The sequence below is a fragment of the Pseudomonas sp. 11/12A genome (assembly GCF_000800055.1).
Classification (GTDB): Bacteria; Pseudomonadota; Gammaproteobacteria; order Pseudomonadales; family Pseudomonadaceae; genus Aquipseudomonas; species Aquipseudomonas mohnii.
Genome location: NZ_JUGV01000001.1, coordinates 3,418,546 through 3,879,918, shown reverse-complemented (window position 1 = coordinate 3,879,918; position 461,373 = coordinate 3,418,546). Strand labels below are relative to the sequence as shown.

Genomic DNA, 461,373 nt, shown 5'->3' with positions numbered 1-461,373 from the left:
TTTCACCCGTCGCTGTCGCGAGCAAGCTGGCGCCTGCAACGCATGATTCGCTTATAAACGAATTTATCGATAGTTTATAGCAGTTATTTGCGCTTTTTCATCGATATGGCAATGTTTAACCTTCACTCCATCGACTTACAGCATTCTTAGATGGAGGTTACATCCCATGTCCCGCGTTCTGATCATCGAAAGCAGCGCACGTCAGCAAGACTCGGTTTCCCGTCAACTGACCCAGACCTTCATCAAACAGTGGCAAGCCGCTCACCCGAAGGACGAAATCACCGTTCGTGACCTGGCCGTCAACCCGGTGCCGCATCTGGACATCAACCTGCTGGGTGGCTGGATGAAGCCTGCCGATCAGCGCAGCGACATCGAACAGGTTTCCCTGGAACGTTCCAACCAATTGACCGACGAACTGCTGGCCGCCGATGTGCTGGTGATGGCCGCACCGATGTACAACTTCGCCATCCCGAGTACCCTCAAGGCCTGGCTTGACCATGTGCTGCGTGCCGGCGTGACGTTCAAGTACACCGAAACCGGTCCCCAAGGTTTGCTCACCGGAAAGCGCGCTTACGTATTGACCGCTCGTGGCGGGATCTACGCTGGCAGCGCCGCGGATCACCAGGAACCCTACCTGCGTCAGGTCATGGGCTTCATCGGCATCCACGACGTCACGTTCATTCACGCCGAAGGTATGAACCTGGGCGGTGACTTCCAGGAAAAAGGCTTGAACCAGGCGAACGCCAGGCTTGCTCAAGTGGCCTGACCCTTTAATCGCCAGATAATCGCTGGATGGTCTAGTGACCTGGCGCTACCCCTTCAAGCCTGTACGCGCATCGAACCTCCCTTTGCACTTGCTGCTCCTGAGTGCTGCCGCCCGATTGAACGCTTTAGCGAGATCGGGCTTTTTTTTGCCCGGAATTTTGTATCGTTTGAGTGTTCGCGATCACCGGCAAAAACCGCTATCTTCGCCGCCATTCGAAACGAGGCGAGCATGGGCTATCTACTTTTTGTCACGCTGATCCAGGCGTTTTCCTTCAGTTTGATCGGCGAATACCTGGCCGGTCATGTCGACAGTTACTTCGCGGTACTGGTGCGTGTGCTCCTGGCGGGGCTGGTGTTTATTCCGCTCACGCGATGGCGCTCGGTAGAGCCTGCGTTCATGCGCGGCATGTTACTGATTGGTGCGCTGCAGTTTGGCGTGACCTACGTTTGCCTGTATCTGAGCTTCCGTGTGCTGACGGTGCCTGAAGTGCTGCTGTTCACGGTCCTCACGCCACTGCACGTGACCCTGATCGAAGATGCGCTGAACCGACGGTTCAATCCATGGGCATTGGTGTCGGCACTGGTGGCGGTGGCCGGGGCTGCGGTGATTCGCTATGACCGGATCAGCCCGGACTTCTTCATGGGGTTCCTGCTGCTGCAACTGGCCAACTTCACCTTCGCCGCCGGGCAGGTGCTCTACAAACACCTGGTGGCTCGTCACCCAAGCGATCTGCCGCATTACCGACGCTTCGGTTATTTCTACCTTGGCGCACTGGCGGTGGCGTTACCGGCGTTCTTGCTGTTCGGCAAACAGAACTTCTGGCCGCAAGCGCCGCTGCAATGGGGCGTGTTGGTGTTCCTCGGCCTGGTTTCGACCGCGCTGGGTCTGTACTGGTGGAACAAGGGCGCCTGTCTGGTGAATGGCGGGACGCTGGCGGTGATGAATAACCTGCATGTGCCCGTGGGACTGCTGCTCAATCTGCTGATCTGGAATCAGCATGAGGAACTGGGGCGGTTGCTGCTGGGTGGCAGCGTGATTCTGATGGCGGTGTGGATCAGTCGGTTGGAGATTCAAAAACCGGTGGCTGTGCGCTAAACCCAACCAGACTCCGCTCGGGGTCAAGACAGTCGACGAGATGTATATGATCGGCAATCGCCTGCAAAGCTTGCTGGGGCAAATCAAAATTTGATGCCGTCTTGCCCGGCGCTTATCAGGACGCTGGGGGCAGGGTGTTGGACAGGACGGGGGCGTGGCAGGCCTGCATTGATACGAAAGACGTGTCAATGCAGGCAAGGGCGGGCGATTTATTCAGCGAAAAAACCTGAACGCCAACGAAACCTCTCGTTGATCAAGCGTTGACTGTCACTGCTTTTTGCCGGCGATACAAGATCGTCGTCGCTGTGAATCCACAAAAAGCGGCAAACATCAGCCAGTAGGCAGGCGATGCCTTGTCACCGGTTGCCTGTACCAGGAGAGTGGATACGGCGGGTGTGAAGCCGCCAAAAACAGCGGTCGCCAAACTGAATGCCAGGGAAAATCCCACGACTCGTACGTTCTGAGGCATCACTTCAGTCAAGGCCGCAACCATCGCGCCGTTGTAAATGCCAAAGAAGAAAGAGAAGTACAACAGCACGGCGAGCAGGCGTTCAAAGCTTGCCGCTGCGGCCAGCCAATGCATGGCGGGATAAGCGGTGAACAGGCACAGCAAGGAAATCGCCAGCAACAAGGGGCGACGGCCGATGCGGTCGGAGAGTGTGCCGCCGATGGGCAGCCAAATGAAGTTGCTCAGGCCGACGAAGAGCGTGACCACCAGACTGTCGGTGGTGCTCAGGTTCAGTACAGTCCTTCCGAAGGTGGGGGTGTAGACGGTAATCAGATAGAACGTGGTGGTGGTCATTGAGGCCAGCAAGCCCCCCGCCAGCACTGTGCGCCAGTTGTCTCGCATCGAGCGAAACACTTCACTGGCACTTGGGTGATGCGTGCGTGCTTTGAACGCATCGGTTTCCTGGAGTGAACGGCGAATGATGAAGATGAACGGAATAATCACGCAACCTATAAAGAAGGGGATCCGCCAGCCCCAGGCGGCCACTTCGGCAGCTTCCATGGACGCATTGATCGTGTAGCCCAAAGCGGCTGCAAGAACGATCGCCACCTGCTGGCTGGCCGACTGCCAGCTGGTGTAGAAACCGCGGCGGCCCGGCGTGGCGATTTCAGCCAGATACACTGAAACGCCACCCATCTCCGCGCCAGCGGAGAAACCCTGCAACAGTCGTCCCATCAATACCAGTACAGGTGCCGCGACACCAATGCTGGCATAGCCTGGCACGAGTGCAATCAATACCGTTCCCGCGGCCATGATCGACAGCGTCACGATCAACCCCTTGCGGCGTCCCACCTTGTCGATGTAAGCGCCCAGCACGATAGCGCCCAGTGGGCGCATCAGGAATCCCGAGCCGAATACGGCGAAGGTCATCATCAGCGAGGCGAAATCGCTGGTGGCAGGAAAGAACGTCTGGGAGATGTAGGTCGCGTAAAAACCGAACAGAAAGAAGTCAAACTGTTCGAGAAAGTTGCCGCTGGTGACCCGTAGAATGGCGCCCAGCTTTGACCCCTTGGATCCGCTATCTTGAGTTGTTGTTTTCATTATGGTTACCCGGGTGATCAATATTGTTATTGGAATGAGTGGTTCTACGATCAGTCGCTTCCGGCGTTAATCGGGTTGGGTTGGCGTTTTTCGATGGAGTACTTGAGCAGCGCGGCGCTACGGAAGATGCCGTGGGCGAATTTGCTGTAGGGCATGGTCAGGAAAAACGCCATGACCAGGCCGAGATGGATCGCCAGCAACAGGCCCAGGGCTGCGGTTTCACGGAACGCCAGGAGTGCCAGGCCGCTGGCGCTGACCAGCAACAGCAGCGCGATAAAGCCGCGATCCATGGGTTTCTGGTTTTCGTCGCCGTGTTCGGGGTTGCGACGCAGGTTCAACCACAACAGGCCCGCGGGGCCGACCAGCAAGCCGAGCCCACCGCTGATGCCCAGCATCACCGGCAAACTCAAGACGGGGTAGGGCGCCGACCAGTCCAGCAGGAAATGGTAGAGCGTGGCGACCCCAGTGGCTGCGAAGCACAGCATGAAGCCGTAGAAGGTGAAGTGGTGGAAGCGCCGCCGCCACAAGGTGAATCGATCATCAGCGTTATTGCAGCCCTCGCCATGACCACCGTCCAGGAATTTGAGCCGGGCGACGTTGGCCGTGGCTTCCAGTGCAGCAGCGGTTTTTACCTGCGCGGGCGCGTCGGCCGGTGAAACATTGCGCCAGAAGCGCCGCACGCCAAGGGTCAACGCGAGTACCGCGAATCCGAAAACCGCACCAAACATTACGGCCAGGGTGTTGTGCGGGAAGATCCCGTAGAAATTTCCCCCGGGCATCGCGGTGAACAAGTTGCCCATCACCATCAACGTAAGACACAGGAACAGTGCCAGCCCGGTACCGGCTGACAGCGCCAGAGTCAGTCCGTTGCGCCGGTATAGCGTGCCCATCGCCTGTGGCCAGGCGTACTCGGCGTAAGTGTCGAGGCGGACTTTGGCCATGGCCTTGGGCACATTGATTTCGAATTCGTGAGGTGCGGCGTACTGGCAGGCATGCAGGCATGCGCCGCAGTTATGGCAAAGGTTCGCCAGGTAATGGATATCGGCCTGGGAAAACTCCAGGCGTCGTGTCATGGCCGGAAATACAGCGCAGAAGCCCTCGCAATAACGGCAGGCATTGCAAACGGTCATTTGTCGCTGAACTTCGCTTTCATCAAGGTTGAGCACCGGAATCAAATCGCTCGGTGCCTTGGGATCAAACAGCTGCATGTCTAAATTCCGTTTGTGAAAGAGAAACAAAGCCTGCCGAAGCGGCTGCCTGTACACCGGCAATCCGACCGAAGGCAGTACCAATGGCCATGCCAATGCCGGCGGTGTAGCCCTTGCCCAACACATTGCCCGCCATCATTTCTCCTGCGACAAACAGGTTGGGGCTAGGCTTGCCGTTGAAGTGAACGGCGGCGGTGTCGTCGGTAGCGAGGCCTAAATAGGTGAAGGTCACGCCGGGCTTAAGGGGGTAGGCGCAGAAGGGTGGCTTTACCAGTGGGCGGGCCCAATGGGTTTTGGCGGGCGTCAAACCCTCGGTGTGGCAATCGTCCAGCGCGGTGTGGTCGAACGTGCCGACGCGGCAGGCCGCGTTGTATTGCTCGATGGTGTTGACGAATTGCGTAACGGGAAGCTTCAACTGGCGGGCCAGATCTTCCAGCGAGTTGGCTTTAGTGCCCGGAAATACCGGCGGCATGAACCGGCCGAGGGCTTGTTGGTCGATGATCGAGTAGGCCTGTTGACCGGGTTGACCCGCGACCAGGCGACCCCAGATCGCATAGCGCTTGGGCCAGAAGTCTTCACCCTCGTCATAGAAGCGTTCGCCGTCGCGATTAACCACCACGCCCAGCGATACGCAATCGATACGGGTACAGATACCTCCGTCATACAGGGGGGCGCGGGCGTCGATGGCCACCATGTGTGCTTGCGTCGGGTCACCAATGAAATCGGCGCCCAGGTTCTGCATGCGCCGAAGCAGTACGCCGGTATTGAAACGCGTCCCGCGAATCAAAAAATTGTCTGAAGGCCATTCTCCACGCTCGTTTTGACCCCAGGCCTCACGGAGCCATTCGCGGTTGGATTCGAATCCGCCGGCAGCCAAGACGCAGGCCTTGGCCTGGATACGCTCGGCGGGAAAACGTTGTCCATCGACATCTCGCTCACTGATGTGGGCGGCGATGAATTTTCCATCCTTCAATTCGATATCTGTCACTTGAGCGTCATAGCGAATTTCGACGCCCAGCTTCTCGGCGCTGCGGAAGTAAGCGTTAACCAGTGCTTTGCCGCCACCCATGAAAAATGCATTGGTGCGCGCAACATGGAGGGCACCGGACAGCGACGGCTGGAAATGCACGCCATGGGAGCGCATCCAGTCACGGCAGTTCGATGAGGCGCGGATGACAAGACGTGCAAGCTTCTCGTCGGTTATCCCACCGGTGACCTTCAGCAGATCCTGCCAATACTCTTCTTCGGGATAGGCATCGACCAGTACATCTTGCGGTGCGTCGTGCATGCAGCGCAGATTTCGGGTGTGTTGCGAGTTGCCGCCGCGCCAGGCTTTTGGTGCACCCTCCAGCAACATGACGCTAGCGCCGGCCTCCCGAGCCATCAAGGCTGCACACAAGGCCGCATTGCCGCCGCCAATTACTAATACGTCGATCATCATCACTCCTCAATCGCAAGGAGGCATGAACGAAAAACTCCTCGCGAGTAGGGAGACCTTAGGGCAGACAGTTTTGTGTCGAAAGGCGCATTAGCGCTTGGGGTGTTTAGTTTTTATAAAGGCTTTGCCGATTGGCGCTCATCGTAACGCCGGGGTAGGGGGCATCGAGATCATGGCGCGCCGTCGTCGATCCACGAGGCGCCTGGCCACTGATGATCCATCACCAACTGTCGCGCGACATCGGTGATGACCAGTCGCGCCGCCAGGGCTGCGGGAGCCAGTTCATCGTCAGGCAGCGTCGCCAACAGGTTTCGTCTGCCTGCGTGAGTATCGGAAATTTCCACCACTGAAAGTCCCGACTCGCCTTTAAGCGCCGCCGCTGCACCGGGCTGGATGGTGGCGGCATGACCTGCGCGTACGGCATTCATCAATACGGCAAGACCATCCACTTCCATGATGATGTTGGGAGCCAGTCCCACGCGTTCAAACGCGGTCATCAGCGTTGAACGCAACCCGTGCTGCGCACTCGGCATCACCAGCGGAAGTTGACCCAGATCCGCCAGCTGCACGCAGGCTCCTCGTGGAGCGTGGGGCAGGTGAGGCGAACTGATGACAAATAGTTTCTCGTCGAGCAGCGGTGTAACGCTCCAGCGCTTTCCACCTTCAAGTTGAAACAAAATGGCCAAGTCTATCTGGCGTGCATTGAGTTGCGTGGCCAAGTGCCCGGACAGCATCTCAACCAGATGCAATTGAATATCCGGATAGCGCTCTCGCATCGCGTTGATCAATGGCAGGGCAAGCACAGTGGCAGTCGTAGGCGGCAAGCCGACGGTGACATACCCACTCATACGCCCACGGTGAGCCGCCATGATCGCATTTTCGGATTGCCGCAAGCACAGCTGGGCATGGTGCAGGAACGCCATCCCGGCGCTGGTCGGTGTGACGCCGGTAGTGGTGCGATTCAGAAGTCGGGTTGCCAGTTCGTTTTCAAGTTTCGCGATCTGTTGGCTGAGAGCCGACACGCCGACGTCCAGCTCAAGCGCTGCGCGTCCCAGGCTCCCTTGCTCGACAATTTTTACGAAATAGCGCAGTTGTCTTAATTCCAAACGTTACTGCTCCACTTCAATTGACACTGGAAGTCCTGATGGACGGGACGGAAAAATGTTGGCCGCCACGCGTTGCACGGGCGGCACAACAGTTATCCAGCCTGAGATGTTAAGCCTCGGCAGTCAACTTTCCACTCAGGGTGAGGGAACACTTGTATCGTTATACCCAACAAGAAAGGCGCTGGAAGGGCCGTCAAGCTCTAACCCCCATCTTCCGGATCGACTACAGGGTGTACGAAATACCGACTTGAACGGTTCTCGGTTCACCCGGGTAAGCGTAGACATTACCGAAGGCGCCTTCTTCATAGTCCCGGTCGAACACGTTCTTCACATCGAGATTAAGCCTGACCTTGTCGTTGATCTTATAAAAGCTGAGCAAATCGACGACGGTGTAACTGCCCATCGAAAACGCTGTGTTAGCAGTCTGGCCTGCACGTTCGTCGACGTACTTGCTACCCACACCCAAGCCCAGCCCTTTCAGGTTGCCATCCTGGAATTCATACACGTTGAGCAGGCTGAAGCTGTTCTTCGGGATGTTCAACAGCCGAGTGCCCGACTGGATCACATTGTCCTGGGTGACTTCGGCGTCGACATAGGCATAGCCGCCAATCACTCTCCATTCCGGGGTTACATTGCCTGCCACGTCCAAATCAAAGCCCCGGCTGCGGACTTCGCCAGCCGCCACGCTGAACGTCGAGTCCAGGGGGTCGGTGGTGAGGACGTTTCGTTTTTCAATCTGGTAGATCGCGGCGTCAACACTCAACTGGCGATCCAGCGCCTCCCATTTGATCCCCATCTCATAGGACTGACCCTTTTCCGGCTCAAAGCCACCCCCCTGTCGACTCGCGCCCGTATTGGGTTTGAACGAGCGCGCGGTATCGGCATACACCGCGACGGTATCGGTAAGGTCATAAAGCACTCCGAGACGCGGGGTCACCGCGTTGTCGCTCGCCTCCCAGCTCCTGGCCCCCGGCACAAAGGTTTCATAGTCATGCTCGAAACGCTCAAAACGGGCGCCAGCCAAAACTTTCAAGCGCTCGGTCAATGCCACCTGGTCCTGGACGAAGGCGGCGTATGTCTTGAGATTTTCCTTATCGTGGGTCGGCGTGCGGGTCAGGGTCGGACGAGGCTGGCCGTACACCGGGTTGAAGAGATCAATCGGGTAGGCACCCACTGCACCACTGGAACGCTGGATGATGGACTTGTAGTCGTAATCTTCGTATTCGACACCGGTCAACAAAGTGTGATCGAAACCGCCGGTGGAGAAATGCCCGGTAAGGTTCAGTTGAATGTCCTTGTCGGTCCACTCCAGCTTGCGATAGTTGAAGTTGCGCCCCAGCGTGCGCCCGTCGGCTGCGACGCCGTTGGCTTCAATGGCATTGCCCTGCAAGGTGCCATCGAGCCATTGGAAACCGCCACCCAATGTCCAGTTGTCACTCAGGAAGTGCTCGAAACGCAATTGGGCCATGTTGTTGTCGTTGTGCAACTTGCCGACGTCTTTTTCACCGAAGAACGTATCACGCGACGCGGTGCCAATCTGGTTGGGATAGCGGGTCACACCGCGATCCAGCGGGTGATTGTTGCGCATGAAGTCGCCCTCGAAAATCACCTTGGTGTCATCGGTGGCCTGCCAGGAAAGCACCGGCGTCACGCCGTAACGTTCGCTCTCGACATGATCGCGGAACGTATCGCCGCCCTCACCCACCACGTTCAAGCGATAGGCCAGGCGGCCTTCTTCATCCAGCGGACCGGAGGCGTCCAGTGTGCCGCGCTTCATCCCCTGGTCATCGAGTTGGCTGCCCAGCGTGACGGTGGGCACGGCCAGAGGCTGTTTGGATACCACGTTGAACGTGCCACCCGGGTCGCCTCGACCGTAGAGCATGGTCGCCGGCCCTCGTAGCACTTCGAGCCGCTCGATGGTATTGGCATCGGGCATGTTCGGATAACCGCGGTTGATCGGAAAGCCGTTTCGATAGAACTCGCCGGTGGTAAATCCACGCACCGTGAAAGTGGTCAGCCCTTGGCCGCCGAAGTTGTTGGCGCGTCCCACCCCGCCGGCATAGTCGAGTGCTTCTTGAAGGCGCGTAGCCCCAATGTCCTCCACCACCTCTTTGGTCACCACGCTGATGGATTGCGGAGTTTCATGAATCGACGTGTCAGTTCGCGTCGCGCTGGCAGATCGCGTTGCGCGGTAACCCTGCACTGGCCCTTGAGCCGTTTCGTACTCGGCTGACCCGACGATTTCGGTCGCTTGCAACTCTAGACTGGGGGTATCGGTTGTGGCTTGCGCCCAAGAGGGAGCGGAAAACACATTAAGGACACAGATAGAGACCAGCGTACGACGCATCGGGGAAGCCTTGATAAAATAGCCAAAGGGGACGGCATACGTGCCAATAGTTCGCGGCGCATGGTATATCAAATTATTTGCCGTTGATACGTATTCGCATTTGTATGTCGTGAACGCCACTTCCGCTTGTACTCATTTGCTGACCAAATGATCTCAGATCACACCGCTTGAGGTCGGGCGGCCAACGAATCCCGAACACCCATTTAGGTGAGAATGCCAGCCAGTTAGAGGCTTTGAATTAGACTCGGGGACAAATCAGGCAACAAAAAAGCCACTGTTTGCTGTCGTTTGCATAAAGAAACTCGGCCTGAGCGCTCGAAACCGTTACCCTATGCAGCTGTTTTTTTGCATTTCTTCGAGGTAGCACCCGTGTTTTCCCAATTCGCCCTGCACGAACGCCTGCTCAAAGCCGTGGCCGAGCTGAAATTTGTCGAGCCAACGCCTGTGCAAGCAGCGGCCATTCCGCTGGCGCTCCAAGGGCGTGACCTGCGGGTGACAGCGCAAACCGGTAGCGGCAAGACCGCTGCATTCGTTTTGCCGATCCTCAACCGCCTGATCGGTCCGGCCAAGATCCGCGTCAGCATCAAGGCGCTGATCCTGCTGCCGACCCGCGAGCTGGCCCAGCAGACCTTGAAAGAAGTCGAACGCTTCTCGCAGTTCACCTTCATCAAATCCGGCCTGATCACTGGCGGTGAAGACTTCAAGGTCCAGGCCGCCATGCTGCGCAAGGTACCGGACATCCTGATCGGCACGCCGGGCCGGATGATCGAGCAACTGAACGCTGGCAACCTCGACCTGAAAGAAGTCGAAGTGCTGGTGCTCGACGAAGCCGACCGCATGCTCGACATGGGCTTTGCCGACGACGTTCAGCGCCTGGTGGACGAGTGCACCAACCGTCAGCAAACCATGCTGTTCTCCGCCACTACCGGCGGTTCGGGCCTGCGCGAGATGGTCGCCAAGGTGCTGAACAACCCTGAGCACTTGCAGCTCAATGCGGTCAGCCAGCTGAACGAGACCACTCGTCAGCAAATCATCACTGCCGACCACAACCAGCACAAAGAACAGATCGTCAATTGGCTGCTGGCCAACGAGACCTATCAGAAGGCCATCGTGTTCACCAACACCCGGGCCATGGCTGACCGTATCTATGGCCGCCTGGTGGCTCAGGAGTACAAGGCGTTCGTGTTGCACGGCGAGAAAGACCAGAAGGATCGCAAACTGGCGATCGACCGGCTGAAGCAGGGCGGGGTGAAAATCCTCGTAGCCACCGATGTCGCCGCTCGCGGTCTGGACGTGGACGGCCTGGACCTGGTGATCAACTTCGACATGCCACGCAGCGGTGACGAATACGTGCACCGTATTGGTCGTACCGGTCGCGCGGGCAACGATGGCCTGGCCATCTCGCTGATCTGCCACGGCGACTGGAACCTGATGTCGAGCATCGAGCGCTACCTCAAGCAGAGCTTCGAGCGCCGCACCATCAAGGAAGTCAAAGGCACTTACGGCGGACCGAAGAAGGTCAAGGCTTCGGGCAAGGCTGTTGGCGTGAAGAAGAAAAAGACCGACGCCAAGGGCGACAAGAAAAAAGCCGCCGCCAAGACCCCGACCAAGCGCAAGAGCGCCAACCGGCCGAAGAGCGATTCCCTGGTCAGCAAGGATGGCATGGCCCCGCTCAAGCGTCGCAAGCCGGAAGCGCCGGCTGCTGAATAAAGCAACGTAGTGAGCCCATAAAAAACCGGACCCAGGTCCGGTTTTTTTATGTCCGTCAATATTCTCTTTTGCTCAGGGTTTTTCGGGTACTGGGTGGCCTGCAAAGCGCCCCGCTGACGCATCCCACCACGCAAATCGTCCAGAAACCTTCAGCGAGTGACGGTAATCGACCCCAACGCCAACGCGGCCAACAACATCACGCCAACCGTTCCTACTGTCCATTTCAGCGTCATGCGCTGGTTATCGCCGTAATCCAGATCCAGCAATCCACATAGCAAATACGTGGAGGCCACCAGCGGGCTCAGCAAGTGCACCGGTTGGCCGATCAGCCCGACGATGGCCATTTCCTTGCCACTGATACCGTAATGGCTGGCGGTTTCGGCGAGTATCGGCAGCACTCCGAAGTAAAACGCGTCGTTGGTCAGCACATAGGTGAAGGGCATGCTAATCAAGGCCGTGATGAGCGACATCGAACTTCCGGCCCATTGCGGTATGACGTTAATCAGGCTCTCGGAAATGGCTTTGGTCATGCCGGTACCGCTCATGATGCCGACAAAGATGCCTGCGGCGAAGATCAACAAGGTCACGGCCATCACGTTGTCGGCATGGCGGGCAATAACGGCTTTCTGTTCTTTCAGATTCGGGAAGTTCACGACCAAGCCAATGCCGAAGGCGAGCATGAACAACACCGCTGGCGGCATCACGGCGAGCATCATCAGTGCAATCAAGGCGATGGTCAGTGCTGCGTTGAACAGGAAGCGCCAGTCGTTCAGGCGAAACTCGCTGAAGTGTTCCAAGCCTTCATCGCCATTGAGTTGCACCACACCCAGCCGGCGGCGTTCCAGGCGACCGAGGTACAACGCGACAAAAATGACCCAGACCAGCCCGATCGCCATCAGCGGCAGCATGGCCACGAACAGCTCGGTGATATCGACGTGCATGGCGCTCGCTGCCCGGGAAAACGGGCCTGCCCACGGCAGTATGTTCATCACGCCGATGGCCAGCAGCAGCACGGTTGCCATGACTTGCAGGCGCACGCCGGTGCGGCGATACAGCGGCAGCAACGCTGCGCAGGTGATGATGTAAGTCGTGGCGCCGTCGCCGTCCAGGCCGACGCAGATCCCGAGAAAAGCTGTGCCCAGCACGATTTTCTGAGGATCGCCTTTCACGGCTTTGAGGATCAATTTGACCAGCGGATTGAACAGGCCGGCGTCGGTCATCATGCAGAAGTACAGGATCGCAAAGGTCAGCATCACTCCTGTTGGAGCCAGCATCTTCAGGCCGTCGAACATCATCGGCCCGAGGGTGGTGGTATAGCCGGCCAGGCAGGCAAACGCGACCGGAACCAGCAACAGCGCAACCAGGGGTGACAGGCGTTTGCTCATGACCAGATACATGAAGCAGGTGATCATCGAATAGCTGAGTAAGGTCAGCATGGATTCCCTCGTTTTTATAGGTTTTGTCCGGGTGTGACGCAGAGCGCCAGGAGCGTTTTATTGTTTCGAGTGTTCCGTCTGACAGAACACTATTCCCTTTGGTGGAACAACTTTCCGATCAAATTTTTGCCCTGTCAAGTTTTTGTACGTGCGTTGACAAGCAATCAAAACTCCGCCGATACTTAAAACAGAATGATATTCTGTTGGATAGAACATTGGTGGAAGTCCCGAAAACACGGGCTTTCGTGGCGTATCAGGAGGGCGGGTGATGGGCGATTTGAACGAAATCGATATTCTGGTCAGCGAAGTCGGGCCGCGTGACGGGTTGCAAAGCGTCGCCGCCACTATGCCGACCGAACTGAAACTGAAATGGATCACCGCGCTGGCGAACGCCGGGTTGCGGGAGATCGAAGTGGGCTCTTTCGTGTCGCCGAAACTGTTGCCGCAGATGGCTGATGCCGCTCAGGTTGTGGCCCACGCTCGGACGTTGCCCAATCTGTTCGTGACAGCGCTGGTGCCAAACCTCAAGGGGGCCGAGGCCGCCTTCAAGGCGGGTGTGCAAAAAATCACCATGCCGGTTTCGGTCAGCGAACCCCATTCCCTGGCCAACATCCGCAGAACTCACGTCGAGGTCTATCAAGAGGTGCGTGCCGTGGTTGCCTTGCGCAACGAACAGTATCCGCACATCGAGATCGAGGCCGGATTGTCGACGGTATTCGGTTGCACGCTGCAGGGCGAAGTACCGGATGACGACACCCTGCGCATGGCCACGATCATGGCTGAAATGGGCGTCAACGAAGTTGGTCTGGCCGATACCGTCGGCTATGCCAACCCGACCCAGGTCCGGCGGTTGTTCAAGCGTTTGCGTCAGGAACTGCCGGGTATTGCCGGCAGCGCGCATTTCCACAATACCCGCGGTCAGGGCCTGGCCAATGTGCTGGCGGCGCTGGACGTGGGCGTCACCACCATCGATGCATCCCAGGGCGGGATTGGCGGTTGCCCCTATGCCCCGGGCGCGTCGGGCAACATCGTGACCGAGGACCTGGTTTACCTGCTCGAGTCCATGGGCCTGCGCACCGGTATCGACATCGAACGACTGGTGGCGGCTCGCGAGTGGTTGCGCCAGGGCCTGCCCGGCGAGCCGCTCTATGGCTTCATCCCGGATGCCGGCGTCGGCAAGAATTTTCACTATGCAAAGAAGGCGGTATGAACATGAGTGTCAGCCAACAACCAAAGCCATTGCCGCTGGCCGGTGTTCGGGTTATCGAGTTCGTTCACATGGTCATGGGGCCGACCTGCGGCCTGGTGCTGGCGGATCTGGGGGCCGAGGTGATCAAGGTGGAACCGGCTCCGCAAGGGGATAACACTCGGCGCCTGATGGGTTCAGGCGCGGGCTACTGGACCACCTATAACCGTAACAAGAAAAGTTTTGCCGTCGACCTGAAAACCGCTGAAGGCATCGCGGCGGTAAAAAAACTGATCGCCACGGCCGACGTGGTTACGGAGAATTTTCGCCCGGGCACCATGGACAACCTCGGTCTGGGTTATGACGACGTGAAGGCGATCAAACCCGACATTATCTACAGCTCGATGAAAGGTTTCCTGCCAGGTCCTTATGAACATCGTACGGCGCTCGACGAGGTCGTGCAGATGATGACCGGGCTGGCTTACATGACCGGGCCGGTCGGACAGCCGCTACGCGCTGGCGCCTCGGTCAACGATGTCATGGGCGGGATGTTCAGCGCGATCTCGATTCTCGCAGCGCTGCTGCAGCGCAACCAGAGCGCTCAAGGCCAGTTCGTGCAGACCGGTCTGTTCGAGAACTCGGCGTTCCTGATGGCCCAGCACATGATGCAAAACGTGGTCACCGGTGCGCCAGCCGCGCCAATGCCCAGCCGGGTCTCGGCGTGGGCCATCTATGACGTATTCAGTTGTGCCGGTGAAGAGCAGGTTTTCCTGGGCGTGGTCAGCGACAGTCAATGGAAGAGTTTCTGCCAGGTGTTTGGCTTCGATGCGTTCGGCAGCGACCCGCATCTGGCCAGCAACAATCAACGGGTGGCCGCGCGCAATCTGATTCTGCCGCAGGTCCGTGAGTGCCTGGCGTGCTTGAGCATAGAGCAGGTGATGGGTCTGGCTGAAAAGGCCGGCCTGCCGTTTTCGCCGATACGGCGACCGCAGGACCTGTTTGACGATAAACACCTGAATGAGTCGGGTGGCATGGCTCAAGTGACATTGCCCGATGGCCAGTCGGTCGGCGTTCCGATGTTGCCGTTTGAAATGGATGGCCAGCGTTTCGGTACGCGCTTGAATGTGCCGGAATTGGGCAGTCATAGCGATGAGTTGCTGATCGAGTTGGGCTACACCCCTGCAAACATTCGCTCGCTGCACAGCGCCGGCGTCATCAAGTCCGCGATGTGACGGTTCTCTCGTACAGTCAGGGTGGCCGCCGCTTCGATCAACGGTTAAGGTAGCCGCTGCGCAGCCTGGTGCTGGCGCCATCCTGTAGTTTTGTCACGAGCGAACATGAGCAAACAATCTCCATCGGAAGACGAATCCTCAACGCCTGCGACCGAAGGCGGCGTAGCTGCCGTGGATCGCGCGTTTGCGATCCTCTCGGCGTTCGATGCCGGCAGCACCAGCTTGCCACTGGCGGAAATCGCCCGGCGTACGGGCTTGTATAAAAGCACCATCCTGCGCTTGATGAGTTCGCTTGAGCGTGCCGGCTTCATCCGGCGCCTCGGTGATGGCCAGTACGCTGTCGGGCCCGAGCCATTGCGCCTGGCGCAGGTCTATCAGACGTCTTTCCGCCTGCGGGATGTGATTTACCCGTTGTTGGAGTCTCTGTCTGAAGTGAGCGGTGAAACTTCATCTTTCTATGTGCGGGAAAACGATAGCCGGGTGGTGTTGTTTCGCGTTGAGCCAAAACGCGCGGTGCGGGTAGCCCTGCATGAGGGGGCACGTTTTTCGTTGACTGTCGGAGCATCGGGTAAAGTTCTGCGGGCGTTTTCCGCCGCCTCCGACCCGACGCTGGGCAATGTCCGCGAACAATTCTGGGCCACGTCGTTCGGTGAGCGCGATGCCGAGACCGCAGCGGTTTCGGTGCCGGTGTTCAACGCGGCGTATGAGTTGACCGGTGCGTTGACCCTGTCGGGCCCGGCTGAACGGTTCAACCACGAGAAGGTGGTGACGGCATGCGGTTTGTTACTCGAAGCTGCAGCAAAGGCAACTCTGGCATTAGGCGGGGACAACCGCGAGTTGCTCAACGCCGTTGAGCGTACGGCACAAAGGCCACCACAGTAAGCTACCGGCACTGGTTTGCGGTCCAGGTCGACCCCCGACACATCACATCGGGGGAGGTTGCGACCAAGCTGCCTGTTGTTTTCAACCCTCGGTTTTTTTCTCCGCCGAGCCCAGTTCTTTCAAGCGCTGGTCGATCAACTGGCACTTGTCAGGCAAATCCTTGGATGCCGTCCCAAGGTCCATCTTCTGCAACTCGGCATTGATCTCCTTGGCCTTGGTCGGGTTCTGCTCCGTAAGCCTGGCCACTTCCTGTCCCAGTTGTTCGCGTTTGGCGGTGGCTTCTTCGGGCGTGCAGGCCCAGGCCGGCAGGGCACAGGTCAGAGCGGCGGCGAGGGTGAGCGTGAGCAGTGATTTCATGGCGGCAGGTCTCGGTTCCGGTTAAGGCGGGTTACCCGGTTGAGCGCTGCCCCATGGCAAAAGTTCAGTGTCAGGCAATGGCCGCGATTCTGTGCCAGCAGGTCAACTTCCGTGGCAGCAGTTCGACTTCGCCCCCTCCTCGTACCGGTCGTGGTGCCGCACCCATTCCATGACTTCCTCTTCATTCCTGCCCTTGGGCGTCAGATCGAGGTAGTTGTAGGCGCCGACCAGCATGTCCAGGCCACGGGCATAGGTGGAGTAAGTGTGGAAAATTTCTCCGGCTTCATTGCGATAAAAAACACTGAGCCCGGGGAGTTCTTCCTCGCAACCGTCGGTTTTTTCGTAGTTGTACGTAGCCGTTCCGGCGGCGACCTCTTCGGCTCGGGCACTGACACCAAAGTCATAATTGAAATCGCTGCCGGCCGACGATACCCAGTCGAATTTCCAGCCCATGCGGCGTTTGAATGCCTGGAACTCGGCGAAGGGTGCATGGGAGACCGCCACCAGCGCGATGTCATGGTGGGCCAGGTGCTGGTTGGCGCCGTCGATGTGATCGCTGAGAAATGAGCAACCGGGGCAACCTTCATCCCAGCCTTCGGCGAACATGAAGTGGTAAATGATCAGCTGACTGTGCCCGCCGAACAGATCAGCCAGTTTCAGTTCGCCGTCTGATCCCTGGAAGCGGTAGACCTTGTCGATTTTCACCCAGGGCAGGGCGCGGCGTTCAGCGCTGAGTTTGTCCCTTTCCCTGGTGAAGGCTTTTTCGTGGGCCAGATGGTGTTGGCGGGCGACCAGCCATTCTTCCCGGGACACGACGGGATGATTCTGAATGTTCATGGGTTTTTCTCCTGCGTGATGCTTGGAGGTGACGGACACAGCTTAGTCGTTTGATCCCTGCTCAATTCGACATACCGACGGTCGCTGCTGTTCGAAACCCCGGCTGAACGGCTGCCGTCCACGCCGGTCACAACCTATGAAGGCCCACTCACTCACGGGCACCGGAGGTTGAATCAGGATGACGACTTATAACTGGGATTTAATTGAGCGTTTGCTGCACGAGGTGCAAAACGGAGCGAGCAGTTTCACGCCTCGACCCTATGCCGAGCAGTACGCGGCGCAGAAGGCTGCGGAAGGTGAGCAGACCGAAAACCTGGATCACCTGAAAGCGGTGGCCGGCGAATACGAAAAGTTGCTGCTGGCGCGGGGTTACATCGAGCCTCGGCCCGATGAGCAAGGCGGTAGCGGTTCCAATTACATTTTGACGCCTCGTGGCTCAAGCCTGTTGAGCCTGATCGACAGCAGCATTCCGGGCAACGAGCATCCACGTCAGGTCTTGGATGAACAGGAGGATGCGCTGGCTGAGGAGACGTTTGATGCGCTGGCGGCGAAGGCGCAGATTGCCTGAAACAAAAGATCGCAGCCGTTTGTCGGCTCTGCCCAAGGCTGCGATCCATCTACCCCTGCTTCGCCGCTTTCAAGCATTTCAAATCGCTGAAATCCTTGCGCACACCCTCAATTTTCTTCAGCAAACGCTGACGTTGTTCCCGTGTGCTCTCTGCCATCAAATCCACAAATAGCGAGCGCGCCTGGGCTTCGGTGTTGGCGAAGGCCTGGCGGTATTGCGGTGTCCACAAACGTTCTCGATCGACCAGTAGCGTCTCGATTTGTTGTGGGAATTGTGGGCTCTGACGTTGCGCCACGGCCTCACTGAACTGTTTCTGCCAGTGCGCGCGGTTGGCGATCCATTGGGTGTTTTGGTCGCCCAGCGCGGTCGACCAGGCCATCACCCGCTGTTCCTGGCTGACGCTCAACGGGCCGAGCCAATCGGTCAGGCGCTTGTCCATGCGCGCACCGCGTTCGGCAATTTGCTGAGCCAGCGGCGGTTTAACGTATTCCTTTTCACGTTTGCGCAGATCTTTGGCAAAAGCGTCGTTCATCTCGGCGACTTGCTTGTCATCCAGTCCCTGCAGCAACTCGATGGCCGAAGGCGTGATCTGGCGCGCGGTTTCAGCGATAGCCATTTTGGCTTCCGTGGTTCGCGCTTGCAGCGCCGCGTCGGTCACCTGATTGGTTTCGACCATGCTCTGCAAGCGATCCAGCCATTCGAGGTAACCCGGCAATTGTGTGGTGCAGTGCCAGTTCAGGTGTTTCTTGAGGCGCTCGTTGAACCAGTCCTTTTGCTCGCCGTTCATGTCCAGGTAGTCGCTGAGCGTCCACGGAATGATCACGTCGAGGTTGCGATAGGCCAGGCCGACGCGGCTGCAGGCGCCGAGAGCGAGGGTGAAGATCAGCAGGGTGGCGATGTGCTTGAACCAGCGAGACATGGGCGAATCCTTGCGAGGCCGGGCGCGTCTTATTCTCATGTGAACGCAGGATGAGCCGGGCAGTTCAGCCAATCAATAGAATGCGCGCTCGGCCTTGAGCGTCACCAGGCCATCACACTGGCTGTTGTGCCCGGAATACGCCGAGCACTCGCTGCCGCTGAGGTTGGAGTTGCTGTAGATCAGGTCAAGGTCGATGCCCATGAACGGGCGTGAAAACTTCACCGACCAATCGGTGAAACTGCTGACGTAACCACCGCCCACCGAAACCGGCGAGTTCAGCTGATGGGTGGTGTATTTCATGCTGATCCCGATGCCGAACGGCTGATTGCCGCCAAGGTCGGCGAATAGCGTGTTGTTCTGTTTGTCCGGATCGTTGCTGAAAGCCACGCCGAAGCGGCTGCTGAGCAGGGTCAGGCCGCCGAACAGTTCCTGGCTGTCGAGGGTGTCCACCTTGGGATAGCTGTAGTGGATCATCCCGACTTCGTAGCCGAGCGTTTGGTCGAAGGGTTGTTTAAAACCGATGTAGGAATCGATTTCGAGGTTCTTGCCCGACGAGATGCCCATGCTCGGTGCGTACTGGCCGAAATACAGGCCACTGTCGTGGCTGAGGTCGAGGCCACCGTGAAAGGAGCCGACCGCCGAAGGCTTGACCAGCCCCTGGGCCATGCTGCGGCTGGGGGTGGTACCGAGTTTGAGGTCGAAGTCGCCGAGCTCGCGCTGGAAAATTTGCGCGTGCGCCGATGAGCCGGCCAGCAGGCCAGCAAGCAATAAACAGGTGGACTTGAGCATGCGTCACTCCATGAACAGCGAGCGCAGGGCGTCGGGCCCGCTGAAACGCTTGATCTAGACGCGTGCAAGGATACCGGCGATTCATCGTGGTCGATGGCCGTTCGTCGATTTTTGCGGATTAATTAAACAGAAGAGGTGTGGCGAGGGTGCCAGTCCAGGCGCTTCGAAGCTCAAAGCGCCTCAGGACGGGTGTATTACCGGTATTACTTCTTGCCCAAGGTGATCTGCTTGGACGGGCCGAACGTCTGGCCGCTGACGCCTTTGGCAATTTGCTGGATTTCACCACCGGATTTGAGGAACGCAGCAATCTGGTTGTTGATCGATTCGCTGGTTTCGACGGCTGGAGCTGGCTTTGCTTTGCTGTTGGATGCTTTTACGCGCATGGCGGCCATTAACCTGTAGAAAATTAACTTGGCCATGTATGGTACAGGAAAGGCCGGCTATTTGCTTGGTAAATATCCCTTTAAGCACAGCGGGCATGCGCGAGGTCAAGCGCAAGTTATTCTCTTGATGAATCCCCTAAGCTGCTGTTTTAAATAAGAACAAGGGTGTGGGAATGGCCGTTTTGCCGCTGAGTAACCAGGGTTGAAATTCCCAGAATGGACTGACGAGCGGCCACGCCACGCGCCAGAACCCATGAAATTCAAGGCTTTGAGCGAGATTTTCCTGCGTCATCGGGCCGGACACCGAACGCGCCCGGTAAAACCGGGTAGAATGCGCCCACGCAATGAGGGTATTGAACATGGCTTTAGTCGGGCGTTACAACAGTTTGCAAGTGGTTAAACACACTAACTTCGGTTTATATCTGGACGGTGGTGCGGATGGCGAAATCCTTCTGCCGAATCGTTATATTCCAAAAGATATTCCCAGCGAAGATGAAGACTGGCTCAATGTTTTTGTTTATCTGGACAGCGATGACAAACTCATTGCAACTACGGAGAAACCGAAAGTTCAGGTCGGTGAATTCGCCAGTTTGAAAGTTGTTGAAGTTAACAGTATCGGTGTGTTCCTGGATTGGGGGCTGCCGAAGGATCTGTTGCTGCCGTATTCCGAAGAAAAGCGGCAGATGACGGCGGGCGAATACGTCGTGGTGCATGTTTATCTGGATAAGCACACCCGCCGCATCACCGCGACGGCGCGCCTGGACCGTTACCTGGACAAGACGCCGGCCAACTACACCGCAGGCCAGGAAGTGGATTTGCTGGTTGCCGAAGCCACCGACATGGGGTTCAAGGCGATCATCAACAACAAACACTGGGGCCTGATCCACAAAAACGAAATCTTCAAGTTCATGCGCGCCGGTAAAGAAGAGAAGGGGTTCATCAAGGAAGTTCGCGCCGACGGCAAGATCAGCCTGAGCCTGCAACCGGTTGGCCAGGAAGCAGCCAGCAGTCTGAACTCGAAGATCCTCGCCAAGTTGCGCGAGAATAATGGCACCCTGGCGGTCAACGACAAGAGCGACCCCACGCTGATCAGCAGTATGTTTGGTGTCAGCAAAGGCAACTTCAAGAAAGCCATCGGTGCGTTGTACAAGAATGGCCAGATTGTCATTCATGCCGATCGTATTGAACTAAGCTGAGCGCTTTGCGGCCCTATGCAGAAGACGCCCGAACCTGCGGCGGCTCCTGCAAGGGCCGGATGATGAAAAAAACTCTCATAGCCTATGTCGCCACCCTGGCGGCATTTCTCGTACTCGATGGCCTCTGGCTGGGCGTCCTTATGGCGTCGACCTATCGGGAACTGCTCGGTTCGTTGATGCTCGAGCAACCGCGGTGGGTCCCAGCCGCTGTGTTTTACCTCCTTTATGTCATCGGTTGTGTGGTGTTTGTGGTGTTGCCGGCGCGGAGCTGGACACACGCCGCACGTCTGGGGGCATTGTTGGGCGCGGTGGCGTACGGCACCTATGACTTGTCCAACTGGGCAACCCTGCAAGGGTGGTCGGCGCGGTTGGCATTGATGGACATGGCGTGGGGCGCGGTGGCAAGTGCCGTTGCCTGCATTGTGGGTTTTCGTGTGGCGAATGCGCTGGCTGCAAGCAAATCATGAACGGTGTTGGCTGGACGAATGTTATCGAGAGCAAGTTCGCTCCCCCCTTTGAGCCTGCGCAACAGTCCAAGAGTGGGAATTGGCCCGTTCACGATTGACTGAGCAGCAGTCGGCTATTCCTCTCTGTATACATGACATGTGCACCGTTTGCAGGCGGCAGTGCCCTGTTCATGGGCATCTCTGAGCAAAAAATGCCGTTTATCCGCCTGCATAAAACACCGCTAGAACCGCGATTCGTCACACCTTTATCATTTATGGCACGCATTCTGCGTAGCAACTCGTATACAAACAATGACAGCTCCCGTACGCAGTGTGATGTTGGCATCACGTCGGGAGTGTTTACGAGGAGCTTCGCAATGACCGAGCAAATGCCCAACGGCTACAGCCCGCGCTTGTACAACCAGGACCTGGGACCGCTGCCGCAGAAATGGAATTGGTACAACATTTTCGCCTTCTGGATGAGTGATGTGCACAGCGTCGGCGGTTATGTATTCGCCGCCAGCCTGTTCGCGCTGGGGCTGGCCAGTTGGCAGGTGTTAATTGCCTTGCTGGGCGGAATTTGCATTGTGCAGTTGATCGCCAACCTGGTGGCCAGGCCGAGTCAGCAAGCGGCAGTGCCGTATCCGGTGATTTGCCGGTTGGCGTTCGGGGTGTTCGGGGCGAACATTCCGGCGGTCATTCGCGGGTTGATCGCGGTGGCCTGGTACGGGATTCAGACGTACCTCGCGTCCAGCGCGTTGATCATTGTGGTGTTGCGCTTCTTTCCTTCGATGGCGACCTACGCAGAACCACATTTTGCCGGTTTGTCCTACCTCGGCTGGTTCGGTTTCCTCAGCCTGTGGTTCGTTCAGGCGTTAGTGTTCTGGGCAGGCATGGAGTCGATCCGCCGTTTTATCGATTGGGCTGGCCCGGTGGTGTACGGCGTGATGTTCATGCTCGCCGGGTGGATTGTCTGGCAGGCCGGTTGGAGCAACATCAGTTTCACCCTCGCGGAAAAGTCCCTGTCGGGTTGGGAAGCGTTCGGACAAGTGATCGTGGCCATGGCCCTGGTGGTGTCGTACTTTTCCGGGCCGACCTTGAATTTCGGCGATTTCAGTCGCTACTGCCGGAGTATGCAGGACGTGCGTCGCGGAAATTTCTGGGGACTGCCAGTGAATTTTCTGGCGTTCTCCCTGGTGACCGTGGTGATTGTCTCCGGCACCTTGCCTGTCTTCGGTGAAATGCTTCACGACCCGATTGCCACCGTGGCGCGGATCGACAACAGCGTGGCCGTGCTGCTCGGCGCGTTTGCCTTCGTCACCGCCACCGTCGGCATCAACATCGTCGCCAACTTCGTGTCCCCGGCATTCGATTTCGCCAACATCGCCCCGAGTAAAATCAGTTGGCGTGCCGGCGGCATGATCGCGGCCGTGGCGTCGATCTTCATCACCCCGTGGAATTTGTTCAATAACCCCGAAGTGATTCACTACACCCTCGATGTGCTGGCGGCGTTCATTGGCCCGTTGTTCGGGATTCTGCTGGTGGATTTCTACCTGATCAAAAAACAGCAGATCGACGTTGATGCGCTGTTCAACGATGGCCCGACCGGGCGCTATTACTACAGCGGCGGGGTTAACTGGACGGCGGTCAAGGCACTGATTCCGGCGACGTTGATGGGCGTGGCGATCACTTTCACCCCGTTCCTGCAACCGATGGCCAACTTTGCCTGGTTCACCGGTTGTTTCCTCGGTGGCGCACTGTTCTTCGTGTTGGCCAAGCGTGAGCAGGTGCAGCGATCTCTCCCGCTGGTCACGGCGGCATGACGCAAGCGGGAATTTAAAGGTCTCTATCAGGCGGAAATTTCTGGCCGTCTGGTTAATAATCGACAGCATAATTTTTCGCCCCGACGCCGCTTGTTCGACAAGCCGCTCGGGGCTTTGCTTTTACTGTCGAGTCACTGCCATGTTGTGTGTTGTTCTTGAGGTCTTGCGGTGAGCGTCGCCCGGCGTAGCGCCGATGGATTTGCCCTGCAAGTGATGCTGGGGTTGTGCCTGATCTGGGGCGTTCAACAGGTGATGATCAAGTGGGCGGCACCTGACATCGCACCGGTCATGCAGGCAGCGGGGCGTTCGGGCATGTCCGCGTTGCTCGTCGGGTTGTTGATCTGCTGGAAGGGCGGCTGGGATCAAGTCGGCACCACCTGGCGCGGCGGCTTGTTGGCCGGGGCTCTGTTTGGCCTGGAGTTTTTCTTCATCTCCGAAGGCCTGCAACTGACCACGGCGGCCCATATGTCGGTGTTCCTCTATACCGCGCCGATTTTTACCGCGTTGGGTGTGCATTGGTTGTTGCCGAGCGAGCGCTTGAGGCCGGTGCAATGGTTGGGAATCTTCCTCGCCTTCGTCGGCATTGCCGTTGCGTTTGCCGGTGGCGTGTCTTGGGCCAACCTTGATCACCGCATGCTGATGGGCGATGCGCTGGGGGTATTGGCCGGTGCCGCCTGGGGGGCCACCACGGTGGTGGTGCGTGCTTCGCGATTGTCGGAAGCGCCGGTGACCCTGACCTTGTTTTATCAGTTGATCGTCGGCTTCGTCGGGCTGCTGTTGATCGCGCTCCTCAGCGGTCAGATCACCCACGTCAGCTTGACCACCGTGGCGGTGGCCAGCGTGTTGTTTCAAGGCCTGGTGGTGTCGTTCTTCAGCTATCTGACCTGGTTCTGGCTGTTGCGCCGGTATCTGGCGGCGAACCTGGCGGTCTTTTCGTTCATGACGCCGTTGTTCGGCGTCACGTTCGGCGTGGTGCTGCTGGGAGAAAAACTGAGCCTCAACTTCGTGATCGGCGCGGTTCTGGTGCTGCTGGGCATCACGTTTGTCAGCGCTGAGCAGTGGGTGCGTCGCCGTTTGCGCAAAGCGCTCGGGCAGCGTTGACCGGACTCAAGAGCAATCCGCCGGCCAGCAGCAAACCGCTGCCGGCGATCACCAGCGCGGGTTGCAAGCCACCGCTGAAATGGCTGCTCAATGCTGCCAGCAACGGCCCGCTGAGCTGGCCCACGGCAAAGCAGGCGGTCAGCAGCCCGGCGTTGCGTTGGCTGGCGTGGGGCGCCAGCTCCCGTGAACGTTGCATCACCAACTGCATGCAGGCCAGGAATGGTGTGCCACACAAGATCACTCCCAGCACGAGCCCCGGACCATTGCCCAGCAGGCAAGCGAAGACCCCAGCGGATTGCATCCATAAGGTCAGCGTCAGCCATTGACGCGTGGTATTGGCCGCTTGTCGACGCAGACTCACCAACACCACGCCAATCGTCGCTGCCAGGCCGAAGCACGGCCAGAACAGATCGGCCTGCCAATGCCCGTGGAACTGCGCGTTGGCCATTTGCGACAGAAAAGTGGCCGGGATGATGTAGCCCAAACCGTACAACCCATAGACCACGCCCAAACGGCCGATGCCTCGATGGGATGAGCTTGCGACGCTGGCAGCGGCAGGTGCGATCGCGGTGGGCCGGGGCAGAAATCGCAGAACCCCCAACAACATCAGCAGGGCGACGGCGGCATACACCAGCCACAACGTGGCGGACGTCTGGCCCAAGAGGTTCGCGACCAAGGCCAGCACCCCGGTCAGAAAAATTCCCAGGCCCGGTCCGGCAAATACCACGGCGCCGAGCCGCGGGCGCCCGACGGCAGCCGCCAGTGGCTGACTCAGCGCAGTAATCATCACCAATACCCAGGCGCTGGCCACGCCGGTGCCAAAGCGCAGCAACAGATGCGACCAGAACCCGTTGGCCCAGAACGACGCCAGGGTCAGCAGCACACACAGCCACAGACCGCCCAGCAGGCGGCGGCGCACTTGCTCGGGACGACGAGAGAACATCGCGTCCACGGCACCGACGAAATAGCCCAGATAATTGGCAGCGGCAATCAGTCCGGCGTCGGTCAGGTCGATCTGGCCTTCGCTGAGCAGATGCGGCAGTTGCGGCGTCAGGGCAAAACGGCCGATGCCCATGGCCATCATCAAGGCGACAAAACAGGCAAGCAAGCGGATCAAGGGAGACATGGTCGGAGTTCCACCAGAAGATCAATGACCGTCAGGCTAGGACTGATTGACTTTCTTTAAAAATGAATAATAGTGAGTAACTTGTTCTTTTTAGGAGAATGGCGTGGAATTCAGTCAATTGCGAATTTTCCAGGCTGTGGCGGAGGAAGAGTCCATCACCCGTGCTGCTGAACGCCTGCACCGGGTGCCGTCCAACCTGTCGACCCGGCTTAAACAGCTGGAAGAGCAACTGGGGGTCGAACTGTTCCTGCGCGAGCGTCAGCGTTTGCAGCTATCGCCCGCGGGAAAAGTCCTGCTGGACTACACCACCAAGTTGTTTGCCTTGCACGATGAGGCTCATGCCGCCGTACAGGGGGGGCAACCGGCCGGCGACTTCGTGCTCGGCACCATGTACAGCACTGCTGCGATTCACCTTCCGGCGCTCTTGGCGCGTTATCACCGAACCTACCCGGCGGTGAACCTTCAGGTGCAATCCGGGCCCAGTGGCGAATTGCTTGAGGGCTTGCTGACCGGCCGGCTCGATGCGGCGCTGGTGGACGGGCCGCCGGAGCTGGCGGGATTGGACGGTGTGCTGTTGTGCGAAGAGAAACTGGTACTGGTCAGCGAAGCCGACCACCCACCGGTGCTCAGCGCGCGGGATGTGGAAGGGCGTTCGGTGTTCACCTTTCGTCAGGGCTGCTCTTACCGGATGCGCCTGGAGTCGTGGTTTTCCCATGATCACGCAGCGATGGGGCGGGCCATGGAGATCGAGTCCTATCCGGGGATGCTTGCGTGCGTGATTGCCGGTTCCGGGGTGGCGCTGATGTCGGAGTCGATGCTCGCCAGTCTGCCGGGCCGTGAAAGCGTGGCGGTACACCCGCTGGCCGAGCCTTTTGCCACGGCGACCACGTGGCTGATGTGGCGCAAGGGCATGGTCGGGGCCAACCTGAATGCGTGGATCGAGCAGCAACAGGCGGTCTATCCGTCGGCGCAGATTCAGGCGCGTGCGATTGCCTGAGTTGACATTGGTCAATTGTGATCGATTCAGTAACAGATCATTGCCAATTTGATTGAGCATTGCACAGCACTTCAGACTATTATCAGTGCGAAGGGGCTACAGAATTCCGGCCGCTCGGCACTACCCTGAAGGGGGCATCATGAAAGAGAAAATTCAGAACTGGCTGCATGACCTGGGTGTCGCACTCGGTTTGATCGAACCGCCTCTGCAACCTGTGCCAATTCGCACGGACGACGAACAACGCCGACGCCAACCGCGTCGCCGGTAATCCTGTAGGCGCGAGCCCGCTCGCGATGGACGTTAACGATCACGCTGATTGTCTTGAAGTACGCGTCGCCTGGAAGTTCTCGCGAGCAACCTTGCTCCTGCAGGGGCGCGTATGGATTGTTTCAACCGGCAATCATGATTGTTAATGTCTGCCAATTTCCAGCAAAAACCGACTCAAGTCTCTGGCCGTCCTGGCCGTCTTGAGCAGTTGGTCCTCCTCGGCGGTAAACGCCGTCAAGCCGAACTCGTCTTCCAGATGGAAGATCAACTCTTCGATATCCGTTTTATCCAATCCCAACTGCGCCAGGCTGGCGTTGTCGTCGAAGTCATCCTGACTCTCCAGCAGTCGGCTGATGAAGTGATGCACCGCGGCACGAACGGCAGCTTTTTTCATGATGGTTCTTCGAGGGCGTAATCGTTGTTTTCCCTGCGTTGAATATCCTGAAAATGAGTACAGCAGGCTTCAGTCGTGGCAGCGTTGCCACTCGTCAATCATGTGACGCAAATGCTCTCCGGAGAAACTGTCGAAATGGCCGCCATGCACCGTGCGGATCGGCAGGGCGTGCAAGCGTTGCAGACTGCGCGCGTAGTCATCGAGGTTGGAATGGTAGGCGTCTTCGATCAACGGTCCGTCGTAGATGATATCGCCGCTGAACAGGGTCTCGGTTTCCGCTTCGTACAGGCAGATGCCGCCCGGTGAATGTCCTGGCGTGTGTACTACCTGCAACACCCGATTGCCCAGATCCAGCACATCTCCATCTTCGACAAAGCCCGTGGCTGGCGCGGCCTTGACGCTGTACTCGGCGTAGCAAAGCGGGCAGTCCGGATGCGCCTCGAACATATCGTCACCGACGAACGCCCTGCTCAAGTCGTTTTCGCCGTCCGGTGCGGCGAGGATGTCCGCTTCGGCGGGATGCACCAGGCGCTCGGAAAATTCGTGATGCCCGGCGATGTGATCGAAATGGCAATGACTGGCCACCGCCACCAATGGCCGCTCGGTGATCCACGGCAATTGCTCGCGCAGGCTTACCAGCCCTGAGCCGCTGTCCAGCAGCAGGTCCTTGTCACGGCCTTGAATGTGCCAGAGGTTGCAGCGGTAGAAGGGCCGGATGTACGGCTCGTGAATCAGGCGAATGCCGTCACTGAGCTGTTTGACTTCGAACCACTGATCGCGGCTGACGATTTTCATAAGCAGTTTCCTTCAGACGAAAAAAACGGGTGTGGCAACCGACGCCACACCCGCCGAAGAAAGCATCAAGTCGTTATATTCAGCTTAGGCGGCGCTTGCCAGTGTCACCGGGCGACGGGACATCAGGCTGACAACCACGAAGCTCACCAGGCCTACGCCCAGGCTGTAGTAGATCGGGGTGTTGGCGTCCAGACCATCCTTGACCATGAACAGCAGGGCAGTGGCGAAGCCCAGGCCCATGCTGGCGATGGCGCCGGCGGTGGTTGCGCGTTTCCAGAAAATCGCGCCGATCAACGGGATGAGCATGCCGCCTACCAGCAGGTTGTATGCCAGGGTCAGCGCACTGATCACGTCGTTGACCACCAGGGCGATACCCAGCACCACGATGCCGGTCAACATTGTGACCAAGCGGTTCAGGCCCAGGCTCGACTGCTTGCCGCCGCGCAGTTTTGGCAGCAGGTCTTCGGTCAGGGTGGTGGCAGCGGCGAGCAGGCCGGCGCTGGCGGTGGACATCATGGCGGCCAGGGCAGCAGCGATCACCAGGCCACGGATCCCGTCCGGCAGGGACAGTTTGACGATGGCGGCGAAGGCGTTGTTGACGTTGTCCAGATCCGGGATCAGTACGTGAGCCGCCATGCCGATCAGGGCACAGGCCAGGCCGTAGATGATGCAGTAGATGCCGGCAGCCGTACCGGCGACCTGAGCGACTTTCGCGGTCTTGACGGTGAACACCCGTTGCCAGATGTCCTGACCGATCAGGATGCCGAAGAAGTAGATCATGAAGTAGGTGATGATGGTGTCCCAGCCGATGGTGGTGAAGCTGAAGCTTGCCGCCGGCAGTTTCAACACCAACTCATCCCAGCCGCCCACGCGGTACAGGCAGATTGGCAGCAGGATGAACATCAGGCCGACGGTCTTGATCACGAACTGGACAATGTCGGTCAGGGTCAGGGACCACATGCCGCCAATGGCCGAGTAGATCACGACCACGCCACCGCCCAGCAGTACCGAGACCCAGAACGGCAGGCCGAACAGCACTTGCAGCACGGTGCCGATGGCCAGGATCGACGTCACGCCGATCATCAGCGCGTACGCCAGCATGATCGCCGCGCTCGCGGAGCGGGCCATCGGGTTGTAGCGCTTCTCAAGCACCTGGGTAACGGTGTAGATCTTCAGTTTCAGCAGCGGTTTGGCCAGGAACAGGTTCAGCGCGACGATCCCGCAACCCAGTGCGGCGCACAGCCAGAAGCCGGAAATGCCATGTACGTAACCCAGACGCACGGTGCCCACGGTGGACGCGCCGCCGAGAACGGTAGCCGCCATGGTGCCCATGTACAGGCTCGGGCCGAGGTTACGACCGGCGACCAAAAAGTCTTCGTTGGTCTTGGCCTTGCGCATGCCGTAGTAGCCAAGAAGCAGCATCGCGGCGGCGTAGATGAGTACGACGAATAAATCCAATGCCATGATGGCGTGTCTCCGATTGTCTTTTTTATGGTGAAGCGAAAATCAATTCCTGCGGGAACATCAATCCCTGTGGGAGCGTGGCTTGCCCGCGATGGGAGTACAGCGATCTGTCAGACAGACCGCGTCATCGTTCATCGCGGGCAAGCCCGCTCCCACAGGTCATGCGTTGGCCGAAGGTAATGCGTTTGATCAGGCGACTTGTCGAGCCGCCGATTTACCGAGTGAATTCGAACCCTTGCTGCGTGCATCCTGCGGGCCGAACACTTCCCGTGATTCCGGGAACAGGCTGAGCAACGTCAGGTACACCACCGACGCCAGGCCCAGGGTGACCGGCAGGCTGATGTCGATTCCGCCGGCCATTTCGCCCAGCGGCCCGACAAACTGCCCCGGCAGGTTCACGAAGCACAGGCCGACGGCCGCGCTCGGGATCCAGGCACCCAGGCCACGCCAGTTCCAGCCGTGGGTGAACCAATAGCGGCCACCTTTTTCGCCGCGGGTAAACACTTGCAGGTCATCCGGGCAGTAGAAACCGCGGCGTACCAGCAGGCCGATGATCATGATCACCATCCACGGGGTGGTGCAGGTGATGATCAGCACGGCGAAGGTCGACACGCTCTGTACCAGGTTCGCCGCGAAGCGCCCGATGAAGATGAAGGCAATCGACATCACACCGATCAGCAGCGTGGCCTTGACCCGTGACAGTACCCGCGGGAACACGCTGGACATGTCCAGCCCGGTGCCGTAGAGCGACGTGGTGCCGGTGGACATGCCGCCGATCACTGCAATCAGGCACACCGGCAGGAAGAACCAGCTCGGCGAGACCGCCAGCAGGCCGCCGACGTAGTTGTTGGCCGCGATGTAGTCCGGGGCCTTGATCGCTACGATGGTGGCGGTGGCCAGGCCGAACAGGAACGGGATGAAGGTTGCGATCTGCGAGATCACCACCGCGGCCATGATCCGGCGCTTGGACGTTTCACGCGGGATGTAGCGCGACCAGTCGCCGAGGAATGCGCCGAAGGAAATCGGGTTGCTCATGGCCACCAGTGCCGCACCGATGAACGCGGCCCAGAAACCTGGCTGGCCCATGTTGACGGTGCCGGCGTAGTTCACATCGAAAGGGCCGGCGAAGGCGAAGAGGCCCAGCAGGAACAGCAGGCTGGCGCTCCATACCGCGATCTTGTTGACCCACAGCAGGAAGCGGAAGCCATAGATGCATACCGTGAGCACCAGGATCGCGAACAGACCGTAGGCCAGGCCCAGGGTCAGGTCGGTTTCCGGAAGGCCGATCAGGCGTTTGGCGCCACCGATCAGTGCATCGCCCGAACTCCACACCGAAAGCGAGAAGAAGGCGATGGCGGTCAACAGCGACAGGAACGAACCGACGATCCGCCCGTGCACGCCGAAGTGCGCACCGGAAGACACGGCGTTGTTGGTGCCGTTGATCGGGCCGAACAGGCCCATTGGCGCGAGGATCAGCGAACCCAGCAACACGCCCAGCACAATCGCCCAGACGCCTGCCTGGAAAGACAGGCCGAACAGCACCGGGAAGCTGCCGAGTACGGCGGTAGCAAAGGTATTCGAACCACCGAAGATCATCCGGAACAGGTCCGTCGGGCCTGCGGTGCGTTCGTTATCCGGGATCTGTTCGACCCCGTGGGTTTCTATTTGCGTAAGGCTTTGGTCGTTGTTTTTGTTATTCATGATCTGCTCCGATCATAAAGGCGCGCTCATCGTGTGTGAGGCGTCGCCTGTTTGGCTAAGGGGGGGGCAGCCCTTCCGGCATGGCGGACAAATGTTCGTGGCAGGCCAGCCATAGGCCTTGTTGTTCTTGGCCAGACGCTTGTTTTTTGAAAACAATTGTCTCGCGCTCCTGGCTGAAATGTTGCTCCCCTTGCATGCGCAGCTCGGTGGCTACGTCATGGATGAAAATCGCCACATCACCTTGCAGGCTGACGAAGGCGTTGCTCGAGGTGCACGACAGCACCTCGAAACCATCCTCGGCACGCCAGCTGTCCCACAATGCCTGATAGGCATCGCGCGACAGCAGGGGCTGTTCGAGGGTGTAGAAGACGAAGCTGGCGTCAGAGCTGAAGGCACCGAAGTAGGCTTCGCGATCGTTACGAGCGAAGGCAGACACCAGATCGGCGGCGGCTTGCAATACCTGATCACGTTCGTTCATCACCAATCCTCAGCGATGGACCACACCAGGCAGTACGCAGAGCATCTCGTACAGCAGGTTGGCGGCCAGCAGCGAGGTGTTGCCGGTGGTGTCGTAAGCGGGCGAGACTTCTACCAGATCGCAACCGACCAGGTCGAGGCCTTGGCAGCCACGCACGATCTCGATGGCCTGAATGGTCGTCAGACCGCCGATTTCCGGGGTGCCGGTCCCTGGTGCCCAGGCCGGGTCGATGCCGTCGATGTCGAAACTCAGATACACCGGGCCGCCGCCGACTTTCTCGCGAACTTCGGCCATCAGCGGCGCCAGGGATTTGTGCCAGCACTCTTCGGCTTGAACCACGCGGAAGCCCTGGTTGCGGCTCCAGTTGAAGTCGTCAGCGGTGTAGCCCTGGGCGCGCAGACCGATCTGCACAACACGGTCCGGATCCAGCAGGCCTTCTTCAACGGCGCGACGGAAAGTGGTGCCGTGGGCGATTTTCTCGCCGAACATGTGATCGTTCACATCGGCGTGGGCGTCGATGTGCACCAGGCCGACCTTGCCGTGCTTTTTATGGATAGCGCGCAGGATCGGCAGGGTGATGGTGTGGTCACCGCCCAAGGTCAGCGGGATCACGTCGTGTTCAAGGATGTTGTCGTAGGATTCTTCGATGATCCGTACGGCATCCAGCAAGTTGAAGGTGTTGATCGCGATGTCGCCGATGTCGGCAACCGACAGCGAGTCGAACGGTGCTGCGCCAGTGGCCATGTTGTACGGGCGAATCATGACCGATTCAGCGCGGATTTCGCGAGGCCCGAAACGGGTGCCAGGGCGCAGGGAAGTGCCAATGTCCAATGGCACGCCTACGAAGGCAGCGTCCAGACCGGCAGCGGTATTCAAGTGGGGGAGTCGCATCATGGTGGCGATGCCGCCGAAGCGCGGCATTTCGTTGCCGCCCAGTGGTTGGTGAAGAATCTTGTCCACGGGTAGGGCCTCATCGTCGTTGTTTTATTTATGTCGATACACCGTTCACAGTAGGCACGGGCACCGCTGGGAGCCGATTCTGCGAAATGTCGTGACGGGGAAGAATCGCTCCGCGCAAATACTTAGTTCAGATTTTTCTAAACTAATGGCAAAGGCCGAGATAGACTTTATGCCGCGCGCAGAATTCTGTGGCGAGGGAGCTTGCTCCCGCTGGGTTGCGAAGCGGCCCCAAAACATTCACGCCCATGAGCTTGATTCACAGCACCCTCAGATTTCACGACTGCTGCGCCCGGAGGCGGATCGACCGAACGGGAGCAAGCTCCCTCGCCACAAAAGCAACACGCACTGCCTTGCAAACGGAGTCCTTCGTGGCCAATGCTTTACCCGACTTGAAACTATTGCGCATCTTCGTCAGCGTGGTGCGTCATCAGGGCTTCGCCAACGCCCAGCAAGAGCTCAATCTCTCGACGTCGGCCATCAGCACTTACATGAGCCAGCTCGAAGCCGCGCTGGGCCTGGTGCTGTGCCATCGCGGCCGTGGCGGTTTCAGCCTCACCAGCAAGGGGGAGCTGTTTCATCAGGAAACCTTGCGGTTACTGGGCGAGCTGGAGGGCTTCGAACAATACGCCGCCGCGCTCAAGGGCGAGTTGCGCGGCACGCTGAACCTGGGAGTGATCGACTCCACGGTCAGTGACAAGGCCTTGCCGTTCGCCGAAGCCATTGGCGCCTACAGTCAGGAACACCCGGCGGTGCATTTGCACTTGTCGGTCATGAGCCCCTACGAGTTGCAACTGGGCGTGCAGGACAATCGACTCGATCTGGCCATCGGTGCGTTCTCCACGCGCATGAGCGGCCTGGTCTACATGCCGCTCTACCGCGAACAACATTGGTTGTATTGCAGTGCCCGGCACCCGCTGTTCAATGAGCGGCGTATTCCCGAGCAGGTCATCACCCAGCAACGCATGGTCGGTCGCGGTTACTGGAGCCAGGCCGAACTGGCGCGGCACGGCTTCAAGCACAGCGCCGCCACCGTGGAGAGCATGGAGGCGCAGCTGATCCTGGTGCTGTCCGGCGCCTACATCGGTTACTTGCCCGAGCATTACGCCCAGGCCTGGGCGGACAAGGGCGACTTGCGGGTGTTGCTACCGGCGACCTTCGGTTATCAGGCACCGTTCTCGATGATCGTGCGCCGTGGACGCAGTCGCGAGCCGCTGATCCAGACCTTCCGCGATCTGCTCAAAGCGCAGCTCAACCAGGCCGCTTAAGGAAACGTTGCGATGTCCCGAATTCAATGTCCCTGCTGCCTGCGTCCGCAAAGCCATTGCTTGTGTCCGTTGGTCCCGAGCCTCGACAGCCGCACCCGTGTGTTGTTGCTGCAACATCCGAGTGAAGTGAATCATGCGCTGAACACCGCGCGCCTGGCTGCGTTGGGCTTGAACAATGCCGAACTGATGGTCGGCGAGGTGTTTGAGGATTTGCCGGTGCTGTTGAATCAACCGGGGTATCGGGCGCGGTTGCTGTTTCCCGGCGAAGAGGCGCAGCCGATTCAAACCTGTGCCGTCACCGATGAACCGTTATTGCTGGTGGTCCCGGATGGCACTTGGCGCAAGGCTCGCAAGCTATTGCACCTCAACCCGCTGCTGGCGGCGTTGCCGAGGGTGACCCTGGCCGAGGGTGGCGTGTCCCGCTACCGGCTGCGCAAGGCTCCCGGGCCAGGGGCGTTGTCGACGATCGAGGCGATTGTCCAGGCACTGGAAACCCTTGAGGCACCAACGTCGTTCGAGCCGTTGCTCAGGCCGTTCGAAGCGTTGATCGAGGGGCAGATTGCGGCGATGGGGGAGGAGACGTACCAGAACAATCACGGGCCGAAATAAGCGTCGTTTGTGCCGGCCTCTTCGCGGGCAAGCCCGCTCCCACAGGGAACCGTGTCGAACACAAAGCGTGTGAACGCTACACAACATTGTGGGATCGGGCTTGCCCGCGAAGACGGCGGATCAATCACCGCAGCTCTCAAGACATGATTACCTTTCGCGCATCGCCTCGGTCCGCGCTTTCAGCACCGGTTTGAGCAAGTAATCCAGCACACTTTTCTCACCCGTGATGATATCCACCGTCGCCACCATCCCCGGAATGATCAACAGCGGTTTCGCATCCCCGCCCAGGTGGTTTTTATCGGTACGCACCTGGATCAGATAGAAGCTGTTGCCCTTGTCGTCGGTGATGGTGTCGGCGCTGATCAATTCCAGCTTCGCGCTCAGGCCGCCATAGATGGTGTAGTCGTAGGCGCTGAACTTGACCATGGCTTTCTGGCCTGGATGCAGGAACGCCACGTCTTGCGGCCGGACCTTGGCCTCGATCAGCAGGTTGTCTTCCAGCGGCACGATTTCCACCATGTCGCTGCCCGGCTGGACCACGCCGCCGATGGTGTTGACCTTCAGCGTTTTGATAATTCCGTGAACCGGCGAGACTACCGTGGTGCGGGTCACGCGGTCGTCGATGGCGATGCTCGATGCGGTGATTTTCGACAGGTCGGTGCGTTTCTCATTCAACTCTTTGGCGGCCTCCGAACGGAAGGTTTGTTCGGACTCGTCAATCTTGCTCTTGATCTCGTTGATCGCCGATTCGGCGCGGGGAATGGCCAGGGTGGTGGCGTTCAGCGAGCCGCGAATTTCCACCGCGCTGCGTTTGAGGCGCAGGATCTCCACCGGTGACACCGCCCCCGTGCCCACCAGCGGCGTGGACATGTTCATCTCCTGCTGCAGCAGTGCCAGGCTTGAGCTGTATTGCCCCTGTTTTGAGCGAAATTCCGCCAGTTCCTGGGTTTTTTGCCGAAGTTGTTCGCTCAGGGTGCGTTGTTCGCTGGCCAGTCGCCGTTGCCGTTGTTCATACAACGAACGTTCGTCTTCGGCCACCTGTGGCGCTTTGGCGATCACTTCGTCCGACAGCTTGAACGGCCGACCTTCGGCCTCCGCCGACAGGCGTTCGACCTGTGCGGTCAGTGCATAGCGATCAGCCTCGCTTTCACCCTTGTTCGACAGATAGCGCGTGTCATCCAGGCGTAGCAAGGTATCGCCCTTGTTCACCATTTGCCCTTCACGCACGAAGATTTCGGTGACGATGCCGCCTTCAAGGTTCTGGATCACCTGAACCTTGCTCGACGGAATCGCCTTGCCTTCGCCCATGGTGACTTCTTGCAGCACCGCGAATTTGGCCCAGACCAGCGCGCTGATCAACAAGCCTGCCGCCAGCCATACGGTGATCCGCGACCAGCGCGGTGAGTCCTGCAGTGAAGCGCCGGCGGTTTCCGGCATGAATTCGCTTTCGGCGCTTTTGGCGAAGCTGCCGAAGTAACCCCGCTGCTTCGAATTGGCAGGCGACTTGTCGGATGATGAACGAGCCATGAGTCGCTCCTAGACGGCCGAAGAGCCGACACGGCCCTTGCGCAGTGCATCGATGACCGCTTCTTTGGGCCCGTCGGCGACGATCCGCCCGTTGTCCAGTACTACCAGCCGATCCACCAGGCTGAGCATCGAGGTTCGGTGGGTGACCAGCAGCACGGTTTTGCCCTGGACACAGCCATGGAGTTTTTGCCGCAAAACGTCTTCGCTGCTGTTGTCCATGGCGCTGGTGGGTTCGTCGAGCAGCAGGATCGGTGGGTCGAGCAACAACGCCCTCGCCAGCAACACGGCCTGACGCTGGCCACCGGACAGCAATTGACCACGCTCGCCCACGGGTCGGTCGAAGCCTTGCGGGTGTTGCCGGGCCAGTTCGGTGACACCGGTAAGTTCGGCCACTTCGAGCATGCGTGAGTCGCTGATGTAACGCGCGCCGAGGGTAAGGTTATCGCGCAGGCTGCCGGCCAATAACGGCAGGTCGTGGGCGACGTAACCGATTTGATGACGCAGGTCGGCGACGTCCAGTTGTCGCAAGTCCAGGCCATCGAGCAACAGCTGGCCTTCTTCCGGTTCGTAAAAACCCATCACCAGTCGCGCCAGGGTGCTTTTGCCCGAGCCGCTGCGGCCGATGACGCCGATCCGCTCACCGGGCTTCACGCTGAAGCTGACATTGGCCAGTGCCGCACTGTTCTGCCCGTTGTAGCGGAAGGTCACGCCGACGACATCCAGCGCGCCTTGCAGTTGCGTGCGCTCCAGTGGCCGTTGTTTGGCATCGCGTTCCTGTGGCAGCGACATCAGCGCGTCGGTGCTTTTCATGGTCAGTTGCGCTTGCTGGTAGCGGGTGATCAAGCCGGCGATCTGGCCCAGTGGCGCCAGCACGCGGCTGCCGAGCATGTAGCTGGCCACCAGTGCACCGACGCTGAGGTTGCCGGCAATGATGCTGTAGACACCGGCAACGATGGTCGCCATGCCGGAAAATTGCTGGATGAACAGCGTACCGTTGGTGGCCAGCGCCGAGAGGTTACGCGCATGGCTGTCGAGGCGGGTGAGGGCGCCATGGGTGCTTTCCCACTTGTGCTGGCGCTCGCTTTCGGCGCTGCAGGCCTTGAGGGTTTCCAGGCCGCCGAGGGTTTCGATCAGCAGGGCCTGGCGTTCGGCACCGAGGCTGAGGCTCTTCTGCACGGTGTCGCGCAGCCGCACCTGTATCACCATGGCGAAAATGATCGTGATCGGAAACGCCAGCATCGGAATCACCACCAGCCAGCCACCGAGCAGGCCGATCACCACCAGCATGAGCACTACGAAGGGCAGGTCGATGAGACTGGTGAGGGTGACAGCGGTGAGGAATTCCCGCAGGCCCTGGAAGTCATGAATGCTCTGGGCAAAACCACCGATGGTCGCCGGCCGCGCTTTCATCGACATGCCGGTGATGCGTTCGAACAGGGTCGCCGACAGGATCACATCGGTTTTCTTCCCGGCGGTGTCTAGCAGATGGGCGCGCACCACCCGCAACACCAGTTCGAAACCGGTGCCGATCAGCAAGCCGATGGACAGCACCCACAGCGTCGAGGTGGCTTGGTTGGGCACCACGCGGTCGTAGGTCTGCATCACGAACAACGGCACCATCAGGCCCAGCAGGTTGATCAGGAAGCTCGCCAGGATGGCATCGCTGTATAGCCATTTCGACAGCTTCAGGGTGTCGCGGAACCAGGCCTGCACACGAGGCACGAGGGGGGAGCGCAAGTCTTCCAGTTCATGCCGTGGTCGGGCGAACAAGGCCTGGCCGGAATAATGCGCTTCAAGTTCCTCTGGGCTGATCCATTGTTCACCGCCGTCGGCTTCGCTGGGCAGAATCAGCACCCGACCGTCATCGCCAATACGTCGCAAAACCGCGGTACGACCGTTATCGAGCAACAGCAGGACGGGCAAGTTGAGCGCGGAGATGTCTTTAAGCTCGCGACGCAGCAAGCGCGCCTGCAAACCGGCCCGGGCCGCTGCACGAGGCAGCAGGTCCGGGCTCAGGCGTTGGTGTGCCATTGGCAGCCCGGCACTCAGGCTGGCGCGACTGACCGTCGCGCCATGAAGTTTGCAGAGGATCAATAGACCGTCCAGAAGCGGGTCATCAAAGCTCAGACGCGGATCGACACCGATGTTGCCGGGTTCCATGCTGGTCAAATTGGTCGCTCCAGGTACTACTTCAGTTCAGGCAGACGAGCTTGGTTTTTCACCTCGTTCCGGGCGACTGCATCGGCGGGCAGCACTACCCGCTGTTTGCTCAGTAACTGGCCCATGTTCGCCAGTACACGGTACATCGAAAACTCCTCGGTGTAGCGTACTTCGGTGTAGCGGCGGTTGGCGTTGTAAAGCTCGTTTTCACTGTCGAGCAGGTCGAGCAAGGTGCGTTGGCCAAGGCCGAACTGATCCTGATAGGCCACGCGCACGCGTTTACTGGTCTCGGCATATTCACGGGCGGTCGGGGTCTGTTTCTTGGCGTTGACCATAGCGTTCCAGGCCAGGTGGATGTTTTCGTTGAGCTGGCGCAGGGCATTGTTCCGGATGTCCATCGCCTGATTGATCTTGTGCGCATCGGAGGCCATGCGAGCCTTGTCGCTGCCGCCGCGGAACAGGTTGTAGTTCATCACCACGCCCACGCGCCATTCGTTGTCATGGCCTTCTTCGCCGGCAATGTTGTTGTTCGCTCCGACGGCGGCTTCAGCATCGAAGCGCGGGTAGAACGGCGACTTGGCCACTTCGTATTGGCTTTCGGCGGATTGCACGTCAGCCTGGGCGGATTTCAGGTAAGGGTTGTTCTCCACCATGCTCTGCTGCGCTTCCTGCAGCGATGCAGGCACTTCGCCTCGGGTCGACGGCGGTGTTTCAAGCTCATCGGGCATGCGCCCCACGACGCTGTAGAAGTTCGACTCGGCGTCGGCCAGATCGACTTCGGCGGTGTCGAGGTTGTTCTCTGCCAATGCCCGGCGAGCATTGGACTGGTCGGCGTCGGCGTTGCTGCCGACACCGCGCTGGGTGCGCAGGCCGATCTGGTCGTTGACCCGCAAGTGCGCCTGCAGGTTGTTCTTGGCCAGTGTCACCAGTTCGCGGCGCTTGAGCACATCGAGGTAGACCTCGATGGTGCGCAGGGCCAGATCCTGGGCGGTGCCCTGAGCGTAATAGGCCCGGGAGTTGACCACGCCCTTGGTGCGTTCGACTTCGTTGGCGGTGTTGAACCCGTCGAAGAGCATCTGCCGCAGGCGCAGTTCCGATTGGGTGTAGTTCAGGATTGCCGTGTGGTGGTTGCCGAGGGCCCGGGTGTTGGTGTTATCGCTGTACCCGCGCCCGTACGCGGCATTCAGGTCGACCGATGGATAAAAGCCCCCCTTGGCGACGTTGACGTCTTCATCAGCCGACAGACGGCTGTCTACCCGCGACGCCAACTCAGGATGGGTCGCGATGGTGCTCTGGATCGCCTCGGTCATGGACATTGCATCAGCTTGAGAAGTGCAGGCCATGGCCAGCAGAACCGCGCTGCAGAGGGGGGTTAAGAGGCGCATGGGTACATCTCCCTGATTCCTGATGGTTCTTTATCGGTCGCCAATTATTTGACGACATTTATAGGTAAACCGTTTCATGCTTTTAACAACAGAGCTAAGAACATTCTAGGGAGGAGCTAAGAACTATTTCTCATAATGCCTATGCCAAAAAAAACTTATGCGCTCTGCAAAATCCAGCACATTGTTCAATGCGAAAGCCCTTGATTTATGAGCTTTAGGGCGCTCTTCGGGGTTTTAGGAAAGTTCCAATCCACTTATCGACAATGGACGGAGAAGTGCTGGAGGGGAGGGACGCGTAGCAGACTGGAGTGACGGTTTTTTGTCACTTGTGTGGTTCAGGATCGTTACGCTGCGCTCGCTGGACAGGTTGGGCTGGATTTGGATCCCGATGCCATTGATTGCAAACGGGTTTGTCCAGATACGCGAACGATGTCCGTGAGTTTCACGCTGGGCGAGAATGTCGCCAGAGGACGGTGGTCTACTCAGGTAAATCCGCTGACCCGCAGACAATCCGCCAGGCAACCCGCCTGAGCCATCGAGCATGTTCTCCGTGATAAATCAGGGTGCCGACAGCGGTTGGCAGCGGAGGAAATGCACATGGCTACGCTCATCGGTATCGTCAGTAAAGTCATCGGTCAGGTATTCGCGGTGGCGGGCGACGGCACGCGTCGTGTCCTGGTCGAGGGGGACCGGTTGTTCGCCGGCGATCAACTGAATACCGGGGCCGAAGGCGCAGTAGCGGTGCATTTGCAAAATGGCCATGAGCTGACCCTTGGGCGCGGCAGCAGCCTGCAAATGACCCCTCAATTGCTGGCTGATCAGTCGCCCCATGTGGTGGACACGACTGAGTCGGTGACGCCGAGCCAGGCGCAGCTGACCGACGTCGAGCAACTGCAAAAGGCCATCGCTGCCGGTGACGACCCGACGCAAACCGCTGAAGCGACCGCGGCCGGCCCGGGGTCGACCGGACCTTCCAGTGGCGAGCTGGGCGGCGGCCACAGTTTTGTCATGCTCGAAGAAGTGGCGGGACGGGTCGATCCAACCATTGGCTTCCCCACCGCCGGCTTCAATGGCATTCCCGAGTTTCCCGAGTTGCGGCACAACGCCGCTGCCAATAATGGTTTAGACGGCGCGGGTACTTCGGCGCCAGTCATCACGCCGCCTATCGTCACGTCACCGGACGTCACGCCACCGGACGTCACGCCGCCTGTTGTCACGCCACCGGACATCACACCCCCGGTCGTCACGCCTCCGATCAATAACCCGGTCACCCTCAACGGCCTGTCCGTCGAGGGCGGTGAACTGACCGTCAACGAAGCCAACCTCGTCGATGGCTCGGCCAGCAATTCCGGTGCGCTGACCCAGAGCGGCACGTTTACCGTCACGGCGCTCGACGGGCTCACCAGTCTGAGCGTCGGCGGAATCAATGTGGTCAGCGGCGGTGTGGCTGCAGGTTTTCCTCAGTCGATCACCACACCGCTGGGCAGCACCCTGACCATCACCGGATATAACCCGGCCACTGGTGTGGTGAGTTACAGCTACACCCTCAATGGCAGCGAAAACCACGCGTCCGGGGACGGCACCCAACTCAGTGAACACTTCACAGTGGTCGCCGGCGACAGCAACGGCGACAGCGCCACGGGTTCGCTGGACGTCAACATCAGCGATGACGTCCCTAAAGCCGTCGATGACAGTAACGCGGCCACGGCGTCAGAAACCCATCTGACCCTGAACGGCAGCGTACTGACCAACGATGTGCAAGGCGCCGACCGCATCCCCACCGGACCGGAAAGCGGCCCCGTGGTGGGTGGCACTTTCACCGGGACTTACGGCACGTTGGTGCTCAATGCCAACGGCACGTACACCTACACCCTTGATACCAGTGATGCGGATTTCAAGGCCCTGCATGGCGGTGGCAACGGGACCGAAACGTTCACCTACACGCTTAAGGATGCTGACGGCGATACCAGCACGGCGAATCTGGTTCTGCAGATCCACAACAACGACGACCCGGTGACGATTGGCGGATTGAACGTCGAAGGTGGCGAGCTGACGGTTTACGAAAAAAACCTCACTTACGGCAGCAACCCGGATGCGGCGGAGCTGACCCAAAGCGGCACCTTCACGGTCAATGCGCCGGACGGTTTGCAAAGCCTGACCGTGAGTGGCGTCTCGATAATCAGCGGCGGCGTTCCGGTGGGCTTCCCGCAATCGGGTAGCACTGACACGGGCGCGACCTTCACCATCACCGGTTATAACCCGACGACCGGGGTAGTGAGTTACAGCTACACCCTGAACTACACCGACACTCATCCGAATGCCAGTGGCGCCAACAGCATCACCGAGCATTTCGAAGTCGTCGCCACCGATACCGATGGCAGCACGGCGCACGCGCAAATCGACGTCAACATCGTCGATGATGTGCCCAAGGCCAATGCCGATACAGCCTCGGTCACCGAGGGCGGTGTGGTCACCGGCAACGTGCTGGCGAACGATGTCGGCGGTGCGGATGGCCCGGCGGCCGGTGGTGGCGTGGTCGGCGTGCGCGCCGGCTCGGACACCTCGACGCCGGTCGTGGGTGGCCTCAACAGCCAGATCAACGGCACCTACGGTTACCTGACCCTGGACGCCCACGGCAACGCCGAATACCACAGCTACCCCAACAGCGTGAACGGCCCCGGCGCGACCGACACCTTCACCTACACCCTGCGTGACGGCGACGGCGACCAGAGCACCACGACCCTCACCATCGACGTGAACAACAGCTGCATCAAGGCGGTCAGTGACAACGACGTGACCGTCTACGAAAAAGCCCTCGATGACACCAAGGACGGCCAGGACCTGGCGGCCGGCTACGCCACCGGCAGTGATCCCCATAACGCGGGCGAGACCGCCAGCGGCACGTTGGTCGGCTCGGTCACCGGCGCCACCGGCGCGATCAGCTACAGCCTGGTCGGCAGCGCCCAGGGCCATTTCGGGCTGATCCAACTCAACTCCGATGGCACCTACACCTACACCCTGACGACACCGGCGAACACCACGCCGCATGCGAACGACGGCGCCAACACCGTCACCGAAACCTTCACCTACCAGGCCACCGATTCTCAGGGGAGCGTGGTCACCAGCACCATCGTGGTCAACATCGTCGATGACGTGCCCAAGGCCAATGCCGATACAGCCTCGGTCACCGAGGGCGGCGTGGTCACCGGCAACGTGCTGGCGAACGATGTCGGCGGTGCGGATGGCCCGGATGCCGGTGGTGGCGTGGTCGGCGTTCGCGCCGGCTCGGACACCTCGACGCCGGTTGTGGGCGGGCTGAACAGCCAGATCAACGGCACCTACGGTTACCTGACCCTGGACGCCCACGGCAACGCCGAATACCACAGCTACCCCAACAGCGTGAACGGCCCGGGTGCGACCGACACCTTCACCTACACCCTGCGTGACGGCGACGGCGACCAGAGCACCACGACCCTCACCATCGACGTGAACAACAGCTGCATCAAGGCGGTCAGTGACAACGACGTGACCGTCTACGAAAAAGCCCTCGACGACACCAAGGACGGCCAGGACCTGGCGGCCGGCTACGCCACCGGCACCGATCCCCATAACGCGGGCGAGACCGCCAGCGGCACCCTGGTCGGCTCGGTCACCGGCGCCAGCGGTGCGATCAGCTACAGCCTGGTCGGCAGCGCCCAGGGCCATTTCGGGGTGATCCAGCTCAACTCCGATGGCACCTACACCTATACCCTGACGACACCGGCGAACACCACGCCGCATGCGAACGACGGTGCTAACACCGTCACCGAAACCTTCACCTACCAGGCCACCGATTCCCAGGGGAGCGTGGTCACCAGCACCATCGTGGTCAACATCGTCGATGACGTGCCCAAGGCCAATGCCGATACAGCCTCGGTCACCGAGGGCGGTGTGGTCACCGGCAACGTGTTGGCAAACGATGTCGGCGGTGCGGATGGCCCGGCCGCCGATGGTGGCGTGGTCGGCGTGCGCGCCGGCTCGGACACCTCGACGCCGGTCGTGGGTGGCCTCAACAGCCAGATCAACGGCACCTACGGTTACCTGACCCTGGACGCCCACGGCAACGCCGAATACCACAGCTACCCCAACAGCGTGAACGGCCCGGGTGCGACCGACACCTTCACCTACACCCTGCGTGACGGCGACGGCGACCAGAGCACCACGACCCTCACCATCGACGTGAACAACAGCTGCATCAAGGCGGTCAGTGACAACGACGTGACCGTCTACGAAAAAGCCCTCGACGACACCAAGGACGGCCAGGACCTGGCGGCCGGCTACGCCACCGGCAGCGATCCCCATAACGCGGGAGAGACGGCCAGCGGCACGTTGGTCGGCTCGGTCAGCGGCGCGATCAGCTACAGCCTGGTCGGCAGCGCCCAGGGCCATTTCGGGGTGATCCAGCTCAACTCCGATGGCACCTACACCTACACCCTGACGAATCCGGCGAACACCACGCCGCACGCGAACGACGGTGCCAACACCGTCACCGAAACCTTCACCTATCAGGCCACTGATTCCCAGGGGAGCGTGGTCACCAGCACCATCGTGGTCAACATCGTCGATGACGTGCCCAAGGCCAATGCCGATACCGCCTCGGTCACCGAGGGCGGCGTGGTCACCGGCAACGTGCTGGCAAACGATGTCGGTGGTGCCGATGGCCCGGCCGCCGATGGTGGCGTGGTCGGCGTGCGCGCCGGCTCGGACACCTCGACCCCGGTCGTGGGCGGGCTGAACAGCCAGATCCACGGCACCTACGGCTACCTGACCCTGGATGCCCACGGCAACGCCGAATACCACAGCTACCCCAACAGCGTGAACGGCCCGGGTGCGACCGATACCTTCACCTACACCCTGCGTGACGGCGACGGCGACCAGAGCACCACGACCCTCACCATCGACGTGAACAACAGCTGCATCAAAGCGGTCAGTGACAACGACGTGACCACCCACGAAAAAGCCCTCGACGACACCAAGGACGGCCAGGACCAGGTGGCTGGACACGTCCCCGACAGCGAACCGGGTCATGGCAGCGAAACTGCCAGTGGCGCCACCGACAAGACCCCGATCGGGGGGGGTGTTACAACGGCCAAGCCAAGCCTCTCCGGCCCGTTGGCGGGTGATAGCACCAGCAATGACGCTGCCGTGGCTGCGGCGAAAACGGTGTTCGACACCAGTGGCAAACAAACGGGGGCGCAAAACGTCGGGTATTCCCTCTCTGACGGTAAGCCCAACGAAGGTGATGTCGGGTCGCAGGGCGAGGCCACTACGAAGGGAGCCCTTGAGTCCAGAGACACCAAGAACGATGCGGTTGGCCTGGGTGACGGTGTGAGCAGTCCCGACCCGGATCCACTGGCGCATGACGACACCACCACATCTGGCAACAATACCAACCCGGTGTTGGTCACCGACCTCAATCAACAGAACTCGGTGCTGTCGGGCACGGTGGTCAGTACACCGCTAACGGGTTCGCCAGTGGGCGAGGGCGCAACGTTCGCTGCCGACGGTGGCCTCCTCAAAACCATAACCGTCGATGGCACCACCTACGACCCGAAAGGCAACGTTAACGACAGCAAAGGCACTCTGGTGGAGAACCTCGACACCGGAGATAACCATTACGTGTCGCAGAAGGCCGCGTCGGTGGTGAACACCGAAAACACCGGCTGGATCTCCAAGGCAGCGGACTTCACTGGCACAGGCGCGATCAACTTCAAAGGTACCAACCCCAACAACACCGAGAACCAGAACCTGGCCGACGTACGCAGTGCGTTCTCGGCCAATGCAGCGACCATGACGGCGGTGCTGGTGGTCAGCGGTTACCTGGGTGCGGTGACCAATGCCCACGCCAATGATGAGGATCGCATCACCGTCAATCTGAAGCAGGGCGAAACCCTCAACCTGGATCACAACCTGGCAGCGGGCCATGTGGCCATGGAATATTCGGTCGACGGCGGAGCCTGGATTGCCCTTGCGGACGGGCAAACGCTGACGGCAACGTCGGATGCGACCTACCAGATCCACATCACCAATATCACCAATACCAGTGGCAGCAACGCCAACGGGGCGGAAAACTACCAACTGACCATGACCGTCAACTACGCCGGTGTCCATGACATTGCCCCGGATGACCATGGCACCTCCATCGCCAGTGACAGCCATGGCGGCAGCGACAGCGCCCACCTGTCCATCAGCTACCAGGACAGTCACGTCCTCACCGGGACGGCGGGCAATGACACACTGGTGGCGGGCAATGGCGACAACATCCTCAATGGCGGTGACGGCAATGACATCCTCACCGCAGGCCCCGGCAATAACGAGCTGCACGGCGGCGCCGGCAACGACTTGCTCTACAGCGGTCCGGGCAATGATCTACTCGACGGAGGCATCGGCAACGACACCGCCAGCTACGCCCATGCCACGGCCGGGGTCACAGTCAACCTAGGCTTGCTCGGTGCGCAAGACACCCTCGGCGCAGGCATCGATACCCTGACCGGTATCGAAAACCTGACGGGCTCCAACTACAACGACACCCTCACCGGTGACAACAACAGCAACATCATCAATGGCGGACTGGGTAACGATGTGCTCAATGGCGGGGGCGGCGATGATTTCCTGATTGGCGGCCTGGGCAACAACACCCTCACCGGCGGCGCCGGGGCCGACACTTTCGAGTGGCTCAAGGGCAACAGCGGTCACGACGTAGTGACCGACTTCGCACCAGGCACCGACAAACTGGACTTGTCACAGTTGCTGCAAGGGGAAAGCAACACTGCGGCATCGCTGGATGACTATCTGCACTTCACCGTCAGTGGCAGCGGTGCGTCAGTGGTGACCAGCATCGACGTCAGTGCATTGGCCGGCGCGGCGCCGAACCAGACCATCGATCTGGCGGGTGTCAACCTGGCCAGCCATTACGGGGTGACGCCGGGGGCGGGCGGGGTGATTGCCGGGGCGGATACGGCGACCATCATCAACGGGATGCTCAATGATCATTCGTTGAAGGTGGATACCGTTTGATCTGAAAAAGGTCGCAGCCTCCGGTAGCTCCTGCCTGGGATCGTATGGATCCTGTAGGAGCCGCCGAAGGCTGCGATCTGTTGATCTGCTGGCTTCACATCGGTTCAGGCGCGCCGATCAATCTTCCCATGACCCCAAACACCCCCAGTTCCTTGATCGTTTCCAGCTCACCCTGAGTCTCGACCATTTCTGCAATCAACGGCAGGTCAATGCTGTTGGTGGCCCTGAAGATCGCCTCGATGAACAGCCGTTTATCTCGTTGTTCATCGATGTGCCTGATGTAGGCTCCATCGATTTTCAAGTAAGCCAGACCCAGTTGCGTCAGGTTGCCGATCTGGCTGAAGCTGCCGCCAAAATGCTGCAAGCCGATGCGAAAACCGGTGTTGAGCACACTGTGACTCAGCCGTTGCAACTCGTCCGCGGGCGGCAGTTGGCATTCGTCGATTTCCAGGGTCAGCAGCGGTGCCAGATCCGGCAGCGATTCGAGCATGTCGAGGATCAGTCGCAGCTGCGCCCGGTCGCGCAGGGTACTGCCGGACAAGCTCAGCGCCAGTGGCCAGCGGTTGGCGGCGAGGTATTCGAGGGTGGCGTCGAGCATCGCCAGATCGAAGCGTGCCGACCAGCCCAGACGCTCGATCCACGGCAGGAAATGTCCGGCGGCAATCGCTTCGCCCTGCGGATCGATCAGACGCGCGAGGACTTTGTGGTGCAGCACCTGACGGGTGTCAGCGCATTGCACCACCGGCTGAAAATACAGCTGCAATTTGCCTTGGGTCAGGGCGTCGTCGAGCCAGGCACGCCAGTCATGTTGAGGCTGATTCGGTATGGTCTCGTGGTGCCCCAGCAGCATCCAGGGGCGGTCGGAGCGTTGCCGGGCTTGAGTCAGTGCATGGTCCAGGCGCAGTAGCACGTCGCTGGCCGGCTCACCGGGGTGATAGGCGACAATGCCCAAATGGGCGACGGGCGTGCAATCGCTGGCGCCGGTCAGACGCAGGTTTTCCAAGGGGGCGCTGATCTCGGCGGCCAGTCGCTCGGCGCCCTCGGTGTTCAGTCCCGGCATCAGGAGACTGAATTCGCCGCCACGGTTGCGTGCCGCCAGCCAGGCCCGCCGTTCGGGCAATTGAGTCAAGCGCTTGAGCAATTCGCCCGTCGCGCTGATCAATGCATCGGTGCGTTGCCCGCCAAGACGTTGATTGAGTCCCACCAGATCGTTGATCTGCAGCATCAGCAAATGGCCGTCGCTGTTTTGTTCATCGACCAGTAAGTAATCGGCCAGCTGCTCATCCAGCAAGCGACGGTTGGCCAACCCGGTCAGGCTGTCCTGATAGGACTCGCTGCGTAGTTTTTCACTGCGTTCGGCTTCTTCGGCGAATAACGCTTTGAGTTTCTCGACCATCTGGTTCATTGCCAGCACGACCCGTTTCAATTCCGGTGTGCGTGGCAATTTCGGCAGGCTCAGGAACTCATGCTTGCTGATGGCTTCGGCCTGTTTGACCAAGGCGTCCAGCGGGCGAAATTGCCGACGCAGCAACCAGCCACCGAAGACGGCACTTAGCACTCCACATACCAGCAGCCAGATCAGGCTGCCAAGGGTGCTGTCCCAGAGTTTGGCCAGGGCGAATTGCGGGTTGCTCAACACTTCCACGCGCGCCGCTTGCTCCCAGCCGCGCATGATCAGCGCATCGCCCCCCTCGATACGCAGGTTCACCAGGCTGACGAACCACCCCGGTACGCCCTCGATACGCCCGGCAACGTTACGCTCGACCAGTACCTGCTGATTCTCGACATCGATAATGCGAATGCTGTTGAAGTAGCCACTGTCGAAAATTGAACTGACCATCAGCTCCATCATGGCCGGATCATCGATCTGTGCCGTCAGCGACAAGCCCAATGCAGTGGCGGCGTCCTGGGCATGGGAGCGCAGTTGACCGAGCATCTGTTCGCGGGAGCTTTCCAGGCTGACAAAGAAACTGCCACTGAACGCCACCAGCAGGAACAGGCAGATAGCGATAAACAATTGGTTGCGCAGTTTCATCGAACGCTCCTTGCTGTGGCCGTTAACCGTTGCCCACGGAGAACCCCTCGGCCTGCATCTTTTTCAGGACGTCTTGCCAGCGCGACAGTTTTTTCGAGTCGCTGCTGCGATTGCCGCCCTTGGCACCGGGTAGGTAGAGGCCTTCGGCATTGAAGGCATACACCGGCAACAAGTCTTTGCGTTGGGAGGCGGGGCGGATGTCGCTGACCAGGTTATCCAGCACCAGCGGGTCGGCGGCAGGGCTGCTGTAGAAGGTCAGCACCATATGCGCCTGGTTCTGGGTCAGCGCCTTGACGTAAGTGATGCGCAGTTTTTCGCTGGGAATGCCGAGTTGGCGCAGGCTGAAATATTTCGCCAGTGCGTAGTCTTCACAGTCCGCGGCGCCCTTGATCAGGGATTCGGCGGGCGTGGCCCAGTAGTCGGCCTGATGCCAGACGCGGCTATCGTCCTGAAAATTCAGTTGTTGATTGAAGAAACGATTGACCGCATTGAGTTGTTCGCGCTCAGGCGCGTTGCGTTCGCCCTGGAGCATTTGACTCCAGGCCACGATACGTCTCTCTTCAAGGCCGAGGGGGCCGTAACGCTGTCCGACGCTTTCAAGAATCTGTGCAAAATCCCAATAGGCCGAGGCGCTGGTCAGGCCGATCAGCAGAAAAGCGGCCAATAGCAGTCGCCCGCCGATCCGAAGTCGGAACGTTGGCCATCCTGGACTTCGCTGGCTGCGGGACATGTCCGGCTGCTCGTGTGTTGAGTGTTGAAGTCTAGGTGGTGTTTGCCGCGAAGAGGGGCAGATCGTCGGATGAAGGTGTCACGCAGGACGGCCTGCGTGGCGAAGGCGCCACAGAAGTTCAGGATTTGTGCAGGGTTTTCTGGCGAAGGATATAGATCGTCACCAGCACCGCGCTGGTCAGCATGAAGCCGCGAGCCCAAGGCAGGGGCACGAGATAGCAGGAGAACAGGATGCTCGCCCACATCAGGCCGATGGCGTAGACCTTGCCCTTGAGCGGAATGCCGTTGCCGTCGAGGTAGTCGCGAATCCAGGGCCCAAGGTGCCGATGCTCCACCAGCCATCGATAAAAGCGCGGCGAACTGCGGGCGAAACAGGCGGCCGCCAGCAGCAGGAAGGGCGTGGTGGGCAATACCGGCAGGAAAATCCCGATCACCCCCAGCGCTACGCTGAGCCAGCCGATGGTCAGCAACACGTAACGCAACATCAGGGGGCGGTTGCCTATGGGGGCGTCCATAGGCACGACCTTAGTGGTGACGTGGCTTGAGGATCGCCGGTTTTTCGTCTGGCGCGTTGCACAGCAGGTACAGCGCGGTCAGGGCTTCCGGGATCTGTACGATCATGTCGTCCATCAGGTTGGCGTCGGCGGCGATGTCGGAGAACTCCGGTTGCTCGTCGAACAGGCCCGAACCGACCATGATCGGCAGCAACATTTCGCTGACTTCATCTTCGGCGGTTTCGAACCAGGCTTCTTCGCGCAGGAACACGCCTTCCATGAAGCCGATGCACCAGCCACGCAGATCGGAATCGTCCGGGTCATCGCCCAGGTCCAGGTCGCAGGGCAACTCGAACTCTTCATCAGAGGCCAGTTGACGGGCGATGTGCGCCTTGAGGGCCAGCAACGTGGATTCGATCGCTTCGCGCTCGGTGTCGTCGGCGTAATGCGGCTCTTCGGCGAAGAGCGCGTCGATCCACTCACGATCCGGGACCTCTTCGGAACAGATCGACAGCGCGGTGAGGTAGCCGTGGGCGGCCACGTAGTCCAGCGCCTCGTCATGCAGTTCATCGGCGTCGAGGAAGACTTGCAGGCGGGTTAGTTGCTCAGCGAAGGACATTAAAGGACTACCTTGGGGAATTAACAGATGCGGGAATTCTAGGCCTTCTTGAGCGCTCAGGCCAGCCGCGCGGCATATTTGCACCGCATTCCTTGTGGGAGCGAGCCTGCTCGCGATGGGGTCGTCACATCCAACATCGTCGCTGCCTGATCCGCCGCCATCGCGAGCAAGCTCACTCCCACAGGATTTATACGGTGTTGTTGGTGTGTCTTATCAGCGGCGCCCTTTGCCGGACAGTGCTCGGGTATACTCGCGCGTTTTGTGATGCCCTGCTGGCGTCCCGACTGAAATGTGAAGCGACATGCAACGCGCACTTACGATTTGTCGGTGTGGAGCTGGCGGTTCTGAACCAGCCTTGCAGGGATGTTTCGGTGATTTTTGGAGTTTTTATGCTCGAACAGGCTCAACGCGTCCTCAAGGACATCTTCGGCTACGACAGTTTCCGTGGCCGTCAGGGTGCAATCATTGAGCGCGTGGCCAGCGGCGGCGATGCCCTGGTTCTGATGCCTACCGGTGGCGGCAAATCCTTGTGCTTCCAGGTGCCGGCGCTGTTGCGCGATGGCCTGGCCGTCGTGGTGTCGCCGCTGATTGCCTTGATGGACGATCAGGTCGCGACGCTCGAAGAGCTGGGCGTGGCCGCCGCCGCATTGAACTCTACCCTCAGTGCCGAGCAACAACGCGACCTGGCGGCCCGCATCAAGCGCGGCGAAGTGAAAATGCTCTATCTCGCGCCGGAACGGCTGGTCCAGCCACGCATGCTGGCGTTCCTGCAAGGGTTGAACATCGCTCTGTTCGCCATTGACGAAGCGCACTGCGTGTCGCAATGGGGTCATGATTTCCGTCCGGAGTACCTGCAACTGGGCCAGTTGGCGGAAATGTTCCCCGATGTGCCACGCATCGCCCTGACCGCCACCGCCGACAAACGCACCCGGGAAGAGATTGTCACTCGCCTGCACTTGCAGAACGCCGAGCGCTTCCTGTCGAGCTTCGATCGACCGAACATCTTTTATCGCATCGTGCCCAAGGAGCAGCCGCGCAAGCAGTTGCTGGCGTTTCTCGCCGAACGGCGCAGCGATGCCGGCATTGTGTATTGCCTGTCGCGCAAAAAGGTCGAGGAGGTGGCGGCATTCCTCAGTGAGCAAGGCTTCCCGGCGCTGCCCTACCACGCCGGGTTGCCCAACGATTTGCGCGCCTACCACCAGAAGCGCTTCCTCAACGAGGAAGGCCTGATCATGGTCGCCACCGTGGCGTTCGGCATGGGCATCGACAAACCCAACGTACGTTTTGTCGCACACCTCGATCTGCCGAAATCCCTTGAGGCCTACTATCAGGAAACCGGTCGCGGCGGGCGTGACGGCCTGCCGGCAGACGCCTGGATGGCCTACGGCCTGCAAGACGTGGTGATGCTCAAGCAGATGCTGCAGAACTCCGAAGGCGACGAACGCCACAAGCGCCTGGAGCAGCACAAGCTCGACGCCATGCTCTCGTTGTGCGAAGAAACCCGCTGCCGCCGCCAGACCCTGCTGGCCTATTTCGACGAGGACATGCCCGAGCCCTGTGGTCACTGCGACAACTGTGTCGACGGCGTGCAGACCTGGGACGCCACCGAGCCCGCCCGTCAGGCGCTTTCGGCGATCTACCGCACCGGCCAGCGCTACGGTGTCGGGCATTTGGTGGATGTATTGCTGGGCAAGGACAACGAAAAAGTCCGCAGTTTCGGTCATCAGCATCTGTCGGTTTACGGTGTCGGCAAAGCGATGGCCGAAGGCGAATGGCGCTCGTTGTTCCGACAACTGGTTGCCCGGGGGCTGGCGGATATCGACCTGGAAGGTTACGGCGGCTTGCGCCTGAGTGACAGCTGCCGGCCGCTGCTCAAGGGTGAAGTGACCCTGGAGCTGCGCCGCGACCTCAAGGCGCAAACCACGACCAAAAGCAGCAAGAGCCAGGCGAGCCAACTGGTGCGCGGCGAAGAACGCGAACAGTGGGAAGCCTTGCGTGCCCTGCGACGCAAACTCGCCGAAGAACACGGTGTGCCGCCTTACGTCATCTTCCCGGATTCCACCTTGCTGGAAATGCTCCGCAGCCAGCCCACTTCCCTGGCGGAAATGGCCACGGTCAGTGGCGTCGGCGCGCGCAAGCTGGAACGTTATGGCGAGGCCTTCCTCGAAGTTCTCGGCGGCCAGGTCGAGGCACCGAAGGTGGTGGCCGATGTGCGCCACGAATTGATCACCCTGGCGCGCGCCGGCATGACGCCGCTGCAGATTGCCGGTCAGCTGCAATGCTCGGAAAAGAACGTCTACACCATGCTGGCCGAGGCCATTGGCAAGCAGCAGCTGTCGCTGGAACAGGCACTGGATTTGCCCGAGGACTTGATGGGCGAAGTTCAGGATGCGTTCCTCGACGGCGAAGGCGAGTTACCGCCAGTGTCGGAGATTTCCGCGCTGTTTGCAGGCCGGGTGCCGGAAGGTGTTTTGTACTGTGTACGGGCTGCATTGCAGTCCGAATTCGAGATTTGAGTGATCTGTCGTGCTGATGTAACGATTCAGTACAGATCAAGCCTTGCCTCAGGGCAAGGCTCATGCTTAGCTGACTAATTATTAGGTTTTCTCTGTTTCAGTCTAATCATGAGTGTTTTATGCCGTTAACCGATCAACACCGCTTTGGCATGCAATTGGCCCAGATGTCACGCGGCTGGCGTGCCGAACTCGACCGCCGACTGGCCGGGCTCGGACTGTCCCAGGCGCGTTGGCTGGTGCTGCTGCACCTGGCGCGTTTCGACGAAGCCCCGACACAACGTGAACTGGCGCAAAGCGTCGGCGTGGAAGGCCCCACCCTGGCCCGCCTGCTCGATAGCCTGGAAAGCCAGGGCCTGGTGCAGCGTCAAGCGGTGCTGGAAGACCGTCGAGCAAAGAAGATCGTCCTCTGCGCCCCGGCGCTCCCCCTGATCGAACAAATTGAAACCATTGCCACGCAATTGCGCCACGAGCTGTTCGAAGGCGTGGATGAGGCGGATTTGGCGGTGTGCATGCGGGTTCATGGGCACATTCTTGGCAACCTGGAAAAATCTTGAGGCATAACCCCGCGCCAGACTGGTGAGCGGCCGCATTGAGCAGACTATAAGAACTACTGCGCGATATCGTGTTCGTACCGGATGTGCGAACACGTGCAGGTTGGTTCTGGTTACTAAGGGATGCTCATGCTTGAGAGTCGGCTTTTCGTTGTACGCTGTTGCACCCGATTGTTGCTGGTCGGTGCCGTTGTCACTTACTCGGCATTGGCGTCAGCGCTGGGGCTCGGTGAAATGACCGTTCACTCGGCATTGAATCAGCCGCTGCGAGCCGACATTGCGCTGATGGATGCCGCAGGCCTGGAGGAGGGCGAACTGTCGGTCAGCCTGGCGACAGCGGACGAATTCAGCCGGGCCGGTGTCGAGCGGGTGCTCTTCCTTGATAACCTGAAGTTCACTCCTGTCCTGCGGGGCAACCGTCGCCTGATCCAGGTGACATCTAACAAACCGGTCAATGAACCCTTCCTGAATTTCCTCGTACAGCTCAATCAGCCCAACGGCCGGTTGCTGCGTGAGTACACGGTGCTGATCGACCCTCCAGGATCACCCAATATTGTGCCGGCAACGGATGAACCGCTGATCGGCCGACCCTCTTCCGAATTTCCGAGTGTCCAGCCTGCCACCGCGCCACTTCCTGCGCGCAAGGAGCCGCCCAAGCCTGCCGCCGCTCCACTGATTCATCCGCTTGATGAACAATTGGCCGCCAGCGTGCTGCAAAACCAGCAGTTGCAGGCAAGCGTTGACGAGCTCAAGGCGAAGCTCCTGGCACAGGGCGAACAGATCGCCGCTGGGAAAAAGCAGGTAGCCGAGTTGCAAACCCGGTTGGCAGAAGTTCAGCTGTCGACAGCAGAGCCGGATGAGCCTGCGGTGGTGACGCCGACGCCTGTCGTTACGGCAGAGCCCGGGAGAGATTTGTCGCTGATATTCGGGCTGCCGGCGCTGGCGCTGGTGGTGTTGGGGCTGCTGGGATGGTTCGTTCGGCGTCGCCGCCAGCCATTACAGACCGCCCCCGAACCTGCGGCCAAGCAAGAGCCGGTACTGAACCGATCGGTGGAACCATGGCAGGACGCTCTGGGTAATCAAGGTGAAATCGCGGCCCATGAAGCGCAACAGGCCAGCCTGCGCAGTTCCGGGTTTGCCCCACAAGAATTCCTGGAAAACCGTGCACGTCATCCCGGGTTGAGCCCTGTCGCATCAGCCGCAGTGCCCGTGGCGGCAGCGTCTGGCAACGAGTTCCAGTTGAACCTGGATGACCTGTCGATGGGGGCGAGTTGGGGCTTGATCGACGCCACCGGATCGCCATCGAGTGCCTCTACATTGCCGGAGCCCGACATTGAATGGGAACTCGAACCCGTTTCCCGATCGATGGACGGCAGCTTTCTGGTCGAGTTCGCAGAGCCGGTTCCATCGCCGGACCTTGAACCGCCGAAACAGGCGGCCCGCAGTTAATTTGCCGTCACCCGATAACCTTGGGTGTAGGGAACTATTGTGGCGAGGGAGCAAGCTCCCTCGCCACAGATGTGATGTGTTGTAAGCTGGAGCGCATTCAAACGTCAGTCTTTATGCCTCAGGGAACCTGTCTTTCATGGCCGCGAGCAAACCGGAAATCGTCATCACTTATTGCACCCAATGCCAGTGGTTGTTGCGCGCTGCCTGGCTGGCCCAGGAGCTTCTCAGCACGTTCGGCGACGATCTGGGTAAAGTGTCCCTGGTACCCGGCACGGGCGGCGTCTTTCACATTTCCTGCGACGAGGTGCAAATCTGGGAGCGCAAGGTTGACGGTGGGTTTCCCGAGGCCAAGATTCTGAAACAGCGGGTCCGTGATCAAATCGATCCGGACCGGGATCTCGGACACAACGATCGCACTCAGTGAGAGGCGGCCTCTGCGGCGACGGCTTTCTTGCTCGAACCGTTCGCAAGCCTGCTGGACACCACAATCGCGACGATGATCAACGCACCGCCCAGCAACATGCGCAGGGTCGGGTTTTCATCGAATAACAGCCAGGCCACGGTGATGCCGTAAACCGGCTCCAGGGCGAAGACCACGGCGGCGGTCCGGGCCTTGATCACGGCGAGGCTGGCGACGAACAGGCTATGGGCAACGCCGGTGCAGAACACCCCGAGCAGGCTGATCCACAGCCAGTCGATAGCACGCACCTCGCTCAATTGCGGCGCCGCCATCGGCAACAGGCACAGGGCGACCACAACGTTCTGATATAGCGCTGCCTGCACCGGCGGAATGCGGCCGGAACTGACGCGGTTGGTCAGCGACAGCAGGGCGAACAACAAACCGGATGCCACGGCCCAGAGCAGGCCCGTGGTAGCGCCGCTGGCCAGATCGAACGCTGGCGTCACCAGCACCAATCCGACGCTGACCAGTACGACCAACAGGATCTCATTGGCGCGAATGCGTTCGCGGAAAATCAGGCCTTCGAGGATGACGGTAAAGGCCGGGAAACTGGCAAAGCCGAGCGTTGCGATCGCCACGCCAGCCACTTTCACCGCAATGAAGAAACTCACCCAGTGCCCGGCCAGCAACAGGCCGCTGAGCAACAGTCGACGCCAGTCCACGGCTTCAAGTGTTTGCCAGCGGCTCTGGCGGGCGAATCGTGCAAAAAATGCCAGCGCCAGCACTGCGAATGCCGCGCGGCCGAAAACGATGATGGCCGGTGAGGCTGCGGCGAGTTTTCCGAATACGCCGGTCAGGCCAAACATCAGTGCACCGATATGCAGGGCCCCAAGGGCGGTACGGGGAGTCATTGCAGTCCTTGATAAACATCGTGAGCCGGACCATTTAACCGCACCCGCTACCGTCGTGTCTGTCGTCAGACTCTCACTGTTTGTCGCCAGCCTCGCGTCGCAGTTTGCCCGGTGATGTGCCGAACTCGCGCAGCACCGCGGCGGCGAATGCACTCTGGGAGCTGTAACCGACGCGACAGGCAATCTCGCCTATGGGCAGCATCGATTCGCGCAACAAGGTAACGGCCTTATGCAGGCGGCGACTGCGGATGTAATCCATCGGCGTCTGCCCGCATTCGGCAACGAACCGGGCATGCAGACGAGCACTGGAGAGGCCGGCCAGGCGTGCCAGATCGGCGACTTGCAGCGGGTAGGCGGCGTATTGGTCAATGTGCGCATTCAATGCAGCGTAGGGCAGGCGCCGAGTACCGACGCTGTCAGGTCTTGCGTTGTTCAGACTGGCCAGCAACAGCACCGCACCCTGTTGCGCAATCAGCGGATCCTCGACCGGGCTGTTGGCCAGCCAGGCGACCAGTTGGCTTTGCCCGGCATCCAGCGACAGCCGTCCAGCGTTGTCGAGCAAGCGTCGGCTGGATTCGGCATGATCGCCCAGGGACTGAGAGACCCATTGATCACCAGGCACGTCCAGTACCAGGCAACGGCTGCCATTGGCGCTGCCGCACGCATGGTGCGCGCCGGATGGCACCACGGCGAAACTCTGCTGAACCACCTGGCTGCCACGGCCGTCGATCTCGAAATCCAGCGCGCCCGACAGCCCGAACACCAATTGTGCGTGCTCATGGCTGTGGATGATCAGGTCGTGGCTGTACTGACGAAGGGTGAGGATCGGTCTCATCGCGGGGCTCCGGGGACTGGGCGGCAGTTTACACCGAGGCGGCTCGTTCGCGTTGTCACAAGACTGACTTGCCGCTGTCATGGGCTATTAATCCACCCGGCGCAAGCTGGCGAAAACCAGTCCTGAGGGTTGTCCATGACCAGCGCCGAGCTCGCCAAACCCAGCCGTAAGCAACGTGTGCGGACCCTATGGATTTCCGACGTGCATTTGGGCACGCGCGATTGCCAGGCCGAGCATCTGTCGCAGTTTCTCAAGGGTTACCACGCAGACAAGATCTATCTGGTGGGCGATATCATCGACGGCTGGAAACTGCGCGGCGGCATGTACTGGCCGCAGGCGCACACCAACGTGATCCGGCGCTTGCTGACCATGGCCAAGCGCGGTACCGAGGTGATCTACGTCACCGGCAACCATGACGAATTCCTGCGCCGCTATTCGAAGCTGATTCTGGGCAATATCCAGTTGGTGGACGAAGCGGTGCACGTGACCGCTGACGGCAGGCATTTGTTGGTGATTCACGGGGACCAGTTTGACGTAATCACTCGCTATCACCGCTGGCTGGCCTTTCTCGGCGACTCGGCCTACGAATTCACCCTGACCCTCAATCGTTGGCTCAACCATTGGCGTGCCCGTTATGGCTATGGCTACTGGTCGCTGTCGGCGTACCTCAAGCACAAGGTGAAAACCGCCGTCAGCTTCATCAGCGATTTTGAAGAAGCCATCGCCCATGAGTGTGTCAAACGCGAGCTGCATGGCGTGGTGTGCGGGCACATTCACCATGCCGAGATTCGCAAGGTCGGCGAGGTGGATTACCTCAATTGCGGGGACTGGGTGGAGTCGTGCACGGCGCTGATCGAGCATTGGGATGGCACGATCGAGTTGTATCGCCTGGCTGATGCCCAGGCGCGGGAGGCGCAGTTGAAGGCTTTGAAAGTCGCCGAGCCGGCGTGAACATTGCGCTGATTGTAGTGGCCTCATCGCGAGCAGGCTCGCTCCCACCATTTGATCGTTTTTTCCTGAAAGGACGCGGTCACCTGTGAGAGTGAGCTTGCTCGCGATGGACCGCGCAGCGATCCCCTAAGGCCTGTCAGGCGGGTGAGTATTCTTCCATCGCCGCCTTGTAGATCGAGTGCTTTGGCTGCGCAAACAGTCGCGCCATCATCGGTTCAAAGAAGCTCAGCGGCAGGGTGTCATATGCCGGATCAAACGCCGCCGCGTCGTACTTGGCGCAGAATTCGATGGTTGCCAGGTACTGCGGGTGATCGCTGAATTGCTCGCGCAGGTGCCGGTCCATGCCCAGGTGATGGAAAAAGTAGTAGCCCTGGAAAATTCCGTGTTTTTCCACCATCCACAAATTCTCGGCGCTGACGAACGGCTTGAGGATGGCGGCCGCGATGTCCGGGTGGTTGTAGGAGCCAAGGGTGTCGCCGATGTCATGGAGCAGGGCGCAGACCACGTACTCTTCATCGCGGCCGTCGCGCCAGGCGCGGGTGGCGGTTTGCAGGGAGTGGGTCAGGCGGTCCACTGGAAAGCCACCAAAATCACCCTCCAACAACTTCAGGTGCGCTGCGATTCGTGCCGGCAGTTGACGGGCGTAGGCACTGAAGTCCGCAGCAATGATCGCCCAGTCTTCCTGGGTGCCGTCCTTCATGTGGGTGAAACGGGCGTTTGCATTCATCGGCAATCCTCCTGTGTTCTAGAACGGCACGCGTCCCAGAATCATGTCGCGATACATGACGAAATCGCCGAGCAGGCTATAGAAGGGATGTTGGAAAGTTGCAGGGCGATTCCTTTCGAAGAAGAAATGTCCGACCCAGGCGAAGCTGTAACCGGCCACCGGCAAAGCCCACAACAGCATCCAGGTGCCCCGACCAATGGTCAGCGCCAGAATGAAAATGACCAGCGTCGTGCCGATGAAGTGCATTCGTCGGCAAGTGCTGTCGCTGTGCTCGCTGAGGTAATACGGGTAAAACTCAGCGAAGCTGTTGAATCGTTTGACGTTTTCCACGAATGCGATCTCTGTGCTTATTGTTCTGACTGCAAGTTGTTCTGCGGGTAGCCTATTTGAGTCTAGAGTGATCAATGGCATCGGCCAGTGACAATAGGCGCCACTTTAGTATCCTTCGGAAATTGGCCGTGACAGTGCGGCTCATCATGTAAGAACCCGACATGAGCGAACGAACGACTTCTGCAAGCTGGGCGATGGGGATTGTCAAAGCACTGGAAATGGACGGCCTGGATTGCCGGGTTCTGTTCAAACAGCTGGGGCTTGACTACGCGGCATTGGATGATCCGGATGCGCGCTTCCCGCAGGACTCCATGACACGACTCTGGCAACGCGCGGTTGAGCTGTCCGGCAACCCGGCGATTGGCCTGAACATGGGCAAGGTGGTACGACCCGCGCAGTTCCATGTGACCGGCTACGCCTTGATGTCCAGCCAGACCCTGGCCGAAGGTTTCAAGCGACTGGTGCGTTACCAGCGGATTATTGCTGAAAGCGCGGACCTGAGTTTCCGCCTGCTGGATGAGGGGTATGCGCTGATTCTGACGGTTCACGGCGATCATTTGCCGCCCACCCGTCAAAGCGCCGAAGCCTCACTGGCCTGCGCCCTGGCGCTGTGCGGCTGGCTGACCGGTCGCACGCTGCACCCGCGCAAGGTGCTGGTCCAGGGCGATCAACCGGCCAATCTCGAACCTTATAAACAGGCTTTCCATGCGCCGCTGGTGTTCAACGCACCTTACGATGCGCTGATTTTCGAGCGTTCGGACATGGAAGCGCCATTGCCGACGGCCAACGAGGCCATGGCGTTGCTGCATGACCGCTTTGCCGGCGAATACCTGGCACGGTTTTCCGAGGGGCGCGTGACCCACAAGGCGCGGCAGGTGCTATGCCGTTTGCTGCCACAGGGCGAACCCAAGCGCGACACCGTGGCGCAAACGCTGCACCTGTCGCAACGTACGTTGCAGCGACGCTTGCAGGAAGAGGGCACGAGTTTTCAAGCGTTGCTCGACGACACCCGGCGCGAATTGGCCGAGCAGTATCTGGCGCAACCGACCATGACCCTGCTGGAAATTGCCTACCTGCTGGGGTTCGCCGATCCGAGCAACTTCTTCCGCGCCTTCCGGCGCTGGTTCGATGCCACGCCCGGCGAATACCGGGCGCGATTGATGGAAGCGCCACCGACGGTCAGTGACGCCAGAACGCCGGAATGCACAGAACAAACACCGTAATGATCTCCAGTCGGCCCAAGAGCATGCCGAACGAGAGAATCCACTTGGCGGCGTCGGGCAGCGAGGCGAAGTTGCCGGCCGGGCCGATGGTTTCACCCAGGCCGGGGCCCACACCGGACACGGTGCTGGCGGCGCCGGTGAGCGCGGTCATCCAGTCTACCCCGAGCAGCGACAGCAACAGCGCGATCACGCAGATGGTGATGGCGAAGAAAAACGAAAAGGTCAGAATCGAACGCACGATCTCTTCATCGAGCCGGTGACCGTTGTACTTCTGCTTGATCACCGCGCGCGGATGAATCAACTGATTAAGGTTGGCCTTGAGCAGAATGTAGGCCACCTGGAAGCGGAAAATCTTGATCCCGCCAGCCGTCGAGCCGGAACAGCCGCCGACAAAGCCCAGATAGAAGAACAGCATCAGCGAGAAATTGCCCCAGAGGCTGTAGTCCCCCAGTGCGAAACCGGTGGTCGTCACCACTGACGTCACGTTCAGCGCCACATGCCGCAGCGCTTCCAGCCAATGCAGTTTGGTGGTCCACCAGTACCAGGTGCCGAGCACCAGCCAGGTCACCACCAACATGCCGAGCAAGCCTTGAACCTGTTGATCCTTGATCAGCGCCCGGCGGTTGCCGCGCAGGGTCGCCACGTACAGGGTGAACGGCAGGCTGCCGAGAATCATGATGACGATCGCCACCCAGTGCACCGCCGGTTGTGTCCATTTGGCCAGGGACTGGTCGGAGGTGGAGAAACCACCGGTGGAAATTGCCGACATCGCATGGTTGATCGCATCGAACAGGCTCATCCCGGCCCACCAGAACGCCAGGCTGCCGACAATGGTAATGCCGACGTAGGCCGCTACGATCAACCGCGCCACCATGTGCGAGCGGGGCATGACTTTTTCGGAACGGTCCGACGACTCGGTCTGAAACAGCCGCATGCCACCGATGCGTAGCAGTGGCAGAATCGCCACCGCCATGCCGATAAAGCCGATGCCGCCGATCCAGTGCAACAGCGAGCGCCACATCAGAATGCCGGGGGACATGGTGTCCAGGCCACTGAGTACCGTCGAGCCGGTGGCGGTGATGCCGGACATGCTTTCAAAAAACGAATCGGTGTAGCTGATGCGCTGGGTCAACAGAAACGGCAATGCGGCGAAGATGCACACCACCAGCCAACTGCTGACGGTCAGCAGGTACATGTCCCGTGGGCGCAGGTGAATGTGCTCGGGTCGTCCCGGAATGACCAGCGCCAGGCCGGCGACGAAGGTGATCATGCTGGCCCAGAGGAACGACGGCAGGTCATGGGTACGGTCGAAGATCACCAGCGTGGCCATGGGCACGACCATGGCGATGGCCAGGGTTATCAGGAAGATGCCGATGATGAAACCAATGATCCGTAAGGTCGGCAACGCCATGAGGTCCGCTCGGCTGAATGTGGGAAGGGCGCAATTCTACCTGCGGTGCAGGGCATGTAAACCGGCACTCCGGCGGTAGATACCGCTAGAATAGCTGCACCAATTTTTCAGGAGGTGGCCGATGCAGGCTCTCGACGTATTGCTCAACCGTGTTTCCGTCCCACGCCTGGTCGAGCCGGCTCCCACGCCAGAGCAGCGCGAGGCGCTGTTTGCCGCCGCCATGCGTGCACCCGATCACGGTCACTTGCAGCCGTGGCGTTTCTTGACTGTCGAAGGTGCTGCGCGCGAGCAAATGGGCGAATTGCTGGCCGAAGCCGCGAAGCTGCAGGATGGCGAAGCCAGCGAGGCGGCCATCGACAAGGCGCGCAACGGTCCGCTGCGGGCGCCACTGGTGGTCGTGGTGATTGCGCGCTTGCAGGATCACGTCAAATATCCCAAGTCCGAGCAACGGCTGGCGGCTGGCTGCGCGGCCCACGGGATTTTGCTGTCGGCCTATGCGCAGGGCATTGGCGCGGTGTGGCGTACGGGTGATCTGGCCTATTCGCCGCATGTGGCCAAGGGGTTGGGATTGGCCGAAGGCGAGGAGGTGATTGCGTTTCTGTACCTTGGCACGCCGCAGAAAGAACCGCGCGTTGCGGAGAAAGTTGATGTGGCCGAGTTCGTCAGCGCCTGGCCCGGTAAAGCCTGACGACCTCGATCATAAGTGGGTTCAGGGTTGGACCACTGCGCCTGGGACGAGTGGCAGTTCCAGACTGGCAATAAACCCGCCTTCCGGGTGATTGGCCAGCACCAGGCTGCCGCCATGTCTCTCCGCTGCCCGCCGTGCAATGGCCAATCCCAAACCGTGGCCTGCCGCAGTCTGCCCCGGCGCGCGGTAGAAGGGTTCACCGAGTTGATTCAAATGTTCGGCGTCAACGCCTGGCCCATGATCGCGCACGCTCACCACGATCCGATCTCCCTGACGCAATGCCAGCATTTCGATCGGTTGCCCGCTCACCGGATTGAAGCGCTGGGCATTGCGCAGCAGGTTGTCCACGGCGCGTTCGATCATGGTCGGCCAGCCTTTCAGGTTCAGTTGCGCCTCAGCCTCCAGCGTTACGCTTTGTTCCGGTGAGGCCATTTGCGCATCCCGTTGCAGCGTTGCGAGCAAGGCGTTGAGATCCACCTCCTCAGCGCTGGCGTTATCGGCATCGACCCGCGCCAGCACCAGAATTTCGCTGATCAGCGCTTCGAGTCGGTCGCATTCGCGCGTCAGGCGCGGCCAGAGCTTTTGCCGTTCTTCCGGTGACGCCCGTTCGGCCAAGGCCAGGGCAATGCGCAGCCGGGCGAGGGGAGAGCGCAGTTCGTGGGACACATCGCGCAGCAACTGCCGCTGGCTGCCGATCAGGCTTTGCAGGCGTGCCCCCATGCGGTTGAAATCAGTGGCCAGTACGCCAAACTCATCGCGGCGGTTGGCCAGTTTGACCAGGCTGTTTTGTTGGTAAGTGGTTTGCCCCAGATCATGCACCGCGCCGCGCAAACGGCTGAGCGGACGGGTAATGGAAAGGGTCACGAACAAGCTGAACAGGGTCAGCACCACCAAGGCGATCCCCAGTGCACTCAGCGGCCAGAGCAGGCTTTCGCGGTGCCAGGCATCCAGTTCCGGGTGTGGAATGCGATAGATCAGCAGGTAGGTGTCGCCGGTTTTTTCGCTGGTGTATTCCGCCGTCAGACGACGCCATGGCAGGCGCCGGTCATCATTGTTCTGGCGTGCTTCGAAGGCCGCCGCGCGACGTGGGAAGGTGCCGCGCACCACCGGGTCGCCGCTTTCGTTGAGCACCTGAACATCGATGTGATATTGGCGTTTGCGTTGTTCGAGAATGTCCTGAGCGGCGTCCTCGCCCTGGGTCTCATAGGTTTGAGTCCACTCCTCAGCCAGGGTGTTGAGGCCGGGATGACGACTGAGAATCCACGCGTCCTGATTGAGCATGTGCCCCAGCAGAATGGAGAGCCCGGCAACCAAAGCGATCGCCAGCCAGAAGCTGGCCAGAATACGCCAGAACAATGAGCGCACAGAAAATCCTCAAACAATCACGGAATCACCTGTAGGAGCGAGCCTGCTCGCGAAGAACGAATAGACAACACGTGCAACCTGATGCCGCGCCTTATCGTTGCCGTCCATCGCGAGCAGGCTCGCTCCTACAGTAAAAGCAGCAGACCCAATGGGGTGAGCCATTGGGTCCGGGGTTAACGCATTATTGCGCTTTTTGCGGTTGTTGCGCTTTCCAGGCCTTGAATTCGGCCCATTCTGCGCGGCGCTCAGCCTGTTGCTTCTGGATCTCGTCGAATTTCTTCTGTTGATCCGGTTTCAGCAGCGCGCGGACGTCGGCTTCGGCTTTCTTGTGGTTGGCGGCCATTTCGTCCTTCATGGCTTTCTGGTCGGCTGGCGAGAGTTTTTCCAGGTACTTGTCTACCAGTTGCTTACGCTCGTGCATTTGCTCGCCCATGATCTTGCGGATCTGATCGCGCTGTTCGCGGCTCAGGTCCAGTTGGCTGTATGGGCCTTTGCCGTGCATGCCGTGCATCTGACCGCCGTGGCGCGAACCGTCCATTGGCCCACCCATCGGGCCTGTGCCTTCAGGCATGGCCATGGCAACGGTCGGCAGGGCGGCGGCGAACATCAGAGCGATAAGAGTCTTGCGCATGGTGAATCTCCTTGTCTCATTCCCGGTACGTTCCGGATGAGTACAGATTACGGAGATCAAGGTCAGCGGCGGTCAGTGGAGCGTAAAGCTTGGGTAAAGATGGTTTTGCGCCGACCTGACATAACGTCATTTGGGGCGCCGGGCTGCGAAGCGGCCCCAACAGCGGGACTGCTGCGCAGTCAACGGGCGCAAGCTACCTCGCCACAGGTTGCAGTTGGCCAGCTCTTTCTCGGTTTACAGGCTGTAGTAGTAACCACGGCTGCGCAGCGCGACGATGCGCGGACGGCCATCGGGGTGCGGGCCGATCTTCTTGCGAAGGTTGCTGACGTGCATGTCCAGGCTGCGGTCGTACAGCGTCAGTTTGCGACCGAGGGCGATTTGCGCCAGTTCCTGTTTGTCCAGTGGCTCGCCGGGTTGCTTGAGCAAGGCTTCCAGCAAGCGGCTTTCGGAGACGGTGAGGGTGAATTCCTGTTCGTCGATGCTGACTACGCCGCGCACCGGGCTGAAGCACAGATCGCCCAGTTCCAGCTGGCTGGAAACGGCCGCCGGGTGGCTGCGGCGTAGCACCGCTCGCAGGCGGGCGGTCAGTTCCCGCGGGTCGCAGGGTTTGGCCAGGTAATCGTCGGCACCCAGTTCCAGGCCGAGGATGCGGTCCAAAGGTTCACCGCGGGCCGATAGCATCAGCACCGGCAAGTCGGGGTGATCGCTGCGCAGTTGCTTGAGCAGTTCCAGGCCGCTGCCATCCGGCAACATCACATCCAGCACGACGGCTGCCGGAGACGTTTCGGCCAGTGCACGACGGGCGCTCTGGCCATCGTGACAGGCTCGGACTTGAAAGCCTTCCTGGCTCAGCCAACTGCTCAGGAGCTCGCACAACTCCTGGTCATCATCAATAAGTAACAGCTCGCTCATGACTCACTCAATTTAGCCATTGTCGACGTTTTCGACTTGCACCACTGGCGAAGATACCGCAGAGCAGGGCCAATAGCGCAACTCCGGCGCCGATGACGAACCATTGTTGCTGATCGGTCAGCAAGCGCGGCAGCGGGCTGCTGGCCTGGGCCTCCTTGAGCTGCAGCTTCAAGCGCTGGTTCTCCTGACGCAATCGGGCCAGCACGGGGCTTTCGCCATCGGCATTTTGCAGTTGTTTGCTCAGTTCTTCCCGTTGCCGCTCGCTTTCCTTAAGACGCTGTTGCAACTCGGTGATCTGGCTGCCAGCGCTCAGTGACAGCGGCGTCGAACTACCGCCACTGGCGCTTTCTTCACCGTGGGCGGGGGCCACGATCGACAACGTGACCAACATCAGACACAACGGACCCTTGCGCATCACGACTCCTGATTCCAATACGAGTATTGGGAAGTTGTCGGCAGGCAAACGAGAATAATGAGCGATTGAGAGCGCGATGAACCGAGAAGGTTCATCGCGAGGGGGACGAATTACGGCAGGACTTGCTTGAACGGCTTGACCGAAACGTTGGCGTAGACGCCTGCGGCGATATACGGATCGGCGTCGGCCCAGGCCTGGGCAGCGCTCAGGGAGTCGAATTCGGCGACGATCAGACTGCCGGTGAAACCCGCCGCGCCCGGATCATTGCTGTCGACCGCCGGATGCGGGCCGGCCAATACGATGCGACCTTCGCCCTTGAGCGCTTGCAGACGCTCAAGGTGCGCTGGCCGGGCGGCCAGGCGAGCTTCCAGGGAGTTGGCGACGTCTGTGGCAATGATTGCGTAAAGCATGTCAGTCCTCGGTTTTTGGCGTGGTGGTATCGGCATCGTGCAAGTGGCGGGACAGGTAGATACCTTGACCGACCAGGAACAGCAAGGTCATTCCCAGGCTGCCGAAGACCTTGAAGTCGACCCAGTAGCTCTGGAAGGTGAACGCGACAAAGAGATTGGCGGCACCGCAAAACAGGAAGAACACGATCCAGGCGATGTTCAGGCGGGTCCAGACGGCATCAGGCAGGGTCAGCGCGTGGCCCATGATGCGTTTGATCAGCAACTGCTCACCGACGAAATGGCTGCCAATGAACGCAAGGGCGAACAGCCAGTTGACCACCGGGGCCTTCCATTTCAGGAAGGTCTCGCTGTGGAAAGCCAGGGTCAGGCTGCCGAAGACCAGGCAGGCGATCAGGGTCAGCCACTGGCTCTTCTCCAGCTTGCGCTGTTTGATGAACAGCGTGCCGTAGACCACCAGGGAACTGATGATGAGCATCGCGGTGGCGCTGTAGATGCCGCCTACAGTGACCTCGTGGCCGGCAATGTCGACGACCCTTGGATCAATCTTGAAGACGATGAAAAACAGCAGGAGGGGGATGAAATCGATGAATTGTTTCACAGTGGCAGCCAGAAGCAGGATGTGGCGGCATAATAACAAACATATGGGCGCGCGATAGCGCCAGCTGATTTGAGGTTACAAAGCCCCGTGAATGTTGATTTGCACTGCCATAGCACGGCCTCCGATGGCGCCCTGGCGCCTGCGGTTCTGGTTGCGCGTGCGTTCGAGAAAGGCGTGCGAGTCCTGGCCTTGACCGATCACGATACCCTCGAGGGCCTCGACGAGGCCCGCAACGCAGCGAACGCGCTGGGGATGCAACTGATCAACGGTGTCGAATTGTCCTGTACCTGGGGCGGTGCGACCATTCATGTATTGGGCTACGGTTTCGACGTCAATGCGGCGCCGTTGGTCGAGGCAATCGCCAAATTGCATGACGGTCGCTGGTTGCGATCCGAAGAAATCAGCCGAAAACTGGCGCTCAAAGGCATGCCGGGCGCGCTGGAAGGCGCACGGGAGATCCAGCAGGAATTGGGTGACAGCGGCAACGCGCCGGCCCGCCCGCACTTTGCCGACTGGATGGTGCGCGAAGGTTTCGTCAAGGATCGCGCCGAAGCGTTCCGCAAATGGCTGGGTGCCGGCAAGCTGGGCGACGTCAAGCTACATTGGCCGACCCTGGAAGATACCGTTGAAACGCTGCGCGCAGCCAAAGCCTGGGTCAGTCTGGCGCACCCTTGGCATTACGATTTCACGCGCAGTAAACGTCGCCGCCTGATTGCCGACTATATTCAAGCAGGGGGCCACGCGATTGAAGTGGTCAATGGCCATCAGCCCGCCGAGCAAGTGGGCAGCCTGGCCATTCTCGCCCGGGAGTTTGGTCTGCTGGTCAGCGCCGGCAGTGATTTTCATGGCCCTGGAGGCTGGTCCGAGATCGGTGAGTACCGCCCGGTTCCGGAGGATCTGCCACCACTGTGGTGTCGATTCAAACATGACCCAATTATTGCCGCCGTCTGAACAGGTAGAGAATGTGAGTCAATTTTTCCAGATTCATCCGGAAAACCCGCAAGCGCGCCTGATCAAGCAGGCGGTCGAAATCATCCGCAACGGCGGGGTGGTGATTTATCCCACAGACTCGTCCTACGCCATTGGTTGCCAGATCGGCGACAAAAATGCCGTGGAGCGCGTGCGCCGGTTGCGCGGACTGGATGACAAGCACAATTTCGCGCTGATTTGCAGCGACCTTTCGCAATTGGGACTGTTCGCCAAGATCGACACGGGCCTTTTCCGCTTGCTCAAGGCCCATCTACCGGGCCCGTACACCTTCATTCTCAACGCCACCCGTGAAGTGCCGCGCCTGCTGTTGCATCCGAAAAAACGCACCATCGGCCTGCGGGTGCCGAGCCATCCGATTGCCTTGGCGCTGCTCGAAGAGCTCGGCGAGCCGCTGATGAGCGTGACTCTGATCCTGCCCGGCGAAACCGACCCGATGACCGATCCCTATGAAATGCGCCAGGTGCTTGAGCATCAGGTTGACCTGATCATCGACGGCGGTTTCGGCGGGGTTAAGGCGTCCACCGTGATCAACCTCGCCGACGGCGAGCCGGAAGTGATCCGCATCGGTTGCGGCGATCCCACGCCGTTCATGGCCGAGGCCTAGATGTCTGCAGTAGAACCCGTCGACAGTCAGGCCGGAGCCCAGCAAGAGCTGCCCTTCGCCATGGTCTATGGCCAGGCGGTCATGGAAATGCCGCTGGACCTGTACATCCCGCCGGATGCACTCGAAGTCTTTCTCGAAGCCTTCGAAGGCCCCCTCGATCTGCTGCTGTACCTGATCCGTAAACAGAACATCAATATCCTCGACATCCCGGTGGCGGAAATCACCCGTCAGTACATGGGGTATGTCGAGTTGATGCAGTCGGTGCGCCTGGAGCTGGCTGCCGAGTACCTGGTGATGGCCGCGATGCTGGCCGAGATCAAGTCGCGGATGCTGCTGCCACGGGCCGAAACCGTCGAAGACGAGGAAGAAGACCCGCGCGCGGAGCTGATCCGCCGCTTGCAAGAGTACGAGCGCTTCAAGGCCGCTGCCGAAGGCATCGATGGTCTGAGTCGCGTCGGTCGCGATGTGCTGGTGCCCAAGCTCGACGCCCCGGAAGCCCGGGCGCGCAAGCTGCTGCCGGACGTGCGGCTGTCGGAACTGCTGCTGTCCATGGCCGAAGTGCTGCGTCGCGGCGACATGTTCGAAAGCCACCAGGTCAGCCGCGAGGCGCTGTCCACCCGCGAACGCATGAGCGATGTGCTGGAACGGCTCAAGGGCGGCGGGTTTGTGCCGTTCGTCGAGCTGTTCACCGCCGAGGAAGGACGTTTGGGGGTGGTGGTGACTTTTATGGCGATCCTCGAGCTGGTCAAGGAATCCTTGGTCGAGCTGGTGCAGAATGAGCCGTTCGCAGCGATCCACGTGCGAGCCCGAGCCGAATAACGAGTTGAATCATGAACCTGAGTGAACCCCGCGAGCTGGCACCTTTGCTCGAAGCCTTTCTGTTGGCCTCGGGAAAACCGCAATCCCTCGAGCGCCTGTTCGAACTCTTCGAAGAGGGCGAGCGGCCGGAGCCACCGGTTTTCAAGAAAGCGTTGACGATACTCGCCAAGTCCTGCGATGGCCGCGCCTTTGAACTGAAGGAGGTCGCGTCCGGGTATCGCCTGCAAATCCGCGAAAAGTTTTCGCCGTGGGTCGGCCGCTTGTGGGAGGAGCGCCCGCAGCGCTATTCCCGCGCCATGCTCGAGACCATCGCCCTGATCGCCTACCGCCAGCCGATCACCCGCGGCGAGATCGAGGACGTGCGGGGTGTGGCGGTCAACAGTCAGATCGTCAAAACGCTGATGGAACGCGAGTGGATTCGCATCGTCGGATACCGCGACGTGCCGGGCAAGCCGGCGATGTTCGCCACCACCAAGGCGTTTCTCGATCACTTCAACCTGAAAAACCTCGACGACCTGCCGCCGCTGGCCGAATTGCGCGAACTGGAGCCCGATCCGGTGCTCGATTTCGACGATGCGCCCGTACCGCCGGGCCTCCAGGAACTGGCGGATGCCAGTGCCGAGCCGGAAGAGCCCAAGGAAGAAACCAGTTTCCATACGCTGTTGCTGGAATTGGACAGCATGGAGGAGGGGATCAAGACCGATTTCGATGATTTGTTGCGTGATGGCGAGGTTTCCGTGACTGATCCGGAGTCCGCTGACGTTCAGCCGGACACCGAAGCCGTGCAGATCGAGCCGGAGCCTGACCTGGAAGTCGAGCCCGAACCAGACATCGAGCCGGAACAGGACGACGACATTCTCGGTGTCGCCGAAGCCCGGGAAAAACTGCTGGCGGCGGTTGCTGCCCTGGAACAGCCGAAACCTGAGCTTAGCGATGAAGAGGCCGAAGCCTTGGCTTTAGCCGAAGCCATCGAAGCTGAACGCCGCGAATTCGAAGACTGATCTTGACCCTGTAACCAGCCAATACCCCTGTGGGAGCGGGCAAGCCCGCTCCCACAGGGGGTATTGGTCAATCATCACAAAATCACCGGTCGGCGGAAAAGCCAATGAGCTGTGGCGGATCAACTAGTCTCTGATGCGCAAACGCCCTGATGAGCGTATGATTCTCGACCCTTCGGCGATCCCTTCGCCCAAGTACACAGATTTGCAACGTTCCAGGCCACGCCTGGACAGATCACACCGGGAGGTGCCCAGATGAGTATCAACGACCAGCAAGATGACCAGCCAATCGGCCCAGCAGGCGAAAAACTGCAGAAAGTCCTCGCCCGTATCGGCGTCGGCTCGCGCCGTGACGTGGAAGCCTGGATCAGCCACGGCCGCATCAAGGTCAACGGCAAAGACGCCACCCTTGGCCAGCGCGTCGACATGCACGACGCCATCACCATCGATGGCAAGGTGATCAAGCGCGAAGAAGCCGCCGAGTCGGTACGCCGCGTGATCATGTACAACAAACCCGACGGCGAAATCTGCACCCGTGTCGATCCGGAAGGGCGTCCGACCGTGTTCGACAAGCTGCCGCGTCCGAAAGAAGGGCGCTGGATCAACATCGGTCGCCTGGACATCAACACCACGGGGTTGCTGATGTTCACCACCGACGGTGAGCTGGCCAACCGCCTGATGCACCCGTCCTACGAGATGGATCGCGAATACGCCGTGCGTGTACGCGGCGAAGTCGATGACGAGATGATCGAGCGCCTGAAAGCGGGTGTCGTGCTCGAAGACGGCCCGGCGCGTTTCACCGATATCCAGCAGGCTCCGGGTGGAGAAGGTTTCAACCACTGGTACCACTGCGTGGTGATGGAAGGTCGCAATCGCGAAGTCCGTCGTCTGTGGGAATCCCAAGGGTTGGTGGTCAGCCGTCTGAAGCGCGTGCGTTTTGGTCCGGTGTTCCTCAACTCCGACCTGCCGATGGGCCGCTGGCGCGAAATGAGCCAGTACGAAGTCGACATTCTTAGTGCCGAAGTCGGCTTGACCCCGGTGGCCATGCCGCAACTGAACGCCAAAAGCAAAGACAAGCTTGAGCGTATGCAGCGCAAGTCGTCGCGTCCGATGGCCAAGACCGAGCGCGTACGTACCCTGCGTCCAGCCGCTGGCGCGCCTGCCGCACCGCGTGAAAGCCGCGAGCCGCAGATCGAAGGTGAGCGTCCGGGGCGCAAGCCTGTTGCACGCCAGGATGGCGAGCGCGGTCCACGCACTCCGCGTCCGGCCAATGGCCGCACCGAGCGTGGTGAAGGTCGCGGTGCTCCAGCCGGTCGCGGTACGCCGGTCGCCGATCGCCCAGTCGACACCAAGCGTCCGGCCAAGCCGGCGCCAAAGCGTCCGGGGATCAAGCTGGTCGAGGGTGACAAGCCTTCCGGCAAGCGTCGTGGCGCACCGGCCGGTTCCGGTCAGCGTCCGGGCTTTGGTCGTCGCAAGCCGGAGTGACGTAGTCACTGGCTGCAAGCTGTGAGCGACAAGTCAAAAACGCCAACCCTCGGGTTGGCGTTTTTTTTGCGCCTGGCTTCAGCGATGCGTTGTTTTTGGAGGCCTCTTCGCTGGCAAGCCTGCTCCCCCAGGGTTAACAACAGATGTACATGAAATTGGGCGGCGCCAGCGATCAATGTGGGAGCGGGCTGACCCGCGATGTCGTTAGCCGGGCCTGCGCCAGCTCCGGAATGGAAACCCGACGTTACGCCCTGTAACGATTTTTTGACGAATTCCGCCGATTACCCCCGTGCAATCCTCACTTCCCTGATGCTGTAAGAAAATTCTTCCACTTCGCGACCCTTTCAGTCTCGGCCGATGGCTCTAACCCGCTTGTCTCAACGCCTCATGCAGGGTGTCATGCGCGCCATGCCTGTCGTGCAGGTGCATAACAAAAAGGAGGCGCAATGAACGCCGCAATCCGTTTTCACCTCTCTGCGTGGGGCACTTTTTCTGCCGCCCCCGTCAATGGCCCGCAAAGGTCTGAGCCCTTTTTTACAGCCGCCCGAGCCATTCGGAGTGGACACAGGCAATCCCGGCAACCGACACGCTGACTCAGCGGTGTCTGGCGGCAGGGGGTTAGCGGTGTACAATGCGCCGCGTTTTACCTGTGACCTCCTGCGCATCTGCGCAAACCTCGAGGCTATCCGCCTTGTTCACTCCGCCGCGTCACGAGCGTGTCGGGTTCGATTTCGTCACAGATAAAAACAAACAGGTGACGCATGACCGTTGTAAATACGCTGAACTCCTGGTGCCTGCGCTGGGGTTTGATCGGTGCCGCTTAACGCCTTTCTTGAGCAGCAACGTCTACTGAACATCATCAAACCTTGCGTGAGACCCTTTTCATGAGTGGACAAAACTCGCATTCAGGCGAGCTGAAACGCGGCCTGAAAAATCGCCACATTCAACTGATTGCCCTCGGTGGCGCGATTGGTACCGGTTTGTTCCTCGGCTCGGCCGGGGTACTGAAATCCGCCGGCCCGTCGATGATCCTCGGCTATGCCATTTGCGGCTTCATTGCCTTCATGATCATGCGCCAACTGGGCGAAATGATCGTTGAAGAGCCGGTGGCCGGTTCCTTCAGTCACTTCGCACACAAGTACTGGGGCGGTTTCGCCGGCTTCCTGTCGGGCTGGAACTGCTGGATCCTGTACATTCTGGTGGGCATGTCGGAGCTGACCGCCGTCGGCAAATACATTCACTACTGGGCGCCGCACATCCCGAGCTGGGTCACGGCTGCTGGCTTCTTCGTGCTGATCAACCTGATCAACCTGGCCAACGTCAAAGTCTTTGGCGAGGCCGAGTTCTGGTTCGCGATCATCAAGGTCGTGGCGATCGTCGGCATGATTGGCCTGGGCAGCTACCTGCTGGTCAGCGGTCACGGCGGCCCGCAAGCCTCGGTGAGCAACCTGTGGTCCCACGGCGGCTTCTTCCCGAACGGCGTCAGCGGTCTGGTGATGGCCATGGCGATCATCATGTTCTCCTTCGGTGGCCTGGAAATGCTCGGCTTCACCGCAGCCGAAGCCGACAAGCCGAAAACCGTGATCCCCAAAGCCATCAACCAGGTGATCTACCGCATTCTGATTTTCTACATCGGTGCGCTGGTTATTCTGCTGTCGCTGACCCCGTGGGACAGCCTGCTGCAGACCCTGAACGCATCCGGCGACTCCTACAGCGGCAGTCCGTTCGTCCAGGTGTTCTCGATGCTGGGTAGCAACACCGCCGCGCACATCCTCAACTTCGTGGTCCTGACGGCGGCGTTGTCGGTGTACAACAGCGGCACCTACTGCAACAGCCGCATGTTGCTGGGCATGGCCGAGCAGGGCGACGCGCCGAAAGCGCTGGCGAAGATCGACAAGCGCGGTGTGCCGGTGCGTTCGATCCTGGCCTCGGCTGCCGTGACGCTGATCGCGGTGCTGCTGAACTACCTGATCCCGCAAAACGCGCTGGAACTGCTGATGTCACTGGTGGTGGCTACCCTGGTGATCAACTGGGCGATGATCAGCTTCTCGCACTTCAAGTTCCGCCAGCACATGAACAAGACCCGCCAGACGCCGCTGTTCAAGGCCCTGTGGTACCCGTACGGGAACTACATCTGCCTGGCGTTCGTGGCGTTCATCCTCGGCGTGATGCTGTTGATTCCGGGGATCCAGATCTCGGTGTATGCGATTCCGGTCTGGATCGTGTTCATGTGGGTCTGCTACGGCATCAAGAACAAGCGCAGTGCGCGACAGGCGCTGCAGGCTGCCAGCGCGAAGTAAGCGTAGAGCACAGAAACAACAAACCCGGCCATGTGCCGGGTTTTTTGTTCTTGATGTTCTGATTTCACGATTGCGCTGAAGTCTGGTTCCTACAAAGTCGAGTATCGTTTACTACAGTCATTTCGGAACTTTTAATAAACCTGACCCGCACCTTCAAACTGATGCAGGAGCTTAACCGTGAAGTGTATGAATACCTGGAAAACATCAGTGGTGTGCTAGTAATCGGCTTCAAAGAGTTCGGTAATGGCATGGATCGGGTGTTGAGACAAACCCTGGGCAGTCTGGACGCCGAGCTCGATAAAGCAGTCAAGAGCCTCGCTGGCGGGCACCAACCTGCTCAGCGTGGCCAAGAACGGTGAATTCGAGTTCTGGTTCGCCATCCTCATGGTCACGGCAATTCTTGGCTTCATCGGCCTGGGCTTCGCCGCGCTGATGGGCTGGCTGCCAAACCGTGAAGTCATCGGCCCCAACACCCTGATGGCCTAATACGGTGGCTTCGCGTCGAAGGGCTGGTCGGCCGTGGTCGGTGCCTTCGTCATCATGATGTTCAGCTTCATCGGCACCGAGGCGGTGACCTGTGGCATCACCTTCACGCTCGGCGGCTTGAAGACTAACAGCCTGGCTCAGGTGCTGAACGAGGAGGTTCGGCCTATTGCCTGGTTGTACGCCGCGGGTGAATTGGCGGGCAACGTCTATTACGTCAAATACGCCGGTGGCGCCGGGCTTACATCGGGGTCGATCATGGGCCGCATTGTGGGGGCCGAGCCGCGGCCCTGGCCAGCCATACCCCTTCGTGAAGGTGCATCGCCGAATAGCCGAGGCGCTACGCCTCGGCTTCACCCTTCTCGCCTGGGGCTATTATCGGCGTACCGCATAAAGTTCCATTTGGGCTTTGTACCGGTTTGGAATTGCGAAATCGACAACGGTGAAACCGCTGTCTTTCAAGAGCGCAATGAGTCGGTCGCGACTGAAGTTATGGAAATGCTCGATTTCCAGCCAGTAAGGGTTTGCATTTTCCGCATCCATGATTTTCCAGCTCGAAGAGGTCAAGTCAGGCAGGCTGATAACGATTACTCCGCCAGGGCGAAGCACTTGCGCTGCTTTTCGCAAGGCCTCGAGGGGGTAAGGCATGTGCTCAAGAACATCCATCATGGACAGGACATCGAGCACGACCTCGACTTGCAGTGTCATGAAATCATGTTGCAGTGCCTTGAAGCCCAGGTTCTGGATCTGGTTGACAGTTTCGGCGCGAGCATCCAGGCCCAATGCCGAAAACCCATAGTCTCCGGCCGTCATTACCAGCGCACCGTCGCCGCAACCCACGTCCAGCCAGACTGGCCGGTTGGCCGGACTCACGACTGCCTGGAAACCACCCAGCAACCCTGCGACCTTATCCACGACAGGCGACCAGATGGCGCGCTTGGAGTCATGGTAACCAGAGGATTGAGCGAGCTGACTGGCGTTCGCGTTGCGGAACACTTCGGCCAGGCCTGCTTCCGTCCAATAGTGACGGTTATGCACATGTCCGCACGAAGGGCATTGCATCCACTCGATGGTCGGCGGCAAAGGCTCATGCCAAAGAGGATGAGCCGTGCAATTGGCGTACCCTAACGTCGTGCTCGCGCCTTCGCACAGAGGGCAGGCCGGGTAGGGTTCCTGTAGCGGGAGTGCGCAGGTGTCCAGCGCTGGCTCAACGACGGGTTTGGGCTCGACTGGCCCGCCGTCCGGCACGTCGATATGTTCACCCTTCACGCCGATGCGATGCTGTCGGGTCATCAATTCGATGGCTGTTTCGAAATTGCGGGTAAAGCGCAGCGTATCGAACAGCGGTGTGGTCAAGCGATTGGCAGCGACCTTGTCACGCAGGGCCATCCGATAGTCAGCATCGGTACCGATGCGTTTACCGATACGCACCATGTCGTCATGGTCGGCACCCACCAGCTCCGGCAGCTCGATCGCGTTGAGCAGGCTTTCGCTGACGCGCGAGCAGAAGTGCTTCCCTCGGCTAGTGATCACGGGAACGCTGGCCCAGAGCGCATCCGATGTGGTGGTGTGCCCATTGCATACCAGCGTATCGAGGACGGCGTCCGCCAGTTGCAAGCGGGCCAGGTGATCCTGGGGCATGGCAAAAGGTGCGAAGATCAACCGTTGCGGATCGATGCCTGCGAGCTGTGCGTGATGGGTGAGGTTGGCGATGGCCGCGTCGCATTGGCCCAGCAACCAGAGCACACTGTCCGGCACTTCTGCCAGCACACGCAGCCAGACAGAAAAGCTGGTGCGGTCGATCTTGTACGACTGGTTGAAAGCGCCGAATACCACCTTATCGTCCGGGAGCCCGTTTGCCGCGCGAGTGGTCGGTGCGGCCGCGGCACCACGTTTACGGTCGTTGCACTGGTAGGAGTGCGGTAGGCGACAGAACGCCTCGGAGTAGTGCGGCGTGCTGCTGTCCGGCGTCACGAACCGGTCCGAAACGATGTAGTCGATATCGGTGTTCGCGGCACTGCCGGGATAGCCCAGGTACGCGACTTGAAGCGATGCAGGTCGGTAAGCCAGGATCCCTGGGCGGCTACCACCGGTGTAAAGTTTCAGATCGAACAGGATGTCCAGCTGATCGGCTGCGATCCGCTCGGCGGCCTGTTGGTCGCTCATGGCGTCAATAGCGACGTGATGCTCAACAGCATTGATGAAGCGTTGCCGGTATTCGGAAACATCGAAAGCGCTGTAGTCGTATGCAAATACTTCGAAGCGTTCACGGTCATGGGATTCGAGTAGGCCGGCCATCAAGTGCATGGTTGCATGGTTGCGGAAATCACAGGAGACGTAGCCGACACGAATGCGTTTGCCTGGGCGTGACGTTGCAACAGGTGTCGCGATGGGGGCGACCGCCGGCACCATGCGTTTGACATAGGTTTGCGTGACCCCGAGATTGCGTGCCTCGTCCGGGCACCACGTTAGGTGGGTCAGAGGGTACTCCTGCGGTAAATCGAACGCCGCCTGGTCGTACCAGGTGCCGATTTTCTGCTGCAGTGCTTCGATCCAGTCCCAATCACAGGTAAAGCGAGCCGGTACCAGGGCTGCGCCGATCACCGCTGGGTCTTCAGGCGCCAGCTGGAGAATCTTCTTGAAGGCGTTCGACGACTCTTCATAGCAGTCGTTGCTTTGTAGAAGCAATGCCGCATGGGTCAGCAGTCTGGGGTTGAGGCTGACCGTCAGCTGGAGGCGCGCGAATTCGATGCCCTCATGCTGGCGATTGGCGTTGAAACAGGTGGTTATCAGCGCGTCGAGCACCTCATCGTTGTCAGGTGCCTCCGCATGGGCCTTGAGCAGGCACTGCAACGCGTCGTCGGTAGTGCGCATGGCTGCCAGCAGTATGCCGGCCGCGAGCCAGTTGCGCGCGCCGGCGCCTTTTTCGGCCGCCAGCTTGAAAGCCTCCACTGCTTCGGCGAAGCGTCCGGAAAGGCGCAAGGCCTCGGCCCTTAGCCCGAGCAGGGCGGGGTTTTCCGGTAGCTGCTCCAGCAGTTGGCCAAGTTCGGTCAGTGCCTCGGTAGCATGGCCGCTATTGATCTGAGCGAGTAGCGCCTCAAGGCGCCCTTCCTGAATTGTCATAGAGGTAATTTTTTCAAAAAAATGATCGCAAGATCGCGACGGAGACATCCAGCGATGTCCGGTATTGAAAAAAAATAGGCAGGCCAAAGGTGTGCCTCAGTGGGCCTGACAGCGGCCCATCCTAAATGGGCACATCGGGATCCGTCCATAACCATGGGATGAAAGCAGGAACAGGGCAGGTGAATGCCCCATCCCTGCGTTTGCACAGCGCTCGATGCACCGTCGGTTGACCCTGGCGCACATCATTGGGTAATGCGTACCAGGGCCAGCGATGGTTCATGAGTGATCAGGTCGCGTCATTACACGTTCAGATACGGAATCTGAGTTGTAGAGAGTTGACCCAGTTGGGCGGACGTCATCGAACCGACCTGGGTTTTGCTCAGTGCGTTGACCTGAGAGGTCGACAGCACAGCGATCTGCGACGTGGTCAGTGCACTCACCTGGGCGGTGGTCAGGGCGGCGATGTCCTTGGTGATGATCGCGGCAACCTGAGAGGTGCTCAGAGCGGCCAGTACGGTAGTCGCAATGCCCGAGATCTGAGTTGTTGTCAGCAAGCCGATCTGGCCGGTCGACAAGTTGGTACCCAGCGCGCTGACCTGCGCATACTTCAGGGCGCCTACCTGGCTGGTGGTCAGACTGGTGACCTGGGAGAGCGTCATCGCGGCCGCCTGGGTGGTCGTCAGTGCTGCAATATCAGCCGTTTCCATTGACTTGATCTGAGTGGTGCTCAGGGAAGTCAGGGCCGTGGTCGACATCCCCGCTACCTGTGCAGTCGTCAGTGCGGCGATGTCCTTGGTTGAGATCGCCTGGAGCTGAGTGGTGGTCAGGCCATTGATCAAGGTGGTGGTGAGGTTCGCTGTCTGAGTGGTGGTCAGCGCGCCGATCTGGTTAGACGTAAAGTTCGAAACCAGAGAGTTGATCTGGGAGTACTTCATGGCCGCCACCTGGCCGGTGGTCAGGCTGCCGACTTGACCTGTGGTCAATGCCGACAGCTGAGCGGTCACCAGCGAGCTGATGTCCTTGGTCTCGATCGCTTGCAGCTGTGCCGTGGACAGGCTTGCGGCGTTCAGACCGGTGACCTGGGTGGTGGACAGTGCCGCGATCTGGCCCGTGGTGAGGTTGGCTTGCAGCGTACCCACCTGGGTGGTCGACAGTACAGAAATCTGGGTAGTCGACAGCGCAGCGACGGAGGCTGTGCCCAGGCTGCCCAGTTGGGCCGTCGACAGGGCGGCGATGTCCTTGGTCGAAATCGCTGCCAGTTGAGCGGTGCTCAGGGCGGCCATCGTCGTGGTGGAGACACCCGCCACCTGCGTCGTGGTCAGTGCGCTGATCTGGCCGGTGCTGAGCTTGGCGCCGAGGCTACCAACCTGGGTGCTGCTCAATGCGGCGAGCTGGGCGGTTGCCAGGGTGCCGATCTGAGTGGTCGTCAGGGCGCCCAATTGAGTGGTCGACATTGCGGCAATGTCTTTGGTCTCGATGGCCTTCAGCTGGGCTGTTGTCAGGTTACCCAGAACAGTGGTCGACAGGCCCGCTGCCTGGGCAGTCGACAGGGCAGCGATGTCTTTGGTCGAGATTGCCTGGAGTTGAGCGGTGCCCAGCGAGCCTATGACAGTGGTTGACAGCCCGGCGGCCTGCGTTGTGGTCAGTGCGCCGATCTGGGTGGTCGACATGCTGGCTGCTAGCGCGCCGACTTGCGCGGTGGTCATCGCCGTGATCTGGGCGGTCGTCAGGGAGGCCAGGTTGGTTGTCGATACGGCGCCCAGTTGGGCCGTCGACAGGGCGGCGATGTCCTTGGTCGAAATCGCTGCCAGTTGAGCGGTGCTCAGGGCGGCCATCGTCGTGGTGGAGACACCCGCCACCTGCGTCGTGGTCAGTGCGCTGATCTGGCCGGTGCTGAGCTTGGCGCCGAGGCTACCAACCTGGGTGCTGCTCAATGCGGCGAGCTGGGCGGTTGCCAGGGTGCCGATCTGAGTGGTCGTCAGGGCGCCCAATTGAGTGGTCGACATTGCGGCAATGTCTTTGGTCTCGATGGCCTTCAGCTGGGCTGTTGTCAGGTTACCCAGAACAGTGGTCGACAGGCCCGCTGCCTGGGCAGTCGACAGGGCAGCGATGTCTTTGGTCGAGATTGCCTGGAGTTGAGCGGTGCCCAGCGAGCCTATGACAGTGGTCGACAGCCCGGCGGCCTGCGTTGTGGTCAGTGCGCCGATCTGGGTGGTCGACATGCTGGCTGCTAGCGCGCCGACTTGCGCGGTGGTCATCGCCGTGATCTGGGCGGTCGTCAGGGAGGCCAGGTTGGTTGTCGATACGGCGCCCAGTTGGGCCGTCGACAGGGTGGCGATGTCCTTGGTCGAAATCGCTGCCAGTTGAGCGGTGCTCAGGGCGGCCATCGTCGTGGTGGAGACGCCCGCCACCTGCGTCGTGGTCAGTGCGCTGATCTGGCCGGTGCTGAGCTTGGCGCCGAGGCTACCAACCTGGGTGCTGCTCAATGCGGCGAGCTGGGCGGTTGCCAGGGTGCCGACCTGAGTGGTCGTCAGGGCGCCCAATTGAGTGGTCGACATTGCGGCAATGTCTTTGGTCTCGATGGCCTTCAGCTGGGCTGTTGTCAGGTTACCCAGAACAGTGGTCGACAGGCCCGCTGCCTGGGCAGTCGACAGGGCAGCGATGTCTTTGGTCGAGATTGCCTGGAGTTGAGCGGTGCCCAGCGAGCCTATGACAGTGGTCGACAGCCCGGCGGTCTGCGCTGTGGTCAGTGCGCCGATCTGGGTGGTCGACATGCTGGCTGCTAGCGCGCCGACTTGCGCGGTGCTCATCGCCGTGATCTGGGCGGTCGTCAGGGAGGCCAGGTTGGTTGTCGATACGGCGCCCAGTTGGGCCGTCGACAGGGCGGCGATGTCCTTGGTCGAAATCGCTGCCAGTTGAGCGGAGCTCAGGGCGGCCATCGTCGTGGTGGAGACGCCCGCCACCTGCGTCGTCGACAGCACGTTAATCTGGGCGGTTGACATGTTGCCGGCCAGAGCACCCACCTGAGAGGTGGTCATGGCTGCGATCTGGGCGGTGGAGAACGCCGTTACTTGAGTGGAGCTGAGGGCTGCAACCTGAGAAGAGGCGAGCGACGCGACATCATCCGCGCCCAGTGCCTTCAGCTGGGAAGCATTGAAGGCGGCGATCGCGGCAGTGCTCAGCGAGACAACGTCCGAAGTCGACAGTGCTGCGATCTGGGCGGTAGACAGAACCCCGGCCTGGGTAGTGCTCAGGGCTGCTATATCAGAAGTTGCAAGCGCCGCTATTTGTTTCGTAGATAGAGCGGCTATCTGAGCCGTTGACATTGACGTGACGATTGAGGTCATGGATTAACGTTCCTGGGATGTAAGGGGATAGGGCAGCCTTTCTCTCTCGCGTCGCCACAATACGCGCCCACGAGCTCTATGCCTGATCATTGCATCGGCATGGCCATTTGATACTTGAGGGGCTGAAGTAATATTAATTATGGTTACAACCGGGGGACGGAACATGCGCCTGGGCTGCTTGGCAGCACTCCAAGATTCATTATCTAAAAGGTCAGCTTGGTATGAAGCCTTGGATTAGTGTGGTCACTGGAAACAATGCAACGTCCCTTTTGTAAATCCGACAACGCTGTAGGAAAAGTCTGGCAGGGCTTTTTCGATCTCGCCTGCACCTGTGATTGTCCCCTATTCAAAACGCTATCGCGGTATCCTGAACGCTCCCGACCCCGGACCCCTTTCCATGCTGGTGATTTCCAACAACGTGCATATACCGGATGCCGAGATCGAGTTGACCGCCATTCGCGCCCAGGGCGCCGGTGGGCAGAACGTCAACAAGGTCTCCAGCGCGGTGCACCTGCGCTTCGATATTGCGGCCTCGTCCTTGCCCGAGTTCTACAAGGAGCGGCTGCTGGCGTTGCGCGACAGTCGTATCACCAGCGAAGGTGTGTTGATCATCAAGGCCCAGCAATACCGCACCCAGGAACAGAACCGGGCCGATGCGCTGGCGCGTTTGACCGAGCTGATCCTCAGCGCCACCAAGGTCGAAAAGAAACGCCGCCCGACCAAGCCGACCCTCGGTTCGAAGACCCGTCGGCTCGAATCCAAGAGCAAGCGCGGCAACATCAAGGCCGGGCGCGGCAGGGTCGACTTTTAGCGGGATTCTCGCGTTTCGCGCTGTTTCGGCGCCTGCCGGTACAAGTAGATGCTGAGCATCAAACCGCTTAAAGCGGCGAGGGCGGCGAACAGGAAGATAGAGGCAAAACCGAAGCCCGCCGCAATCGCGCCGGCCAGTGGTCCGGTGATCCCCAGCGACAAGTCGATGAACAGCGAATAAGCCCCGACCGCCGCGCCACGGCTGGACGCGGGCACGAGGTTCACCGCTTCGACCCCCAGCGCCGGAAACACCAGTGAGAAGCCAAAGCCACTGAGCGCCGCGCCCGCGAGCGCCCAGTGCGCGTCAGGTGCCAGCCACAGCAGCAACAGCCCCAGGACCTCCACCGACAGGCAGGCAATCGCCACGCGGAATCCGCCGAGGCGGTTGATCAGGTTGCCGAACAACAGTCGTGCACCGATGAAGCTGGCACCAAACAGGCTCAGGCACAGCACGGCGTTGTCCCAGTGCCGGGTGGCGTAATACAGGGTGATAAACGTGGCGATGGTGCCGAAACCGATGGAGCCCAAGGCCAGTCCGCAGCCGTGGGGCAGCACCCGACCGAGTACATGCATGAACGGCAAGCGTTCACCGACCACGATCGGCGCAGCGGTTTTCGGCCATGCCAGCAACAGGCCCAGGGCGGCCAGCAACACGATGCTCACGCCCATGCTCCACAAGCCCATTTGATTGACCAGCAGCACCCCCAGCGGCGCGCCGACCGCCAGTGCGCCATAACTGGCGATGCCGTTCCAGGAGATGACCTTGGCGGTGTTCGCCGCGCCAACCCGGCCGATGCCCCAGCCAATCGAACCGGAGCCCACCAGGCTCTCCGCACTGCCGAGCACCAGGCGACCGACCAACAGGCTGATCAGGCTCAACATCGGCAGGCTTTGGGTCCAGGCTGAAAGCAGCATGAACACGCCACTCAGCCCGCAACCGGCCAAGCCGTACATCACGGCCAATTTGCTGCCCTTGTTATCGATGATTTTCCCGGCGTACGGACGGCTGAGCAGGGTGGCAAGGTATTGCACGCTGATCACCAAACCGGCGATCACCGCGCCGAAGCCGAGGTCGCTGTGGACGTAGCCGGGCAATACGGCCAGGGGAATACCAATGTTCAGGTAGCCGATAAAGGTAAACAGGACGATGGAGACAACTTGCAGCGTGACCGCCAGGGGGCGCTGGTTTTCAGACATGGGTCAAAGGTCCACGGGATAGCAGATAGATAGGCTGCTTATGATAACGGCGTAGGCGGTCGTGGGTTGAGAAAAAGTAAAACTAATTGCCGAACGGGATTAATCAGGGCTTGGCGGGCGCCAACAGTTGCGTGGTGACCAGGGCGGCCAGCGCATTTTCTTCGCTGCCGAAGCGGGCCAGCAATGCGGCTTGTTTTTCAGCAGACAGACGACTCCAGATCTCGATCATTTTCTCGGCGGTGCCGATCAGAACGCTGGCCTGCAGTGCTTCATCAAAAGGAGGGGTGACGTTGTCGGTCATGGTGCGGGACTCACGGTTCAGGCGGCGTGGAAAGCGCATGTTAGCGCTTTCCACACGGTCTGTACGGCGGGTGTTTCAGTCTTCGCTTTCAGCCTTGCGGCTGCCAGTGGCTTCTTTCGGCTCGGGCTGTTGGGCGCCGGCTTGTTGCGTGGTCGTCTGCTCAGGTTCGTGCAGGCTTGGGAAGGGGAGATTAGGAATCTCGTGCATAGTCGCGCTCCTCGCTAAGTCTGTTGATAGATCTGGTAGATCCGCGCTTTTAAAAAAAGCCTGGGCAGGATACAGCAGGGGAAATGACAAACAGACTTTTATATCCATTTGTTTCGACGAATGGGATTGTCTAGACAGGTCTGTTGTTTTGTCGCAGGCATGCTTGCAGGAGCGAGCCTGCTCGCGAGGGTGTGTCAGTCATTGAGGTGTCAACTGATACTCCATCGCGAGCAGGCTCGCTCCTACGGGGGGGTAGTGTTTGGGGCTTACTTGCAGACGTCAGCAATCGCCTGTGCCAGCAGATCCAGACGCGTCGCATCAATCCCCGCCACGTTGGCCCGGCCGGAACTGACCATGTACACGCTGTGATGGTCGCGCAGGTTTTTCACCTGTTCAGGGGTCAAGCCGGTGTAGGAAAACATTCCGCGCTGCACACCAATGTGCGCAAAACGCTCACGTAAACCGTGGGGTTCAAGGGCTTCCACCAGTCCGCTTCGCAGTTGGGCAATACGCAAGCGCATGGTTTCCACTTCGTCGGCCCACAAGCGTTTCAACTCTGGATCGCCGAGGATGGTTGCCACCACTGCAGCACCGTGATCCGGTGGCGTCGACCACAGGTTGCGGGCGATGTTGGCCAGTTGGCTGCGGATATCCACCAGCTTGTCGGCGGTTTTCGCGCAGACAATCAAAGCGCCGGTGCGGTCGCGATACAGGCCGAAGTTCTTCGAGCAGGAGCTGGTGATCAGCACTTCCGGCAACTCGGCGGCGAACAAACGGGTCGACCATGCGTCCTGTTCCAGGCCATCGCCGAAGCCCTGGTAGGCGAAATCGATCAGCGGCAGCAGTTCACGCCGACGCACCACTTCCAGCACGCGGTGCCAGTCGTCGTGGGACAGATCGAAACCGGTCGGGTTGTGGCAGCAGGCGTGCAGCAGCACCACGTCACCCTTGGGCACTTCATTGAGCACGGCGAGCATGGCATCGACGTCGAGACGATTGTCGCTGCCCACGTAGGGGTAATGACTGACCTTGACGTTGGCCGCCGCGAAAATGGTTTCGTGGATCGGCCAGGTCGGATTGCTCAACCAGATGCCACGGCCCGGCAGGCACTGGGCGATGAAGTCCGCGCTCAGGCGCAACGCTCCGGTACCGCCCGGTGTCTGGGTGGCGCCGGCGCGATGTTCGCTGATCAGTTTTGAATCGGCGCCGAGCACCAGCTCACTGATGAGCTTGCCGAAGGCCGGTTCGCCATGACCGCCGATGTAGGTCTTGGTGGTCTGGCGATCGACCAGGCGCGCCTCGGCGAGTTTCACGGCCTGGGGAATCGAGGTCAGGCCCTGGGCGTCTTTGTAGACACCCACGCCGAGGTCGAATTTGCGCGGGTTGGGGTCCTGCGCATAGGCCTCCATCAGGCCGAGGATCGGATCGCCGGGCACCCGGCCGATGGCGTCGAAATGCATTATTTTCGGCCCTCGGCGTCCTTGGCCACTTCGTCCGTGCGCGCGGCCATGATGAAGTCATTGCGGTGCAGGCCTTTGATCGAGTGGCTCCACCAGGTGACGGTGACTTTGCCCCACTCGGTCAGCAGGCCTGGGTGGTGACCTTCGGCCTCGGAGATTTCACCGACGGCGTTGGTGAACGCCAGGGCGTGCTTGAAGTTTTTGAACAGGAAGACTTTTTCCAGCTGCATGATGCTGTCGCGTACTTCGATGTTCCAGTCCGGGATCTGCTTGATCAGTACCGGCAGTTCTTCGTCGCTGACTTGCGGAGCATCGGCGCGGCAGGCTTCACAGTGGGCTTGGTTCAATGTGGACATGGTGTGTTCCTGAAATCGAATGTTTGGAATTCGGCCGTCATGTCACCACGCTAAAGCAAAGCGTCGGTTCCGGACAGGCTCACTTGATTCTAAAAGCTGCGGATCACGCGGCTTTTGGTTTTGGCGGAAATTTCGGTGCATGCAGGCCCATCTGCATCGCTTGCTTGACCATGCCCATGATGTCTTCGTGGGCGAGGTCGAACAGGCGCTTGAGATCTGGCAAGACGAAATACAGTGGCTGCAGGATGTCGATGCGGTAAGGCGTGCGCATGCACTCCAGCGGATCGAACGCCTGATGTTCAGGTTCGCCCGACAGGCAGTACACGGTCTCTTTCGGTGAAGACAGGATGCCGCCGCCGTAGATGCGCCGGCCTTGCGGGGTTTCCAGCAGGCCGAACTCGATGGTCATCCAGTACAGGCGCGCCAGGTGCACGCGTTCTTCCTTGGAGGCCTGCAGGCCGAGTTTGCCGTAGGTATGGGTAAATTCCGCGAACCAAGGGTTGGTCAGCAACGGACAGTGGCCGAAGATCTCGTGGAAAATGTCCGGCTCTTGCAGGTAATCCAGCTCTTCGCGGGTGCGAATAAAAGTGGCAACCGGAAACTGCTTGTTGGCGAGCAATTCAAAAAAGGTCTGGAAGGGGATCAGCGCCGGAACCCGGGCGACCTGCCAACCGGTGGTTTCACCGAGCACCTTGTTGATTTCGCCCAGTTGCGGAATGCGGTCGTGGGGCAGACCGAGCTTTTCGATACCGTCCAGGTATTCCTGGCACGCACGCCCTTCGATCACTTTCAACTGGCGAGTGATCAGCGTGTTCCACACCGCGTGTTCTTCAGCGGTGTAGTCGATAAAACCTTGCGCATCGGGCTCGCGAGCCACGTATTGCGTCTGCTTCATGCTGCTCTCCTGCGAGGGGGCTTCGTTCTTGTTATGTCCTGCTATGGACCTAGAAATAACCCATGAATTGCAGCGTTGCAGCAGGCGGTTGGGGTTGCATGTAGGAAAATCGCCCGTAAATCGTAAAGTTTTCGTTACGCTTTGGCGGGTGTTGCGCAGCTGCTGAGATTTTCCGGTTTGAAAAGGGCCTTAGGTGTCACATAATCTTGACGACTATCTGGGCGCCTAATCAGAAAAATCGGGCGCTATCCCTGTGGGAGCCATCTTGCTGGCGATAGCGGTGTGTCATTTGACATCAAAATCGCCTGTTGCGACGCCATCGCCAGCAGGCTGGCTCCCACAGGTCAATCATCGTTTATCAGGCCTTTTATATGCGTATCAAAGTCCACTGCCAGAACCGCATTGGCATCCTGCGCGACATTCTCAACTTGCTGGTGGGGTACGGGATTAACGTCGCTCGTGGGGAAGTGGGCGGTGAGCATGGCAACGCCATCTACCTGCATTGCCCGAACCTGATCAACATTCAGTTCCAGGCTTTGCGTCCGAAATTCGAGGCCATCGCCGGGGTTTTTGGCGTTAAGCGTGTAGGGCTGATGCCCAGCGAGCGTCGGCACATGGAGCTCAATGCCTTGCTCGGCGCCCTGGAGTTTCCGGTGCTCTCGATCGACATGGGCGGCTCCATCGTGGCGGCCAACCGCGCAGCTGCGCAATTGCTCGGGGTGCGCGTCGATGAGGTGCCGGGGATACCGCTGTCGCGTTACGCCGAAGATTTCGACTTGCCGGAGCTGGTGCGCGCCAACAAATCGCGGATCAATGGCCTGCGGGTCAAGGTCAAGGGCGACGTGTTTCTGGCTGACATCGCGCCGCTGCAATCGGAGCATGACGACAGCGAAGCCATGGCCGGTGCGGTATTGACGCTGCATCGCGCCGACCGGGTGGGTGAGCGTATTTATAACGTGCGCAAACAGGAGCTGCGCGGCTTCGACAGCATCTTTCAAAGCTCGAAAGTGATGGCAGCGGTGGTGCGTGAGGCGCGACGCATGGCGCCACTGGATGCACCGCTATTGATAGAGGGTGAAACCGGTACCGGTAAAGAATTGCTGGCACGCGCCTGCCATCTGGCCAGTCCTCGTGGTCAGTCACCGTTGATGGCGCTCAACTGCGCCGGTCTGCCCGAGTCCATGGCCGAGACTGAATTGTTCGGCTACGGCCCCGGCGCTTTCGAAGGTGCGCGGGCTGAAGGCAAGCTCGGTCTGCTGGAGCTGACGGCGGGCGGTACGCTGTTTCTCGATGGCGTTGGGGAAATGAGCCCGCGTTTGCAGGTGAAACTTCTGCGCTTCCTGCAGGACGGTTGCTTCCGTCGTGTAGGCAGTGATGAAGAGGTTTATCTCGATGTGCGAGTGATTTGTGCGACCCAGGTCGATTTGTCCGAGTTGTGCGCCCGCGGAGAGTTTCGTCAGGACCTGTATCACCGCTTGAACGTGTTGTCGCTGCACATCCCGCCGCTGCGCGAATGCCTCGACGGTTTGGCGCCGCTGGTGGAGCACTTCCTCGATCAAGCCAGTCGACAGATCGGTTGCCCGTTGCCAAAACTCGCGCCGGCGGCCATGGAACGACTCAGTCATTACCATTGGCCGGGCAACGTTCGGCAGTTGGAAAACGTGCTGTTTCAGGCGGTGTCCCTGTGTGAGGGCGGTACGGTCAAGGCCGAGCATATTCGCTTGCCTGATTACGGTGTGCGTCAGCCCCTTGGCGATTTTTCCCTCGAAGGTGGGCTGGATGAGATTGTCGGGCGCTTCGAAAAGGCAGTGCTGGAGCGGCTGTATTCCGAGCATCCGAGCAGTCGGCAACTGGGCAAGCGGTTGGGGGTTTCCCACACCACCATTGCCAATAAGTTGCGTGATTATCAGGTTGGCAAAGACAACGCCTGATCCTGTGGCGAGTTAGCAAGCTCCCTCGCCACAGGGGCTGTGCTGCTACAACAGGTCAAGCCTTGCCACCCACCGGCATAACACCGCCGGTTTTTCGTCTCTGATAAAAACCCTCCGCGCCTGCTCAATCCCCCAAGCCCTTTGTTTGCCGGGTCTTGCCGTGCCAGGAACAAGTTGGTCTGCAAATTGCTTGTGGCTCATCAGTACAGCAGTGGGCGGCAAACGTCCGGCAGGCAGAGGAAAGATTGTGGACAAGTACCTTTATGTGGCAATGACCGGCGCCAGCCAGAATGCCCTGGCGCAAAAGGCTCATGCCAACAACCTGGCGAACATCTCCACCAACGGCTTCCAGAAAGACCTGGAGCAGGCGCGTTCGATGCCGGTGTTCGGTGACAGCTTTCCGGCGCGTGCGTTTGCGATGTCCGAACGCCCGGCCACGGACTTTTCACCGGGTGCCCTGGTGGAAACCGGTCGCGACCTCGATGTCGCCGTGCAAGGCAACGGCTGGCTGGCCGTGCAGAACCCTGATGGCGGTGAAAGCTATGTGCGCACCGGCAGTCTGGTGGTTGACGCCCTGGGCGTATTGCGGGCCGGCAACGGCATGCCGGTCATCGGCAATGGCGGGCCGATTGCCGTGCCGCCAGAGCAGCAGATCGAAGTGGGCGAAGACGGCACCATCAGCATCCGTGCGATGGGTGAAGGCCCGCGCGTGATGGCCGAAGTCGACCGCATCAAGCTGGTCAATCCGGACATCAAGAACATGACCAAAGGCCTGGACGGTTCGATCCACACCAAGGACGGTCAGCCGGCGCAAGCCGATGCCAACGTCAAGCTGGTGTCCGGGTTCCTCGAGTCGAGCAACGTCAACGCCGTGGAAGAGATGACCTCGGTGCTGGCCTTGTCCAAGCAATTCGAGCTGCACATCAAGATGATGAACACCGCCAAAGACGACGACCAGGCCATGGCTCGGGTCTTGCAGATCAGCTAACTATCAGAACGTCGCGCCGTAAAACAGGCGCACGAGGAGAATCGAATGCTTCCGGCTCTATGGGTTGCCAAAACCGGTCTGTCCGCCCAGGACACCAACCTGACCACCATCTCCAACAACCTGGCCAACGTGTCGACCACGGGTTTCAAACGTGACCGCGCCGAGTTCCAGGATCTGCTCTATCAGATCAAGCGTCAGCCAGGCGCCCAGTCGACCCAGGACAGCGAACTGCCGTCGGGCCTGCAACTGGGTACCGGTGTGCGCATTGTCGGCACCCAGAAGAACTTCACCGCCGGCAGCCTGCAAACCACCGAGCAGCCGCTGGACATGGCCATCGATGGTCGCGGTTTCTTCCAGATTCTGCAGCCTGACGGCACAACGTCCTACACCCGTGACGGTACCTTCCACCTGGACTCCAATGGCCAGATCGTCAACGCCAGCGGGTTTGCCCTGGAGCCGGCCATTGTCATTCCGAACGATGCCCAGACCTTCACGGTCGGTCGCGATGGCACCGTGTCCATCACCGTTGCCGGCAACCCGGCTGCCCAGGTGATCGGCAACCTGCAAACCGCCGACTTCATCAACCCGGCCGGCCTGCAGGCCGTGGGTAACAACCTGTTCCTGGAAACCGCCGCCAGTGGTGCGCCGCAAGTCGGTACGCCAGGCCTGGCCGGTTTCGGCACCACGCTGCAGAACACTCTGGAAACGTCCAACGTCAGCACCGTTGAGGAGATGGTCAACATGATCACCACTCAACGCGCCTACGAGATGAACTCCAAGGTGATCTCCACCGCCGACCAGATGCTCTCGTTCGTAACGCAGAATCTGTAATCAAGTCTATGAGGCGGCCATGAGGCCGCCTGCAACACCGTGAGGTAGGGTCATGAATCGCTTCGTTTCCGTTCTGGCATTGACTGGAGTCACCGTGCTCGCGGGCTGTGTGCCGTCGACACCCAAGCCCAATGATCCCTACTATGCCCCGGTGTTGCCGCGCACGCCGCTGCCGGCTGCCGCGAACAATGGCTCGATCTACCAGGCCGGTTTCGAACAGAACCTCTACGGCGACCGCAAGGCGTTTCGGGTCGGTGACATCATCACCATCACCCTGAACGAGAAGACCCAGGCCAGTAAAAACGCCAACTCGCAGGTGGCCAAGAACAGCAAGACCGGCATCGGCCTGACGTCGCTGTTCGGTTCTACGCCCAATACCAACAACCCGTTTGGTAGTGGCGACCTGAGTCTGAGCGCCAGTTACGAAGGTGACCGTGCGACCAAAGGCGACAGCAAGGCAGCCCAGGGCAATACCCTGACCGGCTCGATCACCGTGACCGTCGCCGACGTGTTGCCCAACGGCATCATTGCCGTGCGAGGCGAGAAGTGGATGACCCTCAACACTGGGGATGAACTGGTGCGGATCGCAGGGCTCGTGCGTGCCGATGACATCGCTACCGACAACACTGTTTCGTCGACTCGCGTCGCCGATGCGCGCATCACCTATTCGGGCACCGGTTCGTTTGCCGATGCGAGTCAGCCAGGCTGGTTCGACCGTTTCTTCCTCAGCCCGCTGTTCCCTTTCTAGGTGGCTTTTTTGGTGAGCAAGTTGAACTTCAAGCACCTGATCGCAGCTGCGCTGTTGATGTCCTTGTCGCTGGGTGCTCAAGCCGAGCGGCTAAAGGATATCGCCAGTATTTCCGGCGTGCGTTCCAACCAATTGATCGGTTACGGGCTGGTGGTCGGGCTTAACGGCACCGGTGACCAGACGACGCAAACCCCGTTCACCCTGCAGACCTTCAACAACATGCTCTCGCAGTTCGGTATCAAGGTACCGCCGGGATCGGGCAATGTGCAGTTGAAGAACGTCGCCGCCGTGTCGATCAGTGCTGACTTGCCAGCGTTTGCCAAGCCGGGACAGCAGGTCGACATAACCGTTTCGTCCATCGGTAACTCCAAGAGCCTGCGTGGCGGTACCTTGCTGCTGACGCCGCTCAAGGGTATCGACGGTAACGTCTATGCCATCGCCCAGGGCAACCTGGTGGTGGGCGGTTTCGATGCTGAAGGCCGCGACGGTTCGAAAATCACCGTCAACGTTCCGTCGGCCGGTCGCATCCCGGGCGGAGCCTCGGTCGAGCGAGCGGTGCCGAGCGGTTTCAACCAGGGCAACAGCCTGACGCTGAACCTCAACCGTTCCGACTTCACCACCGCCAAGCGCATCGTCGACAAGATCAACGACATGCTCGGCCCTGGCGTGGCCCAGGCCATCGACGGCGGTTCGATTCGCGTCAGTGCGCCGCTGGATCCGAGTCAGCGGGTCGACTACCTGTCGATCATCGAAAACCTCGAAATCGATCCGGGCCAGGCGGTGGCGAAAGTCATCATCAACTCCCGTACCGGCACCATCGTGATTGGTCAGAACGTCAAGGTTTCACCGGCCGCCGTGACCCACGGCAGCCTGACCGTGACCATCACCGAAGACCCGATCGTCAGCCAGCCGGGCCCTCTGTCCAATGGTCAGACAGCGGTCGTTCCGCGTTCCAAAGTCAATGCCCAGCAGGAAGCCAAGCCGATGTTCAAATTCGGCCCCGGCACCACCCTCGACGAAATCGTGCGGGCGGTGAATCAGGTCGGCGCGGCCCCGGGTGACTTGATGGCGATCCTCGAAGCTCTGAAGCAGGCCGGCGCGTTGCAAGCCGATCTGATCGTGATCTGAGGACGGCATCGTGGATATGCGCAAGAGCGGTCTGGTCAGCAGCAGCGATTCGGGTTCTTACTCGGACCTCAATCGTCTGAACCAGCTCAAGGTCGGCGACAAGAACAGCGATGGCAATATGCGCAAGGTTGCGCAGGAATTCGAGTCGCTGTTCCTCGGTGAAATGCTCAAGTCCATGCGCTCGGCCACCGAGGCGCTCGGTCAGGACAATCCGCTCAACACGCCAGCGGCCAAGCAATACCAGGAAATGTACGACCAGCAGTTGGCCGTCTCCATGTCCCGCGAGGGCGGTGGTATCGGTCTGGCCGACGTGCTGATGCGGCAGATGTCGAAGAACAAGCCGATGGCTCCCGGTGAGGCGGCCGCCGCGTCGGCGGCCAAGCAGGAAGCGGCAAAGGCAGCCGCGCAGACACCGGTGGCCGCCGGTACAGTCGCAACCGGTGGGCCGCTTTCGCGAGTCAATGGACAGCGTCCGTTGTGGGCTTCGCGGTCGGTCCATGCGCCGACGGGCGAGGGCGAGCATCGCAACGACATGGCGATGATCAATCAGCGGCGCCTGGCCTTGCCGCCGAAACTGGCTGACCGCTTGCTGGCGGGTCTGGTGCCTTCGGCCTCGACCACCGCAGCGACCGCCGCCACGGTGCAGAACAAAATCCAGTTGCCGCAGAGCACTCGCAGCGGTGCCGGCCCTTTGTACAACGGCGACTGGCTCGCTTCGCAAACGGACACGGCTTCCGGCGGTGGTATGCAGATTTACGGTCGTGCCATGGCGCAGATTCCGCTCGCGCCGGCGAAAAAAGCCTTCAGCTCCGCCGACGAATTCGTCAACACCATGCTGCCGATGGCCAAGGAAGCCGCCGCGCGCATCGGCGTCGACCCGCGTTACCTGGTGGCCCAGGCCGCCCTGGAAACCGGTTGGGGCAAATCGGTCATGCGCGCCCAGGATGGCAGCAGTAGTCACAACCTGTTCGGCATCAAGGCCGGCAGCAGTTGGAAGGGGGATTCGGCGCGGGCGATCACCAGCGAATTCAGGAATGGCGAGATGGTCAGGGAGACGGCCCAGTTCCGTTCCTACGATTCCTACAAGGACAGCTTCCATGACCTTGTGACTTTGCTGCAGACCAACAATCGCTATCAAGATGTCGTGAAGTCGGCCGATAACCCAGAACAGTTTGTACGCGAGTTGCAAAAGGCCGGTTACGCAACCGACCCGGACTACGCAAGCAAGATTTCGCAGATAGCCAGGCAGATGTCGAGTTACCAGAACTACGCTGCGGCGGGCGTTTCAACGAATTTATAAGGTCTGAACCATGAGTTTGCTCAATATCGGGATGTCGGGTTTGTCCGCTAGCCAGTCTGCATTGATGACTACCGGCAATAACATTTCCAATGTCGACACCGCCGGTTATTCGCGCCAGCAAACCGTGCAGGGCTCCAAGGCGTCGATTCAGTACGGCAACGTCTACATCGGCACCGGCACGACACTGGCCGATGTGCGCCGGGTGTACAACAGCTACCTCGATGCACAGTTGCAGACCACGACGTCGCTCAACAGTGATTCGGCTGCGTACCTGGGCCAGGTCACGCCGCTCGACAAGTTGCTTTCCGACAGCGGCACTGGCCTTAACGGCGCACTGACCAAGTTCTTTGCTTCGGTGCAGAACGTCAATGCCAAGCCCGGCGACGACGCTTCCCGTCAGTTGCTGCTCAGCGATGCGCAGGCCCTGGGCAACCGCTTCAACTCGATCTCCAGCCAGTTGAACTCGCAAAACGCCGACATCAACGGCAACCTGACCAGCATGGCTGATCAGGTCAACAAGCTGGCCACTACCATGGCGCAGTTGAACAAGAAAATCAGCGAAGTCTCCGCTTCCGGCGGTGCGCCAAATGACCTGCTGGATGCTCGCAACGAAACCATGCGTCAGCTTTCAACCTTTACCGGTGCACAGTTTGTTGAGCGTGAAGGCAACGTAGACATCTATCTGGGCAGCGGTCAGCCGTTGGTGATTGGCAATACCGTCAACAAACTGGAGGCGGTGCCAAGTAAGGATGACCCGGGACGTATCTCGCTGCAGGTCAATCGTGGCTCGAGCACCATCGACATCACATCGATCATGACTGGTGGTGAAATCGGCGGCCTGCTGCGTTATCGCAGCGAAGTACTCGATCCGGCCATGAACGAGTTGGGTCGTGTGGCGCTCACCGTCGCCGATCAGATGAACACCATCCAGGCCCAAGGCATCGACAAGAACGGTAATTTCGGCGGCAATCTGTTCAACTCCATCAACACTGCCACGAACATGGCTCAGCGCAGCATTGCGACGATCGGCAACAGCGCCGGCTCGGGCAACTTCGATGTCAGCATTGAAGACAGCGGCAAACTGACCACCAACGATTACAAGGTGACGTTCACCAGCGCCACAGACTACACCGTGCAACGCTTGCCGGATGGCTCCGCCGTGGGCGCCTACAGCACCACCACCAACCCGCCACCGGTGATCGAGGGCTTTGCGCTGACGCTCAACGGCGGGGCAGCCGCGGGCGACAGCTTCAAGATCACCCCGACCCGTAATGCCGCGGCGAACATCCAGACCGAGATGACCGACTCCAAGCGTCTGGCCATCGCGGCACCGCTGGGCGCGGCCATCGCCCCGGGTGGTGGCGGAACGCTGACCATTCCTGCCAGCGGTCAGCCGACCCTGACCACCAAGTTCGACATCTATGACACCGCGACCACCACCGCGATGCAGAACGGCCTGAAGTATTCGACTCCGGTCAAAGTGGTGTTCGGTGATCCGTCGGCCGACGGCACCACCCAAAGCTATCAGCTTCTGGATGCCAAGGGTGGCGTGCTCAGTTCGGGTTCGATCCAGCCAGGTCAGAGCAACACGCTGAGTCTCAATATTCCGCTCAAGGATTCGACCGGTTCGCCGATTCCACCTGCGCCAGCTACGCAGTACACCGTGAGTTTCGACATGACGGTGGCCGGCTCTCCTGACAAGGGCACGGCGATCAACGTCAGCCTCAGCCAGCCAGGCAGCCTGGACAACCGCAATGGCACTGCACTGGCGGGTCTGCAGACCCAGCAAGTCGTGGACACCGGTTCGGCAAGCAAAGGCATTTCCCTGACTGATGCTTACGGAAAACTGGTCGAGGGTGTCGGCGCCAAGGCGGCTCAAGGCAAGCTCGACAGTGCCGCGACCTCGGCCATTCTGGCGAACGCCAAGAGCGCACGTGACTCGCTTTCCGGTGTCGACCTCGACGAGGAGACCGGCAATCTGGTCAAGTATCAGCAGTACTACACGGCCTCTTCGCAGATCATCAAGGCTGCGCAAGAAATCTTCAGCACACTGATCAACAGTCTTTAAGGAGTCGTAGCCCATGCGCATTTCCACCGGCCAGTTTTACGAGTCCTCAGCGGCAAACTACCAGCGTAACTTCGCCAACGTGGTCAAGAGCAGCGAAGAGGCCAGCAGCCTGGTTCGCGTCAACACGGCGGCAGATGATCCGGTCGGCGCCTCGCGGTTGCTGCAGTTGGGTCAACAGGCTTCGATGCTCGATCAGTATTCGTCGAACATGACCACTATCAAGGCGACCCTCGGTCAGACCGAAGCGGTCATGACCAGCATCGGCAACGTGTTGCAGCGTGCCAAAGAGCTGGCGCTGGGTGCTGGCAACGCCGGTTATACCGATGCAGACCGTCAGGCGAACTCCTCCGAGCTGGGGCAGATCGAAGAGCAACTGCTCAGTCTGATGAACACCAAGGACGAAAACGGCAAGTACATCTTCTCCGGCTCCAAGGGTGATGTGGCTCCGTTCTCCCGCAACACTGACGGCACCTACTCCTACAACGGTGATCAGGTCACCCTTGATCTGCCGATTGGTGACAACCAGTCGATGGCCACCAACAGCACCGGTTGGGACGTGTTCCAGCAGGCGATCAATACCAATCGGACCGAGACCAGCCTCACCGCTCCAGGCGTTGATGACGGTCGAGTGTCGCTGTCCAACGGTCAGGTCAGTTCCGATGTGACCTACAATGCCAAATTCCGCAGTGGTGAGCCCTACACTGTTTCGTTCTTGAGCAGCACTCAGCTGAAAATCACCGACGCGGCGGGTACCGACGTGACGGCCGAAACCAGCCAGAACGGTGTGTTCTCGTCCAGTAACGCCAACAGCCAGACCGTGAGCTTCCGTGGTGTTGATCTCAAGCTCAACATCAATTTGAAGAGCGGTGACAGCGCCAACCCGGACGCCGCCATCGCCGGCCACAGCTTCACTTTCGGCGCCAAGCCGGACACCTTCACCACTTCGCGTAGCCCGGGTAACCCGTCGGCCGCACTGGTGACCGGTGCCGCTGTGACCAACGCCACGGATTACAACGCCAGCTTCCCGAATGGCGGAGCGATCCTGAAGTTCACCAGTGCCACAGACTTTGATCTGTACGCAGCACCATTGACCGCTGACAGCAAGCCGGTGTCCACCGGAACCGTGGCCGGGACGACCGCTACAGCGTCCGGTGTTTCGTTCACGGTGGCCGGCACGCCGGGTGCAGGCGACCAGTTCTCCGTTTCGGTCAATACGCACAAGACCCAGAACATTCTTGACACCGTCAGCCAGTTGAAAACAGCGCTGGCGACCCCGACCAACAATAATCCGGTCGCTATTCAGAAAATGAACGCGGCAGTCACCGCTGGTATCGGTAACCTGACCAGCGGGATCGATCAGTTGGCCATCGGCGTCAGTTCGGTCGGGGGTCGCGGCGCTTCATTGGTGACTCAGACCGATATCAACCAGAGCATGGTGCTGGCCAATACCCAGACCCAGGGTGCCATTCGTGATTCTGATGCGGCTGACGTGATGACTCGCCTGACCCTGCAGCAAACCATGTTGCAGGCATCGCAACTGGCGTTCAGCAAGATCGCTCAGTTGGGCCTGTTCAACAAAGTCTGAGTCCGTGCTTTCGCGATGATCTCGCGAAGGTCGCCTCTGCCGAGAGCAAACCGTCTTTTTTCAGCGGTTCCGGGGGGTTACTTCATTGAAGTAAGCTCCCGCCGCTCACGAGTTTCCCCGCCGTGAATCCAGCACCTCTTGTTACCATCGCAATTCCCGCCTTCAATCCGCAGTTTTTTCAAGTGGCGCTGCAAAGCGCGCTGAGCCAGACCTATCCCCATCTTGAAGTGATCGTCTGTGACGACAGTGCTGGCGATGAGATTCGCGAAATTGTCGATGCCTGCGAGGTGCCTGCAACGATTTGCCTGCGCTATGTGCGCAACCCCCAGCGTCTGGGATTTCAAGGCAACCTCATGGCATGCGCGCAAGCGGCCAGCGGTGAATACCTGAAGTTGCTGTGCGACGACGACCAGTTGCTGACTGAGTGCATTGCCCAGCAGATCGCCGGTTTCATCGATCATGAAGACGTCAATCTGGTGATTGCCCAGCGGCAGTTCTATGACGCGGATCACATTGTGTTGGCCGATCGTGTTGCCAATTGCTGTTTCTCCAAAGGTGTCACCCTGTTCAAGGGTGAGGACCTGCTGGGCATCCTGGAAAGTTCTCAGGTCAACTTTCTCAGTGGCCTTAGCGGGGCGCTGATCCGTACCCGGCATGCGCTGGAATATTTGCCGGCCCTGACCCAGATCGGGGAAGGCTTTGTTGCTTGTCTGGATTTCGCCCTGTTCGCTTGCCTGTTGCGGCGCGGCAACCTCGTGGTGGTGGCTCAGATGTTAAGCCTGGAACGCTTGCATCCTGCGCAACTGAGTCAGCAGGCGCCCGTCAAGGCAGCGCTCAAAACGGAACTCGACTGGCTCAAGCAAATGCTTGCCTTGCGCAGTGGTGAGCCTGCCCCCGCGCCGGGCTGGGTGCGTTCTCTGGCATTGGCGGACGCGGTTGAGGGGCACGCTTATGCCTGGGAAGAAATCGCCCTCGGCCGACAATTGGGCTTCATCCAGACATTGGTCAACACTCGGGTTGGTTACACCAGCGAAAGCTTTTCGCAGATGTACCGCGAGTGGTTGTCATGCCGTGCCCTGAACCCCTCCCAGCAGCGTTTGCTCGGTGCCCGCTTGCAGAGTTGGAGCTGGCGTCCGCGCATCGTGCCGATTGTTCTCGACAGCGAAGGCGATACTTCGGCGCTGGAAGAAACGCTCAAAAGTATTCGTCTGCAGTCCTATGCCGCCGAGCAAGTGGTGGTGCTGTCTTCGTCGCAGCAAGTATCGTGTGATGGCGTACGTCACATGCGCCTGGAAGTTGACCCGGTCGCCCAGTTCAATGACTTGCTGGCCCAGTTGGAAAATGCCGACTGGATCTATCTGCTTCGCGCTGGTGATCGCCTCAATGAACTGGCCTTGCTGTTGCTCGCTGAACGCATGGTTGAAATGCCCGACTTACGCTGTCTGTACAGTGATGAAGGCGGGTTGCGCGATGAGGTGTCAATCGAGCCGGTTTTCAAACCGGATTTCAACCTCGACCTGATGCGCAGCTACCCCTATGTCGGACGGGTCCTTGCTCTGCAACGGCATCGGATGATCGAGTTGGGCGGCATCTCGCGAGGTTTTGGCGAACTGGGTGTGCATGATCTGCTCTGGCGTCTGGTGGAGAGCAGCGGGCCGCACGCCATCGGGCACATTGCCGAAGTGCTCGTCGAGTCCACATTGCGCCTGTCGCAGTGGGTGAATCAGCCTGAGGTGATCGAACAGAGCCCGCGGGTACTGGCCGCGCATCTGGATCGGCTCGGTGTACCGCACACGATCCGTGCCGGCAGTCAGGCGATGATCAACCGCGTCGATTATCTGCACGATCAGCCGGCCATGGTTTCGATCATCGTTGCGACTCGCGATGGACTGAGTGCGCTTCAGCGTTGCGTTGAAAGCTTGTTGGAGAAAACCGCTTTCGCGCACTATGAAATTCTGATTGTCGATAACGCCAGCAGTGCTGTGGACGCCCGCAACTGGCTGTCGGCCCTCGAGCAAATGGGCAGCGAGAAGTTGCGCGTATTGCGCTGTGATTACGGCGACAATCTGGCTGCGCTGCACAACTTTGCCGCGAGTCAGGCGCGGGGTGACTACCTGCTGTTTCTGAGTGCATACACCGCTGTTGTGAGCCCTGAGTGGCTCGACGAGTTGCTCAACCACGCACGGAGACCTGAAGTCGGCGTGGTCGGTGGTCGCCTGGTGAGCCCGCAAGGGCGTATCGAGGGCGCGGCCCAGGTGCTGGGGTTGCGCGGCACGACCGGCGTGCCCAATCGTGGCGAGCTGTTCAACACGCCGGGTTACATGCAGCGTCAGCAGACCGTACAGAATTTCAGTGCAGTGGGAATCGATTGCTTGCTGGTACGCAAGAACGTATTCGATGAACTGCACGGCCTGGACGATCGCGATCTGCCGCAAGCGCTCAACGGGGCTGATTTTTGCCTGCGCGTACGGCAAAGCGGCTACCTGGTGGTGTGGACGCCTTACGCCGAGCTGATGCGAATTGCTCCGTCATCTGCTGTGGACCTCGCGCCCAAGCTGATTCAAGCCGAACAGAAGAGTTTTTATCAGCGTTGGATGCCGGTAGTGGCGAGGGATCCGGCCTACAACCCCAACCTGAGTCTGGGCACCAGCAACTTCAGTCTGGAGCCGGGATTCAAAGCCGGTTGGGACCCGTTCCTGCGTCCGATGTTGCCCAAAGTACTGGGCATTCCCATCAATGCCAGTGCCGTGGGTCATTACCGGGTTACTCAACCCTTCTTCGAGCTTGAAGCCGCCGGGCGCGTGGTGGGGCATCTCGCTTATTACACGCCGACAGACATCGAGCTGGAACGTTGCTCTCCCGACGTGATTGTGTTGCAGGGACGCTATAACCAGAATGCGGTCGATGAAGTCGAGCGCGTCAAAAACGGCTCTCGCGCTTTCCGGATATTCGAGCTCGACGATTATGTAATCGATGTGCCGAAAAAGAACGCGCACTTGCGCAAGGCCGAGGTTGGGGTCGATAAAATCGTGCGCCGTGGCGTCGGCTTGTGTGATCGCGTCGTGGTCTCGACCCAGCCTCTGGCCGATGCCCTGCGTGATATGCACCATGATATTCGCGTCGTGCCAAACATGTTGGCGCCGCATCTGTGGTCCGGCCTCACCAGTCGTCGCCGCACCTCACGCAAGCCTCGCGTGGGCTGGGGCGGCGGGACGAGCCATGACGGTGACCTGGCGATCATTGCCGATGTGGTGAGTCAGTTGGCCAATGAAGTCGAATGGGTTTTTTTCGGCATGTGCCCGCCCGCGTTGCGGCCGTTTGTTCATGAGTTTCATCCAAGCGTTGGCCTGGAGGCTTACCCGGCCAAGCTGGCCAGCCTGAATCTCGATCTGGCACTGGCGCCGCTGGAGTTTCACATTTTCAACGACTGCAAGAGTAACTTGCGGCTGCTGGAGTACGGCGCTTGCGGGTACCCGGTGATCTGCACGGATACCGAGGCTTATCGGGGTTATCTGCCCTGCACCAAGGTCGTGAGCAACAGTACCGAGGAATGGCTTGAAGCGATTCGCATGCACCTGTCCGATCCCGATGCGAGCTACCGCATGGGCGATGCGCTTCGCGAGGAAGTGCTGCGCGATTACATGCTCAAGGGCAACAACCTGAACTATTGGATCGAGGGCTGGCTACCTGACTGATCAGGTGCGAGTGTTCACCGCAGGCGGCCATGGGGCCGCCTGTTTTATTTGTGTCGTGGCCAACAAGCGTTTCAGGTTTCACCCCTCAAGCTCTTTTAATGAGGTGAGCATGGCGGTGATCGATCCGAGCAGCACAGTGCTGGCGGCCAACATTTAACGTCTGACGTATACCGGCACTTGGCGTTTACCGGTTAGGCAGTGAACTGGACAACGTCATTAGCGAGGCACTTTCAATCCTGCAAGGGTGTTGAAGGTGCCAGATCAAAATGAGAGGGGCGAGCTCGGTCGCATGATCGGGCTGGCCCCTTTTTTGTGTCCGCCACTTGGGTCGCTAGCTGGCGCGTTTCCTGCAAGCCCCCGGTATATCGCCATAAAACGAGCACTTGCGGTCAATCCGCAGAGTGCCCGCACGGCAGAAAGTTTGATCCAGAAGGCCCGCAAAAGCTTGATCCAGCTTGCCCGAGCCCTGTGAAGAACAAGAGGGGAGACGATGAAGGCAGTTATTTTGGCGGGTGGCCTGGGCACGCGCATCAGTGAAGAGTCGCACCTCAAGCCCAAGCCGATGGTCGAGATCGGTGGCAAGCCAATACTCTGGCACATCATGAAGCAGTATTCCGCCCACGGGATTCACGACTTTGTGATCTGCCTGGGCTACAAGGGGTATGCGATCAAGGATTTCTTCGCCAACTACTTCCTGCACACCTCCGACGTGACCTTCAACATGCGGGAAAACCGCATGGACGTGCACCAGAACTACAGCGAGCCGTGGAGCGTCACCCTCGTCGAAACCGGTGAAGAAACCATGACGGGTGGCCGTCTCTTGCGTGCCGCCCCTTATCTGAAAGACGAAAAAGCTTTTTGTTTCACCTACGGCGATGGCGTCTCCGACGTCGATATCAGCAACCTGATCAGGTTTCACGAAGCTCACGGCAAAATGGCGACGGTCACCGCCGTGCAGCCGCCGGGACGCTATGGCGCACTGCAGCGGCTGGGTGACCAAGTGCTGGGGTTCACCGAAAAACCCCGTGGCGATGGCGGCTGGATCAATGGCGGCTTCTTTGTGCTTTCGCCAAAGGTATTGCCTTTCATTGCCGGTGACGCGACCAGTTGGGAGGCGGAGCCGCTGATGCGCCTGGCCGAGCTTGAGCAATTACATGCTTACGAGCATTCCGGTTTTTGGCAGCCAATGGACACCCTGCGCGACAAGAACCACCTCGAAGCGCTGTGGCAGAGCGGGGAGGCCCCATGGAAGCAGTGGGCCTGAGTGCGGATTTCTGGCGCGGCAAGCGGGTTCTGGTCACCGGGCATACCGGTTTCAAGGGCAGTTGGCTGACGCTGTGGTTGCAGAGCCTTGGCGCCGAGGTCAGCGGCTTTGCCCTTGATCCGGCCACCGAACCGAACCTGTATGACCTGGCGCGAGTGCATGAAGGCATCAACGATGTGCGCGGCGACTTGCGTGATCTGGGAGCCTTGCTTGAAATCATCGCCGAGACCGAGCCTGAGATCGTTCTGCACCTGGCCGCTCAGCCGCTGGTGCGAGAAGGCTATCGCGATCCGCTCGGCACCTATTCCAGCAACGTCATGGGCACCCTCAACCTGCTCGAAGCGATTCGTCAGGTCGGCTGCGTGCGCGCCTGCGTCCTGGTGACCACCGACAAGGTCTACGCCAACAAGGAATGGCTGTGGCCCTACCGCGAAGACGAAGCCCTCGGCGGCCACGATCCCTACAGCAGCAGCAAGGCATGTTGTGAGCTATTGGCGCAGTCTTACGCGGCTTCGTTCTTCCCGGCCGACAAGTACGACGAGCACGGCCTTGCCCTCGCCACCGCGCGCGCCGGCAACGTGTTGGGCGGCGGTGATTTCGCCCCCGAGCGACTGATTCCCGACGTGCTGAAAGCCTGGTCGGCGGATGAGCCTGTGACCCTGCGCTACCCGCAAGCCGTGCGCCCGTGGCAACACGCGCTGGAGCCGCTGGCCGGTTACCTCCAACTGGCCGCCGGTCTCTATGAACAAGGCCCGGAGTATGCCGGTGCCTGGAACTTCGGCCCGGGTGAGGCGGACATGCGCAGCGTCGGCGAAGTGGTCGAACTGCTCGCCCATCGCTGGCCACAGGCTCGCGGTCTGCGCGTCGAAAAAAGCGAACTGCACGAGGCCGGTCTGCTGCGCCTGGACAGCAGCCGCGCCCGCCAGGTGCTGGGCTGGCAGCCGCGCTGGTCGTTGCAGCAGTGCCTGACCCAGACTCTCGACTGGCATCTGGCGTGGCAGAACGGCGATGACATGCGCGCCGTCACCCTCGGCCAACTGAGCCTGTACCGAGGCGGGCTGTGAGGGAGTTTTCATTGAAGGCGTTGCCGCTGGCCGGACTGTTCAGCGTCCAGCACAAGCGTTTTGAAGATCAGCGCGGGCACTTCGCCCGGTTGTTTTGCGAAGGCAGTCTGACGGCGTTTGGCGCCGAGTTTCATATCCGCCAGATCAACCATTCCTGCACCCGCGAGAAGGGCAGTGTGCGAGGTCTGCATTACCAGAACGCCAACGCGCCGGAAGCCAAGCTGATTACTTGCCTGCGTGGTGAGGTGTGGGACGTGGCGGTGGATTTGCGCCCCGATTCGGAGACCTTTCTGCACTGGCACGCCGAGCACCTGAAGGCTGGCGACGGTCGCAGTTTGTTGATTCCAGCCGGTTTCGCCCACGGTTTTCAAACCCTGACCGACGACGCCGAATTGCTTTACCTGCACAGCGCCGATTATGCGCCGGAGCACGAGGGCGGTCTGTCGATAAGCGATCCACGGCTGGCGATTGCCTGGCCGTTGCCTGTCAATAATTTGTCAGCGCGTGATTCCAGCCATCCTGCGCTCGATCAACACTTTGCCGGAGTGCGTGTATGAACTGCCGTGGGTGCGCTGCACCTTTGAGCCTGCCGCTGATCGACCTCGGCACTTCGCCGCCGTCCAATGCCTATGTGCACGCCGATCGCCTGGAACAGGCCGAGCAATGGGTGCCGCTGAAGGTCGCCGTTTGCCAGCAATGCTGGCTGGTGCAGACCGAGGATTACACCAGCGCCGACAGCCTGTTCGACGCCGAGTACGCTTATTTCAGTTCGTTCTCCAGCACCTGGCTGGCCCATGCCGAACGTTACGTGGCGGAGATGGTCGAGCGCTTCGGCCTGACGGCTGACAGTCGTGTGGTGGAAGTGGCCGCCAACGATGGCTACCTGCTGCAATACGTCGCCGGTCGCGGTATTGCGTGCCTGGGTGTCGAACCCACTCGCAGCACCGCGCAGGCAGCCCGGGAAAAAGGCCTGGAGATTCGGGAACTGTTCTTCGGTCGTGATACCGCCGCGCAGTTGAAAAGCGAAGGCTGGGGCGCCGACCTGATGGCCGCCAACAACGTGCTCGCGCACGTGCCGGACATCAATGATTTCCTCGGTGGTTTCGCCACCTTGCTCAAGCCAACCGGCGTGGCCACGTTCGAGTTTCCGCAACTGTTGACGCTAATGGCGGGTGCGCAGTTCGACACGCTCTATCACGAGCACTATTCCTACCTGTCGCTGACCGCCGTACAGACCCGGTGCGAGCGCAACGGCCTTGAGGTGTTCGACGTCAGCCAGTTGAGCACGCATGGCGGATCGTTGCGGGTGTTCGTTCAACGCAAGGACGGCGAACGCCGTGCGGTGCAAGCGGCGGTGCAACAGCAGTTGCAGGCCGAACTCGATGCCGGGGTGAAAACTGCCGAGTACTACGCGACCCTCGCGCCTGCTGCCGAACGCATCAAACATGACCTGCTGCGTTTCCTGTTGCAGGCGAAGGCCGACGGCAAGCGTGTGGTCGGTTACGGCGCGGCGGCCAAGGGCAATACCTTGCTCAACTACGCCGGCGTGAAACCGGACTTGCTCGCGTGGGTGGCCGATGCCAATCCGCACAAGCAGGGCAAGTTTTTGCCGGGCAGCCGCATTCCGATTGTGGCGCCAGCACAGATCGATATCGAGAAACCGGATTACGTGCTGGTGTTGCCGTGGAACCTGCTGCACGAAGTCAGCCAGCAACTGGCACAAGTGCGTCAGTGGGACGGTCGCTTCGTGATCGCCGTGCCTGAGTTGAGCGTGCTGTGAAGGTTCTGGTGACCGGAGCCACGGGCTTCGTCGGTCGGCATCTGGTCGCGGAGCTGTTGACGCGCGGTTGCAAGGTGCGTGCGGTGGCGCGCAACGCAAACACTGCGCAGGGCATGCCGTGGATCAAGGACGTCGAGTTTATCGCGGCGGATATTCACGCCGCCGATGTCGATGTCGTCGCATTGACCGAGGGCGTCGATGTACTGGCGCATCTGGCATGGCCGGGGCTGCCGAACTATCGGGGGCTGTTCCATTTCGAGCACAACCTGATGGCCGACTACCGCTTTGTCAAAAGCGTGGTCGAGGCGGGTGTGAAACACGTATTGGTGACCGGCACCTGTTTCGAATATGGCCTGCAGAGCGGGCCGCTCAGCGAGCAGGTCGAGCCGCAACCATCCAATCCGTATGGGCTGGCCAAGCACACACTGCGCCTGTTTTTGCAGAGCCTTGCGCAGGAACATCCGTTCACTTTGCAGTGGGCGCGGTTGTTCTATCTGCATGGCGAAGGGCAGAACCCCAACAGCCTGCTCGCGGCGCTGGACCGGGCGATCGATGCCGGCGACGCGCAGTTCAATATGTCGATGGGTGACCAGCTACGCGACTATCTGGAGATCACCGAGGCCGCGGCGCAGTTGGCAACGCTCATTGCCCGACCCGATGTCGGTGGTGTGATCAACTGTTGCAGTGGCCGGCCTGTATCCGTGCGGGCGCTGGTCGAGGCGCGCGTGAGGCAGCGCCAATCCTCCATAACGCTGAACCTGGGGCATTACGGTTATTCCGCCCATGAGCCCATGGCTTTTTGGGGTATTGCCCAGCGAATTTCCCAATTAAGGGGTGAAGAACATGCAGCATGAACTCTATCGAGCGAACGGGCTCCCGGTGCTGCAAAACCGTACGTTCGCCACTGCCGAACAGGCGAAGGCGTCGGGCAGTGCGGACATCGTGCTGGTGCAGGACAGCCAGAGCGGGCTGATCTTCAATCAGGCTTTCGACGCCAGCCAACTCAGTTATGACGTCGACTACCAAAATGAACAGGCCCACTCGGTGCAGTTCCAGCATCACTTGAATGACGTAGAGGCGATTCTGGCCCGGCATTTCAAAGGCCGCGAGCTGATCGAGGTCGGCTGTGGCAAGGGCTATTTCCTCGAAATGCTGCGTGAGCGTGGCTATGCCATCACCGGTATCGACCCCTCCTATGAGGGCGACAACGTCGATGTGATCAAGGCGCCGTTCACCCGTGAGCTGGGGCTTGCCGCCGATGCGATCGTGCTGCGCCATGTGCTGGAGCACATTCAGGACCCGGTCAGCTTTCTGGCTGACATTGCCTCGGCCAACCGTGGCGGACAAATCTACATCGAGGTGCCGTGCTTCGACTGGATCGTCGAGCACAACGCCTGGTTCGACGTGTTCTACGAACATGTGAACTACTTCCGTCTTGCCGATTTGCGAGGCCTGTTCGATACGGTGCATGAAGCCGGGCACCTCTTTGGCGGGCAGTACCTGTACATCGTCGCCGACCTTTCTACATTGCGCCGCGCGCCATCTGCCGCACCGCAATTGCTGGCGCTATCGGACAATTTCACTGCCAGCCTTGAACGTACCGTGCAAATCATTCAAGCCGCGCCGCAACAAGGGTCGGCCATTTGGGGCGCATCGTCCAAGGGCGTGATCTATTCGTTGTTCCTGCAGCGCGCGGGTGTGGCGGTGGATCATGTGGTGGACATCAACCCCGCCAAACAGGGGCGTCATCTGCCTCTGAGCGGTGTTCAGGTGTCTTCGCCGCAAGAGGCTATGGATGCGTTGCCCGAAGGCGCCAACCTGTTTGTGATGAACTCCAATTACCTCGAAGAGATCAAGCGGATGACCGGTGGACGCTACGTCTATCACGCCGTCGACAGCGCTTCGTTCCAGTGAACCCAGAGAAATTTCAGATGACCGACAACAACATCCACACAGCTTTCGAAGCCGAGTGCCAGGCAGAGATCGCCCGTCAGGGTGACGACCAGAAAGTCGTGGGCCTGGCCCGTGACTTCTTCAACGAATCAGCCCGCCACAAGTACAGCTACCACTTTTCGTGGATGGGCCGTCCGATCATCCAGCTGCCACAAGACATGATGGCAATGCAGGAGATCATCTGGCAGGTCAAGCCGGACCTGGTCATCGAGTGCGGCATCGCCCACGGCGGTTCGATCATCTATTACGCCTCGCTGCTGGAGCTGCAAGGCCACGGCGAAGTGTTGGGCATTGACCTCGATATTCGCCCGCACAACCGTGAAGCCATCGAAAGCCATCCGATGGCCAAGCGCATCAAGATGATCGAAGGTTCGAGCATCGACCCGGCCATCGCCGCTCAGGTACAGGCCGCGGCCAAAGGCAAGAAAGTCATTCTGGTTCTCGACTCCAACCACACCCACGATCATGTGCTGGAAGAGCTGCGCCTCTATGCACCACTGGTGTCGGCAGGCAGCTACTGCGTGGTCATGGACACCGTGGTCGAAGACATGCCAGCCGACTTCTTCCCGGATCGTCCATGGGGACCGGGCGATAACCCGAAAACCGCTGTATGGAAATATCTGGAAGAGAACAAGGATTTCGAAATCGACCGGCAGTTGCAAAACAAGCTGTTGATCACCGTGGCGCCTGACGGTTATCTGCGTCGCGTTCGTTAATCAAAGAACAGTTTCAGGCATCAGGTAACTGGCCGGTTGTGGGGATAGGAAAATGCAGGTTCAAAGCAACAATCAGATCAACGGGAGACCGCTGAACGAAATGTTCACTGTAGTGGTCATCACCCACAACCGTACCGCATTTCTGCGTCGTACCTTGCAGTACTACAGCAATTACGACGCCAAGGTCCTGGTGCTGGATTCATCCGGTCAGGATCACGAAGGCGTCGTTTCCGACTTCCCGTCGATCGACTATCGGCACGTACCTCAGTACAGCTACAACGGGTTTCAGCAAAAGCTTGCCTACGGTGTCAGCCAGGTCACGACGCCCTACATGGTGCTTGCATCCGACGACGACTTCCTGCTGCACGATGCTCTGACCGACTCGGTGAATTTCCTCGAAGCCAACCCCGATTACGGCATGTGCCACGGTTACTGCCTGATGTACCTGACACATTCCAACAATGTGCAGTACTACCGTCGCGACAAGAAGGTGAAAGAGGATTACAACGCCGAGCGTGCTCAGGATCGCGTGCTCGATTACATGGGGCAGTACATCCCGCCGTTCTATGCGGTGCAACGCACCTCGCTGCTGCGCGACTGGTACGAGGCCTTGCCGCAAGGCACGATCTTCGAATGGCAGGAAATCGGCCATGTCTATTACATGCTCGCCCGGGCCAAGGCACGGATTCTGCCGATCCCTTACGTGGTGCGCGAGGTCAACTACGGGCGTTCGGAGCACAACACCGAAATCATTCACGTCCTGCGGTTCACGGATGCCCGTTCCGTCGCCGAGCGCGAGCGGTTTGCCGGATTCCTGGCAACGTTGCCCACCCAGATCAGTGACCTGAGTCCGGAGCAAACGGCGTCCTTCGCGCTGGACAGTTTCCAGGTGTTCGCTGACAGTCTTGTCACGCGCAATGCGTTGACGATCGAGCCGATCTTCGAGTCTTACTGGAATGACCCCACCACGGGTCCTAAACGCATTTTCGGCAAAGCGCAGTACGTCGAGATGCCGTTCTACAATCAAGCGTTTTTCGACCATCTGACTGAATTTGAATTCCTGTTGCACGCGATGCCGGCAGGCCGTTTGCAACTGGAGGAAATGGAAGGCGCATTGCTCAAGCAGCACATGTTGCAGCGCACCTTTTCCAATGACACGCCAGAGACCGTCCAGAACCGCTTGCTTGAAGCCATACGGTTAGGCGCGTTCAACCGGCATGTGGTGCAGAAAATGGCCAGGCAACTGCAGGACCTGGGGCACAGCGCCGATGCGCAGATTCTGACCGACTGGATTGCCCGTCTGGACAGCGTGCCGACCTTCGACAGCCGTCAATTGCTCGACAGCATGCCCACCGGCAGGTTGTTGAACTGGCTTGAGGCACGCCAGCCGAACGACACCGCGATTCGCAAAATCAATCAACACCTGGCGACTCACGAGGGTGGCCCGCAGTTTGGCATTCTGCTGCTGGATCTTGATGCCGACATGAACAAGTTGCAGGCGACCTTCGACAGCCTGATGGACAGTGCCTTCCGGGCGTTCAAGGTCGTGGTCTTCACTACCGGTGAATTACCCGAGATCACCACCGAACAAAACACCGTGCATTTCATTAAGGTCAGCACCGGTAATTACGTCGACAAGCTGAACCAGGTTGCGCAGCGTTCAAGTGTTGACTGGCTGCTCCTGGCCGAGGCGGGGGACGAGTTCACCAGCGCCGGGTTCCTGCGGGCCAGCCTTGAGTTGCTCAACGCCGAAGGTTGCCGTGCAGTGGCGATGGATGAGATCCATCGCCATGGTCACGGTTCGCTGAGCGACGTCTTCCGCCCGGCCTTCAACCTCGATCTGTTGCAAAGTTTGCCTGTGCTTGCCGCCCGCCATTGGCTGGTGCGCCGCGAAACATTGGTGGAGGTCGGTGGCTATGCACGTGAGTACAGTCATGCGCTGGAATTCGACCTGCTATTGCGCTTGATCGAAGCCGGAGGGTTGGCGGGGCTGGCGCATCTGGCCGAACCACTGCTTATCACTGCTGCGCCGACCATGGAACCAAACGAACACGCACGCCAGACATTGGTGCGCCATCTGGCAACCCGCGGTTATCAGGCGCAGGTGACTGCCGAAGCATTCGGCGGCTTGCGCATTGACTATCGTCACGCCACTCGGCCAAAGGTGTCGATCATCGTTGCCAGCGATGACAATCAGGAGCAAATGCAACGCTGCCTGGTGAGCGTATTGCAACGCACCCGCTATCAGAACAATGAAATCATCATTGCCGACAATCACAGTCAGTCCACTGAGCTGTTGGCCTGGCTTGAGAATCTTGAGCAGAACGCCCGCGGGCGAATTCGCCTGATCAAAAACCAGCAGCGCCTGAGTGCTTCGGCACTGCTCAACCTGGCTGCCGAGCAGGCGCAGGGTGAGTATCTGGTATTGCTGGCAGCGGACGCCGAGGTGGTCAACGCCAATTGGCTTGAAGCACTGCTGAATCAGGCCCAGCGTCCGGAAGTCGGTGTGGTGGGTGCCAAGCTGGTGGATCGCGAAGGTAGTGTCACCGGCGCGGGCCTGATCCTTGGCCTTGAGTCGGGCGTGACATCGGCCTTCGTGGGCGAGAAAAAAGATGCGACAGGCTATATGCATCGTCTGCTCGTCGAACAGAACTGTTCGGCGGTTTCCGGCGCGTGCCTGATGGTGCGCAAGGAAGTGTTCGATGCTGTCGGCGGGCTGGATCGGGAGCATTTCGCAGAAGTCTTTGCCGATGTCGATCTGTGCCTGAAAGTCGCCGAAGCGGGTCTGCTGATTGTGTGGACGCCGCAAGTGCAGATTGCTCACCCCGGCACGCTGGCTGATGATCCTCAGGTCAAAGCCGCCCTGCGTGACAAATGGCAGGCGCGCTTCGCCCATGACGTCGCCTACAACCAGAACCTTTCCCTGACCGGCAAGGGCTTTACCCTCGGCGAAGCCTCCAGTATCGACTGGGCACAGTTGCTCGCCTGAGCCGACGCACGGGAAACAGGACTCAAGACATGTTCAACGGTAAATCGATTTTCATCTCGGGCGGCACCGGCTCTTTCGGTCGCAACTTCATCCGTCGCTTGCTGGAGCAATATCAGCCCAAGCGCGTGGTGGTGTTCTCCCGGGATGAGCTTAAACAGTACGAAATGCAGCAAACGTTCAATGCGCCATGCATGCGTTACTTCCTCGGTGACGTGCGTGATGCCGAGCGTATGCGTCAGGCGATGCGCGGCATCGACTACGTGGTGCACGCGGCGGCGCTCAAGCAGGTGCCGGCGGCGGAGTACAACCCGACCGAATGCATTCGCACCAACGTCAATGGCGCGGAGAACATCATCGCCGCGGCCATCGACAACGGCGTGAAGAAAGTCGTGGCGCTGTCCACCGACAAGGCGGCGAGCCCTATCAACCTGTACGGCGCAACCAAGTTGCTGTCGGACAAACTGTTTGTCGCCGCCAACAACATCGCCGGTGAGCAACAGACGCGTTTTTCCGTGGTTCGCTACGGTAATGTGGCCGGCTCGCGTGGGTCGGTGGTGCCGTTCTTCAGCAAGCTGATCAACGAGGGCGCCAAAGAGCTGCCAATCACTGATGAGCGCATGACCCGGTTCTGGATCACGCTTGATCACGGCGTGCAGTTCGTCCTCGACAGCTTTGCGCGGATGCATGGCGGCGAAGTGTTCGTGCCGAAGATCCCGTCGATCCGCATCGTCGATCTGGCCTTGGGCATGGCCGAGCACCTGCCGCACAAAAACGTCGGGATTCGTCCGGGAGAAAAACTCCATGAGTTGATGGTGCCGCTGGACGATGCGCGGATGACGCTGGAGTTCAAGGACCACTACACCATCCAGCCTTCGATTCGCTTCACGAGTGTCGATGTCGATTTCGCCGTCGACAAACTCGGCGAGCGCGGCTACCCGGTGAGCGAAGACTTCGAATACCGTTCCGACACCAACCCGCATTACCTGTCGGTCGGGCAGATCGCCGACCTGCACGCGAAGCTGTCGGCATGATTCCGTATGGTCGGCAAAGCCTTGATCAGGCGGACATCGACGCAGTGGTCGAGGTGTTGCAGTCCGACTGGCTGACCCAGGGCCCGACCATCGAGCGCTTCGAACGGGAGATGGCCGAACGCTGCCAGGCCGATTACGCGGTGGCGGTGTGCAACGCCACGGCGGCGCTGCACATTGCCTGTCTGGCGGCCGGGCTCGGGCCGGGGGATCGTTTGTGGACGACGCCCAACACCTTTCTGGCCTCGGCCAACTGCGGCCGTTACTGCGGCGCCGACGTCGATTTCGTGGACATCGATCCGCTGACCTGGAACCTCGATGCCTTCGCCCTCGAAGCGAAACTCGATCAGGCCGAGCAGGACGGTACGCTGCCCAAAGTGCTGGTGGCCGTGGCGTTCTCCGGGCAGAGCTGCGACATGCGCCGCATCGCCGAACTGGCCGAGCGTTATGGCTTTACGGTCATCGAAGATGCGTCCCACGCGGTCGGAGCATCCTATGCCGGTCGTCCCGTAGGTTGCGGTGAGTTTGCGGCGATGACGGTGTTCAGTTTCCATCCGGTGAAGATCATCACCAGCGCCGAAGGCGGGATGGTCCTGACCAACCGCCCGGATCTCGCCGAGCGCCTGCAACGCTTGCGTAGCCACGGTATGACCCGGGATCCTGCGCAGATGACAGAGCCCAGCCACGGCCCCTGGTACTACCAACAGGTGGAGCTGGGATTCAACTATCGCATCACCGATCTGCAAGCTGCCCTGGGGTTGTCGCAGTTGGGCAAGCTTGATGCGTTCGTCGCGCGTCGGCGTGAGCTGGCTGCACGTTATGACCGGTTGCTGGCGGACCTGCCGCTGACATTGCCTGGTGCACAAGCAGACGCTGAATCGGCGTGGCATCTGTACGTGGTGCGTCTGCAGCTCGACCGAATCAAGCTCAGCCATCGGCAGGTGTTCGAAGGGTTGCGGGCCGCCGGGGTGGGGGTAAATCTGCATTACATCCCGGTGCATTTGCAGCCGTACTATCGAGACCTGGGTTTCCTTGAAGGTGACTTCCCGCAGGCCGAGCGTTACTACGCCGAGGCCATCAGCCTGCCGTTGTTTCCTTTGTTGAGCGATGAACAGCAGGGCTACGTGGTCGAGCAACTTCGACGGTTGGTTCTTAAGGCTTAGAAACACTTGAGCAATGTCGCAATCATTCCTGATCGCAGTGGCAGCAATCAAATCCGGAATACTTTTTTGATAATCAACACTTCTGGGGTGGCTTTGTGAAACGGCAGTACGCAGCACGGGGAGAGCTGACGCAAAGCGATCGGCAATCGTTTGTCAGCATCGCCGGGCGTCGCATCGGTCCAGGCGAACCGCCTTACATCGTTGCCGAGATGTCGGGTAATCACAACGGTGACATCAACCGTGCTTTGCGCATCATTGAGGCCGCCAAACAGGCGGGCGCCGATGCGGTAAAAATACAGACGTACCGCGCAGACACCATCACGATAGATCACTGCGGTGCGGAGTTCATGGTGAAGGGTGGCCTGTGGGATGGCCGCCGCCTCTATGAACTCTATGAGGAAGCGCACACGCCCTGGGAGTGGCATGAGGCAATCTTCGAGCACGGCCGCAAGATCGGGATCGCCGTATTTTCATCCCCCTTTGACGCCACGGCGGTGGATTTCCTCGAAAGCCTGGGAGCACCCGCTTACAAGATCGCATCACCTGAGTTGATCGACTTGCCCCTCATTCGCAAGGTGGCCAGGACGGGCAAGCCCATCATTATGTCCACCGGTATGGCGACACTTGAAGAAATTGGCGAGGCCGTTGAAGCGGCACGTGGGGCAGGGGCAACAGAAATTGTCGTGCTGCATTGCACGGCAGCCTATCCAGCGCCGCCAGAAGAGGCAAACCTTGCAACGATCGCCGAGATTGCCCAGCGTTTCGATGTTGTGAGCGGCCTTTCTGACCACACGTTGGGAACGGTCGTATCTGCACTTGCAGTAGGGTTGGGCGCTGCGGTCATTGAAAAACATTTCACGCTGGCTCGCGCCGAGGGTGGGGTCGACAGTGCCTTCTCGCTGGAGCCCGCAGAGCTTGCCGAACTCGTGACCACGGCACGTATCGCTCAAGTCGCTATCGGTTCCCCGGCATTCGAGCCCACGCGATCGGAAGAAATTGTCCTGAAGAATCGCCGTTCACTCTATGTCGTGGCACCTGTCGCCAAGGGCGAGTTACTGACGGAGGCGAACGTGCGCTCTATCCGTCCCGGTAATGGGCTCAAGCCCAAGTTTCTTGATACCGTGCTCGGGCGCAGGGCAACGCGTGAACTGGCGTTTGGCGAGCCTCTGGATGTCTCGATGGTAGAAGGAGGGATCGATTCATGACCGACACGCCGACTGCCGTCGCGATCATTCCTGCCCGGGGAGGCAGCAAGCGAATCCCTCGCAAGAACATTCGCGCCTTCCGTGGTCGCCCCATGATTGCCTGGTCGATCGAAGCGGCACTCGCCAGCGGTGCCTTTGACACAGTCATGGTCAGCACGGACGACCCGGAAATTGCAGACATTGCGCGTACCTGGGGTGCCGAGGTGCCATTCCTGCGATCGGCTGCCGCCGCAAATGACCACGCCACAACGTCGCAAGTTCTCCTCGAGGTGTTAGGTCAGTACGCGCAAACGGGCGTGCACTTCGATCTTGCCTGCTGCCTCTACCCGACCGCGCCTTTCGTGCGCCCCCGTGACCTCGCCGACGGACGCGAACAGCTACTTGGAAGCCGCTTTAACGTCATCATGCCCGTCACTGGTTTTTCTTATCCAATCTGGCGATCGCTTCAGCGTGAGGAGGATGGTCGCATCACCTTGAACTTCCCTGAAAACCTCAATGCGCGGTCACAGGATCTTCCGGTTGCCTATCACGATGCCGGGCAGTGGTACTGGTTTCGCACCGAAGCATTTCTGCGCGACCACGTGTTGATGGGCCCGGACACTGGCTCGATTGTGTTGCCGGCGATGCAGGTGCAGGACATCGATACCGAGGAAGACTGGGGGCTTGCCGAGCTGAAACATGAAAGGATGTTTGGATGAATGATCCCCGCTTACGCCGGCATCCGATCGGCTTTCTGGAAGTGGTTGATCGCCCCACGCCAGAGGCCTTGAGCGATTACTATGCGCAAACCTACTTCCAGAACGAGGCCAGTGGTTATCGAAAATCCTACGCTGAGGAAGAGCTAGAGGTCATAGCGCTTCGAATCGCGCAACGGTATGGCCAGGCTCGCGCGCTCTTGAGTCATGATCGGCCGGGTAGCCTGCTTGACGTGGGCTGCGGTGAAGGCTTCGTACTCAAGTTTTTCGAGCAGATCGGTTGGCAGGTTGAAGGTATCGATTACAGCCGTGCCGGCGTGCAGCAGATCAATCCTGACTACGCCCACCATGTCGAACAGGGTGATGTCTTCGAATTGCTCGAAGCCCGTATCTCGGCGAAAAAACAGCACGATCTGGTCTGGCTGGGTAACGTGCTGGAGCATGTTCTGGACCCTGTAAGCCTGCTGCAATCACTGCGCCGTTTAGTGGCCCCGGGTGGACTTCTGGTCGTCACCGTTCCAAACGATGGCTCGGCCTATCAAGAGGCGCTGTTCGCGACGGGCGCGATACCTGATCGGTTCTGGATCGCCACGCCCGATCATATGTCGTACTTCACGGCTGACACCCTGCGCCGAACGGCTGAGGAAACGGGGTGGGATTGTCTGGCGATACAGGGCGACTTTCCAATCGACCTTTTTCTTGCCCATGAAGGATCGAACTATGTCGCTGATCGTGCTCAGGGGCCAGTAGCCCACAGGGCCCGGTTAATGCTCGAAAGACTGATAGGACAGGCGGGTATCGAAGCATCCAACCGCTTTTATGCTGCACTCGCTGATGTGGGGTTCGGTCGCAACCTGACCGGGTTCTTTAGACCGAAACCCTGAGGAGTCAATACATGACAGACAAATCCATACGAACACTGGTCGGCTCGACGCAGTCCGAGACTGACCGCAAACAGATTCTCGTGGACCGGCTTCGCGCCTCCCGGATACCCGATGGCGAGTTGCTGGACAACATCGGTTTGTATCTCACGCGACAGACCTTGTCGCGGATCAACTTTATGCAGATGCTTTACCAGATGATCGTTCCTGTTCACGGCACCATCATGGAGTTTGGCGTGCGTTGGGGGCAGAACATGGCCTTGTTCTCTACGTTGAGAGGGATACACGAGCCATTCAATTACAACCGCAAGATCATCGGTTTCGATACCTTTGATGGTTTTCCTTCGGTCGCGCCGCAAGATGGGGGCGGTGTGCAGGCAGGAGACTATGGGGTCGTAGAAAACTGGAGTGAGGAGCTCGAAGGCATTCTGGATTTTCACACACAAAACGCGCCCATCCCCCACAAGAAAAAGCACGAACTGGTCAAGGGGGATGCCACGATGACGCTACCGGATTATCTGAAGGAACATCCCGAAACCATCGTGGCACTGGCCTATTTTGATTTCGATATCTACAAGCCGACCCACGACTGTCTCGAGGCGATCCTGCCGTATCTGACCAAGGGCAGCGTGCTGGCTTTTGACGAACTCAATACACCGCAGTTTCCGGGTGAAACCATCGCGGTGCGTGAAGTCCTGGGTTTGTCTCGTTACGCAATCAAACGCGACCCCTCTAATCCGCTCACGTCTTATTTGGTGATCGAATGAGTGCAGGCGTCGTTCGATACGTGGTGATGCCGACCCCGTCCCTGTCGGACGGAGTGCTGGATATACGCGCCGTGCAACCGTCCGACATCGACGCGATACGGCAATGGCGAAACGCACAGATGGATGTGCTGCGGCAAACCGCACCGATATCCGCCGAAGGACAGAAGCGTTATTTTGCAGAGCGTGTCTGGTCAGAGCTCGAGAGCTCAGAACCCTCGCAGATTTTGCTCGCTATCGAAAGCGACGGCGTTTTGATCGGGTACGGTGGTTTGGTGCACATTTCCTGGCCTAACCGCCGGGCCGAGGTTTCATTTTTGCTGACCCCGGAACTGGAAAAAAAGCCGGACGCTTTGACTGCCCTGTTTTCGCGTTTCCTGGCCTTGTTGAAGCAATTGGCGTTTGAGGATCTGGGGCTGAGACGTCTCTGCACCGAAACGTTCGCGCACCGCACCCGTCACATTGCGATACTCGAGGCTTCGGGTTTTTGCTACGAGGGGTGTTTGCGTGAGCATGTGCTGATCGATGGCAAACCCACGGATTCGTTGACCCACGGCTTGCTGGCCGGCGAATGGAAAAAAGGCAGTTGAACGGCAGTCAGCTACACATCAAGGGCAGTCAGCCGCGCGGGGCCCATAACGTGCTCGTCACCAGCGCTTCACGCAAGGCGCCCCTGTTGCGCGCGATGCAGGAAGCCGCCAGGCGGGTGCATCCCGATGCTTGCGTCATTGCTGGTGACCTCGATCCTGAGGCGCCGGCCCGCTATGTTGCTGACGGGTTCTGGAACATGCCCCGCCTCAGCGACGCTGAACTGCCCTCGCTGATCAACGGGTGCCATGAACGCGGGATCGCAGTGATCCTTCCCACTCGGGATGCAGAGCTGCTCTTTTGGGCGCGCCACAGAGCAACGCTGTCTGAAGCGGGAATCTCGGTCATCGTCTCTGACACTGTCGCTGTCGAACGTTGCCTCGACAAGCTCGCTTTCGCTCACTTCGGCGCTGAGGCCGGGCTCCCGGTGATCCCGGCGGAGACGGCGCCCGAGGCCGTCGGTCCCGGACCTTACGTGGTGAAGGAGCGTTTCGGTGCCGGTGCGCAAGCCATAGGGCTTGATTTGTCACTCGATGCCGCGCGCAGTCACGCGAAAATGCTGGATTCGCCGATTTACCAGCCATTCGTACCGGGGCCGGAGATCAGCATCGACGGCTGGGTGGATCGTAGTGGCGCGGTTGCGGGAGTGCTGCTGCGCAGGCGCGACCGTGTGATCGCTGGCGAGTCGCAGGTCACGACCACTTTTCGCAGTGAAACGCTTGAGCATGAAGCTGTTCGTTCGCTGGAAGCACTGGGCTTGCGTGGCCCGGTGATGTTGCAAGCGATCCTCCTTAATGACGACGACATGCGCATCATTGAGTGCAATTCCCGTTTTGGCGGTGCCTCCACCGCTGCCATTGCTGCTGGGCTGGATCTGCTCTATTGGAGTCTCGTTGAGGCCTTTGAGCAGGGGCCGATACCTGAATTCAAGCGTACTGCAGGTGAGGTGAGACTGGTTCGTCTGCCCGTTGATCTGGTGTTCCATGATCCTGATTTTTGACCTGGACGATACGCTCTATGATGAAACCAGCTTCGTCATAAGCGGGCTCGGGGCCGTTGCCCGTTATGGTGAGGATGTCTTCGGATGGGACGCAGAGTCTTCGCTGGCATTTATGCGTGAAGTGCTTGAGCGCGAAGGGCGAGGTCAGGTTTTTGACCGATGGCTTGAGTTACATGGTCACTGGTCGAAGGCTCGAGTGGCCGGTTGCGTGAAGATTTATCGGCATCATCGTCCTCGTCTCGAATTGTTCCCCGCTGCCAGGGTTGTGCTTGATCAATTTCGCGGGCGAGTGCCACTTTATCTCGTCACCGACGGGCACAAAATCGTGCAGAAGAACAAGGTCGACGCACTGGGCCTGTTTCCGGCGTTTCGACGAGTCTTTATCACGCATCGTTTTGGTATTCACCATGCGAAGCCTTCCACTCATTGTTTCGAACGTATTCGTCAGGCAGAAGGCTGTAGCTGGGGCGACATGGTTTACGTCGGCGACAACCCCTCCAAGGATTTTGTCAACCTCAATCCACTTGGCGCATTGACTGTCAGGGTGCAGACAGGCGGGCATCGTAATGTTGTGGCTTTGCCTGGCCACGACGCACAAGTATCCATCCCTGACCTCAATGCACTGCCCGAGGTGTTGGCTGCACATTTTCAGGTGCCACCGCGCTACGGGTCTGGACTTGCTGGCGATCACGGTCGCGACTCAGCAGGTCTTTCGTCCTGGCCTGGGACTGGCCCCCAAACACGCTGAAACCCTGCTGGGCTGCCCTGTCCGCGAGATCATCAAGTGCGCAAGGATGCTGGTTTTGGCGTTGGTCGAATAACCTGTCGTGATGCTGATTCGGCAAAATAGCGTGACCTGCGAGTCATAACGCGCATCTTCACTGTATTGTATTGACCGGGGATATGGCGCCTGGCCCGTTATCGGTTCCAGTGATAGCTCTTTGCGATCCCCGTGGCTGCCTGTCGGGGCGGCCATTTTCGGTATGTCGGCGCCCCTCGAATCCTTGCGAGCGGTGGTATTGGGCTGTTTTTTATTGGGAAGCCGTAATGATTGGCATAAAAAGCATTGCGAGCTACGTTCCTGTAGCCGGCGTGGACAATTACGCACAAGGTGCAAAATTCGGGAAGGATGAAGAATTCATCCTCGGAAAGATCGGGTCGGCGTTCCTGCCGCGCAAAGATGCTGATCAGGAAACCTCCGATCTGTGCGTGGAAGCGGCCAACGCGCTGTTTGCCAGCAACCCTGAACTGAAACGCGAGTCCATCGACGTGCTGATCGTCGTTACCCAGAACGGTGACGAAGAAGGCCTGCCGCATACAGCAGCGATCGTCCAGGACAAACTCGGCCTGTCGACCAATGTTGCGGCGTTCGACATCTCGCTGGGTTGTTCCGGTTACGTCTACGGCATTTACGCGATCAAGGGCTTCATGGAAGCTGCGGGCCTGAAGAATGGCCTGCTGATCACGGCTGACCCGTATTCTAAAATCGTCGACCCGGAAGATCGCAATACCACCATGCTCTTCGGCGATGCCGCGACGGCCACCTGGATGGGTGAAGACCCGGTCTGGGCACTGGGCAAGGCCAAGTTCGGCACCGACGGTTCCGGCGCGCCGCACTTGAAGGTCACCGATGGCGTGTTCTTCATGAACGGCCGTCAGGTGTTCAACTTTGCGCTGCTCAAAGTTCCGGCACATTTGCATGAGCTGCTCGACGACTCCGGTCTCAAGGCCGATGACATCGATGCGTTCTGCATTCACCAGGGCAGTGCGGCGATCGTCGATGCCGTGGCGCGGCGCTTCGAAGGCGAGCCAGAGAAGTTCATCAAGGACATGGTCGAGACCGGCAACACCGTTTCGTCGAGCATTCCCTTGCTGCTGGAGAAACACGCACTCAGCGCCGAATGGCAGCGCGTGGCGATCAGCGGTTTTGGTGTTGGCCTGTCGTGGGGGTCGGCGATTATCTATCGTCCTTGAGTCATAAAACCCGGACACAAAGATAGCGTTCAAGGTGTAACCTTGAGCGCTATTTTTTTGCCTGAATGAAGCGCGAGGCGCCATGAGCGAGTTTTTTCAATCCAATGCTGAAGTCATCTTGCGTCGCTGGCCGGCGGTGGCTGAGCGCTTGCTGGCGGAGGACTCGGGCGCTTTGCAGGCCGATCTTGTGGAAGGCCTCGGTTCGACCTTGAGCATCAACGGCATTCAGTTGACCAGCCGGCATGACCGGACCCGTGAAGCGCGGTTGCAGGCAGACAGTCTGCCCGCCGACAGCCCGGCGATGCACGTCTACGGCACCGGGCTGGGTGATTTGCAACTGGAGCTGCTGCAGCGTCCGGGGGTCGAGCGTCTGCACGTGCACATCCTTAATGGCGCGGTGTTTGCGCTGGTCTTGCAACTGCTCGATCAGCAAGCGTGGCTCGCCGATTCGCGGGTTGAACTGCATTACGCCGCAGACTTGAGGGAAATCTGCCTGCCGTTCTTTGCGCTGCCATCGGAGTTGGTGTTGGCCGATGATTACAATGCGAAGATTCGCGACCGCTTGATCAGTGAAACGCATCTGGCGTTCAACAATCGCGAGTTTGTCGCGGACAATCCTGAAATCGCCGAGCGGCTACAGGACAATATCCAGCAGGTTCGTGCCGACAGCGACGCAGCGCAGCTGTTCGCAACGCATACGGGTGAGCCCGTATTCGTGATTGCGACAGGCCCGAGTCTGGAGCAGCACTTCGAGGCGTTACGGAGCATCCGCAGTCAGCACGCTCGTCCATTGTTTATCTGTGTCGACACCGCTTACCGGCCGTTGATGGCGCAAGGCATCAAGCCTGATGTGGTGGTCTCGATCGACCAGCGGATCTCTTTGCGACACCTGCCAGCCGATGACAGCGCCGGTACAGCGCTGGTTTACATGCCTCTGGTCGATCCTGTCGTACTGTCGGGCTGGGAGGGCAAGCGTTACGTAGCGTACTCGGCCAGTCCGGTGTTCCGGGAGCTGCGTGAGCAGTTGCCTCGAGCTGAGTTGTACGTGGGGGGGAGTGTGATTCATCCGGCGGTGGATTTGGCGGTGAAGATGGGGGCCGCCAGGGTCACCCTGTTCGGGGCTGATTTTGCGTTCCCCAATAACAAGACTCATGCCGGCTGGAGCGATGGCGACCTCGGTCCTCAATTGGGTGCCTCTCGCCATTGGGTATTGGACGGGCATGGGCAGCGAGTCAAGACACAGCTGAATTTCCGCAGTTATCTGTGCGAGCTGGAGCGCTACATCGCGGCGCATCCGCAAGTTGAGTTCTATAACAGCAGTCGTGCCGGAGCCATGATTACCGGCACGATCTTTCATCCGGAGTTCAGTTGATGAATGAGATGTCACTCGTCGAACAGGCCCGGCAATGTGCTGGATTGTTTCGTCTTGGAAGGGATGTCGAGGCCGCGCTGTTCATGGTCGAGGTGGGTTCGCAGGTGCAGTCGAGAGTTGAAAGTGCCGGGAGTGAGGTTCTTTCCTGGTGGTCGGCGGTGCTGATGCGCATGCTTGATTGTCAGGAGCGGCAGGATTGGTTGGCGCTGGCGGACTACATGGAGTATGAGCTGGTGGATTTGCTGGAGGCTGTCAGTTCTGGTTGAGGCGGTTGTTGATCAGATACGGATCTGGATTATCGATTTTGCGGCAATTCTCTGACGTCATTTTTCAATGGTTGGGTAGTCTCTAAGCCTTTGTTTTGGAGGGGGTGGCAGGGTGATGGCAAAAAATTTTCAAAATCCCCTAAAGCAACCTGCATTCACGACGATAACTATTACGTAGGTTCTCTAGGCCATACCGGGCGGTTGCCAGGGCCGGAAGCCGCAGTACCCAACCAACGAGGAATTCGTCATGGCTTTAACAGTAAACACCAACACTACTTCCCTGGGCGTTCAGAAGAACCTGAACAAAGCGTCCGACGCACTGTCGACCTCGATGACCCGTCTGTCCTCCGGCCTGAAAATCAACAGCGCCAAAGATGACGCCGCTGGCCTGCAGATCGCTACCCGTATGACTTCGCAGATCCGTGGCCAGACCATGGCTATCAAAAACGCCAACGACGGTGTTTCGATCGCTCAGACCGCTGAAGGCGCACTGCAAGAATCGACCAACATTCTGCAACGTATGCGTGAAATTTCGGTTCAGTCGCGAAACGACTCGAACGGTACTGCTGACCGTGACGCTCTGGACAAAGAATTCCAACAGTCCGTTGCTGAACTGACCCGTATCGCTCAATCGACCAACCTGAACGGTAAGGCTCTGATCGACGGTACTGCTGGTGCGATGGAATTCCAGGTAGGTTCGAACACCTCTTCCGACAACCAGATCACTCTGACCCTGTCGACCAGCTTCGACGCCAGCGCATTGGGCATGACCGGTATTGCCATCTCCGGTACAGACAACGCTACTAACCACACCAACGTTGACGCTTCGATCTCGGCTATCGACGCTGCTCTGGCCAACATCAACGCCACTCGCGCTGACCTGGGTGCTGCTCAGAACCGTTTCGCGACTACCATTTCCAACCTGCAGAACATCAACGAAAACGCCAGTGCTGCACTGAGCCGCGTACAAGATACCGACTTCGCTGCTGAAACTGCCCAGCTGACCAAGCAACAAACTCTGCAACAAGCTTCCACCGCAGTTCTGGCTCAGGCCAACCAACTGCCATCCGCTGTACTGAAACTGCTTCAGTAATCGCCGATGAGTTTTGGCGGGGGGGTGCGCTGGTCGCGCTCTCTCGCTTTTTACTTTTTTAAGAGGTGACGGACATGGATATGAGCGCCAAGCTGAACTTGTCTTATCCTGCGGCCAGGCAGGCGACGACAGTTGCCGAAAAGCCTGCGGAAACGCCTCGCCCGGTGGTTGCTCAGGTAACTGCTGTCAAGGAAGAAAGTAAAAGCGTTCCGACCGATCAGGAAAAACTGAAGATGGCCGTACAGGAAATCGAAAAGTTTGTGCAGTCGGTCAAACGCAACCTGGAGTTCTCGATCGATGAGCCTTCAGGCAAGGTAGTTGTCAAAGTCATTGCCAGTGATTCGGGTGAGGTGATCCGTCAGATCCCCAACGAGGAAGTTTTGAAGCTGGCAAACAGTTTGAATGATGCAAGCAGCCTCTTGTTCAGCACGAAGGTCTGATAATTGGCACGAATTTTGTTGCTATATTCTTTTGGGCGTTGTAGTGGTCAAAAGGCCGGCGACACACTGAAGGGAGTTCCACATGGCAAGTCCAATTCAACCGGGAAGTGGTCTGGGTTCCGGTCTTAATATCAGTTCGATCGTCACGGCCTTGGTCAACGCTGACAAATCGGCCAAGCAGAACCAGATCGACCGGCAGACGGCCACCAACACCGCGCAGATCTCCGGTATCGGTTCCCTCAAGAGTGTTCTGGCGAACTTCCAGACGGCGATGAAGAACCTGAGCAGTACGACTAACCCGCAGTTTCTGGGGTTCACTGCCACTTCCGGCGATGCCAAAGTACTGACGGCTACGGCCAGCAATACGGCTGTCAATGGCACTTATGTCGTTAAGGTCAGCAATCTGGCAACTTCTTCGAAGGTGGCAACCGCGGCGTTCGCTGGCGGTGCCAGTACTTCGATTCCCGAAGGTACGCTTAACATCACCCAGAATGGCACTTCCGTTCCCGTGACCATTCCGGCGGGCGCGACGTTGCAATCGGTTCGTGATGCGATCAACACCCAGCAGGGTGCCAACGGTTTCAGTGCCAACATCGTTACTGACTCGTTTGGTTCGCGCCTGGTGATGGGGTCTTCGGCCACGGGTGCAGGTTCCGATATTACCCTTAGTGGGATCACGGGTCTGGAAATCACGGCCGGTCAGAAGATGGGTGCAACGCCGACCGATACTTCGGCAGGTGCCATTGGTGAGTTCGCGGTAGACGCCAATTTCACCGTGGACGGCCTCGCGCTGACCAGCAAGACCAACACTGTGGACAAGGCCGTTTCCGGTTTGACCCTGAATCTGGTCGCTGGTGGTGATGCAACGACCACTGTAACTGTTGGCCCTAACGGCGATGGCTTGAAAAAGGCCATCCAGAGTTTTGTTGACGCTTACAATCAGGTTGTGACCAGTGTCAACTCCTTGACCAAGCCTACCCTGGATAAAGACGGCAATCCGACGGTCGCCGCTGCGCTGACCGGCGACCCGTTGTCGCGTAGCGTTCTGGCCTCGATCCGTGAGCCATTGGTCACAACGGGTGCGGGCGACAAGCTTACCGTTCTGTCGCAGTTGGGCATCACCACTAACCAGAAGACCGGGGCGCTGGATTTCGACAGCACCAAGTTTTCCAAGGCAATGGATACCCAAAAGCTGGGCGGCGAAGTCCAGAAGCTGTTCCTGGGTGATCCAACAGCCACTGGCGCTGCTGCCAAAGGTCTGTTGACGCGCATGAATGAGGCCATCCAGCCTTACACGGTCACTGGCAAGGAGGGTATCCTCGATTCGCGCTCGACCAACCTGGCCAAGACCAAGTCGAACCTTGCTGAGCAGCAGGCCGCTCTGGATCGTCGCGTCGAGACGCTGACCGCCGTGCTGACCAAGAAGTACAACGACATGGATAGCCTTGTCGGCAAGTTGAAGGCAACAGCGAGCAACATCACATCCATGTTCGATGCGATAAACGCTCAGAAAAACGCCTGATACTCCGTACACGCCAAAAAAGCCCGGCAGCAGAATGCGCTCGTCGGGCTTTTTGGTTTTCGATCTAAAGGTTTTTGGTGCCGTGTCGATAGACTGGTTATACGAATCACAGATTTTTGGATGAGGTAGAGCATGAACCCGATGTTAGCCCTTCGGCAATATCAGAAGATTGGTGCACAAGCCCAGACTTCCGAAGCCAGTCCGCACCGTCTGGTGCAGATGCTGATGGAGGGCGGGCTGGATCGTATCGCCCAGGCCAAAGGCGCGATGGAGCGCAAGGACATCCCGAACAAGGGCATCCTGATCGGCAAGGCCATTGGCATTATTGGTGGTTTGCTCGAAGGACTTGATCTGGATAATCAGTCCGATACCGTGGGGGAACTGGCCAATCTGTACGAATACATGATGAAGCGCCTGACCGAAGCCAACGCCAAGACCGATCCGAAGATCCTCGACGAAGTCGCGGACCTGCTGCGCACGGTCAAAGAAGGTTGGGATGCCATCGGCACGCCGGCTCCACAGTTCTGAAGGAGATCGCCATGAGTCTTGTACTGCAGCGAATTGAAGAAACCCGCGACGCTCTGGTCGATGCTCTGGCCGAGCGCAACTGGGAGGCTATAGGCGAGTTGGATCTGGCTTGCCGTTCCTGCATGGAAGACGTCATGAGTGAGGCCGCGGTGGACGAGGTCGCGTTGCGCGACAACCTTGAGGAACTGCTCGGGGTTTACAAGCAACTGCTCGATGCGGCCACCGGGGAGCGTCAGGCAATAGTCGATGAGATGTCGCAGATCAACCAAGCGCAAAACGCGGCAAAGGTTTACCATCTGTTTGGATAATTAATCCCCGGTTAATCCAGACATGTGCGCCATAAATTTGACTGTGCACGGTTTTTTGACTTAACTAGTGGCTGTTTTCAGATTTCAGGCGTCTACAGGCACATGGTGTCCTGCAAGCGTCTCGCTTGCCCCTTATTTCGGGCATTGAGTTGACTAGGGAAGTTGCTATTGCATGTGGCGTGAAACCAAAATTCTGCTGATTGATGACGATAGCGTCCGCCGCCGCGACTTGGCGGTGATTCTAAATTTTCTCGGTGAAGAAAATTTACCCTGCGGTAGCCATGACTGGCAGCAGGCTGTCGGTTCGTTGGCATCCAGTCGTGAAGTAATCTGTGTCCTCATCGGGACGGTCAATGCTCCAGGCGCGCTTCTGAGTCTGTTAAAGACACTCTCCACCTGGGATGAGTTCCTTCCGGTTTTGTTGATGGGCGATAATTCTTCCGTTGACCTGCCGGAAGACCAGCGTCGCCGAGTGCTTTCGACCCTGGAAATGCCACCCAGCTACAGCAAGTTGCTCGACTCCCTGCATCGTGCCCAGGTCTATCGCGAGATGTACGACCAGGCCCGTGAGCGCGGTCGTCATCGCGAGCCCAATCTTTTCCGTAGCCTCGTCGGCACCAGCCGGGCGATTCAACACGTCCGTCAGATGATGCAGCAAGTCGCCGATACCGATGCCAGCGTGCTGATCCTCGGTGAGTCGGGGACTGGCAAGGAAGTGGTTGCGCGTAACCTGCATTACCACTCCAAGCGCCGTGATGCGCCGTTCGTACCGGTCAACTGCGGGGCAATCCCCGCGGAGCTGCTGGAAAGCGAATTGTTCGGCCATGAGAAGGGCGCCTTTACCGGTGCGATCACCAGCCGTGCCGGGCGTTTCGAACTGGCCAATGGCGGCACCCTGTTCCTCGACGAAATCGGCGACATGCCGTTGCCGATGCAGGTCAAATTGCTGCGTGTGTTGCAGGAGCGCACTTTCGAGCGCGTGGGCAGCAACAAGACCCAGAGCGTCGATGTGCGCATCATCGCGGCCACTCACAAGAATCTCGAAAGCATGATCGAGATCGGCACCTTCCGCGAAGACCTGTACTACCGCCTGAATGTGTTCCCGATCGAGATGGCGCCGTTGCGCGAGCGCGTCGAGGACATTCCGCTGCTGATGAACGAGTTGATCTCGCGCATGGAGCACGAAAAGCGGGGTTCGATCCGTTTCAACTCGGCGGCAATCATGTCGCTGTGCCGTCACGGCTGGCCGGGTAACGTCCGCGAGCTGGCAAACCTGGTGGAGCGCATGGCGATCATGCATCCGTACGGCGTGATCGGCGTGGTCGAATTGCCGAAAAAATTCCGCTATGTCGACGACGAAGACGAGCAGTTGGTCGACAGCCTGCGCACCGACCTGGAAGAGCGCGTGGCCATCAACGGTCATACGCCCGACTTCAGTGCCAATGCCATGCTGCCGCCGGAAGGCCTGGACCTGAAGGATTACCTCGGTGGTCTGGAGCAAGGCTTGATTCAGCAGGCCCTGGACGATGCCAACGGCATTGTCGCGCGAGCTGCCGAACGCCTGCGAATCCGTCGGACCACCCTGGTGGAGAAGATGCGCAAGTACGGTATGAGTCGTCGTGACGGTGATGAACAGGCGGATGATTGACGCGTGTTTTTCAACTCCTTCATTTATAGGCGGTTTTTTTTCGGCACGGGTATTGCTACATCCCTCGCAACGTTCCGTTTCACTGACGGTCAGCCAAGCGAGAGAGCACGATGCCCCAAGCCGCCCAGATGTCTCCTGTCTCAGATGCTTTTGGGAATACCCTGGGGCAACCGTCGTCGGTAGAGCAGGCAAGCCGGCAGGGTCTTGAGCAGGCTTTTGCCCTGTTCAACCAAATGTCGAGCCAGTTGACCGACTCCTACAGCATGCTCGAGGCCCGGGTCACCGAGCTCAAGGGCGAGCTGGCGGTAGTCAGCGCGCAGCGCATGCAGGAGCTGGCGGAAAAAGAACGCCTGGCCAACCGTCTGCAAAACCTCCTCGATCTGTTACCCGGCGGCGTCATCGTCATTGATGCCCTGGGCATCGTGCGCGAGGCCAATCCGGCGGCTTGCGAACTGCTTGGGCTGCCTCTTGAGGGTGAGCTGTGGCGGCATGTCATTGCCCGTTGCTTTGCGCCCCGTGAAGACGACGGCCATGAAGTGTCCCTCAAGGACGGTCGGCGTTTGTCGATTGCCACGCGCTCGCTGGATGCAGAACCCGGTCAGTTGGTGTTGCTCAACGACCTGACTGAAACCCGTCATTTGCAAGATCAACTGGCCCGCCACGAACGCCTGTCGTCCCTGGGGCGAATGGTCGCGTCGCTGGCTCATCAGATTCGTACGCCATTGTCTGCCGCGTTGCTGTATGCAAGCCATTTGACCGAGCAGGCGTTGCCGGTCGAGACTCAGCAGCGTTTCGCCGGGCGACTCAAGGAGCGCCTGCATGAGCTGGAGCACCAGGTGCGCGATATGCTGGTGTTTGCCCGCGGCGAGCTGCCCTTGACCGATCGTGTAACCCCCAGGCAACTGATGCAGTCGCTGCAAGCGGCCGCATTGACCCATGTGCAGGACCTGCCGATCCGCTGGCAGTGTGACAGCCATGTCGGCGAGTTGCTGTGCAGTCGCGACACCCTGGTCGGGGCCATTCTCAATCTCATCGAAAACGCCATTCAGGCCAGCGGCGGTCATGTCCGTCTGAAGGTTCATCTGTACACCCGCGAAAACACCCTGCGCCTGTGTGTCAGCGATAGCGGCAGCGGTATCGACGACGCCGTGCTGGCGCGTTTGGGTGAGCCGTTTTTCACCACGAAATCCACCGGGACCGGCCTGGGCCTGACGGTGGTCAAGGCGGTTGCGCGTGCCCATCAGGGCGAGTTGCAGTTGCGCTCGCGGTTGGGGCGCGGCACTTGTGCGCAGGTGAGCCTGCCGCTTTTTTTTGGTGAAAAAACCAGCGCTCAGAGAGCCGAGTGAAGGTCATGGGTATCAAGGTTCTACTGGTCGAGGATGACCGCGCACTACGCGAAGCACTGGCTGACACGCTGTTGCTCGCCGGACACGATTACAAAGCCGTCGGTTCGGCGGAAGAAGCATTGGCCACCGTGGGGGGCGAGGCGTTCAGTCTGGTGATCAGCGACGTCAATATGCCGGGCATGGATGGTCATCAATTGCTCGGCTTGCTGCGCGCGCGTCAGCCGCAACTGCCGGTGTTGCTGATGACCGCGCACGGTGCCGTGGAGCGGGCAGTCGATGCGATGCGCCAGGGCGCTGCGGATTATCTGGTCAAGCCGTTCGAGCCCAAGGCCTTGCTCGATCTGGTGGCCCGTCATGCCTTGGGCAGTCTGGGCGCGCCGGAGAGCGAAGGGCCTGTCGCGTTCGAACCGGCCAGTGCGCAGTTGCTCGAACTGGCTGCGCGGGTCGCGCGCAGCGACTCCACGGTGCTGATTTCCGGCGAATCGGGGACCGGTAAAGAAGTGCTGGCGCGCTACATTCATCAGCATTCTCATCGCGCCAGCCAGCCGTTCATTGCGATCAACTGTGCGGCGATCCCCGACAACATGCTGGAGGCCACGCTTTTCGGTCACGAAAAAGGTTCGTTCACCGGTGCCATCGCGGCGCAGGCCGGCAAGTTCGAGCAGGCCGATGGCGGGACTATCCTGCTCGACGAAATTTCCGAGATGCCCCTGGGGCTTCAGGCGAAATTGCTGCGTGTGCTGCAAGAGCGCGAGGTTGAGCGAGTCGGTGCGCGCAAGCCGATCACCCTGGACATTCGTGTCGTCGCCACCACTAACCGTGATCTGGCCGGGGAAGTGGCGGCGGGGCGTTTCCGTGAAGACCTTTATTATCGCCTGTCGGTGTTTCCGCTGGCCTGGCGTCCGTTGCGTGAGCGCCCCGCCGACATCCTGCCGCTGGCCGAGCGTCTTCTGGCCAAGCACGTCAATAAAATGAAGCATGCCGTGGCGCGACTGTCCCCCGAGGCGCAGGCTTGCCTGGTCGGTTATCCGTGGCCGGGTAATGTGCGTGAGCTGGATAACGCGATCCAGCGTGCGCTGATCCTGCAGCAAGGTGGCTTGATTCAGCCTCAGGATTTCTGTCTGAGCGGCCCGGTCGCCTGCGCGCCCCTGCCGGCCTTGGCGTCGGTGCCCGTGCGCGCAGTGGAGGTCGAAGCCGAAACGGGCGGAGCGCTGGGGGATGACCTGCGCCGCCGTGAGTTCCAGATGATTATCGACACGTTGCGTACCGAGCGTGGCAGGCGCAAGGAGGCTGCTGAGCGGCTGGGCATCAGCCCGCGCACCTTGCGTTACAAATTGGCGCAAATGCGCGATGCGGGAATGGACGTGGAAGCCTGTTTGTTCGCCACCTGACGCAGTTCCTGTAGGAGCGAGCCTGCTCGCGATGGTCGTTAACGATTACTCGGGGTTTCAGGATAAACGCGGTGCTCTTGAGATCATCGCGAGCAGGCTCGCTCCTACAGGACGAGGTTCGGATTAGGGCCGGGGTTGGCTTTTGTTGGGCGCAGCCGCGGAGCTGGCACCCTTGTTGCTAACACCTCACTACCCGCCGAGTGAGTGTCAAAAAAATTGCGGGACGCCAACGACGTAGTTCGTCAAAGAGAGAAGTCATGAGCCAAGGTATTGAATTCAACCGATTGATGCTGGATATGCGCGCCATGCAAATGGATGCCATGTCTGCGCCGAAGTCGTCTGCCGCAGTCCCTGAACTGAGTGGCACCAGCTTTTCCGACATGCTCGGTCAGGCTGTCAATAAAGTGAACGACACCCAGCAGGCTTCCTCTCAATTGGCCAACGCCTTCGAGATTGGCAAGAGCGGCGTCGACCTCACCGACGTGATGATTTCCTCGCAAAAGGCCAGCGTGTCTTTTCAAGCATTGACCCAAGTGCGTAACAAGCTGGTTCAGGCTTACCAAGACATCATGCAGATGCCGGTTTAAGGACGAGATTGAGTCATGGCAGAAGCAGTCGCCGATAATGTTCCGGCCAAGGCCACACCGATAGACGGCAAACCGCCGCTGTTCGGCCTGTCCTTCCTGGAAAACCTTTCCGAGATGACCATGTTGCGTCAGGTGGGCCTGCTGGTCGGCCTGGCGGCGAGCGTGGCGATTGGTTTTGCCGTGGTGTTGTGGTCCCAGCAACCGGACTATCGGCCGCTGTACGGCAGCCTTGCCGGTATGGACGCCAAGCAGGTCATGGATACCCTGGCCTCCGCCGATATTCCCTACACCGTTGAACCCAATTCCGGTGCCTTGCTGGTCAAGGCCGACGACCTGTCCCGCGCGCGGCTCAAACTCGCGGCTGCTGGTGTCACTCCCAGCGACGGTAACATCGGGTTTGAAATTCTCGACAAAGAGCAGGGTCTGGGCACCAGCCAGTTCATGGAGGCGACCCGCTACCGTCGCGGTCTTGAAGGTGAACTGGCGCGCACCATCTCCAGCCTGAACAACGTCAAGGGTGCCCGTGTGCACCTGGCGATTCCGAAGAGCTCCGTGTTCGTGCGCGACGAGCGCAAGCCAAGCGCTTCGGTCCTGGTCGAACTCTATTCCGGCCGCTCTTTGGAGCCTGGCCAGGTCGTGGCCATCATCAACCTGGTGGCGACCAGCGTTCCTGAGCTGAGCAAGTCGCAGATCACCGTCGTCGACCAGAAAGGCAACCTGCTGTCCGATCAGGCGGAAAACTCCGAACTGACCATGGCCGGCAAGCAGTTCGATTACAGCCGTCGCATGGAAAGCATGCTCACCCAGCGCGTGCATAACATCCTGCAGCCGGTGTTGGGCAATGACCGCTATAAAGCCGAAGTCTCGGCCGATGTGGATTTCAGTGCCGTCGAATCGACTTCCGAGCAGTTCAATCCCGACCAGCCGGCGTTGCGCAGTGAGCAGTCGGTCAACGAACAGCGTACCGCCAGCAATGGCCCGCAAGGCGTACCGGGTGCCCTGAGCAACCAGCCGCCGTCGCCGGCCTCGGCACCGCAAACCACCGGTGGCGCCACGGCGTCGGCCGGCATGGTGCAGCCAGGCCAGCCATTGCTCGATGCCAACGGCCAGCAAATCATGGACCCGGCCACCGGTCAGCCGATGCTGGCGCCGTACCCGGCGGACAAGCGTCAACAATCCACCAAGAACTTCGAACTCGACCGTTCCATCAGCCACACCAAGCAGCAGCAGGGTCGTTTGAATCGCCTGTCGGTGTCGGTGGTGGTGGATGATCAGGTCAAGATCAACCCGGCCAACGGTGAGACCACCCGTGCGCCATGGAGCGCCGATGAATTGGCGCGCTTCACTCGTCTGGTGCAGGACGCTGTCGGTTTCGATGCCAGCCGTGGCGACAGCGTCAGCGTGATCAACATGCCGTTCTCTGCCGAGCGCGGTGAAGTGATTGCCGATATTCCGTTCTACTCCCAGCCGTGGTTCTGGGACATCGTCAAGCAAGTGCTGGGTGTCTTGTTCATCCTGGTGCTGGTGTTCGGTGTACTGCGTCCGGTGCTCAACAACATCACCGGTGGCGGCAAAGGCAAACAGCTGGCCGGCATCGGCAGTGACGTCGAGTTGGGCGGCATGGGCGGCCTGGACGGCGAACTGGCCAACGACCGCGTCAGCCTCGGTGGCCCGACCAGCATCCTGCTGCCGAGCCCGAGCGAAGGCTATGACGCACAGTTGAACGCAATCAAGAGTCTGGTGGCAGAAGATCCGGGTCGTGTGGCCCAGGTCGTGAAAGAGTGGATTAACGCAGATGAGTGATAACCGAGCCGTTGCCGCCAAACTGTCCAAAGTCGACAAAGCCGCGATCCTGCTGCTGTCTCTGGGCTCGACCGATGCCGCTCAGGTACTGCGCCACATGGGGCCCAAGGAGGTCCAGCGTGTAGGTGTGGCCATGGCGCAGATGGGTAACGTGCACCGCGAGCAGGTCGAGCAGGTGATGAGCGAGTTCGTCGACATCGTCGGCGACCAGACCAGCCTGGGTGTTGGCTCCGACGATTACGTGCGCAAAATGCTCACCCAGGCCCTGGGCGAGGACAAAGCCAACGGCCTGATCGACCGGATTCTGCTGGGCGGCAACACCAGTGGCCTCGACAGCCTGAAGTGGATGGAGCCGCGCGCCGTCGCCGACGTGATCCGCTACGAGCACCCGCAGATCCAGGCGATCGTGGTGGCCTATCTTGATCCGGACCAGGCCGGTGAAGTGCTCGGTAACTTCGACCACAAGGTGCGACTGGACATCATTCTGCGGGTTTCCTCGCTGAACACCGTGCAGCCAGCAGCCCTGAAAGAACTCAACCAGATTCTCGAGAAGCAGTTCTCCGGCAACTCGAATGCTTCGCGTACCACCCTGGGCGGTATCAAGCGCGCCGCCGACATCATGAACTTCCTCGACAGTTCGATCGAAGGCCAGCTCATGGACTCGATCCGCGAAGTCGACGAAGACCTGTCCGGTCAGATCGAAGACCTCATGTTCGTGTTCAACAACCTGGCCGATGTCGACGACCGTGGTATCCAGGCGTTGCTGCGCGAAGTGTCCTCCGACGTGCTGGTGCTGGCCCTCAAGGGCTCGGACGAAGGGGTCAAGGAAAAGATCTTCAAGAACATGTCCAAGCGTGCGGCCGAACTGTTGCGCGACGACCTCGAGGCCAAGGGCCCGGTGCGCGTCAGCGACGTGGAAACCGCGCAGAAAGAAATCCTCACCATCGCCCGCCGTATGGCCGAAGCCGGGGAAATCGTTCTCGGCGGCAAGGGCGGCGAGGAAATGATCTAACACCATGGCCAAGCATGATGAGTCGCCCACTGACCTGATCCGGGCCAGGGATGTCGGTGGTTTTGATACCTGGGCGCTGCCCAGCTTCGATCCGCCTGCACCCGAGCCTGAGCCTGAGCCGGAACCCGAACCGCCGGAAATGGAAGAAGTGCCGCTGGAAGAAGTCCAGCCACTGACCCTCGAAGAGCTCGAAAGCATTCGCCAGGAAGCCTACAACGAAGGCTTCGCCACCGGTGAGCGAGAGGGATTCCACAGCACCACGCTCCGGGTTCGTCAGGAAGCCGAAGTGGCGCTGGCGGCGAAGATTACCGGTCTGGAACAACTGATGGCGCATCTGTTCGAGCCTATTGCCGAGCAGGACACACAGATCGAAAAGTCTTTGGTCGACCTCGTCCAGCACATCACCAAACAAGTGATTCAGCGCGAACTGGCCATCGATTCGACGCAGATTGAACACGTCATGCGCGAGGCCCTCAAACTCCTGCCGCTGGGCGTCGGCAATGTGCGGTTGTACATCAATCCGCAGGATTTCGAGCAGGTCAAAGCCCTGCGCGAGCGTCATGAGGAAACCTGGCGCATCGTTGAAGACGAAGCGTTGCTGCCGGGCGGTTGCCGGGTCGAGACGGAACACAGCCGTATCGATGCCACGATCGAAACCCGCGTTACGCGGGTGATGGACAAGCTGTTCGACCAACTGCACGAACAGGCCCTACACCCTGCCGCCCCCGACCTGAGCCTGGAACTGCCGGTTGAAGCCAAACCGGCCATTGCGCCAGCGCCGGACGTTCCCGATGCGCCTTGAACGCACCAGTTTCGCCAAGCGCCTGGGCAGTTATGCCGAGGCCACGGAACTGGCCGGCGCGCCGATCCTCGAAGGGCGCTTGCTGCGCATGGTCGGTTTGACCCTTGAGGCCGAAGGCTTGCGCGCGGCCATGGGCAGCCGTTGCATGGTCATCAACGACGACAGCTATCACCCGGTGCAGGTCGAAGCCGAAGTCATGGGCTTCTCCGGCAGCAAAGTCTTTCTGATGCCGGTCGGCAGCGTCGCCGGCATTGCGCCCGGCGCCCGAGTCGTTCCCCTGGCGGATGCCGGTCGCCTGCCGATGGGCATGAGCATGCTCGGGCGGGTACTCGATGGTGCCGGGCGTGCGCTGGACGGCAAGGGCGGGATGAAAGCCGAGGACTGGGTGCCGATGGACGGCCCGACCATTAACCCGCTCAAGCGCGAACCGATCAGCGAGCCGCTGGATGTCGGCATTCGATGCATCAACGGTATGTTGACGGTCGGTCGCGGTCAGCGGCTCGGGTTGTTCGCCGGTACCGGCGTCGGTAAATCCGTTTTGCTGGGCATGATGACCCGCTTCACCGAGGCCGACATTATCGTCGTCGGGCTGATCGGTGAGCGGGGTCGTGAAGTCAAGGAGTTCATCGAGCACATCCTCGGTGAGGAGGGGCTCAAGCGTTCGGTGGTGGTGGCGTCGCCAGCGGACGATGCGCCACTGATGCGTCTGCGCGCAGCCATGTATTGCACGCGAATCGCTGAATATTTCCGTGACAAGGGCAAGAACGTCCTGTTGCTGATGGATTCGCTGACCCGTTTCGCCCAGGCCCAGCGGGAAATTGCCCTCGCCATCGGCGAACCGCCGGCGACCAAGGGTTATCCGCCTTCGGTGTTCGCCAAGTTGCCGAAACTGGTGGAACGGGCCGGTAACGCCGAGAAGGGCGGCGGTTCGATCACCGCGTTCTACACCGTACTGTCCGAAGGCGACGATCAGCAGGACCCGATTGCCGACTCGGCGCGCGGCGTGCTCGATGGCCACATTGTGCTGTCCCGGCGCCTGGCCGAAGAGGGGCATTACCCGGCGATCGACATCGAGGCGTCCATCAGTCGGGTCATGCCGGCGGTGGTGTCGCCGGAGCACATGGTCCGTGCGCAGTATTTCAAACAGTTGTGGTCGCGCTATCAACAGAGTCGCGATTTGATCAGCGTCGGTGCCTATGTTGCCGGTGGTGATCGCGAGACCGATCTGGCGATTTCCCTGCAGCCGCAGTTGGTCACATACCTGCGCCAGGGCCTCAACGACAACGTCAGCCTGGGCGAAAGCGAGGCCTATCTAGCCTCGATCTTCGCGCCTGCGGCGGGCGGTTAACCGGTCATGGCCCAGACCCGGGCAGGGCGCCTGGCCCCCGTGGTGGGCATGGCCGAAAAGGCCGAGAAAACCGCAGCCCAGCGTCTGGGGCACTTTCAGGGGCAGGTGCGTCTGGCGGAAAGCAAACTCGCCGATCTCGAAGCCTTTCGTCTCGATTATCAAGAACAATGGATCGTGCGCGGCAGTGGCGGCGTGTCGGGCCAATGGCTGCTGGGCTATCAAGGCTTTCTGGCGCAACTGGGCACGGCCATCGATCAGCAACGACAAAGCCTGGCCTGGCACCAGAACAACCTGAACAAGGCACGGGAAACCTGGCAGCAGGCATTTGCCCGGGTCGAAGGTTTGCGCAAACTGGTGCAACGCTACGCAGATGAAGCGCGGGCGCTCGAAGACAAGCGCGAGCAAAAACTGCTGGATGAGTTGTCCCAGCGCTTGCCGCGACAGGATGCGTATTGAAAAGGTGAGCCGCGATGGCGATCTGATGGACGGCATCCTTTTCCGGTCTTGCCCCAACCTTTACCAAATGCTAAACCTTGTACAAGCAGGTTCCCCAATGACAAGGAAGCCATGACATGTCAGTTGTTACAGAAATCTCTGCGGATGGACAAAAGCTGACGATATCGGTCAAGGGACGATTCGATTTCGCCAAACACCTGGAATTTCGTAATTCCTATGAGCTTCCCGATCGCGCCATGCCGAGTTCCGTTGTAGTCGACCTGAAAGAGGCGACTTATCTCGATAGTTCGGCGTTGGGGATGTTGTTGCTGCTTAGGGATCATGCCGGTGGCGAAAACTCCGATATTCGCGTCGTCAACAGCAGTTCCGATGTGAAGAAAATCCTCGCGATTTCCAATTTCGACAAACTGTTCGACATCAGTTGATCGACGTGCAGCCTGCACTCGAATCGCTGACGATTCTGATTGCCGAAGACAGCGCGGCAGATCGCATGCTGTTGTCGAGCATCGTTCGTCGCCAGGGGCATCAGGTGCTGACCGCGGCCAACGGTGCCGAAGCGGTCGAAGTCTTTCGCCTGCAATGTCCGCAACTGGTGTTGATGGACGCGATGATGCCGGTGATGGATGGCTTCGAAGCCGCCCGGCAGATCAAGGCGTTGGCCGGGGAAACCCTGGTGCCGATCATCTTTCTCACGTCATTGTCCGAAAGCGAAGCCCTGGCCCGTTGCCTGGAGGTGGGCGGCGACGACTTTCTGGCAAAGCCTTACAACCAGGTGATTCTCTCGGCCAAGATCAAGGCGATGGATCGATTGCGACGATTGCAGGCCACCGTGCTGCAGCAGCGCGATCAGATCGCCCGTCACCACGAGTATTTGCTCAACGAGCAGCGGGTGGCGAAGGCCGTGTTCGACAAGGTGGCCCATTCGGGCTGCCTCAACGCCCCTAATATCCGTTACCTGCAATCGCCCTACGCGCTGTTCAACGGTGATCTGTTATTGGCCGCGTTTACCCCGGCGGGTGACATGCATGTGCTGCTCGGTGATTTCACCGGCCATGGTTTGCCGGCAGCCGTCGGTGCGATGCCCCTGGCTGAGGTCTTTTACGGCATGACCGCCAAGGGCTATGGCCTGGCGGAAACCTTGCGCGAGATGAATGCCAAGCTCAAACGTATCCTGCCGGTGGACATGTTCTGCTGCGCAACGCTGCTGTGCCTGAGTGTTCAGCGACGTTCGGTGGAGGTCTGGAATGGTGGCATGCCGGACGGCTACCTGCACAGCATGGCCACTGGCGAACGAACGCCCCTGACCGCACGCCATTTGCCCCTCGGCGTGCTGAATTCGCAAGCCTTTGATGATCGCACTGAAGTGTTTCCCATGGCGCTCGGGGATCGGGTATTCCTGCTCTCCGACGGTGTGATCGACACTTGCGATGCCAACGAACAGCTGTTTGGTGTGCAGCGACTGCAAGAGGTGTTTGCGCTCAATCGTCAGCCGGATGCACTGTTCGAAGAGATCGAGCGGGCGCTGCGGGACTTTGGCGGCGAAGCGCGCGACGACGTGAGCATGGTCGAAATCAGCCTGTTGGAGCCCGCGCGGCTGAATCCGCCCGCGGTGGTCTACTCCGACAGCGGTCAATCCTGCCCGCTGGACTGGTCGGTGAGTTTCGAGTTTCGTGCCGCTACCCTCAAACGCTTCAATCCGTTGCCCTATTTGCTGCAATTGCTGCAGGAGGTTCACGGTCTGCGGGCACAAAGCGGGGCGCTCTACAGTGTGCTGGCCGAGTTGTATTCCAATGCGCTGGAGCATGGTGTGCTTGGCCTGGATTCAGGCCTCAAGCGCGATGCTTCGGGTTTTACCCGCTACTACCAACAGCGCAATGTGCGCCTGGATGAGTTGCAGGACGGTTTTGTCCGGGTGCATTTGCAGGTCACGCCGGAGGGCGAGGGTGGTTGCCTGGCGATTTGCGTCGAAGACAGCGGCAAGGGATTCGATGTCGAGCGGGTGCTGGAACGTCCCCTGGATCCTGTCCGTCTGTCGGGACGCGGTGTCAGTCTGATCCGCCAGTTGGGGCGTAATGCCAGCTGGTCCGACGATGGTCGTAGTGCTCGCGTGGAGTTTTACTGGGAGGCTCTGGCATAATCCGCGCATTCTTGATCAAGGAGTGAGCAAGTGGCAGACACACATCTCGACCCGGACGTGCTGAGCGCGTTGCAAGAGGTCATGGAGGGCGAGTATCCGATCCTGGTGGATACCTTTCTCGCTGATTCCGAACAGCGCTTGCAGCTGCTGAAACAGGCCGCCGACGCTACGCAGATCCTTGAGATGGCCCACAGCTTCAAGGGCAGTAGCAGCAACATGGGCGCGATTCGCCTGGCTGACCTGTGTCATGAGCTGGAGCTGAAGGCTCAAGGGCAAAATCTTTCAGGCGCTGAGGCGCTTGTCGCGGAAATCGATCGCGAATTTGCGTTCGTTCGACCGCTCTATGAGGAGGAGCGACGGCGTTCGCTCTCCGCCAGTTTGATCATTCGGCGCTAGTCACGGCACCGTTTGAACAAAACTGGCGCGACCCTTGCAGTAATCTCCCCCAACTGTACCTACGAGCCCAGTGCAGCGGAGACCGTTTCATGCCCGTTACCCCCAATTCACTTCTTCAGGCCGCCGCGCAGGCCAAGACTCAAGCTGCCGCCAATTCCACGGCGCCAACCGCTGAGCCCGGGGACAAGGCCTCCAGCTTCGCGCAGGTCTACGCCAGGCAAGCCGAGAACAAACCCGTTGCAGCGGCAGACGGATCGGCCAAGCCGGCACGCGAAACAGCTCCCGACAACGCCGGAAAAAAAGACATCGCCGGCGATAAATCTGCCGCCCCGGAACCGACGGTTGCCGATAGCGGCAAAACCTTGCCCGCCGATAAACCGGCGCAGGGCGGTGACAAGGCCGCCAGCGATAATGCTTCGGATGCCGCGCAGACCTTGGCTACCGATACAGCGCCGGTTGACCCGGCGCTCGATCCGGCCATGATGGAGGCCGTGCAGCCGGTGGTGACCGCCCCTGTGCCGACAACGCCGCCAGTGGCTGAAACTGTACAGCCCTCGGCTGAAGCGCCAGTCGCCGCAGCGGTGACAGCGCCAGCGCCAGCGACAACGACAACGACGGCGGCCGCCGCGACCACGAATCCCGATTTCGATCCCGAAGCCGATCCCCTTGACGCGTTACCGGCTGTTCGCATGGCGATGGAGCAGAGCGGCCACGTTTCCGCATCCAGTCAGGCGCAGCCGAAAGCGGCACCGACCTCCGCACAGGCGCAGGCTGATGGAGAGCCGACCTCGGCACAGAGTTTTGCCGCCGGCATGGCGAGCATGCTCGAAGTGCAAGCCGACAAGGACAGCACCAGCCAAGGGGGGGACAAGGCGTTCAGTGGTCTGATCGATGACGGTTTGAAGGATCTCAAATCCGCCAGCAGCGACACTCGGGTCGATGATTTCGCCAACCGTCTGGCGGCATTGACTCAGGCAGCCACGCCGAAAACCGCCAACGCATTGCCCGTGAACCAGCCGATCGCCATGCATCAGAGTGGCTGGACCGACGAAGTGGTCAATCGTGTCATGTACCTGTCGAGTGCCAATCTGAAGGCGGCTGACATTCAGTTGCAGCCGGCGGAACTGGGGCGCCTCGACATTCGGGTCAACATGGTGCCGGATCAACAGACCCAGGTGACGTTCATGAGCGCTCATCCGGCTGTTCGCGAGGCACTCGACGGGCAGATGCATCGGTTACGTGACATGTTCGCGCAGCAGGGCATGGGGCAGGTCGATGTCAACGTGTCCGACCAGTCCCGTGGGTCGCAGCAAGGACAGGATCAGGCTCATCAAGGGCAGAGTGGGCGTACCAGTACCAGTGGTGGCCGCCTCGACGCCGTGGATGACGATATCGCCTCGAGCGTGGCTGAAGTGGCTGCGACAACGACCAGCGTGATCGGCTCCAGTGCTGTCGACTACTACGCCTGATTCCGCCAGATACATAACCCTGTGGGAGCGGGCTTGCCCGCGATGGGGTCATTACATTCAGCATGTTCGTTGATTGTTACACCGCCATCGCGGGCGAGCCCGCTCCCACAGGGTGTTGCGGCGTGCTTCATATCGTATGCATCCCCACCCATCTCCATTCCGATACTTCTGGCATAACACTTGCTCTTGCCTTGCCGTGCGACTGTGAAAACCCGAATAGTGACGGATTATTGGCATGGCGAAGAGCGACGCAGCAGTAAAAGACCCCGCAACCAAAGGCAAACTCAAGCTGGTTATCTTGATCGTGGTGGCCGTGCTACTGGCGATCGGCTTGTCCGTGGGGGCGACCTGGTACTTCATGCACAGTAACCAGAGCAAGCCTGTTGCCGTGGCTGAGACCGCTCCGGTCGGCAAGCAGCCCGCGATTTTCGAATCCATGGCGCCGGCGTTCGTGGCCAACTTCAACCAGAACGGCCGTCAACGCTACATGCAGGTGAGCATCACCATGCTGGCCCGCAACCAGGCTGATCTGGATGCACTGAAGGTTCACATGCCAGTGATCCGCAATAACCTGGTCATGCTGTTCTCCGGGCAAGACTTCGCCACGCTCGCGTCGCCGGTCGGCCAGGAAATGTTGCGCCAGAAGGCCACGGCCAGCGTCCAGGAAGTGGCGCAGAAAGAACTTGGCAAAGTGGTCATCGAACAGTTGCTTTTCACTAATTTCGTACTGCAGTAGGAACACGACATGGCCGTGCAAGACCTGCTGTCCCAGGATGAGATCGACGCGCTGTTGCATGGCGTCGACGATGGTCTGGTACAGACCGATACCGTTGCCGAACCCGGCAGCGTCAAAAGCTATGACCTGACCAGCCAGGATCGCATCGTCCGTGGACGCATGCCGACCCTGGAAATGATCAACGAGCGTTTCGCCCGCTACACACGCATCAGCATGTTCAACATGCTGCGCCGCTCGGCAGACGTGGCGGTCGGTGGCGTGCAGGTGATGAAATTCGGCGAATACGTGCACTCGCTGTACGTGCCGACCAGTCTCAACCTGGTCAAGATCAAGCCGCTGCGCGGTACCGCGCTGTTCATCCTCGACGCCAAACTGGTGTTCAAGCTGGTGGACAACTTCTTTGGTGGTGACGGCCGTCACGCGAAGATCGAAGGTCGTGAATTCACCCCGACCGAGCTGCGTGTCGTGCGCATGGTGCTGGAACAGGCCTTCGTCGATCTGAAGGAGGCCTGGCAGGCGATCATGGAAGTGAACTTCGAGTACATCAACTCGGAAGTGAACCCGGCCATGGCCAATATCGTCGGTCCGAGCGAAGCCATTGTGGTCTCGACATTCCACATCGAACTCGATGGCGGTGGCGGTGACCTGCACGTGACCATGCCGTACTCGATGATCGAGCCGGTGCGCGAAATGCTCGACGCCGGTTTCCAGTCGGACCTCGACGATCAGGACGAGCGTTGGGTCAATGCATTGCGCCAGGACGTCATGGATGTCGACGTGCCAATCGGCGCCACGGTTGCCCGTCGCCAGCTGCGCCTGCGCGACATCCTGCACATGCAGCCGGGGGATGTGATCCCGGTGGAAATGCCGGAAGAGATGATCATGCGCGCCAACGGTGTGCCGGCCTTCAAGGTCAAGATGGGCTCGCACAAAGGCAACCTCGCGTTGCAGGTGATCGAGCCGATCGAACGCCGCTGACAGGCGCCCTAAACATTCGCTTTTAACTGACGGCTTCCAATCGAATGGTTGCCTGCCGAGGAACACGAGATGGCAAACGACATGAATACCCAGGACGACCAGGCGCTGGCGGACGAATGGGCTGCGGCCCTGGAAGAAACCGGTGATGCCGGGCAGGACGACATCGATGCCTTGCTGGCCGCCGATGCGGCCAGTTCGTCATCCAATCGCTTGCCCATGGAAGAGTTCGGCAGCTCGCCGAAAAACAACGAGCCGGTCAGCCTCGAGGGTCCGAACCTGGACGTGATTCTCGACATTCCGGTGTCGATCTCCATGGAAGTCGGCAGCACCGACATCAACATCCGCAACCTGCTGCAGCTCAACCAGGGTTCGGTGATCGAGCTCGATCGCCTGGCCGGCGAGCCTCTGGATGTATTGGTCAACGGCACGCTGATTGCCCACGGCGAAGTGGTGGTGGTCAACGAGAAGTTCGGCATCCGCCTGACCGACGTGATCAGCCCAAGCGAACGCATCAAGAAGCTGCGCTGAGTGAAAAGGCTTCTGGGGTTTGTGCTGGCGTTGCCGCTCAGCGTGCTGGCGGCCGAACCGGTGGCGACGGTTGCGAACGCCGCTGCCGTACCCGCGGTCGGCAGCGGTGTGGGCGGGCAATTGACGCAACTGGTATTCGGCTTGCTGCTGGTGCTGGGGCTGATTTTTTTTCTCGCCTGGCTGTTGCGCCGGGTTCAGCAGGCCGGCCCGGCCGGCAAGGGGCAGGTGATCGAACTGATCGGTTCCCGTGCCCTGGGCCCGCGTGACCGTTTGATGCTGGTGCAAGTCGGCAACGAGCAGATTCTTCTGGGTCTGAGCCCTGGCACCATCACAGCGTTGCATGTGCTCAAGGAGCCGGTGCAGGTGCCCGATACCGAGTCGACGACCCCCGAGTTTGCCCAGCGCCTGATGGAGCTGTTGGGCAAGGATCAGAAGGATAAGAAGTAATGGGTGCGTTACGCATCGTCTTGACGCTGGCGCTGATGCTGGCCGCGCCGCTGGCGTTCGCCGCCGATCCGCTATCAATCCCGGCGATTACCCTGGGCACCAATGCCCTGGGCGCGCAGGAGTACTCGGTCAGCCTGCAGATCCTGCTGATCATGACCGCGCTGAGTTTCATCCCGGCGTTCGTCATGCTGATGACCAGTTTCACCCGGATCATCATCGTCTTTTCGATCCTGCGTCAGGCCCTGGGCCTGCAGCAGACGCCGTCGAACCAGATTCTCACGGGCATGGCGCTGTTCCTGACCCTGTTCATCATGGCGCCGGTGTTCGATCGCGTTAACCAGGATGCCTTGCAGCCGTACCTGGCAGAGAAACTCACCGCCCAGGATGCCGTGGCCAAGGCCCAGGTGCCGATCAAGGACTTCATGCTCGCCCAGACCCGCACCAGCGATCTGGAGCTGTTCATGCGCCTGTCCAAGCGCACCGACATTGCCACGCCTGATCAGGCGCCACTGACCATCCTGGTGCCGGCATTCGTGACGTCGGAGCTCAAAACCGCGTTTCAGATCGGCTTCATGATCTTCATTCCGTTCCTGATCATCGACCTGGTCGTGGCCAGTGTGCTGATGGCCATGGGTATGATGATGCTGTCGCCTCTGATCATCTCCCTGCCGTTCAAAATCATGCTGTTTGTACTGGTGGATGGCTGGGCGTTGATCATCGGCACCCTGGCCAGCAGTTTTGGCGGTGTGTCGCCATGACGCCTGAAGTCGCCGTCGATATCTTCCGCGAAGCGCTGTGGTTGACCACCATGATGGTGGCCGTGCTGGTCATCCCCAGTTTGCTGGTGGGTCTGTTGGTGGCGATGTTCCAGGCCGCCACCCAGATCAACGAACAGACCCTGAGCTTTTTGCCGCGTCTGTTGGTGATGCTGGTGACGCTGATCGTTGTTGGTCCGTGGTTGGTGCAAACCTTCATGGAGTACATCCAGCAGTTGTACGGCAGCATTCCGCAGGTCATTGGTTAAACCATGTCGCTGCTCGCATTGACCGACACCCAGATCAGTAGCTGGGTGGCAGCATTCATGTTGCCGCTGTTTCGCGTGGGGTCGCTGCTGATGGTCATGCCGGTTTTCGGCACGACCCTGGTGCCCCGGCGGGTACGCCTGTATTTCGCCGTGGCGATCACCGTGGTCATCGCGCCGGGCCTGCCCCCCATGCCGCCGGTGCATGCCCTGGACCTGAGTGGGTTGCTGCTGATCGCCGAGCAGATCCTCATCGGTGCGGTAATGGGCTTCTCGTTGCAGTTGTTCTTCCAGGCCTTCGTCGTGGCGGGGCAAATCGTCGCCATTCAGATGGGCATGGGCTTCGCGTCCATGGTCGACCCCACCAACGGTGTGTCGGTGGCGGTGATCGGGCAATTCTTCACCATGCTGGTGACGCTGTTGTTCCTCTCGATGAACGGCCATCTGGTGGTGTTCGAGGTGCTCACTGAAAGCTTCACTACGCTGCCGGTCGGTAGTGGCTTGACGGTCAATCATTACTGGGAGCTGGCCGGCAAGCTCGGCTGGGTGCTGGGTGCGGCGCTGCTGCTGGTGTTGCCGGCGATCACGGCGTTGCTGGTGATCAACATCGCCTTTGGCGTGATGACCCGGGCGGCGCCGCAATTGAACATTTTCTCCATAGGTTTTCCACTGACGCTGGTGCTCGGGCTGTTTACCGTCTGGGTCGGGCTGGCGGACATTCTCAATCAGTATCAACCGATGGCCTCCGAGGCCTTGCAGTTTTTACGCGAACTGGTACAGGCGCGCTGAGTCATGGCAGAGAGCGAAAGCGGTCAGGACAAAACAGAAGACCCCACGGAGAAAAAGAAAAAGGATGCCCGGGAGAAGGGCGAGATTGCCCGCTCCAAGGAGCTGAACACCCTGGCCATCATGCTCGTCGGTGCCAGTGCGCTGCTGATTTTCGGCGGGGTCATGGCGCAAGACATGATGGAGCTGATGCGCCTGAATTTTTCGCTGCCGCGGGAGGTGATTCTGGATCAGCGATCCATGGCCACCTACCTCATGCATTCAGGGAAAATCGCGCTCTGGTCGATTCAACCCTTCATGATTGCGATGGTGCTGGCGGCGATTATTGGACCGATTTCGCTCGGTGGCTGGTTGTTCGCCGCGGGTTCCATGGCGCCCAAATTCAGTCGCATGAACCCCGGTCCGGGCCTCAAGCGCATGTTTTCCGGCAAGGCGCTGGTGGAATTGCTCAAGGCCCTGGCCAAGTTCATCATCGTCCTGTTCGTGGCCCTGGCGGTGTTGACCTCCGACATCGACGACTTGTTGCGCATCGCCCATGAACCGCTGGAAATGGCGATCATCCACAGTCTGCAAGTGGTGGGCTGGAGCACCTTGTGGATGGCTTGCGGGCTGATCATCATCGCCGCCGTGGATGTCCCGGTACAGCTTTGGGAAAGCCACAAGAAACTGCTGATGACCAAGCAGGAAATCCGCGACGAACACAAGGATCAGGAAGGGCGCCCAGAGGTCAAACAGCGGATTCGCCAGCTGCAGCGCGATATGTCCCAGCGGCGGATGATGGCGGCAATTCCCCAGGCGGACGTGGTCATCACCAACCCGACCCACTACGCCGTGGCGCTCAAATACGATCCGGACAAGGGCGGGGCGCCGATGCTGATCGCCAAGGGCAGCGACTTCCTGGCCTTGAAGATTCGGGAAATCGCGGCGGCCAACGAGATTCTGTTGCTGGAGTCGCCGGCGTTGGCGCGGTCGATTTATTACTCCACCGAGCTTGAGCAGGAAATTCCGGGTGGGCTCTATCTGGCCGTCGCGCAGGTGCTGGCGTATGTCTATCAGATTCGCCAGTACCGCGCAGGCAAAGGCAAGCGGCCGGAGCCGCTCAAGGATGATCTGCCGATTCCGCCGGATTTGCGGCGCGACGCCTGATTTTCAACGTTGCGTTTTGGTTTTTGACAGCATTGCAGCGAGGATGTTGTCCTTGTCGATAAATTGGTGCTTCAACGCAATCAAGATATGCCCGCCGACCAGTGCGCCACAGAACCACGAGGTCCAGGTATGAGTGTATTTGGCCAGGTCGTAGAGATCGGGATCGGGATTCACCAGTGAAGGCAGAGTAAACAGGCCCGCCACCAGGATGGGTTTGTCTGCAACCGAGCTCCAGTACCAGCCTGAAAGGGGCAAGGAAATCAGGGCTATTGCGTAGAGCAACGCATGTCCGATCATTGCGCCGCGTTTCATCAGTGCAGACATGCTTTGCGGCAAGGCAGGCGGTTGGTGCATCAGTCGCCACGCAATGCGTATGACAATGGCAAAGAGCAATGTACTGGCCAGCGCCTTGTGCAAAAAGGTGAGCCCGTGTTGAGGATTCAACTCATCACGCCAGTGCGTGGCCAAAATGCCCATCGCCCAGCTGATCATCCAGACCATCGCCATGCCCCAGTGCAACCACTTGGCGGTGCTGGTGTATTCAGTTTTCTTAATGTCCTGCATTGCCGTTTCCTTCCTGTTTCAAGGTCTTATCGATATTCGTTGCCGGGCCGCAGTTTGCAGAGGCTGCATTAACCGGGGGTTAGTCGTCGCGCCGATGGTTCCGGAAGAAGTGTTGCAAAAGCGCAAGCCCGTGAGCACGTCCGTCCAGGCCATCCATATCCCCCAGAAAAAAACATCTGTTTCTCCCTTCGCAAAAGTTGGAAGGCTTCTTGCAGTAGCCGCTCTGCGCCCGCTTCAGGCGTCAAAAGTTTGCTTTAAAGGAACGGGGAAAACCGGTGGATCGCTCTCAGTTAATCAACAGTGCCCGCAGCAATATCGCTGACCTCAGTCGAGGCAATCTGGGTGTGCCGCTGTTGCTGCTGGTCATGCTGGCGATGATGATGTTGCCGGTGCCGCCGTTCCTGCTCGACGTGTTCTTCACTTTCAACATTGCCCTGTCGATCGTCGTGCTGCTGGTGTGCGTGTACGCCTTGCGGCCGCTGGATTTCGCGGTGTTCCCGACCATTCTGCTGGTGGCGACGTTGTTGCGGCTGGCGTTGAACGTGGCCTCCACGCGGGTGGTGATGCTCCATGGTCAGGACGGCCACGCCGCTGCCGGTAAGGTGATCCAGGCTTTCGGTGAGGTGGTGATCGGCGGTAACTACGTGGTCGGTATCGTGGTGTTTGCGATTCTGATGATCATCAACTTCGTCGTGGTGACCAAGGGTGCCGGACGCATCTCCGAGGTCAGCGCGCGTTTCACCCTGGACGCGATGCCCGGTAAACAGATGGCCATCGACGCCGACCTCAACGCCGGCCTGATCGATCAGAATCAAGCCAAGCTGCGCCGGATGGAAGTGGCTCAGGAAGCCGAGTTCTACGGTTCCATGGACGGTGCCAGCAAGTTTGTTCGCGGTGACGCCATTGCCGGCCTGCTGATTCTGTTCATCAACCTGATCGGCGGCATGGCGGTCGGGATCTTCCAGCACAACATGAACTTTGCCGATGCCGGCAAGGTGTACGCGCTGTTGACCATCGGTGACGGTTTGGTGGCGCAATTGCCATCACTGTTGTTGTCGACCGCTGCCGCGATCATGGTGACCCGTGCTTCCGGTTCGGAAGACATGGGCAAGCAGATCAATCGCCAGATGTTCGCCTCGCCCAAGGCGCTGGCGGTGGCCGCTGGCTTGATGGCGGTCATGGGCCTGGTGCCCGGCATGCCGCATTTCTCGTTCCTGAGCATGGCGGCCCTGGCGGCAGGCGGCGCCTACCTGTTCTGGAAGAAGCAGAACGTGTCCAAGGTCCAGGCGCTGCAAGAGGCCAAGCGTCAGCAAGAACTGTTGCCTTCGCCGGCTCGCGCCCAGGAAACCAAGGAACTGGGTTGGGACGATGTGACGCCTATCGACATGATCGGCCTGGAAGTGGGTTATCGCCTGATTCCGCTGGTGGACCGAAACCAGGGTGGCCAGTTGCTCGCGCGAATCAAGGGCGTGCGCAAGAAGCTCTCTCAGGACCTCGGGTTCCTGATGCCCACCGTGCATATACGTGACAACCTCGACCTGGCACCCAGTGCCTATCGCTTGACCCTCATGGGGGTGATCCTGGCCGAGGCGGAGATTTACCCGGAGCGCGAGTTGGCGATTAACCCGGGGCAGGTCTACGGGACGCTCAATGGCATCACCGCCAAAGATCCGGCTTTTGGCCTGGAGGCGGTCTGGATCGAAATCAGCCAGCGTGCACAGGCGCAATCGCTCGGCTATACCGTGGTCGATGCCAGTACAGTAGTGGCAACCCACTTGAACCAGATTTTGTACAAGCATTCGAGCGAGCTGATCGGCCACGAAGAAGTGCAGCAACTCATGCAGTTGCTGGCCAAAAGCTCGCCAAAACTGGCAGAAGAGCTGGTGCCGGGCGTGGTTTCGCTGTCGCAGTTGCTCAAGGTGCTGCAGGCGCTATTGGCCGAGCAGGTGCCGGTGCGGGACATTCGCAGCATCGCCGAAGCCATCGCGAACAATGCCGCCAAGAGTCAAGATACTGCCGCCTTGGTGGCCGCCGTGCGCGTCGGCGTATCCCGCGCAATCGTCCAAAGCATTGTAGGCACTGAGTCGCAGCTACCGGTTATCACTCTGGAGCCAAGGTTGGAACAAATATTGCTCAATAGTCTGCAGAAGGCAGGACAAGGCTCTGAAGAGGGCGTTCTGCTGGAGCCAAGCATGGCTGAGAAGCTGCAGCGCTCGTTGATCGATGCGGCACAGCGTCAAGAGATGCAAGGTCAACCGGTGATTCTGCTGGTCGCTGGTCCGGTTCGCGCGATGCTTTCGCGATTTGGCCGGCTGGCAGTCCCGGGTTTGCACGTGTTGGCTTACCAGGAAATTCCTGACAACAAGCAAGTGACCATCGTTGCGACAGTAGGGCCCAACGGCTGAGGTAGTGGTTTATGCAAGTTAAGCGTTTTTTCGCCGCCGATATGCGTCAGGCCATGAAGCTGGTTCGTGATGAGCTGGGCGCCGACGCCGCCATCATTGGCAACCGCCGTATCGCCGGTGGTGTCGAACTCACGGCTGCCCTGGATTACAAGCTGTCGGCGCTGGCCCCGCGTGTGCCGAACATGGAGCTTGAGGACGAGCTACGCAAGACGCAATCGCGGATCGTCACCGCCCAGGCTGAATTGAGCCTGCGAGGCGATGGCGAGAGCGACATTGGCACCAATCGTCAATTGTTCGCCGGCTTGCCGTTGACCGCTGCCGAGCCGTTGATCGAACCCACGTATGCCGAACCCCGCCGTCCTGCACCCGCTGCTGCGCCAGCGTCGAGTGGTGTGGACCCGCGGGCGTTGGACTCCATGCGTTTCGAACTCAACAGCTTGCGTGAGCTAATGGAAGTACAGCTCGGCTCCCTGGCCTGGAATCAACTGCAAGGCAGTCGTCCGGATCAGGCGAACCTGTGGCGCCGTTTGCAGCGCATCGGCCTGTCCGGCCCGTTGTCGCGGGATCTGCTGGCGCTGATCACCGATATCGACGAACCCCGTCAGGCCTGGCGCATGCTGCTGGCGCACCTGGCGCGGATGATCGCTACGCCGGAAATGGAGCCGCTGGAAGAGGGCGGCGTGATTGCCATGGTCGGCCCCGCCGGCATGGGCAAGACCACCACCCTGGCCAAGCTGGCCGCCCGTTACGTGCTCAAGTACGGCCCGCAGAACATCGCGCTGGTGAGCATGGACAGCTTCCGCATCGGTGCCCAGGAGCAGCTCAAGACCCTTGGTCGGATTCTCAATGTGTCGGTGACCCATGTCGATCCGGGGCAATCCCTTGTGCAGGCGCTGGATCCCTTGCTGCGCAAGCGCGTGGTGCTGATCGATACCGCCGGCCTGCAGGCCAGTGATCCGGCCCTGCGCATGCAGCTCGAAAGCCTGGCCGGTCGGGGCATCAAATCGAAAAATTATCTGGTTCTGGCAACCACCAGCCAGAAACAGGTTCTAACCGCCGCTTATCACAGTTACAAGCGCTGCGGGCTCGCCGGCTGCATCCTGACTAAACTGGATGAAACGGCCAGTCTGGGCGAGGTGTTGAGCCTGGCCATCAGTCATGAACTGCCGGTGGCCTACCTGACCGATGGCCCGCGGATTCCGGATGATTTGCATCTGCCGCGTCGTCATCAGTTGGTCAGTCGCGCCGTTAGCGTGCAAATGCAGGAAGAACCCAGCGAAGAAGCCATGGCTGACATGTTCGCTGACATCTACCACAGTCCGACAAAGCAGGTTGGCTGAGGTAAAAATGAATAGTTTTTGTACCTACATCGATGGTCTGCCATGCATTGTTCCGGTTGAGAACGCGCAGCCAGTAATGTGGCCTCCGTCTATGCAAGACAAGGTAAAGAAATAACATGGGCAGCATGCATCCCGTACAGGTGATCGCGGTGACCGGCGGCAAAGGTGGCGTCGGGAAGACTAACGTGTCAGTGAACTTGTCCCTGGCTTTAGCTGAGCTTGGCCGTCGCGTCATGCTGCTGGACGCCGACCTGGGGCTGGCGAACGTCGACGTTCTCCTGGGCCTGACACCCAAACGTACCCTGGCCGACGTAATCGAAGGCCGCTGCGAGCTGCGTGACGTCCTGTTGCAGGGGCCGGGCGGCATCCGCATCGTGCCGGCCGCGTCCGGCACCCAGAGCATGGTTCATCTGAGTCCGGCGCAACACGCCGGCCTGATCCAGGCCTTCAGCGACATCGGCGACAACCTCGACGTACTGGTGATCGACACCGCTGCGGGTATTGGTGACTCGGTAGTCAGTTTTGTCCGCGCGGCGCAGGAAGTCTTGCTGGTGGTCTGCGATGAGCCGACTTCGATCACCGACGCCTACGCCTTGATCAAATTGCTCAACCGCGATTACGGCATGAACCGTTTCCGGGTCCTGGCCAACATGGCGCAGAGCCCGCAGGAAGGCCGCAATTTGTTCGCCAAACTGACCAAGGTCACGGATCGCTTTCTCGACGTCGCCCTGCAATATGTCGGTGCCGTGCCTTACGACGAAAGCGTACGCAAGGCGGTACAGAAGCAACGTGCCGTCTACGAAGCGTTCCCGCGCTCCAAGTGCTCGCTGGCGTTCAAGGCTATAGCCCAGAAAGTCGACACCTGGCCGCTGCCTGCCAACCCGCGCGGACACCTGGAGTTTTTCGTTGAGCGCCTCGTGCAACAAACGGCAGGACCCGTGCTATGACCGCCAGCGGTTACAACCTTTACAAGAAGTCGGCACGTGACGCGCAGTACGAGTTGATCGAGCGTTACGCGCCACTGGTTAAACGCATTGCCTACCATTTGCTGGCGCGTCTGCCGGCCAGTGTCCAGGTCGAAGACCTGATCCAGGCCGGGATGATCGGCCTGCTGGAAGTGTCGGCCAAATACGACGCCAGCAAAGGCGCGAGTTTCGAAACGTACGCGGGCATACGAATCCGCGGCGCCATGCTCGATGAAGTGCGCAAGGGGGACTGGGCGCCTCGTTCGGTTCACCGCAACACGCGCATGGTCAGCGACGCAATTCGCTCGATTGAAGCTAAAACCGGCCGTGACGCTAAAGATCACGAAGTTGCGGCCGAACTCCAATTGAGTCTCGATGATTATTACGGGATTTTGAACGACACCCTGGGCAGCCGGTTGTTCAGCTTCGACGATCTGTTGCAGGACGGCGAACACGAAGGGCTGCACGAGGATGGCGCGAGTGCTCATCTCGAGCCGTCACGCGATCTGGAAGATGAACGCTTCCAGGCGGCGCTGGCGGATGCGATTGCCAATTTGCCGGAGCGCGAGCGACTGGTGTTGGCGCTGTACTACGACGAAGAGTTGAATCTCAAGGAAATCGGTGAGGTCCTGGGGGTTAGCGAATCTCGGGTCAGCCAGTTACACAGCCAGTGCGCGGCCCGCTTGCGGGGGCGTTTGGGAGAGTGGCGAGCGCGCTGAAGGCAGTGTGGGGACACTGCGACGTGACTGGTGGGGTATTAACCGCGCCGGTCTCGATCCGTTGTACTCCAGACTGTTATTAAGTGCTTTGCCAGATTGATTGAAATGGCGCGTCCAGGTGCTGGGCGCGTTTTAGTCTGCTTGGAGGTCGAATTGGACAAGAACATGAAAATCCTCATCGTTGATGACTTCTCAACGATGCGGCGGATCATAAAAAACCTGTTGCGTGACCTTGGGTTCACCAACACGGTCGAGGCCGACGATGGCACTACTGCCATTCCGGTTCTCAACAGCGGGAGCATCGACTTTCTGGTGACGGACTGGAACATGCCTGGCATGACCGGTATTGATCTGCTGCGCCACGTGCGTGCCGATGAAAAACTCAAGCATCTGCCAGTGTTGATGGTGACCGCGGAAGCCAAGCGCGAGCAGATCATCGAAGCGGCCCAGGCGGGCGTTAACGGCTATGTGGTCAAACCCTTCACGGCCCAGGCGTTGAAAGAAAAAATCGAGAAGATTTTCGAACGCATTGGTTGAACTGCGCCACGGGGGAGCTATGGGACATAACGAATCATCGCAGGGCGATTTCGAATCGACCCTGAAAAAACACGCCGTCGAACTGGTCGCGAGCCTTGAAAAAGGCAGGTTCGGCGATGCTGTGCAATTGATCCATGAGCTCAACCAGACCCGTGACCGCGGCCTGTACCAGGAAGTGGGCAAGCTCACCCGCGAGCTGCATAGTGCGATCGTCAATTTCCAGATTGACCCGCACATGCCGCAAGCCGAGGAGGTGTCACAGATCACCGACGCCACCGAGCGTCTGGGTTATGTGGTCAAGCTGACCGAGGCCGCAGCCAACCGCACCATGGACCTGGTGGAAACCGCCACGCCGCTGGTCAACAGCCTGGCTGATGAAGCCCAGGCCTTGAGCACGGACTGGGGGCGGTTCATGCGTCGCGAAGTCGGGGCTGAAGAGTTCCGCGAGCTGGCCCGGCGAGTCGACGGGTTCCTGTCGCGCAGCAGCGCAGACAACCGCGCGGTGTCGAGCAACCTGAACGACATCCTGCTTGCCCAGGATTACCAGGACCTCACCGGTCAGGTGATCAAGCGTGTGACCCTTCTGGTCACCGAAGTCGAAAGCAACCTGCTCAAGCTCGTGCTCATGGCCAGTCAGGTGGACCGCTTCGCGGGCATCGAACATGACCGTGAAGCGATGCTTGCAGAAAAAGATCCACAAAAACATCTCTCTCAGGGTGAAGGTCCGCAGATTCATGCCGATAAAAGAGAAGACGTTGTGTCCGGTCAGGACGATGTGGACGATTTGTTATCCAGCCTGGGATTTTAGCGTTTTAGAATTTTAGGTTTTTTGGGTTTTTAGACCTGTAGGAGCACCCCCTTAATGAGCTTCGGCGCCGATGAAGAGATCCTTCAGGATTTCCTGGTTGAGGCCGGCGAGATTCTAGAGCAACTGTCCGAGCAACTGGTCGAGCTGGAAAGCCGGCCGGATGATGCGGACTTGCTCAATGCAATTTTTCGCGGTTTTCACACTGTAAAAGGGGGCGCCGGCTTCCTTCAGCTCAATGAGCTGGTGGAGTGCTGTCACATCGCCGAGAACGTGTTCGACATCCTGCGCAAGGGCGAGCGTCGCGTTGACTCGGAATTGATGGACGTGGTTCTCGAAGCACTGGACGCGGTGAACGGCATGTTCGGCGAAGTCCGCGAGCGCAGTCCGATCACGGCGGCCACACCCGAATTGCTTGCGGCGCTGGCCCGTCTGGCCGAGCCGCAAACCGCTGACGAGGCGGCTCCTGCGCCCGCAGTTGAAGTGGTGCAAGAGCCTGTTGCCGAAAGCGACTCGGGCGACATCACCGACAACGAATTCGAACAACTGCTGGACTCGCTGAATGCCGTCAAGGCCCAGGCTGAAGCGCCAGTTGCTGCTCCAGTACCGGACGGCGCTGCCGCCGCCAGTGACGAAATCACCGATGCCGAGTTCGAGTCGTTGCTCGATCAACTGCACGGTAAAGGTCAGTTCGCCGTCGATGCGGTGGCGGCGCCTGCTGCGCCCACGGAACCGCAAGCCCCGAAAGAGGCGGGCGACAGCTCCGATATCACCGACGACGAATTCGAAGCCTTGCTCGATCAGTTGCACGGCAAGGGCAACTTTGCTGTCGATGCGCTGGAGTCGGCCATCGCTTCGGTACCAACGCCAGCAGCGCCAAACGCCGCGGCGGCGGGCAGCGATCTGATCAGCGATCACGAGTTCGAATCGCTGCTCGACGAATTGCACGGCAAAGGCAAGTTCACTGAAGTCGGTACTGCTACCGGCGCCAGTGCTTCGGTGGCGACGCCCGTGACCAAGGCCGCGGCCCCGAAACCGGTGGCGAAGGCTACCGAGCCTAAAGCCGAAGCACCGGCGCCAGCCGCGGCACCCGCGCCAGCCGCTGCACCGGCTCCGGCCCGCGCCCCGGCCTCGGCCCCGGCGCACGAAAAGCCGGCCAGTGAAGCAGAGACAACCGTGCGGGTCGACACCGCACGTCTCGACGAAATCATGAACATGGTCGGCGAATTGGTGTTGGTGCGTAACCGCCTGGTTCGCCTGGGTGCCAACAGCGCCGATGAGGCCATGTCCAAGGCTGTGTCGAACCTCGATGTGGTCACCGCCGATCTGCAGACCGCGGTCATGAAGACCCGGATGCAACCGATCAAGAAAGTCTTCGGGCGCTTCCCGCGTCTGGTTCGCGACCTGGCTCGCCAGCTCAAGAAAGAGATCAACCTGGAGCTGGTCGGCGAAGAAACCGACCTCGACAAGAACCTCGTCGAGGCCCTGGCCGACCCGTTGGTCCACTTGGTACGCAACGCAGTCGACCACGGTATCGAGTCGCCGGAAGAACGCGAAGCCTCGGGCAAGGCCCGCGGTGGCAAGGTAGTCCTGGCCGCGGAACAGGAAGGCGACCACATCCTGCTGTCGATCTCCGATGACGGCAAGGGCATGGACCCGAACGTCCTGCGTTCCATCGCGGTAAAACGCGGTGTGATGGACAAGGACGCGGCCGATCGCCTGAGCGACACCGAGTGCTACAACCTGATCTTCGCCCCGGGCTTCTCGACCAAGACCGAGATCTCCGACGTGTCGGGTCGTGGCGTGGGCATGGACGTGGTGAAAACCAAGATTTCCCAGCTCAACGGCTCGATCAACATCTACTCGGCCAAGGGCCAGGGTTCGAAGATCGTCATCAAGGTGCCATTGACCCTGGCGATCATGCCGACGCTGATGGTCATGCTCGGCAACCAGGCGTTCGCGTTCCCGCTGGTGAACGTCAACGAAATTTTCCACCTCGACCTGTCGACCACCAACGTCGTGGACGGCCAGGAAGTGGTGATCGTGCGGGACAAGGCGCTGCCGTTGTTCTACCTCAAACGCTGGCTGGTCAGCTCCGCCGCTCACGAAGAGCAGCGCGAGGGCCATGTGGTGATCCTTTCGGTGGGCACTCAGCGGATCGGCTTCGTCGTCGATCAACTGGTGGGCCAGGAAGAAGTGGTCATCAAGCCATTGGGCAAAATGCTCCAGGGAACCCCAGGCATGTCGGGCGCCACCATTACCGGTGACGGTCGCATCGCGCTGATTCTCGATGTTCCGAGCATGCTCAAGCGTTACGCCACGCGGCGTATTTGATTCTGATGGAGCGGGGCAACTGAGCCTCGCTCTGTCTAATGGAGTGTTTATGGCAGTCAAAGTCCTGGTGGTGGATGATTCGGGGTTTTTCCGCCGCCGCGTCTCGGAAATTCTTTCAGCGGATTCGAATATCCAGGTCGTCGGTACGGCGACCAACGGAAAAGAGGCGATCGATCAGGCGCTGGCCCTCAAGCCCGACGTGATCACCATGGACTACGAGATGCCGATGATGGATGGCATCACGGCAGTGCGGCACATCATGCAGCGCTGCCCGACTCCGGTCTTGATGTTTTCTTCGCTGACCCACGAAGGTGCCCGGGTCACCCTGGATGCGCTGGACGCCGGCGCGGTGGATTTCCTGCCGAAGAATTTCGAAGACATTTCGCGCAATCCCGAGAAGGTCAAGCAACTGCTGTGCGAGAAGATTCTCAGCATCTCGCGCAGTAACCGACGTATCAGCGCCTACACAGCACCGCCACCGGTCGCCGCCCCGACACCCGCGCCTTCGAGCGTTGGCAGTTATGGCGGCAACGTGCCTGTGCGTCCGGCACCGGCGCCGATTCCGGCTCGTGCTGCGCACGCGCCTTCGTCGCCAGCGCCAAAACGCAAGGCCTACAAACTGGTCGCCATCGGCACCTCCACCGGCGGTCCGGTTGCGCTGCAACGGGTATTGACCCAGTTGCCGGCCAATTTCCCTGCACCGATCGTGCTGATCCAGCACATGCCCGCAGCCTTCACCAAGGCATTCGCCGAGCGTCTGGACAAGCTCTGCCGCATCAGCGTCAAGGAAGCCGAAGACGGCGACATCTTGCGTCCGGGCCTGGCGCTGCTGGCGCCGGGTGGCAAGCAAATGATGATCGACGGCCGTGGCGCGGTGAAAATCCTGCCGGGCGACGAGCGTCTGAACTACAAACCGTGTGTCGACATCACCTTCGGTTCCGCCGCCAAGTCCTACGGTGACAAAGTTCTGGCGGTCGTGTTGACCGGGATGGGTGCCGACGGTCGTGAAGGTGCGCGCCTGCTCAAGCAGGGCGGCAGTTCGATCTGGGCCCAGGACGAAGCCAGTTGTGTGATCTACGGAATGCCGATGGCCATCGTCAAAGCCGAACTCGCCGACGCGGTGTATAGCCTCGACGACATTGGCCGGCACTTGGTCGAGGCGTGTGTCTGATGGATGTTCTCAGCCTGATCGGGATCATTCTGGCGTTCGTTGCCATCATTGGTGGCAACTTCCTCGAAGGCGGTCACCTCGGTGCATTGGCCAACGGCCCGGCGGCGTTGATCGTGCTCGGCGGGACCTTCGGCGCGGCGTTGCTGCAATCCCCGATTAGCGCCTTCAAGCGCGCCATACAGATTCTGGCGTGGATTCTGTTTCCGCCGCGCATCGATCTGGCCGGTGGCGTCGACCGTGTCGTCAACTGGAGCCTGACCGCGCGCAAGGAAGGCTTGCTCGGGCTGGAAGGCATGGCCGACACCGAACCCGACAACTACTCGCGCAAAGGCCTGCAACTGCTGGTCGACGGTGCCGAACCCGAGGCGATCCGCAGCATTCTGGAAGTCGATTTCTATACCCAGGAAAGCCGTGACATCGAAGCCGCCAAGGTCTTCGAAAGCATGGGCGGTTACGCACCCACCATCGGCATCATCGGTGCGGTGATGGGCCTGATTCACGTCATGGGCAATCTGGGGGATCCGTCGCAACTGGGCAGCGGAATCGCCGTGGCCTTCGTCGCCACCATCTATGGCGTGGCCAGTGCCAACTTGGTGCTGTTGCCGATTGCCGCGAAACTCAAATCCATCGCGCTGCGCCAATCGCGTTATCGCGAAATGCTGCTGGAAGGCATCCTGTCGATCGCCGAAGGTGAAAACCCTCGCTCCATTGAGTTGAAGCTTCAGGGCTTCATGGATTGATGGGGGTAATGAACTATGGCACGTCGTCGCCAGCATGAAGAGCATGTAAACCATGAACGTTGGCTGGTTTCCTACGCCGACTTCATCACCTTGCTCTTTGCCTTCTTCGTGGTGATGTACTCGATCTCTTCGATCAACGAAGGCAAGTACAAGGTTATTTCCCAAGCGCTGATCGGTGTCTTCACCGACGCCGATCGCTCCTTGAAACCCATTCCGATCGGCGAGGAACGGCCTAAGACCGTGACCCCGGCCAAGCCACTGGTCCAGGACAGTGATCAGGTCGATGCCGGTGTCGCGGGCACCAGCGATCCACTCAAAAGCATCGCCGACGACATCAGTGCGGCGTTCGGCGACTTGATCAGCTCCAATCAGATGACTGTGCGCGGCAACGAGTTGTGGGTCGAGATCGAACTCAATTCCAGCCTTTTGTTTGGCAGTGGCGACGCCATGCCGAGCGACATCGCGTTCAACATCATCGACAAGGTCGCCGCGATTCTGAAGCCGTTCGACAACCCGATTCATGTCGAGGGTTTCACCGACGATCAACCGATTCGCACGTCGCAGTACCCGACCAACTGGGAACTGTCTTCGGCCCGTTCGGCCAGCATCGTGCGCATGCTCGCGATGCAGGGGGTCAACCCGAGTCGTCTGGCGTCGGTGGGGTATGGCGAATTCCAGCCAGTGGCCAATAACGCCACGGTGGAAGGCCGGGCGCGCAATCGTCGGGTGGTGCTGGTGGTGTCGCGTAATCTCGATGTGCGACGCAGCCTCACGGGTACCGGAACCGCCAATGCGCAACCCGACGCCGCGTTGAAGCGTGCTGGCACACAAACTGCACCGACCCCGGTCAAGTCGCCGGGACGAGAGGGTGCCGTCAATTCTCCGTCACCCGCATTAACACGTTGAGCTATTTCTCGGTCGATCCAATCGGCCGGGAGGAACAATCCGAATGAGAGTCTGGGCAGTCGCCAATCAAAAGGGTGGTGTCGGTAAAACCACTTCCTCTATCGCTTTAGCCGGATTGCTGGCCGAGGCGGGCAAGCGCGTGGTCGTGGTCGATCTCGACCCCCACGGCTCCATGACCAGCTATTTCGGTTACGACCCCGACACCCTGGAACACAGCAACTACGACCTTTTCCTGCACAAGGGCAGCGTCCCTGAGGGCCTGCCCGGCCAGTTGTTGCTGTCCACCAGCGACGAACGCATTTCCCTGCTGCCATCGAGTACGGCGCTGGCGACCCTTGAGCGTCAGTCACCGGGCCAGAGTGGCCTGGGCCTGGTGATTGCCAAGAGCCTGGCGCAATTGTGGCAAGACTTCGACTACGCGGTAATCGACAGCCCGCCGCTGCTCGGCGTGCTGATGGTCAATGCCTTGGCGGCGAGCCAGCAGCTGGTGATCCCGGTGCAGACCGAACACCTCGCGGTGAAAGGCCTGGAGCGTATGGTCAACACCCTGGCGATGATCAACCGGTCACGCAAACAGGAATTGCCGTTCACCATCGTGCCGACCTTGTTCGATCGCCGAACGCAAGCGTCTCTGGGCACGCTGCGTGTCCTGCGCGACAAATTCCCTGATGACATCTGGCAAGGCTACATTCCGGTGGACACGCGATTGCGCGATGCCAGCCGGGCAGGGCTGACGCCTTCGCAATTCGACGGGAAAAGCCGGGGCGTTCTTGCCTACCGTGCGTTGCTCAAGCATTTGCTGGCGGCGCAACTTGTTCCGCAGGTGGCGTGAGATGAATCCAGTCCCTGTAGGAGCGAGCTTGCTCGCGATGGATGACAACGATAACGCGGGCTTCCTGGGGATGGGCGTCGCTCATACCTTTATCGTGAGCAAGCTCGCTCCGGCAAGGGGGCAGCCATGAACCGGCCGGTGAAGACCACCTCGCGTCCGCAACTGGCGCTCCAGTCTTATCTGGACAGCTTGCTGATGGAGGCGACCGAAGAACTGCCGGTTGAAGTTCAAGCGCTTGCTGAAATCGTCGAAGTTGTCGAAGCGATTGAAGTCGAAGCTGCGCTGGACGAGTTCCAGGCGGCCGTGCTCGAAGAGCAGGCCCGTGATGCACAGAAAGCCGCCGTCGCTGCTGCCCCGGAACTGACACCTTCAGTACCGAAGCCGGCAGTCGCCGTGCTCGAAGCACCGGCCCCCGTTCTGGCGCCGGTGTCGACCATCGCGCCGTTGCTGCAGGCACTGGTCCCGCGACCCGATGAAATGCATCAAGCCTTGGTGCCGCCGGTCGTCGAAGTGCATCTGCCGCCGGTCACACCGCCACCGGAGGAAACCGATGGCCGTCCGTCCTGGGCCGCCGAACCGTTCGAATGCCTGCTGTTCGATGTCGCTGGCTTGACCCTGGCGGTGCCGCTGGTGTGCCTGGGGTCGATCTACCCGCTGGCGGGGCACGAACTGACGCCGTTGTTCGGCCAGCCGGAATGGTTCCTTGGCATCCTGCCGAGCCAGGCGGGCAATCTGAAGGTGTTGGACACTGCGCGTTGGGTCATGCCCGACCGTTATCGCGATGACTTCCGCCAGGGCCTGCAATACGTCATTTCGGTCCAGGGCTACGAGTGGGGGTTGGCGGTGCATCAAGTCAGCCACTCGTTGCGACTGGACCCGAACGAAATCAAATGGCGCAGCCATCGTGGCCAACGGCCATGGCTGGCGGGCACCGTGATTGAACACATGTGTGCATTGCTCGACGTTTCCGCGCTGGCCGAGCTGATCGCCAGCGGTGGGGCCAAGCACATGGGCGGCAGCAAGCCGGCTCACAAACCTACATAACAGAACAATACCGCTAGGGCGGTTTCTTGAGGGGTCAGGGTATGAATGATAAGGCGACGGCGGCAAAGGGTTCCGAAGATCCGATCCTGCAATGGGTCACCTTCAAACTGGACAACGAAACCTACGGCATCAACGTGATGCGCGTTCAGGAAGTCCTGCGCTACACCGAAATCGCTCCGGTTCCGGGTGCACCGAGTTACGTGCTGGGCATCATCAACCTGCGCGGTAACGTGGTCACCGTGATCGACACCCGTCAGCGCTTCGGCCTGATGAACGCCGAAATCAGCGACAACACCCGTATCGTGATCATCGAAGCCGACAAGCAAGTGGTCGGGATCATGGTCGACAGCGTGGCCGAAGTGGTTTACCTGCGTCAGTCGGAAATCGAAACCGCGCCGAACGTGGGTAACGAAGAGTCCGCCAAGTTCATTCAAGGCGTGTGCAACAAGAACAACGAACTGCTGATCCTGGTCGAACTCGACAAGATGATGAGCGAAGAAGAATGGTCGGAACTGGAGAGTATCTGATTGATTCTTGAGGTGGCGGTCATTGTCCTGTTCCTGTTTTGGGCAGGCACGCTGGCAATGTTTCTGGCGTACATTCGCGGTCAGCGACTGATTGCTGCGCAACAGGCCCAGAGTGATGTGCTGCGTGATCAGCGCATCAAGGAGCTGGCCAAGCGCGTCGACAATTACCAGAACGGTAGCGTGCGCATGGGTGAAGACCTGCACGAACTGCGCGCGATCGTCGCGCCTTTGCCGGACAAGCTGGCCCAGCTGGAACAGCGCGACCCTTCCAGCCTGTCGTTCGCCCAGGCGGCACGACTGGTCGGAATGGGCGCAAGCGTCGACGAACTGACCCAGTCCTGCGGCTTGACCCAGGCTGAGGCGGAGTTGATGAGCAAGTTGCACAAGAGTAGTTAAAAGCGAGTAGGAGCGAGCCTGCTCGCGATGGGCGTTAACGATAACGCGTGCTCTCTGAATCAACGCGGCGAGCTTGAGTCCATCGCGAGCAGGCTCGCTCCTACATTTGATTTTCAGTGAACACCGATTTTGTGACCGGCCTGAAACCACTGTAGGAGCGAGCCTGCTCGCGATGGGCGTTAACGATAACGCGGGCTCTCTGAATCAACGCGGCGAGCTTGAGTCCATCGCGAGCCGGCTCGCTCCTACATTTGATTGTCAGTGAACACCGATTTTGTGACCGGCCTGAAACCACTGTAGGAGCGAGCCTGCTCGCGATGGTCGTTAACGATAACGCGGGCTCTCTGAATCAACGCGTTGCACTTGAATCCATCGTCGTTATTCAACGACGCTTGGTTGAGTGAGTCTCAATGCCAGGGAGGCATATGTACGACATTTTGCGTGGTACACCGCTGTGGGTTTATGCGGTCTTTTTTATCCTGACTTACTACGGTGTGCGCGGCTGTTTCAAGAGTCATGAATCGAAAAGGTCGCTGCAGTTCACGCCGGCGGTATTTGTCGCCATTTCCCTGGTTTCGTTGAATTTCTCCCAAGGCGCTGCAATCCCGCTCTCGGTATATGCGTTGGGAATGCTGGCAGGCTGGGTTCTGGCACTGCGCTTTTATTCGTATCAAGGCGTAGTACGCGATGGAGAACGTCTAGTGCTGAATGGCACTGCCAAGGTGCTACTTGTGTATTGGGCGTTCTTTGCTTGGCGTTACTACAGCGGATATCAAGAGGCCATGTACCCGGAACTCGTTGATGGCGTGTCGGCGGTCGCAACGTCCGCACTGGCGTCAGGCATCATCAACGGTCTGATCGTTGGTCGCAGCCTCAGGCTTTTGCGTTTTTTCAAGGCCGATACCGGTGCGAGGGTGCCCTTGTAGGAGCGAGCCTGCTCGCGATGGTCGTTAACGATAACGCGGGCTCTCTGAATCAACGCGGCGAGCTTGAGTCCATCGCGAGCAGGCTCGCTCCTACAGTGGTTTAGGTCGTGCCCGCTGCCTCTGTGGTCGTGACTTGCTCGCGATGGCGTCAGTAATCATCCCCGCGTTCAGTGACATCCTTTTCGAGCATGGGTGCGTCCGGAATGTGCCCGGCCGGGAACTTGCCCTTCAGATGCCACGCAAACGCAATGATCTCGGCAATCGTCAGATAGAGCTCCTGTGGAATGCTGTCCCCCAATTCCATGCGCGCCAACAATTTCACCAGCTCGGCGTTTTCGTAGATCGGCACTTCATGGTCGCGAGCGATCCGCAGGATTTCTTCCGCGAGTTCTTCATCGCCCTTGGCCGTGAGGGAAGGGGCATGGGTGCCGTCGTATTTGAGGGCGATGGCCTGGCGTGGGGCATTGGGGTTATTCATGCGTTTTCGTCGACCCAGCGTTGTTCGAGGCGGGTTTGGGGGCCTTGGGGCGGTGTGCCGAGGTGGCAATCGAGATCGCCGACGTTCAGGCCGGATGCCAGCAAACGTTCGCGCAATGCCGACAGGTTGCTTTCGATCAGGCTGGCGGTGTAGGGCCGCTCGGCCCACAGTTGGCTCGACAGGCTGCCTTTGATCAGCTGTGCCTGAACCAGCAGCGGCCCCAAGGGTTCCATGTCGAATGCCAGGTCGACGCGCCACAGTTGCTGTTTGGGCTCGCGTTCCTCGCGGCGTTCCTGTTGCGATTCTTTTTCGGGGGCTTCTTCTCGTTGGAACTTGACCTGCAACGGCACGATGTCCTGCAGGTTGCGCATCGGGATTTCCAGTTGCCAAGTGCTCACCAGGCGCCCGTCGGCGGTCACGCCGGTCTGTTCCAGACTCGACAACTGATGGCTCTGCAGGCGTGAAACCGCAGCGGCGGCCAGGCGCAGCAGATGTTCGAGGTCATCTTCACCCTCGGCGTTTTGCAGCAGGCGTTCGGGCAACGGGAAACTGGTCGGCGGCGGTTTGGCGCTGACCTGGCCGAGCATGCCCAGGGCGTTGCGCACGAAATTCGGCATGGCCTGGACCAGCGTATTTGCCGCGATGATCGCGCTGAGGTTGGTGTTGGGCTGAAGCGCTGGCGTCAATTGGGCGATCAGCTTCAGCAGGTCGGCCTTCAGGTCAGGCGCCAGTGTCGGGTTCTGCCCGGCCAGCAGCTTGGTCTCGAGGAACGTACCGCTGTTGAGTAATGCCTGGGCCAGGCCTTTGGCCGTACTCAGTTGCTGAACATCGGGCAGGCCGGCAAGCAGCCGGGAAGCGGCGGAGCGCAACTCGACGGAGGTCTGGTCGGAATCCGGCAGGTCTTGCAGAAGTTTGAGCAAACCGTCCAGCGAGCCTTGGCGACTTTGCTGGTCGACCAGTTGATGAGTCACCGCCAGTTGTTCCTGACGACTGCTCAAGGGCACGAATTTCAGTGTCTGAGTGTCTTGCACCTGTGCGCTCAGCAGGGTGCCGATGCGCAATGGCTGCGGGCTTTCGATGCTCAGGGTAGTGCCGCTCAGGACGGTATTGAGCAGGCTCACCATCGAGCGAAACACCGCTGGTTGGCCAGGCACCTGCGGCAACGCCTGGGAGGTCAGCACTTTGCCTTGCAGCAGCGTGCCGACCGGCAGTTGCGCCGTGTCGATACGGGTGAGGGTGGCGACGCTGGAGGCAATGGCTTGTTGCACGGTGACCGCCAGGTTGCTCGCCGACGGCTGAGTGACCACCATGCGGGTGCCTTGGGCCACCGGTTGGTTGCTGGTGGCCTGGACGGTGGTCTGACGGCCGCTGTCGAGGGTGACCTTGAGCAGCAATTGAAAAGTCTGATCCGCCTGCTTGAGCGACAGCACTTCGGCCGTGGCGGTCTGACCGGCGGTGATCAGGCCCTCCATCGGCGTCAGCAGCTTGATCAGCTCGCCGCTGACCGTCAGCGGACGTGCGGTCGCCGGAAGGGTCTGCGGTAGAGGTGGAGTGTTCATTTCGACTGTCATACGCGGTCACAACCTTGGGAAAATGCGCTCTTTAGAGTAGGAAATGGCATGTATAATGCGGCCCCGTTGTCTACAGGGCGGCCGAAACAATGAAATATTTGACCCAGCTCTCTGGTTCGGGCTGCCAATACCTTTATTCTGCCTCTCTTTAACGGCCGTGCCAGAGCCGACTTGAACCGTATAAGGCCCTTGAACCCTTGATCAGTCCTGTCCTGCAAACCGTTGCCCTTGCCTGTGAGCGAGACCTTCGGCTGCTCTTCGAAAATCTCGATTTGAGACTGGCCAGTGGCGAAATGGTACAGATCAGTGGCCCTAATGGCAGTGGTAAGACCAGCCTGCTACGCCTGCTTTCAGGCCTGATGCAGCCGACCGACGGTCAAGTTCTGCTCAATGGTCAGCCGCTCAACGAACAGCGCACGGAGCTGGCGCGTAACCTGCTGTGGATCGGCCATGCCGCGGGGATCAAGGACCTGCTGACCCCGGAAGAAAATTTGAGCTGGCTCTGCGCACTGCATCAGCCGGCCTCCCACGACGCCATCTGGCAGGCCCTGGCAACTGTCGGATTGCGCGGTTTCGAAGATGTTCCCTGTCACACCCTGTCCGCAGGCCAGCAACGCCGTGTGGCGCTGGCCCGGTTGTACCTGGACTGTCCACCGCTGTGGATCCTCGATGAGCCATTCACCGCCCTCGACAAGCAGGGCGTGGCGCAACTCGAAGAGCACCTGGCTGCGCATTGCGAGCGCGGCGGCGTCGTGGTGTTGACCACACACCACACCCTGAGCCGGATACCGGCCGGTTATCGCGACATTGATCTGGGGAAATGGGCCGTATGAGTGTTTTCGGCCTGTTGGTCGCCCGTGAGGCCCGTCTGCTGTTCCGCCGTCCGGCGGAGTTGGCCAATCCGCTGGTATTCTTCGCCATCGTCGTTTCGTTGTTCCCCTTGGCGGTGGGTCCCGAGTCTCAATTGTTGCAAACCTTGTCTCCGGGACTGGTCTGGGTCGCAGCCCTTTTATCGGTTTTGCTCTCGCTGGACGGGCTTTTCCGCAGTGATTTCGAAGATGGATCACTGGAACAGTGGGTCCTTTCGCCGCACCCCCTGGCTCTTCTGGTTTTGGCCAAGGTGCTGGCACACTGGGCGTTTTCCGGCCTGGCACTGGTTTTGCTCGCACCCTTGCTGGCGTTGATGCTCGGTTTGCCAGCCGCCTGTCTGCCGGTGTTGTTGCTTTCTTTATTGCTGGGTACACCAGTGCTGAGCCTGCTCGGTGCGGTGGGCGCGGCCCTGACGGTGGGTTTGAAGCGCGGCGGCCTGTTGCTGGCGTTGCTGATACTGCCGTTGTACATCCCGGTGTTGATTCTTGGCAGTGGCGCCTTGCAGGCGGCCTTGCAAGGCATGCCGGCGACCGGTTATCTCCTGTGGCTTGGCAGCCTGACCGCCCTGGCGATAACCCTGACACCTTTTGCAATAGCTGCTGGCCTGAAGATCAGCGTCGGCGAATAATGAGGTCTGGTTAAAAAACAACCAGTAAAGACCCTTTGGCTGACTCGTGATAACGAGCGGCAACCGTGATGGAAACAGTATGAACTGGACGTGGTTTCACAAGCTCGGCTCGCCCAAGTGGTTCTACGGCATCAGCGGCAAAATGCTGCCCTGGCTGAGTGTCGCGGCGTTGCTGCTGATCGGTGTTGGCGTGGTCTGGGGCCTGGCCTTCGCACCGCCTGACTACCAGCAGGGCAACAGTTTTCGCATCATCTATATCCACGTTCCAGCGGCCATGCTGGCGCAGTCCATCTATGTGATGCTGGCCGTGTGTGGCATCGTCGGACTGGTCTGGAAGATGAAACTGGCCGATGTCGCCCTGCAATGCGCGGCGCCCATCGGCGCCTGGATGACTGCCGTGGCACTGGTCACCGGCGCGATCTGGGGCAAACCGACCTGGGGCTCGTGGTGGGTCTGGGATGCCCGACTAACGTCCATGCTGATTCTGCTTTTCTTGTACTTCGGGCTCATTGCATTAGGCAACGCCATCAGCAATCGTGACAGCGCGGCCAAGGCGTGCGCGGTGCTGGCCATTGTCGGTGTGATCAACATCCCGATCATCAAGTACTCGGTGGAGTGGTGGAACACCCTGCACCAGGGCGCGACCTTCACCCTCACCGAAAAACCGGCCATGCCCGCCGAAATGTGGCTGCCATTGTTGCTGACGGCGCTTGGTTTCTATTGTTTCTTCGGTGCGGTGTTGCTGCTGCGCATGCGCCTCGAAGTGCTCAAGCGCGAGTCGCGGGCCACTTGGGTGAAGGCCGAAGTGGAAAACAGCCTGGAGGTCGTTCGATGAGTTTTGCTTCATTCGGCGACTTCATCGCCATGGGCCATCATGGCCTGTATGTCTGGTCAGCCTATGGCATTTGCCTGGCGGTTCTGGCCCTCAACGTGGCGGCGCCGATCCTGGCCCGCAAGCGCTATCTGCAACAAGAGGCGCGTCGTCTGCGCCGGGAGAACGGCAAGTGAATCCCCTGCGTAAAAAGCGTCTCATCATCATTCTCGGGATCCTGGTCGGTGTTGGCGCTGCCGTCGGCCTGGCCCTGAGCGCCCTGCAGCAGAACATCAATCTGTTTTACACCCCGACCCAGATCGCCAACGGCGAAGCCCCCCATGACACGCGCATCCGCGCTGGCGGCATGGTCGAGAAGGGGTCACTGCAACGTTCCAGCGACTCCCTGGACGTGAAGTTCATCGTCACCGACTTCAACAAGTCCGTCACCATCACCTATCGCGGCATCCTCCCGGACCTGTTCCGCGAAGGGCAGGGCATCGTCGCCCTGGGCAAACTCAACGCCGACGGCGTGGTGGTGGCCGATGAAGTGCTGGCCAAGCACGATGAGAAATACATGCCACCGGAAGTGACCAAGGCCCTCAAGGACAGTGGTCAAACTGCTCCAACACCTGCGAAGGAGGGTTGACCCATGACGTCCGCAATCTTCATCCCGGAACTGGGCCACCTGGCCATGATCCTGGCACTGTGCCTGGCGCTGGTTCAGGCCGTGGTGCCGCTGCTCGGTGCCTGGCGCGGCGACCGCTTGTGGATGAGCCTGGCCCAGCCTGCCGCCTGGGGCCAGTTCGCCTTTCTGGTATTTGCCTTCGGTTGCCTGACCTACGCCTTCATGACGGACGACTTCTCCGTCGCCTATGTGGCCAGCAACTCCAACAGCGCGTTGCCCTGGTACTACAAATTCAGCGCCGTGTGGGGCGCGCACGAAGGTTCGTTGCTGCTCTGGGCGCTGATCCTCGGCGGCTGGACCTTCGCGGTGTCGGTGTTCTCCCGGCAGTTGCCGCAAGTGATGCTGGCGCGGGTGCTGGCGGTCATGGGCATGATCAGCACTGGTTTCCTGCTGTTCCTGATCCTCACGTCCAACCCGTTCTCGCGGATCCTGCCGCAGATTCCGGCGGACGGCCGCGACCTCAATCCATTGTTGCAAGACATCGGCCTGATCGTGCACCCGCCGATGCTGTACATGGGCTATGTCGGCTTTTCCGTGGCCTTCGCCTTCGCCATTGCCGCATTGCTCGGCGGTCGTCTCGATGCTGCGTGGGCTCGTTGGTCGCGTCCCTGGACCATCGTGGCCTGGGCGTTCCTCGGTATCGGCATCACCCTGGGCTCGTGGTGGGCCTACTACGAACTCGGTTGGGGCGGCTGGTGGTTCTGGGACCCGGTGGAAAACGCGTCCTTCATGCCATGGCTGGTGGGCACTGCGCTGATCCACTCGTTGGCGGTCACGGAAAAGCGTGGCGTGTTCAAGAGCTGGACCGTGTTGCTGGCCATCGCCGCTTTCTCGCTGAGCCTGCTGGGGACCTTCCTGGTGCGTTCCGGGGTGCTGACCTCGGTGCACGCCTTTGCGTCCGATCCCGAGCGCGGCGTGTTCATCCTGATTTTCCTGTTGTTTGTGGTCGGTGGCTCGCTGACGCTGTTCGCCCTGCGCGCACCGGTGGTCAAGAGCCAGGTTGGCTTCAACCTCTGGTCGCGGGAAACCCTGCTGCTGGGCAACAACCTGGTGCTGGTGGTCGCGGCTTCGATGATCCTGTTGGGCACCTTGTATCCCTTGGTTCTGGATGCAATGACCGGCGCCAAGCTGTCGGTCGGCCCACCGTATTTCAACGCACTGTTCATTCCGTTGATGGCGTTGCTGATGCTGGTGATGGCGGTCGGCGTGATCGTGCGCTGGAAAGACACCCCGGTGAAATGGCTGGCAGGCATGCTGACCCCGGTGTTGCTCGGCAGCACCGCGCTGGCTGTGGTGGCGGGTGTCGCGTATGGCGATTTCAACTGGGCGGTGCTGGCGACCTTCCTGCTCGCCGCCTGGGTATTGCTGGCCGGTGTGCGTGACATCTTCGACAAGACTCGCCACAAAGGCCTGATCAAAGGCCTGCCGACCCTGACCCGCAGTTATTGGGGCATGCAGGTGGCGCACCTGGGCATCGCGGTCTGCGCCCTCGGCGTGGTGCTGTCGAGTCAGAACAGTGCCGAGCGCGACCTGCGCCTGGCGCCCGGCGAGTCGATGGACCTGGCCGGTTATCACTTCATCTTCGAAGGCGCCAAGCACTTCGAAGGCCCGAACTTCACGTCTGACAAGGGCACCATCCGGGTGATCCGCGACGGTCGGGAAGTCAGCGTGCTGCACCCGGAAAAACGCCTTTACACCGTGCAGAACTCGGTCATGACCGAAGCCGGGATCGACGCCGGCTTCACCCGCGACCTCTATGTCGCACTGGGTGAGCCGCTGGGCGATGGCGCCTGGGCCGTGCGCGTGCACGTCAAACCGTTCGTGCGCTGGATCTGGTTCGGCGGCTTGCTCACCGGCCTGGGCGGTGTGCTGGCGGCGCTGGATCGACGGTATCGGGTCAAGGTGAAAAGCCGAGTGCGTGAAGCACTGGGCATGTCGGGAGCCACTGCATGAGACGCTGGTTGATGCTGTTGCCACTGGTGATTTTTCTGGTGGTCGCTGTTTTCCTGTATCGCGGTCTGTACCTGGACCCGGCCGAGTTGCCCTCGGCCATGATCGACAAGCCCTTCCCGGAGTTTTCCCTGCCCGCGGTGCAGGGCGACAAGACCCTGACCCGCGCCGACATTCTGGGTAAACCGGCGCTGGTCAACGTGTGGGGCACCTGGTGCATTTCCTGCCGGGTCGAGCACCCGGTGCTGAACAAACTCGCCGAGAAGGGCGTGGTGATCTACGGCATCAACTACAAGGACGTCAATGCCGACGCCCTGAAGTGGCTGAGCGAGTACCACAACCCTTACCAGCTCGACATCCGCGATGACGAAGGCACCCTGGGCTTGAACCTCGGCGTCTACGGCGCGCCGGAAACCTTCTTCATCGACGCCAAGGGCATCATCCGCGACAAGTTTGTCGGCGTGATCGACGAGCAGGTCTGGCGCGAAAAACTGGCGGCCAAATATCAGGCGCTGGTCGACGAGGCCAAGCCATGAAGCGCTGGATCGCTGCCGTCATTTTGGGTTTGAGCCTGGTCGGTGTGGCGCAGGCGGCCATCGACACCTATGAGTTCGCCAAGGAAGGCGATCGCGAGCGTTTTCGCGAGCTGACCAAGGAGTTGCGTTGCCCCAAATGCCAGAATCAGGACATCGCCGACTCTAACGCCCCCATCGCTGCCGACCTGCGCAAAGAGATTTTCCGCATGCTCGGCGAGGGCAAGGACAACCAGCAGATCATCGATTTCATGGTTGATCGCTACGGTGACTTCGTCCGCTACAAACCGGCTCTCAACGCCAAGACTGCACTGCTCTGGTTCGGCCCGGCCGGTCTGCTGCTGGGCGGTTTTGTGATCATCGCGGTGATCGTCCGCCGTCGTCGCGTGCAACGCGCCGCCACCCCGGGCTCGCTTTCTGCCGAGGAGCGCGAGCGCCTCGACCACCTGTTGGATAAAAACCAAGAATGATTGATTTCTGGCTCGCTGCAGGTCTGCTGCTTCTGGTGGCCCTGAGTTTTCTGCTGATCCCCGTTCTGCGTAGTCGTCGCGCCCAGCTCGAAGAGGATCGTACCGCCCTGAACGTGGCGCTGTATCAAGAGCGCGTGGCTGAGTTGCAGACTCAGCAGGAAGAAGGCGTGCTCGATGCGGCGCAAATGGACGCCGGTCGCGCCGAAGCTGCCCGTGAATTGCTCGCCGACACCGAAGGCGTCGCCGCGCCACGGGTGTCGCGCCTGGGCAAGCCGGCACCGTTGCTGGCAGCCGTACTGGTGCCGGTGCTGGGCCTGGGTTTGTACCTGCATTTCGGTGCCAGCGACAAAGTCGAGCTGACCCGGGAATTCTCCCAGCCACCGCAGTCGATGGAAGAGATGACCCGGCGTCTGGAGCGTGCGGTCGCGGCGCAGCCCGATTCCGCTGAAGCCTTGTATTTCCTCGGTCGTACTTACATGACCCAGGATCGTCCTGCCGATGCCGCGAAGATTTTCGAGCGCACGGTGAACCTGGCCGGTCGTCAGCCGGAACTGCTCGGTCAATGGGCTCAGGCCCAGTATTTCGCCGATGGCAAGCAGTGGTCGGAGAAAATTCAGGCACTGACTGACGAAGCGCTCAAGGCTGATCCGAAAGAAGTCACCAGCCTCGGGCTGCTGGGTATCGCGGCTTTCGAAGGTCAGCGTTATCAGCAAGCCATCGATTACTGGAATCGCCTGTTGGAGCAATTGCCGCCGGACGACCAATCCCGCGTGGCGCTGCAGGGCGGCATTACCCGCGCCACCGAGAAACTGGTGGCCAGCGGCGGCAAGGTGGCCGAGGCGCCCGCAGCCAAACCGGCTGCGCGGCTCAAGGTTCATGTGGACCTGGCGGCCGAGCTGAAGGGCAAGGTCCAGCCTGGCGACAGCGTCTTCATCTTCGCGCGCGCCACTTCAGGCCCACCCGCGCCGTTGGCGGCCAAGCGCCTGACCGTGGCCGACTTGCCGGCGACCGTCGAACTGGGCGACGCCGACGCGATGATGCCGCAGTTGAAACTGTCGAACTTCCCTGAAGTCCAACTGGTTGCGCGCATCTCCCGTGCCGGTCAACCGACGGCAGGTGAGTGGGTCGGTCGCAGCCAGCCTCTGGCCAGCAGCACCACCGCGCCGCAGACACTGACCATCGACAGCCCGGACAAATAACAGGAAACGCCACCATGACCGCCATCGCTCGTATCACCTTGCTCAGCGTTGTTTTGGGGCTGAGCGCTTGTGCGGTCCAGCGGCCACCCGAACATCAGACCCCGCCACCGATCCCGTCGTCGCAGCCGGGCACCAAGCCGGCGCCTTCGACCGCGCCGGGTAAATCGACCACCCCGGCTAAACCCGCGAAACCGCTGCCACGTACCTCGGCCAGCTTCGCGCCACCGCCGGGTGGCAACAGTCATTGGGACCCGAAACTGGGTGTCTATGTGCTCGATGATCAACCGAACACGTTCTACCGCCAGCGCACCTACTACCGCTGGGATAACGGCTGGAGCCGCTCGATCAGCCCGAAAGGGCCGTGGGAAGAGACGGATATCCACGGTGTGCCGGGCGGTTTGGGGCGGCAATTCGGGCAGTGACGCAAAGGCGACCTTAGAGGTCGCCTTTTTTGTGCGCCCTGCTGACGACGACAGAGCGTCAGACGACTTCAACGCCGGATGGACGGAGCCCCGAACCCCGTGCGCGGCGGATTGCACTGGAGTAATGTGGCGGCCTTCGACGTGGCGGCCGGGGTTGAACAGTCGTGGCGAGCATGCACGGGTTTCGCGTGCAGCCCTTTGTCCGGACGGGCTGCCGTGGGTACAACGAGTCAGGCGACATGCAAGAAGGTATTTTGATGGCGGGCAGGTTGATCTATCTCATCGGACCTTCCGGCTCAGGCAAGGACAGCCTGCTGGAGGCCGCACGAGCACGGCTTACCGAACGTGGCTGCCGAATCGTGCGGCGGGTCATCACTCGCTCGGCGGAAGCGGTGGGGGAATCGGCGCTGGGTGTCAGCATGCAACAGTTCGCCGAAATGGAGGCCCGGGGCGCCTTTGCCCTGAGCTGGCACGCTAACGGCCTGGCCTATGGCATTCCGCGCGACATCGACGACTGGCTGGCGGCAGGGGAAGACGTGCTGGTCAATGGCTCTCGCGGGCACCTGCAGAACACTCGCGAGCGTTATCCCGACCTGGTCGTGCTCTTGCTGACCGTGGATCTGGCCGTGTTGCGCCAGCGCCTGCTGGCGCGCGGGCGTGAATCGGTGGTCGAGATCGATCGCCGACTGGCCCGCAATGCTCGTTTCAATGAGCGCTTGCTGGCCGATAGCGAGCCCGCCGTGCATCTGCTCGACAACTCCGGACCGCTGGATTACACGGTTGAACGCCTGCTGGTCTGCATCGACAAATCAAGCGCGTGAGCCCGATGATGTTGGCGCAGGTCGGGTCAATTCAGAGCGCTTTTGTCAGCAAGTCCTGACGGTGCCATTGGCCAACTCCGTGGCCATTCAGGCCATGGCCAGGGAAGTTGGTTTTGACACCGTCAAAAACCGCAGTAACGCCAACAACGGAAACGCACTGCCAACCACCACGATCCACAACCAGCCACCTTGTTCGTACACCAGGCTCGCCACCGACGAACCGAACGCACCGCCGATGAAGATGCTGGTCATGTACAGCGCATTGAGTCGGCTACGGCTTTTGGCGTCGAGAGCGTAGACCGCGCGTTGGCCGAGGACCATGTTCATCTGCACGCAAAAATCGAGTACCACGCCGGTCACCGCCAGACCGATAACGCTGTAGGCCGGGTGAATGAAGGCCGGCAGGAAGCTCAGGCTGGCAAACAACAGGGCCAGCAAGGATGCGACGCGGGTGTGGCCGGCATCGGCCAGACGACCGGCGATGGGCGCGGCGATGGCGCCGATGGCACCGACCAGCGCGAAGATCGCAATCTGGCTTTGCGACAGGCCATGGTTGCGCGCCAGCTCCAGTGGCACTGCGGTCCAGAACAGGCTGAACGTGGCGAACATGCACCCCTGGTAAAACGCGCGCTGACGCAACACCGGTTGTTTACGCAACAGCGTCCACAGCGAGCCCAACAGCTGCCCATAAGAAGCACTGTGATCGGGTTGGCGCTTGGGGATGGTCAGGGCCAGCACGATGCTGATGGCGACCATCAACAGCGCCGCGATGACAAACATCGCCCGCCAGCCGAAATGGTCCGCCACCACGCTGGAGACCGGCCGCGCCAGCAGAATCCCCAGCAGCAAACCGCCCATGATCCCGCCGACCACACGACCGCGAGACTCTTCCGGCGCCAAATGCGCGGCCAGTGGAATCAGGATCTGCACCGACACTGAACTGAAGCCCACCAGCAGCGAAATCAGCAAAAACACGTTCGGCTGAGCGGTAAACGCCGCGCCCAGCAGACTGGCAATCGCCACCACTGTGGTGATGATCATCAGCCGGCGATTCTCGAGCAAATCACCCAGTGGTACCAGGAAGAACAGGCCCAGCGCATAACCGATCTGGGTCAACGAAACGATCAGGCTGGCCATGGTGTTGGTCAGGCCGATATCCGGCGCGATCAGACCGATGATGGGTTGGGCGTAATAAATATTGGCCACGATGGCGCCACAACAGAAAGCGAACAGCAGCACCATGCCTCGGGTCATTGTCGCGGTGCCGTGGGGCGCCTGGGTCGCTGGGTTCATAACGTGTCTCGCTGAACAAAAGGGAATGCGCGCAGGCTAATGGCCTGACCGGTACGGCAGAAGAGTGATTGGAGTGATAGCACTCATTTCATTGCGGAATGAGTGACGGGATCCTGTGCCGTCGGCCCGTGAACCTGGCGTCGAAATCTTGTGGGCTGATGATACATTCACTTACATCCTGTTCGATAGCATGCTTATGTTCGCCGCTTCACTTCCTGACTTTAGCGAAAGTCAGGTCCATGATTTTCTGCGGCAATTTGAGCTGAAATGGCAAGCCCCACAGGAGCGAGTTTTTTTCGCGAAAATCCGGATGACCAGTGGCGCACTTGGGTTTTTCGTGAGCAGGCTCGCTCCTACAGGGGGGTGGCGGTGTACAACGAAAAAGGCGACCTGTTGAGGTCGCCTTTTTCATTACTGCCAGGGTTTACTGCGCATAAATCTGATCGAAAACCCCGCCATCATTGAAGTGGGTTTTCTGCACGGTGCGCCAGTCGCCGAAGGTCTTCTCAACCGAGAGGAAGTCGACTTTCGGGAAGCGGTCGGTGTACTTGGCCAGCACGGCCGGGTCACGCGGGAGCAGGTAGTTGGCGGCGGCGATTTCCTGTCCTTCCGGCGACCACAGGTACTTCAGGTACTCCTCGGCGGCGGCGCGGGTGCCTTTCTTGTCGACGGTTTTGTCGACCACCGACACCGGCGGCTCGGCTTCGGCGGAGACGCTCGGGTAGATGACTTCAAACTGGTCGCGGCCGAACTCGCGGGCGATCATTTCCGCTTCGTTTTCGAAGGTCACCAGCACATCGCCGATCTGGTTGGTCATGAACGTGGTGGTCGCGGCACGACCACCGGTATCGAGTACTGGCGCCTGTTTGAACAGTTTGCCGACGAAGGCTTTGGCCTTGTTCTCGTCGCCGCCGTTCTTAAGCACGTAGCCCCACGCCGACAGGTAGGTGTAGCGGCCGTTACCCGAGGTTTTCGGGTTAGGCACGATCACTTGCACGCCATCCTTGAGCAGGTCCGGCCAATCCTTCAGGGCTTTCGGGTTGCCCTTGCGGACGATGAACACGGTGGCCGAGGTAAACGGCGCGCTGTTATTCGGCAGGCGCGTCACCCAGTTGTCCGGGACCAGTTTGCCGTTGTCCGCCAGGGCATTGATGTCGGTGGCCATGTTCATGGTGATGACGTCAGCCGGTAGGCCGTCGATGACCGAACGCGCCTGTTTGCTGGAGCCGCCGAAGGACATCTGCAGGGTGATGTTTTCGTTGTGTTCGGCTTGCCAGTGTTTCTGGAACGCAGTGTTGTAGTCCTTGTAGAAATCGCGCATCACGTCGTAGGACACGTTGAGCAGGGTCGGTGCGGCCTGAACCACACTGGTCAGTGCCAGGCCAGCGGCCAGAAGTGAGGCGCCAAAGAGTTTTTTCACTGCGCAATCCTTGTTCTGAAAGTTTGTTTTTAAAGTTGAGGCAATTTGCCAGCGACTATAGCCGGGCGCGCATAGACCTTTAAAGATTAAAAAGTGCTTTTCTTATTCCAGTTTTTTGAACAATGCATTGCCGCAACGAGAGCAGAACGCGGCGTCGGGTTCGTGGCTGTTTTTCCGACACACCGGGCAAGGGTGCTGCAGGGTGTCGCCACGCATGGCATTGGCCAGTTCGGCAGTAAAAATACCGGTCGGCACGGCGATGATCGAGTAACCGGTGATCATCACCAGCGAGGAAACCACCTGTCCCAGCGGCGTCTTCGGCACGATATCGCCGAAGCCTACGGTGGTCAGGGTCACGATAGCCCAATAGATGCCTTTGGGAATGCTGGTGAAGCCATGTTCCGGGCCTTCGATCACGTACATCAGCGTACCGAACACCGTCACCAGCGTGCAGACGCTGACCAGGAATACCACGATTTTCTGCTTGCTGCCGCGCAGGGCGGACATCAGGTAGTTGGCTTGTTTCAGGTAAGGGCTGAGCTTGAGTACGCGGAAAATCCGCAGCATCCGGATGATCCGGATAATCAGCAGGTACTGCGCATCGCTGTAATACAGCGCGAGGACGCCGGGTACGATGGCCAGCAAATCCACCAGGCCATAAAAGCTGAAGGCGTAGCGCAGCGGCTTGGGCGAACAGTACAGGCGCAGGCCATATTCGATGGCGAAGATGACCGTGAAACCCCATTCGATATACGCCAGTAGATCGGCGTAGTTCTGGTGCACCGCATCGATGCTGTCGAGCATCACGACCACCAGGCTGGCGAGGATGATCAACAGCAAAATGCCGTCGAAACGCCGACCGGCCTTGGTGTCGGTCTGGAAAACCATGACGTAGAGTTGTTCACGCCAATTTTTAGTGCTGCTGTCCATGGATAACGCCTGACTCGAGAATCAGCGCAGCCTAGGTCGATTCTCCCCGGGAACGCAAGGCACCGAGGCATCCATGGTGTTGCCGAACACTTGAGCAACCGAACGGACCAGCCAGCCGGCGAGGATGAACGGCGCGGTCAGCGTGGGCAGACCGATCGCGGCGAACACCGGCGTCAGCAGCAGCGCCAATGCAATGCCGGCCAGTGGCAGCCACGGCTGCTGGCGTTGCGCACTGAAGGCGAGGGCGACGAGCACGGCGTTATAGCCACCGAGGCCGAGCAGCGCGGTATAGAAGTCATGGTGCAGCAGGCTCCAGCCCATGCCCGCGACAGATGCCAACAACGCCCAGCAGAATGCGCGACGGTCAGCCATCAGCAAGCCGGCGGCGATGATCGCACCGGCCAGCGGCTGACCGAGGAACATCACCTGAGCGAAGCCTTTGAGTGGTGCAGCGAGCATGTTCAGCGTGTTGATTTCGATCAAATGCGCCTGGGTCGAGGGCGTAGCAAAGCACAGCAACACCCAGCTCAAGACCACGAAGGGTGCGGTGTAGGCGGGCAGGCATTGGCTGAACCGGGCACGCTTGAGCCACTGTTGAGTGAGCATCGCGCTCAGCCCGCCGCAGGCGATGATCACCAGCGGCAGCATGGCCGACCAGGGGAAATAGAGGCTCAGCAACAACCCGAGCAAAACGCCGTTGTAACTGAACAGCCCGGCCTGGCGATCGGCCTTGGCGTAGCCACGACGTTGCGCGGTGAGTAACCCGGCGACGCCGCCGAGCAGCGCGCCGCCGAGCAGGGCGGGTGCGGTAAACAGAATGGCGAGCAGGCACAGCAGACCGAACAGCGGATGACGCTGGAGGAATATCTGACTGAAGCCGTTGAGCAAGGCCGTCGCCCAATCGGGGCAATGGGTGTTGAAGTGGTTGGCAGGCATGGCAGTTCTGAAAGTCAATGAAACCGAGTCCCCGGCATCGCCAGCCGGCTGGCTCCCACACTGAATCTCTGTTCAGTATTGATTTCGTGATCGACACAAAACCCGTGTGTGAGCCAGCCGGCTGGCGATGAGGCCGGTATGGGCGCTCTAGATCAACGTCTCGATGCGCAAAGAGTTAGTCGATCCTGGCTGCCCAAACGGCACACCCGCCGTGATCAACAACGTGTCGCCACGCTGGGCCATGCCCTGGGCCTGGGCGATCTCCAGCGCCGTCGAGCAGACTTCATCGACCTGGCGCAGGCGATCGTTGACCACCGAGTGCACGCCCCACGCCACGCTCAGGCGACGGGCGGTTTGCAGGTTCGGCGTCAGGTTGAGGATCGGCACCGTCGGCCGCTCCCGTGCCGCCCGCAGGGTCGACGCGCCGGACTCGCTGTAATTGACCAGCACCGCCACCGGCAGCACATTGCTGATGCGACGGATCGCGCAGCTGATCGCATCGGAAACGGTCGCTTCGGCTTTCGGTCGGCTAACGTCCAGCTGGGTCTGGTAGTCCGGCCCGTTTTCCACCTGACGGATGATTTTGCTCATCATCTGCACGGCTTCCAGCGGGTATTCACCGGAGGCGGTTTCCGCCGACAGCATCACCGCGTCCGCACCTTCGGCCACGGCGTTGGCCACGTCTGTGACTTCGGCGCGGGTTGGGGCCGGCGAGAAACGCATCGACTCGAGCATCTGCGTTGCCACCACCACCGGTTTACCGAGCTGGCGACACGTGCTGATGATGTTTTTCTGGATCTGCGGCACGCTTTCGGCCGGCACCTCCACGCCGAGGTCGCCGCGGGCAACCATGATCGCGTCGCTTAACTCGGCGATTTCCCGCAGTTGGGTCACCGCCGACGGTTTCTCGATCTTGGCCATCAAGAACGCTCTGTCGCCGATCAAGGCGCGGGCTTCGCGGATGTCGTCCGGACGTTGCACGAACGACAGTGCCACCCAGTCCACACCGAGTTCGAGACCGAAGCTCAAGTCGCGGCGATCCTTGGCGGTCAACGGGCTCAGGTCGAGCACCGCTTGCGGCACGTTCACCCCTTTGCGATCCGACAGTTCGCCGCCATTGAGCACGGTGGTGTCGATGGCGTCGGCGTATTGGGTGACCACCCGCAGGCGCAGCTTGCCGTCATCCAGCAGCAGGTCCATGCCTGGCTCCAGCGCGGCGATGATTTCCGGGTGCGGCAGGTTGACCCGCCGCTCATCGCCTGGCGTGGTGTCGAGGTCCAGGCGCAGGGCCTGACCGCGTATCAGTTGCACCTTGCCCTCGGCGAACTTGCCGACCCGCAGTTTCGGGCCTTGCAGGTCCATCAGGATGCCCAGCGGATAATTCAGCTGGCGCTCGACTTCACGGATCCACTGATAGCGCTGGGCGTGGTCGGCGTGATCGCCGTGGCTGAAGTTCAGGCGGAAGATATTGACCCCGGCCTGCACCAGCTCGCGGATGTCGTCGATTCCGTCGGTGGCAGGGCCAAGGGTGGCGAGGATTTTGACCTTTTTATCAGGCGTCATGGTTTTGGGCTCTCGAGAATCAGAATGGCGCGGAAGTCGTTGACGTTGGTGCGGGTCGGCTCGGTGACGATCAGTGCGTCCAGCGCCTCGAAGTAGCCGTAACCATTGTTGTTGTCCAACTCGTCGCTGGCGCTCAAGCCCAGGGCAGTGGCACGCTCGTAACTGTCCGGGGTCATGATCGCGCCGGCGTTGTCTTCGGAACCGTCGATGCCGTCGGTGTCACCGGCCAGCGCGTAGACACCGGGCAGGCCCTTGAGGCTGTCGGTCAGGCTGAGCAGGAATTCGGCGTTGCGTCCGCCCCGGCCATTGCCGCGCACGGTCACGGTGGTTTCGCCGCCCGAGAGAATCACGCACGGCGCCGGCAATGGCTGGCCGTGCAGGACCACTTGGCGGGCGATGCCAGCGTGGACTTTGGCCACCTCGCGGGATTCGCCTTCCAAGTCGCCCAGAATCAACGGGCTGAAGCCGGCCTGGCGGCATTTCACGGCCGCTGCCTCCAACGATTGTTGCGGGCGGGCGATCAACTGGAAATGACTGCGGGCCAGGCTTGGGTCGCCGGGCTTGACCGTCTCCGATTCCGGGCTTTGCAGCCAAGTGCGCACGGACGCCGGAACTTCAATGGCGTAGCGCTTGAGAATCGCCAGGGCCTCGGCCGAAGTGCTCGGATCGGCCACGGTGGGGCCGGAAGCGATAACCGTGGCGAGGTCGCCCGGTACATCGGAAATCGCGTAGGTATAGACAGTGGCGGGCCAGCAGGCCTTGCCCAGGCGACCGCCCTTGATCGCCGAGAGGTGCTTGCGCACGCAGTTCATCTCGCCGATGGTCGCGCCGGATTTGAGCAGGGCTTTGTTGATCGACTGCTTGTCGGCCAGGGTGATGCCGGCGGCGGGCAGGGCGAGCAAGGCCGACCCTCCGCCCGAGAGCAGGAAGATCACCCGGTCGGCTTCGGTCAGGTTGCTGACCAGTTCAAATACCCGTTTGGCCACGGCCTGGCCGGCTGCATCCGGTACCGGGTGCGCGGCTTCGACCACTTCGATTTTTTCGCAGGGCGCGCCGTGACCGTAACGCGTCACGACCAGGCCGGACACTTCGCCCTGCCAGCAGCGCTCGACCACCTGGGCCATGGCAGCCGCGGCTTTGCCGGCGCCGATGACGATCACCCGACCGCTGCGATCTTTGGGCAAATGGGCTTCGAGGACTTGCTGCGGATGGGCGGCGTCGATGGCTGTGGCGAACAGCTCGCGCAGGAATTGTTGCGGATCGACCGACATGGCGGGCTCCCGGATTTTCTTGTTATTGGAGGTGGAGCAACCCGGATCCTTGTGGGAGCCAGCCTGCTGGCGATTCAGGCGCCGAGGTCTATCAGACACACCGGGTCGACTTCATCGCCAGCAGGCTGGCTCCCACAGGTCAGGCAGGGCTTACTTCTTATCGCGAATCGAGAAGTTCGCCATGTGCTCCAGGCCTTTGATCAGTGCCGAGTGATCCCAGTTGCTGCCTCCGATGGCCGCGCAGGTGCTGAACACTTGCTGGGTGTTGGCGGTGTTCGGCAGGTTGATGTTCAGCTCCTTGGCGCCTTGCAGGGCCAGGTTCAGGTCCTTCTGGTGCAGGCTGATGCGGAAGCCCGGATCGAAGGTGCCCTTGATCATGCGCTCGCCGTGCACTTCGAGGATTTTCGACGAAGCGAAACCGCCCATCAGCGCTTCACGCACCTTGGCTGGATCGGCGCCGTTTTTCGAAGCGAACAGCAGGGCTTCCGCCACGGCCTGGATGTTCAGCGCCACGATGATCTGGTTCGCCACTTTCGCGGTTTGGCCATCACCATTGCCACCGACCAGGGTGATGTTCTTGCCCATGGCCTGGAACAGCGGCAAGGCGCGTTCGAAGGCGTCGGCGTCGCCACCGACCATGATGCTCAGGGTCGCCGCCTTGGCGCCGACTTCACCGCCGGACACAGGCGCGTCGAGGTACTGGGCGCCTTTCTCGTTGACCTTGGCAGCGAAAGCCTTGGTGGCGGTCGGCGAGATCGAGCTCATGTCGATCACGATTTTGCCTTTGCCAACGCCGGCGGCAACGCCATCGGCGCGGAACAGCACGTCATCGACCTGCGGGGTATCCGGCACCATGACGATGATGAATTCGGCTTCCTGGGCCACTTCTTTCGGGTTTGCCAGGGCAACGGCGCCAGCGGCGACCAGGTCGGCGGGCGCGGCGTCGTGGTGTGCCGACAGGAACAGGCTGTGACCGGCTTTCTGCAGGTTCGCCGCCATTGGGTGGCCCATGATGCCGGTGCCGATAAATCCGATTTTAGCCATGAGAAAATCCTCTTGTTTTTGTGCTTTTTGTAGGCGCGAGCTTGCTCGCGAAAAACTCAACGAAAAACGCGTGTTGCCTGAATAAAACGCGGCGTCTGATCGATCTTCGCGAGCAGGCTCGCTCCTACAGGTAATAGGTCAAATCGCGTTATGGGTTTTCAGCCAGCCCAAGCCCGCTTCAGTGGTGGTCAACGGCTTGTATTCGCAGCCGACCCAGCCCTGATAGCCGATACGGTCCAGGTGTTCGAACAGGAAGCGGTAGTTGATTTCACCGGTGCCTGGTTCGTGACGCCCCGGGTTGTCCGCGAGCTGCACGTGGTTGATCTCGGCCAGGTGCGATTGCAGGGTGCGGGCCAGATCGCCTTCCATGATTTGCATGTGATAGATGTCGTATTGCAGGAACAGGTTGGCGCTGCCGACCTGCTCGCGAATCGACAGGGCTTGCGCCGTGTTGTTCAGGTAGAAGCCCGGGATGTCGCGGGTGTTGATCGCTTCCATCACCAGTTTGATGCCCGCCGCCTGCAGCTTGTCGGCCGCGTACTTGAGGTTGGCGACGAAGGTTTTTTCCACGGTGGCATCGTCTATGCCTTGTGGGCGAATCCCGGCCAGGCAGTTGACCTGGGTGTTGCCCAGTACTTGTGCGTACGCGATCGCCAGGTCGACGCCGGCGCGGAACTCTTCGACCCGGTCCGGCAGGCAGGCAATGCCGCGTTCGCCCTGGGCCCAGTCACCGGCCGGCAGGTTGAACAGCACTTGGGTCAGACCGTTTGCGTCGAGCTTGGCCTTGATTTCGGCGGAGCTGAAGTCGTACGGAAACAGGTATTCCACGCCAGTGAAACCGGCCTTGGCGGCGGCTTCGAAGCGGGTGAGAAAGTCCTGTTCGGTGAACAGCATGGACAGGTTGGCTGCGAAACGCGGCATGGTGGTCTCCGTAAATCTGTGAGTGCCCCCTGTAGGAGCCGGCTTGTTGGCTCCTACAATGGAACGATCAATAGTCAATCAAGTAACGAAATCGCCGTCGGTGCGTCGTTGCCGACCAGCGCCAGGTCTTCGAATTCGTTGACGGCGTTGATCTCTGTACCCATGGAAATGTTGGTCACGCGCTCCAGGATAATCTCAACGATCACCGGCACCTTGAACTCTTCGATCAGCTCCTGGGCCTTGCGCAGGGCAGGCTGGATCTGAGCCGGTTCGAACACGCGCAGCGCCTTGCAGCCGAGGCCTTCGGCAACCGCGACGTGGTCGACACCGTAGCCGTTGAGTTCCGGCGCGTTCAGGTTATCGAAGGACAGCTGCACGCAGTAGTCCATGTCGAAGCCGCGCTGCGCCTGACGGATCAACCCCAGGTACGAGTTGTTCACCACGACGTGGATGTAGGGCAGCTTGAACTGCGCGCCCACGGCCAGTTCTTCGATCATGAACTGGAAGTCGTAGTCGCCCGACAGTGCGACAACCTTGCGGTCCGGGTCGGCCTTGACCACGCCCAGCGCCGCCGGAATGGTCCAGCCCAACGGGCCGGCCTGACCGCAGTTGATCCAGTGACGTGGCTTGTAGACGTGCAGGAACTGCGCGCCAGCAATCTGCGACAGACCGATGGTGCTGACATAGCAAGTGTCCTTGCCGAACACCTGGTTCATCTCTTCATACACGCGCTGCGGCTTGACCGGCACGTTGTCGAAGTGAGTCTTGCGTTGCAGGCTGGCCTTGCGTTGTTGGCAATCCTGTAACCAGGCGCTGCGGTTTTTCAGCTTGCCGGCAGCTTGCCATTCGCGAGCGACTTCGATGAACACGGTCAGCGCGGCAGCGGCGTCGGAAACGATGCCCAGGTCCGGGGTGAACACGCGGCCGATCTGCGTGCCTTCGATATCGACGTGAATGAACTTGCGGCCTTCGGTGTAGACATCCACCGAACCGGTGTGACGGTTGGCCCAGCGGTTACCGATACCCAGCACCACGTCGGATTTCAACATCGTGGCGTTGCCGTAGCGGTGCGAAGTCTGCAAGCCAACCATGCCGACCATCAGCGGGTGATCGTCCGGGATGGTGCCCCAGCCCATCAGGGTCGGGATGACCGGGATGCCGGTCAGTTCAGCGAACTCAACCAACAGATCGCTGGCATCGGCGTTGATGATGCCGCCACCGGCCACCAGCAATGGACGCTCGGCCTGATCGAGCAAGGCCAGCGCCTTCTCGACCTGAACACGGGTCGCCGTCGGCTTGGCCAGCGGCAGTGGCTGGTAGGCGTCGATATCGAATTCGATTTCGGCCATCTGTACGTCGAACGGCAGGTCGATCAGCACCGGGCCAGGACGGCCGGAACGCATTTCGTAGAACGCTTTCTGGAACGCGTAAGGCACTTGGCCCGGCTCCAGAACCGTGGTTGCCCACTTGGTGACTGGCTTGACGATGCTGGTGATGTCGACAGCCTGGAAGTCTTCCTTGTGCATACGGGCGCGGGGTGCTTGCCCTGTGATGCACAGGATTGGAATCGAGTCGGCCGAGGCGCTGTAGAGCCCGGTGACCATGTCGGTGCCGGCAGGGCCGGAAGTGCCGATGCACACGCCGATGTTGCCGGCCTTGGTGCGGGTGTAGCCCTCGGCCATGTGCGACGCGCCTTCAACGTGGCGGGCGAGGACGTGATCGATGCCGCCGACCTTTTGCAGGGCGGAGTACAGCGGGTTGATGGCGGCACCGGGGATGCCAAAAGCGGTATCAACCCCTTCGCGGCGCATCACCAGAACGGCGGCTTCGATTGCTCTCATTTTGCTCATGGTTTTGTGCCTCTTTACGTTTTGTAATTGTATACAAGTGGCTTTGCGCAGAGTGTATTCACGGCGGACGGCGCAGGTCAATCCATTTTCTCAAGCGGTTGTTTCATTCGTCGGAAGCCCTATTTAGTGTGGCTTTTCGTCGCATGTGGCGCTTTTCGATAATTATTGTATACAAAAATATAATTCATTGTGTTCTATTTGTTGCATCGGGCTGCAGTACATCGAAGCAGTCCAACGGCTTTCCGAAAAACAAAATGAGGACGGCACCATGAGCGCTTTAACCTTGAAAGTCGCAGTCAACCTGGTCAACGAGGCCATCACCGCGGGGCGTGCAATCAGCGCGGCACCGTTGACCATTGCGGTACTGGATGCCGGTGGGCATCTGATCACCCTGCAACGCGAAGACGGCGCCAGCCTGCTGCGCCCACACGTTGCGATTGGCAAAGCCTGGGGCGCCATTGCGCTGGGCAAAGGCTCGCGCCTGCTGGCGCTGGACGCGCAACAACGCCCGGCGTTTATCGCTGCGTTGAACAGCCTGGGGCAAGGCAGCGTCGTGCCGGCACCGGGGGGCGTGCTGGTTCGGGATCAGGAGGGGAACGTGCTGGGGGCGGTAGGGATCAGCGGCGATCTGTCGGATGTCGATGAGCAGTGTGCGATCACTGCGATTGAGGCGTCGGGGTTGAGAGCGGATGCGGGGGTGGTGGCTTGATCTTCGGCTCCTGAACTAATGCCATCGCTAGCAGGCTAGCTCCCACACGGGTTGTGTGGCCTTACAAATCCCCTGTGGGAGCTAGCCTGCTAGCGATGGCTATCGACCAGACACATCTGGCTAAAGTCTATACATCCCACCTGAGACCGCCGAGCTAGCCTTTTCATGATCAATTTATGAGAGAGGCAAAGGAATGCCGGATTTACCTGCTTCACATCGCTTGCGATGCGGTCGCTACGCCGAATCAAACCGAATTTATCTTCTGACCACCAACACGTTTCGACGAACACCTGTGTTCGAGAGTTTCACGCTGGGCCGTCTGGTGGTGAACCAGTTCCGAATTGCGCAACATCAAGGCATTGCGAATTCACTAGCCTGGGTCGTCATGCCCGATCATTTCCATTGGCTGGTCGAGTTGCAGCAGGGATCGTTGGGTGACCTGATGCAAAAAACCAAATCACTGAGCACCAAAGCGGTAAATCAATCCACTGGCCGCAAGATGACTCTTTGGCAGAAAGGCTTTCATGACAGGGCGCTGCGACGGGAGGAGGATTTGGTCAAGGTGGCACGCTACGTCGTTGCCAATCCGTTGCGGGCGGGGCTGGTGGAAAAACTTGGCGACTATCCGCTGTGGGATGCTAAGTGGGTTTGAGCCCATATCGAGTTGTCTTCATCGCTAGCAGGCTAGCTCCCACACAGGTTCTGTGGCGTTCACAAATCCCCTGTGGGAGCTAGCCTGCTAGCGATAAATGCACCGCGGTCTAGTCCGGCTCACACCCTTTGAGCACCAAGCGGCTGATCGTCTGCGCCGCCGCTTCATAATCTTCTTCATCCAGCTTGGCCTTGCCGGTGATGGCGGTGATTTGCCAGTCGAAGTCGGCGTAGGTCTGGGTCGCGGCCCAGATGCTGAACATCAGGTGGTTGGGGTCGATCGGGGCGATCTGGCCGCGGTCGATCCAGGTCTGGATGCAGTCGATGTTGTGTTTGGCCTGGCTGTTGAGCTGTTCGACCAAATCGGCGCTCAGGTGCGGGGCGCCGTGCATGATTTCGCTGGCGAACACTTTGGAAGCAAACGGCAGGTCGCGGGAGATGCGGATTTTCGAGCGGATGTAGTTGCTCAGCACTTCGCTGGGCACGCCTTCGGGGTTGAAGGGGGTCGAAGCCTGCAGGATTGGCTCGATGATGCTTTCCAGAACCTCGCGGTAGAGGTTTTCCTTGGATTTGAAATAGTAGTAGACGTTGGGTTTGGGCAATCCCGCCTTGGCTGCGATGTCGCTGGTTTTGGTCGCAGCGAAGCCTTTGTCGGCAAACTCTTCACTGGCGGCACGCAGGATCAGTTGTTTGTTGCGCTCGCGGATAGTGCTCATAAACCAGGTGGTTCCTTGCCTGTTCTGGCGGTTGCGCATGGTAGCACCGGCCTTTGGCGGCGCTCAAGAATGCGCCGTGTGGCACTCGGCCGCGCTATGCTGCACGCCATTCATTCAAGAAGGAAATCCAATTCATGGCAGGAAGCAGTTTGCTGGTGCTGATCGACGACATCGCCGCCGTACTCGATGACGTGGCGTTGATGACCAAGATGGCCGCCAAGAAGACCGCCGGCGTGCTCGGGGACGATCTGGCGCTCAATGCCCAGCAGGTCAGCGGTGTGCGTGCCGAGCGGGAAATTCCGGTGGTATGGGCGGTTGCCAAGGGCTCGTTCATCAACAAGCTGATCCTGGTGCCATCGGCGCTGGCCATCAGCGCGTTCATTCCCTGGCTGGTCACGCCATTGTTGATGGTGGGCGGTGCTTACCTGTGTTTCGAAGGTTTCGAGAAACTCGCCCATAAGTTCCTTCACAGCACGTCTGACGACCAGGCCGAGCACGCCGAACTGGTTGAGGCGGTAGCAGACCCTGCGGTCGACCTGGTGGCGTTCGAAAAGGACAAGATCAAGGGCGCCGTTCGTACCGACTTCATCCTGTCGGCGGAAATCATTGCCATCACCCTCGGCACCGTGGCCGGTGCGCCGCTGACCCAGCAAGTGATCGTGCTCTCGGGCATTGCCATCGTCATGACCATTGGCGTCTACGGGCTCGTGGCGGGCATCGTCAAGCTCGATGATCTGGGCCTGTGGCTGACGCAAAAGCCCGGGCAGATGGCCAGACGCATCGGTGGCGGTATTCTGCGCGCGGCGCCGTACATGATGAAAAGTCTGTCGGTAATCGGCACGGCGGCGATGTTTCTCGTCGGTGGCGGCATCCTGACCCATGGTGTGCCGGTGGTGCATCACTGGATCGAGGAGGTCGGCGCGGGGGCGGGCGGTGCCGGTTTTATCGTGCCGGCGTTGCTCAATGCGGCGGCAGGGATTGTGGCAGGGGCGGTGGTGTTGGCGGGGGTGATGGCTGTCAGCAAAGTCTGGAGATGGCTGAAGGGCTGAAGCCAGGATTCCTTTCACCAGAAACGTCTACGACTGTGGGAGCGAGCTCGCTCCCACAGTCGTTTGTAGCGCCTGGATTACTCGGCAATCTGCAACTTGCGCGACTCGGTGTACACGTAGCGTACCTTCTCGTATTCGAACGGCGAGTTCAGTTGGCCATAGCGGAAACTGGTCTGGTAGCGCTTGTCGATGGCGCGCAGCACCCAGATTTCCGGATGGTTGGAGCTGACTTCTGAGACGTTCAGGTAGTTGATCGCCGACTCCGCGCTGAAGTCCACCACCAGTCCGCCGGTATCACGCAGGTTCGACGGGCCAAGGATCGGCAATACGAAATACGCACCGCCTGGCACGCCATAGAAGCCCAGGGTCTGACCAAAGTCTTCGTTCTTGCGAGGCAGCCCCATGGCGGTGGCTGGATCCCACAGGCCGGCGACGCCGATGGTAGTGTTGAGCAGCAGTCGCCCGGTGATTTCCATCGAACGTTGGCCCTTGAACTGCAACAGGCTGTTCAGCAGGTTCGGAACATCACCGAGGTTGTTGAAGAAGTTGCTGACACCCGTGCGCAAGAAGCCTGGTGTGACGTAGCGATAGCCGTTGACCACTGGCAGGAACACCCACTGATCGAACCGATAGTTGAAGTGGTAGACGCGGCGGTTCCACTCTTCCAGCGGGTCATACACGTTCAATGCGCTGAGCGTGGATCGTTCGAACTCGCGCTGATCCAGGCCTGGGTTGATCTTGAGTTTGCTCAGGGGCTCTTTGAAGCCGTCACTGTCGACCACCACCGGGGCGTTGGCTTTGCTGTTGTCGGCGTTGGCCACGCCTGCACAGAGTAACGCAGCGATAAGCAGGAGGTATTTAGCCACGGAAGAACTCCAGCATGGCGTCGCTGTTGACGCGGTAGTTAAGGTTGCCGCAATGGCCGCCCAACGGATAAAGGGTCAGGCGATCGCCAAAGGTCTTGCGCAGGAAGCCGAGGTCGCCAGGGCCGAGGATCACGTCGTCGGCGTTATGCATGACGGCGATTTTCGGGCTGTCGTGCAGGTAGTCCTTCAGCGCGTACAGACTGACCTGATCGATCAGTTGCAGCAGGCTGCCGCCATCGGTGCGGGCGCGCCACATCGGAATCACCTGTTCGGTGATGTAGCAGTCGAAGTCGCACTGCAGTGCGCGCTTAAGGAAAGGCGTAAGGCTGGTGCCCTCGGTGATCGGGTACTTGGGTGGGGTAATCAGGCCCCGGCGGTTGATCAGGTCAGAGGTGAAGGCAATGTCGGCCGCCGAGAAGCGGAACGTAGTGCCGATCAACATGGCCATCTGTTCATTGCTCAGGTGCTGCTTGGACTGCTGGAAGTCGTAGAGCAGTGCATCGTTGAGATCGATGTAGCCTTTCTGCTGGAAGTAGCGGGTCAGTTTGTTCAGCACCAGCTCGTAGAACGTGGTGGTGTTGTTGATGCCCTTGACCTCAGTCTGCACCAGCTTGTCGAGGTTGGTGATCGAGGTGTAGAGATTCACCGGCGGATTGAGCAGAAGGACTTTCTTGAAGTTGAAGCTGCGGCGGGTCTCGTCCAGGTGCGCGACGAAGGCCGCATCCAGGGCGCCCAGGCTGTAGCCGCTCAGGTAGTAATCGGTGACGGGGACGCCGGGGTTTTGTGCACGAACGGCTTGCATCACCCGGTACATATCTTCGGCATCTTCCTTGGTGATGCCCGGCGTGGCGAAGCGTGAGGCGGCACTGATGAAGTCGAAGCTGGTGGGCGACGACAGTTGCACCACGTGATAGCCGGCCTTGTAGTAGAGCTTTTTCAGGTATTCGTTAATGCTGCTGTCATAGCGTGCGCCGGTGCCGGCGATCAGGAAGATCAGCGGTGCGGCTTTATCCTGGGTGGCAATGCGGTAAGTGAGTTTCTTTACCGCCCAGAAGTTGTCCGGCAAATTGAATGCCCGCTCCGGGCGCAAGGTCATGCTGCGATCCGACTGATGGATGTCGTCGTCCAGCGGCAGCTCTGGACGCAAGTCCGGAGGCGTCGTGGCGATGGTCGCCTCGAACGGGTTGGTCAAGGGGTAGCCATAACTGGCGGCGTCGATATCGACCGCCATTGCGGACGCACTTAATATCAGGCCGCCAAACAGGGCAGCGAAGCGCAAGGAACGGAGCATGACTGGATCCCTTAAAAAAGGTGTCGAATGAAGTTCGCAGGCTATGACCATTGAATTTGCGCCAAAGTGCCACGCATCGGCACCAAACAGGCCAGATTTCGAAGTAATAGTAGTTGGACGATACACTTTGCAGCGATTGAATGACCAGTTAACTGTTGTTAGCGCTTGCGTAAGGCTGTCGGGCGATTAAGCTGGCCGCCGTTTTTCGCTTATTGGAGTGCTTCATGTCCCGTCGTCTGCCCGTGATTTTGCTGCTTGTTTTGCTGCCTGTTTGGCTGGCCGCCAGTTATGGCGCGCGTTACGGCTTCATGGAGGATGCGCAATGGGTAGGCATCTGCGTGGATGAGGCGAGTCGTTGGGAATGCCAGGTCCGTTCGAATCTGGGTCTGATGATTCACTTCAATGTATTGGGCTGGAGTGCGTTGGCGGCTGCGGTGATCGGCTTCTTGCTGCCGGGGAGGGCAGGGTGGTGGTTGGCGGTGCTGGCGCTGGTGTTCGGGTTTCCTGCACTGGCGTTATACAACACGACCCTGGCTGTTTTTGCGGTGGTGATTGCCGGGTTGCGGTTGGTGCGTGCATCGCGCACTGCCTGATAAATCGTCAGCGCGGGCAAGCCCGCCTCCACAATGGGTTTGAGTGAATACGGAGTCTACGTAAGACAACGATTCCTGTGGGAGCGTGGCTTGCCCGCGATGAGGCCAATAAAGGCGCTAAAGATCAGCGTTTGCGTACCCGCAAGCAGCGCCACAACGCGGCTACCATCAACACGCTCACCAGCGCCCAGCCCCAGGCCTGCTGGTTCTGCAAACCCTCGCGATACAGTTGTGGCGCAATACCGGCACCGATGATGAAGGTCAGCAGGGCGATTTCGCGGCGCGGCACATTGACTGGACGGCACAGATAAACCAATGCTGGCACGATGAATGCGACGCTCGGGAAGCTGCGATAACGCGGATCGAACACCAGTTCCAGCATCATCACTGCAGCAGCAAACCCTGTGGTCGCCACCCACCAACCCGCTCGTCGTTCCAGCCCATTGAACGCCCGTCCACGCCAACCGGTGCGCGGGCTCAGGGTCAGCGCCGCATGGGCCAGCACCAACAGATTCAACGCTGTCAGCAAGGCAACCCAAAGCCATTCACTGCCAAAGCGCGTGGTGACCCGCGCCAGGTCACCCCAGGCACCTATCGCGCAGGCGGCCAAGGCCCCCAGCAGCGGCAATACCAGCGCAGCGCGAGTGCTGCGCACGCGACCGCCAAGGATCAGCGTACCGAGGAAGATCAAGCCACCGGCCATCAGCCACTGCGACCAGTACGGCACGTTCGTCACCGGCCCGGCCAGCACGCCCTTGTCCTGACGATCGGCATCGAACAGTCCCCAGTAGCCGCCGACCGCACCTTCGCTGGCGCGCTTCCACGGTTGGTCGAAGGCTTCGATCAGGTTGTAGTGCCAGCCCTGCTGCTGGGCCATGGCGACGAAGCCGCGAATGAACTTGGCTTCGTTGACCCGGCTCGGCAAAGCGGTTTCACGCTGGCGGCCTTCGCTTGGCCAGCCCGTCTCGCCAATCATCACGTCCTTGGGCGCGAATTTGTTGCCGAACACCTGGCGCACTTCGGCCACATGTTGCAGGGCAGCGTCGATGTTCGAAGGATCGTCCTCCCAATAGGGCAGCAAATGGATGGTGAGGAAGTCCACGGCTGGCGCGATTTCCGGGTGCTTGAGCCAGAACTCCCAGACATCGGCATAAGTGACAGGCTGTTTGACCTGGCTTTTGACTTTATTAATAAGCTTCGCCAGCTGCGCGCCGGTGACTTCCTTGCGCAGCAGGGTTTCGTTGCCGACGATGACCGCGCTCACCACATCCGGGTTGGCGTTGGCCGAGGCAATCAACAGGTCGACTTCTTTTTCGGTGTCCACCGGATTGCTGTTGACCCAGGCGCCGATCATCAGCTTCAACCCGTGCTTGCGCGCGAGGTCCGGCAGCGCCTCAAGACCGGTCATCGAGTAGGTGCGAATGCACTCGAAACGGGTCGCCAGCAGGGCGAGGTCGGCGTCCATGCGCTCGGGGCGCAGTTTGAACGGCTGATCGAACGGCGACTGGTCCTTGTCGAAGGGGGTGTAGGAGGCGCATTGCAGCTTGTGCGTCGCGCTGGCGACGTCCGGCAGAATCACCGGTTTGCCGAGGCCGTACCAGAAACCACTCAGGGCAAAGATGCCCAGCAGGCAGGCGAATAGATAAGCGAACAAAGGGAAGCGAGATGTCGCAGGCATGATCAGGCCGTCTGGGAGCAAAGCGGCGCATGTTACCTGCATTTGCCGTGTGCTTGGTGGCCCGCATAATTTTGACATGCAAAGTTCGGGCGGATGGAGCGGTGAGTTTGCGGTGCCACGGATTAATGGCTTTCTGATGTCGTTTCTCGATGTCTTGAGGTCGCTGGCAGAGCAGGTCGCCCTTGTCGTCAGGTTGATTATCGGAGGCGTCAGTACCCTCGTTGATAAACGCGCTGATGATCGAACGGGTTTGCGGTGGGCGTGATGGGGGCGCTGTGCACCATAACAATACGTTGACGCGACTCGGCACCCGTCGAGCGCAGCACTTTCGGGGAAGTAACGATGAAGATGCGACGACTTTTAGGTGCAAGTGCCGCTCTGGTACTTGCGATTGGCTCCACATTCGCCAATGCCGAGAGCAAGACCCTGAGCATCGGTTACGTTGACGGTTGGTCCGACAGCGTCGCGACCACTCACGTAGCGGCAGAAGTGATCAAGCAGAAACTCGGTTATGACGTGAAGCTGCAAGCCGTTGCGACCGGGATCATGTGGCAAGGCGTGGCAACCGGCAAACTCGACGCCATGCTGTCGGCCTGGCTACCGGTGACGCATGGCGATTACTGGGCCAAGAACAAAGATCAAGTGGTCGACTACGGTCCGAACTTCAAGGACGCGAAAATCGGTCTGATCGTGCCGGAGTACGTCAAGGCCAAGTCGCTGGCTGATTTGAAAACCGATGAAAGCTTCAAGAATCGCATCGTTGGCATCGATGCAGGATCGGGTGTCATGCTCAAGACCGAGCAGGCGATCAAGGACTACGACCTGACCGGCTATCAACTCAAGGCCAGTTCCGGGGCCGGCATGATTGCCGAACTGACCCGTGCCGAGAAGAAAAACGAATCCATCGCCGTCACCGGTTGGGTGCCGCACTGGATGTTCGCCAAATGGAAACTGCGCTTCCTGGAAGACCCGAAGGGTGTTTATGGCGCGGCTGAAACCGTGAACAGCATCGGCAGCAAGGAACTGGCAACTAAAGCACCTGAAGTGGCCAAGTTCCTGAAGAACTTCCAATGGGCCTCGAAAGACGAAATCGGTGAAGTCATGTTGGCGATCCAGGATGGTGCCAAGCCAGAAGCCGCCGCAAAAGAATGGGTGGCGAAACACCCGGAGCGTGTTGCCGACTGGACCAAGTAATAGCGAAGCAAGCGTCTAATCCGCGCAATGCAGGGTCGCCCGATATCCATGTCGGGCGGCCCTTTTTATTTCTGAAGGATTAACGTCGTGTGACGGCTGTTTTTTATCGGCCGGAAATTGGCGAAAACGTCATGTCGTTCTAAGACTAAGGTCGTCTGGAACCTGGCTCGCAGCCGCTTACAGTGGATATCGTTCCAACTAAATCTGTGCTGCGAGGATAAAAACAATGAACGACAGCATTTACCTCTCGATTCAAAACAGCCCGCGATTCAAGGAGCTGGTTAGCAAGAGAGAACGATTCGCCTGGATTCTTTCGGCGATCATGCTAGGGCTTTACTCCGGATTCATCCTTTTGATTGCCTATGGGCCGCATATTCTGGGTGCGAAAATCAGCCCAGAGTCTTCGATTACCTGGGGCATACCGATTGGCGTCGGGCTGATTATTTCGGCCTTCGTCCTGACCGGCATCTACGTACGACGCGCCAATGGCGAATTCGACGACCTGAACAATGCGATTCTCAAGGAGGCTCAGCAATGATCCGGCGTCTAATGGCTCTATTGAGCATCGCAGCTTTTGCACCTGGCGCCTGGGCAGCCGAAGCCCTGACCGGCGAAGTGCATAAACAACCGCTGAACGTTCCCGCGATTCTGATGTTCGTGGTGTTCGTCGGCGCGACCCTGTGCATCACCTACTGGGCTTCCAAGCGCAACAAGTCGGCGGCTGACTACTATGCGGCGGGTGGCAATATCACCGGTTTGCAGAATGGTCTGGCGATCGCCGGTGACTACATGTCCGCAGCGTCCTTCCTGGGGATTTCCGCCCTGGTGTTCACCTCCGGCTACGATGGCTTGATCTACTCGATCGGCTTTCTGGTGGGCTGGCCGATCATTCTGTTCCTGATCGCCGAGCGCCTGCGCAACCTGGGTAAGTACACCTTTGCCGACGTGGCGTCCTACCGCCTCGGGCAAACCCAGATCCGCACGTTGTCTGCTTGTGGTTCGCTGGTGGTGGTGGCGTTTTACCTGATCGCGCAAATGGTCGGTGCCGGCAAGCTGATCCAGTTGCTGTTCGGTCTCGACTACTACGTTGCAGTGATCCTGGTGGGTATCCTGATGTGCATGTACGTGCTGTTTGGCGGCATGCTGGCAACCACCTGGGTGCAAATCATCAAGGCGGTGTTGCTGCTGTCCGGTGCCTCGTTCATGGCGCTGATGGTGATGAAGCACGTCAACTTTGACTTCAACATGCTGTTTTCCGAGGCGATCAAGGTTCACCCTAAAGGTGAGGCGATCATGAGCCCGGGCGGTCTGGTGAAGGATCCGATCTCGGCGTTCTCCCTCGGCCTGGCACTGATGTTCGGTACCGCTGGCCTGCCGCACATCCTGATGCGCTTCTTCACCGTGAGTGACGCGAAAGAAGCTCGCAAGAGCGTGCTGTATGCAACGGGCTTCATTGGCTACTTCTACATCCTGACCTTCATCATTGGCTTCGGCGCGATCCTGTTGGTCAGCACCAATCCTGCGTTTAAAGATGCGGCGGGTGCGCTGTTGGGCGGCAACAACATGGCGGCGGTGCACCTGGCCAACGCGGTCGGTGGCAGTATTTTCCTGGGCTTCATCTCGGCGGTAGCCTTTGCGACCATTCTGGCAGTGGTTGCCGGTTTGACACTGGCCGGTGCTTCGGCGGTGTCTCATGACCTGTACGCCAGTGTGATCAAGAAGGGCAAGGCCAACGACAAGGACGAAATCCGGGTCTCGAAAATCACCACCGTCATTTTGGGCGTGCTGGCGATCGGTCTGGGTATTTTGTTCGAAAGCCAGAACATCGCATTCATGGTAGGCCTGGCGTTCTCCATTGCGGCGAGCTGTAACTTTCCTGTACTGCTGCTTTCGATGTACTGGAAGAAGTTGACCACTCGGGGTGCGATGGTCGGTGGCTGGTTGGGTCTGATCAGTGCAGTTGGTTTGATGGTGCTCGGTCCAACCATCTGGGTGCAGATCCTGCACCACGAGAAGGCCATCTTCCCTTACGAGTACCCGGCGTTGTTCTCGATGATCATTGCCTTCATCGGCATCTGGTTCTTCTCGATTACCGACAAGTCGGCAGCGGCGGACAACGAACGGGCGCTGTTCTTCCCGCAATTCGTTCGCTCGCAGACCGGTCTGGGCGCGAGTGGGGCGGTTTCGCACTAAGGCTTGATGCTTTTATATAAGTAACGCAGTTGTAAAAGATGCCCCGGTCGAAAGATCGGGGCATTAATGAGATGGTCACCCCCACACCCTGCGAGGGCTACGCTTTCGCAGGGTGTTTTGTTTTCGGAGGCCATCATCATGAGCGAGTCAGCGCTGATCGGGATCGATCTCGGTAAACACAGTTTCCACCTGCACGGCCAAGACAAATTGGGCCGAAAGGTGTTTCGCAAGAAGCTCTCGCGTCAACAGATGATGACGCTCTTTGGCAATCTGCCGGCCTGTACCGTGGTGATGGAAGCTTGTGCCGGGGCGCATTTCGTCGCTCGCCAGCTGATGGCCATGGGGCATGAAGCCAAACTGATTTCCCCGCAATTCGTCCACCCCTTCGTCAAAGGCAACAAAAATGATTTCGTGGATGCCGAAGCCATTTGCGAGGCGGCTTCACGTCCATCGATGCGCTTTGTCACACCCAAAACCGAGGCGCAGCAGACGCTTTCCGTTCTGCATCGCCTGCGCGAGTCGCTGGTGCGCGATCGCACCAAAACCGCCAATCAAATGCATGGTTTCCTACTGGAGTTCGGCATCAGCCTGCCCAAGGGCCTGGCGATCATGAAGCGGTTGGCGAGTATTTTGGCTGAGCATGAGTTGCCCGTTCGGTTGACAGTCCTGTTACAGCGCTTGCATGAGCATTTCTGTTATCTGGATGAACAGATCAAGGCGCTGGATAAAGAGCTGGCAAGCCAACTGGCCGACGATGATCTCGGCAGCCGCTTGCTGAGCTTGCCGTGTGTCGGGCCGATCACCGCCAGCCTGCTGGCTGTAGAGATGGGCGATGGCCAACAGTACAAATGCAGTCGTGACTTCGCCGCCTCCGTGGGCTTGGTGCCCAGGCAGTACAGCACCGGCGGCAGGGCTAATTTGCTGGGCATCAGCAAGCGCGGCGACAAGCACCTCAGGCAGTTGCTGGTTCAATGTGCTCGGGTCTATATGCAGAGGCTAGAACACCAGAAAGGGGCTCTGGCCGACTGGGTGCGCTCATTGCTTGGGCGACGACACTCGAACGTGGTGGCCTGCGCCCTGGCTAACAAGCTGGCGCGGATCGCGTGGGCGCTAGCGGCTCACCATACGCAATATGAAGCAGGGCCAGACGCGCTGAACGCCTGACCCTGCGGTTGTTGCAGTACCACGAATCACCCTTCAGGTTTTGCGATAGCTGAACAACGGATGACGTGAACGGCCCACCGGCCTGACGAAGAACCTGACATAAAAATCGGCTTCAGAAGCCGCGGCATTTTTCAGGATCGTCAGGCGCGACTCTCATCGTGGCGCGGGGCATGCCCTGGATCGACGCCGGATAGATTTAAGCAAGCCAACCACTTCACCCAATAATCAGTATTGCAAAAATGGGGGGGACCATAGATTTTTATGGGGCGGTGATCGCCCGATTCCGTGATTGTCCCCCCAATAGGAATGTAGGTGCGAACTGCTCGCGAAAACGTGCGGGTAGCTCGGGCAGTCAGACAGGGCGCGTTATCGTGGGTGTCCATCGCGAGCAGGCTCGCTCCTGCAGGGGGCGGTTAATTTCCCGGGCTGTCCCACCATTGCTGGCGAGTCAGCTCCCACGGAGGTGACGTTACGGCAGGGACGGGAGCAAGAGTGCTTGGTGACTGGGTCGCCCGTTGTAAGGGTGGACCCCGGGGTGGCCGTCGCCGAAGAAATGGATATGTACACAACAAGCGCACAAACTAAAACGGCCTCTATTTTCATAGAGGCCGTTTGCGGGACGGTCAAGACGCTACAGCAAGACAGGTCTTACTTGCGGTCTTCCAGCTTGGTGATGTCACGCGACTCGTAGCCGGTGTACAGCTGGCGCGGGCGGCCGATCTTGTACGGGCTGGAGAGCATTTCTTTCCAGTGGGAGATCCAGCCGACAGTCCGCGCCAGGGCGAAGATCACGGTGAACATGCTGGTTGGAATGCCGATGGCCTTGAGGATGATCCCCGAGTAGAAGTCGACGTTTGGGTACAGCGAGCGCTCGATGAAGTACGGGTCGGTCAGGGCGATCTCTTCCAGGCGCATGGCCAGTTCGAGTTGCGGATCGTTCTGGATACCCAGTTCCTTCAACACTTCGTCGCAGGTCTTCTTCATGACGGTAGCGCGTGGGTCGCGGTTTTTGTAAACGCGGTGCCCGAAACCCATCAGCTTGAACGGATCGTTCTTGTCCTTGGCCTTGGCAATGAACTTGTCGATGTTGGAAACATCGCCAATTTCATCGAGCATGGTCAGAACGGCCTCGTTGGCGCCGCCGTGGGCAGGGCCCCACAGTGCAGCGATACCGGCGGCGATACAGGCGAACGGGTTGGCACCCGAAGAACCGGCAAGACGTACGGTAGAGGTCGATGCGTTCTGCTCGTGGTCGGCGTGGAGGATGAAGATCCGGTCCATGGCCTTGGCGAGTACCGGGCTGATCGGTTTGATCTCGCACGGGGTGTTGAACATCATGTGCAGGAAGTTTTCCGCGTACGTCAGGTCGTTGCGCGGGTACATCATGGGTTGACCCATGGAGTACTTGTAAACCATCGCTGCCAGGGTTGGCATCTTGGCAACCAGGCGGATCGCGGAAATTTCGCGATGCTGCGGGTTATTGATGTCCAGGGAGTCGTGGTAGAAGGCCGAGAGGGCGCCGACTACACCGCACATGACGGCCATCGGGTGAGCGTCGCGACGGAAACCGTTGAAGAAGGTCTTCAGCTGTTCGTGAACCATGGTGTGGTTCTTGACGGTGCTGACGAACTGGGCCTTTTGTTCTGCGGTCGGCAATTCGCCGTTGAGCAGCAGATAGCAGGTTTCCAGATAGTCCGACTTTTCAGCCAACTGTTCGATCGGATAGCCGCGGTGCAGCAGAATGCCGTTGTCGCCGTCGATATAGGTGATCTTCGACTCGCAGGAGGCGGTCGACATGAAACCAGGGTCAAAGGTGAAACGGCCCGTGGCCGTCAGGCCCCGAACATCGATAACATCGGGACCAACGGTGCCGGTTAAAATGGGCAGCTCGACGGGGGCTGCGCCCTCGATGATCAACTGCGCTTTTTTGTCAGCCATGTGGCCTCCTATTTATGCTTGAAATCATCAGACAGACCCCCCACGCAGGGCCCGCACCACTATAGTGAGATAAATTCGAATGTCAATTTGCCTAAAGTCTTGCTCCAGAAGGCTTTAACCGGACTTTTTTCTCGAAATTGCCTGCCATTTACGCCTTTTATGTCAGATGCGCAATCCGCTGTTTGGGTGAGGTGATTGCGTTGTCATTAGTAGCCTAACTGTCTATACTCGGCCACCGACCGCCAAGGGCTTTTGGGCTTGCTTTATTGGGGGTCGCCTCCCTGGGTGGTGGTTACCTGACCAGTGCACTCCCCAACAACTTTGCCCTGATTGTTAGGGGCTCTTCAGTGTGAAAAAAAAGCCGTGAAAAGCCAACGACCTGTAAACCTAGACCTAAGGACCATCAAACTCCCAGTCACTGCTTACACGTCCATTCTTCACCGTATATCCGGCGTCATCCTCTTCGTGTGCCTTGCCATCATGCTTTACGCATTGGACAAGTCGCTGAGCTCCGAGGAAGGCTTCGGTCAGGTGAAAGCGTGTCTGACCAGTCCGCTAGCGAAGCTAGTGATTTGGGGCATTCTGTCCGCTCTGCTGTATCACTTGGTTGCCGGTGTGCGCCACTTGATCATGGACATGGGCATCGGTGAGACGCTGGAAGGCGGCAAGCTGGGCTCGAAAATCGTTATCGCCGTCTCCGTGGTGGTAATCGTTCTGGCAGGAGTTTGGATATGGTAACTAACGTCACGAACCTGTCGCGTTCGGGCCTCTATGACTGGATGGCGCAACGTGTGTCTGCGGTCGTTCTCGCGGCTTACTTCATCTTTCTGATCGGATACGTCGTTGCCCACCCGGGCCTCGGCTATGCCCAGTGGCATGAACTGTTCGCCAACAACTGGATGCGTATCTTCAGTCTCCTGGCCCTCGTTGCCCTTGGCGCTCACGCCTGGGTCGGCATGTGGACCATCGCGACCGACTACCTGACGCCAATGGCGTTCGGCAAGTCCGCGACTGCTATACGTTTCCTTTTCCAGGCAGTATGCGGCGTTGCGATGTTCGCTTACTTCGTCTGGGGTGTGCAGATTCTCTGGGGTATCTGAGTCATGGCTAACATTCCAACGATTTCTTTCGACGCCATCATCATTGGTGGTGGCGGTGCTGGCATGCGCGCTGCGCTGCAACTGGCACAAGGCGGTCACAAGACTGCCGTAATCACCAAGGTTTTCCCGACGCGTTCGCACACCGTATCGGCACAGGGTGGCATCACCTGCGCCATCGCGTCTGCGGATCCGAACGATGACTGGCGCTGGCACATGTACGATACCGTCAAGGGTTCCGACTATATCGGTGACCAGGACGCTATCGAATACATGTGTCAGGAAGGCCCGGCTGCGGTTTTCGAACTGGACCACATGGGTCTGCCGTTCTCCCGTACCGAAACCGGCCGCATCTACCAGCGTCCGTTCGGCGGTCAGTCCAAGGACTACGGTAAGGGCGGCCAGGCTGCACGTACCTGCGCGGCATCCGACCGTACCGGTCACGCCCTGCTGCACACCCTTTATCAGGGCAACCTGAAAGCCGGTACCACGTTCCTGAACGAGTACTACGCTGTCGATCTGGTAAGAAACCAGAAAGGCGAGTTCGTCGGCGTTATCGCCATCTGCATCGAAACCGGCGAAACCACCTACATCCGTGCCAAGGCTACCGTTCTGGCCACTGGCGGTGCAGGTCGTATCTACGCGTCCACCACCAACGCCCTGATCAACACCGGTGACGGCGTCGGTATGGCTCTGCGTGCTGGCGTTCCGGTGCAAGACATCGAAATGTGGCAGTTCCACCCGACCGGCATCGCCGGCGCCGGTGTACTGGTGACCGAAGGTTGCCGTGGTGAAGGTGGTTACCTGATCAACAAGCACGGCGAGCGTTTCATGGAGCGTTATGCTCCGAACGCCAAAGACCTGGCGGGTCGTGACGTTGTTGCCCGTTCGATGGTTAAAGAGATCATTGCCGGCAACGGCTGTGGCCCGAACGGCGACCACGTGATGCTCAAACTCGACCACCTGGGCGAGGAAGTGCTGCACAGCCGTCTGCCAGGCATCTGCGAACTGTCGAAAACGTTTGCTCACGTTGACCCGGTGGTTGCTCCGGTTCCTGTTGTTCCGACCTGCCACTACATGATGGGCGGCGTTGCCACCAACATTCACGGTCAGGCGATGACTCAGGACGCCAACGGCGTAGATACCATCATCCCTGGTCTGTTCGCTGTAGGCGAAGTGGCTTGCGTATCGGTTCACGGTGCCAACCGCCTGGGCGGTAACTCGTTGCTCGACCTGGTGGTCTTCGGCCGTGCGGCCGGTCTGCACCTGGAAAAAGCGCTGACCGACGGTATCGAATACGACGACGCTACCGACGCCGACATCACTGCGGCCCTGGCTCGTCTGTCCGCTCTGAACGCGCGTACTGATGGCGAAGACGTGGCAACCCTGCGTCGCGAGCTGCAAAGCTGCATGCAGAACTACTTCGGTGTATTCCGTACCGGCGAATACATGCAGAAGGGTATTGCCCAGCTGGCTGATCTGCGCAAGCGCATCGCCAACGTCAAGATCAACGACAAGTCGCAGGCGTTCAACACTGCGCGTATCGAAGCTCTGGAACTGCAAAACCTTCTGGAAGTGGCTGAAGCTACCGCCATCGCTGCCGAAGTGCGTAAAGAGTCCCGCGGCGCTCACGCCCGTGAAGACTTCGAAGACCGTGACGACGAAAACTGGCTGTGCCACACCCTGTACTTCCCGGGTGAGAAACGCGTCGCCAAGCGTGCCGTAAACTTCTCGCCGAAAACTGTTCCGACTTTTGAACCTAAGATTCGGACTTATTAAGGGTGGCCGCCATGTTGCAAGTCAGTGTTTATCGTTACAACCCTGATCAGGACGCTGCGCCGTTCATGCAGGATTTCCAGGTTGATACCGGTGGTAAAGACCTGATGGTGCTGGACGTACTGGCCCTGATCAAAGAGCAGGACGAAGGTTTCTCCTATCGTCGCTCTTGCCGTGAAGGTGTTTGCGGTTCCGACGGCATGAACATCAACGGCAAAAACGGTCTGGCGTGCATCACGCCGCTGTCCGCCGTTGTAAAAGGTAACAAGTTGATCATTCGTCCTCTGCCAGGTTTGCCGGTTATCCGTGACCTGGTCGTCGATATGAGCATCTTCTACAAGCAATACGAGAAGGTTAAGCCTTACCTGCAGAACGACACGCCGGCTCCGGCCATCGAACGTCTGCAGTCCCCTGAAGAGCGTGAAAAGCTCGACGGTCTGTACGAGTGCATCCTGTGCGCTTGCTGCTCGACCTCTTGCCCGTCCTTCTGGTGGAACCCGGACAAGTTCCTGGGTCCAGCTGCACTGCTGCAAGCGTATCGCTTCCTGGCAGACAGCCGTGACACCAAGACGTCCGAGCGTCTGGCTTCGCTGGATGACCCGTTCAGCGTATTCCGCTGCCGCGGGATCATGAACTGCGTCAACGTTTGTCCGAAGGGCCTGAACCCGACTAAGGCCATCGGTCACATTCGTAACATGCTGCTTTCCAGCGGCGTGTGATTCAGCTGCTGTACCCGTAGGACCGCTGTACCCGTGGATGCTACGGTGCAGGCTTCAACCGGCACCGTAGTTTTAACCTGAGCAGCAGCTCATAAAGCTGCCGCTCTTATTTTGAAGAAATGAGACAAGCAGGGGCATCCGGGCTGGTACCCGGACTATCAGTGTGATCCTAGTGGCTTGTTTTGGTCGCTGCATTCGGACTTCTGCAAGTTTGCTCGGCGTCGACACCGATGGTGTTCCCCTAACCGAGGGTGACCAAGCATGCAAGAAAGCGTGATGCAGCGCATGTGGAACAGTGCCTACCTATCCGGTAGTAACGCTGCCTATGTGGAAGAGCTCTACGAGCTTTACCTGCACGACCCTAACGCTGTGCCAGAAGAGTGGCGCACCTACTTCCAGAAGTTGCCTGCTGACGGCAACTCTTCCACCGATGTTTCGCACTCCACAATTCGCGATCATTTCGTCTTGCTGGCAAAGAACCAGCGCCGCGCTCAACCGGTTTCCGCCGGAAGCGTGAGCAGTGAGCACGAGAAGAAGCAAGTTGAAGTGCTGCGATTGATCCAGGCCTACCGTATGCGTGGCCACCAGGCAGCCCAGCTTGACCCGCTGGGGCTGTGGCAGCGTCCTGCACCTGCAGACCTGTCGATCAATCATTACGGCTTGACCAATGCCGATCTTGATACGACCTTCCGTGCCGGCGACCTGTTCATCGGCAAAGAGGAGGCGAGCCTACGCGAAATTCACGAAGCGTTGCAGCAGACATATTGCCGCACCATCGGCGCTGAATTTACGCATATCACCGATTCCGAGCAGCGCCAGTGGTTCCAGCAGCGTCTGGAAAGCGTACGCGGCCGTCCAACGTACTCCGCTGACATCAAGAGCCACTTGCTTGAGCGCGTGACTGCCGGTGAAGGCCTGGAAAAATACCTGGGCACCAAATACCCGGGCACCAAGCGTTTCGGTCTGGAAGGCGGCGAGAGCCTGATTCCGATGCTTGACGAGTTGATCCAGCGTTCCGGTTCCTACGGCACCAAGGAAATCGTCATCGGCATGGCCCACCGTGGCCGTCTGAACGTGCTGGTCAATACCTTCGGCAAGAACCCGCGCGAGCTGTTCGACGAGTTCGAAGGCAAGAAGAAGGTCGAGCTGGGTTCCGGTGACGTTAAATACCACCAGGGCTTCTCGTCCAACGTGATGACCACCGGTGGTGAAGTTCACCTGGCCATGGCCTTCAACCCGTCCCACCTGGAAATTGTTTCTCCAGTGGTCGAAGGTTCGGTCCGTGCCCGTCAGGATCGTCGCAACGACCCTACCGGCGAGAAGGTTCTGCCGATCTCCATCCACGGTGACGCTGCAATTGCAGGTCAGGGCGTGGTCATGGAAACCTTCCAGATGTCGCAGACCCGCGGTTTCAAGACCGGCGGTACCGTGCACATCGTGATCAACAACCAGGTTGGTTTCACCATCAGCAACCCGCTGGACTCGCGCTCCACCGAGTACGCCACCGACGTTGCGAAAATGATTCAGGCGCCGATCCTCCATGTGAATGGTGATGATCCGGAAGCCGTATTGTTCGTGACCCAGCTGGCCATCGATTACCGCATGCAGTTCAAGCGCGACGTGGTGATCGACATGTTCTGCTACCGTCGTCGCGGCCACAACGAGGCCGACGAGCCAAGCGGCACGCAGCCGATGATGTATCAGCAGATCACCAAGCAGCGCACCACCCGTGAGCTGTACGCTGATCGTCTGACCCAGAGCGGTGTGCTGGACGCAGAGCGTGTTCAGGCGAAGGTCGACGAATACCGCAACGCGCTGGACAACGGTCTGCACGTAGTGAAGAGCCTGGTCAAAGAGCCGAACAAAGAGTTGTTCGTGGACTGGCGCCCGTACCTGGGTCACGCCTGGACTGCGCGTCATGACACTCGCTTCGACCTGAAAACCCTGCAGGAACTGTCCGCCAAGCTGTTGGAAATTCCGGAAGGCTTCGTGGTTCAGCGCCAGGTTGCGAAGATCTACGAAGACCGTCAGAAAATGCAAGCCGGCGGCCTGCCGATCAACTGGGGTTACGCCGAAACCATGGCGTACGCGACCCTGGCGTTCGAAGGTCACCCGATTCGCATGACCGGTCAGGACATCGGCCGCGGTACGTTCTCGCACCGTCACGCTGTTCTGCACAACCAGAAAGATGCCGGCACCTATATCCCGCTGAAACACTTGTACGAAGGTCAGCCACGCTTCGACCTGTACGACTCGTTCCTGTCGGAAGAAGCGGTACTGGCATTCGAATACGGCTACTCGACCACCACGCCGAACGCGCTGGTGATCTGGGAAGCCCAGTTCGGTGACTTCGCCAACGGTGCGCAGGTTGTTATCGACCAGTTCATCACCAGCGGCGAGCACAAGTGGGGCCGTCTCTGTGGTCTGACCATGCTGTTGCCACACGGCTACGAAGGTCAGGGTCCGGAGCACTCCTCTGCACGTCTTGAGCGTTACCTGCAGCTGTGCGCCGAGCACAACATTCAGGTGTGCATGCCGACCACCCCGGCTCAGATCTACCACTTGCTGCGCCGTCAGGTGATTCGCCCGCTGCGCAAGCCACTGGTCGTCCTGACGCCGAAGTCGCTGCTGCGTCACAAGCTGGCCATCTCGACTCTGGAAGATCTGGCCGAAGGTTCGTTCCAGACCGTGATCCCGGAAATCGATGCCCTGGACCCGAAAAAGGTCGAGCGCATTGTTCTGTGTAGCGGCAAGGTCTACTACGACCTGCTGGAAAAACGTCGTGCCGAAGGCCGTGACGATATCGCCATCGTGCGTATCGAGCAGCTGTACCCATTCCCTGAGGACGACTTGAAAGAAGTCCTGGCTCCTTACACCAACGCCAAGCATGCCGTTTGGTGTCAGGAAGAGCCGATGAACCAGGGCGCCTGGTACTGCAGCCAGCACCACTTGCGTCGCAGCATCAGCAACCTCAACAAGTCTCTCGTACTTGAGTACGCGGGCCGTGAGGCTTCTGCTGCCCCAGCATGTGGTTACGCATCGATGCACGCCGAGCAGCAGGAAAAACTGCTGCAAGACGCGTTTACCGTTTAACGCCTTCGCGCACTTGAAACCGAATTTAAGGAACCACAGATAATGGCTATCGAGATCAAAGCCCCCACTTTCCCGGAATCGGTTGCCGATGGCACCGTTGCCACCTGGCACAAAAAACCGGGCGACGCCGTCAAACGTGACGAACTGATCGTCGACATCGAAACCGACAAAGTCGTACTGGAAGTTCTGGCCACCGCTGACGGCGTGCTGGGCGCTATCGTCAAGAACGAAGGCGACACCGTTCTGTCCGACGAAGTCCTGGGCTCCATCGTTGAAGGCGGCGCTGCTGCCGCTGCTCCAGCCGCTGCCGCTCCGGCCGCTGCCCAGGCTGCTGCTCCAGCTGCCGAAGGCGAAGACGATCCGGTCGCTGCTCCAGCCGCTCGCAAGCTGGCTGAAGAGAACGGCATCAACATCGCTTCCGTTGCCGGTACTGGCAAAGGCGGTCGTGTGACCAAGGAAGACGTGGTTGCAGCCGTTGCTGCCAAGAAAGCCGCTCCAGCCGCCGCGCCTGCCAAGGCTGCCGCACCTGCCGCTGCTGCTCCGGTGTTCGCTGCCGGTGACCGCGTTGAAAAACGCGTTCCGATGACCCGTCTGCGTGCCAAGGTTGCCGAGCGTCTGGTTGAAGCTCAATCGAACATGGCGATGCTGACCACTTTCAACGAAGTCGACATGACCGAAGTCATGGCCCTGCGTTCGAAGTACAAGGATCTGTTCGAGAAGTCCCACAACGGCGTGCGCCTGGGCTTCATGTCGTTCTTCGTGAAAGCGGCCACCGAAGCGCTGAAACGCTTCCCGGCAGTTAACGCATCGATCGACGGTGCCGACATCGTTTACCACGGCTACGCTGACGTCGGTGTTGCTGTTTCCAGCGATCGCGGCCTGGTTGTGCCGGTTCTGCGTAACGCCGAACTGATGAGCCTGGCTGAAATCGAAGGCGGCATCGCCACTTTCGGCAAGAAAGCCCGTGACGGCAAACTGTCGATGGAAGAGATGACCGGTGGTACGTTCACCATCACCAACGGTGGTACCTTCGGTTCGATGATGTCGACTCCGATCGTCAACCCGCCGCAAGCAGCTATTCTGGGCATGCACAACATTCTGCAGCGTCCAATGGCGATCAACGGTCAGGTCGTTATCCGTCCGATGATGTACCTGGCTCTGTCCTACGATCACCGTCTGATCGATGGCAAAGAAGCTGTGACTTTCCTGGTGACCATCAAGAACCTGCTGGAAGACCCGGCTCGTTTGCTGCTGGATATCTGATAGAAGCAGTCGCGAGCTGCAAGTTTCAAGCTGCCGGTAAAGGCAGTTTGGCTTGCAGCTTGCGGCTTCAAGCTTTTCGCTAAAGAGGATTTTTTGAATGTCGCAGAAATTTGACGTAGTAGTGATCGGTGCGGGCCCTGGCGGCTACGTGGCTGCCATCAAGGCCGCTCAACTGGGCCTCAGCACTGCCTGCATCGAGAAGTACACCGACAAGGAAGGCAAACTGGCCCTCGGCGGTACTTGCCTGAACGTCGGCTGCATTCCATCCAAGGCGCTGCTGGACAGCTCCTGGAAGTTCCACGAAGCGCAAGACGGTTTTGCGATCCACGGTATCAATCACGCCGGCGTGACCATGGACGTGCCAGCGATGGTCGGCCGCAAGGCCAACATCGTCAAAGGCCTGACCTCCGGCGTTGCGACCCTGTTCAAAGCCAACGGTGTGACCTCCATCCAGGGTCACGGCAAGCTGCTGGCCGGCAAGAAAGTCGAAGTCACCAAGCCTGACGGTTCGGTTGAAGTCATCGAAGCCGAAAACGTGATCCTGGCTCCTGGCTCGCGTCCGATCGACATTCCGCCGGCTCCGGTCGACCAGAATGTGATCGTCGATTCCACCGGTGCCTTGGAATTCCAATCCGTACCCAAGCGTCTGGGCGTGATCGGCGCTGGCGTGATCGGTCTGGAGCTGGGTTCGGTCTGGTCGCGTCTGGGCGCGCAAGTGACTGTCCTTGAAGCACTGGACACTTTCCTGATGGCAGCGGACACCGCTGTTTCCAAGGAAGCGCTGAAAACCCTAACCAAACAAGGTCTGGACATCAAGCTGGGCGCTCGTGTGACCGGTTCCAAAGTGAACGGCGACGAAGTCGTTGTGAACTACACCGATGCCAACGGCGAACAGAACATCACGTTCGACAAGCTGATCGTAGCCGTTGGTCGCCGTCCAGTGACCACTGATCTGCTGGCCGCCGATTGCGGCGTGACCCTCGACGAGCGCGGTTTCGTGCACGTTGATGATCACTGCGCGACCACCGTACCGGGCGTCTACGCCATCGGCGACGTGGTTCGTGGCATGATGCTGGCTCACAAGGCCTCGGAAGAGGGCATCATGGTTGTCGAGCGCATCAAGGGCCACAAAGCCCAGATGAACTATGACCTGATCCCTTCGGTTATTTATACTCACCCGGAAATTGCATGGGTAGGTAAAACCGAGCAGGCCTTGAAAGCTGAAGGCGTTGAAGTTAACGTCGGCACCTTCCCGTTCGCAGCCTCTGGCCGTGCCATGGCTGCCAACGATACCGGTGGTTTCGTCAAGGTCATCGCAGATGCCAAGACCGACCGCGTATTGGGCGTCCACGTGATTGGCCCGAGTGCTGCAGAACTGGTTCAACAGGGCGCAATCGGTATGGAATTCGGCACCAGCGCTGAAGACCTGGGCATGATGGTTTTCTCCCATCCGACCCTGTCTGAAGCCTTGCACGAAGCAGCTCTGGCAGTGAATGGCGGCGCCATCCACATCGCCAACCGCAAGAAGCGTTGAAGGCAATTTGAAAACGTAGCGAGCGAAGGAAAGACAAGGCAAAAACAGGTGAGGAAGCGGAGTTGACGTCAGTCAATGAGCATTCCGAGCCTGTTTTTAACGCAGTATTTCCTAGCGCAGCAGTTTTCAAATGTCTGAAAAGACAATAAGAAACCACGGCGGTTGCGGCCCGTCGTGAGCCTTGCATGCAAGACTCACCGCGGAATGTCCGCCGGACGCAGTCTTGCGTAGCTCAGCTACGCAAGCAGCAGTCACAGGTGGTGCGGCACTTCAATAAGTGCAGCACCGAATGCGCAGTACCTAACGAAGACGGTAATAAGCATGAATCTTCACGAGTATCAGGGTAAGCAGCTGTTCGCTGAGTACGGCCTGCCAGTATCCACCGGTTACGCGGTAGACACCCCGGAAGCAGCAGCAGAAGCTTGCGACAAAATCGGCGGCAGCGAGTGGGTTGTCAAAGCCCAGGTTCACGCCGGTGGTCGCGGTAAAGCGGGCGGCGTCAAGCTGGTTCGCAATAAAGAAGACGCCAAAGCCTTCGCACAGCAGTGGCTGGGCAAGCGTCTGGTGACCTACCAGACTGACGCCAATGGTCAGCCAGTCACCAAGATCCTGGTTGAATCGTGCACTGATATCGCTAAAGAGCTGTACCTGGGCGCTGTCGTTGACCGTTCGAGCCGCCGCATCGTGTTCATGGCTTCCACCGAAGGTGGCGTGGACATCGAGAAAATCGCTCACGACACTCCAGAAAAAATTCTGAAAGCCACTATCGATCCACTGGTTGGCGCTCAGCCGTTCCAGGGTCGCGAGCTGGCATTCCAGTTGGGTCTGGAAGGCAAGCAAGTTGCCCAGTTCGCCAAGATCTTCGTAGGTCTGGCCAAACTGTTCCAGGATCACGATCTGGCCCTGCTGGAAGTGAACCCGCTGGTGATCAAGGCTGACGGCGATCTGCACTGCCTGGACGCCAAGATCAACATCGACGCCAACGCCATGTACCGTCAGCCTAAGCTGAAGACTTTCCACGATCCGTCGCAAGACGATCCGCGCGAAGCGCACGCTGCCAAGTTCGAACTGAACTACGTAGCACTGGAAGGCAACATCGGTTGCATGGTCAACGGTGCCGGCCTGGCCATGGGTACCATGGACATCGTCAACCTGCACGGCGGCAAGCCAGCCAACTTCCTCGACGTAGGTGGTGGTGCTACCAAAGAGCGCGTGACCGAAGCATTCAAGATCATCCTGTCCGACACCAACGTCGCTGCAGTACTGGTCAACATCTTCGGCGGCATCGTTCGTTGCGACATGATTGCCGAAGGCATCATCGGTGCAGTGAAAGAAGTCGGCGTGAAAATCCCGGTTGTTGTTCGCCTTGAAGGCAACAACGCTGAGCTGGGCGCTAAAGTACTGGCAGAAAGCGGTTTGAACATCATCGCTGCTACCAGCCTGACCGACGCTGCTCAACAAGTTGTCAAAGCTGCGGAGGGCAAATAATGAGCGTCCTGATCAATAAAGACACCAAAGTTATCTGCCAGGGTATTACCGGTTCGCAAGGTAGTTTCCACACCCAGCAAGCCATCGAGTACGGCACCAAGATGGTTGGTGGTGTAACTCCTGGCAAAGGCGGCACCGAGCACCTGGGTCTGCCAGTGTTCAACACCGTGAAAGACGCTGTAGCAGCCACTGGCGCCACCGCCAGCGTGATCTACGTTCCGGCTCCTTTCTGCAAGGACTCGATCCTGGAAGCTGCTTTCGGCGGCATCAAGCTGATCGTGTGCATCACCGAAGGCATTCCTACCCTGGACATGCTGGACGCTAAAGTTAAGTGCGACGAGCTGGGTGTTACCCTGATCGGCCCTAACTGCCCAGGCGTGATCACTCCAGGCGAATGCAAGATCGGCATCATGCCTGGTCACATTCACTTGCCAGGCAAGGTCGGTATCGTTTCCCGTTCCGGCACCCTGACCTACGAAGCTGTGAAGCAAACGACTGACGCCGGTTTCGGCCAGTCGACTTGCGTCGGCATCGGTGGTGACCCGATCCCGGGTTCGAACTTCATCGACATCCTGAAGCTGTTCCAGGAAGACCCGAAGACCGAAGCGATCGTGATGATCGGTGAGATCGGCGGTTCGGCTGAAGAAGAAGCGGCTGCCTACATCAAGGCACACGTGACCAAGCCGGTTGTTTCCTACATCGCTGGTGTGACTGCTCCTCCGGGCAAGCGCATGGGCCATGCTGGCGCAATCATCTCTGGCGGCAAAGGCACTGCAGACGAGAAATTCGCTGCTCTGCAAGACGCAGGCGTTAAAACCGTGCGTTCGCTGGCAGACATCGGCAAGGCCCTGGCCGAGCTGACTGGTTGGGCAGTCAAGTAAGCTTCGCGCTTAGCTGACGCTTTACCAAACAAAGGCCACCTTCGGGTGGCCTTTGTCGTTTCTGGTTCTTTTGAAACGCTTGAGGCTTTTTTGTGGCGAGGGAGCTCATGAAATTTAGATACGTAAACACGACAAGGTAGTGTCGCGTATCGGATAGTTCGCCCCTTAACAGTGCGCTTGACGCTCAAATTCGTTAGGATACGCGCCATTTTTGCGTCTGCGGCCCACAAGGCAGCGACGCGCTAAACGGGTCAGTCTCATACAGACCGACAGCATTTCCCTCACCCATAGGGAAATCCCTCTCTAAATTCCGATTCAGTAGTGTGGTATTTCCTTAATGAAAGTGTTGAAAGGCCAGGACATCCTGGCACTTGGTTTTATGACGTTTGCCCTGTTTGTCGGGGCTGGCAACATCATCTTCCCGCCTATCGTCGGTTTGCAGTCCGGGCCTAATGTCTGGATGGCGGCGCTGGGTTTCCTGATCACCGCCGTTGGTCTGCCGGTGATCACCGTTGTCGCACTGGCCAAGGTTGGTGGTGCAATGGATACATTGAGCAGTCCGATCGGTAAAGTCGCTGGTGGACTGTTGGCGGCGGCGTGCTATCTGGCCGTTGGTCCGCTGTTCGCGACGCCACGTACTGCGACCGTATCGTTCGAAGTGGGCCTGGCGCCTTTGACCGGCGAAAGCCCGCTGGCGCTTTTCCTGTATAGCTCGGTCTACTTCCTGCTGGTGTTCTTCATTTCCCTGTACCCGGGCCGCTTGCTGGACACGGTTGGACGCTTCCTCGCACCGTTGAAGATCTTTGCCCTGGCTGTGCTGGGCATCGCAGCATTCAGCCTTCCCGCCGGAGACATCGGCCATGCAACACCTGAATACGTTGCAGCGCCATTCTCCCAAGGTTTCATCAATGGTTACCTGACCATGGATACCCTGGGCGCCCTGGTGTTCGGCATCGTGATCGTCAACGCTATCCGCTCCCGCGGTGTCGAGTCGCCAGCGCTGATCACCCGATACGCGATCATCGCCGGCTTGATTGCCGGCGTGGGCCTGGCACTGGTTTATGTCAGCCTGTTCCGCCTGGGTTCGGGCAGCCATGAAGTGGCGGCTGGTGCGACTAACGGTGCGGCGGTACTGCATGCCTACGTACAACACACCTTTGGCTCCCTCGGCAGCGGTTTCCTGGCGGTACTGATTTCTCTGGCGTGCCTGGTGACCGCGGTTGGCCTGACCTGCGCCTGCGCCGAATATTTCAGTCGTGTACTGCCACTGTCCTACAAGACGCTGGTGATCCTCCTGGCTGCGTTTTCCCTGTTGGTGTCCAATCTGGGCCTCACCAAGCTGATTGCGTTCTCCATCCCGGTACTCACCGCGATTTACCCGCCATGCATCGCCTTGGTGGCACTGAGCTTCTGCAAGGACTTCTGGCATGAGCAAGGCCGCATCGTCGGCCCGGTGATGCTGGTGTCGTTCATCTTCGGTCTGATCGACGCCCTCAAGGGCGCGGGTCTTGCGGACTGGATGCCTGCCCAACTGGCTCACCTGCCGCTGAGCGAACAAGGTCTGGCGTGGCTGGTGCCATCGTTCATGACTCTGGTGGTTGCTGTGGTCTGCGACCGCCTGCTGGGCAAGCGCGCCGAAGCGCTGGCTTAAGCTTCGTGGGTCCGCCACAAGCGGGCCGGCGAGCAGAAACGGAAATGCCCCGTATCAATCGATACGGGGCATTAATGAGATGGTCACCCCCACACCCTGCGAGGGCTACGCTTTCGCAGGGTGTTTTGTTTTCGGAGGCCATCATCATGAGCGAGTCAGCGCTGATCGGGATCGATCTCGGTAAACACAGTTTCCACCTGCACGGCCAAGACAAATTGGGCCGAAAGGTGTTTCGCAAGAAGCTCTCGCGTCAACAGATGATGACGCTCTTTGGCAATCTGCCGGCCTGTACCGTGGTGATGGAAGCTTGTGCCGGGGCGCATTTCGTCGCTCGCCAGCTGATGGCCATGGGGCATGAAGCCAAACTGATTTCCCCGCAATTCGTCCACCCCTTCGTCAAAGGCAACAAAAATGATTTCGTGGATGCCGAAGCCATTTGCGAGGCGGCTTCACGTCCATCGATGCGCTTTGTCACACCCAAAACCGAGGCGCAGCAGACGCTTTCCGTTCTGCATCGCCTGCGCGAGTCGCTGGTGCGCGATCGCACCAAAACCGCCAATCAAATGCATGGTTTCCTACTGGAGTTCGGCATCAGCCTGCCCAAGGGCCTGGCGATCATGAAGCGGTTGGCGAGTATTTTGGCTGAGCATGAGTTGCCCGTTCGGTTGACAGTCCTGTTACAGCGCTTGCATGAGCATTTCTGTTATCTGGATGAACAGATCAAGGCGCTGGATAAAGAGCTGGCAAGCCAACTGGCCGACGATGATCTCGGCAGCCGCTTGCTGAGCTTGCCGTGTGTCGGGCCGATCACCGCCAGCCTGCTGGCTGTAGAGATGGGCGATGGCCAACAGTACAAATGCAGTCGTGACTTCGCCGCCTCCGTGGGCTTGGTGCCCAGGCAGTACAGCACCGGCGGCAGGGCTAATTTGCTGGGCATCAGCAAGCGCGGCGACAAGCACCTCAGGCAGTTGCTGGTTCAATGTGCTCGGGTCTATATGCAGAGGCTAGAACACCAGAAAGGGGCTCTGGCCGACTGGGTGCGCTCATTGCTTGGGCGACGACACTCGAACGTGGTGGCCTGCGCCCTGGCTAACAAGCTGGCGCGGATCGCGTGGGCGCTAGCGGCTCACCATACGCAATATGAAGCAGGGCCAGACGCGCTGAACGCCTGACCCTGCGGTTGTTGCAGTACCACGAATCACCCTTCAGGTTTTGCGATAGCTGAACAACGGATGACGTGAACGGCCCACCGGCCTGACGAAGAACCTGACATAAAAATCGGCTTCAGAAGCCGCGGCATTTTTCAGGATCGTCAGGCGCGACTCTCATCGTGGCGCGGGGCATGCCCTGGATCGACGCCGGATAGATTTAAGCAAGCCAACCACTTCACCCAATAATCAGTATTGCAAAAATGGGGGGGACCATAGATTTTTATGGGCATCAGGCAGTGTCTTTTCCCCTGAACCAACGTCGAAGCATTGCAGAACCCCTGTGTGAGCGAGCTTGCTCGCGATTGTGGCCGGCCAGCCACAAGAATTTTGAATGTAATTCCGCCGTCGCGAGCAAGCTCGCTTCCACAGGTTTTCGATCACCCGTTACCACATCACAAGGACCTGCATGTCGTTCATCCACGCCAACCTGATCCATATCCTCGCCGCGCTTTGGTTCGTTATCTGCTGGGGTGGCTACACCCGTTACGCGACATGGAAGGGCCGCGACACCGCGTGCCTGGCCAGCGTGCTGCACCTGTATCGTGAAGACTGGATGCGTCGCATGTTGCTGCGTGACAACCGCATCGCCGATGCCAGCGTGATTGGAAACCTGGAGCGCAATGCATCGTTCTTCGCCTCCAGCACGCTGATTATCCTGGCCGGTATTCTCACGGTGCTCGGCGCGTCGGAAAGAGCGGTGTCGCTGCTGGCGGATATCCCGATGGTGCAACAGGCTTCCCAGGGGATGTCGGAAATCAAGTTGCTGTGCCTGGCGCTGGTGTTCGTCTACGCGTTCTTCACGTTCAGCTGGTGCATGCGCCAGTACAACTTCGCGGCCGTTCTGGTGGGTTCGGCACCCATGGCTGGCGAACGCCATGTGTCCGAGCAGGAGCGAAAAGCCTTCGCGTCCCGGGCAGCCCGGGTTATTTCCATGGCGGCCAACCAGTTCAACTTTGGTCTGCGTTCCTATTACTTCGGCATGACCATGCTGGCGTGGTTCGTCAGTCCCTGGTTGTTCATGTTGATGAGTGCCGGTGTCGTGTTTGTTTTGTATCGCCGCGAATTTCACTCCGACGTTCTCGACGTGATGGTCTATACCCCTACAGAGGCACCATTGCCTGAGGTGAACAAAGAGGCGGCTTGATGAGTATTCCGTTCTGGTGTGTGTTTATCAGTGCGTTGCTGATTTACGTGGCTCGTATGCCCGTGACCAAAGCCATGAAAGAGCAGGGCGGTTACAACAATCACCTGCCGCGCCAGCAGCAGGCGCAACTTACGGGCTTGGGTGCCCGCGCAGTGGCCGCGCACCAGAACAGTTTCGAAGCGTTCATATTGTTTGCCGTGGGTGTGTTGATGGCGCATACCACGCAGACGGCGGGCTGGCTCATTGACTGGTTGGCGATCATCTTTGTGATCGCGCGAATTATCTACTTGCTGTGCTACTGGAAAGACCTGACATGGCAGCGCAGTCTGGTTTGGCTGGTGGGTTTAATCTGTTCGTTGTTGTTGATGATTAGTCCGACTTTTAGAACAGTTTTACTCTTGAACTAAGGTGGAAAACAAAACTGCAGGCGAAAGAAAACCCGCGCTTGGCGGGTTTTCTTTTATCACGCTAAAAACTGTTTCAGTTTTTAGGCGCGGCTTCTTTTGCCGCTGCTTCGTTCGATTCAGCCTGAGCTTTGGCAGCTTCAGCGTTTTCTTTCGCAGCGTCGTTCACTTTATCCTGAGCTTTGTTCATGTCTTGCTGAGCTTGCTCAGCATGTTTGTTGGCATCTTGAGCTTTGTCCTCGGATTTTTTATCGCAGGCAGCGAGACCGAGGGAAGCGGTCAACATCAAGGCAATAGCTAAAGTCTTACGCATGGGGTGTTTCTCCTTATGGAAAATATCTACTGGTCTTTCGAGCACAGCCACCAAGGTTAAGTTCCTCAAATCGTTCAGATATATAAGTTTGTTCTAATGCGGAACTTTTGCCGGGACCGTTACTTCACTGCACGAATTTTTAAATATGAGTTTCTATCAAATGGCCGAAAACCCCGTTTTTGAGCGCGCCACACGATTTCTGTCGGCACTGCGCCATTGCCAGGTCCTTGGGCTGCGTGTTCACAGCGCCAGCAGCGAAGGGCTTACGGTGGTGCTGCCCTATAGCCCGCAAATCGTCGGAAATCCGCAAACCGGCGTCATCCATGGCGGTGTGCTGACCACGCTGATGGACACCGCCTGCGGCATGTCCACCCTCTGTGTGCTGCCGGAGTTCGAGGTCTGCCCGACCCTCGACCTGCGCATCGACTACATGCACGCCGCCGAGCCGAATAAAGACGTCTTCGGTTTCGCCCAGTGCTACCGCGTGACCACCGATGTGATCTTTGCCCGCGGCTTCGCCTATCAGGACGATCCCGAGCAACCCATTGCCCACGTGGTGGGCACCTTCATGCGGATGGGCAAGGGCATCAAGGGCGCAAAAGGCTTGGGTGGCGCGATCGCCGGAGGTGCGAAATGACTGACTCATTCAAGCAGCAGCTGCAACAGGCTCATGAGCGGGGCGACTATGGCGTATTGCTGCAGCGGATTCCCTACGCCGCGCTGATCGGCGTCGAATGCTCACGGGTGGGGGATGAACTGCTATTTCGTCTGCCGGCCAACAAGGACAACATTGGTAATCCTTTATTGCCGGCTATTCATGGCGGTGTCATTGCCGGTTTCATGGAGCTGGCCGCCGCGTTGCACCTGCTCGTGTCCACCGGCTCGCCAGGCGTACCGAAGATTATCGACTTCTCCCTCGACTATCTGCGTGCCGGGCAGTTTCGCGATACCTGGGCCCGATGCCAGGTGTGTCGCCAGGGACGCCGCGTCGCCAACGTGGCGATTACAGCCTGGCAAAGCACGGAAGCGGAACCCATCGCCACGGCCCGGGCGCATTTCAAACTCGAGGAGCCCTTGAAATCCTGAACACAGCCCCCAACTCTGATGACATCCCGCCGCCGGCCTTCAAGGTCGCGGCTTAGCCATCTGATTGGAGTTTGATGACCATGAGTGTGGAAACTCAAAAGGAAACCCTGGGCTTCCAGACCGAGGTGAAGCAACTGCTGCACCTCATGATCCATTCGCTTTATTCCAACAAGGAAATTTTCCTTCGCGAACTGATCTCGAACGCCTCTGACGCTGTAGACAAATTACGTTTCGAAGCGCTGTCCAAGCCGGAATTGCTGGAAGGTGGCGCCGAGCTGAAAATCCGTGTGAGCTTCGACAAGGACGCCAAGACCGTCACCCTTGAAGACAACGGCATCGGCATGAGCCGTGAGGACGCGATCACGCACCTCGGCACCATCGCCAAATCAGGCACCGCCGATTTCATGAAGCACCTGACCGGTGACCAGAAGAAAGATTCGCACCTGATCGGTCAGTTCGGTGTCGGTTTTTACTCTGCATTCATCGTCGCCGACAAAGTTGACGTGTTCAGCCGTCGTGCCGGCAGCGCCGCCAGCGAAGGCGTGCACTGGTCGTCCAAGGGCGAAGGTGACTTCGAAGTTGCAACCATCGATAAAGCCGAGCGCGGTACCCGTATCGTCCTGCACCTGAAATCCGGTGAAGACGAGTTCGCCGATGGCTGGCGCCTGCGCAACATCATCAAGAAGTATTCCGACCACATCGCCTTGCCGATCGAGTTGCCGAAAGAAGTGGCGGCCGTCGAAGGCGAAGAGAAGCCGGCCGCCGAATGGGAAACCGTCAACCGCGCCAGCGCCCTGTGGACCCGTCCGCGTACCGAGGTCAAGGACGAGGAATACCAGGAGTTCTACAAGCACATCGCTCACGACTTCGAAAACCCGCTGAGCTGGAGCCACAACAAGGTTGAAGGCAAGCTGGAATACAGCTCGCTGCTGTACGTGCCGGCCCGTGCTCCGTTTGACCTGTACCAGCGTGAAGCGCCGAAAGGCTTGAAGCTTTACGTGCAGCGCGTGTTCGTCATGGATCAGGCGGAGTCGTTCCTGCCGCTGTACCTGCGTTTCATCAAGGGCGTGGTTGACTCCAACGATCTGTCGCTGAACGTGTCGCGGGAAATCCTGCAGAAAGACCCGATCATCGACTCCATGAAGTCGGCGCTGACCAAGCGCGTTCTGGACATGCTGGAAAAACTGGCGAAAAACGAGCCTGAGCAATACAAAGGCTTCTGGAAAAACTTCGGCCAGGTCATGAAAGAAGGCCCGGCAGAAGACTTCGCCAACAAAGAGAAAATCGCTGGCCTGCTGCGTTTCGCGTCGACCAACGGTGACGACGGCGAACAAGTGGTCGGTCTGGCCGATTACCTGGCGCGCGCCAAGGAAGGTCAGGACAAGATCTACTACCTGACTGGCGAAACCTACGCGCAAGTCAAAAACAGCCCGCACCTGGAAGTCTTCCGCAAGAAAGGCATCGAAGTGCTGCTGCTGACCGACCGTATCGACGAGTGGCTGATGAGCTACCTCAACGATTTCGACGGCAAGAGCTTTGTTGACGTGGCACGCGGTGACCTGGACCTGGGCAACCTGGACTCGGAAGAGGACAAGAAGGCCGCGGAAGAAGTCGCCAAGTCCAAAGAAGGTCTGGTTGAGCGTCTGAAAACCGCGCTGGGCGAATCCGTCGCCGAAGTTCGGGTTTCCCATCGCCTGACCGATTCCCCGGCGATTCTGGCCATCGGCGAGCAGGACCTGGGCCTGCAAATGCGTCAGATCCTGGAAGCCAGTGGGCAGAAGGTCCCGGATTCGAAGCCGATCTTCGAATTCAACCCGGCTCACCCGCTGATCGAGAAGCTCGATAAAGAGCAAAGCGACGAACGCTTCGGCGACCTGTCGCACATCCTCTTCGATCAGGCGGCCCTGGCGGCCGGCGACAGCTTGAAGGATCCGGCGGCCTATGTGCGTCGTCTGAACAAGCTATTGGTTGAGCTGTCGGCTTAACAGCGTTGTAGAAAAACCCGCTTCGGCGGGTTTTTTCATTCTGGTGTTTAAAAAATCAGGAGTCAGAAATGAGCCAAATCACTGTACGTTCCGTTGCCTATCAGATTGACGGTCAGCCCTACGAAAGCCGTGTGGCCTTTGATGCCGACCATAAGGGCCCGCGTCCGGGCTTGTTGATGGCGCCGAACTGGATGGGCGTCAGCGCTGGCGCCGAGGAAATCGCCAAGTCGGTGGCGGCCAAGGGATACGTGGTCCTGATCGCTGATCTCTACGGCCAATCGGTTCGTCCACAAAATAACGATGAAGCGGGCGCGGCGATGATGCCGTTGAAGAATGACCGCCCATTACTGCGTAAGCGCATGCAAGTGGCGTTCGAGCAGCTGCAAAGCCAGGGCGAAGTGGCCGTCGATACCTCGAAGCTGGCCACGTTCGGTTTCTGCTTTGGTGGTTGCTGTGCGCTGGAGTTGGCCCGGACCGGTGCGCCGGTGAAAGCGGCAGTCTCGTTCCACGGCACGCTGGATACACCGGACGTCAACGATGCGAAAAACATCAAGGGTAAGGTGTTGGTCCTGCACGGCGCTTCCGATCCATTGGTTCCGAAAGAGCAACTGCCGGCTTTTGAAGAGGAAATGAATGCCGCTGGCGTGGATTGGCAACTGCTGAGCTACGGCGGAGCGTTCCATTCGTTCACCGATCCGCATGCGAATGTGCCTGGCATGATGATGTACGACGCCAAGGTCGCTGCTCGGGCATTTACCTCGATGCATAACTTGCTGGATGAAGTGTTCAAGGGCTGATGTTGTCCGGCACTGGCTAATGCAGTGCCCGCGCCGGCCTCTTCGCGGGCAAGCCCGCTCCCACAGGGACAGATGGCGTTCGCATCATTTGTGACTCACCTCGAACCCTGTGGGAGCTGGCTTGCCAGCGAAGGCGACCTGCCAAGCGACACAAAACTAAGGCAATTCGATCCGCTCGCTTTCCCCCGGTACGGTTGGCCAATCCCCGGCCGCCCAGCGTCGGCGCGCTTCATCGATAGCCGCCGGATCGCTCGCCACAAAATTCCAGTTGATTCGTCGCGGACCATCCAGCGGTGCGCCACCGAATACAACGGCATGACTGTCGCTGTCAGCGAACAAAGTCATCTCCTCTCCGCCCGGTAGCACCACTAAGGTGTGTGGCTCTACAGGTTCGCCGTCCAGTTGTACCTCGCCGCTCAAGACATACAGCGCGCGCTCTTCATGTTCGGTTGGAATCAGCAACGTCGTCGCCGTTTGCAGGGTCAACTCCGCATAGAGCGTCGGAGAAAGTACGGGTACCGGCGATTCCAGGCAGAAGCCCGTCCCGGCAATCATGCGGATTTTCACCCCCAGGTTCTCGCTGACCGGCAGTGTGGCGGCGGGGTGATGGCTGTAATGTCCCGGGCCTTGCTCATGATCCTTGGGCGAGGCCAGCCAGATTTGCAGGCCGTGCATCGTAAATCCGTTTTCCTTGAGCGCCTCTGGCGTGCGCTCGACATGGGCAATGGCGCTGCCAGCGGTCATCCAGCTGACATCACCGGTATCCACGACCTGATCGGAACCGAGGCTGTCCTTGTGCTGGATCTGCCCCTGGAACAGGTAGGTGAGGGTGGAGAGGCCGATGTGTGGATGTTGGCGGATGTTCATGCCTTTGCCCGGCGGGTAGCGGGTTTCCAGCATGTGGTCGAAAAATACGAAGGGTCCGACGCTGCGGCATTTGGCGGTCGGCAGTGGGCGAAGAATCGGCTGGCCCTCGACATCTTCGGCGCGGGGGCGGATCACGAGCGGAGTGTTCATTGTGCATTCCAGACTGAGCGGGTGATGCATTCGAGCATAACCCGCTTGCGCAGCCCTTGCCGCTATTGGCTGAAAGCGCCTTCGGACAAATGGGTTTCGATGCTGACGTCGCTGGTGGTCATCAATTTGTGGATCGGGCAACGATCCGCCACGCGATGCAGTTCTTCGCGCTGGGCATCGGTCAGCACGCCCTTGAGGGTCAGTTTGACGTGCAGCGCGTACTTGCCTTTCTGCTCCTGGCTGTTGTCGCGCTTGACCTCGACGCCGACACCGGTGAGCGGGATGTCTTTTTTCTTCGCGTACATTTTCAGTGTCAGGGCCTTGCAGGCACCGAGGGCGGCGTCGAAGTAGTCGTGTGGCTCCGGCGCCGAACCCTCGCCACCGGCTGTGGTGGGCGCATCGGCAAAGAGTTCATGGTCGTCGATCTGGACGCTGTGACGCAAACCTTCGGCGGAAACGGTGTTGACGGTGACAGTCATGGGAAACCTCGCAAGCGACAGGAAAAGTCATTCGATCAAAAAAGACCTTGAAGGTATAGAGCATGCGCGCGGCGACGCGTTCCGGTTTTTTGTTCCGGCATGAAAAAGCCCCGCGATTGCGGGGCTCTTTGTCTTGGTCTGGCTCAGCTGCCTTTGACGGTCTTGCCGTTGACCTTGCCGTCCAGGAGCATGATGTTGTACTCCTTACCGTCGGTTTCGACCTGTTGCAGACGGACCAGCAGGTAATCCCAGTCCTTGGCGAACCACAGCACGGTGGTGCGCTTGCTTTGAGTCGGGTCACGCACGCGCTCGACCTTGATCGCATCGATCTGGCCAGCCTTGGTGTCGACTTTTTCCGAACCCAGCACGCGGAAGTCATAGGTATCGACTTCGCCATCATCGACAACCTGATAGCTCATGCTCTTTTTGCCGGCGGCCACGTCATGCTGCAGCGCCAGTTGATAGGTGGATTTGTCGACCATGCCGCGATTGAGCGGAATATTGACCGCGTCGCCACGATCGGTGCCGGTAACCTTCTTGGCCGTCCAGTCGAAGTCCAGATCAGCTTTCTTGGCCTTGCCCAGACCGCCGCGTGCGAAGTGGTAGGACTGCGGCAGCAGAGTGTCTTTGTCGACGGTCAGCGTGCTTTCTTCGGACAGGCTGGCGATCATCATCGAAGCCTTGAAGCTGAGTTTCCAGACGCCATTGGCTTCCTTGGTCAGGCTGCGTTCGGCGGTGCCGCTCATGGGCAACTGCTTCCAGTCGGCGGTGTAGCTGGCGGAGAAAGGTTGAAGGTCTGCAGCCTGCGCGAAGGGCAAGGCGAGCAGAGCGCAAGCGAAGAGCAGGGCACGACGCATAAAATCTCCTAGGTTCGAATCAAGTGGCCGCTGGCCGCGAGTAACTGTCCATCCAGTAAAGCACCATGCTCGCCGAGCGATAACCGGCCTTCTGCAAACCAGCGGACGGCCATCGGGTAAATCAGGTGTTCCTGAACATGGACCCGTTGCGCCAGACTCTGCGGCGAGTCGTGCAACTCTACCGGTATTACAGCCTGTACGACCAGTGGTCCGCCATCGAGTTCCTCGGTGACGAAGTGCACGGAGCAACCGTGTTCGGTGTCCCCGGCTTCCAGCGCTCGCTGATGAGTGTGTAACCCTTTGTATTTGGGCAGCAGCGAAGGATGGATATTGAGCAGGCGGCCCTGATAGTGGCGAACGAAGTCAGCGCTGAGGATGCGCATGAAACCGGCCAGGACCACGAGTTTGGGATTGAAGGCGTCGATCAGTTCAATCAGAGCGGCATCGAAGGCCTCGCGGCCGTCGAAAGCCTTGTGATCCAGGAAGCGGGTGTCGATGCCCGCGTCCCTGGCGCGTTGCAGGCCGTAGGCGTCGGCGCGGTTGGAGATCACCGCAGCGATGCGGACCGGGCTGTCGCCGGTCCGCGTGCTGTCGATCAAGGCCTGCAAGTTACTGCCGGTGCCGGACAGCAGCACCACCACATCACAGGTCTTAGGCATCAGTGAGCCTTGAGGTTCTTCAGTTCAACCTGGGCCGCGCCTTCGGCAGCGGTGGAGATCTGACCGATGACCCAAGGTTGCTCGCCAGCTTCGCGCAGGACCTTCAGGGCAGCGTCCACGTGCTCTTGCGCCACGCAGATGACCATGCCTACGCCGCAGTTCAGGACGCGGTGCATTTCGTTCTCGTCGACGTTGCCTTTCTCTTGCAGCCAGTCGAACACCGCAGGGCGGGTCCAGCTTGCCACGTCAACCACTGCTTGGGCGCCTTTTGGCAGCACGCGTGGAATGTTGTCCAGCAGGCCGCCACCGGTGATGTGGGCCATGGCTTTGACGGCACCGGTTTCCTTGATCAGCTTGAGCAGCGGCTTGACGTAGATACGGGTCGGGGCCATCAGCAGGTCGGTCAGCGGCTTGCCGTCGAGCTGGGTGTTTTCGATGTCGGCACCGGACACTTCGATGATCTTGCGGATCAGCGAATAACCGTTGGAGTGCGGGCCGGACGACGGCAGGGCGAGCAGGGCATCGCCCGCTGCGACTTTGGAGCCGTCGATGATTTCGGATTTCTCCACGACGCCGACGCAGAAACCGGCCAGGTCATAGTCTTCGCCTTCGTACATGCCAGGCATTTCAGCGGTTTCGCCGCCAACCAGGGAGCAGCCGGACAGTTCGCAGCCAGCACCGATGCCGGTCACGACCTGGGCCGCGGTGTCGACGTTCAGTTTGCCGGTGGCGTAGTAGTCGAGGAAGAACAGCGGTTCGGCGCCGCAGACCACCAGGTCATTGACGCACATGGCAACCAGGTCGATGCCGATGCTGTCGTGTTTGTTCAGGTTCAGCGCCAGGCGCAGTTTGGTGCCGACGCCGTCGGTACCGGAAACCAGCACAGGCTGTCTGTAGCCGGCCGGGATTTCGCAGAGGGCGCCAAAACCGCCCAGGCCGCCCATGACTTCCGGGCGCGCAGTGCGCTTGGCGACGCTCTTGATGCGTTCGACCAATGCTTCACCGGCGTCGATGTCTACACCGGCGTCCTTGTAGCTCAGGGAGGGTTGCTTGCTCATGATCCAGGCCTTTAGGGGGGATTCAGGGGTAACGACCGGGTCCAGCGGGGCCGCCGAAATCGACGAGGGCGATTGCCTCACGCGATATTCGAAGGTGCCCGGCTGTTGCCGGTCTGCGAAGGCGCGCGATTTTATCAGGCTTGAAGGGCAGCGGCCATCCTCAGGCCGACGGCAGGGGCATATCCGCCTAAAAAAACCGTATTTGTTCCGTTTGGTGGCATCCTTCACGCCTGCTCAAGGTACCGCCATTAAGCGTCTATCGTTATGACAGTGCGAAAACTTACTCGGGACGTGTGAATATTTTGCGCCGGGCGATGGTCACAGCCTTGCTCGATCGTCTTCATGCGGTCTGTTCCAGCCGCTCTTGTCGCCAGGAATCTTCCATGCGTTTTTCTAAATTCTTGTTTGTGGGCTGTTTATCCCTGACCAGTCTGGTCACTCATGCCGAAACCGTCAAAGGCCTCTATCAAGTACGCGAGCCCGTCAGCAGCCAGACGCAGGAGGAGCGTGATCAAGCGACTCAGCGCGCGCTGGACACCCTGGTATTGCGCCTGACCGGTGACCCCAAGGCAGCGCAGAGTCCGGGGTTGGCGGCGATTCGCAAAGATCCGCAGCAAATCATCAGTCAGTACGGCTTTGACGCAGGGCCGCCGGAAGTGTTGAAGGTCGATTTCGACCCGACAACCACCGAGCAGGCGTTACGTCGCGCCGGGTTGGCCATGTGGGGCGCCAATCGGCCGTCGATCCTCGGCTGGTGGTTGAATGACTCCACGGAGGGGTCAAGCCTGGTGGGCGATGGCCAGGCCAGTGCGACGCCGTTGCGCCGGGCAGCGCAGCACCGTGGTTTGCCGTTGCGCCTGCCGCTTGCGGACCTGAATGAGCAAGTCGTCGCCACGGCGCCGAATCTGGAAAGTACCGATCCGACTGCGTTGCGCGCCGCCTCGGAACGTTACAACGCCGACGCCGTGCTGGCGGTGCATGCCCGCGAAGAGGGCGGTCAATGGCAGGCCAAATGGCATTTATGGCTGGGTGACCAGAAAGAAGCCGGCAGTGTGCAGGGGGCCGATCAGGCTGCCGTGGCGGATGCAGTGATGCTCGCGGTCAATGAGCGTCTGGCGCCGCGATTCGTCGCCAGGCCGGGGGCTTCGACGCAGCAGTTGCTGGAAGTGCAAGGCATGAACCTTGAGCGCTACGCGACGCTCGGACGTTTACTGGAACCCTTTGGCGGGCGCCCGCAAAGTGTCGACGGTGACCGGATTCTGTATCGGGTCAATGGCAGTACCGATCAATTGCGGGCGCAGTTGTCACTGGCGAAGTTGCAGGAGGTGGCGGCGGCGCCAACCCCGGCACTCCCTGTCCAGCCCGTAGCGGACGGTTCGACCCCGGCTGTAGCGCCCGCTCCGGTTGCGACGCCGCAATTGCATTTCCGCTGGTAGATTATCTTTCTTTATATAGAAGCAATGGAGTGGTTCATGGTCGATACGCGGCGTTGGTTCTGGTTGGGTGGAGTAGTCCTGCTCTGCGCGTTTGTCTGGCTGTTGCATCCGATCCTTACGCCGTTCCTGGTGGCGTTGCTGCTGGCCTATCTGTTTGATCCATTGGTGGATCGGCTGGAAAAGGCCGGGTTGTCCCGGACCTTGGGTGTGGTCGCGGTGTTCGCGCTCTTCACCTTGATCTTCACCGCGCTGCTGCTGGTGCTGGTGCCGATGCTCGCCAAGCAGTTGTTCCGGTTGTATGAGCTGGCGCCACAGATGCTCGATTGGCTGCAACACACCGCATTGCCGTGGGCGCAATCGAAGTTCGGGTTGTCAGAGGGGTTCTGGAAATTCGACAAACTCAAGGCTGCGATCAGCGAGCATATGGGCCAGACCTCCGATATCGTCGGCGTGGTACTGAGTCAGGCGACGGCTTCCGGCCTGGCGGTGATTGGCTGGCTGGCCAACCTGGTGTTGATTCCGGTCGTGAGTTTTTACCTGTTGCGGGACTGGGACCTGATGATGGCCAAGATCCGCAGCCTGCTGCCGCGCGACCGTGAAGAGCGCGTGGTGTCGCTGGCCGGTGAATGTCATGAGGTGCTGGGAGCGTTTGTCCGTGGCCAGTTGCTGGTGATGGTGGCGTTGGGTGTGATCTATGCCGCGGGCCTGATGCTGGTGGGGCTGGAGTTGGGGCTGTTGATCGGCCTGATTGCCGGTCTGGCGGCCATCGTGCCGTACATGGGCTTCGTCATTGGTATCGGCGCCGCATTGATCGCGGGCCTGTTTCAGTTTGGTGGCGATCTGTATCCCATGGTCGGCATCGTTGCGGTGTTCATGGTGGGGCAAGCGCTCGAAGGCATGGTGCTGACACCATTGCTGGTGGGTGACCGGATTGGCCTGCACCCGGTGGCGGTGATTTTCGCCATTCTGGCCGGTGGTGAGTTGTTCGGGTTTACTGGCGTTTTGCTGGCGCTGCCGGTCGCGGCGGTGATTATGGTGCTGGTGCGCCATGTGCATGATTTGTATAAGGATTCTGATATGTACTCGGGTGTTGATGAACCTGAGCTCTAGGCCTTGTCATGGGTAGCCCGGCTCGGCGCCGGGTTATCGCCGGCTCCGCCAAAGAAACTGTCATAAAATCAGGGCGCCAACGCAAACCTTTGATTTTGCTTGTGGTCTGTCGCATTGTGCGGTCGGCGTCACGGGTATAAACTTCGCAAACTTTACACAGAGGCCACTAACGGTTCCTTTGGAACTGTTCAGTCAGCATGAAACCGATTCAGCTGCCCCTAGGTGTGCGTCTGCGTGATGACGCCACCTTTATCAACTACTACCCAGGCGCCAATGCCGCTGCACTCGGCTATGTCGAGCGTCTATGCGAAGCCGACGCCGGCTGGACCGAAAGCCTGATTTACCTATGGGGCAAGGACGGGGTAGGGCGTACGCATCTGTTGCAGGCGGCCTGCCTGCGCTTCGAGCAGTTGGGCGAGCCGGCGGTGTATTTGCCGTTGGCCGAATTGCTGGACCGCGGTATCGAAATTCTCGACAACCTTGAACAGTACGAACTGGTCTGCCTGGATGATCTTCAAGCGGTGGCCGGCAAGGCCGACTGGGAAGAAGCGCTGTTCCATCTGTTCAATCGCCTGCGCGACAGTGGCCGACGGCTGTTGATTGCCGCATCGACTTCCCCGCGTGAGCTGCCGGTGAAGCTGGCAGACCTCAAATCCCGCCTGACCCTGGCGCTGATCTTCCAGATGCGTCCGCTTTCGGACGAAGACAAATTGCGTGCCCTGCAACTTCGCGCATCGCGGCGAGGACTGCATCTGACCGACGAGGTCGGGCACTTTATTTTGACCCGTGGAACCCGCAGCATGAGTGCGCTTTTCGAATTGCTCGAGCGGCTCGATCAGGCCTCTCTTCAAGCACAGCGCAAGCTGACTATTCCCTTCCTGAAAGAGACGCTCGGCTGGTAGAAAAAAAGCCGGGAATGCCAAGGCCGGCGGGGCTTTCTGCATATTTCAGGCGCCAGGAAATACGCTTTCCTACAGGGCTGCAGGCTGCGCAAGTGTTTAATATGGGCTTAAGCGCTTAGATGTTGGCAAGAAACCGATAAGTCACAAAAAGTTCGATTGAATTTGCAAATGAGGATGATAGCGGGCATAGTCTCGACTTCTTTACAACTATCAGCCACGGTCGTGCCCATGCTAAAGCGCTTCGCACCCCTCGTGCCTCTCGCACTCGTCACCCTGTTGTTCGGTTGCGCTGCTCACTCTCCAGTGTCCCAGCAAGAGCAGCAGCAACAGGTTAAAAATTCTGTTACCGCGCAGTCGTCCGCTCTTTACCAGGACGCTTTTTACCAGGAAGAGAAGGCCACTGAAAAAGAGCTGGCTGACTTCGCCGATGGCAAGTCGTATCAACTTCCGGCGCTGGCTGACAGCATCCTCGAACGCGGCATGTCCCTGATCGGTACCCGTTACCGTTTCGGCGGTACTTCTGAAGCCGGTTTCGATTGCAGTGGGTTTATCGGCTATCTGTTCCGTGAACAAGCCGGCATGAACCTGCCACGCTCCACTCGCGAAATGATCAACGTGGATGCGCCGCTGGTGTCTCGCAGCAAGCTGAAGCCTGGCGATCTGCTGTTCTTCGCCACCAACGGTCGTCGCGGTCGTGTCAGTCACGCCGGGATCTACCTGGGTGACAACCAGTTCATCCACTCCAGCAGCCGCAAAAGCGGTGGTGTCCGGATTGATAGCCTGGGCGACAGCTACTGGAGCAAGACCTTCATCGAAGCCAAGCGAGCGCTCGCGATGGCGCCAAACGCGGCTCCGATCGTGACCGCACGCAATTAAGCGGACATTTTGTAAGGCGAACTTAAAGTCTTACTTGAAGTTTGCCGCATAAGCGCTAGAATCTGATCTATGAATGATGGCAAACCGCCTGCGTAACGCGCAGGCGGTTTTCTTTTCTGCACTCCAGCAGAAAAACGCCGCAGCCAGATCAGGATGCTCTGCTTATGTCGACGTCGGCCCGCCTCGCAATCATGCTTTTCGCAGCGCTGCTCAGCGCTTGCGCCAGCCGCACACCGCCGCCTGCGCCGGTGGCTCGCACTCCTCTCGTTTTCGGTTCCTCCCAAGCCTTTTCGCCTGAAGCGGAAGACGTACTGTTTCGTGCGTTGGGCCTGGTGGGTACGCCGTATCGCTGGGGTGGCAATACACCGGATTCCGGGTTCGATTGCAGCGGGCTGATCGGCTACGTGTACCGTGATGTCACCGGTATCTCGCTGCCGCGCACCACTCGCGAAATGATCTCCATGCAAGCGGCCAATGTGGGCAAGGAAGGCCTGCAGACAGGTGACCTGATCTTCTTCGCCACCAATGGCGGTTCGCAGGTCAGTCATGCAGGCATCTACGTCGGCGAAGGTCGCTTCGTCCACGCGCCTGCCACCGGCGGCACGGTGAAGCTCGACAGCTTGTCCAAGGCGTATTGGCAGAAAGCCTACCTGAGCGCCAAGCGCGTCCTGCAACCGGAACACCTGGCGCGCAACCCGTAACAGCCAGAGGGTGCTGTCATGACCGCTCGCACGCTCAATCTTGACGACTCGCTCTATCACTACCTGCTTGATGTGTCCCTGCGCGAAACCCCGCTGCTCAAGCGCTTGCGCGACGAAACCCAGGCGTTGCCCATGGCGCGCTGGCAGGTGGCGCCGGAGCAGGGGCAGTTTCTTGCATTGCTGGTGAAGCTGACCGGCGCGCGACGTCTGCTGGAAATCGGAACGTTCACGGGGTACAGCGCGCTGTGCATGGCTGCGGCACTGCCCGATGACGGCTCGATGATCTGCTGTGATATTCCCGGCGACTACAATGCCACCGCACGTCGTTACTGGCGGGAAGCCGGCCTGGCCGAGCGTATTGATCTGCGTTTGGCGCCCGCGCTGGAAACCCTCGCCGAACTGGAGAGGCAAGGGCAGGGCGGGCAATTCGATCTGGTCTTCATCGACGCCGACAAGGCCAATTATCCCACCTACCTTGAACACGCGCTGCGGCTGCTGCGGGTGGGTGGATTGGCGGTGTTCGATAACACGCTGTGGAGCGGGCGGGTACTGGAAGAGCGTCCGCTGAGCGCAGACACCCGAGCCATCCAGGCGCTCAACCGTGCCTTGAAGGATGACTCGCGCTTGGACCTGTCGATGTTGCCGTTGGGCGATGGGCTCACGCTCTGCCGCAAACGGTGATCCTTGTGGATGCCTTGTGGGAGCGGGCTTGCCCGCGAGGCGGCCGTGACATTCAGCATTGATGTTGCCTGTTCTACCGCCATCGCGAGCAAGCTCGCTCCCACAGAGTGGTCAGTGACTTATTTGACTGCTGAAACCCGCCAAACCTTGTTCCCTACATCGTCCGCCACCAACAAGGCGCCTTGCTGATCTATCACCACGCCCACTGGTCGGCCCATGGCTTTTTCTTGGTCATTGAGAAAACCCGTGAGCACATCCACCGGCTGCCCGCTTGGTTTGCCGGCGTCGAACGGCACGAATATCACTTTGTAGCCACTGTGCGGCTTGCGGTTCCATGAGCCGTGCTGGCCAACGAAGGCGCCCTGGGTGAATGGCGCCGGCAACCGGCTGCCTTCGGCGAACGTCAGTCCCAGGGAAGCGGTGTGCGGGCCGACCGCATAGTCTGGCGCGATAGCCTTGGCCACCATGTCCGGGTTTTGCGGCTCGACGCGAACGTCGACATGCTGGCCGTAATAGCTGAATGGCCAGCCATAGAACGCGCCGTCCTTGACCGAGGTGATGTAGTCCGGCACCAGATCGCTGCCGATTTCATCGCGCTCATTGACCGCCGTCCACAGTGCCCCGCTTTGCGGCTCCCAGGACAGGCCATTGGGGTTGCGCAAGCCCGAGGCAAAGATCCGGTGGTTGCCGGTGGCGCGGTCCACTTCCCAGATCGCCGCGCGGCCTTCTTCCTTGTCCAGGCCGTTTTCGGCAACGTTGCTGTTCGAGCCCACCGTGACATACAGCTTGCTGCCGTCCTTGCTGGCGATGACGTTTTTGGTCCAGTGGTGATTCAGCGTGCCGCCGGGCAGGTCGAGTACTTTGATCGGTTGCGACTTGATCGCTGTATCGCCGTTTTCATAGTGAAAACGCAGCAATCGATCGGTGTCGGCGATGTACAGGTCATTGCCGACCAGCGCCATGCCGAAGGGGGAGTTCAGGTTTTCCAGAAACACCGTGCGGGTTTCCGCGATGCCGTCGTGGTCCTGGTCGCGCAGCAGGGTGATGCGATTGGCGCTCGGCACGCCCGCACCGGCGCGCCCCATGACTTTCTTCATGATCCAGCCGCGTATGCCTGTTCCGTCATCGGGTTTGGGCGGTGCATTGGTTTCGGCCACCAGCACGTCGCCGTTGGGCAGCACATAGAGCCAGCGCGGGTGGTCGAGGTTCTCGGCGAATGCGGCTACTTGGGTACCGGCAGCGGCGACGGGTTTGGCGCCGTCCGGCCAGCCGATCGCCGGGGCGATGTTTACCGTCGGAATCAACGTCTTGTTGGGTTCTGGGAGCCTGGGTGACGGGCCGGTGCCGTCGGCGACTTGCAGGCTGGAGGTTTCACCGCAAGCGGCGAGTCCTCCGGCGAGCGCGATAGCGAGTACGAGTTGGGGCTTGCGCATACTGATCTTCCCTATGAATGCAGTGACCTGATCAGTAGAGAAGTTACGTTGCACGATGGTTCAACCGTTAGCCGCGAGCTTCCTTGAACAGCACGGCTATGCCGGGATGATAGTGACCTCCTTCGTTGTGCAACTTGCGGTAGGCGTAGGGGAAATACCAGGCGACGGCGCAGGTGTGCTCCTTTTGCAGGTCGTCGACCATGTCCTGCAATTCTTCCGGGGTGGCGCCATGCTGGGGTTTCTGCGGTGCCACAAACAGGCAGCCGAGTCTCAGGTCGCTGGCGTAGCTGACGCGTTTGGCCTCGCTGGTGATATCGAGCAGGGCCTGGGTCAGGTTCAGGCTGTTCACCCGTGGCCAGCGTTGTGTGGCTTGAATCCAGGCGCGTGCTTCGGGTGTGGCGATAAACAGGTCGGCACGACCGTTGCGTTCGCCTTCATCGATTTGTTTGCGGGTGGGCGATTGTTGCAGGGTGACCATTTCAGCCATCCAGGCAGCGGCGGAAAGCAGGCCGAGATTGGCTTTTTCGTCGAGCCAGTAAGGCGTTTCGTTATCGCCGCGTACGGCGTTGTAGCGGTCGATACAGTCAAACCAGCGCTCCAGCACCGGGCGCAGGAATTCCAGTTGCGGATTGCTGATGATCATGCCTTGCATGGGGCTCACCCTTGTTATTTTGATGTGGGGTTGTGGCTCTTTGATATCACTGCTTGAAGTGTGGCACAAGATTGGCGTCAGTTTATTGATTAACGGCAGTTATTCGCGCGCGTACCCCGTCTTCAATTGACGCTCCACCCCCAACCCTCTAACCTTCGCGGCTTGTTTCAGGTGCTCTGTGACTTGGGTCGACAGAGTGAAACAGGGAAGCCGGTGAGCAGGTCCTTCAATGCGTGAAGGCCTTCGATCCCGGCGCTGCCCCCGCAACGGTAAATGAGTGAAAGCTGCGCCTTGAGCCACTGCGTCGTCATCGATGCGGGAAGGCGCGCAGTCAGGCCAACGCCGCTCATGAGCCCGGAGACCGGCCTGATCCATTCAAGCGGCATCACGGTGGGCGATGCCAGGCTTCTTGCCGTCTGTTCTTGTGCCTGCCCGCCGTTATCCTGCCTCAACGGAGAGCTCTCCCATGACTGATACCCCGGATCGTGACGAACGTCACCTGGCGCGCATGTTGCGCAAAAAAGCCGTAATCGATGAACGCATCGCCAACTCCCCGAATGAATGCGGCCTGCTGCTGGTGCTGACCGGCAACGGCAAGGGCAAGAGCAGCTCGGCGTTCGGCATGCTGGCCCGCTCGATGGGTCATGGCATGCAGTGCGGTGTGGTGCAGTTCATCAAGGGGCGCAACAGCACGGGTGAAGAGCTGTTCTTCCGGCGCTTCCCGGAACAGGTGCGTTTTCATGTGATGGGCGAAGGCTTTACCTGGGAAACCCAGGATCGCCAGCGCGACATCGCCGCCGCCGAAGCCGCGTGGGAAGTGTCCCGTGAATTGCTGCGCGATCCATCCATCGGCCTGGTGGTGCTGGATGAGTTGAACATCGCGCTCAAGCACGGTTACCTCGATCTGGATCGGGTGCTCAGTGACTTGCAGGCTCGCCCGCCAATGCAGCACGTGGTGGTCACCGGTCGTGGCGCCAAGCCTGAGATGATCGAGCTGGCCGACACCGTCACTGAAATGGGCATGATCAAGCACGCCTTCCAGGCCGGTATCAAGGCGCAGAAAGGCGTCGAGTTGTGAGTCGCACTTTATGAATAGCCCTCGTCAATGCCCGGCGGTACTGATTGCCGCGCCGGCCTCCGGTCAGGGCAAGACCACCGTCACCGCCGCGCTGGCCCGTTTGCATCGCAATCAGGGACGCAAGGTTCGTGTGTTCAAATGTGGCCCGGACTTTCTCGATCCGATGATTCTGGAGCGCGCCAGCGGTGCGCCGGTGTATCAGCTGGACATGTGGATGGTCGGCGAGCAGGAGAGTCGGCGTTTGTTGTGGGAGGCCGCAGGCGAAGCGGACCTTATCCTCATCGAGGGTGTCATGGGGCTGTTCGATGGCACGCCGTCCAGTGCTGACCTGGCGCGACACTTCGGTGTGCCGGTGCTGGGTGTGATCGACGGCACCGCCATGGCCCAGACCTTTGGTGCCCTGGCCCTGGGGCTGGCGCGCTATCAACCTGACTTGCCGTTTGCCGGTGTCCTGGCCAACCGCGTGGGCACCCTACGTCACGCGCAGTTGCTTGAAGGCAGCCTGACCGAAGGCCTGCGTTGGTATGGCGCGTTGTCCCGCGAAACCGCCATCGAATTGCCGAGTCGTCACCTTGGCCTGGTGCAGGCCAGTGAGTTGAACGATCTCGATCTTCGCCTGGATGCGGCGGCCGAAGCCTTGGCTGGCAGTTGCGAGGTGGCGCTTCCGCCGGCCGTGGAGTTCGCAGCCCCGGATGTGATCGCCGCCGAACCCTTACTGGCGGGTGTGCGCATTGCCGTGGCCCGTGATGAAGCGTTTGCCTTTACCTATGGCGCCAGCCTGGATTTGCTGCGGGCCATGGGCGCCGAGTTGTCGTTCTTTTCACCGATGCGTGACACTCGGCTACCCGAGGCAGACAGCCTCTATCTGCCGGGCGGCTACCCGGAATTGCATCATGTGGCGTTGTCGCAAAACACCTCGATGCTGAACGCGATCCGCGCGCACCACGAGGCGGGCAAACCCTTGCTCGCCGAATGTGGCGGCATGTTGTATTTGCTCGATTCGCTCACCGATGTCGACGGTACGCGTGCAGAATTGGTCGGCCTGCTGGCCGGGGATGCGGTGATGCAAAAGCGTCTGGCGGCGCTGGCGCTGCAGGCTGTCGAATTGCCCGAAGGTTCCCTGCGTGGGCATACCTATCATCATTCGCTGACCACCACCGGGCTCGTGCCGATTGCCCGTGGCTTGAGCCCCAATGGCGGTCGCGGGGCGGAGGCGGTTTATCGTGAGGGGCGGATGACAGCCTCTTATGTGCATTTCTATTTTCCGTCGAATCCGCACGCGATTGCCGCACTGTTTTCACCCGACCTTGAGGCTGCCTTCGCGGGCACACTCGCTGCCACTGTGGGCGGTGTGACACCTGAAGAAACGTGGTCTTCTGCAGGCGCTGGCTTGCCAGCGAAGAGGCCATGACCGACAACGCCTTTTCCGACGCCGAACGTGCAGCGGTCTACCGGGCCATCGGCGAACGTCGCGACATGCGTCACTTCAGCGGTGGCACGGTCGAGCCCGAATTGCTGCGGCGGTTGCTCGAAGCCGCGCACCAGGCGCCGAGTGTTGGCTTGATGCAGCCCTGGCGGTTCATCCGTATCAGCGACCGAACCTTGCGCGGGCAGATCCGGGAACTGGTGGAACAAGAGCGCATTCGCACCGCCGAAGCCCTTGGCGAACGCACTGACGAATTCATGCAGCTCAAGGTCGAAGGCATCAATGATTGCGCCGAGGTGTTGGTGGCGGCGCTGATGGACGATCGCGAGCGACATATTTTCGGTCGTCGCACCTTGCCGGAAATGGACATGGCTTCGTTGTCCTGCGCGATCCAGAACCTGTGGCTGGCCTCCCGGGCCGAAGGGTTGGGCATGGGGTGGGTCTCGCTGTTCGAACCGCAAGACCTAGCCGATTTACTCGGCTTGCCGCCCGGTGCCAAACCACTGGCTATTTTGTGCCTGGGACCGGTCAAGGAATTCTACCCGGCGCCGATGCTGGTCCTTGAAGGCTGGGCGCAGGCGCGTCCGCTAAGTGAATTGTTGTATGAAAATTATTGGGGAGTGCGCCAATGAGTGTGGCGTTGTTGAGTGTCGCCGCCGTGGCGCTGGATGCGCTGCTGGGTGAGCCCAAACGCTGGCATCCGCTGGTGGCGTTCGGCCGGTTTGCCGAGCGTATCGAGCAGCGTTTCAACGCGGGTGGTCGCGGCTGGCGCAGTCACGGGGTCACCGCGTGGGTGATTGCGGTGTTGCCGTTGACCTTGTTGGCCACGGCCTTTTCCTGGGCGCCTTATGTTGGATGGGCAGTGGAGATTCTTGCGTTGTACTGCGCCCTCGGCATGCGCAGCCTGGGCGAACACGTCGAACCCGTGGCCAGGGCCTTGCGCAGCGATGATCTGGATGAGGCGCGTACGCGCGTCAGTTACCTGGTCAGCCGCAAGACCAGCGAGCTGGATAAAACCGAAGTGGCCCGTGCTGCCACCGAGTCGGTACTGGAAAACGGCAGTGATGCCGTGTTTGCCGCACTGTTCTGGTTTGCCGTGGCCGGTGCGCCAGGCGTCGTGCTCTACCGTTTGAGCAACACGCTGGACGCCATGTGGGGCTATCGCAATGAGCGCTTCGAGCGTTTCGGTTGGGCGGCAGCCAGGATTGATGATGTGCTCAATTACATTCCCGCGCGTTTGGTGGCATTGACCTACGCCTTGCTGGGCAAGACCCGACTGGCCCTGAAATGCTGGCGGACCCAGGGCCCGACCTGGGACAGCCCGAACGCCGGCCCGGTGATGGCTGCGGGGGCCGGTGCGCTGGGCGTCGAATTGGGTGGGGCGGCGATCTATCACGGTGAACTGCATCAACGTCCGCAACTGGGCGAAGGCGTGCCGGCGGATGCCGACTCCATCGATCGTGGCTGGCAACTGGTCCAGCGCGGGGTATGGTTATGGCTGCTGATTCTCTGCGTGGGGGCTGAATTTTATGCTTGAGCACGGTGGACGGTTGCGCAAGGCGGCGCTCGAATACGGCATCGAAGAAGCCGATTGGCTTGACCTGTCCAGCGGCCTCGCGCCCTGGCCGTTTCCCGTTCCGGATATCCCGCTGCGGGCCTGGGCGCGGTTGCCGGAAAACGATGACGGGCTGGAACAGGCCGCCTGCGATTACTACGGCACCCTGCAGGTATTGCCGGTGGCGGGGTCGCAGATGGCCATCCAGTTACTGCCGCGTCTGCGACGGGCCGGGAAGGTTGGCGTGCTGTCGCCGTGTTATGCCGAACATGCCGAAGCGTGGCGCCGCAATGGCTACATCGTGCGTGAGGTACTGGAGCAGGAAGTCGATTTCTTTGTCGACAGCCTGGACGTGTTGGTGGTGGTCAACCCGAATAATCCCACCGGCTTGAGCCTGCCCCCCGCTCGTCTGCTCGACTGGCACTCACGGCTGGCCCAGCGCGGTGGCTGGCTGGTGGTGGACGAAGCATTCATGGACAACACACCGCAGCTGAGCCTGGCGCCGTTCTCCCATCTGGTCGGCCTGATCGTGCTGCGTTCGTTCGGCAAGTTCTTTGGTCTGGCCGGGGTGCGGCTGGGATTTGTCCTGGCCGAGCGCAAGTTACTCAAGTTGCTCGCCGAACAAGTGGGGCCATGGGTCGTCAGCGGTCCGACCCGGGTGGTGGGCCAGGCCTGCCTGCGTGATGTCGAAGGGCACGCATTGCAACGCGTGCGTGCCGAAGTGGCCAGTGAACGTCTGGCGGCGCTCCTGGAGCAGCACGGTTTCAAGCCTGATGGCGGCTGCGCACTGTTCCAGTGGATGATCACCGATCGCGCCGAAGAACTGCATGAATTCATGGCCCGGCGCGGCATTTTGCTGCGGTTGTTTATGCACAACAGCAGTCTGCGTTTCGGGTTGCCTGCCGATGAAGCCGACTGGGTGCGTCTTGCCGCCGCATTCGCAGCCTTTGCCAAGGAAGGCCAATGACAACGTTGATGGTGCAGGGCACCACATCCGATGCCGGTAAAAGCACACTGGTGACGGCGTTGTGTCGCTGGGTTACGCGTCAGGGCGTCAACGTGGTGCCGTTCAAGCCGCAGAACATGGCGCTCAACAGCGCCGTGACGGCCGACGGTGGCGAAATCGGCCGCGCGCAAGCCGTGCAGGCGCAGGCCGCTTACCTCGAGCCGCACACCGATATGAACCCGGTGCTGCTCAAACCCAACAGCGATACCGGCGCTCAGGTGATCATCCATGGTCGCGCCGTCACGACCATGAACGCCGTCGCCTATCACGACTACAAAGCCATCGCCATGCAAGCGGTGCTGGCTTCCCACGCGCGGTTGAGTGCGGCGTATCCGGTGGTGATGGTCGAAGGTGCGGGGTCGCCAGCGGAGATCAACCTGCGTGCCGGGGACATCGCCAACATGGGCTTCGCCGAGGCGGTGGATTGTCCGGTGCTGCTGATCGCCGACATCAATCGTGGCGGGGTGTTCGCGCATCTGGTGGGTACGCTGGAGCTGCTGTCGCCCAGCGAGCAGGCGCGAGTCAAGGGCTTCATCATCAATCGTTTTCGCGGCGATATCGCCTTGCTGCAACCCGGCCTCGATTGGCTGGAACAGCGTACCGGCAAGCCAGTGATCGGCGTGCTGCCGTACGTGCTGGATTTGCATCTGGAGGCCGAAGACGGCATCGATCAGCGCCAGACCGACAAGGCCGATCAGGTTTTGAAAGTGGTGGTGCCGGTGCTGCCGCGCATCAGCAACCACACCGATTTCGACCCGTTGCGCCTGCACCCGCAAGTCGACCTGCAATTCGTCGGTCCCGGCCAGGCGATTCCGCCAGCCGATCTGATCATCCTTCCCGGCTCGAAAAGCGTGCGCGACGACCTGGCGTATCTGCGCGCCAACGGTTGGGAAATCGCGATCTCACGGCACCTGCGCTACGGCGGCAAAGTGCTGGGCATCTGCGGCGGTCTGCAAATGCTCGGCGAGCAGGTGCACGATCCGCTGGGCCTGGAAGGCGTTCCGGGGTCCAGCGCCGGGCTGGGGTTGTTGGCGTTTGAAACCCGACTCGAAGAACACAAGCAGCTGCGCAATGTGCGCGGGCGTCTGGCGCTGGAGAATGCTGAAGTCGGCGGCTATGAAATCCATGCCGGCGTCACCACCGGGCCGGCGCTGGAGAACGCCGCCGTACTGCTCGATGACGGACGCTGCGACGGTGCGCAAAGTGTCGATGGGCAGATTTTCGGCACCTATCTGCACGGTCTGTTCGAATCCCCGGCAGCGTGCAGCGCCCTGTTGCGTTGGGCGGGTTTGCAGGCTGTGCAGGACGTGGATTACCACGGATTGCGCGAGCGGGATATCGAGCGGCTGGCGGATCTGGTGGAGACGCATCTGGATACCGGGCTGCTGCGTGAGCTCTGTGGGATTTGAAGTGACTGTGCAGGCCCCATCGCGGGCAAGCCCGCTCCCACAAGGATCGGGGCTGTCTACCGATTTTTTGGTCTGCACGCAGTACCTGTGGGAGCGGGCTTGCCCGCGATGAGGCCTGTCGCTACACCGCCAAATAAAAGGTTATGAACATGCTCCAACTGATCCTCGGCGGCGCCCGCTCCGGCAAAAGTCGTCTGGCTGAAAAACTAGCCTCAGACGGCCAATTGCAAGTGACTTACATCGCCACCAGCCAGCCGCTGGACGGTGAAATGAGCCAGCGGGTCGCCCATCACCGTGCCCGTCGTCCGGCCGAATGGGCGTTGATCGAAGAGCCGCTGGAATTGGCCCGCGTCCTGCGCGAAACCGCCAGTGCCGAACGCTGCCTGTTGGTGGATTGCCTGACCCTGTGGCTGACCAATCTGCTGATGCTTGACGATGCGCAACGCCTGAGCGCCGAGCGCGATGCCCTGCTGGAGTGCCTGGCGTCGCTGCCGGGTGAAATCATTTTTGTCAGCAACGAGACCGGAATGGGTGTCGTGCCGCTGGGCGAATTGACTCGCCGCTATGTCGATGAGGCCGGTTGGCTGCATCAAGCTCTGGCCGAGCGTTGTCAGCGAGTCATCCTGACCGTCGCCGGCCTGCCCCTGACTTTGAAAGGTACTGCGTTATGACCCAATCCTGGTGGCTGAACCCGTGCAAGCCGATCGACCTCGATGTGCTCGAGCAGGCGCAAGTCCGGCAACAGCAACTGACCAAACCGGCCGGTTCGCTCGGCCAGCTCGAAGCGGTGGCGGTGCAATTGGCGGGCTTGCAAGGGCAGATCAAGCCAAGCCTGGATCAGCTGTGGATCACTATTTTTGCCGGTGACCATGGCGTGGTGGCTGAAGGCGTGTCGGCATTTCCCCAGGAAGTCACCGGGCAGATGCTGCACAACTTCGTCACCGGCGGTGCAGCGATCAGCGTGCTGGCGCGGCAGTTGGGGGCTTGCCTCGAAGTGGTGGACCTGGGGACGGTGACGCCGGCATTGAACCTGCCGGGTGTGCGTCATCTGAACATCGGTCCGGGGACCGCGAATTTTGTGCAAGGTCCGGCGATGACACAGGCGCAAGGTGAGCGTGCTCTGCAGGCGGGTCGCGACAGCGTGCAGCGCGCGCTCGCCTCGGGCGCTCAGCTATTCATCGGTGGCGAAATGGGCATTGGCAACACCACGGCGGCCAGCGCCCTGGCGTGCGCATTGCTGGAGTGTCCGGTCGTACATCTGGCCGGGCCGGGCACCGGTTTGAATGCCGCAGGCGTCAGCCATAAAGCACAAGTGATCGAGCGCGCGCTGGCGCTGCACGGGGCTCAGCGTGGCGATGCGTTGCAGACCCTGTTCAACCTCGGCGGTTTTGAAATTGCGGCACTGGTGGGGGCTTACCTGGCCTGCGCCCAGGAAGGCATTGCGGTGCTGGTGGACGGTTTCATTTGCAGCGTCGCGGCGTTGGTCGCGGTGCGCTTGAATCCCGAGTGCCGACAGTGGCTGTTGTTCGGCCATCGCGGTGCCGAGCCGGGGCACCGCCATGTGCTGGAAACCTTGAGTGCCGAACCCTTGCTCGACCTCGGCTTGCGTCTGGGCGAGGGCAGCGGCGCTGCGCTGGCCGTGCCATTGCTGCGCCTGGCCTGCGACCTGCACGGGCAGATGGCGACGTTCGCCGAGGCAGCGGTGGCGGATCGTCCGGCATGACGTTGCGTCTGGATATGCTGCGTCACGGCGAAACCGAGCTCGGTGGCGGCTTGCGTGGCAGCCTCGATGATGCGTTGACCGAAAAAGGCTGGCAGCAAATGCGCGAGGCGGTGCTGGCGCAAGGGCCTTGGGATCGTCTGGTCAGTTCGCCCCTGCAGCGTTGTGCGCGGTTCGCTGAAGAACTGGCAGGGCGATTGGGCTTGCCGGTCGAGTGGCAGGCCGACCTGCAAGAACTGCATTTCGGCGCCTGGGAGGGGCAGAGCGCTGCGGCGCTGATGGAAACCGATGCCGATTCCCTCGGGTTGTTCTGGGCCGATCCTTATTCGTTCACGCCGCCTCAGGGCGAGCCTGTCGCGGCGTTCGCAGCGCGGGTGTTGGCGGCGGTGGCGCGTTTGCATGCCGCCTACGCGGGCGAGCGGGTATTGCTCGTCAGTCATGGCGGGGTCATGCGCTTGTTGCTGGCGCAGGCGCGCGGCTTGCCGCGGGAGCAATTACTCAACGTTGAAGTCGGCCATGGCGCATTGTTTTCGCTGTCGGTCGAGTCCGACGGATTGTTAAGGGAAGCAGTCTGACCATGCTGCCGTTCTGGATCGCCTTACAGTTTCTCAGCAGCCTGCCGATCCGTCTGCCGGGCATGCCGGCACCGCAGGAGCTGGGGCGGTCGCTGCTGTTCTATCCGCTGGTGGGCTTGTTGTTCGGCGGTATTTTATGGGGACTCAACTGGCTGATGCTCGGCGCGCCGCCGCTGCTGCACGCGGCACTCCTGCTCACCGTGTGGGTGTTGCTCAGCGGCGCATTGCACCTGGACGGCCTGGCCGACAGCGCCGATGCGTGGCTCGGGGGCTTCGGCGACCGTGAACGCACATTGACCATCATGAAAGACCCGCGCAGCGGTCCGATAGCGGTGGTCACACTGGTGTTGGTGCTGCTGCTGAAATTCGCCGCGCTGCTGGCCTTGATCGAACAGCAACACGCCCTTGCGCTGATCATCGTGCCGCTGCTTGGTCGCAGTGCGTTGCTGGGGTTGTTCCTGACCACGCCCTATGTACGTGCCGGTGGCCTGGGTCAGGCGCTGGCCGATCATCTGCCACGCTCGGCAGGCAAGCAGGTGTTGGCGGTCAGTGGGTTGGCCTGCGTGCTGATTGCTGGCTTGAGTGGTTTTTTTGCCGTGGTGCTGGCAGTCGCGTTGTTCGCGTGGTTGCGACGGATCATGCTGCGGCGTTTAGGCGGGACGACGGGCGATACGGCGGGGGCGTTGCTGGAATTGCTGGAAGTTGCGATGCTGGTCGGGCTGGCCCTGATATAGGGCTTCGCGAGCAGGGTTGCTCTTACGGGTTGTATGTAACAAAAAATTTGCTTTCACTTAACCGCGGGTATATACACGCACCATGCTCGAATCCCAATGTTTATGCATCAACCTGCGTCGCGCCGCCCGTGGCGTCAGCAGGCATTACGACGGCGCTCTCGACGGTTTCGGGATCAACGTTGCGCAGTATTCTTTGCTGTGCAATCTGCAGCGTCTGGATCAACCGAGTATTTCCACCCTGGCCGAGGCCATGGGACTGGATCGCAGCACCCTGGGGCGCAATTTGCGCGTCCTGGAAGGCGAGGGCCTGGTGATGCTGGTCGAGGGCGAAGACATGCGTAACCGTATCGTCCGCCTGACCGTAGCCGGTGCCGAGCGCTTGAAAGCAGCCCTGCCGGCCTGGGAAGCGGCACAGCAGCGACTGGTTGATCGCTTGGGCGCCGAGAAGCGGGAAACGTTGTTGAAATTGCTGGACGAACTGGCTTGATGCCGGTTTTCCAGAACTTAAGCGGGTATATACCCGCGATTGGAGAATAATAATGACATCGATGTGGCGTACCTGTGGTTGGGTTTTGTTGGGGAGTGCGCTGATCCTTGCGTTGTCGCTTGGCGTGCGACACGGCTTCGGGCTGTTTCTGGCGCCGATGAGTGCCGAGTTTGGTTGGGGGCGTGAAGTCTTTGCCTTCGCCATCGCCCTGCAGAACCTGATCTGGGGCTTGGCGCAGCCATTCACCGGCGCGCTGGCGGATCGCTTCGGTGCGGCGAAAGTGGTGCTGATCGGCGGCGTTCTGTACGCCCTGGGCCTATTGTTCATGGGCCTGTCGGATTCGGCCGTCACGCTGTCCTTGAGTGCGGGACTGTTGATCGGTATCGGTCTGTCCGGCACTTCGTTTTCGGTGATTCTCGGCGTGGTCGGGCGTGCTGTCCCGCCGGAGAAACGCAGCCTGGGCATGGGGATTGCCAGCGCCGCCGGTTCCTTTGGTCAGTTCGCCATGGTGCCCGGCACGCTCGGGCTGATCGGTTGGCTCGGCTGGTCTGCAGCGCTGCTGGCTTTGGGCTGCCTGGTGGCCTTGATCGTGCCGTTGGTCAGCATGCTCAAGGACAAGCCTTTGCCAGTGCTTGGCCATGAGCAAACCTTGTCCGAAGCGCTGCGTGAGGCCTGTTCCCATTCGGGGTTCTGGCTGCTGGCGTTCGGCTTTTTTGTCTGCGGTTTTCAGGTGGTCTTCATTGGCGTGCACTTGCCGGCGTATCTGGTGGATCAGCACCTTCCGGCGACGGTCGGCACCACGGTGCTGGCGCTGATTGGTTTGTTCAATATCTTCGGCACCTACACCGCAGGCTGGCTCGGTGGACGCATGTCCAAACCGCGTTTGCTCACGGGTCTTTACCTGTTGCGGGCGGTGGTGATTGCGTTGTTCCTGTGGGCGCCGGTGACCACGACTACCGCTTATCTGTTCGGTATGGCCATGGGTTTCCTGTGGCTGTCGACGGTGCCGTTGACCAATGGCACGGTAGCGACCTTGTTCGGCGTACGAAACCTCTCCATGCTCGGTGGGATTGTTTTCCTGTTTCACCAGCTCGGTTCGTTCCTCGGTGGCTGGTTGGGCGGGGTGGTCTACGACCGTACCGGGAGTTATGACTTGATCTGGCAGGTAGCGATTCTGTTGAGCCTGATGGCCGCCGCCCTCAACTGGCCGGTGCGCGAAACGCCTGTGGCACGCCTGCAAACGCAAATGAGTGCGACATGAATAACTTCTGGCCGCGCATTACCCTTCTTGGCGTTTGTGCCTTGCTGCTGGCCCTGGCGTGGTGGGGCTGGCATCGGGGCGGGTTGGCCTTGATGCAGTTGGGCATGGGTGCTTGCTAGCAGGATAAGAGGGCGAGTAACTTCGATAACTGACGACTTATAAGGAAGCCCTGACATGTTGATGCGCTGGCTGGCGGTACCTGCATTACTGGTCGCGTTTACCGGGTTGGCTCAGGCCGCAGAATGCCCGACGCTGTTGGAAGGTTCGCTGCCCAAACTACGCGCCAAGGAATCCATCGACTTGTGCCAGCGCTTCGCGGGCAAGCCGTTGGTGGTGGTCAATACCGCCAGTTTTTGCGGCTTCGCCCCGCAGTTCAAAAGCCTTGAAGCGCTGAATCAGCGTTACAAGGATCAGGGGCTGGAGGTGATCGGTGTGCCGTCCAATGACTTCAAGCAGGAGTCAAAGGACGGTGCCGAGACGGCCAAGGTCTGTTATGTGAATTATGGTGTGACCTTCACCATGACCGAGCCGCAGAATGTTCGCGGTGACGATGCGACGCACCTTTTCCGGGTGCTCGCCGAGCAATCCAGTGCGCCGAAATGGAATTTCTACAAGTACGTGGTCGATCGTCAGGGCAAGGTGATTGCCAATTTCTCCAGCCTGACCAAACCCGATGATCCCGATTTCATCGCGGCAGTAGAGAAGGCTCTGGCTTCACCGCCTCCCGCTCCCTGATCGATGCCCACTAAAAAGCCCCGCCTCTGTGCAAGAGAGCGGGGCTTTTTTTGCTTCAGGTGGCGAGGGATTCAGGCTCGCCGTGAAACATCAGAAGCGGTAGGTAGCGCCAACACCGAAACCGTTTGCACTGTTCTCGTACTTGGCGTTGTAGGACTGACCCAAAGCGTTAGCACGTTTGACAGTGACAGATTCTTCCTTGAGGTAGGAGTAAGCCACATCAATGGTCCAGTCGTCGGTTGGGTTGAAGCCTGCACCGATGCTGAAAATCGTCCGGTCGCCGGTAGGAATGCGTGGCGAACGATCAGTGTTGTTGGTCGGCGACTGGTCAAAGGAGAGACCGGTACGCAATACCCACTGCTTGTTCAACTGATAGGAAGTACCCAAGGCGTAGGCCCAGGTGTCATGCCAGTTCTGGTCTTCCTTGATGGTACCAACGATTTGTGGGGCGAGGGCACCGCCGCTTTGTGCGGTTACGCCGTCGTTGTTGACCGTGATGTCTTTCAGGCGGCTCCAGCGGGTCCAGGTCGCACCGGCATAGAGCTTCCAGGCATCATTCAAATCTTGAGTCACGGAAAGGTCATAGGACTCAGGTGTTTCGAGCTTCAGCGAGGCATCGTAACGGTTGGATTTGAGCAGCTGAGGTGGCACGCCAGCGCCAGCCGTCACATCGGTGTGGCCGTCGAGCTTGTAGTTCACTTTCGAGTGGTAGGTCAGGCCCACGCGAGTGGTGTCGGTGGCTTGCACCAGGATGCCGGCGTTCCAGCCCAAGGCTGTATCGTCGCCCTTGATTTCCACATTGTTGTCGCCAGACCGTGGGACTGGGAGAGCAATGTCCGATTCCAGGGTGCCGGTAATCCGGTTGATGGTAGGGCCAAAACCGATCGATACCTTGTCGTTGAACGCGTAACTGACGGTTGGTTGCAGAGTGACGACTTTGACTTCGCTCTTGCTGCCGAAAGCGCGGCCCTGAAAGCCGTTTTCGTAGTTGGTAATCAGCCCGAACGGAGCGTAGACACCAAAACCGACAGCCCATTCATCGCTGAGTTTATTTGTGTAGAAACCCATCGGTACTGAAGTGAACGGAACCATATCGCCTTTGTTGGTTCCGCTTGAACGGCCGCTGGTATCGCTGATATCGGTCGAGGCGTCGATCGCTGCGATACCGCCGGTGATTTGCTGGCCTTTGAGGCGGGCCATACCGGCAGGGTTGCCAAAAACTGTACTTGCATCTTCGGCGGAAGAAGAGCGCCCGGCATAACCGGTACCCATTCCGCTGATGCTTTGTTCGTTGAGGGCAAAGCCGCTTGCGAAGATTTGCGTGGATGCCAAGGCAACGGCGAGGCTAATGGTGGTTTTGAGCATTACTTTTTTCATTATTAGAACTCCTGGAGATCACCGGGGCGGAAATTACCAACATTTTCGTCCGGGCGCCATAGGCTGTATCGCTTGATTTAGAGCGGTTTTGTAGGACAATCCGACCAAATTCGCGACCAGATGGGCGATTTTTGGATCCAGGGTGATCAGCAGGCCACCTGATTCAGCGGTGAAACACAGGTCTGCCACGCGTAGGTGAAGTCTCTCAGGCGTCCTTGGGGCTGGAAGGTCTGGCGCCAGATTCGCGCCATTCCCAGCAGGTCGCCGGCTTCAGGGAGGGGAGTGTTCTGTTCTTCGACCAGCAGCCAGGCGATGGCTGTGGCGTAACGCAGGTTGACGGTCAATTCGAGGTGCGGGCCGCTGAGGAAAGCATGTTGGCTGGCCAGGCCCCGGACCAGGCTGGCGCGTTCGGGATCGAGTGCCAGATAGTGGTCCCAGAGTGCCTGATGACGGGGTTCGGCGATTCGGTAGAGGCCGTGTCCACGGCGGTCATGCAGGGCGGAACCCAGGGCCGACTGGCTGGCGGCAATGCCCACCAACAGGGATTCGGCAATTGCGCTATGGCGTCCAAGGTAGATCAATGTCGGGCGGATCACATAGCGGCACAGTTCGCTGGCAGCGATACCCATAAAACCCTCGAAACTCGAAATGGGCGGCGATACCTGAAAGGCTTTGGCAGCGGTGGATCGACTCAGGCTCGCCGGAAGCGGAATAAGCCGCTTGAGTTGAAGTGTAGTGTCATATTCGCGACGTAAAGGCCTGTTTTTAAAATATTTACGGCTGCCAGTTATAACCGTTATATCGGTTAGTGCTTAATCGGTATCCACGCTAGGTGAAATGTCGAGCAACAAAAAGCCCCGCGTTTTGAGCGGGGCTTTTGGTGTTTCAGCCTTGTTGGCGTCTCAGGCAACCAGTGCCTGACGGGTACGATCGATCACAGCCTGCAGCGGTTCGGCGCTGGAGTACTGATCCGGATACAGGCGTTCGCTATGACGGGCGATGCCGTGTTCGTTGACCAGCGTGAAGCTGAAACAGCCTTTGCGAGCGGCCATGATCAGGCAGTTCATTGGTGCAAAAGCGTTGGTTAGGGTGCGAATGGCATCCTGGGTATGGATTTGAGTAGACATAGTCATTGGTGTTCCTACAAGCGACACGGATAAGAACCGTGCAAAATTAAAACGTTCCAGTGACGACAACCACCATTGGTCGAACGAAGAACCCGACTGGAACAAAGCAGCCAGTTTGAAGCGCTGATAAATTGGCGCGCTTGGGCTGGCAGGTAGGTACTTAGGAGGGCAGGCAACACATCAAGGGCAAAGGTTCTGGGCCCGGGGTGAAGATCCTGATCAATTTGCAGGTTGGTTCGGTCAGAGTAAATGAGCCTGGCAACACCCTTTGCTTACGATTCAAAGGCTGTGTTGGCGCAAGAGTTACCTGGAAACCATCGAGGTGGTCGATCCCGCTTGTTCGGTTGAGGCTTCTTTTGAGAAGGCTGTCCGGGGGGATTTGTTCGACCAGAATTGACTTTCAGCTTGGTACTAACGCCGCGGATAGTAACTGATTGAATGGGCGAAGGGAAGTGTGATAGCAAAAAAGATTAAGGGCGACGTTCAATACCGTTCCCGGAGGACGTTGGATCGGTGCTGATACCCTCCTGGTACGCCCTGAAACAGCCCGCAATCCGACCGGCGGCGGTGGAAATCCAACCAGTCAGAACCCGCCTTGGTCATGGAGTTGTCACAGTTTATCCCCGACTTCGCTGACAAAACGTGCCGAAAGAGCGCGCTGATATAACCGTCAATAAGGTACTTGTGCACATAAGTTGCGCAGTCTGTCACTTCACTGTCATCCAGCCTTCAATCGCAGTGGGTGCCTGTAACCAAAATTTAAGTCAATGAAAAACATCGCTTTTTTTTACTGGTGAAAAAATCGTCAGTTTGACTGCGAGCCCCATTCCATAGGGCTTTGCGAGATTTCAGGGGCGGTTGTCCACTGAGTTATCCACAGCTTCTGTGGATTGTCCCTAGCGCTTGCTCTAGGACGGGCGTGCTGAGTTTTTTCGACTTTACCTGTAAGAAAAAAAGAGTAGAGTGGCGCGCCTTCCGATCTGCCCCACAGTGCTTTATGAAGTTTCGTTCACATTCCATTTCCTCTCCCGCCAAACCTTCCATTGTTGTCCCACCCAAGCGCTTTTCGATGCGTGTGGCCGAGTGGTTATTGGATAGCCCACGCCTGGGCGAAAACCCCAACGTCAAACACATTGCCGGGCGTTTGCTCAAGCAGCCGGCGCGTGAGGGTGTCGTGGCCGCGCAAAGCCGCCTCGGTCAACTGATGTGTCGGGAGTGTGGTAATGCCCGGGATCGACGGATTGGCCAGGACCTGTTGCGCCAAGCCGCGCGTGCAGGTGATTTGCGCGCGCAAAGGGAACTGGGGCTGATTGAAGACTGAGCTGTCCAAGACCTGACGCCTTGGTTAACCTTCAAGCTTTATTTCAATGGCAGGAATGGCTATGGCTATGGACTTGACCAGCGCATTGCTCGGTCTGGCGGGCGCGGCACTGCCGCTGCTGGTGTTGGCCTGGCAACTGCAACGTCGAGCAGGCACCGCACAGGCAGAAGTGGCGCTATTGGAAGAGCGCCTGTCCACGGCGAATCTGGCTCAGGATGGCTTGAACGCCCAACTTGAAGCCTGTCGCGATGAAATCGCGGATCTTGGCCAGGCCAACTCCGCCAAGCAGGCCGACCTTGCCGCCGTGCGCCGTGAAGTCGAACTGCTGCAGATCGAACGTGACGATGCCCGCGATGCCGCTCACGCCTGGAATATCGAACGCGCCGGAAAAGACGCCGAACTGCGTCGTCTGGATGCCTTGGCCGCCTCGCTCAACGCAGAGCTGCGCGAACAGCAGGAAAGCCATCAGCAGCGCCTCAATGACTTGCAAGGCTCGCGAGACGAGCTTCGGGCGCAGTTCGCCGAGTTGGCGGGGAAAATCTTCGATGAGCGTGAACAGCGTTTTGCCGAAACCAGTCAACAGCGCCTGGGGCAATTGCTCGACCCACTGAAGGAGCGCATCCAGTCCTTTGAAAAACGCGTCGAAGAGAGCTACCAGGCTGAAGCCCGGGAGCGCTTCTCGCTGGCCAAGGAGCTGGAGCGTCTGCAACAACTCAATCTGCGACTGAGTGACGAAGCCACCAACCTGACCCGCGCATTGAAAGGGCAGAAAACCCAGGGTAACTGGGGCGAACTGATCCTCGAGCGAGTGCTCGAGCATGCCGGGCTGGAAAAAGGGCGCGAGTATCAGACCCAGGTCAATCTCAAGGGTCCGGACGGCGAGCGCTTCCAGCCGGACGTCATCATTTACCTGCCGGGCGACAAGCAAGTGGTGGTCGACTCCAAGGTCAGCCTCACGGCGTATCAGCAGTACGTTGCCGCAGAAGACGAGGCCATCGGCCAGATCGCCATCAAGCAACACGTCCTGTCCCTGCGCAATCACGTTAAAGGTTTGGCCGGGAAGGACTACAAACGTCTCGACGGCCTGCACAGCCTGGATTTCGTATTGTTGTTCGTGCCGATCGAAGCGGCCTTTTCCGCGGCGCTGCAGGCTGAGCCGACGCTGTTTCAAGAGGCGTTCGACCGCAATATCGTGATCGTCAGCCCGACCACTTTGCTGGCGACGCTGCGCGTCATCGACAGCCTGTGGAAACAGGAGCGTCAAAGCCAGAATGCGCGGGAAATCGCCGAGCGAGCCGGGTGGCTGTACGACAAGTTCGTGTTGTTTATCCAGGATCTGGATGAGGTCGGCAATCGCCTGCAGCAACTGGACAAGGCTTACAGCTCGGCGCGCAACAAGCTGACAGAGGGGCGCGGCAATCTGGTCAGCCGCAGTGAACAACTGAAGTTGCTGGGGGCGAGGGCGAGCAAAAGCCTGCCAGCCGATTTGCTCGAGCGGGCGATGACCGATGTGGACGGGTTGGTCGAATTGCCGGAGTAGCAAAACAGCATCGCGAGCAGGCTCGCTCCCACAGGGGAATGCGTTCGAAAGGGGGAGCGAGCCTGCTCGCGATAGCGATGTACGCACCATCGCCACCGCCAAACACTACAACGGCAAATACCGGCTCAACAACGCCCGCAATGCCGCCGGCTTTACCGGTTTGGCCAGGTAGTCCAGTCCCGCTGCATGCACCTGGGCCATCGTTTCCTGTCGCCCATCGGCGCTGATGACCACGCCCGGCACAGGCTCGCCCAATCGGGTGCGCAGCCAGGCCATCAACTCCGTGCCGGTTTCGCCGTGGTCGAGGTGGAAGTCTACCAATGCCAATTGCGGACGCACCCCTTCATCGAGCAATGCCACGCACTCATCGCGATTGCGTGCAGTCCAGACCTGACAACCCCAGCGGGTCAGCAGGCTGTTCATGCCGATCAGGATGCTGTCCTCGTTATCGATGCACAGCACCTGCGCGCCACTGAGCAATTTGCCGTTGAGTTCCGCAGGCTTGGCCGGCTGCGCGGTTTGCGCCCTGGCCAGCGGGACGCTGACGCTGAAAACGCTGCCGTGCCCCGGCCAGGAGCGAACGCGCAGGGTGTGTCCTAGTACGCGGCACAAGCCGTCGGCAATGGCGAGGCCTAACCCCAGGCCTTTCTCGGCGCTGGTCTGATGACTGTCGAGGCGTTTGAACTCCTCGAAAATCACCTGCTGTTTATCTTCAGGAATGCCGGGCCCACGGTCCCACACCTCCAGACACAACTCGCCCTTGTGCCGGCGGACCCCCAGGAGCACCGGGCCCTTGGCATAGCGGAAAGCGTTGGTCAGGAAGTTCTGCAGGATTCGGCGCAACAGTTTGATATCGCTGTCGATGCGCAGCTTGCTGCTCCGGACGCGAAACTCGAGCCCTTGTTCCCGCGCCAGCGCCTTGAATTCGGCGCCGAGTGTGTCAAATAACTCATTGAGCGCGAATGGCTTGGGATTTGGATTGATCTTGCCGTTTTCGAGGCGGGAAATATCCAGCAAATCGCTGATCAGTTCTTCGGCCGAACGCAGAGAGCTATCGAGGTGCTGGACCAGTTTCTGCGCCTCGTCGGACAAACCGTCTTCCTGATGGGACAGGGCGGCGGAGAACAGTCGCGCCGCGTTCAACGGTTGCATCAAGTCATGGCTGACGGCGGCCAGGAAACGGGTTTTCGACTGGTTGGCCGCCTCGGCGTTGCCCTTGGCTTCCGTCAGGGCCACGTTGAGCTGCGACAGTTCGTGGGTGCGTTCGGTGACCCGTCGCTCCAGACCTTCGTTGGCTTCGGTCAGCGCCTGTTCGGCTTCGCGGAACGCGGTGATGTCGGTGAAACTCATGACAAAACCACCGCCAGGCATTGGGTTGCCGATTAGCTCGATCACCCGGCCATTGGGAAACAATCGTTCGGAAGTGTGCGCGCGGCCCTGACGCATCCAGTGCAGGCGGCGGGCGACGTGCACTTCGGCTTCGCCGGGGCCGCAAAGGCCGCGCTCGGCGTTGTAGCGAATGATGTCGGCAATCGGTCGACCGACGCTGATCAAGCCATCCGGGTAGTTGAACAACTCGAGGTAGCGCCGGTTCCAGGCCACCAGTTTCAGCGACTGGTCGACCACACTGATGCCCTGGGTGATGTTTTCGATCGCCCCTTGCAGCAGCGCGCGATTGAACTGCAGCACCTCGGAGGCTTCGTCGGCGATGCGCACGACGTCTTCGAGTTGCATTTCCCGACCTTCGATGGCGGCTTTTACCACTGCGCGCGTCGACGAGGCCCCCAACACACCCGCCAGCAAGCGTTCAGTGTGGGCGATCCATTCACTGTCGGCGTTCTGGTTCGGGTTGAAGCCTTTGCCCTGGCGGTAGGCAAACCGGATGAAGCTCTGGCGGGCGCGTTCTTCACCGACGAAACGTGCCGCCAGTTGCAGCAAGTCGTCGATCTGCACGGCCAGCATCGAGCGTCCGCTGGGGCGAGCGCTGATTTCCTGGCCAATGAAGCGACCGGCCTGCCAGTGTTCCGAGACCCGTGTGCGTGACAGTACCGAGACCCAGGCGAACAGGGTGAAATTACCGGCAAGGGACAGCACCACACCTTGGGTCAGTGGCGTGATAGGCAAGTGCAGCGGGTTGCTGTGCAACCACGCCAGCCCCGGAAAACTGCTCAGTGACCAGCCCAGGCTAAGGGCGGCAATTGGCAGGATCAGGGTGTAGAACCACAGGAAGGTCCCGGCAGCGAGGCCGGCGAACACGCCGCGGCGGTTGGCCTGTTTCCAGTACAACGCGCCCAGCATGGCCGGCGCCAGTTGGGTCACTGCGGCGAACGCGATCTGGCCGATGGTCGCCAGGCTCGCGGTCGAGCCGAGCAAGCGATAGCTGACGTACGCCAGCAGCAAAATGGCGACGATGCTCACCCGGCGTACCGAGAGCATCCACTGGCGGAACACTTCGAACGGGCGCTCGGCGTTGTTGCGGCGTAGCAGCCACGGCAACAGCATGTCGTTGGAGACCATGGTCGACAGCGCCACGCTGGCCACGATCACCATGCCGGTCGCCGCCGATGCCCCCCCGATAAACGCCAGCAGGGCCAAGGCCGGATGCGCCTGGGCCAGTGGCAGGCTGATGACGAAGGAGTCCGGCAGTACCGAACTGGGCAACAGCATCTGACCCGCCAGCGCAATGGGTACGACGAACAGCGCCGCCAATGCCAGGTAGGCCGGGAATACCCATTTGGCCAGGCGCAAGTCCTGAGGGTCGATGTTTTCCACGACGGTCACATGGAACTGCCGTGGCAGGCAGATAATCGCCATCATCGCCACGCCAGTCTGGACCACCATCGATGGCCAGTTGACGGTTTCCTTCCAGTATTCCTCGAGGCGCGGGGCGAGCATGGCCTGGTCGAAAAGGTCGTCGAAACCGTCATACAGGCCGTAGGTCACATACGCGCCGACCGCCAGAAAAGCGAACAGCTTCACCAGTGATTCGAATGCGATGGCCAGCACCATGCCGCGATGGTGTTCCGTGGCATCCAGGTTGCGAGTACCGAAGACGATGGTGAACAGGGCCAGCACCAGCGACACGATCAACGCGGTGTCCTGTGCTCGAACGCCCATGGCATCGGCACCGGCACCGATCAGCAGGTTCACCCCGAGCACGATGCCCTTGAGTTGCAGGGCGATGTAGGGCAACACGCCGACCAGGCAGATCAACGCCACCACCACCGCCAGCGATTGGGATTTGCCATAGCGGGCGGCGATGAAGTCGGCAATCGAAGTGATGTTCTCCTGCTTGCTGATCATTACCATTTTTTGCAGCACCCACGGTGCGCCGACCAGCAGCAGGATCGGCCCGAGGTAGATCGGCAGGAATGACCAAAGCTGTTCAGCGGCCTGGCCGACTGCGCCAAAGAAGGTCCAGCTGGTGCAATAGACAGCGAGCGAAAGGCTGTACACCCAGGCACGCACGCGCGGCGGCAGCGGCGCGCTGCGACGGTCACCGTAAAAGGCGATGGCGAACATGATGGCCATATAGGCCAGGGCGACGGCGGCAATCAGCCCGCTGGACAACGACATGGGAACTCCCGACAACCAAAGACACCCGGGCCGTCCCGCCCGGACAGACAGTCTCGCACGATGGCCGGGGATAGTCAGTGTCGACCAAGGTCGTGGCGCGGCGGGGTGCCGCAGGGTGAGGGAGGGGTAGCCAGTTTTTGTGGTGCGTGCCGGCCCCATCGCGAGCATGCTCGCGATGGCGGCCTTACTGGCTCAACGCAATGTCGATCAGTTGATGCAATTCCTCGACCTGCAGCGGTGCCTCGGAGAACAGAATGCGAAACACGATGGGCGCAGCCACCATGTTGATCAGCCGGTCGACGCCGGGGCGGGGCTGATCCGGGTAGCGATCCAGAATTGTCTGTAGCTGCCCGCCAATGATCGTCGCGCAATAGCTCGGCTTGAGGCTCGACTGCACGTCGCGCAGCATGTTGCGGCCGGGGGCGGAGCTCATCTCGTCCAGGTACTGTTCTGCCCAGGCACGTACGTCGCCGGACAAGCTGCCGGTATTGGCCGACTCGGTTTCCGGTTGCATGCGGGCGAGGGCGACGTCCGCCAGCAGCGCCGACAAATCTCCCCAACGCCGATAAATGGTCGAGGGCGTAACGCCCGCGCGCGCGGCGATCTGCGGCACGGTCACGCTGGCTCGATCCTGTTCTTCGAGCAGTTCGCGCACGGCCTTGTGAATGGATTCCTGCACCCGGGCACTACGGCCGCCGGGACGTAAAGTCGGAGCTGTCATCACCTTTTTCCTGTCTCGCGTCGAAGCCTGCCAACCCGCAGTCGCCTCGATCCTGAAAAACCTGTTTCGGACCTTAACACAAAGAATTTGCTTTAAGAGCGAGGCGGTAGCACACTCCGCAAAAGCAAAAAATTAGCTTTTGCGGAGCGTGCCCATGTCCAGTTCTCATTCAAACCGTGCAAGCCTGTGGTTCCTGGCAATCACTTTGCTCAGTTTTCTCGCCGCCTCCACGGCACCCACGCCGTTGTACCACCTGTACCAGGAGCAACTGCAGTTTTCGGCCGCCATCCTGACGCTTGTTTTTGCGGTATACGCCCTCAGTCTGCTGGTCGCGTTGCTGACGGTGGGGTCGCTGTCGGACCACCTTGGACGCAAACCGGTCATTTTCACTGCGGTACTGCTGAACATTGTCGCGATGCTGCTGTTTATCCAGGCCGACAGCGTCGGTTGGCTGATCAGTGCACGTGTCCTGCAGGGCTTCGCCACGGGGATGGCGACGGCCGTGTTGAGCGCCACGCTGCTGGACACTGACCGCCAGCAGGGGCCGCTGATCAACAGCGTGGCACCCTTGATCGGCATGGCGCTGGGTGGCATGGGTTGCGGTTTGCTCGCCGAATTTGCCCCGGCTCCGTTACACCTGACGTATTGGCTGCTGCTCGTGTTGTTTGTGATGCAGGCGTTGTATGTCTGGCGTTTGCCGGAAACTGTCTCGCGTCAGCCAGGGGCATGGGCGTCATTGCGGCCCACCCTGCATGTGCCGGTTCAGGCGCGCTCTACCTTGTGGCGTGTGCTACCGCTCAATACCGCCACCTGGGCGCTCGGTGGTTTTTACGCCTCCCTGGCGCCTTCGTTAGTGCGCACCGCCACGGGCTCGACTTCGAACCTGATTGGCGGCGCGACCGTTGCCGTACTGACATTGACCGGTGCTTCGATGATTTTCATCCTGCGCAATTGGCCTGCCGGCAGGGCATTACAGTTGGGGGCCGGTTCGTTGGCGACGGGGGTTGCCCTGATTCTCCTGGGGGCGCACGGTGCCAGTCTGCCGCTGTTCTTCCTTGGTACGCTGGTCGCCGGTTGTGGCTTTGGAGCCGGTTTCCTGGGGGCTTTGCGTAGCGTCGTGCCGTTGGCTTTGCCCCATGAGCGCGCCGGTCTGATGTCGGCGTACTACGTGCTCAGTTACCTGGCATTCTGCCTGCCGGCATTGCTGGCCGGTAACCTGGCCCGCACCTTTGGCCTGATGGCGACCACCGAGGGTTATGGGGTCGTGCTGATCCTCCTGGCCTTGGGTGCATGGCTGGCGCACTGGCTTCGGCGCTCTTCCGGCGCTTGCAGCGCTGCTGGCCAGCCATAGGAAAACGGCATTTAATGCTGCCCATTCATTCGAAGGATCTGACCATGAAGATCATCCGCAGCAAATCTTTTACTGGCGAACGTGCCTGGGCCGCGCTGGACATTGCCAACATGAACGGCATTACCACGCGCCTGCACTGGACTGATCAGCCCTATAAATGGCACATCAACGACGGCCAGGAAGTGTTTGTGGTGCTCGATGGGCAAGTGCAGATGCGCTACCGCGAAGAGGGGGTCGAGCGCGAGGCACTGCTGGAGGTCGGAGACATTTTTTATGCGTCGGTGGGCACTGAACACGTGGCTCATCCCGTGGGGCCGGCGCGAATTCTGGTGATAGAAACAGAAGGCAGTGTGTGACGGATTATCTGTGAAATAGATAACTCATAGAGAAATTACCCGTTATATCGATATTCGATCTGGATCTATGATGAGTTCCACCTCGCCCGAGGACAGGAGTTCACCATGACATGCCCCAACACCCTCAAGCCCGGTATCAAGCCGTTCAGCCACCTGCAGCACCCGCGCGAAGTCATTCGCCAGTTCACCCCGAACTGGTTCGCCGCCACCATGGGCACCGGAGTGCTGGCGTTGGCGTTGGCACAATTGCCTGTCGCCAGTCCCGGTTTACGCGCTCTTGCCGAAGTGCTCTGGCTGTTCAACATCGTTCTGTTCGCCTTGTTCACAGCCTTGTACGCGGCGCGCTGGGTGTTGTTTTTCAACGAGGCCCGGCGGATTTTTGGCCACTCCACGGTTTCGATGTTTTTCGGCACGATTCCCATGGGCCTGGCGACCATCATCAACGGTTTTCTGGTATTTGGCCTGCCGCGTTTTGGCGAAGGCATGATCCAGGTGGCCGAAGCGTTGTGGTGGCTTGATGTGGCGATGTCTTTAGCGTGTGGTGTGTTGATTCCCTACATGATGTTCACCCGCCAGGAACACAGCATCGACCAAATGACCGCGGTTTGGCTGTTGCCGGTGGTGGCGGCGGAAGTGGCGGCTGCCAGTGGTGGCCTGCTGGCGCCGCATCTGGTCGATGCCCACTCGCAACTGGTGGTACTGGTGACCAGCTACGTGCTCTGGGCATTTTCCCTGCCCGTGGCGTTCAGCATTCTGACGATACTGTTGCTGCGCATGGCGCTGCATAAACTGCCTCACGAAAACATGGCCGCTTCGAGTTGGCTGGCACTCGGGCCGATTGGTACGGGGGCGCTGGGCATGTTGCTGTTGGGTGCCGATGCACCGGTCATTTTTGCCGCCAACGGTTTGCCGGGTATCGGTGAGATCGCTGCCGGGCTGGGGCTGGTCGCCGGGATCACACTGTGGGGCTTTGGCCTGTGGTGGATGCTAATGGCTGTGCTGATCACTCTGCGCTATCTGCGCGCAGGCATCCCTTTCAACCTCGGCTGGTGGGGGTTCACCTTTCCGTTGGGCGTCTATTCCCTGGCAACGCTGAAACTGGCCAGCACTTTGCACCTGTCGTTTTTCAGTGTCTTCGGTTGTGTGCTGGTGAGTTTGCTGGCCGTGATGTGGCTGATCGTCGCCAAACGCACCGTGCAGGGTGCCTGGCGCGGTGAGCTGTTTGTCTCGCCGTGCATTGCAGGATTGAAGAAATAACCGGCAAAGATTAGGTAATGTGTGGCCTGGATCGACGTGCGACATTCCAATCAATGTATCCACGCCACTCACACCTGAATCAGGGACACGGAAGATGAGTCATCCCTCACAGTTCACCTTGCTGCGCACGCGGCGTTTCCTGCCGTTTTTCGTGACACAGTCCCTCGGGGCGTTCAACGACAACATCTTCAAGCAGTCACTGATCCTCGCCATCCTCTACAAGTTGACCATCGAAGGTGATCGTTCGATCTGGGTCAATTTGTGTGCGCTGCTGTTCATTCTGCCGTTCTTTCTGTTTTCGGCGCTGGCCGGGCAGTTCGGCGAGAAGTTCGCCAAGGATGCGCTCATCCGCCTGATCAAGCTCGGCGAAATCGTCATCATGGCGGTCGGCGCGGTGGGTTTCCTGTTCGATCATTTGTCGCTGATGCTGATAGCGCTGTTCGCCATGGGCACGCATTCGGCGCTGTTCGGGCCGGTGAAATACTCGATCCTGCCGCAGGCCTTGCGCGAAGAAGAGCTGGTGGGTGGCAACGGTCTGGTGGAAATGGGCACCTTCCTGGCGATCCTGGCCGGGACCATCGGCGCCGGGATCATGATGTCGTCCAGTCACTATGCGCCCATCGTTTCGATGGCCATCGTCGGCATTGCCGTGCTGGGTTACCTGGCCAGCCGCGGCATTCCACGGGCTGCCGCGACGTCGCCGCAGATGCACCTGAACTGGAACATTTTCAGCCAGTCCTGGGCCACCTTGAAGCTGGGCCTGGGGCAGACCCCGGCGGTGTCGCGCTCGATTGTCGGCAACTCATGGTTCTGGTTTGTCGGGGCGATCTATCTGACGCAAATCCCCGCCTATGCCAAGGAGTGGATGCACGGCGACGAGACGGTGGTGACGTTGATTCTGACGGTGTTCTCGGTGGGTATCGCACTGGGCTCGATGCTGTGTGAGAAATTGTCCGGGCGCAAAGTCGAAATTGGCCTGGTGCCATTCGGTTCTTTCGGGTTGACCGTATTCGGCTTGTTGCTGTGGTGGCATTCCGGCGGGATTCCGGACAGCGTCGAGGGCCATGGCTGGCTCGAGATTCTCGGCTTTGGCCACACCTGGCTGGTATTGATCGACATCCTCGGCCTGGGGATTTTCGGCGGTTTCTACATCGTGCCGCTGTACGCGCTGATTCAGTCGCGCACCCCCGAGAACGAGCGGGCGCGGGTCATTGCCGCCAACAACATTCTCAATGCGCTGTTCATGGTGGTGTCGGCGATTGTCTCGATCGTCTTGTTGAGCCTGGTCAAATTGTCGATTCCGCAGCTGTTCCTGGTGGTGTCGCTGCTGAACATCGGCGTCAACGCCTACATTTTCAAAATCGTCCCCGAATTCACCATGCGCTTCATGATCTGGCTGCTCAGCCATTCCATGTACCGCGTGGAGCATCGCAACCTGGATCTGATTCCTGATGAAGGCGCGGCACTGCTGGTGTGCAACCACGTGTCGTTCGTCGATGCCTTGCTGATTGGTGGGGCGGTGCGTCGGCCGATTCGCTTCGTGATGTATTACAAAATCTACAACCTGCCGGTGTTGAATTTCATCTTTCGCACGGCCGGGACGATTCCGATCGCGGGGCGCCAGGAAGACATCCAGATCTATGAAAAGGCCTTCACGCGCATTGCGCAGTATCTGAAGGACGGCGAACTGGTGTGCATCTTCCCCGAGGGCAAACTGACCGCCGATGGCGAGATCAACGAGTTCAAGGGCGGATTGAAGCGGATTCTCGAAGAGACACCGGTGCCGGTGATTCCGTTGGCCTTGCAGGGTTTGTGGGGAAGTTTCTTCAGTCGCGATCCGAATAAAGGATTGTTTCGCCGATTGTGGTCGCGGGTGACGTTGGTGGCCGGGCCGGCGGTGGCTGTGGAGGTGGCGGAGCCGGCCAGATTGCAGGCGTTGGTGGGGGCGTTGCGCGGGGCCGTCAGGTAGTCGTTGGTTGCTGGCCTCATCGCGAGCAGGCTCGCTCCCACAAGGATTGGTGATGTGCCTTCTATGTTTGGCACAACACAAACCCTGTGGGAGCGGGCTTGCCCGCGATGGCGTCAGAGGCTTACGCGCTGACCTTGAGCCCAACCAGTCCGGCAATAATCAATGCCACACTGGCCAGCCTCACCAGCGCCATGGACTCGCCAAACAGGATGATCCCGGCGATCACCGTGCCGACGGCACCCACACCGGTCCAGATCGCATAGGCCGTGCCCAGCGGCAGTTCCTTCATGGCAAGGCCCAACAAGCCAAGGCTGACGCCCATGGCTGCAACGGTCAGTGCGGTGGGGAGAGGGCGGCTGAAACCGTCGGTGTATTTCAGGCCGACTGCCCAGCCGACTTCGAACAGGCCGGCGAAAAACAGAATGATCCAGGACATCAAAGACCTCCATCGATTGACGGGGTCGTCCCCAGATTAATGACTCGATTGAGCCGCGAGGTCGTCCTCGCGTTGCGCAATATAGTGCCCAGCATTAACCCGGGGATCAAGTTTGTGGATCAATCGGTGGCTTGCCGAGCCGCAATTTTCCGGTCTTCCTTCTCGCTCATGCGACGGAAATACGTCGAGAGCAACGCCCCGGAAATGTTGTGCCACACGCTGAACAATGCACTCGGCACCGCCGCCAGTGGCGAGAAGTGCGCACTGGCCAGGGCTGCCCCCAAACCTGAGTTCTGCATGCCGACTTCCAGCGCCAGTGACTTGCGCTGAGCCAATGGCAACTTGAACAGGCGCCCGGTGAAGTAGCCCAGCAGATAGCCGAAGCTGTTGTGCAGCATGACCACCGCCATGATCAGCAAGCCGGACTCGGCAATCTTCGCCTGGCTGGCGGCAACCACGGCGGTGACGATGATCACGATGCTGACCACCGACACCAGCGGCAACACGTCCACCGCGTGGCGAACCCGATCACCGAGCAGGCGCTGGGCAACGACGCCGAGCACGATCGGCAGCAGCACCACTTGCAGGATCGACCAGAACAGCTCCATGAACGACACCGGCAACCAGGCCGAGGCCAGCAGCCAGATCAATGCCGGCGTCAGCAGTGGGGCGAGGAGGGTGGTGACGGCGGCGATGGCCACCGACAGGGCCAGATCGCCGCGTGCCAACCAGGTCATCACGTTTGAAGAGGTGCCGCTTGGGCAACAGCCGACCAGGATCACGCCGACGGCGATTTCGGGCGGCAGATGGAACGCCTGGCAGAGTAACCACGCCACGCCGGGCATGATCACGAAATGTGCGACCACGCCCAGGGCCACGCGCCATGGATGGCGAGCGACTTCGGCGAAGTCTTCGAGCTTGAGGGTCAGGCCCATGCCGAACATCACCAGCCCCAGCAGCGGCACGATGGCACCCTTCAGGCCGATGAACCATGCCGGTTGCAGAAACGCCACCACGGCGAATATCAGTACCCAGTAAGCGAAGGTGTTGCCGACAAAGCGACTCAATGCAGCCAGTGCGCGCATGGCCTGATCCTTATTATTAAGTAGCAGCAGAAGCCCACCTGTAGGAGCGAGCTCGCTCCCACAGTAAAACCACCAGACTTTAGATCCCTTGCGGAGTCTCTTCTCCACCCAATGCCTCAACCAGCGCCGGCAGGAAGTCGCCGAAGGTGAGCATCATCAGGGTGAAGCTGGCATCCAGTTGGCCCAGGGCTTCGTCGCCACCGTCCTGTTCCGCCTGGTCTTGCAGCAGGTCTTCGAACTTCAGGCGCTTGACCACCATCTTGTCGTCGAGGACGAAGGACAGCTTGTCCTGCCAGGCCAGCGACAGCTGAGTGACGACTTTGCCAGTGCTCAAGTGCAGCTGGATTTCTTCGCTGGTCAGGTCCTGACGCTTGCAACGCACGATACCGCCGTCTTCGTGGGTGTCGCGCAGTTCGCACTCGTCCAGCACAAAGAAATCGTCCGCGGCTTTCTGGGTGGTGACCCACTCGGTCATGGTCGCGGTCGGAGACATTTTTACCGTCAGCGGGCGCACCGGCAGGGTACCGATCACTTCACGCAGGGTGGACAGCAGGTCTTCGGCACGTTTCGGGCTGGCCGAGTTCACCAGGATCAGGCCCTGTTTCGGCGCGATGGCGGCGAAGGTCGAGGAGCGGCGGATAAAGGCGCGCGGCAGGAAGGCCTGGATGATTTCATCCTTGATCTGGTCGCGTTCCTTTTTATAGACCTTGCGCATTTGCTCGGCTTCGATCTCTTCGACCTTCTCCTTGACCGCGTCACGCACGACGCTGCCTGGCAGAATACGTTCTTCCTTGCGGGCGCTGATCAGCAGGAAGTCGCCACTGACGTGCACCAGCGGTGCATCTTCGCCCTTGCCGAACGGCGCGACGAAACCGTAGGTGGTCAACTCCTGGCTTGCACATGGACGCGCCAGTTTGGTGGCCAGTGCAGTTTCCAACGCCTCGGCATCAACAGGCAGATCTTGGGTCAGGCGATAGATAAGCAGGTTCTTGAACCACATGGGGTGAGTCTCTCCTTTATACAAAGGGAGGCATTATTGTCCTCGCGGTGCCATTGGCCAACCCTTCTCTAAGCCTTTGGAAGGCATGAAAAATTAATTAAAAAAGTGCTTGCCAGAGGTAGGGTCGCTCCGTAGAATGCGCGCCACACCGAACGTGAAGGGTGATTAGCTCAGCTGGGAGAGCGTCTGCCTTACAAGCAGAATGTCGGCGGTTCGATCCCGTCATCACCCACCATTCGCATTCAGTGTTACGCGCAGCGGTAGTTCAGTCGGTTAGAATACCGGCCTGTCACGCCGGGGGTCGCGGGTTCGAGTCCCGTCCGCTGCGCCATATTCGGTAACCTGGAATACTGAACGCCAGGTCACCACGGAAAAGCCCGCTGATGCGGGCTTTTTTCTGCCCCAAGTTTGTATGTTGTTCCTGTGGGTTGCATCGTTTCACCGGTTTTTAGATTTTTTTGAAAAAAACATCAATTAAATCAACACTTTATAAAAACCTGTGGCATAATGTGTCCCGCAACGAAGGTAAAGGGTGATTAGCTCAGCTGGGAGAGCGTCTGCCTTACAAGCAGAATGTCGGCGGTTCGATCCCGTCATCACCCACCACTTTCAACGCTACGCGCAGCGGTAGTTCAGTCGGTTAGAATACCGGCCTGTCACGCCGGGGGTCGCGGGTTCGAGTCCCGTCCGCTGCGCCATATTCGGTAACCTGGAACACTGAACGCCAGGTCACCACAGAAAGCCCGCTCAATGCGGGCTTTTTGCTGTCTGGAATTTGGCTTTTCCTGCGGCGAATCGGCCCTTCGATGGTAAGAGCGAACGTGCTCCGGGCGGCGTTCCGACGATGGTCGTCAAGGATAAAGCTGAAAATCTGCTCCCCCCGTGGTGTCCTCGGGGTTTTCGCGAGCAGGCTCGCTCCTACTGTTCGGCGTTGCGGGCGTGTCGGTAATCGCTGACGGCTTCGTAAACGGCTTTGCGCAACCGATTGATGCCGCCGATAGGACGATGAGCCTCAAGCCCAAACCATGGGTTGAACGACTGATTGTCGCATTGCAGGTTCAGCGCAGGCGTGTCGAAGTCCTGTGCAGGCACGTTGATGCGTGCCACGGTCTGGAAGGGCGCATCGTTCTCGCTCCACTCAATACTGGTGTCTTCGATCGGCATGTACTTGTTTGCGTCCTGGCGCTGGATCTGCAAGACGAAACACGCAGGTACCCGATCTGTCGACAGCTGTTGGTTCAGCGCATTGCGCAGGAAGTTCGGCAATTTCTGGTTTTGCGCAGGCAAGCTGTAGGGCGGGCAGCTTTGCGGGTCGGGCATTACACGAAACTTGGCGTTGGCTTCACCGAATTTGTAAGGCGAAACTGAAAAGTACATGGCCTGGGTCGGGCTCGGCGGCGCGGGTGACAGGGTCTTCAGCGCAATAAACAGGTGACGAACCTCCCAGGTGCGCGGGTCCCAACCCGGAAAAAAGGCCATGATTTTTTTGCCGTCGGCCTGAGCGGCGACGTTTTGACGATACTCGGCGACATCGCTGACGAAAAAGTTCGGGTGGTTGAACATCACGAAGTCCTGTTCGCTTCGATGTGTTTGATCGCTCAGCAGTTGTTTGCCCGGCACATCGAGCAGCTTGATCGCCATGCCCCGGGCATCGCGGATGCTGTCGAACTGCGGATAGGCATTGCCGTTGGACAGCCGCATCGTCGCTTGCCAGGTTTTGCCCGGTTCGCTGAACACACCCTGACGTAAATCGTTCGCCAGGTCCGGCAGCACTTTGACCTCGGCTTGCACGCAGCCGTGGGCCTTGGCATGAGCATCGCGCAGATATCGGGTGTTATCGCGGTGCTGGTCGACGATGCGCACGGCGGTCTGGATGATGTCCTGAGTCATTGCCGCTTCGCCGTCCGGAATCAGCTCTTGCGCCGATACGGGGCCGCGGTGTTGCCAGGCAAACCACGCGGTGATCAGCGCCCAGCCAAGCAGCCCAAGACCCAGCAGCCAAAGCAGCGTCTTGCCGAGAAATGCGCCCAGGCGCAGCCAGAGGGTTATGAGCATGCAGAAATCCTTTTGCAAAGGGCGAGGGTCATGGCAATTGCGACTCAAGAGGGCTGCCCAGCACCTTGAGATACTCCAGCAGCGCCCAGCGCTCCTGTGGTTGCAACAGACGGCCGATCACGCCGTTGCCAAGCTTGCCGGCGCGGAACTCGTGGCCGCTGTTGTGGTTGCCGGTGATGCGCGTGTCGAACACAAAGCCATTGGTAAAAGCTTCGGTGCGATAGCCCAGGTGCTTCGGGTCGTACTCGAACGTGCCTTTGTAAAAGGTGGTTGAGCGTTCATCCTGAGGCGAGAGCAATTGATAAAGGCTTGGCACCGAGCCGTTGTGCAGGAACGGTGCTGTCGCCCAGACCCCCGCCAACGGCCGGGCCTTGTAGGCGCGTAACTCGCGAACACCGATCGGCAAGCCGAATCCATCCATTTCAGGTCGCTCGGCGGGTGTGATGCCGGCCTCGCGATAGGCCCGGTTTTCCACAAACGCTGTGACATAGGCCAGCCCTTTGGCCACCGACATCTGGCTCAGATCAAGGGGGGCTTCAGGTTTGGGTTCGACATCCAGTTGATCAAGCTCGGTTTGACTCCACTGCAGCGCCGTCAGGTCGAAGCGATGATTGGCAATGTTGTTGGCAGCGCCGGGGTCGGTGCCGATGTATTCCACCGGGAGCATTTTCAGGTGCTGCACGTATCGCCCTTCGCCTTGAGTCGTCCGAGGGACGTGGCAGCCGGCGCAGTTTTCGCTGAACAGTGCGCGACCTTTTGCGGCCAAGGGTTTGTCGATGGGCCCCAACAGTTCTTCGGGCCAGGCGGGCGGTGCGAGCCGTTGCAGGGTTTCTTCGATCAGATGCAAATCACGCACCCGGACGCTGGAAGGGTAACGATCATCGCCCTTGAGCGGTTGCCGATTACGGTCGAAAAAATTCAGCGTGGCGCCTACACCCAAGGCTTCGCCGATATTGCGAGCCATGGGCTGCTGCGCCGAGCCGTTCCATTGCACCCAGTCGAATGTCCACATATCCCATAGCTGTGGATAGTCCACCGGGGCGTCGGCTACGCGATAATTTTCGGGGGTAATGGCATCGCCGAAACTGGCATTGGCGATGCGCCCGAAAGCATCCGTACGCCCCGGCCCTTCTTCAGTCGGGTAGAGCCCGCGATGGGTGTCGTTCCAGGCCACTTTCAAGAAAGTATCGAGCGAACCTTTGAATTCGTCGCGCAGTTGCTGGCGCCGGGCGTCGTAATCCTGCCCCAGCACCTGACGTGCGAAACGTTCGAATTTCCAGGGGTTGTAATAAGTCGCTGCCAGGCTCGCTACCAAGGCTTGTCCGAAACTGCCACCTTGTAGTGTAGGCACGCTCGAGGGCAGGACATGCTGCGCCGAACCGCCATCGATGCGCACGGCTTGGCCTTTGAAACGCAGTTCCCCGGTATGGCAGGCGGCACAGGTAATATCCAGAAACGTATCCGCGCTTCCGGGATTTTGGTGCCGGGCAAAGCCCACCGGAAGATTTCCGGGGTTGTTCGGCGTGGGTTTCTGATTGGGATCGATTAAAAAGCCGAAGCGTGCGAGGTATTCAGGAGAGGCGAATCGTTGCTGCGAGAAGGGCAGCTCAAGCGCCGTGAACCAATCGTAGTGCAGGCCTTTGACCTGCGTGCCCTGAGGTGTGAAGTAGTAGGTCTGACGGTCGGTATCGCTCCATTGGTCTAGGTAATGCACCTGTTGCGCAGGTGACCAGGCCGGCAGTTTCGGGTTGGCGACATAGTACAGGACCACGGCCAGACACAGCCCGACCAGGATTACGATCAGCATCAGCAAACGGAAGAAGAGGCGCAAGATGAACATCCATGTCGATTATTATTCTTTTATGCCTCAGTGCCAGATCGGCGGCAAGTGGCCATTACGCCAGACATTGTGAGGTAGCAGAACGGCGTCTATGAAAGTCTGATGACGGAAGTTTCATCATCTACACTCCGAAAAGCGTTTAAACACCTGAACTTATCCAAAATTTCCGGCTCTCATGCCGGTAGCCATTGGTCGTGGCCGCCTGATAAGCTCGCGGCTTTACTCGATTGCCCTTTAGGCGCATGAACAAGGAAATAGCATGAAACAGCATCGGTTGGCGGCGGCGGTGGCCCTGGTTAGCCTGGTACTTGCGGGTTGCGACTCGCAGACCAGCGTAGAGCTGAAAACCCCGGCGCAAAAGGCTTCCTACGGCATTGGCCTGAATATGGGCAAGAGCCTGGCTCAGGAAGGCATGGATGACCTGGATTCCAAAGCCGTAGCCCAGGGCATCGAAGATGCCGTCGGCAAGAAAGAACAGAAACTGAAAGATGAAGAGCTGGTTGAAGCCTTCGCAGCGCTGCAAAAGCGTGCCGAAGAGCGTATGGCCAAGATGAGCGAAGAGTCGGCAGCCGCCGGCAAGAAATTCCTCGAAGAAAACGCCAAGAAAGCCGGCGTCGTGACCACCGCTTCGGGCTTGCAGTACGAAGTCGTCAAGAAAGCCGATGGTGCTCAGCCTAAGCCGACTGATGTAGTGACTGTCCACTACACCGGCAAGCTGACCAACGGCACCGTTTTCGACAGCTCCGTCGAGCGCGGCAGCCCGATCGATCTGCCGGTTAGCGGCGTGATTCCGGGTTGGGTTGAAGGCCTGCAACTGATGCACGTCGGTGAGAAGTACAAGCTGTACATTCCTAGCGAACTGGCTTACGGCGCACAAAGCCCAAGCCCGGCGATTCCGGCCAACTCGGTGCTGGTGTTCGACCTGGAACTGCTGGGGATCAAGGATCCAGCAAAAGAAGACGCTGCCAAGTAATCAGCGTCCGCTCTAACAACAACGCCTCGCTAATGCGGGGCGTTGTTGCATCTGGTGTGTGGCGCGGGTAAACAAAGCGAACAGATGCAGCAGGCTGGAGTCATAGACATTGTCGGAGCGGCGTTAACCTCGCCAGATCGCCAAGTCAATGAAATATTGGGTTTTTTTAGATGGGTAAAAAACGCCCGATCTGAGTTCGGCCCTTATGCAACGGGGCTTTCAGCCACGAAAAGCTGCTCTGTTCACAAGGTTATCCACAATTTGTGTGGATAACATTTACATGGGAGGCGTGATGAAATCACCCTGGAATTTTGCTCGTTTCCTGCCATTGGCCGGACGACTGCTTGCTCGTGGACGTTTGCCGACCTTGCTGTTCGCGGTGGCTAGCAAAGGTGCCAGTCAAGGCAATCGGCTGGGCAAACTCAAGGATGATCTGGGCCTGTTGCAGGCACTATGCCTGGCTTATTGGCGCGGTGAATATCGGGCTATCAGCCCTAAAGCGCTGGTGTCGGTCGTGGCGGGCCTGATGTATTTTCTCAGCCCGGTGGACGCGATTCCGGATTTCATTCCGGTATTCGGCATGCTGGATGACATCGCTGTACTGGCCTGGTTGATGAAAGTCCTCGATGACGAACTCAATGCTTTTCGCGAATGGCGTAAACGTCAAATGCCAGAGAAGCTTGCCGTGGTCGAACGCCTGCCCGATACCCCTGAACAACTTCAGCTTCAGGGGCCGAAAAAGAACTGAACTGATTCAATCTCAGCCGCAGATAGATACCCCCCGCGACCTTGGCCGCTGTTAGGATTACACTTCTAGGGAAAAGTGCCGACTCGCTAAGTGTTGTTGTCCTACGGGGTAGTCATGGATATTCAGATAATTACACGCGAAGGCGAGCCCGAATATGCGGTTCTGCCGTGGGCTCAGTATCAGGCTCTACTGAAAGCAGCAGGCATTAACGAAGCACCGTCGCGTCCGGCCGCAGCGCCGCTTGCGACAACCCAGGACCCGATTCTTCCAGGTCTTGATCAACTACGCAGTTTGCGCGAAGGGAAGGGCATCGCCATCGAGGCGCTGGCCCGCACGGTAGGCATCAGCCCGTCTTATCTGGCCATGATCGAAAGTGGCGAGCGTCTGCCCGACGCGGCCATCCGCCGAAGCCTGGCCTGGGAATTGACGGTGCCAGGGTGGAGGGATGAATCGTGAGCGTACGCATCAGTCGTCAACATTGGGACGGATTGCTGGGCGAGCTGGATCAGGCGCGCCGTCAGCGTCATCTATTGACCTATCGGGCATTGCTGGAGCGTTTGCAGCTTCCAACGCCCGCCATGCAAACCCTGACTGCCGCGCTCGAGCATCTGGCGGCACTGGATGCCAAAGCCGAACAACCGCTGCGCAGTTCGCTGGTGATCAGCCAGGGCGCCAGCCGCCTGCCACGTACCGGTTTCTTTGAATGCGTCGAGCGCCTCGGGCGATTTTCCGGGCCGTCCGATGGCGTCGCGGCCGCGTCCTGGCATGCCTCGGAAGTGGTGCGCGTGTTCGAGTACGAGTACCCCGAGTCGGCGGAGGCCTGAGTGTTTTTCCGACTCAAGGCGCAGGTCAGTTACTGGCTGGCACGCCGGCTTTTTCACTGGCAATGGTTCGTGCGACAGCCGCGTGGCTGGAGTTGGCTCGAAGGCCAGTTCGCCCGTATGGCTAACCTGGGCGATGTCGACGCTCAGAGCTTCTATGGCCACATCCTGACCTTTCGCGGCGTCGGTCTGGGCGCTCGCGAAGAGGGCATTCGCTTGCTGCGCCTGGCGGCATTGGCGGGTGATGGCAAAGCGGCGTATCAGGTCGGGGTGATCAGCCTCGCCGGGACGCCGAGCAAGGCGCCGGACCCGGCTGAAGCGGCGCGATTCTGGAGCATTGCAGCGAAGGCCGGGCATCCGTTGGCCGAACTCAAGCTCAAAGAGCTGGCGGCTCGAGATGACGGGCTATAGCCCAAAATCGTGTTGTTCCGGCGGGCGGCATCGCGAGCAAGCTCGCTCCCACAGTGGATTTATTGAAGACGCACAATTCGTGTGATTCAGCATTCCCCTGTGGGACACGATGGCGTCAGACCATTCATCGATGCCCGGCAAGCAGCACATCCTCTTTCTCCGACACCGCCAGGCTGTCGATTAAATGCACGCTGTACCCCTGCACATTCTTCGCGTGGTGTTTAGCCTGTGACGCCATCTCGGCCAATTGGCTGGCATCGAGTTGGCCGCAAACCTGTGGATGCAAATGCACCACGCCGATGGACAGGGACAGCAAGGGGAACTCCTGGCGCAGGCCTTGGCGATTGGGCGCGATAAAGCAGCCGGCTTCCAGGTGTTCGCTGCGATAGAAGCGTCGGCACTGGCTCTGGAAGTCCTCCAGTAACTGATTCAAACGCTTGCGCCAGTCTTCCGGGCCGAGCACCAGCAAGAAGTCGTCGCCGCCGATATGGCCGACGAAGTCGCGGGATGGGTCGACGCGGTCGTTCAGGCATTGCGCCAGGCATAACAGGACTTCATCACCACGGCCGTAACCATAGATATCGTTGAAGGGCTTGAAGCTGTCGATGTCGACGTAGCAGATCATCGATTCCCGTTGCTGTTGCAGCAGCCGCGTCAGGCATTGCTGGATCGGCACATTGCCTGGCAGCAGGGTCAGGGGATTGGCGTAGCGCGCTTGCTGGATTTTAAGTTCGGTAATCAGTTTCAGTACGTCGATCACCCGGCCCAGGCCCAGGTAGCCGCCGTTGAGGGTGATGATGAAGTCTTCTTCGATGCGTTGGCGGGCGCGGCTGGTGATCAGGCGGCTGACCTGTTGCAGTGACTGGCTCACCTCGACGGCGAGGAAGTCATCGTTCATCAGGCGGCTGATGGGTTTGCGGGCGAACAGATCGGTGGCAAACGGCTTGAGCAGGGCGTCTGAGAGTGAATGGCGGTGGACGATGCCACACGGTTGGCCGTGCTCATCCAGTACCGCCAGCGAATTCAGATTGGCCTGGCGGCGGAAGGCTTCCAGTACGGTGGCCGTCGGTGTGTCGCGCGTCACCGCCGGTTGGTCGTTGAGCAGGGCGCTGAGGTCGCTGCCGTCGTCGTTCAACACCACGGCGGTGTTGTCCTGCCGCGGCATCAAGGGGCGGGCATCCCGGGGCGGATGCTCTTGCGGTCGACAGAGCAAATAGCCCTGGACCAGGTCGACCCCCATTTCCGTCAGCACCGCGAGCTCTTCCGGCAACTCGATGCCTTCGGCGATCACCTGTGCGCGTGAGGCTTTGGCGATTTGCAGGATCGAGCCGACGAATTCGCGCTTGAGGGCGTCCTGGTGTATGCCATCGATGAAGTGCCGGTCGATCTTCACATAGTCCGGCCGTAACTCGGACCACAGACGCAAACTCGAATAGCCGGCACCCAAGTCATCCAGGGCAATGGAAAAACCCATCGCCCGATAGTGATGCAGGGCGGTTTGCAGCAACTCGAAATCGTCGGTGGGAGTCTGTTCGGTGAGTTCGATCACGACCTGGCTCGGCGGGATGCCGAAATCGTCCAGCAGTTGCAGGGTGCGGCCGGGTTGGTGTGCGGCTTCGAGCAGGGATTCCGGGGACACGTTGAGGAACAGCTTGCCGGGCAGTTGCTGTTCATTGAAGCGTCGACAGGCGCTTTCACGGCAGGCGATTTCCAGTTCGCTCAAGCGTCCGGCCTGGCGGGCGACGGCAAACAATGCAATAGGGGAGTGCAGCGGGCTGTTGGACGGGCCCCGACTGAGGGCTTCGTAGCCCAGAATCCGTCGTTCAGAAAGGCAAATGATCGGCTGGAACAGACTGTGCAAACCGCTTTGAGTCAGGATTGAACTCAACGCACTCAGCTGTTCTGTTGTGGTCATGGCGATCTCTGGCGATAAAAAAAGGACCGGGCGGGCTCTTGGTAAGAGAGCACGCCCGGTCCTTATTTCACGACAGAATGATGACTGTTTGATGACGCTCCGCAGAGCATCAGCATTAAATCGCCATCATCTTAGTGCTTGGCTACCGCGGTGTTGAGCTTGAGGTAGTCCAGCAGAATGCGCCCGGTCTCGCTCAGGTAGGCGTCGTCTTCTGGCTTGGTCTTGTCCGGCTCGGCCGCGATGGCGTCTTCGTCTTCTTTCTTCAGCTCTTTGAGCGGCTCTTCGCCCTTGGCCTTGCGACGGATATTCTCCATGGCCAGTTGCTTGGCTTCGATGTCGGTGTGCTGGGCACGACGGTCGGCTTCATTGAGGCTGACGGTTTTTTCTGCCATCAGTTTCTGCGCCAGGGCCAGCTTGTCGCGAATGAACACGAACTCTGCGTCCTTGGCCGTGCGCACGTCATGCTCGGATTTGAGCTGGCTGATATACGGTTTGAACGGGTCGACCGAAGGCCTGATCGCGGCTTTGATGGTGTCCCACGGCATGGCTTCCGGCAGGGCGCTCTCGCCGATTTCCTTGGTGTCGATGATCGACGGGTAATCGATGTCCGGCAGTACACCCTGATGCTGGGTGCTCTGGCCGGAAACCCGGTAGAACTTGGCCAGGGTCAGCTTCAGTTCGCCATGGTTCAGCGGCTGGATGGTCTGTACGGTGCCTTTGCCGAAGGTCTGGCCGCCGATGATCAGGGCGCGGTGGTAGTCCTGCATGGCTCCGGCGAAAATCTCCGAGGCCGAAGCGGACAGGCGGTTGACCAGCAACGCCATCGGACCTTTGTAGAACGCCCCCGGGTTTTCATCTTCCAGGACGTCGACGCGGCCATCGGCGTTGCGCACCAGCACGGTCGGACCTTTGTCGATGAACAGGCTGGTCAGCTCGGTGGCTTCCTGCAGGGAGCCGCCGCCGTTGTTGCGCAGGTCGATGACCACACCGTCGACCTTGTCTTTCTGCAACTCGGTCAGCAGTTTCTTGACGTCCCGGGTGGTGCTCTTGTAATCCGGATCACCGGCACGGAATGCCTTGAAGTCCAGGTAGAACGCCGGAATCTCGATAACGCCGAGCTTGTAGTCCTTGCCATCCTGTTTCAGGTTGAGGACCGATTTTTTCACCGCCTGATCTTCCAGCTTCACCGCTTCGCGAGTGATCGGCACGATCTTGCTGGTCTGGTCGTTCGGCGCATTGTTGGCCGGAATCACTTCCAGGCGCACCACGGTGCCTTTCGGGCCGCGGATCAGTTTGACCACTTCGTCCAGGCGCCAGCCGACCACGTCGACCATCTCTTTGTTGCCCTGTGCAACGCCGATGATCTTGTCCGCCGGTGCAACCTGTTTGGTCTTGTCCGCCGGCCCTGCCGGCACCAGGCGCACGATCTTCACTTGATCGTTATCGCTCTGCAACACAGCGCCGATGCCCTCCAGGGACAGGCTCATGTTGATGTCGAAGTTTTCCGCGTTATCCGGCGACAGATAGTTGGTGTGCGGGTCGTAGGACATGGCAAAGGTGTTGATGTAAGCCTGGAAGATGTCTTCCGCACGGGTCTGGTCCAGACGCGCCAACTGGTTCTTGTAGCGCTTGGTCAGGGTTTCCTGGATCTGTTTGGGATCCTTGCCGGCGATCTTCTGCCGCAACACTTCGTCCTTGACGCGCTTGCGCCACAGGTCATCGAGTTCTGCGGTGGATTTGAGCCAAGGGGCGTCCTTGCGATCGATCAGCAAGGTTTCCTTGGTGGTGAAGTCGATCTTGTCGACGCCCTTGTCCAGCTCTGCCAGGGCAAAATCCAGACGCGATTTGACGCGGTCCAGATAACGCTTGTAGATGGTGAACCCGGCGTTGAGGTCGCCGCTTTTGAGGAAGTCGTCGAACTGGTTCTTCCACTTGTCGAATTCGGCGATGTCGCTGGCCATGAAGTAGCTGCGCGACGGATCCAGCAGTTTGAGGTAGCTGTCGTAGATGATCGCCGAGCGCGCGTCGTCGAGCGGCGGTTTGCTGTAATGGTGACGCTTGAGCAACTCCACGACGTTCAGACTGGCGATGACTTCGTCGCGATCAGGTTGAAGCTTGTCCCAGCTGTTGGCTGCGAAAGAACTGCTCGACATCGGCAACAGGCCGATACCGATGAATAGGGCGAGGGCGGTGCTGGGGAACAAACGCTTCATGTTGATTCGACGCGGGGACAATTGATAACGCATATTAGGCCGTCTTTGAAGTCGCCGGTTCCACAAGGGCCGGTCGCATAATGCAAAAAGCCCGGTGCTACAGCTACGGGCTCAGTCCAGACTCACTATGGAGGCACTGTGAAAGCATTGCAAGGCGTTGAAGGTCAAGTGGAGTGGGTAGAAGAGCCGAGTCCGGCATGTGATGTGGGACAAGTTCGCATTCGAGTCGCTGCGGCAGGTCTCAATCGCGCCGATTTGTTGCAGAAAGCGGGCTTGTATCCGCCGCCGCCGGGGGCCAGTCAGGTGCTCGGTCTAGAGTGTTCGGGGGTGATCAGCGAGGTCGGGCCGGGTTCGTCCTGGCAACTGGGGGATAGGGTCTGCGCCTTGCTGGCCGGGGGCGGCATGGCCGAAGAGGTGGTTGTCGACGGACGGCATGTGTTGCCGGTTCCCGACGGAATGTCGTTGGCTGAAGCAGCCGCGTTGCCGGAAGTGTATGCGACCGTTTGGTTGAACCTGTTTCAACTCGCCGGGCTCAAGCCGGGTGAAAAAGTGCTGTTGCACGCTGGAGCAAGTGGAATTGGTTCAGCTGCCATTCAGTTGTGCAAAGCCTTTGGTAACCCGTGCTGGGTCAGCGTGGGCTCCGCCGAACGCCTGGCCTATTGCGAGGCGCTCGGTGCCCAGGGTGGCGTGGTGCGCAGCACCGACCTGGAGAGCTTGCGCGACCTGGGGCCGTTCGATGTCATCCTCGACCCGGTGGGCGGCAACTATTCGGCGTTGAACCTCAAACTGTTGGCGCAGGATGGGCGCTGGGTGCTGATTGGCCTGATGGGCGGTCGCGAGGCGAAGCTGGATCTGGCTCAGGTGCTGTCCAAGCGCGTGCAGTTGCTGGGATCGACCCTGCGCAGTCGCGACGATCAGTTCAAGGCCGATCTGCTCAGCGACTTGAGCCAGCATGTGTGGCCGCTGTTTGCTGAAGGACGCTTGAGTCCGCAGCTGGCCAAGACTTTTGCGATCAAGGACGCGGAAGCGGCGTTCGCGGAACTGGCGAGCAACAAGGTGGAAGGGAAGGTGGTGTTGGTGATTGACGAAAGCTTGAACTGAATCCTGTGGAAGAGTGGCTTGCCCGCGATGAACGATGACGCGGTTTGACAGAGACACCGCGTCGCCTGAAACGCGGGCAAGCCACGCTCCCATAGGGGAGTCGTTGTCATTTCCAGAGATGGATCGGCCAGCCCGCTTTCTTTGCGTGCTCGAGGAGCACCGGATCCGGATTGACCGCATGCGGGAAATCCACCTTCAACAGCAACGGCAAATCGTTGCGTGAGTCGGAATAGAAACTCGCGCCTTCGAGGTTTTCCTCTTCAGCATCCAGCCATTCCAGCAGTCGGGTGATCTTGCCTTCGCGGTAGGTCAGGGTGCCCACGGTTTTGCCGGAGTAAACCCCGTGCGCTACATCCAGTTCGATGCCGAGTATTTCGTCGATGCCCAGGCGTCCGGCGATCGGTCGCACCAGGTGGGTGCCCGAGGCGGAAATCACCAGAATGCGATCGCCGAGCTTGCGGTGCTCGGCGATGACCCGGGTGGCGCCGCTGAAGATGATCGGTTCGATGACGTCTTCGACCCATGGACCGACCAGGTGCTCGATCTCCTCCGGCGTGCGGCCGATCAACGGCTCAAGGCTGAAGGCCATGTAGTCTTCCATCGCCAGGTGGCCGCGGCCGTAGGCGTCCATCAATTCCTTGTCTCGACGCAGGAAGGATTCACCGTCGACCCAGCCGAGGCGGACCATTTGTTCACTCCACAGCGAGGCGCAGTCGCCGTGGATCAGGGTTTCGTCCAGATCAAAAATTGCCAGGGCCATCGGGTTCTCTCTGGGAACAGCTCAAGCTTAAAGCTACAAGCTGCAAGAAGTGGATTTGGGGGGCTTCAGTCTACAACTTGAAGCTAGCAGCTTGAAGCTTGGCGCTGCCTTCAAGCTACCTCACACAGCGCCGTCGGATCGATGGAAAGCGCCAGACGCTGACCATCGGGATGCAAATCGGACGCCGAACGGTTGAGCACATCCACCACCAACTCCACCCCCCGGGCTTCGATCCTGTAGCGGATCACGTTGCCCAGCAGGCTGTGGCTGCGTACCTGTGCGTCCAGCTCGCCATTGAGGCTAAGCTCGATGGCCTCCGGGCGAATCGCGATGCGATGGCTGATTGGCCGCTGCAGCAGCTTCGAGGCCGCATCGGCGTCCAGCAGGTTGTAGTTGCCGATGAACCCGGCCGCGAATACATCCACCGGTGCGGTGTACAGGGTTTCGGCGTCGCCACTCTGTACGATTTTTCCCTGATTCATCAGGAAAATACGGTCGGACATGGTCAGGGCTTCTTCCTGATCGTGGGTGACGAAGATCGTGGTCAGGCCCAATTCACGCTGGATCTGACGGATCTGTTCGCGCAAGTGCTTGCGTATTCGCGCATCGAGGGCCGACAGCGGTTCATCCAGCAGCAACAGGCGTGGTCGCGTGACCAGCGAGCGGGCGAGGGCCACGCGCTGGCATTGGCCACCCGACAGTTGATGCGGGTAGCGCGAGGCAAAGTCGTTCAGCTCGACCAGTTTCAGCACTTCGGCGACGCGTTTCTGGCTATCGTCGGCGTTGACCTTTTGCATGCGCAGACCGAAGGCGACGTTCTGCTCGACGGTCATGTTGGGGAACAGGGCGTAGCTTTGGAACACCATGCCGATTCCACGCTTTTGCGGGCTCAATGGCACGATATCGACACCATCGAGCAGGATCTTGCCACCATCTACCGACGTCAGGCCGGCGATGCAGCGCAACAGCGTCGACTTGCCGCAACCGGAGGGGCCGAGCAGGGTGACGAACTCGCCTTTCTGGATTTCGCAGTTGATGTCGCTGAACACCGTGGTGCCCGCGTAGTTTTTCTGAAGGTGTTGGACGCTGACATAGCTCATTCGCTTTTGTCCTTGTTCAAGATATTGGCCGCCCAGGTCAGAACCAGTACGAAGAAGAAGTAGGAGATCACCAGCGCACTGGTGAAGTGGCCGCTACTGTTACGCATGTTGTTGAGGTACACCTGCAGGGTTTCGTAGCGGGTACCGACGAGGATGTTGGCGAACACAAACTCACCGAACAGGAACGAGAACGACAGCAGCAACGCCACCATCAAGCCCTTGCGCAGGTTCGGCAGCACCACCAGGAACGCTGCTTGAAAGGTGCTGGCACCGAGCAGTTGGGCGGCGTCCATCAGGTCGCGCAGGTTGATCGCTTGCAGGTTATTGGTAATCGCCCGGTACATGAACGGCAACGCCACGGTGAAGTAGCAACCGATCAGAATCCAGGGCGTGCCGACCATCGCAAACGGCCCGGACCCATAGAGCTGCAGCAGTCCGACCGATGACACCACCGGCGGCACCGCGAAGGGCAGCAGGATCAGGATGTTCATCAGCGCGTCGAGTTTCGGGAAGTGGTAATGCACCACGAACAGCAGCGGCAGAATCAGCACCACCGACAGGATCAGCGCGCCGACGCAGACCAGCAGCGACTGACCGAAGGCGTGCAGGAAACGTGGATCGCTCCACAACTGCACGTACCATTTAAGGGTGAACCCGCTAGGCAAGATGGTCGCCGACCAACTGCTGGCTATCGAATAGACAAGCGTGCCGAGCAGCGGCAGCAGCAGGATGGCGAACAACAGGTAAACCACCACCCGATGGTAAATGCCGACGGGACCCAATTCAGCGCGAGACATGGTAGCTCCTCTTCAACAGCAGCTGATGCACGATGGTCACCAGGGTCATCAAGGCCACCAACACCACGGCCAGGGCACTGGCCAGGTTCGGATCGAGGGAAATGTCCCCCGAGACCATCGCCGCGATACGGATCGGCAACACGTTGAAGTTGCCGGTGGTCAGGGCGTACACCGTGGCATAGGCGCCGAGGGCGTTGGCCAGCAGGATGACGAAGGTGCCGAGCAGTGCCGGGGTCAGCACTGGCAAGCCGATGTGGCGCCAGAACTGCCAGCCGTTCGCCCCGAGCAGCTCAGCGGACTCACGCCAGTCTTCGCGCAGGGCATCGAACGCGGGGTAGAGCAGCAGCACGCCAAGGGGAATCTGGAAGTAGGTGTAGAGGATGATCAGCCCGGTTTTCGAATACAGGTTGAAATCCTGAATGATTCCCGCCTGCTTGAGCATGATGGTGAAGCTGCCGTTGAAGCCCAGCAGGATGATGAACGCGAAGGCCAATGGCACGCCGGCGAAGTTGCTGGTCATGTTGGCGAAGGCGTTGACGAAGTTGCGCAGTTTCGAATCGACCCTGCGCAGCGAATAAGCGCCGAGCACCGCGATGATGATGCCGAATACGCTGGACCAGAAGCTGATCTCGAGGCTGTACTGGATCGCCTGCAGGTAAAACTTCGAGCTGAAGATCCTGGTGAAGTTGGCCAGGCCCCATCCGGACTCTTCCGATTCCAGGCTGTTGATCATCACCCATGCCAGCGGGGCGATTTCGAACACGATAAAGAACAGTGCGAAGGGCACCAGGCACAAGGCTGCCAGCCATTTGCCGCGAGTCATGGCGTTCACTTGAGCAACTCCCGGCACACAGGTTTGTCATGGGGCACGCCCAGCAGCTCGCAGACCGTGCCGCAAATGTCCGTCTGTTTCGGCGCCGCGTCGGCATTAAAGCTGAAGGCATCGCCAAGCACGAACAGCGGCACTTCGCGTTCTTCGGGCAACAGGCCGTTATGGGAACGGTCGTTATTCATGCCGTGGTCCGCCGTCACCAGTACCTGATATCCGGCGTCGAGCCAGCCTTGCAGGTAGTCGGCGATGATGATGTCGGCCGAACGGGCGCTGTTGCGGTACTGCGGGGTGTCGAGACCGTGCTTGTGCCCGGCATCGTCGATGTTCATGGGGTGGATCAGCAAAAAATTCGGTGCGTGGCGCAGGCGCAGGTTTTCCGCGTCGGCGAACAGGTGCGAGTCGGGGTAGTGATCGTTCCAGTAGAAGTGGCCGTGCTGGATCGGCAGGTCCGGGTCGTCGGTATGACGATCCCGGGCAGGTACGAACGGGGAACGGTTGTACAGTTCGCTGACCCAGTGATAGGCCGCTGCAGCGGTTTTCAGGCCGGCATCTCTGGCGTAGTGGTAGATGCTGCGCTGGCTGGACAGGCGCGAGACGTTGTTGTGAACGATGCCGCTGTCGATCGGCGTGACGCCGGTCAGGATGCATTCGTAAAGCGGTCGGGACAGCGCCGGCAGCTCGCACTCCAGTTTGTAGAGCGCTGCGCGTCCTGCGCCGACATAGGCCTGCAGGTGCCCCATGGCATGCCGGGCAACCTCGTAGCTCAGGCCGTCGAGCACGACAAGGATGACGTTGTGCTTCATAGGGGCGATGACTCCGTGAAACGGGATATCGGAACTCACTTGGTCCACTGTGGGAGCGAGCTCCCACAGGGATTTCCATTGGCCCGTCAGTTGGCGGGCTACAGCATCACTTCATTTCGACAATGACTTCTTCGTTCCACTTCTGCGGCAGTGCCTTGGAAGTCTTCTCCCACGCATCCGCGTCCTTGATCGGCGTGACGTTTTTGTACTGCTCGTTAGGCAGCAGCTTGGCCTTCACGTCTTCCGGCAGTTTCACGTGTTCGGCACGGATCGGACGGGCGTTGCCGCGCGCCAGGTTGGTTTGGCCGGCGTCGCTGAAGATGTATTCGCGGGTCAGCTTGGCGGCGTTCGGGTTCTTGGCGTATTTGTTGATGATGGTGGTGTAGCCGGAAATCACCGAACCATCGGACGGGATCAACACCACGTAGTCATCCGGATTGGCCATCTTCGCTTTGTAGCTCAGGCCGTTGAAGTCCCAGACCACGCCGACTTCGATTTCGCCTTTTTCCATGGTCGCGATGGTCGGGTTAGCCATCGACAGGCGACCCTGTTTGGCGATATCGGCAAACATCAGCAGGGCAGGTTGCAGGTTTTTCTCGTCACCACCATTGGCCAGTGCGGCGGCCAGAACGCCGTTGGCGGCCTGTGCGGCGGTGCTCACGTCACCGATTGAGACCTTGTATTTGCCATCCTTGAGGTCGGACCACTTGGTCGGTACATCGGAACCGTGCAGCAGTTTCTTGTTGACGATAAAAGCGATGGAACCGGTGTAGGCCAGTGCCCAGTTGCCGTCCTTGTCCTTGGCCCAGTCCGGAACCTGATCCCAGGTCGTCGGTTTGTAAGGTTGCACCACGCCTTGCTTGACCGCGATCGGGCCGAAGGCAGCACCGACGTCGCCGATGTCGGCGCTGGCGTTGTCTTTTTCAGCGGCGAACTTGGCGATTTCCTGTGCCGAGCTCATGTCGGTGTCGATGTGTTTGAGGCCATAAGTCTTGGCCAGGTCGGCCCAGGTGCCTTTCCAGTTGGCCCAGTCATCGGGCATGCCGACGCTATTCACTGCGCCTTCCGCTTTCGCAGCGGCTTCAAGGGTTTTCAAATCATCAGCCGCCATGGCGGCGGTGCACATGGCAATGGTCGAGCCTAACAGTGATGCCAGGAAAAGCTGTTTCATTCCGAAGCTCCTATGGGCGTTTTCAACGCTGCGATTGCGATTGTTTTGGTCTAGGTCAGCAATACCTGAGCCAATTTAAGCGGGCTCGATGACACTTTGATGTCGTTCGTCGCCCTGCAAGACTTTTATTCGCACGGTATTGGAGGGTGCCCGGTAAGCGTAGACCATGGGCAAGGGCCCGCTACACAGGGGACTTGGCCGGTGAATTGCAGGTTTTCAATTGACCGTTGGCTCACGTTTGAGATGACCGTTCGGTAGGTTGTCATCTCTCAGTCATCTGCACTGCCTACGCTTGCAGGGCGTTGATTGAACCGATTTGTCGTGCGGTTCCGCCCCGAAACAGTGCTGGTCTAGTCCAGATAGGTAACATTGATGCGCGATGAGGCAACAAAAGCGGTGACAGCCATTGGCCAGGTGCTTCAGGAGCAGCTCGACCACGGGCTATTGGCTCCAGGCAGCAAATTGCCGGCCGAGCGAAAACTCAGTGAGTTGTTCGGCACCACGCGGATCACCGTGCGTGAGGCCTTGTTGCAACTGGAAGCCCAGGGGCAGATCTACCGCGAAGAGCGACGGGGCTGGTTCGTCTCGCCGCCGCGTCTGGCCTACAACCTGATGCAGCGCAGTCACTTTCACGCGATGGTCAGCGCCCAGGGGCGGGTGCCGTCTACCGAAGTGATTTCGGCGCGATTGCAGCCGGCATCAGCGGCGGTCTGCGCCTGGTTGCAACTGCCGGCATTGTCGAGCGTGATTCAGATTTGTCGCTCACGGCGTATCGATGGGCGGCTGGTGTTGTACGTGGAGCACTACCTCAATCCGCAGTATTTTCCGGGGATTCTGGCGTTCGATCTGAATCAGTCGATCACCGAGCTGTACGCGCGACACTACGATTTGCACTATGGCCGGGTGCGCTTCGAGATTGTGCCGACCGCGTTGTCGGCCGATGCGGCGGCGGCGTTGCGCGTTTCGGTGGGCAGCCCGGGCTTGCGCATCGCCCGGGTCAATTACGATCAGCATGAACGCTTGATCGACTGCGATCTGGAGTTCTGGCGACATGATGCGATTCATGTCGGGGTGGATGTGGTCTAAGGGTAGCCTCGAGCTGCAAGGTTAAAGCGACAAGCCCTGGACCAGCCGCGTTCATTCCTTTTGCGGTCCACCACCGGCCGTGATGACCTGCACGCTCATCCGCGGGGTGGCCAGATCCATCCCGGCTTCATCCAGATGCCGTTTCAGCAACAGATTGAACGCCCGGGACACTTCCCATTGTTTGATCGGCGCGGTCTTGAAGCGGGCGCGCAGAATCGCGTTGCCGGACTCGAAGCTTTCCACACCCTGAATCTCCAGCGGCGACCAGATGTCGCGCCGTTGCAGCGGATCGGTGCGCATTTTCTGGCCGACCTCGCGCATCAGTTTGATCGCGTTGTCGATATCCATGCTCGCAGGCACCGCGACCCGGAAGATCGCGTAGCCGAATTCCCGTGAATAGTTTTTGATGCTTTTGATTTCGCTGAACGGAATGGTGTGGACGATGCCGTCGATATCCCGCAGGCGCACGGTACGAATGGTCAGGCCTTCGACGGTCCCCATGTGGCCGCCGACGTCGACGTAGTCATCGATGGCCAGGGAGTCTTCAATGATGATGAACAGCCCGGTGATCAGGTCGGCCACCAGCGACTGGGCACCGAAACCGATCGCCAGACCGATCACGCCGGCACCGGCCAGCAGCGGCGTGACATTCATGCCCATGTTCGCCAGGGCGACGATCAGCGCGATGATGAAGATTGCCACGAACAGCACGTTTCGAATCAGCGGCATCATCGTCTGCGCACGGGCATTGGCCAGGCCTTTGCGCGAGCGGGTGAGGGCGTGATGCACGGCGGTATCGCTGAGAATCCAGATCAGCCAGGCAAAGATCAGCGTGCCACCGAGGCTGAACAGTTTGACGCTGACCTCATGGCCTTCGCCTTCAGTGAAGCGGATCAGCGACATGCCCCAGACCCGCAGGCCGAGTTCGATGAACGCCAGCCACACCAACAGGTGGGTGAGGGTGTAGAAAAAGCTGTTCAGGCGTTCCGAGTACAGTGCGTGGCGCTTCATGCCGCGTTGCGGCTTGAGGGCATGGCGGCGCACCAGCCCGTTGATCACCATGCACAGCACTAGCAGCACGGTGCAGATCAGCGACTGACGCAGTGCGGTGCTGGTATCGCCAGCCGAGACAAAGGTGGCGAACAGGGAAATCCCTACCAGCACCAGTGCCGGCACGTACCAGAAGGTGCCAAGAATTTCGATGGTATCGCTAAGGGCGCGGCGGGTCAGGCGCCGGGACAGCGGCTGATTGCGGATCAAGTGGGCAATCGGCCGACGGAATCGCAAGATAAACAAGCCGGTGGACAGCGCGGCCAATACATTGGCCGACGTCGCGGCGGTGTGCGCCAAATGTCTGCCAAGGCTGTCGCTCAGTCGTGGGTCGTTCAGCGCTTCACCGAACGCGGCGAAGCTGCCGATCAGCCACAACGGCCGAAAGGCCTGATGCCGAAGGATGTACAAGGCGCGGTGGCGGTGCGGACCTTCGAGCAAGGAAAAGGCGATCACGCAGATCGCGGAAAAACAGGTGCCGACCACCAGCGCATAGGCCAGCACCATGGCCAGGCTTTTGCCCAACGACGAGGGTAGCGCGTAGCTCATGTACACCGTGATGACCAAGGCAATCAGCCAGGGGCCGAGTTTTCGCAACGCGAAACGCAGCATGTCCAGGGCCTTGGGGTGTTGCGGCAGTTCTTCGGTGAGGCCGAAGCGCATGCGCACCCGATGGCTGATCCAGATCAGCGCTGCCGCCAGCAGGCTCCAGACCATCAGGATCATGGCGAAGGCGAAAGCGATGGGTAGCCATTCATTGGCCGGCAGCGCCAGTGCCATCAGTTCGTCCGTGGCCAGGTCGAACTCGTTGGACCAACGGGTGATCGGGCTGTCGGCTTCGGAAAACTGTTTTCCGAGACTGGCCAGGGTCCCGCCAATCAGGCCCAGCACGCCCTCTTCGGTGATGGGTTGGGCCTTTTTCGCGGCGTCGCGCAGCTTCTTCAGATCCGCCAGTAGCTGGGTTCGCTGCTGATCGTTCTCCAGTGATTTGATCACTTCGTCCAAGGATTGCCCCAAGGGTTCCTGTGCCTCGGGCTGGGTTTTCGCCGGGCTGAGCAGGCTTGGCAGACCGACCGCCTGGGCAGGCGCCATCGGCAGCAGCGTCATGAGGCAGAGCAGGAACAGGCACGGTAGGGCGAGCAGGCGAGCGAACACTAGGCGGTCAACCTCGGGGTGAGCGGGTCGATCGAGTGTACGAGCCCGCGAAAATCAATGCGAGTCGGGGGGAGGATTTATTCGTTGAGTTTGGCGAGGATCTTGAACACCACGGTGGCGAGGATGGTGAGCATGCCGATCCACATGGCGAACACGCCGAGATTCTTGTCGCGAAAATTGAAGCCGACGGCCAGCAGAATCATCCCGGTCAGAATCGGGATCAGCATGGCGTGGAACGAAGAGAGTGAGATCATGGCGACTGCCTTGTCGAAAGCAATGGTTAAAGTTTAGGTGGCTTTTGGTGGGGCGGGATGATGTGTATCAGAAATGAACCACTGCAATCATGAACTTTGCGTTGAATGAGCTGGCGTCATCGCGGGCAAGCCCGCTCCCACAGGTGAATGCGAATCCTGTGGGGGCGGGCTTGCCCGCGACGTTTTCCAGGGGTTACGGCAGTTCGCGGCTGGCGTAGAACGCGCTCAACACTTTGACCAGGTGTGCCAGGTCATGGCTGCCGCACAGTTCGCGAATCGAGTGCATGGCGAAGGTCGGCAGGCCGATGTCCACGGTGCGCACCCCCAGATGGCTGGCGGTGATCGGGCCGATGGTCGAGCCGCAGCCCATGTCGCTGCGCACCACGAAGCTTTGCACTGGCACTTCTTCGGCCATGCACAGGTGGCGGAAGAACCCGGCGGTTTCGCTGTTGGTGGCGTAACGCTGGTTGCTGTTGACCTTGATCACCGGGCCAGCGTTGAGTTTCGGGCCGTGGTTGGCGTCATGCTTGTCGGCGTAGTTCGGGTGCACGCCGTGAGCGTTGTCAGCCGAGACCAGCAGGGATTTCTGAATGGTCCGTACGAATTCATCACCTTCGGGCAGCAGGCGGCGCAGCGTCTGCTCCAGCATCGGGCCATCGGCGCCGCACGCCGAGCAGGAACCGACTTCTTCGTGGTCGTTGCAGACCAATACGCAGGTTTCTTCAGTGTCGGCGTTGAGCAGCGCTTGCAGGCCGGCGTAGCACGACAGCAGGTTGTCCAGGCGCGCGCCGGCGATGAAGTCGCCATGCAGGCCGATGACGGCGGCGCTTTGGGTGTCGTAGAAACTCAACTCGTAATCGAGCACGACGTCGGCGTTCAGCCCGTGTTCGCGGGCGAGCTGGTCGGTGAGCACGGCGCGGAAATCCACGCGTTCGTCGCCGGCAAATTGTGCAAGCACAGGCGGCAGCTCGGTCTGGGCGTTGATCGCCCAGCCCATGTTGGCTTCGCGATTGAGGTGAATGGCCAGGTTCGGGATGATCGCAATCGGTGCCTTGAAGTCGATCAACTGGCTTTCGACCTTGCCGTCGCGACGGAAGGTCACGCGGCCAGCCAGGGACAGGTCACGGTCGAACCAGGGGGCCAGCAGTGCGCCGCCATAGACTTCGACACCCAGCTGCCAGAAACCCTGGCGCTGCAGTTCCGGCTGCGGCTTGACCCGCAGGCAAGGGCTGTCCGTGTGGGCGCCAACCAGGCGAATACCGCCGTGCAGTGGCGAGTGGCGGCCCATCTTGATCGCGACGATCGAAGAGTCGTTACGGGTGACGTAGTAGCGGCCATTGGTCTCGGTATTCCATGGCTCGCGCTCGTCGAGGCGCTGATAGCCCGCCGCTTCCAGACGCTGAACAAGGCTGGCGGTGGCATGGAACGGGGTGGGGGAGGCCTTGAGGAAGTCGATCAGGCCTTGGTTCAACTCTTCGCGCATGTGCTAACTCCAGACAGCAATGGCGCCAGTTTAACGTATTGGCCTGGTAAATGGCGTCGCACTGATGGTGCGGCTGGTCACCGACATTGAATCTGGACGAGAACCCTGTGGGAGCGAGCTTGCTCCCACAGGTTTTGCGCCCGTGGTTCAGAACGGTGCCGGGCACTCGAAACGCAGGCGTTCACCGGTCTGGGGATGGGTGAAGCTGAGCATGCTCGCATGCAGGCACAGTCGCGGCCAGGCGGCCAGGGCCTGCTCGTGGGCGTAGAGCCCGTCGCCCAGCAACGGATGGCCGATGGACAGCATGTGCACGCGCAGTTGATGCGAGCGACCGGTGATGGGCGTCAGCTCGACGCGGCACCAGTCGCCGCAACGCTCCAGCACACGCCAGAACGTCAGGGCGTGTTTGCCGAATTCATGGTCGACCACGTGGCGTGGCTTGGTCGGTGGGTCGTAGCGCAGTGGCAAATCGATGCTGCCGCTGTCGAGTTCCGGCTGACCCCAGCACAGTGCGGTGTAGGCTTTTTCGGTTTCGCGGTCGTGAAACTGCCGGGACAGCTCGCGATGAGTGTCCGGGTCACGGGCCAGCAGAATGATGCCGGATGTTTCCCAATCCAGTCGGTGGACGATTCGCGCTTCCGGGTAGCCATTTTCTTGCAGGCGGGTGATCAGACAGTCCTTGTTGTCGTCGGCCCGGCCGGGGACGGAAAGCAACAGGGTCGGCTTGTTCACCACCAGCACGGCGGCGTCCTGGTGAAGGATGTGAATATTGGACAACGGCATTAAAACAGCCTCGTTACAAACGCCAACGGCGGCTCGATCATTCATACGCCCCTCTCTGTGGGAGCCGGCTTGCTGGCGATGCAGGCAACGCGGTCTGACTGTCACAACGCGTTGATGCTATCGCTGGCAAGCCAGCTCCCACAGGGAAGGCGTTTCGAATGATCGAGCCGCCGTGGCTCCTGCCGGATCGACTCAGCGATCTGGCAGGGTGATGTTGAGTTCCAGAATCGAGCAGCTGCCCTGGCTTTCCAGTGCGACGTGCACGTCATCGGACCCGATATTGACGTACTTGCGGATCACCTCGACCAGTTCCTTCTGCAAGGCCGGCAGGTAGTCCGGGGTGCTGCGTTGGCCGCGTTCGTGCGCCACGATGATCTGTAGACGCTCTTTCGCTACCGACGCGGTGCTTTGCTTTTTGTTGGCACGAAAGAAGTCAAAAAGGTTCATTGCTTAGTTGCCTCCAAACAGGCGCTCGAAGAATCCCTTCTTCTGTACATCGAGGAATCGATGATTCACGGACTTGCCCAGCAGGCGATCAACGGTATCGCTGTAGGCCTGGCCGGCATCGCTCTGGTCGTCGAGAATCACCGGCACGCCCTGGTTGGATGCCTTGAGCACCGCCTGGGATTCCGGGATCACGCCGAGCAGGGTCACCGAGAGGATTTCCTTGACGTCTTCCACGCCGAGCATTTCGCCTTTGCTCACACGCTCCGGGTTGTAACGGGTAATCAGCAGGTGTTCCTTGATCGGATCCTGACCTTGTTCGGCACGACGGGACTTGCTGGCCAGCAGGCCGAGCATGCGGTCGGAGTCACGAACCGAGGACACTTCCGGGTTGGTCACGACAATCGCTTCGTCAGCGAAGTACATGGCCAGGTGGGCGCCTTTTTCGATGCCGGCCGGGGAGTCGCAGACGACGAACTCAAACTGTTCCTTGAGCTCCATCAGGACTTTTTCCACGCCTTCAACGGTCAGCGCGTCTTTGTCGCGGGTCTGGCTGGCGGCCAGGACGTAGAGGTTTTCCAGGCGCTTGTCTTTGATCAGGGCCTGTTGCAGGTTGGCTTCGCCGTTGACGACGTTGACGAAGTCATACACCACGCGGCGCTCGCAACCCATGATCAAGTCGAGGTTACGCAGGCCGACGTCGAAGTCGACGATAACTGTTTTGTGACCGCGCAAAGCGAGGCCTGTACCGATAGCGGCGCTGGTGGTGGTCTTACCCACACCACCCTTGCCGGATGTAACCACGAGAATCTTGGCCAAGGTGTTTCACCCCTAAGGAAAAAGGACTTTTAGCCCCTGAAAAACATCTCTTGAAAACTACTGCAGTCGGACAGCCTTGGCTGGAACCCGGTACCTGGCGGCGTTTACCCCCGGTAAACACTGCTTTCGACCTTTTTCCTACTTCGTTTGAGCCGTTTTCGCTACGTTTTAGAGATGCTTGGAAAATGCGGCAGTATCCGTTAAAGCCGAATGATGTTCAACACGTCGCCCGACAGGCTGACCTGTACGCCCGAACCCCATAGAGGGTCGCGACGCAAGTCCTCGGAAACCTTGTAATGACCGGCGATGGAGACCAGTTCAGCGCTCATTTGCTGACAGAAAATCCTGGCTTTCGTGTCGCCTTTGACCCCGGCCAACACACGGCCACGCATGGGGCCGTATACATGGATGTTGCCATCGGCGAGAAGTTCCGCGCCGGGGCTGACCGACGAGATCACCACCAGGTCACTGCCCTGGGCATAGATCTGCTGACCACCGCGCACCGGCGAGGTGATGATTTTCGTCGGCTTGATGGTCGGCTCCGGTGGTTTTTCCGGTTTTTTCACCACCACGCCTTCGTTCAGGTCCAGCGGTCGTTCACGGGCGCCGGAGGGCGGCAACACGGGCAGATCGACGGCAATGGCGGCCGCAATGTCTTCGATGCGGTTGGCGCGGATCGCCAGGGTGCGCAGACCATGCTGGCGGCAGACCCGCATCAGCCCCGGCAAGTCGACGGAGCCTTCGTTGGCCGGGAGTTTGTCCAGGGCCAGTACCAGCGGCGCGTTGCTGAAGAAGTTCGGCGCCTGGGCGACCTTGGCGGCCAGTTGCCGGTCAAGGCTTTCGAGGTCGTTACGGGCCAGTTCCAGCACCGTAATGGCGAGCATGCTGCCCTTCAGCTGGAACACGGGATCTTGGTCTAGCGGTTCGGTTTGGCTCATGGTCGGCATACAACGACTTGTCACTAAAAGTGCCGAGACTTATAACGAGAACGCCCGCAGGCCGCAAGCCGGGTCGAACGATGTAGAATGCGCGGCCATCGTCTTTTCGGAACCTTTAATGGATCGCCCGCGTTTTCGAACAACCTTTCTTTCTCCGCGCTTCTGGCCGCTGTGGTGCGGCCTGGGGCTGTTGTGGCTGATCGTGCAGTTGCCGTATCCGGCATTGTTGTGGATCGGTCGTGTGCTGGGCGCGTTCATGTATCGGGTGGCCGGCGACCGACGGCGCATCGCCAAGCGCAATCTTGAGCTGTGTTTCCCTGAAAAGACCGCTGCCGAGCGCAAACGCCTGCTCAAGGAAAATTTCGCCTCCACCGGCATCGCCTTTTTCGAAATGGCCATGAGCTGGTGGTGGTCACGCAAGCGTCTGGCGAAGCTGGCCCATGTCGAAGGGCTGGAGCATTTGAAAGAGGCCCAGCGCGACGGCAAGGGCGTGATCCTGATGGCGCTGCATTTCACCACGCTGGAAATAGGCGCGGCATTGCTGGGCCAGCAGCACACCATCGACGGCATGTACCGCGAACACAAAAACCCGTTGTTCGACTACGTCCAGCGCCGTGGCCGTGAGCGGCACAACCTCGATTCGCTGGCAGTGGAGCGTGATGACGTGCGCGGCATGCTCAAACTGCTTCGGGCGGGCCGGGCGATCTGGTACGCGCCCGACCAGGATTACGGCGCCAAGCAGAGTATTTTTGTACCGTTGTTCGGCATTCAGGCGGCGACTGTCACCGCCACCAGCAAGTTTGCGCGGCTGGGCAAGGCCCTGGTCGTGCCGTTCACCCAGGAACGCCTGGCGGACGGCAGCGGTTATCGCCTGGTGATTCATGCACCGCTCGAAGGCTTCCCCGGCGAAACCGAAGAGGCCGACTGCCTGCGGATCAACCAGTGGATCGAAGGCGTCTTGCGCGAATGTCCGGAGCAATACCTCTGGGCCCATCGCCGCTTCAAGAGTCGCCCACCCGGCGAGCCCAAGCTGTACGCCAAACGCGGTTGAAGCACGATCTCCTGTAGGAGCGAGCCTGCTCGCGAAGAGCCTGAGAGCGCCGTGGGGTGTCAGCCCCCCGGCGTTATCGTTGACGACCTCGGCTAGCAGGCTCGCTCCTGCAGTGACATCCCATAAAGCACCATGGAGCGTTGTGCATGAGTCCAAGGGAACCGGTTACAGGGTTGATTCTTTCCGGCGGTGGGGCGCGGGCGGCCTATCAGGTCGGCGTCCTGGCGGCGATTGCCGAGTTGTTGCCGTTGGGCGCGGACAATCCGTTTCCGGTGATCGTCGGCACTTCCGCCGGGGCGATCAACGCGGTCAGCCTGGCCAGCGGCGCGACGGATTTTCGCGCGGCCATCGAACGCCTGACGGCGTTCTGGCAAGGCTTTCGCAGCCATCTGGTGCTGCGCAGTGACTGGCCGGGGGTGATCCACCAGGCCAGCCGCTTCGTCAGTCACAGCTTGCTGGGGCTTGGCGCCCGGGTCCCGGTGGCCCTGGTTAATAGCTCGCCTTTGCGCAGGCTGCTCCACGACAGATTGCAGATGGACGGCATTGCCGAAGCCATCGCGCAAAAGCAGTTGCACGCGGTGGCCGTCACCGCCTTCGGATATGAGTCAGGCCAGGCTGTGACCTTCTATCAAGGGGGCGGCACCATCGACTCCTGGCTGCGCCATCGGCGGATCGGCATTCCCACCCAGTTGTCCGTTGATCATTTGTTGGCCAGCTCGGCCATTCCTCTTCTGTTCGCCCCGGTGAAAATCGGCGAGGAGTATTTCGGCGATGGTGCGGTGCGCCAATCGGCCCCCATCAGTCCGGCGCTGCACCTGGGCGCCAGTCGAGTACTGGTGGTGGGCGTCAGCGGCAACCCGCGCGGGGTCGACCCCGAGCAGCCACTGCAACGTGCCTATACCGGTCAACAGCCAACCCTGGCGCAGATCGGCGGGCACATGCTCAACAGTACGTTCATTGACAGTCTGGAAAGCGACATCGAACTGCTGCAGCGATTGAATCAGTTCAGTCATTTGTTGCCAGACGGTACGCCAACCCGTGCGCTGGGCGTGGCGCCGGTGGAGGTGCTGGTGATTTCTCCGAGCCAGCCCATCGACGAGATTGCCGCGCGCCATCGCCAGGAATTGCCTGCGGCGTTGCGCCTGTTCCTGCGCGGGCCGGGTGCGACAAAGACCAGTGGGGCGGGGGTCCTGAGTTATCTGCTGTTCGAGGCGGGGTATTGCAGCGAGCTGATTGATTTGGGGCGGCGGGACGCGTTGGCCAAGAAGGAAGAGCTGCGCCGGTTTCTCGGGTTGTAGGGGCGAGCCTGCTCGCGATGGACGTTAACGATGACGCTGGGAGCCTGACACCCCGTGGCGCTCTCTGATCCATCGCGAGCAGGCTCGCTTCTAAAGGATCAGAAGTGGAACTTCACCAGGAAGCTGGTCACGCTCTGGTCGGTCTTGAAGTACTGGCTGTCTTCAATGCCGTACTTGTCTTTCCAATAATCGTACTCAACACCTACATACAACTGCTTCGCGCCGAAATTCAGCGCTTTGCCCAGGTCGTATTTGATCTGCGGATTGAAGTGCAGGTTGGCGTGGTAGGTGCCTTTGGCGTTCTTGTCGTTATCGACCACCCAGTCCATGTAGCCGTCGATCAGTACGTCCGAGTCGCCCACCGCAATGGTGTAGGACCAGACGGGCGTGATCTGCCAGACGTTGTCGCCCGCACGGCTGCCTTCGGTGTGGCGGTTGTAGAAGTTCAACTGGAAGTAGTCGAAGCCGGGGATGGCCAGGTCGAAACCGGGACCGATCAGGTAGGACTCGGTATCGTTTTCACCGAACTCGTAAGTCATGGCGAGCAACACGTCTTTGATCGGACCCAACTCGAGTTTCTGATCGAAGATTTTGCCGAACGACAGCCGCGGGCTGATTTCACCGTAGTAGGTGTTCGAGCCGGCGTAACTGTCTTCCTTGCCGTTGTAGAAAATCTTGTCGACGAACATGAAGTTGTCGCCGTATTTCCAGCCATCGGCGTGTTCGAAGGTCACTGTCTGCTGAATGCGCGGGTTGACCTGGAAGTCCTTGCCATACAGATAGGTCAGGCTGTTGTTCTGCCATTGCAGCAAATCGCCGGCCATGGCCTGGCCCCCTGCCAGCATCGATCCGGCCAGCATCAGGCTAGTGCACGTACGTTTCATTCGGTTGCTCCCAAAAATGTCAGTGGTTCCACGTTATTTTTTTAAGGTCGACGCTCTGGTGTGGCGCCTTTTTCTGTAGCGATAAAAATCATCCAATCGGTCAGCTTTAGTGCTGTTAGCAAAAGCTGCGCCAAGGCATTCGAAAAGCAAAAAAACTCCCGCTCGGCTGCTCAAGAACAGTCGATTGAGAGGGGATTGGGGATGCCTTGGTACCGTCCAGCGCCGGGATAAGTTGGCTTTCTGGTCAGGAATTAAATCCGGGCTTTTTTTTAAAGCGGATTCAGGCGGCCGCGGAGAATACTGACTCCTCGGCCAGGTCTCAAGTGCCCCGCAACAGCGCACCGACGGCAGGTCTGGGGCACGATTGCGGGCCATCTTAGAAATGCACCTTCACCAGCAGGCTGGTGGTGTTTTCATGGGTGTCGAGTCTGGCGCTGTTCTCGATGCCGTATTTGTCTTTCCAATAACTGTACTCGGCGCCGACATACACCTGTTTTTCGCGCCAACCCAAGGCTTTGCCCAGGTCGTATTTGATCTGCGGGTTGAAGTGCAGGTTGGCGTGGTAGGTGCCATGTGAGTTCTGGTCGTTGTCCACGACCCAGTCGATGTAGCCGTCGATCAACAGGCTCGAATTGCCCAATGGAAGGGTATAGGACCAGCCTGGTGTGATTTGCCAGACCCCATCGCCGGGCCGTGAACCTTCGGTGTGGCGGCGGTAGAAGTTCAGGGTCACATAGTTGAAGCCGGGCACCTTGAGATCGAAACCGGGGCCGATCAAATAAGCTTCGGTGTCGTCTTCGCCATTCTCGTAGGTCATGGCGAGCAATACGTCCTTGATCGGGCCGAGTTCGAAGTGGCGGTCGAGGATTTTGCCGAACGAGAGGCGCGGGCTGAACTCGCCGTAGTAGGCGTGAACGCCCTTGTTTCGGTCTTTTTCGCCGTTGTAGTAGGTGCTGTCGATGAACAGGAAGTTGTCGCCGTACTTCCAGCGATCGGCGTGCTCGAAGGTCACTGTCTGCTGAATCGGCGGGTTGACCGCGAAATCCTTGCCATACAGATAGCTCAGGCTGTTGGTTTGCCACAGCAGTAAATCGCCGGCCATGGCCTGGCTGGCGGCCAGAAGGCCACCGCCCAACATCATGGTTTTCTGGGTACGAATCATCTGTTGCTCCCTCTTGTTTTTATTTTTCAGGCGCAGGCAACCGCGCCCTTGCAGGAGCGAGCCTGCTCGCGAAAACCTCAAGGACAACGCGTTCATCCTGGATGCACGCGTTATCGTTGACGACCATCGCGAGCAGGCTCGCTCCTACAGGGGGGGTACCTGTCAGTGGGCGTGGCAGTCGTTGATGGCTGCGCGTTCGGCGCCGCCGAGGATGTTGAACAGCAGGTTCAAGGTCAGCGCGCTGAGCGTGGCCATGGCGATACCGCTGTGGGTGATCGGGCTCATCCACACCGGCAGGTGGGCAAAGAACTCAGGACGCACCACCGGGATCAGGCCCATGCCGATGCTGACCGCTACCAGCAGCTGGTTGCGACGGTCAGCGATATCGGCTTCCTGGAGGATTTTGATCCCGGTCGCGGCAACCATGCCGAACATCGCAATGGCGGCACCGCCGAGCACCGCTGGCGGAATCGAGGCCACCAGGAACGCGGCTTTGGGCAACAGGCTGAGGACGATCAGCAAGCCGCCGGCAACGATGGTCACCGATCGGCAACGCACGCCGGTCATCTGCACCAGGCCGATGTTCTGGGCGAAGGAGGAGTGAGTGAAGGTGTTGAAGAAACCGGCGAAGAACGAAGCGCCGGCATCGCACAACAAGCCGCGACGCAGCATGCGTGGGCAGACTTCCTGGCCGGTGATCTTGCCCAGGGCCAGGAACATCCCGGTGGACTCGACGAAGATGATCACCACCACCAGGCACATCGACAGGATCGGCGCGAGTTCGAATTTCGGCATGCCGAAATGCAGCGGGGTCACGAACTGCAGCCACGGGGCCTGAGCCATGCCACTGAGGTCGACCATGCCGAGCAGGCCGCAGAGTATGTAGCCCAGGCACATGCCGATCAGCACGGAAATGTTGACCCAGAAGCCGCGCATGAAGCGATGTACCAGCAAAATGGTGCCCAGCACCAGCGCGGCGATGGTCAGGTAAATCGGCGAGCCGAACTGGCTGGCCGCAGCACCGCCTCCGGCCCAGTTCACGGCCACGGGGAACAGCGACAAGCCGATCGAGGTGATGACCGTGCCGGTCACCAGCGGCGGAAAGAAGCGTACGACCTTGGACATGAACGGGGCGATGATCATGCCGAAGAACCCGGCGGCGATGGTCGCACCGAAGATCCCTTGCAAGCCGATACCGGGCATGCCGGCCATGGCGACCATGCTGCCGACGGCGGCGAAACTGGCGCCCATCATCACGGGCATGCGAATGCCCACGGGACCGATGCCGAGCGACTGAACGATGGTGGCAATGCCTGCCACCAGCAGGTCGGCGTTAATCAGAAAGGCGATTTCTTCACGATTCAGGCCAGCGGCCTGTCCGATGATCAACGGCACCGCGATGGCGCCACCGTACATCAGCAGAACATGTTGCAGACCGACCAGGATCAGTTGCAAAAGGGGCAAACGCTGAATGGCGGGTGCGTCGGGGATGCGCGCTTTGGAGAGCTCGGACATGCAACACCTCGGATCTTTTTTATTCTTGTGATTTACAGCTGCCGGGTTGCTCACAGCTGTTTCTTTGCATCAGGTAAACCGCGTTGCGGCCAATCGCTGGCAAGCCAGCTCCCACACAGGCACTGCAAAACCCTGTGGGAGCTGGCTTGCCAGCGATGCTTTTAACGATTAGTTGGTCTGGGCGCCCTGAACGATCCAGGCGCCGATCAGGTCGCGTTCCTGCTGGGTCATCTTGGTGATGTTGCCCAGGGGCATGATCTGGCTGGCGACGGCCTGAGCCTGGATACGCGCAGCGTTCTGGCGGATCTGCTCGGGGGTGTCGAACATCACACCGGCCGGGGCCGCGCTGAACAGCGGGCTGGTCGGTTTGGCCGAGTGGCAAACCGCGCAACGTTCCTGAATCACGCTGTGCACCTTGTTGAAGCCAGGACCGGCATTCGACGCTTGCGCCGGTGCGGGGGCCGGTGCTTCTGCAGGTTTGGCTTCGGCGGGTTTCAAACCACCACCCAATGCTGTTTCCGGCAGCGGCTGGTATTCGATCTTCGCAGGCGCCTTGGCCACGTCCGGGCTGGTCATCGGCGCAGGGCCGGTGACGTAGGCCAGGCTGATCATGCCGACCGCTGCCACCGGCAAGGTCCAGGCAAACTTGTGGCTGTCGTGACGGGTGTTGAAGTAATGACGCACCAACACCGCCAGCACCGCGATCCCGGCCAGGATCAGCCAGTTGTATTGGCTGCCGTAGGTGCTCGGGAAGTGGTTGCTGATCATGATGAACAGCACCGGCAAGGTGAAGTAGTTGTTGTGACGCGAACGCAGCAAGCCTTTGGCTGGCAGCGCTGGATCGGGCGTGCGGTTCTCGGCAATCGCCGCCACCAGTGCCCGCTGCGCCGGCATGATGATGCGGAACACGTTACCGACCATGATGGTGCCGATGATCGCGCCGACGTGAAGGTACGCACCGCGACCGCTGAACACCTTGCTGAAGCCGTAAGCGGCGCCAATGATCAGCACGAACAGGATGAAGCCGAGCAGGGCAGGGCGTTTGCCCAGGGCCGAGTCGCACAGGAAGGAGTAGACGAACCAGCCGATGAACAGCGAGCCGATGCCGATGGCCACGCCTTCAGGGCCGCTCAGGGTGCTGCCGGGGGCCAGCAGGTAGAGCGTCGGGTTGGAGTAGAACACCACGCACAACAGCGCGATCCCCGACATCCAGGTGAAGTAGGCTTCCCATTTGAACCAGTGCAGGTTGTCCGGCATGGTCGGTGGGGCCAGTTTGTATTTTTCCAGGTGGTAGATACCGCCGCCATGGATCGCCCACAAATCACCGGCCAGACCACTTTTCGGGTTGACCCGATTGAGGTTGTTTTCCAGCCAGACGAAGTAGAACGATGCGCCGATCCAGGCCACACCAGTAATCATATGAACCCAGCGCACGCTCAGGTTCAGCCATTCCAACAGATGTGCTTCCACAGTCTTTACCTCTCGCCTGTCACTCTGTTGTCGAGTGATCAGACCTTCTCTTATTGGTGGGGGGCGAGGATCAAACGCTCATCCTCTTTGAAAAAATGCTCATCGCAGTTATTGCCTGTGCCACTGCGATCAACCACCAGGAAGTCATCCCGCTTTTCGATCGTCAGCACCGGGTGGTGCCAGACGCCGCGATGGTAATTAATGCCCTGCCTGCCGTTGGTGACGAAGGCGCGGACCAAGCCTGATACAGGTTCATCGCCAAGTGGCGCGACCACGATCAGAAAGGGGTTGCCGAGCAGCGGAATGAAAGCCTGGCTGCCCAGCGGATGACGCTCCAGCATGCTGACGGTCAGCGGCATGTCCTGCGCGTCGGCGCGGAAGATGCTGATGATCGCCTTGTCCTCTGGCGTGGCGGTTTCCACCGTCGCCAGTTTATGGAAGCGCATGGTCGAACCGTTGTTGATCATGAAGTGATCGCTGCCGTCGGTCTCGATGACGTCACCGAAAGGGGCGAAGGCTTCTTTGGTCAGCGGTTCAATCGTCAGTGTGCGCATGCTGTTCTTATCCGAATTCTGTGTTGTTGGTTCTGTCGTCATCGCTGGCAAGCCAGCTCCCCTATTTGGAATGCATTTCCCTGTGGGAGCCAGCCTGCTGGCGATTGGGTTCAACGCTTATTTAGCGACCTTGCCCAAGACACGCAGGCGGCTCACACCACCGTCCGGGAACACGTTCAGGCGGATGTGGGTGATCGGGCCCAGTGCCTTGATCTGCTCGGCGAAGGTATGTTCGGCGTGCATTTCCAGCTTCTGGCTTGGCAGCAGTTCGCGCCAGAACAGCGATTGGGTTTCGATCTGGCTGTCGGTACCGCCCTTGACGAAGGCGCCCTGGATCGAGCAACTGTCCGGGTAGTTGCCCTTGAAGTGCAGGGTATCGACGATGATTTTCTCGATTTCGCCCGGGTGGCCCAGTGCGACGATCACCCAGTCATTGCCCGGTGTACGGCGACGCGCGGTTTCCCAGCCGTCGCCCATGTTGATGCCACGGCCCGGGTTGAGGATGTTGCTCATGCGACCGAAGTGTTCGTCGGAGCAGGCGAGGGCGCGTCCACCGTTGAGGGCTGCAGCCAGGTCGACTTGCTCGTTGTCACCCACAGCGGACCAGTCACGGAACGGAATACCGTACACGCGCAGACGGGCTACACCGCCGTCCGGGTAGATGTTGAAACGCAGGTGGCTGAAGGCCTGGTCGTTGTTGATTTCGTGGTAGTGGTGGCTGTTGCCTTGCAGTTCGACGGCGGACAGCACTTCAGTCCACTGGGTGTTTTCGTCTGGCTCGCCTTCGGCCAGGAAGCAGGCTTCCAGGGAGGCCGACGGCGGGAAGTTGCCGGTGAAGAATGAAGTGTCGATGTCGACGCCTTTGATCGAGCCCGGCACGCCCAAGCGGATCACTGCGCTGTCATAGCCTTCGAAGCGCTTGCGGCGCGATTCCCAGCCGTCCATCCACTTGCCGTTGTCATCGAACACGCCCTCCTTCCAGACGGCCGGGGTCGGTTGGAACAGACGATTGGCGTCTGCGAACCAGTCATCGGTGACCGAGATGATTTTGGTGCCCAGGCGGGCGTCGGCCAGGTTGACGAACTTCTCGAAAGGTACGGCGTAAGCTTTCATTCTTCTTGTCTGCCTTTAATAAGTTGGCTTGGGATGCTCTCGGGGCCCTGGGAAACGCAAGCGTTCATGAGGTTTCTCGGGCCAGGATCGCTATAGGGTCAGTAATCGGAACAGGGCGATCTTGTTGATCTCCGCCAGCGCGCACTTGAATTCGGTGTCGACCGAGTTGTGAATGCGCGTTTCGAACGCCGCGAGGATCTGATGCCGGTTGCTGCCTTTTACCGCCATGATGAAGGGAAACTTGAACTTGGCTTTGTAGGCGTCGTTCAGCTCGGTGAAGCGCTGGAACTCTTCGGCCGTGCATTGGTGAATACCGGCGCCAGCCTGTTCATGGGTGCTGGCTTCGGTCAATTGGCCCTGGACGGCGGCTTTGCCGGCCAGGTCCGGGTGAGCGTTGATCAGGGCCAGCTGGCTTTGCTGATCAGCACTCAACAGGATGTCGCTCATGCGCTGGTGCAGGGTTTCGATCTCGTCGATCGAAGCGTCCTGGCCCAGCTCGAAGGCCTTTTCGGCCACCCATGGCGAATGTTCGTAGATATCGGCGAACACGCTGACGAACGCGTCGCGGCTCAGGGTCGATGGCTTGATGGATTGAAAGGTGCTCATTTGGCAGCCCCTTGGTACGGATGGGTTGCTTGCCAGTGGCGTGCGATGTCAACGCGACGGCTGAACCACACCTGTTCATGACTTTTAGCGTATTCGATAAAGCGCTTGAGCGAGGCCAGACGCGCCGGACGGCCAATCAGGCGGCAGTGCAGGCCGATTGAGAGCATTTTCGGTGCATCGGCGCCTTCGGCGTACAGCACGTCGAACGCATCTTTCAGGTATTCGAAGAAATCGTCGCCCTTATTGAAACCCTGCACCTGGGTGAAGCGCATGTCGTTGGTGTCCAGGGTGTACGGGATCACCAGGTGCGGCTTGTCGGTCGGGTTGTTCGGTTCCCAGTAGGGCAGGTCGTCGTCGTAGGTGTCGCAGTCGTAGAGGAAACCGCCTTCTTCCATCACCAGGCGACGGGTGTTCGGGCCGGTGCGGCCGGTGTACCAGCCCAGCGGGCGTTCGCCGGTGATTTCGGTGAGGATGCGGATCGCTTCGAGCATGTGCTCGCGTTCCTGGGCTTCATCCATGTACTGGTAGTCGATCCAGCGGTAGCCGTGGCTGCAGATCTCGTGGCCGGCATCGACCATGGCGCGGATCACGTCCGGGTGGCGCTGGGCGGCCATGGCCACGGCGAAGATGGTCAGCGGAATGTCGAATTCCTTGAACAGTTTCAGAATCCGCCAGACGCCGGCACGGCTGCCATACTCGTACAGCGACTCCATGCTCATGTTGCGCGCGCCTTGCAGCGGCTGCGCCGAGACCATTTCAGACAGGAAGGCTTCGGATTCTTTGTCGCCGTGCAGGATGTTGCGCTCGCCGCCTTCTTCGTAATTGAGCACGAAGGACAAGGCGATGCGGGCATTGCCCGGCCAGTGTGGATGAGGAGGGTTACTGCCGTAACCGATCAGGTCGCGTGGGTAGTCAGCGCTCACTGCAGTCTTCCTTCTTATTCGTGGCTGTCAGGGTGGTGTGGCGTGCCTGAAGTGGAAAGACAGGCTGGCGTCACAGCGATGGGCTGATTGTATACAACTTTATATTCACTTTGTAAGCCTGATTTTTTGCATTTTTCATTAACGGTCATCTTTCCGCGCGCTTGATCCCATCGTGCAAGAAACTTGCCTGATTGGTCAGCTAATGGTTGGAGAGATCAACCAGCCTGCGGTTTGCCAGTTAACCGCCGGGAAATCCATGGAGGGCGGTGTTCGTCGTAAAAATGTCGTTTTTATTGTGTACAATTTTTTTGAAAAGTGTCTTAATCAATCGCTCGCCGCAGCTTTTCGTGCTCCGAAACGGTGCGGTCTCCTTTTCAACTGACTTCGGGAGGCGCGAGGTCTGACTGCTCCACGCAGCCAGGCGCGCAGAATCAATGGGACGTTTGACTACACATGTTTTGGACGCTGCACATGGCTGCCCGGGCAGCTCGATCAAGGTCGAGTTGTACCGCGTTGAAGGTTCGCAGCTGGAATGGGTCGCCAGCGCGATAACCAACAGCGATGGCCGTGTCGATGCACCGTTGTTGCAAGGTGATGACTACCGCACCGGGGTCTATCAGATTCAGTTCCATGCGGGCGATTACTACCGCGCCCGTGGCGTTCAACTGCCGGAACCGGCGTTCCTGGATGTGGTGGTGCTGCGTTTTGGCATTTCTGCGGAGCAGGACCACTATCACGTGCCCTTGCTCATTTCGCCCTACAGCTACTCCACGTATCGCGGCAGCTGATCCCCCAAGCAGCTGCCTCAACCTGGAAGCGACTGCGCATATAGCTTCTTTGGTCTTTCGCCCGCTCACACTGCGGGCTTTTTTTCGCCTGGAGAAAAGTGGTGCCTGTGCTGGCGCTTTCGCCGGCAAGCCAGCTCCTACAAGGAATTCGCACGACCTGTGGGAGCTGGCTTGCCAGCGAAGCTCCTAACGGCTGAGCAGGGACGCTGCCCCCGCCCCACTGAACAACCCGGCACTGATCCGGTTAAACCAGCTCTGTCCCTTGCCACTGCGCAGATACCGCGCCGCACCATGGGCACCCAGCCCGTAAGCTAACTTGCACAGCAGGTCCAGCACGGTCCAGGTGGCAATCATCACCAGCAACTGTGGGAGGAACGGCTGCTCGGCGCTCAAGAACTGCGGCAGGAAAGCGGCGAAGAACAGAATGTCTTTCGGGTTGCTTGCGCCCAGCATGAAGGCACGCCCGAACAGGGCACGAAAGCGTGGCACCGGGGCCGCTTGGGGCACTTCGGCACCATGGGACGGTTGACGCGATTGCTGCCAACTCTGCCAGGCGAGGTAGAACAGGTACAGCGCTCCGACGATCTTCAGCGCGCTGAACAATTGCTCCGACGCCAGCAGCAGCGCGCCCAGACCCAGGGCCGAAGCGCTCAGCAGGCCAATCGAGGCCATCACGCCTCCGAGAAAGGCCGGGTAGGAACGCACCAGGCCGTAATTCAAACTGTTGCTGATCATCAGCAAAGACAGTGGCCCCGGTATCAGGATCACCACCAGCGCAGCGCCGCTGAACAGCAGCCAGGTTTCCAGACTCATCACTTTCCTCCATTTGCACAAAAGCCTCACCCGACGGGGTGAGGCTGGTTTGAAGCGCGTACCGCGTAAGGTCTACAAGAAGATGAACTTGGCGATGAAGATCGCGCAGAGCACCCACAGACTCGCGGAAATTTCCTTGTACTTGCCAGTGCCGGCCTTCAGGACCACGTAGGTGATGAAGCCCAGCGCGATACCGTCAGCGACCGAAAAGGTCAGGGGCATCATGATGGCGGTGACGATCGCCGGAATGCTGTCGGTCGCTTCGTCCCACTCAATGTGCTTCATGCCACCCATCATCAGCATGGCCACGTAAATCAGTGCACCTGCGGTGGCGTAGGCGGGAATCATGCCGGCCAGCGGGGCGAAGAACATGGCTGCAATAAATAGCACACCTACGGTCACTGCGGTAAGACCAGTCCGACCACCAGCTGCTACACCCGCGGCACTTTCCACGTAGCTGGTGACAGGGGGAACACCCACGATCGCGCCGAATACGCTGGAGGCACTGTCGGCTTTCATGGCGCGGGAGAGGTTTTCGATGCGGCCATCGGCGTTGACCAGGTTGGCCCGCTGCGCCACGCCCATCAAGGTGCCGGCGGTGTCGAACATGTGCACGAAGAGGAAGGCCAGCACCACGCTGATCATGCTGACGTTGAACACACCCGCGAGGTTCATCGCCATCCAGGTCGGGGCCAGGCTCGGCGGTGCCGACATGATCCCTTCGTAATGCACCAGGCCCAGGCCCCAACCGGCCAGGGTCACGGTGATGATGCTGATGAGGATCGCGCCGAACACTTTGTGGTAGCTGAGCACGGCGATCATCAGAAAGCAGATGGCGGCCAGCAGTGGGCCGGGCTCGCGCAGGGAACCCAGTTTGATCAGGGTGGCGGGGCTGTCGACGATGATGCCGGCGGTTTTCAAACCGATCAGTCCCAGGAACAGGCCCACACCCGCACCCATGGCGAAGCGCAGGCTCACCGGAATGCTGTTGAGCAGCCATTCGCGCACGCGCGAGAAGGTCAGGATCATGAACAGCACACCGGACACGAACACCGCACCGAGGGCGGTTTCCCAGTTGTAGCCCATGGTGCCGACCACGGTGTAGGTGAAGAAGGCGTTCAGGCCCATGCCCGGCGCCAGGCCGACGGGCCAGTTGGCGTACAGGCCCATCAGCAGGCAACCGAGTGCGGCGGCGATGCAGGTGGCGACGAACGCCGCGCCGTGATCGATCCCGGCGTCGGCCATGATGTTGGGGTTGACGAAGATGATGTAAGCCATCGTGATGAAGGTAGTCAGACCGGCAATCAACTCGGTCTTCACCGTGGTGCCATGCAAGCTGAGTTTAAAGATGCGCTCCAGCCAGCCATTGCGTAAAGGCGGCGAGAGATCCAGCGTCGATGCTTCGGATTTGCGGCTTTCCACAGCGAATACTCCTCAAGAGTTTTATTGTTATTTCCAGGGCCGGACCCGAGAGGGTGGCAGCGGCCCTTTGAGGCACTTGCGAATTTGTTGACTGCATGGTCAGGAACTCGCACGAGGTGGATTATGCTTTTGTGTACAAATAAAGCAAATATTGTTTTTTGTTTTGTGGACGAAAATTTTGGCAATAGGGATATATCGCCTTCGCGGGGCTCATCGCCAGTACGCTGGCTCCCACAGGTTTTGTGCTCACCACAAATCACGGTGGGAGCCAGCCTGCTAGCGATAAGGGCAGAACAGTCAATCAATAACAGCCTGACTTTTCCCAAGAGCCAGATTCACCGCCAACCACCCATTCACCGCCGCTTCCCCGGCGTCGGCAAATACCCGTTCCAGCAATTTCACCTGCTCACGGCGCAGCGCCTGCTCAAACCGCGCACCCTCGGCGGTCAGTTCCAGCAGGCGTTTACGCTTGTCGGTCTCGGACGCGACGCTGTTGACCAGATGCATTTCCAGCAATTGGCGCAGCGGCATGTTCAGCGCCTGCTTGCTCACGCCCAGCAAGGCCAGCAACTGCGTCACACTCAAGTTCGGGTAACGGGCGATGAAAAACACAATGCGTTGGTGCACGCGGCTCAAGCCTCGACGCGCAAGCATTTCGTCGGCCTTGGCGGTGAAGGCCTGATAACCGAAGAAAAACGCTTCCATGGCTTGTTGCTGGGATATCGGGTTTTTAAGGTCAAGCATATTGACGTATCTGCTCAGGCTGACGTAATTTTGGTCAACAAGTTTGACTCATTTCCCTCTGGCCTCGCTACCGGTGATCCCCATGGCTTTTTCCGAACGTTTCTCGCGCCTTAAAAGTTCTCTGATCCGTGAAATCCTCGCTGCCGCCCAGCGCCCGCAAGTGATGTCGTTTGCCGGCGGGTTGCCGGCCGAAGCCATGTTGCCAAAGGTCGAATGGGATCAGATGCCGCTGAGCATTGGCCAATACGGCATGAGTGAAGGCGAACCGGCACTGCGCGAGATGCTGGCTGCCGAAGCCCGGGCGCTGGGGGTGCCGTGCCAGGCGAGCCAGGTGCTGGTGGTCAGTGGCTCGCAGCAGACCCTCGACCTGGCGGCCAAGCTCTACATCGACAAGGGCACCGAGATCCTGCTCGAAGCGCCGACCTATCTGGCAGCGCTGCAAATCTTCCAACTGTTCGGTGCCGAGTGCCTGACCGTGCCGCTGCAAGCCGATGGTCCGGACCTGGCGCAATTGCGCACCCGTCTGGAAAAACACCGTCCGGCATTCATCTACCTGATCCCGACGTTCCAGAATCCATCGGCTGTGCGCTATAGCGAAGCCAAGCGCGATGGCGTGGCGGCGTTGCTCGACGAGTTTGGCGTGACCCTGATCGAAGACGAGCCTTACCGCGAACTGACCTTCGACGGTGGCAGTGCGACGCCGATCGTCAGTCGCCTGAAAAAGGCCAGCTGGATCTACACCGGCACCGTGTCGAAAACCCTGCTGCCGGGGCTGCGCGTCGGTTATCTGATCGCCAGCCCGGACTTGTTTGCGCACTTGTTGAAGCTCAAGCAATCGGCGGATCTGCACACCAACCGCGTCGGCCAGTGGCAAGCCCAACAGTGGATAGGTAGCGAAAAATTCCAGCGGCACCTGAGTGAGTTGCGCGATTTCTACCGGGAGCGTCGGGACGCGTTTCAGGCGGCCCTGGAAACCCATTTTGCCGATCTGGCGGACTGGAATGTGCCCCAAGGCGGGCTGTTTTTCTGGCTCACCCTCAAGCAGCCATTGGACACCCGAACCTTGCTCCATACGGCGTTGGCCAACGATGTGGCGTTCATGCCGGGCGAGCCGTTCTTCCCGGATCCCGACAACAACCCCGGGCATCTTCGGTTGAATTTCAGCCACATCGACCCGGCGCGGCTGGATGAAGGGCTCAAGCGGTTGGCGGCGGTGGTGCGTCAGGCGCAGGCGGCGCAAGCCGCCTGAAAACCAATAAACCGGCGCAAGGGCCGGTTTATTTTTTGCCTGAAGATACGTAGGGACTGGGGTCGTCAGTCCCGCTGAAGTTTTTCAGGCCGCAGCGAAGCGCTTATCCAGATAATCAATGATCACCTTGGACTCATACATCCAGGTAGTCTGGCCGTTCTCTTCGATGCGCAGGCACGGCACCTTGATCTTGCCGCCTTGCTCCAGCAGGGTCTGGCGATCCTGTTCGTTATTCTTCGCATCGCGCAAAGCCACCGGCACATTCAGGCGGCGCAGGGTACGGCGGGTTTTCACACAGAACGGGCAGGCGTGGAATTGATACAGGGTCAGGTCCTTGGCGGCGCTGTTGACCTGGGCCTGAGCCTCGGCCGGGCGCTGCTTCTTGCCGGGGCGAGTGAGAAAGTCGATGAAGATGATCAGTTGGCCAAGGCCGACACGAAGCGCTTTTACGAACACGTTGAAAGCCTCACGGAGCGAAAAATGAAGGGCGCGCAGCTTACCTGATTTTCGCGGACGAAAAAAAACCGGCGATGAATGCCGGTTTTTTTCGTGCTGCGAATTACTTGATGAGGCTGAGGAATTCGCTGCGAGTCGCGGCGTTCTCGCGGAACTCACCGAGCATCACCGAGGTGATCATCGACGAATTTTGCTTTTCCACGCCGCGCATCATCATGCACATGTGCTTGGCCTCAATCACCACCGCAACGCCCAGGGCGCCGGTGACTTGCTGGACCGCGTCGGCGATCTGGCGGCTGAGGTTTTCCTGGATCTGCAGGCGGCGGGCGTACATATCGACGATCCGCGCGACTTTCGACAACCCCAAGACCTTGCCGCTCGGGATGTAGGCGACATGGGCCTTGCCGATGAACGGCAGCAGGTGGTGCTCGCACAACGAGTACAGCTCGATGTCCTTGACCAACACCATTTCGCTGTTGTCGGAGCTGAACAAGGCACCGTTGGTGACTTCTTCGAGCGTCTGTTCATAACCGCGGCAAAGGTACTGCATGGCTTTGGCGGCACGTTTCGGCGTGTCGAGCAGGCCTTCGCGGGAGACGTCCTCGCCCAGTTGGCCAAGGATCTCGGTGTAATTCTGTTCCAGGGACATGAAACTACCTGTGGGATTTTACGCAAAGGGCAAGGGTACGGTGGCGGACACGACGCTGCAAGCATGACGCATCAGCTTTACTCGTCTCGACCTTCCATCATGGTTCGTTTGAGCATCACATACACGGCACCGGCGCCGCCATGTCTGGGCTGGCACGAGGTGAAGCCAAGTACCTGCGTATGCTGGCGCAACCACGTATTGACGTGGCTTTTGATCATTGGCCGCTTACCGTCCAGGCGCACGGCCTTGCCGTGGGTGACGCGCACGCAGCGGATTTCGAATTTGGTCGCTTCGGCCAGAAAGGCCCAGAGGGTTTCCCGGGCCTTTTCCACGCTCATGCCGTGCAGGTCGAGGCTGCCTTCGAACGGAATCTGGCCGATCTTGAGCTTGCGCATCTGGCTTTCCTGCACACCATCGCGCGCCCACATCAACTCGTCTTCCGGGCCGACATCGATGACGAACTGATCGGAGAGTCCGTCGACGGTGGTGGCGTCGGTGCGCACGGTTGCGGCCTGACGCAGCTTGGCGATCTGCGCGCGGTCAGCCTTGGGTTTGCCGGTTTCGGCGCGATCGTGCTTGATCGGCTTGACGCCTTGGATCGCACTTTTGAACAGGGAAAAATCGTCGTCTTGCATGTCAGCCTCCGCGAAGGGCGGCCAGTTTACCCAACTCCAGGCGAATGGGCGCGCGACAAAACACGCGCGTTCGATGTGAGCGCGGGTTCAGTCGTGTTTTTTCATCAAATGCGGGGACATGGCCAGCTCTCGCGACTGGCGCGAGCGACGACGGCTACGACGCCAGAGCCAGACACCGAGGTACAGCACGAACAGGCCAATCACCAGAATCACCGCCGCACCGGCGCGGTTGGTGTTCACCTCGCCCAGGGCGGGCGCATGGCCGAGCAGGCTGGCGATACCGGCCATGGCGAGTAACACACCGGACATTGCCAGCAGCGCGGCAAACGCCGCGCCGATTCGAAAACGCCAGTTGCTTTGGCCTTTGGGCCGCAAGCGGCGAGCGTCAAAACCATCGGATAACTTCATTCCGACCTTCCTCAATGGGTATCGGCCCTTCGACCGGGAGTTGACCGGGTTGTTCCTGAGGCTAAGACAATTACGGCTAACGAGAGGCTTTTGCGGATGAGCGGCGGTATAGACCGCTCATTGAGCGTCGATCAGATCAGTTCGCGGGTCAGGGCGAGGGTGGCGAAGTTGTCTGCCATGATCGCCATTTCGGTCTGCTGGACGTGTTCGGCGCTCAGGACGCCGCCCTTGTAAGGCAAGTCTCGGGTGGCGCAGGCGTCTTCCACCAGGGTGCAACGGAAGCCCAGGTTCTTCGCGGCGCGTACGGTGGTGCTGACGCTGGAGTGGCTCATGAAACCGCAGACAATCAGGTCGAGGGCGCCCAGATCCTGCAGGCGTTTTTCAAGTGGGGTGCCGTGGAACGCGCTCGGCAGCAATTTGCCGATGATGGTTTCGTCGCCCTGTGGTTCCAGCCCCGGGATGAACTCGCCGCGTTCGCCTTGCGGGTCGAACAGGCCACCCACGGTGCCGAGGTGGCGCACATGCACGATCGGGCGGCCGGCGGCGCGGGCAGCGCCCAACAATTGCTTGATGTTCGCGACGGCAGCGTCCATGCCACTCAGGGCCAATGGACCGTTGAGGTATTCTTTCTGGGCATCGATGATCACAAGCGTCGCATGGCTCAGATTGGCTGCTGCATAACCGCGGCCGCTGAGTTGAAACATCGTTTTTGGAACGGACATTCTGGGGCTCCTTGGAGTGGGGCTTTTGCGACATTGTCCTCTGGCTGAGCGCTTCTGTGAATGGCTACCATTACAAGCGCCGTCGTTACTGGCGTGCAGCGTTGTCAAGTGGTCCGTTTTGTTCAATACCGAGTGTAAAAAAGAGATTAGTCCTACAACAGCCCCAGTGTTTTTCCTGCGTCGTCGCGGCAGCGTTTGACTGATAGAATCGCCCGTCGATTTTTCTGGAGTTTGCCGTCGTGATCACTTCCCGCCTTCGTACCCTGCGTGACCATATCCGTTGGGCCGTCAGCCGCTTCCATGGGGAGGATCTGTTTTTCGGCCATGGCACCGACAACGCCTGGGACGAAGCCCGTCAACTGGTATTGGGTGCGCTGCACTTGCCGTGGGAAATCGCCGACAGCTATCTCGATTGCAATCTGGAAGAAGACGAACTTGTCCACCTGCAGCACTTGCTCAAGCGTCGTATCGAAAAGCGCGTCCCGACCGCCTACCTGCTGGGCGAGGCCTGGTTCTGCGGCCTGTCGTTCATCGTCGATGAGCGCGTGCTGATCCCGCGTTCGCCGATCGGCGAGTTGATCGAAAGTCGCTTTACGCCATGGCTGGCCAACGAGCCTGCGCGAATTCTCGACCTGTGCACCGGCTCCGGCTGCATCGGCATCGCCTGCGCTTACGAGTTCCAGAATGCCGAAGTGGTGCTGGCCGATCTGTCGTTCGAAGCCCTGGAAGTGGCCAACCAGAACATCGAGCGTCACGGCGTCGATGAGCGGGTCTACACCGTGCAAGGTGATGGTTTCGATGGTTTGCCGGGGCAGCGTTTCGACCTGATCGTGTCAAATCCGCCTTACGTCGATGCCGAAGATTTCGCCGACATGCCGGACGAATACCAGCACGAACCGGAGCTGGGCCTTGCCTGCGGTGAGGATGGTTTGAACCTGGTACGGCGCATGCTCGCCGAAGCGGCCGATCACCTGACCGAGAAGGGGTTGTTGATTGTCGAGGTGGGCAACAGCCAGGTACACGTCGAGGCGTTGTACCCCGAAGTCGATTTCGCCTGGCTGGAGTTCGAGCGCGGCGGGCATGGCGTGTTCATGCTGTCGGCTGAACAGTGCCGGGATCATCAGGCGCTATTCGCCTCCCGCGTCTGACCGCAATCACTGTGGCGAGGGAGCAAGCGCCCTCGCCACAAAAGCGTCTCAGCGCAGACCGATTTCGGCGGTTACCGGTGCGTCGCAATCCAGATCAACAACCCCGCCTGAAACACCGCAAACGCCACCAGGCAGGTGATGGTGAACCGCAAGCCGGCGTCTTCACGCTTGTACTTGCTGACCTTTTCTTCGTGTTTCTTGAGTTTGACTTCCTGCTCGGCGAGGTTCTGCTCGGCTTGTTGCAGCATCTGCGCCGCCTCGAGAATTTCCACGATCTGCAGTTTTTCCGTGTTCCAGTCACCCGACAGATCGCCGACCTGGACTTCCTTGACGCTGCCCTTCAAATGCTGGGCGTCGGCGTAAACCACATCGAAACCGTGCACGCGCAAAAAGTGGTCGCGACGCAGACGGGTGTCTTCGTTCAGCGCATCCTTGTTGTTCAGGTCGGTGCCGTCGACGGTGTAGCCGGGCCATCGCATCTTCGCCCAAGTGATGCCCTGGGCCGCCATGAAGCGACCGATACCACGGTTCATCGGTTCGATTTGCAGGCCGCTGTCCGGCCCGAAATGCACGCGCTTTTCGCTGTGGTCGACCCACACGTCCAGATGATTCTGTTCCTTGCGCACGCGTTGGCCGGGCAGGGTGATGCTCATGCGCATCAGGCTGCGCTGCTGGTCGTTGCGCTCGGCATAACCGAACTCGACAAAGCGCAGGGGGCGCCCGCCGGTGTTGCGGTCGGTCTGCAGCGGCGCCAGACGGAGCATCTTGTGGTGCTCGACGTGAACGTCCGCCCAAGGCAGCTCGACCGCTGGCGGTGCGTCTTTTTCAGCGGTGGTGTCGGGTGAAGTCTGGGTATCGGTCATAACGGCGAGATCCTGTCCAAGCTCTGCTTGCCGCCAGCCAGTGCGCTGGCGACAAAGGCTTATCGGCCGTTTTTTTCAAGACTGGAGGGCCACGAAGCGTTCTCGAGCGGTTTTCACGTCGCGATGTCGTTTAAAGCGCTTAACGGATGCGAATTGCGTCAATAAACCCGAGGATTCGAGTGCCCAGTTCGGCCGCCAGGGGCAATTGCGGATCTCTATAGGAGGCCAATTGTCGTTTTACGTCGTTGGGCACGATGCGCATGACGTGGTTCATGCCTTCGATGAGTGCCAGTTCGGCGTCCGGTTTGGCAGCCTTGAGCATTTTGGCGTCATTGACGCCGACCTGAATATCGTTGCTGCCCTGGATGATCAACGCCGGCATTTTCAACTTCGCGAACGCCGCCGCAGGGTCCTGGCGGAACAGCGAAATCAGGTACGGCTGCACGCTCGGGCGGAATATCGCCTGCAAGGGCGGTGGCACGTTATCGTCGGTTTTCCCGGCCTTGAGGCTGTCGAGCAGTTCGTTACTGCGCAGCATCAGTGGCGGCGGCAGATGATTGCTCAGTTGTTGACGCACCACTTGATCGATCGGACGGGCGCTGCCGGACAAGGAAATCACTGCGGCCGCATCGACACTCGGCGCCGCGAGACTGGCGATCAAGGCGCCTTCGCTGTGCCCCAGTAATATCAGCTTGCCGAAGCGCGGATCGGCCTTGAGCTTGCGCCCCCAGGCTTGGGCGTCGGAAACATAGGCGTCCAGCGTCAGGTTGCGCTCGTCGGGGGTCGCCGCCAGGCTCGCCGCAACGCCGCGTTTGTCGTAACGCACGCTGGCGATGTTGTGTTTGGCCAGCACCCAGGCCAGCCGCTTCAGGCTGTCATTGCGCCCGCCGTCGGGGTTATTGCCGTCACGATCGGTTGGGCCGGAGCCGGAAATGATCAGGACAACCGGTACAGGCGTGTCGGACTTTGGCAGCAGCAACGAGCCGAAAAGCTCTCCGCTCCCGGTATCCAACGTGATCGGCCGTTGCAGGACGGTGGCCTGGACGAAACCGGTAAACAGGGTAAGGCTCAAGGCTAGAACTCGCAGCATCATCACGCCATCATGAACGAAGATGCCGGTTGGACTCGCCGACACCCATAAGGTTCGAGGATGAACTACTTGGGTAGCCTGCGTATACTGGCGCGCATTACGTATTCAGGTTCATTTCACGGAGCGTCCTGCATGTCCGGCAATACCTACGGCAAGCTGTTCACTGTCACCACCGCTGGCGAAAGCCATGGTCCGGCGTTGGTCGCCATTGTCGATGGCTGCCCGCCGGGCCTGGAGATCTCCCTGGAAGATCTGCAGCGCGATCTCGACCGGCGCAAGCCTGGCACCAGCCGCCACACTACCCAGCGCCAGGAACCCGACGAAGTCGAAATCCTTTCCGGCGTATTCGAAGGTCGCACCACCGGGTGCGCCATCGGCCTGTTGATCCGCAATACCGACCAGAAATCCAAGGACTACTCGGCGATCAAGGACCTGTTCCGCCCGGCCCACGCCGACTACACCTACCACCACAAGTACGGCGAGCGCGATTATCGCGGCGGTGGCCGCAGCTCGGCCCGTGAAACCGCCATGCGCGTTGCCGCTGGCGCGATTGCGAAAAAATACCTGGCGACCCAGGGCATCGTCATTCGCGGCTACATGAGCCAGCTCGGCCCGATCGAAATTCCGTTCAAGACCTGGGACTCTGTAGAAGAAAACGCCTTCTTCAGCCCGGACCCGGACAAAGTGCCGGAACTGGAAGCCTATATGGACCAGTTGCGCCGCGACCAGGATTCAGTGGGCGCCAAGATCACCGTGGTCGCCGAAGGCGTGATGCCGGGCCTCGGCGAGCCGATTTTCGATCGCCTCGACGCGGAACTGGCCCATGCGCTGATGAGCATCAATGCGGTCAAGGGCGTGGAAATCGGCGCCGGTTTCGCCAGCGTCGCCCAGCGTGGCACCGAGCATCGCGATGAAATGACTCCGCAAGGTTTCCTCAGCAACAACGCTGGCGGCATTCTCGGTGGCATCTCTTCTGGTCAGCCGATCGTCGCGCACCTGGCCCTGAAGCCAACGTCCAGCATCACCACGCCCGGCCGTTCGATCGACATTCATGGAAACCCGGTGGACGTCATCACCAAGGGTCGTCACGACCCGTGCGTCGGCATTCGCGCCACGCCGATTGCCGAAGCGATGATGGCCATCGTGTTGATGGACCACCTGCTGCGCCACCGTGGGCAAAACGCCGATGTGCGCGTGAGCACCCCGGTGCTGGGTCAGCTTTAATGGCTGACCTGATAGCCGCTGCAGTCTGATGGCTGTGGCGGCGCTGCCGTACTGGCGGCTTTCCAGTTTCTATCTGTTCTATTTCGCCTTGCTCGGTTCGACGGCACCGTTTTTGGCGCTGTACTTCGATCACCTGGGATTTTCCGCCGCGCGCATCGGTGAGCTGGTGGCGATCCCGATGTTGATGCGATGCGTGGCGCCGAACATCTGGGGCTGGCTGGGTGACTACACCGGCCGGCGGCTGGCCATCGTGCGTTTCGGCGCGGTCTGCACGCTGCTGACCTTTTCACTGATTTTCGTCAGCAAGACCTACGCCTGGCTGGCGATGGTCATGGCCTTGCATGCGTTCTTCTGGCACGCCGTGTTGCCGCAATTCGAAGTCATCACCCTCGCACATCTGCAGGGCCAGACCTCGCGCTACAGTCAGATTCGCCTGTGGGGCTCCATCGGTTTCATTATCACCGTGGTCGCGCTGGGCCGGTTGTTCGAATGGCTGAGTCTCGACATCTACCCGGCGGCGCTGGTGCTGATCATGGCGGGGATCGTGCTCAGCAGCCTTTGGGTGCCGAACGCGCAACCGGCGCCGGGCCACCGGGTGGCGGGGGAGGGATTTCTCAAGCAACTGCGCAGCCCCGGCGTGCTGGCTTTTTACGCGTGCGTGGCGCTGATGCAGATGAGCCATGGCCCGTACTACACGTTTCTGACCTTGCACCTTGAGCGATTGGGCTACAGCCGCGGGGTGATCGGCATGCTCTGGGCCGTCGGCGTGGTGGCTGAAGTGCTGATGTTCATGGCCATGAGCAAAATCCTCGCGCGATTTTCGTTGCGCCGGGTGCTGCTGGCGAGTTTTCTGCTGGCGGCGTTGCGATGGTTGTTGCTGGGTTCGTTGGCTGAATTCCTCTGGGTATTGTTGTTTGCCCAGGTGTTGCACGCGGCGACATTCGGCAGCTTTCACGCCGCTGCCATTTCATTCGTGCAACGTAGCTTCGGCGCGCGTCAGCAAGGCCAGGGCCAGGCGTTGTATGCGGCACTGGCCGGGACCGGCGGCGCACTGGGCGCGTTGTACGCCGGTTACAGCTGGAACGCCCTGGGCGCCGCATTGACCTTTAGTATTGCCAGCCTCGCAGCCCTCGCGGCTGCCGTTATCATTGCCACATGTATGCAAGAGGACAGGCCATGAGCCTTACCCGTGAACACCTCGCCCAGGAAATCATCGACGCCGGGCGTTTCCTGTATGGCCGCGGCTGGTCGCCAGCCACCAGCAGCAATTATTCGACCCGACTGTCGCCGACCGAAGCGCTGCTGACGGTGTCGGGCAAGCACAAGGGCCAATTGGGCCTGGACGATGTGCTTGCCACGGATCTGTCGGGCAACAGCCTGGAACCGGGCAAGAAACCGTCCGCCGAAACCCTGCTGCACACTCAGCTCTACAGCTGGCGTCCGGAGATCGGCGCGGTGTTGCACACTCATTCGGTGAACGCCACGGTACTGTCGCGCCTGACGCCTGAAGACTTCATCGATTTCGAAGATTACGAACTGCAAAAAGCCTTCAGCGGCGTGTCGACCCACGAGTCGCAGGTGCGGGTGCCGATTTTCGACAACGATCAGGACATTGCGCGCCTCGCCGCCAAGGTACAGCCTTGGCTCGATGCCCATCCCGATTGCGTTGGCTACCTGATTCGCGGCCATGGCCTCTACACCTGGGGCGCGCGCATGAGCGACGCCCTGCGGCAGATCGAGGCCTTTGAATTCTTGTTCGAGTGCGAGTTGAAAACCCGCTCGCTCTCTCACCGTAAAGCCTGAACCGTCAAGGAGTTGCCCGATGAGCAGCCTGTCCGTCTACCACGTCTCAAGCCCTGACATTCCGAACAAGGTGCTGACCCATTTCGAAGATATCGCCTCGACCCTGGCCGAGCAGGGCGTACGGTTTGATCGCTGGCAAGCGGCGACGAAAATCCAGCCGGGCGCCAGTCAGGAAGAAGTGATCGCGGCCTATCAAGAGCAGATCGACAAGCTGATGACCGAGCGCGGCTACATCACTGTCGATGTGGTCAGCCTGAACAGCGATCACCCGCAAAAAGCCGAATTGCGCGCCAAGTTCCTTGATGAGCACCAGCATGGCGAAGACGAAGTGCGTTTCTTCGTTGCTGGCCGTGGTTTGTTCACCCTGCACATCGACGATTACGTCTACGCCGTACTCTGCGAGAAAAACGACCTGATCTCGGTGCCTGCCGGTACCAAGCACTGGTTCGACATGGGCGAGCATCCACACTTCGTCGCGATTCGTCTGTTCAACAACCCGGAAGGCTGGGTGGCCAATTTCACCGGCGAAGACATCGCTGGTCGCTTCCCGCGTCTTGAGGACTGAAACGATGCCGATCAAAGCGATTCTCACCGACATCGAAGGCACCACCAGCGCGGTGAGTTTTGTGTTCGACGTGCTGTTTCCCTACGCCGCGAAACACCTGCCGGACTTTGTCCGTCAGAACGCCGGGCGCAACGACGTCGCTGAACAACTGGCCAGCGTGCGCCGCGACAGCAACGCGCCGGATGCCGACGTCGAGCGGGTGATCGAGATTCTGTTGGGCTGGATTGCCGAAGACCGCAAGGCCACGCCGCTCAAGGCGTTGCAAGGGATGGTCTGGGAGCAGGGCTACCAGGCCGGGCAACTCAAAGGCCACGTCTACCCCGACGCCGTCGAAGCGCTGAAGCGCTGGCACCAGCAGGGTTATCAACTGTTTGTCTATTCCTCGGGCTCGATCCAGGCCCAGCGCCTGATTTTCGGTTGCTCGCAAGCGGGTGATTTGACGCCACTGTTCAGCGGCTATTTCGACACCACGTCAGGACCCAAGCGCGAAGCACAGTCCTATACCAACATCACACAGGCCATTGGCCTGGAAGCCTCGCAGATTCTGTTTCTGTCGGACATCGTCGAAGAGCTGGACGCGGCGCACAGGGCAGGGATGGCCACGTGCGGGCTGGCCCGTGAGGGCGGGGAATTGGCGGGGCATGTCACGGTGGACAGTTTTGAGCGGATCGATCCCTCGACGTTCTAAGCCACACATAAACAAGGAGCCAGCCTGCTGGCGATGGACCCGAGTGCGCCGGGTTTAACCAGGCCACACGCGTTTTCGTTGACGACCATCGCGAGCAGGCTCGCTCCTACAGTTGTTTGAGGCTTTACAGCGAATGATAGGTCGGCAGGGCAAACCGCTGCTGGCTTTGGAGCATGGAGATTTGTGGCAGTTCGCTGGCCTGTTCGGCGAGGTCGCGACGGATCGCGCTGATGACCCACGACAGCTGATCTCCGTTGTGCAATTGCTGGTAGGAAATCGAGCGCTTGAACACTTTGTCTTCAGCGCCGCGCAGGGTCAGCAGAATCCCGCCGTCAGGTCGTGGCTGGGTGGTGACTTCGAAGTTGGAGAACAAGGACGAAAATTTTTCTTGGATCATGCTCATGTCTTTCGGCTCCGTTAGCGCTGGAATGGCAAACATGAGGTGGTAGTTGCAGCGATTGTGCCAGCACGCGAATTTAATGAAATTCTATATAAATCAATAAGTTACTTTTTTAGCTGATTTATTTTTCCGTGCAATTTGCATGAAGGGCCATCGTGCATCCTGCATTTTGCGTGGTCGTCGGCGATTCGATGGAACCATTGCGTGCGCAGATGCTCATGATTTCCAACATCGCTGTGGCGGATACAAAACATTTCAAAAACCGCGTGTACAGCTCAAGAACCGTTGACGTATTTTCGGGCTCAATCAACGCCGCCCGACAATAAAAAGATCGAACGGGAGCAACCATGAGCCGCACGCCACGCGACACCATCACCTGGGGCATGATGCTCCGCAAGCTGCCGTCCATTGCCAAAGCCATTCCGCGGGTGGTGAAGGGAATGAAAGCGGCTAACGTCAAGGACCCGACCCAAGCGTGTGGCCTGGGCTGGAGTTTCGAACAAGCGACCTTGCGCAATCCACAAGGGCCGGCCTTGCTCTACGGCGAGGTCACGCTGACTTATGCACAGGTCAATCAGTGGGCCAATCGCATCGCCCATCACTTGATTGCCCAAGGCATCGGCAAGGGCGATGTGGTGGCGGTGTTCATCGAAAATCGTCCGGAGCTGCTGGTGACGATATTGGCGGTGGCCAAGGTCGGTGCGATCAGTGCGCTGCTCAATACCTCACAAACCCGCGATACCCTGGTGCATAGCCTGAATCTGGTTGCGCCGGTGGCCATCGTCGTCGGCGAAGAGCTGGTGGCGGCGTTTCTGGCGGTACGCGAGCGGGTATCGATGGCGCCGGCGCGCACCTGGTTTGTCGCTGATCGGGACACCTACAGCCATCCGGGCGTTTCCCCCGAGGGTTTCATCAACCTGATGACCGCCAGCCTCGACAACGCCTGCGACAACCCCGTCAGCAGCCAGCAGGTGTTTTTCGACGACCCCTGTTTCTATATCTACACCTCGGGCACCACCGGGTTGCCCAAGGCCGGGGTGTTCAAGCACGGGCGCTGGATGCGCAGCTCGGCGAGCTTCGGCATGATCGCGCTGGATATGCGCCCGGACGATGTCGTCTATTGCACCTTGCCGCTCTATCACGCCACCGGACTTTGCGTGTGCTGGGGTTCGGCCATCAGCGGTGCCTCGGGGTTCGCCATCCGCCGCAAGTTCAGCGCCAGTCAGTTCTGGAACGATGTGCGCAAATACCGCGCGACCACCCTCGGTTACGTCGGCGAATTGTGCCGTTATCTGGTCGATCAACCGCCCACTGCCGACGACCGCCAGCACGGCGTCACCAAAATGATCGGCAACGGCCTGCGCCCCGGCGCATGGGGTGAATTCAAGACACGTTTCGGCGTGTGTCACATCTGCGAGCTGTACGCCGCCAGTGACGGCAATATCGGTTTCACCAACATTCTGAATTTCGACAACACTGTCGGTTTTTCCCTGATGTCCTGGGAGTTGGCGGTTTACGACCACGACAGCGGCGCGCCGATTCGCGAAGCCAACGGCTTCATGCGCAAGGTGGGCAAGGGCGAGCAGGGGTTGTTGCTGGCGAAAATCGACGACAAGGCGCCACTGGACGGTTACACCGATCCGCAAAAGACCGAAAAAGTCGTGCTCCACGACGTGTTCGTCAAGGGTGACCGCTACTTCAACACCGGCGATCTGTTGCGCAACATTGGTTTTGGCCATGCGCAGTTCGTTGATCGGCTGGGTGACACCTATCGCTGGAAGGGCGAAAACGTTTCGACCACCGAGGTCGAGAACATCCTCCTGCGACACCCGCATATTTCCGAAGCCGTGGCCTATGGTGTGGAAGTGCGCAACACCAACGGCCGCGCCGGGATGGCCGCCATCACGCCGGCCGAATCCCTGGCGACCCTGGATTTCAGCGAGCTGCTGGCCTTCGCCCGGCAACAGATGCCGGCCTACGCCGTGCCATTGTTCCTGCGGGTGAAAGTGAAAATGGAGACCACCGGGACCTTCAAGTATCAGAAAACCCGGCTCAAGGATGAAGCTTTCGACCCGGCCCGGAGCGGCGCTGACCCGATCTACGCCTGGCTGCCGGGAACCGAAACGTACGTGCAGGTGACGGAGCAAATGCTGAAGGATATTCACGGCGGTCGATATCGATATTGAATGTGCCTATGGCCCCGCTTCAGAAAAAAGAAGTGACAGTGCCGGGGCTGCTCGGGAAACTGTCGGCTTTGCGAATAACTGAAAGTGGAGCGTTCAATGTCAGACAAAAGCCGCCAGATGACCCCCGAAGAAGCTGCCGACTTTGCCGAACAGGTATTCAATAAGGCGCGGGAGGGCGATGCGGCCATGATGGCTGCGCTGCTGACCAAGGGCTTGCCGCCGAACCTGCGCAATCACAAGGGCGACACCTTGCTGATGCTGGCCGCTTACCATGGTCATGTGGACACGGTAAAAGTCTTGCTCGAACACAAGGCCGATCCGGAAATCCGCAACGACAACGGCCAGAGCCCGATTGCCGGTGCCGCCTTCAAGGGCGACCTGGCGGTGGTCACGGCGCTGGTTGAAGGCGGGGCGCAAGTCGAAGGCTCGTCGTTCGACGGCCGTACGGCGCTGATGATGGCGGCGATGTTCAACCGCGTCGCCATTGTCGACTACCTGATGAGCAAAGGTGCCGATCCGAAAGCCAGGGACGCCAATGGCATCACCGCGCTGGAAGCCGCCAGGACCATGGGGGCTGTGGACACCGTTGCGCAGTTGGAAAAACTGCTGGGCTGACGCTGTACTTCTGTGGCGAGGGAGCAACCTGCGCAGTACTCACTGAATGCGTTATCCTTCGCGCCCTCAAAACTCCCTCGCTACAGGATCCGCCCCATGAAAGCCGCACTCGTCGAACTCATCAGCAAAATCAGCTCCGGGTGCATGGGCGATGACGAAATCCTCAAGGTCGCTGACGAGGCGGCCCAGGCTTACGCGGACCCCGAGGGTTTCCTGGCGGCCAATCCGGACATCAACTACGACGACACCTTCCCGATCCCGCTGGGCGAGTGGGTGGTCGTTGGCAGTCTGCCGGAGACCGTGATGTTCCAGGCCGACACCTACATGGACCTGTTCGCGCAGATCGTTGCTTCGTTCGGGCCGGGCGTCGACTTCAATATCAAGCCCAAGCAACTGGCCAAGACCGAAGCCCTGACCGCGCTCAATCGCATTCAGGTGCAAATGAGCAGCCTGAACAAGGAAAACGGTGGCTATGTGCTGATGAACTTCAGCCAGTTGCTCGACGACGAACTGCAAGTCGTTCTGGTCTACGGCAACGACGTGCCGCGGGTGCTGGAGCTGTGCGCCGAAGTCGGCATTGCCGCTGCGCCGTCTCTGGAAGCCTTTAAAGTGGCCGTTCACGTTTGAAACCGCAAGCTGTCAATAAAAACGGAACCCTGGCATCGGGCAGCTATCCTAAGAGGGCCAATCACTCTTCAGGAGCGTCACCATGGGTTCCACGTTCAACAGCCTGGTAGGCCTGATCATCCTTGCCTTGGACATCTGGGCAATCATCAACGTACTCAAAAGTGGCGCCGAAACCGGGATGAAAGTCCTCTGGGTGCTGTTGATCCTGTTGCTGCCGGTTTTGGGCCTGATCATTTGGGCGATCGCGGGGCCACGGGGTAACGTCAGAATATGAAGTCATTCTCCCAAGCGACATAAAATCTGTGGGAGCGAGCCTGCTCGCGATGACGGCGGCACATTCGGAATTGATGTGGCGGACAAATCGCTATCGCGAGCAGGCTCGCTCCCACAGGGCATTGTGGCGAGACATCAAGTGAGGTTCGACCTGTCATCTTCCTCGACGTAGAATGCGCGCCTTTCCCGGTCAATCGAGCCGATCGATTGGCCATCATGGGCGGGTAACCGTCCGTTGCCACCCGCATTCATCGGAGCACTTCCCATGAGCATCACCCCGACCAACGACTACCTGGAAACCCTCTACGAAGGCTATGGCCAGCGTTTTCGCATGGAAAAACTGCTGCACGAAGTGCGCACCGAACACCAGCACCTGGTGATTTTCGAAAACCCGCGCATGGGCCGGGTCATGGCGCTGGACGGCGTGATCCAGACCACCGAAGCCGACGAATTCATCTACCACGAAATGCTGACGCACGTGCCGATCCTCGCCCATGGCACTGCCAAGCGCGTATTGATCATCGGTGGCGGCGACGGCGGTATGTTGCGTGAGGTGGCCAAGCACCGCAGCGTCGAGCACATCACCATGGTCGAGATCGACGGTACCGTGGTCGAAATGTGCAAGGAATTCCTGCCGAATCACTCCAAGGGCGCCTTCGACGATCCACGCCTGAACCTGGTGATCGACGATGGCATGCGCTTCGTCGCCACCACCACTGAAAAGTTCGACGTGATCATTTCCGACTCCACTGACCCGATCGGGCCAGGCGAAGTGCTGTTCTCGGAGAACTTCTATCAGGCCTGCCACCGCTGCCTGAACGAAGGCGGCATCCTGGTCACGCAGAACGGCACGCCGTTCATGCAGATCGAAGAAGTCAAAACCACCGCCGGTCGCCTGCGCAGCCTGTTCCCTGACTGGCACTTCTATCAGGCCGCCGTACCGACTTATATCGGCGGCGCGATGACCTTCGCCTGGGGCGCGACCAATACCGCTTATCGCAAATTGTCCCGCGAAACCCTGCAACAACGGTTCGCCGGCAGCGGCATCATCACCCGCTACTACAATCCGGAGATCCACATCGGTGCCTTTGCCTTGCCGCAGTACGTTTTGCAGGCTGTGAACAAGCCAAGTAACGACTGATAGCGCGTCAATCAAAAAGGGCTGTCCGCGGTGGTGTTCAACCACGCCGCTGACGGCCCTTTTTTCATGAGGCACCAGAGGAAAATCAGCGGAACGATTAGCCAGCTAATCAGGTCGAGATAGAAGTAAGCCCATCCATGGGTTTTATCGAGGAGGCACTGATGCAAAAGTGGAAAATCACTTTCGTGGATGATCACGGTGAAACTGTCGACGAAGTCTTTGAGTGCGACGAGTGCCCGGATAACGAACACGCCGCCCAACTCATCAAGGCCCGGTTGCTCCCCGTCGCCGCCGAACTGGATCTGAACGATCTGGAAGGGCGAACCCCCGATGCGACTGTCAAAAGTCTCAAGGCCCAGAACAGCATTCAAATCCTCGGCATCACGCCAATCTGAACATCTCCTGTCACATTCTCAACCAGGCCTTGGCAGCGGCTCTATCTTGGGGCTAATCTGCAAGCGAGATCAGCGAATGGATCGCTAAGGTCTGGTCTTGTCAGCTCCATGCTTGTTTCCCGTCGGCACATCGGATGCCGTCGTTCGCACCGTTCGGTGGCGGGCGCTGGGAGTACGGAAAGTCTATCCATCAGTTTGAGGAGGACGTTTCATGAGCACAGCCTATCAAGAAGATGTCAGCAGCAGCGTTCTGCGCCGCATGAAAGAGGGCGGTTTCGACTTTTCACGGTTCCATCCCATCGAGTTCTACGCCATTTTCCCGGACGAGGAGCGGGCACGCAGGGCGGCAGGTCATTACCGTGGTGAATCCCTGAATGCGCAAATCAGTGTGCGCGATGACGGCGCATGGGCCCTGGAACTGAGCAAGGTCATGTACGCCACTTACGATGACATCGGCGACTTCGAACAGGGTTTCGAAGCCGTGGTCGAGCCATTGGGCGGCATCATTGAAGGCTGGGGTGTCAAACAGGAGGTACGAGGGCGACTCGCATAAACTTATGAACAGCAGCAAGCATCAGTAACGGCTGACCTTTGGGTTGGCCGTTTTCGTTTTTGTCGCCGGCAAACCGAACGCGACCTCGAAGAGCCCCATAACGGAATGACCCCCTTCGCCGGCAAGTCGCCTCCCACAGACTATGCTGGTGACAGGCGACTGCAACGCCTTGCAATGAAGCGGGGGCGATCAGGTTGGGGCATTTACCGCACAGGATTGGTGCGGTGTCTGCGTATCGATTATCCAACCGATTGATATCAAAGCGTTTCTGCCGATGGCACGGGCCTTGCGAAGGCCTGTATGTCCGGGTGACAAGGAGTACGGCATGATCCGCACCTATTTTGATGAGATGTACGATGCCGGCGGCCAGGTCCGCCCGCATTATCGGGAGTTTGCCCGTTGGCTGTCCGAAACGCCTGACGAGCTTTTGGCACAACGGCGACGCGAGGCCGATCTGTTGTTTCATCGCGCCGGGATTACTTTCACGCTCTACGGTGATGAGCAGGGGACAGAGCGCCTGATTCCCTTCGACACCATTCCCCGCAGCATTCCCGCCAGTGAATGGCGCATTGTCGAGCGCGGCTGCATCCAGCGGGTCAAGGCGTTGAACATGTTCCTCGCCGACCTCTATCACGAGCAACGCATCATCAAGGCCGGCATCATTCCGGCCGAGCAGGTGCTGGCCAATGAGCAATACCAGTTGGCAATGCAAGGGCTGAATCTGCACCGCGATATTTATTCGCATATCTCCGGTGTCGATCTGGTGCGCGACGGCGATGGCACGTACTACGTGCTCGAAGACAATCTGCGTACGCCGAGCGGTGTCAGCTACATGCTCGAAGACCGCAAGATGATGATGCGACTGTTCCCCGAATTGTTCGCGGCGCAACGCATCGCCCCCATCGACCACTACCCGAACCTGTTGCTCGATACCCTGAAAAGCTCCAGCCCGATCGACAACCCGAGCGTCGTGGTGTTGACGCCGGGGCGCTTCAACAGTGCATTTTTCGAGCATGCGTTCCTGGCGCGAGAAATGGGTGTGGAGCTGGTGGAAGGCGCGGACCTGTTCGTGCGTGACGACAAAGTGTTCATGCGCACCACCGACGGGCCAAAAGCCGTCGATGTGATCTACCGCCGCCTCGACGACGCGTTCCTCGACCCGCTGGCGTTCAATCCGGACTCGATGCTCGGCGTGCCAGGGCTTCTGTCGTCTTACCGATCTGGCAATGTCGTGCTGGCAAATGCCATCGGCACCGGGGTGGCGGACGACAAGTCGGTGTACCCGTTCGTGACCGACATGATCCGTTTCTACCTGGATGAAGAACCGATCCTGAAGAACGTACCGACGTGGCAGTGTCGTAATCCCTCGGAACTTTCCCACGTCCTGGCCCATCTGCCGGAACTGGTGGTCAAGGAAACCCAGGGCTCCGGCGGTTACGGAATGCTGGTGGGGCCGGCGGCGACGGCGGCGGAAATCGAAGCCTTTCGCGCACGGATCATTGCCAAGCCCCATGCCTATATCGCGCAACCGACGCTGTCGTTGTCGACCTGCCCGACCTTTGTCGAAAGCGGCATCGCGCCACGCCACATCGACCTGCGCCCGTTTGTATTGTCTGGTCGCGAAACCCGGGTCGTGCCCGGCGGTTTGACCCGTGTCGCCCTGCGCGAAGGCTCCCTGGTGGTGAACTCCTCCCAGGGCGGCGGAACCAAGGACACCTGGGTGGTCGAGGATTGAAGGAAGCCTGTCATGTTAAGTAGAACTGCCTCGGATCTGTATTGGATGTCGCGTTACCTGGAGCGGGCGGAAAACCTCGCACGGATGCTCGACATCAGTTATTCGCTGTCGCTGATGCCACAGGATGGACGCGGTGACGGCCTGCACGAACTGGCCATGCCGCTGCTGATTACCGGCACCCTGGACGATTACCTCGAACGCCACGGCGAGTTGCATGCCGAACGCTTGCTGCATTTTTTCGCCCTGGATGCGGCCAATCCGGCCAGCATCTACAGCTGTCTCGGAGCCGCGCGGGCCAGTGCCCACGCGGTTCGTGGTCGAATCACCGCTGATATGTGGGAGAACATCAACGCGACCTGGCTGGAAATTCGCGGCATTGCCGAGCAGGGCCTCAGTCGCTACGGCATGAGTCGGTTCTGCGAGTGGATCAAGGAGCGTTCCCACCTGTTCCGAGGCGCGTCCTACGGCACGATCATGCGTAACGATGCGTTCCGCTTCATTCGTCTGGGGACCTTCATCGAGCGCGCCGACAACACGTTGCGCCTGCTCGATGCCCGCTACGAAATGGCCGGTGATCAGGCTGAGGCGGTCAGCGATGGCACGGCCCACGCGTACTACCAGTGGAGTGCCTTGCTGCGGGCCTTGTCGTCCTTCGAGGCCTACACCGAAATTTATCGCGACGCACCCGGCGCCCGGCATGTGGCCGAGTTGCTGTTGCTGCGGGCGGACGTGCCGCGCTCCCTGCGGGCGTGCACCGAAGAAATCGACCAGATCCTTGCCCAGTTGCCGGGAGCCAACGGCCGTCCCGCCCAACGCCTGGCGGCGGAAATGGACGCGCGACTGCGCTACACCGGCATCAACGAAATCCTCGACGAAGGCCTGCACGCCTGGCTCACCGAGTTCATCCCGCTGGTTCGCCAGTTGGGTAACGCGATTCACAGTTCTTATCTGGAGGCTGCATGAGACTTTCGATTAGCCACGAGACCACCTATCACTACGAAGATCAGGTGCGGGCGAGCATCCAGTACCTGCGACTGACCCCCCATGACAGCGAGCGCCAGCACGTGCTCAGTTGGCAGCTCGACCTGCCGCGGCCGGTGCGCGCGCAACTCGATCCGTTCGGCAACATCCTGCACGTGCTGACCATGGACGAACCGCACGAAGCGATCATCATCGGCGCCCGTGGTCAGGTCGACATCGACGAATTGCGCGAAGCCGAGCACGAGAGCCAGTCGGCGCTGCCCTTCCTGCGCTTCACCCGCCTGACCGAAGCCGACGCAGCCCTGCGCGCGTTTGCCGAAAAGGAATGCAAGCAGCGCCGCGATCGCACGGCGCTGATCGACTTGATGCACGGCCTGAACCAGCACATGACCTACACGCCGGGCGCCACCGAAGTGGACACCAGCGCGGCCCAGGCCTTCGCCGGTCGTTCCGGTGTGTGCCAGGACCACGCCCACGCGTTCATCGCCTGTGCGCGCAGCCTGGGCATTCCGGCGCGGTATGTCTCGGGTTATCTGTACAGCGAAAACAGCGAACACCTGGCCAGCCATGCCTGGGCCGAAGCCTGGCTGGATGACGCCTGGTACAGTTTCGACGTGACCAATGAACTGGCCCGGCCCGAACGTCATTTGAAACTGGCCGTGGGCCTCGATTATCTGGATGCCTGCCCGGTGCGCGGAATGCGCCGCGGCGGCGGGTGTGAACAGATGCATGCCAAGGTGCTTGTTTCACCGACGCCCGCGCCGGTGATCTCCGTGCAACAACAGTAACCGGGGGAGGGCGCCGACCCCTTATGGCAGCGAGCTTGCTCGCGATGGCAGGTTTTCAGTCAATACTTCCGTGGCTGATACACCGCCGTCGCGAGCAAGCTCACTTCCGCAACGGCGTGTTTTGTCAGGGCTTCACCTTGCGCCCCGCCATATGCTTCAAATACCCCACCAGCATCCCCAGATCCTCATCCGGCAACACCTCGGTTGAAAATCCGGGCATCTTCGCCTGCGGCCACTGACGCAAACTCTGCGGATCACGGATATAACGCTTGAGGAAGTCCGCGCCGAAGTACTCGGTCGGGTTGTACGGGATATTCAGGTCCGGCCCGAATTGCGCATCCCCGGCGCCATTGAGGCGGTGACAGGCCAGGCAGTTTTTCTGGAACAGCGCAAAGCCCTTGTTCACCGGATCGTCTGCCTTTAACGCAGGATCGGGCAGCAGGGCAGGGAAGCGTTCGGCCACCGGTGCCATGCGCTTGATGCTGGCAACCTCGAACGGCCATTGCTCCGGGCTGATATTGCCCGCCTGCGGGTTGGTCCAGACCAGATAGAACGGCCCGGCGCCGGGCTTGCCTTCGGACAGTGGCGGCCAGGGTTTGGCCGGATCCTCGATCGCCAGCCAGGCACGCGCGCCTTGGGTATTGAGCAGCGGCGCAGCGGCCATCTCGGCGGCAAAACCGTCCAGGGCCACGGCTTGCAAGTGGTCGTCCGGTTTGATGCCGGTCAACAGCACTGACAGAGGCACGGCGCGATAGCTCATATCACGCTTGTAGGAAACATCATTGGTAACGGTGATGGTCTGGGCTTGAGGATGATTGAGCAACTCCTCGGTCTGCCAGGTGCGGTTGTTCGCGCCCAGCTGCAGGTTCAGCTGTGCGGCATACAGAGGCGTGCTGAGCAGCAAGGCCCCGAATAAAGTGAGCGCTTTCAAAGGATCGCCGTCCATGTCGTGGAAGTGCTGCAAAGGTTGGCACAGCCACGCTGGCCCGGGTAGCGAGCCAGTCACATTTTTAATGTGGCGATCTAAAACACGGATACCGTATTTTTATGAACGACTAGCCGATCACCTTGGTCAGGTTCGGCAAAATCAACAAAAGTGTGGTCGCGAAGAGAATGAGCCCGGCTTGACGAACTTTCGATTGTTTGAACATGGCTTGACCGCCTTTTTTGTTATTTCCTGATGCCTGCCTGCAAATCTCCATGACGGCAGAGCAATTCACTTCCTGTAGTACGAGCGCCTCGGCAAAACCCGACGACAACTTCGTATAACCTCACCTTAGAGCCCGCGTCACGCTTGATTTAGATCCATTTCGTATGGAGCGCTCACCAAATACGATTAAAAAAGCATGAGGCCTATTGCCAGCTTCTTGGGCGGCCTTTTGCTAGACACCTGCGTGTCCGCAAGCCGCGGATTCTGTAGCGGACTACCGTCCGTCTGAGCGCGTCCGTCAACGCCGGTGAGCGCTGCGGTCATTGAATCCCCGGTGGCTCGGAATAAGGTGGAAGCCTCTTCAAAGATCACCACCCGGTTCGAGGACGTCATGACCCAAGCATTGATTTTCGACGCGATACGCACGCCCCGTGGCAAAGGCAAGGCCGATGGTGCCTTGCACAGTGTCAAACCGGTGAACCTGGTGGCCGGGTTGTTCACGGCGCTGCAACAGCGGACCGCCCTCGATACCAGTCAGGTCGATGACGTGGTACTGGGCTGCGTGACACCCGTCGGCGATCAAGGCGCCGATATCGCCAAGACCGCTGCTCAGGTGGCTGATTGGGACGTCAGCGTGGCGGGCGTGCAGATCAACCGTTTCTGTGCATCCGGGCTGGAGGCGGTGAACCTCGGTGCCATGAAGGTCCGTTCCGGTTTTGAAGACCTGGTGGTGGTCGGTGGCGTCGAGTCCATGTCACGCGTGCCCATGGGCAGCGACGGTGGAGCCTGGGCGCTGGACCCGCAAACCAATCTGCACAGCCATTTCACCCCGCAAGGCGTGGGCGCCGATCTGATCGCGACACTGGAAGGCTTCAGCCGTCAGGACGTCGATGCTTATGCACTGCATTCCCAGCAAAAAGCCGCACGGGCGCGGGCCGATGGTTCGTTCAACAAATCGCTGGTGCCGGTGCAGGACCAGAACGGCATCATCCTGCTCGATCACGATGAGTTCATCCGCGCCGACTCGACCCTGGAAGGCCTGGGCAAGCTCAAGCCCAGTTTCGAGATGATGGGGCAGATGGGTTTCGATGCCACCGCGCTACGGGTCTACAGCCATGTGGAGCGGATCAATCACGTACATACCCCCGGCAACAGTTCCGGGATAGTTGATGGCGCGGCGTTGATGCTGATCGGCTCGGAGGCCAAGGGCCGGGCGCTGGGCTTGCAGCCGCGGGCGCGAATCGTCGCCACGGCGGTCACCAGCACCGACCCGACCATCATGCTCACCGGCCCGGCGCCCGCCACCCGCAAGGCACTGGCCAAGGCGGGGCTGCGGGTGGAGGACATCGATCTGTTCGAGGTCAACGAAGCGTTTGCCTCGGTGGTGTTGAAGTTCATCAAGGACATGGCCGTGGACCCGGACAAGGTCAACGTCAACGGTGGTTCCATCGCCCTGGGCCATCCGTTGGGCGCCACCGGTTGCGCGATTCTCGGCACCTTGCTCGATGAGCTGGAAAACCGGCGCCTGCGCTATGGCCTCGCGACCCTGTGTGTCGGCGGCGGCATGGGCATTGCCACCATCATCGAACGCCTCTGAGCCCCGAATTCAAGGACAAGTGACATGACCCAAGCCATACGTTACGAAAAAGGCCAGGACCAGATCGTCGTCCTGACCATCGACATGCCGGGCCAGAGCGCCAACACCATGAACGCGGTGTACCGTGAAGCCATGGCTGACTGCGTCGCCCGGCTGGTGGCCGACAAGGACGCCATCGCCGGCGTCATCATCACCTCGGCCAAGAAAACCTTCTTTGCCGGCGGCGATCTCAATGAACTGATCAAGGTCGGCAAACCTGAGGCCAAAGCTTTTTATGAGAGGGTGCTGACCCTCAAGGGCCAACTGCGCACCCTGGAAACCTTCGGCAAACCGGTGGTTGCCGCGATCAACGGCGCTGCCTTGGGCGGCGGCTGGGAAATCTGCCTGGCCTGCCATCATCGCGTGGCGCTGGATCATCCGTCGGTACAACTCGGCCTGCCGGAAGTGACCCTGGGTCTGCTGCCGGGCGGGGGCGGTGTGGTGCGCATGGTGCGCATGCTCGGCCTGGAAAAAGCCCTGCCGTATCTGCTCGAAGGCAAGAAAATACGGCCGCAGCAGGCATTGCAGGCCGGTTTGATCGACGAATTGGCAACGGATCACGAAGAGATGATGGCCAAGGCGCGGGCCTGGATTGTCGCCAACCCGACGGCCGTACAACGCTGGGATGTGAAGGGTTACCAGATTCCCGGTGGCACGCCGTCGAATCCGAAAGTCGCGCAGATGCTGGCCATCGCGCCGTCGATCCTGCGCAGTAAAACCCAGGGCTGCCTGCCGGCGCCGGAGAAAATTCTCTGTGCCGCAGTGGAAGGCGCCCAAGTGGATTTCGATACTGCGCACTTGATCGAAACCCGTTATTTCACCGAGCTGACCACCGGCCAGGTCTCGAAGAACCTGATCGGTACTTTCTGGTTCCAGCTCAATGACATCAACGCCGGTGGTTCGCGGCCCCAAGGCTTCGCCCCATACGTCACGCAAAAAGTCGGTGTGCTCGGTGCCGGGATGATGGGCGCGGGCATTGCCTTCGTCAGCGCCTCTGCCGGCATCAACGTGGTGCTCAAGGACATCAACCTCGCGGCAGCGCAGAAGGGCAAGGCGCATTCGGCGGCGCTGCTGGACAAGAAAGTCGCACGCGGGCAAATGAGCGCCGAGCAGCGCGAAGGCATTTTGGCGCGCATTCAGACCACTGAAGACGATGCCGATCTGGCCGGTTGCGACCTGATTATCGAAGCGGTGTTTGAAGACCGCGATCTGAAGGCCAAAGTCTCCCTGGCGGCGCAAAAGGTCGTCGGCCCGGGCGCGGTGATCGCTTCCAACACGTCGACCCTGCCGATCAGCGGCTTGGCCACGGCGGTGCCGGACCAGAGCAAGTTCATCGGCCTGCATTTCTTCAGTCCCGTGGACAAAATGGCCCTGGTGGAAATCATCAAGGGGGCCAACACCAGCGATGAAACCCTGGCTCGCGGGTTTGACTTCGTCCTGCAAATCAAGAAAACGCCGATTGTGGTCAACGACAGTCGTGGCTTCTTCACGTCGCGGGTGTTCGGCACATTCACCAATGAAGGCATTGCCATGCTCGGTGAAGGAGTCAGCGCGCCGATGATCGAGACCGAAGCGCGCAAGGCCGGTATGCCCATCGGACCTCTGGCAATCTCGGACGAGGTTTCCCTCAGCCTCATGAGCCATATCCGCCAGCAAACCGCCAAAGACTTGCAAGCCGAAGGAAAACCGCTGGTCGAGCACCCGGCCTTCGCCGTGATTGACCTGCTGCTCAACGAGTACAAGCGCCCGGGCAAGGCGGCTGGGGGTGGCTTCTACGAATATCCCTCCGGTGGCCAGAAGTACCTGTGGCCAGAGCTGAAAGCCCGTTTCGAGAAGGCCGACGGGCAGATTTCACCGAAGGATGTGCGCGATCGGCTGCTGTTCGTGCAGGCCATCGAAACCGTGCGCTGCCTGGAGGAGGGGGTGCTGACTTCGACGGCGGATGCCAACGTCGGCTCGATCTTCGGCATCGGCTTCGCGGCATGGACCGGCGGTGCGCTGCAGTTCATCAACCAATACGGAGTCAAGGACTTCGTCGCCCGCGCCCAGTACCTGGCCGGACAATATGGTGAGCGCTTCGCTCCACCGGCACTGCTGTTGGAGAAAGCCGCCAAGGGGGAGACATTTTAAGGGGGGATTGACGCGTTCCGGGGCTTGCCTTGCCACTGTGTTTCAAGGCAGGCTCTGGGGGTGTGCATTATTCCCATCACGTGTCAGGTATTTTTTATGTCGTTACGCATCTGCATTCTGGAAACCGACATCCTGCGTCCGGAATTGGTTGACCAATATCAGGGCTACGGGCAGATGTTCAAGCACCTGTTTTCGCAGCAACCCATCGCCGCCGAGTTCACCGTTTATAACGTGATGCAGGGCGAGTACCCCAGTGATGACCTGACGTTCGATGCTTACCTGATCACCGGCAGCAAGGCCGACTCCTTCGGCACCGACCCGTGGATCCAGACCCTCAAGACTTACCTGCTGACCCGCTACGAACGTGGCGACAAGCTGTTGGGCGTGTGTTTCGGTCATCAGTTGCTGGCCCTGTTGCTGGGCGGCAAGAGCGAGCGCGCAACCCAGGGCTGGGGCGTAGGCACCCATCAATACAAGCTCGCGGCCAAGGCGCCGTGGATGAGTCCGCTCAAAGAAGAGCTGACGTTGTTGATCAGTCACCAGGATCAGGTCACGGCGTTGCCGGAAAACGCCACGGTGATCGCCTCCAGCGATTTCTGCCCGTTTGCCGCGTACCACATCAACGATCAAGTGCTGTGCTTCCAGGGCCACCCGGAGTTCGTCCACGACTATTCGCGGGCGCTGCTGGAAATTCGTCAACAAGCGCTGGGCGAAGAGATTTTCTCGAAAGGTATCCAGAGCCTGGAGCATGAACACCATGGCACCACGGTGGCCGAGTGGATGATGCGATTTGTGGCGCACAAGCCAGAAAACCAGGCTGTATAAGACGGCGGCATCACACCTGTGGCAAGGGAGCACGCTCCCTTGCCATACTGTTTGTCAGAGCCAACCCGACCTCTTGAAACTCGCCCACAAACCCACGCACCCCACCGAAATAAACCCCAGCACCGCGAAATACCCGTAGTGCCAGTTCAACTCCGGCATGTTCTGGAAGTTCATCCCGTAAATCCCCGCCACCGCCGTCGGAAACGCCAGGATCGCCGCCCATGCAGCGAACTTGCGCTGCACCACACTCTGGCGCGATGCCTCCAGCAGCACCCCGACCTCAATGGTCTGGCTGGCAATATCGGCCAGGGTCGTCAGGTCTTCCATCTGTCGGGTGACATGAATCTGCACATCGCGGAAGTACGGGCGCATGTTCTTGTCGATGAACGGAAAATTCAGCTTTTGCAGTTCTTCGCCTATCTCCACCATCGGCGCCGCGTAACGGCGCAGCCGCAATACGTCCCGGCGCAGACTGTGCAGGTTCTGAATGTCGCGCTCATTGAGTGAGCCGCACATGACGTTGCGTTCCAGTTCATCGATTTGCGCATGAATGGCTTCGCCCATCGGCTGGTAGTTTTCAATCACGAAATCGAGGATGGCATAGAGCACAAAATCTTCCCCGTGCTCCAGCAACAGTGGACGCGCTTCACACCGTTGCCGGACATGGGCGTAGGACGCCGAGTGTCCGTTGCGCGCAGTGATGATGTAGCCCCTGCCGGCAAAGATGTGGGTCTCGATGAACTGGAGTTTGCCGTCCTCCATGATGGGGGAATAAATGACGATGAACAGGGCATCGCCGAAGGTTTCCAGTTTCGGCCGGCTGTGTTTCTCCAGGGCATCTTCAATCGCCAGTTCATGCAGGTTGAACTGGCGTTGCAGGTTGTACAGTTCCTCTTCGTTCGGCTCTTCGAGGCCGATCCAGACGAAGTGACCCGGCTTTGCAGCCCAGGCCGCGCCCTCGTCGAGGGTGATATTGGTGACTTTTTTACCGGCGCTGTAAACCGCAGCAGCAACAACTCTACCCATGATGTTGGTTCACTTCTAATTGGCAGCAATCTATTGGCAAATGGCCATGGCAGACAGTGTTCAGCTTAACCCTGACTACTGCTTGAGAGTCAGTGAAATCTGTTGAGTTCGCAGGCAAAAAATCGCAGGCAAAAGAAAACCCGCACGCGGCGGGTTTCGTTCAAGCGGCTTGCAGTTGCCGGTCCATCGAGTCGATGCATTCACGCATCTGCTCACGGCACTGGGCAATCAGCATCGGCAGGTCATCCAGGCTCAAGCCTGCCGTAGGAATCGCCGGTAGCGAGCGAATCAGAATTTTCCCACTGCGCCAGCGGTTCAATCGCATGTGCTTGACGTAACTGCTGACACACACCGGCACGATCGGCACCCCGGCAGCGATCGCCATTTGGAAGGCGCCTTTCTTGAACGGCAACAGCTCCTCGCCCAGATTGCGTGTGCCTTCCGGGAAGACCCAAATCGAGGTGTCTTCGTTTTGCAGGGTGTGGGTGGTGGTCAGCATCGACTGGCGTGCCTTATGCGCGTTGCCGCGATCGATCAACACATTGCCGGCCAGCCAGAACAACTGACCAAACAAAGGCACCCATTTCAGGCTCTTTTTGCCGATGCACACGGTGCGGCGGGGCACCACGTTGCCAAACACAAACAGATCATAATTGGACTGGTGGTTGGCGATGATCACGCAACTGTCGGGTTTGTCCATCAAGGGGCCGACATCGGCTTTTACCCGCAGGCGCAAAATACGCATTGCCGGCCACGCATAAAGGCGAGCGCACAAACGGCTGTTGTCCGGATTGAACGGGCGACTCAGGCCGAGCAGGACGCCCAGCACGCCTGCCAGAATAAAGTGCAGGCCCATCAATGACATACGTAAAGCGAACAGCATTTGCAGGCCCCTCGGGACAAAAGGTGGCGCAGTGTACGGATGTGCACTGTTTTCGGCAATTACCGTTATATAGGTAGGAGATAGCCGATGTTTGAGCGGATGTTTCCGACTGAGGGGTCAGACCCGTACTAGAGCCGTTGCGAACTTTTCAACAGACTGCATAGCAAAAAGCCCGACACGATGGTCGGGCTTTTCGTTATTGCCGGCCCGGATTAGCCCAGATGTTCCTGATCCAGGATGATCGCGTTATCCAGGGCTTCCAAAAACTCTTTGCGCACTTTCAGTTTGGTGTTCTTGTGCGCGGTCATGTTGATCTTCTTCAACTGACGAGCCGCAGCCAGTGCCGCGCCTTGCAGTTCCTCGGCCGACACCACGACGTCAAGGAAGCCGGCATCCACGGCGCTCTTCGGGTTGAACATCTCACCGTTGATGACCGAACGCGGGAATGCCGATTTGCTCAAGCGATCACGGGCGATCTCGATACCCGCGTGATGCATGGTCATGCCGATCTGCACTTCGTTGAGGCCGATACTGAACGGGCCGTCCGTACCAATGCGGTAGTCCGCCGACAACAGCAGGAAGGCACCCTTGGCCACCGCATGGCCGGTGCAAGCCACGATCACCGGGAAGGGGTGGGACAACAGACGACGGGCCAGTGTCGAGCCGGCAGTCACCAGCGCGACCGCTTCCTTGGGGCCGGACGTCATCACTTTCAGATCGTAACCGCCCGAGAGAATCCCGGGCGTACCGGTAATGATCACCACCGCACGATCAGACACTGCCTGATCCAGCGCAGCGTTAAACGCAGCAATCACGTCCGGAGAGATGGCATTCACCTTGCCATTGCTCAAGGTCAGGGTCGCGATACCGTCTTCGAGATGGTAGGAAATCAACTCACTCATGACGCTATTCCTTTTATTAAAGTTGGGCAGACGTTACCCACCGTCACAGGCCAGGTAAAGCGCCGTGACTGACCCGCCAGTCACGCTTCGCGTGTCCGGCAAGCGTGCTCCGCTACGCCAGCCAAGCGTTGCCCTCTATATAGAAGGGCGGTCGGAGCCGGAGAATGGCCGGTTTGCCATTCCCTTCATCGGTTCAAAACCCTTGATCGAGTTAAGCGCATGAAAATTCTCAAAAAAATGTTTGCCAACAGAAAAGCTTTCGACTACATTAGCGCGCCTCGACAGACAGAACATGTTTGAAGAGATACGGTGAAGTGTCCGAGTGGCTTAAGGAGCACGCCTGGAAAGTGTGTATACAGGAAACTGTATCGAGAGTTCGAATCTCTCCTTCACCGCCACATTCTGAAAACACAAACCCCTGATTTTCCTAGAGAAAGTCGGGGGTTTGTGGTTTTTGGCGTCTGAAAAAGGCTCATATGGGAATATCCATGGGAACGCGGGTTGTTGTCACAGTCTTTGACTGGGAGTGAGCCGCTCCTGGTGTTCAGGAAAGCGAAGTGCAGCTTGTGCTTGCGAATCGTCTTGTTGTCCCGTTCGACGATGCCGCAGAGGCCTTATCCCAAGTCATTTAAAGGCCACAGGCATGGGCGTCGATGGTCTGGATCTTGCCAGGTACCACTCCTGCATCAGGGTCAGCGCAACGGTCAGGCTCATGAATGTCACGCTGGCCCAGAAGATGGCCGTTGGGTGCCCTTGGTCCAGCATCCAGCCGAAGCCGATGGGCCCGATTGCGCCACCGATGTTGAAACCGGTGGAGACGATGCCGAAGGTTTTGCCTTCTGCGCCCTTGGGCGATGCCGCCCGCACGAGCATATCGCGCGAGGGTGCGATCAACCCCGTCAGAAACCCTACGGCGCCAAGAGCAATGATCAATGCCAGTTCGCTCAATCGGGTGGTGGCGACGATGGCCGTCAACACGGCGGCCAGTGCAAAGGCAGTCGCGGCAACCACCCCATGACGCTGGGTACGATCGGCCAGCGCACCGCCGGCGAGCACGCCAAAGGCGCTGGCAAACAGGAACGCCGTCAGCGCCGAATTGGCCCAGGGCAACGTTGCACCCTGTCCTTGCATGAGGGCGGCGACAGAAAATTTTTCAATCGCACTGGTGCTCAAGTTCAACAATACGAACAGCAAGGTCAGGCTCAGGATCATTGGCGAGAGCAGTGACAGCCTTCGGGTGCTGGCGATATTGAGTGCAGGTTCGCGTGAGTGATGAACCCGGGTGACCCGTGCCAGCCCCGAGCCGGGTATCAACAACAGCCCCAGCGCGACAAAACCCACCAGCGCAGCGCCAACGAATGCGAGCCCCGGGCTGCTCGCAGTGGCGATCCCCAACAGAAAAACCGGTGCAATGGCCGCGCCCAGAAACCCGGCAAAGGTATGGACAGAGAATGCTTTGCCGATGTGGGCGGGATTGATTTCTTGAGAGAGCAACGCGTAGTTGGCCGGGTGGTAGACGGCGTTGGCAACCCCGGCCAATGCCATGGCAATCAGCAAACAGCCGTAGCTCGGGAACAGTGCGATCAGCAGTAAGCTGATGCTGCCCAGGGCAACCCCGGCGATCAGCAAACGCCTGGCCCCGTAATGATCAACGACAAAGCCCATAGGGGCCTGCACCAGTGCCGTAACGATATTGAAGATGCTCAGGGCCAGGCCCAGCTCGACATAACCCACGCCAAAAAAAACCGGCAGCAGGGGGAACAGGGCCGCCAACACCATGATGTGCAAATGGCTGACAAAGTGCGCCGTTGCGACCTGAGGAAGCAATCCGACATGAACGATCGACATGGCTAAACCTGTTCTATGAGCATTAACGCTCTGGCAAGAAGTGGTCTGCCAAACCGGTTGGTTCTGCGCCTGCTGGCGGTCGAAACACTACGGGACCGGGTTGGCTCGGCGCTGATCTTAAGCACGTCATGGTCTTGCGTAATAGTCCATTGTCGGCGAGGTAACCAGACCACTTTAAAAATCGCCAGAGCCCGGGGCGCCGCTACTGCGCCGGCTGCCGCGATGTCGATGCGCGGTATTCCAATGCCAGACGTTGCCCTAGCGGGTTTTCAGTGCATGGGCCAGGCGCTGCATGGCCGCTTCGATTTCATAAGCGGTCAAGGACGAGTAACCCAATAGCCAGCCTTGTTTCTTCTTCTCGCCGGCGTACAAACGGCTCAGACCGGAAAGCTGTATGCCCGCGCTGGCCGCTTGGCGAATGGTTTTTTCCTCAGACCAGCCATCGCGCAGCAGGCAGGGGATTTGCAGTCCGCCGGGAGGGCGCAAGGCGGTAACGATGCCGTCCAAATGCTTGTCGATCGCGTCGAGCATGCTGGTGCGGCGCCCGGCATACAGCTTGCGCATGGCCCGGATATGGGCGTTGTAATGGCCGTCTTCCATAAAGCGCGCCAGGGTCAGTTGCAAGATTTGCGGTGTGTGACCGTCCATCATGCTGCGCGCATAGGTGAAGGCTTTGATCAATTCGTGGGGCAGTACCATGTAGCCCATTCGCAACCCAGGGTAGAGGGTCTTGCTGAAGGTGCCGATGTAGAGCGTGCGCTGGTACTTGTCCAGGCCTTGTACGCAGGCGGTCGGCTGCCCGTCGTAGTGAAACTCGCTGTCGTAGTCATCTTCGATGACCCATTTGCCCTGCTGCGCTGCCCAGTTGATCAACTCAAGACGACGCTCCAGCGGCAGGGACGCGCCGGTGGGGTATTGATGGGAAGGCGTGACATAAACGCAATGGGCACCGCTGCGGTCGGCGTACAGCAGGTCCGTGCGTATGCCCAGTTCATCGACATCAATGGGCAGAACCCTGGTTTCGGCGGTCTCAAAGGCCTTCCTGGCGCCGTAGTAACCCGGGTTTTCCAGCAGGATCGGTTTGCCGACATCCACCAACAACTGCGCACACAGAAAAAGGGCCTGGCGAGTGCTGCTTAACACCATGATCTGGTCGGGGGTGCATTTGGCTCCGCGCTCAAGGTTCAAGTAGGTGGCAATCGCCTTGCGCAGCGGCTCGGCGCCTTGCGGGTCGCCATGCAACAGCACAGTGGCGCGATACTCCTTCATGACCCGGCGTTGCAGGCGCTCCCAGACATCGGTGGGGAAGGTGCGGGTTTCCGGCAGGCCGGTCGCAAATGCCTTGATCACCTGCTGATCGTTCACACCGCCACTGTCGAGGATCATCCGCCCGCGCTGGCTCAAGCCCGCCCCCGGTGCCGCCTGGCTGCTTTTGACTTCTTGGGCCTTGATGCGGCGACGTGTCACGCCTCGCAATTCAGTGCCCACCGTTTCGCTGACATAACTGCCGGCCCCCTCGCGCCGCACGATGAAACCGTCCCGATGCAGTTGCACGTAGGCGTTCTCCACGGTGTCGCGGGCAATCCCGAGTGACTTTGCCAACACCCGAGTCGCGGGCAGCTTCAAACCAGGGTCAAGGGCGCCGTCGAGGATCAGCTCACGCAGCGCGCGCTGAATCCGCTGATGCAGATCCAGCAACTGAAACTCAGCGTCGTTGAGGCGCATTTTCAGCGTTTCCAGTTCGAACGTTTTCGCCATGCGGTCTGCCTTACTTCAATAAATTGGCCTGCAAAGGCAGGCCAGTCTATCCGTAGAATTCACCCCTCGCCACGGCCTTTGTGCGGGGCAAGCACGCACGTTGCGAGCGATTTTGAACAGCGGTGACTCAGCTATGGCCAGGTCACACGACTACGACGCAGGTCCGACGGCGTTGCCGTCAATCATCCTCACTCGAGGCCGAATACTTCGTTTCGCAAGGAGCAAAGCCATCATGTCTTCTTCACCATCCTCGTCCACCCTGCGTCTACGCGACCTTGTGCATCCGATTGTCGCCGGCCTGATTTCAGTCATCGTCAATTATGGCGGCACATTCATCCTGGTCTTTCAGGCTGCCAAGGTCGCCGGGCTCAGCCCCGAGCTGACGGCGTCGTGGGTGTGGTCGGTGTCGATTGGCGTGGGTATTACCGGGCTGTTTCTCAGTTGGGCAAGCCGTGAGCCGATCATTACCGCCTGGTCGACACCCGCCGCGGCCTTTCTGGTCGTCGCACTGTCCACCACACCCTACGCCGAGGCTGTGGGTGCATACATCATTTCGGCCGCCGCCTTCGTACTGCTGGGTTTGTCCGGCTGTTTCGAAAAAATCATCCGCCTGATTCCGCCGGGCGTGGCTGCGGGGCTGCTGGCCGGTATCCTGCTGCAGTTCGGTATCGGCGCGTTTGGTGGCATGAGTATTGACCCCGCGTTGGTCGCGTTACTGATTGCCACTTACGTTGTGCTCAAGCGTTTCACCGCACGCTACGCAGTGGTGGGCATTCTGCTGCTGGGGCTGGCGTTTCTCCTGACGCAGGGGCGTGTGGATCTTTCCGGGCTGGAGCTGCAATTCGCGGCACCGGTATTCACCCGGCCTGAGTTCTCGCTCAATGCGTTGCTCAGCGTGGCGCTGCCGCTGTTTCTGATCACACTCACCGGCCAGTACATGCCGGGCATGCTGGTGCTGCGCAACGATGGCTTCAGCACCAGCGCCAATCCTATCCTGACGGTCACAGGGTTGGGCTCATTGCTGATGGCGCCCTTCGGTTCTCACGCCTTCAACGTTGCGGCCATCACCGCGGCCATCTGCACCGGCAAGGAAGCCTCGGAGGATCCGTCCAGGCGCTGGATCGCCGGGGTCGCCGCGGGTGTGTTCTACATTCTCGTCGGGATTTTCGGGGTGACCCTCGCCGCCGTGTTCATGGCACTCCCGGCCACCTTCATTACGACGCTGGCCGGGCTGGCCCTGCTTGGCACTATCGGCGCCAGCCTGGCCAGCGCCATGGCTGAGGTCAGATCCCGCGAAGCCTCGCTGATCACTTTTCTGGCGTCCGCCGCGAACATCACCTTGTTGGGGATCGGTGGGGCGTTCTGGGGGTTGCTGATCGGTCTGGCGGCCTACGTCTTACTCAATGGCCGTTTGCCGCGTCGCGAGGCGCGGGTCATTCCGGCGGCCGACACCGTAGTAACCACCCAAGGCGCCAACCACTGATGTTCGCTCAACTGGAAGCAGTCGCGACCCGGCACGAGTGTCATGGCGTTACCCACGGGTCATCAGCGTCGAGCACTGTCGTCGCAACCTGGCGGCCGTGCAGCAGGTCGAACTGATCGCTTCCGAAAACGATGCCATCGACCTGATCCGCCCAAGGACAAAGGACTGTCCCAAGGCACGCGGTTCTTCAGGGTCTGATTGATCGAGAGTGGGGGGGCGAAGTCATGCCGCCCATTTTTTCCAGAGAGGGATGTTGGAGGCGATAGACTGACGTTGCCGGCATTTGATGCGCTGGCTCAACAACTGAGTAAAAAGGAAGGCCCATGATCACGACCACTACCCACGCCATCGAAGGCCGACAAATCACGGCCTACCTGGATATCGTCAGCGCTGAGTCAGTGCAAGGCATCAATGTTGTACGTGACGTCTTCGCCGGAATGCGCGACTTCTTCGGTGGTCGCTCCCAGACATTGGAGCGTGCTCTGCAGGAAGCACGAATCCAGGCCACTGACGAAATCAAGGAGCGCGCCCGTGCGCTTCAAGCGGATGCGGTGGTGGGGCTCAATTATGAGATCGCCATGCCGGCCGGGAAGGGAGGAATGGTCGTGGTGTTTGTCACCGGTACGGCGGTGAAGCTCAGGTGATGCGTGGGCCATTCGTCGGGCACTCGGCAAGCTGAATAACAAGTCCAGTAATGACCGGCTAGTCTCAAAGGCTTCGTGATCGGTATTTTTCAGGCAAAGGGCTTGCCGGTATTGATCACGCATCTGATAGGGGGTGAAGAGATGGCTGATCCGTACATTGAAGACGACGGGGCAGAGTTTCCGATCAACAATTGCGTGCAGTGTGGACAGACGGTCTATGTTGCGAGTTTCGGTGAAGATCAGACCGAGGTCGACAAGATCAAATCCAGGGCGCGCCGAATGTTGAAAGCCAAATTTTTACCCAGGGTAGCGGCACCGGTCAGGAAGTAATGAACCGCCAGCAGACCCCGTCATCGAGCGGGGTTTTTTATGTCTGGCGGATTGTTTAACTGTTTGTTTCTGCGAATTATCTTTCACAAAGTTTTCACATCGCCTTACGTAGGCTCAACTCATCCGTTAGAAAGCAACACCCTGCCCGTTCCCCAGCGGGCTTTTTTTTGCCTGGCATAAAACCTTTTCGATAAATGCTGTCCAACCGTCGCCAATAACGAGGTTGAGCGCACGCCTGTCTGGACTTTTTCGTCGCTAAAGCATTCAATCTCGCCCCTTTCGATTTACACCCTTTTTTGAGGTTTTTGTCATGCGTTTCACTCTGCCTGCTTTGGTTCTGGGTCTTCTGGTTGCTCAAGGTGCAATGGCTGGCGACGGCACGGCTGCCGTTGGTGGTGGTTTGGGCGGCGCGTTGGGTAACGTCGTGGGCCAGAGCATGGGTGGCAGCACCGGCGCAGCGATCGGTGCTGGCGTAGCGGGCGCGGCGGGCAGTGCCGTTGCGGCCAAGAAAGGCCATCGCACCAGCGCCGCCATTGGCGGTGGTGTTGGCGCGGCCGGTGGTTCGGTGATCGGCAACAGCCTGGGCGGCAAGACCGGTTCGACTATCGGTGCAGGTCTGGGTGGTGCATTGGGCGGCGGCGTTGGCAGCAACCTGGCCAAGGGTCACAAGCGTCACTGATCCTGATCGGCTGACTGAAAAAGCCCGGCTCGATGCCGGGCTTTTTCGTTTATGAACGATTTTCCCTACGTCGCCTCAAAGGGGTAAGCCCATTGAATACGAGGCATGCCATGACCCCCATGAGTAAAAGCAAGGAAGTGAAGATGTCCGGTCGTTTGAGGTTGCCTGCATTGGTTTTAGGCCTGTTGCTCACACCGCTGGCGATGGCGGCCGGTGACGGTACGGCAGCGGTCGGCGGCGGGCTTGGCGGTGCGCTGGGGAACGTGGTCGGTGGGCAGATGGGTGGCAGCACGGGTGCCGCGATCGGTGCCGGTTTAGGGGGTGCCGCAGGTAGTGCGGTCGGCGCACCCAAGGGCAGTCGCACAGAAGCCGCGGTTGGCGGTGGGCTGGGCTCCGCGGGTGGCTCGGTGATCGGTAACAGCCTCGGCGGCTCTACCGGCTCCACCATCGGTGCCGGTCTGGGCGGTGCCGCCGGCGGTGCGGTCGGTAACAATCTGGGAAGCGATAACGGCAGCTCCCATTCCGGTGGCGGTCATAAACACAAGAATAAACACAGAAATAAACATCACTGACGCGGTGTCGCAGTTCACCCAAAACCCGGCCAGGCGCCGGGTTTTTCGTTTCCGTCAGCAGGGCGCTGGAACGTTTGACCGAGGGTTGCCTCGAACGTCATACACCCCCAGAACAATGCGAGGCATGCCATGACTCCGGAAACCGAAGGCAAGGAAGAAAAGGGCCCGAGTGGACTGCCGTTCATCAATGATCCCGGTAATGAAGATCCGGGTTCTCTGATGGATGATGCCACGGTGCCGCTCAATGATTCCGATGACGCGGGCGACGTGGGTAACACCGAATTTGAAGATGAGGACGACGACCAGGATTGACCAGGCGTTGCGATTACCCATGCTTTCAAGCGTCAGGGCCCGCATTGCTGGCCCTTGAGAGGTGCAACATGAATGCTGATCCGAATGTTCCCGACACCGACGACACCCCGGAGTATCCACTGCCTTCGCCCACCGATTCCCTCGGGCGCGATCAGCGGCCTCCTGATGATGACGCGGGTGTCGAGCAGGTGCCCGACGACGATGTGAAAAACACTGACGTCGAGGCAGACCCGAAGGATCCGGACATTGCCGGGAATGATTTGTCCGGCGAACCGAGCTGACGTACGGTCGATACACCCTTCGAGTTTTGCCCGTTGCCCTGAGCCAGCTGCGCTCGCTATGCTGCTGAAACCTTTAACCAGTCACCGAGGCGGTCGCAACCGGGCGCCTGGGATGTCGTTGAAAACGGATCAGATGCGATGAGTGCAGCGCTGGATGAGTTCGGCCCGATCAAGGCTGTGATATTCGATATGGACGGCTTGCTGCTGGACACCGAGGGCATCTACACCGAGGTCACGTCTATCATTGCCGGGCGCTATGGGCGGACGTTCGACTGGAGCATCAAGCAAAACATCATCGGTCGTGGCGCGGGTGATCTGGCGCGCTATGTGGTCGAGGCGCTGGATCTGCCCATCAGTGCCGAAGAGTTTCTGGTGATCCGCGAACCGCTCATGCGCGAGCGTTTTCCGACTGCTCAAGCCATGCCCGGCGCACAGGAACTGGTACGGCATCTGAAGGCCAACAACATCCCCATTGCGGTGGGCACCAGCTCTTCGAGCCAGTCGTTCGGCCAGAAAACCACCTTGCACCGCGACTGGTTCGCGCTGTTCGACATCATCGTCACGGCCGATGACCCGGAAGTCGGCGCAGCCAAACCGGCGCCGGATATCTTTCTCACCGCAGCCCGACGCCTGGGTGTCGCCCCGCAGGATTGCCTGGTGTTCGAAGATTCACCCTTCGGTGTCACGGCGGCAAAAGCGGCGGGGATGACGGCGATTGCGATTCCCGATGCGGCAATGGCTGACGAAAAATACGCACACGCCGATGGCATTCTTCGTACGTTGAAAGCGTTCAAGCCAAGTGCTTGTGGTTTGCCGGCGCTCGAATGGGCCTGACAACGGACAATGTGGGAGCAAGCTCCCACATTTGATTGACGTCTAACGCATCAGGCGCCGAAACCACCATCGATGGTCAGGCTCGCACCGGTGATGTAGCCCGCCTCGGGGCCGGCGAGGTAGGCGACGAAACTGGCAATCTCTTCGGCTTTGCCATAACGGCCGACGGCCATCAATGGAATCAGGCTGTCGGCGAAGTCACCGTCGGCCGGGTTCATGTCCGTGTCGACCGGCCCCGGTTGCACGTTGTTGATGGTGATGCCTTTCGGGCCAAGGTCGCGGGCCAGGCCCTTGGTCAGGCCGACCAGTGCCGACTTGCTCATGGCGTATGGGCCACCACCGGCAAAGGGCATGCGGTCGGCATTGGTGCTGCCGATGTTGATGATCCGACCGCCAGCGGTCATGTGCCGGGCGGCGGCCTGGGTGGCGATGAACACGCTGCGCACGTTGATGGCCAGGGTCTGGTCGAAGTCTTCGAGTTTGAAATCCTCCAGTGGCGCAACGGCCAGCACGCCAGCGTTGTTGACCAGGATATCCAGCTGTCCGAAGGCGTCGATCGTGGCGGTCACGGCGCCACGAATGGCATCGGCGTCGGCGCTGTCAGCCTTGATGGCCAGGGCTTTGCCGCCGTCAGCGATGATGCTGTTCTGCAACGCTTCGGCCTTGGCCGTGGAGCTGACATAGGTAAAGGCGACGGTCGCGCCTTCAGCGGCCAGTCGTTTGACAATGGCTGCGCCAATGCCACGGGAACCGCCTTGAATCAAAGCCACTTTGCCGCTGAGGTTCTGAGTAGTCATATCGATCTCCAAAGTCCCGAGGCGAGATTGCCTGGTTGATGGAGCCTAGTATCGATTCGGGTCTTCAGTGCTCAATAAAAAATGACATCAAGGAATGCACAGGTCTTCAGAAGATGTAACGGTACTGCATTAATTATTGAAATTAATAAGACGCAACCCTATCAAGATGAAATCTAAGACGTCTGTGGTGTCGCCTAAAACGATTGAAAAACTACGGGTTAGTAATGTTTGGTTTGTCAGGGGTTGTATTAATAAGTTTAAGGAGAGGCGACTTTTTATAGTCGATTGCAGGTCCGCGGTCAGAGGAAGATTATCAATCACCCTTCCTTGGCGATGCCAGAAGCGCAGATGAAAAACGCCAGGGAATGAAGTCTTGTTACCCTCCAACTCCACGCCCCAGTGGCGTGGAGTTTTCGGACATGCATCAAGGCACCCAGTTCTCCAGGGTGAGTCCATCATCCTTTTGGTCTGGGCAAGTCCAAGCGGACATCCCAGCAGCCTGCATGCTACTTGCCCTTAGAGATGAGTTGAATCCAGCGCTTGCTGCAAATCGTCTATCAGGTCTTCAATCGCCTCAATGCCTACCGAAAGACGAATCATTTCTGGCTTCACCCCGGCCTTCGCTTGTTCCTGTTCGTTCATCTGCCGATGGGTAGTAGAGGCCGGATGGCAGGCCAGAGACTTCGCGTCACCGATGTTCACCAGGCGTTTGAAAATGTGCAGAGCGTCGTAGAAACGGACACCGGCTTCATAGCCGCCCTTCAAGCCAAACGACAGAATCGCCGATGGTTTTCCCTGCATGTATTTCTGCGCCAGTGCGTGGTGTGGATGGTCCGGCAGGCCGGCGTAACTGACCCATTCAACCTCAGCGTGACCTTGCAGGAATTGCGCAACCTTCAAGGCGTTTTCGGTGTGTCGTTCCATGCGCAGTGCCAGGGTTTCCAAGCCTTGCAGTAGCAGGAACGCGTTCATCGGTGCCAGCGCCGCTCCAGTGTTGCGCAGTGGCACAGTGCGGGCGCGCGCGATGAAGGCGGCGGGGCCGAATTTCTCGGTGTACACCACGCCGTGATACGCCGGTTCGGGTTGGTTGAGACCAGGAAATTTCTCCGGGTATTGGCTCCAGGGGAAGGTGCCACTGTCGACGATCACACCACCCAGGGAATTGCCGTGGCCGCCGACATATTTGGTCACCGAGTGCACGACAATGTCGGCACCGAACTGGATCGGCTTGCACAGGATCGGCGTAGCCACGGTGTTGTCAACCATCAGTGGCACACCACGGGCGTGAGCGACATCGGCGAGTGCTTCCAGGTCGATGATATTGCCCGCCGGATTGCCGATGCTTTCGCAGTACACCAACTTGGTGTTGTCATCGATCAGTTCTGCGATGGCCTCGGCGGTGTCGTTTCGAGCAAAACGAACATCCACGCCAAAGCTCGGCAGAAGGTGAGCGAACAGGGTATACGTACCACCATAGAGTTGCGGGGTGGTGACGATATTGTCACCGGCGCGGGTCAGGGTCTGGATCGCATAGTGAATTGCGGCACTGCCAGCCGAGACGGCCAGGGCCGCCACACCGCCTTCGAGGGCGGCAATGCGTTGCTCCAGCACATCGTTGGTGGGGTTCATGATCCGCGTGTAGATATTGCCGGGCACGTCCAGGTTGAACAGGTCGGCGCCGTGCTGGGCGTTATCGAATTCGAAGGCGACGTTCTGATAGATCGGCACGGCGACGGCCTTGGTGGTCGGGTCCGACTTGAAGCCGTGGTGCAGCGCGATGGTTGCGTCTTTCATGATTGTTATCGATCTCCTTTAAGTGTCCCGGATTTTGTGTCAACAGCCCTTCGATTAAACCGATACCCGGCTCCGAGTTGGTATTGTCCATTTTTTGCTGATGTTTCCCAGCATTTCCATGCTGATTGCCCTGTGTTTTCCTGTTCGAAAAGTGAGCAGGACTCATTGAGCACCTCGCTCAGTTTTTCAGTCGGCAAAACCGCCCTTACTGGGGCCGTTTTCGGTCAGCGGCCACACTTACAGTTCCAAGCCATTTGCAGGCTCGCTCTAACGAAACCTGGGATTGTTGCTCCACCACGTCCGTACATCCGGTATGCAGGGCAGTACAAGGCCTGGCTGCAGGTTTTGTGCCAGTTGCTAACTTACTGTTTTTAAAAGAAATTAAATCGACATGGTTAAGCTAAAGTGTCTGTCCAGTGACAGTGTTGATGAAGTTCTGTTGCTGGACCGACAGTCGGTTTAGTGTGGCGCGCAATAGACGAAAGCCAGCGCGAGTGCTGGCCTTCCTAAAGGGGATATCAGATTTTCAGGCGGTCTGCTTGCTGCCACCTCCGATCAGCCAGATATAGGGTGGTTCGGTGCCTTTGACCTCTCAGTCGCCGATGATCCGCTCTTCGTGGATCAACGGGGTATGCGAGCCTTGCCGGCCTGGGTGCCGCTGGCGACCCATTGCTCGCCCTGACGGCTGATGGGTAGTCGTATGCGTCCCTGTTAGTGAGCACCTATTGCATCGTGCACCTATTTGATTCACGAATGATTCATTCGGATAGCTAGCAACGACCTTCTACCCCTCTGAGCTGCTACCCAGCGCGGGCATCCTTCAACGTGGCGGATTCCGCGTAATCCAACATTGATTTATGAGCGCTTGAGCGTCAGCGATAGATAGCAAGCTTTCGAATTGGCGTGGTAATTGCCTGCAAGTTTAGTACTTGTATGTCGCCCTTGGGGAAGTGAATGTCGCTATCAAGCAACTCTATGCAGTTATCCTCCGCCGAAAAGCGCTGGTTACCCTGGTTTGGCAAGACCGGAAAACTGGCGATGGGCTGGTCCTGCCGACTCAATCGGCCTGTCTACCCGGTGATGGAGCAGACATTCGAGGCTATCGCCGAAACCCGAGTCAAATTGCTGCACAATTGGACTCGGGAGCAGTGGGAGCACTTGTCCGAACTGGCGACAACCCTTAGCCGCGACTTTTCCAATCTCGACAATCATCCGCTGCTGGACAAGCTAGGTCAGGCCGAGGATTTTTCCGAACTCTTTGTCGTCGATACAGATGGCGCAGTCATCGTCTCGACCTGGAGTGGTCATAGCAAAAGCAGCCTCTGCAACGCCAAAGCACTGGCCGAAGGTTTGAAAGCGCCGTTTCTCCATGGCCCCTACAGTGATCCCCTGACCTTGCAGATTGGCCCCTCATCCTCGCGCTTTCACGATGAGGTCACGCTGATGTTCTACCAGCCCTTGAAGGCTGGCGGTAAGGTACTTGGCTGTCTCTGCGGGCGCGTGCCAAATGATGTCTTGGGCGACCTGATCCAACGCGAAGCCGGGCATATTTTTGCCGAGTCGGGGGATAACTACCTGTTCATGGTTCAGTCTCGATTCGATCCGGTGATCCAGCCTGGAGTTGCACTGTCCCGCTCACGCTTCGAGGACGGCACGTTCACCCACGGTGAGAACCTCAAAACTGGCGTACGGACTCCCTGGAAGACCGTGCAGGTGCAGCACCACACTGAACTGGAACTGCGCTTCACCGACCCGGCGACCCAGCAACTGCACCCTGGTGTGCGGGAAACGATTCGAACCGGTTCCAATCTGTTTGTTACCTATCCAGGTTATTCGGACTACCGGCACATTCCGGTGGTCGGCAAGGGCGTTACGTTCCAGCTGCCCGGTTCGCCCGACCGCTGGGGCATGATGTGCGAAGCGGATTTGGAGGAAGTCTATCGACGGCGTTCGCTGAGTTACGGGTTGATGAAACCTTACCTGGCAACCATGGTTGGCTTGTTCGCCTGCAATTTCCTGGTCCAGCACTACAGTGGTCTGGAGCAGAGCCTGATCGATGCTTGCGAGACATTGAGCATGCTGGCGGCTGCGGTCTTGTTCAGCATTTTTGGCCCGAAGCGTTTGGCTGCGCGGCTAAACGAAATGACCGGTGTGATCAGGACTATCGCTGAAGGCGAGGGCAATCTGCGTCAGCGACTTGATACCACGCGTATGGCCAACGATGAAACCGGAGATATGGGCCGTTGGATCAACAGTTTTATCGACCATCTGGATGCGGTTGTCGGGCAGGTGATCAAGGCCAGCCATAGCGTCGGCAAGACCAACCAATTGATGCTCGGTCGCAGCCAAGATGCCAGTCTCACCTCCAGCGAAGTCGCAGAGGCGGTGCATCACATGATGATCATTGTCGAAGAGCAGTTGGGCGAGATCCAGCAAGCCTCGGCCAGTGCCGAACAAATGAAGCAAGCGATGGATGAAGTGGTCAGCCGAGCGCGCGAGCAATTTCTCGCGGTACAGGTGGGAACCCAATCAATTCGCGACGTCGTGGAGCGGTCCTCTTCGAGTGTGCAGTTGCTTGACAGCCGGATGGCACAAATCGGCAATATCACCAGCCTGATCAGCGACATCACCAATCAGACCAATCTGCTGGCGCTGAACGCCGCCATTGAGGCCGCCCGCGCCGGCGAACATGGTCGTGGTTTCGCGGTGGTAGCCGATGAAGTCAGAACCTTGGCCACACGAACATCCCGCGCCGCTGACGACATCCGGCAGATGGTCGAAGGCCTGCAAAATGAAACGCAAAAAGCCGTGGGTTTTATGGAGAACGGAGTCAAGGATGTTGACAACAGCTTGCGCCTGGCCGAAGAGGCATCCTCGGAAAATGTGCAACTGCATCAGGCAGTGGAAAGCATGTTCAGCATCATTCAGCAGCTTAATGAGCGCAGCCTTGATTATGGAAAAACAATCAAACAGGTCGATCAGTCTTCCGCAGAGATGCGCCAGACGGTGGTCGTGCTGCAGACCAGTGCAGAAACGGTAAGGCTTGACGCCAACAAGTTGCAAAAACTGGTGGGGCTGTTCGAGGTGAGCAATAACTCCCGGCAAAGTACTGCTTGAAGCTTTGCCGCTTACTTCCCATTGCCGCAAATAGACCCCAGGCCTTTTATTTTTTCGATGCTATTGAGCATTCATCCGCCTCAACCCAGGCGCAGGGTGACCTTCATTGAGCAGGTAACCCTGTGTAAACCAACCGTTAATAGTGGTCGCTATGGAAACCTTCAGCAGTATTTCCGGCTCCCACAGTTTTTGTGTCGTTCCACAATGATGCACACGACACCTGACTATGGGAGCGAGGGTTGCCTCAGGCGGTGTTCCGATGATTAACGATGACGCGGTCTACTGCCTAAACCGCCCCGGCCAGCCAATGATGGTTTTCGGCCGAGGCGTCGCATAAGTCCGCACCTTCGACGTCGACAACCCCAGCCGCACCAGCGATTCGGCAATGGTCACCGCCGCCGTCACGCCGTCCACCACCGGCACTCCAGTGCGTTGGCGAATCTGTTCACCCAGCCCGGCCATGCCGCCACAGCCGAGGCAAATCACTTCGGCCTTGTCCTGGGTCACCGCCAGTTCGGCCTGATGCACGATAGCCTCCAGTGCGCGTTGCGGTTCGTGCTCCAGTTCCAGTACCGCCAGACCACTGGCCCGCACCGACGCGCAACGATCCCAGAGCCCGGACAGTTTGAGGCGATCCTCGATCAGCGGCACCGTGCGGTCTAGGGTGGTGACCACCGAATAGGCATGGCCGAGGAACATCGCGGTGCTCGCCGCCGCATCGGTGATGTCCACCACCGGCACGTTAAGCAGTTCCTGCAGGCCTTCGCGGCCGTGCTCGCCGTAGCCGGCCTGAATCACGGCGTCGAAGGGTTGGTCGTAAGACATCACCCGATCCATCACGGCAATGGCCGCCAGATAACTTTCGAAGTTGCCTTCGATGGAGTCGGCACCGAAGTGCGGGGTCAGGCCGACGATTTCCGTGCCGGGGGCTGCAACAGCCTGGGCCGAGCGGGCGATGGCCTGGGTGATGGATTCGGTGGTGTTGACGTTGACCACGAGTATTCGCATGGGAAGTCCTTATAGCGCGTTGGTTCTGCGGCCCGGACTCGCCGGGCCGCCAAGTGATTAATGACTGACGTTGTCGACCGCGATCGCTTCGCCGCTGACATCGGCGTAGTGCGGTTGGCGTTTGGCGACGATCAGGTAGAGCATTCCGGCAATCCCGGCGCCGATCAGCCAGGAGAACGGCGATACGAGGTGGAAGCCCGGCACCAGCGCCAGGACGATGGCGATCAGGGCGGCGGGAATGAACGCCGCCACGGCGCGCAAGTTGACCCCGCGGCTGTAGTAATAGGCGCCGTTCGGGTCTTCGCTGTACAACTGCGGCACGTTGACCTGACCTTTTCGCACCAGCCAGTAGTCCACCATGATCACGCCATACAACGGCCCGAGCAGGGCACCGAGGCCAGACAGGAAGTACACGATCACCAGCGGGCTGTTGTAGAGGTTCCACGGCAGGATCAACACAGCGATGGTCGCGCTGATCAGCCCGGCCCGGCGGAATGTCAGGTATTTCGGCGCCAGGTTGCTGAGCACGAAGGCCGGGGCGACGAAGTTGGCCATGATGTTGACCGCCACGGTGACGATCAGGAACGCCAGGCAGCCCAGCACCAGAAAGAAGGTGTTGGGGATCGAGGCGATAATTTCTGTAGGACTTTCAATAATGTGGCCATTGATCTGGAATTGTGCGCCGCACAGCAGCACAGTGATCGCGGCAAACACCAGAATGTTGACCGGCAGCCCCCAGAAGTTGCCGACCTTGATGGTCTTGCGGCACGGCGAAGAGCGGGCGAAGTCGCAGAAATTCAGGATCAGCGTGCCGTAGATCGCCAGCCATAGCGCGCCGCCGGCAAAGATGTTGCGCCACATCTCGCCACCGGTCAGTGGTTCGCGGATCGACCAGGCGATGGTTGCATTGGCCTGGGTGTACATCCACGCGGCGAGTGCCGCGACGGTCAGCAGGATCACCGGCCCGGCAAAGGCCTCGTAGCGCCGCACCATCTCCATGCCATAGGCGAGGATCGCCAGTTGCACGAACCAGATCGCCACGAAGCACACCCAGCCCAGGGTCGACAGACCGAGGATCGAGTTGTGGTCATAATCGGCGAAACCGGGGTGGACGGCGGTCAGTAATACGCGGAACACCACCGAGGCCAGGTACGTCTGAATGCCGAACCAGGCGATGGCGATAACGGCGCGAATCAACGCGGGAATCTGCGCACCGTGAATACCGAAACTGATGCGGCTGATGACCGGGAACGGCACCCCGGTCTTCTGGCCCATGTAGCCGGACAGGTTCATGAAGCAATACACCAGCGCCGCGCCGATCCCCAGGGACAGCAGAATCTGCCAGCCACCCAGGCCCAGCGCATAGAGGCCGATGGCGAACGAATAGTTGGCGATGTTGTGAACGTCGTTGGTCCACAGGGCAAAGATGCTGTAGCGACCCCAGCGCCGGCCTTCGGCTTTGGTCGGCGCCAGGTCTTTGTTGTGCAGGCGCGGGCTGAGTACCACGGGGGAATGCAGGGTTGGGTCGCAAGGCGTGTGCGTGATGTGGGAGGAGGGTAGATCCAGCGCGATATTGTTGTTGGAGAGACGTGTACGCATTCCGGCAGGCTCCTGATGCTCGACGCCGCGATGACTGTGCATGAGCGCGAGGGCTCGACAAATCTTCGTCGCGGGGGGCGAATACCATTGGTTACGGGGCATCTGCAGCCTGTACGGGATAGGGCGCTTCAGGCTTGCGGATCTGGTGTGTGTATGTTCTGAATTGATTGTATACAAAACATGTATGCACCTTTGCCAAATCTATGCCAGCCAGGAATCTATCAATTCGGCTGCTCATTTCGTTTTGTTATGAGATGGCGCTAAGTGACTGAAAAGATGGCGATATAAATTGACCTTTCGAACAGGTATTTATTTTTCGACAGGCTTTGTGGGAAAGGTCGACGCAGGAGGTCGGAAAGGCAGGATGTAACTTTTTTGGGCGCGGAAACTAAAAGTGCACACATAAATGGCACTGATGGTGACATTTCTGTGTACACATTTTTGGTTGGTCACGCCCCCTGTAGGAGCGAGCCTGCTCGCGATGGTCGTTAACGATAACGCTGGAAACCTGACACTCCGCGGCGTTCTCGGGTTCATCGCGAGCAGGCTCGCTCCTACGGTGGGTTTACGCTTTGGACTTGCTGATGATATTGCCCGCGTGCAGCCCGCATTCCTTCTGCGTGGCCTCTTCCCACCACCAGCGGCCTTCGCGCTCGTGCTGGTTCGGCAGCACCGGACGGGTGCAGGGTTCGCAGCCGATGCTGATGAACCCGCGCTCATGCAGGCTGTTGTACGGCAGCTCCAGCATGCGGATGTAACCCCAGATCTCTTCGCTGGTCATTTGTGCCAGCGGGTTGAATTTGTACAGGGTGCGCTCCGGGGTGGAAAACGCGCCGTCGATTTCCATCACGGCGACTGCGCTGCGAGTGCCGGGGCTCTGATCGCGGCGTTGGCCGGTGGCCCAGGCTTTCACGCCTGACAGCTTGCGGCGCAGCGGCTCGATCTTGCGGATGCCGCAGCATTCGCCATGGCCGTCCTTGTAGAAACTGAACAGGCCCTTTTCCTTCACGAACGGTTCAAGTCTGGTGTAGTCCGGCGACACCAGTTCGATGTCGATCTTGTAGTGCTCGCGCACTTGATCGATGAAGCGGTAGGTCTCGGGGTGCAAGCGACCGGTGTCGAGACTGAACACCTTGACGTTCTTGTTCAGCTTCCAGGCCATGTCCACCAGCACCACATCCTCGGCACCGCTGAAAGATATCCACAGGTCATCGCCAAACTCGGCGAAGGCGAGTTTCAGGATGTCCTGGGCGGATTTGTTGGCATAGGTCGTGGCGAGTTCCACGACGTCGAACGTTGGGCTCATCAGGGCGGCTTCCTACAGGTCATTGGCGCTGGGCGCTCTATAGGGGGCCGATGGTAACAAAAAGCTGCGCCGGTCGGGGTGTCCTCTGCGTTGCGCGGTGGGGGAGTAATCGCTAGAGTTCCGGCTCGCTCGACTCAATAAACAATACAAATGGGAGTGTCTTGTGGAAATTGCCTGTCTGGACCTTGAAGGTGTGCTGGTCCCGGAAATCTGGATCGCCTTCGCCGAAAAAACCGGGATCGAATCCCTCAGGGCCACCACCCGGGACATTCCCGACTACGACGTGTTGATGAAGCAGCGCCTGCGGATTCTCGACGAACACGGCCTGAAGCTCGCGGATATCCAGGAAGTGATCGCCACGCTCAAGCCGCTGGACGGCGCCATCGAGTTCGTCAACTGGCTGCGCGAGCGCTTCCAGGTAGTGATTCTGTCGGACACCTTCTACGAATTTTCCCAGCCGTTGATGCGTCAACTGGGCTTCCCGACCTTGCTGTGCCATCGTCTGATCACCGACGATGCCGGCCGGGTGACCAGCTATCAGTTGCGTCAGAAAGATCCGAAGCGCCAGTCGGTGTTGTCCTTCAAGAGCCTGTACTACCGGGTTATTGCCGCCGGTGATTCCTACAACGACACCACGATGCTGGGCGAGGCCGATGCCGGCATCCTGTTCCATGCACCGGACAACGTAATCCGCGAGTTCCCGCAGTTCCCGGCGGTGCACACCTTTGAAGACCTGAAACAGGAATTCATCAAGGCTTCCAGCCGCGCCCTGAGCCTGTAACCCTTCCCCCTGTAGAGCGAGCCTGCTCGCGATGGACGTCAACGATTACGCGTTTAGTCTGAAAGCGAGCGGGGTCTCCAGGTTCATCGCGAGCAGGCTCGCTCCTACAGGGAACGCTGTTAATCAGAGGCTTTGCAGGGTATCGAGCAACACCTTCACCTTGGTGATCGATTCCTGATATTCGGCTTGCCACTCGGAATCGGCGACAATCCCGCCGCCGCCCCAGCAACACACCTGTCCATCTTTCATCAGCAAGCTGCGAATGGCGATGGAGCTGTCCATCTCGCCGCGCACGTCCAGATACAGCAGCGAGCCGCAATACAGTCCGCGCCGGGTCGGTTCGAGCTCGTCGATGATCTGCATCGCGCGAATTTTCGGTGCACCGGTAATCGAGCCGCCGGGGAAACTGCCGGCGATCAAATCCAGTGCATCACGATCCTCCGCCAGCATGCCGGTGACACTGCTCACCAGGTGATGGACGTTCGGGTAACTTTCAAGGCTGAACAATTCCGGCACCGAGACCGAACCGGTCCGGCAGGTGCGGCCGAGATCGTTGCGCAACAGGTCGACGATCATCAGGTTTTCCGCGCGATCCTTGGCGCTGGCCAGCAGTTCGGCGGCATTCGCCGCATCTTCGGCGGGCGTGACGCCGCGAGGGCGAGTGCCTTTGATTGGCCGGGTTTCAACCCGTCGCTCACTGACTTTGACGAAACGCTCGGGCGACAGGCTCAGCACGGCGGCGCCGTCGGGCAAGCTCTGGAAGCCGGAAAACGGTGTCGGGCACGCCGCCCGCAACGCGCAGTACGCGGCCCATGGATCGCCCTGGCAAGGGGCGCGGAAGCGCTGGGCGAAGTTGACCTGATAGCAGTCACCCGCCTGGATGTATTGCTGAATGCGCTCAATGGCGTGGCGATATTGGTCGGCGCTCAGGTCGGCACTCATCGGCCCTTGCAGTTTGAAAGCCTCGACCGGTTCAATCGCAGGCTGCTCGAACAGCTGTATCAAACGCTCGCGCTCGCTGTCAGCCAGCGCAGGATGAAACACCAGCTGGCTGGTCTGCCGTTGGTGATCGCTGATCAGCGCCCAGTCGTACAGGCCGAAGCGCGCATCCGGTAATTGCAGGTCGTCCAGGGCCTGGCTCGGCAGGTGTTCCAGATGGCGGCCGAAGTCGTAGCTCAGGTAACCGATCAAGCCGCCAGCGAACGGCAGTTCACAGGCCAAAGGCAGGGACGCTTCGCCGAGCCGCGTCAGGATTTCCCGCAGGCGTTGCAGGAAATCAGCGCCGCTTTCGTCAGGCGATACCGTCAGTTGTTCCAGTGGCCAGGCGCTGAGCAGGTCATAGCGCCCGCGTTCGGCACTTGGCCGGCCGCTGTCGAGCAGCACGGCACCGGGGGCATGGCGGATGGCCGCGAAATAATCGGCGGGGTTGGCGCGATAGGGAAGCGGGTGTACGGAACAGGTCAACATGAGTGAGGGCGATCGGCCATTGAGGCGGGGTGGCGATTGTAGTCCCCTCGGGGAATTGCTCCTAGAGGGGAAGTCGGGGATTGGCAGGCTGAGGGCGATTGGCGGGGGGTTGTGGCGAGGGAGCTTGCTCCCTAGCCACAGGGGGTCAGCCCTCGACGGTCGGGATATGCCCGAACATCTCCTGCACAAAGGCTACGCGCTCTTCTACGGTTTCGGTCACGCCCCGAGCCTTCAGGTCTTCGAGTCGCGCTTCGACCGCATGGGTGCGCAGGGTCAGGCCGCAGTCGTTGGCGATCTGAATGTTCAAGCCTGGCCGCGCATTGAGTTCGAGAATCAGCGGACCTTTTTCCTGGTCCAGCACCATGTCGACACCGATGTAGCCCAGGCCACACAGCTCGTAGCACCCGGCGGCGAGTTTCATGAAGCCGTCCCAGTAGGGCAGTTGCACGCCGTCAACGGCGTTGGTGGTGTCCGGGTGTTTGTTGATGATGTTGTTCAGCCAGGTGCCGCGCAAGGTCAGGCCGGTGGCCAGGTCGACACCGACACCGATGGCGCCCTGGTGCAGGTTGGCCTTGCCGCTGGACTGGCGGGTCGGCAGGCGCAGCATGGCCATGACCGGGTAACCCATCAGCACGATGATGCGGATGTCCGGCACGCCTTCATAACTGATGCTCTTGAAGATCTGGTCCGGGATCACCCGGTATTCGATCAATGCCCGGTCGCGATGCCCGCCGAGGGAGTACAGGCCGGTCAGGATGCTGGAGATATGGTGCTCGATCTCCTCATGACTGATGATCTTGCCCGATACCGTGCGAAAGCGGCCCTCGAAGCGGTCGGCAACCACAATGATGCCGTCACCGCCGGCGCCCTGGGCCGGTTTGATCACGAAGTCGCTGCGTTCGCCGATGATATCGCCGAGCTTGTCGATTTCCTTTTCGGTGGAAATCACGCCATACAGTTCCGGCACATGAATACCGGCGGCGATGGCACGCTCCTTGGTGAGGATCTTGTCATCGACGATCGGGTACAGGCTGCGCTTGTTGTACTTGAGCACATAGTCCGCGTTGCGTCGGTTGATCCCCATGATGCCCCGCGCTTCCAGGGCCTTCCAGGTCTTCCAGAAGCCGAACATCAGCTGTCAGCCTTCTTCAGGAAAGCCTTGAACCGCACCAGTTCGGTCAGGCGATAACCGCGATAGCGACCCATCGCCAGCATGAAGCCCACCATGATCAGCAGGATCGCCGGGAAGGTGAAGACGAAGTACACCAGCTCCGGCACGGTCATGATCAGGTGCGCCAGGGAGGCGGCGAAGAGCGTGCCGATCGCCACTTTCATGGCATGGCTTGCACCGCGTTCTTCCCAGGTGATCGACAGGCGTTCAATGGTCATGGTCAGAATCACCATCGGGAACAGCGCCACGGACAACCCGCGCTCCAGGCCAAGCTTGTGGCTGAACAGGCTGATGGCCGCAATCAGTACCACTACGAACGTCAGCACCACGGACAGCCTCGGCAGCATCTGCAGCTTCAGGTGTTCGAGGTAGGAACGCAGCGACAGCCCCAGTGCCGTGATGATGGTAAACAGCACGATGCCGAAACCGAGCTGGGTCTCGCGGAAGGCCAGGGCGATCAGCACCGGGGTAAAGGTGCCCAGTGTCTGCAGGCCGACCAGGTTGCGCAGGATCAGGATCACCAGCACGCCGATCGGGATCATCACCATGATCATGAAGGTCTGCTGGGTTTGCAGCGGCAGGCCGTACAACGAGTATTCGAGGAAGTTGGCGTCAGTGTTTTCGTCGGTCAGCTTCGCCAGGCGAATGGCGTTCATTTCACTGTTGTTCAGGCTGAAGGTCACGTTGGCCTTTTTGCCACCATCGACGGTGATCAGGTTTTCGTCGCCCGTCCACCACAGCAGGCGGTCGGTTGGCAGCCCCTGTTCACCGGTTTCCGGGTTGAAGTACAACCAGTCGGTGCCGTTGAAGCTGCGCAGCCAGAGTTCCGGGGTTTGCGGCTGGTCGGCCACCAGGCGAATGGTGTGGACTTTCTCGATGGGTACGTGGGCGATGGACAGCAGCAGTTCGACGATTCGGGCCTTGTGCACGGTGGACGGATCACCGGCCAGCAGCAGCTTCACGTTGTCGTCGTTGAGGTTGTTGACCCGCTTGATGGCTTCGCCGATGAACGTCTCGACGTCGGCCGAGTGTTGGCGAATCGGTGCGAGCAGGGCTTCGGCAGCGATTTTTTCCGGACCCTCCACGGCGATGCTGTCGCGGAAAGTCGGGCCCTTGACCTTGGACTTTTCACCGGAGTACCGCTTGGTCAGCACCAGGCGGTAATACAGCGTCTGGTTGCCCTTGGCCCGGCGTGCCGACCAGGTGACCTTGCGATTGCCGTCGACCCGGTTCACGGCGACACCATAGTTATTGGAGATGAAGCTCTCGTTGAGGCTGACGAAATCGCGGCTCAGTGGCGGCACGAACATCTGGATCTTGACCGGGTCCTTGGCACTGGCGACGAACTCGACCTTGGCGTCGATGTTCCACAAGTCGTCGGTGGCGTCTTCGGTGACCGGGATCCCGAGCACGAAGATCTGATAGGCCGTGACTGAAATGCCCAGGATCACCAGGATGGCGATCAGCAGTTTCAGATGGAGGGTAAGAGAGCGCATTTAAATTACTCTGCGGTATGAGCGTCGGTGGTGCAGGCGGGTTTGCCGGCAGCATATTTAAGGCTGGGGTCGACCAGCGCGTCGAAGCGTTTGAGCGCTTCGGAGCCAATCAGGAGCGGGTATTGGAAAGCGCTGCGGTCGGTCAGGTTCACTTCGATGCTGCGCAGGGCCGAGCCCATGCAGATATCCAGCTCGATCACCGGGCGGGCCGTGTACTTCTTGCCTTCTTCCGGGTCGTAGTCGCCGGCCCGACGCTTGATCTTGCTGACCCGGGCCAGCGGTCGTTCGATCGGGTGCGAATGGGCGGCGTCGATGGCCAGATAGAAACGCACCCACGATTCGCCGTTGCGTTTGAAGCGCTTGATGTCGCGGGCGCTCAGGGAAGCGGTTTTCGCTCCGGTATCAAGCTTGGCGGCCACTTCGAGGTCGATACCGCCCAGGGACGCGTATTCATTGAGGCCGTATACGGTCTTTTCCCCTGCCGCCGCGAAGCCGGGCAGGCAAAGAAAATAAAGGAATGTGGGGAAGGGCTTGAGTCTCATAAATCCTGGTGCGCAGCGGTCCGTACTTCGATTCAAGGCCCTGGCATCGCTGCACAAGTTCCCTCGTATGCCTATCAGGGTTTTATGACAGACAGTGCAGATGCGGCAAACAAATGCGGGCGGCATTCTAGCACGGTGGTTTTGTGGCGCCAGCGCTGACCGGCGGCTATAAACAGCGGTTCATGTGTGGTGATGGTGCAGACGGTTATTAGACGATTGTCGACAATATCCAATTATCCTTTGACTAAGACGCCTTGATTCGCTAGTTTTTGCGGCATTAGCTTTCAAGGTGTCGACAATATGCTGGATCAACTCGATCCCCCGCTGGTCACCCAAGATGATTCGGAAACACTTTCCGAAAACGTCTTCCGGCGCATTCAGGCGGCCATCGTCAAGGGTGAGATCGCCCCGGGCAGCAAAATCTCCGAGCCAGAGCTGGCGCGCACCTATGGCATCAGCCGGGGGCCGCTGCGTGAGGCCATCCACCGCCTCGAAGGCCAGCGCCTGCTGGTGCGTGTACCCCACGTCGGTGCGCGGGTGGTGTCGCTGAACCATGCCGAATTGCTGGAACTTTACGAAATCCGTGAGTCCCTCGAAGGCATGGCCTGTCGCCTGGCCGCCGAGCGCATGACCCTCGAAGAAATCGACGAACTGCGCCAGGTTCTCGAAACCCATGAACGCGATGAAGCGTTTCAGGCGGGTCGGGGCTACTACCAGCAGGAAGGCGATTTCGACTTCCATTACCGAATCATCCAGGGCAGCGGCAACCGTACCCTGACGCAAATGCTCTGCGGCGAGCTGTATCAATTGGTGCGCATGTACCGCATTCAGTTTTCCACTACGCCCAATCGCCCGCGCCAGGCCTTCGCCGAGCACCACCGAATTCTCGATGCCATCGCCGACCGTGACGGTGAACTGGCCGAGTTGTTGATGCGCCGCCACATTGGCGCTTCCAAACGCAATATCGCCCGTCATTATCAGGACGGCGCCAACCCGACAGCCAAACGAGGTGAGTCATGAGTTTGAACAAGAGCACTCCAGGCCAGCGTTTCCGCGATGCGGTCGCCAGCGAGCATCCATTGCAAGTGGTCGGCGCGATCAACGCCAACCACGCGCTGCTGGCCAAGCGCGCCGGTTTCAAGGCGATCTACCTGTCGGGTGGCGGGGTGGCTGCCGGTTCCCTTGGCGTACCTGACCTGGGCATCACCGGCCTGGATGACGTGCTGACCGACGTGCGTCGCATCACCGACGTCTGCGACCTGCCGCTGCTGGTGGACGTCGACACCGGTTTCGGCTCCTCGGCGTTCAACGTCGCCCGTACCGTCAAGTCGATGATCAAGTTCGGCGCCGCGGCGATTCACATCGAAGACCAGGTCGGCGCCAAGCGTTGCGGCCACCGTCCTAACAAAGAAATCGTGTCGCAGCAGGAAATGGTCGACCGCATCAAGGCCGCCGTCGATGCCCGTACCGATGACAGCTTCGTGATCATGGCCCGTACCGATGCCCTGGCAGTGGAAGGTCTGGAATCCGCCCTGGATCGCGCCGCCGCGTGCATAGAGGCCGGCGCCGACATGGTGTTCCCGGAAGCCATCACTGAACTGGAGATGTACAAGCTGTTCGCCAGCCGCGTGAAAGCGCCGATCCTGGCCAACATCACCGAATTCGGCGCGACACCGCTGTACACCACCGAGCAACTGGCCGGTGCCGACGTATCGCTGGTGCTGTACCCGCTGTCGGCTTTCCGCGCCATGAACAAGGCTGCCGAGAACGTCTACACCGCGATTCGCCGCGACGGCACGCAACAGAACGTCATCGACACCATGCAGACTCGCATGGAGCTTTACGATCGCATCGACTACCACACCTTCGAACAGAAGCTCGACGCGTTGTTTGCGCAAAAGAAAGGCTGAATCAAACCCTGTAGGAGCGAGCCTGCTCGCGATGGACGCCAACGATAACGCGGTGTCCCTGATGCACCGAGGTGATCCGTCCACCTTCGCGAGCAGGCTCGCTCCTACAAGTTTCCCTAACAAATTCAAGAAGACTGGAGACAGTAATGGCCGAAGCAAAAGTACTCAGTGGCGCCGGACTCCGTGGCCAGGTTGCCGGGCAAACCGCACTGTCCACCGTGGGCCAGTCGGGCGCAGGCCTGACCTATCGCGGCTACGATGTTCGCGAACTGGCGGCTGACGCACAATTCGAAGAAGTCGCCTACCTGCTGCTGTACGGCGAATTGCCGAGCAAGGCACAACTGGCGGCCTACATCACCAAGCTGAGCAAACTGCGCGACCTGCCGCAAGCGCTGAAAGAAGTGCTGGAACGCATCCCCGCCGACGCCCACCCGATGGATGTGATGCGCACCGGTTGCTCGTTCCTGGGCAACCTGGAACCGGAGCTGGACTTCTCCGAGCAACACGACAAGACCGACCGCCTGCTGGCCGCGTTCCCGGCGATCATGACCTACTGGTATCGCTTCAGCCACGACGGCAAGCGCATCGACTGTGTGACCGACGAGCCGTCCATCGGTGGCCATTTCCTGCACCTGCTGCATGGCAAAAAGCCGAGCGAGTTGCATGTCAAAGTGATGAACGTGTCGCTGATCCTCTACGCAGAGCACGAGTTCAACGCTTCGACCTTCACCGCACGGGTTTGCGCATCGACCCTGTCCGACCTGTATTCCTGCATCACCGCGGCTATCGGTTCGCTGCGCGGTCCGCTGCACGGCGGCGCCAACGAAGCGGCGATGGAAATGATCGAGCGTTTCTCGTCGCCTGAAGAGGCGGTCGAGGGCACCCTCGGCATGCTGGCGCGCAAGGACAAGATCATGGGCTTCGGCCACGCGATCTATAAGGACAACGATCCGCGCAACGAGGTGATCAAGGGCTGGTCGAAAAAACTCGCCGACGAAGTGGGCGACAAGGTGTTGTTCCCGGTTTCCGAAGCCATCGACGCCACCATGTGGGAGCAGAAGAAACTGTTCCCGAACGCCGACTTCTACCATGCCTCGGCGTACCACTTCATGGGCATCCCGACCAAATTGTTCACGCCGATCTTCGTTTGCTCGCGCCTGACCGGCTGGGCCGCCCACGTGTACGAACAACGCGCCAACAACCGCATCATCCGCCCGAGCGCCGAGTACATCGGCGTCGAGCAGCGCAAGTTCGTGCCAATCGAACAACGCTGAATGGTCGGGGCCTGCACCGGGATCTGAATTCACGCGAATCCCTGTAGGAGCGAGCCTGCTCGCGATGGAATGTCATACACATTGGTGTCGACTGACACACCATCGCCAGCAGGCTCGCTCCCACAGTGGAAAGTGTTGACTTCATGCCCGGTGTCATCCCCACCCTTTGTAATTACCGTGACCGAGTCCTGACGATGAACACAAAATTTCGCAAATCGCTGCCTGGCAGCCAGCTGGATTACTTCGATGTCCGTGCGGCTGTCGAAGCTATTCAGCCAGGCGCCTACGACACCCTGCCGTACACCTCTCGCGTGCTGGCGGAAAACCTTGTGCGTCGCTGCGACCCGGCCACGCTTAACGAATCCCTGAAGCAGTTCATCGAGCGCAAGCGCGACCTCGACTTCCCGTGGTTCCCGGCCCGCGTGGTGTGCCACGACATTCTCGGCCAGACCGCGCTGGTCGACCTCGCCGGCCTGCGTGACGCCATCGCCCTGCAAGGCGGCGATCCGGCGCAAGTGAACCCGGTGGTGCCGACCCAATTGATCGTCGACCACTCCTTGGCCGTCGAGCGCGGTGGCTTCGATCCGCAAGCGTTCGAAAAGAACCGCGCCATCGAAGACCGTCGTAACGAAGACCGTTTCCACTTCATCAACTGGACCAAGAAGGCGTTCAAGAACGTCGACGTGATCCCGCCGGGCAACGGCATCATGCACCAGATCAACCTGGAGAAAATGTCTCCGGTGATCCAGGTCCGTGATGGCGTGGCGTTCCCCGACACCTGCGTCGGCACCGACAGCCACACCCCGCACGTCGATGCGCTGGGTGTGATCGCCATCGGCGTTGGTGGCCTGGAAGCGGAAAGCGTGATGCTCGGTCGTGCATCGTGGATGCGTCTGCCGGAAAGCGTGGGCGTTGAATTGACTGGCAAGCTGCAGCCGGGCATCACCGCCACCGACATGGTGCTGGCGCTGACCGAGTTCCTGCGCAAGCAAAAAGTTGTTGGCGCATGGCTGGAGTTCTTCGGCGAAGGCGCTGCCGCGCTGACCCTCGGCGACCGCGCGACCATCTCCAACATGGCCCCGGAATACGGCGCCACGGCGGCGATGTTCTACATCGACCAGCAGACCATCGACTACCTCAAGCTCACCGGTCGTGAAGACGAGCAGGTGCAGTTGGTGGAGAACTACGCCAAGACCACGGGCCTCTGGGCTGACAGCCTGAAGGATGCGCAATACGAGCGCGGCCTGACGTTCGACCTGTCCACGGTGGTGCGCAACATGGCCGGCCCGAGCAACCCGCACGCCCGTGTCGCGGTGTCGGATCTGGCGGCCAAAGGCATCTCCGGCAAGTGGGAAGATGTGCCAGGGCAAATGCCCGACGGCGCGGTGATCATCGCTGCCATCACCAGTTGCACCAATACCAGCAACCCACGCAACGTGATTGCCGCGGGCCTGCTGGCGCGCAACGCCAACAAGCTGGGTCTGACCCGCAAGCCATGGGTCAAGTCGTCCCTGGCGCCTGGCTCGAAAACCGTGGCGCTGTACCTGGATGAAGCCGGCCTGACCACCGAGCTGGAACAACTCGGTTTCGGCGTCGTCGCCTTTGCCTGCACCACCTGCAATGGCATGTCCGGCGCGCTGGATCCGGTGATCCAGCAAGAGATCATCGACCGCGACCTGTACGCCACCGCAGTGCTGTCCGGTAACCGCAACTTCGACGGACGGATCCATCCGTACGCCAAGCAAGCGTTCCTCGCGTCGCCGCCACTGGTGGTCGCGTATGCCATTGCCGGCACCATCCGCTTCGACATCGAGAAGGATGTGCTGGGTGTGGTTGACGGCAAGGAAATTCGCCTCAAGGACATCTGGCCAAGCGACGAAGAGATCAACGCGGTCGTTAAAGCCTCGGTGAAGCCGGAGCAGTTCCGTCAGGTGTACATCCCGATGTTCGCCATCCACGAAGACACTGGCCCGAAAGTCGCGCCGCTGTATGAGTGGCGCGAGATGAGCACCTACATCCGCCGTCCGCCGTACTGGGAAGGCGCGCTGGCCGGTGCCCGTCCGCTCAAGGGCATGCGCCCGCTGGCCGTGCTGCCGGACAACATCACCACCGACCACCTGTCGCCATCCAACGCGATCATGCTCGACAGCGCCGCCGGTGAATACCTGGCGAAAATGGGCTTGCCGGAAGAGGACTTCAACTCTTACGCGACTCACCGTGGTGACCACCTCACCGCGCAGCGCGCCACCTTCGCCAACCCGAAACTGTTCAACGAAATGGTTCAGGAAAACGGCAAGGTCAAGCAGGGCTCGCTGGCTCGTGTGGAGCCGGAAGGCAAAGTCATGCGCATGTGGGAAGCCATCGAAACCTACATGGACCGCAAGCAGCCGCTGATCATCATCGCCGGCGCCGACTACGGTCAGGGCTCGTCCCGCGACTGGGCGGCCAAGGGCGTGCGCCTGGCTGGCGTGGAGGCGATTGCCGCTGAAGGTTTCGAGCGCATTCACCGCACCAACCTGGTGGGCATGGGCGTGTTGCCGCTGGAATTCAAGCCGGGCACCAATCGTCACACCCTGGCCATCGACGGCAGTGAAACCTATGACGTGGTGGGCGAACGCACCCCGCGCGCCGAGTTGACGCTGGTGATCCATCGCAAGAACGGCGAGCGCGTCGAAGTGCCGGTGACCTGCCGTCTCGACACCGCCGAAGAAGTGTCGATCTACGAGGCCGGCGGCGTGCTGCAACGCTTCGCCCAGGACTTCCTCGAAGAATCGGCGGTTGCCGTTTAACGCGCGCAGCACAGACACGGGACTTTTGAGTCCCGTGTCTTTTTCCAGATCAGGAGTAACGAGCACCATGGCTCATGCACCGCAAATCAAGATTCCCGCCACCTACATGCGCGGCGGCACCAGCAAAGGCGTGTTCTTCAGCCTGCGAGACTTGCCTGAAGCGGCCCAGGTTCCAGGCCCGGCCCGCGACGCCTTGTTGCTGCGCGTGATCGGCAGCCCCGACCCGTACGAAAAACAAATCGACGGCATGGGCGGCGCGACGTCGAGCACCAGCAAAACCGTGATCCTGTCGAAAAGCATCAAGGCCGATCACGACGTCGATTACCTGTTCGGTCAGGTCTCCATCGACAAGCCTTTCGTGGACTGGAGCGGCAACTGCGGCAACTTGTCCGCGGCGGTCGGTTCGTTCGCCATCAGCAACGGTCTGGTGGACGCCAGCCGCATTCCGCACAACGGCGTGGCCGTGGTGCGCGTATGGCAGGCCAACATCGGCAAGACCATCATCGCCCATGTGCCGATCACCAACGGCGAAGTGCAGGAAACCGGCGATTTCGAACTCGACGGCGTGACCTTCCCGGCCGCTGAAGTGCAGGTCGAATTCATGGACCCGGCAGCGGAAGAAGAGGGCGGTGGCGGGTCGATGTTCCCGACCGGCAACCTGATCGATGATCTGGAAGTGCCCGGCGTCGGCACCCTCAAGGCGACCATGATCAACGCCGGCATCCCGACGATTTTCGTCAATGCCGAGGACATCGGCTACAAGGGTACCGAGTTGCAGGGTGCGATCAATGGCGACCCGAAAGCGCTGCAGATGTTCGAAACCATCCGCGCTTATGGCGCGCTGCGCATGGGCCTGATTGCCAACATCGACGAAGCGGCCAAGCGCCAGCACACGCCGAAAGTGGCGTTCGTGGCCAAACCGGCCGAGTATGTCTCGTCCAGCGGCAAGTTGGTCTCGGCGAGTGATGTCGACCTGCTGGTGCGTGCGTTGTCGATGGGCAAGTTGCACCACGCGATGATGGGCACGGCGGCTGTTGCCATCGGCACCGCGGCGGCGATTACCGGCACCCTGGTCAACCTTGCGGCGGGCGGAGTCGAGCGCAACGCGGTGCGCTTCGGTCACCCGTCCGGCACCTTGCGCGTCGGCGCTGAAGCCAGCCAGGTCAATGGCGAATGGACGGTGAACAAAGCCATCATGAGCCGCAGTGCGCGGGTGTTGATGGAAGGTTACGTTTGCGTGCCGGGTGATTCGTTCTGATTGACGCATAACCCAGTAGGAGCGAGCCTGCTCGCGATGCACCTGAGAGCACCGCTGGGTGTCAGCCACCCAGCGTTATCGTCGATGACCATCGTCGGAACGCCGCCCGGAGCAAGCTCGCTCCTGCAAGAGGGAATCGAACATGAGCGCCAACGTTGACCTCAATAACCGTCCGGACTACGACCAGGTGCTGCAGGACATCGCCGATTACGTACTCGATTACACCATCGAGTCCCGGGAAGCCCTCGACACCGCTCGCAACTGCTTGATGGACACCCTTGGCTGCGGGTTGCTGGCCCTGCGTTTCCCTGAGTGCACCAAACACCTGGGGCCCATCGTCGAAGGCACTGTCGTGCCGTTCGGCGCTCGCGTGCCCGGCACCAACTACCGCCTCGATCCGGTCAAGGCTGCCTGGGACATTGGCTGCATCGTGCGCTGGCTCGACTACAACGACACCTGGCTCGCGGCCGAGTGGGGCCATCCGTCGGATAATCTCGGCGGCATTCTCGCGGTGGCCGATCACTTGTCGCAAAAGCGTCTGGCCAATGGTGAGGCGCCGTTGACGGTTCGCACGGTGCTGGAAGCGATGGTCATGGCCCATGAGATTCAAGGCGTGATCGCGCTGGAAAATTCGTTCAATCGTGTAGGCCTTGATCACGTCATTCTGGTGAAGGTCGCCTCGACGGCGGTCTGCGCCAAGCTGATGGGGGCCAATCGCGAGCAGTTACTCTCGGCGCTGTCTCACGCCTTCGTCGACGGCCAGGCGCTGCGTTCCTATCGCCATGCACCGAATGCCGGCTCGAGAAAATCCTGGGCGGCGGGCGACGCGTCCAGTCGTGGTGTTCGTCTGGCGGACATCGCCATGCGCGGCGAGATGGGCATTCCCGGTGTGTTGAGTGCCAGGCAGTGGGGCTTTTATGACGTGCTGTTCAGCCACACCAATAAGGACCTGGCGCTAAAGCCCGAAGATAAACGGGCGTTCAGTTTTTCCCGGCCGTACGGCAGTTATGTGATGGAAAACGTGCTGTTCAAGATCAGTTTTCCCGCCGAGTTCCACGCACAAACAGCCTGTGAAGCCGCAGTGACCCTGCACCCGCAGGTGCGAAACCGTCTGCACGACATCGACAGGATCGTCATCACCACCCACGAATCGGCGATACGCATCATTTCCAAGGTCGGCCCTTTGGCCAATGCCGCCGACCGCGATCATTGCCTCCAGTACATGACCGCCGTGCCACTGGCATTCGGCAATCTGGTGGCCGAACACTACGAAGATGACTTCCACAAGGCACATCCGATCATCGATGTGTTGCGCGAGAAAATGGTCATCGTCGAAAACCCGGTTTACACCCGTGAGTACCTGGAGGCCGACAAGCGTTCCATTGCCAATGCCATTCAGGTTTTTTTCAAGGACGGTTCCAGCACCGAGAACGTGGTGGTGGAGTACCCGATCGGCCACCGACGGCGCCGTGCCGAGGGTATTCCGCTGCTGGAGGATAAATTCAAGGCGAACTTGCTGACACGATTCATCGGGCAGCGTAGCGCCGAGATTTTTGCGTTGTGCAAGGATCAGGCAGCGCTTGAAGCGACGCCTGTTAATAGATTTGTGGATTTGTTTGTGATCTAGAAGATCGCGTTATCGTTCAATCGCCAGCAGGCCGGTTCCCACCGTTGATTTGCGTTCACCGCAAATCCCCTGTGGGAGCCAGCCTGCTGGCGATAGGGCCGGAACCGGCGATAGAAACTTACTTGAAGCGCCGCTCGACACCTTTCTCCACCAGAATTTTCGCGGAGATTTCTTCAACGGAAAAATGCGTGGAGTTGATGTGCGGGATGTTTTCGCGGCGGAACAGGTTCTCCACTTCGCGCACTTCGAACTCGCACTGGGCGTAGCTCGAATAGCGGCTGTTGGGCTTGCGCTCGTTGCGTATCGCGGTGAGGCGATCCGGGTCGATGGTCAGGCCAAACAGTTTGTGCTGGTGGGCGCGCAGGGCGCTGGGCAGTTGCAGGCGCTCCATGTCGTCTTCGGTCAGCGGGTAGTTGGCGGCGCGGATACCGAACTGCATGGCCATGTACAGGCAGGTGGGGGTCTTGCCGCAACGCGACACGCCCACCAGGATCAGGTCGGCTTTGTCGTAGTAGTGCGTGCGGGCGCCGTCGTCGTTGTCGAGGGCGAAGTTCACCGCCTCGATCCGCTCCATGTAATTGGTGTTGGCGCCGATGGAGTGGGATTTGCCGACGGTGTAGGAAGAATGCTCGGTCAGTTCCTGTTCGAGAGGCGCCAGGAAGGTCGAGAAAATGTCGATCATGAAACCATTGGAAGTCGCGAGGATCTCACGAATGTCCTGATTGACGATGGTGTCGAAGATAATCGGACGGAAGCCGTCGGTTTCGGCGGCTCTGTTGATTTGTTGTACCATGGCCCGCGCTTTATCCGCGTTGTCGATGTACGGCCGGGTGAATTTGCTGAAGGTAATGTTCTCGAACTGCGCCAGGAGGCTTTGACCCAGGGTTTCGGCGGTAATGCCGGTGCCATCGGAGATAAAGAAAGCAGATCGTTTCATTTGCACCTTGGGCCTTAAGCTAGTAACGAATCTTGGATATGATAGGCGCGATTTGTCGGCCGCCAATGGCCCGCATTCTCACTTATTTTCCAGGTCCAGGCCATACAGCTGGCAAACGCTCTTCCGAGCAAGCCGGCTTCTGAGCTTTTCCAACACAGTTAGTGGAGAGATCACCTTGGTAGAGTACGTAGTTTCCCTCGATAAGCTCGGCGTCCATGATGTGGAGCATGTGGGGGGCAAGAACGCATCCCTGGGCGAGATGATCAGCAACCTTGCAGGTGCCGGTGTATCGGTGCCTGGTGGCTTCGCCACGACCGCTCAGGCATATCGTGATTTCCTGGAACTGAGCGGCCTGAACCAGCAGATTCACGACGCCCTTGATGCCCTGGACGTCGACGACGTGAACGCCCTGGCCAAGACCGGCGCCCAGATCCGTCAATGGATCATGGAAGCCGAGTTCCCTGAAAAACTGAACACCGAAATCCGCACGGCGTTCGCCACGCTGTCCGCCGGCAACCCTGACATGGCCGTGGCCGTGCGTTCTTCCGCTACCGCCGAAGACCTGCCGGACGCTTCCTTCGCTGGCCAGCAGGAAACGTTCCTGAACATCCGTGGCGTCGAAAACGTCATTCGCGCCGCCAAAGAGGTGTTCGCCTCGTTGTTCAACGACCGTGCGATTTCCTACCGTGTCCACCAGGGCTTCGACCACAAGCTGGTTGCCCTGTCGGCCGGCGTACAGCGCATGGTCCGTTCCGAAACCGGCACGGCCGGCGTGATGTTCACCCTCGATACCGAATCGGGTTTCCGTGACGTGGTGTTCATCACCGGCGCCTACGGCCTGGGTGAAACCGTCGTGCAAGGCGCAGTGAACCCGGATGAGTTCTACGTACACAAAGGCACACTGGCCGCCGGTCGTCCGGCGATCCTGCGCCGCAACCTGGGCAGCAAGGCCATCAAGATGATCTACGGCGACGAGGCCAAGGCCGGTCGTTCGGTCAAGACCGTCGATGTCGACAAGGCCGATCGCGCGCGTTTCTGCCTGACCGACGCCGAAGTCAGCGAACTGGCCAAGCAGGCGATGATCATCGAGAAGCACTACAAGTGCCCGATGGACATCGAATGGGCCAAGGACGGTGACGACGGCAAGCTGTACATCGTGCAGGCCCGTCCGGAAACCGTGAAGAGCCGCACCCAGGCCAACGTCATGGAACGTTACCTGTTGAAAGAAACCGGCACCGTGCTGGTGGAAGGCCGTGCTATCGGCCAGCGCATCGGCGCCGGCAAGGTCCGCATCATCAAGGACGTGTCCGAGATGGACAAGGTCCAGCCAGGCGACGTACTGGTTTCCGACATGACCGACCCGGACTGGGAACCGGTCATGAAGCGTGCCAGCGCCATCGTCACCAACCGTGGCGGCCGTACCTGCCACGCGGCGATCATCGCCCGTGAGCTGGGGATCCCTGCCGTGGTCGGTTGCGGTAACGCCACCCAGCTGTTGAAAGACGGCCAGGGCGTCACCGTTTCCTGCGCGGAAGGCGACACCGGTTTCATCTTCGAAGGCGAACTGGGCTTCGACATCAAGAAGAACTCCGTGGATGCCATGCCGGAGCTGCCGTTCAAGATCATGATGAACGTCGGTAACCCGGACCGTGCCTTCGACTTCGCGCAGCTGCCGAACGCCGGTGTGGGTCTGGCCCGTCTGGAGTTCATCATCAACCGCATGATCGGCGTGCACCCGAAGGCGCTGCTGAACTACGACGGTCTGCCGTCGGACATCAAGGAAAGCGTCAACAAGCGTATCGCCGGTTACGACGATCCGGTCGGTTTCTATGTCGAGAAGCTGGTTGAAGGCATCAGCACCCTGGCGGCAGCGTTCTGGCCGAAAAAGGTCATCGTGCGTCTGTCGGACTTCAAGTCCAACGAATACGCCAACCTGATCGGCGGCAAGCTCTACGAACCGGAAGAAGAAAACCCGATGCTGGGTTTCCGTGGCGCCTCGCGTTACATCAGCGAATCGTTCCGTGACTGCTTCGAACTCGAATGCCGTGCCCTCAAGCGCGTGCGCAACGAGATGGGCCTGACCAACGTTGAAATCATGGTGCCGTTCGTCCGCACCCTGGGCGAAGCGAGCCAGGTCGTGGACCTGCTGGCGGAAAACGGTCTGGCCCGTGGCGACAACGGCCTGCGCGTCATCATGATGTGCGAACTGCCGTCCAACGCCATCCTGGCTGAAGAGTTCCTTGAGTTCTTCGACGGCTTCTCCATCGGTTCCAACGACCTGACCCAGCTGACTCTGGGCCTGGACCGTGACTCCGGGATCATCGCGCACCTGTTCGACGAGCGTAACCCAGCGGTCAAGAAGCTGCTGGCCAACGCCATTGCCGCGTGCAACAAGGCCGGCAAGTACATCGGCATTTGCGGTCAGGGTCCTTCGGACCACCCGGACCTGGCCAAATGGCTGATGGAACAGGGCATCGAAAGCGTGTCGTTGAACCCCGATTCCGTACTGGAAACCTGGTTCTTCCTGGCTGAGGGTCAGGCGCAGGCTTGATCCGGTGTGAACGGGCCGCTCTCTTGTAGGAGCGAGCCTGCTCGCGATGGTCGTGAACGATCATGCGCGTTTACTGAATAAACGCGTTGTTCTGGAGTCCATCGCGAGCAGGCTCGCTCCCACATGGGCGGTGCCTTTAAGATTCAAGCAGGGCGGGCTCCTCCGGATGCCGCCCTTTTTTGTGCAAGAACTTATGCAAAGCAGTAGCAACCTATTTCCTGTCGCCCTGATCAGCGCCGAGCGGCGCGGCGATCTGAGCGAAGATGTTTATCGTTTAAAACCCGGCAACAGCCCCGACGGTACCGTCGAAATTGCGGTGACTCGCCTCGGCATGGCCGATGAGCCCGCGGTGCGTGGCGTGCCGATCATCCTGTTGCACGGCAGTTTTTCCAATCGACGTTTCTGGTTTTCCGCGAAAGGGCTGGGGCTCGGCGTCTATCTGACGCGCCTGGGCTTCGACGTATGGATTCCGGAAATGCGCGGTCACGGCCTCTCACAGCGCAATCAGAACTACCGTAAGAACCGTGTCGCCGACTACGCTCGTTACGATTTGCCGGCCATTGGCGCGTTCGTGCGTGAGCAAAGCGGCCAGGTCCCACACTGGATCGGCCACTCGCTGGGCGGCATTACCCTGGCAGCCGCATTGGGCGGTCAATACATCGGTGAGCCCGTGGTGGCGTCCGCGGCGTTCTTTGGCGCTCAGATCAGTCGCACGTACTGGCCGTTGAAAATCCCGCCGGTGGAGTGGAGCGGCCGTTTCATTCTCAAGCGTTTTGCCCAGCTGTCGGGTTCACGGCTCAAACGCGGCCCGGAGGACGAGCCGATTGGCCTGGCCCTGGAAAGCATGCGTTGGCACGGCCTGTTCGGGCGCTTTGGTGATGCAGACAAGGACTGGTGGGCGGGTTTGGCCGAGGTCAGATTGCCGGTGCTGGCGGTGAGTGCCGCCGGTGACCATCAGGATCCGGCCTGGGCTTGTCGCAAGCTGTTCGATCAGGTGGGGTCCGAGCACAAGCAATTTATCAACCTGGGTCGCGAGCAGGGCTTTGGCGATAATTTCGGTCACGTGGAAATGTTGGTCAGCAAAGCCGCACAGGCTGAAGTCTGGCCACTGGTGGCCCGTTGGCTGGCGGATCAGCAAACTCCTCTGCTGGGTGAAACAGCGGATTTGGCCGCGGCGATTTGAGCCCGACGCTCTATCAAGGGCATTTCGCTCTGATCGGCTAGCGGCTAAGATATGACGCATTGAGCTGTTCTGGTCATTTTCGATGACTGAGTCATCACTGATGTTCGTGCTTTCTTCCTCTTCACAGGAGTTTCTCGATGAACCATTACCTAACGCCTGACCTGTGCGACGCCTATCCGGAGCTGGTGCAGGTGCTGGAACCGATGTTCAGCAATTTTGGCGGCCGTGATTCCTTTGGCGGCGAAATCGTGACCATCAAGTGCTTCGAAGACAACTCGCTGGTCAAGGAGCAAGCCGAGCTCAAGGGAGATGGCAAGGTACTGGTGGTCGATGGTGGCGGCTCCCTGCGCCGCGCGCTGCTGGGCGACATGATCGCCGAGAAGGCCGCGAAAAACGGCTGGGAAGGGCTGGTGATCTACGGTTGCATCCGTGACGTTGACGTCATCGCGCAAACCGATCTGGGTGTTCAGGCCCTGGCCAGCCACCCGATGAAAACCGACAAGCGCGGTATCGGTGATCTGAACGTGGCCGTAACCTTTGCGGGCGTGACCTTCCATCCGGGCCATTACATCTATGCGGACAATAACGGCGTGATCATCTCGCCAAGCCCGCTTGCAATGCCCGAGTAAGTTTTGGTCGATTTTTTTTGAAGAATGGAATGCGGATGTTCGAGGAAGAAAACGCGCAATGGGGGCTGGTACATGCCCTGGTGCTGGATGGTAAAGGCGGCGCGCGTTCGATAGCTCGGACTGAACTCGATGAATTGCAGCTCCAGGCCCACGAAAGCCTGTGGCTGCACTGGGATCGCAGTCATCCGCAAACCCAGACCTGGCTGCGCAAATCCAGTGGTCTGAGCGAATTCAGCTGTGATCTGTTGCTGGAAGAAAACACCCGACCGCGTCTTTTACAGCTTTCGGACAGCGAACTGCTGCTATTTTTGCGCGGGGTCAATCTGAATCCGGGGGCCGAGCCTGAAGACATGGTCTCGGTGCGAATCTTCGGTTCTGCCCAGCGTGTCATCTCCCTGCGTTTGCGCCCGTTGCGCGCCACGGAGGAACTGCTGGAGCAACTGGCAGAGGGCAAGGGACCGAAAACAGCTTCCGAACTCATCCTGTGCATGGCGCAGTACCTGACCAACAAGTTGCAGGATCTGGTCAGCGACCTCTCGGAAGTGGTCGATGAGGAAGAAGAAAAGCTGGATACCGACGAACGGTATACACCGGAGCACGGAGCTGTTTTGCAGATCCGTCGCCGGGCGGCGGCGTTGAAGCGGTTTCTCGCTCCGCAGCGGGATATTTTTGGTCAGCTGACGCGGATCAAACTGCCCTGGTTCGTTGACGACGATGCTGATTACTGGAACGAATTGAACAACAGTCTGACCCGCTATCTTGAAGAGCTGGAGTTGACCCGGGAGCGGGTAGGGCTGGTCCTTGAGACCGAAGACCGACGATTGAGCGTGCGCATGAACCGCACGATGTACCGCTTCGGAATCATCACCGGGATTTTTTTGCCGATGAGTTTTTTGACCGGTCTGTTGGGGATCAACGTCGGTGGAATTCCATTCTCTGCGAGCCCTTATGGCTTCTTGATTGCCTGCCTGATGATGGTCTCGGTGGCATTGGGGCAGTGGTGGTTATTCCGACGTTTGCGCTGGGTTTGAAAGTGGCCCATGTGACCCGGGTAAATTTGATCGCGTCTTTCACTGACATCACGAGAGGTGCGTATGCACGATCCGTTTGAACAGTCTTTGCGTGACATGCTCAAGGCATCACCGTCCACCCGGGACGACGATGCGTGCCTTGGTCGTGTACTGAAAACCGCCAACCGTCAGGTCGGTGCCGGTGATTTGTTCAGCCTGCTGGGCCGTTGGTTGCCCGCCCTGATGATCGCCGTTAATAATGGATCGGCCCATGTCGCGCCGGTGTCCCGTCTTCGTAAACCTGCTGCCCGCACTGCTGATAAGGCTGATTGAATATGGAACTTGATCTCTGGACTCAGAGCCTCGTCACTGCAATGACTGCGTTATGGACCAAGGTTGCCAACTTCATTCCGAACCTGTTCGGCGCACTGGTTGTGCTGCTGTTGGGTTTTGTCGTGGCCAAATTGCTGGACACGCTGCTCTCCAAATTGCTGGCCAAACTGGGCCTCGATCGCCTGATGGGCGGCACCGGGCTGACCAAGTTGCTGTCTCGCGCAGGCCTTCAAGTACCGATTTCGACGCTGATCGGCAAGATCGTCTATTGGTTCGTTTTGCTGATTTTTCTGGTTTCTGCGGCAGAATCCCTTGGACTTGAACGAGTTTCGGCTACGCTGGACATGCTCGCGTTGTATCTGCCGAAGGTCTTTGGCGCAGCGCTGGTGTTGCTGGTGGGGGTCTTGCTGGCGCAACTGGCCAACGGGCTGGTGCGCGGCGCGGCAGAAGGCGTGGGCCTGGACTACGCTTCTGGCCTTGGGCGAATTGCCCAAGGACTGGTCATCATCATCAGTATTTCGGTCGCGATCAGCCAGTTGGAGGTCAAGACTGACCTGCTCAACCATGTGATTGTGATTGTGTTGATTACCGTTGGTCTGGCGGTTGCGCTGGCCATGGGATTGGGAAGCCGGGAAATTGCCGGCCAGATTCTTGCGGGAATCTATGTGCGTGAGTTGTACCAGGTTGGGCAACAAGTGCGTGTTGGCGAGGTCGAAGGCCAGATCGAAGAGATCGGCACGGTTAAAACCACATTGCTGACCGATGAGGGTGAGCTAGTCTCTCTTTCCAATCGGATCCTTCTCGAGCAGCATGTGAGTAGCCGCTAACCCGGCAAACCCTGCTAATGTATGCCGCCGCAAAATGCCCGCTGATGCTGGCTGCGGCGGACATTGACCTGACTGTCGGCCCGACTTGTTTTGAATAAAGCCCAATCGCTATCCATGCGCTACGACCCCCGCGAGCTCTCTGATGAGGAGTTGGTCGCGCGCTCGCACACCGAGCTGTTTCACGTAACGCGCGCCTATGAAGAATTGATGCGGCGTTACCAACGAACATTATTTAACGTCTGCGCACGATATCTCGGGAACGATCGCGACGCAGACGATGTCTGTCAGGAAGTGATGTTGAAGGTGCTGTATGGCTTGAAGAATTTCGAGGGCAAATCGAAGTTCAAGACATGGCTATACAGCATCACTTACAACGAATGCATCACTCAGTATCGGAAGGAACGGCGAAAGCGTCGCTTGATGGACGCCTTGAGTCTCGACCCCCTCGAAGAAGCGTCTGAAGAAAAGGCGCCGAAACCGGAGGAAAAGGGTGGACTCGATCGCTGGCTGGTGTATGTGAACCCGATTGACCGCGAAATTCTGGTGCTACGATTTGTCGCAGAGCTGGAGTTTCAGGAGATCGCAGACATCATGCACATGGGTTTGAGTGCAACAAAAATGCGGTACAAACGCGCTCTAGACAAATTACGTGAGAAATTTGCAGGTATTGCTGAAACTTAGTTCGGCGCAAATATCTCTTACGTGTAGGCAAGTTCTGATAGACTTGCCGCCGAGTTGTCCCCCGGTTTGCGGGACTGCTTCACAATCACCAGATGGGGATTTAACGGATGAAACTGAAAAACACCTTGGGCTTGGCCATTGGTACTCTTATTGCCGCCACTTCGTTCGGCGCTCTGGCACAAGGCCAAGGCGCAGTTGAAGGCGAGCTCAACTACGGGAAAAAGTACAACGACAGCGTTAACAACGTTGAAGATGGCTACACTCCTGGCGCTTCCATCGGTTACTTCTTGACCGACGACGTGTCGTTGAACGCGACCTACAACGCAGATGACTACACCCGTTCGAACAACGGCACTGGCAGTCAGAAAATCAAAGGCGACCAGTTCGGTCTGAACGCTCAGTACCACTTCAACAACGCTGGCGACGCACTGCGTCCTTACGTTCAAGGTGGTGTTAAGCACGGCAGCATGACCAACGTAGCCGCTGACGGCCACACCGGTCGTGACCAGTCGACTTTCCTGACTGCAGGCGCTGGCGTTAAGTACTACTTCCTCGAGAACTTCTTCGCCCGTGCTGGCGTAGAAGCTGACTACAAGCTGGACAACGGCAAGTGGGACTACATCCCGTCCGTAGGTCTGGGTGTGAACTTCGGTGGCGGCTCCAAGCCTGCTGCTGCTCCAGTTCCAGCACCAGCTGAAGTCTGCTCCGACAGCGACAACGATGGCGTATGCGACAACGTTGACAAGTGCCCTGACACCCCAGCCAACGTAACCGTTGACGCTGATGGCTGCCCAGCAGTTGCTGAAGTGGTTCGTGTTGAGCTGGACGTGAAATTCGACTTCGACAAGTCGGTAGTCAAGCCTAACAGCTACGGCGACATCAAAAACCTGGCTGACTTCATGAAGCAGTACCCATCCACCACCACTACTGTTGAAGGTCACACTGACAACGTCGGTCCTGACGCTTACAACCAGAAACTGTCCGAGCGTCGTGCAAACGCCGTTAAGCAAGTTCTGACCAACCAGTACGGTGTTCAACCGTCCCGCGTTCAGTCTGTTGGCTACGGCGAATCCCGCCCAGTTGCTGACAACAAAACTGAAGCTGGCCGTGCAGTTAACCGTCGCGTAGAAGCGCAGGTTGAAGCTCAAGCTAAATAATTAGCCCGCAGCTCTGAGAAAAGCCCGGCTTAGGCCGGGCTTTTCTTTGTCTGCGATTTGATGAAGCAACGGGCAATCAGGCAGATCAGGCGTTTTGATCGGCCACCATCGCGGGCAAGCCGCGCTCCCACTGAGAAGACATTGCACAGGCCGCCACTGTGCCGATGACCAGAATGGCCGGGCTCTTGAGCTGGAAGGCGCCGGCATCTTCCTCCATCGCCGCCAGGTCACTCCGGCATTCCCGTTGGTGGGGCAGGGACGCGTTTTCAATCATCGCCACTGGCGTATCCGTCGCCATTCCACCGGCCAGCAACTGTTCGCGGATTTCGCCGAGCTTGGCCACCCCCATGTAGATCACCAGGGTTGTTCCGCTTTGGGCCAGTGCCTGCCAGTTCAGACGACTGCCGTCCTGGGTATGGGCAGTGACCAGCGTCACGCCGCGCGCGACACCGCGCAGGGTTAGCGGAATAGCGCATTGTGTCGCGCCCGCGAGTCCGGCCGTGATGCCATTGACCAATTCAACCTCCACCCCACGTTCACGCAACCACGCCGCCTCTTCGCCGCCGCGCCCGAAAATGCAGGGATCGCCGCCCTTGAGCCGCACCACGCATTTGCCTTGGCGCGCGTAACGCAGCATCAGTCGATGAATGAAGGCCTGCGGGGTAGAGCGACATCCGCCGCGTTTGCCCACGGGGATGATGCGCGCGCCGACGCAATGCTCCAGTACTGCGTCATTCACCAGGTCATCGATCAGCACGACATCGGCCTCTCTCAATGCCCGAACGGCCTTGAGGGTCAGCAATTCCGGATCGCCAGGTCCTGCGCCTACCAGCCAGACTTTTGCGTTCATAGTGTTTTCCTCACGAGGTGACCGCGACCGGTCGCGTGGTGGCGACCAGCAAACGCTTGATTTCCGGGACGCACGAGCCGCATTGCGTACCGCAGCCCAATTCTTGTTTCAGACCCTGCAAGTCCAATCCCCGGGCGATACCGGCGCACACCGCGCTTTGGCTGACGTTCTTGCAATTGCACAGGGTTTTGTCACCGGCCGCCGACGCGCCTGCCTGACCTGGTGGCGCGCTGAGCGGCGCCAGCAACCAGCGCCGAAGTTGTTCGTCGGCACGACCTTCCCGCCAAAGATTCAGCAGCCAGTGTTGGGCGAGGGTTTCCCCAGCCAGGCGAATGGCGGTAATTCGGCCGTGGTCGATACGGACCCGTTTGCCGATGGAGCGCTGCGGGTCGTCGTAGGCCAACACCGGACCTTCATGCAGTCCCAGGTGTTGGTCGATATCCCGGAGCCATTGCGGGTCCGGTGCTTTGGCGCTGGCAGCGCGTATAAGCAACGCTGGGCGTTCACGGCCTGTGAGGCTGAGGCTTGCGTAGGAAAACGCCTCACAGAGGGGGCGTAGGGTCTCAAAATGCTGTTGTACATCGCCCTCGATCAGTGCGAACAGTCTCCAGGGCAACTGAACCGGCTCCAGGCGCACGCCACTGTGCTTGAGTTCGGGTTGCTTCGACAGCGGATCAAAGGCGGGGAGGGTGAGACTGTTCACGCCGCCCTTGAGAAAGCGATCGCCCCAATGCATGGGCAAAAACGCCTGGCCAGGACGCACGTTGTCGTCGCTGCTGACCGGCACAATCACCTCGCCGCGCCGGCTTTTCAGGCTGACAAGGTCGCCTGGTTTCAGGTCATGTTGGTCCAGCTCTTGCGGATGCAGGCTCAAGACCGCTTCGCCCACGTGGCCGAACAGTTGCGCAGCGGTGCCGGTGCGACTCATGCCATGCCATTGATCACGCAAGCGACCCGTGATCAGGGTCAGCGGGAAGTGTGCATCGCGTTGCTCCTTGGCGGCGCGGAAAGGATCAGCGATGAATTGTGCGCGACCGTTGGCGGTCGGGAAGACGCCGTCGCCATACAGGCGAGCGGTGCCTTCGCTGGCATTCGCGGGGAAGGGCCATTGCTGCGGGCCGATTCGATCGATCAGGCCATGGCTGATGCCGGACAAGTCCAGATCTCGACCGCGGGTCAGTTGCTTGTATTCATCGAAGAGCTGCGCCGGCGTTTCAAAGGCAAACAGGCTGGGTTGTCCGGGGCGTAGATATTTTTCCAGGCGCTGTGCGAAATCTACGGTGATTGCCCAATCGGGCCGCGCTTCACCGGGTGCTACGATGGCCTGGCGGACGTGGGAAATGCGTCGTTCGGAGTTGGTCACCAGGCCGTCTTTTTCGCCCCAACTGGCGGCGGGTAGCAACAGGTCGGCGAATGCGGCAGTTTCGGTGGTGCGAAACGCTTCCTGCAACACGACGAACGGACAGGTTTGCAAAGCAGCGCGCACGGCGTTCTGGTCCGGCATCGATTGCGCCGGGTTGGTGCAGGCGATCCACAGCGCCTTGATCTTGCCGCTGCGCACCTGTTCGAACAGTTCGATGGCGCTCAGCCCGGTGCTGGTCGGGAGCTGTTCGACACCCCAGTAGGCGGCCACTTCAGCGCGGTGTTCGGCATTGGCGGCTTCACGATGCCCGGGCAACAGGTTCGACAGACTGCCGGTTTCCCGACCGCCCATGGCATTGGGCTGACCGGTCAGGGAGAAAGGTCCTGCGCCGGGACGGCCAATTTGTCCGGTGGCCAGATGCAGATTGATCAGCGCGCTGTTTTTGGCGCTGCCAGCGGTCGACTGATTCAACCCCATGCACCACAGGGACAGAAAACGCTCAGAGGTACCGACCCATTCGGCGCACTGGCGCAGCTGTTCGACGCTGATCCCACACAGCTGCGCAACCATCGAAGGCGTGTAGTCGTGTACCAGATGCTTGAGTTCCGTCAGACCTTGGGTGTGCGCCTTGATGAAGTCGTGGTCGACTCGGTTTTCCCACAGCAGCAAGTGCAAAATCCCATGGAACAAAGCGACATCGGTTCCCGGCAGAATCGCCAGATGCAGGTCAGCCAAATCACAGGTATCGGTGCGGCGCGGGTCGATGACGATGACTTTCATCTGCGGGCGGCTAGATTTGGCCTCCTCCAGGCGACGAAACAGCACCGGATGGGCGTAGGCCATGTTGCTGCCGACGATCAGCACGCAATCGCTGGATTCCAGGTCTTCGTAGCTGCAGGGCGGTGCGTCGGCGCCGAGGCTGCGTTTGTAGCCCACCACCGCTGAAGACATGCACAGCCGTGAGTTGCTATCGATGTTGTTGGTGCCCACCAACGCTCGCGCCAGTTTGTTGAAGGCGTAGTAGTCCTCGGTCAGCAATTGCCCGGAAATGTAGAACGCGACACTGTCCGGGCCATGTTCGGTGATGGTGCGGGCAAACACGCTGGCGGCGTGATCGAGGGCGGTGTCCCAATCGGTGCGGCTGCGGGCCAGGCTTTTGCCCAGGCGCAATGCGGGATACAGCGCTCGCGCGCTCAGGTCACCGGTCAAATGCAGGGTCGAGCCCTTGCTGCACAGTTTGCCGAAGTTGGCCGGGTGGGCTGGATCGCCGCTGACGCCGAGGATGCGCTCGCCGTCGTGCTCGATTAGCACGCCGCAGCCGACCCCGCAGTAACAACAGGTGGACGCAGTGATCTGGCGGTTCATCAGGCGACTTCCCGCGTGGGGCCGGCGTTACCCAAGGCCTGTTCCAGGGTAAAGGAATGGCCGAACATCAGTTGATCGCGGATTTCGCCGATGACCTGGTGCTCGAGGATTTGCCGAAAGTACCAGCCGCCGTCGGCCGTATCGCCGTACAGGCAGGCCCCGACCAGTACGTCGTCTTTGATCACCAGTTTTTTGTAGACGCCACTGATGGGGTCGGTGAGGGTGATGGTTTCGGTGCCTTCACCGCCCATGTAGTCACCGGCGGAAAACAGGTCGATGCCGGTGACTTTCAATTTGGTCGAGGTCACCGAGCCCTTGTAGGTGGCGAATCCCAGTTGTGCGAGGTGATTGGCGCAGACCTTGGCCTGGTCGAACAGCGGTGCGACCAGGCCATAGGCGATGCCGCGATGGCTGGCGCATTCGCCAATGGCGTAGACCCGTGGGTCGTAGGTTTGCAGGGTATCGTTGACCAGAATCCCGCGGCCGCAAGGGAGGCCGGATTGTTCCGCGAGTTCGATGTTGGGGCGGATGCCGGCGGCCATGACCACCAGGTCGGCGGGAATGATCTCGCCGTTCTTGAACTCGACCGAGCCGACCCGGCCATTACCGGCATCGTGCAACGCCTGGGTTTGTTCACAGAGACGAAAGTGCAGGCCGCGGGCCTCCAGGGCATTTTGCAGCAACTGGCCGCTGGTCTTGTCCAGTTGCCGATCCAGCAACCATTTGCCGAGGTGCACGACGGTGACGTGCATCCCGCGCAGCATCAGCCCGTTGGCAGCTTCCAGCCCCAGCAGCCCGCCACCGATGACCACCGCGTGTTTATGGATTTTGGCGGTGTCGATCATGACCTGGGTGTCGGCAATGTCGCGATAGCCGATTACGCCCTGCAGCGTGTTGCCGGGAATCGGCAGGATGAACGGGCTGGAGCCGGTGGCGATCAGGAGGCGATCGTATTCGGCCATGGTGCCGTCTTCGGCAATGACCCGGCGTCTGACCCGGTCGATTTCCACGACTCTGTGGTTGAGCAGCAACTTGATGTCGTTTTCCAGGTACCAGTCCAGGTCGTTGAGTACGATCTCTTCGAAGGTCTGCTCGCCAGCCAGCACCGGCGACAGCAGGATGCGGTTGTAGTTGGTATGGGGTTCGGCGCCGAAGACCGTGATGTTGTACAGCTCGTTGCTCAGTTTCAGCAGTTCTTCGAGGGTACGAACGCCGGCCATGCCATTGCCGATCATCACCAGTTTGAGCTTTTTCATCAGGTCCTCCGGGGAACAACGACCTGTCTCATCAGGCTTTCCAGGTCGTGCTCGACAATTTCGCGCAAACAAAAAAAGGCGTCCCGCCAGTTGCCTGACGGGGACGCCTTTGTCCGGTCCCGTTCTCTCGGGAAGCGCAGTCTTCGTCGTTGAAGCCTGCACGTTATGTGTGATGGGAAGGCTAATGCAGTGCTTGTGCCAAGTCGGACAGATCCGCTGTTCGCGGTGTCTGCAGGCGTTCGCCATCCGGGGGCGGCGTTTTGTTGCACCGATTCAACGCGCGGCGCCCACTAATGGAGCGCCAACACCAGCAGCACCAGATTCGCCACCAGCGACATCAGCGCCAAGGTCCGCCACACCTTCAACGGCTCGCGCTCCAGTAACGGTTTGGGGCGCACGCTCAAACTGCGTCGCTCGCCCTGTTCCATCAGCAATAACCACTCTTCCGCCGTTTCAAAGCGTTGATCCGGATCCGCCGCTACCGCGCGTTCCAGGGTTTGCATCAGCCATTCCGGGAGGTCGGGGCGATAGCGGCTGGCATTCACCGGAGCGCCGAACCGTGGGCGTTGGAACGCTTCGATTTCGCCATAGGGAAAATGCCCGGTGAGCAGGACATACAAGGTCACACCGACCGAGTACAAATCCTGTTGCGCGCTCGGCGGGTCGCCGCGAAACGCTTCCGGCGCAATGTAGCTGGGGGTTCCGGGCAGCACAGAGGGCTCGTCGAGGGACAGGCCAGGGCAATAGGCGAGCCCGAAATCGAGCAGCCGCAACTCGCCGTCGTCACCCAGTAGCAGGTTATCCGGTTTGATATCGCGGTGCAGAATCTGCCGCCGATGCAGCATGCCCACCGCTCGCAACAGGCGTTCAGCCAGGTCTTGCCATTGGGCCAGCGGCAGTGGCCCGATTTGCTCATGCAACTGCGCCAGGGTCGATCCCGAATATTCGCGCATCACGTAGTACAAATGCTGACGCTGACTGGCGGCATGGACTTCAGGGAAATGCCGCCCGGCTACACGCTTGAGAAACCATTCTTCCGACAACAACGCTTGCCCGGCCGGATGATCGTCGCGCAGGTGAGTGGGCAGGGTTTTCAGCAGCCAGGCCTGTCGCTGACTGTCACGCACGCGATAAAGCAGGGATTGCTGGCTCTGGCCGACGATCCCTTCGACTTGCCAGCCCTCGAAATCCTGGCCCGGTTTCAGTGCGGGCGGCAGCGGCCATTGCTGCAGTTGAATCAACGCATCGCCGATGCTGGTTTCACCCAGGGCATCGACCCGCACCAGCAAAGCGCTGGCATTGTCCTGGCTGCCGGCCAGGTGCGCGGCATTGACCAGGGTGTGTGCGGCGCTGTGCAGATCCGGTTGGTCCCGCAGAATCGCGGCAATGGCCGTGTCACCCAGGACCGCCCAGACCCCGTCGCTGAGCAGCACAAAGCTTTCATCGAGGCGCAATTCGCCGTCGAGGAAGTCCAGCACCAGGTGCTGATCGAGCCCCATTGCTCGTTTGAGCACATGCTGCATGCCCGGTTGGTCCCAGACGTGATCCTCGCTGATGCGCTGCAACTGATCGTCATGCCAGCGGTACACTCGGCAGTCGCCCACATGGGCCAGGGTGAAACGCCGACCGCGCATGACCAATGCGCTGACCGTGGTCAGCAGGGGTTGTCCACCGCCGTTGGCCTGCAGCCAGCGGTTCTGCGCCAGCAGCAGGCGATCCAGTGCCTGGGCGACGCCCCAGGTTTCCGGGGTGGCGTAGTAATCCAGTGCCAGTGCCTGCAGGGTGGAACGAGCGGCCAGCCCACCGTCGGCGCACTGGCTGACACCGTCGGCGATGGCGAACAGGTAACCCTTGCTCGCCGCCAGCGCCGGGGCCGGTGTGACCAGCCGCAACGCATCCTGGTTTTCTTCGCGCGGGCCGATGGCGCTGGCTTCGGCGAAACTCAGTTGCAGGCTCATCGCCGGCTCAGACCCGTGCAGCGGTCACGGCAGCCGAACCCCAGGTGGTTCTCCAGCGACGTTTCACCCCGTGCAGGCCGAACCAGGCGAGGACGCCGAGGCTGGCGAACAACCACAGTGCCATTTGGTAGCTGCCGGTGCTTTGCTTGATCGCACCCATGCCCGCCGCCAGGGCAAAACCGCCGATGCCGCCGGCCATGCCGATCAGGCCGGTCATCACGCCGATTTCGCGACGAAAACGCTGCGGCACCAACTGGAACACGGCGCCATTGCCCGCACCAAGGCCGAGCATGGTGCAGACGAAAAGTGCCAGCGCAGCGTAGGAACTCGGCAGGTTGAATCCGACGGCAGCAATGCAGATCGCGGCCACGGTGTACATCGCCAGCAGGGTGCGGATGCCGCCGAAACGGTCAGCCAGGGCACCGCCCAAGGGGCGCATCAGGCTGCCGCCGAACACGCAGGCGGCGGTGTAGTAGCCGGCCGTCACCGGGCTCAGGCTGTATTGATCGTTGAAATAGCCGGGCAGGGCGCTGGCCAGGCCAATGAAGCCACCGAAGGTCACGCTGTAGAAAAACATGAACCACCAGCTGTCGCGATCGCCCAAGGCCTTGAAGTAGTCGGCCATCGACTTGGCTTTCGGCCGTTCAGGCGCGTTTTTGGCCAGCCAGGCGAAAACGATCAACGACAGGATCAGTGGAATGAGGGCAAAGCCGAACACGTTGCTCCAGCCATACGCAGCCGCCAGAACCGGCGCGATCAGCGCGGCGAACACCGTGCCCGAGTTACCGGCGCCGGCGATCCCCATGGCCTTGCCCTGATGCTGCGGCGGATACCATTGCGACGCCAGAGGCAGGGCCACGGCGAACGACGCACCGGCCATACCGAGGAACAAGCCCAGTACCAGGGCCTGCTCGTAGCTGTGGATGCCCAGCTTCCAGGCACCGAACAGCGCACCGATAACGATCACCTGGCCAATCAGGCCAGCGGTTTTCGGCGACAGGCGATCAGCCAGCATGCCCATCATGAACCGCAGTACCGCGCCGGCCAGAATAGGCGTGGCCACCACCAGCCCCCGCTGTTGTGTGGTCAGGTGCAGGTCGGCGGCGATTTGCACGGCCAGTGGGCCAAGCAGGTACCAGACCATGAAGCTCAGATCGAAATAGAGGAAGGCCGCGAACAGGGTCGGGGTATGGCCGGATTTCCAGAAGCTTGAATTCATCGCGCACCTCAGCTGATAGGAGTCTCGAACGGGAGTCATGCAGGTGGGGCGCCTTGAGGGCTGCACCACCCGCCCCGGGCAATGGGGCCAAAACAAAAAAACGCCGCCACCTGATTTGCCATGGGGCAAATGAGGTGAGCGACGTCTTTGTCGTAGGTGGGGCAACCGCCGTTGGTTACCTGTGGAGATTACTTAGCGAGATCTGTGCCAATACTGTGAAACCGAGTGAAGGCCATCGCGAGCAAGCTCGCTCCCACAGAAGCGCTGCACAATATTCAACTGTGGGGAGCTTGCTCGCGATGCAGCAGCGCTTCAGCCGAGCAGTTCACTCATGGCGATGATCTGCTCCGCCACCTGAATCAGTTTCTGTTGGCGGCTCATGGCCTGGCGGCGCATCAAGGTGTAGGCCTCTTCTTCGTTGCAGTCCTTCATTTTCATCAGTAACCCTTTGGCCAACTCGATGCGCTTGCGCTCGGCGAGCTGCTGGTCGCGGGCGTGCAGTTGCGCGCGCAGGGCCTGGTCGCTTTCGAAGCGCGCCATGGCCACGTCGAGAATCGGCTGCAAGCGCTGAGCGTGAATGCCTTCGACGATGTAGGCACTGACCCCGGACTTGATCGCCTGGCGCATCACATCCGGGTCGTGTTCGTCGGTGAACATCACAATCGGTCGTGGTTGGTCGCGACTGACCAGCACCACTTGCTCCATCACATCGCGGCCCGGTGACTCGGTATCGATCAGAATCACATCCGGACGCACCGTTTCGACGCGCCCGGGCAGGTCGATGGTCAATCCTGATTCGTCGATTACCTCGAAGCCGGCCTCGGTCAGTGCCGCCTTCAGGCGTCCGACTTTTTTTGCGGTGTCGTTGATCAGCAGAATACGCAACATGTTCGCAGTCTCCTGTCAGCGGCTGGCTAATCGGTGCGAGCTATTGCTCATGGCGTGCAGCTTGAAACTGCGGGCATAACCGGCAGGGTCCGAGCCGTCCCAGACCTTGCCGTCGATCAACTGGCTGCTGCGCATCTCATTGCCCAGTGCGGCGACGCCGACGGCGCAGGCAGCCTCACGATACAAGTCCAGTTGTTGCACCTGGCGGGCCACCGCCAGGTAATCCGGATCGTCGCGCAACAGGCCCCAGCGACGGAACTGGGTCATGAACCACATGCCATCGGACAGGTACGGCAGATTGACCTCGCCCCCACCATGGAAGCGCAGGGCGTGCGGATCCTGCCAGCGATTGCCGAGACCGTCGTCGTAGTCGCCCAGCAAACGCGGCTCGATGCATTCGAGCGGCGCATCGAGGTATTGCGCGGCACTGAGCAATTGCGCGGTGCTGCGACGATTTTCAGTGCTTTCTTCGATAAAACGACTCGCCTGCAGAATCGCCATCACCAATGCGCGGGCGGTGTTCGGGTATTGCTCGACGAACGCGCGGGTGCAGCCCAGGACTTTTTCCGGGTGATCGGGCCAGATGGTCTGGGTGGTCGCCATCGTGAATCCAAGGTTCTGTTGCACCGCGCTGGCCGACCAGGGCTCGCCGACGCAGAAACCGTCGATGCGTCCCGCTTGCAGGTGCGCGACCATTTGCGGCGGCGGCACCACGACGCTGTCGACGTCCTGCAACGGGTGAATGCCCTGGCTGGCGAGCCAGTAATACAGCCACATGGCGTGGGTGCCGGTGGGGAAGGTCTGGGCGAAGGTGAGTTTTGGGCGAATTTGGTGCACGTGCCGGTCCAGTGCTTCAGGACTGGTCACACCCAGCGCTTGCAGGCCGTGGGAGAGGTTGATGCTCTGGCCGTTCTGGTTCAGCCCCATCAGCACGGCCATGTCCGTTGGCGCTACACCGCCGATGCCCAGGTGCACGGCGTAGATCAGGCCGTAGAGGCTGTGGGCGGCGTCGAGTTCACCGCTGACCAGTTTGTCCCGCAGGTTGGCCCAGGATGACTGGCGCTTGAGGTTCAAGGTCAGGCCGTAAGGCTGGGCGAAGCCCTGGGTGGCGGCGACCACGACTGAGGCGCAGTCGCTCAGGGCCATGAAGCCGAGGTTGATTTCGGACTTTTCCGGGGCATCGCTGCCATTGACCCAGGCCAGCGGGCCGGCTGATGGTTCGTTCATCGCGTCTTCACCTTGCAAAAAAAAGCGCCGTCCCGCGTCCTTGCACGCGCAAGGCCGGATGACGACGCCATTGTCCTGGCACTCATCCCGCCGTTGGCATGAGTGCTGATGACAGGATCGGTGCAAGGCATATGCCATCGTCCGTTGATTGAATCGCGCGCCTCGCCTGCGGGCCGCTTGCCCGGCTATAATCGCTGCCACTTTTCATAGCCCAGAGTCAAACCCGCCCATGTACACCCTGGCCCGTCAGCTGTTGTTCAAACTTTCCCCGGAAACCTCCCACGATCTGTCCCTGGACCTGATCGGCGCGGGCGGGCGTCTGGGGCTCAACGGCTTGTTGTGCAAGGCCCCGGCGAAGGTGCCGGTGACGGTCATGGGCCTGGACTTCCCGAACCCGGTGGGACTGGCGGCCGGTCTGGACAAGAACGGCGCGGCCATCGACGGCTTTGCGCAGTTGGGTTTTGGCTTTGTCGAAATCGGCACCGTCACCCCGCGTCCACAACCGGGTAACCCAAAGCCACGCCTGTTCCGCCTGCCGGAAGCCGAGGCGATCATCAATCGCATGGGCTTCAACAACCTTGGCGTCGATCACCTGCTGGCCCGCGTTGCTGCGTCCAAGTACAAAGGTGTGCTGGGCATCAACATCGGCAAGAACTTCGATACTCCGGTCGAGCGCGCGGTCGACGATTACCTGATTTGCCTGGACAAGGTTTACGCCCATGCCAGCTACGTGACGGTCAACGTCAGCTCGCCGAACACGCCGGGGCTGCGCAGCCTGCAATTCGGTGACTCGCTCAAGCAACTGCTGGCCGACCTGGCCACGCGTCGCGCGGAACTGGCGCTGCGCCACGGTAAACACGTGCCCCTGGCGATCAAGATCGCGCCGGACATGAGCGACGAAGAAACCGTGCAGGTCGCGCAAGCGTTGATCGATACCGGGATGGACGCGGTCATCGCCACCAACACCACCCTGAGTCGCGTGGGCGTCGAAGGCATGGAGCATGGTGACGAGGCGGGCGGTCTGTCCGGCGCACCGGTTCGCGACAAGAGCACCCACACCGTGACAGTACTCGCGGCAGAGCTGGGTGGTCGGTTGCCGATCATCGCCGCGGGCGGCATCACCGAAGGCAAGCACGCGGCGGAGAAAATCACCGCAGGGGCGAGCCTGGTGCAGATTTACTCGGGCTTCATCTATAAAGGGCCGGCACTGATTCGTGAGTCGGTAGACGCCATCGCAGCCCTGCGTTGATCCCTGTGGCGAGGGGGCAAGCCCCCTCGCCACGTAGGCATGCCGATGAATTTTGAACAGGCATAAAAAAGGGCTCCTCTAAGGAGCCCCTGGGCCGGAGCCCGCCGTCCGGATGGGACGTGCGTGGTTAATTCGTTACGTAATCAGATTGTCGTGTCGGAGTGTGTGCCCTGTATTAGCCGACGGCGTGAAGTTCGTTGAGTCTGTGGATTCCCGCAGTGCCGGTCATACCGTCCCAGTTGTCGCCGCGTCCTTCTCGCCAGCCGTTGATCCAGGCTTGGCGTACCGACGGTAGAGTAAATGGGCAAAGCTCACGGGATTTGCCACCAACGCCATATTGATATCCGCGCAAAAACGCTCTTTCCAACGGATCACGCTTAAGTCTTCTCATAGGGTGTAGCCCTCACTTGTTGACTGTTTTCATCGCGTCGACCTCAATCGAGGTCAGGCAGAAAAACTCTGCCGTTGGGGGCTCGCTGCCGGCGTGGCGAGCCAAGGTGTTGGCGTCGTTGCGGCGCCAACCTGAGTTGAGTTCTAACCAATGCGTCACATCGAGGGAATGATCGTTTTGTCATAAGGACGTAACGATAAAGATGCTATGGCCATAAGTAACACGATGTTCGTCGCGTATTTATTGATCAAAGCCCTGTATGATCGGCCCCCCGCAGGATGCCGGGGTTAGTCCTTTGGTGAGAATGTCTCGCGTTGCAGTGCGGGATTATTCGACGAAGGGTCGACTTGTGACATTTTGTTGCATCAACTTTTTTATCTGTCCTTGCATCTAAGCTCATTTAACCCGAGCAGCAGGGGTGGAACGGCACACCTTCGTGCCACGCGGGCGCTCTTCGAGAAAAGCGCCTGATTGAAAACCGGGCCGGCAATGCGTTGCCGGCTCACTCAGCTAAAGGCTCTGGAACTCCCATGTCCGATCGTTTCGAACTCTTCCTCACTTGCCCCAAAGGCCTCGAAGGCCTGCTCATCGAGGAAGCCGTCGGGCTTGGCCTTGAGGACGCTCGTGAGCACACCTCTGCCGTGCGCGGCATGGCCACCATGGAAACCGCTTATCGCCTGTGCCTGTGGTCGCGCCTGGCGAACCGCGTGCTGCTGGTGCTCAAGCGCTTCCCAATGAAGGACGCCGAAGACCTCTATCACGGCGTACTCGATATCGAGTGGCAAGACCACATGCTCAACGACGGCACCCTGGCCGTCGAGTTCAGCGGTCACGGCTCGGGCATCGACAACACTCACTTCGGTGCCTTGAAGGTCAAGGACGCCATCGTCGACAAACTGCGCACTCCGCAGGGTGATCGCCCGTCCATCGACAAGCTCAACCCGGACCTGCGCATCCACCTGCGCCTGGATCGTGGCGAAGCGATCCTTTCCCTCGACCTGTCCGGCCACAGCCTGCACCAGCGCGGCTACCGCCTGCAGCAGGGCGCGGCGCCGCTGAAGGAAAACCTCGCGGCCGCCATCCTGATCCGTTCCGGCTGGCCACGCATTGCGGCTGAAGGCGGCGCGTTGGCGGACCCGATGTGCGGTGTCGGCACATTCCTCGTCGAAGCTGCAATGATCGCCGCCGACATGGCGCCGAACCTGCGCCGCGAGCAGTGGGGCTTCACCGCGTGGCTCGGTCACGTGCCGGCGCTGTGGAAAAAACTCCATGAAGAAGCCGTCGAGCGTGCCGCGGCCGGTCTGGCCAAGCCACCGCTGTGGATTCGCGGTTATGAAGCCGACCCGCGCCTGATTCAGCCGGGCCGCAACAACGTCGAGCGTGCCGGCCTGAGCGAGTGGATCAAGATCTACCAGGGCGAAGTGGCGACCTTCGAGCCGCGCCCGGACCAGAACCAGAAAGGCCTGGTGATCTGCAACCCACCGTACGGCGAGCGTCTGGGCGACGAGGCGAGCCTGCTCTACCTCTACCAGAACCTCGGCGAACGCCTGCGTCAGGCCTGCCTGAACTGGGAAGCGGCGGTGTTCACCGGCGCGCCGGACCTGGGCAAGCGCATGGGCATCCGCAGCCACAAGCAGTATTCGTTCTGGAACGGTGCCTTGCCGTGCAAATTGCTGCTGATCAAGGTATTGCCGGACCAGTTCGTCACCGGCGAGCGCCGCACTCCGGAACAGCGCCAGGCCGAGCGTGAGCAAGCGGTCTACGATCAGGCGCCAAGCGAGCCGCAAGAGCGCAAGTACAACAAAAACGGCAATCCGATCAAACCGGCGCCGGCACCTGCGCCGGTGATCGAGCAGCCGCGCCTGAGCGAAGGCGGGCAGATGTTTGCCAACCGCCTGCAAAAAAACCTCAAGGCGCTGGGCAAGTGGGTCAAGCGTGAGGGCATCGATTGCTACCGCGTCTACGATGCCGACATGCCGGAATACTCCATGGCCATCGACCTGTATCACGATTGGGTCCACGTTCAGGAATACGCCGCGCCGAAATCCATCGACCCGGAAAAGGCGTCGGCGCGCATGTTCGATGCCCTGGCGGCGATTCCGCAGGCCTTGAACATCGACAAGAGTCGCGTGGTGGTCAAGCGTCGCGAGCGTCAGAGCGGCACCAAACAGTACGAACGTCAGGCTGCGCAGGGCAAGTTCGTCGAGGTCAATGAAGGCGGCGTGAAGCTGCTGGTGAACCTGACCGATTACCTCGACACCGGCCTGTTCCTCGATCACCGGCCGATGCGCATGCGTATTCAGAAAGAGGCCGCCGGCAAGCGCTTCCTCAACCTGTTCTGCTACACCGCGACGGCCAGTGTTCATGCGGCCAAGGGCGGCGCGCGCAGCACCACCAGCGTCGACCTGTCGAAAACCTACCTGGACTGGGCGCGCCGCAACCTGTCGCTGAACGGTTTTTCCGACAAGAACCGCCTGGAGCAGGGCGATGTGATGGCCTGGCTGGAAAATGCCCGTGAAGAGTACGACCTGATCTTCATCGACCCGCCGACCTTCTCCAACTCCAAGCGCATGGAAGGGATCTTCGATGTGCAGCGTGACCAGGTGCAGTTGATTGACCTGGCCATGGCACGTCTGGCGGCAGGCGGGGTGCTGTACTTCTCCAACAACTTCCGCAAGTTCGAGCTGGAACCCAACCTCAGCGAGCGTTATGCGGTCGAGGAAATCACCGCCCAGACCATCGATCCGGATTTTGCCCGTAACGGCAAGATCCATCGTGCCTGGAAAATCACGGCCCGCTGACACTTGGAAGATTGGATCCACAGAGCCTTGATTTTTAAAGGCTCTTGGATTCCTTCCGCACTGGTCAAATTAGTGGCTAATAGCTATAACTCCTCTCACGGCCAAAGGGCTTTCCTGCACCTGGCGTTTTGAGTTGCGTTTATGTCGTTGCACGCCGTGCGCCCAAAGATCCTGGGTTTTATCAGCGAAGACGTTTCGGCCTGGCTGGTCGCGCTGCTGGTATTGCTCGTCGGCGGGGTCCTCACCGGGTTGCTCGCCTGGTCGACCCTGAACCTGTTTCACCATCAACTGCGGCAACGTTTCCAACTGCTGGCCAGTGAGCGTTACAGCCGTATCGAAGAACGCTTTGAAGATCAGGAACAGCGCCTCGATGGCCTGCGCCGGTTCTTTGCCAATTCCGATGCAATCTCCCGTGAAGAATTCAACGGCTATACACAGCCTCTGTTACGCCGTACCCAAGCCTATTCGTTCGCCGAACGCATCAGTGGCGATCAGCGGGCGGCGTTCGAGCGTCGGGTGCGGGATGAGGGCCTGACGAATTTCACAGTGCGCGAGCTCACCGCCGACGGCCAACTGCAACTGGCCGGCGAGCGTGATGAGTACGTGCCGGTACTGTACAGCCAGACACAAAGCAAACTTGGGGCGCCGCTTGGCTACGACTTGCTGGCCCAGCCCTTGCGGCGCGCAACCCTGGAACGGGCCGACCAGCATCGGGGCATGGCGGTGTCGCAACCGATGCATCTGGTCAGTATCGAGCCGGCTTATGCGCGGGGCGTGCTGCTGGTCGCGCCTGTCATGTCGCGCGATGACCCCGATGCAGCGAAGAACAAGCCCTTTGGTTATGTCATGGCGGTGATCAGCATGCGCCAGTTGCTGGCCGATGGGTTGCCAGAGGCCGGGCGTGACTATCTCTCGGTGCGCATTCTCGACTTATCCACAGACGATCAGCACGAAGTGCTGTTTGAGTCACCCAATGCACCGGCCGTCAGTGAATTGTCGTCGACTCGCCTGGTGCGCCTGGCTGATCATGATTATCAGGTCGATATCCAGCCCAGCGAGGCCTTCCTGCAGGCCAACCATTCGTCGGTGACCTCGTTGGTGGTGCTCGGCGGTTTGCTCAGTGTGTTGCTCAGTGCCTTGCTTTATGTGCTGGTCAGTCAACGTCAGCGGGCGTTGAAGCTGGTCGATCAGCGGACCGAGGAACTGCGCGCTCGCGAGCAGGAATTACGCGGCACCCACGGCCAGCTGCGCGGCGTGTTGAATGCCGCGACCCAGGTAGCGATCATCGCCACGGACTTGCGTGGGGTCATCAGCACCTTCAATGCCGGCGCCGAACAGATGCTCGGCTACCGCGCTGCCGAAGTGGTGGGGCACATGACCCTGGAAAACCTGCACCTGCCCCGCGAGCTCGCTGCACGTTCGGCAGAGTTGAGCGCGCGTTATGGCAAACCGGTGCCGACCTGCCAGGCGATGCTGGTCGAGGGCAGCGTGGAAGGCAGTGTGGAGGGTGGCCATGAAGGGCGGGAATGGACGCTGGTGCGTGGCGATGGCAGCTATTTGATGGTCAACATGCTGGCGACCCCGGTGCTCGACGAGCAGGGTTTGTGGGTCGGGCACCTGGCCATTTGCATCGACATCACTGAACGCAAACGCGTGCATGAGGCGCTGGCCGCTCGGGACTTGCTGTTGAAGAAACTCAGCGCCCATGTCCCCGGCGGGATCTACCAGTTCAAGATGGAGTTCGACGGACGCTTCAGTGTGATTTACGCCAGCGACGGTATCCGCGAGATCTACGAGCTGGATCCGGACGTTCTATTGCTCAACGCCGAAGCGATGTTCACGCGGATTCACCCCCAGGACACTACTCGGGTTCGTGCTTCGATCCGCGCCTCTGCCGATACCCTCAGCCCCTGGCGTGAAGAGTACCGGGTGCAGCTTCCCCACCGTGGTCTGCGCTGGGTGCGCGGCGAGGCGACCCCGGAGGAGCTGCCTGGCGGTGGCGTACTCTGGCATGGCTATATCTCGGATATTTCCGATTTGAAACGGGTGGAAGAGGAGCTTCGGGCGCTGTCGGTCACCGACTCCCTGACCGGTATCCACAACCGCCGCTATTTCCAGGAACGCCTGACCAGCGAGATGGCCCGGGTCGAACGCGGCAGTGGAGAACTTTCGGTGATCATGCTCGACATCGACCACTTCAAGCGTATCAATGACCAATATGGTCACGCGGTGGGCGACCGGGTATTGCAGGCCGTGTGCGAGCGCATCGGCCAGCGGCTGCGTCGCACGGATGTGTTCTGTCGACTGGGTGGCGAGGAGTTCATGGTGCTTTGCCCGGATATTGGCAGCGCACAGGCCTATTTGCTGGCGGTGGAGTTGTGGCAAAGCTTGCGCAGTGCACCGATTGATGGCGTGGGGGTCGTCACGGCGAGTTTCGGGATTGCCAGCTGGCGGGTGGGTGAGGGCGCGGATGCGCTGTTGCTGCGGGCGGACTCGGGGGTCTATGTGGCAAAGCTTGAAGGTCGGGATCGGGTTCAGGGCGAGCCGGACTGACCGACGCAATCCCTGTAGGAGCCAGCCTGCTGGCGATGGTGCATCAGCTACAGAGTTGTAGACTGACACACCATCGCCAGCAGGCTGGTTCCTACACTGGTTTTGCAGTGTCTTACAGAACCGAAGCGGTCTGCGCCAGTTTCGGCTGGCGGTACAGATCAAGCAGCACCTGATCGAGCACCGACGAGGCACCGAACGGAGCCTTGTCGTTGAGGATCGCCACCACCGCCCAGGTATTGCCATTGATATCGCGGCTGAAGCCGGCGATCGCGCGCACCGTGTTCAGGGTGCCGGTCTTGACGTGGGCTTCACCGCGCATCGCGGTCGTTTTCAGGCGTTTGCGCATGGTGCCGTCGGTGCCGGCAATCGGCATCGAACTGATGTACTCGGCGGCGTAAGGGCTGTGCCACGCGGCTTGCAGCATTGACGCCATTTCCCGGGCGCTGACCCGCTCGGCGCGGGACAGGCCGGAGCCGTTCTCCATCACCAGGTGCGGCGCGGTGATGCCTTTCCTCGCCAGCCACTGACGTACCACGCGCTGGGCAGCCTTGGCATCGTCGGCATCGGCGTCGGTGCGGAATTTCTGGCCCAGGCTCAGGAACAGCTGCTGAGCCATGGTGTTGTTACTGTATTTATTGATGTCGCGGATGATCTCCGCCAGGTCCGGCGAGAATGCCCGTGCCAGCACCTTGGCATCCTTAGGCGTTGGTGCCAGGACATCCCTGCCCTGAATGCTGCCACCCAGTTCTTTCCAGATCGCGCGCACGGCGCCAGCGGTGTAGGTCGCGTGATCGAGCAGCGACAGATAAGTCTGCGAGCTGCAGCCTTCGCCCAGTTGGCCACCCACGGTCACGGTCACGCTGCCATCGGCCTGGGGCACCGGGTTGTAGCGCACGCCGCCAGTGCATTGCTTGGAATTGATGGCCTTGACCTGATTGTCGATGCGGATGCTGGCAATTGGCGGTTCCACCGAAACCAGCACTTTGCCGGAGTCGTTGCGCGCGACGAATCGCAGGGCCTTGAGGTTGACCAGCAGAGCATCGGGTTTGACCAGGAACGGCTTGTTTTCGTCATTGCCGTCGTCGTTGAACTCTGGCAGTTGCGGTTGCACGAAAAAGTTCTTATCCAGCACCAGGTCGCCGGTGACCTGGGTGACGCCATTGGCGCGCAGGTCGCGCATCAGCAGCCAGAGTTTTTCCATGTTCAGCTTCGGATCGCCGCCACCCTTGAGGTAGAGGTTGCCATTGAGGATGCCGCCGCTGAGGGTGCCGTCAGTGTAGAACTCGGTTTTCCACTGATGGTTCGGGCCGAGCATTTCCAGAGCCGCATAGGTGGTGACCAGTTTCATGGTCGAGGCCGGGTTGACCGACACATCGGCGTTGAAAACGGTCGGGGTGCCGGGGCCGGTCAGTGGAATCATCACCAGCGACAGGGCGTTGTCCTGCAATTTGCTGGCCTTTAGGGCTTTTTCAACGTTGGGCGATAACGCGGTATTGATGGGATCAGCGGAAACGGGGAGGGCCAGGGGAAGGAGAAGGCCGGCCAGCAGTAATGGACGCAACGATTTGATCATTTGAAATAAAACCCTACAGCCGAGGGGAAAAGACGAGGGCATGAAGATAAATTCCCTCAGTGGTCATGAAAGTGTCGGCATTATGCCCCAAGGTGTCGTGGCTTGTGCCGTGCCTTACCCTTCTAATCCGCTATTTTTTTACCGGGCGGTAGGGCTGGCGCCGTTCAGAGGCGAGTAATCGGCCGCTTAAACTGCTAAAGTGCCGCCCGTTATTACTTAAGAGGATTGTTCCAATGGCGACTAACCGTTCCCAGCGTCTGCGCAAAAAACTGTGCGTCGATGAATTTCAAGAGCTGGGTTTCGAACTGAACCTGGATTTCAAAGAAGATTTGGCTGATGAAGCCATTGATGCTTTCCTCGACGCGTTCCTCAAAGAAGCTATGGAAGCCAACGGTCTGGGCTATGTTGGCGGCGACGACTTCGGTCTGGTATGCCTGCAGAAGCGTGGCTCGGTGTCCGAAGAGCAGCGTGCTGCTGTTGAAGCCTGGCTCAAGGGCCGCAGTGAACTGACCGAAGCGACTGTCAGCCCGCTGATCGACGTCTGGTACCCGGAAAAGCCGATCAATCCGGTAGCTTGATGTTCAGAAAAACGGCGACCCATGGGTCGCCGTTTTTTTTTAAGAGCAAGCCTCGCCGCGGGGTGTCATGTTTCAAGCGTTATCGTTGACGACCATCGCGAGCAAGCTCGCTCCTACAGGGCTTTGCGCCAGTTCAGAATCATCAGCGTCACCACCCCCGCGACAATTCCCCAAAACGCCGAGCCAATGGAAAACAGCGTCAGCCCCGATGCCGTGACCATGAAGGTGATCAGCGCCGCTTCCCGTTCCTTTACCTCACTCATGGCGATGCTCAGACCATTGATGATCGAGCCGAACAACGCCAGCGCGGCAATCGACAGCACCAGTTCCTTGGGCAACGCCGCGAACAAGGCCGACAGCGTTGCGCCGAAAACGCCGGCGATCCCGTAGAAAACCCCGCACCACACCGCTGCCGTGTAGCGCTTGTTGCGATCCTCGTGGGCATGCGGCCCGGTGCAGATCGCTGCGCTGATGGCGGCCAGGTTGATCCCGTGGGAGCCGAAGGGCGCCAGCAGCAAGGAGGCGATGCCAGTGGTGGTGATCAGCGGTGAGGCCGGCACGGTGTAACCGTCGGCGCGCAGTACGGCGATGCCGGGCATGTTCTGCGAGGTCATTGCCACGACGAACAGCGGAATGCCGATGCTGATGGTCGCCGCCAGGGAAAAGTGTGGCGTGGTCCAGACCGGCGTGGCCACTTCCAGATGAAAGCCGCTGAAGTCCAGCAGGCCCATGAACCCCGACAACGCGGTTCCGATCAGCAATGCTCCCAGCACGGCGTAGCGGGGTGACAGGCGCTTGATCACCAGGTAGGTCAAAAACATGCCCAGCACCAGTGCCGTGCGATGCTGCGCGGCGACGAAAATCTCGCTGCCGATCTTGAACAGAATCCCAGCCAGCAACGCGGCGGCCAACGACGCCGGGATCTTTTTCACCAGGCGTTCGAAGCTGCCGGTCAGCCCGCAAATCGTCACCAGTACCGCGCAGGTTATGTAGGCACCAATGGCTTCGCCATAGCTCACGCCGCCAAGGCTGGTGATCAGCAACGCCGCCCCAGGGGTCGACCAGGCGATGGTAATCGGCGTGCGATAGCGCAGGGACAGACCGATGGAACACACCGCCATGCCGATGGAAATCGCCCAGATCCACGACGAAATCTGCCCGCTGGTCAGGCCGGCCGCTTGCCCGGCCTGGAACATCAATACCAGGGAGCTGGTATAGCCGGTCATCATGGCGATGAAACCGGCGACGATGGCCGAAGGTGATGTATCGGCCCATGGGCGCAGTTGCGTGTGCGTGGCGTCGTTCATGACGGTGGTGTTCCCTGTTCTGATAAAGATGTCCGCCACGCCACAATTCCCTTGTGGGAGCCAGCAGGCTCGCTCCCAAAAGGGAATTGTGCAAAAGGCGGATTCTGCGATTAAGCCTAAACTCAAACGTAACCAATCGTTGCAATACAGCGGAAGCAACAAACAGCCATACAGTCGTGTTGCCACTATCCATTGTGTACAATCACAGTGTTTTTTACGCGATACTTGCCAGCGACCCACTGTGCCGTATTACAGTCACGGTCAATTCGCCGCAGTTCTCCCGACTCGAGTGCCCATGAACGAACAGTTGCAGCCCCTCAAGAAACAACCGCGAGCAGGCAAAGCCGGCCGCAGCGGTACCCAGGACGATATTGTCTATGCGCATATCTTCGAGGCCATCCTCGAACAGCGTCTGGCGCCCGGCACCAAGTTGAGCGAAGAAGCGCTGGGGGAAATTTTCGGGGTCAGCCGCACCATCATTCGCCGTGCGTTGTCGCGCCTGGCTCATGAAGGTGTGGTGCTGCTGCGTCCGAATCGCGGCGCGGTGGTGGCCAGCCCGAGTGTCGAAGAGGCGCGCCAGGTGTTCATGGCCCGGCGTCTGGTAGAGCGCGCAATCACCGAACTGGCGGTGCAGCACGCCACTGCCGAGCAGATCGCCGAATTGCGTCAGATGGTCAACGACGAGCGCGACAGCTTCTCCCGTGGCGATCGCGGTGCAGGCATCCGCCTGTCGGGCGAATTCCACCTGAAACTGGCCGAAGCGGCGAAAAACGCACCATTGATCAGCTTCCAGCGCAGCCTGGTGTCCCAGACTTCGCTGATCATCGCCCAATACGAAAGCGGCAACCGTTCCCACTGCTCCTACGACGAGCACACCCAGTTGATCGACGCCATCGAGGCGCGCAACGGTGAGCTGGCGGTGGATCTGATGATGCATCACATGGATCACATCGACAGCAAGCTCAACCTTGACGAAGAAAGTGCGTCGGATGACTTGCACGCCGTGTTTTCGCATTTGTTGCAGACCAAGAAACCGGGACGTTCACCAGCGAAAATCTGAAAAACCGCGTCGCGCCTATCGCCAGCAGGCTGGCTCCCACAGGGTTTTGTGTTGAGTGCACATTTGTGGGAGCGAGCCTGCTCGCGAGAGCAATGTGACAGGCAACAAAAATCCCCCGGGCTGAAAGGCTGCGGGGGATTTTTTATGTCGGTGAAACCTAGCGCTGATGCACCAGATTCCCCGCCGCATATGTTTGCAGCACGGTCCGGTCATCCCCCAGGGTCATCAGCACGAACAACGTCTCGGCAATGTTGTTGGCCTGTTTCAGGCGATAGTCCAGCAATGGCGTGGCGTTGTAGTCCAGCACCAGGAAATCTGCGTCCGTGCCCGGCTGCAGGTTGCCGATCTTGTCTTCCAGGCGCAAGGCGCGGGCGCCGCCGAGGGTCGCCAGGTACAGTGACTTGAACGGGCTCAGGCGCGCACCTTGCAGTTGCATGACCTTGTACGCTTCGTTCAGGGTTTGCAGCAGCGAGAAACTGGTGCCGCCGCCCACATCGGTGCCCAGGCCGACGTTCAGCTTGTGCTTCTCGGCCATCGGCAGGTTGAACAGGCCACTGCCCAGGAAGAAGTTCGACGTCGGGCAGAACGCAATCGCCGACCCGGTTTCGGCCAGTCGCGCGCACTCGTCGTCGCACAGGTGCACGCCGTGGGCAAACACCGAGCGCTCGCCCAGCAACTGGTAGTGATCGTAGACGTCCAGGTAGCCCTTGCGCTCCGGGAACAATTCCTTGACCCACTCGACTTCCTTGAGGTTTTCACTGATGTGGGTCTGCATGTACAGATCCGGGTACTCACTGAGCAACTGGCCGGCGAGGGTCAGTTGTTCCGGGGTGCTGGTCGGTGCGAACCGTGGTGTCACCGCGTAGTGCAGGCGACCCTTGCCGTGCCAGCGCTCGATCAACGCCTTGCTTTCGACGTAGCTGGACTCGGCGGTGTCGGTCAGATAATCCGGGGCGTTGCGGTCCATCATGACCTTGCCGGCGATCATCCGCAGGTCCAGCTGTTCGGCGGCTTCGAAGAACGAGTTCACCGACTGCGGATGCACGCTGCCGAACACCAGCGCCGTGGTGGTGCCGTTGCGCAGCAGTTCCTTGATGAAGATGTCCGCGACTTCGTCGGCGTGGGCCTTGTCGCCGAACTGGCGCTCGCACGGGAAGGTGTAGGTATTGAGCCAGTCCAGCAGTTGCTCGCCGTAGGCGCCGACCATGCCGGTTTGCGGCAGGTGGATGTGGGTATCGATGAAGCCCGGGGTGATCAGCGCATCCTGGTAATGGGTGATCTCGATGTCTGCCGGCAGGGTCGGCAGCAGCTCACTGGCGTGACCCAGTGCACTGATTTTGCCGTTATCGACCACCAGCAGACCATCCTCGAAATACTCGTAGGAGGCTTCGATCCCCACTTCAGCGGGGTCGGCGATACTGTGCAGAATGGCGGCGCGGTAGGCTTTGCGAGTCAGAGGCATGGTCATTCTCTATTTATGAAGCTCATCAGTTTGAGGCTTTCAGTTTTGTGGCCTGACTGCGGCGCGACACGGGCAGCAGTTTGGCAATCGGTTCGGCGCTGGCGGTCTGCTGGCCGAAATTGGCGTTATAGGTGGCGATGATTTCGCCGGCGATGGAGATGGCGATTTCCACTGGCAGCTTGCCTTTGACTTCGCCGATGCCCATCGGGCAGCGCATGCGTTGCACGACGCTGTTGTCGAATCCGCGGTCGCGCAGGCGATGTTCGAACTTCACGCGTTTGGTCTTCGAGCCGATCAGGCCGAAGTAAGCGAAGTCATTGCGCTTGAGGATCGCGGCGGTGAGTTCCAGGTCGAGCTGGTGGTTGTGGGTCATGACGATGCAGTAGCAGCCAGCGGGCAGCTCGTCGATTTCGTCCACCGGTTCTTCACTGACGATCTTGCGCACGCCGTGGGGGATCTGTTGCGGGAACTCTTCCTCCCGCGAGTCGATCCAGCGCACTCGGCAGGGCAGGCTGGCCAGCAGCGGCACCAGTGCGCGGCCGACGTGGCCGGCGCCGAACACGGCGATTTGCGCCTGGACCTGGCCCATCGGTTCGAACAGCAATACGGTGGCGCCGCCGCAGCACTGGCCCAGGCTGGCGCCGAGGCTGAAGCGCTCCAGATGGGTGTCTTGCTTGCCGCTGGCGAGCATCTCGCGGGCGATCTGCATGGCCTTGTATTCCAGGTGCCCGCCACCAATGGTGTCGAACGTCTGGCGGGCGCTGATGACCATCTTCGAGCCGGCATTGCGCGGCGTCGAGCCGAGCTCTTCGATGATGGTCACCAACACGCAGGGTTCACCGCGGTTTTGCAGGTCGGCGAGGGCGTCGATCCAGTTGTACATGTCTCACCTCAACATCTCTGTTGTCTGTTCCGGCCTCATCGCCAGCAGGCTGGCTCCCACATTGGAATGCATTCCCCTGTGGGAGCCAGCCTGCTGGCGATTGGCCGCGCCTCGGGCTTAGAGCGAAGCCATCTCGGCTTCAGCCTCGACAGCCTTCGCCATCTTCAGCTGGCGCATCTGTTCACAGCCCCACAACACGCGCTCCGGGGTGGCCGGTGCGTCGATCTTCGGTTGGTGCTTGTAGTCGCCCAGGCTGGCCACGGCGTCCTTGATTGCACACCACGCGGCGATACCGAGCATGAAGGGCGGCTCGCCCACGGCCTTGGAGTGGAACACCGTGTCTTCCGGGTTCTTGCGGTTCTCCACCAGCTTCACCCGCAGGTCCAGCGGCATGTCCGCCACGGCTGGGATTTTGTAGCTGGCTGGGCCGTTGGTCATCAGCTTGCCTTTGTTGTTCCAGACCAGCTCTTCCATAGTCAGCCAGCCCATGCCCTGGATGAAGCCGCCCTCGACCTGACCGATATCGATGGCCGGGTTCAGCGAGGCGCCGACGTCGTGCAGGATGTCAGTGCGCAACATCTTGTATTCGCCGGTCAGGGTGTCGACCAGCACTTCGCAGCACGCCGCGCCGAAGGCGAAGTAGTAGAACGGACGACCACGGGCCTGGCTGCGGTCGTAGTAGATTTTCGGGGTCTTGTAGAACCCGGTACTCGACAGCGACACCTGGGCGAAATACGCCTGTTGGATCAGTGCCTCGAAGGTCAGGATGTGATCGCGAACCCGCACGTGGCCGTTGTGGAATTCCACGTCTGCTTCGCTGACCTTGTATTGCCGCGCGGCGAATTCCACCAGGCGTTGCTTGATGGTTTCGGCGGCGTTCTGCGCAGCCTTGCCGTTCAGGTCGGCGCCACTGGAGGCGGCGGTTGGCGAGGTGTTTGGCACTTTGTCGGTGTTGGTCGCGGTGATCTGCACGCGGTCCATTTCCACCTGGAACACTTCGGCCACGACCTGCGCGACTTTGGTGTTCAGGCCCTGGCCCATCTCGGTGCCGCCGTGGTTGAGGTGGATGCTGCCGTCGGTGTAGATGTGCACCAGCGCGCCGGCTTGGTTGAGGAAGCTGGCGGTGAAGGAAATACCGAATTTCACCGGGGTCAGCGCCAGGCCTTTTTTCAGGATCGGGCTGTTGGCGTTGTAGCGACGGATCGCTTCGCGGCGCTCGGCGTACTGGCTGCTTTCTTCCAGTTCGGCGGTCATTTCCTCGAGCATGTTGTGCTCGACGGTCTGGTAGTAGTGGGTGACGTTGCGCTCGGTCTTGCCGTAGTAGTTGGCCTTGCGCACGGTCAGTGGATCGAGGGCTAGATGACGGGCGATGGCGTCCATCACTTCTTCAATGGCGACCATGCCTTGCGGGCCGCCGAAACCACGGTAGGCGGTGTTCGACGCGGTGTTGGTCTTGCAGCGGTGACCGTTGATGGTCGCGTCGCCCAGGTAATACGAGTTGTCCGAGTGGAACATCGCCCGGTCGACAATCGAGGCCGACAGGTCCGGCGAGCAACCGCAGTTGCCGGCCAGTTCCAGGGCGATGCCGTGCAGGCGGCCGGTGCTGTCGAAGCCGACGTCGTACTCGACGTAGAACGGGTGACGCTTGCCGGTCATCAGCATGTCTTCGACGCGTGGCAGGCGCATCTTGGTGGGCTGTCCGGTCAGGTGCGCGATCACCGCGCACAGGCACGCCGGGCTCGCGGCCTGGGTTTCCTTGCCGCCGAAACCGCCACCCATGCGGCGCATGTCGACGACGATTTTGTTCATCGACACATCCAGCACTTCGGCCACCAGTTTCTGCACTTCGGTGGGGTTCTGGGTCGAGCAGTAGACGATCATGCCGCCGTCTTCGGTCGGCATCACCGAAGAAATCTGGGTTTCCAGGTAAAAGTGTTCCTGGCCACCGATGTGCAGCGTGCCTTGAATGCGGTGCTCGGCAGTGGCCAGTGCGCCTGCTGAATCGCCGCGTTGATGGGTGTGACTGTCGAGCACGAAGTGGCGCTTGCGCAGGGCTTCGACCACGTCCAGCACCGGTTCGAGATCTTCGTATTCGATGATCGCGGCCATCGCCGCCTTGCGCGCGGTTTCCAGGTCTTTGGCGGCAACCGCGACCACCGGTTGACCGACGAACTGCACCGTGTCGATCGCCAGCAGCGGATCGCCCGGCAACAACGGGCCGATGTCCTTCAGGCCCGGCACGTCTTCATGGGTGATGGCGATGCGCACGCCTTCGAAGGCGTAGCAAGGCGCGGTGTCGATGCGGATGATTTTCGCGTGGGCGCGGTCCGACAGGCGGGCGTATACGTGCAACTGGTTCGGAAATTCCAGGCGATCGTCGATGTACTGCGCTTCACCGGACACATGCTTGGCGGCGCTGTCATGCTTGACGCTGCGGCCGACACCGGTGGTCAGGTCCTTGGCGAACAGTTCAGCCAGTTCGGCCTGGGTCTTCTCTACGGCGTGATGATTAGACATAAGCGGTCACCCGAGTCTCGATGTGCGGTGTTTGCAGTTCGATGAAGTATTTGCGCAGCAGGTTCTGCGCGCTGAGCAGGCGATATTCCTTGCTGGCGCGGAAGTCCGAGAGCGGTGTGAAGTCTTCGGCCAGGGCCGCGCAGGCGCGTTCGACCGTGGCGTTATTGAACGGCGCACCCAGCAGCGCCGCTTCGCACGCGGCGGCCCGTTTCGGAATGGCTGCCATGCCGCCGAATGCCACGCGGGCCTCGGCGACCATGCCGTTTTCCAGGCGAATGTTGAAGGCGGCACACACTGCCGAAATGTCATCGTCCAGGCGCTTGGAGACTTTGTAGGCGCGGAACAGTTTTTCGGCGCTGGCGCGCGGCACGATGATCTTCTCGATGAACTCGCTTTCCTGGCGGGCAGTGACGCGGTAATCGATGAAGTAATCCTCCAGCGCCAGGGTGCGGCGGGTTTCGCCTTTGCACAGGACGATTTGTGCGCCGAGGGCGATCAGCAGCGGAGGCGAGTCACCGATGGGCGAGGCGTTGCCGATGTTGCCGCCGAGGGTGCCCTGGTTGCGGATCTGCAAGGAGGCAAACCGCTGGAGCAATTCGCCGAAGTCCGGGTACTCGGCTTTCAAGGCGTCGTAGCAGTCGGAGAGGGCCGTGGCGGCGCCGATTTCCAGGCGATCTTCGAAGCGCTCGATGCGTTTCATTTCGGCGACGTTGCCAACGTAAATCATCACCGGCAGCGTGCGGTGGAACTGGGTGACTTCCAGCGCCAGATCCGTGCCGCCGGCCAGCAGGCGGGCCTGTGGATAAGCGTCGTAGAGGTCGGCCAGATCGGCCACGGTCAGCGGCACCAGGCAGCGCTTGTCACCGCTGTTGAGTTCGCCGATATCGGTCGGAGCAATGGCTTTGAGGCGGGCAATGGTTTCGGCTTCACGGGCATCGAACTGGTCGGGCTGTTTACCGCAGCAGGACTGTTGGGCCGCTTCCAGAATCGGGCGATAGCCGGTGCAGCGGCAGAGGTTGCCGGCCAGGGCTTCGTGGGCTTTATGGGCGTCGGGTTCGTCGCTGTTTTTTTGCAGGGTGAACAGCGACATGACGAAGCCAGGCGTGCAAAAACCGCACTGCGAACCGTGGCACTCGACCATGGCTTTCTGCACGCTGTGCAGTTCGCCTTTGTGCTTGAGGTCTTCGACGCTGATCAGTTGCTTGCCGTGCAAGGACGACACGAAGGTCAGGCATGAGTTGAGGCTGCGATAGCGAATGTGCTCGCGGCCGTCGTCATCCGTTTGCAACTCGCCGACCACCACGGTGCAGGCGCCGCAGTCACCGCTGGCGCAGCCTTCTTTGGTGCCGGGTTTGCCCACATGGTCGCGCAGATAGTTGAGCACGGTCAGGTTCGGGTCCAGGGCGTGCTCGCTACGGAGTTCCTGGTTTAGTAAAAACTGGATCACGGAAGGCCTCGCAGACTCATTATTGTTGTTAACCGACTTGAACCGAATTTAGCAGGTCTGACTTTTCGGTCAATGATTTTCTGACTTAAAGGTCAGGAAAATGCACTTTGTCGATCGACAACCGGTTTCTTCATTATTGACCCTCGCGGGATAGCCTGCTTTTTGCTCGAATCGTGCCAAAAACCACCAGGCGGGCACTCTGCCCTGTCGTATCAATTGCGCTACACTGCGCCGCTTGTGCAGATCTACGAGTTTGAAGGGACCACCATGACGTTCAAGGCGCCGGACAGCCTCGCCGAGCAAATCGCTCACCACCTCGCCGAACGGATCATTCGCGGCGAAATGAAGCCCGGAGAGCGCATCCAGGAACAGAAGGTCACGCTTGCCCTGAACGTCAGTCGCGGTTCGGTTCGCGAGGCCCTGCTGATCCTTGAGCGCCGTCATCTGATCGCGATCCTGCCGCGACGTGGCGCCCATGTGACCGAACTCACCGCGCACAAGGTGCAGAGCCTGTGCACGCTGATGAGCGAGATGTACATCCTGCTGGGCAATGCGGTGGCCAATGGCTGGCAAGTCCAGGCGGACCTGGCGCCGTTCGTGCAGATCCAGCAGCGCCTGAGCAGCGATTTCGAGCGCCAGGACATTCGCAGCTTCGTCGATGACAGTTTCAGCGTGATGCGCGCCGCGTATCCGTTTGCCAACAACCCGTACTTGCAGGAAACCGTCGAGAATCTGCAGCCGGCCATGAGTCGAGCGTATTTTCTTGCCCTGGACCAGCGCAAAGCGTCGATGAGCGAGTTTCTGGAACTGTTCGAACGCCTGCTTGCGGCCGTGATCGCCCGTGACTTTGCGCAGATTCGCCTGGTGCTGACGGCTTACGCCCAGCGCAGCTGCGATCTGGTGATCTCCGCCCTGACGGACGCCTGATTTTGCGGCTCAAGTGCATCAAGCTGGCGGGGTTCAAGTCCTTCGTCGATCCGACCACGGTGAACTTCCCCAGTAACATGGCGGCGGTGGTCGGGCCCAATGGCTGCGGCAAGTCGAACATCATCGACGCCGTACGATGGGTCATGGGCGAGAGCTCGGCGAAGAACCTGCGCGGCGAGTCGATGACCGACGTCATCTTCAACGGCTCCACCAGCCGCAAGCCAGTGAGCCAGGCCAGTATCGAGCTGGTGTTCGACAACTCCGACGGCACGCTGCTCGGTGAATACGCCGCCTACGCGGAAATCTCCATTCGCCGCAAAGTCACCCGCGACAGCCAGACCACCTATTATCTCAACGGCACCAAATGCCGGCGTCGCGACATCACCGACATATTCCTTGGTACCGGCCTGGGCCCGCGCAGCTATTCGATCATCGAGCAGGGGATGATCTCCAAGCTGATCGAGTCCAAGCCCGAGGACCTGCGCAACTTCATCGAAGAAGCGGCGGGCATTTCCAAGTACAAGGAGCGCCGGCGCGAGACCGAAAACCGTATCCGTCGCACCCACGAAAACCTTGCGCGCCTGACCGACCTGCGCGAAGAACTTGAACGCCAGCTCGAACGCTTGCACCGTCAGGCCGAGGCCGCCAAGAAGTATCAGGAATTCAAAGGCGAAGAGCGGCAGCTCAAGGCTCAACTGTCGGCCTTGCGTTGGCAGGATCTGAACGACCAGGTTGGCCAGCGTGAAGCGATCATCGGCACCCAGGAAATTTCCTTTGAAGCCTTGGTTGCTGAGCAGCGCAATGCCGACGCGAGCATCGAGCGCCTGCGTGACGGGCATCATGACCTCTCTGAGCGCTTCAATCTGGTGCAGGGGCGTTTCTATTCGGTCGGTGGTGATATCGCCCGGGTCGAGCAGAGCATCCAGCACGGTCAGCAGCGTCTGCGCCAACTGCAGGACGATCTGAAAGAAGCCGAGCGCGCGCGCCTTGAGACCGAATCTCACCTGGGTCATGACCGCACGTTGCTGCTGACCCTCGGCGAAGAGCTGGACATGCTCACCCCTGAGCAGGAAGTCACCAGCGCCGCCGCCGAAGAGGCCGCCGCCGCGCTGGAAGAGTCCGAAACCACCATGCACGGCTGGCAGGAGCAGTGGGACACGTTCAACCTCACCGCCGCCGAACCGCGACGTCAGGCCGAAGTCCAGCAGTCGCGAATCCAGCAGCTGGAAACCAGCCTGGAGCGTCTGGCCGATCGCCAGAAGCGCCTTGGTGAAGAGCGCGCCTTGCTTTCGGCGGACCCGGAAGACGCGGCGATCATGGCGCTCAGCGAACAGCTCGCTGAATCCGAGGCGACCCTTGAGGATTTGCAGACCAGTGAGGAAGCTCAGGTCGAAAAGCTTGAGCAGCTGCGTCAGCAATTGCAGCAAGCGCTGACGGCGCAGCAGCAGGCCCAGGGCGATTTGCAGCGCCTCAATGGTCGATTGGCCTCCCTGGAAGCCTTGCAGCAAGCCGCCCTGGATCCGGGCACCGGCACCGCCGAGTGGTTGCGTGATCAACATCTGGCGGATCGCCCGCGCCTGGCCGAAGGCTTGAAGGTTGAAGCGGGTTGGGAACTGGCGGTGGAAACCGTGCTCGGTGCCGACCTGCAAGCCGTGCTGGTGGATGATTTCAACGATTTCGATTTGTCCGGGTTTGTCCAGGGCGATCTGCGTTTGCTCAGCCCCGCGACCGATGGTGTGCGGGTGCCGGGCAGTTTGCTCGACAAGGTCGAGGCGCAGATCGATCTGTCGCCGTGGCTGGGGCAGGTCAAACCGGTTGACAGTCTGGAGCAGGCGCTGGCCTTGCGTGGCCAGTTGACGGTCGGCCAGAGCCTGATCAGCCGCGACGGTTATTGGGTCGGTCGGCACTTCCTGCGTGTGCGCCGTGCCAGCGAAGCGGAAAGCGGCATGCTGGCCCGAGGTCAGGAAATCCAGACACTGGGCCTGGAGCGCGAAGAGCGCGAAGCGGCGGTCGAGACCCTGGAAACCGAATTGCAAAACCTGCGGGCGCAACAGCGTCAGCAGGAGAACGGACGCGAACACTTGCGCCGTTTGCTGCAAGACGAGGCCCGTCAACAAGGCGAATTGAAAGCCCAATTGTCGGCCGGAAAAGCCAAGGCCGAGCAGTTGACCTTGCGCCGCACGCGTCTTGATGAAGAAATCGAAGAGTTGGGCGAGCAACGGGCTCTGGAGCACGAAAGCATCGGCGAAGCGCGCCTGCAATTGCAGGAAGCCCTCGACGCCATGGCGTTGGACACCGAGCAGCGAGAGTTGCTGCTGGCCCAGCGCGACAGCTTGCGTGAGCGTCTTGACCGGGTGCGCCAGGAAGCGCGTCAGCACAAGGATCACGCCCATCAACTGGCGGTGCGATTGGGTTCGCTCAAGGCCCAGCACGATTCGACGCGACAGGCGCTGGAGCGACTGGAAATGCAGTCCGAGCGCCTGACCGAAAAACGCGAGCAGTTGAGCCTCAATCTGGAGGAGGGCGAGGCGCCGCTGGAAGAGCTGCGCCTGAAACTTGAAGAGCTGCTCGACAAGCGCATGACCGTCGACGAAGAGCTCAAGACCGCTCAGATTGCCCTGGAAGATGCCGACCGCGAACTGCGCGAGGCCGAGAAGCGCCGTACCCAGGCCGAGCAACAGTCCCAGCTGATTCGCAGTCAGCTCGAGACCCAGCGCATGGAATGGCAAGCCCTGACCGTGCGCCGCAAGGCCTTGCAGGACCAGTTGCTGGAAGACGGCTACGACTTGCACGGTGTCCTTGCCACGCTGACACCCGAAGCCAGCGAGAAGGACGCCGAGGAAGAGCTCGAACGCATCGCCGCGCGGATTCAACGCCTGGGTGCGATCAACCTCGCGGCCATCGACGAATACCAGCAACAATCGGAGCGTAAACGTTATCTGGATGCGCAGAACGATGATCTGGTCGAAGCGCTCGACACGCTGGAGAACGTGATTCGCAAGATCGACAAGGAAACCCGTAACCGCTTTAAAGATACCTTTGATCAGATCAATGGCGGTTTACAGGCACTTTTCCCGAAAGTTTTCGGTGGAGGCCGCGCGTATTTGGAACTGACGGGCGAAGATCTACTCGATACAGGGGTGACGATCATGGCGCAGCCTCCCGGCAAGAAGAACAGCACCATCCATTTGCTGTCCGGTGGCGAAAAAGCCCTGACCGCACTGGCCCTGGTTTTTGCGATCTTCAAGTTGAACCCGGCGCCGTTCTGCATGCTCGATGAAGTTGACGCACCACTGGATGACGCTAACGTTGGACGCTACGCACGGCTGGTCAAAGAGATGTCGCAGACCGTGCAGTTCATCTATATCACCCACAACAAGATCGCCATGGAAATGGCCGATCAACTGATGGGGGTGACGATGCACGAGCCTGGTTGCTCGCGTCTGGTGGCTGTCGATGTCGAGGAGGCGATGGCGATGGTCGAGGCCTGAGGGCCAGCCGCAAGTTGCAGGTTTCAAGCTGCAAGCGAGGCGGCTTGCAGCTTGAAGCTTGATGCTTGTGATTGCGCGGCCCTATAAAGTTGCCTTTGGTCGTGCTAGTTTAATGTCAATTTTTCGTGTACGTGGGCAAAACGCCTGTCAGAACATAGAGTTGGCGCCACGTTTTAAAGCGGTTTACAGGTTGTAAACCCCTTATTTTTCAGCATTTTTTATAGAGGCACGGGATTACATGGAAATCGGTCTGCGCGAGTGGCTGATCGTCATCGGCATTATTGTCATTGCCGGTATTCTTTTTGATGGCTGGCGCCGTATGCGCGGTGGCAAGGGAAAACTGAAATTCCGTCTTGATCGAAGTCTGTCCAATCTGCCGGATGAAGACACCAGTGCCGAACTGTTGGGCCCGCCTCGTGTATTGGACACTCACAAGGAACCGCAACTGGACGAGCACGATCTGCCGTCGGTGAGCATGCCGGCCCGTGAACCGCGTGAGTCGGGTTCCAAGCGCGGCAAACGCGGTCATGGCGAACCTTCGCAAGGCGACATGAACCTCAGCCTGGATCTGGACGGTGGCCCGAGCTTCAGCACTCGCGACGACGATTTCGCTGAAGACATCAAGGCAGCCCCTGCGGTCAGCGACAAGGATCATCCGCAAGCCGAAGAAGTGCTGGTGATCAGCGTGATCTGCCGCGACGCCGCTGGCTTCAAGGGCCCGGCCCTGTTGCAGAACATTCTGGAAAGCGGTCTGCGTTTTGGCGAAATGGACATCTTCCACCGTCACGAAAGCATGGCGGGCAACGGCGAAGTCCTGTTCTCCATGGCCAATGCGGTGAAGCCGGGTGTCTTCGATCTGGACGACATCGACCACTTCAGCACGCCGGCGGTGAGTTTCTTCCTGGGCCTGCCTGGCCCGCGCCATCCGAAGCAAGCCTTCGACGTGATGGTGGCGGCGGCGCGCAAACTGTCCCAGGAGCTGAACGGCGAACTGAAGGATGACCAGCGCAGCGTGCTGACGGCCCAGACCATCGAGCACTACCGTCAGCGTATCGTCGAGTTTGAACGTCGCGCCCTGACCCAGAAGCGCTAATCCAATGGCCGGGCAGGCTTCTGTGGCACAGGGGCTTGCCGTGGCAAGGGAGCAAGCTTCCTTGCCACGCTGTCCATAGCCTTGAGCTACTGTATTCAGAAAATTGAGCAGCCTCGGCTGCTCTTTTGCTTTATGAGAGAACACCCATGACTGCCGCCAAAAACCGCATTCTAGAGCTGCGCGCCGAGCTGGATCAGCACAACTATCGCTATCACGTGCTGGACGAGCCGAGCATTCCGGACGCCGAATACGATCGGTTGTTCAACGAGCTCAAGGCGCTCGAAGCTGCCAACCCGGAACTGATCACCAGTGACTCGCCAACCCAGCGAGTTGGCAGCGCGGCCCTGTCGGCGTTCACTCAGGTGCGCCACGAAGTGCCGATGCTCAGCCTCGGCAACGCCTTCGAAGAAGCCGACATGCATGAGTTCGACCGCCGGGTGACCGAAGGGCTGGATCTGCCGGCCGGTGATCTATTCGGTGGCGGCGCGACGGTCGAGTACAGTTGCGAACCAAAACTCGATGGCCTGGCGGTCAGCTTGCTGTATCAGGACGGCATGCTGGTGCGCGGTGCAACGCGCGGCGACGGCACCACCGGCGAAGACATCAGCGTCAACGTGCGCACCGTGCGCAACATTCCACTCAAGTTGCACGGGACCGGCTGGCCGGCCACCCTGGAAGTGCGCGGCGAAGTGTTCATGTCCAAGGCCGGTTTCGAGCGGCTCAATGCCACGCAACTGGAGGTCGGCGGAAAGACCTTCGCCAACCCCCGCAACGCCGCGGCGGGCAGCTTGCGTCAGCTGGATTCGAAGATCACTGCCAATCGGCCGCTGGAATTCTGCTGCTACGGCATCGGCCAGGTGTCCGCCGATATCGCCGATACGCATATCGGCAACTTGCAGCAACTCAAGGCCTGGGGCCTGCCGATCAGCCACGAGCTCAAGCTGGCGAACGGCATCGCCGAGTGCCTGGATTACTACCGCGACATCGGTGAGCGGCGCAACGCACTGCCTTACGAAATCGATGGTGTGGTGTTCAAGGTCAACAGCATTGCCGCCCAGCGCGAACTGGGTTTCCGCGCTCGCGAACCGCGCTGGGCCATCGCCCACAAGTTCCCGGCCATGGAAGAGTTGACCGAGCTGCTCGACGTCGAATTCCAGGTCGGGCGCACCGGCGCCGTCACGCCCGTGGCCCGCCTGAGGCCGGTCAAGGTGGCGGGTGTCACCGTGGCCAACGCGACGTTGCATAACATGGATGAAGTGGCGCGCCTGGGATTGATGATCGGCGACACGGTGATCATTCGCCGTGCTGGCGACGTGATTCCGCAAGTGGTTCAGGTCGTGCTCGAGCGTCGTCCGGACGATGCGCGGCCGGTGCATATTCCCGAGCAATGCCCGGTCTGCGGCTCCCATGTCGAGCGCACCCAACTGATCAAGCGCAGCAAGGGCCGCGAGACTGTCAGCGAAGGCGCGGTGTATCGCTGTGTCGGTCGACTGGCCTGCGGCGCGCAACTCAAACAGGCGATCATTCACTTCGTTTCCCGTCGCGCGATGGATATCGAAGGTCTGGGCGAAAAGAGTGTCGAGCAACTGGTGGACGAAGGTCTGGTGAGTTCGCCCGCCGATCTGTACGCGCTGACGTTCGAGCAGATCGTGGATCTGGAAGGCTTTGCCGAGCTATCGAGCAAAAACCTGCTTGCTGCAATTGAAGACAGCAAGAAGCCAGGCCTCGCGCGCTTCATTTACGCCCTGGGGATTCCCGATGTCGGCGAGGAGACGGCCAAGGTCCTGGCGCGCTCCCTGGGTTCGCTGGAGCGGGTACAGCAGGCTTTGCCGCAAGTGCTGACGTACTTGCCGGATGTCGGGCTGGAAGTCGCCCACGAGATCCACAGCTTCTTCGAAGATGCTCATAACCGGCAGGTGATCGCTGATCTGCTCAAGCACGGTTTGCAGATTCAGGATCAGGGCGAACTGGGCGCCGAGTTTGCCGCCAGCACCACCCTGGGTGGTTTCCTCGACAAACTGCACATTCCTTCGGTCGGTCCGGGCGGGGCACAGAAGCTCGCCGACAAGTTCGGTTCGCTGCAAGCGGTCATCAACGCCGACTGGCTGGATATGCGACAGGCGTTGCCGGAGAAGCAGGCCAGTTCGGTCCGCGAGTTTTTTGCGATCGAGGAACATCGTCAATTGGCCGAGGCTGCCGAAAAACAGCTGGCTGAGTTCGGCATGCACTGGCACAGCGAGAAAAAAGTCGTCGAAGGCTTGCCGCTGGCCGGTCAGACGTGGGTGTTGACGGGGTCGCTGGAGCTGATGAGTCGCGACGTGGCCAAGGACAAGCTCGAAAGCCTTGGCGCCAAGGTGGCGGGCTCGGTATCGGCCAAGACCCATTGCGTGGTCGCCGGGCCGGGTGCAGGGTCGAAATTGACCAAGGCCAATGAGCTTGGCTTGAAGGTGCTGGATGAAGAGGCGTTTGTCGGGTTCCTGAGCGGGCACGGCATTTCGGTCTGACGCCATTCGCTGGCCAGCCAGTTCCTGCAAGGGGCGACGCGATTCATTGCAGGAGCTGGCGGGTCAACGAAAACGGTATCAGTCCCGTTGAAAGTCGCGGGAACGATCGACGGCCAATCATGATCTAGTCTTGGCAAGCCCCAGGGAGAGATCGCCATGTATCGCTACTTCGACCAGCTCAGCTCACGCATCGCTGCGCCTGTCATCGGCGAAAGTTCACGCAATGGCAAGGTCTGGCCGTGCCGTTGCGGGCAATCATTGTTCTTTCGCAACAGCCAGTGCCTGGCCTGCTCGGCAGCGTTGGGCTATCACCCGCAGCTCAGTCGTGTCTCCTCACTGCAGCCGGGCGCGCAAGCGGATACCTGGTTGCTCGATGTCGACCCTGCCATGGGCGTGTTTCGCCGGTGTGCCAATCTCGACTCCCCGGCAGCCTGTAACTGGCTGTTGCCCGCCAACGATCACGATGCCTTGTGCATCGCCTGCAGCCTGAATCGCACCATCCCCGATCTGTCGATGGCCGAGAACCACGAGCGCTGGCACAAGGTCGAAACCGCCAAGCGGCGCCTGATTGCGCAATTGGTCAGCCTCGGGCTGCAGGTCATCCCGAAAACTGTCGACGAAGATACCGGCCTGGCCTTTGACTTTATCGGCATAGACCTCGAAGGCAAGCCGCCGACCACTGGCCACGCCAACGGCTTGATCACACTGGATATCAATGAGGCCGACGACGCCCATCGCGAACGGGTGCGCGTGCAAATGCACGAACCCTATCGCACCTTGCTCGGTCATTTTCGTCACGAAGTCGGGCATTACTACTGGGACCGGTTGATCGCCAGCAGTGATTGGCTCGAAGCCTTTCGCGGTGTGTTCGGTGATGAGCGCGCCAGCTACGCCGAGGCCTTGGAGGGGCATTATCAACAAGGCGCACCGCTTGACTGGCAGCAGCATTGCGTCAGCGCCTACGCCACCATGCACCCCTGGGAGGACTGGGCGGAAACCTGGGCTCACTACCTGCACATGATGGACGCGGTGGACACCGCGCTGGGCTTTGGCATGAGTGCCCGGGAAATGGATTTCGACTACCAGCCGTTCCCTTCCAGCACCCTTTATGACCCTCAGCATCCCGGTGCCGAGGCGTTCCTGTCCTTCGTCAACGCATGGATCGAACTGGCCGGCATGCTCAATGAGCTGTCGCGCAGCATGGGTCAGCCAGATTTTTACCCTTTTGTATTGCCGTCGGCGGTGATTACCAAGCTGCACTTCATTCACCTGGTCATCCAGCGTGAGGGCGGCAGGGCAGACGAGGTGCTGCAGGATCTGTAGGCGCGAGACCGCTCGCGAAGAGCGTGAGGGCGACGCGTTAATCCAGGCAGCGCGTGTCATTGTCAGTGCCTATTGCAAGCAGGCTCGCTTCTGCATGGACTGATTTTTATCGTTGTCGCATGTCCTTGACGCTGCTCATATTTTTTAATCCGCTCGAACGGTTGTAACTTCGCCGCAGATAGGTACAATGGCGCGGCTCGCCGTCAGGTGAGCGTCGTTATGGTGACCCCATCGGTCCCCCCGCAACGATTACCCGTGAACCTGGTCAGATCCGGAAGGAAGCAGCCACAGCGGGAACATTGTGTGCCGGGGTGTGGCTGGTGGGGTTGCCTCCATAACGCACCGCGAGCCCTCTCTCGCGTTATCTGTTCAAACACACTCTTCATTGCGCTGCCATGGATCTTGTCCATTGCGGTTTTTTGTCGTCTGCGATTTGCGGTTCAGGTGCAAAAAAGGAGGCCGACCTGTCGAGTGCGACAGGTCGGCCTCTCTTTTTCATTTTCTGCCATTAGGCTTGGACAAGGCCTGGTCAACCGCTGCAATCAGCTTTCCCAGATCATTTGGGGTTGCTTTATGAATGACATCGAACAGATACGCCCGCTGTTCATCTTCATCGCCCAAATCTGCGAAAAAGGCTTTCAGCTTCACGCCCAGCACATCGGCTAGTTGGAACAGAACGTCCACGCTGGGGGTATAGGTGCCGGTTTCGAAGCGGCTGATGGTTTTGGGGTCAAAACCGGTTCTTTCGCCAAGTTCAGCCTGAGTAAGCCCCGCGACCTTGCGGTAGCGCCGGATGGCTGGACCCAAACTTGAAATTTGCATTACTCAATTCCCATTTAGAATCAAGAACTTAACGATAGATTTTTGCATTAGACAACTGCTTGATCCATCACCTTGCTTTGCAAAATGTGATGTGTTTCGTAGAATTGCCCGCCAGTCAGGGCTTCAGTGACCGGATTTCAGAAATTTGAATAATGTGAAGAAGCCAGCACGGCACGCGTTCGGGCAGTTGCGTTCCTGTTAAACCAGCTCTCTAAACCTGCCGAATTTACCCTTGTTGGTGTTGCGCCCTTGAATCAGGCGGCCGCCAGCAACAGCGAGTCTGACTCATGGATGAGAAATACCGCAGGGCCGTCGATGCCGCCGCTATCTTTTCCGAGACCGACCTTTCCGGCCGGATCACCCACGTCAACGATCAGTTCTGCGCCATTTCCGGCTACAGCCGTGAGGAACTGCTCGGGCAGAACCACCGCATGCTCAATTCCGGCATGCACTCCACGGAGTTTTTTGCCGGAATGTGGCGCACCATCGCCTTGGGAGGCGTCTGGAAGGGCGTAATCTGCAATCGCGCCAAGGACGGCAGCCTGTATTGGGTCGAAAGCTCCATGGTGCCCTTGCTCGACAGCGTCACCGGGCGGGTCGAGCGTTATGTCTCCATACGTTTTGACATCAGTGAGAAGCATCAGTTGCTGCATTCCCTCCAATGGCGGGTCGGGCACGATGTACTGACCGGGCTGCCCAATCGCGTGTTTCTCTCGGAACTGCTGGATCAGGCGCTGGAATTCTCGTGCCAGGAGAGTATCCCGCTGGCGGTATGCATGCTCGATCTCGATGGCTTCAAGGCCGTCAACGATAGTTACGGGCATGCCAGTGGCGATCTGTTGCTGGTGGAAGTGGCCAGACGCCTGCGCGACATCGTGCGCGCCGAGGATGTGGTGGCGCGGCTGGCCGGTGACGAATTCGTGCTCATATTGCGTTATGTGCGCGATCTGGCGGAGCTGCGTGCGGCGCTGAACCGGGTGCTGGGGACGATCTCGGTGCCGTATTCGGTGCACGGCAAAGACATCAATGTGTACGCCAGCATTGGCGTCACGCTGTTCCCCCACGACAACGAAGACGCTGAAACCCTGCTACGCCACGCCGATCAAGCCATGTACGTAGCCAAGCAGAGCGGGCGCAAGCGTTTTCATATGTTTGACGTGTCACGGGATCGCGAAGGCAAGGCTACGCACCAGACGGTCGAACGGGTGCGTCAGGCGCTGGCCGCCGATGAACTGCGCCTGCATTTTCAGCCCAAGGTCAATATGCGCCGTGGTGAGGTCGTGGGTTTCGAAGCCCTGCTGCGCTGGGAGCATCCGCAGGATGGCCTGGTGGCGGCGAAGGAGTTTCTGGCGCTGGTTGAAGAGACAGACCTGATTATTGATATCGGTGAATGGGTCATGGATCAGGTGTTGTCTCAGTTGGATCGTTGGCAGCAGGCCGGGCATGACTGGCCGGTAAGCGTCAATATCGCCGCGCGGCATTTTCAGCGGGCGGATTTTGTCGAGCGGCTCGGAAACCTGCTTTCGCGCTACGCACGGGTCGCACCGCAAAAACTCGACTTGGAAATCGTCGAGTCGGTCGCCATCGAGAACATTCAGCACGTCAGTGACTGTCTGCGAGCCTGCCAGGCAATGGGGGTGCAGTTTTCATTGGGCGATTTCGGCACCGGTTATTCATCCCTGAGCTACCTCAAGCGCCTGCGCACCCAAACCATCAAGATCGATAAATCTTTTGTGCGCGACATATTGCATGACCACGACGACCTTGCCCTCACGTCCGCAGTGATTGGCTTGGCGCGGGCGTTTGGTCGGCAGGTGATTGCTGAAGGGCTGGAAAGCGTCGAGCACGGTAAGTTGTTGCTGCAGTTGGGCTGCGAAGTGGCGCAAGGCTATTTCATTGCCCGGCCGATGCCGCCCGCAGACATACCGGACTGGGTCGCGGGTTTTGTCGCGCCTGCGCAATGGCGGCTCCTGGATGAAACGGCCCGGGATCAGGGAGTGGCTTCGGACTTGCTGCCAATGTAAAGCCCGATGATGTCGTCGATCTCGCCGGACATTTTCATCCGCAGCAAGGTGCGCAGGATCCGTTGCACCGGCACCTCGGGATCGTTGCGCACATAGCAGCCTACGCGCTGTACCTGCAGCACCGCGACACTCTGCAGTCGCTGCTCCGGCAACAGGCGCTGATTGAACCACTCCAGCGACCATTGATTGCTGACGGCGTACCGATTGCGCCCCGCCTGGAGCTTTTGCAGCACCTGTTCCTGATTGCGAGCGTCGTCGCGGTGCAACTGGCTGCTATCGAACAGCGGCTGCAGGGTCGGATAGCTATAGCCGAGCACCGTGCCGATGGACTGGTGCGATAAATGCTCCGGACTCACCGAGGCGGGGCCGGGAGGGCGACTGATCAGCATGTCGGGTTGGGTCCAGAGCGGGATACTCCAGATGTAGTCGCCGGACTGGTTCGGCAACCAGGACTGCGCGGCATAGCAGCGGATATCGACCTCGCCGTGCTCCATGGCGCTCTGCACCCGCGCCCGAGGCAATACGTGAAATTCCGCCGGGACGCCGACTTGGGTCGCGAGACTGAGCATCACGTCGTACAGAATGCCCTGGGTCGGTTGGCCATGTTCCAGTTGCACCATCGGCATCGCCCAACTGTCGGGCACCACAAAGCGCAACGGTGCACCGGCGGCCGCTCCGTTCTGGCTGATCAACAGCAGTGCCCCCAAGGCCAGCCGCATAAACGCTCCAATGGATCTTTGAAACAAATAGCCCCCAAAATCGAGCTTAGCCAGATTAGACGAGCGCACCGGATGCAATTTTGCCCTTGCTCCGCTAGCATTAGCCGCTTCAGCTTCCTTCGTTGCGACGGTTTTCGATGAGTTATCAGGTTCTTGCACGTAAATGGCGTCCGCGCTCGTTCCGCGAAATGGTCGGCCAGACCCATGTGCTCAAGGCTCTGATCAATGCCTTGGACAGCCAGCGGCTGCACCACGCCTACCTGTTCACCGGTACGCGCGGGGTCGGCAAGACCACCATCGCGCGAATTATCGCCAAATGCCTGAATTGTGAAACAGGTATCACTTCAACGCCTTGCGGCGAGTGCTCGGTGTGTCGCGAAATCGATGAAGGTCGTTTCGTCGACCTGATCGAGATCGACGCCGCGAGTCGCACCAAGGTCGAGGACACCCGCGAACTGCTCGACAACGTGCAGTACGCTCCAAGCCGCGGACGCTTCAAGGTTTACCTGATCGACGAAGTGCACATGCTCTCCAGCCATTCCTTCAATGCGCTGTTGAAAACCCTCGAAGAGCCGCCACCCTACGTCAAGTTCATCCTGGCCACCACTGATCCGCAGAAACTTCCTGCAACGATTCTCTCCCGGTGCCTGCAGTTTTCCCTGAAGAACATGACCCCGGAGCGCGTCGTCGAGCATTTGACCCACGTGCTGGGCGTCGAGAACGTGCCGTTCGAAGACGATGCACTGTGGTTGCTGGGGCGCGCCGCCGATGGTTCGATGCGCGACGCCATGAGCCTGACCGACCAGGCGATTGCCTTCGGTGAGGGCAAGGTCATGGCCGCCGATGTCCGGGCAATGCTCGGGACACTCGATCACGGGCAGGTCTATGACGTCCTGCATGCGCTGATCGAAGGCGATGCCAAGGCGTTGCTCGAAGCCGTTCGGCATTTGGCCGAACAAGGCCCGGACTGGAACGGCGTGCTCTCGGAAATTCTCAACGTGTTGCACCGTGTCGCCATCGCCCAGGCCTTGCCTGAAGGCGTCGATAACGGCCATGGCGATCGGGATCGCGTGCTGGCACTGGCCCAGGCGCTGCCGGCCGAAGACGTGCAGTTCTATTACCAGATGGGCCTGATCGGCCGTCGCGACTTGCCACTGGCGCCGGACCCCCGCGGCGGCTTCGAAATGGTGTTGCTGCGAATGCTCGCCTTCCGGCCCGCCGACACCGCGGATGCCCCGAGGCAACCGCTAAAGCCAGTGGGGATCAGCCAGGCCACAGTTGATTCCGCCAAATCCGTGGCTGCCGCGCCCGTTGTTGCGCCGGTAGTCGCTGCGGCAGTTGCACCCGTGGCGCCCGCACCTGTCGTGGCTCCGGTAGCGTCGCCTGAGCCGGTCGCGGTGCCTGAGCCCGAACCGCTGGTCGAGGCGGTCGTGGTCGAAGAAGTGGTCGACCTGCCGTGGAATGATCCGGTCGAACCGGAAGTCGTTCAGCAGCCAGCGGTCGAGCCGGTACTGGAAACCGCCAGCGAACAACCCGAATTGCCTCCGATGCCGTTGCCGACGCCTGACAGCGCAGTGCCGGACGCGCCGGAGTGGGCCGCCGCGCCTATTCCGGAACCTTCGGTGGCCGAGGTCGATGCCGCCACGCCGGGCATGGACCTGGACGACGAGCCGCCGCTGGATGAGGACTACATCGAGCCGGACATGGACTCCGCCTACAGCTACCTCGACGAACTGGCCAGCGAGCACGCCGCCGAGCCTGCCGCCGAACCGGAGCCCGAGCCTGCCGCCGCGCCGGCCACGGGACTGGCCCTGCAATGGCTGGAACTGTTCCCGAACCTGCCGATCTCCGGCATGACCGGCAGCATCGCCGCCAACTGCACGCTGATCGCCGTTGATGGCGACAATTGGCTGTTGCACCTGGACCCGGCCCACAGCGCCTTGTTCAACGCCACCCAGCAACGCCGCCTTAACGATGCGTTGAATCAGTACCACGGGCGTACGCTGACCCTGACCATGGAACTGATCAAGCCCGAGCAGGAAACCCCGGCCCAGGCTGCGTCGCGCCGTCGTGCCGACCGCCAGCGCGAGGCCGAGGAGTCGATCCATGGCGATCCGTTCATCCAGCAAATGATGCAGCAGTTCGGTGCGGTGATCCGTAACGATACTATTGAACCTGTCGAAGCTCTGGTCAGTCAGGGCTAATAACTGAGGGCGTTCGGCCAGCAGGGCCGGGCGCTGTTTTTATCCAAGTACTTTTGAGGTGATTCCCATGATGAAAGGTGGCATGGCCGGCCTGATGAAGCAGGCGCAGCAGATGCAGGAAAAAATGGCCAAGATGCAGGAAGAGCTGGCCAATGCCGAAGTCACCGGTAAGGCCGGTGGCGATATGGTCACCGTGGTCATGACCGGTCGTCACGACGTCAAGCGCGTGACCATCGACCCAAGCCTGGTCGAAGGCCTGAGTGAAGATGACAAGGAAATGCTCGAAGCGGTGTTCGCGGCAGCGGTCAACGACGCCGTGCGCAAGATCGAAGCCAACAGCCAGGACAAAATGTCCGGCATGACCGCAGGCATGCAACTGCCACCGGGCATGAAACTGCCGTTCTGATTCGCCTTCAGGCGTCAGATGAGCTACAAAAAAATGCCAGGCATCGCGCCTGGCATTTTTGTTCCCGGCTTCCCGGGAGGTGCTGTCGGTGAGTCCGCCATTCTCACAGGATGACGTTGAGTCTTGTGGGAGCGAGCTTGCTCGCGATGGCGTCAACTCGGCAAAACGGAAGAATCATCGAACGCAGTACCGCCACAAAGGTCTTCTCCCTATACCACCGAACTCAACGATCAAGGAGACGCTGACATGTCCGACCCCATGACCCTCAACCAACGTATCGTCCTGGCCTCCCGCCCGGTGGGTGCGCCGACGCCCGAGAATTTCCGCCTGGAGCGGGTCGCGTTGCCCGAACTGGCTGAGGGTGAGGTATTGCTCAAGACCCTTTATCTGTCGCTGGACCCTTACATGCGCGGGCGCATGAGTGACGCGCCGTCGTACGCCGCGCCGGTGGAAATCGGCGAGGTGATGACGGGCGGCGCCGTCAGCCGGGTCGAGCGTTCGCTCAATCCCAGGTTCCAGGAAGGCGATCTGGTGGTCGGCGCCACGGGTTGGCAAAGCCATAGCATCAACGACGGTCGCAGTATTGTGCCGGTGCCGTCGGGTCTGCCGAGCCCGTCGATGGCCCTGGGGATCCTCGGCATGCCGGGCATGACCGCTTACATGGGCTTGATGGACATTGGCCAGCCGAAGTCCGGCGAAACGCTGGTGGTCGCGGCCGCATCGGGCGCAGTCGGCTCGGTGGTCGGGCAGGTGGCCAAGATCAAGGGCTTGCGCGTGGTGGGCGTGGCCGGTGGCGCGGACAAGTGCCGCTACGTGGTTGAGGCGTTGGGCTTCGACGCCTGTATCGACCACAAGAGCCCAGACTTCGCCGATGAGCTGGCCCAGGCCTGCCCCAAAGGCATCGATATCTATTATGAAAACGTCGGCGGCAAGGTGTTCGACGCGGTCGTGCCACTGCTCAATCCCAAGGCGCGGATTCCGCTCTGTGGGCTGATCGCTTCGTACAACGCCAGCGAGGCGCCGAGCGGCCCGGATCGCTTGCCGCAATTGCAGCGCACGCTGCTGACCAAGCGCGTACGAATTCAGGGCTTCATCGTGTTCGACGACTATGGCGACCGTCAGCCGGAATTCGTCAGTGCCATGGCGCCGTGGGTGCGCGACGGCAAGGTCAAGTTCCGCGAAGACGTGGTCGAGGGTCTGGAGCAGGCGCCCGAGGCGTTCATCGGTCTGCTGGAAGGGCGTAACTTCGGCAAACTGGTGGTGCGGGTCGCAAAAGACTGACGCTGCAATTTGACGCTAATCAGAGGCGCGGGTATAAACCGCGTCTCGTTGTTTTGTCGGATTTTTCCCCCATGAGCTTCAGCCCTTTGATTCGCCAACTGATCGACGCCCTGCGAATTTTGCCTGGTGTAGGTCAGAAAACCGCCCAGCGCATGGCGTTGCAGTTGCTCGAACGTGATCGCAGCGGCGGCTCGCGCCTGGCGTTGGCCTTGAGTCAGGCCATGGAAGGTGTCGGTCATTGCCGTTTGTGCCGCACCTTGACTGAAGATGACCTTTGCCCGCAATGCGCGGACACTCGCCGCGACGACACCCTGCTTTGTGTGGTGGAAGGGCCGATGGATGTCTACGCCGTAGAGCAGACCGGGTTTCGCGGTCGCTACTTCGTGCTCAAGGGCCACCTGTCGCCACTCGACGGACTGGGGCCGGAAGCCATCGGCATTCCGCAATTGATGGCGCGAATCGAAGAGGCGGGCACGTTTGCTGAAGTCATTCTCGCCACCAACCCGACCGTGGAAGGTGAAGCGACTGCGCATTACATCGCCCAATTGCTCAGCAGCAAAGGCCTGATCGCCTCGCGCATCGCCCATGGCGTTCCACTGGGCGGCGAGTTGGAACTGGTGGATGGCGGAACGCTGGCGCATTCGTTTGCCGGGCGTAAGCCGATCAGCTTGTAACTTGTGTCGTTTGGGTTGACGTCATCGCGAGCAGGCTCGCTCCCACAGGTTTTTTGTGTGCACCGCAAATCCAATGTGGGAGCGAGCCTACTCGCGATGCGGGCGACACGGTCTATCTGACACACGCACAATCCTGTTGAAAACCAAGCAAGCGCTCGGTTAACGTCGCTGAACCCTTCAGTGGAGTTCGCCGATGCCTGCCTTCCAGGAATACTTCGACCCCAGCCACCAATTGGTCCGCGACAGCGTCAGACGTTTCGTCGAGCGCGAGATTCTTCCGGACATCGACCAGTGGGAAGAAGCCGAAAGCTTCCCCCGCGAGCTTTACCTCAAGGCCGGTGCGGCGGGCATTCTCGGCATCGGTTACCCCGAGAGCCTGGGTGGCAGCCACCAAGGCGATCTGTTCGCCAAGGTCGCCGCCAGCGAAGAGTTGATGCGCTGTGGCTCGGGCGGCCTGGTGGCGGGGCTTGGCTCGCTGGACATCGGCCTGCCGCCGATTCTCAAGTGGGCCAGGCCTGAGGTCCGTGATCGGGTTGTGCCGCAGGTGTTGTCCGGCGAGAAAATCAGCGCTTTGGCCATCACCGAACCCGGCGGCGGTTCCGACGTTGCCAACCTGCAGACCCGCGCCGTGCGTGACGGTGACTTTTACCGGGTCAGTGGCAGTAAAACCTTTATTACCAGCGGCGTGCGCGCGGATTTCTACACCGTCGCCGTGCGAACCGGTGAGCCGGGTTTCGCCGGCATCAGCCTGTTATTGATCGAGAAGGGCACACCCGGTTTCACCGTGGGGCGTCAGTTGAAGAAAATGGGTTGGTGGGCGTCGGATACCGCTGAACTGTTCTTCGACGATTGCCGGGTGCCTGTGGGCCATTTGATCGGCAGCGAGAACATGGGCTTTGCCTGCATCATGGGCAACTTCCAGAGCGAGCGCCTGGCCCTGGCATTGATGGCCAACATGACCGCTCAACTGGCGCTGGAGGAAAGCCTGAAATGGGCGCGGGAGCGTGAGGCCTTTGGCAAGCCCATCGGCAAGTTCCAAGTGATCAAACACCGCCTCGCCGAAATGGCCACGGCACTGGAGGTGTCGCGGGAATTCACCTACCGCCAGGCAGCGAAAATGGCTGCGGGGCTGAGCGTGATCAAGGAAATTTCCATGGCCAAGAACTTTGCGACGGATACGGCAGATCGCATCACCTCGGAGGCGGTGCAGATTCTGGGTGGCATGGGTTACATGCGCGAAAGCCTGGTGGAGCGGTTGTACCGGGATAACCGGGTTCTTTCGATCGGCGGCGGTACGCGGGAAGTGATGAACGAGATCATCAGCAAGCAGATGGGGTTGTGAGGCTTGCGGTGTAACGACTGACGCTATCGCTGGCAGGCCAGCTCCCACAGAGATCTGCGCGTACACACATCTTGTGCATGACGAAGAACCCCGTGGGAGCTGGCCTGCCAGCGATGGCGTCAGTGCAGGCGCCGCTTACCTGTCGGTCAGCGCAAACTGCGTCAGGCAGAACGTCGCAATTCCCATGTCTTGCAGACGCTGCGACCCGCCCAGCTCCGGCAAATCAATAATCGCCGCCGCTTCATGCACCCGCGCGCCCATGCGGCGGATCAGGTTAGCCGCTGCAATCAGGGTGCCGCCGGTGGCGATCAGGTCATCGAACATCACCACTGAATCGCCTTCGCAGAGGCTGTCAGCGTGCACTTCCAGAAAGGCTTCACCGTATTCGGTCGCATAGCCTTCGGCCAGCACATCGGCGGGCAGCTTGCCTTGCTTGCGGAACAGCACCAGCGGTTTGTTCAACTGATAGGCCAGCACCGAACCAATCAGGAAACCACGGGCATCCATGGCGCCGATGTGGGTGAAATCAGCCTCGACGTAGCGATGGGCAAAGCTGTCCATCACCAGGCGCAGGGCCGTGGGCGATTGGAACAGCGGGGTGATGTCACGAAAAATCACCCCCGGCTTGGGGAAGTCGATCACGGGGCGAATGAGGGATTTGATGTCGAAGGAGTCGAAGGCCATCATCAAGGTGTCCTGGCAGGGCTGCAAACGGCGCAGTATACCCGCGGCTGAAACGGTTCGCTCTACCACGGATCGAGATCAGCCTTCGACCGAGCCGCCCGCGAGTGCACAGAGCTGGATCGGATCGAGAATCTGGATTTCCTTGCCTTCGGCGGCGATCAGTTCGTTCTGCTGGAAGCGCGTGAACACCCGCGAAACGGTTTCCACCGCCAGGCCCAGGTAGTTACCGATTTCGTTGCGGGACATGCTCAGGCGGAACTGGTTGGCCGAGAATCCACGGGCGCGAAAACGTGCCGACAGGTTGACCAGGAATGTGGCGATACGCTCGTCAGCGGTCTTTTTCGACAGCAGCAGCATCATCTGTTGATCGTCGCGAATCTCGCGGCTCATCACTCGCATCAGCTGACGGCGCAGCTGCGGCAGTTGCAGGGCCAGTTCGTCGAGACGTTCGAAGGGTATTTCACAGACCGACGTGGTTTCCAGCGCTTGTGCCGACACCGGATGTTTCTCGGTGTCCATGCCCGACAAGCCAACCAGTTCACTCGGCAAGTGAAAACCGGTGAGCTGTTCTTCGCCGACATCGCTCAGGTTGAACGTTTTCAACGCACCGGAGCGTACGGCATAAACGGAGTCGAAGGTGTCACCCTGGCGGAACAGAAACTCGCCTTTTTTCAGCGGGCGTCCACGTTTGACGATTTCATCCAGGGCATCCATGTCTTCCAGGTTGAGCGAAAGTGGCAAACACAGAGGGGCCAGGCTGCAATCCTTGCAATGGGCCTGATTATGAGCACGCAACTTTACTGGCTCAGACATTTCTTCAATCCTTGTGGGAAAACACGCGTAAGACGTAAGGGTAACCCACCGAAGGACATGGAGGCCAGTGTATGGCGGATTTGCCGGCCAGGCTTAGATCACGCGGGAAAACCGTTGGCGATTGTGATGTTCCAGGTACGCATCAAAAACCATGCACACCGAGCGTACCAGTAGGCGGCCGGCCGGCAGCACGGTGATTCGTTCATTGTCGAGTTCGATCAGGCCATCCTTGGCCATATTGTGCAGCTGTGGCCACAGCTCGCCGAAATAGCCCTGAAAGTCGATGTTGAAGGCCTGTTCGATCTGGGCGAACTCCAGGCTGAAATTGCAGATCAGTTGCTGAATGACCGCACGCCGCAGCCGGTCATCGGCGTTGCACAACAGGCCGCGGCTGGTGGCCAGCTGTGAGGAGTCCAAAGCGCTCTGGTACTGATTCAGGTCACTGCTGTTCTGGCAGTACAAGTCGCCGATCTGGCTGATCGCCGACACGCCCAGCCCGATCAAATCGCAATGTCCGTGGGTGGTGTAGCCCTGGAAGTTGCGTTGCAGGGTCGATTCTTCCTGGGCAATCGCCAGTTCGTCGTCCGGCAGGGCGAAGTGGTCCATGCCGATGTAGCGATAACCGGCAGCCGTCAGTTGCTCGATGGTGCGCTGCAACATTTCCAGTTTCTGCGCGGGCGTCGGCAGCTCGTTGCTGTTGATCCGCCGTTGCGGCATGAAGCGTTCCGGCAGGTGAGCGTAGTTGAACACCGAAAGACGATCGGGTTGCAGGTTGATGACTTCTTCGACGGTGCGGGCGAAGTTGTCCGGGGTCTGTCTTGGCAAGCCGTAGATCAGGTCGATGTTGATCGAGCGAAACTGCAAGGTGCGGGCGGCGTCGATCACGGCGCGGGTTTCTTCAAGACTTTGCAGCCGATTGACGGCACGCTGCACTGCGGGGTCGAGGTCTTGCAGGCCGATACTGACCCGGTTGAAACCGAGCTCCCGGAGCAACCCCATGGTCGACCAGTCGGCCTCGCGGGGGTCGATCTCGATACCGTAGTCGCCGGAATCGTCGTCCAGCAGATTGAAATGTTTGCGCAGGTGAGCCATCAGCTGACGCAGTTCGTCGTGACTGAGAAAGGTTGGTGTACCGCCACCAAAGTGCAGTTGCTCGACTTTTTGCGCGGGGTCGAGGTGGCAGGCGATCAACTGGATTTCCTGTTCCAGGCGCTGCAGGTAGGGCTGGGCGCGGCCGCGATCCTTGGTGATGACTTTGTTGCAGGCGCAGTAGTAACAGATGTTGGCGCAGAACGGCACATGCACATACAGCGACAACGGGCGCTGGGACTTGCGGCTGTCGCGCAGGGCGTGAAACAGGTCGAACGTGCCGACCTGGCTGTTGAATTGCACGGCGGTCGGGTAGGAGGTATAGCGCGGTCCCGCCAGGTCATAACGGCGGATCAAATCGGTATCCCAACGAATGGCGTCGAGCATCATGCGGGCGTTCCCCCGGATAGGCTGGCAGTGTCGGCCAGTCTAGGGGCTGCGTCGATTGGGCATCTTGATTTGCGTCAAAGTTCGCAATTCGTGCTGTCAGTGCGGGCCTCATCGCGAGCAAGCTCGCTTTCCACAGGTGGGGGCGGTCAACGGTGGCCGCGAGGCTGCTCGCGAAGGGCGCGTCGCCGATCTAGTGTCCCATGAGCCAATGCTGATGCGGCCCCGGCAAGGTCCAGATGCCGAACAGCATCACCAGCAACCCACCGGCCATGCGCACGCTGCGCTTGCGCAACAGCGCCGTCACCCGTTCGGCCGCCAGCCCCGTGGCGAGCAGCACCGGCCAGGTGCCCAACCCGAAAGCCAGCATCAGCAACGCACTGTCCAGCGCATTGCCCTGACTGGCCGACCACAGCAGCGTGCTGTAGACCAGGCCGCACGGTAACCAGCCCCAGAGCGCACCCAAGAGCAGCGCACGGGGCACGCTCGACACCGGTAGCAGTGTGTTGGCAACCGGCTGGATATGCCGCCACAGGCCGCGTCCGAGGCTTTCGATGCGGGTCAGGCCGCTCCACCAGCCAGCGAGGTACAAGCCCATCGCGATCAGCAGCAAACCGGCGAGCACCCGCATGTACATCGCCGCCGGACTGTTGGCCACCGCCCAGCCCGCCAGGCCGATCAACAGGCCGGCCGTGGCATAGCTGAGAATGCGCCCGAGGTTGTAGGCCAGCAGCAGGCGAAAGCGCCGGCTGCGTTGTTCCTTGGGGATCGCCAGGGTCAGCGCGCCCATCAGGCCACCGCACATGCCCAGGCAATGACCGCCCCCGAGCAGGCCGAGTATCAACGCCGAGACCAACAGTGGCGCCAATTCAAGCATGGGGCGGCGCCTTGTCGTCGGGTTTGGCCGGATGGCCGCTGGCCTCGTCGACTGCGGCGGTGTGGTTCGGGTCCTGGTCGTCGAACAGGATGCTGTGGGCCGGGCCGTCGAGGTCGTCGTACTGCCCGCTGTCGACCGCCCAGAAGAAGATGTAGACAGCGATGGCCACGATCAGCAGTGCAGCCGGGATCATCACGTAAAGAGCTGGCATCTGGACTCCATGCCCGCGCGGCTCAGGCCGGTAGCGGGCGGGTTTGTGGCGTGCTACTGGTGGCGGGCGCGCTCGGCAGGCGAGTCAGGCGCAGCGCGTTCAGCACCACGGTCAGCGAACTGATGGACATACCGACCGCGGCCCATACCGGAGTGATCCAGCCGAGGGCGGCGAACGGCAACATGAGGCCATTGTACAGCCCGGCCCACAGCAGGTTCTCGATGATTACCCGACGGGTGCGTCGCGCCAGGCTGAAGGCTTGCACGAGGGCATCGAGACGATTGGACAGCAGCACCGCGTCCGCACTGGTTTTCGCCAGATCGGTGGCCGAACCCATGGCCACGCTGATGTCGGCAGCCGCCAGCACCGGCACGTCGTTGACCCCGTCACCGAGCATCAATACCTTGCGACCTTCCTTGTGCAGCTGTTGCAGGACTTGCAGCTTGTCGTCCGGGCGCAATCCGCCGCGGGCTTCGTCGATGCCTAGCTCGGCGGCGACACTGGCGACCATCGGCGAGCTGTCGCCGGACAGCAACAATGTGTGCCAGCCACGCGCCTTGCAGGCATCCAGCAGGGCGCGGGCATCGGCACGCAGGCGGTCGTCGAGGACCAGCCACGCCAGCGGCCCCTGGGTATCGCCGAGCAACAGCCATTGCCCGGCTTCATCCGGCATCGATGGCAGGGCGGTGCCACTGAGTTCGCAGACAAAATCGGGTTGGCCAATACGCAAACGTTGCTCGCCGACCCGTCCTTCGAGGCCGAGGCCGGGGGTGCTGTGCACGTCTTCGGCGGCCAGTGGCGCACGACCAAAGGCGCGGGCAATCGGGTGTTCGGAGCGGTTTTCCAGCGCGGCGGCGAGGCTCAGGCATTGATCGCTGTCCAGGGCGCCGAGAGGGCGGATCGAGCGTAACGCCAGGCGTCCTTCGGTGAGGGTTCCGGTCTTGTCGAAAATCACCGTATCGATCTGGTTCAGGCCTTCGAGCACATGGCCGCGCGTCAACAACAGCCCCAGCTTGTGCAACGTGCCGGTGGCGGCGGTGAGGGCCGTCGGCGTGGCCAGGGACAGGGCGCACGGGCAGGTCGCAACCAGCATCGCCAGGACAATCCAGAAGGCCCGCGAAGCATCCAGCTCCCACCACAGCAGGCCGATGGCAGCGGCGGCGATCAGTGACAGCAGGAGGAACCATTGCGCCGCACGGTCGGCGATTTCCGCCAGTCTTGGCTTTTCAGCCTGGGCGCGATCGAGCAGGCGGACGATGGCGGACAGACGAGTGTCCTGACCCAGGGCCTGGACTTCCACGGTCAACGCGCCTTCGACGTTCAGGGTGCCCGCAGTGACCGCATCGCCCGTGGTCCTGGCCTGTGGCAGGTATTCGCCGGTGAGCAGTGATTCGTCGATGCTCGACTGGCCCTCAAGGATCTTGCCGTCGGCCGGGAGAATCGCGCCGGGGTGCACCAGCACCTGATCGCCGACGCGCAGTTCGCTGAGCAGGATGCGTTCGCTCTGACCGTCCGTACTCAGGCGCAGGCACGAGGCCGGCAGCAGATTGACCAGTTGTGCGGTGGCGGCGGCCGTGCGTTCCCGGGCGCGGCGTTCCAGATAACGCCCCGCCAGCAGGAACAGCGCGAACATGCCAACGGCGTCGAAATACAGTTCACCCACCCCGGTGATCGAGGTCCAGATTCCGGCGATGTAGGCACTGCCAATGGCCAGCGACACAGAAACGTCCATTGTCAGGTGCCGGGTGCGCAGGTCGCGCATTGCGCCTTTGAAGAACGGTGCGCAGCTGTAGAACACGATCGGGGTGGTGAGGAACAGCGCGACCCAGCGCAGGATCGTGTGCAGTTCGGGGCTGAGGTCGATGTTGAATTCCGGCCAGGTGGCCATGGTCGCCATCATCGCCTGGAACCACAGCAATCCGGCGACGCCCAATTGACGCAGGGCCCGGCGGTTTTCGCTGGCCAGTTGTTCGCTGGCGCGGTCGGCCTGGTAGGGGTGGGCGGCGTAACCGATGTGGCGCAACTCGCCGAGCACCTGGCTCAGCGGCAATTGGGCATCGGCCCAACGAACATGCAGGCGATGGTTGGACAGGTTCAGGCGCGCTTCGGCCACGGCGGGCAGTGCACGCAGATGTTTCTCGATCAGCCAGCCACAGGCGGCGCAACTGATGCCTTCCATCAACAGTGTGGTTTCGGCGAGTTCGCCTTCGTGGCGGACAAAGGGTTGTTGCACATCCGCGCGGTCGTACAGCGCCAGTTCGTCCACCAATTGCACCGGTAGCGCTTCAGGGTTGGCCGACGCTTCGCTTCGATGCTGGTAATAGTTTTCCAGCCCGCCGGCAACAATTGCCTCGGCCACCGCCTGGCAACCCGGGCAGCAGAACTCGCGGGTTTGCCCGAGAACCGCCGCGGTGAAACGGCTGCCGGCCGGGACGGGCAGGGCGCAGTGGTAGCAGGGGAGTGGGGTGGTCATCAGGTTTTCACTAGCGCCGCTGAATCTTTGTCTTCAGGAAGGGCCGCATCGCGAGCAAGCTCGCTCCCACAGGGATCATTGGTGATATCAAAATCTGTATGCAACAGTGATTGACTGTGGGAGCGAGCTTGCTCGCAATGCGCGAAGCGTGGGTTTATTTTTTCAGGTCTTCCGCGCCTTGCAGCGGCTCGTCTCCGAGCAGCAGGTCCTTGTCATGGCTGACCAGTTCTTCTTCGAACAGACGCCATGTGTGGTCATCCTGGGTGCCGAGCAGTTCGACAAAGCGCCGGCCTTCGACCTTGTCGCTCAATTGACCGATGTAACGGCCCTGTTCGGTTTCACTGCGGGTCAGGACAATCTTGCGGTCCTTTTCCGGTTGGGTCGGCGAGATCAGGTTCAGCTCCACGGTCTTCGGCTGGCTATTGCCGTTCAAGCGCAGATCGACTTCGCCGGTCACATCATCCAGGTGGACCGCGGCGCGCATCAGCAGGGTCTGGGCGAGCAGTTCACGGTCCAGGGAACGGTTGATGCCTTTGCCAGCCTCGTAGTAGTTGTCGTTGACCAGGTTGTCCGGGTGATTCACCGCAATGGTCACCATGGACAGGGTCAGGGTCACCGAGCAAGCCAGAATCCCGATGATGATCCACGGCCAAAGGTGCTTGTACCAAGGGCTTGCGGCGTTTGCTGCGGGCATGTTCACTTCTCTCAACGATTTTGTGGGCCGATGAATCGGCTCTTGGCTTCAACGTGGATGCTGTTGTCATCGGCATCCTTGAGGATGAATTTCACCTCGTTGGTGCTCGACGGCAGGTGTTCCGGTGCCACGGACAGTTCAGCCGGCTGGCTCACGATCTCGCCGGCCGCCACTTTGATTTCGCGCTGGCCTTGCAGTTTGAGGTCCGGCAGACCGGCGGCTTCCAGCACGTAGGTGTGGTCGCGCTGATCCTTGTTCATGATTTTCAGGCTGTAGACGTTTTCGATCCGCCCTTCGGCGTTTTCACGGTACAGCACGCGGTCCTTGCTGACGTCGAAACCTACCAGCGAACGCATGAAAAACGCAGTGACCAGCAAACTGATCATCGCCAGCAGCACCACGGCATAGCCGATCAGGCGCGGGCGCAGTTTATGGGTTTTCTGCCCGGACAGGTTGTGCTCGGTGGTGTAGCTGATCAGCCCGCGCGGGTACTCCATTTTGTCCATGATGCTGTCACAGGCATCGATACAGGCGGCGCAACCGATGCACTCGATCTGCAGGCCGTCGCGAATGTCGATGCCGGTGGGGCAGACCTGAACGCACATGGTGCAGTCGATGCAGTCGCCCAAGCCCTGGGCTTTGTAGTCGACGCCTTTCTTGCGCGGGCCACGGCTTTCGCCACGACGCGGGTCGTAGGACACGATCAGCGTGTCCTTGTCGAACATCACGCTCTGGAAACGTGCGTACGGGCACATGTAGATGCACACCTGTTCGCGCAGCCAGCCGGCGTTGCCGTAGGTGGCGAGGGTGAAGAATCCGACCCAGAAATACGACCATCCATCGGCTTCGCCGGTAAAAAAGTCGATAACCAACTCACGAATCGGCGAGAAATAGCCGACGAAGGTCATGCCGGTCACAAAGCCAATCAGCAACCACAGGGTGTGCTTGCTGAATTTACGCAGAAACTTGTTGGCGCTCATGGGCGCCTTGTCGAGCTTGATACGCTGGTTGCGGTCGCCTTCGGTGACCTTTTCACACCACATGAAAATCCAGGTCCAGACGCTCTGCGGACAGGTGTAGCCGCACCAGATCCGCCCGGCGTACACCGTAATGAAGAACAGGCCGAAGGCGCTGATGATCAAAATGCCCGAGAGCAGGATGAAGTCCTGCGGCCAGAAGGTCGCGCCGAAAATAAAGAATTTTCGCTCCGGCAGATTCCACCAGACGGCCTGATGGCCCGCCCAGCTCAACCAGACCGTGCCGAAATACAACAGGAATAAAAAGGCGCCGCCCATCATCCGCAGGTTGCGGAACAGGCCGGTGAAGGCGCGGGTGTAGATTTTTTCTCGAGAGGCGTAGAGATCGACGCTGTTGTTCGCGTTTTTACTGGGCGGTGTGACGTCGTGTACCGGAATCTGGTTGCTCATCATTGCATCCCACGGCAGTGGAAAAATGCCCCGGTCAGTACATGCTGGCCGCGGTCAAAAAGAGGTGTTGCAGTGGCGCAATGATACGCCTGTCGCTCTGGCCCAAGGGTGCGACCTTTGGTCGCGTTGGGTGAAATTCATAGATGGTGTAGTGAATGTAACAAAACATGATGCAGGTCAATTGACAGGTGAAGTATAGCTGCCCGGTCTTGAGGTATCGGTGACAACGTTAGCCCACTGTCACGGCAAAGGGGCTGTGTGATCGGGATCATGTCTTGCGATTACAAAAAAAAGACCCCGTCGAATGACGGGGTCTTTTGCATTGCGTCGAGCGTTTGCCTTACTGAGCGTCTGCCGCCGCAGCCTTCTCGCCGTGAGACAGGCTGTAGACGTAAGCGGCCAGCAGGTGAACCTTGTCGTTACCCTGCAGTTGCTCTTGCGCAGGCATCTGGCCCTGACGGCCGTAACGGATGGTCTGCTGCAGTTGAGCGAAGCTCGAACCGTAGATGAACGCGGCGGGGTGGGTCAGGTTCGGTGCGCCCATTGCCGGGGTGCCTTTGCCTTCCGGACCGTGGCAGGCCACGCAGTTGGCCGCGAACAGTTTCTGGCCGGCAACCGGGTCAGCCTTGGTGCCTTCCGGCAGCTTGCGGCCATCGAGGTTGGTCACCACGAATGCGGCAACGTCGGCAACGCCTTGTTCACCGATCACTTCAGCCCACGCCGGCATGACCGCGTGACGGCCGCCCATGATCGTGGTCTTGATGGTTTCCGGCTCGCCGCCCCAGCGCCAATCGGCGTCGGTCAGGTTAGGGAAGCCATAGGCGCCTTTGGCGTCGGAACCGTGGCAAACCGAGCAGTTGGAGGCGAACAGGCGGCCACCCATCTTCAGGGCTTGCGGGTCCTTGGCGACTTCTTCGATTGGCATGGAAGCGAACTTGGCGAAAATCGGACCGAACCGGGCGTCCGACTTGGCCATTTCCTTTTCCCACTCGTGAACGCCGGTCCAGCCGGTCTGGCCGTTGGCGAACGCGGTCTGCTTCTCGTTATCCAGGTAGTTGTAACCTGGCAACAGGCCTTTCCAGTTGCCCAGGCCCGGGTACAGTACCAGGTAGCCCAGGGCGAAAACGATGGTGCCCACGAACAGCATGAACCACCATTTCGGCAGTGGGTTGTCGTACTCCTCGATCCCGTCGAAGGAGTGGCCAACCGTCTCTTCCGTCACCTCGGTGCGCTGGCCCTTGCGGGTCGACAGCAGCAGCCAGGTCAGGGAAAAGATCGTACCGAGACTGAGGACTGTGACATACAGACTCCAGAATGTAGTCATTCTTTGTTACTCCTAGAAGCTTGCTCGACGTGCTTGATGGCTTCGGGATCATCCGCGAAAGGCAGCAAGGTCGCGTCTTCAAACTCCGACTTGCGCTTTGGGCTGAATACCCACAACGCCAGACCGATGAAGGCCACCATCACGACAACGGTGCCCAGGCCACGAATCATCCCGATATCCATCTAGATCACCGTTTGCTTTTGATGATGGTGCCCAGGCCTTGCAGATAGGCCACCAGCGCGTCCATTTCGGTTTTGCCCTTCACAGCATCCTTGGCGCCGGCGATGTCTTCGTCGGTGTAAGGGACGCCGAGCGTGCGCAAGACTTCCATTTTCCTGGCGGTGTCTTTGCCGTCGAGCTTGTTTTCCACGAGGAACGGGTAGGCCGGCATTTTCGACTCGGGCACGACGTTGCGCGGGTTGTACAAGTGCGCACGTTGCCAGTCATCGGAGTAACGACCGCCGACACGGGCCAGGTCCGGACCGGTACGCTTGGAACCCCACAGGAACGGGTGGTCCCAGACGCTTTCACCGGCGACCGAGTAGTGGCCGTAACGTTCGGTTTCAGCGCGGAACGGGCGGATCATCTGCGAGTGGCAGCCGACACAACCGTTGGCGATGTAAATGTCGCGGCCTTCCAGTTCAAGGGCGGTGCGCGGCTTCATGCCTTCGACCGGCTTGTTGGTGACGTCCTGGAAAAACAGCGGAACGATCTGGGTCAGGCCGCCGATACTGACGGCGATAACCATGAAGAAGGCCAGCAGGCCAATATTCTTCTCGACTGCTTCATGCTTCATCAGTGAGCTCCAACTACAGCAATCTGTTCGGCGGCTTTGGCTTCAACCGGGTTCGAGGCGCGTACGGTACGGAATACGTTGTAGGCCATGAACAGCATGCCGGTGGCGAAGAACGCACCGCCCAGTGCGCGGACGATGAAGCCAGGGTGGCTGGCTTGCAGTGCTTCGACGAACGAGTAGGTGAGGGTGCCGTCATCGTTGATCGCACGCCACATCAGACCCTGGGTGATGCCGTTGACCCACATCGAAGCGATGTACAGAACGGTACCGATGGTCGCGAGCCAGAAGTGCGTGTTGATCAGGCCGGTGCTGTGCATCTGCGCGCGGCCGAACAGTTTCGGAATCATGTGGTAGATCGCGCCGATCGAGATCATCGCTACCCAGCCCAGGGCGCCGGCGTGTACGTGGCCGATGGTCCAGTCGGTGTAGTGCGACAGCGAGTTCACGGTCTTGATGGCCATCATCGGCCCTTCGAAGGTCGACATGCCATAGAACGCCAGGGACACGACCAGGAAGCGCAGGATCGGGTCGGTGCGCAGCTTATGCCAGGCGCCCGACAGGGTCATCATGCCGTTGATCATGCCGCCCCAGCTCGGGGCCAGCAGGATGATCGACATCGCCATGCCCAGGGATTGGGCCCAGTCCGGCAGCGCGGTGTAGTGCAGGTGGTGCGGACCGGCCCAGATGTACAGGGTGATCAGTGCCCAGAAGTGCACGATGGACAGGCGATAGGAATAGATCGGACGCTCGGCCTGTTTCGGCACGAAGTAGTACATCATCCCCAGGAAGCCGGTGGTCAGGAAGAAGCCCACGGCGTTGTGGCCGTACCACCACTGGATCATCGCATCCGTCGCACCTGCATAGGCGGAATAGGACTTGAAGAAACTGACTGGCAGGGAGGCGTGGTTGACGATGTGCAGCATCGCGGTCACGAGGATGAAGGCACCGTAGAACCAGTTACCCACATAAATGTGCTTGGTCTTGCGCTTGACGATGGTGCCGAAGAACACCAGAGCGTAGGTGACCCAGACGATGGCCAGCAGAATGGCGAGGGGCCATTCCAGCTCAGCGTATTCCTTGGTGGTGGTGTAACCCAGCGGCAAGGTAACGATGGCGCCGACGATCACCGCTTGCCATCCCCAGAAGGTGAAGGCCGCGAGGCTGTCGGAAATCAGTCGCGTTTGGCAGGTTCGCTGCACGACATAATAAGAAGTGGCAAACAGTGCACATCCACCGAAGGCGAAAATCACCAGGTTGGTGTGCAACGGGCGCAGGCGTCCAAAAGTCGTCCACGGCAGACCGAAATTCAATTCCGGCCATACGAGCTGTGAGGCGATGAAGACACCGAGCCCCATGCCAAGGATCCCCCAGACCACCGTCATGATGGCGAACTGGCGGACTACCTTATAGTTATAAGCAGTCGGACTGATTGCTGTGCTCATTCTAAGGTTCCACGGTTTGGGTGTTTTATTAGGATTAAAAATCGGCCGCAAGTATGTAGAAAGCGGGGGGTCATTGCAACGCGCCATGACCTGGGTCAATGCTTTCAAATGCTGATTCTGCGGCCTTTCCATGCGCCGCGTAAGGACAAATTTGCACGCCGGCAAATTGTCCCGTCGGACTAAATGGGCAAGGGGGTCAGGTCACATGTAACGAGGTGTGTTCAATCGCAACGATCAGATGACCGATGGCAATTCGCGCGACAGCCGGTATCTACCAGCCTTTGCGGCCTGTCATCGAGCTGAATCATCGAACACATCGGTTAGGGTCGACCTGGAACCGGTACTTGCCAGTCCGCATTGGAGCAAGCTTAGACCCGAATCTGGTGAACCGAAAGGAAGACTGAATGAGGGTGCGACAATGGGTCGCAAAGGGGCGGGAAACTGCCGCATTCCGGAGAATGCGGCAGTAGAGCGGTCATCGATTACTCGGTTTTGCCGTCAGCCTGCAAGCGCTCGGTACCGGCAGCGTGCGACAGGCTGTACACATACGCCGCCAGCAATTGAACCTTATCGTTGCCGAGCAGTTCGCTTTGCGCTGGCATATGGCCCTGGCGACCATGGCGGATGGTTTGTTGCAGCTGCGCCAGGCTTGTACCGTAGATAAAACCGGTCGGGTGCGTCAGATTCGGCGCGCCCATGGCTTCAGTGCCCTGGCCGTTTGCCCCGTGGCAGGCTACGCAGGTGGTGCTGAACAGTTGCTGTCCGGCTTGCAGATCCGCACCGCTGTCGGCGGCCAGCGGCAGGCCGGCCAATCCATGGCGCACATAGGCCGCGACGTTTTTCACGCCGGCTTCACCAAGGATTTCACCCCAGGCCGGCATCGCCGCCATGCGCCCACCCATGATGGTGGTCTTGATGGTGTCAGCGTTGCCGCCCCAGCGCCAATCACGGTCCGTCAGGTTGGGGAAGCCGAATGCACCCTTGGCGTCCGAGCCGTGGCAGACCGAGCAGTTGGAGGCAAACAGGCGCCCGCCCATTTTCAACGCTTGCGGATCCTTGGCCACTTCTTCCAGCGGCATGGCAGCGAATTTGGCGAAGATCGGCCCGAACTTCGCATCAGCCCTGGCCATTTCCTTTTCCCATTCGTGCGCGCCGGTCCAGCCGTTGTCGTAGCCGGGCAGGATGCCTTTCCAGTTGCCCAGGCCCGGATAGAGGATCAAGTAGCCAACGGCAAACACCAGGGTGCCGGCGAACAGCATGAACCACCACTGCGGCAACGGATTATCGTACTCCTCGATGCCGTCGAAGCTATGGCCCATGGTCTGGTCGACGCTGCCCTTGGTTTCGCCCTTGCGGGTGCCGATCAGCAGCCAGGTCAGGCCGATCAGGCTGCCGATGGTCAGTACGCAGATCCACGTACTCCAGAAGGTGGTCATGGCCGGGTACTCCTTGTTGCGGATTCTTGGGGGGTGACACTGTCGGGTTGCGGCTCGTCGGCGAATGGCAGCAGGCGCGCTTCGGCGAATTCCGGATTGCGCTTGCCGTTGAACACCCAGAGCGTCAGGCCGACAAAGGCCACGAACACTACGACCGTGCCCAGGCCGCGAATCATTCCACTGCTTATTTCAAAGACCACGGCTCACCTCTTGCTCTTGATCGCAGTGCCGAGCACTTGCAGGTAGGCGACCAGGGCATCCATTTCCGATTTGCCCTTGAGCGACTCGGTCGCACCGGCGATGTCTTCGTCGGTGTACGGCACGCCGAGGGTGCGCATGGCACGCAGCTTGGTCTCGGTGTGGCTGCTGTCGAGCGCGTTGGCCACCAACCACGGGTAGGCCGGCATTTTCGATTCCGGCACAACGTTGCGCGGGTTGTACAAATGCGCGCGGTGCCAGTCATCGGAGTAACGCGCGCCGACCCGGGCCAGGTCAGGTCCGGTGCGTTTCGAGCCCCACAGGAACGGGTGGTCCCAGACACTTTCACCGGCCACCGAGTAGTGCCCGTAGCGTTCGGTCTCGGCGCGGAACGGACGGATCATCTGCGAGTGGCAGCCGACGCAGCCTTCGCGGATGTAGAGGTCGCGGCCTTCGAGTTGCAGCGCGGTGTAGGGCTTCATGCCTTCCACCGGTTTATTGGTCACGTCCTGGAAGAACAGCGGGACGATCTGGGTCAGACCGCCGATGCTCACGGCAAAGATCATCAGCAACAGCAGCAGGCCGACGTTTTTTTCGATTGTTTCGTGTTTCATGGCGGACTCCTCAGGCCATCTGCGCGGCAGCGGCGACGTCGGCAGGCTGCGAGGCCCGCACGGTGCGCCAGGTGTTGTAAGCCATCAGCAACATGCCGCTGAGGAAGATCGCACCGCCTACCAGCCGCACGATGAAGCCCGGGTGGCTGGCCGCCAGGGTTTCGACGAAGGAGTAGGTCAGCGTGCCGTCTTCGTTGACTGCACGCCACATCAGGCCTTGGGCGATGCCGTTGACCCACATGGAGGCGATGTACAGCACGGTGCCGATGGTGGCGAGCCAGAAGTGCGCATTGATCAGGCCGATGCTGTGCATCTGTGGGCGACCGAAGACTTTCGGGATCATGTGGTACAGCGCGCCGATCGAGATCATTGCTACCCAGCCGAGTGCGCCGGCGTGTACGTGGCCGATGGTCCAGTCGGTGTAGTGGGAGAGCGCGTTGACGGTCTTGATCGCCATCATCGGCCCCTCGAAGGTCGACATGCCGTAGAACGCCAGGGACACGACCAGGAAGCGCAGGATCGGGTCGCTGCGCAACTTATGCCAGGCACCCGAGAGCGTCATCATGCCGTTGATCATGCCGCCCCAGCTCGGCGCCAGCAGGATCAGCGACATCACCATGCCCAGCGACTGTGCCCAGTCCGGCAGCGCGGTGTAGTGCAGGTGGTGCGGACCGGCCCAGATGTACAGGGTGATCAGCGCCCAGAAATGCACGATGGACAAGCGATAGGAATACACCGGGCGCTCGGCCTGCTTCGGCACGAAGTAATACATCATCCCCAGGAAACCGGCGGTGAGGAAAAAGCCCACGGCGTTGTGCCCGTACCACCACTGAACCATGGCATCGGTCGCGCCGCCATACACCGAGTAGGACTTGGTGAAACTCACCGGCAGCTCAAGGTTGTTGACGATGTGCAGAATCGCCACGGTGACGATGAATGCGCCGAAGAACCAGTTACCGACGTAGATGTGCTTGGTCTTGCGCTTCATGATCGTGCCGAAGAACACCACGGCATAGGCGACCCAGACAATGGTGATCAGGATATCGATCGGCCATTCCAGCTCGGCGTACTCCTTGGAGCTGGTGTACCCCAGCGGCAGGCTGATGGCGGCCAGCAGGATCACCAGTTGCCAGCCCCAGAAGCAGAACGCGGCGATCTTTGGCGCGAACAGCTGGGTCTGGCAGGTGCGCTGCACCGAGTAGAACGAACTGGCGAACAGGGCGCAGCCGCCGAAGGCGAAGATCACCGCGTTGGTGTGCAGCGGGCGTAAACGGCCGAAACTGGTCCACGGCAAGTTGAAGTTGAGTTCGGGCCAGACCAACTGGGCAGCGAGAAAAACCCCGAGCCCCATGCCGACGATGCCCCACACCACCGTCATAATGGCGAATTGGCGGACCACCTTGTAGTTGTAGGCGGTACTGATAGAAGTGTTCATGGTTCCCCATCCACGGTTCAGCTGAAGTGAGCGCGCTCGCGCAAGGCAGCGCACTCTTCGGCCGGAGTTATAGGCAGACTAAAAGCGAGGCAAGCATGGACAAGAAGCACATGGCCGGTATTGACGGGGATCAATGGGCGCAGTGCGTGCGGGATCATGGATGGCGGTGGAATGCCGCCGTGGCGCCCGCGTACGCCACCTTGATCCTGGCCCATGGTGCCGGAGCGCCGATGGACAGCGACTGGATGAACGACATGGCCACACGCCTCGCGGCGCAAGGCGTCAACGTGCTGCGCTTTGAATTTCCATACATGGCGCAGCGGCGTGTCGACGGCGGCAAGCGCCCACCCAACCCGGCACCGAAGCTGCTGGAGTGCTGGCGCGAGGTCTACGCCGTGGTGCGACGTCATGTCACTGGGCGCCTGGCCATCGGCGGCAAGTCCATGGGCGGGCGGATGGCCAGTTTGCTGGCGGATGAAATGGGTGCTGATGCGTTGGTGTGCCTGGGCTATCCGTTTTATGCGGTGGGCAAACCGGAGAAACCGCGAGTAGAGCATCTGGCGGGGTTGAAGGCGCGGACGCTGATCGTGCAGGGCGAACGGGATGCGCTGGGCAATCGCGAGGCGGTCGAGGGGTATGTGTTATCGCCGAGCATCGAGGTGTTCTGGCTGGTGGCGGGGGATCACGACTTGAAGCCATTGAAGGCTTCGGGGTTTAGCCATGAGCAGCACTTGGCGGCTGCAGCGCAGAAGGTGGCTTTATTCCTTCAATGAGGTTTTGCTGAGGTTGTGATGATCCCATCGCGAGCGGGCTCGCTCACACAGTGATGGGTTGTGTGGCTTGATGGGCTGAACAACGCGAAGCCCTGTGGGAGTAGCCTGCTCGCGATGAGGGACTACCAGGCGGCATCCCGTTCACAGGCTCAAAAAAACCCGGAAGCTTTCGCGATCCGGGTTTTGTTTTTCCAGCAGCAATCAGCGGTTGAACCGCTCCACCAACGAATACTGGGTATTCGCGGTTTTGGTCAACTCTTCACTCAGCAGCGCCGAGTTCTGAGCCTGTTCCGAGGTCTGGTCAGCGAGGATGGAAATGTTGCTGATGTTGCGGCTGATCTCCTCGGCGACCGAGCTTTGCTCTTCGGTCGCGGCAGCGATCTGGGTGGTCATGTCCGTGATGTTGGCCACCGCTTCGCTGATGCCGACCAAGGCCTGATCCGCTTCCAGTACCCGCGCCACGCCTTCTTCAGCCTGACGATGCCCGGCTTCCATGGTCTGCACCGCTGTGCTGGCCGTTTGCTGGAGCTTGGCGATCAGGGCGTGAATCTGCCCGGTGGATTCGCTGGTGCGTTGCGCCAATTGGCGTACTTCATCGGCCACCACTGCAAAACCGCGACCCATCTCACCGGCGCGGGCCGCTTCGATGGCAGCGTTGAGTGCCAGCAGGTTGGTCTGGTCGGCGATGCCTTTGATTACGTCCACCACGCCGCCGATTTCGTCGCTGTCCTTGGCCAGTTGGGTCACGGTCTGTCCGGTTTCCCCGACCACCACCGACAGGCGCTGAATGGCTTCGCGGGTTTCCCCGGCGATGTCACGGCCGCGACTGGTCAGGCGATTGGCTTCCTGGGTAGCGTCGGCGGTGCGTTGCACGTGGCTGGCGACTTCCTGGGTGGTGGCGGCCATCTCATTGACGGCGGTGGCCACCTGCTCGGTTTCGACGCGCTGGCGCTCCAGGCCCGAGGAACTGTTGTGGGCCAGTGTGTCGGATTGTTTCGCCTGATCGGTCAGGTGCTCGGCGGTGTCCTGCAGGCGGGTCAGGCAGGTTTTCAGGCGGGCTTCCTGGCTGAGGATCGACATCTCCAGACGTGCCTGGGCACCGCTGCTGTCGGTATACATCTGCGCGATCAGCGGGTCGGACGTGGTCTGCTCGGCCAGTCGCAGCAAGCGCTTGATCCCGCGTTGTTGCCAGCTCAGGCCCATCAGGCCCAGCGGCACGGAGAGACCGGCGGCCAGGGCAAACCCCCAGTGGGAGTTCAGCGTGGCGCCAATCATGAAACTCAGTTGGCTGACCAGGATGAACGGCAACCAGTCCTGCAGGATCGGCAACCATTTATCGGAGGAAGGAATGGCCGACTTGCCCTGATTGATGCGCTGGTAAAGCGCTTCGGCACGGCGGATCTGCTCGGCGGTGGGCTTGACCCGCACCGACTCGTAACCGATCACCTGATTGCCTTCGAAGATCGGTGTCACATAGGCGTTGACCCAGTAGTGATCACCGCTCTTGCAGCGATTCTTGACGATACCCATCCATGGCAAACCTTGTTTCAGTGTTGCCCACATGTGCGAGAACACCGCGGCCGGGACGTCGGGGTGACGCACCAGGTTGTGCGGGGCACGGATCAGTTCTTCCTGAGAAAACCCGCTGATGTCGACGAAGTCGTCGTTGCAGTAGGTGATCAGGCCTTTGGCATCAGTGGTGGAAATCAACCGTTGCTGAGCTGGAAAGGTCCGTTCGCGTTGTGTAATTGGTTGGTTGTTACGCATGGCTTTTTTTATCCGCAAGGCTTTCAAGTGCTGTATCGGCACCCATGGCCATTTGTTGAGACGATTTTTCGATTATCGGTGGCGCGTCGCAAAATGACCCATGCGTCAGCCCGTGAGCATTGGATAGGTGAACAGTCCGAAGTGCAGCAGGTTCAAACCGAAGTGGGTGGCGATGGCGGCAGACAGTCCGCCAAAACGGTAGGCCAGACCATAACCGACGCCGGCCAGGCTCGCCAGCACTACCCATTGCCAGCCCGCACCGGCATGCGCCAGGCCGAACAGCAGTGAGGCAAGCAGCAGGGCGAGGTTTTCCCCATAAGCCAGGTTTTTCAGGCAACGGTTCAGGCCACCCTGTATATAGCCGCGAAAGAGTGCTTCTTCGACCAGCGTCACCAGTAGCAAGTTGTTGAGCAGCCAGATCCAGGCCTGGTCCGGCCATTTTGGCGCCCAAGCGATGACCCCCAGCAACAGCGCGCCACCCAGTGCCAGCACCGCACTCAAGGTCAACGCCAGCGCGGTGGCGTACAGGGACAGTCGCAACGACCGCTGGCCGACAATCCACGGGCACACCAACAATAGCCAGAAACCGATCAGGGGTTTGTCCAGATGCAGGTACATGGAAAACGGCAAGGCGTCGTCGGTGAAGCGCTGGGGGGCGATAACGCGACCATTGTAGAAACCGGGCAGCCAGTGCAGCGCCAGTGCCAGGGCCAGAAAGATGAACAGGCCGTGGCCGAGGTAGCGGCCGAACTGAATTTTTTGCTGGCGAGCGGCGAAAGCGGCCATCAGCAACAACGCGACGGAGATTCCGGCAAACCAGCCGAGGTGACCATAGGCCAGGGCCATGCCGTAGCCGAGGGAGAGCAGGGCCAGAAATATCCATGGCAGGGCGAGCATTGCAAGTCCTTGTGTCTGACGTGCTGTGGGGTGATCCCAATCCCCGGTGCAGGAGCGAGCTTGCTCGCGATAGCGGAGGGTCATTCATCATCGTCCATGAATGGTACACCGTCATCGCGAGCAAGCTTGCACATGGATTTTTGTGATCTCAAAAAAACACCGCCCGAAGGCGGTGTCTTTGTCAGCACGCCGTCATGAGGCAATCAACTGGCGCAACACGTAATGCAAGATCCCTCCTGACTTGAAGTATTCCACTTCGTTCAGCGTATCGATTCGGCACAGCACCTCGATTTTTTCGCTCTTGCCGTCTTCACGGGTGATGACCAGGTTCAGGTTCATCCGTGGCGTCAGCTCGACGCCGGTCAGACCCTGGATGTCCAGGGTTTCCTTGCCGGTCAGGTTCAGGCTTTTGCGATTTTGATCGAGTTTGAACTGCAGCGGCAGCACGCCCATTCCCACCAGATTGGAGCGGTGAATACGCTCGAAGCTTTCGGCGATGACCGCTTTGACCCCCAGCAGATTAGTGCCCTTGGCCGCCCAGTCCCGGCTCGACCCGGTGCCGTATTCTTGCCCTGCGATCACCACCAGCGGCGTGCCCGAGGCTTGATAGCGCATGGCCGCGTCGTAGATCGCCAGTTTCTCGCCGGTCGGTATATAGAGGGTGTTGCCACCTTCTTCGCCGCCGAGCATTTCATTGCGAATGCGGATGTTGGCGAAGGTGCCGCGCATCATCACTTCATGGTTGCCGCGCCGCGAACCGTAGGAGTTGAAGTCCCGCGGTTCCACGCCTTTTTCGCGCAGATAGCGCCCCGCCGGGCTGTCGGCCTTGATGTTGCCGGCCGGTGAAATGTGGTCGGTGGTCACCGAATCGCCCAGCAGCGCGAGGACGCGGGCGCCGGCAATGTCCTTGACCACGGGGGGCGGCCCGCCGATGTCATCGAAGAACGGTGGATGCTGGATGTAGGTCGAATCCGCCTGCCAGACGTAAGTCGCGGCCTGCGGCACTTCGATGGCTTGCCACTGCTCGTCGCCGGCGAACACTTCGGCGTACTCCTTGTGGAACATCGCGGTGTTGACTTGCTCCACGGCTTCGGCGATTTCCTTGCTGCTCGGCCAGATATCGCGCAGGTACACCAGGTTGCCGTGTTGGTCTTTGCCCAGCGGCTCGGTGCTGAGGTCGATGCGCACGGTGCCCGCCAATGCATAGGCGACCACCAGCGGCGGGGAGGCCAGCCAGTTGGTTTTCACCAGCGGATGCACCCGGCCCTCAAAGTTGCGGTTGCCCGATAGCACCGAGGCCACGGTCAGGTCAGCCTGCTGGATGGCTTTTTCGATCGGTTCCGACAGCGGCCCGGAGTTGCCGATGCAGGTGGTGCAGCCGTAGCCGACCAGGGCGAAACCCAGTTGATCCAGATACTGCGTGAGCCCGGCTGCCTTGTAGTAGTCGGTGACCACTTTCGAGCCAGGAGCCAGCGAGCTTTTCACCCAGGGTTTGCGTTGCAGGCCTTTTTCCACGGCTTTTTTCGCCACCAGACCGGCGGCCATCATGACGCTCGGATTGGAGGTGTTGGTGCAGGAGGTGATCGCGGCAATCACCACCGCGCCGTTTTTCAGCCGATGGGTCTGGCCTTCGTATTCATAGTCCGCTTCGCCGGCCATGTCCGCATTGCCCACGGCCACACCGCCACCGCCCTCGCTTTCGAGGCGGCCTTCTTCCTTGCTGGTGGGTTTGAGCTGGACGCCGAGGAAATCGCTGAACGCTTGCGCGACGTTCGGCAGCGACACGCGGTCTTGCGGGCGTTTCGGCCCGGCGAGGCTGGCTTCGACGCTGCCCATGTCCAGCGCGAGGCTGTCGGTGAATACGGGCTCTTTGCCCGGCAGGCGCCACAGGCCCTGGGCCTTGCTGTAGGCCTCGACCAATTTGACGGTCGAGAGGGGGCGGCCGGACAGACGCAGATACTCCAGCGTCACGTCGTCCACCGGGAAGAAGCCGCAGGTGGCGCCGTATTCCGGGGCCATGTTGGCGATGGTCGCGCGGTCGGCCAACGGCAAGTCAGCCAGCCCGTCACCATAGAATTCGACGAACTTGCCGACCACGCCTTTCTTGCGCAGCATCTGGGTGACCGTCAGCACCAGATCGGTGGCGGTGATGCCCTCCTTGAGTTTGCCGCTGAGCTTGAAGCCGATCACTTCGGGAATCAGCATCGACACCGGCTGGCCGAGCATCGCCGCTTCCGCTTCGATCCCGCCAACGCCCCAGCCGAGCACACCCAGACCGTTGATCATGGTGGTGTGGGAGTCGGTGCCCACCAGTGTGTCCGGGAAGGCATAGGTGCGCCCGTCCTCGTCCTTGGTCCAGACCGTGCGACCGAGGTATTCGAGGTTCACCTGGTGGCAGATCCCGGTGCCCGGCGGCACCACGCTGAAATTGTCGAAGGCGCTCTGGCCCCAGCGCAGGAAGGCATAACGTTCGCCGTTGCGCTGCATTTCGATGTCGACGTTCTGTTCGAAGGCGCTGCTGCTGGCGAATTTGTCGACCATCACTGAGTGGTCGATCACCAGGTCCACCGGCGACAGTGGATTGATTCGTTGCGGATCACCGCCGGCCTTGGCCATCGCCGCGCGCATGGCCGCCAAGTCGACCACGGCGGGTACGCCGGTGAAGTCTTGCATCAGCACCCGCGCCGGGCGGTACTGGATTTCGCGGTCGGAGCGGCGTTCCTTGAGCCAGGCAGCAATCGCCTTGAGGTCGGCGCCGGTGACGGTTTTTTCGTCTTCCCAGCGCAGCAGGTTTTCCAGTAGCACTTTCAACGACATCGGCAGCTTGTCCAGATCGCCCAGGCTCTTGGCGGCATCCGGCAGGCTGAAATAGTGATAAGTCTTGTCGTCGACTTGCAGGGTTTTAAGGGTGTTCAAACTGTTGAGGGAGGGCATTGCAATCACTCCTTTGAGTCCGCACGGCTACGGACGGAGGGGACGGGCAGAGCATTAAACCTAGCCCTGTTTTGAGTAGCTGGCTAATTACTGGACTCTATCGATAAGTCCGAGGTTCCGAAGTCAGTTATCATGCGCCGGTTTTCGTGACAGGCTTTGCTTCAACGCAAGTCTGGGCATCGCGCAGTGGTTGAATGTCTCGCCATCTGCCCAGGAGTAAGAATGAACACCCTCTTTATGCACTGCCGGCCGGGCTTCGAAGGCGAAGTCTGTTCCGAGATTTCCGACCTCGCCGCGCGGCTGAACGTGGCCGGTTATGCCAAGGCCAAGACCGCCAGCGCCTGCGCCGAATTCGTCTGCACCGAAGAAGACGGCGCCGAACGGTTGATGCGCGGTCAGCGTTTCGATCAATTGATCTTCCCGCGCCAGTGGGCTCGGGGGATCTTCATCGATTTGCCGGAAACCGATCGCATCAGCGTGATCCTCGCCCATATGGCCGACTTTCCGCTGTGCGGCAGCCTGTGGCTGGAGATGGTCGATACCAACGACGGCAAGGAACTGTCGAATTTCTGCAAGAAATTCGAAGTCCACCTGCGCAAGGCGCTGATGGCTGCCGGAAAACTGGTGGAGGACGCCCACAAGCCACGTCTGTTGCTGACCTTCAAAAGCGGCCGCGAAGTGTTCATGGGCCTGGCAGAGGCGAACAACTCGGCGATGTGGCCGATGGGCATTCCACGTTTGAAATTCCCCCGCGAGGCGCCAAGCCGCTCGACACTGAAGCTGGAAGAGGCGTGGCACCATTTCATCCCGCGCGACCAGTGGGATGAGCGCCTGCACGGCGACATGACCGGCGTCGATCTGGGCGCTGCGCCCGGTGGCTGGACCTGGCAACTGGTCAATCGGGGCATGCTGGTGACCGCCATCGACAACGGCCCGATGGCCGAAAGCCTGATGGATACCGGGTTGGTGCAACACCTGATGGCCGACGGTTTCACCTTCAAGCCCAAGCAACCGGTGGACTGGATGGTGTGCGACATCGTCGAAAAACCGGCGCGTAACGCCGCGATGCTCGAAGAATGGATTGGCGAGGGGCATTGCCGCGAAGCCGTGGTCAACCTCAAGTTGCCGATGAAACAGCGTTACGCCGAAGTGAAGCGCCTGCTGGAGCGGATCGCCGACGGCTTCAAGGCGCGGGGCATCAAGGTCGAGATTGGCTGCAAACAGCTGTATCACGACCGTGAGGAAGTGACCTGCCATTTGCGTCGACTGGATGTGAAGAAGCCGAAGTCCCGCTGATCAGATAAAACCTGTGGGTGCGGGCGTAATGCCACAGATGACCGAACACCCGGCAATGCGCGAGAATGCCGGCAAGTTTCAGGAGTAAATCATGAGTGAAATGATTGATACACCGGTTGACGGCACTCTGGACGCCACCGGCCTCAACTGCCCGGAGCCGGTCATGATGCTGCACCAGCACATCCGTGACCTGGCGCCTGGCGGTCTGCTGAAGGTGATCGCCACCGATCCTTCGACCCGGCGCGACATCCCCAAGTTCTGCGTGTTTCTCGATCACGAACTGGTCGGTCAGCAGGAAGAGGCAGGCACCTACCTCTACTGGATCCGCAAGAAGTCCGAATAACCGACGCTGACCTCTGTAGGAGCGAGCCCCGCTCGCGATGGACGTTAACGTTAACGCGCATTTGCTGGATAAGCGCGGTGCCCTTCATGTCCATCGTCAAATCGCCCAGCTTGCTCCTACAGCATTGGGTCAACCCAGCGAATGACTGATACGAATCCGCTTGCGCGCACTGCGTGTCAGGCGGATCGACAGCATCAGCGCCGCACAGCTCAAGCCCACGATCAAGCCCTGCCATAGCCCGCTCGGGCCACTCGGTGCGCCGAACCAATCGGTCAGGCCAAGGACGTAACCCACCGGCAAACCAATGCCCCAATACGCGAACAGCGTCAGGATCATCGTTACCCGGGTGTCCTGATAACCGCGCAGCGCACCGGCCGCCGTGACCTGTATCGCATCGGAAAACTGGAACAGTGCCGAGTAGACAATCAGCATCGCCGCGACTTTGACTACCGTCGGGTCAGCGGTGTAGATCGTTGCGATGTGCTCGCGCAGCAACAGCATCATGCTCGCCGACAAACAGGCGTAAGCCAGGGCCGTGCCCATGCCGACCCCGGCGGCGAAGCGTGCTTCGCGCGGCTCCTGACGGCCCAGCGCCTGGCCGACCCGTACCGTCACAGCCATGCCGAGGGAGTAGGGGATCATGAACACCAGCGAGCTGAAGTTCAGGGCGATCTGATGCCCGGCGACCACGGTGGCGCCGAGGCTGCCGATCAGCAGCGCGATCACGGCAAAGATACTCGACTCGGCGAACACCGCGATGCCGATGGGCAGGCCGATACCCAGCAAGCGCTTGATCACCGACCATTGCGGCCAGTCGAAACGGCTGAACAGTTCACTCGACTGGTACGCCGGCGCCCAGCGCTCCCAACCGGCCATGCCCAGCGCCATGACCCACATCACGATCGCCGTGGCCCAACCGCAGCCGACGCCACCCATGGCCGGGACACCGAAGTGGCCATAAATGAAGATGTAGTTCAGAGGAATATTCAGCGCCAGCCCGCACAGACCCAGCACCATCGCCGGGCGGGTACGGCCCAGGCCATCGCTGAAACAGCGCAGCACATGGTAAATGGCGACGGCAGGCAAGCCGCTGGCGATGCCATGCAGATACTGCATGCACGGGCCAATCAGTTCGGGGTCGACCTTCATGACCCGCAAAACCGGTTCGGCACTGAACAGAATGCCGGTCGCCATCAATCCTACCACCAGCGCCAGCCACAGCGCCTGACGCACGATCGGGCCGATTTCGCTGTGGGTGCCGGCGCCGAAACGCTGGGCGACTTTCGGCGTGGTGGCCAGCAAAGTACCGGTCATCAGCAGGAACACCGGCACCCAGATCGAATTACCGAGTGCCACGGCGGCCAGGTCACGCGGACCGACCCGCCCGGCCATCACGGCATCGACGAACCCCATGGCCGTGGTCGCCAGTTGCGCGATCATGATCGGCAGCGCCAGGGCGAGCAGGTTTTTCAGCTCGAGGCGAACCCGGGCCGGGCGATTGAGGGGTGTTGCGGTGGGACGGTCAGTCACAGAATTCAAGGGTAAAACGTCCAGAAGGTATTGATGCGCAGGCGCGCATTCTACGCGTTGACGTAACGGTCAGGAAAAGACCTGTGTTACCGATTTGTAATCGAGCTCTTGAATGAATCCTCATGCTCCCTCGCCACAGGAAATATGCAGTCCTTCATATCCAGGATGCACAATGCACGCTGGCTCACCACCCGCCTCTACGCCTACACTGCCGATCCGCCTAAGGAGCCTGCCATGCTGATTGTTGCCGACGAAAATATCCCCCTGCTCGATGCTTTCTTTGCAAGTTTCGGTGAAATCCGCCGGGTGCCAGGGCGTTCCATCGACCGTGCCACCGTCGAACAGGCCGATGTGTTGCTGGTGCGCTCGGTGACCAACGTCAACCGCGCGTTGCTCGAAGGCAGCAAGGTGCGTTTTGTCGGTACCTGCACCATTGGCACCGATCACCTGGATCTGGGTTATTTTCAACAGGCCGGGATCACCTGGTCCAGCGCGCCGGGTTGCAATGCCCGTGGCGTGGTCGACTACGTGCTCGGCAGTCTGTTGACCCTGGCTGAAATCGAAGGCGTCGATCTGACTCGGCGAACTTACGGTGTGGTCGGCGCCGGTGAAGTGGGCGGACGCTTGGTCAAGGTCCTGCAAGGGCTGGGCTGGAAGGTACTGGTCTGCGATCCGCCGCGCCACGCCGTCGAAGGGGGCGATTACGTCAGCCTGGAGCAGATCATCGAACAGTGCGATGTCATCAGCCTGCACACACCGCTGACCAAGCAGGGCGCTCATTCCACCTGGCATTTGTTCGATCAAAAGCACCTGAACCGACTCAAGCCCGGCACCTGGCTGATCAATGCCAGTCGTGGTCCAGTGGTGGATAACAGCGCCCTGCGCCAGGTGCTGTTGCAACGTGAAGACCTGCAAGCGGTGCTCGATGTCTGGGAGGGTGAGCCGGAGGTCGATGTGGCGCTGGCCGAACTCTGTGTGCTGGCCACGCCGCACATTGCCGGTTACAGCCTGGATGGCAAACAGCGCGGAACGGCGCAGATCTACCAGGCGTATTGCGATTTTCTCGGGCAACCGGCCGAGGTCAGCCTGAGCGATTTGCTGCCGGCGCCATGGTTGTCCGAAGCGACCCTGAGCGCTGAAAGCGATCCGGCCTGGGCTCTGGCGATGTTGTGCCGCGGCGTGTATGACCCGCGCCGTGACGACGCGGATTTCCGCCGCAGCCTTGTAGGCAGCGTGAGCGAGCAACGTGCGGCGTTCGACGCTTTGCGCAAAAATTATCCATCGCGACGTGAGATTGATGGGTTGAAAGTGCGCATTGAAGGGGATTCGCCGGCGTTGCGGCAGATCGTAGCGGCGTTGGGCGCGTCGGCCCTCTGAAAACCGAGTAGGGCCGATCGAGGGCAAGCCACGTTCCCACAGGTCATGCGGCAGCATTGGCGTCGCGTTGATTGCGTGGGGAGCAGCACTCTCAAAAAACCGCATAAAAAACCCGGCCAACAGGGGCCGGGTCAAAGAAGACGGTGGCTATATCACTTTTGTTCGGCAGGCTTGACCAATCGCTTTTCCAGCTCACGGCACGCGGCCTGGATCATGTCTTCAGTGATCGGTACTTCGCGGCCATCGGCATCGATTATCGAGCAACCCAGAGACTGGTTTGGCTGTGTGCGGATTACTTGAATCTTGTCATTTCTGCTGTTTTGCAAGGACATGGCCTGTCTCCTCTTCAGGTGTGTGCTTACTGTAGAACCGCCAGGTGACCAGGCTGTGACAGCTCCCTGCGATCTTTACACGGCGGCAAGCCCAGTCCACCAGAAATGGCGCGAGGTTGCCACCCGAACCTTAGACCAATAGCGTCTAGCGCCTAGTAGCGGCGGTCATAATTAACCTGACTCATTGTGATTTACCAGGTTCCATCCCGTTTGGCCGGACTAGGCTGACCTTATTAACCGTTCTGGATGATGCCAATGCTTTCTGTTCGTCACCGTCGTGCGATTCGCTTGGCCAGTCGTTTCATCGCGCCTTATCGCTGGCACGCGTTCGGTGCCTTGCTCGCGTTGATCGTCACGGCGGGTATCACGTTGTCCATGGGGCAGGGCATTCGCCTGCTGGTGGATCAGGGCTTCATGACCCAGTCACCGCACTTGCTCAATCAGTCCATCGGCCTGTTCATGTTGCTGGTGTTCGGCCTGGCGGTCGGGACCTTTGCGCGTTTTTATCTGGTGTCGTGGATCGGCGAACGTTGTGTCGCCGACATCCGCCGTCAGGTATTCAACCACTTGATTTACCTGCATCCCGGGTTCTACGAAAACAACCGCAGCTCTGAAATCCAGTCGCGGTTGACCGCCGATACCACGTTGCTGCAATCGGTAATCGGTTCTTCTTTGTCACTTTTTCTACGCAATCTGCTAATGGTCATCGGCGGGATCGTCCTGCTGTTTGTGACCAACCCCAAACTCACCAGTATCGTCGTCGTCGCTTTGCCTCTGGTGATCGCGCCGATCCTGATTTTCGGTCGCCGGGTACGCTACCTGTCGCGTTTGAGTCAGGACCGGATTGCCGATATCGGCAGTTATGTCTCGGAAACCCTGGGTCAGATCAAAACCGTACAGGCCTACAACCACCAGTTTCAGGACGAGCGACGTTTTGCCTTGACCGTGGAAGAAGCGTTCGACACGGCACGCAAGCGTATTTTCCAGCGGGCCTGGTTGATCACATTGGTGATCGTGTTGGTGCTGGGCGCGGTCGGCGTCATGCTGTGGGTCGGTGGCATGGACGTCATTGCCGGGCGAATTTCTGCCGGCGAGCTGGCGGCCTTCGTCTTCTATAGCCTGATCGTCGGCAGTGCGTTCGGCACCCTGAGCGAAGTGATTGGCGAGTTGCAGCGCGCGGCGGGCGCAGCCGAGCGGATTGCCGAGTTGCTGCGTTCGGAAAACATCATCCAGCCACCCGGCACCGATCGGGTGACCTTGCCGGAGCGGGTGAAGGGGGATCTGGTGCTGCGAGATGTTCGGTTTCCCTACCCCTCGCGTCCCGAAAGCTATGCCGTCGACGGTTTGAACCTGACCATCAACGCGGGTGAAACCCTGGCACTGGTCGGGCCATCCGGGGCTGGCAAATCGACGGTATATGATCTGCTGCTGCGCTTTTACGACCCCGCCGAAGGCTCCATTCTGCTTGATGGCGTGCCGCTGACCCGGCTCGATCCGCTGGACCTGCGTCGTTGCTTTGCCCTCGTCTCGCAAACGCCGGCGCTGTTTTTCGGCAGCATCGAAGAGAACATCCGCTATGGGAAGCCGACGGCAACGCTGAGCGAGGTTCAGGAGGCGGCGAAAGTCGCCTATGCCCACGACTTTATCGAAGCCATGCCCCAGGGTTACCAGACCCACCTGGGGGACGGTGGCCTTGGATTGTCCGGCGGCCAGCGCCAGCGCCTGGCGATTGCCCGAGCGCTGCTGGTCGACGCGCCAATCCTGCTGCTCGACGAAGCCACCAGCGCCCTCGATGCCCAAAGCGAACACCTGATTCAGCAAGCCCTGCCAACGCTGATGAAAAATCGCACCACGCTGGTCATCGCCCATCGCCTGGCCACGGTGAAAAACGCCGACCGGATCGCTGTGATGGATCAGGGGAAACTGGTCGCGGTGGGCACGCATCAGGAGTTGATTGCCAGTAATGCGTTGTATGCGCGGCTGGCGGCATTGCAGTTCAGTGATGGCAAGGCACTGGTCGAACTCTAGGGGCTGGCTTGCCAGCGAAAGCGGTGCATCACGTGCACCGCTTTTCGCCATTCGTCAGTACGTCGACTCCACATGATCATTGATCGTCGAAGTACCGCTCGTGCCAATCCACCAACGGTTGCGGTGAGTTGAGTTTCTGGCCGTAGATCACCGAATAAGACAGCACGTTCTGAACATACTGACGGGTTTCGTCGAAGGGGATGCTTTCCACCCACACGTCGAAACTCAGGTGGTCGGCGCCGCGCAGCCACTGGCGTACACGGCCGGGGCCGGCGTTGTAGGCGGCGGAGGCGAGGACGCGGTTGCCGTTGAATTGACTGTGGACCTGGCTCAGGTACGCGGCACCGAGCTGGATGTTCTTGTCCGGCTCCAGCAACTGCTGCGGCGAGGCAAAGGGAATGCTGAACTTGCGCGCGGTTTCCTTGGCGGTGCCGGGCATCAGTTGCATCAAGCCCGACGCGCCGACACCGGAGCGGGCATCGTCCATGAAGGCGCTTTCCTGGCGAGTGATGGCGAATACCCAGCTCGAATGCAAGCCACGGTTTCTGGCCTCACGCACCAGGGATTCGCGGTGCGCCATCGGGAAGCGGATGTCCAGGTCGTCCCAATACTGAGCCTGACTGATTGTACGGATCGCCGGGAAATACCATTTCAGGTCATAGGCCAGTTTGGCCTGGGCAACCATTTCCTCGCGACTGAAGTGGCGGCTGACGTGGTACCACTCGCGACGACCGTCGACAATCTGTCCGCGGGCGTGAAACTCCAGGGCTCGGCGAATGCCGGGGGTGTTGCGCACTTTGTTGATCGTCGCCTGGCTCAGCACCAGCGGTTTGTTGACCAGTGAATAGGGCGATTGCGAACGATCGGCGGCGAGGAAACCATAAAAGTCGCGTTCGCGGGCGAGGGTTTTATAGAGCGTCTGCGCTTCAGGGTTCTGCGGTTGTGCCAGTTCCAGGCTGCGGGCCTGCCAGTAGCGCCAGCGGTTGGTGGTGGCCAGGTCTTGCGGCAGGCGACGGGTCAGTTGATAGGCGTCGTCCCAGCGGGCCAGGCGCAGCAGCAGGCGCAAGCGCCATTCGGAAACGGTGTTGTCCCGCAGTTCGGGGTCGTACTTGGTCATCACGTCCAGCGCGCGGCTGTCGAAGCGGCGCGCGAGCGTCAGGCCGATTTCACGGGCAATCGCCACTTTTTCGTCACGGGAAAAGTGCATGCTGCTGGCATAGCCATCGAGCAGTTCCATGGCCTTGTCCGGATCCTGGCGGGCGAGGCGGCGCAGGCCAAGGCTGACGATGTCCGACATCGGTTCGTCGGCTGGCGTGAAACGCGACGGCTGATTGAGCAGCTCGGGCTTTTGCGCCACATCGATCAACAGGCGACCGCGAGGGGCGAGGGTGGTCAGGCCGTTGGCCAGGCTGCTGGCCAGCGGGTAGTTGCGCGACTGGGCGGCAAGCTTGGCGCGCTCCCAGCGTTTTTGCTCGGTCAACTGACCTTCGGCGGCCCACATGCCGAACAGTGCGTCGCAGGCGGCCGGCAGGGATTTGCCTGTCAGCCAGAGTTTGTTGGTGTTGGCGTAACCTTCGGACTTGAGGTTATGGCTGATCTGATACTGCGCATTCAGGCAGTCCAGTTCGGTGAAGTTCATCTTCGGGTCGTAATATTTGACGAACGTCTCCCAATCGCCGCGATCGGCCATCCAGCGCAGCCAACGCAATTTCATCCAGTTGGCCTGTGGCAGGTCTCCATGTTCGGCGAGGAATTTTTCAATTTCGGCATTGTTCGCGGTTTTCAGGCGCGCGGTCAGTTCGTCGTACGCGAGGTAAGGCTCCAGCGGGTAATCGCTCAGGGCCTGGCTGTAGCGGAAATAGGGGCCGCTATCGCCCTTGGCGAGGGCGCGTTTGGCTTCATCGTAATACTGGCGTTGGGTAGACAGGTCCACCGCCTGGGCGGAATTAACGGCAGCGGCAGACAGTAAAAGATATGAAAAAAGCTTGAAAATGCGACTGCGCATGGGACATCCGGGCAGAGAAATCATGAACAAGTGCAGACAATGCCAACACTTAATTAACTGTAGCTTAGCCTTTTGCCAGCAGGGGACGAAAGCTTTGCCCACCTGTCTGTATAAGTTCGCAACATTTGTTGTGCAGAGTGCTTCGACAGTGAAATTGCCGGCCTTCTGAGGCCTCAAGTCAGGTAGAATGCGCGCCCGGTTTTTGGAGAAGCTCATGACCCTGCTCAAATTCAGCGATGTGTCCCTTGCTTTCGGCGCTATGCCGTTGTTGGACAAGGTGTCCTGGCAGATCGCCCGTGGAGAGCGGGTGTGCATCATCGGCCGCAACGGCACTGGCAAGTCCAGCATGATGAAGCTCGTCAAGGGCGACCAGAAGCCCGATGACGGCTCCGTTTGGCGCGCACCCGGGCTCAAGATCGGCGAATTGCCGCAAGAATTGCCGGTAGCCGACGAGCGGACCGTGTTCGACGTAGTTGCCGAAGGCCTGGACGGCGTGGGCGCATTGCTCGCCGAATATCACCACCTGAGCCAGAACATCGTCACTGACGCCGACCTGGACAAGCTGATGCACGTCCAGCACGATCTCGAGGCCCGCGATGGCTGGCGTCTGCAGACCCTGGTCGACAGCACCCTCAGTCGTCTGCAATTGCCCGCCGACAAGACCCTCGCCGAGTTGTCCGGCGGCTGGCGTCGTCGCGTGCTGCTGGCCCAGGCACTGGTTTCCGAACCTGACCTGCTGCTGCTCGACGAACCGACCAACCACCTGGACATCGGTGCGATCGCCTGGCTCGAAGAAGCGCTCAAGGACTTCCAGGGCGCCGTGCTGTTCATCACGCACGACCGTTCTTTCCTGCAAAACCTTGCAACCCGCATCCTCGAACTCGATCGCGGCGGCTTGATCGACTGGAACGGCGACTACGCCAGTTTCCTCGTGCACAAAGAGGCTGAGCTGGCCGCCGAGGCGACCGCCAACGCGCTGTTCGACAAGCGTCTGGCTCAGGAAGAAGTGTGGATTCGCCAGGGCATCAAGGCTCGTCGTACCCGTAACGAAGGTCGCGTGCGCGCCCTGAAGGCGTTGCGTGTCGAGCGCAGCGAACGTCGTGAGCGTACCGGCAAGGCCAATATCCAGTTGGAAACGGCCGACAAGTCCGGCAAGCAGGTGATGGTCCTCGAAAATGTGAGCTTCGCTCACCCGGGCGGCCCGTTCCTGATCAAGGATTTCTCGATGGTGCTGCAACGCGGCGACCGCATCGGTCTGCTGGGTGCCAACGGTACCGGCAAGACCACGCTGCTGAAACTGATGCTCAGCGGCTTGCAGCCCACCAGCGGCAAGGTGGAAGAAGGCACGAAGATCGATGTCGCCTATTTCGACCAGTTGCGCCATCAACTGGACCTGGAAAAAACCGTGATCGATAACGTCGCTGAAGGTCGCGACTTCATCGACATCGACGGCCAGAGCCGCCATGTCCTGAGCTACCTCGGCGATTTTCTGTTCAGCCCGCAGCGTGCCCGTACGCCGGTCAAGGCGCTGTCCGGTGGTGAGCGTGCCCGTCTGTTGCTGGCCAAACTGTTCAGCAAGCCGGCGAACCTGCTGGTCCTCGACGAGCCGACCAACGACCTCGACGTCGAAACCCTCGAACTGCTGGAAGAGGTCTTGCTGACCTTCAACGGCACCGTGCTGATGGTCAGCCACGACCGGGCATTCCTCGATAACGTGGTGACCAGCACCCTGGTCTTCGAAGGTGAAGGCAAGGTTCGCGAATACGTCGGTGGTTATCAGGACTGGCTGCGTCAGGGCGGCTCGCCGCGCCTGTTGGGCGTGACCGAGAGCAAATCCGGCAAGGCCGACCTGAACTCCGCCGTCGTCAAAGCCGAACCTGCGCCCGTCGCGGTGGCGGTCGAAGCGCCGGTGGCGAAGAAAAAGCTCAGCTACAAATTGCAGCGTGAGCTGGAAGCTTTGCCGGGGCAGATCGAAGCCATGGAGCAGCAGATCGCTACCGTCGAGGCGCAGATGGCTGATGCTGGTTTCTACCTGCGTCCGGCCGCTGAAACCGCTGCGGTGATCGCTCAATTGGCGCAGTTGCAGGCTGAGCTCGACGTGATGGTCGAGCGTTGGGCCGAGCTGGATGCCTGATTGATCCTGCAATAAAAAAGCCCGGCTTCATTCGCGTGAACGCCGGGCTTTTCATATGCCGTGCTGAATATCCTGTCGGAACGAGCTTGCTCGCGTTGAATCCGGGAGCTCCGCGGGGTGTCAGGCTTCTCGCGTTACCGTTGACGACCCTCGCGGGCGAGCTTGCTCCTACAGGGGGTGTTGTCAGCTTTTGTTTTGCAGGCGCACCGCCAGCACATCGCAAGGCGCACCGTGCAGTACATCGTTGGCGGTTGAGCCCAGCAGCAGTGCCAGGCCGTGTCGCCCGTGACTGCCGACCACGATGATGTCGCACCCTTGCTCCTTGGCCAGGTGGTGAATTTCCTGGCGTGGCTGGCCGTAGGTCAGGTGGCTGTACTCCCTGGACAGTTCCGGGTATTTCACGATCAACCGGTCAAGACGCTCTTTGGCCTGATCGAATTGCTGTTGTTGCAGTTGTGACAGGTCCATCGGCACGTCACCGCCAAAGGCCATGGCCATCGGCTCGACAATGTGCACCAGGGACAATTTCGCACTATTGCTCACTGCCAGTTCGCGAGCGCGGTGGATTACAGGGTCGCACTCTTCGGTTAGGTCTACAGCGACCAGAATATGGTGGTAGGGCATGAGGTGCTCTCCTGAGGGTTGCAATATTGATAAGTATGGCTGGTTTCAAGCGTATTGGTTTCAAAGCGACTGAATACGCTCATCAAGAATCGGGAGTACAGATATGACGGTCTGGATAGTGGTGTCAATCCTGCTGGTGGTACTCAGTCCGCTGGCATGGTTGCGACCGTCTCGCCACCAGAGTGGCCGCATGGCCCTGCGGATGGAGGCGCGACGCATCGGGTTGGCGATGCAGCTGGCGCCGCAGGAATGGCCGCACTGGCTTGGTCAGGAGCCGCCCAACCCTTGTGCGCAGTACCACAGACCGCGGCGTGGCAATAAACCGGCGTGCTGGAGTTACTGGCAGAAATCACCGGGTGTCTGGGTGAATCAGTGGCAGGAAGTCTGTGAGGATCGGTCACTGCTCAATCATTTCGAAAAATTGCCAGACAATGTCTACAAGGTCGAGGCCGATAAACAAATGATCGCCCTGTATTGGGGCGAGAAGGGCGAAGCCGAGGTATTGCAACAAATCGATGCCACCCTCAAAGCTCTGGCCTGAAACACAATCCATGCAGGAGCGAGCCTCCTCGCGATGAACCTGAGAGCGCCACGGGGTGTCAGGTGCAGCGCTGGCAGCCTGGCTCCCACAGGTTTTTATGCAGGCAATAAAAAGCCCGACAACATCATCGGGCGGGTTGGCCAGGCAGGCCGGTAAATTCGGTGTGGGCTGATCTTACGCTGGGCGTTCGCCAAAAGCGTTCAAATTTTTCTCCTGAGTCTCGCCAGCGTAGCTCGTTAAACGCGGGCTGCCGCGAATTAGGGCGACTTTTCTAATGATTGATCCTATGAATGACTTCACATGCTTCGGCGTGTTGAAGGTCTTCGCAGTACGGAAATGACCGGAAAGTCGCGTTTCAACCCCCTGTTTCGGGCGATTGACAATTGTCGGAAATTCCGTGAAGGTGACGTACCCAAATCAAACGGGCGTATGAATTGAGCGTTTGTATTTCAGATCGCTCCTACAGAATCCCGACTATCGCGTTGGCGGGTGTGTCGGGTGGATAGGCGTAGCATCGACGTTTAACGTCCCTGCCGAGCCATTCGCCTGCGTCCGACGTGTACTGTTCAGCTTCCATATCGTGGAGATCAGTTGATGATTTACGAAGGTAAAGCCATCACGGTTAAGGCTCTTGAAAGTGGCATCGTCGAACTGAAATTCGACCTCAAGGGTGAGTCCGTCAACAAGTTCAACCGTCTAACCCTGAACGAACTGCGTCAGGCCGTAGACACCATCAAGGCAGATGCTTCGATCAAAGGTGTGATCGTCAGCAGTGGCAAGGACGTCTTCATCGTCGGCGCCGACATCACCGAATTTGTCGACAACTTCAAGCTGCCGGATGCAGAGCTTGTTGCTGGCAACCTCGAAGCCAACAAGATTTTCAGCGATTTCGAAGACCTCAACGTCCCGACCGTCGCCGCGATCAACGGCATCGCTCTGGGTGGCGGTCTGGAAATGTGCCTGGCAGCGGACTACCGCGTCATGTCCACCAAGGCCAAGATCGGTTTGCCTGAAGTCAAGCTGGGCATCTACCCGGGCTTCGGCGGTACCGTTCGCCTGCCGCGCCTGATCGGTGCCGACAACGCCATCGAGTGGATCGCCGCCGGCAAGGAAAACCGTCCGGAAGACGCGTTGAAAGTCGGTGCCGTCGATGCCGTGGTGGCTCCTGAAAAACTGCAGGAAGCTGCGCTGGAACTGATCAAGCGCGCCATTTCCGGCGAGTTCGATTACAAGGCCAAGCGCCAGCCGAAGCTGGAAAAACTGAAGCTGAACGCGATCGAGCAAATGATGGCTTTCGAAACCGCCAAAGGTTTCGTGGCGGGTCAGGCTGGCCCGAACTACCCGGCGCCGGTCGAAGCGATCAAGACCATCCAGAAAGCCGCGAACTTCGGTCGCGACAAGGCTCTGGAAGTCGAAGCGGCCGGTTTCGTGAAGCTGGCCAAGACCTCTGCTGCGCAGAGCTTGATCGGCCTGTTCCTGAACGATCAGGAGCTGAAGAAAAAGGCCAAGGCCTACGACGAAATCGCCAAGGACGTGAAGCAGGCTGCCGTACTCGGCGCCGGCATCATGGGTGGCGGTATCGCCTATCAGTCGGCTTCCAAAGGCACGCCGATCCTGATGAAGGACATCAACGAGCACGGTATCGAGCAGGGGCTGGCCGAAGCCGCCAAGCTGCTGGTTGGCCGCGTTGAGAAAGGCCGCATGACCGCCGCGAAAATGGCTGAAGTGCTCAACGGCATTCGTCCGACCCTGTCTTACGGTGACTTCGGTCACGTTGACCTGGTGGTTGAAGCGGTCGTCGAGAACCCGAAGGTCAAGCAAGCCGTTCTGGCCGAAGTCGAAGACCAGGTCAAAGAGGACACCATCCTCGCCTCGAACACCTCGACCATTTCCATCAGCCTGTTGGCCAAGGCCCTCAAGCGTCCGGAAAACTTCGTCGGCATGCACTTCTTCAACCCGGTGCACATGATGCCGCTGGTCGAAGTGATCCGTGGCGAGAAGTCCAGCGAGCTGGCCGTTGCCACCACCGTTGCCTACGCCAAGAAAATGGGCAAGAACCCGATCGTGGTCAACGACTGCCCGGGCTTCCTGGTTAACCGTGTCCTGTTTCCGTACTTTGGCGGTTTCGCCAAGTTGGTCAGCGCCGGTGTGGACTTCGTCCGTATCGACAAGGTCATGGAAAAATTCGGCTGGCCTATGGGCCCTGCCTACCTGATGGACGTGGTCGGCATCGACACCGGCCACCACGGCCGTGATGTGATGGCTGAAGGTTTCCCGGACCGCATGAAAGACGACCGTCGTTCGGCCGTTGACGTGCTTTACGAAGCCAAGCGCCTGGGCCAGAAGAACGGCAAGGGCTTCTACGCCTACGAGACCGACAAGAAGGGCAAGCAGAAGAAGGTGGCCGATCCGTCGGTCCTGGAAGTGCTCAAGCCAATCGTGTTTGAACAGCGCGAAGTCACCGACGAAGACATCATCAACTGGATGATGATCCCGCTGTGCCTGGAAACCGTGCGTTGCCTGGAAGACGGCATCGTCGAAACCGCTGCCGAAGCCGACATGGGTCTGGTCTACGGTATTGGTTTCCCTCCATTCCGTGGCGGTGCGCTGCGCTATATCGATTCGATCGGTGTTGCAGCGTTCGTTGCCCTGGCTGACCAGTACGCTGATTTGGGCGCGCTGTACCACCCGACCGCGAAGCTGCGCGAAATGGCCAAAAACGGCCAGAGCTTTTTCGGTTAAGCGCCCCCAACTAGAGTGAGAGTGAACTTATGAGCTTGAATCCTAGAGACGTCGTGATTGTCGACTTCGGTCGTACTCCGATGGGCCGCTCCAAGGGCGGCATGCACCGCAATACCCGCGCCGAAGACATGTCGGCGCACCTGATCAGCAAACTGCTGGAACGCAACGTCAAGGTCGACCCGAACGAAGTCGAAGACGTGATCTGGGGCTGTGTGAACCAGACCCTGGAACAGGGCTGGAACATCGCCCGCATGGCGTCGCTGATGACCCAGATCCCGCACACCTCGGCTGGCCAGACTGTCAGCCGTCTGTGCGGCTCGTCGATGAGCGCGCTGCACACTGCCGCGCAAGCGATCATGACCGGTAATGGTGACGTGTTCGTCGTTGGCGGCGTCGAGCATATGGGTCACGTGAGCATGATGCACGGTGTCGATCCGAACCCGCACATGTCCCTGTACGCGGCGAAGGCCTCGGGCATGATGGGCCTGACCGCTGAAATGCTGGGCAAAATGCACGGCATCACTCGCGAGCAGCAGGATGCTTTCGGCATGCGCTCCCACCAGCTCGCCCACAAGGCGACCGTGGAAGGCAAGTTCAAAGACGAAATCATCCCGATGCAGGGCTACGACGAGAACGGTTTCCTGAAACTGTTCGACTACGACGAAACCATTCGTCCGGAAACCACCCTGGAAAGTCTGGCGGCCCTCAAGCCGGCCTTCAATCCAAAGGGCGGTACCGTGACGGCGGGTACTTCGTCGCAGATCACTGATGGTGCTTCGTGCATGATCGTGATGTCGGCGCAGCGCGCACAGGACCTGGGTATCCAGCCTATGGCGGTGATTCGCTCGATGGCAGTGGCAGGTGTGGATCCGGCGATCATGGGCTATGGTCCAGTACCGGCCACACAGAAAGCACTGAAGCGCGCGGGCCTTGGCATCAACGATATCGACTTCTTCGAGCTCAACGAAGCTTTCGCGGCACAGGCCCTGCCCGTGCTGAAAGATCTGAAAGTGCTCGACAAGATGAACGAGAAGGTTAACCTGCACGGCGGCGCGATCGCCCTGGGTCACCCGTTCGGTTGCTCCGGTGCGCGTATCTCCGGCACTTTGCTCAATGTAATGAAGCAAAATGGCGGCACCTTCGGGGTAGCGACCATGTGCATTGGTCTCGGCCAAGGCATCTCCACCGTCTTCGAACGCGTTTAAGCGTTTCGCTGATGGAAGCCGGGGCCAAGTGCCCCGGTTTTTGTTTTTCCGGATTTATTTTTATTTTATTTTGAAAAGATTTGAGTGAGGGCCGAAGCATGCCGATACAACCTGGGCTCTACCAACATTACAAAGGTCCGCAGTACCGTGTATTCAGTGTTGCACGGCATTCGGAAACCGAAGAAGAAGTGGTCTTCTACCAAGCCCTGTATGGCGATTACGGCTTTTGGGTGCGTCCCTTGAGCATGTTCCTGGAGTCGGTCGAAGTTGACGGCGAGCAGGTGCCACGCTTTGCTTTGGTGCAAGCCGAACCGAGTGTTTTTTCCAAGCCATAAGCTGAGTGCGCGCGAAACCCTGCGCTTGACCTCACCTTGTAGCCACTATATATAGCGGTGCCGCGTCAGGCGCCAACGCCTTTCACTTCTAGAATTCAGGAATTTTCTGATCCATGGGCAAATCGCTGGTCATTGTGGAATCCCCGGCTAAGGCCAAGACCATCAACAAGTATCTGGGTAACCAATACGTGGTGAAGTCGAGTATCGGCCATATCCGAGACCTGCCCACCAGCGGTTCGGCTAGCGCCAGCAAAGAGCCAGCCGCCAAGCGCGGCAAGGCTGCTGCGGGTGAAGTGCCGGCACTGTCGCCGAAAGAAAAGGCGCGCAAGCAGCTGGTCGCTCGCATGGGAGTCGATCCCGATCATGGCTGGAAAGCCAAGTACGAGATCCTTCCAGGCAAGGAAAAGGTCATCGAAGAGCTGCGCCGGCTCGCCAAGGATGCTGACACCATCTATCTCGCAACCGACTTGGATCGCGAGGGGGAAGCCATTGCCTGGCACCTGCGCGAAGCCATCGGTGGTGACGACAGCCGCTACAAGCGCGTGGTGTTCAACGAAATCACCAAGAAGGCGATTCAGGAAGCCTTCTCCCAGCCGGGCGAACTGGACATCGATCGCGTGAATGCCCAGCAGGCCCGTCGTTTCCTCGACCGCGTCGTGGGTTACATGGTGTCGCCACTGCTGTGGGCCAAGATTGCCCGTGGCCTGTCCGCTGGCCGTGTGCAGTCGGTAGCCGTGAAACTGGTGGTCGAGCGTGAGCGTGAGATCCGCGCGTTCATCCCGGAAGAGTATTGGGAGGTTCACGCTGACCTCGGCACCGCCAAGGGTGCAACCGTGCGTTTCGATGTCGCCCGCGAGAAGGGCGAAGCCTTCAAACCGCTCAACGAAGCCCAGGCCATGGCCGCGCTGGAGAAGCTCAAGGCTTCCAGCTACAGCATCGTCAAGCGCGAAGACAAGCCGACCAGCAGCAAGCCGTCGGCTCCGTTCATCACCTCCACCCTGCAGCAGGCCGCGAGCAACCGCCTGGGCTTCGGTGTGAAGAAAACCATGATGATGGCTCAGCGCCTGTATGAAGCCGGCTACATCACTTATATGCGTACCGACTCCACCAACCTCTCGGCTGACGCCGTGGCGATGGCGCGTACTTATATTGAAGGCGAGTTCGGCAAGAAGTACCTGCCGGAAACGCCGAACGTCTATAGCAGCAAGGAAGGCGCACAAGAGGCTCACGAAGCGATTCGTCCGTCCGACGCCAACACCGAGCCAAGCAAGCTCTCGGGCATGGAACGTGACGCCGAGCGCCTCTACGAGCTGATCTGGCGCCAGTTCCTGGCTTGTCAGATGCTGCCGGCCCAATACCTGTCGACCACGGTCACCGTCGGTGCTGGTGACTTCGAGTTGCGTGCCAAGGGCCGTATCCTCAAGTTCGACGGTTACACCCGCGTCATGCCGCAAATCGCCAAGCCGGGCGATGATGACGTACTGCCGGACATGGGCCAGGGCGACGCGATGAAGCTGATCAAGCTTGATCCGACCCAGCACTTCACCAAACCGCCGGCGCGTTATTCGGAAGCCAGCCTGGTAAAGGAAATGGAAAAACGCGGCATCGGTCGTCCTTCGACCTATGCGGCGATCATTTCGACCATTCAGGACCGCGGATACGTGGCGCTGCACAACCGTCGTTTCTATTCGGAAAAGATGGGTGACATCGTCACCGAGCGTCTGGCCGAAAGCTTCTCCAACCTGATGGACTACGGTTTCACTGCCGGCATGGAAGAGAACCTCGATGACGTGGCCCAGGGCGAACGCGACTGGAAAAACGTGCTCGACGAGTTTTACGGCGACTTCAAGAAAAAACTCGAATTGGCCGAAAGCCCGGAAAACGGCATGCGGGCCAACCAGCCGGTGATGACCGATATTCCGTGCACGACCTGCGGTCGCCCGATGCAGATTCGTACTGCATCGACCGGCGTGTTCCTCGGTTGCTCGGGCTACAGCCTGCCACCGAAAGAGCGCTGCAAGGCCACCGTCAACCTGGTTCCCGGCGATGAAATCGCCGCGGACGACGAGGGTGAGTCGGAGTCCCTGGTGTTGCGTGGCAAGCATCGTTGCCCAATCTGCAGCACGGCGATGGACGCTTATCTGCTCGACGAGAAGCGCAAGCTGCACATCTGCGGTAACAACCCGGATTGCGCGGGCTACGAAATCGAAGAGGGCACCTACCGCATCAAGGGCTACGAAGGTCCGAGCCTGGAGTGCGACAAGTGCGGCAGCGAGATGCAGCTCAAGACCGGCCGTTTCGGCAAGTTCTTCGGTTGCACCAACCCGACGTGCAAGAACACTCGCAAACTGCTGAAAAGTGGTGATGCGGCGCCGCCGAAGATGGATCCGGTGAAGATGCCTGAGCTGAAATGCGAAAAGGTCAACGACACCTACATCCTGCGCGACGGTGCGTCCGGTCTGTTCCTGGCGGCCAGCCAGTTCCCGAAAAACCGTGAAACTCGTGCGCCACTGGTCATGGAAATCTTGCCGCACAAGGATGAGATCGATCCGAAGTATCACTTCCTCTGCGAAGCGCCGAAAAAGGATCCGGACGGCCTCCCGGCAGTGATCCGTTACAGCCGCAAGACCAAAGAGCAATATGTGCAGACAGAGGTCGACGGCAAGCCAACTGGCTGGAAAGCGTTCTACGACGGTGGTAAGTGGAAGGTTGAGGACAAGCGACCGGCTGCGAAGGCATAAAATCGCAAGACATTGTAGGAACGAACTCGCTCGCGATGAGCGTGAGAGCAGCGCGGGCATTCTGAAGGCCCGCGTCATCGTTGGCGTCCATCGCGAGCTCGCTCCTGCATGACCTGCCTGAAGCAATTATTTCGTTGTGGAGACTGCCGTCATGGCCAATGAGCTCTATACCCGTACCAATCAAAAGATTTATTTCGCCGGACTGTCTCTGGAGGCGCTCGCCAGGGCCGAAGAGGGGCGGGCGATGAACTCTCTCGCGCTGATTCAGGCCGGTCGTGAGTCGGCGCTGTTTCACCTGTACGGTGCGCTGCTGGGTTTGTGTCACGAGATCGCCGGTTTCTACCGTTTGCCTCAGGCCAATGCGTCTCGGGCCGAATCGTTGCTGACTCGCGAAGTCCTGGACACCATTGCTATTCCTGAGCTAGCCGAGATGATCGAGCTGGCGAACAACCCGCAAACCTGGTTGGCCAAGTTGCTGGCGGCCCATCAGGCATTGTTTCAGCCTCCGCGGGCGCCGCACAAGCCGAAAGGGGATGTGACGCAGCCGCTGATTCTTGCGGTGAATCTGGACGAGGAAGAGGCGCCGGACGAGTTGAACCGCGAAGAACTGGAAAGCTGGCGTCAGAACCTGAAAGGGTTGGCTATTCGGTTTCGTGACGGTTTGAATGAGTGCTGACAGAAACGCTTTTGCGATGGCATCTGGTCAAGATCCCGAGCGAAGCCTGACCGATGCCTATATAATGCCCGCCTTTCGTGGAGAACAGACCTTTATGCCAACGTCCTTTCTAGAAATTGTCGAGTTACCAGACGGCCGTATCGAGCTTCGCCGGGCTGAGGACGAGGGTTCTCTGGTTACTTTGGATTTCTCCGAGGACGCAAAAGCGTTCCTGCAAGGCCAGCACGTGGAAGTCGCCAAGGCGATGTTGAGCGTCGGCGTTCAGATGGCCGGGCGGCTGGTGGAAGGCGAACTCGACAAGGAAGAGGGGCCGCGGGTCCTTCATTGATCCCGCCCGTCGGTTTTTCAGGATGTACTTACAGATCGGCTTCTCTGTCCCTGGAGAAGCCTCGCGCCATTCAAGGCGCGTCATGTTTATCAGTTAACCCAGTCGAATGTTGAGGCTTTGAGCGTCCCCGGTCCGGGCAGCGCTGATCAACTGTTGTCGCGAGTTGGCGGTCAGCGTATTGAGCCAACTGACAACTGTATGGCTGCGACCCAGGCGTAGGGCTTCGCAGGCCAGTTGTTGAGCGCTCTGGGTGCCGCGCGGTTGCAGCAGCAGAATACGTTCGCGGTTAAGGCCGGCGTCCCGCAGCCAAGCCTGGGTCAGGCTGGCAGGCGGGGCGATCAGCGTCAGCCAGCGCGCATCCTGATCCTGGCTCAACTCCCTGAGAATAGGCGCCAGAAGGTTCAGGCAATTCCCGGCTGCACCACGCAGAGACAACTCACTGAAGACCTCGGGTTCGGCGCTCCATGGCGACTCGACCACTTCCTTCAGAATCGGCGCCAATGGCTGCGCCATGAACGCTTCGAACAACGGCAGTTGGGCTTGCTGTGATGTATGTGGGAACTGCATAAAGCCTCCTTTAGCGGCGAATGACGCCGACACTCAAGCCTTCGATCACCAGTTCCTGATCTTTAAGGTTCACTTCGATTGGGGCGAATTCAGGGTTTTCGGCGATCAGCCAGACTTTGCTGCCATCGCGCTTGAAACGCTTGACGGTCACTTCGTCGCCGATCCGTGCGACCACGATCTGGCCGTTACGGGCTTCACGGGTGGTGTGCACGGCCAGCAGGTCGCCGTCGAAAATACCCACGTCTTTCATGCTCATGCCATGAACTCGCAACAGGTAGTCGGCGCGGGGATGGAAGAACGAAGGATTGATGTTGCAGGATTCCTCGACGTGTTGCTGAGCGAGGATCGGTGCGCCAGCGGCCACACGGCCGATGATCGGCAGGCTGGAGTCGTCGGCCTTGGCCTCGAACCCGGGAATGCGAATCCCGCGGGAAGCACCGGGCGTCATTTCGATCGCGCCTTTGCGGGCAAGCGCCTTGAGGTGCTCTTCTGCCGCGTTTGGCGATTTGAAACCCAGTTCCTGAGCGATTTCCGCACGGGTTGGTGGGTAGCCGTTGTCTTCTAGGCAGCGTTTGATGAAGGCCAGAATCTCTGCTTGGCGTGGCGTCAGCTTTAGCATAATGATCGCTCTGTCTTTTTATACAGTGACTGGGATTATATACAGTGAAACGGTCTTGGCAATGCCCCTTTTCTGGCATGGCGCCAGACGGTCGATCAGCCAGCTGATTGAAGCTGTCCGGTTGTATGGTTAAATGTCTGACTGACCATTCCCAAAACGAACCGCCAGACTTGACAACACGTAGACTGAAACGTATGTTTCAAACAAGTGTTTGTCAGGCGGAGTAGTCATGGCCCAGTCGGAAACCGTAGAACGCATTCTTGATGCTGCTGAGCAGTTGTTCGCGGAAAAAGGTTTCGCCGAAACCTCGTTGCGTCTGATTACCAGCAAGGCCGGTGTCAATCTGGCTGCGGTGAATTATCACTTCGGGTCAAAAAAAGCGCTGATCCAGGCGGTCTTTTCCCGTTTTCTAGGGCCGTTCTGCATCAGTCTCGATAAGGAGCTGGAGCGGCGCCAGGCCAAGCCAGAGAGCAAGGCGACACTTGAGGAGTTGCTTGAAATCCTCGTCGAGCAGGCTCTCGTCGTACAGCCTCGCAGTGGCAACGATCTCTCTATCTTCATGCGTTTGCTGGGGCTGGCCTTCAGTCAGAGCCAGGGGCATTTGCGTCGTTATCTGGAAGACATGTACGGCAAGGTGTTTCGCCGCTACATGATGCTGGTCAACGAAGCCGCGCCGCGTATCCCGCCGATCGAACTGTTCTGGCGCGTGCACTTCATGCTGGGGGCCGCTGCGTTCAGCATGTCCGGCATCAAGGCCTTGCGCGCCATCGCCGAAACCGACTTCGGGGTCAACACCTCCATCGAGCAGGTCATGCGACTGATGGTGCCGTTCCTGGCGGCCGGTATGCGTGCCGAGTCCGGTGTCACCGATACGGCCATGGCCAGCGCGCAGTTGCGTCCGCGTAGCAAGTCGACACCGGTTGCCGCCAAGG

The 461,373-nt window shown here is 59.8% G+C and carries 416 protein-coding genes, 5 tRNA genes, 1 other RNA gene, 4 pseudogenes and 1 riboswitch (1 of these 427 only partly in view); of the genes and pseudogenes, 254 read left to right on the top strand and 172 right to left on the bottom strand.

Features of this window, described 5'->3' with window-relative positions; all coding sequences use genetic code 11:
* The first annotated feature begins 166 nt into the window (after positions 1 to 166).
* On the top strand, positions 167 to 766 hold the full coding sequence (locus GQ39_RS17815) for an FMN-dependent NADH-azoreductase (RefSeq protein ID WP_047532183.1): 600 nt from the start codon (positions 167 to 169) through the stop codon (positions 764 to 766).
* Between the two features lie 228 nt (positions 767 to 994).
* Positions 995 to 1,861 (top strand): carboxylate/amino acid/amine transporter, encoded by an 867-nt coding sequence (locus GQ39_RS17810; protein ID WP_047532181.1) that lies wholly within the window; start codon positions 995 to 997, stop codon positions 1,859 to 1,861.
* A 253-nt stretch (positions 1,862 to 2,114) separates the two neighbouring features.
* Here GQ39_RS17810 and GQ39_RS17805 read toward each other — a convergent pair whose 3' ends face one another.
* The 5 genes from GQ39_RS17805 to GQ39_RS17785 all read right to left on the bottom strand — a co-directional run bounded on the left by GQ39_RS17805 (position 2,115) and on the right by GQ39_RS17785 (position 9,509).
* Positions 2,115 to 3,410, bottom strand: a complete 1,296-nt coding sequence (locus tag GQ39_RS17805) for an MFS transporter (protein WP_152614007.1) — start codon at positions 3,408 to 3,410, stop codon at positions 2,115 to 2,117.
* Positions 3,411 to 3,460: 50 nt separating this feature from the next.
* The gene (gene tcuB / locus GQ39_RS17800) at positions 3,461 to 4,618 is read right to left on the bottom strand and encodes a tricarballylate utilization 4Fe-4S protein TcuB (protein ID WP_047532179.1); all 1,158 of its coding nucleotides are present in this window, start codon (positions 4,616 to 4,618) and stop codon (positions 3,461 to 3,463) included.
* On the bottom strand, positions 4,605 to 6,056 hold the full coding sequence (tcuA, locus tag GQ39_RS17795) for an FAD-dependent tricarballylate dehydrogenase TcuA (RefSeq protein WP_047538994.1): 1,452 nt from the start codon (positions 6,054 to 6,056) through the stop codon (positions 4,605 to 4,607). The genes tcuB and tcuA overlap by 14 nt, the downstream gene beginning before the upstream one ends.
* A 170-nt stretch (positions 6,057 to 6,226) precedes the next feature.
* Complete coding sequence (locus GQ39_RS17790; RefSeq protein ID WP_047532177.1) at positions 6,227 to 7,162, bottom strand: LysR family transcriptional regulator; 936 nt, start codon at positions 7,160 to 7,162, stop codon at positions 6,227 to 6,229.
* 223 nt (positions 7,163 to 7,385) lie between these two features.
* Positions 7,386 to 9,509 (bottom strand): TonB-dependent siderophore receptor, encoded by a 2,124-nt coding sequence (locus GQ39_RS17785; RefSeq protein ID WP_047532175.1) that lies wholly within the window; start codon positions 9,507 to 9,509, stop codon positions 7,386 to 7,388.
* Between the two features lie 369 nt (positions 9,510 to 9,878).
* Here GQ39_RS17785 and GQ39_RS17780 point away from each other — a divergent pair, with 369 nt between their 5' ends.
* Complete coding sequence (locus GQ39_RS17780) at positions 9,879 to 11,219, top strand: DEAD/DEAH box helicase (protein ID WP_047532173.1); 1,341 nt, start codon at positions 9,879 to 9,881, stop codon at positions 11,217 to 11,219.
* 149 nt (positions 11,220 to 11,368) lie between these two features.
* On the opposite strand, the gene GQ39_RS17775 is transcribed toward GQ39_RS17780, so the two are convergent.
* On the bottom strand, positions 11,369 to 12,655 hold the full coding sequence (locus tag GQ39_RS17775; RefSeq protein WP_047532171.1) for a CitMHS family transporter: 1,287 nt from the start codon (positions 12,653 to 12,655) through the stop codon (positions 11,369 to 11,371).
* Positions 12,656 to 12,923: 268 nt separating this feature from the next.
* On the opposite strand from GQ39_RS17775, the gene GQ39_RS17770 reads away from it, so the two are divergent.
* The 3 genes from GQ39_RS17770 to GQ39_RS17760 all read left to right on the top strand — a co-directional run bounded on the left by GQ39_RS17770 (position 12,924) and on the right by GQ39_RS17760 (position 15,955).
* A complete protein-coding gene (locus GQ39_RS17770) occupies positions 12,924 to 13,865 on the top strand; it encodes a hydroxymethylglutaryl-CoA lyase (protein ID WP_047532169.1) in 942 nt (313 codons plus the stop codon).
* The gene (locus GQ39_RS17765; RefSeq protein WP_177329331.1) at positions 13,862 to 15,073 is read left to right on the top strand and encodes a CaiB/BaiF CoA transferase family protein; all 1,212 of its coding nucleotides are present in this window, start codon (positions 13,862 to 13,864) and stop codon (positions 15,071 to 15,073) included. Before GQ39_RS17770 ends, GQ39_RS17765 begins: the two co-directional genes overlap by 4 nt.
* Before the next feature lie 105 nt (positions 15,074 to 15,178).
* Positions 15,179 to 15,955, top strand: a complete 777-nt coding sequence (locus GQ39_RS17760) for an IclR family transcriptional regulator (RefSeq protein WP_047532167.1) — start codon at positions 15,179 to 15,181, stop codon at positions 15,953 to 15,955.
* An 81-nt stretch (positions 15,956 to 16,036) separates the two neighbouring features.
* Here GQ39_RS17760 and GQ39_RS17755 read toward each other — a convergent pair whose 3' ends face one another.
* Positions 16,037 to 16,312, bottom strand: a complete 276-nt coding sequence (locus GQ39_RS17755) for a hypothetical protein (protein WP_047532165.1) — start codon at positions 16,310 to 16,312, stop codon at positions 16,037 to 16,039.
* 102 nt (positions 16,313 to 16,414) lie between these two features.
* Positions 16,415 to 17,149 (bottom strand): DUF899 domain-containing protein, encoded by a 735-nt coding sequence (locus GQ39_RS17750; protein ID WP_047532162.1) that lies wholly within the window; start codon positions 17,147 to 17,149, stop codon positions 16,415 to 16,417.
* A gap of 178 nt (positions 17,150 to 17,327) precedes the next feature.
* Between GQ39_RS17750 and GQ39_RS17745 the strand changes: the two genes are divergently transcribed.
* The gene (locus tag GQ39_RS17745; protein WP_047532160.1) at positions 17,328 to 17,717 is read left to right on the top strand and encodes a hypothetical protein; all 390 of its coding nucleotides are present in this window, start codon (positions 17,328 to 17,330) and stop codon (positions 17,715 to 17,717) included.
* A 49-nt stretch (positions 17,718 to 17,766) separates the two neighbouring features.
* On the opposite strand, the gene GQ39_RS17740 is transcribed toward GQ39_RS17745, so the two are convergent.
* The 4 genes from GQ39_RS17740 to GQ39_RS32535 form a co-directional block, all read right to left on the bottom strand.
* Positions 17,767 to 18,636, bottom strand: a complete 870-nt coding sequence (locus GQ39_RS17740) for a DUF6279 family lipoprotein (protein WP_047532158.1) — start codon at positions 18,634 to 18,636, stop codon at positions 17,767 to 17,769.
* 72 nt (positions 18,637 to 18,708) lie between these two features.
* Positions 18,709 to 19,425 carry a TorF family putative porin gene (locus GQ39_RS17735; protein ID WP_047532156.1) on the bottom strand — a complete coding sequence of 239 codons (717 nt, stop codon included), beginning with the start codon at positions 19,423 to 19,425 and terminating at the stop codon, positions 18,709 to 18,711.
* A gap of 203 nt (positions 19,426 to 19,628) precedes the next feature.
* Positions 19,629 to 19,817, bottom strand: coding sequence for a hypothetical protein (locus tag GQ39_RS17730; RefSeq protein WP_017337097.1), 189 nt, complete (start codon positions 19,815 to 19,817; stop codon positions 19,629 to 19,631).
* 127 nt (positions 19,818 to 19,944) lie between these two features.
* A complete protein-coding gene (locus GQ39_RS32535) occupies positions 19,945 to 20,169 on the bottom strand; it encodes a hypothetical protein (RefSeq protein ID WP_139213617.1) in 225 nt (74 codons plus the stop codon).
* Here GQ39_RS32535 and GQ39_RS17725 point away from each other — a divergent pair.
* From GQ39_RS17725 to GQ39_RS17710, 4 genes are all read left to right on the top strand, one after another.
* Positions 20,168 to 21,004, top strand: a complete 837-nt coding sequence (locus GQ39_RS17725; protein ID WP_047532155.1) for a CvfB family protein — start codon at positions 20,168 to 20,170, stop codon at positions 21,002 to 21,004. The genes GQ39_RS32535 and GQ39_RS17725 overlap by 2 nt on opposite strands.
* 62 nt (positions 21,005 to 21,066) lie before the next feature.
* Positions 21,067 to 21,471: a DUF2177 family protein gene (locus GQ39_RS17720; protein ID WP_047532154.1), complete on the top strand. Its 405-nt coding sequence runs from the start codon at positions 21,067 to 21,069 to the stop codon at positions 21,469 to 21,471.
* A 356-nt stretch (positions 21,472 to 21,827) separates the two neighbouring features.
* On the top strand, positions 21,828 to 23,273 hold the full coding sequence (locus tag GQ39_RS17715) for an NCS1 family nucleobase:cation symporter-1 (RefSeq protein WP_047532151.1): 1,446 nt from the start codon (positions 21,828 to 21,830) through the stop codon (positions 23,271 to 23,273).
* A gap of 168 nt (positions 23,274 to 23,441) precedes the next feature.
* Positions 23,442 to 24,374: a DMT family transporter gene (locus GQ39_RS17710; protein WP_047532149.1), complete on the top strand. Its 933-nt coding sequence runs from the start codon at positions 23,442 to 23,444 to the stop codon at positions 24,372 to 24,374.
* On the opposite strand, the gene GQ39_RS17705 is transcribed toward GQ39_RS17710, so the two are convergent.
* Positions 24,319 to 25,500, bottom strand: coding sequence for an MFS transporter (locus GQ39_RS17705; RefSeq protein ID WP_047532148.1), 1,182 nt, complete (start codon positions 25,498 to 25,500; stop codon positions 24,319 to 24,321). The two genes, GQ39_RS17710 and GQ39_RS17705, sit on opposite strands and share 56 nt — an antisense overlap.
* Positions 25,501 to 25,603: 103 nt before the next feature.
* On the opposite strand from GQ39_RS17705, the gene ptrR reads away from it, so the two are divergent.
* Together ptrR and GQ39_RS33540 are read left to right on the top strand one after the other, a co-directional pair.
* Positions 25,604 to 26,497 (top strand): putrescine utilization regulator PtrR, encoded by an 894-nt coding sequence (ptrR, locus tag GQ39_RS17700; protein ID WP_047532146.1) that lies wholly within the window; start codon positions 25,604 to 25,606, stop codon positions 26,495 to 26,497.
* 139 nt (positions 26,498 to 26,636) lie between these two features.
* The gene (locus GQ39_RS33540) at positions 26,637 to 26,765 is read left to right on the top strand and encodes a PA1414 family protein (protein ID WP_003184145.1); all 129 of its coding nucleotides are present in this window, start codon (positions 26,637 to 26,639) and stop codon (positions 26,763 to 26,765) included.
* A gap of 141 nt (positions 26,766 to 26,906) precedes the next feature.
* On the opposite strand, the gene GQ39_RS17695 is transcribed toward GQ39_RS33540, so the two are convergent.
* The 6 genes from GQ39_RS17695 to speB all read right to left on the bottom strand — a co-directional run bounded on the left by GQ39_RS17695 (position 26,907) and on the right by speB (position 32,556).
* On the bottom strand, positions 26,907 to 27,158 hold the full coding sequence (locus GQ39_RS17695) for a phosphopantetheine-containing protein (protein WP_047532144.1): 252 nt from the start codon (positions 27,156 to 27,158) through the stop codon (positions 26,907 to 26,909).
* A 69-nt stretch (positions 27,159 to 27,227) separates the two neighbouring features.
* Positions 27,228 to 27,953: an MBL fold metallo-hydrolase gene (locus GQ39_RS17690; protein WP_047532141.1), complete on the bottom strand. Its 726-nt coding sequence runs from the start codon at positions 27,951 to 27,953 to the stop codon at positions 27,228 to 27,230.
* A gap of 84 nt (positions 27,954 to 28,037) precedes the next feature.
* Positions 28,038 to 29,417: a sodium:solute symporter gene (locus GQ39_RS17685; protein ID WP_047532139.1), complete on the bottom strand. Its 1,380-nt coding sequence runs from the start codon at positions 29,415 to 29,417 to the stop codon at positions 28,038 to 28,040.
* 189 nt (positions 29,418 to 29,606) lie between these two features.
* Positions 29,607 to 31,118, bottom strand: coding sequence for a purine-cytosine permease family protein (locus GQ39_RS17680; protein WP_047532137.1), 1,512 nt, complete (start codon positions 31,116 to 31,118; stop codon positions 29,607 to 29,609).
* A gap of 55 nt (positions 31,119 to 31,173) precedes the next feature.
* Complete coding sequence (locus GQ39_RS17675; protein ID WP_047532135.1) at positions 31,174 to 31,596, bottom strand: YybH family protein; 423 nt, start codon at positions 31,594 to 31,596, stop codon at positions 31,174 to 31,176.
* A gap of 9 nt (positions 31,597 to 31,605) precedes the next feature.
* A complete protein-coding gene (gene speB, locus GQ39_RS17670) occupies positions 31,606 to 32,556 on the bottom strand; it encodes an agmatinase (RefSeq protein WP_047532133.1) in 951 nt (316 codons plus the stop codon).
* A gap of 368 nt (positions 32,557 to 32,924) precedes the next feature.
* On the opposite strand from speB, the gene GQ39_RS17665 reads away from it, so the two are divergent.
* Complete coding sequence (locus GQ39_RS17665) at positions 32,925 to 33,821, top strand: LysR family transcriptional regulator (protein ID WP_047532131.1); 897 nt, start codon at positions 32,925 to 32,927, stop codon at positions 33,819 to 33,821.
* 12 nt (positions 33,822 to 33,833) lie between these two features.
* Complete coding sequence (locus tag GQ39_RS17660; protein ID WP_047532129.1) at positions 33,834 to 34,430, top strand: tRNA-uridine aminocarboxypropyltransferase; 597 nt, start codon at positions 33,834 to 33,836, stop codon at positions 34,428 to 34,430.
* Positions 34,431 to 34,577: 147 nt separating this feature from the next.
* Here GQ39_RS17660 and GQ39_RS17655 read toward each other — a convergent pair whose 3' ends face one another.
* The 3 genes from GQ39_RS17655 to GQ39_RS17645 are packed head-to-tail and all read right to left on the bottom strand — an operon-like array spanning position 34,578 to position 39,502.
* Complete coding sequence (locus GQ39_RS17655) at positions 34,578 to 35,957, bottom strand: HlyD family type I secretion periplasmic adaptor subunit (RefSeq protein ID WP_047532127.1); 1,380 nt, start codon at positions 35,955 to 35,957, stop codon at positions 34,578 to 34,580.
* 9 nt (positions 35,958 to 35,966) lie between these two features.
* Positions 35,967 to 38,126: a type I secretion system permease/ATPase gene (locus GQ39_RS17650; RefSeq protein ID WP_047532125.1), complete on the bottom strand. Its 2,160-nt coding sequence runs from the start codon at positions 38,124 to 38,126 to the stop codon at positions 35,967 to 35,969.
* Positions 38,127 to 38,143: 17 nt separating this feature from the next.
* Positions 38,144 to 39,502 carry a TolC family outer membrane protein gene (locus GQ39_RS17645; protein WP_047532123.1) on the bottom strand — a complete coding sequence of 453 codons (1,359 nt, stop codon included), beginning with the start codon at positions 39,500 to 39,502 and terminating at the stop codon, positions 38,144 to 38,146.
* A 597-nt stretch (positions 39,503 to 40,099) separates the two neighbouring features.
* On the opposite strand from GQ39_RS17645, the gene GQ39_RS17640 reads away from it, so the two are divergent.
* On the top strand, positions 40,100 to 46,558 hold the full coding sequence (locus GQ39_RS17640) for a retention module-containing protein (RefSeq protein ID WP_047532121.1): 6,459 nt from the start codon (positions 40,100 to 40,102) through the stop codon (positions 46,556 to 46,558).
* Positions 46,559 to 46,652: 94 nt separating this feature from the next.
* Here GQ39_RS17640 and lapD read toward each other — a convergent pair whose 3' ends face one another.
* The 4 genes from lapD to GQ39_RS17620 all read right to left on the bottom strand — a co-directional run bounded on the left by lapD (position 46,653) and on the right by GQ39_RS17620 (position 50,435).
* Positions 46,653 to 48,593, bottom strand: coding sequence for a cyclic di-GMP receptor LapD (lapD, locus tag GQ39_RS17635; RefSeq protein ID WP_047532118.1), 1,941 nt, complete (start codon positions 48,591 to 48,593; stop codon positions 46,653 to 46,655).
* A 22-nt stretch (positions 48,594 to 48,615) separates the two neighbouring features.
* On the bottom strand, positions 48,616 to 49,323 hold the full coding sequence (gene lapG, locus GQ39_RS17630) for a cysteine protease LapG (protein ID WP_047532114.1): 708 nt from the start codon (positions 49,321 to 49,323) through the stop codon (positions 48,616 to 48,618).
* Between the two features lie 118 nt (positions 49,324 to 49,441).
* The gene (locus tag GQ39_RS17625) at positions 49,442 to 49,837 is read right to left on the bottom strand and encodes a YbaN family protein (protein WP_047532112.1); all 396 of its coding nucleotides are present in this window, start codon (positions 49,835 to 49,837) and stop codon (positions 49,442 to 49,444) included.
* A 10-nt stretch (positions 49,838 to 49,847) separates the two neighbouring features.
* Positions 49,848 to 50,435, bottom strand: a complete 588-nt coding sequence (locus GQ39_RS17620) for a UPF0149 family protein (protein WP_047532110.1) — start codon at positions 50,433 to 50,435, stop codon at positions 49,848 to 49,850.
* A gap of 389 nt (positions 50,436 to 50,824) precedes the next feature.
* Between GQ39_RS17620 and recQ the strand changes: the two genes are divergently transcribed.
* The 4 genes from recQ to GQ39_RS17600 all read left to right on the top strand — a co-directional run bounded on the left by recQ (position 50,825) and on the right by GQ39_RS17600 (position 55,375).
* Entirely contained in the window at positions 50,825 to 52,951 is a 2,127-nt protein-coding gene (gene recQ, locus GQ39_RS17615) for a DNA helicase RecQ (protein WP_047532109.1), read from the top strand.
* 119 nt (positions 52,952 to 53,070) lie between these two features.
* The gene (locus tag GQ39_RS17610) at positions 53,071 to 53,505 is read left to right on the top strand and encodes a MarR family transcriptional regulator (protein WP_047532107.1); all 435 of its coding nucleotides are present in this window, start codon (positions 53,071 to 53,073) and stop codon (positions 53,503 to 53,505) included.
* A gap of 126 nt (positions 53,506 to 53,631) precedes the next feature.
* Positions 53,632 to 54,951 carry a type IV pilus assembly protein FimV gene (locus GQ39_RS17605; RefSeq protein WP_152614005.1) on the top strand — a complete coding sequence of 440 codons (1,320 nt, stop codon included), beginning with the start codon at positions 53,632 to 53,634 and terminating at the stop codon, positions 54,949 to 54,951.
* Between the two features lie 136 nt (positions 54,952 to 55,087).
* Positions 55,088 to 55,375, top strand: coding sequence for a SelT/SelW/SelH family protein (locus tag GQ39_RS17600; RefSeq protein WP_047532104.1), 288 nt, complete (start codon positions 55,088 to 55,090; stop codon positions 55,373 to 55,375).
* Here GQ39_RS17600 and GQ39_RS17595 read toward each other — a convergent pair.
* Positions 55,369 to 56,262 (bottom strand): DMT family transporter, encoded by an 894-nt coding sequence (locus GQ39_RS17595; RefSeq protein WP_047532102.1) that lies wholly within the window; start codon positions 56,260 to 56,262, stop codon positions 55,369 to 55,371. The genes GQ39_RS17600 and GQ39_RS17595 overlap by 7 nt on opposite strands.
* 73 nt (positions 56,263 to 56,335) lie before the next feature.
* Positions 56,336 to 57,097 carry a helix-turn-helix transcriptional regulator gene (locus tag GQ39_RS17590; protein WP_047532101.1) on the bottom strand — a complete coding sequence of 254 codons (762 nt, stop codon included), beginning with the start codon at positions 57,095 to 57,097 and terminating at the stop codon, positions 56,336 to 56,338.
* A 135-nt stretch (positions 57,098 to 57,232) separates the two neighbouring features.
* Between GQ39_RS17590 and GQ39_RS17585 the strand changes: the two genes are divergently transcribed.
* Entirely contained in the window at positions 57,233 to 58,048 is an 816-nt protein-coding gene (locus tag GQ39_RS17585; RefSeq protein ID WP_047532099.1) for a UDP-2,3-diacylglucosamine diphosphatase, read from the top strand.
* Positions 58,049 to 58,184: 136 nt separating this feature from the next.
* Here GQ39_RS17585 and GQ39_RS17580 read toward each other — a convergent pair whose 3' ends face one another.
* Together GQ39_RS17580 and GQ39_RS17575 are read right to left on the bottom strand one after the other, a co-directional pair.
* The gene (locus tag GQ39_RS17580; protein WP_047532097.1) at positions 58,185 to 58,775 is read right to left on the bottom strand and encodes an HD domain-containing protein; all 591 of its coding nucleotides are present in this window, start codon (positions 58,773 to 58,775) and stop codon (positions 58,185 to 58,187) included.
* Positions 58,776 to 58,793: 18 nt separating this feature from the next.
* Entirely contained in the window at positions 58,794 to 59,105 is a 312-nt protein-coding gene (locus GQ39_RS17575; RefSeq protein ID WP_047532095.1) for a DUF962 domain-containing protein, read from the bottom strand.
* Positions 59,106 to 59,266: 161 nt separating this feature from the next.
* On the opposite strand from GQ39_RS17575, the gene GQ39_RS17570 reads away from it, so the two are divergent.
* On the top strand, positions 59,267 to 60,328 hold the full coding sequence (locus GQ39_RS17570; protein WP_081997935.1) for an AraC family transcriptional regulator: 1,062 nt from the start codon (positions 59,267 to 59,269) through the stop codon (positions 60,326 to 60,328).
* Here GQ39_RS17570 and GQ39_RS17565 read toward each other — a convergent pair.
* On the bottom strand, positions 60,285 to 61,739 hold the full coding sequence (locus tag GQ39_RS17565) for a TrkH family potassium uptake protein (protein WP_047532091.1): 1,455 nt from the start codon (positions 61,737 to 61,739) through the stop codon (positions 60,285 to 60,287). The two genes, GQ39_RS17570 and GQ39_RS17565, sit on opposite strands and share 44 nt — an antisense overlap.
* Before the next feature lie 121 nt (positions 61,740 to 61,860).
* On the opposite strand from GQ39_RS17565, the gene GQ39_RS17560 reads away from it, so the two are divergent.
* Positions 61,861 to 62,427, top strand: coding sequence for an NAD(P)H nitroreductase (locus GQ39_RS17560; RefSeq protein WP_047532090.1), 567 nt, complete (start codon positions 61,861 to 61,863; stop codon positions 62,425 to 62,427).
* Positions 62,428 to 62,448: 21 nt separating this feature from the next.
* Here the strand turns inward: GQ39_RS17560 and GQ39_RS17555 are convergent, their stop codons facing one another.
* The 6 genes from GQ39_RS17555 to GQ39_RS17530 all read right to left on the bottom strand — a co-directional run bounded on the left by GQ39_RS17555 (position 62,449) and on the right by GQ39_RS17530 (position 66,758).
* Positions 62,449 to 63,792 (bottom strand): sensor histidine kinase, encoded by a 1,344-nt coding sequence (locus GQ39_RS17555; RefSeq protein WP_047532089.1) that lies wholly within the window; start codon positions 63,790 to 63,792, stop codon positions 62,449 to 62,451.
* Positions 63,793 to 63,973: 181 nt separating this feature from the next.
* Complete coding sequence (locus tag GQ39_RS17550; protein ID WP_047532087.1) at positions 63,974 to 64,423, bottom strand: Spy/CpxP family protein refolding chaperone; 450 nt, start codon at positions 64,421 to 64,423, stop codon at positions 63,974 to 63,976.
* Positions 64,424 to 64,657: 234 nt separating this feature from the next.
* Entirely contained in the window at positions 64,658 to 65,335 is a 678-nt protein-coding gene (locus tag GQ39_RS17545; RefSeq protein ID WP_027922300.1) for a response regulator transcription factor, read from the bottom strand.
* A 7-nt stretch (positions 65,336 to 65,342) separates the two neighbouring features.
* A complete protein-coding gene (locus GQ39_RS17540; RefSeq protein WP_047532086.1) occupies positions 65,343 to 65,750 on the bottom strand; it encodes a translation initiation factor 2 in 408 nt (135 codons plus the stop codon).
* A gap of 110 nt (positions 65,751 to 65,860) precedes the next feature.
* A complete protein-coding gene (locus tag GQ39_RS17535; RefSeq protein WP_047532085.1) occupies positions 65,861 to 66,160 on the bottom strand; it encodes a YciI family protein in 300 nt (99 codons plus the stop codon).
* Between the two features lies 1 nt (position 66,161).
* Entirely contained in the window at positions 66,162 to 66,758 is a 597-nt protein-coding gene (locus GQ39_RS17530; protein ID WP_047532083.1) for a septation protein A, read from the bottom strand.
* Positions 66,759 to 66,845: 87 nt separating this feature from the next.
* Here GQ39_RS17530 and GQ39_RS17525 point away from each other — a divergent pair, with 87 nt between their 5' ends.
* The 8 genes and pseudogenes from GQ39_RS17525 to GQ39_RS33410 form a co-directional block, all read left to right on the top strand.
* Entirely contained in the window at positions 66,846 to 67,709 is an 864-nt protein-coding gene (locus GQ39_RS17525) for a PHP domain-containing protein (RefSeq protein ID WP_047532081.1), read from the top strand.
* Positions 67,710 to 67,722: 13 nt separating this feature from the next.
* On the top strand, positions 67,723 to 68,352 hold the full coding sequence (locus GQ39_RS17520; protein WP_047538990.1) for an L-threonylcarbamoyladenylate synthase: 630 nt from the start codon (positions 67,723 to 67,725) through the stop codon (positions 68,350 to 68,352).
* Positions 68,353 to 68,412: 60 nt separating this feature from the next.
* A complete protein-coding gene (locus GQ39_RS17515; protein WP_174552501.1) occupies positions 68,413 to 69,171 on the top strand; it encodes a segregation and condensation protein A in 759 nt (252 codons plus the stop codon).
* Between the two features lie 11 nt (positions 69,172 to 69,182).
* A complete protein-coding gene (gene scpB / locus GQ39_RS17510; RefSeq protein WP_047532078.1) occupies positions 69,183 to 70,172 on the top strand; it encodes an SMC-Scp complex subunit ScpB in 990 nt (329 codons plus the stop codon).
* A gap of 252 nt (positions 70,173 to 70,424) precedes the next feature.
* On the top strand, positions 70,425 to 71,654 hold the full coding sequence (gene rluB, locus GQ39_RS17505) for a 23S rRNA pseudouridine(2605) synthase RluB (protein WP_047532076.1): 1,230 nt from the start codon (positions 70,425 to 70,427) through the stop codon (positions 71,652 to 71,654).
* An 884-nt stretch (positions 71,655 to 72,538) separates the two neighbouring features.
* Positions 72,539 to 73,954, top strand: coding sequence for an amino acid permease (locus GQ39_RS17500; RefSeq protein WP_047532075.1), 1,416 nt, complete (start codon positions 72,539 to 72,541; stop codon positions 73,952 to 73,954).
* A gap of 161 nt (positions 73,955 to 74,115) precedes the next feature.
* Positions 74,116 to 74,313 (top strand): annotated as a pseudogene (locus tag GQ39_RS17495) (hypothetical protein); the annotation flags it as partial.
* Positions 74,273 to 74,716 (top strand): annotated as a pseudogene (locus GQ39_RS33410) (FAD-binding protein); the annotation flags it as partial. The pseudogenes GQ39_RS17495 and GQ39_RS33410, both read left to right, overlap by 41 nt.
* A 96-nt stretch (positions 74,717 to 74,812) precedes the next feature.
* Here GQ39_RS33410 and GQ39_RS31000 read toward each other — a convergent pair.
* On the bottom strand, positions 74,813 to 77,560 hold the full coding sequence (locus tag GQ39_RS31000) for an O-linked N-acetylglucosamine transferase family protein (protein ID WP_052193610.1): 2,748 nt from the start codon (positions 77,558 to 77,560) through the stop codon (positions 74,813 to 74,815).
* A 299-nt stretch (positions 77,561 to 77,859) separates the two neighbouring features.
* A complete protein-coding gene (locus GQ39_RS17485) occupies positions 77,860 to 80,886 on the bottom strand; it encodes a beta strand repeat-containing protein (protein ID WP_269082072.1) in 3,027 nt (1,008 codons plus the stop codon).
* Between the two features lie 418 nt (positions 80,887 to 81,304).
* On the opposite strand from GQ39_RS17485, the gene arfB reads away from it, so the two are divergent.
* On the top strand, positions 81,305 to 81,718 hold the full coding sequence (arfB, locus tag GQ39_RS17480; protein WP_047532072.1) for an alternative ribosome rescue aminoacyl-tRNA hydrolase ArfB: 414 nt from the start codon (positions 81,305 to 81,307) through the stop codon (positions 81,716 to 81,718).
* On the opposite strand, the gene GQ39_RS17475 is transcribed toward arfB, so the two are convergent.
* From GQ39_RS17475 to phhA, 6 genes are all read right to left on the bottom strand, one after another.
* The gene (locus GQ39_RS17475) at positions 81,715 to 82,914 is read right to left on the bottom strand and encodes an MFS transporter (RefSeq protein WP_047532071.1); all 1,200 of its coding nucleotides are present in this window, start codon (positions 82,912 to 82,914) and stop codon (positions 81,715 to 81,717) included. The two genes, arfB and GQ39_RS17475, sit on opposite strands and share 4 nt — an antisense overlap.
* Positions 82,915 to 83,017: 103 nt before the next feature.
* Entirely contained in the window at positions 83,018 to 83,254 is a 237-nt protein-coding gene (locus GQ39_RS17470; RefSeq protein WP_177329330.1) for a hypothetical protein, read from the bottom strand.
* Between the two features lie 36 nt (positions 83,255 to 83,290).
* Complete coding sequence (locus GQ39_RS33535) at positions 83,291 to 83,422, bottom strand: hypothetical protein (protein ID WP_269082055.1); 132 nt, start codon at positions 83,420 to 83,422, stop codon at positions 83,291 to 83,293.
* 266 nt (positions 83,423 to 83,688) lie between these two features.
* Positions 83,689 to 84,882 (bottom strand): amino acid aminotransferase, encoded by a 1,194-nt coding sequence (locus GQ39_RS17465; protein WP_047532069.1) that lies wholly within the window; start codon positions 84,880 to 84,882, stop codon positions 83,689 to 83,691.
* Positions 84,882 to 85,238, bottom strand: coding sequence for a 4a-hydroxytetrahydrobiopterin dehydratase (locus GQ39_RS17460; protein WP_017337151.1), 357 nt, complete (start codon positions 85,236 to 85,238; stop codon positions 84,882 to 84,884). The genes GQ39_RS17465 and GQ39_RS17460 overlap by 1 nt, the downstream gene beginning before the upstream one ends.
* Positions 85,239 to 85,341: 103 nt before the next feature.
* Complete coding sequence (phhA, locus tag GQ39_RS17455; protein ID WP_047532066.1) at positions 85,342 to 86,133, bottom strand: phenylalanine 4-monooxygenase; 792 nt, start codon at positions 86,131 to 86,133, stop codon at positions 85,342 to 85,344.
* Positions 86,134 to 86,504: 371 nt separating this feature from the next.
* Between phhA and GQ39_RS17450 the strand changes: the two genes are divergently transcribed.
* From GQ39_RS17450 to flhB, 55 genes are all read left to right on the top strand, one after another.
* On the top strand, positions 86,505 to 88,064 hold the full coding sequence (locus GQ39_RS17450) for a sigma-54-dependent phenylalanine hydroxylase transcriptional regulator PhhR (protein ID WP_047532064.1): 1,560 nt from the start codon (positions 86,505 to 86,507) through the stop codon (positions 88,062 to 88,064).
* A 247-nt stretch (positions 88,065 to 88,311) separates the two neighbouring features.
* Positions 88,312 to 89,052: a flagellar basal body rod protein FlgF gene (locus GQ39_RS17445; RefSeq protein ID WP_047532062.1), complete on the top strand. Its 741-nt coding sequence runs from the start codon at positions 88,312 to 88,314 to the stop codon at positions 89,050 to 89,052.
* 45 nt (positions 89,053 to 89,097) lie between these two features.
* Complete coding sequence (gene flgG, locus GQ39_RS17440; RefSeq protein ID WP_047532060.1) at positions 89,098 to 89,883, top strand: flagellar basal-body rod protein FlgG; 786 nt, start codon at positions 89,098 to 89,100, stop codon at positions 89,881 to 89,883.
* 52 nt (positions 89,884 to 89,935) lie between these two features.
* Positions 89,936 to 90,631, top strand: a complete 696-nt coding sequence (gene flgH, locus GQ39_RS17435; protein ID WP_047532059.1) for a flagellar basal body L-ring protein FlgH — start codon at positions 89,936 to 89,938, stop codon at positions 90,629 to 90,631.
* A gap of 57 nt (positions 90,632 to 90,688) precedes the next feature.
* Complete coding sequence (locus tag GQ39_RS17430; protein ID WP_236693152.1) at positions 90,689 to 91,759, top strand: flagellar basal body P-ring protein FlgI; 1,071 nt, start codon at positions 90,689 to 90,691, stop codon at positions 91,757 to 91,759.
* Between the two features lie 10 nt (positions 91,760 to 91,769).
* Positions 91,770 to 93,059 carry a flagellar assembly peptidoglycan hydrolase FlgJ gene (flgJ, locus tag GQ39_RS17425; protein ID WP_047532058.1) on the top strand — a complete coding sequence of 430 codons (1,290 nt, stop codon included), beginning with the start codon at positions 91,770 to 91,772 and terminating at the stop codon, positions 93,057 to 93,059.
* A 10-nt stretch (positions 93,060 to 93,069) separates the two neighbouring features.
* Entirely contained in the window at positions 93,070 to 95,127 is a 2,058-nt protein-coding gene (gene flgK, locus GQ39_RS17420; RefSeq protein ID WP_047532057.1) for a flagellar hook-associated protein FlgK, read from the top strand.
* A 13-nt stretch (positions 95,128 to 95,140) separates the two neighbouring features.
* Positions 95,141 to 96,712, top strand: coding sequence for a flagellar hook-associated protein 3 (locus GQ39_RS17415; RefSeq protein ID WP_047532055.1), 1,572 nt, complete (start codon positions 95,141 to 95,143; stop codon positions 96,710 to 96,712).
* 122 nt (positions 96,713 to 96,834) lie between these two features.
* Positions 96,835 to 100,407, top strand: coding sequence for a glycosyltransferase (locus GQ39_RS17410; protein ID WP_047532053.1), 3,573 nt, complete (start codon positions 96,835 to 96,837; stop codon positions 100,405 to 100,407).
* Between the two features lie 490 nt (positions 100,408 to 100,897).
* On the top strand, positions 100,898 to 101,671 hold the full coding sequence (rfbF, locus tag GQ39_RS17405; RefSeq protein WP_047532051.1) for a glucose-1-phosphate cytidylyltransferase: 774 nt from the start codon (positions 100,898 to 100,900) through the stop codon (positions 101,669 to 101,671).
* Positions 101,653 to 102,735, top strand: coding sequence for a CDP-glucose 4,6-dehydratase (gene rfbG / locus GQ39_RS17400; RefSeq protein ID WP_047532049.1), 1,083 nt, complete (start codon positions 101,653 to 101,655; stop codon positions 102,733 to 102,735). The genes rfbF and rfbG overlap by 19 nt, the downstream gene beginning before the upstream one ends.
* Positions 102,732 to 103,292 carry a dTDP-4-dehydrorhamnose 3,5-epimerase family protein gene (locus GQ39_RS17395; protein WP_047532048.1) on the top strand — a complete coding sequence of 187 codons (561 nt, stop codon included), beginning with the start codon at positions 102,732 to 102,734 and terminating at the stop codon, positions 103,290 to 103,292. Before rfbG ends, GQ39_RS17395 begins: the two co-directional genes overlap by 4 nt.
* Positions 103,289 to 104,515, top strand: coding sequence for a class I SAM-dependent methyltransferase (locus GQ39_RS17390; protein ID WP_047532046.1), 1,227 nt, complete (start codon positions 103,289 to 103,291; stop codon positions 104,513 to 104,515). Before GQ39_RS17395 ends, GQ39_RS17390 begins: the two co-directional genes overlap by 4 nt.
* Complete coding sequence (locus tag GQ39_RS17385; RefSeq protein ID WP_047532044.1) at positions 104,512 to 105,369, top strand: NAD-dependent epimerase/dehydratase family protein; 858 nt, start codon at positions 104,512 to 104,514, stop codon at positions 105,367 to 105,369. The genes GQ39_RS17390 and GQ39_RS17385 overlap by 4 nt, the downstream gene beginning before the upstream one ends.
* Positions 105,359 to 106,429 (top strand): class I SAM-dependent methyltransferase, encoded by a 1,071-nt coding sequence (locus tag GQ39_RS17380; protein ID WP_047532042.1) that lies wholly within the window; start codon positions 105,359 to 105,361, stop codon positions 106,427 to 106,429. Before GQ39_RS17385 ends, GQ39_RS17380 begins: the two co-directional genes overlap by 11 nt.
* Positions 106,430 to 106,446: 17 nt before the next feature.
* Entirely contained in the window at positions 106,447 to 107,184 is a 738-nt protein-coding gene (locus GQ39_RS17375; protein WP_047532039.1) for a cephalosporin hydroxylase family protein, read from the top strand.
* Positions 107,185 to 107,236: 52 nt separating this feature from the next.
* Positions 107,237 to 110,173: a TIGR00180 family glycosyltransferase gene (locus GQ39_RS17370; protein ID WP_047532037.1), complete on the top strand. Its 2,937-nt coding sequence runs from the start codon at positions 107,237 to 107,239 to the stop codon at positions 110,171 to 110,173.
* 29 nt (positions 110,174 to 110,202) lie between these two features.
* Positions 110,203 to 111,204, top strand: coding sequence for a UDP-N-acetylglucosamine 4,6-dehydratase (inverting) (gene pseB / locus GQ39_RS17365; RefSeq protein ID WP_047532035.1), 1,002 nt, complete (start codon positions 110,203 to 110,205; stop codon positions 111,202 to 111,204).
* Positions 111,201 to 112,364, top strand: coding sequence for a UDP-4-amino-4,6-dideoxy-N-acetyl-beta-L-altrosamine transaminase (gene pseC, locus GQ39_RS17360; protein ID WP_047532033.1), 1,164 nt, complete (start codon positions 111,201 to 111,203; stop codon positions 112,362 to 112,364). Before pseB ends, pseC begins: the two co-directional genes overlap by 4 nt.
* Positions 112,365 to 112,459: 95 nt before the next feature.
* Positions 112,460 to 113,569 (top strand): pseudaminic acid synthase, encoded by a 1,110-nt coding sequence (gene pseI / locus GQ39_RS17355; protein WP_081997933.1) that lies wholly within the window; start codon positions 112,460 to 112,462, stop codon positions 113,567 to 113,569.
* Positions 113,566 to 114,267: a pseudaminic acid cytidylyltransferase gene (gene pseF, locus GQ39_RS17350; protein ID WP_047532031.1), complete on the top strand. Its 702-nt coding sequence runs from the start codon at positions 113,566 to 113,568 to the stop codon at positions 114,265 to 114,267. Before pseI ends, pseF begins: the two co-directional genes overlap by 4 nt.
* A complete protein-coding gene (locus GQ39_RS17345; protein ID WP_047532030.1) occupies positions 114,264 to 115,148 on the top strand; it encodes a class I SAM-dependent methyltransferase in 885 nt (294 codons plus the stop codon). The genes pseF and GQ39_RS17345 overlap by 4 nt, the downstream gene beginning before the upstream one ends.
* Before the next feature lie 11 nt (positions 115,149 to 115,159).
* Positions 115,160 to 115,912: a crotonobetainyl-CoA--carnitine CoA-transferase gene (locus tag GQ39_RS17340; RefSeq protein WP_047532028.1), complete on the top strand. Its 753-nt coding sequence runs from the start codon at positions 115,160 to 115,162 to the stop codon at positions 115,910 to 115,912.
* Positions 115,909 to 116,499 carry a GNAT family N-acetyltransferase gene (locus GQ39_RS17335; RefSeq protein ID WP_047532026.1) on the top strand — a complete coding sequence of 197 codons (591 nt, stop codon included), beginning with the start codon at positions 115,909 to 115,911 and terminating at the stop codon, positions 116,497 to 116,499. The genes GQ39_RS17340 and GQ39_RS17335 overlap by 4 nt, the downstream gene beginning before the upstream one ends.
* A complete protein-coding gene (locus tag GQ39_RS17330) occupies positions 116,496 to 117,497 on the top strand; it encodes an ATP-grasp domain-containing protein (RefSeq protein WP_236693112.1) in 1,002 nt (333 codons plus the stop codon). The genes GQ39_RS17335 and GQ39_RS17330 overlap by 4 nt, the downstream gene beginning before the upstream one ends.
* Positions 117,481 to 118,245 (top strand): HAD family hydrolase, encoded by a 765-nt coding sequence (locus GQ39_RS31610; protein WP_081997932.1) that lies wholly within the window; start codon positions 117,481 to 117,483, stop codon positions 118,243 to 118,245. The genes GQ39_RS17330 and GQ39_RS31610 overlap by 17 nt, the downstream gene beginning before the upstream one ends.
* A gap of 299 nt (positions 118,246 to 118,544) precedes the next feature.
* A complete protein-coding gene (locus GQ39_RS17320) occupies positions 118,545 to 119,471 on the top strand; it encodes a ketoacyl-ACP synthase III (protein ID WP_047532022.1) in 927 nt (308 codons plus the stop codon).
* An 82-nt stretch (positions 119,472 to 119,553) separates the two neighbouring features.
* A complete protein-coding gene (locus tag GQ39_RS17315) occupies positions 119,554 to 120,843 on the top strand; it encodes a motility associated factor glycosyltransferase family protein (RefSeq protein ID WP_047532020.1) in 1,290 nt (429 codons plus the stop codon).
* Positions 120,843 to 121,109, top strand: a complete 267-nt coding sequence (locus GQ39_RS17310; protein ID WP_047532018.1) for a hypothetical protein — start codon at positions 120,843 to 120,845, stop codon at positions 121,107 to 121,109. The genes GQ39_RS17315 and GQ39_RS17310 overlap by 1 nt, the downstream gene beginning before the upstream one ends.
* 247 nt (positions 121,110 to 121,356) lie before the next feature.
* Positions 121,357 to 122,202, top strand: a complete 846-nt coding sequence (locus tag GQ39_RS17305) for a flagellin domain-containing protein (RefSeq protein ID WP_047532016.1) — start codon at positions 121,357 to 121,359, stop codon at positions 122,200 to 122,202.
* Between the two features lie 74 nt (positions 122,203 to 122,276).
* Entirely contained in the window at positions 122,277 to 122,642 is a 366-nt protein-coding gene (locus GQ39_RS17300) for a flagellar protein FlaG (RefSeq protein WP_047532014.1), read from the top strand.
* Between the two features lie 82 nt (positions 122,643 to 122,724).
* Positions 122,725 to 124,164 (top strand): flagellar filament capping protein FliD, encoded by a 1,440-nt coding sequence (fliD, locus tag GQ39_RS17295; protein ID WP_047532012.1) that lies wholly within the window; start codon positions 122,725 to 122,727, stop codon positions 124,162 to 124,164.
* Positions 124,165 to 124,296: 132 nt separating this feature from the next.
* Complete coding sequence (gene fliS / locus GQ39_RS17290; RefSeq protein ID WP_047532010.1) at positions 124,297 to 124,692, top strand: flagellar export chaperone FliS; 396 nt, start codon at positions 124,297 to 124,299, stop codon at positions 124,690 to 124,692.
* An 11-nt stretch (positions 124,693 to 124,703) separates the two neighbouring features.
* On the top strand, positions 124,704 to 125,000 hold the full coding sequence (locus GQ39_RS17285) for a hypothetical protein (protein WP_047532008.1): 297 nt from the start codon (positions 124,704 to 124,706) through the stop codon (positions 124,998 to 125,000).
* 172 nt (positions 125,001 to 125,172) lie between these two features.
* A complete protein-coding gene (locus GQ39_RS17280) occupies positions 125,173 to 126,648 on the top strand; it encodes a sigma-54 dependent transcriptional regulator (protein ID WP_047532006.1) in 1,476 nt (491 codons plus the stop codon).
* Positions 126,649 to 126,776: 128 nt separating this feature from the next.
* Complete coding sequence (locus GQ39_RS17275; RefSeq protein ID WP_425272099.1) at positions 126,777 to 127,994, top strand: sensor histidine kinase; 1,218 nt, start codon at positions 126,777 to 126,779, stop codon at positions 127,992 to 127,994.
* A gap of 5 nt (positions 127,995 to 127,999) precedes the next feature.
* A complete protein-coding gene (gene fleR / locus GQ39_RS17270; RefSeq protein ID WP_047538978.1) occupies positions 128,000 to 129,385 on the top strand; it encodes a sigma-54-dependent response regulator transcription factor FleR in 1,386 nt (461 codons plus the stop codon).
* 257 nt (positions 129,386 to 129,642) lie between these two features.
* Entirely contained in the window at positions 129,643 to 129,972 is a 330-nt protein-coding gene (gene fliE / locus GQ39_RS17265; RefSeq protein WP_047532003.1) for a flagellar hook-basal body complex protein FliE, read from the top strand.
* A gap of 15 nt (positions 129,973 to 129,987) precedes the next feature.
* Entirely contained in the window at positions 129,988 to 131,775 is a 1,788-nt protein-coding gene (gene fliF, locus GQ39_RS17260) for a flagellar basal-body MS-ring/collar protein FliF (RefSeq protein WP_047532002.1), read from the top strand.
* Positions 131,768 to 132,787 (top strand): flagellar motor switch protein FliG, encoded by a 1,020-nt coding sequence (fliG, locus tag GQ39_RS17255; protein ID WP_007983391.1) that lies wholly within the window; start codon positions 131,768 to 131,770, stop codon positions 132,785 to 132,787. The genes fliF and fliG overlap by 8 nt, the downstream gene beginning before the upstream one ends.
* A gap of 4 nt (positions 132,788 to 132,791) precedes the next feature.
* Positions 132,792 to 133,589: a flagellar assembly protein FliH gene (gene fliH, locus GQ39_RS17250; RefSeq protein ID WP_047531999.1), complete on the top strand. Its 798-nt coding sequence runs from the start codon at positions 132,792 to 132,794 to the stop codon at positions 133,587 to 133,589.
* Entirely contained in the window at positions 133,579 to 134,937 is a 1,359-nt protein-coding gene (gene fliI, locus GQ39_RS17245; protein WP_047531997.1) for a flagellar protein export ATPase FliI, read from the top strand. The genes fliH and fliI overlap by 11 nt, the downstream gene beginning before the upstream one ends.
* A 6-nt stretch (positions 134,938 to 134,943) precedes the next feature.
* Positions 134,944 to 135,393 carry a flagellar export protein FliJ gene (gene fliJ, locus GQ39_RS17240; protein WP_047531995.1) on the top strand — a complete coding sequence of 150 codons (450 nt, stop codon included), beginning with the start codon at positions 134,944 to 134,946 and terminating at the stop codon, positions 135,391 to 135,393.
* Positions 135,394 to 135,509: 116 nt separating this feature from the next.
* Positions 135,510 to 135,818 carry an STAS domain-containing protein gene (locus GQ39_RS17235; protein ID WP_047531993.1) on the top strand — a complete coding sequence of 103 codons (309 nt, stop codon included), beginning with the start codon at positions 135,510 to 135,512 and terminating at the stop codon, positions 135,816 to 135,818.
* A 5-nt stretch (positions 135,819 to 135,823) separates the two neighbouring features.
* On the top strand, positions 135,824 to 137,530 hold the full coding sequence (locus tag GQ39_RS17230) for an ATP-binding SpoIIE family protein phosphatase (RefSeq protein WP_047538975.1): 1,707 nt from the start codon (positions 135,824 to 135,826) through the stop codon (positions 137,528 to 137,530).
* A gap of 30 nt (positions 137,531 to 137,560) precedes the next feature.
* Positions 137,561 to 137,926 carry an Hpt domain-containing protein gene (locus GQ39_RS17225; RefSeq protein WP_047531992.1) on the top strand — a complete coding sequence of 122 codons (366 nt, stop codon included), beginning with the start codon at positions 137,561 to 137,563 and terminating at the stop codon, positions 137,924 to 137,926.
* 89 nt (positions 137,927 to 138,015) lie between these two features.
* Positions 138,016 to 139,395, top strand: a complete 1,380-nt coding sequence (locus tag GQ39_RS17220) for a flagellar hook-length control protein FliK (protein WP_047531986.1) — start codon at positions 138,016 to 138,018, stop codon at positions 139,393 to 139,395.
* 235 nt (positions 139,396 to 139,630) lie between these two features.
* Complete coding sequence (fliL, locus tag GQ39_RS17215) at positions 139,631 to 140,131, top strand: flagellar basal body-associated protein FliL (RefSeq protein ID WP_047531985.1); 501 nt, start codon at positions 139,631 to 139,633, stop codon at positions 140,129 to 140,131.
* Positions 140,132 to 140,140: 9 nt separating this feature from the next.
* The gene (gene fliM / locus GQ39_RS17210) at positions 140,141 to 141,109 is read left to right on the top strand and encodes a flagellar motor switch protein FliM (protein WP_047531984.1); all 969 of its coding nucleotides are present in this window, start codon (positions 140,141 to 140,143) and stop codon (positions 141,107 to 141,109) included.
* Positions 141,110 to 141,178: 69 nt separating this feature from the next.
* Positions 141,179 to 141,637, top strand: a complete 459-nt coding sequence (gene fliN, locus GQ39_RS17205) for a flagellar motor switch protein FliN (RefSeq protein ID WP_047531982.1) — start codon at positions 141,179 to 141,181, stop codon at positions 141,635 to 141,637.
* Positions 141,638 to 142,084, top strand: a complete 447-nt coding sequence (fliO, locus tag GQ39_RS17200) for a flagellar biosynthetic protein FliO (RefSeq protein ID WP_047531980.1) — start codon at positions 141,638 to 141,640, stop codon at positions 142,082 to 142,084.
* Positions 142,084 to 142,842 (top strand): flagellar type III secretion system pore protein FliP, encoded by a 759-nt coding sequence (gene fliP, locus GQ39_RS17195; RefSeq protein WP_047531978.1) that lies wholly within the window; start codon positions 142,084 to 142,086, stop codon positions 142,840 to 142,842. Before fliO ends, fliP begins: the two co-directional genes overlap by 1 nt.
* A complete protein-coding gene (gene fliQ, locus GQ39_RS17190; protein WP_047531977.1) occupies positions 142,839 to 143,108 on the top strand; it encodes a flagellar biosynthesis protein FliQ in 270 nt (89 codons plus the stop codon). Before fliP ends, fliQ begins: the two co-directional genes overlap by 4 nt.
* A 3-nt stretch (positions 143,109 to 143,111) precedes the next feature.
* Entirely contained in the window at positions 143,112 to 143,894 is a 783-nt protein-coding gene (fliR, locus tag GQ39_RS17185) for a flagellar biosynthetic protein FliR (protein WP_047531975.1), read from the top strand.
* A 3-nt stretch (positions 143,895 to 143,897) separates the two neighbouring features.
* The gene (gene flhB, locus GQ39_RS17180; protein WP_047531973.1) at positions 143,898 to 145,037 is read left to right on the top strand and encodes a flagellar biosynthesis protein FlhB; all 1,140 of its coding nucleotides are present in this window, start codon (positions 143,898 to 143,900) and stop codon (positions 145,035 to 145,037) included.
* A 3-nt stretch (positions 145,038 to 145,040) separates the two neighbouring features.
* On the opposite strand, the gene GQ39_RS17175 is transcribed toward flhB, so the two are convergent.
* Positions 145,041 to 145,601 (bottom strand): cytochrome b, encoded by a 561-nt coding sequence (locus GQ39_RS17175; RefSeq protein WP_047531971.1) that lies wholly within the window; start codon positions 145,599 to 145,601, stop codon positions 145,041 to 145,043.
* 275 nt (positions 145,602 to 145,876) lie between these two features.
* Between GQ39_RS17175 and flhA the strand changes: the two genes are divergently transcribed.
* The 15 genes from flhA (at position 145,877) to GQ39_RS17100 (ending at position 161,248) form a co-directional block, all read left to right on the top strand.
* On the top strand, positions 145,877 to 148,006 hold the full coding sequence (gene flhA, locus GQ39_RS17170; protein ID WP_047531969.1) for a flagellar biosynthesis protein FlhA: 2,130 nt from the start codon (positions 145,877 to 145,879) through the stop codon (positions 148,004 to 148,006).
* A gap of 11 nt (positions 148,007 to 148,017) precedes the next feature.
* Positions 148,018 to 149,346, top strand: coding sequence for a flagellar biosynthesis protein FlhF (gene flhF, locus GQ39_RS17165; protein WP_047531967.1), 1,329 nt, complete (start codon positions 148,018 to 148,020; stop codon positions 149,344 to 149,346).
* Positions 149,347 to 149,462: 116 nt separating this feature from the next.
* Positions 149,463 to 150,293, top strand: coding sequence for a flagellar synthesis regulator FleN (gene fleN / locus GQ39_RS17160; protein ID WP_008001746.1), 831 nt, complete (start codon positions 149,463 to 149,465; stop codon positions 150,291 to 150,293).
* Entirely contained in the window at positions 150,290 to 151,030 is a 741-nt protein-coding gene (fliA, locus tag GQ39_RS17155; RefSeq protein ID WP_047531963.1) for an RNA polymerase sigma factor FliA, read from the top strand. Before fleN ends, fliA begins: the two co-directional genes overlap by 4 nt.
* 165 nt (positions 151,031 to 151,195) lie before the next feature.
* The gene (locus GQ39_RS17150) at positions 151,196 to 151,567 is read left to right on the top strand and encodes a chemotaxis response regulator CheY (RefSeq protein ID WP_003183998.1); all 372 of its coding nucleotides are present in this window, start codon (positions 151,196 to 151,198) and stop codon (positions 151,565 to 151,567) included.
* 19 nt (positions 151,568 to 151,586) lie between these two features.
* Positions 151,587 to 152,375, top strand: a complete 789-nt coding sequence (locus tag GQ39_RS17145; protein ID WP_047531959.1) for a protein phosphatase CheZ — start codon at positions 151,587 to 151,589, stop codon at positions 152,373 to 152,375.
* A gap of 54 nt (positions 152,376 to 152,429) precedes the next feature.
* On the top strand, positions 152,430 to 154,706 hold the full coding sequence (locus GQ39_RS17140; RefSeq protein WP_047531956.1) for a chemotaxis protein CheA: 2,277 nt from the start codon (positions 152,430 to 152,432) through the stop codon (positions 154,704 to 154,706).
* A 49-nt stretch (positions 154,707 to 154,755) separates the two neighbouring features.
* Positions 154,756 to 155,877, top strand: coding sequence for a protein-glutamate methylesterase/protein-glutamine glutaminase (locus GQ39_RS17135; protein WP_047531955.1), 1,122 nt, complete (start codon positions 154,756 to 154,758; stop codon positions 155,875 to 155,877).
* Positions 155,877 to 156,617 carry a flagellar motor protein gene (locus tag GQ39_RS17130; RefSeq protein WP_047531953.1) on the top strand — a complete coding sequence of 247 codons (741 nt, stop codon included), beginning with the start codon at positions 155,877 to 155,879 and terminating at the stop codon, positions 156,615 to 156,617. The genes GQ39_RS17135 and GQ39_RS17130 overlap by 1 nt, the downstream gene beginning before the upstream one ends.
* 15 nt (positions 156,618 to 156,632) lie before the next feature.
* Positions 156,633 to 157,523: a flagellar motor protein MotD gene (gene motD / locus GQ39_RS17125; protein WP_047531952.1), complete on the top strand. Its 891-nt coding sequence runs from the start codon at positions 156,633 to 156,635 to the stop codon at positions 157,521 to 157,523.
* A gap of 43 nt (positions 157,524 to 157,566) precedes the next feature.
* Positions 157,567 to 158,355: a ParA family protein gene (locus tag GQ39_RS17120; protein ID WP_047531951.1), complete on the top strand. Its 789-nt coding sequence runs from the start codon at positions 157,567 to 157,569 to the stop codon at positions 158,353 to 158,355.
* Between the two features lie 126 nt (positions 158,356 to 158,481).
* Positions 158,482 to 159,399 carry a CheW domain-containing protein gene (locus tag GQ39_RS17115; RefSeq protein WP_047531950.1) on the top strand — a complete coding sequence of 306 codons (918 nt, stop codon included), beginning with the start codon at positions 158,482 to 158,484 and terminating at the stop codon, positions 159,397 to 159,399.
* Positions 159,400 to 159,440: 41 nt separating this feature from the next.
* The gene (locus tag GQ39_RS17110) at positions 159,441 to 159,926 is read left to right on the top strand and encodes a chemotaxis protein CheW (protein ID WP_007980742.1); all 486 of its coding nucleotides are present in this window, start codon (positions 159,441 to 159,443) and stop codon (positions 159,924 to 159,926) included.
* Positions 159,927 to 160,322, top strand: coding sequence for a DUF2802 domain-containing protein (locus tag GQ39_RS17105; protein WP_047531949.1), 396 nt, complete (start codon positions 159,927 to 159,929; stop codon positions 160,320 to 160,322).
* A gap of 425 nt (positions 160,323 to 160,747) precedes the next feature.
* Positions 160,748 to 161,248, top strand: a complete 501-nt coding sequence (locus GQ39_RS17100; protein WP_047531948.1) for a hypothetical protein — start codon at positions 160,748 to 160,750, stop codon at positions 161,246 to 161,248.
* A 148-nt stretch (positions 161,249 to 161,396) separates the two neighbouring features.
* Here the strand turns inward: GQ39_RS17100 and GQ39_RS17095 are convergent, their stop codons facing one another.
* Positions 161,397 to 161,726, bottom strand: coding sequence for an EscU/YscU/HrcU family type III secretion system export apparatus switch protein (locus GQ39_RS17095; RefSeq protein ID WP_047531947.1), 330 nt, complete (start codon positions 161,724 to 161,726; stop codon positions 161,397 to 161,399).
* Positions 161,723 to 163,297, bottom strand: a complete 1,575-nt coding sequence (gene fliK / locus GQ39_RS17090; protein ID WP_047531946.1) for a flagellar hook-length control protein FliK — start codon at positions 163,295 to 163,297, stop codon at positions 161,723 to 161,725. The genes GQ39_RS17095 and fliK overlap by 4 nt, the downstream gene beginning before the upstream one ends.
* 197 nt (positions 163,298 to 163,494) lie before the next feature.
* Here fliK and ccmA point away from each other — a divergent pair, with 197 nt between their 5' ends.
* The 11 genes from ccmA (at position 163,495) to phnN (ending at position 171,689) form a co-directional block, all read left to right on the top strand.
* Entirely contained in the window at positions 163,495 to 164,130 is a 636-nt protein-coding gene (gene ccmA / locus GQ39_RS17085; protein WP_047531945.1) for a cytochrome c biogenesis heme-transporting ATPase CcmA, read from the top strand.
* Positions 164,127 to 164,795: a heme exporter protein CcmB gene (gene ccmB, locus GQ39_RS17080; protein WP_007980754.1), complete on the top strand. Its 669-nt coding sequence runs from the start codon at positions 164,127 to 164,129 to the stop codon at positions 164,793 to 164,795. Before ccmA ends, ccmB begins: the two co-directional genes overlap by 4 nt.
* Positions 164,796 to 164,874: 79 nt before the next feature.
* Entirely contained in the window at positions 164,875 to 165,630 is a 756-nt protein-coding gene (locus GQ39_RS17075; protein ID WP_047531944.1) for a heme ABC transporter permease, read from the top strand.
* On the top strand, positions 165,627 to 165,803 hold the full coding sequence (ccmD, locus tag GQ39_RS17070) for a heme exporter protein CcmD (RefSeq protein ID WP_007980758.1): 177 nt from the start codon (positions 165,627 to 165,629) through the stop codon (positions 165,801 to 165,803). The genes GQ39_RS17075 and ccmD overlap by 4 nt, the downstream gene beginning before the upstream one ends.
* Positions 165,800 to 166,255, top strand: coding sequence for a cytochrome c maturation protein CcmE (gene ccmE, locus GQ39_RS17065; RefSeq protein WP_047531942.1), 456 nt, complete (start codon positions 165,800 to 165,802; stop codon positions 166,253 to 166,255). Before ccmD ends, ccmE begins: the two co-directional genes overlap by 4 nt.
* A gap of 3 nt (positions 166,256 to 166,258) precedes the next feature.
* Entirely contained in the window at positions 166,259 to 168,247 is a 1,989-nt protein-coding gene (locus GQ39_RS17060) for a heme lyase CcmF/NrfE family subunit (RefSeq protein ID WP_047531940.1), read from the top strand.
* On the top strand, positions 168,244 to 168,780 hold the full coding sequence (locus GQ39_RS17055) for a DsbE family thiol:disulfide interchange protein (protein WP_047531938.1): 537 nt from the start codon (positions 168,244 to 168,246) through the stop codon (positions 168,778 to 168,780). The genes GQ39_RS17060 and GQ39_RS17055 overlap by 4 nt, the downstream gene beginning before the upstream one ends.
* Entirely contained in the window at positions 168,777 to 169,247 is a 471-nt protein-coding gene (locus GQ39_RS17050; protein ID WP_047531936.1) for a cytochrome c-type biogenesis protein, read from the top strand. Before GQ39_RS17055 ends, GQ39_RS17050 begins: the two co-directional genes overlap by 4 nt.
* Positions 169,244 to 170,446, top strand: a complete 1,203-nt coding sequence (gene ccmI / locus GQ39_RS17045) for a c-type cytochrome biogenesis protein CcmI (protein WP_047531934.1) — start codon at positions 169,244 to 169,246, stop codon at positions 170,444 to 170,446. The genes GQ39_RS17050 and ccmI overlap by 4 nt, the downstream gene beginning before the upstream one ends.
* A gap of 14 nt (positions 170,447 to 170,460) precedes the next feature.
* Entirely contained in the window at positions 170,461 to 170,868 is a 408-nt protein-coding gene (locus tag GQ39_RS17040) for a hypothetical protein (protein ID WP_047531932.1), read from the top strand.
* A gap of 257 nt (positions 170,869 to 171,125) precedes the next feature.
* On the top strand, positions 171,126 to 171,689 hold the full coding sequence (gene phnN / locus GQ39_RS17035) for a phosphonate metabolism protein/1,5-bisphosphokinase (PRPP-forming) PhnN (RefSeq protein ID WP_047538973.1): 564 nt from the start codon (positions 171,126 to 171,128) through the stop codon (positions 171,687 to 171,689).
* An 87-nt stretch (positions 171,690 to 171,776) separates the two neighbouring features.
* Here the strand turns inward: phnN and GQ39_RS17030 are convergent, their stop codons facing one another.
* The 9 genes from GQ39_RS17030 to gcl all read right to left on the bottom strand — a co-directional run bounded on the left by GQ39_RS17030 (position 171,777) and on the right by gcl (position 182,917).
* Positions 171,777 to 172,982 carry an MFS transporter gene (locus GQ39_RS17030; protein ID WP_047531930.1) on the bottom strand — a complete coding sequence of 402 codons (1,206 nt, stop codon included), beginning with the start codon at positions 172,980 to 172,982 and terminating at the stop codon, positions 171,777 to 171,779.
* 424 nt (positions 172,983 to 173,406) lie between these two features.
* Positions 173,407 to 174,402: a sulfate ABC transporter substrate-binding protein gene (locus GQ39_RS17020; protein WP_047531926.1), complete on the bottom strand. Its 996-nt coding sequence runs from the start codon at positions 174,400 to 174,402 to the stop codon at positions 173,407 to 173,409.
* Between the two features lie 102 nt (positions 174,403 to 174,504).
* A complete protein-coding gene (locus GQ39_RS17015) occupies positions 174,505 to 175,332 on the bottom strand; it encodes an ion transporter (RefSeq protein WP_047531924.1) in 828 nt (275 codons plus the stop codon).
* 21 nt (positions 175,333 to 175,353) lie between these two features.
* Entirely contained in the window at positions 175,354 to 176,268 is a 915-nt protein-coding gene (locus GQ39_RS17010; RefSeq protein ID WP_047531923.1) for an urea transporter, read from the bottom strand.
* 147 nt (positions 176,269 to 176,415) lie between these two features.
* On the bottom strand, positions 176,416 to 177,831 hold the full coding sequence (gene pyk / locus GQ39_RS17005; RefSeq protein ID WP_047531921.1) for a pyruvate kinase: 1,416 nt from the start codon (positions 177,829 to 177,831) through the stop codon (positions 176,416 to 176,418).
* Positions 177,828 to 179,102, bottom strand: coding sequence for a glycerate kinase type-2 family protein (locus tag GQ39_RS17000; RefSeq protein WP_047531919.1), 1,275 nt, complete (start codon positions 179,100 to 179,102; stop codon positions 177,828 to 177,830). The genes pyk and GQ39_RS17000 overlap by 4 nt, the downstream gene beginning before the upstream one ends.
* A 150-nt stretch (positions 179,103 to 179,252) precedes the next feature.
* A complete protein-coding gene (locus GQ39_RS16995; protein WP_047531917.1) occupies positions 179,253 to 180,146 on the bottom strand; it encodes a 2-hydroxy-3-oxopropionate reductase in 894 nt (297 codons plus the stop codon).
* 138 nt (positions 180,147 to 180,284) lie between these two features.
* Positions 180,285 to 181,067, bottom strand: a complete 783-nt coding sequence (hyi, locus tag GQ39_RS16990) for a hydroxypyruvate isomerase (RefSeq protein WP_047531915.1) — start codon at positions 181,065 to 181,067, stop codon at positions 180,285 to 180,287.
* Positions 181,068 to 181,141: 74 nt separating this feature from the next.
* Positions 181,142 to 182,917, bottom strand: coding sequence for a glyoxylate carboligase (gcl, locus tag GQ39_RS16985; RefSeq protein WP_047531913.1), 1,776 nt, complete (start codon positions 182,915 to 182,917; stop codon positions 181,142 to 181,144).
* A 268-nt stretch (positions 182,918 to 183,185) separates the two neighbouring features.
* Between gcl and GQ39_RS16980 the strand changes: the two genes are divergently transcribed.
* Together GQ39_RS16980 and GQ39_RS16975 are read left to right on the top strand one after the other, a co-directional pair.
* A complete protein-coding gene (locus GQ39_RS16980) occupies positions 183,186 to 183,626 on the top strand; it encodes a GlcG/HbpS family heme-binding protein (protein WP_047531911.1) in 441 nt (146 codons plus the stop codon).
* A gap of 193 nt (positions 183,627 to 183,819) precedes the next feature.
* Positions 183,820 to 184,278, top strand: a complete 459-nt coding sequence (locus GQ39_RS16975; protein WP_047531909.1) for an REP-associated tyrosine transposase — start codon at positions 183,820 to 183,822, stop codon at positions 184,276 to 184,278.
* A 109-nt stretch (positions 184,279 to 184,387) separates the two neighbouring features.
* Here GQ39_RS16975 and GQ39_RS16970 read toward each other — a convergent pair whose 3' ends face one another.
* A complete protein-coding gene (locus GQ39_RS16970) occupies positions 184,388 to 184,993 on the bottom strand; it encodes a TetR/AcrR family transcriptional regulator (RefSeq protein WP_047531907.1) in 606 nt (201 codons plus the stop codon).
* A 134-nt stretch (positions 184,994 to 185,127) separates the two neighbouring features.
* Between GQ39_RS16970 and GQ39_RS16965 the strand changes: the two genes are divergently transcribed.
* A complete protein-coding gene (locus GQ39_RS16965) occupies positions 185,128 to 186,042 on the top strand; it encodes a DUF808 domain-containing protein (RefSeq protein WP_047531905.1) in 915 nt (304 codons plus the stop codon).
* Between the two features lie 77 nt (positions 186,043 to 186,119).
* Here the strand turns inward: GQ39_RS16965 and GQ39_RS16960 are convergent, their stop codons facing one another.
* Together GQ39_RS16960 and GQ39_RS16955 are read right to left on the bottom strand one after the other, a co-directional pair.
* Positions 186,120 to 186,908, bottom strand: a complete 789-nt coding sequence (locus tag GQ39_RS16960; RefSeq protein WP_047531903.1) for an MlaA family lipoprotein — start codon at positions 186,906 to 186,908, stop codon at positions 186,120 to 186,122.
* Complete coding sequence (locus tag GQ39_RS16955) at positions 186,901 to 188,199, bottom strand: serine/threonine protein kinase (protein ID WP_047531901.1); 1,299 nt, start codon at positions 188,197 to 188,199, stop codon at positions 186,901 to 186,903. Before GQ39_RS16955 ends, GQ39_RS16960 begins: the two co-directional genes overlap by 8 nt.
* Before the next feature lie 224 nt (positions 188,200 to 188,423).
* Here GQ39_RS16955 and GQ39_RS16950 point away from each other — a divergent pair, with 224 nt between their 5' ends.
* Positions 188,424 to 188,792: a hypothetical protein gene (locus GQ39_RS16950; protein WP_047531899.1), complete on the top strand. Its 369-nt coding sequence runs from the start codon at positions 188,424 to 188,426 to the stop codon at positions 188,790 to 188,792.
* Between the two features lie 124 nt (positions 188,793 to 188,916).
* Here GQ39_RS16950 and GQ39_RS16945 read toward each other — a convergent pair whose 3' ends face one another.
* Positions 188,917 to 190,512: a glycoside hydrolase family 17 protein gene (locus GQ39_RS16945; protein ID WP_047531897.1), complete on the bottom strand. Its 1,596-nt coding sequence runs from the start codon at positions 190,510 to 190,512 to the stop codon at positions 188,917 to 188,919.
* 300 nt (positions 190,513 to 190,812) lie between these two features.
* On the opposite strand from GQ39_RS16945, the gene GQ39_RS16940 reads away from it, so the two are divergent.
* The 4 genes from GQ39_RS16940 to GQ39_RS16925 all read left to right on the top strand — a co-directional run bounded on the left by GQ39_RS16940 (position 190,813) and on the right by GQ39_RS16925 (position 195,021).
* Positions 190,813 to 191,664, top strand: coding sequence for a glycine betaine ABC transporter substrate-binding protein (locus tag GQ39_RS16940; RefSeq protein ID WP_047531895.1), 852 nt, complete (start codon positions 190,813 to 190,815; stop codon positions 191,662 to 191,664).
* A gap of 226 nt (positions 191,665 to 191,890) precedes the next feature.
* Positions 191,891 to 192,202 carry a DUF485 domain-containing protein gene (locus tag GQ39_RS16935; protein WP_047531893.1) on the top strand — a complete coding sequence of 104 codons (312 nt, stop codon included), beginning with the start codon at positions 191,891 to 191,893 and terminating at the stop codon, positions 192,200 to 192,202.
* Complete coding sequence (locus tag GQ39_RS16930; protein WP_047531891.1) at positions 192,199 to 193,857, top strand: cation acetate symporter; 1,659 nt, start codon at positions 192,199 to 192,201, stop codon at positions 193,855 to 193,857. The genes GQ39_RS16935 and GQ39_RS16930 overlap by 4 nt, the downstream gene beginning before the upstream one ends.
* Before the next feature lie 138 nt (positions 193,858 to 193,995).
* Positions 193,996 to 195,021 carry an IS110 family transposase gene (locus GQ39_RS16925; protein WP_047531873.1) on the top strand — a complete coding sequence of 342 codons (1,026 nt, stop codon included), beginning with the start codon at positions 193,996 to 193,998 and terminating at the stop codon, positions 195,019 to 195,021.
* Between the two features lie 648 nt (positions 195,022 to 195,669).
* On the opposite strand, the gene gltA is transcribed toward GQ39_RS16925, so the two are convergent.
* Complete coding sequence (gene gltA / locus GQ39_RS16920) at positions 195,670 to 196,959, bottom strand: citrate synthase (RefSeq protein WP_008032658.1); 1,290 nt, start codon at positions 196,957 to 196,959, stop codon at positions 195,670 to 195,672.
* A 363-nt stretch (positions 196,960 to 197,322) separates the two neighbouring features.
* Here gltA and sdhC point away from each other — a divergent pair, with 363 nt between their 5' ends.
* The 13 genes from sdhC (at position 197,323) to GQ39_RS16855 (ending at position 213,223) form a co-directional block, all read left to right on the top strand.
* Positions 197,323 to 197,697 (top strand): succinate dehydrogenase, cytochrome b556 subunit, encoded by a 375-nt coding sequence (gene sdhC / locus GQ39_RS16915; RefSeq protein WP_016773673.1) that lies wholly within the window; start codon positions 197,323 to 197,325, stop codon positions 197,695 to 197,697.
* Positions 197,691 to 198,059 carry a succinate dehydrogenase, hydrophobic membrane anchor protein gene (gene sdhD / locus GQ39_RS16910; RefSeq protein WP_047531886.1) on the top strand — a complete coding sequence of 123 codons (369 nt, stop codon included), beginning with the start codon at positions 197,691 to 197,693 and terminating at the stop codon, positions 198,057 to 198,059. The genes sdhC and sdhD overlap by 7 nt, the downstream gene beginning before the upstream one ends.
* A gap of 3 nt (positions 198,060 to 198,062) precedes the next feature.
* Positions 198,063 to 199,835, top strand: a complete 1,773-nt coding sequence (sdhA, locus tag GQ39_RS16905) for a succinate dehydrogenase flavoprotein subunit (protein WP_047531884.1) — start codon at positions 198,063 to 198,065, stop codon at positions 199,833 to 199,835.
* Between the two features lie 11 nt (positions 199,836 to 199,846).
* Positions 199,847 to 200,551 (top strand): succinate dehydrogenase iron-sulfur subunit, encoded by a 705-nt coding sequence (locus GQ39_RS16900; RefSeq protein WP_047538970.1) that lies wholly within the window; start codon positions 199,847 to 199,849, stop codon positions 200,549 to 200,551.
* A gap of 261 nt (positions 200,552 to 200,812) precedes the next feature.
* Positions 200,813 to 203,644: a 2-oxoglutarate dehydrogenase E1 component gene (locus tag GQ39_RS16895; protein WP_047531882.1), complete on the top strand. Its 2,832-nt coding sequence runs from the start codon at positions 200,813 to 200,815 to the stop codon at positions 203,642 to 203,644.
* A 42-nt stretch (positions 203,645 to 203,686) separates the two neighbouring features.
* Positions 203,687 to 204,907 (top strand): 2-oxoglutarate dehydrogenase complex dihydrolipoyllysine-residue succinyltransferase, encoded by a 1,221-nt coding sequence (gene odhB / locus GQ39_RS16890; protein WP_047531880.1) that lies wholly within the window; start codon positions 203,687 to 203,689, stop codon positions 204,905 to 204,907.
* Between the two features lie 97 nt (positions 204,908 to 205,004).
* Positions 205,005 to 206,441 (top strand): dihydrolipoyl dehydrogenase, encoded by a 1,437-nt coding sequence (gene lpdA / locus GQ39_RS16885; protein WP_047531878.1) that lies wholly within the window; start codon positions 205,005 to 205,007, stop codon positions 206,439 to 206,441.
* 321 nt (positions 206,442 to 206,762) lie between these two features.
* Positions 206,763 to 207,929, top strand: coding sequence for an ADP-forming succinate--CoA ligase subunit beta (sucC, locus tag GQ39_RS16880; RefSeq protein ID WP_003223015.1), 1,167 nt, complete (start codon positions 206,763 to 206,765; stop codon positions 207,927 to 207,929).
* Positions 207,929 to 208,810 (top strand): succinate--CoA ligase subunit alpha, encoded by an 882-nt coding sequence (sucD, locus tag GQ39_RS16875; RefSeq protein WP_003223019.1) that lies wholly within the window; start codon positions 207,929 to 207,931, stop codon positions 208,808 to 208,810. Before sucC ends, sucD begins: the two co-directional genes overlap by 1 nt.
* 337 nt (positions 208,811 to 209,147) lie before the next feature.
* Positions 209,148 to 210,461, top strand: a complete 1,314-nt coding sequence (gene brnQ / locus GQ39_RS16870) for a branched-chain amino acid transport system II carrier protein (RefSeq protein WP_047531874.1) — start codon at positions 209,148 to 209,150, stop codon at positions 210,459 to 210,461.
* A gap of 146 nt (positions 210,462 to 210,607) precedes the next feature.
* A complete protein-coding gene (locus GQ39_RS16865; protein ID WP_047531873.1) occupies positions 210,608 to 211,633 on the top strand; it encodes an IS110 family transposase in 1,026 nt (341 codons plus the stop codon).
* A 445-nt stretch (positions 211,634 to 212,078) separates the two neighbouring features.
* A complete protein-coding gene (locus tag GQ39_RS16860) occupies positions 212,079 to 212,816 on the top strand; it encodes a DUF599 domain-containing protein (protein ID WP_047531870.1) in 738 nt (245 codons plus the stop codon).
* A complete protein-coding gene (locus tag GQ39_RS16855) occupies positions 212,816 to 213,223 on the top strand; it encodes an MAPEG family protein (protein ID WP_047531869.1) in 408 nt (135 codons plus the stop codon). The genes GQ39_RS16860 and GQ39_RS16855 overlap by 1 nt, the downstream gene beginning before the upstream one ends.
* 73 nt (positions 213,224 to 213,296) lie before the next feature.
* On the opposite strand, the gene GQ39_RS16850 is transcribed toward GQ39_RS16855, so the two are convergent.
* Complete coding sequence (locus tag GQ39_RS16850; RefSeq protein WP_047531867.1) at positions 213,297 to 213,533, bottom strand: hypothetical protein; 237 nt, start codon at positions 213,531 to 213,533, stop codon at positions 213,297 to 213,299.
* Positions 213,534 to 213,693: 160 nt separating this feature from the next.
* On the opposite strand from GQ39_RS16850, the gene GQ39_RS16845 reads away from it, so the two are divergent.
* The 4 genes from GQ39_RS16845 (at position 213,694) to GQ39_RS16830 (ending at position 217,401) form a co-directional block, all read left to right on the top strand.
* On the top strand, positions 213,694 to 214,170 hold the full coding sequence (locus GQ39_RS16845) for a PaaI family thioesterase (RefSeq protein ID WP_047538967.1): 477 nt from the start codon (positions 213,694 to 213,696) through the stop codon (positions 214,168 to 214,170).
* The gene (locus GQ39_RS16840; protein ID WP_047531865.1) at positions 214,167 to 214,619 is read left to right on the top strand and encodes a PaaI family thioesterase; all 453 of its coding nucleotides are present in this window, start codon (positions 214,167 to 214,169) and stop codon (positions 214,617 to 214,619) included. The genes GQ39_RS16845 and GQ39_RS16840 overlap by 4 nt, the downstream gene beginning before the upstream one ends.
* Before the next feature lie 80 nt (positions 214,620 to 214,699).
* Complete coding sequence (gene htpG / locus GQ39_RS16835) at positions 214,700 to 216,604, top strand: molecular chaperone HtpG (RefSeq protein WP_047538965.1); 1,905 nt, start codon at positions 214,700 to 214,702, stop codon at positions 216,602 to 216,604.
* A gap of 68 nt (positions 216,605 to 216,672) precedes the next feature.
* On the top strand, positions 216,673 to 217,401 hold the full coding sequence (locus GQ39_RS16830; RefSeq protein WP_047531863.1) for a dienelactone hydrolase family protein: 729 nt from the start codon (positions 216,673 to 216,675) through the stop codon (positions 217,399 to 217,401).
* Positions 217,402 to 217,557: 156 nt separating this feature from the next.
* Here GQ39_RS16830 and GQ39_RS16825 read toward each other — a convergent pair whose 3' ends face one another.
* From GQ39_RS16825 to purM, 5 genes are all read right to left on the bottom strand, one after another.
* Positions 217,558 to 218,418 carry a pirin family protein gene (locus tag GQ39_RS16825; protein ID WP_047531861.1) on the bottom strand — a complete coding sequence of 287 codons (861 nt, stop codon included), beginning with the start codon at positions 218,416 to 218,418 and terminating at the stop codon, positions 217,558 to 217,560.
* Between the two features lie 62 nt (positions 218,419 to 218,480).
* On the bottom strand, positions 218,481 to 218,897 hold the full coding sequence (locus GQ39_RS16820; protein WP_047531858.1) for an OsmC family protein: 417 nt from the start codon (positions 218,895 to 218,897) through the stop codon (positions 218,481 to 218,483).
* Positions 218,898 to 219,040: 143 nt separating this feature from the next.
* A complete protein-coding gene (locus GQ39_RS16815; RefSeq protein ID WP_047531856.1) occupies positions 219,041 to 219,754 on the bottom strand; it encodes a DUF3108 domain-containing protein in 714 nt (237 codons plus the stop codon).
* Positions 219,755 to 219,762: 8 nt separating this feature from the next.
* Complete coding sequence (gene purN, locus GQ39_RS16810; RefSeq protein ID WP_047531854.1) at positions 219,763 to 220,413, bottom strand: phosphoribosylglycinamide formyltransferase; 651 nt, start codon at positions 220,411 to 220,413, stop codon at positions 219,763 to 219,765.
* A complete protein-coding gene (gene purM / locus GQ39_RS16805) occupies positions 220,413 to 221,471 on the bottom strand; it encodes a phosphoribosylformylglycinamidine cyclo-ligase (protein ID WP_047531851.1) in 1,059 nt (352 codons plus the stop codon). The genes purN and purM overlap by 1 nt, the downstream gene beginning before the upstream one ends.
* A gap of 383 nt (positions 221,472 to 221,854) precedes the next feature.
* Here purM and GQ39_RS16800 point away from each other — a divergent pair, with 383 nt between their 5' ends.
* The 6 genes from GQ39_RS16800 (at position 221,855) to GQ39_RS16775 (ending at position 227,177) form a co-directional block, all read left to right on the top strand.
* Positions 221,855 to 222,907 (top strand): DUF2066 domain-containing protein, encoded by a 1,053-nt coding sequence (locus GQ39_RS16800; RefSeq protein ID WP_047531848.1) that lies wholly within the window; start codon positions 221,855 to 221,857, stop codon positions 222,905 to 222,907.
* A gap of 36 nt (positions 222,908 to 222,943) precedes the next feature.
* Positions 222,944 to 224,017, top strand: a complete 1,074-nt coding sequence (locus tag GQ39_RS16795; protein ID WP_047531846.1) for an AI-2E family transporter — start codon at positions 222,944 to 222,946, stop codon at positions 224,015 to 224,017.
* Positions 224,018 to 224,214: 197 nt separating this feature from the next.
* Entirely contained in the window at positions 224,215 to 224,919 is a 705-nt protein-coding gene (gene hda, locus GQ39_RS16790) for a DnaA regulatory inactivator Hda (protein WP_007898944.1), read from the top strand.
* 228 nt (positions 224,920 to 225,147) lie between these two features.
* Positions 225,148 to 225,795, top strand: a complete 648-nt coding sequence (locus GQ39_RS16785) for a C40 family peptidase (protein ID WP_047531836.1) — start codon at positions 225,148 to 225,150, stop codon at positions 225,793 to 225,795.
* Positions 225,796 to 225,959: 164 nt separating this feature from the next.
* Positions 225,960 to 226,496 carry a C40 family peptidase gene (locus GQ39_RS16780; protein WP_047531832.1) on the top strand — a complete coding sequence of 179 codons (537 nt, stop codon included), beginning with the start codon at positions 225,960 to 225,962 and terminating at the stop codon, positions 226,494 to 226,496.
* Positions 226,497 to 226,514: 18 nt separating this feature from the next.
* Entirely contained in the window at positions 226,515 to 227,177 is a 663-nt protein-coding gene (locus tag GQ39_RS16775) for an O-methyltransferase (protein WP_047531830.1), read from the top strand.
* Positions 227,178 to 227,296: 119 nt separating this feature from the next.
* On the opposite strand, the gene GQ39_RS16770 is transcribed toward GQ39_RS16775, so the two are convergent.
* Entirely contained in the window at positions 227,297 to 228,610 is a 1,314-nt protein-coding gene (locus GQ39_RS16770) for a PQQ-dependent sugar dehydrogenase (RefSeq protein WP_047531828.1), read from the bottom strand.
* A gap of 67 nt (positions 228,611 to 228,677) precedes the next feature.
* Complete coding sequence (locus tag GQ39_RS16765; RefSeq protein WP_047531825.1) at positions 228,678 to 229,262, bottom strand: hypothetical protein; 585 nt, start codon at positions 229,260 to 229,262, stop codon at positions 228,678 to 228,680.
* A 152-nt stretch (positions 229,263 to 229,414) separates the two neighbouring features.
* Positions 229,415 to 229,646, top strand: a riboswitch (cobalamin riboswitch).
* An 82-nt stretch (positions 229,647 to 229,728) separates the two neighbouring features.
* Here GQ39_RS16765 and cobO point away from each other — a divergent pair.
* From cobO to GQ39_RS16695, 14 genes are all read left to right on the top strand, one after another.
* Positions 229,729 to 230,340 (top strand): cob(I)yrinic acid a,c-diamide adenosyltransferase, encoded by a 612-nt coding sequence (gene cobO / locus GQ39_RS16755; protein WP_047531822.1) that lies wholly within the window; start codon positions 229,729 to 229,731, stop codon positions 230,338 to 230,340.
* 10 nt (positions 230,341 to 230,350) lie between these two features.
* On the top strand, positions 230,351 to 231,751 hold the full coding sequence (locus tag GQ39_RS16750) for a cobyrinate a,c-diamide synthase (protein ID WP_047531819.1): 1,401 nt from the start codon (positions 230,351 to 230,353) through the stop codon (positions 231,749 to 231,751).
* A complete protein-coding gene (gene bluB, locus GQ39_RS16745) occupies positions 231,748 to 232,398 on the top strand; it encodes a 5,6-dimethylbenzimidazole synthase (RefSeq protein ID WP_047531816.1) in 651 nt (216 codons plus the stop codon). Before GQ39_RS16750 ends, bluB begins: the two co-directional genes overlap by 4 nt.
* Complete coding sequence (gene cbiB / locus GQ39_RS16740; RefSeq protein WP_047531813.1) at positions 232,395 to 233,303, top strand: adenosylcobinamide-phosphate synthase CbiB; 909 nt, start codon at positions 232,395 to 232,397, stop codon at positions 233,301 to 233,303. Before bluB ends, cbiB begins: the two co-directional genes overlap by 4 nt.
* Positions 233,296 to 234,288 carry a threonine-phosphate decarboxylase CobD gene (gene cobD / locus GQ39_RS16735; RefSeq protein WP_047531811.1) on the top strand — a complete coding sequence of 331 codons (993 nt, stop codon included), beginning with the start codon at positions 233,296 to 233,298 and terminating at the stop codon, positions 234,286 to 234,288. The genes cbiB and cobD overlap by 8 nt, the downstream gene beginning before the upstream one ends.
* A complete protein-coding gene (locus GQ39_RS16730) occupies positions 234,285 to 235,736 on the top strand; it encodes a cobyric acid synthase (protein WP_047531809.1) in 1,452 nt (483 codons plus the stop codon). The genes cobD and GQ39_RS16730 overlap by 4 nt, the downstream gene beginning before the upstream one ends.
* A gap of 149 nt (positions 235,737 to 235,885) precedes the next feature.
* Positions 235,886 to 236,407, top strand: coding sequence for a bifunctional adenosylcobinamide kinase/adenosylcobinamide-phosphate guanylyltransferase (gene cobU / locus GQ39_RS16725; RefSeq protein WP_047538963.1), 522 nt, complete (start codon positions 235,886 to 235,888; stop codon positions 236,405 to 236,407).
* A complete protein-coding gene (cobT, locus tag GQ39_RS16720) occupies positions 236,404 to 237,459 on the top strand; it encodes a nicotinate-nucleotide--dimethylbenzimidazole phosphoribosyltransferase (RefSeq protein WP_047531806.1) in 1,056 nt (351 codons plus the stop codon). The genes cobU and cobT overlap by 4 nt, the downstream gene beginning before the upstream one ends.
* Positions 237,456 to 238,031: an alpha-ribazole phosphatase family protein gene (gene cobC, locus GQ39_RS16715; RefSeq protein ID WP_047531803.1), complete on the top strand. Its 576-nt coding sequence runs from the start codon at positions 237,456 to 237,458 to the stop codon at positions 238,029 to 238,031. The genes cobT and cobC overlap by 4 nt, the downstream gene beginning before the upstream one ends.
* A 2-nt stretch (positions 238,032 to 238,033) precedes the next feature.
* Positions 238,034 to 238,765, top strand: a complete 732-nt coding sequence (locus tag GQ39_RS16710) for an adenosylcobinamide-GDP ribazoletransferase (protein WP_047531799.1) — start codon at positions 238,034 to 238,036, stop codon at positions 238,763 to 238,765.
* An 82-nt stretch (positions 238,766 to 238,847) separates the two neighbouring features.
* A complete protein-coding gene (locus GQ39_RS16705) occupies positions 238,848 to 239,252 on the top strand; it encodes a MarR family winged helix-turn-helix transcriptional regulator (RefSeq protein WP_047531797.1) in 405 nt (134 codons plus the stop codon).
* Positions 239,253 to 239,304: 52 nt separating this feature from the next.
* Positions 239,305 to 240,513: an MFS transporter gene (locus tag GQ39_RS16700; RefSeq protein ID WP_047531793.1), complete on the top strand. Its 1,209-nt coding sequence runs from the start codon at positions 239,305 to 239,307 to the stop codon at positions 240,511 to 240,513.
* A complete protein-coding gene (locus tag GQ39_RS33530) occupies positions 240,510 to 240,632 on the top strand; it encodes a hypothetical protein (RefSeq protein ID WP_256590086.1) in 123 nt (40 codons plus the stop codon). Before GQ39_RS16700 ends, GQ39_RS33530 begins: the two co-directional genes overlap by 4 nt.
* Positions 240,633 to 240,687: 55 nt before the next feature.
* On the top strand, positions 240,688 to 241,248 hold the full coding sequence (locus GQ39_RS16695) for a glutathione peroxidase (RefSeq protein ID WP_047531790.1): 561 nt from the start codon (positions 240,688 to 240,690) through the stop codon (positions 241,246 to 241,248).
* 90 nt (positions 241,249 to 241,338) lie between these two features.
* Here the strand turns inward: GQ39_RS16695 and GQ39_RS16690 are convergent, their stop codons facing one another.
* The 3 genes from GQ39_RS16690 to GQ39_RS16680 all read right to left on the bottom strand — a co-directional run bounded on the left by GQ39_RS16690 (position 241,339) and on the right by GQ39_RS16680 (position 243,752).
* Entirely contained in the window at positions 241,339 to 242,625 is a 1,287-nt protein-coding gene (locus GQ39_RS16690; protein ID WP_047531788.1) for an OmpP1/FadL family transporter, read from the bottom strand.
* A gap of 146 nt (positions 242,626 to 242,771) precedes the next feature.
* On the bottom strand, positions 242,772 to 243,254 hold the full coding sequence (locus GQ39_RS16685) for a hypothetical protein (protein WP_047531785.1): 483 nt from the start codon (positions 243,252 to 243,254) through the stop codon (positions 242,772 to 242,774).
* Between the two features lie 273 nt (positions 243,255 to 243,527).
* Positions 243,528 to 243,752: a hypothetical protein gene (locus tag GQ39_RS16680; protein ID WP_003214941.1), complete on the bottom strand. Its 225-nt coding sequence runs from the start codon at positions 243,750 to 243,752 to the stop codon at positions 243,528 to 243,530.
* Between the two features lie 997 nt (positions 243,753 to 244,749).
* Between GQ39_RS16680 and GQ39_RS16675 the strand changes: the two genes are divergently transcribed.
* Together GQ39_RS16675 and rmuC are read left to right on the top strand one after the other, a co-directional pair.
* Complete coding sequence (locus GQ39_RS16675) at positions 244,750 to 245,073, top strand: sel1 repeat family protein (protein WP_081997930.1); 324 nt, start codon at positions 244,750 to 244,752, stop codon at positions 245,071 to 245,073.
* 61 nt (positions 245,074 to 245,134) lie between these two features.
* On the top strand, positions 245,135 to 246,613 hold the full coding sequence (rmuC, locus tag GQ39_RS16670) for a DNA recombination protein RmuC (protein WP_047531775.1): 1,479 nt from the start codon (positions 245,135 to 245,137) through the stop codon (positions 246,611 to 246,613).
* A 105-nt stretch (positions 246,614 to 246,718) separates the two neighbouring features.
* Here the strand turns inward: rmuC and GQ39_RS16665 are convergent, their stop codons facing one another.
* Positions 246,719 to 250,189 (bottom strand): hybrid sensor histidine kinase/response regulator, encoded by a 3,471-nt coding sequence (locus tag GQ39_RS16665; RefSeq protein ID WP_047531771.1) that lies wholly within the window; start codon positions 250,187 to 250,189, stop codon positions 246,719 to 246,721.
* 184 nt (positions 250,190 to 250,373) lie between these two features.
* Positions 250,374 to 250,910, bottom strand: a complete 537-nt coding sequence (locus GQ39_RS16660) for a TetR/AcrR family transcriptional regulator (RefSeq protein WP_047531769.1) — start codon at positions 250,908 to 250,910, stop codon at positions 250,374 to 250,376.
* Between the two features lie 154 nt (positions 250,911 to 251,064).
* On the opposite strand from GQ39_RS16660, the gene GQ39_RS16655 reads away from it, so the two are divergent.
* The 4 genes from GQ39_RS16655 (at position 251,065) to GQ39_RS16640 (ending at position 255,843) form a co-directional block, all read left to right on the top strand.
* Complete coding sequence (locus tag GQ39_RS16655) at positions 251,065 to 252,261, top strand: MFS transporter (RefSeq protein WP_047531767.1); 1,197 nt, start codon at positions 251,065 to 251,067, stop codon at positions 252,259 to 252,261.
* A gap of 44 nt (positions 252,262 to 252,305) precedes the next feature.
* Positions 252,306 to 252,617, top strand: coding sequence for a cupin domain-containing protein (locus GQ39_RS16650; RefSeq protein ID WP_047538961.1), 312 nt, complete (start codon positions 252,306 to 252,308; stop codon positions 252,615 to 252,617).
* Positions 252,618 to 252,722: 105 nt separating this feature from the next.
* A complete protein-coding gene (locus GQ39_RS16645; protein ID WP_047531764.1) occupies positions 252,723 to 253,874 on the top strand; it encodes a TDT family transporter in 1,152 nt (383 codons plus the stop codon).
* Positions 253,875 to 253,968: 94 nt separating this feature from the next.
* Complete coding sequence (locus tag GQ39_RS16640; RefSeq protein ID WP_047531762.1) at positions 253,969 to 255,843, top strand: MFS transporter; 1,875 nt, start codon at positions 253,969 to 253,971, stop codon at positions 255,841 to 255,843.
* Between the two features lie 121 nt (positions 255,844 to 255,964).
* Here the strand turns inward: GQ39_RS16640 and sugE are convergent, their stop codons facing one another.
* From sugE to rdgC, 3 genes are all read right to left on the bottom strand, one after another.
* Positions 255,965 to 256,279: a quaternary ammonium compound efflux SMR transporter SugE gene (gene sugE / locus GQ39_RS16635; protein ID WP_047531759.1), complete on the bottom strand. Its 315-nt coding sequence runs from the start codon at positions 256,277 to 256,279 to the stop codon at positions 255,965 to 255,967.
* Between the two features lie 119 nt (positions 256,280 to 256,398).
* Positions 256,399 to 257,364, bottom strand: coding sequence for a bile acid:sodium symporter family protein (locus GQ39_RS16630; protein WP_047531756.1), 966 nt, complete (start codon positions 257,362 to 257,364; stop codon positions 256,399 to 256,401).
* Positions 257,365 to 257,443: 79 nt separating this feature from the next.
* Positions 257,444 to 258,364: a recombination-associated protein RdgC gene (gene rdgC / locus GQ39_RS16625; RefSeq protein WP_008060875.1), complete on the bottom strand. Its 921-nt coding sequence runs from the start codon at positions 258,362 to 258,364 to the stop codon at positions 257,444 to 257,446.
* Positions 258,365 to 258,523: 159 nt separating this feature from the next.
* Here rdgC and GQ39_RS16620 point away from each other — a divergent pair.
* The 4 genes from GQ39_RS16620 to GQ39_RS16605 all read left to right on the top strand — a co-directional run bounded on the left by GQ39_RS16620 (position 258,524) and on the right by GQ39_RS16605 (position 259,062).
* A tRNA-Val gene (locus tag GQ39_RS16620) sits at positions 258,524 to 258,599 on the top strand.
* Positions 258,600 to 258,618: 19 nt separating this feature from the next.
* Positions 258,619 to 258,695: transfer RNA gene (locus GQ39_RS16615), tRNA-Asp, on the top strand.
* A gap of 199 nt (positions 258,696 to 258,894) precedes the next feature.
* Positions 258,895 to 258,970: transfer RNA gene (locus GQ39_RS16610), tRNA-Val, on the top strand.
* A gap of 15 nt (positions 258,971 to 258,985) precedes the next feature.
* A tRNA-Asp gene (locus tag GQ39_RS16605) sits at positions 258,986 to 259,062 on the top strand.
* A 220-nt stretch (positions 259,063 to 259,282) separates the two neighbouring features.
* Here the strand turns inward: GQ39_RS16605 and GQ39_RS16600 are convergent.
* Both GQ39_RS16600 and GQ39_RS16595 read right to left on the bottom strand, forming a co-directional pair.
* The gene (locus GQ39_RS16600) at positions 259,283 to 260,419 is read right to left on the bottom strand and encodes a catalase family protein (RefSeq protein WP_047531752.1); all 1,137 of its coding nucleotides are present in this window, start codon (positions 260,417 to 260,419) and stop codon (positions 259,283 to 259,285) included.
* Between the two features lie 28 nt (positions 260,420 to 260,447).
* A complete protein-coding gene (locus GQ39_RS16595; protein WP_047538958.1) occupies positions 260,448 to 262,250 on the bottom strand; it encodes a c-type cytochrome in 1,803 nt (600 codons plus the stop codon).
* Between the two features lie 268 nt (positions 262,251 to 262,518).
* On the opposite strand from GQ39_RS16595, the gene GQ39_RS16590 reads away from it, so the two are divergent.
* The 5 genes from GQ39_RS16590 (at position 262,519) to GQ39_RS16570 (ending at position 265,212) form a co-directional block, all read left to right on the top strand.
* Positions 262,519 to 263,232: an FKBP-type peptidyl-prolyl cis-trans isomerase gene (locus GQ39_RS16590; RefSeq protein WP_047531749.1), complete on the top strand. Its 714-nt coding sequence runs from the start codon at positions 262,519 to 262,521 to the stop codon at positions 263,230 to 263,232.
* A gap of 292 nt (positions 263,233 to 263,524) precedes the next feature.
* Positions 263,525 to 263,980, top strand: a complete 456-nt coding sequence (locus GQ39_RS16585) for a YkvA family protein (protein ID WP_047531738.1) — start codon at positions 263,525 to 263,527, stop codon at positions 263,978 to 263,980.
* A gap of 114 nt (positions 263,981 to 264,094) precedes the next feature.
* Entirely contained in the window at positions 264,095 to 264,436 is a 342-nt protein-coding gene (locus GQ39_RS16580; RefSeq protein ID WP_047531735.1) for a helix-turn-helix domain-containing protein, read from the top strand.
* Positions 264,433 to 264,804 carry a hypothetical protein gene (locus GQ39_RS16575; RefSeq protein WP_003223109.1) on the top strand — a complete coding sequence of 124 codons (372 nt, stop codon included), beginning with the start codon at positions 264,433 to 264,435 and terminating at the stop codon, positions 264,802 to 264,804. The genes GQ39_RS16580 and GQ39_RS16575 overlap by 4 nt, the downstream gene beginning before the upstream one ends.
* The gene (locus GQ39_RS16570) at positions 264,805 to 265,212 is read left to right on the top strand and encodes a sel1 repeat family protein (protein ID WP_047531724.1); all 408 of its coding nucleotides are present in this window, start codon (positions 264,805 to 264,807) and stop codon (positions 265,210 to 265,212) included.
* 124 nt (positions 265,213 to 265,336) lie between these two features.
* On the opposite strand, the gene GQ39_RS16565 is transcribed toward GQ39_RS16570, so the two are convergent.
* Together GQ39_RS16565 and GQ39_RS16560 are read right to left on the bottom strand one after the other, a co-directional pair.
* Positions 265,337 to 267,127 (bottom strand): bifunctional diguanylate cyclase/phosphodiesterase, encoded by a 1,791-nt coding sequence (locus GQ39_RS16565; protein ID WP_047531722.1) that lies wholly within the window; start codon positions 267,125 to 267,127, stop codon positions 265,337 to 265,339.
* A 131-nt stretch (positions 267,128 to 267,258) separates the two neighbouring features.
* On the bottom strand, positions 267,259 to 269,340 hold the full coding sequence (locus tag GQ39_RS16560) for a carboxy terminal-processing peptidase (RefSeq protein WP_167361787.1): 2,082 nt from the start codon (positions 269,338 to 269,340) through the stop codon (positions 267,259 to 267,261).
* Positions 269,341 to 269,478: 138 nt separating this feature from the next.
* Here GQ39_RS16560 and GQ39_RS16555 point away from each other — a divergent pair, with 138 nt between their 5' ends.
* Positions 269,479 to 270,441 carry a zinc-binding dehydrogenase gene (locus tag GQ39_RS16555; RefSeq protein ID WP_047531718.1) on the top strand — a complete coding sequence of 321 codons (963 nt, stop codon included), beginning with the start codon at positions 269,479 to 269,481 and terminating at the stop codon, positions 270,439 to 270,441.
* A 106-nt stretch (positions 270,442 to 270,547) separates the two neighbouring features.
* Here the strand turns inward: GQ39_RS16555 and GQ39_RS16550 are convergent, their stop codons facing one another.
* The 6 genes from GQ39_RS16550 to GQ39_RS16525 form a co-directional block, all read right to left on the bottom strand.
* Positions 270,548 to 271,201 carry an HAD family hydrolase gene (locus GQ39_RS16550; protein WP_047531716.1) on the bottom strand — a complete coding sequence of 218 codons (654 nt, stop codon included), beginning with the start codon at positions 271,199 to 271,201 and terminating at the stop codon, positions 270,548 to 270,550.
* Positions 271,202 to 271,311: 110 nt separating this feature from the next.
* Positions 271,312 to 272,301 (bottom strand): ABC transporter ATP-binding protein, encoded by a 990-nt coding sequence (locus GQ39_RS16545; RefSeq protein WP_047531715.1) that lies wholly within the window; start codon positions 272,299 to 272,301, stop codon positions 271,312 to 271,314.
* Positions 272,298 to 273,098, bottom strand: a complete 801-nt coding sequence (locus GQ39_RS16540) for an ABC transporter permease (RefSeq protein ID WP_047531714.1) — start codon at positions 273,096 to 273,098, stop codon at positions 272,298 to 272,300. The genes GQ39_RS16545 and GQ39_RS16540 overlap by 4 nt, the downstream gene beginning before the upstream one ends.
* On the bottom strand, positions 273,085 to 273,921 hold the full coding sequence (locus GQ39_RS16535; RefSeq protein WP_161793951.1) for an ABC transporter permease: 837 nt from the start codon (positions 273,919 to 273,921) through the stop codon (positions 273,085 to 273,087). Before GQ39_RS16535 ends, GQ39_RS16540 begins: the two co-directional genes overlap by 14 nt.
* A 5-nt stretch (positions 273,922 to 273,926) precedes the next feature.
* Positions 273,927 to 274,733 carry an alkaline phosphatase family protein gene (locus GQ39_RS16530; RefSeq protein WP_047531711.1) on the bottom strand — a complete coding sequence of 269 codons (807 nt, stop codon included), beginning with the start codon at positions 274,731 to 274,733 and terminating at the stop codon, positions 273,927 to 273,929.
* Positions 274,734 to 274,839: 106 nt separating this feature from the next.
* Positions 274,840 to 275,904 carry an ABC transporter substrate-binding protein gene (locus tag GQ39_RS16525; RefSeq protein WP_047531708.1) on the bottom strand — a complete coding sequence of 355 codons (1,065 nt, stop codon included), beginning with the start codon at positions 275,902 to 275,904 and terminating at the stop codon, positions 274,840 to 274,842.
* 372 nt (positions 275,905 to 276,276) lie between these two features.
* On the opposite strand from GQ39_RS16525, the gene GQ39_RS16520 reads away from it, so the two are divergent.
* Entirely contained in the window at positions 276,277 to 276,990 is a 714-nt protein-coding gene (locus GQ39_RS16520) for a UTRA domain-containing protein (RefSeq protein WP_047531705.1), read from the top strand.
* A 51-nt stretch (positions 276,991 to 277,041) separates the two neighbouring features.
* Here the strand turns inward: GQ39_RS16520 and GQ39_RS16515 are convergent, their stop codons facing one another.
* The 7 genes from GQ39_RS16515 to minC form a co-directional block, all read right to left on the bottom strand.
* Positions 277,042 to 279,195, bottom strand: coding sequence for a mechanosensitive ion channel family protein (locus GQ39_RS16515; RefSeq protein WP_047531701.1), 2,154 nt, complete (start codon positions 279,193 to 279,195; stop codon positions 277,042 to 277,044).
* A gap of 77 nt (positions 279,196 to 279,272) precedes the next feature.
* Entirely contained in the window at positions 279,273 to 279,449 is a 177-nt protein-coding gene (locus tag GQ39_RS33040; RefSeq protein WP_167361786.1) for a hypothetical protein, read from the bottom strand.
* A 193-nt stretch (positions 279,450 to 279,642) separates the two neighbouring features.
* Positions 279,643 to 280,932, bottom strand: a complete 1,290-nt coding sequence (locus tag GQ39_RS16510) for a M18 family aminopeptidase (protein ID WP_047531698.1) — start codon at positions 280,930 to 280,932, stop codon at positions 279,643 to 279,645.
* A gap of 147 nt (positions 280,933 to 281,079) precedes the next feature.
* Complete coding sequence (locus GQ39_RS16505; protein WP_047531695.1) at positions 281,080 to 281,715, bottom strand: RluA family pseudouridine synthase; 636 nt, start codon at positions 281,713 to 281,715, stop codon at positions 281,080 to 281,082.
* A 192-nt stretch (positions 281,716 to 281,907) separates the two neighbouring features.
* Positions 281,908 to 282,162 (bottom strand): cell division topological specificity factor MinE, encoded by a 255-nt coding sequence (minE, locus tag GQ39_RS16500; RefSeq protein ID WP_007974947.1) that lies wholly within the window; start codon positions 282,160 to 282,162, stop codon positions 281,908 to 281,910.
* A gap of 3 nt (positions 282,163 to 282,165) precedes the next feature.
* The gene (minD, locus tag GQ39_RS16495; protein WP_047531687.1) at positions 282,166 to 282,978 is read right to left on the bottom strand and encodes a septum site-determining protein MinD; all 813 of its coding nucleotides are present in this window, start codon (positions 282,976 to 282,978) and stop codon (positions 282,166 to 282,168) included.
* A gap of 200 nt (positions 282,979 to 283,178) precedes the next feature.
* On the bottom strand, positions 283,179 to 283,916 hold the full coding sequence (gene minC / locus GQ39_RS16490; protein WP_047538957.1) for a septum site-determining protein MinC: 738 nt from the start codon (positions 283,914 to 283,916) through the stop codon (positions 283,179 to 283,181).
* Between the two features lie 118 nt (positions 283,917 to 284,034).
* Between minC and GQ39_RS16485 the strand changes: the two genes are divergently transcribed.
* Positions 284,035 to 284,967: a lipid A biosynthesis lauroyl acyltransferase gene (locus tag GQ39_RS16485; RefSeq protein ID WP_047531685.1), complete on the top strand. Its 933-nt coding sequence runs from the start codon at positions 284,035 to 284,037 to the stop codon at positions 284,965 to 284,967.
* Positions 284,968 to 285,113: 146 nt separating this feature from the next.
* On the top strand, positions 285,114 to 286,265 hold the full coding sequence (locus GQ39_RS16480) for a patatin-like phospholipase family protein (RefSeq protein WP_047531682.1): 1,152 nt from the start codon (positions 285,114 to 285,116) through the stop codon (positions 286,263 to 286,265).
* Between the two features lie 98 nt (positions 286,266 to 286,363).
* Here GQ39_RS16480 and GQ39_RS16475 read toward each other — a convergent pair whose 3' ends face one another.
* From GQ39_RS16475 to puuE, 8 genes are all read right to left on the bottom strand, one after another.
* Complete coding sequence (locus GQ39_RS16475; RefSeq protein WP_047531679.1) at positions 286,364 to 287,149, bottom strand: outer membrane protein OmpK; 786 nt, start codon at positions 287,147 to 287,149, stop codon at positions 286,364 to 286,366.
* A gap of 376 nt (positions 287,150 to 287,525) precedes the next feature.
* The gene (locus GQ39_RS16470; protein ID WP_047531676.1) at positions 287,526 to 288,311 is read right to left on the bottom strand and encodes an outer membrane protein OmpK; all 786 of its coding nucleotides are present in this window, start codon (positions 288,309 to 288,311) and stop codon (positions 287,526 to 287,528) included.
* Between the two features lie 162 nt (positions 288,312 to 288,473).
* Positions 288,474 to 289,826, bottom strand: a complete 1,353-nt coding sequence (locus tag GQ39_RS16465; RefSeq protein WP_047531674.1) for a nucleobase:cation symporter-2 family protein — start codon at positions 289,824 to 289,826, stop codon at positions 288,474 to 288,476.
* A 168-nt stretch (positions 289,827 to 289,994) separates the two neighbouring features.
* Positions 289,995 to 291,296: a urate hydroxylase PuuD gene (locus GQ39_RS16460; protein ID WP_047531672.1), complete on the bottom strand. Its 1,302-nt coding sequence runs from the start codon at positions 291,294 to 291,296 to the stop codon at positions 289,995 to 289,997.
* 50 nt (positions 291,297 to 291,346) lie between these two features.
* Positions 291,347 to 291,850: an ureidoglycolate lyase gene (locus GQ39_RS16455; RefSeq protein WP_007988150.1), complete on the bottom strand. Its 504-nt coding sequence runs from the start codon at positions 291,848 to 291,850 to the stop codon at positions 291,347 to 291,349.
* Positions 291,851 to 291,967: 117 nt separating this feature from the next.
* Positions 291,968 to 292,963 (bottom strand): allantoicase, encoded by a 996-nt coding sequence (alc, locus tag GQ39_RS16450; RefSeq protein ID WP_047531665.1) that lies wholly within the window; start codon positions 292,961 to 292,963, stop codon positions 291,968 to 291,970.
* Between the two features lie 90 nt (positions 292,964 to 293,053).
* Positions 293,054 to 293,569: a 2-oxo-4-hydroxy-4-carboxy-5-ureidoimidazoline decarboxylase gene (uraD, locus tag GQ39_RS16445; protein ID WP_047531662.1), complete on the bottom strand. Its 516-nt coding sequence runs from the start codon at positions 293,567 to 293,569 to the stop codon at positions 293,054 to 293,056.
* Positions 293,566 to 294,492, bottom strand: a complete 927-nt coding sequence (gene puuE / locus GQ39_RS16440; RefSeq protein ID WP_047531659.1) for an allantoinase PuuE — start codon at positions 294,490 to 294,492, stop codon at positions 293,566 to 293,568. Before puuE ends, uraD begins: the two co-directional genes overlap by 4 nt.
* A gap of 434 nt (positions 294,493 to 294,926) precedes the next feature.
* Here puuE and uraH point away from each other — a divergent pair, with 434 nt between their 5' ends.
* Positions 294,927 to 295,280, top strand: a complete 354-nt coding sequence (gene uraH, locus GQ39_RS16435) for a hydroxyisourate hydrolase (protein ID WP_047531657.1) — start codon at positions 294,927 to 294,929, stop codon at positions 295,278 to 295,280.
* A 186-nt stretch (positions 295,281 to 295,466) separates the two neighbouring features.
* Here the strand turns inward: uraH and GQ39_RS16430 are convergent, their stop codons facing one another.
* The 3 genes from GQ39_RS16430 to GQ39_RS16420 all read right to left on the bottom strand — a co-directional run bounded on the left by GQ39_RS16430 (position 295,467) and on the right by GQ39_RS16420 (position 298,259).
* Positions 295,467 to 296,093 carry a LysE family translocator gene (locus GQ39_RS16430; protein WP_047531655.1) on the bottom strand — a complete coding sequence of 209 codons (627 nt, stop codon included), beginning with the start codon at positions 296,091 to 296,093 and terminating at the stop codon, positions 295,467 to 295,469.
* Between the two features lie 72 nt (positions 296,094 to 296,165).
* Positions 296,166 to 297,515 (bottom strand): NCS2 family permease, encoded by a 1,350-nt coding sequence (locus tag GQ39_RS16425; protein ID WP_047531652.1) that lies wholly within the window; start codon positions 297,513 to 297,515, stop codon positions 296,166 to 296,168.
* A 297-nt stretch (positions 297,516 to 297,812) separates the two neighbouring features.
* Complete coding sequence (locus GQ39_RS16420) at positions 297,813 to 298,259, bottom strand: MarR family winged helix-turn-helix transcriptional regulator (protein WP_047531648.1); 447 nt, start codon at positions 298,257 to 298,259, stop codon at positions 297,813 to 297,815.
* A gap of 82 nt (positions 298,260 to 298,341) precedes the next feature.
* Between GQ39_RS16420 and GQ39_RS16415 the strand changes: the two genes are divergently transcribed.
* Positions 298,342 to 299,508 carry an aminotransferase-like domain-containing protein gene (locus GQ39_RS16415; protein ID WP_047531645.1) on the top strand — a complete coding sequence of 389 codons (1,167 nt, stop codon included), beginning with the start codon at positions 298,342 to 298,344 and terminating at the stop codon, positions 299,506 to 299,508.
* 84 nt (positions 299,509 to 299,592) lie between these two features.
* Here GQ39_RS16415 and GQ39_RS16410 read toward each other — a convergent pair whose 3' ends face one another.
* The 5 genes from GQ39_RS16410 to GQ39_RS16390 form a co-directional block, all read right to left on the bottom strand.
* Positions 299,593 to 299,964: a glutathione S-transferase N-terminal domain-containing protein gene (locus tag GQ39_RS16410; protein ID WP_047531644.1), complete on the bottom strand. Its 372-nt coding sequence runs from the start codon at positions 299,962 to 299,964 to the stop codon at positions 299,593 to 299,595.
* A 103-nt stretch (positions 299,965 to 300,067) separates the two neighbouring features.
* Positions 300,068 to 300,613: a GTP cyclohydrolase I FolE gene (gene folE / locus GQ39_RS16405; RefSeq protein ID WP_024076633.1), complete on the bottom strand. Its 546-nt coding sequence runs from the start codon at positions 300,611 to 300,613 to the stop codon at positions 300,068 to 300,070.
* A 77-nt stretch (positions 300,614 to 300,690) separates the two neighbouring features.
* Positions 300,691 to 301,248, bottom strand: a complete 558-nt coding sequence (locus tag GQ39_RS16400; protein ID WP_047531639.1) for a Smr/MutS family protein — start codon at positions 301,246 to 301,248, stop codon at positions 300,691 to 300,693.
* Between the two features lie 87 nt (positions 301,249 to 301,335).
* Positions 301,336 to 301,656: a hypothetical protein gene (locus GQ39_RS16395; RefSeq protein WP_047531638.1), complete on the bottom strand. Its 321-nt coding sequence runs from the start codon at positions 301,654 to 301,656 to the stop codon at positions 301,336 to 301,338.
* 131 nt (positions 301,657 to 301,787) lie between these two features.
* Positions 301,788 to 302,378: a cysteine hydrolase family protein gene (locus GQ39_RS16390; protein WP_047531636.1), complete on the bottom strand. Its 591-nt coding sequence runs from the start codon at positions 302,376 to 302,378 to the stop codon at positions 301,788 to 301,790.
* Between the two features lie 239 nt (positions 302,379 to 302,617).
* Here GQ39_RS16390 and prmB point away from each other — a divergent pair, with 239 nt between their 5' ends.
* Entirely contained in the window at positions 302,618 to 303,526 is a 909-nt protein-coding gene (gene prmB, locus GQ39_RS16385) for a 50S ribosomal protein L3 N(5)-glutamine methyltransferase (RefSeq protein WP_047531634.1), read from the top strand.
* Positions 303,527 to 303,597: 71 nt separating this feature from the next.
* Here prmB and GQ39_RS16380 read toward each other — a convergent pair whose 3' ends face one another.
* Together GQ39_RS16380 and GQ39_RS16375 are read right to left on the bottom strand one after the other, a co-directional pair.
* Positions 303,598 to 304,389 (bottom strand): hypothetical protein, encoded by a 792-nt coding sequence (locus GQ39_RS16380; RefSeq protein ID WP_047531632.1) that lies wholly within the window; start codon positions 304,387 to 304,389, stop codon positions 303,598 to 303,600.
* 139 nt (positions 304,390 to 304,528) lie between these two features.
* Positions 304,529 to 305,482, bottom strand: coding sequence for an alpha/beta hydrolase (locus GQ39_RS16375; RefSeq protein ID WP_047531629.1), 954 nt, complete (start codon positions 305,480 to 305,482; stop codon positions 304,529 to 304,531).
* Positions 305,483 to 305,611: 129 nt separating this feature from the next.
* On the opposite strand from GQ39_RS16375, the gene aroC reads away from it, so the two are divergent.
* The 5 genes from aroC to mtnC are packed head-to-tail and all read left to right on the top strand — an operon-like array spanning position 305,612 to position 309,759.
* Entirely contained in the window at positions 305,612 to 306,703 is a 1,092-nt protein-coding gene (gene aroC, locus GQ39_RS16370; protein ID WP_047531627.1) for a chorismate synthase, read from the top strand.
* A gap of 28 nt (positions 306,704 to 306,731) precedes the next feature.
* Positions 306,732 to 307,883: an MFS transporter gene (locus tag GQ39_RS16365; protein WP_161793938.1), complete on the top strand. Its 1,152-nt coding sequence runs from the start codon at positions 306,732 to 306,734 to the stop codon at positions 307,881 to 307,883.
* A complete protein-coding gene (locus GQ39_RS16360; RefSeq protein WP_047531625.1) occupies positions 307,880 to 308,506 on the top strand; it encodes a methylthioribulose 1-phosphate dehydratase in 627 nt (208 codons plus the stop codon). Before GQ39_RS16365 ends, GQ39_RS16360 begins: the two co-directional genes overlap by 4 nt.
* Before the next feature lie 19 nt (positions 308,507 to 308,525).
* Positions 308,526 to 309,071, top strand: a complete 546-nt coding sequence (locus GQ39_RS16355) for a 1,2-dihydroxy-3-keto-5-methylthiopentene dioxygenase (protein ID WP_047531622.1) — start codon at positions 308,526 to 308,528, stop codon at positions 309,069 to 309,071.
* 4 nt (positions 309,072 to 309,075) lie between these two features.
* Complete coding sequence (gene mtnC, locus GQ39_RS16350; RefSeq protein ID WP_047531620.1) at positions 309,076 to 309,759, top strand: acireductone synthase; 684 nt, start codon at positions 309,076 to 309,078, stop codon at positions 309,757 to 309,759.
* Positions 309,760 to 309,883: 124 nt separating this feature from the next.
* Here the strand turns inward: mtnC and GQ39_RS16345 are convergent, their stop codons facing one another.
* Positions 309,884 to 310,162: a DUF3509 domain-containing protein gene (locus tag GQ39_RS16345; protein WP_047531617.1), complete on the bottom strand. Its 279-nt coding sequence runs from the start codon at positions 310,160 to 310,162 to the stop codon at positions 309,884 to 309,886.
* 344 nt (positions 310,163 to 310,506) lie between these two features.
* Between GQ39_RS16345 and GQ39_RS16340 the strand changes: the two genes are divergently transcribed.
* From GQ39_RS16340 to GQ39_RS16295, 10 genes are all read left to right on the top strand, one after another.
* On the top strand, positions 310,507 to 312,345 hold the full coding sequence (locus GQ39_RS16340; RefSeq protein ID WP_047531615.1) for a long-chain-acyl-CoA synthetase: 1,839 nt from the start codon (positions 310,507 to 310,509) through the stop codon (positions 312,343 to 312,345).
* 96 nt (positions 312,346 to 312,441) lie between these two features.
* Positions 312,442 to 312,960 carry an ankyrin repeat domain-containing protein gene (locus GQ39_RS16335; protein ID WP_047531612.1) on the top strand — a complete coding sequence of 173 codons (519 nt, stop codon included), beginning with the start codon at positions 312,442 to 312,444 and terminating at the stop codon, positions 312,958 to 312,960.
* Positions 312,961 to 313,056: 96 nt separating this feature from the next.
* On the top strand, positions 313,057 to 313,587 hold the full coding sequence (locus GQ39_RS16330) for a hypothetical protein (RefSeq protein WP_047531610.1): 531 nt from the start codon (positions 313,057 to 313,059) through the stop codon (positions 313,585 to 313,587).
* A gap of 82 nt (positions 313,588 to 313,669) precedes the next feature.
* Positions 313,670 to 313,861, top strand: a complete 192-nt coding sequence (locus tag GQ39_RS16325) for a PLDc N-terminal domain-containing protein (protein ID WP_047531608.1) — start codon at positions 313,670 to 313,672, stop codon at positions 313,859 to 313,861.
* A gap of 264 nt (positions 313,862 to 314,125) precedes the next feature.
* A complete protein-coding gene (gene speE, locus GQ39_RS16320) occupies positions 314,126 to 315,001 on the top strand; it encodes a polyamine aminopropyltransferase (RefSeq protein ID WP_047531607.1) in 876 nt (291 codons plus the stop codon).
* A 161-nt stretch (positions 315,002 to 315,162) separates the two neighbouring features.
* A complete protein-coding gene (locus tag GQ39_RS16315; RefSeq protein WP_047538952.1) occupies positions 315,163 to 315,396 on the top strand; it encodes a hypothetical protein in 234 nt (77 codons plus the stop codon).
* Between the two features lie 211 nt (positions 315,397 to 315,607).
* Positions 315,608 to 315,949, top strand: a complete 342-nt coding sequence (locus GQ39_RS16310; RefSeq protein ID WP_047531604.1) for a ribonuclease E inhibitor RraB — start codon at positions 315,608 to 315,610, stop codon at positions 315,947 to 315,949.
* A 325-nt stretch (positions 315,950 to 316,274) separates the two neighbouring features.
* Complete coding sequence (locus tag GQ39_RS16305) at positions 316,275 to 317,684, top strand: circularly permuted type 2 ATP-grasp protein (protein ID WP_047531603.1); 1,410 nt, start codon at positions 316,275 to 316,277, stop codon at positions 317,682 to 317,684.
* 12 nt (positions 317,685 to 317,696) lie between these two features.
* On the top strand, positions 317,697 to 318,647 hold the full coding sequence (locus tag GQ39_RS16300) for an alpha-E domain-containing protein (RefSeq protein ID WP_047531601.1): 951 nt from the start codon (positions 317,697 to 317,699) through the stop codon (positions 318,645 to 318,647).
* Positions 318,644 to 319,453 (top strand): transglutaminase family protein, encoded by an 810-nt coding sequence (locus GQ39_RS16295; protein WP_047531599.1) that lies wholly within the window; start codon positions 318,644 to 318,646, stop codon positions 319,451 to 319,453. The genes GQ39_RS16300 and GQ39_RS16295 overlap by 4 nt, the downstream gene beginning before the upstream one ends.
* Before the next feature lie 124 nt (positions 319,454 to 319,577).
* Here GQ39_RS16295 and GQ39_RS16290 read toward each other — a convergent pair whose 3' ends face one another.
* A complete protein-coding gene (locus tag GQ39_RS16290; RefSeq protein ID WP_047531597.1) occupies positions 319,578 to 320,399 on the bottom strand; it encodes a c-type cytochrome in 822 nt (273 codons plus the stop codon).
* 595 nt (positions 320,400 to 320,994) lie between these two features.
* Here GQ39_RS16290 and GQ39_RS16280 point away from each other — a divergent pair.
* The 3 genes from GQ39_RS16280 (at position 320,995) to GQ39_RS16270 (ending at position 325,194) form a co-directional block, all read left to right on the top strand.
* A complete protein-coding gene (locus GQ39_RS16280) occupies positions 320,995 to 322,200 on the top strand; it encodes an acetyl-CoA C-acetyltransferase (protein ID WP_047531593.1) in 1,206 nt (401 codons plus the stop codon).
* Positions 322,201 to 322,224: 24 nt separating this feature from the next.
* Positions 322,225 to 324,369: a 3-hydroxyacyl-CoA dehydrogenase NAD-binding domain-containing protein gene (locus GQ39_RS16275; protein ID WP_047531592.1), complete on the top strand. Its 2,145-nt coding sequence runs from the start codon at positions 322,225 to 322,227 to the stop codon at positions 324,367 to 324,369.
* Positions 324,370 to 324,465: 96 nt separating this feature from the next.
* A complete protein-coding gene (locus tag GQ39_RS16270) occupies positions 324,466 to 325,194 on the top strand; it encodes an amidotransferase (RefSeq protein ID WP_047531589.1) in 729 nt (242 codons plus the stop codon).
* A gap of 54 nt (positions 325,195 to 325,248) precedes the next feature.
* Here GQ39_RS16270 and GQ39_RS16265 read toward each other — a convergent pair whose 3' ends face one another.
* The 3 genes from GQ39_RS16265 to GQ39_RS16255 form a co-directional block, all read right to left on the bottom strand.
* Positions 325,249 to 326,220 (bottom strand): magnesium and cobalt transport protein CorA, encoded by a 972-nt coding sequence (locus tag GQ39_RS16265; protein WP_047531586.1) that lies wholly within the window; start codon positions 326,218 to 326,220, stop codon positions 325,249 to 325,251.
* Between the two features lie 160 nt (positions 326,221 to 326,380).
* Positions 326,381 to 327,103, bottom strand: coding sequence for a lysophospholipid acyltransferase family protein (locus tag GQ39_RS16260; protein WP_047531584.1), 723 nt, complete (start codon positions 327,101 to 327,103; stop codon positions 326,381 to 326,383).
* A 212-nt stretch (positions 327,104 to 327,315) separates the two neighbouring features.
* Positions 327,316 to 328,005: a crotonase/enoyl-CoA hydratase family protein gene (locus GQ39_RS16255; RefSeq protein ID WP_047531574.1), complete on the bottom strand. Its 690-nt coding sequence runs from the start codon at positions 328,003 to 328,005 to the stop codon at positions 327,316 to 327,318.
* Positions 328,006 to 328,313: 308 nt separating this feature from the next.
* Between GQ39_RS16255 and GQ39_RS16250 the strand changes: the two genes are divergently transcribed.
* Positions 328,314 to 328,403: transfer RNA gene (locus tag GQ39_RS16250), tRNA-Ser, on the top strand.
* A gap of 114 nt (positions 328,404 to 328,517) precedes the next feature.
* Here the strand turns inward: GQ39_RS16250 and GQ39_RS33785 are convergent.
* The 3 genes and pseudogenes from GQ39_RS33785 to pdxR all read right to left on the bottom strand — a co-directional run.
* Positions 328,518 to 328,607, bottom strand: a pseudogene (locus tag GQ39_RS33785) (integrase); the annotation flags it as partial.
* 22 nt (positions 328,608 to 328,629) lie between these two features.
* Positions 328,630 to 329,847: an MFS transporter gene (locus GQ39_RS16245; protein WP_047538950.1), complete on the bottom strand. Its 1,218-nt coding sequence runs from the start codon at positions 329,845 to 329,847 to the stop codon at positions 328,630 to 328,632.
* Positions 329,848 to 330,111: 264 nt separating this feature from the next.
* Positions 330,112 to 331,611 carry a MocR-like pyridoxine biosynthesis transcription factor PdxR gene (gene pdxR / locus GQ39_RS16240; RefSeq protein ID WP_047531572.1) on the bottom strand — a complete coding sequence of 500 codons (1,500 nt, stop codon included), beginning with the start codon at positions 331,609 to 331,611 and terminating at the stop codon, positions 330,112 to 330,114.
* 232 nt (positions 331,612 to 331,843) lie between these two features.
* On the opposite strand from pdxR, the gene GQ39_RS16235 reads away from it, so the two are divergent.
* The 8 genes from GQ39_RS16235 (at position 331,844) to GQ39_RS16200 (ending at position 336,746) form a co-directional block, all read left to right on the top strand.
* Complete coding sequence (locus tag GQ39_RS16235) at positions 331,844 to 333,094, top strand: benzoate/H(+) symporter BenE family transporter (protein WP_047531569.1); 1,251 nt, start codon at positions 331,844 to 331,846, stop codon at positions 333,092 to 333,094.
* Between the two features lie 323 nt (positions 333,095 to 333,417).
* A complete protein-coding gene (locus tag GQ39_RS16230) occupies positions 333,418 to 333,738 on the top strand; it encodes a YbjQ family protein (protein WP_047531566.1) in 321 nt (106 codons plus the stop codon).
* Between the two features lie 141 nt (positions 333,739 to 333,879).
* Complete coding sequence (locus tag GQ39_RS16225) at positions 333,880 to 334,068, top strand: hypothetical protein (protein ID WP_047538946.1); 189 nt, start codon at positions 333,880 to 333,882, stop codon at positions 334,066 to 334,068.
* A 310-nt stretch (positions 334,069 to 334,378) separates the two neighbouring features.
* Positions 334,379 to 334,747: a hypothetical protein gene (locus tag GQ39_RS16220; protein ID WP_047531564.1), complete on the top strand. Its 369-nt coding sequence runs from the start codon at positions 334,379 to 334,381 to the stop codon at positions 334,745 to 334,747.
* A 110-nt stretch (positions 334,748 to 334,857) separates the two neighbouring features.
* Positions 334,858 to 335,319 carry a glycine zipper domain-containing protein gene (locus GQ39_RS16215; protein WP_052193603.1) on the top strand — a complete coding sequence of 154 codons (462 nt, stop codon included), beginning with the start codon at positions 334,858 to 334,860 and terminating at the stop codon, positions 335,317 to 335,319.
* 129 nt (positions 335,320 to 335,448) lie between these two features.
* A complete protein-coding gene (locus GQ39_RS16210; RefSeq protein ID WP_047531559.1) occupies positions 335,449 to 335,631 on the top strand; it encodes a hypothetical protein in 183 nt (60 codons plus the stop codon).
* A gap of 68 nt (positions 335,632 to 335,699) precedes the next feature.
* Entirely contained in the window at positions 335,700 to 335,912 is a 213-nt protein-coding gene (locus GQ39_RS16205) for a hypothetical protein (RefSeq protein ID WP_047531556.1), read from the top strand.
* A 138-nt stretch (positions 335,913 to 336,050) separates the two neighbouring features.
* The gene (locus GQ39_RS16200) at positions 336,051 to 336,746 is read left to right on the top strand and encodes an HAD-IA family hydrolase (RefSeq protein WP_047531554.1); all 696 of its coding nucleotides are present in this window, start codon (positions 336,051 to 336,053) and stop codon (positions 336,744 to 336,746) included.
* 50 nt (positions 336,747 to 336,796) lie between these two features.
* Here GQ39_RS16200 and GQ39_RS16195 read toward each other — a convergent pair whose 3' ends face one another.
* Entirely contained in the window at positions 336,797 to 337,543 is a 747-nt protein-coding gene (locus GQ39_RS16195) for a 3-oxoacyl-ACP reductase family protein (RefSeq protein WP_047531552.1), read from the bottom strand.
* A gap of 516 nt (positions 337,544 to 338,059) precedes the next feature.
* Positions 338,060 to 339,337, bottom strand: a complete 1,278-nt coding sequence (locus tag GQ39_RS16190) for an O-acetylhomoserine aminocarboxypropyltransferase/cysteine synthase family protein (protein ID WP_047531550.1) — start codon at positions 339,335 to 339,337, stop codon at positions 338,060 to 338,062.
* Positions 339,338 to 340,291: 954 nt separating this feature from the next.
* Between GQ39_RS16190 and GQ39_RS16185 the strand changes: the two genes are divergently transcribed.
* On the top strand, positions 340,292 to 342,454 hold the full coding sequence (locus tag GQ39_RS16185) for a methyl-accepting chemotaxis protein (RefSeq protein WP_047531549.1): 2,163 nt from the start codon (positions 340,292 to 340,294) through the stop codon (positions 342,452 to 342,454).
* Between the two features lie 279 nt (positions 342,455 to 342,733).
* On the opposite strand, the gene GQ39_RS16180 is transcribed toward GQ39_RS16185, so the two are convergent.
* The 3 genes from GQ39_RS16180 to GQ39_RS16170 all read right to left on the bottom strand — a co-directional run bounded on the left by GQ39_RS16180 (position 342,734) and on the right by GQ39_RS16170 (position 346,367).
* Positions 342,734 to 343,462: an aspartate/glutamate racemase family protein gene (locus tag GQ39_RS16180; RefSeq protein ID WP_047531547.1), complete on the bottom strand. Its 729-nt coding sequence runs from the start codon at positions 343,460 to 343,462 to the stop codon at positions 342,734 to 342,736.
* Positions 343,463 to 343,519: 57 nt separating this feature from the next.
* Complete coding sequence (locus tag GQ39_RS16175; protein ID WP_047531545.1) at positions 343,520 to 345,061, bottom strand: NCS1 family nucleobase:cation symporter-1; 1,542 nt, start codon at positions 345,059 to 345,061, stop codon at positions 343,520 to 343,522.
* Between the two features lie 565 nt (positions 345,062 to 345,626).
* On the bottom strand, positions 345,627 to 346,367 hold the full coding sequence (locus GQ39_RS16170; RefSeq protein ID WP_047531543.1) for a phosphoadenylyl-sulfate reductase: 741 nt from the start codon (positions 346,365 to 346,367) through the stop codon (positions 345,627 to 345,629).
* Between the two features lie 163 nt (positions 346,368 to 346,530).
* On the opposite strand from GQ39_RS16170, the gene thrH reads away from it, so the two are divergent.
* The gene (gene thrH, locus GQ39_RS16165) at positions 346,531 to 347,148 is read left to right on the top strand and encodes a bifunctional phosphoserine phosphatase/homoserine phosphotransferase ThrH (protein WP_047531540.1); all 618 of its coding nucleotides are present in this window, start codon (positions 346,531 to 346,533) and stop codon (positions 347,146 to 347,148) included.
* Between the two features lie 123 nt (positions 347,149 to 347,271).
* Here thrH and pabB read toward each other — a convergent pair whose 3' ends face one another.
* The 4 genes from pabB to rloA form a co-directional block, all read right to left on the bottom strand.
* Positions 347,272 to 348,615, bottom strand: coding sequence for an aminodeoxychorismate synthase component I (gene pabB, locus GQ39_RS16160; protein WP_047531537.1), 1,344 nt, complete (start codon positions 348,613 to 348,615; stop codon positions 347,272 to 347,274).
* Positions 348,616 to 348,760: 145 nt separating this feature from the next.
* The gene (locus tag GQ39_RS16155) at positions 348,761 to 349,747 is read right to left on the bottom strand and encodes an alpha-L-glutamate ligase-like protein (protein WP_047531533.1); all 987 of its coding nucleotides are present in this window, start codon (positions 349,745 to 349,747) and stop codon (positions 348,761 to 348,763) included.
* Positions 349,747 to 351,282 (bottom strand): osmotic stress tolerance membrane protein RloB, encoded by a 1,536-nt coding sequence (gene rloB, locus GQ39_RS16150; protein ID WP_047531531.1) that lies wholly within the window; start codon positions 351,280 to 351,282, stop codon positions 349,747 to 349,749. Before rloB ends, GQ39_RS16155 begins: the two co-directional genes overlap by 1 nt.
* 5 nt (positions 351,283 to 351,287) lie before the next feature.
* Positions 351,288 to 351,824, bottom strand: coding sequence for a retropepsin-like aspartic peptidase RloA (rloA, locus tag GQ39_RS16145; RefSeq protein WP_047531528.1), 537 nt, complete (start codon positions 351,822 to 351,824; stop codon positions 351,288 to 351,290).
* A 303-nt stretch (positions 351,825 to 352,127) separates the two neighbouring features.
* Between rloA and GQ39_RS16140 the strand changes: the two genes are divergently transcribed.
* The 6 genes from GQ39_RS16140 (at position 352,128) to prpD (ending at position 360,682) form a co-directional block, all read left to right on the top strand.
* Positions 352,128 to 352,844 (top strand): GntR family transcriptional regulator, encoded by a 717-nt coding sequence (locus GQ39_RS16140; RefSeq protein WP_177329355.1) that lies wholly within the window; start codon positions 352,128 to 352,130, stop codon positions 352,842 to 352,844.
* Positions 352,841 to 353,734 (top strand): methylisocitrate lyase, encoded by an 894-nt coding sequence (gene prpB, locus GQ39_RS16135; protein WP_047531524.1) that lies wholly within the window; start codon positions 352,841 to 352,843, stop codon positions 353,732 to 353,734. Before GQ39_RS16140 ends, prpB begins: the two co-directional genes overlap by 4 nt.
* Before the next feature lie 146 nt (positions 353,735 to 353,880).
* Positions 353,881 to 355,008 carry a bifunctional 2-methylcitrate synthase/citrate synthase gene (prpC, locus tag GQ39_RS16130; RefSeq protein WP_047531522.1) on the top strand — a complete coding sequence of 376 codons (1,128 nt, stop codon included), beginning with the start codon at positions 353,881 to 353,883 and terminating at the stop codon, positions 355,006 to 355,008.
* Positions 355,009 to 355,202: 194 nt separating this feature from the next.
* The gene (gene acnD / locus GQ39_RS16125) at positions 355,203 to 357,797 is read left to right on the top strand and encodes a Fe/S-dependent 2-methylisocitrate dehydratase AcnD (RefSeq protein WP_047531520.1); all 2,595 of its coding nucleotides are present in this window, start codon (positions 355,203 to 355,205) and stop codon (positions 357,795 to 357,797) included.
* 67 nt (positions 357,798 to 357,864) lie between these two features.
* Positions 357,865 to 359,055: a 2-methylaconitate cis-trans isomerase PrpF gene (gene prpF / locus GQ39_RS16120; protein WP_047531517.1), complete on the top strand. Its 1,191-nt coding sequence runs from the start codon at positions 357,865 to 357,867 to the stop codon at positions 359,053 to 359,055.
* Between the two features lie 142 nt (positions 359,056 to 359,197).
* The gene (gene prpD / locus GQ39_RS16115; protein WP_047531514.1) at positions 359,198 to 360,682 is read left to right on the top strand and encodes a 2-methylcitrate dehydratase; all 1,485 of its coding nucleotides are present in this window, start codon (positions 359,198 to 359,200) and stop codon (positions 360,680 to 360,682) included.
* 118 nt (positions 360,683 to 360,800) lie between these two features.
* On the opposite strand, the gene ppsR is transcribed toward prpD, so the two are convergent.
* Positions 360,801 to 361,619 (bottom strand): posphoenolpyruvate synthetase regulatory kinase/phosphorylase PpsR, encoded by an 819-nt coding sequence (gene ppsR, locus GQ39_RS16110; RefSeq protein ID WP_047531512.1) that lies wholly within the window; start codon positions 361,617 to 361,619, stop codon positions 360,801 to 360,803.
* Between the two features lie 175 nt (positions 361,620 to 361,794).
* Here ppsR and ppsA point away from each other — a divergent pair, with 175 nt between their 5' ends.
* The 8 genes from ppsA (at position 361,795) to GQ39_RS16070 (ending at position 369,990) form a co-directional block, all read left to right on the top strand.
* Positions 361,795 to 364,170: a phosphoenolpyruvate synthase gene (gene ppsA, locus GQ39_RS16105; RefSeq protein ID WP_047531510.1), complete on the top strand. Its 2,376-nt coding sequence runs from the start codon at positions 361,795 to 361,797 to the stop codon at positions 364,168 to 364,170.
* A gap of 193 nt (positions 364,171 to 364,363) precedes the next feature.
* Positions 364,364 to 365,353, top strand: a complete 990-nt coding sequence (locus tag GQ39_RS16100) for an alpha/beta fold hydrolase (RefSeq protein ID WP_047531508.1) — start codon at positions 364,364 to 364,366, stop codon at positions 365,351 to 365,353.
* A 137-nt stretch (positions 365,354 to 365,490) separates the two neighbouring features.
* The gene (gene rraA, locus GQ39_RS16095; protein WP_047531506.1) at positions 365,491 to 365,982 is read left to right on the top strand and encodes a ribonuclease E activity regulator RraA; all 492 of its coding nucleotides are present in this window, start codon (positions 365,491 to 365,493) and stop codon (positions 365,980 to 365,982) included.
* A 35-nt stretch (positions 365,983 to 366,017) separates the two neighbouring features.
* Positions 366,018 to 367,013 (top strand): zinc transporter ZntB, encoded by a 996-nt coding sequence (locus GQ39_RS16090; protein WP_047531502.1) that lies wholly within the window; start codon positions 366,018 to 366,020, stop codon positions 367,011 to 367,013.
* Between the two features lie 63 nt (positions 367,014 to 367,076).
* On the top strand, positions 367,077 to 367,325 hold the full coding sequence (locus tag GQ39_RS16085) for a hypothetical protein (RefSeq protein ID WP_047531500.1): 249 nt from the start codon (positions 367,077 to 367,079) through the stop codon (positions 367,323 to 367,325).
* A 2-nt stretch (positions 367,326 to 367,327) separates the two neighbouring features.
* Entirely contained in the window at positions 367,328 to 368,152 is an 825-nt protein-coding gene (locus GQ39_RS16080) for a mechanosensitive ion channel family protein (RefSeq protein WP_008048604.1), read from the top strand.
* Between the two features lie 90 nt (positions 368,153 to 368,242).
* On the top strand, positions 368,243 to 368,833 hold the full coding sequence (gene sigX, locus GQ39_RS16075) for an RNA polymerase sigma factor SigX (RefSeq protein WP_075949123.1): 591 nt from the start codon (positions 368,243 to 368,245) through the stop codon (positions 368,831 to 368,833).
* A gap of 107 nt (positions 368,834 to 368,940) precedes the next feature.
* Positions 368,941 to 369,990: an OmpA family protein gene (locus GQ39_RS16070; protein ID WP_047531492.1), complete on the top strand. Its 1,050-nt coding sequence runs from the start codon at positions 368,941 to 368,943 to the stop codon at positions 369,988 to 369,990.
* A gap of 85 nt (positions 369,991 to 370,075) precedes the next feature.
* Here the strand turns inward: GQ39_RS16070 and cobA are convergent, their stop codons facing one another.
* From cobA to GQ39_RS16035, 7 genes and pseudogenes are all read right to left on the bottom strand, one after another.
* Entirely contained in the window at positions 370,076 to 370,840 is a 765-nt protein-coding gene (gene cobA, locus GQ39_RS16065; RefSeq protein ID WP_047531490.1) for a uroporphyrinogen-III C-methyltransferase, read from the bottom strand.
* Positions 370,841 to 370,850: 10 nt separating this feature from the next.
* Complete coding sequence (locus GQ39_RS16060) at positions 370,851 to 373,568, bottom strand: nitrate reductase (protein WP_047538943.1); 2,718 nt, start codon at positions 373,566 to 373,568, stop codon at positions 370,851 to 370,853.
* Positions 373,569 to 373,588: 20 nt separating this feature from the next.
* Positions 373,589 to 374,824: pseudogene (locus GQ39_RS16055) on the bottom strand (NAD(P)/FAD-dependent oxidoreductase); the annotation flags it as partial.
* Positions 374,825 to 375,114: 290 nt separating this feature from the next.
* Complete coding sequence (locus GQ39_RS16050) at positions 375,115 to 376,782, bottom strand: bifunctional protein-serine/threonine kinase/phosphatase (RefSeq protein WP_047531488.1); 1,668 nt, start codon at positions 376,780 to 376,782, stop codon at positions 375,115 to 375,117.
* Between the two features lie 7 nt (positions 376,783 to 376,789).
* Complete coding sequence (locus GQ39_RS16045) at positions 376,790 to 378,001, bottom strand: nitrate/nitrite transporter (protein WP_047531486.1); 1,212 nt, start codon at positions 377,999 to 378,001, stop codon at positions 376,790 to 376,792.
* A gap of 312 nt (positions 378,002 to 378,313) precedes the next feature.
* Complete coding sequence (locus GQ39_RS16040; protein ID WP_047531484.1) at positions 378,314 to 378,889, bottom strand: ANTAR domain-containing response regulator; 576 nt, start codon at positions 378,887 to 378,889, stop codon at positions 378,314 to 378,316.
* A gap of 15 nt (positions 378,890 to 378,904) precedes the next feature.
* Entirely contained in the window at positions 378,905 to 380,116 is a 1,212-nt protein-coding gene (locus tag GQ39_RS16035) for a CmpA/NrtA family ABC transporter substrate-binding protein (protein ID WP_047531482.1), read from the bottom strand.
* 229 nt (positions 380,117 to 380,345) lie between these two features.
* Here GQ39_RS16035 and GQ39_RS16030 point away from each other — a divergent pair, with 229 nt between their 5' ends.
* Complete coding sequence (locus GQ39_RS16030) at positions 380,346 to 381,365, top strand: quinone-dependent dihydroorotate dehydrogenase (protein ID WP_047531475.1); 1,020 nt, start codon at positions 380,346 to 380,348, stop codon at positions 381,363 to 381,365.
* 175 nt (positions 381,366 to 381,540) lie between these two features.
* On the opposite strand, the gene rmf is transcribed toward GQ39_RS16030, so the two are convergent.
* On the bottom strand, positions 381,541 to 381,756 hold the full coding sequence (gene rmf / locus GQ39_RS31595) for a ribosome modulation factor (protein ID WP_003223300.1): 216 nt from the start codon (positions 381,754 to 381,756) through the stop codon (positions 381,541 to 381,543).
* A 530-nt stretch (positions 381,757 to 382,286) separates the two neighbouring features.
* On the opposite strand from rmf, the gene rlmKL reads away from it, so the two are divergent.
* Together rlmKL and GQ39_RS16020 are read left to right on the top strand one after the other, a co-directional pair.
* On the top strand, positions 382,287 to 384,557 hold the full coding sequence (gene rlmKL / locus GQ39_RS16025; RefSeq protein WP_047531473.1) for a bifunctional 23S rRNA (guanine(2069)-N(7))-methyltransferase RlmK/23S rRNA (guanine(2445)-N(2))-methyltransferase RlmL: 2,271 nt from the start codon (positions 382,287 to 382,289) through the stop codon (positions 384,555 to 384,557).
* A 141-nt stretch (positions 384,558 to 384,698) separates the two neighbouring features.
* Positions 384,699 to 387,110, top strand: coding sequence for a sensor domain-containing diguanylate cyclase (locus GQ39_RS16020; RefSeq protein WP_047531471.1), 2,412 nt, complete (start codon positions 384,699 to 384,701; stop codon positions 387,108 to 387,110).
* 112 nt (positions 387,111 to 387,222) lie between these two features.
* Here the strand turns inward: GQ39_RS16020 and dacB are convergent, their stop codons facing one another.
* A complete protein-coding gene (gene dacB, locus GQ39_RS16015; protein WP_047531469.1) occupies positions 387,223 to 388,683 on the bottom strand; it encodes a D-alanyl-D-alanine carboxypeptidase/D-alanyl-D-alanine endopeptidase in 1,461 nt (486 codons plus the stop codon).
* Positions 388,684 to 388,916: 233 nt separating this feature from the next.
* On the opposite strand from dacB, the gene GQ39_RS16010 reads away from it, so the two are divergent.
* Positions 388,917 to 389,261 (top strand): YggL family protein, encoded by a 345-nt coding sequence (locus GQ39_RS16010; RefSeq protein WP_007896965.1) that lies wholly within the window; start codon positions 388,917 to 388,919, stop codon positions 389,259 to 389,261.
* A gap of 113 nt (positions 389,262 to 389,374) precedes the next feature.
* On the opposite strand, the gene GQ39_RS16005 is transcribed toward GQ39_RS16010, so the two are convergent.
* Positions 389,375 to 390,568, bottom strand: a complete 1,194-nt coding sequence (locus GQ39_RS16005) for a benzoate/H(+) symporter BenE family transporter (RefSeq protein WP_047531467.1) — start codon at positions 390,566 to 390,568, stop codon at positions 389,375 to 389,377.
* A gap of 295 nt (positions 390,569 to 390,863) precedes the next feature.
* On the opposite strand from GQ39_RS16005, the gene GQ39_RS16000 reads away from it, so the two are divergent.
* Complete coding sequence (locus tag GQ39_RS16000) at positions 390,864 to 391,628, top strand: GntR family transcriptional regulator (RefSeq protein ID WP_047531465.1); 765 nt, start codon at positions 390,864 to 390,866, stop codon at positions 391,626 to 391,628.
* Positions 391,629 to 391,785: 157 nt separating this feature from the next.
* On the opposite strand, the gene guaD is transcribed toward GQ39_RS16000, so the two are convergent.
* The 4 genes from guaD to xdhA all read right to left on the bottom strand — a co-directional run bounded on the left by guaD (position 391,786) and on the right by xdhA (position 397,937).
* A complete protein-coding gene (guaD, locus tag GQ39_RS15995; protein ID WP_047531463.1) occupies positions 391,786 to 393,090 on the bottom strand; it encodes a guanine deaminase in 1,305 nt (434 codons plus the stop codon).
* Positions 393,091 to 393,115: 25 nt separating this feature from the next.
* Positions 393,116 to 393,973 carry a xanthine dehydrogenase accessory protein XdhC gene (gene xdhC, locus GQ39_RS15990; RefSeq protein ID WP_047531461.1) on the bottom strand — a complete coding sequence of 286 codons (858 nt, stop codon included), beginning with the start codon at positions 393,971 to 393,973 and terminating at the stop codon, positions 393,116 to 393,118.
* Between the two features lie 117 nt (positions 393,974 to 394,090).
* The gene (xdhB, locus tag GQ39_RS15985) at positions 394,091 to 396,490 is read right to left on the bottom strand and encodes a xanthine dehydrogenase molybdopterin binding subunit (RefSeq protein WP_047531459.1); all 2,400 of its coding nucleotides are present in this window, start codon (positions 396,488 to 396,490) and stop codon (positions 394,091 to 394,093) included.
* Positions 396,483 to 397,937 carry a xanthine dehydrogenase small subunit gene (gene xdhA / locus GQ39_RS15980; RefSeq protein WP_047531456.1) on the bottom strand — a complete coding sequence of 485 codons (1,455 nt, stop codon included), beginning with the start codon at positions 397,935 to 397,937 and terminating at the stop codon, positions 396,483 to 396,485. Before xdhA ends, xdhB begins: the two co-directional genes overlap by 8 nt.
* A gap of 267 nt (positions 397,938 to 398,204) precedes the next feature.
* Between xdhA and GQ39_RS15975 the strand changes: the two genes are divergently transcribed.
* The 6 genes from GQ39_RS15975 to ffs all read left to right on the top strand — a co-directional run bounded on the left by GQ39_RS15975 (position 398,205) and on the right by ffs (position 407,601).
* On the top strand, positions 398,205 to 398,864 hold the full coding sequence (locus GQ39_RS15975) for a GntR family transcriptional regulator (RefSeq protein ID WP_047538940.1): 660 nt from the start codon (positions 398,205 to 398,207) through the stop codon (positions 398,862 to 398,864).
* A gap of 2 nt (positions 398,865 to 398,866) precedes the next feature.
* Positions 398,867 to 402,355 carry a chromosome segregation protein SMC gene (gene smc / locus GQ39_RS15970; protein WP_047531454.1) on the top strand — a complete coding sequence of 1,163 codons (3,489 nt, stop codon included), beginning with the start codon at positions 398,867 to 398,869 and terminating at the stop codon, positions 402,353 to 402,355.
* Between the two features lie 238 nt (positions 402,356 to 402,593).
* Positions 402,594 to 403,448 carry a cell division protein ZipA gene (gene zipA / locus GQ39_RS15965; protein WP_047531450.1) on the top strand — a complete coding sequence of 285 codons (855 nt, stop codon included), beginning with the start codon at positions 402,594 to 402,596 and terminating at the stop codon, positions 403,446 to 403,448.
* Between the two features lie 146 nt (positions 403,449 to 403,594).
* Positions 403,595 to 405,952 (top strand): NAD-dependent DNA ligase LigA, encoded by a 2,358-nt coding sequence (gene ligA / locus GQ39_RS15960; RefSeq protein ID WP_047531448.1) that lies wholly within the window; start codon positions 403,595 to 403,597, stop codon positions 405,950 to 405,952.
* A 156-nt stretch (positions 405,953 to 406,108) separates the two neighbouring features.
* Positions 406,109 to 407,275 carry a zinc-binding metallopeptidase family protein gene (locus tag GQ39_RS15955; RefSeq protein ID WP_047531446.1) on the top strand — a complete coding sequence of 389 codons (1,167 nt, stop codon included), beginning with the start codon at positions 406,109 to 406,111 and terminating at the stop codon, positions 407,273 to 407,275.
* A 229-nt stretch (positions 407,276 to 407,504) separates the two neighbouring features.
* An RNA gene (ffs, locus tag GQ39_RS31585) (signal recognition particle sRNA small type) lies at positions 407,505 to 407,601 on the top strand.
* Between the two features lie 169 nt (positions 407,602 to 407,770).
* Here the strand turns inward: ffs and GQ39_RS15950 are convergent.
* Positions 407,771 to 408,097: a helix-turn-helix domain-containing protein gene (locus GQ39_RS15950; RefSeq protein ID WP_047531444.1), complete on the bottom strand. Its 327-nt coding sequence runs from the start codon at positions 408,095 to 408,097 to the stop codon at positions 407,771 to 407,773.
* 287 nt (positions 408,098 to 408,384) lie between these two features.
* Between GQ39_RS15950 and GQ39_RS15945 the strand changes: the two genes are divergently transcribed.
* Positions 408,385 to 410,121, top strand: a complete 1,737-nt coding sequence (locus tag GQ39_RS15945) for a putative bifunctional diguanylate cyclase/phosphodiesterase (protein WP_047531442.1) — start codon at positions 408,385 to 408,387, stop codon at positions 410,119 to 410,121.
* On the opposite strand, the gene GQ39_RS15940 is transcribed toward GQ39_RS15945, so the two are convergent.
* Positions 410,088 to 410,840 (bottom strand): substrate-binding periplasmic protein, encoded by a 753-nt coding sequence (locus tag GQ39_RS15940; protein ID WP_047531439.1) that lies wholly within the window; start codon positions 410,838 to 410,840, stop codon positions 410,088 to 410,090. The two genes, GQ39_RS15945 and GQ39_RS15940, sit on opposite strands and share 34 nt — an antisense overlap.
* Before the next feature lie 137 nt (positions 410,841 to 410,977).
* On the opposite strand from GQ39_RS15940, the gene dnaX reads away from it, so the two are divergent.
* The 5 genes from dnaX (at position 410,978) to GQ39_RS15915 (ending at position 416,747) form a co-directional block, all read left to right on the top strand.
* A complete protein-coding gene (gene dnaX / locus GQ39_RS15935) occupies positions 410,978 to 413,044 on the top strand; it encodes a DNA polymerase III subunit gamma/tau (protein ID WP_047531437.1) in 2,067 nt (688 codons plus the stop codon).
* Positions 413,045 to 413,111: 67 nt separating this feature from the next.
* Positions 413,112 to 413,450 (top strand): YbaB/EbfC family nucleoid-associated protein, encoded by a 339-nt coding sequence (locus tag GQ39_RS15930; protein WP_008028561.1) that lies wholly within the window; start codon positions 413,112 to 413,114, stop codon positions 413,448 to 413,450.
* A gap of 246 nt (positions 413,451 to 413,696) precedes the next feature.
* A complete protein-coding gene (locus GQ39_RS15925) occupies positions 413,697 to 414,731 on the top strand; it encodes an NADP-dependent oxidoreductase (protein WP_047531435.1) in 1,035 nt (344 codons plus the stop codon).
* Positions 414,732 to 414,802: 71 nt separating this feature from the next.
* Positions 414,803 to 415,405, top strand: a complete 603-nt coding sequence (gene recR, locus GQ39_RS15920; RefSeq protein ID WP_008050204.1) for a recombination mediator RecR — start codon at positions 414,803 to 414,805, stop codon at positions 415,403 to 415,405.
* Between the two features lie 193 nt (positions 415,406 to 415,598).
* A complete protein-coding gene (locus GQ39_RS15915; protein WP_047531432.1) occupies positions 415,599 to 416,747 on the top strand; it encodes an acyl-CoA dehydrogenase family protein in 1,149 nt (382 codons plus the stop codon).
* Between the two features lie 135 nt (positions 416,748 to 416,882).
* On the opposite strand, the gene GQ39_RS15910 is transcribed toward GQ39_RS15915, so the two are convergent.
* The 16 genes from GQ39_RS15910 to ccoN (GQ39_RS15835) form a co-directional block, all read right to left on the bottom strand.
* A complete protein-coding gene (locus GQ39_RS15910; protein ID WP_047538938.1) occupies positions 416,883 to 417,431 on the bottom strand; it encodes an adenine phosphoribosyltransferase in 549 nt (182 codons plus the stop codon).
* 78 nt (positions 417,432 to 417,509) lie between these two features.
* Positions 417,510 to 418,244 carry a fumarate/nitrate reduction transcriptional regulator Fnr gene (fnr, locus tag GQ39_RS15905; protein WP_047531430.1) on the bottom strand — a complete coding sequence of 245 codons (735 nt, stop codon included), beginning with the start codon at positions 418,242 to 418,244 and terminating at the stop codon, positions 417,510 to 417,512.
* 93 nt (positions 418,245 to 418,337) lie between these two features.
* The gene (gene hemN / locus GQ39_RS15900; RefSeq protein WP_047538932.1) at positions 418,338 to 419,720 is read right to left on the bottom strand and encodes an oxygen-independent coproporphyrinogen III oxidase; all 1,383 of its coding nucleotides are present in this window, start codon (positions 419,718 to 419,720) and stop codon (positions 418,338 to 418,340) included.
* Positions 419,721 to 419,913: 193 nt separating this feature from the next.
* Complete coding sequence (locus tag GQ39_RS15895) at positions 419,914 to 420,597, bottom strand: sulfite exporter TauE/SafE family protein (RefSeq protein ID WP_047531428.1); 684 nt, start codon at positions 420,595 to 420,597, stop codon at positions 419,914 to 419,916.
* Entirely contained in the window at positions 420,590 to 420,808 is a 219-nt protein-coding gene (ccoS, locus tag GQ39_RS15890) for a cbb3-type cytochrome oxidase assembly protein CcoS (protein ID WP_047531427.1), read from the bottom strand. Before ccoS ends, GQ39_RS15895 begins: the two co-directional genes overlap by 8 nt.
* A 22-nt stretch (positions 420,809 to 420,830) precedes the next feature.
* Positions 420,831 to 423,281: a heavy metal translocating P-type ATPase gene (locus GQ39_RS15885; RefSeq protein WP_047531425.1), complete on the bottom strand. Its 2,451-nt coding sequence runs from the start codon at positions 423,279 to 423,281 to the stop codon at positions 420,831 to 420,833.
* 154 nt (positions 423,282 to 423,435) lie between these two features.
* Positions 423,436 to 423,975, bottom strand: a complete 540-nt coding sequence (locus GQ39_RS15880) for a FixH family protein (RefSeq protein ID WP_047531423.1) — start codon at positions 423,973 to 423,975, stop codon at positions 423,436 to 423,438.
* Positions 423,976 to 423,986: 11 nt separating this feature from the next.
* Positions 423,987 to 425,402, bottom strand: coding sequence for a cytochrome c oxidase accessory protein CcoG (gene ccoG / locus GQ39_RS15875; protein WP_047531422.1), 1,416 nt, complete (start codon positions 425,400 to 425,402; stop codon positions 423,987 to 423,989).
* Between the two features lie 340 nt (positions 425,403 to 425,742).
* Complete coding sequence (gene ccoP, locus GQ39_RS15870; protein ID WP_047531420.1) at positions 425,743 to 426,726, bottom strand: cytochrome-c oxidase, cbb3-type subunit III; 984 nt, start codon at positions 426,724 to 426,726, stop codon at positions 425,743 to 425,745.
* Positions 426,723 to 426,908, bottom strand: coding sequence for a CcoQ/FixQ family Cbb3-type cytochrome c oxidase assembly chaperone (locus tag GQ39_RS15865; RefSeq protein ID WP_003175465.1), 186 nt, complete (start codon positions 426,906 to 426,908; stop codon positions 426,723 to 426,725). The genes ccoP (GQ39_RS15870) and GQ39_RS15865 overlap by 4 nt, the downstream gene beginning before the upstream one ends.
* 5 nt (positions 426,909 to 426,913) lie before the next feature.
* Positions 426,914 to 427,522 carry a cytochrome-c oxidase, cbb3-type subunit II gene (gene ccoO / locus GQ39_RS15860; RefSeq protein ID WP_047531418.1) on the bottom strand — a complete coding sequence of 203 codons (609 nt, stop codon included), beginning with the start codon at positions 427,520 to 427,522 and terminating at the stop codon, positions 426,914 to 426,916.
* On the bottom strand, positions 427,522 to 428,964 hold the full coding sequence (ccoN, locus tag GQ39_RS15855) for a cytochrome-c oxidase, cbb3-type subunit I (protein ID WP_047531416.1): 1,443 nt from the start codon (positions 428,962 to 428,964) through the stop codon (positions 427,522 to 427,524). The genes ccoO (GQ39_RS15860) and ccoN (GQ39_RS15855) overlap by 1 nt, the downstream gene beginning before the upstream one ends.
* 482 nt (positions 428,965 to 429,446) lie before the next feature.
* Positions 429,447 to 430,400, bottom strand: a complete 954-nt coding sequence (gene ccoP / locus GQ39_RS15850) for a cytochrome-c oxidase, cbb3-type subunit III (RefSeq protein WP_047531413.1) — start codon at positions 430,398 to 430,400, stop codon at positions 429,447 to 429,449.
* Entirely contained in the window at positions 430,397 to 430,600 is a 204-nt protein-coding gene (locus GQ39_RS15845) for a cbb3-type cytochrome oxidase subunit 3 (RefSeq protein ID WP_047531411.1), read from the bottom strand. Before GQ39_RS15845 ends, ccoP (GQ39_RS15850) begins: the two co-directional genes overlap by 4 nt.
* Before the next feature lie 3 nt (positions 430,601 to 430,603).
* Positions 430,604 to 431,212: a cytochrome-c oxidase, cbb3-type subunit II gene (ccoO, locus tag GQ39_RS15840; protein WP_047531409.1), complete on the bottom strand. Its 609-nt coding sequence runs from the start codon at positions 431,210 to 431,212 to the stop codon at positions 430,604 to 430,606.
* A 10-nt stretch (positions 431,213 to 431,222) separates the two neighbouring features.
* On the bottom strand, positions 431,223 to 432,647 hold the full coding sequence (gene ccoN / locus GQ39_RS15835; RefSeq protein ID WP_047531406.1) for a cytochrome-c oxidase, cbb3-type subunit I: 1,425 nt from the start codon (positions 432,645 to 432,647) through the stop codon (positions 431,223 to 431,225).
* Positions 432,648 to 432,742: 95 nt separating this feature from the next.
* On the opposite strand from ccoN (GQ39_RS15835), the gene GQ39_RS15830 reads away from it, so the two are divergent.
* Entirely contained in the window at positions 432,743 to 433,420 is a 678-nt protein-coding gene (locus GQ39_RS15830; RefSeq protein WP_047531405.1) for an alpha/beta family hydrolase, read from the top strand.
* Between the two features lie 201 nt (positions 433,421 to 433,621).
* Here GQ39_RS15830 and GQ39_RS15825 read toward each other — a convergent pair whose 3' ends face one another.
* From GQ39_RS15825 to acnA, 3 genes are all read right to left on the bottom strand, one after another.
* Positions 433,622 to 435,187 carry a methyl-accepting chemotaxis protein gene (locus tag GQ39_RS15825; protein WP_047531403.1) on the bottom strand — a complete coding sequence of 522 codons (1,566 nt, stop codon included), beginning with the start codon at positions 435,185 to 435,187 and terminating at the stop codon, positions 433,622 to 433,624.
* A gap of 105 nt (positions 435,188 to 435,292) precedes the next feature.
* Positions 435,293 to 436,084 carry a CPBP family glutamic-type intramembrane protease gene (locus GQ39_RS15820; protein WP_047531401.1) on the bottom strand — a complete coding sequence of 264 codons (792 nt, stop codon included), beginning with the start codon at positions 436,082 to 436,084 and terminating at the stop codon, positions 435,293 to 435,295.
* Positions 436,085 to 436,276: 192 nt separating this feature from the next.
* Positions 436,277 to 439,018: an aconitate hydratase AcnA gene (gene acnA, locus GQ39_RS15815; RefSeq protein ID WP_047531392.1), complete on the bottom strand. Its 2,742-nt coding sequence runs from the start codon at positions 439,016 to 439,018 to the stop codon at positions 436,277 to 436,279.
* Positions 439,019 to 439,240: 222 nt separating this feature from the next.
* On the opposite strand from acnA, the gene rlmM reads away from it, so the two are divergent.
* The gene (gene rlmM / locus GQ39_RS15810; protein ID WP_047531390.1) at positions 439,241 to 440,314 is read left to right on the top strand and encodes a 23S rRNA (cytidine(2498)-2'-O)-methyltransferase RlmM; all 1,074 of its coding nucleotides are present in this window, start codon (positions 439,241 to 439,243) and stop codon (positions 440,312 to 440,314) included.
* Positions 440,315 to 440,405: 91 nt separating this feature from the next.
* Positions 440,406 to 440,657, top strand: coding sequence for a sulfurtransferase TusA (gene tusA / locus GQ39_RS15805; RefSeq protein ID WP_047531388.1), 252 nt, complete (start codon positions 440,406 to 440,408; stop codon positions 440,655 to 440,657).
* 129 nt (positions 440,658 to 440,786) lie between these two features.
* Here the strand turns inward: tusA and GQ39_RS15800 are convergent, their stop codons facing one another.
* On the bottom strand, positions 440,787 to 442,196 hold the full coding sequence (locus GQ39_RS15800) for an MATE family efflux transporter (protein ID WP_047531386.1): 1,410 nt from the start codon (positions 442,194 to 442,196) through the stop codon (positions 440,787 to 440,789).
* Positions 442,197 to 442,421: 225 nt separating this feature from the next.
* On the opposite strand from GQ39_RS15800, the gene pdxB reads away from it, so the two are divergent.
* A complete protein-coding gene (gene pdxB / locus GQ39_RS15795) occupies positions 442,422 to 443,564 on the top strand; it encodes a 4-phosphoerythronate dehydrogenase PdxB (RefSeq protein ID WP_047538929.1) in 1,143 nt (380 codons plus the stop codon).
* A 152-nt stretch (positions 443,565 to 443,716) separates the two neighbouring features.
* Here the strand turns inward: pdxB and GQ39_RS15790 are convergent, their stop codons facing one another.
* On the bottom strand, positions 443,717 to 443,896 hold the full coding sequence (locus GQ39_RS15790; RefSeq protein WP_047531384.1) for a PA1571 family protein: 180 nt from the start codon (positions 443,894 to 443,896) through the stop codon (positions 443,717 to 443,719).
* A 246-nt stretch (positions 443,897 to 444,142) separates the two neighbouring features.
* Between GQ39_RS15790 and GQ39_RS15785 the strand changes: the two genes are divergently transcribed.
* The gene (locus tag GQ39_RS15785; protein ID WP_161793937.1) at positions 444,143 to 445,924 is read left to right on the top strand and encodes an ABC transporter transmembrane domain-containing protein; all 1,782 of its coding nucleotides are present in this window, start codon (positions 444,143 to 444,145) and stop codon (positions 445,922 to 445,924) included.
* 76 nt (positions 445,925 to 446,000) lie between these two features.
* Here the strand turns inward: GQ39_RS15785 and GQ39_RS15780 are convergent, their stop codons facing one another.
* Positions 446,001 to 447,929: a transglycosylase SLT domain-containing protein gene (locus GQ39_RS15780; protein ID WP_047531380.1), complete on the bottom strand. Its 1,929-nt coding sequence runs from the start codon at positions 447,927 to 447,929 to the stop codon at positions 446,001 to 446,003.
* A 214-nt stretch (positions 447,930 to 448,143) separates the two neighbouring features.
* Between GQ39_RS15780 and GQ39_RS15775 the strand changes: the two genes are divergently transcribed.
* The gene (locus GQ39_RS15775) at positions 448,144 to 450,063 is read left to right on the top strand and encodes an ATP-binding cassette domain-containing protein (protein WP_047531378.1); all 1,920 of its coding nucleotides are present in this window, start codon (positions 448,144 to 448,146) and stop codon (positions 450,061 to 450,063) included.
* A gap of 183 nt (positions 450,064 to 450,246) precedes the next feature.
* Here GQ39_RS15775 and GQ39_RS15770 read toward each other — a convergent pair whose 3' ends face one another.
* A complete protein-coding gene (locus GQ39_RS15770) occupies positions 450,247 to 450,687 on the bottom strand; it encodes a universal stress protein (RefSeq protein ID WP_047531376.1) in 441 nt (146 codons plus the stop codon).
* A gap of 103 nt (positions 450,688 to 450,790) precedes the next feature.
* On the opposite strand from GQ39_RS15770, the gene GQ39_RS15765 reads away from it, so the two are divergent.
* From GQ39_RS15765 to GQ39_RS15735, 7 genes are all read left to right on the top strand, one after another.
* On the top strand, positions 450,791 to 451,228 hold the full coding sequence (locus tag GQ39_RS15765) for a hypothetical protein (RefSeq protein WP_047531374.1): 438 nt from the start codon (positions 450,791 to 450,793) through the stop codon (positions 451,226 to 451,228).
* A gap of 594 nt (positions 451,229 to 451,822) precedes the next feature.
* Complete coding sequence (fadB, locus tag GQ39_RS15760; protein ID WP_047531373.1) at positions 451,823 to 453,970, top strand: fatty acid oxidation complex subunit alpha FadB; 2,148 nt, start codon at positions 451,823 to 451,825, stop codon at positions 453,968 to 453,970.
* Between the two features lie 29 nt (positions 453,971 to 453,999).
* The gene (fadA, locus tag GQ39_RS15755; RefSeq protein ID WP_047531371.1) at positions 454,000 to 455,175 is read left to right on the top strand and encodes an acetyl-CoA C-acyltransferase FadA; all 1,176 of its coding nucleotides are present in this window, start codon (positions 454,000 to 454,002) and stop codon (positions 455,173 to 455,175) included.
* 98 nt (positions 455,176 to 455,273) lie between these two features.
* Positions 455,274 to 455,510 (top strand): DUF1653 domain-containing protein, encoded by a 237-nt coding sequence (locus GQ39_RS15750; RefSeq protein ID WP_034147901.1) that lies wholly within the window; start codon positions 455,274 to 455,276, stop codon positions 455,508 to 455,510.
* 113 nt (positions 455,511 to 455,623) lie between these two features.
* Positions 455,624 to 458,251 carry a type I DNA topoisomerase gene (gene topA, locus GQ39_RS15745; RefSeq protein ID WP_047531368.1) on the top strand — a complete coding sequence of 876 codons (2,628 nt, stop codon included), beginning with the start codon at positions 455,624 to 455,626 and terminating at the stop codon, positions 458,249 to 458,251.
* Positions 458,252 to 458,402: 151 nt separating this feature from the next.
* Entirely contained in the window at positions 458,403 to 458,927 is a 525-nt protein-coding gene (locus GQ39_RS15740; RefSeq protein WP_047531367.1) for a DUF6586 family protein, read from the top strand.
* Positions 458,928 to 459,021: 94 nt separating this feature from the next.
* Positions 459,022 to 459,255 (top strand): hypothetical protein, encoded by a 234-nt coding sequence (locus GQ39_RS15735; protein ID WP_047538925.1) that lies wholly within the window; start codon positions 459,022 to 459,024, stop codon positions 459,253 to 459,255.
* A gap of 93 nt (positions 459,256 to 459,348) precedes the next feature.
* Here GQ39_RS15735 and sulA read toward each other — a convergent pair whose 3' ends face one another.
* Positions 459,349 to 459,822 carry an SOS-induced cell division inhibitor SulA gene (gene sulA, locus GQ39_RS15730; RefSeq protein WP_047531365.1) on the bottom strand — a complete coding sequence of 158 codons (474 nt, stop codon included), beginning with the start codon at positions 459,820 to 459,822 and terminating at the stop codon, positions 459,349 to 459,351.
* A 10-nt stretch (positions 459,823 to 459,832) separates the two neighbouring features.
* A complete protein-coding gene (gene lexA / locus GQ39_RS15725; protein WP_047531364.1) occupies positions 459,833 to 460,441 on the bottom strand; it encodes a transcriptional repressor LexA in 609 nt (202 codons plus the stop codon).
* A gap of 229 nt (positions 460,442 to 460,670) precedes the next feature.
* On the opposite strand from lexA, the gene GQ39_RS15720 reads away from it, so the two are divergent.
* Positions 460,671 to 461,373 carry the 5' portion of a TetR/AcrR family transcriptional regulator gene (locus GQ39_RS15720; protein WP_047531361.1) on the top strand. Its footprint extends 5 nt past the window's final position, so 703 of the gene's 708 nt are visible here — the first part of the coding sequence; its start codon is at positions 460,671 to 460,673; the stop codon falls past the right edge of the window.

Coding starts and splice junctions, on each gene's coding strand:
- GQ39_RS17815 (WP_047532183.1), top strand. CDS start 167: ATGTCCCGCGTTCTGATCATCGAAAGCAGCGCACGTCAGCAAGACTCG.
- GQ39_RS17810 (WP_047532181.1), top strand. CDS start 995: ATGGGCTATCTACTTTTTGTCACGCTGATCCAGGCGTTTTCCTTCAGT.
- GQ39_RS17805 (WP_152614007.1), bottom strand. CDS start 3,410: ATGAAAACAACAACTCAAGATAGCGGATCCAAGGGGTCAAAGCTGGGC.
- tcuB (WP_047532179.1), bottom strand. CDS start 4,618: ATGCAGCTGTTTGATCCCAAGGCACCGAGCGATTTGATTCCGGTGCTC.
- tcuA (WP_047538994.1), bottom strand. CDS start 6,056: ATGATCGACGTATTAGTAATTGGCGGCGGCAATGCGGCCTTGTGTGCA.
- GQ39_RS17785 (WP_047532175.1), bottom strand. CDS start 9,509: ATGCGTCGTACGCTGGTCTCTATCTGTGTCCTTAATGTGTTTTCCGCT.
- GQ39_RS17775 (WP_047532171.1), bottom strand. CDS start 12,655: ATGCTGACCTTACTCAGCTATTCGATGATCACCTGCTTCATGTATCTG.
- GQ39_RS17770 (WP_047532169.1), top strand. CDS start 12,924: ATGGGCGATTTGAACGAAATCGATATTCTGGTCAGCGAAGTCGGGCCG.
- GQ39_RS17765 (WP_177329331.1), top strand. CDS start 13,862: ATGAACATGAGTGTCAGCCAACAACCAAAGCCATTGCCGCTGGCCGGT.
- GQ39_RS17760 (WP_047532167.1), top strand. CDS start 15,179: ATGAGCAAACAATCTCCATCGGAAGACGAATCCTCAACGCCTGCGACC.
- GQ39_RS17755 (WP_047532165.1), bottom strand. CDS start 16,312: ATGAAATCACTGCTCACGCTCACCCTCGCCGCCGCTCTGACCTGTGCC.
- GQ39_RS17750 (WP_047532162.1), bottom strand. CDS start 17,149: ATGAACATTCAGAATCATCCCGTCGTGTCCCGGGAAGAATGGCTGGTC.
- GQ39_RS17745 (WP_047532160.1), top strand. CDS start 17,328: ATGACGACTTATAACTGGGATTTAATTGAGCGTTTGCTGCACGAGGTG.
- GQ39_RS17740 (WP_047532158.1), bottom strand. CDS start 18,636: ATGTCTCGCTGGTTCAAGCACATCGCCACCCTGCTGATCTTCACCCTC.
- GQ39_RS17735 (WP_047532156.1), bottom strand. CDS start 19,425: ATGCTCAAGTCCACCTGTTTATTGCTTGCTGGCCTGCTGGCCGGCTCA.
- GQ39_RS17730 (WP_017337097.1), bottom strand. CDS start 19,817: ATGGCCGCCATGCGCGTAAAAGCATCCAACAGCAAAGCAAAGCCAGCT.
- GQ39_RS17725 (WP_047532155.1), top strand. CDS start 20,168: ATGGCTTTAGTCGGGCGTTACAACAGTTTGCAAGTGGTTAAACACACT.
- GQ39_RS32535 (WP_139213617.1), bottom strand. CDS start 20,169: ATGTTCAATACCCTCATTGCGTGGGCGCATTCTACCCGGTTTTACCGG.
- GQ39_RS17720 (WP_047532154.1), top strand. CDS start 21,067: ATGAAAAAAACTCTCATAGCCTATGTCGCCACCCTGGCGGCATTTCTC.
- GQ39_RS17715 (WP_047532151.1), top strand. CDS start 21,828: ATGACCGAGCAAATGCCCAACGGCTACAGCCCGCGCTTGTACAACCAG.
- GQ39_RS17705 (WP_047532148.1), bottom strand. CDS start 25,500: ATGTCTCCCTTGATCCGCTTGCTTGCCTGTTTTGTCGCCTTGATGATG.
- GQ39_RS33540 (WP_003184145.1), top strand. CDS start 26,637: ATGAAAGAGAAAATTCAGAACTGGCTGCATGACCTGGGTGTCGCACTC.
- GQ39_RS17695 (WP_047532144.1), bottom strand. CDS start 27,158: ATGAAAAAAGCTGCCGTTCGTGCCGCGGTGCATCACTTCATCAGCCGA.
- GQ39_RS17690 (WP_047532141.1), bottom strand. CDS start 27,953: ATGAAAATCGTCAGCCGCGATCAGTGGTTCGAAGTCAAACAGCTCAGT.
- GQ39_RS17685 (WP_047532139.1), bottom strand. CDS start 29,417: ATGGCATTGGATTTATTCGTCGTACTCATCTACGCCGCCGCGATGCTG.
- GQ39_RS17680 (WP_047532137.1), bottom strand. CDS start 31,118: ATGAATAACAAAAACAACGACCAAAGCCTTACGCAAATAGAAACCCAC.
- GQ39_RS17675 (WP_047532135.1), bottom strand. CDS start 31,596: ATGAACGAACGTGATCAGGTATTGCAAGCCGCCGCCGATCTGGTGTCT.
- GQ39_RS17660 (WP_047532129.1), top strand. CDS start 33,834: ATGTCCCGAATTCAATGTCCCTGCTGCCTGCGTCCGCAAAGCCATTGC.
- GQ39_RS17655 (WP_047532127.1), bottom strand. CDS start 35,957: ATGGCTCGTTCATCATCCGACAAGTCGCCTGCCAATTCGAAGCAGCGG.
- GQ39_RS17645 (WP_047532123.1), bottom strand. CDS start 39,502: ATGCGCCTCTTAACCCCCCTCTGCAGCGCGGTTCTGCTGGCCATGGCC.
- GQ39_RS17640 (WP_047532121.1), top strand. CDS start 40,100: ATGGCTACGCTCATCGGTATCGTCAGTAAAGTCATCGGTCAGGTATTC.
- lapD (WP_047532118.1), bottom strand. CDS start 48,593: ATGAAACTGCGCAACCAATTGTTTATCGCTATCTGCCTGTTCCTGCTG.
- lapG (WP_047532114.1), bottom strand. CDS start 49,323: ATGTCCCGCAGCCAGCGAAGTCCAGGATGGCCAACGTTCCGACTTCGG.
- GQ39_RS17625 (WP_047532112.1), bottom strand. CDS start 49,837: ATGGACGCCCCCATAGGCAACCGCCCCCTGATGTTGCGTTACGTGTTG.
- GQ39_RS17620 (WP_047532110.1), bottom strand. CDS start 50,435: ATGTCCTTCGCTGAGCAACTAACCCGCCTGCAAGTCTTCCTCGACGCC.
- recQ (WP_047532109.1), top strand. CDS start 50,825: ATGCTCGAACAGGCTCAACGCGTCCTCAAGGACATCTTCGGCTACGAC.
- GQ39_RS17610 (WP_047532107.1), top strand. CDS start 53,071: ATGCCGTTAACCGATCAACACCGCTTTGGCATGCAATTGGCCCAGATG.
- GQ39_RS17605 (WP_152614005.1), top strand. CDS start 53,632: ATGCTTGAGAGTCGGCTTTTCGTTGTACGCTGTTGCACCCGATTGTTG.
- GQ39_RS17600 (WP_047532104.1), top strand. CDS start 55,088: ATGGCCGCGAGCAAACCGGAAATCGTCATCACTTATTGCACCCAATGC.
- GQ39_RS17595 (WP_047532102.1), bottom strand. CDS start 56,262: ATGACTCCCCGTACCGCCCTTGGGGCCCTGCATATCGGTGCACTGATG.
- GQ39_RS17590 (WP_047532101.1), bottom strand. CDS start 57,097: ATGAGACCGATCCTCACCCTTCGTCAGTACAGCCACGACCTGATCATC.
- GQ39_RS17585 (WP_047532099.1), top strand. CDS start 57,233: ATGACCAGCGCCGAGCTCGCCAAACCCAGCCGTAAGCAACGTGTGCGG.
- GQ39_RS17580 (WP_047532097.1), bottom strand. CDS start 58,775: ATGAATGCAAACGCCCGTTTCACCCACATGAAGGACGGCACCCAGGAA.
- GQ39_RS17570 (WP_081997935.1), top strand. CDS start 59,267: ATGAGCGAACGAACGACTTCTGCAAGCTGGGCGATGGGGATTGTCAAA.
- GQ39_RS17565 (WP_047532091.1), bottom strand. CDS start 61,739: ATGGCGTTGCCGACCTTACGGATCATTGGTTTCATCATCGGCATCTTC.
- GQ39_RS17560 (WP_047532090.1), top strand. CDS start 61,861: ATGCAGGCTCTCGACGTATTGCTCAACCGTGTTTCCGTCCCACGCCTG.
- GQ39_RS17550 (WP_047532087.1), bottom strand. CDS start 64,423: ATGCGCAAGACTCTTATCGCTCTGATGTTCGCCGCCGCCCTGCCGACC.
- GQ39_RS17545 (WP_027922300.1), bottom strand. CDS start 65,335: ATGAGCGAGCTGTTACTTATTGATGATGACCAGGAGTTGTGCGAGCTC.
- GQ39_RS17540 (WP_047532086.1), bottom strand. CDS start 65,750: ATGCGCAAGGGTCCGTTGTGTCTGATGTTGGTCACGTTGTCGATCGTG.
- GQ39_RS17535 (WP_047532085.1), bottom strand. CDS start 66,160: ATGCTTTACGCAATCATTGCCACAGACGTCGCCAACTCCCTGGAAGCT.
- GQ39_RS17515 (WP_174552501.1), top strand. CDS start 68,413: ATGGTCTATGGCCAGGCGGTCATGGAAATGCCGCTGGACCTGTACATC.
- scpB (WP_047532078.1), top strand. CDS start 69,183: ATGAACCTGAGTGAACCCCGCGAGCTGGCACCTTTGCTCGAAGCCTTT.
- rluB (WP_047532076.1), top strand. CDS start 70,425: ATGAGTATCAACGACCAGCAAGATGACCAGCCAATCGGCCCAGCAGGC.
- GQ39_RS17500 (WP_047532075.1), top strand. CDS start 72,539: ATGAGTGGACAAAACTCGCATTCAGGCGAGCTGAAACGCGGCCTGAAA.
- GQ39_RS31000 (WP_052193610.1), bottom strand. CDS start 77,560: ATGACAATTCAGGAAGGGCGCCTTGAGGCGCTACTCGCTCAGATCAAT.
- GQ39_RS17485 (WP_269082072.1), bottom strand. CDS start 80,886: ATGTCAACGGCTCAGATAGCCGCTCTATCTACGAAACAAATAGCGGCG.
- arfB (WP_047532072.1), top strand. CDS start 81,305: ATGCTGGTGATTTCCAACAACGTGCATATACCGGATGCCGAGATCGAG.
- GQ39_RS17475 (WP_047532071.1), bottom strand. CDS start 82,914: ATGTCTGAAAACCAGCGCCCCCTGGCGGTCACGCTGCAAGTTGTCTCC.
- GQ39_RS17470 (WP_177329330.1), bottom strand. CDS start 83,254: ATGCGCTTTCCACGCCGCCTGAACCGTGAGTCCCGCACCATGACCGAC.
- GQ39_RS33535 (WP_269082055.1), bottom strand. CDS start 83,422: ATGCACGAGATTCCTAATCTCCCCTTCCCAAGCCTGCACGAACCTGAG.
- GQ39_RS17465 (WP_047532069.1), bottom strand. CDS start 84,882: ATGCATTTCGACGCCATCGGCCGGGTGCCCGGCGATCCGATCCTCGGC.
- GQ39_RS17460 (WP_017337151.1), bottom strand. CDS start 85,238: ATGTCCACATTGAACCAAGCCCACTGTGAAGCCTGCCGCGCCGATGCT.
- phhA (WP_047532066.1), bottom strand. CDS start 86,133: ATGAAGCAGACGCAATACGTGGCTCGCGAGCCCGATGCGCAAGGTTTT.
- GQ39_RS17450 (WP_047532064.1), top strand. CDS start 86,505: ATGCGTATCAAAGTCCACTGCCAGAACCGCATTGGCATCCTGCGCGAC.
- flgG (WP_047532060.1), top strand. CDS start 89,098: ATGCTTCCGGCTCTATGGGTTGCCAAAACCGGTCTGTCCGCCCAGGAC.
- flgH (WP_047532059.1), top strand. CDS start 89,936: ATGAATCGCTTCGTTTCCGTTCTGGCATTGACTGGAGTCACCGTGCTC.
- GQ39_RS17430 (WP_236693152.1), top strand. CDS start 90,689: ATGTCCTTGTCGCTGGGTGCTCAAGCCGAGCGGCTAAAGGATATCGCC.
- flgK (WP_047532057.1), top strand. CDS start 93,070: ATGAGTTTGCTCAATATCGGGATGTCGGGTTTGTCCGCTAGCCAGTCT.
- GQ39_RS17415 (WP_047532055.1), top strand. CDS start 95,141: ATGCGCATTTCCACCGGCCAGTTTTACGAGTCCTCAGCGGCAAACTAC.
- rfbF (WP_047532051.1), top strand. CDS start 100,898: ATGAAGGCAGTTATTTTGGCGGGTGGCCTGGGCACGCGCATCAGTGAA.
- rfbG (WP_047532049.1), top strand. CDS start 101,653: ATGGAAGCAGTGGGCCTGAGTGCGGATTTCTGGCGCGGCAAGCGGGTT.
- GQ39_RS17390 (WP_047532046.1), top strand. CDS start 103,289: ATGAACTGCCGTGGGTGCGCTGCACCTTTGAGCCTGCCGCTGATCGAC.
- GQ39_RS17380 (WP_047532042.1), top strand. CDS start 105,359: ATGCAGCATGAACTCTATCGAGCGAACGGGCTCCCGGTGCTGCAAAAC.
- GQ39_RS17375 (WP_047532039.1), top strand. CDS start 106,447: ATGACCGACAACAACATCCACACAGCTTTCGAAGCCGAGTGCCAGGCA.
- GQ39_RS17370 (WP_047532037.1), top strand. CDS start 107,237: ATGCAGGTTCAAAGCAACAATCAGATCAACGGGAGACCGCTGAACGAA.
- pseB (WP_047532035.1), top strand. CDS start 110,203: ATGTTCAACGGTAAATCGATTTTCATCTCGGGCGGCACCGGCTCTTTC.
- pseC (WP_047532033.1), top strand. CDS start 111,201: ATGATTCCGTATGGTCGGCAAAGCCTTGATCAGGCGGACATCGACGCA.
- pseF (WP_047532031.1), top strand. CDS start 113,566: ATGACCGACACGCCGACTGCCGTCGCGATCATTCCTGCCCGGGGAGGC.
- GQ39_RS17345 (WP_047532030.1), top strand. CDS start 114,264: ATGAATGATCCCCGCTTACGCCGGCATCCGATCGGCTTTCTGGAAGTG.
- GQ39_RS17340 (WP_047532028.1), top strand. CDS start 115,160: ATGACAGACAAATCCATACGAACACTGGTCGGCTCGACGCAGTCCGAG.
- GQ39_RS17335 (WP_047532026.1), top strand. CDS start 115,909: ATGAGTGCAGGCGTCGTTCGATACGTGGTGATGCCGACCCCGTCCCTG.
- GQ39_RS31610 (WP_081997932.1), top strand. CDS start 117,481: ATGATCCTGATTTTTGACCTGGACGATACGCTCTATGATGAAACCAGC.
- GQ39_RS17320 (WP_047532022.1), top strand. CDS start 118,545: ATGATTGGCATAAAAAGCATTGCGAGCTACGTTCCTGTAGCCGGCGTG.
- GQ39_RS17315 (WP_047532020.1), top strand. CDS start 119,554: ATGAGCGAGTTTTTTCAATCCAATGCTGAAGTCATCTTGCGTCGCTGG.
- GQ39_RS17310 (WP_047532018.1), top strand. CDS start 120,843: ATGAATGAGATGTCACTCGTCGAACAGGCCCGGCAATGTGCTGGATTG.
- GQ39_RS17305 (WP_047532016.1), top strand. CDS start 121,357: ATGGCTTTAACAGTAAACACCAACACTACTTCCCTGGGCGTTCAGAAG.
- GQ39_RS17300 (WP_047532014.1), top strand. CDS start 122,277: ATGGATATGAGCGCCAAGCTGAACTTGTCTTATCCTGCGGCCAGGCAG.
- fliD (WP_047532012.1), top strand. CDS start 122,725: ATGGCAAGTCCAATTCAACCGGGAAGTGGTCTGGGTTCCGGTCTTAAT.
- fliS (WP_047532010.1), top strand. CDS start 124,297: ATGAACCCGATGTTAGCCCTTCGGCAATATCAGAAGATTGGTGCACAA.
- GQ39_RS17285 (WP_047532008.1), top strand. CDS start 124,704: ATGAGTCTTGTACTGCAGCGAATTGAAGAAACCCGCGACGCTCTGGTC.
- GQ39_RS17280 (WP_047532006.1), top strand. CDS start 125,173: ATGTGGCGTGAAACCAAAATTCTGCTGATTGATGACGATAGCGTCCGC.
- GQ39_RS17275 (WP_425272099.1), top strand. CDS start 126,777: ATGTCTCCTGTCTCAGATGCTTTTGGGAATACCCTGGGGCAACCGTCG.
- fleR (WP_047538978.1), top strand. CDS start 128,000: ATGGGTATCAAGGTTCTACTGGTCGAGGATGACCGCGCACTACGCGAA.
- fliE (WP_047532003.1), top strand. CDS start 129,643: ATGAGCCAAGGTATTGAATTCAACCGATTGATGCTGGATATGCGCGCC.
- fliF (WP_047532002.1), top strand. CDS start 129,988: ATGGCAGAAGCAGTCGCCGATAATGTTCCGGCCAAGGCCACACCGATA.
- fliG (WP_007983391.1), top strand. CDS start 131,768: ATGAGTGATAACCGAGCCGTTGCCGCCAAACTGTCCAAAGTCGACAAA.
- fliH (WP_047531999.1), top strand. CDS start 132,792: ATGGCCAAGCATGATGAGTCGCCCACTGACCTGATCCGGGCCAGGGAT.
- fliI (WP_047531997.1), top strand. CDS start 133,579: ATGCGCCTTGAACGCACCAGTTTCGCCAAGCGCCTGGGCAGTTATGCC.
- fliJ (WP_047531995.1), top strand. CDS start 134,944: ATGGCCCAGACCCGGGCAGGGCGCCTGGCCCCCGTGGTGGGCATGGCC.
- GQ39_RS17235 (WP_047531993.1), top strand. CDS start 135,510: ATGTCAGTTGTTACAGAAATCTCTGCGGATGGACAAAAGCTGACGATA.
- GQ39_RS17220 (WP_047531986.1), top strand. CDS start 138,016: ATGCCCGTTACCCCCAATTCACTTCTTCAGGCCGCCGCGCAGGCCAAG.
- fliL (WP_047531985.1), top strand. CDS start 139,631: ATGGCGAAGAGCGACGCAGCAGTAAAAGACCCCGCAACCAAAGGCAAA.
- fliM (WP_047531984.1), top strand. CDS start 140,141: ATGGCCGTGCAAGACCTGCTGTCCCAGGATGAGATCGACGCGCTGTTG.
- fliN (WP_047531982.1), top strand. CDS start 141,179: ATGGCAAACGACATGAATACCCAGGACGACCAGGCGCTGGCGGACGAA.
- fliP (WP_047531978.1), top strand. CDS start 142,084: ATGGGTGCGTTACGCATCGTCTTGACGCTGGCGCTGATGCTGGCCGCG.
- fliQ (WP_047531977.1), top strand. CDS start 142,839: ATGACGCCTGAAGTCGCCGTCGATATCTTCCGCGAAGCGCTGTGGTTG.
- fliR (WP_047531975.1), top strand. CDS start 143,112: ATGTCGCTGCTCGCATTGACCGACACCCAGATCAGTAGCTGGGTGGCA.
- flhB (WP_047531973.1), top strand. CDS start 143,898: ATGGCAGAGAGCGAAAGCGGTCAGGACAAAACAGAAGACCCCACGGAG.
- GQ39_RS17175 (WP_047531971.1), bottom strand. CDS start 145,601: ATGCAGGACATTAAGAAAACTGAATACACCAGCACCGCCAAGTGGTTG.
- flhF (WP_047531967.1), top strand. CDS start 148,018: ATGCAAGTTAAGCGTTTTTTCGCCGCCGATATGCGTCAGGCCATGAAG.
- fleN (WP_008001746.1), top strand. CDS start 149,463: ATGGGCAGCATGCATCCCGTACAGGTGATCGCGGTGACCGGCGGCAAA.
- fliA (WP_047531963.1), top strand. CDS start 150,290: ATGACCGCCAGCGGTTACAACCTTTACAAGAAGTCGGCACGTGACGCG.
- GQ39_RS17150 (WP_003183998.1), top strand. CDS start 151,196: ATGAAAATCCTCATCGTTGATGACTTCTCAACGATGCGGCGGATCATA.
- GQ39_RS17145 (WP_047531959.1), top strand. CDS start 151,587: ATGGGACATAACGAATCATCGCAGGGCGATTTCGAATCGACCCTGAAA.
- GQ39_RS17140 (WP_047531956.1), top strand. CDS start 152,430: ATGAGCTTCGGCGCCGATGAAGAGATCCTTCAGGATTTCCTGGTTGAG.
- GQ39_RS17135 (WP_047531955.1), top strand. CDS start 154,756: ATGGCAGTCAAAGTCCTGGTGGTGGATGATTCGGGGTTTTTCCGCCGC.
- GQ39_RS17130 (WP_047531953.1), top strand. CDS start 155,877: ATGGATGTTCTCAGCCTGATCGGGATCATTCTGGCGTTCGTTGCCATC.
- motD (WP_047531952.1), top strand. CDS start 156,633: ATGGCACGTCGTCGCCAGCATGAAGAGCATGTAAACCATGAACGTTGG.
- GQ39_RS17120 (WP_047531951.1), top strand. CDS start 157,567: ATGAGAGTCTGGGCAGTCGCCAATCAAAAGGGTGGTGTCGGTAAAACC.
- GQ39_RS17115 (WP_047531950.1), top strand. CDS start 158,482: ATGAACCGGCCGGTGAAGACCACCTCGCGTCCGCAACTGGCGCTCCAG.
- GQ39_RS17110 (WP_007980742.1), top strand. CDS start 159,441: ATGAATGATAAGGCGACGGCGGCAAAGGGTTCCGAAGATCCGATCCTG.
- GQ39_RS17100 (WP_047531948.1), top strand. CDS start 160,748: ATGTACGACATTTTGCGTGGTACACCGCTGTGGGTTTATGCGGTCTTT.
- GQ39_RS17095 (WP_047531947.1), bottom strand. CDS start 161,726: ATGAATAACCCCAATGCCCCACGCCAGGCCATCGCCCTCAAATACGAC.
- fliK (WP_047531946.1), bottom strand. CDS start 163,297: ATGACAGTCGAAATGAACACTCCACCTCTACCGCAGACCCTTCCGGCG.
- ccmB (WP_007980754.1), top strand. CDS start 164,127: ATGAGTGTTTTCGGCCTGTTGGTCGCCCGTGAGGCCCGTCTGCTGTTC.
- GQ39_RS17075 (WP_047531944.1), top strand. CDS start 164,875: ATGAACTGGACGTGGTTTCACAAGCTCGGCTCGCCCAAGTGGTTCTAC.
- ccmD (WP_007980758.1), top strand. CDS start 165,627: ATGAGTTTTGCTTCATTCGGCGACTTCATCGCCATGGGCCATCATGGC.
- GQ39_RS17060 (WP_047531940.1), top strand. CDS start 166,259: ATGACGTCCGCAATCTTCATCCCGGAACTGGGCCACCTGGCCATGATC.
- GQ39_RS17055 (WP_047531938.1), top strand. CDS start 168,244: ATGAGACGCTGGTTGATGCTGTTGCCACTGGTGATTTTTCTGGTGGTC.
- GQ39_RS17050 (WP_047531936.1), top strand. CDS start 168,777: ATGAAGCGCTGGATCGCTGCCGTCATTTTGGGTTTGAGCCTGGTCGGT.
- ccmI (WP_047531934.1), top strand. CDS start 169,244: ATGATTGATTTCTGGCTCGCTGCAGGTCTGCTGCTTCTGGTGGCCCTG.
- GQ39_RS17040 (WP_047531932.1), top strand. CDS start 170,461: ATGACCGCCATCGCTCGTATCACCTTGCTCAGCGTTGTTTTGGGGCTG.
- phnN (WP_047538973.1), top strand. CDS start 171,126: ATGGCGGGCAGGTTGATCTATCTCATCGGACCTTCCGGCTCAGGCAAG.
- GQ39_RS17030 (WP_047531930.1), bottom strand. CDS start 172,982: ATGAACCCAGCGACCCAGGCGCCCCACGGCACCGCGACAATGACCCGA.
- GQ39_RS17015 (WP_047531924.1), bottom strand. CDS start 175,332: ATGGACAGCAGCACTAAAAATTGGCGTGAACAACTCTACGTCATGGTT.
- GQ39_RS17010 (WP_047531923.1), bottom strand. CDS start 176,268: ATGCCTGCCAACCACTTCAACACCCATTGCCCCGATTGGGCGACGGCC.
- pyk (WP_047531921.1), bottom strand. CDS start 177,831: ATGACGCCTGATAAAAAGGTCAAAATCCTCGCCACCCTTGGCCCTGCC.
- GQ39_RS17000 (WP_047531919.1), bottom strand. CDS start 179,102: ATGTCGGTCGATCCGCAACAATTCCTGCGCGAGCTGTTCGCCACAGCC.
- GQ39_RS16995 (WP_047531917.1), bottom strand. CDS start 180,146: ATGGCTAAAATCGGATTTATCGGCACCGGCATCATGGGCCACCCAATG.
- hyi (WP_047531915.1), bottom strand. CDS start 181,067: ATGCCGCGTTTCGCAGCCAACCTGTCCATGCTGTTCACCGAACAGGAC.
- gcl (WP_047531913.1), bottom strand. CDS start 182,917: ATGAGCAAAATGAGAGCAATCGAAGCCGCCGTTCTGGTGATGCGCCGC.
- GQ39_RS16980 (WP_047531911.1), top strand. CDS start 183,186: ATGAGCGCTTTAACCTTGAAAGTCGCAGTCAACCTGGTCAACGAGGCC.
- GQ39_RS16975 (WP_047531909.1), top strand. CDS start 183,820: ATGCCGGATTTACCTGCTTCACATCGCTTGCGATGCGGTCGCTACGCC.
- GQ39_RS16970 (WP_047531907.1), bottom strand. CDS start 184,993: ATGAGCACTATCCGCGAGCGCAACAAACAACTGATCCTGCGTGCCGCC.
- GQ39_RS16965 (WP_047531905.1), top strand. CDS start 185,128: ATGGCAGGAAGCAGTTTGCTGGTGCTGATCGACGACATCGCCGCCGTA.
- GQ39_RS16955 (WP_047531901.1), bottom strand. CDS start 188,199: ATGCTCCGTTCCTTGCGCTTCGCTGCCCTGTTTGGCGGCCTGATATTA.
- GQ39_RS16950 (WP_047531899.1), top strand. CDS start 188,424: ATGTCCCGTCGTCTGCCCGTGATTTTGCTGCTTGTTTTGCTGCCTGTT.
- GQ39_RS16945 (WP_047531897.1), bottom strand. CDS start 190,512: ATGCAGGTAACATGCGCCGCTTTGCTCCCAGACGGCCTGATCATGCCT.
- GQ39_RS16940 (WP_047531895.1), top strand. CDS start 190,813: ATGAAGATGCGACGACTTTTAGGTGCAAGTGCCGCTCTGGTACTTGCG.
- GQ39_RS16935 (WP_047531893.1), top strand. CDS start 191,891: ATGAACGACAGCATTTACCTCTCGATTCAAAACAGCCCGCGATTCAAG.
- GQ39_RS16930 (WP_047531891.1), top strand. CDS start 192,199: ATGATCCGGCGTCTAATGGCTCTATTGAGCATCGCAGCTTTTGCACCT.
- GQ39_RS16925 (WP_047531873.1), top strand. CDS start 193,996: ATGAGCGAGTCAGCGCTGATCGGGATCGATCTCGGTAAACACAGTTTC.
- gltA (WP_008032658.1), bottom strand. CDS start 196,959: ATGGCTGACAAAAAAGCGCAGTTGATCATCGAGGGCGCAGCCCCCGTC.
- sdhD (WP_047531886.1), top strand. CDS start 197,691: ATGGTAACTAACGTCACGAACCTGTCGCGTTCGGGCCTCTATGACTGG.
- sdhA (WP_047531884.1), top strand. CDS start 198,063: ATGGCTAACATTCCAACGATTTCTTTCGACGCCATCATCATTGGTGGT.
- GQ39_RS16900 (WP_047538970.1), top strand. CDS start 199,847: ATGTTGCAAGTCAGTGTTTATCGTTACAACCCTGATCAGGACGCTGCG.
- GQ39_RS16895 (WP_047531882.1), top strand. CDS start 200,813: ATGCAAGAAAGCGTGATGCAGCGCATGTGGAACAGTGCCTACCTATCC.
- odhB (WP_047531880.1), top strand. CDS start 203,687: ATGGCTATCGAGATCAAAGCCCCCACTTTCCCGGAATCGGTTGCCGAT.
- lpdA (WP_047531878.1), top strand. CDS start 205,005: ATGTCGCAGAAATTTGACGTAGTAGTGATCGGTGCGGGCCCTGGCGGC.
- sucC (WP_003223015.1), top strand. CDS start 206,763: ATGAATCTTCACGAGTATCAGGGTAAGCAGCTGTTCGCTGAGTACGGC.
- sucD (WP_003223019.1), top strand. CDS start 207,929: ATGAGCGTCCTGATCAATAAAGACACCAAAGTTATCTGCCAGGGTATT.
- brnQ (WP_047531874.1), top strand. CDS start 209,148: ATGAAAGTGTTGAAAGGCCAGGACATCCTGGCACTTGGTTTTATGACG.
- GQ39_RS16865 (WP_047531873.1), top strand. CDS start 210,608: ATGAGCGAGTCAGCGCTGATCGGGATCGATCTCGGTAAACACAGTTTC.
- GQ39_RS16860 (WP_047531870.1), top strand. CDS start 212,079: ATGTCGTTCATCCACGCCAACCTGATCCATATCCTCGCCGCGCTTTGG.
- GQ39_RS16855 (WP_047531869.1), top strand. CDS start 212,816: ATGAGTATTCCGTTCTGGTGTGTGTTTATCAGTGCGTTGCTGATTTAC.
- GQ39_RS16850 (WP_047531867.1), bottom strand. CDS start 213,533: ATGCGTAAGACTTTAGCTATTGCCTTGATGTTGACCGCTTCCCTCGGT.
- GQ39_RS16845 (WP_047538967.1), top strand. CDS start 213,694: ATGGCCGAAAACCCCGTTTTTGAGCGCGCCACACGATTTCTGTCGGCA.
- GQ39_RS16840 (WP_047531865.1), top strand. CDS start 214,167: ATGACTGACTCATTCAAGCAGCAGCTGCAACAGGCTCATGAGCGGGGC.
- htpG (WP_047538965.1), top strand. CDS start 214,700: ATGAGTGTGGAAACTCAAAAGGAAACCCTGGGCTTCCAGACCGAGGTG.
- GQ39_RS16830 (WP_047531863.1), top strand. CDS start 216,673: ATGAGCCAAATCACTGTACGTTCCGTTGCCTATCAGATTGACGGTCAG.
- GQ39_RS16825 (WP_047531861.1), bottom strand. CDS start 218,418: ATGAACACTCCGCTCGTGATCCGCCCCCGCGCCGAAGATGTCGAGGGC.
- GQ39_RS16820 (WP_047531858.1), bottom strand. CDS start 218,897: ATGACTGTCACCGTCAACACCGTTTCCGCCGAAGGTTTGCGTCACAGC.
- GQ39_RS16815 (WP_047531856.1), bottom strand. CDS start 219,754: ATGCGTCGTGCCCTGCTCTTCGCTTGCGCTCTGCTCGCCTTGCCCTTC.
- purN (WP_047531854.1), bottom strand. CDS start 220,413: ATGCCTAAGACCTGTGATGTGGTGGTGCTGCTGTCCGGCACCGGCAGT.
- purM (WP_047531851.1), bottom strand. CDS start 221,471: ATGAGCAAGCAACCCTCCCTGAGCTACAAGGACGCCGGTGTAGACATC.
- GQ39_RS16800 (WP_047531848.1), top strand. CDS start 221,855: ATGCGTTTTTCTAAATTCTTGTTTGTGGGCTGTTTATCCCTGACCAGT.
- GQ39_RS16795 (WP_047531846.1), top strand. CDS start 222,944: ATGGTCGATACGCGGCGTTGGTTCTGGTTGGGTGGAGTAGTCCTGCTC.
- hda (WP_007898944.1), top strand. CDS start 224,215: ATGAAACCGATTCAGCTGCCCCTAGGTGTGCGTCTGCGTGATGACGCC.
- GQ39_RS16785 (WP_047531836.1), top strand. CDS start 225,148: ATGCTAAAGCGCTTCGCACCCCTCGTGCCTCTCGCACTCGTCACCCTG.
- GQ39_RS16780 (WP_047531832.1), top strand. CDS start 225,960: ATGTCGACGTCGGCCCGCCTCGCAATCATGCTTTTCGCAGCGCTGCTC.
- GQ39_RS16775 (WP_047531830.1), top strand. CDS start 226,515: ATGACCGCTCGCACGCTCAATCTTGACGACTCGCTCTATCACTACCTG.
- GQ39_RS16770 (WP_047531828.1), bottom strand. CDS start 228,610: ATGCGCAAGCCCCAACTCGTACTCGCTATCGCGCTCGCCGGAGGACTC.
- GQ39_RS16765 (WP_047531825.1), bottom strand. CDS start 229,262: ATGCAAGGCATGATCATCAGCAATCCGCAACTGGAATTCCTGCGCCCG.
- cobO (WP_047531822.1), top strand. CDS start 229,729: ATGACTGATACCCCGGATCGTGACGAACGTCACCTGGCGCGCATGTTG.
- GQ39_RS16750 (WP_047531819.1), top strand. CDS start 230,351: ATGAATAGCCCTCGTCAATGCCCGGCGGTACTGATTGCCGCGCCGGCC.
- bluB (WP_047531816.1), top strand. CDS start 231,748: ATGACCGACAACGCCTTTTCCGACGCCGAACGTGCAGCGGTCTACCGG.
- cbiB (WP_047531813.1), top strand. CDS start 232,395: ATGAGTGTGGCGTTGTTGAGTGTCGCCGCCGTGGCGCTGGATGCGCTG.
- cobD (WP_047531811.1), top strand. CDS start 233,296: ATGCTTGAGCACGGTGGACGGTTGCGCAAGGCGGCGCTCGAATACGGC.
- GQ39_RS16730 (WP_047531809.1), top strand. CDS start 234,285: ATGACAACGTTGATGGTGCAGGGCACCACATCCGATGCCGGTAAAAGC.
- cobU (WP_047538963.1), top strand. CDS start 235,886: ATGCTCCAACTGATCCTCGGCGGCGCCCGCTCCGGCAAAAGTCGTCTG.
- cobT (WP_047531806.1), top strand. CDS start 236,404: ATGACCCAATCCTGGTGGCTGAACCCGTGCAAGCCGATCGACCTCGAT.
- cobC (WP_047531803.1), top strand. CDS start 237,456: ATGACGTTGCGTCTGGATATGCTGCGTCACGGCGAAACCGAGCTCGGT.
- GQ39_RS16710 (WP_047531799.1), top strand. CDS start 238,034: ATGCTGCCGTTCTGGATCGCCTTACAGTTTCTCAGCAGCCTGCCGATC.
- GQ39_RS16705 (WP_047531797.1), top strand. CDS start 238,848: ATGCTCGAATCCCAATGTTTATGCATCAACCTGCGTCGCGCCGCCCGT.
- GQ39_RS16700 (WP_047531793.1), top strand. CDS start 239,305: ATGACATCGATGTGGCGTACCTGTGGTTGGGTTTTGTTGGGGAGTGCG.
- GQ39_RS33530 (WP_256590086.1), top strand. CDS start 240,510: ATGAATAACTTCTGGCCGCGCATTACCCTTCTTGGCGTTTGTGCCTTG.
- GQ39_RS16695 (WP_047531790.1), top strand. CDS start 240,688: ATGTTGATGCGCTGGCTGGCGGTACCTGCATTACTGGTCGCGTTTACC.
- GQ39_RS16690 (WP_047531788.1), bottom strand. CDS start 242,625: ATGAAAAAAGTAATGCTCAAAACCACCATTAGCCTCGCCGTTGCCTTG.
- GQ39_RS16685 (WP_047531785.1), bottom strand. CDS start 243,254: ATGGGTATCGCTGCCAGCGAACTGTGCCGCTATGTGATCCGCCCGACA.
- GQ39_RS16680 (WP_003214941.1), bottom strand. CDS start 243,752: ATGTCTACTCAAATCCATACCCAGGATGCCATTCGCACCCTAACCAAC.
- GQ39_RS16675 (WP_081997930.1), top strand. CDS start 244,750: ATGAAGTTTCGTTCACATTCCATTTCCTCTCCCGCCAAACCTTCCATT.
- rmuC (WP_047531775.1), top strand. CDS start 245,135: ATGGCTATGGACTTGACCAGCGCATTGCTCGGTCTGGCGGGCGCGGCA.
- GQ39_RS16665 (WP_047531771.1), bottom strand. CDS start 250,189: ATGTCGTTGTCCAGCGGGCTGATTGCCGCCGTCGCCCTGGCCTATATG.
- GQ39_RS16660 (WP_047531769.1), bottom strand. CDS start 250,910: ATGACAGCTCCGACTTTACGTCCCGGCGGCCGTAGTGCCCGGGTGCAG.
- GQ39_RS16655 (WP_047531767.1), top strand. CDS start 251,065: ATGTCCAGTTCTCATTCAAACCGTGCAAGCCTGTGGTTCCTGGCAATC.
- GQ39_RS16650 (WP_047538961.1), top strand. CDS start 252,306: ATGAAGATCATCCGCAGCAAATCTTTTACTGGCGAACGTGCCTGGGCC.
- GQ39_RS16645 (WP_047531764.1), top strand. CDS start 252,723: ATGACATGCCCCAACACCCTCAAGCCCGGTATCAAGCCGTTCAGCCAC.
- GQ39_RS16640 (WP_047531762.1), top strand. CDS start 253,969: ATGAGTCATCCCTCACAGTTCACCTTGCTGCGCACGCGGCGTTTCCTG.
- sugE (WP_047531759.1), bottom strand. CDS start 256,279: ATGTCCTGGATCATTCTGTTTTTCGCCGGCCTGTTCGAAGTCGGCTGG.
- GQ39_RS16630 (WP_047531756.1), bottom strand. CDS start 257,364: ATGCGCGCACTGGCTGCATTGAGTCGCTTTGTCGGCAACACCTTCGCT.
- rdgC (WP_008060875.1), bottom strand. CDS start 258,364: ATGTGGTTCAAGAACCTGCTTATCTATCGCCTGACCCAAGATCTGCCT.
- GQ39_RS16600 (WP_047531752.1), bottom strand. CDS start 260,419: ATGCTCATAACCCTCTGGCTGCGCCTGGGCGCATTTCTCGGCAAGACG.
- GQ39_RS16590 (WP_047531749.1), top strand. CDS start 262,519: ATGAAACAGCATCGGTTGGCGGCGGCGGTGGCCCTGGTTAGCCTGGTA.
- GQ39_RS16585 (WP_047531738.1), top strand. CDS start 263,525: ATGAAATCACCCTGGAATTTTGCTCGTTTCCTGCCATTGGCCGGACGA.
- GQ39_RS16580 (WP_047531735.1), top strand. CDS start 264,095: ATGGATATTCAGATAATTACACGCGAAGGCGAGCCCGAATATGCGGTT.
- GQ39_RS16565 (WP_047531722.1), bottom strand. CDS start 267,127: ATGACCACAACAGAACAGCTGAGTGCGTTGAGTTCAATCCTGACTCAA.
- GQ39_RS16560 (WP_167361787.1), bottom strand. CDS start 269,340: ATGAAGCGTTTGTTCCCCAGCACCGCCCTCGCCCTATTCATCGGTATC.
- GQ39_RS16550 (WP_047531716.1), bottom strand. CDS start 271,201: ATGGCCCTGGCAATTTTTGATCTGGACGAAACCCTGATCCACGGCGAC.
- GQ39_RS16545 (WP_047531715.1), bottom strand. CDS start 272,301: ATGAGCTATGTCAGCGTCCAACACCTTCAGAAAAACTACGCGGGCACC.
- GQ39_RS16540 (WP_047531714.1), bottom strand. CDS start 273,098: ATGTCTCGCGCTGAATTGGGTCCCGTCGGCATTTACCATCGGGTGGTG.
- GQ39_RS16535 (WP_161793951.1), bottom strand. CDS start 273,921: ATGACTCGCGGCAAATGGCTGGCAGCCTTGTGCCTGGTGCCCTTCGCA.
- GQ39_RS16530 (WP_047531711.1), bottom strand. CDS start 274,733: ATGAAGCACAACGTCATCCTTGTCGTGCTCGACGGCCTGAGCTACGAG.
- GQ39_RS16525 (WP_047531708.1), bottom strand. CDS start 275,904: ATGAAACAGCTTTTCCTGGCATCACTGTTAGGCTCGACCATTGCCATG.
- GQ39_RS16520 (WP_047531705.1), top strand. CDS start 276,277: ATGCGCGATGAGGCAACAAAAGCGGTGACAGCCATTGGCCAGGTGCTT.
- GQ39_RS33040 (WP_167361786.1), bottom strand. CDS start 279,449: ATGATCTCACTCTCTTCGTTCCACGCCATGCTGATCCCGATTCTGACC.
- GQ39_RS16510 (WP_047531698.1), bottom strand. CDS start 280,932: ATGCGCGAAGAGTTGAACCAAGGCCTGATCGACTTCCTCAAGGCCTCC.
- GQ39_RS16505 (WP_047531695.1), bottom strand. CDS start 281,715: ATGCCGTTGTCCAATATTCACATCCTTCACCAGGACGCCGCCGTGCTG.
- minE (WP_007974947.1), bottom strand. CDS start 282,162: ATGAACCTTTTTGACTTCTTTCGTGCCAACAAAAAGCAAAGCACCGCG.
- minC (WP_047538957.1), bottom strand. CDS start 283,916: ATGAGCCAAACCGAACCGCTAGACCAAGATCCCGTGTTCCAGCTGAAG.
- GQ39_RS16485 (WP_047531685.1), top strand. CDS start 284,035: ATGGATCGCCCGCGTTTTCGAACAACCTTTCTTTCTCCGCGCTTCTGG.
- GQ39_RS16480 (WP_047531682.1), top strand. CDS start 285,114: ATGAGTCCAAGGGAACCGGTTACAGGGTTGATTCTTTCCGGCGGTGGG.
- GQ39_RS16475 (WP_047531679.1), bottom strand. CDS start 287,149: ATGAAACGTACGTGCACTAGCCTGATGCTGGCCGGATCGATGCTGGCA.
- GQ39_RS16470 (WP_047531676.1), bottom strand. CDS start 288,311: ATGATTCGTACCCAGAAAACCATGATGTTGGGCGGTGGCCTTCTGGCC.
- GQ39_RS16465 (WP_047531674.1), bottom strand. CDS start 289,826: ATGTCCGAGCTCTCCAAAGCGCGCATCCCCGACGCACCCGCCATTCAG.
- GQ39_RS16455 (WP_007988150.1), bottom strand. CDS start 291,850: ATGCGCACACTGACGATTGAACCGCTGACCAAAGAAGCCTTCGCCCCT.
- alc (WP_047531665.1), bottom strand. CDS start 292,963: ATGAAAGCTTACGCCGTACCTTTCGAGAAGTTCGTCAACCTGGCCGAC.
- uraD (WP_047531662.1), bottom strand. CDS start 293,569: ATGAGCACCTTTCAATCCATCAAGCCATCGACCCTGAGCCGCGACGCG.
- uraH (WP_047531657.1), top strand. CDS start 294,927: ATGGGACGTTTGACTACACATGTTTTGGACGCTGCACATGGCTGCCCG.
- GQ39_RS16430 (WP_047531655.1), bottom strand. CDS start 296,093: ATGAGTCTGGAAACCTGGCTGCTGTTCAGCGGCGCTGCGCTGGTGGTG.
- GQ39_RS16420 (WP_047531648.1), bottom strand. CDS start 298,259: ATGCTTGACCTTAAAAACCCGATATCCCAGCAACAAGCCATGGAAGCG.
- GQ39_RS16415 (WP_047531645.1), top strand. CDS start 298,342: ATGGCTTTTTCCGAACGTTTCTCGCGCCTTAAAAGTTCTCTGATCCGT.
- folE (WP_024076633.1), bottom strand. CDS start 300,613: ATGTCCCTGGAACAGAATTACACCGAGATCCTTGGCCAACTGGGCGAG.
- GQ39_RS16400 (WP_047531639.1), bottom strand. CDS start 301,248: ATGCAAGACGACGATTTTTCCCTGTTCAAAAGTGCGATCCAAGGCGTC.
- GQ39_RS16395 (WP_047531638.1), bottom strand. CDS start 301,656: ATGAAGTTATCCGATGGTTTTGACGCTCGCCGCTTGCGGCCCAAAGGC.
- GQ39_RS16390 (WP_047531636.1), bottom strand. CDS start 302,378: ATGTCCGTTCCAAAAACGATGTTTCAACTCAGCGGCCGCGGTTATGCA.
- GQ39_RS16380 (WP_047531632.1), bottom strand. CDS start 304,389: ATGACCGATACCCAGACTTCACCCGACACCACCGCTGAAAAAGACGCA.
- GQ39_RS16375 (WP_047531629.1), bottom strand. CDS start 305,482: ATGATGCTGCGAGTTCTAGCCTTGAGCCTTACCCTGTTTACCGGTTTC.
- aroC (WP_047531627.1), top strand. CDS start 305,612: ATGTCCGGCAATACCTACGGCAAGCTGTTCACTGTCACCACCGCTGGC.
- GQ39_RS16365 (WP_161793938.1), top strand. CDS start 306,732: ATGGCTGTGGCGGCGCTGCCGTACTGGCGGCTTTCCAGTTTCTATCTG.
- GQ39_RS16360 (WP_047531625.1), top strand. CDS start 307,880: ATGAGCCTTACCCGTGAACACCTCGCCCAGGAAATCATCGACGCCGGG.
- GQ39_RS16355 (WP_047531622.1), top strand. CDS start 308,526: ATGAGCAGCCTGTCCGTCTACCACGTCTCAAGCCCTGACATTCCGAAC.
- mtnC (WP_047531620.1), top strand. CDS start 309,076: ATGCCGATCAAAGCGATTCTCACCGACATCGAAGGCACCACCAGCGCG.
- GQ39_RS16345 (WP_047531617.1), bottom strand. CDS start 310,162: ATGAGCATGATCCAAGAAAAATTTTCGTCCTTGTTCTCCAACTTCGAA.
- GQ39_RS16340 (WP_047531615.1), top strand. CDS start 310,507: ATGAGCCGCACGCCACGCGACACCATCACCTGGGGCATGATGCTCCGC.
- GQ39_RS16335 (WP_047531612.1), top strand. CDS start 312,442: ATGTCAGACAAAAGCCGCCAGATGACCCCCGAAGAAGCTGCCGACTTT.
- GQ39_RS16330 (WP_047531610.1), top strand. CDS start 313,057: ATGAAAGCCGCACTCGTCGAACTCATCAGCAAAATCAGCTCCGGGTGC.
- GQ39_RS16325 (WP_047531608.1), top strand. CDS start 313,670: ATGGGTTCCACGTTCAACAGCCTGGTAGGCCTGATCATCCTTGCCTTG.
- speE (WP_047531607.1), top strand. CDS start 314,126: ATGAGCATCACCCCGACCAACGACTACCTGGAAACCCTCTACGAAGGC.
- GQ39_RS16315 (WP_047538952.1), top strand. CDS start 315,163: ATGCAAAAGTGGAAAATCACTTTCGTGGATGATCACGGTGAAACTGTC.
- GQ39_RS16310 (WP_047531604.1), top strand. CDS start 315,608: ATGAGCACAGCCTATCAAGAAGATGTCAGCAGCAGCGTTCTGCGCCGC.
- GQ39_RS16305 (WP_047531603.1), top strand. CDS start 316,275: ATGATCCGCACCTATTTTGATGAGATGTACGATGCCGGCGGCCAGGTC.
- GQ39_RS16300 (WP_047531601.1), top strand. CDS start 317,697: ATGTTAAGTAGAACTGCCTCGGATCTGTATTGGATGTCGCGTTACCTG.
- GQ39_RS16295 (WP_047531599.1), top strand. CDS start 318,644: ATGAGACTTTCGATTAGCCACGAGACCACCTATCACTACGAAGATCAG.
- GQ39_RS16290 (WP_047531597.1), bottom strand. CDS start 320,399: ATGGACGGCGATCCTTTGAAAGCGCTCACTTTATTCGGGGCCTTGCTG.
- GQ39_RS16280 (WP_047531593.1), top strand. CDS start 320,995: ATGACCCAAGCATTGATTTTCGACGCGATACGCACGCCCCGTGGCAAA.
- GQ39_RS16275 (WP_047531592.1), top strand. CDS start 322,225: ATGACCCAAGCCATACGTTACGAAAAAGGCCAGGACCAGATCGTCGTC.
- GQ39_RS16270 (WP_047531589.1), top strand. CDS start 324,466: ATGTCGTTACGCATCTGCATTCTGGAAACCGACATCCTGCGTCCGGAA.
- GQ39_RS16265 (WP_047531586.1), bottom strand. CDS start 326,220: ATGGGTAGAGTTGTTGCTGCTGCGGTTTACAGCGCCGGTAAAAAAGTC.
- GQ39_RS16260 (WP_047531584.1), bottom strand. CDS start 327,103: ATGCTGTTCGCTTTACGTATGTCATTGATGGGCCTGCACTTTATTCTG.
- GQ39_RS16255 (WP_047531574.1), bottom strand. CDS start 328,005: ATGAGTGAGTTGATTTCCTACCATCTCGAAGACGGTATCGCGACCCTG.
- pdxR (WP_047531572.1), bottom strand. CDS start 331,611: ATGGCGAAAACGTTCGAACTGGAAACGCTGAAAATGCGCCTCAACGAC.
- GQ39_RS16235 (WP_047531569.1), top strand. CDS start 331,844: ATGTCTTCTTCACCATCCTCGTCCACCCTGCGTCTACGCGACCTTGTG.
- GQ39_RS16230 (WP_047531566.1), top strand. CDS start 333,418: ATGATCACGACCACTACCCACGCCATCGAAGGCCGACAAATCACGGCC.
- GQ39_RS16225 (WP_047538946.1), top strand. CDS start 333,880: ATGGCTGATCCGTACATTGAAGACGACGGGGCAGAGTTTCCGATCAAC.
- GQ39_RS16220 (WP_047531564.1), top strand. CDS start 334,379: ATGCGTTTCACTCTGCCTGCTTTGGTTCTGGGTCTTCTGGTTGCTCAA.
- GQ39_RS16215 (WP_052193603.1), top strand. CDS start 334,858: ATGACCCCCATGAGTAAAAGCAAGGAAGTGAAGATGTCCGGTCGTTTG.
- GQ39_RS16210 (WP_047531559.1), top strand. CDS start 335,449: ATGACTCCGGAAACCGAAGGCAAGGAAGAAAAGGGCCCGAGTGGACTG.
- GQ39_RS16205 (WP_047531556.1), top strand. CDS start 335,700: ATGAATGCTGATCCGAATGTTCCCGACACCGACGACACCCCGGAGTAT.
- GQ39_RS16200 (WP_047531554.1), top strand. CDS start 336,051: ATGAGTGCAGCGCTGGATGAGTTCGGCCCGATCAAGGCTGTGATATTC.
- GQ39_RS16195 (WP_047531552.1), bottom strand. CDS start 337,543: ATGACTACTCAGAACCTCAGCGGCAAAGTGGCTTTGATTCAAGGCGGT.
- GQ39_RS16190 (WP_047531550.1), bottom strand. CDS start 339,337: ATGAAAGACGCAACCATCGCGCTGCACCACGGCTTCAAGTCGGACCCG.
- GQ39_RS16185 (WP_047531549.1), top strand. CDS start 340,292: ATGTCGCTATCAAGCAACTCTATGCAGTTATCCTCCGCCGAAAAGCGC.
- GQ39_RS16180 (WP_047531547.1), bottom strand. CDS start 343,462: ATGCGAATACTCGTGGTCAACGTCAACACCACCGAATCCATCACCCAG.
- GQ39_RS16175 (WP_047531545.1), bottom strand. CDS start 345,061: ATGCGTACACGTCTCTCCAACAACAATATCGCGCTGGATCTACCCTCC.
- GQ39_RS16170 (WP_047531543.1), bottom strand. CDS start 346,367: ATGAGCCCAACGTTCGACGTCGTGGAACTCGCCACGACCTATGCCAAC.
- pabB (WP_047531537.1), bottom strand. CDS start 348,615: ATGTTGACCTGTTCCGTACACCCGCTTCCCTATCGCGCCAACCCCGCC.
- GQ39_RS16155 (WP_047531533.1), bottom strand. CDS start 349,747: ATGTTCGGCTTCTGGAAGACCTGGAAGGCCCTGGAAGCGCGGGGCATC.
- rloB (WP_047531531.1), bottom strand. CDS start 351,282: ATGCGCTCTCTTACCCTCCATCTGAAACTGCTGATCGCCATCCTGGTG.
- rloA (WP_047531528.1), bottom strand. CDS start 351,824: ATGAGACTCAAGCCCTTCCCCACATTCCTTTATTTTCTTTGCCTGCCC.
- prpB (WP_047531524.1), top strand. CDS start 352,841: ATGAGTTTGAACAAGAGCACTCCAGGCCAGCGTTTCCGCGATGCGGTC.
- prpC (WP_047531522.1), top strand. CDS start 353,881: ATGGCCGAAGCAAAAGTACTCAGTGGCGCCGGACTCCGTGGCCAGGTT.
- acnD (WP_047531520.1), top strand. CDS start 355,203: ATGAACACAAAATTTCGCAAATCGCTGCCTGGCAGCCAGCTGGATTAC.
- prpF (WP_047531517.1), top strand. CDS start 357,865: ATGGCTCATGCACCGCAAATCAAGATTCCCGCCACCTACATGCGCGGC.
- prpD (WP_047531514.1), top strand. CDS start 359,198: ATGAGCGCCAACGTTGACCTCAATAACCGTCCGGACTACGACCAGGTG.
- ppsR (WP_047531512.1), bottom strand. CDS start 361,619: ATGAAACGATCTGCTTTCTTTATCTCCGATGGCACCGGCATTACCGCC.
- GQ39_RS16100 (WP_047531508.1), top strand. CDS start 364,364: ATGCAAAGCAGTAGCAACCTATTTCCTGTCGCCCTGATCAGCGCCGAG.
- rraA (WP_047531506.1), top strand. CDS start 365,491: ATGAACCATTACCTAACGCCTGACCTGTGCGACGCCTATCCGGAGCTG.
- GQ39_RS16090 (WP_047531502.1), top strand. CDS start 366,018: ATGTTCGAGGAAGAAAACGCGCAATGGGGGCTGGTACATGCCCTGGTG.
- GQ39_RS16085 (WP_047531500.1), top strand. CDS start 367,077: ATGCACGATCCGTTTGAACAGTCTTTGCGTGACATGCTCAAGGCATCA.
- GQ39_RS16080 (WP_008048604.1), top strand. CDS start 367,328: ATGGAACTTGATCTCTGGACTCAGAGCCTCGTCACTGCAATGACTGCG.
- GQ39_RS16070 (WP_047531492.1), top strand. CDS start 368,941: ATGAAACTGAAAAACACCTTGGGCTTGGCCATTGGTACTCTTATTGCC.
- cobA (WP_047531490.1), bottom strand. CDS start 370,840: ATGAACGCAAAAGTCTGGCTGGTAGGCGCAGGACCTGGCGATCCGGAA.
- GQ39_RS16060 (WP_047538943.1), bottom strand. CDS start 373,568: ATGAACCGCCAGATCACTGCGTCCACCTGTTGTTACTGCGGGGTCGGC.
- GQ39_RS16050 (WP_047531488.1), bottom strand. CDS start 376,782: ATGAGCCTGCAACTGAGTTTCGCCGAAGCCAGCGCCATCGGCCCGCGC.
- GQ39_RS16045 (WP_047531486.1), bottom strand. CDS start 378,001: ATGAATTCAAGCTTCTGGAAATCCGGCCATACCCCGACCCTGTTCGCG.
- GQ39_RS16040 (WP_047531484.1), bottom strand. CDS start 378,889: ATGTTGCGTATTCTGCTGATCAACGACACCGCAAAAAAAGTCGGACGC.
- GQ39_RS16035 (WP_047531482.1), bottom strand. CDS start 380,116: ATGAACGAACCATCAGCCGGCCCGCTGGCCTGGGTCAATGGCAGCGAT.
- GQ39_RS16030 (WP_047531475.1), top strand. CDS start 380,346: ATGTACACCCTGGCCCGTCAGCTGTTGTTCAAACTTTCCCCGGAAACC.
- rmf (WP_003223300.1), bottom strand. CDS start 381,756: ATGAGAAGACTTAAGCGTGATCCGTTGGAAAGAGCGTTTTTGCGCGGA.
- rlmKL (WP_047531473.1), top strand. CDS start 382,287: ATGTCCGATCGTTTCGAACTCTTCCTCACTTGCCCCAAAGGCCTCGAA.
- GQ39_RS16020 (WP_047531471.1), top strand. CDS start 384,699: ATGTCGTTGCACGCCGTGCGCCCAAAGATCCTGGGTTTTATCAGCGAA.
- dacB (WP_047531469.1), bottom strand. CDS start 388,683: ATGATCAAATCGTTGCGTCCATTACTGCTGGCCGGCCTTCTCCTTCCC.
- GQ39_RS16010 (WP_007896965.1), top strand. CDS start 388,917: ATGGCGACTAACCGTTCCCAGCGTCTGCGCAAAAAACTGTGCGTCGAT.
- GQ39_RS16005 (WP_047531467.1), bottom strand. CDS start 390,568: ATGAACGACGCCACGCACACGCAACTGCGCCCATGGGCCGATACATCA.
- GQ39_RS16000 (WP_047531465.1), top strand. CDS start 390,864: ATGAACGAACAGTTGCAGCCCCTCAAGAAACAACCGCGAGCAGGCAAA.
- guaD (WP_047531463.1), bottom strand. CDS start 393,090: ATGCCTCTGACTCGCAAAGCCTACCGCGCCGCCATTCTGCACAGTATC.
- xdhC (WP_047531461.1), bottom strand. CDS start 393,973: ATGTACAACTGGATCGACGCCCTCGCCGACCTGCAAAACCGCGGTGAA.
- xdhB (WP_047531459.1), bottom strand. CDS start 396,490: ATGTCTAATCATCACGCCGTAGAGAAGACCCAGGCCGAACTGGCTGAA.
- GQ39_RS15975 (WP_047538940.1), top strand. CDS start 398,205: ATGACGTTCAAGGCGCCGGACAGCCTCGCCGAGCAAATCGCTCACCAC.
- zipA (WP_047531450.1), top strand. CDS start 402,594: ATGGAAATCGGTCTGCGCGAGTGGCTGATCGTCATCGGCATTATTGTC.
- ligA (WP_047531448.1), top strand. CDS start 403,595: ATGACTGCCGCCAAAAACCGCATTCTAGAGCTGCGCGCCGAGCTGGAT.
- GQ39_RS15955 (WP_047531446.1), top strand. CDS start 406,109: ATGTATCGCTACTTCGACCAGCTCAGCTCACGCATCGCTGCGCCTGTC.
- GQ39_RS15950 (WP_047531444.1), bottom strand. CDS start 408,097: ATGCAAATTTCAAGTTTGGGTCCAGCCATCCGGCGCTACCGCAAGGTC.
- GQ39_RS15945 (WP_047531442.1), top strand. CDS start 408,385: ATGGATGAGAAATACCGCAGGGCCGTCGATGCCGCCGCTATCTTTTCC.
- GQ39_RS15940 (WP_047531439.1), bottom strand. CDS start 410,840: ATGCGGCTGGCCTTGGGGGCACTGCTGTTGATCAGCCAGAACGGAGCG.
- dnaX (WP_047531437.1), top strand. CDS start 410,978: ATGAGTTATCAGGTTCTTGCACGTAAATGGCGTCCGCGCTCGTTCCGC.
- GQ39_RS15930 (WP_008028561.1), top strand. CDS start 413,112: ATGATGAAAGGTGGCATGGCCGGCCTGATGAAGCAGGCGCAGCAGATG.
- GQ39_RS15925 (WP_047531435.1), top strand. CDS start 413,697: ATGTCCGACCCCATGACCCTCAACCAACGTATCGTCCTGGCCTCCCGC.
- recR (WP_008050204.1), top strand. CDS start 414,803: ATGAGCTTCAGCCCTTTGATTCGCCAACTGATCGACGCCCTGCGAATT.
- GQ39_RS15915 (WP_047531432.1), top strand. CDS start 415,599: ATGCCTGCCTTCCAGGAATACTTCGACCCCAGCCACCAATTGGTCCGC.
- GQ39_RS15910 (WP_047538938.1), bottom strand. CDS start 417,431: ATGGCCTTCGACTCCTTCGACATCAAATCCCTCATTCGCCCCGTGATC.
- fnr (WP_047531430.1), bottom strand. CDS start 418,244: ATGTCTGAGCCAGTAAAGTTGCGTGCTCATAATCAGGCCCATTGCAAG.
- hemN (WP_047538932.1), bottom strand. CDS start 419,720: ATGCTCGACGCCATTCGTTGGGATACCGATTTGATCCGCCGTTATGAC.
- GQ39_RS15895 (WP_047531428.1), bottom strand. CDS start 420,597: ATGCTTGAATTGGCGCCACTGTTGGTCTCGGCGTTGATACTCGGCCTG.
- ccoS (WP_047531427.1), bottom strand. CDS start 420,808: ATGCCAGCTCTTTACGTGATGATCCCGGCTGCACTGCTGATCGTGGCC.
- GQ39_RS15885 (WP_047531425.1), bottom strand. CDS start 423,281: ATGACCACCCCACTCCCCTGCTACCACTGCGCCCTGCCCGTCCCGGCC.
- GQ39_RS15880 (WP_047531423.1), bottom strand. CDS start 423,975: ATGCCCGCAGCAAACGCCGCAAGCCCTTGGTACAAGCACCTTTGGCCG.
- ccoG (WP_047531422.1), bottom strand. CDS start 425,402: ATGAGCAACCAGATTCCGGTACACGACGTCACACCGCCCAGTAAAAAC.
- ccoP (WP_047531420.1), bottom strand. CDS start 426,726: ATGACTACATTCTGGAGTCTGTATGTCACAGTCCTCAGTCTCGGTACG.
- GQ39_RS15865 (WP_003175465.1), bottom strand. CDS start 426,908: ATGGATATCGGGATGATTCGTGGCCTGGGCACCGTTGTCGTGATGGTG.
- ccoO (WP_047531418.1), bottom strand. CDS start 427,522: ATGAAGCATGAAGCAGTCGAGAAGAATATTGGCCTGCTGGCCTTCTTC.
- ccoN (WP_047531416.1), bottom strand. CDS start 428,964: ATGAGCACAGCAATCAGTCCGACTGCTTATAACTATAAGGTAGTCCGC.
- ccoP (WP_047531413.1), bottom strand. CDS start 430,400: ATGACCACCTTCTGGAGTACGTGGATCTGCGTACTGACCATCGGCAGC.
- ccoO (WP_047531409.1), bottom strand. CDS start 431,212: ATGAAACACGAAACAATCGAAAAAAACGTCGGCCTGCTGCTGTTGCTG.
- ccoN (WP_047531406.1), bottom strand. CDS start 432,647: ATGAACACTTCTATCAGTACCGCCTACAACTACAAGGTGGTCCGCCAA.
- GQ39_RS15830 (WP_047531405.1), top strand. CDS start 432,743: ATGGACAAGAAGCACATGGCCGGTATTGACGGGGATCAATGGGCGCAG.
- GQ39_RS15825 (WP_047531403.1), bottom strand. CDS start 435,187: ATGCGTAACAACCAACCAATTACACAACGCGAACGGACCTTTCCAGCT.
- GQ39_RS15820 (WP_047531401.1), bottom strand. CDS start 436,084: ATGCTCGCCCTGCCATGGATATTTCTGGCCCTGCTCTCCCTCGGCTAC.
- acnA (WP_047531392.1), bottom strand. CDS start 439,018: ATGCCCTCCCTCAACAGTTTGAACACCCTTAAAACCCTGCAAGTCGAC.
- rlmM (WP_047531390.1), top strand. CDS start 439,241: ATGAACACCCTCTTTATGCACTGCCGGCCGGGCTTCGAAGGCGAAGTC.
- tusA (WP_047531388.1), top strand. CDS start 440,406: ATGAGTGAAATGATTGATACACCGGTTGACGGCACTCTGGACGCCACC.
- pdxB (WP_047538929.1), top strand. CDS start 442,422: ATGCTGATTGTTGCCGACGAAAATATCCCCCTGCTCGATGCTTTCTTT.
- GQ39_RS15790 (WP_047531384.1), bottom strand. CDS start 443,896: ATGTCCTTGCAAAACAGCAGAAATGACAAGATTCAAGTAATCCGCACA.
- GQ39_RS15785 (WP_161793937.1), top strand. CDS start 444,143: ATGATGCCAATGCTTTCTGTTCGTCACCGTCGTGCGATTCGCTTGGCC.
- GQ39_RS15780 (WP_047531380.1), bottom strand. CDS start 447,929: ATGCGCAGTCGCATTTTCAAGCTTTTTTCATATCTTTTACTGTCTGCC.
- GQ39_RS15775 (WP_047531378.1), top strand. CDS start 448,144: ATGACCCTGCTCAAATTCAGCGATGTGTCCCTTGCTTTCGGCGCTATG.
- GQ39_RS15770 (WP_047531376.1), bottom strand. CDS start 450,687: ATGCCCTACCACCATATTCTGGTCGCTGTAGACCTAACCGAAGAGTGC.
- GQ39_RS15765 (WP_047531374.1), top strand. CDS start 450,791: ATGACGGTCTGGATAGTGGTGTCAATCCTGCTGGTGGTACTCAGTCCG.
- fadB (WP_047531373.1), top strand. CDS start 451,823: ATGATTTACGAAGGTAAAGCCATCACGGTTAAGGCTCTTGAAAGTGGC.
- fadA (WP_047531371.1), top strand. CDS start 454,000: ATGAGCTTGAATCCTAGAGACGTCGTGATTGTCGACTTCGGTCGTACT.
- GQ39_RS15750 (WP_034147901.1), top strand. CDS start 455,274: ATGCCGATACAACCTGGGCTCTACCAACATTACAAAGGTCCGCAGTAC.
- topA (WP_047531368.1), top strand. CDS start 455,624: ATGGGCAAATCGCTGGTCATTGTGGAATCCCCGGCTAAGGCCAAGACC.
- GQ39_RS15740 (WP_047531367.1), top strand. CDS start 458,403: ATGGCCAATGAGCTCTATACCCGTACCAATCAAAAGATTTATTTCGCC.
- GQ39_RS15735 (WP_047538925.1), top strand. CDS start 459,022: ATGCCAACGTCCTTTCTAGAAATTGTCGAGTTACCAGACGGCCGTATC.
- sulA (WP_047531365.1), bottom strand. CDS start 459,822: ATGCAGTTCCCACATACATCACAGCAAGCCCAACTGCCGTTGTTCGAA.
- lexA (WP_047531364.1), bottom strand. CDS start 460,441: ATGCTAAAGCTGACGCCACGCCAAGCAGAGATTCTGGCCTTCATCAAA.